The sequence below is a fragment of the Bacteroides nordii genome, from assembly GCF_019930665.1.
GTDB lineage: Bacteria > Bacteroidota > Bacteroidia > Bacteroidales > Bacteroidaceae > Bacteroides > Bacteroides nordii.
This window is the reverse complement of record NZ_CP082886.1, coordinates 230685-692057: the sequence shown is the minus strand read 5'-3', so window position 1 is coordinate 692057 and position 461373 is coordinate 230685. Positions and strand designations below refer to the sequence as shown.

Here is a 461373-nt window from a genome sequence, read left to right as displayed (position 1 = left end):
TTCCTATAAAGTTTGTCGAAAGCAGAACTTTGTTTTAAAAATTATTAGTATTTATTCCGATGGTCATCGGTAGTAGATTCTCGCAACCCCGATACCCCTGTACGATTTCATGAAAGAATTGTTATAAAAAAGTATGATAAATACATAATGATTCTATGCTTTAAAAAAAATAGATGACTGCGTGAAAGTCACTCTGCTTACCCGGCCATTCGTCTATCTCATTCGTCAATATATTCCCAGGGATACGGATTGTCCACCACATTCTGAAATTCTGTGATAGCTTCCTGCTGCTCACGAGTGAGCGACGCGGAATCCCAAGACGCGATAATGGCACGGGCTTCATCCGCCAAAGGCTCATCGAACACTTCACCATAGCAGACGGTTAGCAGACGGAGTTTCAATAAGGAAGCGGGAAGGGCATCAAGAAGATCCCAACAACGGTCCAGAACTTCCTGAATGTGTTGCTGCTTTTCACCGTAATCGATGAAAGAGGCATTGTAACCCATCAGGAGAGCCAAGCAGACATGGGCCTGTTCTTCAAGGGTGGAGCCTTTGGCACCGGAGTCATACAAGGCGGTGGTCAAACGGTAAACCTCACTGTTACGACGGGACAAATCATCACTATAGATGGGACTATCGTCCATACCCAAATACATCAGTTCATGCGCAGCGCGCTGAAGAGAGGCGGCTTCTTCGGAAAGAGTCATACTATTTAAGGAATTTGAATTATTTAATTACTTCTATCAGATCCGGATGCATGGACGCCATGGCAACGGCGATGACACCCTGGATTTTTATGACCAGACGACGGTCACGGGCACCCTTCACTTTCAGAAAAATGCCTTCCTGACCCTCGAAGTCACCACCCGTGACACGGACTTTAGTGCCTTTGGACAAATTCAATTCATCAGGACGGAAGTAAAGGAGCTGCTCATGATAAGTACCAGCCACGGCAATGAAACGTTGCATCTCATTGTCGGGAATGATGATCTTCTGACCGCTTCGGGTATCGGTGATATACTGCAAATAAGAGACCATGGACTTGACACGTTTCACTTCGGAAGGACAGGCATGAACAAAAATCAGATTGTAGATGACGGGAACCAGGACACGGACTTTTTTCCCGTTTTTGATGCTTATTTTATATTGCATGGGAACGAAATAGTCGATATGTTCCTTCGCAAACAGTCGCATGGCATCAGGCTCTCTACGGTAGGTGGCACGCATGGCATACCAGACTTCGGTCTCTTTATCCGCTTCCATTTTTCTATGATTAGTTCAAAAAAGGGTGTTCTTTCGGGGCTTTGAATATCTTATATACTATTGATATTCAATCATTTGCGACGCATTCATGTAATATACAGCAATATTTGCATCTCTCTTTCCTGATCGTTTTCTGTAGTTGTTCATTAACTGACAGATAAAATGCTATAAACGAGTCAACTGAAAGCAAAAAGTGTTTCAATAGACGTTCGTTTAATTGAACACCTTTATTACACCTTATTATAGAAGGGAAACAAAGCAAAACTATACAGATAAAAACTGAAATAACAGGATAGAATAGATTTCTAATTATCAAGACATTAAAGATAGTACATCAAATATATTATTATTTTTTTTATTAAACATTTTGTCATTCTAAAAATACACTATATCTTTGCGTTCAATTAAACGAACGTCTATTGAAACACTTTTTATTTAAACATATATCCGGTTAATTACCAATATATTAAACAGAGAAAACAGACTATAAAGCACTTTTTACTTCTTGAACCATTCATACAAGAATGAAAAAAACAGTTACTTTCGCAGTTTTAAACTTTTTTAATGTATTCAAAATTAAAAGTAAAAACAATGAGTAAACAAGAACTACAAGAGAGAAAGAAAAAAGAAGTAAAAAAAACAAAAAGGCGAAAAACAACTCCCTTAGTAAACAAAAAACTAAATCAAAAAAAGGAAGAAAAATGGAGGAATCGGTATCTGGTATTATTTCAGAACATAAAGAAGCAATAAAAATCTTTATTACACTTTATAAAAAAGGCGCAATGGGAGATGACTCAAATCTATGCCAGGCAAGTCTGGCACGATTCATTGAGGAGAGAAAAATATTGCTACACAAGGTTAACGGAGAGTATAAACCACTCAAATACAATGCGATCAGAAGCTACATATCAAGAATGTGGCACGAAGAAGACGGAGAGGAAAACAATGAACGGGAATAGATAAAAACAACGAAACAGCAGGACACCAATTCCTGCGACTCGATTTAAAATAATAGGCATACCTTTGGCACATGTTAAAAGCCGGGTATGATAACGTGCCGCTTTTTCAGGAAGGTGGCACGCTCTTTTTTATACGAAACGGAAAATAAAATATAGTATTTATCATTTTAAATTGAGTATTATGAAGAAACAGAAAAGAACGGTATCACAGAGTGAAGCTATGAAAACAAGATGGAAAAGACGGATCGTGATGGAAAAAAGTTATCCGGAGAGTACTGCACAATGGATGGCAGAACGCCTGGAAGCATTGTTGGACCACATGCTGTACGGACATGCCATGATTGCCTACCACAAACAGGACGGAAATTTCAGATTTGTGAAGGGGACACTGATTTATTACGAATCGGAGTTCCACAAAGTATATGACTCGACAAAGGTGGAGGGAGCAGTAGTATACTGGGACATAGAGCAACAGGGATGGAGAACATTCCAGGTGGAGAATTTTATGGAGTGGAGACCGGTTGTTTAATGGAAAGTTGAAAATTGAAAATTGAAAATTAGCTGCGCTATCATGCTGAACAGTAACTTTCAATTTTCAATTAAATAAGTTTTCAACAAAAAAAGGCTATGGAATATTTTGGAATTAATTACTTCCCGCTGTTAACGGGATTTTTTCACTGCGATACGATAGAACTGATTACGGCAATACATGGAGTGAAAGGGCCGCATGCGGTGATCATGTTGCTGTGCAAGATATATACTGACGGGTATTACATTCATTGGGGAAAGGATCAGTGCATGATCTTTGCAAGGAAGTTAGGACCCGAATATACAAAAGAGGCGGTAGAAGAGATTGTAGACCTGCTCATCGAAAAGGAGTTTTTCGACAAGGAGAGCTACAAAACTAACGGAGTCTTGACTTCTGTGGAAATACAAAAGGTATGGTTGGAGGCTACAAGCCGCAGAAAGAAGGACTTAACCAAACTGCCCTACATGCTGACAGAGGGTGCGAACTCAAAAAATGTATGCAAAACAGGTAGTTTAACTACAGAAAATGTAGACAAGTTACCGACTCAAATGGAGTTGAACCTCGAAAATGCAGACAATTTCAGACAAAGTAAAGTAAAGCAAAGTAAAGCAGAGAAGAGTAAAGAACTTCCCCCCTCTGATCCCCCCACCGGGGAGAAGGAAGAAGAGGAAGATATTTCTTTGCTTCCTCCCCCACCCGAATACGCACTCAATGAGAAAACACACAACTACAGCGGGCTACTGGAGAGCCTGAGACTGCACAATGTGAAGGACAAAGCTGAGATTAAGGCGATACTGAGATTATCGGACTACGGCAGAAAGGGGACAGAAGTATGGAGAATACTGGCGAAAACAAACTGGAGCAGGATTGAAGCACCGGGAAAATATATCCTGAAAATACTCAGGACTTCACAGTAGAAACAAGCTGTAAAAAAAACAGGGATCAGGCAAAAGAGAGTACGTATTTTTTAGGGGGGGGGGGCTAAAGTACGTACTTCACACACTGATTACCTTTTTGACAAGTATAGCAGGTGGGATAACAGGTTGGAAGATGAATAAAACGGCTATAAAAAAGGCATTGACAGAAAAAGAGAGCGATATTGAAAAAGTGGAAATCGCTGATTATAAAGAGGATATAAAGGGAATAACAATGATAGAAAACAATGCTTTTTATACAGTACAAAATTAGTATTTTAATACTGCGTTAAAATACTAATTTTACAGGCAAAAGATATATACTTTTATGTATAAAATAACGTACTTTTATGATGAGGAAAATACTAAAGGAGAAAAGGAGTTAACAATGTTAAAGGAACAGGAGAAATAGAAGTGTAGAGTACCTACCAAAACAATCATTGGTCGACTTGCTTAAGTGTAATTTATTCAAGTTTTACAAGTTAATAAAGAAGTCTTATGCGCTTTGATATACTTAAATACAAGATTACAAAATTATTGCTTCAAGGAAGAAAGTATGAAAACTTTTTTGTAATATCTAAACACGATAAGTTATTCAGGATAGAAGGATGAAACTCAACTTCATTAGCTTTAGTTTTAGCTTATTTTTTACTCCGTCACAAATGAAGTTATAAAATAGCCGATATACCCCCTATTTATAGTAAGCAGAACTTACCAATTACGTCCGGTATCCCACCAAAGACGCGTACCTCCATTGTCTTCTCCGCCCAACGCATCCACTAACTTACGGTATTGTTCTCCGTCCTCCGTCTCTAATGAACCGGGAAAGTTCAGACGACGAACCATTGTTTCCGTATCAATACAATGATTCCGGCTATTATTAAATCTTACAGGGAAAAGACGCGGATAACCTGTCCGACGCTGCTCTGCCCATGCCTCACAACCTTCGGGAAACATAGCCAACCATTTCTGAGTAATGATCTTTTCCAGTTTAACCTCCCGGTCTGCACTTTCTATCCAGCGTGGAGACACCTGACAACGAGCCTTTATATTATTATCGGAATCATACGTATCAACAAAATCAGCAGCCCGATTATCGCTGCTCAGATAATCGTCTGCCGCTGTCAGATTGTACTGGCGAAAAGAGGAAGCCACTCCTTGCTTATAGCATTCTCCCGCATCCTCTGATGTCCAACCCCGCAATGCCGCCTCCGCACGAAGAAACCACACCTCGGCGGCAGTCATCAAAACCGCATCTGTAGACTGATCTACCGTCAGCTTCGACAAAGTGTTGTAACGATTGTGGGCAAAACAAGTCCCCTGACGAATGCCGCGATACTCTCCCTTTAAATCCGTAGCCGTACAATGTTCAAAATAAAATTCCCGCCGGGGGTCACCGTAACCATTCATTATAGATTCTATAGAGGCATTCATATAAGTTTCATTCCATACACGATTGAGTTCACCAAGTGGATTGGAGTATCCACTACCGGTAGAGACAGACGCCAATTCGGTAGCATACTCGAAAACGCCATACGCATTATCTAAAGCTTTCAAGAACTCCGAGCGGGCTTTCAACGGACTCACCACAGCTAAACGCATGGCAAGCCTCATCCGCAAAGAGTTGGCAAACTTAATCCAGGAGCTATATTTCCCATCAAGCAGAATATCAAAACGGGCAAACTCTGTAGCTTCCGGCATTCGTTCTATGTAATCAGAAAGAACGGTAACCGCCGTATCCAGTTCATGGAAGAACTCATCATATACTTCCTCCTGCGTATCGGGCTGATAATTGTTTTCCGGATTCGCAAAATTGGTATATACTACAGGGCCATAATAATCTGTCACACGATGCATCACCTCTACTTTCAGAATCTTTGTAATACCAAAGAATGCCGGCTGCCCTGTACGGGTATGGATTTCCGACTGATAAATCTGAGGAAAGATATAAGCATACGTATGTCCCCACATCGCACTATTCCAACCGTCCTGCATATTATAATCGGAATTATGGCTACCTCCATTCAGTGGTTTGGCATCGTGCATATATCCACAGAACATATCAGCATTAAGATTCTGCGTCAATTGAAAGGGCCAGTTCTTGCCTTTGCCATAATCATAATTAAAATAAATGCCCTGCTGAATAATGCCCAGACGAATACCATGGTCATTATTATCCGCTTTCAAATCTTCATCGGTAATGCCTGCCAAATCGGTATTGTACTCTCTGAATTGGGAAGTACAGGATATCAGTATCGACCCTATAAACAAAGACAGAAGAATCATATTCTTTTTCATCATTTTACCCCTTTCCCGCTTTAAAATTCACATTTAATACTGAATCCCCAACTACGTGTCGTGGGCATTCCATAGACTTCGATTCCCTGGTTATCATTTCCGGTAGAAAGTACCAGATCGGGATCAAAAGGCGCTTTCTTGTAAATAAAAAAAAGATTGCGCCCTACAAAAGAAAGCTGTATATCTTTGAAAACCTTCGTTTTAGCTATCCAGCCGGCAGGTAACTGATAGTTTAGAGAAAGCTCTCGCAGACGCACATTTGTGGCATCATACATATAGTATTCCGTCACACCTGCACGTCCGCCAACTACGTTCTTGTAGAATCCCTTTACATTCTCTACACGATGTCCCTCCAACATGATATATCCATCGTCCCTGGCGTCGGCCGTAGTTTTGGAAACTCCATACATATCCATATCGGCCTGGGTTTGTGAAAGAATATTTCCACCATACCGACAGTCTATCAAAAAATAAAGGCTGACCCCTTTGTAAGAAAGAGTATGACTCCATCCCATCGAAAAGAGAGGATTGGCATTGCCTACCTTCACCGTATTTCCGTCTCCCTCAACCTGAGGCAATCCTTTATTTTCGCCCCCGGCCTCGTAAACGATATTTCCACTGCCATCACGAACAAAAGCTTTTCCGTAAATATCGCCGATAGAACCACCTTTCACTAACTTCATGGCATAACTCGACGAAAAACTGGTAGGACCGTAAACAAACTCTTTTAACTGTTCATGCAGTTCGATAATCCGGTTCTTATTGGAAGAGAAATTGAGTGTTGTTTTCCAGATGAAATCCCGCTTCATCACAGGTGCGACATCCAGTGTCAGCTCCCAACCCTCATTCTGTATATTACCGGCATTGACATACCGATAGGCATATTTATCTCCGGATAAAGCCGGCAGCTTGAAGAATTGATTGCGGGTATTGGTACGGTAATAAGTGGCATTAATGCCCAGACGATTACTAAGGAAACGCCACTCGGTACCTACTTCCACAGAGTATGTCATTTCAGGCTCCATCTCTTTAAAAGGAGCCGCATCACTGGCCTGCACTTCACCGCCGGCAGTAACGTGTGAAACCGGATTGGTGATAAACAGTGGGATATCATTACCCACTTTACTGTATGTACCGCGCACTTTACCAAAAGAAACCCATTCCGGCAAAGCTATCAGTTTATTCAGAATAAGAGAAGCACCAACAGAGGGATAGAAAAACCCCGTCCGCTCATGCTGGGTGTAAGCTAAAGTAGAAGCCCAGTCATTACGGGCGGTCACATCTACAAAAAGGCTCTCTCTGTATCCCACCTGTGCTGTAGCAAATACCGACTGCAACTGCCTGTGAGCATCAATCTTCTGATCGAGGCTGGCCGAACCGTTCATAATAATATTGGCCAGATTAAAGACATTGGGAAATTTCAAGGAAGCCGTCTTAGAGTCGTAACGGACAGAATTTACGATCTTGTCATTAATGCTGGCACCCATAGCGGCATCCAGTGAGATGTCACCCCACTTCTTCTTTGCCGTTGCCATCACATCTCCATAAAGCAGTACCTCCTGATAATCCATTTCAATATAGCGACCATTCACTCCCGCCAATGCCGGAGCTGTAGAAGCATAAAACTTCTGCCGTAATTTGTCATTTGCGTAATCCATAGTACCACGTGCCTGAATATCAAGCCAGTCATTCACCTTCACACGAGCAGACAAAGACGTAATGATTCTGGAACGGGTATCTTTACTCTGGATACGATTGACAATCCAATAAGGGTTTTGCTCAAAATCTTCAAAAGACGTATGCCAATTTTGTACATTGAGCTTACGATCTTCATCATATACTTCAAAATGATCTTTATAATAAGACAGATCTTCGCCACGAGGAAAGCGATACAATCCCACCAGGGGATTCATATAAAAACCTCCGGTAACAGGTTTGTTCTTTACCACCTGGCGCATCACATTCACACTGCCATCCAGTTTCAACCGGCCATTGAACAAAGAGGAGGTTTCGCGGAAATTCAGATTGTGTTTGGAAAGCTGATTTTTATCTATAATGCCCCTTCCGCTGGTATTGGCATAAGAGAAATAATTTTGTAACTTCTCGTTTCCATGGCTCACAGATATAGAGGTAATGGAAGTAAAACCGGTACGAAAGAAATTCTTCAGGTTGTCCTGATCCGGCAGTTCGGCCTTTGCTCCCCAGCTATCTACATCATCACTCACCCCATAGCGGTTTTGCATTTCAGGAAGACTAAAAGCATTATCAACGGTCAGGCTGGTAGAGAAAGATACTTTATGAACTCCGGACTCGCTCCCTTTTTTAGTGGTTATCAATATTACCCCATTAGCAGCCTGGCTACCATACAAAGCTGCAGCCGGAGCACCTTTCAGAATCGTTATACTCTCCACATCCTCAGGATTCAGATTAGAAATGCCGTCGCCTCCGTCACGATTGCCGGCATTGGCTGTACCTCCAATAGCCGAATAGGCTTGTTCGGAAGTAGAGTTGAGCATCGGAACACCATCTATTACATATAAAGGCTGATTATCACTGACTACAGAACGTATACCACGAATACTGACCTTAGCTGATGCACCCGGTCCTGAGGAATTCTTACTAATTTGCACACCTGCTGCTTTTCCTGCCAGTGCAGTAATCATATTAGGGTCCTTCACCCGGTTCAGTTCATCACTTTTGAGCTGCATAGCCGAATATGAGAGAGAAGATTCCTTCTTTTCAATGCCAAGTGCAGTGACAATAATAGGATCAAGCATCACGGCATCTTCTTTGAGTAGTATCTCAAATTCAGTTTGTCCCCGTACAGGCACTTCCTTAGTCTCACATCCCACAAAGGAAATTTGCAGAACAGCATCCTGTTCTACTACTAAAGAAAATTCACCCTCTGCATTAGTAATGGTTCCATCGGGCTCCCCTTTCACTTTTACAGTAGCTCCAATCAAAATTTCTCCTTTGGAATCGACGACGTGTCCTTTTATCTTTTTTCTTGAAGAAAACTGGTCTGTGTGTTTATCATATTCTATATTAATAGCATTACACTCTTCTATTCCCAAAGGAGGTAAGAGCATTAAAAACAGGTATAAAAGAGTCCTTTTAGTAAGTAACATGTTCATTTCAAATAGATTGTGCTTATACAAAAGTACACAATAAATTCTAAAAAAATATTTTTTAGGTAACGTTTAAACAAAAGAGTTCTCAGAAATAGGTATTATCACTATTTTTGTTGCAAATAAACTGTAAATATGGAAATAGAGATAGAAAATCATCCCCTGAAACCGTTTTTACCTCCGCATGCAAAATTGTTAATGCTGGGCAGTTTTCCGCCACAAAAGAAAAGATGGTCTATGGATTTTTATTATCCAAATTTAAACAATGATATGTGGAGAATTGTGGGACTCCTGTTCTTTGACAACAAGGATCATTTTCTGAATGAGTCAAAGAAAGCTTTTTGTCGTGAACAAATCATTGATTTTCTCAATAAAAAGGGGATTGCCTTATTCGATACTGCTTCTGCCATACGACGTTTGCAGGATAATGCTTCCGACAAATTCTTAGAAGTGGTTCAGTCTACTGACATAGCTGCTATGCTCCGACAATTACCGGAATGCAAAGCCATCGTAACCACCGGGCAAAAGGCTACAGATACCCTCCGCATGCAATTCAATGTAGAGGAACCCAAAGTAGGCGACTTTTCTGAGTTTGTGTTTGAAAACCGCCCGATACGGCTCTACCGGATGCCTTCTTCTTCCCGTGCTTACCCATTAGCATTGGATAAGAAAGCAGCTGCTTACCGTATCATGTACCAAGACTTACAAATGCTTTAAAATAATAGAAATATGAAACCAATCTTTTTGCAATACCCAGCGTGTAGCACTTGTCAAAAGGCAAAAAAGTGGCTGACTGAAAATAATATTGAGTATACCAACCGTCTCATCGTAGAAAATAACCCCACCGTAGAAGAACTGAAAGCATGGATTCCACTTAGTGGACTACCGGTAAAAAAGTTTTTCAACACCAGCGGACTGGTTTATAAAGAGCTGAACCTCAAAGAAAAGCTTACCACAATGAGCGAAGAAGAACAGATAGCCCTGCTGGCTACCAATGGTAAACTGGTGAAACGTCCATTGGTAGTGACTGATCATTTTGTATTAGTAGGATTCAAACCCGACGAATGGGAAAAACTAAAATAGTTGAAAACTTCTTTGCAGAAATACTTGCAGATTCGGAAGATTATTCTATCTTTGCACCCGCAAACACGGGAGTAGCTCAGTTGGTAGAGCACCGGTCTCCAAAACCGGGTGTCGGGAGTTCGAGCCTCTCCTCCCGTGCATGATTAAATAGCTGTAAGTTTTTTGACTTACGGCTATTTTTCGTTTATAGGTCGGGCAAAGGTCGGACGGCAAAAGCATAATCCATACTCATTCGTTTCATCCACTTCGCAAGGGTTCAACGGAAGGCCATGTATTTCGAAAAGGAAGGAACGGACGTACGAAAAGAGGGTAACACACCGTATTGGACGGATGCAAAATAGGAAAATGATACGTCAGGAGGTAATTTTTTGTTCTATGTTTGAGTTTGAGTGGTTAGGGTATAGTTATAGTAACAATGCGGAAGTTGACAGGAAAACGGGGATGGAAGAGGACGGGAGACGGAAAAGGAGCGTTGGTAACATTTGCGCCGGATATTGTTCGACAAGAGAAAAAGGATGGTAATAATATAGGAAAAATGAAGAATTAACTCTACTTTTGTGATACAAAAATAAAATAGGACATGGATGAATTACTAATTATTCAAAATAAAATATACGAGATACGAGGTCAGAAGGTGATGTTGGACTTCGATTTGGCAGAGATGTATGATACAGAGACAAAGTATTTGAAACGTTCTGTAAAAAACAACCTCCGTCGCTTCCCCAGCGATTTCATGTTTGAACTGACTAAGGAAGAATGGGAGGATTTGAGGTGCAGAATTAGCACCTCAAAGAGGGGAGGTACCCGGTATATGCCCTACGCATTCACCGAACATGGTGTCGCCCAACTCTCTTCCGTACTCAACAGTAACATTGCAATAGATGTAAACATACAGATTATACGCGCCTTTATTGCTGTCCGCCAATTGATAGCCAATCCTCCGGTAGACCGTATTTCAGAGTTACAGGTGGAAGTTAAAGAACTCAAACAATACCTCGAAGAAGTTTTTGCCGACTACAATGACATCAACGACGATACCCGGATGCAAATAGAGCTAATCAACCAAACACTGGCAGAACTGCAAACCAAAAAGGCGTGGGACGAAAGACCACGTAACCCGATTGGATTCATTAAGACTAAAGAATAGCCTTTTCTTACCCTGCCATTGGCATACAAATACCTTCTATACAATATGATAAATGGCAGATTGGTTGACTTTACTTCCGATGAATTAAATACATTATCCTTGGCTTTATCAGAACTTGGAGCTAAGTTGAAAATACTTCCCAGTCAATCGCGAGACCTGGATGACAACGATAGGGGATATTTCGATATTCTCTACCAAATGGAAAAGAGTTTTCACGAGTTGAAAGCTCTTTTTTTATTGCTCTGATTATAAAATAGCCTCGAATGATGGAATCTTTTCCAGTTCTTCCCAAACACTTTCTTTAGAATTTAACATTCAGTGTTACTTCTTTATTTCCTGCCAACCAGTCCGGCCCGTCTTTTACAAGACGTATTGCTTCTTTATCAGCAGAAACACATAGGCTGTTCTTTATTTTTATATTCACCGGGCGACCCTTTTTATCCACATGAAAAGTCAGTACTACTTCCCCTTTTACCTTTGCGCATTCTTCATCTGTTGGACGGATCCTATTCTTTTTCAGGTACTTCTTATATGCTTTGAACCCTATCACAGGAACGGGCTCCGGCATGGTCAACGGCTCAACGCGTACTACCGAACCTGTAAAATCCTTTTTCCTTTCAGTACCATAGCCCACTACCACAACTTCGTTTAATGCTTCTTTGCTCTCATTCATGGCAATCAACATTTCTTTGCCGGTATCTGCAGGAAGAGTTATCGGTTCATAGCCAATATAGTTGACCGCAATCTCTTTGTTTCCGTCTGCATCTAATGTAAAGTTTCCATTTACATCCGAAACCGTACTCTTACCGGTTCCTTTTACAAGAATATTAGCTCCCATAAGAGGTTCTCCGTTTTCATCAGTCACACGTCCTTTTATCCCACCAACCTTTAGGCCTTCTACCCTATCCTGCAACTTCCGGGCAAGATTATTATCGCCTGCAGCGATTGTAGTATCAGCCAGTTTTAATTCTTCTGAAAGGACCATACTCATCTCTACTTCCGCCGCAGATTGCTCTTTCACTTCGGGAGCAATGGTTTTGGCAGTAACAGCAGGTTTCACTTTTCGTTCCTGACTGATGAGTGGTCTCATCGAATCCTTTTTCAGTGTCTTCGCCAACTTCACTTCTGCCTCAGCAGGTATCTGTGAAGGCGTTTGCAAAATAGTATCCCGTTGCAATTGTTCCAGAGCCATGAGAGTTTCTTCCGGTAATTTATCTTTTTGGAACAGGAAATAACCACCCAACCAAACACCTAACAGGAGACTGGCAGCCACACTCCAGGCAAAAGCATGATTCTGCTTTCTTTTCACCCTCATTGTAATCCGGCGGCGAAGTAACTCTATCTGTTGCTCCTGACTTTCCCCTGCGCCGTCGTAACCATCCATAGCGTCGGCAAGAAAAGGATCTCGCATCGCTTCCTTTTGCAGGCGATGAGCTTCTTTTCCTTTACGGGTTCCTCGTATGTAGTCTAATAGCTTCATTGGGTCTGGTTCTTTATACAAATCTTTAAATTACGTTTTCCATTCTGGATATAGCTTTTCACGTTATTCAGTGTAAAGCCTGTTTGCTCTACAATATCGGCATAAGACATTTCTTCCATAAAAAAATGCATGATGCTGATACGCTGAAATTCGGGAAGCTTTTCAAGACAATGCTTCAGGGCATTTAGTTGTTCTTCCGAAGTATCTTCTTCAGATAAAAGATGCAGAAATTCATCAGATTCCACAAGGTTAATCGTATAATCGAGAGGAATTTCTTTATTTTCTTTTCTCAGTATCTGTAGACAGTGGTTCTTTGCTACCCGATATAGCCAGGGTTTGAAAACCTTTATTTCATAATGGGGTACTTTGGGAAGCAGATCTTCAAAAAGTTGCATTACTGCATCCTGTGCACGTGCTTCGTCGGTCAGATACTTGAGACAAAGACCATATAATAACGGAATATATCGGTTGTAAAGTTCACCAAAATATTCTGTTTTACCAGACGTGGCGTACTGATGTAATAGCTCTTCGTCGGTCAGCTTTAATATGTTCTTTTTAAAAAACAGGACTTCTTTTTGGGCAAAGTTAAAAAAAATAAGTAAACGTAGGGATATATGGAAGGATTAAGTAATCAATCCACCACAGAGCACACTGAGTAATTACATAGTTCATTTTAAACAATTAAGCCCCTGCATTCTCTGCAGTGAAATACAAAAAAAGGCTACCGAAATATCCGATAGCCTTCTTACCCTGTTCGTTATCCTTTTACCAAACAATCACCTTTTCTGTTATTGTTTCATTAGCTAATGTAATCTTTACAAGATAAATCCCCTTCGGCAGATTTACAGTTGTATTATTCAATGATACTGATTCTGAATATACATTACCTCCATCCATGGAATAAACATTGATTATACCGTTCAAATCACTGGCAGCAGTAATACGGATGGCGTCTCCCTCGCTCATAACCTTTACAGAGGCCTTCTCCGGTTCGTTTGTTATTCCGGTTCCTGCACCAAAAATAGCAAATGGGCCACCTACTTTAGCATTATCAACCGCTTGTACTCCCCATGTATACTCGCCAATCAGTCCTGTTACCTTATATAACACTCTCTTGCTGATTAATCCGGAAACTTCGGCTACTTTCAACCGTCCGGTAGTAATATCAGCCGGAATTGTCATTCTGATAACATCTCCCTGTTTGATATACAAATTATATTTCAAAGCACTGGCCGGAGTTACATCATCAGCCGGGGCATCCCATGAGAACATTACAATGCCATTGGAACCCGACACTGCTTTCAAATTGGTAGGTGCGCCGGGAGCCTTATTTGCAGTAATTCCTTCGCCTAAATTATTCTTCATCAGGCGGGTATGTGATCCTCCCGCATCGCCATAACCCACAAGAAATGCATCCAAATTACCATCATTGTCAAAATCTACCAGATTGGCTGTTCCACCCCTTTGTGCTTTTGCACCAGCATACACTAACGGAGAAGCAGTAAACATAGGAGCATCCAGTTTGCCTCCATTGTTCAAATAAACCATATCAGTCTCCTCTGTAGCATTCATATACAAGATATCGCTAAAACCGTCATTGTTAACATCGCCTGCATCGACTGAAAGCGCCTGTCTGCTATTTGGCAACCCCGTTGTAGCAGCACCATATTTGGTAAATCCTCCTACTGAATTGATATACACGTCACCGCGCCAGTTCCAACTCACCGCTTCGTCCCATCTAACTCCGGGAACCATAAAATCCTGTTTTCCATCATTGTTATAATCAATCCAGACAGGATTGCCTTCTTCTATACCTTCAAATTCAATGGGTTCGGCAAAAGTTCCGTCACCATTGTTTTTGTAGACTGCACCATTATAACTGCCATGATAACTATAGTCGGCATCATACTTGTCAACGTCAATTCCTTCACCCGAAACAATCAGATCCAAGAATCCATCACCATCATAGTCAGCCCAGGCAGCCCCACCACCAGATAACTGAACAAAGGGTTTAGCCGTACTGCTACCCATTTTGTTTTTTACCAGCTTGTCAATACGTTCAAAATTCTCCCCATTTACATTTCTGTATAAGTATGAGATTCCGGTATTCTTGTCACCTTCGCTTGTACGCCCCTGAATATAAAGATCCGTCCAGCCGTCACCGTCATAATCAGCAGCTACTACATATCGGTTAGAACGATTTTCCTTTCCATTATTAATCAAAGGGAATAGCCCTGTAAATACCTCTTCAAAATCGGCATCTCCTCCTTTATTTTTCCATAAACCAGCATAGTATTCTCCATTACTTTTCTTTCCGGCCAGAAACAAATCCAGATTTCCATCATTATTATAGTCGAACCAGGTGGCACTGGATGTCCTCAAACCCGGGAAATTATGCGCAACTTGCTCAAATTGCTTTCCATCTTTATTTTTATAAAGTAATGTTTGCTCTCCTTGTGAAGTTACACCGGCTATAATCACATCCAGAAAACCATCGTTGTTATAATCTCCCCAGGCAGCAGCAGCTTCATACGCCATAGGAATACTCTCTGTTCCACCGTCTACTACAACAGGATTAATGATCTCAGAAAATGAAGCATGTTTCACCTGAGCAAAAGCAGAGGTACAGGCAAGTCCGACCAACGCACATGTGCATCTAAAAATTTCTACGTTTTTCATAATACATTTGTTTTTCATTAATAGATAAAAGTTGTCGAGGCCAATGCAGCTTCTGTCTTCACAGAAACTACATATACTCCTCTATTGAAGCCCGAAAGATCTATCTGCTCAGAATAAGAACCATCCTTAAAATTCTTCGCAAATAAAACCTGTCCGGAGATATTGTTTATTTTCACTGCCTCAATTATTTTTTTTGTCTTTACATGAAGCGTATCGGACTCTTTCTCTACATACACAGTGAGAGGATTCTCCTGATTGACCTTTGCAATACCCGAACCGGAGGAATGGAGCAAGCGAATGGTAAAACCGCCTCCTTTGGCCATGTTGATAGAAAGTTTAGTATCTTTAGTGATTTCCATCTTTTCACAAACATACTCTTTGGGCTGTTCACCCGATGCAGGAGTATCCTTAAAGATGTCAGCCTGATAAGAGGCACCAGCTTCCAGAAAACTGAAATCAATTTCTACCGTTCTTGGAGTCCAATCGGTCATACCACCTACATACCAGTCTTTTCCCTTTTGTTTAGCCATCAGAATATAATCTCCCAATTTGGCATCCAATGGTACTGTTTTATCCCAGATTGTAGGAACTGTTGACAAGAAACTAAGTATATCCGGATATTTATTGTATTCTGTTGGAGAGTCACATAAGTATCCCACCCACTGGTCATAGATGACATACATTGACAGTTCGTGAGCTCTGGTGCCCATACTCATTGGTGGAGTGTTGTCCTTGTCAATGGGTTTGAACTCCTCCTGAGTTACATTTCTCATAGACCCCGGAGTATAATCTTCGGGACCAGCCAATGAACGTATAAAAGGAAATTGCGTATGATATTCAGGCGTCAGAGTGCTTTCCCAGAAATTACACTCAGCACCACGGACAGCCTCAAAATTCAGGATGTTGGGATAAGTACGATTGATCCCGGTTGGAACCGGACAACCATGGAACAGGGCAACCATTTGATTGTCTGCCAGACGTTGTGCAAACTCCCGTCCCCAACGCATAGCAATCTGATCACTGCGTTCAAAGAAATCGATCTTTGCTCCGGAAACACCATAGTCTTTCATCTTCTTAATCCAGTCCTGCGGATTCTCTCTAACACAACTTGCCCATGTCCAAACCAAAATTTTCACATTCTTCTGTTTTGCATAAAGGCATAATGTACGTATATAATCTTCAGACCAACCGGCATCAAGTGTCATATATTCAATACCATGCTGAGAAGCCCAATCAACATAATATTTATATAATTGAAAAGACAGATTCTTATTTCCTGATGGAAAATCGACTCCTTCTAAAACGGCTTTGTGCCACCATTCCCAAGCACTTTTACCCGGCTGTATCCAAGAAGTATCCGTCAAACGGCAAGGTTCTGCCAACATATACACCAATTCATTATTAAGCAGAGATTTGTCATCATCAGAAACAATAATAACTCGCCAGGGGAATGTGCGGCTCCCTTCTGTTTTTGCAATATAGTTTTCTCTTGAAATAACCAGATGATTAGAATACCAGTAGCTGGAATTTGAAGGATCAGAATCCATAACCTCTTTAGGGTATTGAGCCCACTTTCCACGCATGGAATTCACGCCGTTTTGCTCCATATACAATCCCGGATAATCATATGTATCAGATTCCGTTACAACAATCTTGTAAGGAGTATCAGGATACGAAAACAGTACGGGAGAAACAGAAAAACGATTGTTAGTGATATCAGTCGGTGCATTATAAGTTTTATAGAGCCGTTCAAAGTTTCTATATCCCTGATGAATCTGGTGTACTTTCCCCTGCTGGTCTTTTTCTCCGGAATAATTAGTATCACACTCCGGGAAATAGATTGTCGGGGTTGAAGTAAAATTGAACACAGCATCTTCACTATTGATAATAATCTCTCCGTCCAGACGGGTGATAAAACGATACGCTATTCCCTCATCGTAAGCCCTCACCAAAAGGTCATAGTTTTCATTAAATGATATTAACAGCTCATTATAAGCCTCTCTCAGAGTTTTATTTTTTCCGGCTACAACATCAATTGTTTGATCCACATGATTGGTCGTTGTACTTTTTACCGTTCCTCCTCCCACAATTGTCCCGTTAGAAAGATTCAATCCTATGGATGAGGGAGCGATCAACTGCTTATCGCCATGCCATACCTCATAGGTCGTACCATTGTCTACCCGTAGCTTTATTTTCAACGTGCCGTTAGGCGAAGTCGTTTCATATTCTTCCGCCTGCACACCGAAGGTGCATAAGAACAAAAGCAATAAAGATAAAATTGATTTTCTATTCATACTATTTTGTGCATTAAATGGTCATTAATTATAGATTTAATATCCCGGATTCTGATCTTCTTCACTGATATCATCATTGTTTTTAATCTCTGTATCCGGTATAGGATAGCGCATGTGGAAATCTTTGATCGTTCCCGACTTCTTAGCCCAGGAATTACGTTCTTTTATCAATTCAACAAATTTACCGGTACGAATCAAATCCATACGTCTCCAACCTTCAAAGCAAAGTTCACGGATGCGTTCATTCATAATTTGTGTACGGAATTCATCCTGACCATAATTCCAGGCCATTTCATTAGGCAGAGTCCCACCCCAGGCACGGGCTCGTACCTGATTTACAATCGTATTTGCCTGTCCGGTTTCTCCAAGTTCATTTAGACATTCGGCATAACACAACAGAACATCAGCATAACGCAACACTATAAAATTCTTGCCGGAATACCATTCGTTAGCCAAATTCCCGTTGAACTGGTCCGTACGTTCGTCTTCATACTTCTTGATATGTGGATCTAATTCGTCAGCTCCCCACGAAACCTCAGTAGGTGTAATGCCCAGATAGGTAAAATCATAGCGTATACTTTCATCTCTGCGCAAATCACCTTCTTCCCAAATACCTCCTTCGGATTTTGATTTATAAGCATATTCTGTAGGTAATGCCACATCATAGCCGGCAAAATAACAACCCTCGCCAAATGTAGCAACTACTGTACGAGACCCCATATCAAACTGCCAATGATTAATGCGGTTCACATTGTCATAATCTAACTCAAAGATCGATTCAGGTGAATTGAACTCTAATTTCTCATCGAAAAGATTTGCAAAATCAGGATCCAGCTGATAACGGTTCATCATTGCTTCAAAACTCTCTTTCGCTAGTTTGAAATCTCTCATTCCTGTCTCTTGGGGAACTGACATGTACGCTTTACCCAACATGGCATAGGCTGCACCGGAAGTCGCACGTGTTTTATCACCGGATTCTGTATACTTTTCTTTCAAGGATGTTGAAGCAAACGTAAAATCATCAAAGATTTGCTTCCAGACCTTTTCCAATGGTTGGCGGGCTGAATTTTCCATCTTTGCAATATCAACTACCGGAATTTCTCCCCAATACATAGTAAGTTCCATCATCACCATAGCCCGTATGAAACAAGACTCACCCTTCAGACGTTTAATTCTGTCTAAAGTATCTTCATCCTGAGTTGTTTCGGACAATACATCAAGCGCATAAATCGCATTAGCGGCAGAAATAACAATCGGCCATCTTCTTGACCACATTTTATCTACCTGTGTAGACATCGAATTGAGCAAACCGTTGTAAAGATCCAGACTTGCCTGTGCAGCATCATCCATCTGCACGATACCCTGCTTGCTCTCATCCAAACCTAAAAGTGAGAAAGTCAGTCCTTCGCGCCCGGATTTCGAGTCACGAAATGCAGTATACAAACCATCTACAGTTGGTGCTATATTTTCCAGATTAGAAAAAGCCTCCTGTTCTGTCAAGGATGTTTTAGGCTCCTGATTCAGGAAATCGGAACAAGAAAACATTGTTAAAGAACCTGCCAATATACAGGCCGTTGCCAATTTATTTATTTTTATTACGTTTTTCATAACTAAACTATATTTTAAATACCTGTGTGAAGACTATTTACAATGAAACACTCAAGCCAAAAACAAACATTCTTGTAGGAGGATACCAATCTCCGGTTTCCGGATCATAGCCTTTATAAGAGGTCCAGCAGAACACATTGGAAATGGTTGAATAAACCCGTAAATTTCCAATCTTCATCTTTTCCACGATTGTCTTAGGGAATGTATATGCTAAACTCAATGTAGACAAACGTAAGTATGAAGCATTCTGTACGGAGAAATCCATCTGACTGGCGGAGAATGTGTTATAGTACATTGTTTCGGTATCCGTAGGATCATTATAGATAGGACGGGGGAATTTTGCATCTGTGTTTTCCGGACTCCAACGATCAACCAAATCAACAGAAGCAACTCCTGTACCCCGGCTTGTGATTAATGATTCATAATAAGGACTTAGTTTCTTGGCTCCGTAAGAGTAGTTGAAGACAGCATTCAGCGTAATTCCTTTATAAGATAAGTCTGTAGAGAAACCGCCATAAAACTTAGGATCAGGAGAACCTACAATCACACGGTCTTTATCATCAATCACTTTATCATCATTCACATCCAGCGGATAGAGATCTCCGGGATTAACCTGGCGTCCTGAGAAATCAATATTCTTCAAACGATCCATGTCTATTACTTGAGCAATACCACCGGTTCTCCAGATGTAGATTGTATTACGGGATTCACCCAGGAACAGATTGCCCTCTTTCTGCATGTTACGATTATCATCAATTTTGTAAATAGCATCATTATTTCCGTAAAGCTGTGTAACCTTGTTCTTATCAGCAGAAATATTTGCTGAAAAATTCCACAAGAAATCTCTGGTTTCAATCAATTTGGCATTCATAGAAAACTCAATACCTTTATTTTCAATAGCTCCGATATTTTCTACTGCTGAGCTAAAGCCGGAAGTTAATGGCAAGGAACGTGTCATCAGCAAATCCTTATTCTTTATAAGGAATGCATCCAATGATGCAGTAATACGTCCGTTCAGGAATCCCATATCCACTCCCACATTAAACTGCCTCTGAGATTCCCAGGTAATATCTTTTGTTCCCCGGCGCCCTTTAGGTACATAAGTTACTTTTCCATCTTCTAATTTGGCATCATAAAGTGTATAAAATGCAAAATCATCAATATTCTGATTACCTACCAAACCGTATCCTAAACGTAGTTTCAACTGGCTAAGCACATCTTGTTCTTTCATAAAGTTCTCCTCTGCTATATTCCATGCTGCAGAGAAAGAAGGGAACAGCCCCCAGCGTTTACCTTCGGCAAACTTAGAAGAACCGTCATAACGGGCTGTTGCAGTCAGATAATACTTACTTGCATAATTATAATTGGCACGCACTACATATGACATCAAGGTAGATGTAACAAAGTCAGATCCGATAGAACGTTCGTCTGTTTTATAGGAAGATCCTATATTATAATAAGAGAACTTATCAGTACCAAAACCTTTACCGGTTGCATACGTATAATCACGATTCGTTTGAGTAGCACTGGTACTAAAGAGAGCATTAATCTTATGTTCGCCAAATGCACGGTCATAAGAGATAGAGTTATCCCATTGCCAAGTCATTCTTTGGTCACGTGTATGTTCGGCCTGACCATCTTGTGAATAACGAATAGATTCCTGAATATCCTTCGGAGTGTATTTGAAACGATCCTCCTGGAAATAGTCAATAGAGAATGAGGTACGAATATTCAGCCCTTTAATAGGATTGATATTCAAAAAATTAGTAGAAGATAACCGATTACGTCTACGGTTATTTTCTATTTTTAAGGTACGAATCGGATTGAAGTAATTGTCATCCTGTACTCCACCATAGTTCAATGTATAAATCTCAGAATTAATAGGTAACATCGGATTCGCACCACGAGCTTTGTCATAAACACCATCATCTGAGAAAATATCAGAATCAGTATGTGTAAATGCTGTATTGGTACCAACTTTTAACCAGGATTTTATCGCATAATCCGAATTTATACGTCCGCTATATCTTTTATCTCCAAGATTTTCAACCATTCCGGTTTTATTAGAATAGCCTAAACTAAAATAATAAGCACCTTTTTCGGAAGCTCCGCTAAAACTCAATGCATGATTTTGTTCTACACCAGTACGGGTCACTGCATCCAGCCAATTATAATTATCATTATTATTATAAGCATCAAACTCATATTGAGCAAAAACATATCCTCCTGATCCGTCTTTTGAATAAGGTTTCATAACCCGGTTATTCAGAAATGCATTGATTTCATCTTCAGTTGCTCCCGGATGACGTGCGGTAAAGGAGTTCATCGCTGCATCTTTTCTCAACTCAAAAAGGTCTTTTGTTCCCATTGTCTTGGGAAGTTTAGCATCCGTCTGGAAACCGACCCAACCATCATAAGTAACTTTTCCGATACCGTTTTTACCTTTTTTAGTTGTAACTAAAATCACACCATTGGAAGCACGGGAACCATACAGGGCTGTAGCAGATGCATCTTTCAATACTTCGATAGAAGCAACATCATTCAAGTTGACTGAATTAAACCCACCTCCGAAGTTATCCATAACCTGACCATCTATTACATAGATAGGGTCAGTACTTCCGTTAATAGTATTAATACCACGGATTTTAATCGTTGCGTCATCACCAGGTTTAGCAGCATTGGAAATAAACACACCAGCAACACGACCTTGCAATGCCTGATTAATGTTAGTAACCGGCTTCTCCTCCAGTACTTTGGCACTTACACTTGAGACAGCACCTGTCAAATCACTCTTCTTCAGAATAGTACCAACAACTACTACTTCTTCCAAATCCTGAGCATCTGCTTTCAAAGACACATTTATCAATGATCTGTTTTTTACAGCAACCTCTTTCGTTTCATATCCAAGATAACTGAACACCAATGTAGCATCAGATGCTACGGAAAGAGAATACTTTCCATCCAAATCTGTAATAGTACCTTGGGTAGTACCTTTTACAGAGACACTTGCTCCCATCAGTACTTCAGAATCAGGAAATCCTGTAACAGTCCCTTCAACTGTCACTTTTTGAGCAGCTAATAGAGTACAACAAAATAACAGGGAGAAAAACCAAATTAATCTGTTTCTTTTCATAATACATTAAGATTAATAATTAAATGAATTTTATATTAATATCCTGTCATCGGCTACAAAACAAATACATAGCCAATATATAGAATTAGATCAGGCTGTTATCAAATCGTAGTCTTATACTTCGCTGTTTTTCAATAAACTATTGATAACATAAAATCTATTTCACATATGCAAAATTAGGCGAACGCATAGGAGTACACAATGGAGAAATATACTATAAACATGGACAATCTTACGATAAATAAAAAAAGAAAGTATAAGTATTCTCAACTCTATAAATAGATGTAATATATGGGCTCATCAATCATTCGCGTCCATCCAAGAAATCTTTTTTAGAAATAAATTAAAAAAAAGAAGAAGACATTTATGGAATCTTTCCACTAATCGCATCTATAGAGTAAAACATCGGATTTATGTATCACATTAAAACAATAAAATGTATGAAAACAAATCAATTAAAAGCAATGATGCTGGGATTGCTGATAGCAGTCATTTCTTTGGGAACAGTAAATGCACAGGTACTTATAGTAAAAGGTAAAGTGACCGATGCTGCAGACGGTTTTGGCATTACAGGATGCACAGTACTGGTAAAAGGAACTACGCGTAGTACAATAACCAATGTAGACGGTGAATATACAATCCGTGCCAACAAAGGTGAAAAGCTGATATTCTCCTACATTGGTTATGAAACACAAACAGTGAAAGTGACTTCTGAACGGCTGAATATCACCATGCAGGCAAATAGCCAAATACTTGAAGAGTGTGTAGTGGTAGGTTATGGCATGCAGAAACAGGTAAGCATGTGTGGTGCTGTATCAAACATTATGCCTGGAATAATGACAAGAAGGGCCTATGCTGCCTACGATATGAATACGGAAGAATATAAAAACATTGAAGAAAACGGTTTCAAGAAGGTAAACGAAAATCCATTATCAACTTTTTCTATCGATGTAGATGCCGCCTCTTACAGTAATATGCGCCGTTATCTAAACAGAGGTGAACTACCGCCTGCTGATGCTATCCGCACAGAAGAGTTAATAAACTATTTCTCGTATAATTATCCCCAACCTACGGGCAAAGATCCGGTAAAAATCACTACTGAGATAGGTTCTTGTCCATGGAATAAAAATCACCGCTTAGTACGCATCGGGTTAAAAGCTAAAGAAATTCCTACCGAAAAGCTTCCGGTATCCAATCTCGTTTTCTTAATTGATGTATCGGGATCCATGTACGGGCCACAGCATCTGGGATTAGTTCAGTCTTCCCTCAAACTATTAGTAAACAATTTGCGCGATGCAGATAGAGTGGCTATCGTTGTTTATTCCGGTTCAGCAGGAGAGCGTTTGCCGTCAACCAGCGGAAGTGATAAGCAAAAAATCCGTGAAGCGATTGACGAATTGACTGCCGGAGGTTCTACAGCCGGAGGCGAAGGCATAAAACTTGCGTATAAAATTGCGAAAAAGAATTTTGTGAAGGGAGGAAACAATCGTATTATACTTTGTACGGACGGCGATTTTAATGTAGGGGTATCGTCTAATGAAGGTCTGGAAAATCTGATTGAACAGGAAAGAAAAAGTGGTGTATACCTTACTGTTTTAGGTTACGGCATGGGTAATTATAAAGATAGCAAAATGCAGATACTTGCTGAAAAAGGAAATGGGAATCATGCCTATATTGATAATCTGCAAGAAGCCAACAGAGTATTGGTAAATGAGTTTGGAGCTACTATGCACACAGTAGCCAAAGATGTAAAATTACAAATAGAATTTAATCCATCTCAAGTGCAGGCATACCGCCTCATCGGTTACGAAAGCCGCCTGTTGAAAGATGAGGATTTTAATAATGACGCAAAAGATGCCGGTGAAATGGGAGCGGGACATACAGTAACTGCTTTTTATGAAGTAGTACCCGCAGGTGTGGAAAGTAATTTCGTGAACAAAGTGGATGATTTAAAATATCAGAAGAAGGTAAAACCTGCTCTCCAACCAACCACAGGTTCAAAAGAACTACTTACAGTAAAATTGCGCTATAAAGCACCGGACGAAGATATCAGCAAGAAATTAGAACTCCCACTTGTTGATAATAAAGGAAACAATGTATCCTCTGATTTCCGTTTTGCTGCGGCAGTAGCCATGTTCGGGCAGTTACTTCGCGATTCCGACTTTAAAGGAGATGCAACATATACACAAGTTATTGCAATGGTAAAAACAGCATTGGATAATGATGAAAGAGGGTATCGAAGGGAATTCCTCAGGCTGGTAGAAACAGCAGATGGATTGAAGCAATAAAATATCAATAAGAGCGAACGCAGATTAACGCTAATTTTCGCAAACTTAATCTTTGCGTAAATTAGCGTTAATCTGCGTTTCTAAAGTTACATATTAATAACTTTATGAGACTTTTAAGTCATCTACTTCCTTGTCAAATAAGCTCGTAACTACTACTCTGGATAGGCATATCAAGATTATGTAATACCTTTTCCAGAAGAATGCCTTCCCGATTATCGTACTCGTAACCAAATGTAGCACGGATACCCTGAAGGATAAATTGCGTAGCACGATCAAGAGCAATAGGCAGGCTGTCACCTTGTAATAAAGCTCCGGTAATAACACTGGTGAAAGTATCTCCCGTTCCCGGATAATGGGCTGGTAGATAAGGACAGGTTATTTTCCAAAAACGATTCCCGGAACGATTATAGGCATATACAGACGTCTTATGGATATCATTCAGCACAGGGACGCTCGTAATAATAACTACCTCCGGTCCCTGATCTGAAAGTTGACGGAGATAAAATTTCAGCTCTTCATCTGTATTCTGTTCTTTATATGGTAAGTCGAGTAAATAAAATAATTCAGTAAGATTAGGAGTGATGACATCAGCTTTAGTTATCAGCTGGCGCATCTCCTTTATCATAGAATCATGAAAGTTAGCATACAGTTTACCATTGTCACCCAAAACAGGATCTACTACCACAAGACTTTCCGGTTGACGAAAATCGTCAATGAAGTCCGACACAATTTGTATCTGAAGCGGAGAGCCGAGATAGCCCGTATAAAAAGCATCAAACTGCATACCCAGTTTTTTCCATTCAGAAATAATCTTAGGCATCTCTTCCGTCAAATCAAGGAATGAGAAATTGGGATATTGCGTATGACTTGATAATACAGCCGTAGGCAACGGACATACCTGAAAACCCATAGACGAAAGAATGGGAATAACAATTGTAAGAGATACCCTTCCAACTCCCGAAAGGTCATGAACAGCAACTACTTTCTTTACTTTATTTGCATACATATATACTAATTTTTCAATGTGCTAATATGCCAATTGGCCAATTGGCCGCGCTATCAACAGACGATAAATCATCCCGCATGGCGTACTGGTACATTATTTAAGAATAACCAGTACATCTCTTGCCCCATGTGCTCCCATCACCAAAGCCTGCTCTATATCAGCTGTCTTGGAAGGACCGGAGATAAATGTACCGAATTCATATTTTTCATTTTTTACTATTTCATAAGCTTCATGCATATTGCTGACAATCCGGTTACGATCAAGAATTATCACCAATTTCTCTGCTATGAAGTAAAGAGCTTTATACTTTACTGTCTGGGGTATCCATACAGCAGCATTTTCAGCAACACCCAATTCTCCTGCTACTACGGCTACGTCCGTACCATCCAGATCTTGTGCACGATCTAATTCATCAGGATTGAATGTAGCACAAGTCACTTCATCTAAATCCGAAGCAATACGTGTAGCCTCAGGATAGGTCCGGCGGATGACAGCATTGACCTCTTCTTCCTTTCCCAGAAGCATCGCCTCACCACCTACTGCGCGAGTCATTTCACAAAATTCAGTTATCACATCAGGATAGACCGTTGTCTTTATTTGCCACTCCGGATAGTCAAAACGCTTTTGCGTATTCTTGCGAATATTGGCTAATATTTCTTCTCTACTACTCATTTCGTATCCTCCTTTCCTTGTACTTTATTCTTCTTCCACATCTCATTGAATGACTCACCGGCAAATTTCGGAAGTTCTCGCCCTTTCCCCCATGCATCGAGATCATTATACTTGATGAAACGTGGTAAATGATTGACCATCGGAGCTGCCCACAAAGCTGCATTAAACAACACAGGCCGATCCATCAATGCCTTCATTCCGCCAGACATGATCTTCTTTCCGGTATCTGCCTTTCCAATTTTATCGAGTATCTGACGCCATTTGTAAATTTGCTCGGCAAGGTCTACCTTTACCGGACAAACATCAGAACAAGACATACAGAGTGAACAGGCCGAAAGATTATCATAATACTTCTCCGGATTGTGTGCCATCCCCAAATTGATACCGATAGGACCGGGAATAAAATACGTATACGAATAACCACCGCTACGACGGTATACCGGACAGGTATTCATACAAGCACCACAACGAATACAGTTCAGTGTCTTGATATGATCGGGATGAGCAAGAATCTCACTACGTCCATTATCCACAATGATAATATGATATTCACCCCCTTCACGTGGTTTACGATAATGCGAAGTATAAGTAGTCACAGGCTGTCCGGTAGCCGAACGAGCCAATAACCGGGTAAATACTCCCAATGACTCCATATCAGGAACTATCTTTTCAAGACCGAATGCAGCAATATTCAGTGTAGGACAAGAGGTTCCCATATCGGCATTCCCCTCGTTAGTACACACCACAATGTCTCCGGTAGAAGCTACGGCAAAGTTGGCTCCTGTCATGGCAGCCTCTGCATTCAGAAATATATTCCGCAGATTCTTACGAGCAGCATGTGTCAGATAAGTAGGGTCAAAATTGCCTTTCTCCGTCCCCATCTCCTTCTCAAAGAGTTCACCTACCTGTTCACGTTTAATATGAATGGCAGGCAACACGATATGACTCGGTGGCAAATGCATCAATTGCAGAATACGTTCACCAAGATCGGATTCCACAACATCAATACCTCTCTCTATAAGGAAAGGGTTGAGTTCGCACTCTTCGGCAAGCATGGATTTGCTTTTCACAAAACGGTGTACCCCATGACTATTAAGAATCTCATAAACAATAGCACAGTATTCATCGGCATCTTTCGCCCAATGAACGATAGCACCATTGGCAGTCGCATTCTTCTCAAACTCTACCAGAAGCTCGTCAAGGTGGCTGTTAGAATAAAGTTTCAGCTCACATGCCTTTTCCCGCAAATCTTCCCACTCGGGGACCTCTTTGCTCATTTTATCTCGTTTGGCACGAACCATCCAAAGGGTTTCATTGTGCCATGCTGCCATTACAAGATTCTCTAAGAATTTCTCGGCAGCCTTTGCATGTTTGGTACTCATAATTGCGACGCTAAGATTTCTACTATGTGAATGATTTTGACAGGCAGTTTATCACGTTCGATAACGCCTTGCATATGCATCAGACAAGAACTATCGGCTCCGGTGATGTATTCCGCTCCGGTTTCCATATGGTGTCTTATCTTATCACGACCCATACAGACAGATACGGCCTGTTCTTCGACAGCAAACATACCACCGAAACCACAGCATTCATCTACATGACTGGGCTCAAAGATTTCTATTCCTTCAACCAGCTGAAGGAGGTCGCGCAGTTTATTAAAGTAAGGAATATTCAGCTCGCTCGGAGCAGATAACATGAGTTCGCGCACACCGTGACAACTATTATGGATACTCACTTTATGCGGAAAACGGGCTTTCAGTTTTTCGGGCTTAATCACATCATGAATAAAAGCACAAAGATCATAAATCTTGCCAGCACTTTCGCATTGATGCCCTTCCTTAGCCAAGATACCCGGATGATTCAATTTGACAAAAGCCACACAACTCCCGGAAGGGCCCACAATGTAATCGTACTGTTTAAACAAGTCATCGAAACGAAGCGCCAGTTTAGAGGCTTCGTCCTCAAACCCCGCATTTGCCATCGGTTGCCCACAGCATGTCTGATCTAACGGATAATCAACATCTACCCCTAAACTCTTCAGAAGTTTATACGATGCTACCCCCACATCAGGATAAATAGCATTGATGTAGCAAGGAATAAATAAACCTACTTTCATAATTAGTTAGTTATTAGTTATGAGCTATGAGTTACGAGTTACGAGTCAGTAACTTGTAACTCATGGCTACTGAATATCTATCAGTTTGTGCGTTTGCAGGCTTAGTCTCCATTTGGGAATGTCGCATCACGCAGTCCACCGTCAATGCGGTGTTACTACAAGAACAAGGTTGGAGGAAAAAATGTTCGGCGGGAAGCAACTCATAAACGTCAATATTTTGTCCTTCATAGACAACTTTCACTTCATCTATCTTGTTTAAGCTTAATTTTACACCCTGCTTGGGCGAACAGGTTATCCAGTCGATAGAAGCCGGCAACGGACGAGTACCATTCGTTTCAATACAAACGTACTTCCCTGCCTGATGTAAAAGATCAATAAAATTATCATCAATCCACAGAGAGGGTTCACCTCCAGTAAGTATCACCATAACAGCTGGATATTTTTTCACTTCAGCTATAATTTCTTCATCCGTCATCATCGTACCTTCTTCATGACGGGTGTCACAAAAGCTACACTTCAAATTGCATCCCGAGAAACGGACAAAAACAGCAGGGGTACCTGTATGATACCCCTCACCTTGCAGACTATAAAAAATTTCGTTAATCTTTCTCATAGATAGCCGTGTTTGATTCAGACTCCTGTACTTCTACTTTGAAACAATGCGGGACTTGTTCACAAACCCAACGGGCTATATTCTCAGCAGTAGTATTAAAAGGAAGCACTTCATTCAGATTCTGGTGATCCAGCTTTTCTTTTACAGCCTTCTTGATATGGCTAAAATCCACTACCATCCCATCGGCATTGAGTTCCGCAGAACGGCAGTAGACTGTGATAACCCAATTGTGACCATGAAGATTTTCACATTTACTACTATATGAAAGGTTCAGGCTATGTGCAGCCGACACTTCCAGGCGTTTAATTACTGTATACATCGTCATATATATTTAAAAAGTCCTGCATCTAATGTCACCTCGATGCAAGGGCAAAGGTAATACAAAATCATATTTCCATTCTGCAAACATCGTTATTTTTTCTACATTTGCAGAATGAAAACTATCTGTATCATTTTAGGAACTGTATCATTGGCACTGGGCGTTCTGGGTATCTTTCTACCACTACTCCCTACAACCCCTTTCCTGTTACTTACTGCCGCACTCTATTTCAAAGGGTCGCCACGCTTGTATCAATGGTTACTGAATCAGAAACACCTCGGCCCTTATATTCGTAATTTTCGCGAAAACAAAGCAATACCGTTACGGGCAAAAATCATCTCATTACTACTAATGTGGGGCACTATGCTTTATTGCATCTTTTTCCTCATCCCATTGGTATGGGTTAAGATACTACTATTTCTGATTGCTTCAGGAGTTACCTATCATATACTTTCTTTCAAAACATTGAAGAAATGAGATAATCCGGTACGGGCATCAGCCAGTTTGTCTTCCCAATGTTTTACAGAGTTCTGCCCAATCACGTCCGATACAAATTTCACTGAAATAAAAGGAATCTCTTTGGAAGTACAAACAAACGCCTGCGCATAGGCTTCCATATCAACCACATCTCCTTCAATATCGGTCAATTCGGTAAGGAAGCTATCACCGGTATTACAGGTAGCCGATTCAGTCCAATGCCGACAGAAACCTTTCTGTTCAAGCAATGCAGAGGTATCCAACTCATAACTTAATCCCAATCCTGCAAGTTTATGCATATCCCTGTCGATGAAATGACGGCAAACAAATACATCTCCTACCCGATGATTGATTGTCCCTGCTGTACCCATATTTATCACAATATCCGGCTCTACCTGACGAATTGCTTCGGCCAGATGAAAAGCTGCTTTTACTTTACCAATACCGGTACGCACATAATACACTTCCACATCGGGCCATTTAATCTCTGCAAATTCGCCTTGTACGGCGTAGGTTACTAATATTTTCAACATATACTATATTTATTTTCTCTATTTTGTCACATAAAAGATACCGGAACCATGTGCTAAAGCAAATACATACTGATAAATAGCTTTCCACGCCTCATCACAAAAACCTTCGGGCTTAGCATAATCCGCATAAAACACTTGCCCTTCTCTCATCATCGGGCATTTTGTGAAATCCGGACCGGCATATTCTTTAGCCAGTTCTTCATTAAGAGTTGTTTTTAAAATTGTTATCTTACAACGTTTCATATTTGTTCTCGTTTACTATCGTATTCAATGAAAGAAAACAGCTCGTTATTTTCACAAAGATAGTGAAAATAAATTTCTTATTTTGATAATAATAATTTTATCAACCCAAAACAAACACTATAAGCAAAAATAATTTAGAGTACATCGGATAGCTGATATGATCATTCTTTTTATTGAAATCCCGGAATAAATACTCCATCTTATTGCAATATATTTTCTTTTCGCTATATTTGCAGTGATACTTAAATAGAGTATCATTTTTATTCAGTTTAGTGTTCACCTAAAAGCTGCAATTTTTAAATGAATACACCTGAACTGAACAGGGATACGTATGTTGTTTTACAACGATATGCGCACCCGTTCAGTATAAGTGTATTCGGGTTGTTTGCAGCACCCTAGGTGGACTATATTGGATTGGGTGCGTTTTTTATGCCCCAATTAAAATTTAAAAAGAAATATATATGGGGCACACTTTTTATTTATCCGAAGAAAGATTCTACGTTGTTGGTACAATTGCTACACTATTGTTCACCCTACTACTCACCATTATTGCCTTCATGTGGATACGCATAGAGCAACAAAAGGAAATTATTTCAAACCTACACATAAAAATATCAAAAATGGAACGTTCCAGATTAACAGACAAAGACGCAGTTCGTACCATGTGTTGGAAAGAATTATTCGAAAGAATAGACAACTCTCAGAAACAAACAAAGCCATGAAAAAAAGAATTTTTGATGATGAATACCCATGCCCCTGCTCTGTAAAAAAAGACATGGAAACTTCTGAGGACGTCTATATCTTTTTAGAAAATTTCTATGAAGGATTAGATACTTTTGACTGGGACAGATTCGGCCTTGCAGATTTAGAATGTGCATATTGTCTGTTACAATTCGCTACTAAGCTTGCAGAATCTGACAGACCCAAATATAATAGGAATAAAATATCTATTCTAACAAATGCAAAAAATAATATTACAGAAAAATTTCTGGAACTAATACTTGAACGTATTCGTCTATTTATGAAGAACAGATAAAAAAGAAATCAATTCACCACAGAGTAACACTGAGGTTCATGAACTTTTATTACCTGATTGAGACACAAATTAGCACAGATTTTCGCAAAGAAAAACAAGTATAAATAAAGAATGACAGGATTTTAATCTGCGCCATTCGCGTTAATCTGCGTTTTATCCGGATAATAAAGCTCTATGAAACTCTGTGTGGTGAAACAAATTCAAAGGTGATCAAATCTGCATTTCAATCAACTATATCTGAACTTATTTTATAATATAGCTCTTCAACGCCTCTACATACTCTTCAAAAGCATCGACCCCTTGCGGCGTAATTTTACAGATAGTACACGGCATCTTTCCCTTAAAAGTCTTTGTCACTTCCACATAACCCGCTTTGTTCAGTTTATCAATCTGCACACTCAGATTCCCTGCCGTAGCTCCTGTCTGCTGACGGATATAGACAAAGTCCGCTTCCTCTACAGAAATAAGCAACGACATCACCGCCAGGCGAAGTTCGGAATGGAGTAACGGATTCAGTTCTTTAAACATTGTTTCTCTTTGCTTTATGATTGACAATATGTCCCGGAATGATCATCACCACTACAATAGCAAGGGCAAAAGCAAAAACCTGAGGTAAAGGACCTTCTACGATGGTGTTGATATTAAAAAGCATACCTAAAGAAATAGCGATACCAAAAGCGGCACAGTTATAGAATGACTTTTCCTGAATGGCAGAGCCTGTTATACCTGCACCAACGGATAACACAAGTAACAGCAGAGGTAATATAGCAATGTTGTTTCCATAATTCAAAGCCAACAGAGCAATAATGGCACAAGTTCCCCCCACTATTTGCCATACATTAGAAATCACTTTATCAACATAACTCATAGTTCTTTTCCCATCTCTCCGGGACATCCACCAGATATACAAACATCCTATTACCGGAATGACACTTCCAAGCCAGAACCAACTCTGACTTCCTGTGAAATAAAGTAATACAAAAATTGCAATAGAAACGGCAAGCGTTAAATACCCCCAGAACAAAAAGGAGTTACCACTTCCTACCACCAAACCTTTTTTACTATTTTGAATCATCTGTGCTATCAGCGCCAGGCTCTCTTGTTCATTCAATTTCTTATCTTCCATTTTTCTTAACTATTTATTTCAACCGTTTGCTACTCAACAATGCATATAAAGAAACAAGCAACAAAGGTAAATGATACATTCCTAAATAAAAACCCGCAGGGGAAGCAAATTGTCCCATATTATAAACTCCGATAATAAGCCCTACCATTGCTGTCACCCTGTAAGTAGTCATATTAATTCGAGGACGACATAACGTAAGCAATGTCAGAAACACAGGAGTCATTGGACAAAAAGCCAGCGATGCATAGCCCGAAAAGAGATAGGCCGGATTAAAATCCGGTTTCACATTCAACAAATCCATAGGAAACCATAAACAGAAAAAAGCTACAGGAATCAGCCATGCTGTTCTCCAATTGAGATTGGAGAAGTCATACTCATTCTCTCCCTTCCAGCAATCCCGAAACCAGACAAAAGCAACAAATGACATCATTACCAGATTGACCGTTACCACGCTGACTCCATATTTATTAGTAATGGCTATGCTCTGAATAACTGCATACAACAAATAACAGGCTCCCACATAAGCCGAGAAAAAACGCCCGATTCTATTTCTAAAAAACAGTAAGGCTACAATCAATGCAAGTGCCATCCACTGAAATATAAAGGAATAAGGATAAAAGCGGTTTATCAAAGCATGTCCCAGTGTAGTGAAGATAATCTGCCCCATCTCTTCAAAGCGAAAACCTTTAGTAGCCACCGGCATTAATACAAACTGTAAAACTATCAGCACCAGGAAGAATTTCCAAGAAGTACAAAAACGCTCGAAACGTGTCGAAGTATCTTTCATAATCATTTCCCCTTCTTATTTCTTTATATTTGCACTGTAATTTATCATATGTCCGGGAATAATCATCATAAAGATGAAAGCAGGAGCAAAAGCAAGTATCTGATTTACACCGGTTACCCAAATACATCCCAAAGAAGATAGCACTCCCAGCAAACCACCTATCAGTGCTATTTTAGAGTGTATCACCATTCCAGTCAATATCACTCCCATTCCCATAAGCAAAAGAATAATAAACAAAATAGGAAGAGGATAGGCAATAGAAACACATGATACCAAAAAACCAGCACTCCCAAATACAATCCAGATATAGTTTACAACCCGATCTATATAAGTCTTTACAGGCGATTCATTCTTTCTAGTCACCCAAAGAGTGCCAGGAAATCCGATAGCCGGCAAAAGAAACCATAAATATTGCCACTCATACTTTCCGGTCGACGCAACCATATACCATACCAGTAATGAAATAATCACTGTTCCATACCCCCATATCAAAAAAGGAGTACCACCGTCCTTTTCAACTCTTGTCCGCGTGTTTTGAATCATTTGAGAAATAAGTTCTAAACTTTCTTTCTCATTCAGTTTCTTGTTTTCCATATATCTTATGTCCTTTAAATTATTCGACTACCTGTTGTACTCAAAACTATAATATAAGGCTACGATAACCATAGCACACCAAACTCCCAATATTTTCAAAATAATGTCTTCCATTGTATTTTCTGATTTAATAAACGAATTAAATACATTGCATCAAAGATTTAAATCCGATGCAAATATAAGTAGTTTATTTTATAAACCAAATTATTTAATAAATTAATTTATAGAAATATTTAATTCAAATTCAGTAACAATAAAGAGGTCAATTAAGTACAGGTTTAAACTACACCCAACAACATACTCTATCAGCAACTATATACCAATTTGTTAGAGGCATAACTCTTGTAGTAAGAAAGCAAAACATCCGGATGTTTTATACAATAACATGGGGATGTTTTCAGCAAGAACATCCGGGTGTTTTGATAGTAAACTTCAGAAGTTAATGATAGCAGGATATAAAGAAAGAACCACTAAAAAGTATGCACCCTGTCTCTACTTAACTCCGATAGTAAACATCCATCTAATAGTTATTTTCAGCCCAAACGACTAATTTCTGCGGAAAAGTTTTTGTAATCTCAGACTTAATTGTATTTTTGTGTACAATTTTGGTGTAGTAATGACAGAAGAAGCAAAAAAGCTATTAAGTACCTTTGAAGCGAGACTACGGCATTTAATCTATCTTCACGATGAATTAAAGCGTGAAAATGCTGAACTTAAGCAACTTCTCGAAGAGGAGAAGAAAGAAAACGAAAGGATACTGGCTGAATATAAAGAATTGGAAAGAAGCTACACGAACCTAAAAACAGCTACGGCAATCAGCCTTAACGGCAGCGATGTAAAAGAGACAAAGCTGCGATTGTCCAAATTAGTGCGTGAAGTCGACAAATGCATCGCTCTGTTGAATGAATAAAAGAAGAGGTGTATGAACGATAAAATAAAGATAAACCTGCAAATTGCAGACTCATATTATCCTATCACAATCAACCGTGACGAGGAAGAATTGATGAGAGAAGCAGCCAAACAGGTAAATATCAAGCTCAATGCTTATCGGGAGCATTACAAAAGCCTGGAACCTGAGAAATTAATAGCTATGGTAGCCTATCAGTTTTCACAGGAGAATCTAAAACTAAGGCAACGTAACGATACCGGTCCGTATACAGAGAAGATAGAAGAATTGACGGAAATGCTCGAAGAGTATTTCAAGGGCGAGTGAAAACACGTCCTATCAACAAATTTATAGAAAACCCACGCACTGCAAGATACTCGGGAGAAAGAATTTCCTCGTATTTGCGGTGCGTTTTTATTTATACTTAAATTAAATTACAATGTTAGTAACAATAGTAGCATCCATTGCTTGCTTCATCGTAGGTGGCATATTGTCATACGTATTATTCCGATACGGACTAAAGGCCAAATACGATAACGTCTTGAAAGAGGCGGAAACCGAAGCGGAAGTGATAAAGAAAAACAAATTGCTGGAAGTTAAGGAGAAATTCCTCAACAAAAAAGCAGATCTGGAAAAAGAAGTAGCGCAACGTAATCAAAAGATTCAGCAGGCTGAAAATAAATTGAAACAGCGCGAAATGGTATTGAGCCAGCGTCAGGAAGAGATTCAGCGCAAGAAAGCAGAAGCTGACGCCGTAAGAGAAAATCTGGAAGCCCAACTGGGAATTGTTGATAAGAAGAAAGAAGAACTGGACAAACTGCAACATCAGGAGATAGAAAAGCTGGAAGCACTTTCCGGTTTGTCTGCCGAAGAAGCAAAAGAACGCTTGGTAGAATCTTTGAAAGAAGAGGCCAAAACACAGGCGCAGTCCTACATCAATGATATCATGGACGATGCCAAGCTGACAGCCAGTAAAGAAGCAAAACGCATTGTGATACAGTCTATTCAAAGGGTAGCTACGGAAACAGCCATTGAGAACTCTGTAACCGTATTCCACATTGAATCTGACGAAATCAAAGGACGTATTATCGGTCGTGAAGGACGTAATATCCGTGCACTGGAAGCTGCTACAGGTGTAGAAATCGTAGTAGATGACACTCCGGAAGCAATCGTTCTTTCTGCATTTGACCCCGTACGTCGTGAGATAGCCCGTCTGGCTTTGCACCAGTTGGTAACCGACGGACGTATCCACCCTGCACGTATTGAAGAGGTAGTATCCAAAGTACGCAAACAGGTTGAAGAAGAAATCATCGAAACCGGTAAACGTACCACTATTGACCTCGGTATCCACGGATTACATCCGGAATTGATCCGTATCATCGGTAAGATGAAATACCGCTCTTCTTATGGTCAGAACTTGCTGCAACACGCTCGCGAAACTGCGAATCTCTGTGCTGTAATGGCATCGGAACTGGGCTTGAACCCTAAAAAAGCAAAACGTGCCGGATTGTTGCACGATATTGGTAAAGTGCCTGATGAAGAACCAGAATTGCCGCACGCATTACTTGGTATGAAGTTAGCCGAGAAATTCAAAGAGAAACCGGATATCTGCAATGCTATCGGTGCTCACCATGACGAAACGGAAATGACAAGCTTGCTCGCTCCGATCGTACAGGTATGTGATGCTATCTCCGGTGCACGTCCGGGAGCACGCCGCGAAATAGTAGAAGCGTATATCAAACGTCTCAACGACCTGGAGCAATTGGCTATGGCTTATCCGGGAGTAACAAAGACTTATGCCATCCAGGCGGGACGCGAACTCCGCGTTATCGTAGGTGCAGATAAGATTGACGATAAGCAAACAGAAAGCCTGTCGGGTGAAATTGCGAAGAAGATACAGGATGAGATGACTTATCCAGGACAGGTGAAGATTACCGTAATCCGTGAAACACGTGCGGTTAGCTTTGCTAAATAAAAAAACGAATAAAGAAGAATATCAAGATAAGGGCGAAGCAATTCGCCCTTTTTTAATAACGTTTTCCTGCTATGAGAAAGTATAAATTCGAGATATGTACCAACTCGGTAGAGAGTTGCCTGGCTGCACAGCAAGGTGGGGCAGATCGTGTAGAACTGTGTGCCGGCATACCGGAAGGAGGAACAACGCCTTCGCATGGTGAAATTGTTGTTGCACGGGAATTGTTACATATCAAACTCCATGTAATAATCCGCCCCCGGGGAGGTGATTTTCTCTATTCACCCTTAGAGATAAAAACGATGTTAAGGGATATAGAAATAGCAAAGAAAGCAGGTGCAGACGGTGTTGTATTGGGCTGTCTGACACCAGACGGAGAAGTTGACATGCCTCTAATGAAGGAGTTGGTAGCAGCTGCTGACGGGTTATCGGTTACCTTTCACCGGGCTTTCGATGTATGCCGTAATCCACAGAAGGCATTGGAAGAGATTATAGAATCAGGCTGTAACCGCATACTGACTTCCGGACAACAAGCAACCGCAGAAGCCGGGATTCCTTTATTAAAAGAACTCCAGAGACAAGCTGCCGGACGGATCATCCTACTTGCCGGCTGTGGTGTAAACGAAAAAAACATAGCACGTATTGCCTCAGAAACAGGAATTGAAGAATTCCACTTCTCTGCACGGGAAACAGTGATAAGTGACATGCAATACCGAAATCCTGCCGTTTCAATGGGAGGAACAGTACAAATTGACGAATACACCAAACAGATAACTACGGCAGAAAGGGTGGAAAAGACGATAAAAGCAGTGATTAGTGATTAGTGATAAGCGATTAGTACCATGCGGCAATACGATGGCGCAGTTTACTTATCACTACTCGCTTATCACTAATCACTAACTACTAATCACTTATCACTAATCACTTATCACTAACCCCCCCCATCTTACAAGTATGGTATAATCGTTATATAGATACCAGTTATGATAGCAGAGGTGATGACGCCGGAGATATTGGCTCCTAAAGCATCACCAAGAATAAAAGAGTTAGGATTGTCTTTACTAACTATCTTCTGTGCTACTTTTGCAGTTGTCGGCACACAGCTAACAGCAGCAATACCAATCACCGGATTATAATTGCCCTTTTTGATAAAGTACATAACATACCCTCCCAAGATGCCTCCAATACCAGAGAAAAGCAGGGCGATAACACCTAAAACCAGTAATTTCAGGATTTTTGGATCAAGTAGCAAATGGGCATCACAAAGTACTCCCAGTAACAATCCAAGCATAAAAGTAGAACCATACAGTAACGGGCCACTCACAAAGTCATAAATATGCTTCATCCCGGACTCACGCACAGCCACACCTATAAATAAAGAGAAAAACAAAGGTGATGCTACCGGAAATAAGAAGCACAACACTGCGCACAGAATAGCAGAGAAAGCCAGTTTTACTTTTGCATCGTAATTTTTAGGGGCCTTCTTTGTAGTCATCTTAATAGCACGCAGACGTTTGGGAACCATTAGTTTTACTAAATAAGGATATCCACCATACGTCAACCCCAAATAGAGATATGCTACTACTGTGATAGGAACAAACAGATGCTTTGCCAGTGCCAGTGAAGTAAAGAGCACCATTGGTCCGTCTGCTCCGCCAACCATAGCCACCGAAGCACTCTCCTTAAGTGTCAATCCCAAAGCAGAAGCAATAGGAACGGTTAAAAAAGTACCCAGTTCGGCACACAATGCCAAAAATATACTTGCAAATGGTTTCTGGAGCAGAAAACCTACATCAAGCAACGTACCGATACCCATAAACACAAAACAGGCTATCAATCCATTACTGAAAGTCAATGTATAAACCGGTTGTAAGAAATCAATCTGCATGGTATTCATCAACTCATCTGTATCAGAAAGCATCGGATCGAGAAATAAGTTTCCCAATGTACCGTCCGGCATTATCAGCGTACCACAGTTGATGGCTATCATTCCCAATCCCATCGGTATCATTACCATCGGTTCCAGCACACCTTTCCAGCCCAGATAAATAAGCAGAAACCCTAAAGCGACAAGAAACACACGGGCACTTGCGAGCAGCCAGCCACTCTCCATCATTGTTCCCACTCCCTGGAACAAGCTCATAAAGTCTATATTTTCCATGATATGATAAGTTTATTATTTGGTATTGGTAGATGATTTCTTACTGTTATCTTTATGCTGTTGGAGCATTTCTTCTCGTTTTTCAAGATAAACGATGTGGGTATCTTCAGGGTAATAATACTCCAACAGATTATCATCGGATGTACCCGGACTTACCCCATGATAATATCCGTGGTAACGAATGATATCCCGATTAATACCACGACTGTAATCTTCCCGTTTATCGCCCGAACCATCCTGTTCAGCTATGGCATTATGCCATAACAAACGTTCCACATTCTGACGTACTTTCTTTAAACGCCGTAATCGTTGAAGTTCTACCTGATGAGAACTATAGAAATCGAGTGAATCGGCTGCACTTGCAATAAGTTTTATCACTGCAGCTACGAAAAAGCCTATGACGAACGTAAGTCCCATCATGGCAAAAGTGGCTAATAATAATTTTAACATAGCAATATATTTTAAGTTATTAGTTCGTTTCAAAGTAAAGAAGAGGCGCCCAATGGTAAACTATTATTTAGACACACATGAAATTCTTTTAATTCCATTGGGCTTTCCTCATTCATCCATATAAGGCCAATCGGCTGATGCATCTGCCTGAATCACTTCGGTTACATCTTGTCCTTATATGATGCTTATCCCGTTATCACAACGAAACTACAATATCTTTTCCCCGGATATCAATTAATACTCGGGAGGTATATCCATTTTTTATCTATGGACATACTCCTATTTTCTTTAGATTGACAGTTATATTCTCGTAAGAATGAAAAAGAAGGCAGTACACACCCGACAGAAAGCTGAGAAAGTATAAAAATTACTTACTCTGCAAATAGATGGAATAGTGAATTGGCTAAATAAGAATATGAGCTAACGTATAGATATAGTATCCACACGAATACTTCATGCAACTGGTACTGCAAGGTAAATTTCTGTACTTGCTCTCGGGTAACTGAACACTGAGTGCACTAAGAATCTGTATAACAGTAGTTGGCTTATTAAATTTCAGTAGCTTAAACGGTGCCACATTCCTTGAACCGGAGAGGCTGGAAAGAATCCCGTCACAAACCTTATAATCAGATGATTCATCATGAAATACAGAATGCGTATCTCTGACACAATCATTATCTGTCCTGGAAGATAGAATACAAGCAGACTTTACAGATTGAGGGGTATCACCTACCCGGACTTCAATTTCATTCTGAAGCCCGGATAATTCTTGTCCGGGAGCCATATTCAGTCCCAATACAAAAAATACACCTATCAATATGTAAAATGCATACTTTATCATAATCGCTGCAAACGTAATAATTATTTTTAATGAAAACACACTCTACACAAATAATTAACTATTATTGCAACTTGTCTTCCCTATAAACCATGCACTACCTTCATCAATTGTTCTCCCAATCCAATAGTATATCCCTGAGAGACAAAGACTACCCTATTAAATGTATCAGCGATGATAAATATCGGCAATGTTTCGGAATTCGACAATTTCATAGATTCCGCAATTTGCTTTTGAATGCTTCCGTTCACATCCACCCCATAAAGAATAGTAGAAGGTAATCCTGGGAATTCTGCCGGATGGAACTTTTTATGCTGTTCTTCATCGGGGAAAAGAAATACCATTTTACGTCCCCACTTCTCAAAATCGCTACCCAATGCAGCAATATCTTTCAGAGCATGATTGGTAGGCTCCTGCCCTGCGCCCAGTATACCCACAACAAAGTAACCACGTCCACAAGCTTGCAAGATACTTTGCACATCACTACCCTCTACCGGACGATACATAGACTCAGAATTAAAATTACCGATAACCTGCACCTGAGTTTCACTTTGCCGCATTGTCAAAGCAGTCGTTGTCACCTGGTCTTTCTCTACATTGAAGAAAGAGAGATTAGCAAGTACAGAACCATTGGCAAGGCGGGTCCCTGTGGTAAGCATATAATAACCGGCATCCAGTCGTGTACCATTCTTCAACAGATTTTCCCAGGAAGTAGTACCTTCATCATAGTTCAACAGATGAAAAGTACCCTCTTTAAAACGTGACAGTGTAAAATGAGAGTAATACTTGGGATTATCGAGTGACCGGATAGGCTGATAAATGGCTTTTACAACACCTGAAGGTGCCAGGGTCTGTTCGGCCACCTCAAAATCCACATCGAAGGTTTCTCCATTCTTCAATCTGTTATTAGCAAAATCTTTATATTGTATTTTTCCTGTCACCTCGTCTATCCAGGCAGGAATACCTAAAGCACGTGCCAGCGCTACAAAGAAAATATCCCGTGATTTTTCATCAGCTACCGATGCTTTCCATACACCTGCAGGCGACATAGGAATACGTTGTGAATTCAACTCATTATTAATAGCAATATTCTTTTTGCACCAAGCTACCAATGCCTGCGGATTTTTTCGATAGTGTTCCACCTCATTAGCTGAAACTGCTTTCTGGAAAAACTCTTTATAAGGAGTCAGCATTTCATTTGCTATCCGCGGATTGAGAATAGAGGAATAATAATATTCTCCGCAATACCCGGCAACGGAATGGCGGAAATGATCTTCCAACACTTCCGGTGTTACATCGCGCAAATCCTTATCTGAAACCAACCTGAGCAAACTAAGTGCAAGCTCTGCATTCTTCTCTTTGGCAGCAACCGAAAGAAAATCGGTCAATGTCTGATGATTTCCTCTCGAAGCAACCAACAGACGAGATACAGACTCAGCATCCATAGCATACTTACGAGCAAATGCCACTCCTTGTTCTTCTGTGACAAAGGTAGCCACATATGCATTACGAATAGAATCTTCCTGTGCCATACGACGATTGTTTTCTGCCCGCTGTTCCGGAGTTACTTCAGGCAAATCCGTACCTTCGGCAGGAGGAACAATATCCAGTGTCAGTGAATACGTCTCACCCGGTTTCTTATCAAGGACAAGTATCAGTTCATTCTCTTTTCCAAAAGATAGTTTACCGAATCCGAAATTATCTCCTTTTGAAGCCCACACCAACATATCTCCTTTACCGGCTGTCAATGAAACCCGACCGGCGTCATCTGTACGTTTAGTAGCTACTGAGTAGAACTCGGCATAATTGTATACCTTAAACTCCACTTTAGCCTCCGATACAGGATTACCACCGGCGTCTATCACCGTAACAACTGCTTTTGCCGTAGGAGCATAGTTCTCAATAACATTAATTTCAGTATAGTTGGGTGTTTCATACATGATTTCTTCTGCTCCTTTATAACGTCCAAATACTTTTGTATGCATCAGCATCCCCCGGCTGGCTGGTGCGTTAAACCATCCCAAATTCAAGACAGGCTCCGGTTCGCAAGCTCCGAAAAAATACCATTTACCATCTGCCCAAGCCTCTACCCAGGCATGATTATCATCTGTGTGTGCCCAACGCGGAGTATATACCTGCCGGGCAGGAATCCCCACCGCCCGAAGTGCAGCTACGGTAAAGGTAGACTCCTCACCACAACGTCCGTAAGCCGTCTTGACAGAAGCTAACGGTGAACTGGTACGGGCATCACTCGGACGATAAACCACTTTCTCATGGCACCAGTGATTTACTTCAAGAATAGCATCCTGCATCGAAAGTTTTTTAATGCGTTCTTTCAGCTCACCATAAAACACACTACGGGAATTATCCAGATTTTCATTATTCACCCGGACAGGAAGTACGAAATGACGAAAAACATCTTCTGGGATCTTCTTTCCCCAGGGCATCTCTTGCCGGGCCTGCTCAGACAAACGGATATTTTCCAGATAATAGTCTCCCGAATAGTCAGTGATATCTCCTATAGGCATATAAGCATACAAAAACATCAACGCTTCCCGTTCTGCAATAGTCAACGTAGAATCATTAAAGATAGCAAACAAATCACCCAAAGGAAGTTGTAATTGTTTTATTCCGAAATCAGCTTTCACCTGGTTACGATATGCTTCCTCCTTCAGGAAATGAGTCTCACCACAGGATAATAAGAAAACAGCCAACAAAAGGCACGAGAAAAAGTGAATCGATGTTTTCATTTTATTTCTATATTATATAATAAGGCACAATCAAAATCCGCTCAACTGGAATAGTATCATAGAATACAAAGTTATGTAATATATTTGTAATATCCACTTGTCATTTCGGTCTCTTTTAAGAAAAAAGAGGGTGAAAAGCATATTTTTTATGTTGCACAACATGTTTTCCGTGAACTTTTCGTATCTTTGCAGTGTTAATAGAGAAAACAAGATGTAAAACCGCTCTTCAAAACGTGGAGGGCAAAAAAAGATGAAGATTATGAAAAAGAATGCAAATGAAAAAATTATGATGTTGCAGTATCGTATTAAACGTTATCATGCAATGGGAAACGGAACAATGTGCCAGACTTTGAATGGCCAACTTCAAAAACTGCTTTCAAAGCAGATTGCCATGTAAACACACCACTATATTATATGTAACAAAAGCGAAGAGTCAAATTGGTTCTCCGCTTTCTTTTTATCTATACAATTCATTTACCTGAAATTCATCGGTTAATTCCAGGCTATAATCAAAATTATCTCCTAAATCTATGTCTATATTGAAATAAAAGAGAGGGTGTGTCAATAAAGTAAATTAACCATCATTAAAGCGCAGATTAACGCTAATTTACACAAAGATTAAATTAAATCCGCGGTCATTTGTGTTAATCTGCGTTTCTAAAGTTACATATTGATAGCTTTCTCAGACTTTTGACACACCTTCTCTTTAAATAAAAATTAGAAATTAACCTTACGCTTCTTTACTTCTTCCACTAGTTTCGCAAAAGATTTATCCTTTCTACGTTTTTCATGTTCCGAAGCGGAGAAATGCCAAGCTTCCCGTCGAAGTTTCAAATAACTCTCATAAATTTTATGGTCTAATACACCACGGTTTACTGCTTCTAAAACGGCACATCCTGGTTCATTTATATGTCTGCAATCTCTGAAGCGACACATATTCGCATAATCAGAGATTTCCAAAGCTTCTATAAGTGAATCGGAATTATCAATAGCTAAACCAAATTCCCGGATTCCCGGAGTATCGATTAAAACTCCAGATTCGTCCATTAGCACCATTTCCCGCCGGGTTGAAGTATGCCTTCCTTTTCCCGTGGCCAAACTTACACCAGACGTAAGCAATACCGTTTTTCCGTATAATGCATTAACCAATGAACTTTTTCCGACACCTGAGGAACCGACAAATACAACCGTTTCACCTTTTGATATCGATTCCCGTAATTGTAGAATAGTCTGAGATTGGTAGATACTGGTAAAAAATACCGGTATCTGACGAACAATATGTTTCATTTGCTCATCAACTTTCCGCTTATCAAAATCACAATCTGCTTTATTAAGTACCAATACAGAATTAATATTTTCTTCCAATAGTTGAACCATAAAGCGTTCGATTCTGCGAACATTGAAATTATTATCAAGACTTTGCACGATAAACGCTTTATCAATATATGAAGCAATAGCTTGCTTATCCGCAACTGTTCCACTTTTCCTGCGATACAATGTCCGTTCACGAGGTAACATATCAACTATAATCCCTTTATTATCATCGAACGGTTGAAATATTATCCAATCGCCAGTACAAGGTAATTCAAAATCCGATTTTCCATACATCATATTTCCTGTGAGTTCACACTGAAATAGTCCATTCTCAGAAATAACTTCATAACAGGTACGGTGTACAATGGATATTCGTCCATGAGTAAAAGTGCTATATGTTGATTTTTGTTTCAATTGGTTTAATCTACTATTCCAACCATAATTATTTAAATTAATCATTGTCTTATCTTTTTAGCGATGAAAAATACATAACCATAGAATTCTTTATACTTACGGTACAGTTCTTCTTCAACAGATTGAAGTGCACTAAATTCTTCGGCTGTTTCATTTCCTGCATATTTATTAAGAAAAATCTCCTGGGCTGCAATTTTCAGAGCAAAGTAATGTTCTGTCCAGCAATTTTCCGGCAGAATAAATGTAGCAACAGGAAGATATCCCGCTTTACATATTTTGGCTATTTGGTGAGGAATTGTATCTATCTCAGGATATGCATCCATCCAGAATTTATTGATTTCCGCTGGGCGCTCATCTGTAAACCACGAACTTTCAGAAATAGCAATATACCCTCCTGTTTTCAAATACTTGCGCCACTCATTCAGTCCACGCTCAAAGCCAATATTATATATGGCTCCTTCCGACCAAATCATATCTAATTCTTCATTTTGAAAAGGAAGATTATCCATTGAACCCACAATACCTTTTACCCTGTCTTGCAAACCCAACTGCCTTGCATTACGATTGAAAATCTCAATAAAATTAGGAAGAAAATCAAGCCCGATAATCTTCCCCGGAACATTTTGAGCCAATACCATTGTCTGACCACCTGTTCCACAACCAATATCGGCAATAAGAGATTTATCATTGAGGTTATCCGTAAAACCCAATGCTTTCAGTGTTACTTCAGGACTTCCAGGTCCTTGTCGTTCCATATTGGAAAAAAAATCACAGATTAAATTAAGTTCGAAATCGTGAATTGTTTTATTTTCGTTACTCATTATCTTAATATATTTTACGTACACGGAAAGCATAACAATGCCTTCATCATTGTACGTAGATTAAACATGAATTATAATAATAGAAAACCACTCTCGAAAAGGGTTATCCGAGAGCAAACGAAAGGACAATCTGTATCAGAAATACAGATTGTTTATAAAACCAAATCCGATTTAAAAGTCATTGTCATGCTGCAAAGATATATAATATTCTGTTTTACAGCAAATTTATTACCTATAAAATGTATTATCATCACATTATATATCTACTTTGTAATCCTTATCCCCAGTCACTAAATTCAAAACTAAGTTGTTCCCACACTCCGTGTTGCTCTTCCATTTCATCTTTCGGATTGGAAACAGAAAGTCCTATCAACCGAATAGGGTGATGTTCATAATCCACCTCTTTTAATAACTGTTTTGCTAAGGGAAGAATCTTATCCAAATTCATCAGTTCATTAACCTGGGTGATACTACGCGTTATCTGACTAAAATCATGAAACTTAATCTTTAACGTCAGTGTATTTCCTCTAAATTCCTTTCGATGTAATCTCTCTACCAGCTCCACTGCCACATGATACAGTTCAATAATAACTGAAGAGTGTAAAGAGATATCTTTCTCTAATGTTCGTTCGCAACCAATAGATTTACGGATGCGAATAGCTTCTACCGGGCGAAGATCTACTCCACGGGCAAAATCATAATACAATGTACCAACCTTACCAAACTGCCGGATAAGCATTTCCACCGAACATGTGCGTAACTGTAATCCATTATGAATACCCAAAGAATGCATTTTTTTAGCGGTCACTGGCCCTACTCCCCAAAATGATTCAATAGGCAGAGTAGCTATAAAATCCATTGCCTGATCCGGATGAATGGTACACAAGCCGTCGGGTTTACGATAGTCCGAAGCAATCTTTGCCAAAAATTTATTGTAAGACACGCCGGCGGAAGCTACCAGGTTCAATTCTTCCCGAATACGTTTTTTAATTTCACAAGCTATATCTACAGCAAGCCGGATTCCTTGTTTGTTCTCCGTCACATCCAGGAAAGCCTCATCCAGTGAAAGTGGTTCAATGATATCCGTATAATCATGAAATATTTCATGTATCTGACGTGATACGGATTTATACACTTCCATTCGTCCGGGAACAAAGATCAATTGTGGACACAAACGCTTGGCTTTTTGCGATGCCATGGCCGAACGTACCCCATAACGACGAGCCTCATAGCTGGCAGCCGCCACTACACCCCGTTCTTCCGAATGCCCTACAGCAAGCGGTTTGCCACGCAGTTCCGGATTATCCCGCTGCTCTACGGAAGCATAAAATGCGTCCATGTCAATATGAATTATTTTTCGCTCCACAATCTTTTGTTTCGAGGATCAAATATAAGAAAATCCGCATATATCCTAATAGGATTTACACGGATTTTCATTTCACTAACCTCCGGTTATAAACTATTCACAAACTTTTTGGGCGATTCCCCGTAATACTTCTTAAAAACCTCCCGGAAGTATTTCGGATCACTAAAACCTGTAAGATCTGCTACCTCGGCTACCGTATATTTTTTACTCATCAATAGAATCAACGCTTTATTCAGCTTCACCGTACGAATGTAGTCGGCCGGTGCCTGATGAGTGATCGATTTGATCCTGGTATAAAAACCGGACCGGCTCATATTCATTTCAGCACTAAGCATATCCACATTAAAATCGGGATTGGAAAGATTCTCCTCCACGAGCCTCCGTACTTTATCAAGAAAATTTTGTTCATCTCCGGAGAAAGCATCTTCAAGATCGGATTTAGACTCATCTTTACCACCAAGTACCAATGTTATATATCTTTTTCTTATAATCCGGCGATTAAATATTAAGTTGTTTATCTCTACCCGCAGGCGAGATATATCGAGAGGCAACGCCAAACAACAATCTGCCACTCTTTGAGAATCATCTCCCACATTCACAGGATCTTTGAATAGAATAACAGGAATATGAGCAGTTTTCACATCAGATTTTATTTGAAGACAAAGTTTTTCTCCCGAAATCATATCAAAAGCCTCAGCCAAAAGTACAACCTCCGGTCGTTCTTTACGTATTACATCACAGATAGACTCTGCTTTAGATACCGTATAAACATTGTATTCTTCTGATAACACCTGTATTAAGAATGAACTGAATTCTCGATTTTCTTCCACCAACAGGATAGAATGCTTCTCTCGATTTTCTCTTTCTGAAAACTTCCCGTAAACGGTGTCTCTCAACAAAAAAGCCTCCTCATCCGGATGTTTTTTATAAGTAGAAAATGAAGTTCTGAATAATGAAGTAACTGACAATGAATCCTGCACACTTGAGAATTTTCTGAAAACGATAGGGAAAGTAAGAATGACAGATGCTTTTTTATTTTTGTTTGAACAGAAAAGAATTTTTCCTTTATGTAATTGTATTAATCTACGGATTAGCAACCAACTTATTACGCCAAATGAGTAAGTTTCCTTCCCTTTTTTGTGATATAGCATTTTTTTTTAACACAGTCATTATCTGTAAATTCTAATTTAATTTTCCAGTTTCGCAAAGTATATACAGTAACTATTTCGATACTTTCTCCCTCATTCATACAATCAACTATCATTTCTAATAGCCCCTGTAATATGGCCGTCATCTTTTCTTTATCAATCCAAACATGTGCAAAACCGGGGGTTCCTTCCCAATGCAATTTTATTTTTTTCTGCTTTACAGAAGAAGATATGGATTCTATTGTTTCACCCAAGTAAGTATTCAACTCTGTTTCGAGTAAAGAGAGCCGTCGGGGATGAGAAGTTATACGCCCAACAGTAACTAAATTAGTAAACATACTATCAATACCTTTGATCTGTTGCAAAATATTTTTAAGAGTATCCGAAGAATACTGCCGACATAGATTTTCCAATGGATTTTTAATCAATGTCAATGGCATACACACATCACGGGCGGCACTAACAAAGACTTTCACTGTTTCCCTGGATAAGTTTCTCTGTCTCCATACCAACCAAAGATAAACAAACAGAAATCCCAATAACACGATCAATATGCCATAGCATAAAAAAGCCCCTCTCGTTTGCCACAAGGGGGGATGTATGATGACCCGCATATTTCTTTGTGAAATCGGATTACCATTCTGCGCGGATACTGCCCGCACAGACACCAGATGTTCTCCCGGAGTAAGATTGGAAAAAGAAATAAGATTTTTTCGGGTAGGTGGAGTCCACTTCCGGTTATTTAATTTCCATGAATACAGAATCAATTCAGACGCATCATAATTTATAGTAGCAGCTGTAAATGAGAATGTATTTTGATCATAACCCAAATTCAACACTTTCGTATAATTCAGAGCATGGTTTAGGGGAGTATTCTTCGTGGTAGTAGTAATCAGCTGATGTAAAATACTAAAATTATCCAAATACAGATATGGATGAATACCATTCAACGAAAATGATGCCTGTTTATCAAACCGGAATGCTCCCATAGAGGTGCCCAACATTAAAATTCCGTCCCTCAAAGAACTTCCGGAAGTAAGATTGTCAATTCCTCCCAATAATAAATGAAATTCCTTATTCGCCGGATTAAAATTATAAAGTTCTTTTCCGGTTCCTATCAACATACAATCTCCATCCGGTACAATCAAAGAAATGTCACGAATGTATTCACTGGCATAAATTTCAGTCTGATCCTCTTCCTGATTTATAATTAATAACCCCTTCCCCCCTGTACCAACATAAAGCTTTCCATATTCATCCTGATAGAGTGAACGGATAAAAGGTTGTGAAGACACAGGCAAGTTAATCCTTTTCCATTCCTGAGTTTTCCCATTTAGTAAATATAACCCACAGTCAGTACCTATCCATACATAAGTATCGTCTTTTGGAAAAACTACATTGGCAGATATTGCATCAGCAAATTTATCCCCTATTTCCATTTCATCTTTACGAATCAGAAATAATCCATGCATATAGTTGGCCACACAAATATCTCCCGAAGGCAATTCACAAAGAGAGGTGTATAACTTACAAGGTAAGTTTGATGTCAGCTCCTGCCACTGATGAGTCTCAGGAGAATAACAACAAACTCCCTTATCGGTAGCAAACCAAATATGCCCTTCCGAATCCCTCAGCACAGCATTTACCCTGTCATTAAGTAGCGATTGATTATTTCCTTCAATGTGCCTGAACCATTTATATCTTTCCTGACCAGGTGGCGTATACATCGTTATTCCATCCGGAAAATCAGCAACCCATAGGCGTTGGTATTCATCCACATACAAATCGGCAATTCGATTACTGCGGATACCCATTTCTTTTCCAATATCAGTATCGAGAAAAGGAGTGATCTGATAATTCTCCATATTCATTTGAAAAACTCCTACTCCATCGGTAGCAATCAGAAGATTATCCTCTCCCAATAACTTCAGGTTATTTACCCGAAGATCCTTCCAGCTTTTATGAGAACAGAGTAGTTCATTATTATCGCAATCAAAAATATTTATCCCTTGCGACCGGTCAACAATGACAAGATTATGCCACTTGGGAGAGTAAAACAGATTATATATCTGCTTACAGTGTCCTCCCGACAGTTCCTGAGAAATATCTGTAATACTCTCATCCAACAAAGAAAAAGAAAAAACACCCCGATCAGAGCTGAGATAATACTGACTATTCCCCACAGGCAATATTCCTGTTATATACCCAAAAGGGTGCTGTATCCGACGTACGGCCTTGGTAGGTAAATAGCAGACATACAATTCATCTTTGCTACAAAACCAAAAATTATCCAAACTATCAAGAGTTAGAAACATAAACGTTCCTTCCATATGCTTTCGAAAGTCAGAATAACCTTCAAAACGGTCACAGCTCCTGTTATAGGATAACAAATAACCATCTCGCGTAAGCACCCACAATTCTTTTTTACTATCAGTAAAAAGTTCGCTATTAACTGAATAAAAGTCAATCGAGTCGTTATCAGCCTGTAAATCATAGTGTTTCAAAGAAGTGCCATCATAGCGATTTATCCCGTTATAAGTCAAAAACCACATGTATCCGCACACGTCTTGCTGAATTCGGAAAATAGACCGGTTATCTGTTTCTCCATTTCCTGATACGTGTTTACAGATGCCGGCATTACACACTAAGCCATACATCATTATAACAATAAATAATGCATATTTCATTTTTTATAAAATTTAAATTGAAAGAAAGTAGTTTGTAAAAATCAGAAACTATTCAGCAGACTTTAAAAAGAAGTAATGCTGCCCTATTCACAGCGTGAGTAGGTGATCTTATTTTACGTGCTCCTTCACGATTCAAATCCTGCCCCTTCATGGTATAGGAATTAAACAAACGAAATACTATTTATATTCTTATATCAATCTTATTGATCAGACATTGAGTATAATGGAGATGAGGGAAACGCACAAAATCAATCCGACTGATATAACAACGAATTATACATTCAAATTGTTTAGCAGACTCCGAAAATATTGAAAAATAGAAAGTAAAAGAGTAATTATACAAACTAAAAGAACAATATAAAGATCAAGAAAAGAGAAAATGATGCATAGAAGAGTGAAGCATTCACGACAAGAAAACAGATATAAAAATAAAAAAAGTTCTCCCATACCTTTGAATCTCAAAAAAATGAGTAATTTTGCATGCCATAAAAATAAAAATTCTTATGGCAATCTACGTAGAAGAAGTTTCCAGAACTTTTGGTGAATACTTACTTATTCCCGGTCTTACTACCAAGCAGTGTGTCCCCTCTAATGTTTCATTGAGAACACCGTTGGTAAAACACAATGTGGGTGCACAGTCGGCAATCGAATTGAATATCCCTTTTGTTTCAGCAATCATGCAATCTGTATCCGGCCCTGAACTGGCTATTGAATTGGCACGTAACGGAGGCCTTTCTTTTATCTTTGGTTCACAACCCATTGCCAGCCAGGCAGAGATGGTGCGAAAAGTGAAAAAGTTTAAGGCTGGTTTTGTCACAAGCGATTCAAACCTGACACCGGAACATACGTTGGACGATGTACCCCGCCTGCTTGCACAAACAGGGCATTCTACTATTGGTATTACAGACGATGGTACCCCGAATGGCAAACTATTAGGACTCGTTACCAGCCGTGACTATCGCATATCAAGAGATGCACGCGACAAAAAGATCAAAGATTTCATGACTCCTTTTGAAAAACTGATTGTAGGTGAAGTAGGGCTTACACTAAGTGAAGCCAATCAGATAATCTGGGATCATAAACTCAACACCCTTCCTATCATTGATAAAGAACAACATCTGGCTTATTTCGTCTTCCGTAAAGACTATGACAGCCATAAAGAGAATCCCAATGAAGTATCCAGCCCGGATAAGAAACTATTGGTAGGCGCCGGAATCAATACCCGTGACTATATGGAACGTGTTCCTGCTCTGATAGAAGCCGGTGTAGATGTACTTTGTATTGACTCTTCAGATGGTTACTCGGAATGGCAGTATGAAACACTGAAATGGATCAAAACAAAATATGGTAACAAGGTACTGGTTGGTGCCGGTAATGTTGTTGATAAAGAAGGGTTCCGTTACCTGGTAGAAGCCGGAGCCGATTTCATAAAAGTAGGCATTGGCGGAGGTTCTATCTGTATCACCCGCGAACAGAAAGGTATTGGACGTGGACAGGCAACCGCTTTGCAGGATGTAGCCAAAGCACGTGACGAATACAAAGCTCAAACGGGTATCTATGTACCTATTTGCAGTGATGGTGGCCTGGTACAGGACTATCATATGGTGCTTGCTTTGGCTATGGGAGCTGACTTCCTGATGATGGGACGTTATTTTGCCCGTTTTGACGAATCTCCTACTAAAAAGTTATGTATCAAAAACAGTTATGTAAAAGAATACTGGGGTGAAGGTTCCAATCGTGCACAAAACTGGCAACGGTATGATATGGGTGGAACAGAGTCATTGAAGTTCGAAGAGGGTGTAGACAGTTACGTACCTTATGCAGGCAAGATGAAAGACAACCTTGCTGTAACTCTGGGTAAAATCAGAGCTACCATGTGTAGTTGTGGTGCTGTCAATATCCCGGAATTGCAACAAAATGCCAAGATCACCATGGTTTCATCAACAAGCATTACCGAAGGTGGCGCACATGATGTGATTCTGAAAGAGAAAGGATAATAATTATCATCTATCATATACACAAAAAAGGTTCATTCAACAAACACTCATTTTGCTAATAGTGTTAATGTGTTTTTTAACACTTTGGATTTACCTTACAAGAGTGTACATTTTAGTTTATCAAGAGTGTACAATATAGTATGGCAAGAGTGTACAATTAACACTCACATAGGTGTACACTCTTGTATATCTTAAAACAGGGTATATATATTAGCTATAAATCAAGCGATTACACAAGAATAAATATTCATATACTATCTTACATCTCTTTTTTAATAAATCTTGTACTTACTTTTTTGATAACCACATATTTGTTGGATGAACATAAAAAAAGAAACCACCCTTAAAAGAGTGGTTTCTTTTTTTGTGTGGAGCTGGAGGGAGTCGAACCCTCGTCCAAACGAGGAAATCATAAGCTTTCTACATGCTTATCTTTGCCTAATTTTTCGTGTAACGGCAGAACCAAAGCCATCAACCATTACCTTATCCTCTTAAGTTTCACCCAAAACGCGAGGCCACTTCAGGCTATCCCCGATGTAACTGCACCACTGAACCGGAATGCTTCGGAGCAACAGCTTCCGAGTGATGTCTCGTCCTGGCACCTGGTGCCTGGATTAAGCTAATCTACTATGATTCGATTAAGCAGCAAGAGCGTAATTAGTTTCGCCAGATAAAATTTTGAGGACTGAGATTTAAGTGCCAATCAACGACGCACTGCATGCTTACTCACTATTTCTGCCCGCTGTCAAATCCAGTCAACCCCAGATATAGTTTTGCAAAGATAGAAAATCTTTTGGTATTGCTCATTATTTTATAGTAAATATTATAACTTTCATTTATTAAAACAGAAAAGAAATCCGTACAAATTAAACAAAATAGTTTTTGTTTTTTAATCAATCAAAGAATAACCAGTGTATTACCTTATAAAAGAAAATTGATCAGGAAGCAATCTGCATTATAAACTCTCTCAACCCAAATCTCTATATAGCAAAAAGCACGAACCTCACGGCCCGTGCTTTTCTTATTGTTAACTTTAATATTAAATGCAGGAAAATTCCCTCATTTAATTTCTTTCAGCCCTTTAAGACTTTCTTTGGTAGCCTCTTTCAGACTTATAGCCACTCCACCGCTGGAAGCCAGCTTTTGTTTCAATAGACTCTTATTAGTCACTACTACTTTACGAATCCGATAACTTTGTGGATTCACATCCCAGTCGGCATCCTTACCATCTTCATAGATAGTAGCTACATACTTCCTGCCTGCTGACAAATAGCGAAAAGGAATAACCGCTGTACGGGGATTTTCATCTGTAATAGCACCGATAAACCATTCTTCACGGTCTTTAGCTTTACGGGCAACCGTAATATAATCTCCCGGTTCAGCCTCAAGATAATGACTGTCTGCCCAATCTACAGGAACCTCTTTTATAAACTGGAAAGCATCCATGAAGCGACGATAATTGGAGGGTAGGTCAGCCGCCATTTGCACAGGGCTCGGCATGGTAACATAAAGAGCAAGCTGCTTAACCAATGTAGTATGTACCCGTTCGTTCTTCTTACCATCACCATAATAACTCAAACGGGTTTCAAAGATACCCGGAGTATAATCCATCGGTCCGCCCTTAAGACGGGTAAATGGAAGGATGGTTGTATGATCTGGATCATTCCCCCCCATTGACTCAAACTCTCCTCCACGGGCAGACTCCTGAGCCAACCAATTGGGATACGTCCGGCATAATCCTGTAGGACGGACAGCTTCATGGCTATTCACCATTATTTTAAAATCGGCAGCACGCTTTGCAACATGAATATAATGATTGTTCATCCATTGTGAAGAATGGTATTCACTACGAGGAATAATATAACCCACATAACCGGTTTTCACCGCATTATATCCGTTGTCTACCATATATTGAAAAGCCTGATCCATCTGCCGTTCATAATCGGCAGCATTAGCCGATGTTTCATGATGCATCATTATACGTACCCCTCTTGCAGCTGCATACTGCTGAAGCTCTTTCACATCAAAATCCGGATATGGTTTATTAAAAAGGAACTGTCTCTCCTTCCGGTAAGAAGCCCAATCTTCCCAACCTTCATTCCAACCCTCTACAAGTACAGCATCAATGCCTTGCTCGGCCGCAAAGTCGATATATTCTTTCACATGAGCTGTATTAGCTGGATGATGACCATTCGGAGATAATGTTTTATAATCTGTAACTCCCGGTTTGGCTTTATAATAATCACTGTATGCCCAAGTTTTACCATCCCCTGTGAACATTTCCCACCACACTCCAACAAACTTCAATGGTTTAATCCAGGAAGTATCTTCAAAACGGCAAGGTTCATTTAAATTCAAAATCAATTGAGAAGCAAGGATATCACGCGCATCATCACTTACAATAATTGTACGCCAAGGAGACTGGCAAGGCAGTTGTAAATATCCTTTCTTGCCCAATTTGTCAGGAGTAAGATGGGCACTAAGACGGAAAGCCTCATCATCTACATTGAGCAACATAGCAGAATAATCTACTAAAGCTGCTTCATGAATATTAATATAAACTCCTCCGGCTGTTTTCATCATCAACGGTGTCTGCACTGTAAAAGAAGTAGCAGGAGATTCATATCCCTTCTTCCTGAGGTTCTTTTTCATACCTTCCTTTATCTCCGAAAGCGGAGCGGTAGTATAAGCAAACTCATTTGTATCATAATCTCCCGGAATACAAAAAAAGGTATGATTACCTGTCAGATTAAATTCTGTCAGTTCATCTTTTACAGTCAGATAATTCAATTCATTCTGTACAGGAAGTTCATAACGAAAACCTAATCCATCATCGAACAGACGAAAGCGTAACAAGAGTGTACGGCTTTGGGGATGCTTCTGCACCAGAGTAACTGCCATTTCATTGTAATGATTCCGAATATGAGCATACTCTCCCCATACCGGTGACCAGGTCTCATCCAACGAACTGTTTTTCACATCTGTTTGTGTAAATTCACCCGACAAAGAAGCCTCTTCCATTTCAAGTCCAAGACGGCTGGACTCAATAATAGTCTTCCCTTTATAGCTAAGTTGATAAGTTGGTACACCTTTTTTGAGTTGTAGCTCCAATACCAGATTTCCATCCGGAGAAACCAACTTTTGAGCAGATACCTGTAAGGCCAACAATGCCAACAGCCCGATTATTCCAATTCGTATCAATTTCATAATGAATTATATATATGTATTTAATATTTAAATATTTTATATTGATAGGGTTCCAAAGATAATATTTCTTTAAAATACTCCCGAATACCTGTCTGCATATCAGTACAGATATGATTTTTCCATTCCTCCGGCAAAGCAACGTCCTGTTCCTGATTACGCACATTTACCGCTATAAGAAAGCGATCCGTACCGGAAACTTTCTCAAAAACAAATACATTGCAATCCGGATACTCTTTAATCGAACCTTTACGAATTGCAGGATATTCATTATATAGCTTCATCAGAGTTTCAAACTCTTTTCGTAACGCATTTTTAGAATTCCAGTCTACAGGACAATAGTGGAAGAAGTCAATCCGGTCCGGATATCCCATCTCTTGGGAACTATAGATCAAAGCTCCCCCACGCAAATAAGTAGAAAGGACAAAAGCCGCCATTGCTCCACGTTCTCCCTCAAACTCCCGGATAGGAGACATTTTCATCGTCTCATCATGATTCGTTGTAAACCGTAACTTTACTCTCCCTTCCGGAAGAGAGTCGTATTCCGCACGATCAATATCAAATAACACTGAAGCACAGCTATCCTTCAAAAATACATCCCGGACTCCTTCCAAAAAATCCCAGGCATAATTCATATCAAACCCTGCTTCAAAATGATCTTTTCGTTTGCCTTCTGCCAACATCAGCAAACGATGTGCCGGAATAGCACGAAGTGAATCAATCGCCTGTTTCCAGAAATCAAATGGAACAAAATCTGCCGCATCACACCGAAATCCATCCACTCCGACACTATCTATCCAAAACTTCATGGCATCAATCATTGACAATCTCATCTCTTGATTATCAAAATTCAAGGCTGCAACATCATGCCATCCGGTATTAGGGGGAGAAATAACATTCCCATCAGCGTCCTGCATATACCAGTCTTTGGTTTGCAGCCACTCATTATCCCACGAAGTATGATTTGCCACCCAATCGATAATAACACTCATTCCTCTATCATGACATTGATTGACTACTCGTCTGAATTCATCCATTGTTCCGAACTCTGGATTCAGTTTTCTATAATCTTTCACACAATAAGGAGAGTTGACCGACTTCTCTTCACCTACTTCATTTACAGGCATAAACCATACGACATTCACGCCTAACTGCCGGACAGAGTCCAGATAAGTACCTACCGTATTAAAAGAATTGCTGGGAGCAAATACACGAGGATTCACCTGATACATCATCACATCTTCAGGGGCAGGCAACACATACGTTGGCTGAGTAGGCTGCCGTTGCCCGTTACAAGCACAAAGCAACGACAGCAATCCTATTGAAAACAACACCTTTTTGATTCGCATAACCCTTATTCTTTTTTCCAAATATAATATTGATAAGGTTCCATAGTGAGTGCAACCGGAAGTGTCACCACTTCATTATCCATTAGGTTTCTCATACGATCGCCGACACGTTCAATGGGGACCTTAATAGTTTCAGTAGTACTACTTGTATTTGCAATAACCAAGATGGCCTCATCACCAGACACCCGATAAAAAGAAGCAGCTTTTCCGGTATCGTATATCTTTACACCTGCACTTCTCAACATAGAAGACGAAGTATAAATCTCCATCAATTTCTTATATTCATTTAAGTAGTCCGAATTTAAGTTCCAGTCCATCAGCTGATAATCGAAGAAAGAGAGCGCTTTAGAATAAGCAATCTCCTGAGAACTATAAATAAGTGGAGTACCACCCAACGTAGAGGCAATTACAAAAGCAGCCATTGCACCGCGGTCATTGCCATAAGTCTGCAACGGTGAGTGTTCGGATGCCAAATCATGATTAGTAGAATAACGTAACCGTTGTTTACCTTCCGGTACCTCCTGATACTCCTTTTTGTGTACATCATAAAGAGCAGACAATGTTGCTTTACCGGAAAAAACATCTCCCAACTTCGAAGCAAACTCCCATCCATATACAATATCAAAGCCAGCTGTATACAAAGATGATTTAGAACCTTCGGCCAACATTAACAATCCAGCTCCTTTCAAAGCCTTCAGTTCATTGATAGCCTGTGCCCAGAAATCATCGGGTACTCCTTCGGCATGATCGCAACGGAAACCATCTACATCGGCTTCTGTTATCCAATACTTCATAGCATCCAACATTGCTTCACGCATTTCAGTATTGCTATAATCCAAGTCGGCTACATCCGTCCATCCCATCCCTTCAGGAGAAACAATGTTCCCTCCGGCATCTTGTGTATACCATGATTTGTTCTGTATCCAAGCGTTATCCCAGGAAGTATGATTCGCCACCCAATCCAGAATAACTCTCATATCTTTTTCATGTGCTTTCTTCACCAAAGCTTTCAATTCTTCCAGAGTGCCATATGCTTCATTCACCTTTTTATAATCTTTCACACAATAAGGTGAGCCGATTGCATCCTTCACTCCCTCCTCATAGACAGGCATCAACCACAGAACATTAATACCCAATGCCTTGATTTCGTCCAAACGGGAAGATATTGCATTAAACGCTCCTGTACGGGCAAATACCTTCAGATTGGCTTCGTACATTATAACTTCATTAATCACTCCAGTAGGAATTACTTCCGGCTCTCCCATTTTATCGTCAGAGCTATCACTGCACCCCGTAAAGAAGCACAGTAATAACATAGGTATAACTGTTTTAATATATCCAAGTTTCATCTTTTCATTCAGTTTTAATTAGTAGCAGGAGGGTCTAGTTCTGTACACCCTGTCGCTGTAATAGTAAAATAATAATCACGGTTCAATGTTATCGGCAGATCGGGAAGCTGTACCGTTCCTCCATTTCCGTTAAAAATCAAGTTTATCTCTTTACCGTCATTTTCGGGAGCTATACTGAAGTACTTGTAAACGATACCATCTATTTCTTTTGTCCCGGTCACTGAAAGTCCCGGCCAAGCACCTCCCAACACAGCACCACCATATCCGTAAAGAGAAAGCCCTTCCCAATCGGTATTATCGATAACATAAATGAAATGAGCTTCACCCGGTTCTTCCGGCTCTTCCGGTTCCGGTGCATACGGGTCCACTTCTGTAGAACCGCTATCCGTCACCCGGAAATAATAATCACGATCCAACGTTACCGGAATATCAGCTGCCTGTGAAGTACCCCCATTGAGAATAAGATTCATGAACTTACCATTCAGGTCTTCGCCCATTTCTATATATTTATAAGTTACCCCATTGATATCCTTCGTTCCGGTCACAGCAATACCAGGCCAACTAGGGGTTATATCACCGCCATCAGCCCATCCATATGCATTCTGAACTCCCCAGGTAGTGGCATCTTCTATATATATAGTATATCCTTCATAGTCACTCAAAATTATCTCTTCATAACTTGTATCTGTAATACGGAAATAATAGTCGCGATCCAATGTTATATTAAGTCCTTCTCCTTCCAGTTGTTTTCCCCCTCCATTATCGTTGAAAATCAAATTTATGCTCAGTCCTTTGAAAGATTCGCCCGTGTCAAAGTATTTATAGGTTACCTTTCCTATTGTTTTGGTTCCTGTTACCTGAATACCCGGCCAGCCTCCACCAAGTTCAGCATCCCCCCATGCATAAAGAGACAATGTTTCCCAAGTGGAATTATCTTCTACATAAATCACATAGCCATCGTGTGTCTCTTCATCCGGATCTTCCGGTTCAAAATAAGACTCCCAACGATTCACCCATACATTAGTACGTGTTCCGATACCTATATCCAGTCGATGTATAGAGTCTTCATTTTTCACAGTACGTTCCGCACCATTCTTCTTAGAAAAGAAATAAAATCCGTCGGCAAGCGTCTTTCCATCTTTAAAAGTAGAAGGGATCAGATAAATTCCCCATTTTACTTCACTATTGGAGGCTTTCTCCAAACGCCACTCCAACTGTTCCACAGCAACGTCTTCTCCGCCATTAAACTCACCAACAATATAAATTTCATCATCTTTACTTGTACCTTGCGGCATAATAACTTCCAGTAAGATGGCATTTTCTTTCAATTCAAACTGAGGTAATTCATGGTCAAACACAATTTCCTCTTTATCGTCACAACTACCCAGTAAAACTAGTAAAGGCAATACCAGTAGCAAATAAATAAGATTCCTCTTCATGGATATTATGGTTTAAAGTTAATTATAATTAGAATTTTGGATCAATCCCGGATTAACCAATAAAGCTGATGACGGAAGTGGATACCATTCATATTTACGATCACGTTTGGCAGGAAGCGTTTTACCATCTTCTGTAGCACGGCCAAAGAACCACCACTGTCCTTGTGTGAATTTATCAAAACGGCGTAGATCAGTACGGCGACGGCGACCTTCGGATAAAAACTCCATCCCCCATTGTCCCAGCATCCAATCCATATCAAAATCGGTGTAACCACGCCCTGGTTCATCCTTCACCTGAGCCCAATCAGTAGCAGAAAAATAACGTTGACGTACACTATTCACCAACTCTTTAGCTCCTCCGGCATCTCCGGCACGCATTTTACATTCGGCAAGCATATAGACTACTTCTGAAAGACGAAATTCAACTTCATCAATATCCTGAAAATCAATACCTGTAGTAGCCGGATAAATCGGATATTTTACCAATCGTACCCCAGAGGTTGTTTCTCCCCACCGAGGAGACATCACATCTTCCAGATTACGGCCTTTATTCATAAATGTACCTACCTGATCCACATATACAATTGGTTGTCCATCACGGTCAGCATCAGCTGTCAACGCTTCTCCCGTTCCATAGTTTGCCTTGATAGCACCTTTTAGGAACATACCTTTATAACTATTGCTGGTTTCGTCATATATATAATTTTGTTTACGAATATCCCGGTCATCATACCGTTCGTATATAGCGCCCAGCTTATCATTATAAGGAGCATCAAGAAAGCACTTCGGATTGTCCGTTCCCCCGTAGGTATTTACATTACCAGAGTTATCAAATGAAGGAGTCAGACACACACAATTCCAAGGACTCTGCTGATATGTACCACCAAAATAATCCCATATATTATAAGGAAGGAAAGGCATATCGCGCATCCATCCACCATTGAGTTGTCCAATTTCAAAAGCAAAAGCCATTATTACTTCCGGACAATTAATATTGTCTATAGAGTAAATATCGCGATAATCCTCTGCGATGGAATATGTACCATATTTATTATCCAACAGTTCCTGGCAAAGCGTAGCACATTCTGCATAATGATTTTCTTTGATAAATACTTCAGAGTTCAATAGCAAACGTGCTTTAATTATTCGGTTCACGGCCTGGTTCATACGATTCACGTCATTTTTATTCAGATCATTTACGCAATCGTCCAGTTCGCTTATGATAAAACTATAGATCTTCTTGCAACTCGTATCGAAATCAGGGTCTGCAGTCGGAGGGATATCGGTACCTACAGAGATATTAAGTGGTAATGCACCTCCCCATATTTCGAAGATATTGTAATATGCCCATGCCCGTAAAGTACGCACTTCACCGATATAAGTATTTAGTTTTTCGGCAGTCATCTTCAAAGAAGCAGCATCCAATGACTCTAAGTCAACAAGCAGCGTATTACATAACCCGATCGTGGTCCATGCAGTTTCCCATGTTGTACGGATAATCTTTGAATCAGGTGTCCATGTATGTGTAGAAAGAACAAACTTCTCTCCTTCATCATATCCCCACAATCCACCGTTCCACGAACGCCAGGAAACCTGATCGGCAGAAAACTCCTGAAGATACCAGAAGTATTCGATATAACTCAACGCCCCATTGCTATAGATAGAAGCAACAGCGGCTTTCACACTATTCTCGTTTTGATAATAAATTGAAGAATCCACTCTGTCAAATACTTCTTCGTCCAGATTGAAGCAAGATGACATAGAAAAGCTCAGGATGGCTATTAAAAGCCAGTTATATTTTATATATTTCATAATCTTTCGTTCTATTGAATGATTCTATTCGGTTATTTAAATTTCAAAGTAACTCCCACACTTAGTTGTGTAGCAGTGGGATAGGCACTATTGATATCCACTCCCGGAGTTAATCCATTGACAGATACAATGGAAGGATCATTACCTGAATATCCGGTCAGGGTAAAAAGATTTTTAGCAGAAAGGAAAACACGCATACCATCCAATATCTTATTAGCTTTTGGAGTGAAGTTATACCCCAAAGTTATGTTTTCCAGTTTCACATAATCCCCTTTTTCGAGGAAGAAAGAAGAGATAACACCGCCCCCTGTCACCATATCTTTATCTTTCAGATAAGCATCACGAAGCACATTATCTGTACCACAGCCTTGCAAACCCATACCATACTTTCGCATATTAAATATATCAAACCCGAAAGCTCCCCGGAAGAAGATACTTAAATCAAAATTTTTATAACGTAAAGTATTACTCCAAGAGAGAAAAGAGGTAGGTGTTCCGTTACCGATATAACGCTTATACTGATCTCCTTTTTTCTCAGCATCAGAAACAGAAACAATTTCTCCTTCATCTGTATAAACCATCATATTACCATTTTCTACACCGGCGTATTCAAAACCAAAGAACTGGCCTACCTTGCCCCCTTCCTGTATACGGAAAAAGTGTTCACTACTACCAACTCCCGGTTTCTGGTATAATTCGATATAAGATGCATGATATATATCATTAGAAAGTACTTTCAACTTGGTAGTTCCGTAAGAATAGTTGATACCGGAAGTCCATTCCACCCTTGTTCCCTTGAATATATCTCCTTCCAGAGTCAATTCAAAACCACGGTTTTGTGTAGTACCTACGTTTACAAGAAGATCCTTATAAACAAATGGAGGCTGTGGAGCAGTATAGTTATAAAGTAGATCTTTAGACTGACGATCGAACCAATCAATAGATCCCCTTAGTCTGTTTTTAAAGAAAACAAAATCAACACCCACATTGGTACTAATTCCTTTTTCCCAACCTAAATCTGGATTGGCATTAACGGAAGGAGCATATCCATTCACCCAACTCTCTCCCATCAGGTAACTCCCATTAGTACTATATGTAGCCAAAGAAAGATAAGAGCTAAAGTCCGAACGTCCCGTTACACCATAAGAAATTCGAGGTTTCAAACTATTAACCACTGCAGAAACTCCCTTCATAAATTTCATATTGGCCATTTCCCAAGCCAAAGAAACAGATGGAAAAGCTCCCCATTTATGATCCTTACCGAATTTTGTAGAACCTTCGTAACGAATAGATGCCGATGCCATCAGTAAATCTTTCCAATTATAATTTACACGACCAAAAACACCGATCAATTTTGAAGCAGACTGTCCTGTACCCATTCCTGCCTGCCCTGCTTTAAGAAAACTACCGCTACTTAAGTCATGCCATTTCAGATTATCATAAGCAAAATCACTATTGGAGGCATTGAGACGTTCCCAGCGGGATTCTTCGTAAGTATAACCTGCTACAGCCTTAATACTATGATCTTGCAGATCAAGAGAATAATTGCCTAACCATTCCAAACGTTGAGTATACCATTTTTGATAAGTAACTTCAGCACGTCCCTTATAGCCATACTGGTAAGATTCTCCTGAAGTGGAAGGGGTAAAATAATGCTGTTTCAGATCATTATAGTGCAAAGAATAGCTTAAAGAAGTATTCAGCAATTGTTTGTCCGTACGAAGCAGATTCAGTTTAGCTTCTGCCGTTCCAAGTACATACATACGTTGACCGTTGTTGTCTATATCCACCAGTTCTGCCACCGGATTACGTGCACCGGTAGGCGATGTAGGCTGATAATAATTTCCATTATCGGCATATAGCGGCATGGTAGGGTTCATGGAAAGAGCTGTATCAAACATGCCATCGTTCCCCCATGTTTCGTTCACCCGGCGAGCATTCAATGAACCATTCAGTTGCAGACGGTTATCCATGACCCGTTGCTCTATTACAAACCGGCCACCATATTCTTCACGTGCACTAACCAAGTCCAGTCCGGTTGCTTTTTTATAGTTAAAGGAAGCACCGTAATAACCATTCTTGGTACTACCATCTATCGATATATATTGATTATTGTCATAAGAGAAATCTCTCATCAGCAATCCGTACCAATCAGTAGAAGCACCATAATCCGTACCACGTCGTGAACGGCGGAATTCATCCGGTGAAAGAATGTCCGGCCCTGAATTGGCCAGATTTATACCAAACCAACTATCATAAGTAACCTTGGCAGTTCCCGGTTCTCCAGCTCCTTTTTTAGTCGTAATCAAAATAACGCCATTCGCACCACGTGTACCATAAATAGCAGCCGAACCAGCATCTTTTAAAACCGTCATAGACTCAATATCCTGTGACGAAAGGTTACGGATATCACCTCCTGCCACTCCATCGATAACAATCAACGGATCATTAGAGGCTGTAAGAGAAGTAGCTCCACGTATCTGCAAGGAAGATCCTGAGTTCGGATTAGCAGATGCTGTGTTATTCACATTCAATCCTGCAACCTTACCCGTCAACAGCTCCATCGGATTATTCATTGCTCCTTGCTGAAACTTATTCTTATCAACCTGAACAATAGAACTGGAAAGCTCTTTCTTACTCAACGAACCGTAACCAACTACCACCACTTCTTCCAGCGTTTGGAAATCTTCTTCAAGTGTGACGTTGATCTCACGCTTCCCTTCACAATTTATTTCCTGATTTTTATACCCTATAAAGGAGAAAACAAGTACGGAAGATGGATTGACTCCCGAAAGCGAATAGTTACCATCGATATCAGTAATTGTTCCGTTAGTAGTTCCCTTCACTGTCACATTGGCCCCGATAATCGGTTCACCGGCTACATCCTTCACAATACCTTTCACCGTAACTTCTTGTGCCGAAGCCGTCATCATAACAAGTAATCCGGCAAGGATCAGAAAATGCCGGTAAAAACAATGTTTTGCTCTTTTTACATTCATAAATACTTCGATTTTACATTAACAATAAGAGTATACCTCCGTTGCGGAAGCAGTAATGCAAATATCAGTAAAAAGAGTACTCTCAATTTTAGAACTAAAATAAATCTAAATCACAAAAAATATATAAGATTGATTATCAAAACAATAACAAAAATAAAGAATAGTCAAAAACTAAATACCGAAGAAGAACACAAAGCACATTTTATACTCTAAAAGAACCTATTTTCATCACTTGCTCTTCAAAATTGTCCCGATACAAAGATTTATTCTTCAATTTTGAACGATATGTATAAATAGTAGTTATAGAGTAACGCAAGAAGCTTGCGATCTTTGCACTGTCTATAATCCCAAGACGAATCAATGCAAAAATACGAAGTTCCGTTGTCAGGCGCTCTCCCTGCTTCGGAAGGATATGCTCACTTTCGGGCAACAGATAATTGAAACATTCCACGAAGTCAGGGAAAATATTAAGGAAAGAATTATCAAAATTCTGATAAAACTCTTTTAGTTCATCATCAATGAACTGAGACGATTTCAAGGTCTTATACAGTTCTTCGACTTTACCCGAGGCCGCCTTTTTATTCAACATACGCCGATAGGTTTCCAATTTATCGATATAGGCAGAGCACAAGCCTAGAAAACGGCCGATATATTCTTCCTTAATACAATTTGCTTCTGTCAATGAATTATTGGTCAGTTTTTGCCTATGATTGGCTTCTACCAAATCTGTATTCAATTTTTGCAATTCGTTATTGGCACAAATTACTTCCCTACGTGTCTTTGCTAATTTTTTCAACTGTCGAATTACATAGCCGATGGTCAATATCAAGAATAAAGATAAGATACTAATCACCCCTAAAAAAACTTGTAATTTCCGACGTTGCATCTCCTTTTCCAACTGATAAGAAGAGTCTATCACCGGTAGCATTTTGGAGGACTGCACATTGCGTAAACGGGCATTGTAAAAGCTTGCATCTGCCATACTCTTCTTCATATATTTATTTGCCCGCTCTATAGCGCCTTCTTCATAAAGTAATTCGGCAAGTGCACGAAGAGAATTATTTTCCTTCACCACGGCTTTAATATCTGCAATTGCACTTTCAGCCAAACACATTTTTTGTAATTCCAACTGACTGTCATTTTGATAAGTAAAAGCTAATATAGAGGTAAGTATAGCATATTCCCTCGTATCAGAAGACACCCCTGATATGTAGGTTTTTAAAAGATTCTCTGCTTCCTTGGGTTGTTGATGATATATAAGCATAGGCCCTTGAACAATAACATATTGATAAGATCCTTCGGGAACAATCATAAGTACAGAATCCCGGTAACTATTCATCTTATCCAGATATCCTGGCATATATTCATCATCCTGAGCATACTCTGCATAATAAAGATAAATATTCTCAAAAGCCATATAATAATCAACCAACAGCCTATCCGAAAGATGTTGCTTGTTAATTGTTTCCAATAACCTAAGTCCCTCGGCATATAATCCTGAAGTAGCCAGAATATGCACTTTTTTTAACTTTGACTCATTCAGCCATTCACGGTTATTCAACCGCACAGCAAGTTCGATATTTCGATTGATATAATGCCGGGCAGAGTCACAAATATAAGCCTCATACTCTGTATACAAACGAAGATTAATCCGATATTCTTCTTCTAACGAAAGGCCTGAAACCTTTAACCCATCTTTAATCAAAGTAATCCGCTGCATTTTATCTTTCTCGTATTGCTCACTGTCTTCAATAGCAGCATCCACTGCACGTAGTAGTGACTCTAACGTTGGCTGGGCTTCGACAGGAAGAGCAAATAATAATAGAATTAAGAGGTGGAGATGTTGTTTCATAAGTATAAATTCTACGTTTCACGACGTACAAAGATAGTTGTTCTATCCCTAAAAACAACAGTCATCACAAAAAAAGAAACTGAACAATGCAAAGTCATTTCCTTATTTCCAACTCATTCATTATATAAGCACAACCTATTATTCCAAATGCTACACTATGTTTTCAACCAGTTATTTTCCAAGTAAAAAGAATCATTCCAACAAAATAAAATTCAAGAATGAGTGGTAAAAAAACGTTCATTGAGTAACCATAACAATTTGAAAGCTTTTAGTTTTTTCTTTTCCTTTTTGCATCTAATCAACTAATAAACAACAAATTATTTTTTAGCACATTTAGATTTTATTTTGTGAACCAACCAAAACAATAAATAATGGAGATATTTGCAATAGATATTTTGAGAATATCCAAATCATTGTACAAAAAAACTTTTAAAATTAGAAACCTATATTTTAATACTAATTTAATATTAACATCATGAACAAAAAATTACTTTTTTTCACTCTGTTTGCATTATTGTTCGTTCTCAGAATGCAAGCTGGTTCGGGAATTTATCTACGAGGAGGTATCACCAACTGGTCCGCCCTCGCCGAATGGGAATTTGTCGATGAAGGTAATGGAGTTTATACTCTTACCGATAAAGAAATTTATGGCCAGTTTAAGATTGGTGACAGTTCCTGGGGAACATATAACTACGGTGCCGGTTCGGGCAGCATCCAATTGGGGCAACCTTATGCACTTGCTTCAGACGGTGGTAATATTACATGCAGTGACAAATTTAAGTGCTCAAAAATAACTTTTACCCGTGGAGAAGATGGCAGTGCCACCCTTCTACTCGAAGGTAGTATCGATAGCGATAGTGAAATTACAGAAGTCTATGTTATTGGAGATAATAACAACTGGGATTTCAATGATGCTTCCGGTAAACTTAGCGTTACAGCCAATGACGGTGAATATCAAGGCACAGTTACTATGGTAGCCGCTTCGGGAGAGAATGTGTGTTATTGGCGAATATATGAACACCTGGGCATGGCCGGCACCTGGGGTAATCCAGGCGGAGCAAATACTTCAGGCCACAAAACATCGGGTACACTTGAACGCAATAGTGAAGGATGTATCACCACAGGACCCGGTACTTATATAGTTACATTCAATATAAACACTGGTACATTCAACTGTGAAGATATTCCATCAGTAGCATCGGGTATACAAGTGATGCCGCAGGATGCCGTACTCCTCACTGAAGTGCCCGAAGAGGTAAAAATATTATCACTGAATAACAGTCTTATCGACTACAACGACCAATATAAAGTATTCAACGAGATTGCCGCTCATATGGGAAAGAGTGCTTCATGGACAACTCATACACTTCTTGGTAAATCGCTCCTCACTCATTACAATGAAGGCGATATGCTTACCAGTGAAGGAACTCCATCTGCAAAAATGATGGTACGTTCAGAAGCCTGGACTCATATTATTCTTCAGGAACAAAGTGCTACCCCCCGTACTAATCTCAAAGAGTTCCGCGAATCGGTACGCATGTGGAAAGAATACATCCGTGCCAATTGTCCCAACCCTAATGCCGAAATTATCATACCTATGAACTGGGCATATAATGAATGGGATACATTCAAAGCCAATAATAAGATTCTGTATGATAACTATATGGCTGTAGCTCAGGAACAAGGTGTAACCATTTGTCCCGTAGGGCTTGCCTATGAAGCAGTATTCGATAACGAGGGAAGTGAAATATGTAATCTTTTGTATAGTGATAACCGGCATCCTACTCTCACAGCTACTTATCTGGCTGCCTGCCTGGAATATGCCCTTATTTATAATGAGCCTGCCAATAGTATAAATTATTATCCTGAAGCTATATCTGTAGAAGAAGCCCAGTCAATGCGTCAATATGCTACTTCTACAATGTCAGCTTTTGTCAATCCGGTAGATCATCACGCAGGCAAAATTAAATTTTCTGCAAAAGTAGTTGACCAATTCGGTTTACCAATGGAAGAGGCCCCTGTTACAGCATGGACTGTTAGCGGTGGAGGAACATTGGATGAAAATCACATTTTTACCTCTAATGGTACTACTGGTAAGTATACTATCACTGCTGCTACTGCAGAATACTCAGAATCGGCCACATTGACTATTGGTAAAGCTGAGAATATTAAGAAAGACGAACCAATGGTAGAGTTTGGTGAAAATGTTAAGTCTATTAGCGAAAACTTTGACAGAATAGGTACCGAAGCTACAGCTACACTTCCTACAGGCTGGCGTATTGACAAGCAACTTAGTGCACCTCGTACAGTCGGCACCTTTACGGTAGCTGTTGAACAAACAGAACAAACCGGAGCTAACAATATAGCTTCCAATGCAAAGAACGGTATCTGGAATTTTGGTGCCGGTACTTCCAATGAGTCTACCGACCGTGCCATAGGAGGTATTTCTACAGGTGTCGACAATGCCACTCGTTGTATCAACGTATATCTTCATATGCGCAACACTAGTAGCGAAGACATCAAAGGACTCTCTGTCGCATATGATATCGAGAAGTATCGTAAAGGTAATAATGCAGCCGGTTTTGCCGCACAACTCCATTATTCGTCCGATGGCATCCTTTGGACAACTGCTGGTGAAAATTTCTATACTTTCTTTGAGAAAGACAATGCCACCGAAGGTTATGCCGAAACTCCCGGTGTAAGTATAAGTATCAAGAAAGATCTTGATGTAACGATCGCATCCGGAAAAGATCTCTATCTTGCATGGAATCTGTCGGTAGCATCAGGAACAGCAGCTAATGGAGCTCAGGCCCTTGCGCTAGACAATGTAGAGATCACAGCCCTCAACCGCATAACAGCAAACGAGAATGTATTCAACTCTACAGAAACGCTCAATGTAACCGTAACCGATGGCCATTTACATATCTTGGGCGATAAAGCTAATTATATCAAAATCTATAGCCTCAATGGTACTCAAGTTGCAACCGCCAATGACACCAATGAAATGAATCTATCAAGCTTGATTCATGGTATCTATGTAGTAAAAGTAGTAACAGCTACCCAGGTTCAACAATTCAAAGTTAGTCTATAAGAAAAAACATCTGCAACAAAGAGCAAGAATGGTACTCCAGGCTCTTTGTTGCAGATATTCTGTTATCCGATACCCCTTCATTTTCCAAACACGCTCACTCTCACACACTAACATCTCCGGCAGAGCATTCACACAAACAACCAATAGTTCTCTCTCAATTATACGATCTAAATCCATACCTTCTGCTCCAAAAAGACTTTATGACATTCTAAAAAGCAACTGAATCTCAGAGTCATCAACTTCCCCCTGAATTCGAGATAAAAGTTAATCTACTTCATTTCTGCTTTGAATTTATTTTAGAATAAGAACATGTTTCTTCACAAGCTTTACACAGGAAGTTTATCGGTTCCTATATCTAAAAAAACAACAATTAGTGTATGTTTTCGGACTATTTTATCCCTTCCTTATCATAAAGATACACTATCTTTGACCCTCAGAGTATTATTAATAAAACTACATACCATGAAAAAACTTATCATTGCGACTCTGCTCTTAGGAAGTACTCCGATACTTTCGGCACAAAAAACAATGAAGTTACCTGCCGTATATAAACCGGTAAAAACCGAAATGTATAAAAAAGGCTGGATAGATTTCAATAAAAACGGCATCAAAGATGTATACGAAGATCCCACTGCTCCCATCGATGCACGTATTGAAGACTTACTCAGTCAGATGAACCTGAACGAGAAAACCTGCCAAATGGTGACCCTCTATGGATACAAACGGGTACTGAAAGATGCATTACCCACTCCCGAATGGAAACAAATGTTGTGGAAAGATGGTATGGGAGCTATCGACGAGCATCTCAATGGATTCCAGCAATGGGGCTTACCCCCCTCGGATAATGAGAACGTATGGCCTGCTTCGCGTCATGCCTGGGCTTTAAATGAAGTACAACGTTTCTTTATCGAAGAAACCCGATTGGGTATTCCCGTAGATTTCACCAATGAGGGAATTCGTGGAGTAGAAAGTTACAAGGCAACCAATTTTCCTACCCAATTGGGATTAGGACATACCTGGAACCGTAAACTCATCCATCAGGTAGGACTCATCACCGGCCGGGAAGCACGCATGCTGGGATACACCAATGTATACGCTCCCATACTCGATGTAGGACGTGACCAGCGTTGGGGACGCTATGAAGAGGTATATGGAGAATCGCCCTATCTCGTAGCCGAACTGGGCATCGAAATGGTAAAAGGCATGCAACACAACTATCAGGTAGCTGCTACGGGAAAGCACTTTATCGCTTACAGCAACAACAAGGGTGCCCGTGAAGGCATGGCACGAGTAGATCCACAAATGTCTCCGCGCGAAGTAGAAATGATACACGTTTATCCCTTCAAACGGGTTATTCAGGAATCTGGATTGCTGGGTGTGATGAGTTCGTATAACGACTATGACGGGCTCCCTGTCCAAAGTAGCTACTACTGGCTGATGACGCGCTTGCGTGGACAAATGGGTTTCCGCGGATATGTAGTTTCCGACAGTGATGCAGTAGAATACCTCTATACAAAACACGGTACTGCCAAAGATATGAAAGAGGCCGTTCGCCAGAGCGTTGAAGCGGGACTGAACGTGCGTTGTACCTTCCGTTCACCAGATTCATACGTACTTCCTTTACGGGAACTGGTACAAGAAGGCGGACTAAGTGAAGAGATTATCAATGACCGTGTACGTGATATTCTACGGGTAAAATTTCTCGTCGGACTTTTTGATACTCCCTATCAGACAGATTTGAAAGGAGCAGATGAAGAAGTAGAGAAAGAAGAAAATGAAATCGTAGCTTTGCAGGCATCCCGCGAATCGATTGTACTACTAAAAAATGACAAGAACGCACTTCCATTGGATGTAGCTTCTATCAGGAAGATAGCTGTCTGTGGTCCCAATGCAGACGAAACAGCCTATGCACTGACTCATTACGGACCATTAGCAGTGGATGTGACTACCGTGCTCAGTGGTATCCGTCAGAAAGTAGACGGAAAAGCCGAGGTGCTCTACACCAAAGGTTGTGAATTGGTAGATGCCAACTGGCCGGAGTCGGAAATCATTGACTATCCGTTGACAAACGATGAACAGAACGAAATAGACAAAGCAGTGGCACAAGCCAAAGAGGCAGATGTAGCAGTAGTGGTACTGGGTGGCGGACAACGGACCTGCGGAGAAAATAAATCCCGCAGCAGTCTTGATCTTCCGGGACGTCAGCTTGACCTGCTGAAAGCAGTACAGGCTACAGGCAAACCAGTTGTACTGGTACTTATCAACGGACGTCCGCTCTCTGTAAACTGGGCAGATAAATTTGTACCTGCTATTATAGAAGCCTGGTATCCGGGATCGAAAGGAGGAACGGCAGTAGCCGACGTACTGTTTGGTGACTATAATCCGGGGGGGAAGCTTACAGTCACTTTTCCGAAAAGTGTAGGCCAGATCCCCTTTAACTTTCCCTGCAAACCTTCTTCCCAAATTGACGGTGGTAAGAATCCCGGTCCGAAAGGTAATATGTCGCGTGTGAATGGTGCCCTTTATCCATTTGGGCATGGGCTGAGTTATACTACATTTGAATATTCGGATATCAGTATTTCTCCCAAAGTTATTACTCCCAACCAAAAAGTGCAAGTGCGTTGTAAAATAACCAATACCGGAAAACGTGCCGGAGATGAAGTGGTGCAACTTTATGTACGCGATATCCTGAGTAGCGTCACTACCTACGAAAAAAATCTTGAAGGATTTGAACGTATTCATCTGCAACCGGGCGAAACGAAAGAAGTATCATTCACTCTCGACCGTAAAGCACTGGAACTTCTCAACGCCAAAAACGATTGGGTAGTAGAACCGGGAGACTTCAGCATCATGCTGGGTGCTTCTTCGGAAGATATCCGGTTAAGTGATATCTTGACTGTAAAAGAGTATGGTGCCATAGAGACAGGACAAACAAAAACAGCCAACCCTGTCAGTGCCAGCACTAACGGAGAAATGAAAAATAATGTACTTGATAATAATTTATCCACTGTCTGGGAAGGAAATAAAGGAGATTATATTACCTTTGCTCTTGAGAACGGAGCCAAAGTAGACGGAGTTTCCATAGCCTTCAGCCGCGCCAACGGACTACCAGCCGAATTTGAAATTCAACTCTCGGGTGGCGGAGGACAATTCCTTACCGTATACTCAGGCACTGTAAAAGAGTATAACAAACTGCTTCCTTTCCGTTTCAAAGGAACCACTGCAAGCGATCTGCGTATCGTACTGGGCAGCGACCGTGTGGGTATCTCAGAAGTGAAACTGGAACAGTTGAAAAAGAAATAAACTATGTTCAGATTGGTTATCGGCCTGTGTGCCGCCAGCATGCTGTCATCCGCCTGTACTACCCGCAATGCATCTCAACAACGGGCAGAACATGAATTGACTATGCTGGTGGGTACTTATACATCAGGTAGCAGTAAAGGCATTTATACATTTCGTTTCAATGAAGAAAGCGGCGTGGCAACTCCACTTAGTGAAATAGAAGTATCAAACCCCTCCTATCTTACTCTCTCACCCGACAATCGATTTGTATACGCTGTCAGCGAAGAAAACGATTCGACAGCTGCTATCAACGCTTTTGCCTTTGACAAGAAGAAGGGTACATTGACTCTTTTGAACAAACAAAGAACAAAAGGAGAAGATCCATGCTACGTAGCTACCGATGGGAAAAAAGTGCTTACCGCCAACTACAGCGGCGGCACAATGTCTGTTTTCCCTATCCGGTATGATGGTTCTCTAGAATCAGTTGATACGCTGTTTCAAGGTACGGCTTCAGGACCGGACCCGGACAGGCAGGCTACTCCACATATTCATTGTACGCTCTTCTCTCCGGATGGTAATTATATTTTTGCAACTGACTTCAGTGCCGATCGTATATTACGTTACGCGGTACATTCAAAAGAGGAGTTGCCACGACCTTTGGCCGAGACTGTAAACATTCAGCCCGGATCTGGTCCAAGACACCTGATATTCAGTAAAGACGGAAAGTATGCTTATTTAATAAACGAGTTGTCCGGAAAAGTAATTGCTTTCACTTATTCGGACGGGAGGCTGAATGAAATACAAACAATTGTAGCGGATACCATACAGGCAAGAGGTAGTGCAGATATCCACCTGAGCCCGGACGGTAAGTATTTATATGCGAGCAACAGACTGAAAGAGGATGGAATTGCCATCTTTGAAGTGAATCCGGAAAAAGGCACACTGGCTAAAGTTGGTTATCAGCTAACAGGCCTTCATCCACGCCATTTTAATATAACTCCTAACGGAAAGTTCTTGTTGGTAGCCTGCCGGGATAGTAATATGATCCAGGTTTTCGAAAGAGACACAGTAAGCGGATTACTTAAAAATACCGGTAAGAATATAAAGATGAGCAAACCTGTATGTATTCAGTTTGCTGAGAATAAATAAACTAACAACGGTATATTGCCCTGTCATTAAAACGCAGATTAACACAGATTATCGCACTTAAAATCTAAGTTTTGCGATAATCTGTGTTAATCTGCGTTTTAGAAATTCCTTATTAATGATAAAACTGTCAGGCTTTCTTGACATACACTTCTATAAAAGAACAGCTCAAGATAGATATTCATTACTTTATTGCTATTGCTTTCACCGTTACTCCATTTCCTTTTTTTACACATTGAACGCACTCCTTACGTAAAGTACCTTCTTTCAAATTAAAAATGAGATCCGGATTAAAATGTTGTCCGTTAATTCGGGTTTCAAAATGCAAATGCTCTGTTGTAGCCCGTCCTGTGCGTCCGGTCAAAGCCACTGGTTGCCCGGCTAATACCCAGTCTCCACTCTGCACCAAATTCTTTACATTATGACTATAAATGGTCTCAAGTCCGTTCGAATGGCGAATCACCACTACATTTCCATAAGCAGCATAAGGTTTTGACATTCGCACAACTCCGCTAAAAGCAGCACGTATCGTATCGCCGGCACACGTTTTTAAGTCCGCTCCGCTATGTCCTCTCCGAGTTCCATACGGAGAAATAACCTTTGCACCAGGCAATGGAAAAGCGTATTCATTCTCTGTCAGAGTGTCTAAATGCAACAAGAGATTCTTATCCTTAGTAAACAATCCCGGTGTCGCTACCCGGATATGATTGATCTCCATACTTGAAAAGTGTGGTTTCTCGGGTAAATCTACATTATTTACTATAGAAAAAAGAGTACATAATAGCCAAATCAATGTGCTTTCCATACTTTCGATAATTATTCAAAGAAAAATAGTTGCGCACTATCACAACCAGCATATTTTTTTAATAACTCCTGTATCATATCAGCCGCTTCAGCCAATCCGTCTGCACCACTATATCCATTGACTATTGCAAGAATATGAGTCGTATCCAATCCCATCTTTGTTCGTTCATTATCACTGGTAGGCGTACCTATACCTCCTATTTCATCCCTGTATACGGGCAATCCTTCAATATTCAGCACACCTCTGCCAATACCTTCAAAAGGCTCATCTGCTTTTCCGATTCCCAGTTCCAATATTGATCCTTTTATCTTATCGGCATCAAAACCACCAATGGAATAGCCGGTACGAAGCGACACTAAATTAATCAAATCAACCAGCGTATCTATCTGATACAATGGAATACCACGCATTAAACGTCTGCGCAAAGCCTCAGCCGAAGGACGGTAACGTCCCGGATCTTTACCACAACGCTTATATGCCTCACGAGTAGCAGCAATAGCCGGCTGCAACTTAATATCTTCCATCCGTGTAGTCGAAGTCAACTCTTCAGTAAAAGCATTTATCTCCTCCCAAAGTCCTTCACAGTAAACTGTGTTTTTGACCTCTGCATAGACTGCTACTCCCGCAAAACCGGGACATGCTTCTTTTATTTCTTTAGATACTGTTATCATAAAAAAGTTATAAGGTTATGAGGGTTATAAAGTTATAGGGTTATAGGGTTATGGAGGAAATGGGGATTATAAAGTTAGGGTCATAAATTCATAGATAGGAGGACTATAAAAGCTAAAAACATAACTCTATAACCTTATCACTCTATAACCTACCACTTTATAACTTTCTCACTCTAACCTATCATGGCTCCGTCACTCTCTTCATTATTCCTGACAAAATACGTCCTGAGGCAATCCCCAGCCTTCGTGCCGAAAAAAATTCATCATGATGAATATAAGTACAAATACCCGATACTTCGATCTGGCAACCGGGAACACCAAAGTCAAGCAATTGCTGGCGGTTGGCCTCCCACAGATCGATATGATATTTTCCCGTCTCCGTCTTACGATAAGAGATACGTGACATATCAAAACCATTCAAACGGAAGGTATCATATACCTCATCACCGACTTCAAAGGATTCCAACGAAATGCCAGGACCGATACAGGCCACAACCTCCGAACCTTCCGTTCCATAAACCGTCCGCATCTGTTCCAGTGTATGACCAACGATAAAATTCACCGTCCCCCGCCATCCGGCATGAACGGCAGCTACCACCTGGTGCTGCCTGTCGTATAGCAATACAGGAACACAATCTGCCGTAGAGACGCAAATACAACAGCCTTCCTCACGAGTTATCAGGGCATCAATACCTTCCAGACGCGTACACCTATCTTCTTCAGAAAGGGTAAGAAAGGTTTCATCCACTACCAGACTCTTCGTTCCATGTGTTTGGTGGGGGATAATCAATTCACGAGGCTTCTCCGGCATTGCTTCAAACAAGATCTCCTGATTCCGGCGGACGCATACCCTCTCGTCACCGGCAAAAGGCGAGCAATTGAATGTAGCATATGTCCCCTCACTGCACCCGCCTATACGGGTGGTTACAAAATGAAAAATGTCGGAATACACATCCAATGATGCATATCCCAACATTCTTTTATCTTTTGTAAGTGAAATCATTTCTCTTCCCAATCCTCTTCTTCGTATTCATAATCCAGATCATCGTCATCATCGCCGTCCTCATACTCATATTCGAGATCTTCATCCTCTCCCATAGCTTTGAGTTCTTCCTGCAAGCGACTTACATCCTTAGGACGATGTACAATAGCTTCTATCTTATTGCTTTCTTTATTCAACTCTTCCCACAGGATATCTTTCAATGCTGAAATTCCCAAACCGGAAACAGAAGAAATAAACAAATGCGGAATACCCTGAGGCAACGTAGGTTCTATCTCATCCATCAACTCCTGATCGAGCATATCACTTTTTGTGATAGCGAGTACACGCTGCTTATCAAGCATTTCCGGATTAAAAGTACTCAGTTCATTCAGCAGTATTTCATATTCCTTACGGATATCATCACTATCTGCCGGAACCATGAACAACAAAAGAGAGTTGCGCTCAATATGACGCAGGAATCTCAATCCAAGTCCCTTACCTTCACTGGCACCTTCAATAATTCCGGGGATATCGGCCATCACGAACGATTTCCCGTCGCGATAAGAAACAATGCCTAAATTGGGTTCCAGTGTAGTAAACGGATAGTCGGCTATTTTGGGTTTAGCAGCAGAAACGGCAGACAATAGTGTAGACTTACCGGCATTTGGGAAACCCACTAACCCTACATCAGCCAAAAGTTTCAACTCCATAATTACCGTCATTTCCTGCATCGGCTCACCGGGTTGTGCAAAGCGTGGTGCCTGTCGGGTAGCTGTTCTGAAATGCCAGTTTCCTTGTCCACCACGTCCACCTTTCAACAAGATAACTTCCTGTCCATGTTCGGTCACATCACAGATATACTCTCCTGTTTCAGCATTGTATACTACTGTTCCACAAGGCACTTCAATTATTTTGTCTACACCGTCCTTACCAAAACTCTTGTTTTTACTGCCGGATTCTCCATGAGTAGCCATCGCATGACGGTCATACTTCAGATGGAGCAGCGTCCAGTAGTTACGGTTACCTCGCAAAATAACATGGCCTCCTCTTCCGCCATCGCCCCCATCAGGACCACCGTTAGGAACATATTTCTCGCGCCTCATGTGCGTAGAGCCTCTTCCGCCCTTACCTGAGCGACAGTATATCTTTACGTAATCAACAAAATTCGATTCAGCCATAATATTTAGTAGTTAGAATTTAGTAGTTTAGTAGTAAGTAGAAGATGGATTTAGTAATATTTCAGCAGACCTTGGCAATAAGCATTCAGCATTCTACTCACTTCAGAAGCCAACCCCAGGAGCACTGTTTTATCTTCTTCTGAAATATATCCCAGGTCTTTGGAAAGAATAACGAAGTTTCTTGTTTCCTCCAATGAGCCTTGTGATATGTTGTAAAAGTGTAATTTATCTTTCTGCCCTACTCTTACAAATCCTTCTGCAATGTTAGCAGTAATAGAAGCAGAGGCACGTCGCATTTGATTAACCAATCCGAACATCTCTTCTTTAGGAAAGCCTTTAGTCACCCGATAAATATTTAAAACATATTTATGAGCTTTTTGCCATACTAAAAGATCTTCAAATGATTGCGCCAGCATTCCTACTTAACTACTTACTACTCACTACTTAACTACTCTAATTATTTATAATGTATCTACCGCCTTACATATTTCCTCAAAGATACCATCCATTGAGCCAAGCCCATTGATGTGTTGGTATTTTCCCTCACCTTTATAGAATTCTTTCAGGGGTGAAGTCTGAGTATTATATACTACAAGACGTTTTTTGATTGTTTCTTCGTTGTCATCGGCACGTCCCGAATCCTTTCCGCGTTTGATAAGGCGAGTCATCAACTCATCTTCGGGAACATCCAGGTCAAGCATTACAGAAATATCCTGTCCACGTTCTTTCAACATTACTTTCAACGCTTCTGCTTGCGGAATAGTTCTTGGGAAACCATCAAAAATAACTCCCTTACTATCCTGAAAACTATCAAAAACGCTGGCCAGAATGTCTACCATCAGTGCATCGGGAATCAGTTGTCCCTGATCAATATAACTTTTAGCAGTCTTGCCCAACTCTGTACCATTCTTTATTTCTGCACGCAAAACATCTCCGGTAGAGATGTGATTAATACCATACTTTTCTACAATACGTTCACTCTGTGTTCCCTTTCCTGAACCGGGAGCACCGAAAATTACAATGTTCAACATCTTTTTTACCTATAAATTAGTTTGTATTTGAATTTAGTCTACCACAGTATAAATATCCGGATAGTTTCGTCCGAAACCATCATAATCGAGTCCGTAACCAACGATAAAGTCGTTCGGTATTTCCATTGCTACATATTCGATATTCAAATCCACTTTCAGTTTGTCGGGCTTCACCAGCAGAGAAGCAATATGTATAGCCTCCGGATTTCGGGTACCCAATGTCTCGAGCAGACGCTGCATCGTAAAACCTGTATCTACAATATCTTCTACGATAACCACCGTGCGGCCGGCAATGTCTTCGTTCAGACCAATCACTTCTTTGATAACTCCCGTTGAAGTGATTCCCTGATAAGAAGCCAGTTTCACGAAAGAAATTTCACAAGGGATAGTGATATGTTTCAACAGATCGGCGGTAAACATGAACGAACCGTTCAGCACACTGAGGAACAAAGGGTTCTTACCTGCCAAGTCCCGGTTAATTTCGTTCGCAACACGAATCACTTCTTTTTGAATATCCTGTTCTTTAATGGAAACAGTAAATAGTTTATCTTTTATCTGAATGGTGTCCATAACCGATTATTTAAAAAAGTTGGATGCAAAAATACAATTTTTATTCCACTCCATGCATCATCTTTTGCAATTTCTTCGAGAGAAGGAACAGAATAAGGGACGCAATACCCGACATAATGACGAACACCATAAAGAAGTCGTACATATTTGCAATCTGATATCCAAAGAGTGTTTTTACTTTACCTGCCTCGGGGTAAAGCCCGGCAAGTATCCCGGCAAATTTATTGGCAGTGGCAGTAGAAAGATACCAGATACCCATCATCAGGGAAGCAAACCGAATCGGAGTCAGTTTATTTACCATCGACAAACCAATGGGCGACAAAGCTATCTCACCCATTGTATGAATAAAATAAAGTCCTGTCAGCCAGATGATACTCACTTTCACACCCGGTTGGGCATCTTTCACTCCAAAGCAAATAAAGAGGTATCCCAAAGATAAAAGTAACAACCCAATAGCTTGCTTGGTAGGTGAAGAAGGCTCCATATTCCGTTTGTTGAGAAAAGCCCAGACACCCGGCATGATATAGGCAAGTATTACCACAAAAAACGGATTGAAAGACTGAAACCAGGAAGCCGGCATCTCCCAACCTAAGATATCACGATTTGTCTGATCGGCAGCAAAAAGAGTTAAGGAAGCACCAGCCTGTTCATAGGCAGCCCAAAAGAAGATGACGAAGAATGCTACAATGTAAATTACAAAAATACGGCTACGTTCGATCTTTGTTAATGAACCATCCAGTAAAATGGTGATAGGAAACACGATGCAAGCGGTAAATATACCGATACTGACCCATTCGTCGCCAAACCAGAGATAAAAGAGACTGCCCAACACCAGTGTAAGAACCATTAATAGAAGAATATTCCGCCTTTTCTGGCTCCGGCTCAGTTGCGGATGAACTATTTTATCTGTCTTTTTCTCCTTCTTCGCATCCGGGATTATGCCTAACGGCTCACCGTCAGGAGATATCAGATACTTATTCTTCTGCGTTTCAAATAAAAGGATAGTAAATACAATCATACACGCAGCAATCAGAAATCCCCATTTAAAATCTTCCGGATTACCGGTGTCTCCAAAATAGCCACAAACCAAAGGAGCAATAAAGGAGCCCACATTCACTCCCATATAGAAAATGGTATAGCCTGCATCAAGGCGCTTATCTCCCGGTTTATAAAGTTGTCCTACCAATGACGATACAGTAGGTTTAAATGAACCATTTCCTAATATAAGAAAGGTCAGGCCACCATACATTAACCAATGTGACAGTTCCGCTTTATCGAGCATAGAGGCACTCAAGAACATCATTAACTGTCCTACCCCCATCATCACAGCACCCCAAAAAACAGAACGGCGTATCCCCCAGTATTTATCGGCTATATATCCGCCAATCAACGGAGTCAAATATACTAATCCGGTATAGCTACCATAAATGGATGCTGCTGCTTCGGTATCAAAAAGTAGAGCCTGAGTTAAAAAAAGAATAAAGATAGCACGCATACCGTAGTAGCTGAAACGTTCTGCTGTGCTTGTTGCAAAGATTAAGTAAAGGCCCTTTGGATGCCCTTGTAATGCTCCCATAAGTAGATTGTTTAGTAGTTTATGGGATGCAAAGGTACGAAAAAGTACTTTTATTCCGTAAAGAATATGTAACTAAAGGTAAAAGAAACAATGTGTTTCATCCTGTTTCATTGCTATGAGAATTTTGTTTCAACCTATTGAGAATAAATTCTCAACCTATTGAGAAAAGTTTCTCAACGTATTGAGAATTTTTTCTCAAAGCATTGAAACAACTATAAAAAAGTATTGTATGAAATCTTTGCGGTTACTTAAGTAGCCGAAAGGAGCAAAGGATTCATATTAAAACAAGTTTTAATCGGACAAATAATTACTATCTTTGCGAGTCAGAAAACTAAAGAAACAAATCATGAAAATATTTCCAAGTAACACTATCAAGAAGCTGGATGCTTATACCATTGAGCATGAACCCATTCAGTCAATCCAACTGATGGAGCGTGCAGCCAATGCACTAACAGAAGCTATCACTAATCGTTGGGATAGCGAAACCCCGGTTACTGTATTTGCCGGACCTGGTAACAATGGAGGAGACGCTCTTGCCGTAGCCCGTATGATGGCAGAAAAAGGATACAAAGTAGAAGTTTTCCTTTTCAACACCAAAGGAGAACTTTCACCCGACTGCCAAGCCAATAAAGAATTGGTAGAGATGATGGACGAAATAACCTTCCACGAAGTAAGTACACAATTCGCTCCACCGACCCTGACGGATGAACATCTGGTTATCGACGGTTTATTTGGTTCCGGATTGAACAAGCCTCTTAGCGGAGGGTTTGCAGCAGTAGTCAAATACATTAACTCTTCGCCTGCTACTGTAGCATCCATTGATATTCCTTCGGGACTAATGGGAGAAGAGAATACATTTAATGTCCGGGCCAACATCATCCGGGCCGATGTTACCTTCAGCCTGCAACTGCCAAAACTTGCTTTTCTTTTTGCTGAAAATGCAGAGTTCATCGGAGAGTGGGAGTTGCTCGACATCAACCTGAGCCAGGAAGGCATCGAGGAGTTAGATACCAACTATGAAATGTTGGAAGTGGAAGACATACGTACTATTATCAAACCCCGGAAGAGATTTTCACACAAAGGAAACTTTGGGCATGCACTCTTGATAGCTGGTTCACGCGGAATGGCAGGAGCATCGATACTATCGGCTCGTGCATGTTTACGCTCAGGAGTAGGTTTGCTCACTGTGCATGCTCCTATCTGCAACAATAGCATTTTGCAGACAGCAGTTCCCGAAGCAATAGTAGAACAAGACGCCAGTGAAACTTGTTTTGCCATACCAACAGATACGGATGACTATCAGGCAGTAGGCGTAGGACCGGGATTGGGACGAAACGAAGAAACAGAAGCTGCACTGCTGGAACAATTGAACGGCTGCCAGACTCCTCTGGTAGTAGATGCGGATGCATTGAACATATTGGCTAATCACCGCCATGCACTGACCAACCTGCCCAAAGGTTCAATCCTTACTCCCCATCCCAAAGAATTGGAACGCCTGGTAGGTAAATGCCAGGATTCTTATGAACGCCTGACCAAAGCAATAGAGCTTGCCCGTACCGCCAAAGTACATATTGTATTAAAAGGTGCCTATTCTGCTATCATCACTCCAACCGGAAAATGCTTCTTTAATCCCACCGGTAATCCGGGGATGGCTACTGCCGGAAGCGGAGATGTGCTGACAGGTATTATTCTGGCATTACTCGCTCAAGGGTATACGGCAGAAGAAGCTGCCAAGACCGGAACATTCGTTCATGGGCTCGCCGGCGACTTTGCTCGTAAAAAGTTAGGTACAATTGGGCTTACAGCAGGAGATATCGTCAACAATCTGCCTATGGCATGGAGACTTGTAAGCGAATAAAGGTTAAGAACTTATGAATTTCCGAATAAGTTCATTAACTTTGTTTTCTAAACCAGTTAAAAATAGACAGAAATGAAAAAACTAATCATATTGACAGGACTGCTGGCTGCCACTACTATGATATCTGCTCAGACAGATGTTGTGACTGGTGTAATGCGAGGCAAAGATTATGGAGTAACCTATGCACTCCCCAAAACACAGATAGAGATCGAAGTCAAAGTCAATAAAATAACATATACACCGGGAGAATTTGGCAAATATGCAGATCGCTATCTGCGACTAAACAACATATCTGTCGACCCGAAAGAATATTGGGAATTAACAAGCGTAAAAGTAAAACCGGTAGGTGTACCCGATAAAGAGAATGTATATTTCGTAAAGATGAAAGATAAAACCGTAGCTCCGTTAATTGAACTGACGGAGGACGGAATTATCAAATCAATCAATGTACCTATCGAAGGGAAAAAGACTCTGCCTGCCAAGACAATTGTGCCTGCACAGAAAAAGGTCAATCCAAGAGATTTTCTTACAGAAGAAATCTTAATGGCCAGTTCAACAGCTAAAATGGCTGAACTCGTGGCAAAAGAAATCTACAACATCCGTGAAAGTAAAAATGCGCTGGTACGCGGACAAGCAGACAACATGCCCAAAGACGGAGCGCAACTCAAACTGATGCTTGACAATCTGGAAGAGCAGGAACGTGCGATGACAGAAATGTTCTCTGGTACATACAATAGAGAAGAGAAAATATACACGATTCGCCTGAACCCCGCAAAGGAGATGAATAATGAAGTAGCTTTCCGATTCTCAAAGAAACTGGGTGTGGTAGCCAACAATGATCTTGCAGGCGAACCGGTTTATATTACTTTGAAAAATCTGAAGACAGTTAATATTCCACAGGACGACGGTAAGAAAAAGGTAGACGGTGTGGCCTACAACGTACCAGGCAAAGCTTCTATTTTACTGACTCAAGGAAAAGATGTGTTATTTGAAGATGAAGTGCCTGTCACTCAATTCGGAACAGTAGAATATCTGGCCCCTGCATTATTCAACAAAAACTCAACGATTAAAGTAACATTCAATCCGGTTACCGGTGGTCTGGTTAAAGTTGACAGGGAAGAAGGAAAATAAACGACTATTATTCATTCTCTAAATAACTTATAATATGGGTGGTGAAGGACATATGCTCGACATGATCCGTCGATTGAAAGAAGGCAGAGACTCTGCCAACTTACGCAGAGCGCGAACCAACGAGAGGATGAAACGCTTACAAACGAAAGCACCCTACCCCCTACCCGACACGACTCCTGAAGAAATGGGACGTATCATCCGGCAATCCAAAGAAAAGAAAGAAGCCGATGACCGTTACTTTGTGTTCGGGACTCTCATTATCATCGGGGTTCTATTGGCATGTGCCGTTATATTATGGGCTATTTTTATTCGTTGATTGTCAGTTTGACAAATCCATCTTTTTGTAACTGGGAAAAATAAGCAAGTATACGAGACTCGTAGTTCTCTTCATGGTTGAAGTGGTCTGCGAGTTTTTCTATTATCTCACGTATCGTACTTTTGCCATCTATTTGCTCCCACACGGCAGTACCATGTTCTTCAAGATGTACATGAATATCAGAGGACATTCCTTTGGGTAGTAAAAAACGTTGCATCCATTCATACTTAAACCGGGGAAAAGCGATGACAATAGTGCCATCGCTTTCCTTTTTGGTTGTAATGTGTGCACTGCGGAAGGGAATAACCTCCAACAAGTTGATCTTTTCTTTCGCAGCCATACATTTATTTCTTTATATTGGGTAATTCCAAACCATATCCCTTCTTTTTATCAACTACCTTTAACAAGAAAGCGACAAACAAAGATAGAATGGCTAAACCTGTAAAAATACACATCGGGATTGTATAGTCATACTCGTTAGCATTTCCACTCGTCCCCACCACACAATAGGTATCAAGTACCCAACCAATAAGAGTAGGAATACCCCACAGACCTATATTCTGTATAAAGAAAATAAGAGCATACGCTGTTCCTAACTGATTTACAGGAAATATCTTCGCCACCGAAGGCCACATAGCCGAAGGTACCAGAGAAAAAGCAATACCCAGAATTATCATCAAACCAATTGCTATAAGCCAATTATCAATGCTGGGAATTGCATAGATAAAATGCACACAAATCAACATGGCCGCACCCAACATCATAATAGAAGCAGCTTTTCCACGTTTATCAACCAAACCACCAAATACCGGAGTCAGTATCAATGCTCCCAAAGCAGGTAGTCCCACAATAGAACCAGCCACGTTTTCATCAATTCCATATTTACCAACCATCAGTTCGGATGCAAACTTCTGGAATGGAAAAACGCAGGAATAGAACAGCACGCACAACAATGCAATCAGCCAAAATCCCGGATTGGTAAGAATGTGTTTTACATCTTTAAAAGAGAATTTATCTTCACCTCCATCTTCAGTAGAAGCCTCTACCTGCTTATCCAGCTTTTTATCCATCACAGAGAAGGCAAAAAAGGCTATTAACCCTCCTACAAGTAATACAAAACCAATCAACAGAGGAGTATCAATACTAAAATTACGCGCCAAAGGTATAGCTACAGAATAAGCAGCCTGGGAACCGATACGTGCCAAAGCAACCTGTACCCCCATAGCAGTGGCCATCTCTTTCCCACGAAACCATTTAGCTATAATTTTAGAAACAGTAATACCGGCTACTTCAGCTCCCACTCCAAAAATAGAGTAACCGGCAGAAGCAACAAATACCCCGGTTTTATATCCAAATATAAGTGATTCATCTCCAGCCAAAACTGTAATTGCATAGTATTCCAATCCCGTACCTACTACCATCAGGATAGCTGCCAACTTTCCGGTGAAACGAATACCAAAACGATCCAGAATCAAGCCTCCCCAAATCAGCATCAGCAAAAACACATTCAGGAAGCTGTATGCTCCCGTGAAAAAGCCAAACTCCGTACTGGTCCATGCCAAATCTGATTCCAACATGTTTTTCAATGGCGCCATTACATCATTCACATAATAGGCTGCCATCATAGTAAAGGCAACAATGGCTAATGCTCCCCAACGGGTAACCACAGAGTCATTCAATTTCTTTTTTAATTGTTCCGTCATAGTTCTATCTTATTAATAAAAAAAGGCTACAAATCCCCTGGATTTATAGCCTCTTCTCTTTTCTTTAACTTTCCATCTGTAATTATTCTGCCACAGGAGTTTCTGTTGCAGGTGCAGTCGGTGTTTCTGCAGCAGGTGCTTCAGTAGCAGGTGCAGCTGTACCCGAAGGCAGGTTATACGGATTTGTTTTTTCTTCTTGCTGAGCTTGTTCCAAAATTACATCCTGTCCTCTGGATGCATTGGTAGGGACAACATAAGCTGTAGCAATACTCATTATAACCATGAATGCTGCCAATCCCCAAGTAGCTTTTTCCAAAAAATCTGTAGTTTTGCGAACGCCCATTATTGCATTGGATGATGAGAAGCCGGATGCAAGACCACCACCTTTAGAATTTTGAATCAGTACAATAAAGCACATCAATATGGCTGCAATGACCATTAAGATTACGAATAATAAGTACATTTTTTGTTATTTTGATTTAGCGTTAATAATCAGTTTTTCTAAAAATCTTATTTGATCTGCAAAGTAAGCATTTTTTTTTGGATATTTCAAACTTAATTTTTTAATAATTTCAAGAGCTTTGGAATATCTTTGCTGTTTAACATAGATTTTAGCCAATGTTTCTGTGAAACAGCTATCATCATCCTCTCCTTCTTCGGTACTCAATTCTTCAGAAGAAGATTGTTCCGGAGATTCTTCTCCTGATAAATTTCCATCTGGCAAAGGTTGTAACTTAAGAGCCGGTTCACTCTCACTTTTTTCAATAAACCCATCAATCAGTTCAAAACCACGAAGTTTGGGTGCTTCGGTTTCATCATCAGTAGAAACACCATCATCCTGTAGTAAATAAGCTGTATAGTCCGTCGTATAATCCAGGCTGGTCTGAGAAGTAACTTCTTCCGGTATAGTAGACAAAAAAGCATCAATCAACGCTAAAGTACGATCAAGATTCGGCTCTATTTCCGGTAATTCATCTACAGAGGTTGTTTTCTTTTTACGGGATTGCAATATATACTTATCTCCTTCTATGAGGTAGAAAAGTGAGCGTCGGTCGGCCACATAAAGAGTTGCTTTACGTAATTCGGCCCCAAATGTAATGTCGTGTAATAAATACAAATTCTTTAAATATAGTAACCGCAGCGTTTGAAAATAAGGATAGCGTGTAAGCATCGTCCGAAGCTCATACAACGTATCCTTATTCAGCATCTCGGGGTGCTGAATCCATTGTTGAAGGTTAGCAGAAGTCATTCAAATTACCAATTTGCCACTGTCGCATTAAATATCTGATCAGTTATCTCTTTCGTTATTTCAGCAATCGTTGCATCCGGTATATTAGGCAATAATGAATTCGGATCGAGGTCGGAACGGAAAGCCGAAAATTGCTGTTCGAAATCTTCTGCATGATTGGTATTATTTACAAAACGCACATTAACTGTAACAGTTACTTTTGCTTTTGAAGAGAACCCATCAGCCGAAACAGCTTCATTATACACATTTATACCTGTTATTTCTCCTTCAATCTGCAAATCAGCATTGGCATTTCTCACCAATTGCAAACGAGTCTGACGAGTAAAAATATCTTTTAAATCGTCATTAAACTTATTTGCCAAAGGCTGATAAACATAAGCAGATTTTATAGGAAAATCAGCAATTGAGATTGTCTTTACTTTATCATAATTAATAGACGCCCCATTAAACTTATAAGAGACTGTACACGCCAGAAGTATTACCGGCAAAGCCAGTAATAACATCCATTGTGGTATTTTTTTATTCCAATCCATATTCTTTTATTTTTCTGTAGAGGGTGCGTTCCGAAATATTCAAATCCTGAGCTGCACTTTTCCTCTTCCCATGATGTTTTTCGAGGGCTTTACGTATCATTTCTTTCTCCACTTCATCCAAAGAAAGAGACTCTTCCACATACTCTTCCGTGTCTTGTATATCATCATCTACCGGACAGGGAGCCTTCACCGTATGAATGATTGTAGGCATTGTGGAAGGTGGTGTAGGTGTCACAATGGGCACACTTCCTTTCTCTGCCATCAAATTATGAACCATCTTCTTCAATTCAGATACTTCCTGTCTCATATCAAACAAAACTGAATAAAGAATCTCACGTTCACTCTCAAACCCCTTATTATCCTTTATACCGAACAAAGCCGGCAGACGTTGCGTGTTTTGAGCCGGGAGATATGTTTGCAAAATAGCTGCATTAATCTCACGATTGGTTTCTATAATCGAAATCTGTTCTGTTATATTCTTCAGCTGGCGCACATTTCCCGGCCATGGATAGGCAAGTAACACCTGTTTGGCATCTTCTGTCAGCTGAATAGCAGGCATACGATACTTCTCGGCAAAGTCACTGGCAAACTTACGGAATAATAACAACACATCTTCACCACGTTCACGCAAAGGAGGTATCTGAATAGGAACCGTATTGAGACGATAGTACAGATCTTCGCGAAAACGTCCGTCTGCAATAGCTTGTGTCAGATTGACATTAGTAGCAGCAACAATACGTACATCCGTCTTCTGTACTTTTGATGAACCCACCTTGATAAACTCCCCACTCTCAAGCACCCGAAGCAAACGAGCTTGAGTGGGTAAAGGCAACTCCCCTACTTCATCCAGAAATATTGTTCCACCATCAGCTTCGCCAAAGTATCCCTTTCGTTCGCCAATAGCTCCCGTAAAAGCTCCTTTTTCATGCCCGAACAATTCAGAATCAATTGTGCCCTCAGGGATAGCACCACAGTTTACTGCAATGTATTGCCCATGTTTGCGACGGCTATACTGATGAATAATCTGCGGAAAGCTCTCCTTTCCCACACCACTTTCTCCGGTTATCAATACGGATAAGTCAGTGGGTGCAACTTGGATGGCAACATCAATGGCGCGCGACAAAGCCTCTGTATTACCAATAATACCGAACCTAAGTTTTACTTGTTGAATTTCCGCTTTCGTCATAATTGCACTATAAATTCCTTCTTGTGTTTTTGTTTATACATCATCATCCACAGTGTCAAGCTTCAACTTATCACTGTCGTCACGTTTCTCGTAATATTGTTTTCTCAACGGATTGGCATGAGCTTCTTTATCACGCAGGCGGTTGCGGAACACATCTATTGCCACATAGATAGCCTGACGGAAAGAGTCTTCACAAGCCAGCCCTTTTCCGGCAATATCATATGCTGTTCCATGAGCCGGCGAAGTACGTACTACCTGAAGTCCGGCCGTATAATTTACCCCTTCATCCATAGCCAAGGCCTTGAATGGTGCCAATCCCTGGTCATGATACATAGCCAGCACACCATCAAAATGAGTAAAGTTACCCGATCCCATAAATCCGTCAGCCGGATAAGGACCGTAGCAAAGTATTCCTTTAGCAGCCATTTCCTGAATTGCCGGGATAATGATCTCTTGCTCTTCGGTACCAAGTAATCCCTCGTCTCCTGCATGAGGATTCAAAGCCAGCACAGCAATACGCGGTGCACCAATACCAAAATCCTGTTTCAGGGAGCGATTAAAAATAGCAATTTTCTCCTGAATAAGTTCTTTAGTAATGGTTGAAGCAATATCACGTACGGGGATATGCCCTGTTACCAGTGCCACCCGAAAATCGTCCTTCATCAGAATCATCAGTGATTTACTTCCATCACCCAGTCTCTCCTCAATATATTCGGTATGTCCGGGAAATGAAAATCCTTCCGACTGAATGGTATGTTTATTGATCGGAGCCGTCACGATGACGTCAATCAATCCTTCTCTAAATTCTTCAATAGCCTTCTCTAAAGCACCAAGTGCAGCTTTTCCTGCTTCCGGATCCGGTTTAGAGAATTCCACTTTCACTTCGTCATCCGTACAGTTTACTACACTCAAACGATTGAAAACTGCCTCAGAAGCAGAATTAACAATACTAAAGTTAGTAGGTAAATCCAATGATTTACGATGATAAGCTGCCACCTTAGGGGAACCGTAAATAATCGGAGTACACAACTCCAGCATAACAGGATCGGCAAAAGTTTTCAATATCACTTCATAGCCTACGCCATTGATATCTCCTTGCGTAATACCAACCCTTATTTTACTATCTTCCATGTGTCGTTATTTATTAGTTTGTTCTTCTCTGGCCACACCCAGCGGAATCTCTCCCTGGGTCTTTTCTGTAGGAAGTTTCAATGTATACAATGATGCTTCGAGCATACGTACCAGATTACGTTTTAATTTATTAGGTGAATATACAAATACTTCTGCTGTTACAATGCGCTGATTAGTTTTGTCCAAACGGGTATGAGACACAAACGGACCACCCATAAAGTCGCCCTTCATACGCCAAAGTCCACGGGCTTCCATGGTGTAATCTCCATGCACATCGATAGGACGGACATCCACTGTTATAGAATCTGTAGACATATACATGCCTTCTTTAGCTCCCGGAATATTAGCTTTCATCACAGAGTCACGCTTATGGATAAAATATTCTTTAGTAAACGTATCCTTATCAGTATAAGGGTAAGAATAGATCACAAAGTTCTGATCTCCGGTAGCCGTATTAGTAGATGCCCAGAAAAAATCTTCACCTTCTTTAGAAGAAGATAATTCAGAAGGAAGCCATATATCACAATCAAATTTACTGCCTACCTTGGTAGAGATGTAATCATTGTGTTTATTATGAAGCTGGGAGATCTGACGATTCATCTCAGCACGTGTGAAGAAGTCTATAATCTGTTGTTTGTTTTCCTCTACAAACTTTTCAAACTCCTGCTCATTGGGAGCCTGAATAGTCAGAATAAGCTGAGGAGCAGCATATACATCTTTTGCATACTTAAATGCCGGTTTGGTATATATATCACGCACATCCACTATAATAATGTTGCGTATTAATTTTAATGTAGAATCATAGTCTCTCGGAGAAGTATACATAATCCTGAATGAACGTTCAGACTGTGGCAATCCAGGTACATCCGTATCAAGCACATCAAACAAGGCTCTTCCCGCAGGACGCTCCCACAAGGCATGATCTACTACTACAAGAATCTCATACGCACGACCACTGGAGGTCGGAGTAAACACACCCTTCTTGCCGTTACAAGAAGAAAAAGTCAATGCCACAAGAGCCATACTGATAAAAAACAGATACTTCTTCATATTGATCATTTTTAATGTTTTTACAAAACTACGATAAGTTCGTATATTTTCATCGGATAAGTTAATAATTTATATTAATTCTTGTTATTACCCTCCCGCTTTGCTGTAGACAACATACCACAAGCTGCAAAAATGTCTTCACCGCGCGAAGCACGAATCGTAGAGAAAACACCATGTGAAGTCAGATAATCACGGAATGTTACCATCGCCTCCATATCCGTTCCTTCCAGATCTACTCCCGGAATAGCATGAAAACGAATCAGGTTTATTCTGCAATCTACTCCACGGAGCAATTTCACAAGCTCTTTGGCATATATCAGCGAATCGTTGACGCCTTTAAAAACAATATATTCAAATGAAAGTCTGCGTTGTTTGCTAAAATCATAGTTCTTTAACAAATCTACAATTTCAGTAATAGAAAAAGCACGCTCTGCCGGCATTAAATCCAAACGCTGCGAGGGCACCGGAGAATGTAGACTAATAGCTAAATGACAATCACACTCTTCGATGAAACGCTGCAAGCCCTTACGCAAACCGATAGAAGAAAGTGTTATTCGTTTAGGACTCCAACCGTAACCATAGGGTGCAGTTAATACCTCCAACACCTTTAACACTTCATCCAGATTATCCAAGGGCTCTCCCATTCCCATCAACACAACATTAGTCAGTTTATCCCGTTCGGGCAATGAACTGATCTGATTTAGTATCTGATTAGCAGTCAGATTGGCAGTAAACCCTTGCTTACCAGTCATACAAAACTTACAATTCATCTTACAACCCACCTGAGAAGAAACACAAAGTGTTGCACGATCGTCATCAGGAATGTAGACTGCCTCTACAAAGTTCTTCTCACCTACCTGAAAAAGATACTTAATAGTTCCATCTACCGAATGCATTGCCTCAACTGGCGGTATTCCTCCTACTTCATATTCTGCCCCAAGTGCTTCGCGGTGTTTTAATGACAGATTTGTCATCTCATCAATAGAGTTTACCTTTTTATCATAAAGCCACGATGCAATCTGCTTAGCAGCAAACTTCGGCATTCCCAGGCCTCTCACCACCGACTGCAACTCATCAAGAGTCATTCCTAAAAGAGGATATTTGGACATATTCTGTACAATTCAATGTTTATTTATGCAAATGTAAGGAATTAAAGTTGATTTCAGAGCAGACTACCACCAAAAGTTAACGTAAAAAGGCCGCTCCCTATGCGGGAACAGCCTTTTCATATATGAGTTAGTCCTTCTTAGAAGAACAGATAACGTGTATCTTTCACTTCAGCCTTCAGATAAAGATCGTTCATCAAACGTCCTGCCAGGCGTGCATGCATATTTTCCAATGTAGCTTCTTCAGCTTTTACATCAAATGTTTCATTCAACTTGTCCTTAGCATACATCTGCAATACAAATACGCCTGCATTACCTTTAATCGGAGCACTCAACTTATTCAACTCAGCAACCGAAGCATAGGCACCTACCAAAGGTTCGCTACTACGCAAAGCCGGTATATAAGCAGGAGCTGCAAAAGTTACATGTTTTACAGAGTCGCTCACAGCGTTAGCCATTGACTTATACTGATCAAAAGAAGTAGCATTAACAGCCTTCATATCATTCATGATCTTTTCGGCTTTCTTGTCCTTTATTATTTCAGCTCTCAACTGATCCTGTACCTGCTTCAAAGAACGGTAACCTTCAGGAGTGATACCAGCCAGTGCAACCACCAACATTCTGTCGCTCTCACCACATTCATACAAACCGGAAACTTCACCCGGCTTAGCAGCAAAAGCCCATTTCAAAGCTTCTTTTGTACCTTTAACTCCACCAATTCCATGTTCAGAGCTGTACAAATCATTTCTTTCGAGCAATCTATAACCAGCTTCTTCAGCATTAGCCACTACTTTATCCAAAGAAGGATTAGCAGCAATAAACTGGCTGAAATCATTATAAGCTCTACTATAAGTTTCTTTACTAAAGTCCACTGTACGTTTGATAACAGCCACTTTATATTTATCCTTAACGGCTTTCTTGTTAGTAACCTGAAGGATAACATTAGCCTGTCCCAAAGAGAGATTAGACAATTCGTTTACACCCAAATTATTAACAGTTGAAATAAATTTCAAATTATCACCATCAATCTGTGCATTTTCATAATTAGCAGATGAAATCCAGTTTGCTTCTCCAGTCTGGCCATATTTCTTTGCTAAATCAACAAAGCTTGCACCACCTTTTATTGCATTATAGATACTATCAGCCAATGTTTTTGTTTTTGCAGCATCTTCAGCAACAACCTGAATCTGCCGGAACTCTATAGAGTCAGCAGCAGCTGTTTTAGCGATAACTTTGAAAGAGTTAATTGTGTTATCACTACCATTATAATAAGGACCATATACTTTATTCAAAGCAGCAGAATCCATACGTGCTACTACATCTCTTGGAAAAGCTGTTTTATTATAATACAAATCAACATAAGGTTTTTCCGAACCTGTCGAACGAATAAAAGTAGTATATTCACTTTCTGTATTTGCTAATTGCTGAGTATATTCGCTTACTTCTTTTTCGATAGCAGCTCTGTCTTCAGGACTTGCAGTTACCTGTACATCGATGTACTTAATATCACGGGTTTCTACGTACTGTTTGAACTGTTCTTTCTTCTTATTATACAGATCTTTCAACTCAGACTCTTTCACTGTTATTGTAGAATCAACTATAGAAGAATAAGGAACAGCAGCAAGCAACAAATCCATCTGATTTACTCTTGCGTCAAAAGCATCCTGCGCTTCTATCGGATTAGAGAAGAGTGATTTTGAAATCAATGCCTGATATTTCTCAGCAAGACGATTCTGTATCAAACTTTTTTCTACAAATGACCAAAACTTATACATTGAGTTATAATATTCAGCGTACTGTGCCGGCATTTGAGACAGATTCATCTTAGAATAATCTACCAGGAACTTTTTCAACATATCTTTATCAAAAGCACCAGTTTGCGGATTACGGAACGGGGTCTGCTGTAACAGCGGATGAACACCTGCATCAATAATTGCCTGGATTTCAGCTTTTGAAACCGTAAGACCTAATTTTTTGGCTTCTTTTTCAAGAAGTTTATTGTTTACGTATGTACGCCATACTTCATCTTTCACCTGATTGGTTTGCTCATCATTCAACGAATTCGTTCCGCTGGAGAACTTAATTACGTCAGTATATTCTTCTACCAATGCCTGATAGTCCTGAGCGGAAAGTGCGTCCCCGTTCACCTCTCCTACGTCATGTGATTGGTGCGGCTGAAGGACTTTCCATGCGTCTCCCGCAATGAAAGCAAACAACGCCAAGCCAATAACGATCACCAATAAAGGTCCTTTCGATCTAATGTTTTGTAATGTTGCCATTTTAATTAATACAGTTTATTTGTTTATTATTATTTTCGTCTCAGTTGTTTTAGCGCACGAAGATACAAAAAATGCTAATATACATCTATTTATTAGCAAAAAAAATGGAGGTCTATACCATTATTCCATCACTTTCAGCCGCACAAGCTCAATTTTAGTCGGTGTTACCTTAATAATTTTAAACTGATAACACCCTACGGAAATTATTTCATGCAGTTTCGGGAAGCTTTGATACTGGCTCAGAATCAATCCACCAATAGTCAGATAGTCATCCGCTTCCGGCAAATCAAGATCAAAAGTTTCATTTACTTTTTCAATTTCCAGACGACCGGAAAGTACATATTCCCCCTCTCCTATCTGCTTACAGATATACGATGTATTATCATGTTCATCTTCTATGTCACCAAAAATTTCCTCTACCAGATCTTCCAAAGAAACAATTCCGGCAGTACCTCCAAACTCATCCACTACCACAGCAATCGTTTTCTTTTGCTGCATAAAAAGTTTCATTAATTTGTGAGCAGCCATCGTCTCAGGCACAATAGGCACCTCTTTTACATTGTCCCTCCAATCTCTAGGATTACGAAACATCTCTGAAGAGTGAATATACCCTACTACGTTATCAATATTTCCGTCGTAAACAATAATTTTTGAAATTCCGGATTCTACAAAACGACTTTTTAAATCTTCAAGTGAAGTAGATAAATCAACAGCCACTACCTCTGTACGTGGCACAATACAATCCCGGATTTTTATAGTTGAGAAATCAAGCGCATTCTGAAATATCTTCACTTCGGTATCCAGTTCGTCACTATTATCTGCGTTATCAATGCCGGATTGTACAAAATAATCCAGATCAACTTTACCAAATGCCTTTGCTGATGCCTCCTTGTTTATCTTCATTCCGAAAAGACGCAAAAACATATAGGAAAGTCCGGAAGAAAACTTCGATATGGGATAAAGAATAATATAACAGATAAACAAAGGAACGGCACATACATTCAATACCAGATTAGGGTTGATTTTAAATAATGTCTTCGGCAGGAATTCGCCTGTCACCAAAATAATTAATGTTGAGATGATGGTTTGTACCAATACCATCAGAAAGTGATTAGTGATAAACCCGGACAACAAATTATCACCAATAATCTGTGCCATCAGAATACCATAGATAACCAATGCAATGTTGTTACCAACCAACATCGTAGAAATAAAATTATTCGGATTTTTGAAGAATACAGACAATATTCTTGACGATAGTCCCTCTTTTCGCTCAAGTTCAAAACGCAGCTTGTCAACAGAGACGAACGCAATCTCCATACCCGAAAAGAAGGCTGAGAAAGCCATAGTTATTAAAAGGTAAACAATAATACTCATACTTATCTTACAGAATCCGTTGATGCTTTTTGTTCTTCTTCATCTACGTAAAAAATACCTCCCATATTTCTTATCTGATAGATGGTCATTTGCTGATTAGAATCAAAACCATATCCGGTAATAATCCGATCGGGCTGTTCTATACGTATAAACCGGTCCGAATAAACCTTCTCGGTAGCCTGATTCCAATACAACAGTTCAGTATTAAACCGTTCTCCCTTTCGGTTTTTAATATCGACATTTCCCATCAGCTTCCAAAGTTTTTGCTTATCATAAAAATAGGCAGTATCAGCTTTTATACTGGCGTCCACATTAAATAAAGAATCAAACTGTTCAAGATAGACACCTTTTTCAAATGCCCAGTAAGAAGGCCTTTTACGATCATACATCAACCATTCCTCGGCCTCCATACGATAACGCGTTACACCCGAATCCGAAATATAGGTCACAACCCCTAAAGTTGCCATCGAAGGCAAAGAATCCCGTTCCGTTATAGCCTCACCAAGCTCTTTCTTCTTCCCTCCGCAGGAAGAAAATAAAAGAAGCATAACAATTGCCCCCAGGACAATTGTTATGCTCATGTTTTTACTAAATAAAAAGTTACTTTTTTCTTGTAACATATTATATTATCTGATCGTTGTAGTCTCTCCGATCCATCCGCCAATTGTGATACGGTCGCCAGCTTTATAACCTAACATGAACAGGTCTTTAGCTTCCGGAGTATAAGCAGAGTATGAAGAAATCAACTTATTAGCTTCTTCAGCCACACTTGGATCTACTGCTTTCGCTCTTTGCAATTTATCAATGGCAGCAAAGAAAGTACATTTATTCAATGCCGGTTCGTCATTCCATTTATAATTACCAGCATATAGCTGAGCAATCAGGATATAAGGAGCACCATAGTTCTCATTGAAGCTGATAGCTTTCTGAGCATAACTTCTTGCCTGCGAAATCTTCTTAGCTGATGCCAATACACTGGCAGCTTTATATGCAGATTCTGCTTTCTTTACGTTATCAGTTTCATAAGATATTGCTTCATCAAAGAATTTAACGGAACCGTCAATATCTCCTTTTTTGAATGCCATAGCAGCACAACCGATAGCAGCATCAGCACTTGGTTCCAATTTGTAAGCATACAAAGATGCCTGAAGATATGCATCGCTATCTTTACAGCCCATCATAGCCATCACTTTAATTACCTCTTTCAAAGCTTCCAGATTTCCCTGATTAGCTTCCACTTTAGGAGCATATATCTCTTGCAATGATTCACAAGTAGCAGCTCCACTATTTATGAACTGTGCATCCAGACCTTCTCTTACAGATTTTAAAGCAGCCTTAATGTTCTCTTTCTCTGTTTTAGCTATCGCTTCATCTGTATACTGAGTATCAAGCAAATAATCCTTAATAAACTGTTCTTTATGAGATGGATCAGCTTTCAACTTTTGCAAAGACATATCCAGGAAGAAATGCATTACATTAGGAGAAGCGTCAGCTTTAGCTCCTTCAAGAGACTGCTTAAACCATTCATAAGCCTGATTTACATCCGGAGATGGCGCAAACTGAATGTAGGCCAATGCCTTATCACCCAATGCATCTTCTACTGAAGGAACTCCCTTCATTCTTGTCTGGAAATCAGGAATATACTTCATACGCACATCATGCGTATGCATCAAATCATCAAAATACTTCTTGTATTCAGGACTATTCCTATCAGTCATCTTAGACATCAAGCCCTCCAAAATTGTAAAACCGTCCTTAAAAGTATAATAGCGAAGTGTGGGACAAGTTTCCAACACTATTTTCCACGGCGCATAGGCATCTTTAAAATTACCTGCTTTCACAGCTTCATGTGATACACTACTGTTAGGGATACAGATGCTATCGTTCTGTGCCGCAACAGAGGTTGCACCCGCCGAAAGGAACAACACAGCCACAAGCGTTTTAATCTTCATTGTATCTAAATTTTAGTTGTTATATAATTAGTCTATTCTCAATATTAATCAACCTTACGTTTGAAGAACCAACGTTCATTAAACGTGATTCCAATGCTGAATCTCAAGATATTTTCATTCAACATACCAGTCTGCAAACCCTCTACACGCACATACTGCGCCGTTAGACTAACGATAGAACGTGAGCGTGGAATAGGTAGCCCCAAACCAGCTGTAACACCATACTCACGTGAAGCCCTTTCACCAGCTTCTGTTTTGTAATAAGGAGTAGTATAATAACCTCCTAAACGATATTTCACATGTCCAAAATAAGTTTTTCCAAGTTTCGAAGGCAAATATTCAGCACCTACCGAAATTTTTGTACGATCACAAAATGCATTAGGTTGATTCATATAAGTCACATCTCCCCACTTTTGCAAGCTGTAATCCACTCCCACCGTCAGGCGGTCATCATATTTATAAGTAATACCGGCTCCAAAACTATTCGGTAATCCGAATGTTGCAATCGTATCTTTAGTAGTTATTACACTCGTATTGGTTTGCACATAAGTATCATTATTCAAATTGTGTTTCGGAGAAAATACAGCTCCCAATGTTACTAAATGTTTCTTTCCAATAGGTTGGGTATATTGTATACCAAAATCCAATTTATAATCACGAACTGACATTCCTGTTGTTTCTACATATGAGTTCGAAACTGTCTGTCCGTCTACATTTGTATATGAAGGATACACCATAGCCAACGTACGTGTTATGTCTCCCCAGAAATAAGAAACATTCGCACCAATAGATAAATTATTAAGCACCTTCACACCCAAACCGGCATATAACTGATGCAAACCTCCATCACCTAGCAACTGCTTTGTATAACTCGGACTGGCAGATGTTTCCGAATATCCCTGTGACACATTATAACCTACATTTGAGAAAGGCAACAATCCGATACTCATAGCCAATCTCCTATGCAACCGAAACTGCATAGCAATATAATCAAAGCTTGAATTTTTCACATTCAACTTCAAAGCGCCATCACTGATATTAGCATTTTGCATACTCACTCCTCCTTCAAATAAGAATGTCAGTGAGTCAATAGCCGTGTATGAAGCAGGATTCAACGGATTAATTTGTGAACCATCACGCAATCCAAAGGCAATCCCTCCCATTGCTTTACTATTTCCGAAATTCTGATTGACTAAATCGCCATAGCCATATCGTGTATAAGGAGAGTTTGTATTATTTTGAGCGACTGCCACTCCTGCAAAAGTCGTGACCAAAAGCGCACAAAGTGTCTGTTTAAATCCTACCATTATTATAGTTTAAAATTCTATTTAATCCTTTCAACACTAAAAATCTATCTGCAAAGATGACACTTTTTACGTTCGTATCAAAAGAAAAATCATCTCCACCCGTTAAAAAAACCAAAACTTCAGGATATTTATGTTTCATAGCCGTAATATAACCTGATATTTCATATTCGATGCCTTTCCACACTCCGGCACGCATAGCAGTCTCTGTATCCTTCCCCAAAGTCGGCGTACATCCTTGTGGAGCAACTAACGGCAAACGTCCCGTAAACTGATGAAGTGCTTTAAAACGCATCTGTAGCCCCGGAGAGATATTCCCACCATGGTATTGCCCCAGAGAATCAATAAATTCGTAAGTGATACAAGTCCCCGCATCAATTACCAAAATATCCCTTCCCGGAAATTGTTCATTGGCAGCCACTACAGCAGCCATCCGGTCATAACCCAGTGTCTCAGGTGTTTCGTATAAATTGATTACCGGAAGCGGAGTATCTTTATCCAGCCAAAGCAGAGGTATAGAAAGCTTACTTATTTGTCCGGAAACACGCTCATTCAGATTAATGACAGTTGCAACAATACCTCTGTCAATCGGATATTCAGTACAAATACGCTCCAGACAATCCAGCGACTCATTAGAATCATAGACAACATTTACCATTGTAGCCCCCTCAAAGAGTGCCACTTTAGCTACCGTATTTCCTATATCGATAATTAAATTCACCGTATTTATCGTTTTGAGCGTGCAAAGATACAGATAAAAATTCAAGCACACTGCACACACATATAAAAAAACTCCCGGCAAGCTCTCTTTCACAGAACCACCGGGAGCTTTCTCCACTCAATTATCGTCTTTTATTTCAGAACGTCATTGCCTGACCGCCAATTACTCCCGCAATAGCACTGGCCACTGCAATAATTACTTTCAGAATCGTGCTCCAAACCGTCTTTTTCATAAATTTCTTTTTAATTATCAGTTATTACATAAAAGCTTCAAACACCGCGCAGTCAACTTTCAACTTTCAATTTTCAACTAAACCGACGGATCCTCACCTTCTCCCTCATTTCCTCCGCCATTATTATCAATGCCTTTCTTCATCAGGTCAGCATGTGCAAATGACAATCCCTGAGTCAGTGCACGAGTAGTACCCACAGCTATCGGACGGAAATATTCAGGAGTAAACTGGCACTGTACCGATGTGATCTGATTAGGATTCACCTTATCTTCTGTTTCTACCCCTTTGCCTTGCGAACGGACCTTCATTGTAAAAGTTCCCAGCCCTTCAAGACGTACCGTATAGCAGTCCAACAGATATCTACGCATCACCGAAAGCAAGTTCCGTACCACATTTTGCACATCACCCGGCGTCAGTGAAGCCTTTTCGGCAATCTCCTCTGCCAAGGTTTGTGTATTAATCCTTTTCTTCATCTTTACCAAAGACGGATGCCATGTTTTCACTCCGGCTTTGTTGGCTTTACTGGATTGTATTCCCTTATAAAATAAAGGCATAATTACCTCCTCTTTTTAATGTTACTAATCATTTTTTCATTCACGTTTTGTTGATCAACATTGCAAAGATGGAGGTTTATTCTAAGCCCTCAAAGTAAAAAGGGGGCTGCTGAATGATTCACAACATGCCTATTTTATAATCTTTTAGTTATCAATATACTACAAGTATATAGAACTGTAAATATAAAAGTAGCCAGGCTTTTCCATAAACAGGAAAGCCTGGCCAGCTAACAACTACATTTGAGATGAAAAGAATGTAGTATTATAATTCGAAAAAAGGATCTACAAAACTTTAATAAAAAAGCCCTCCTTACAAATAAACCACGCCTGATTTAAAAGGAGGGCTACACAAACAAACAATAATATTAAGCAAGATTATCATGATTCACATCAGAATAATCCAGCACTCCTTACTCTATCTTAATCTTTAGAGTAAGGAAGAAAGCATTGGACGAATCCAATGTTTGGGGTTATAGAGTCGTCTTCTGTTTCCAGATAACACAGGGAATACAAAAGAACAAGAAAAGTCCCTTTAACAAGTTCAAAAAAGTCTTCATCAAAAGCTTATTTTTTTATAAGGGCATCTAACAAATATTTATTTGGTCCATACTCTTTAATTCGAAAAATAACGATTAAGAATTTCATGTTTTATCAGTCTTCTGTGGTCAGAATAAGTATGTGTAGAAAGTCCATATTTCTTTTATGAGTGTCTTCATCAATAAGCTCGCAACACAATTTCGAAAGCCTCACTATACTCCTGTCCCCACTGACCACCTCTCATCGCAGCAAGACCAGTGATGTATTCTGCTGAACGTGGATGTGGATATGGACGCATCACGCCACGATACATTGAGAGAGCCTTCACCTTAGCATCAACTCCTTCCTTGCCTACCTCTATATAGCAGTTAGGATTGAATGTTGTCATTGCATTGTTGATCTTCCACTCTGTACAACTAGGAACCTCCATATACCAAAACTCCTGCACACGCTTTACTTCTGGTCTGCGTTGGAATAGACGGATAGCCTCCTGACACGCTATAGAAGTCTGTAGGTGGTCATTGTTAGTATCCGCAGGATGATGAGTGATGATAACATCTGGCTCACTCTCTTTGATAGCACTCTCAATGAACTGCACCAGTTTGAGATGAGGCACAGTGTTCATCTCGATATTCGGGAACGTACCCTCATATATACGGTTCACACCCAGGAACTTGTTCGAGGCATTCGTATCATCGCCCAATTCTTCGTCTGAAGGTCGGAAAGCCCTTGCCTTCGCCTCCGTACACATGATGCACACGTCCACCTGATGCCCCTCACGTGCCCATTTCCACATAGACGCACCTGCGCCCAGCGTCTCATCATCAGGATGAGCCACTACAAGTAAGTATTTCATATTCTCTAATTTTTAACAATTATACAACTTGGGGGTTCGTATCTACAAGAACCAATATCAGACACAAGCTATTTACAGTAATACTTCGAAAGATTGTTTTAGGATTGATCACCTTCACTTCCCGTAAATCAATTCAGATAAACCTCCGCATTCTCTCTATCCAATTTCTCATACACAGAATTATTCGACTTAAACTCAGGCACCACCTGTTTCATCAATCTTACCGTATCTTCAATCTTCACCGCAAGTGCCAACTCAGCCAGTTTATCATAAGAGGCAAGTACCTCATCCCATTTGTATTCCCTCACTTTGGCTATACGTATTTTGTAATGATCCGTCGGAACCGTATTCTCCTCATTACTCAAAACCTCTTCATAAAGCTTCTCACCGGGACGCAAACCGGTAAACTTTATTTTAATATCTTCACCCGGAATGTATCCTGCAAGACGGATCATTTTCTCTGCCAAGTCTACAATCTTCACCGGCTCGCCCATATCGAAAACAAATATCTGATTGCCGGTACTCATTGTGGCTGCCTCCATTACCAAACGGCAAGCCTCGGGAATAGTCATAAAGAAACGGGTAATCCCGGGATCGGTGACGGTCACAGGTCCGCCTTCCTGTATCTGTTTTCTAAAATATGGAATCACACTGCCATTACTGCCAAGTACATTCCCAAAACGGGTAGTTACAAACTTCGTTTTTCCTTTCACCTGGCCATGTTCCATAGCAAGCCCTAAACTTTGTACATAAATCTCAGCCAGACGTTTGGAAGCTCCCATCACATTGGTTGGATTGACGGCCTTATCGGTGGAAATCATCACCATCTTCTCAACGCAATATTGTACACAGAAGTCGGCAACCAGGCGGGAACCAACCACATTGACCCGGACCGCTTCACAAGGATTCTCTTCCATCAAAGGGACATGTTTGTAGGCAGCCGCATGAAATACGACTTGTGGACGGAACCTCTCAAAAGCCATCTGAAGACGTTCTTTCTGACGGACATCACCAATGAAAGGAACAAATGTCAATTCGGGGAAAAAGCGTTCTAATTCCAGACGGAGTTCGTGCATGGGAGTCTCTGCATTATCAAAAAGAACCAATTGCTTAATTCCGAAGGTAGCCAACTGGCGGCATAATTCACTACCGATACTACCGGCAGCTCCTGTCACCAGAATGGTTTTACCCGTAAAATTCTTAATAATTTCCAGCATGTTGATCTCGATCTCATCACGCCCCAATAAATCCTCTATCCGAATTTCTCTGATGACAGTTTTCTTCAAACCATCCCCCAAAACATCGATAGGCGGAGAAACGTAGTTTTTCACATTATTATCCTGACAGAATTTCACCAAATGCCCCTGTTCCTTCTGAGCCTCTTCATACGAGGGAAAAATAATGCCATTAATATTGTACTTTTCTACAAAGCATACAAAGTTGGATTCATCTGCAAAATAATAGACCGGTGACTCTGACAAAGAGTAGGATTTGAGATTTTTATCCGGATTCACAAAACCGACTACATGAAAATGCTTACTCGTGTACATCCGTTTCTTGAGCGCAACGCTTTTATCACCGGTACCATATACCAACACTCTTGCTTTTCTGGAAGTAAACTGCAACACAGCAATATCATAGATCAAGATAAGCACTACGCGGGCACCCACTAAGATCCCTGTAGTTGTCAACAAATCGATAAAACAGCATACATACAGATACTTCTCCGGTAACCATGAACCGGTCAGAATGGCAACAATCAACAACGATAATTCTTTCAGCAGGATGGCTGTCTCAATTTTACCAACACTCTTTATCGATGCATGACGTATAATGTTTCTGCTGACTCTCAGAAAATGAAAAATAAGAAAACTGATGATACCCGAACAAACCGAGATGGTTATGATAACGTCTTTTTCAATATTAGTGATAAAACTATTAACAAAAAGCAGAGTGATACATGTACCTGCAACAGATAACACGGTATCGGTAAACAAAACAGCCCGATAATTTACAAATCTCTTCTTTACAGACAGATTATCAAAAATCTTAGAAATAATACTTTTCACAATATTTTTTTTATGTTAGCGTCCAATTTTGACGTATCCCATAAGGAAAGCTGCCAGAAGTCAGCTGTCCATTAAATAAATTCAAAAAAGGAGTTGGTTTGTAAAGTTTATTATTACTCAATCCGATAGTCATTGGAAGAAAATTCTGATGGCAAGCCTTAATCTGTTCGGAGCTTAACTTGCCTTTTTCATATTCGGCTCCCAACCGGTAAGGTTCTCCAAAAGCATCCAGAAAGAAATCAGCACCTTTATCACCACCCTGCTCTGAAGCATACTTGAATTTTGCCCAAGCATGAGTCAGACAGTAAAATGTTCGGTATCTATCAGTTTGTCATCCAAATACATATAGACATTGTACCCATCGAACTACAGTGCCGAATCTTTCTTAAGAGAGTTATCTAACAGTTGGAATTGTCCTGAAGGATTTGACTGATATGCTTTTCACAGATAACTAACAGATATCCTAAATTTTTCGGATCTATACAGTTCTAGAATATTCAACCAGCTTCTCATGCATCCACTGCGGATACTTGCCACAGGCGGTATAGAGGATGGCAAGCACCGTCCACCAAATGAGCTTGATGTCCCCGAAAAAGCTGGCGTGTTGCACGTAATAGATATCCAGCTTCAGGCGGATGGGGAGTACCTTCTCATTGTACTCCTCCTCGTCGGGAAACTGGTCGCCGTAAATGTAGTCCCAGAGGCTCGACTGCGAGGTCAGTCCACAAGGAACAGTAGCAACAATGGCATTCTCTCCACCACGGGTGATGTCCACCTGATCCACAGCAGCAGGACGAGGTCCTACTATCGACATAGTGCCGTTTAAGATGTTCATCAACTGAGGCAACTCATCAATCTTCAGACGACGCATCACCTTACCCCACCAAAAGATACGATCCTGATCCGGACGGAGCGAAGCCTCACTTGCACCACGCGCCACCCTCATCGAGCGGAACTTCCACATCTTGAACTTTTTATTGTCCTTACCCACACGGTTGGCAAAGTAGAACAACGGCCCCGAGTCGCTCACCTCCGTCAGAATAATCGACAAAATCCAAATCGGCGACGTACCGACGATCCCCAAAAGGGTACAAATCACGTCAAACAGACGCTTAAAAAAACAGTATATCATTATTCAAAAGCGAAATACTAATTTTTTACCACAAACCTTCTCTAAGCTCTAAACAGAGCTTACTTCATTTTATTCTTCGACTCAATTCCCTTGAACGACTCCTCCAGACTCACCACACGATATTCAAACGGATATTCGCTCATCTCCATATCATAGGTACTGTTCGAGAACATCTTGCCCAGCGAGCGCACATGGTCACCCAAAAGCCAAATGAAAGGATTGAAGAGCTTGGTTATCCAAATCTTCTTGCCGCTTGCCTTGGCATAATAGCGAATGATCTCCACCGTGTCGGCATACTCACCGTTCTGCGGATAGACCGTACCCTCCACCCCGTGAAGGATGAGTTGTTTCACAAACTCGCAGAGGTTGTCGATGTAGAGCATCGAACGCTTATTGTGCCAAGCAGGGAAAATAGGAGTCTTCTGTGCCAGCCATACTAGACGAGGGAAGTTTCCCTTGCAGCCAGGACCATAAATCATTGGCGGACGCATGATACACACCTTGAAGGTGTCACAAGCCTGTTCACGCACACCTGTTTCTCCTTGAAGTTTAGAGTCACCATAAAATCCGTTTGGCACTGGCTCTGTGTCCTTGTGTATCTGCTTGCCTTCGAGAGTCTTCACCTCCTTATAGACAATCATTGAACTCATGTGAATAAACTGCTTCACGCCAGCCTCCTTAGCAGCCTTGGCAATATTGATTATCATATCTCGGTTGATGGCATAATACAAAGGACCTTCCCCTTTTGCTGCTTTCACATGGGCAATACCAGCCACATTATATACTACGTCATACTGGCTGAAGTCTGCCTTCTTCCAGTTGTCATTGATGGTATCCACAGCATCCACCTTAAACTCTTTAGGCCACTGTTCCAACCATTGCTGAACCTTTGTGCCGATATAGCTTCCGGCTCCTGTTATCAATACTTTTTTCATTACTTTCAATTCTTTATTCCGTAAACGCAGTCTCTGAATCTACAGGATGGTCCACCTTCCTCTGGGTAATCTCCTTTACTACCTTAGCTGGACGGCCTACAGCCACTGTCCAAGCGGGAACATCTCTAGTCACCATGCTACCGGCACCCACTATGGCACCTTCGCCTACAGTCACTCCGGGCATTACGAAGCTCTCCATACCAATCAGACACCCCTTCTTTAGTACGATAGGCTTGATAGTATACCCCAATTGCATGTAATCATCGCCCACACAATAGTCAGAAAAGTCACGCTGGTGACAAAGTAGACGACTACCGCTAGCAATGCTCACATTGTCCTCCAACGTGATCATGTTCGCATGACCGAGATCTACACGCACATACTCGCCAATGAAACAACCCTTACCTACTTTACATCCAAAACGACGCAAGATCCAAGGACGAAGAGCACGAGGATTAATAGGCTGTAGTATAGGCCAATCCATCATCTTCTCTAGTCGTTTCTTACACATATTACCGAACACCTTATTAAGCAGTTTACCCACGGTCACATCACCGTAAGCCTCTTCCGAATAGTTAAATCCAAGAGTTCTGAGTATCTTGAAAGTTGTACTCAACTTTTTCTGTTCCATATCTTACTTTTCGTATTTACCGTTTTCTATGATCTCCACTAGATTATCCATACACATGTCCAGAGTATAATTCTCCTCATAGTACTTTCTACCCTTGGCACCCATGACCTCAAAAGCCTCCTTGTTGGTTAACACCTTCTCACGTATCACCTGAGCCAATGCCTTCGAGTCACCTGCTGGTACTACATAACCGCAACCCGCTTCCTTAATGATCTCTGCACCACCTTCACCCAGCATAGCCAATACAGGTCTTCCGGCTGACATGTACGACTGCAAGCGCGCAGGTACCACCATCTCCAAGTGTCGGAAACCGCCCTTTAACGTCACCAGCATCGCATTGGCCTGTTTGAAGAAGATAGGCATAGTTTCAGCTGGAAAATACCCCACAGTCACAGCATTCTCTTTCAGCCCGTTCTGCTCAATAAACTCATCCAGCCAAACCTTCTTGCTTCCGTCACCTACGAACACCCACTTCACTTCAGGTACGTCCTTCAGCTCCATCATCACCTCTGCCACCTTGTCAAGGCACTGAGCGCTTCCCAGATTACCGGCAATCATGATCTTGAAGCCCTCAGGTAACTCCGGAATCTGCACATCTTTCTTACTTTGGCTCATATCTACACTCCAGTTCGGATAGTAAATAATCTTCTTGTCGTAATCGCCCTTCTCACAGATAGCTCTACGGAACGGCTTACTTGTAATCAGAATCTTATCGCTACGGTTGTAAATACCCTTCACGAGACCATCTACCCAATTCAGGATATTCTTGTTTTTGATACCACCACCCGACATCATCGCATCAGGCCACAGATCCATAATCCAGTAGTAAAACGGAATCTTCTGCATCCACCTCAGCAGCAAAGCCGGATAGGCCTGAAAGATAGGAGAAGGTTCATGACCAATGATGCAATCATACTTCTTCCATCCCAAGTGGAACAACACCTTCAATGAACCGAAAACCACAAACGAAAAATAGTTCACAGGTAACCGCCATCCTCCCCTTCCGCGTGAAGTTTGGAAACATCGGTAGATGTCCACGCCATTCACCACCTCATGGCGTTTCTTGAATATGCCATACCCCTTAAAATACTTACCTTCGGGATAGTTAGGTATACCAACCAATGCATCTACCTCATACCCACGCTTCGCCAGTTCAAAAGCCAAGTCGTTGCTCTTGAAATTTTCTGGATAGAAGTATTGTGTCACAAGAAGTACTCGTTTCTTCTTTTCAGTTTTACTCATATATAATCTAAATCTTTGCGTATGTTGTCTTTCCATCCATCTCCCTCACAGCCCTTCCACTGAAATAGAGATAATCTTCGATAACATAATGTAGCGGAAATTCCATCGTAGCATATTGTAATATCGCAGGATAACAGTCCTTCTCAGCCTCGAAGACCTCCTTCCACTCTCGTCCACCAAGGCTCACCCATACATGCGAATACTTGTCTCGATTCACCTCCGATGGCTCTACAGTAGTAGACAAGAAGGCTACCTTTCCCGTCTGCCCTCCCTTGATGGCAGATCCCTGTATTTCAACAAGAGTCGTTATCTCTAGCGTTTCACGGTCGATGGCTCGAATCTTATTCTCAATATACTGAGAATCAGTGGCATATACAATGAAGTCCTTGTAGAAGAACAACTGGCAGCTTCGATATTCCTGACCACCTCTCAGTTCCTCATGCAAGGTCCTAAAACCATCGTCTGTCCATCCTATGATACACTCGTTTTCTCGATCACCAGTCACTATCCAGATACGATCGGTATAGGAATCGAGGAAGAGTCCATGTACATGGTTAACATTACCAGCAGCGAAGGTATAAACCACCCTCCAAGTCCGGCCACCATCCTCGCTACCATACACATGTACCTCTGCTTTCTCCAAGTTTTGGAAGTATTCACCGAAATAAGCCTTACCATCTTTCGCCAAGCAGATGTTCAGAGGCTTTGAACCACGAGGCGTACAGAATACCTTACGGAACGTCTGCTCGCCCTTCTCCTTTCGGAAAAAGCCTTTCTTAGCAATCGCTAACATAGCGCCATCCTTCAATTTATACAGAGCCGTTATCTCCGCACGCATCAGTCTTCGGGTCAACTTGTGCCCCGCCCATTTGCCGTATTTATTATCCTCCAATGTACCCACATGCTCCAGCCACTCACCCTCCAACGAGTACTTGTCTATCCTGTATCCACGGGCAGCCAACAGATGATCGGCATATACTGCCAATACCTTAAAGTCGTATATTTTGTTTTTTGTCATTGTCTCGTTATTCGTAAGTAATCAATTTAGAACCATTAGACCTTATTTTAATAAGACTTTATGTTAATACTCATATTAGGACATCCCACTTTGTATAGACACCTTTGCAGGTGTCTACATTTTGAGTTTTAAAAATTTGTTTTGTTTATTAACTATTGGCATATTTCCAATCCTGTTCGATCCAGTCACAGACCCAAGAATCCCTACAACCGTTAAATATTTTAGTAAAAGACTTATCAAGATACTCATAGACACCCCGTCCTCGTATCTTTACAGTATAATAGGTAACTACAATTGCCGCCCCCTTCGTCACTGCCAGAACGGGATATTGAGTTACGCAAAGTGGTCAATGGATGAACTGCACATTCCGCAGTATTGATGTCTATCGAATAATTGCCATCTTGTAAATAAGCAAAGATATTATCCCAGAATGTATCAAAGTAATTCAAGGCTGATAGCAGATAAGGTGTAACCAACGATATGGCCCTATCCTTTTCTCTTCTCAGATGCTACCTAAGATTTATTAAGATTTCCTTGATTTCCAAACCTTACCGGAACTCACCTTCTCTTTTCCGGCAATATGCCATCCTTGTTATATTGTCGTTTCAAATCATAATTGCTTCAACTCTTGATAGCTTAGATTCTTCTGCGAGATATGTAGACCGTTGATCATATACAACTCCATAAATATACACACTGAGGAAGAACGCATACTTGTAGATACTATCTCTTCTGGTTGATGAACTTTCTCCCGCTCTTCTTGAATTAGAGACGACCGATCATCCACCTTTACTTCTACTATTTTATTGCGTGTATCCTTGTACCATTTATAGAACATGTTATAGATACTTTGTTACGTGAACGGAACTATTAATGGAGCTGCCCTTAAGCATCGCTTCTGTCTAGTACTGGGAACAGAATCTTTTCAAATCTTCACTACTGTACATAATCTGATGTTCCAAAATTCAATAGCAAAGTTAATATCTTCATTATTAAGCCCTAATTTGAGTGCTTACAGTCTTAAATGAGTACTTACCTTTTTTCATTACTACGCTTTTTGAAATTCGTAGCAAAAATATGTCAGACGATCTCGAGAACTGTATAAAGAAATGGATGGCTACTCTTAAAAAACGTTTAATTTATCATATTTCAATTACAATATTAGAGATTGCCACACATATTATCACTTTACTACCAATCAATAGGTTATATTTCTTATTTGCTTGACCTTTTCAAGAAATACGAATGGATCTTTTATGTATTTTCCTACTTCTTGGAGTTGATTTTCTGAAAGTTCCCACCATTTTGACTCAAGCAGTTCACGTATAACATGTTCATTAAATCTAAATCGAATAATCTTTGCTGGAACTCCTGCAACAATAGCATAAGGGGGAACATCTTTTGTCACAACTGCCCCTGTTCCAACAACAGCTCCCGAACCAATACAAACTCCTGCCTTTATTGATGCACCATGAGCAATCCATACATCATTTCCTATGATTGTACGTTTGATTATAGGCACTTCAAATGACGCAAACTTAGTTTTAGACCCACTATGTTTAACATTCTCAAAAACAGGAGAAGTACTAACCCATTCTAATGGATGTTCGTCACCACCTATAAACACATGATCACTAAAGCTACAGAAACTTCCTATTTCAGCTGTATTAATTTCATTATCGTAACCGATATTCGTATAGCGTCCAATAGTTGAATGGCTTATAGTTGTACCAGAATTCACTTTTGCAGTAGAGGAAATATCACTTTTGATAACAGATTTTCCTCTTATTATTTTTTTGAAAAATTTAGAATAAATGTATCCTATTGTCATTATGTGTAACTATTTTTGTAATATAGAATCAATTGCATCCTTTATTCCATTAGCCATATCTTCAGGTTTTCGGCACGACCAATAATGATTATAAGCATTTCTACCCATGTCTATATATTTTTTCGGATTTAATGTGATATCTTCTATTATTTCGTCAAGTCTTGAAATATCAGTAATCCGGAGACCATTATCACCATTTTCTATATTGAAAGATTCACCACCTGTTATTGCATTATCAGAAGTAATAAAAGGCACTCCATATCCCATACTTTCCAATACAGAAAGTCCTGCCTGGAGAGGGGATATACAAGCCAATGAATTTCTAAAGTATTTGGCCTTTTTATTTATATCATATACGGGACCAACCATGTTAATTTTTTCAAACAATCCATTTTGCCTAATCCAATCTGAAATTGCATCGAATTGTATACCACCTCCAACGACCACCAAATTTATTACATTATGATTCCTTTCATATACTTTTTTATATGAGTCTAACAAAAGTTGCAGTCCCTTTTCTAAATATAAAGTACCGATAAACAAAATAGTGTTACGATTGGCTGCTTTGTATTCCTCTTTTAAAACTTGTACAGTATTGTTAGCTACAAATAATTTTTTACAAGAAAACCCACGATCGATGTGCAAGTTTACAGCTTTTTGAGAATAGAAAATCATTGCATCTGCTTTCTTATGAATTATATCGTTACTCCAATAATAAAATCTGTTACCATCTCCATAATGGCGATTATAACCAGCAGGTGCTCCTATACACCAATACAATAGCTTAAAGTTTCTTTTGCGAAAGCCTAATAACGAATACTTTACAAAAGATATTTGTCCATCAGCTACAACTACATCATAGTTGTTACACATATCGAAAATATCCTCTTTATGCCAAACGAATTTTGAGTACTGATTGTAATGCAGTTGTATTGTCTCAAAATTACACCTATCTATGTCTTTCTGTTTTGCTGGATAAGTATAAGCAACGGTCAAATCGAATGCCTCTGCCAATATATTCCAAATAGGTATCCTATAATGAAATAAATAGTTATATAAAAAAAGGACTTTGTACTTCATAGTTATTTCAATTTAACCATTTATCATATAAATATTTTAACAATCTCTTCAATTACTCCATCTTGCTTATTCCACAGTGCATTACCTATATAAAAGTCCTTATAGTCATTGGGATTATCCAAGATGCTTTTTATTCCTTCTACTATTTTCTCCACATCTGATCCATCTGTATCCACACTAACACCATAGTGATTAGCTTCCACAAATTCTTTCATCGGAGGATTGTTACCTACCACTACAGGATTACCATTAATAACATTTTGAAAAAGACGGTTGGGTTCACAATACCAGTTATTTGGAGAAGTGTTCTTGTAAAAAACTAGCGCAATGCAGCATTTTCGTATATACTGAGGTGTTTTGAGCTGTTTTATTCTTCCTGTAAAATAAATTCTTTCTGCCAATACTACTTCATCAAAACGCTGCTTGAGTTCCTCCATACGTTTGGGCTGAATACTACCAACAACCACTGCTTTCAAGTTTGGAATAGCTAACACTGCTTGAATAGACTCCATATCTGCACGAGCAGTACTTACGATACCTTGCAGATAGACACACTTATCTTCTCCCAACCATTTCACGAAATCATTATACACCTCATCATACTCAGTATCAATTTCATTAAACTGCGGATAGTTTCTCAACACAAACTGTTTTTCAGGATGTCTTACCATTCCTATTGTTTCAAGATACTTCAAACGAGGTTCGTTAGCATGCACCATAACGTTACATTTGCATTCAAGATACTTGAACAACATCTTCATGACAGGATTTCTCATAAATACCAATGGCAATTCATGAAGGTCCCAAGCGATAGGCTTACCGTGAAGCATCAATACGAAGATAAAAGTCTCAGGGTCAGCACACCATACTGCATCAAATACCTTCAAGTCATTTTTTATCGTCTTGTAAAAATCCCATGCTTTCAGCAATGTATGGGTACCCGAAGCATACTGGTCACGTGATTTCAAATAAGGGACACGATAGGCTACACCATAAGAAGTTGTTCCCTCTTCCTCTCGATTATTAGGTTCTACCGCAAATATCTTGAAATCGACATTAGAGTAAAGGCTCTTGATTGACAATATCTCCTTACGAATACGGTCATCGTAGTCAAGGCCATGTGTGTAAAGTACAAGAGCTATATTATAGTGTTTGTTCTTATCCATTTTTTATCATTTTTCGAGTTCGTTCTTTATCCAAGGCGAAAAATACTTACCTACTTCTCCGTAGCCAGTAAATGTCTCAACCTTATCGTCATGAGTTATATTATTGTCAACAAAATCTTTAATAAGGTATTTGATGTCATCTTCGTAAGTGTGTTCCTCTTTGGAATAAAAGAGGTGAACACGAAAAGGTAATCCTTTATACTTAACAATAAGCTGCGGCATCTCCGCATCAAGGATGGCCTGTTCTTTCTCAGCAGCTTGAGCTCCCATCATTGCCTTGAACACAAGTACTCTGTCCGCTGCATTAAGATAAGTACCAATACGATACTGACGAGCTCCGGAGTAAATGTCCGTAGCTCCAAACATTAGACCGTAATAGATAGCACACGTACCTCCTTTGCTACTTCCTAAGGTGATCAGCCACTTATATTTTTCTTATTCAACATATTATACATCAAACATTTAACCAGCATCACAAGTTTATTATTGCCATTCTCATACCAGTAATAACCACCTTTATGACCGAAGTCATCGAGAATGAATATCTTGTCAGCTTTAATATTCCGGAGTGTACGTACATAGTACATAGGTTTATCTACAAATCTAGAAAAAACAACCATCAATGTATTAAAATAATTCTTCTGAAACAAATACTTCCATCGGTTTTCGTATGTATACTCCAAAAGTTTGATATAGCCTCTTAGTCAAGAGGCCTTCCAATTTTCGTATCATATTATTGCCTTTCTATTACCGTTACACAATCCGCATGCTCGTCAAATTCAAATTCCACAACGAGTGTCTTTGACTCTACCAGTACACCAAAGGATGGAGACAAAGTGTCGTCCTCAATACACAAATGAACAGCTGAAGCGGAATTAATATCCAGCTTGTACTTCTTTTCGCCACACGAAAGCATAACTATCTGACCTTCTTCTATTGTGGTTTCCACACTTTCAGCAAAGTGGAATGACATATATGCTTTGTGTCTTGCGCCAGCTTTAGTCAAGTGATCTGTAATCTTGAGACAATCCGAAGCAAGGTCAAACTCGCGGCGATGAGTCATTTGGCCTTCAATAGTAGTGTACTCTCCTTCGCAATGCTCCACATCTCCCAATAAAAGAACCATAGGTTTCGCATTGGAGTTGTACTTCATCAGGAAAGCTGAATTACCTAACTTATTTGGCTCCTCACCATCAACAATGATGGTATTATGTTTCTTGGCAGTCCGAAAACTCTTCCAGGTATCAATATCAGAAGTGTAACAGTACGCCCCGGCATCGACAATAACAGGAATATCACCATCTGCAAACACAAACGAAAGTAGGTCATTGTGTAGATGCGTACCAATGTAAGAGTTTTTAAATGTATCATAACGCCAGCGATGGAAACAGCTTGTGAAAATATACATGCTATCTTTCTTAAGTATAGCAAGATTAGCATCGACATGAACATCACTCTGAATACTCTCGTATGCAGGAACAAGCCACTCACAACCTACCGAAATCAATCGGCTGTCAAGACTATCAACATTCACAAGATAAGCATGCTGCATAAAAGGTATTGGCACCAATGGGAGTAAGCGACCGTCATCGTTGTCAGACACCATAGGCGAACAACCATTTCCCATTGTGTATTGGTTGATGTATCCAAGCATATGAGAGAGACGGTCTGCAATTATCTTTGGTAATGTATGACCTGTACGAATGAGCATATAGTATGGATAGATTACTAATTCTGTCATTAGGCGATGATACGATATACTCCTCTCATAATTAACCCCCGAAGGGAATACCTGTATCTCCACCTCCTTACAATACTCTTTGATGGCTCGCCTAAGTGTACGTTTTCCGTACCTTGTTGTCGCAAACAACTGGCCAAGAAATAGCTGCCCAACAATGTCCGAAAAGTAATGGTTGTTACTATATGGTACACACTTCTCTAAATTGCGGTTGATAAAAAATAGATGCTGATAGAGTGAATGAAAAACTTCCTTTGCAAACTCATCTGTAAACGTCTTAGACGTACCTATCATAATGAGCGTATACATCCAGTTGACCGCACGTATGGAAACATCCATGGCACAAGTCCAGTTAACAGAATACATCAGTGGATTATGTTCTATCCAATGACGTATCTGTTCTACTACTTCCTCTGCATACGATTCGTCACCTGTCAAGCAATAAGCCTCTGCCATCCATAACAAATGATGACAACGAGAAATCTCCCAAGGAATTTTAATATCGACCCCCTTAGGAGTAAGTACTCGTATCTTGAGGTAATACACACCTACAGGCCACTCGAAACCCGTTTTTATCTCTCGACTCCAATTGATGGGCTCCATCTTAACCGGTCCAGAACCAAGCACATTGAAGATATGCTGTTTAGTTTCTTCTGCACTACGAAGTATAGAACTGTAATCTTCCTCGCCAACACTACGGACTATATCAGGAAGATCGGCGCCTAACATCGCTTCCAATCGTTCCAAAAAGTCAACTTTTCCCGTAATAGAATCGATACCCATGAGAGATATTTTATCTACTGGAAGATGCTCATTAAGTTTGGCCACATAAATTGGAATGCGATTCTTAATCTTAGGTATAAAATATTTAATCTTATCGTTCATTATAGCTTTACGCTTGTATAGAACTTACACATTGCCTCTTTGAATCTCTCACGTACTACATGGATATCATGCTCAGCTGCTAAAGCAAGAGAGTTCTCTACCAAATGGTTATATACGTTCTTGTCTTGCAGTTTAGACACAGCCTCTCGCAGAACATCCTCCCTTTCCATAGTACACATGATTGTACAATCTTTGTCGCTCAGATACTTGGCGAGTGCAATCTCTTTTGGGCAATATAGAATAGTAGGCTTACCAGAGGCGAGATACTCAGTCAACTTGGTAGGCATGGAAAGGCGAACGTAGGTACGCGACTGCTTAGAGAATCCGAGTGGGAGGAAGAGCGATGAGTAGCTCTTCATCACGTTTGGGATATCTTCGTGGGCAATGGGAGGAAATGCATGAATATCCTTCTTACCCTCAAAAAGATATGCTTTACTATTATAATCCGGAGAATAGATATCAAAGATGAATGAACCTCCTTTAGCATTTAATTCCTCCACCACCTTACTCATATCCAACAGGCATGGAATGGTATCATTATTGATCTTTCCTACATAGAGAATAGACATTTGGTCTTCTGCATACTTTGGTTGTACGCTTAAAGCCTGCCATTCGGCAAAATCCACAGGATTATGGAAAGGGTAGTAAGTCTTTCCGTACATGCGCTTATATTCATCAGTCATATACTGGCAAATGGAAAGCAGTCCGCTTGCACGGTCCATAATATGACGGAAATCTTTGTCATACTTACGTCTCCAAAGGGATGCGAAGTAACGGGTATTAATCTTGGTATTCACCCAATCATCAACTATATAAAGCACCAACTTAGCATTGGGCAACTTATTCATCAGATTCTCGCAACGCTTCATAGCTGCATCATTGCCCAAAGCACAGAATACTATTTCAGGATTGAAATCCTTTGCCAGAGCAAATTCATCCTCTGATATAGAAACATTGGCTCGCAACTCCGGAAATCCTGTTTTATGATACTGCTCACGAAGGATCTCGCGGCACTTGTCTTTAAACGTCAGTTTCTTTTTTACCGCAACTTTGGTAAAGGGTGTTTTCACACGGCCAATATATTTTGCACAAGGGCGAATAGAATCACAAAGCTCAGGCTCTACACCATCAACCCACGCTGCTACCTTCTCCTTTGGCCAGTCTGCAAACAAATTGGTAAGGGTAATACCCATACCTGTATAATTATTGAAAGAGTGTCCAAATAGTAGGACACTTGGATATTTGTCCATTTTTAATTCAATCTGAATATTGAGACAATTTTAGTGTATAACCCAGACAAAACATATTTACAAACACAAATGCAGGATTCATTATCATACAATTCATCATAGATAATAGCAAGAAATTACACATTGCGAACAATAGGAAGACGTTCTTTCTATTATCTTTAAATGATCGTATACCACGAACTAACAATTTGCATAAGAATAAAAGATATATAACCAAAGACATTACTCCATAATCATACAAAATCTCAAGCAAATCATTATGAGTCGGCCTTCCGTATAAATCCTTTTCAATTGCTTTATACCCATGACCAAAAAGCTGTTCAAACAATGATGATGACAAAAAAACATCATACGTTCCTTGATACATATCTGTCCTTTCTCTATTACTTGCATTATCTTCAGGATCTTCAAAACGCTCTATAATTAAATCTACTTGAGATGCGAATTCAGAAAACTTCGTATATGAATAGTAGCCAACACTAAGGAGAATAACAACTATTCCTACAACTTTTAAGAAACTTTTCTTAGTAATACTAAATATGTCCGACAAAACCAAAAACAAGAATGCAATACCAATACAAAGAAAAGCAGTTCGCTTTGCAGATATAACACTCCAATAAGATACAAGTATAAGCAATAGAATCTTTAGATATTTACCTTTTGTTGTCATTATTAATGGAAGAAAGATAGAAACCGCCAAAATTGCATCTCGTCCAAAATCAGCAGCAATTAATAGCATAGGCATTGATTGCATCATCGCTGCAACAGAAAACATAGGTAGTAGGAGCAATAAATCACACCAAAGCATATTACCATTATTTACTACCTTTGCACTAATTATCAAGCCATTCACAAATGCAAGTGGAACAAAAAGAACAGAACATAAGGCATAAACTATATATTCAAAATCAGATTCTAAATTGAATAGCAACGCAGGAAATGCAAATAAAACAAACGCAATTAATAATTTATTTTCAACATTTCTACATATATTTATATTACTGAAAGAAACACACAAAGATGCTATTAGAAGAATTATCAAAGTAACCAATTTTCCTCCAACCGGATGGAGACCGAGTTTACTTGCTACGATGTTATATATTTGAATTGATAGAGGTAATACCAGTAATAATACCTCAAATAATATACGTTTCTTTGATTCTACATATTCCATATGCCGAATGCCCTATTATTTAATATCTTTTTTATCTGAATTCGACAAAATAATGCTTGAGTAGAATAAACAAATGTTAAAACAGACAAAATTCCATATACTCCATATTGTAATGACAAATAGTTCATCACAGGAATAGACAACAATGAGAATATAACATATAATACCAATTGAAGAGTGATTTTCCCCAATCCATTAATTATATATGTATGCATACCAGACAATATTTGAGAAAAAATATACAAAGATACCATTAAGTTAAGCTGAAATGGTATATTCACTTTATCTCCCACCCAAATTTTGAAAAATATTGGAGCAACTAATAACATAAACATGAGTATAGGAACTGCTACCACCATAAATCGTGTTAGAGTTTTAAAAGACTTATTCATCCACTCGTAATCGTTTCTTGTATAGGCATCACTGAATGCAGACCAATATGGTGTAAGTATAATTATACTAACCATATACAAAATCTGAAAGTACTTATAAGACAAGTTGTACTGGGTGACAGCTATCTGACCACAATTTCTTGAAATAATAATATTTACACATTGAAATATTATCAATAATGACAATTGAATAATGAAAAATTTACCACCTAACGAAAGTAATGATTTTGAAAGGATTAATCTAACATTATGAATTCGTGGTCGAATATCGTGAAAAACAGATTTACTTGGAACAAATAAAAAAAATGAGAACAAAATAGTTACAACACAAGGAGCTCCTGAATACACAAAAACGAGATACTGTAAATCTGGTTTAACAGTCTTTGTTAGAATAAAGATTACAACTAAGGAACACAATTGATCAAGGACAACAAGCAGTGAAGTCATCGAAGTACGTTGATCACCTAATAGTAACGATTTTAACACTCCAAGAACCATATTTAGACAGAAGAACCCAAGCAATATAGACATAATTTCTTGAAGAACTCCATTATCTATTTGATAGACCCCAAGGAAAGAATTCCAATTAATGAAGTAATTTACTATTGAAAAGACAACAAAAACACAAGTAAAAATGAGAGCAATAAGAACGTAAGCGGTACTGACGAGTTCTGAGATTAATTGCCTATTGCCTCTTGCCTTTGCTTCTGTATATTTGTTTCGAAGCCCATGACCAAGTCCTAAGTCAAAATAACCTACCCATCCAACAATAGAACTGATTGTTAACCAAATTCCATACTGTTCTGCATTAACAAAACCAATTGTTAATGGTACAATCAACAAAGAAAGAACTATTGAAAGCCCTTTATAAATAAAGGACTGAAAGACATTTATCTTTATGGTCTTTGTCCTATCATCCCCCCTAGTAAAATACGACTTAATCTTATCCAACATTATATTATAAAAATAATTCGAAGTGCGTGATGGTATTGAACCATGAGCAACAACCCCACCTGCGCACGCACTTATCCATTTAGATATGATATACACCCTCAAGAGGACAGATGTTAAAACAGTCGAGAATAACCTTTCCCTCAAGTTTGTCCCAGTTTTGCTTGATATGGTCGTGCTTAACCATGACAACTACCATATCCACGTCAGCAAGGAATTCATCGAAGGAGTCATATTGATTCTCGGCAATCTTGTTACCCTCGAGGAATGGATCATAGCACTTGAGAGGGCGTGCAAGGTGACGTTCCTGAAGTTCAAGCATCTGGAGGGTTGGTGACTCACGAAAATCATCAACGTTCTCCTTGTAAGTGAGACCATAAAGACCTACTTTACGATTATTTTCGATGCCATTCTCCTTCATGATTTCGTGGATACGGTTAAGAACGAACTCAGGCTGTGAGTCGTTAGTCTTCATTGACTCGTCAATTACTTTAGCAAGACGTGGGTAATCGCCAACGAGGAACCATGGGTCAACAGAGATACAGTGACCACCTACCCCAGGACCAGGTTGGAGGATGTTTACACGTGGATGCATATTGCAGATACGGATAATCTCATACACATCCATATTGTCATGCCGACAGATACGTGCAAGCTCGTTGGCAAAGGCGATATTGACAGCACGGAAGGTATTCTCAACTACTTTGGTCATCTCAGCTGAACGAATGTCGGTAACAACGATTTCGCCCTGGCAAAATGATGCATAGTACTCCTTAACCTTTTCACCTATCTCCTTAGAGTCAGCCCCTACGGTACGGTTGTTGTGAAGAAGTTCGTAAACCATATTACCTGGAATAATACGTTCAGGTGCGTGTACAAGGTGGATGTCCTCACCAATCTTAAAACCATTCTCCTCTACCACAGGACGTACAAAGTTATCCATAGTACCGGGGCTGACGGTTGACTCAATAACAACGACAGCACCTCTAGGGCATACCCTCATCACCTTCTTAATGGCTGCTACTACATAACAAGCATCTACTTTTTTAGAGAATTTGTCGTAAGGGGTAGGTACAGAAACTATATACATATCCGTCTTCTGATACTCAGTAGTGAACTTGATACCTGCCTTTACAGCATCGTTAAAAAGGTCTTCAAGGCCTTCTTCCTTAAAGGTAGTACGACCTGCATTAAGGGTGTCAACAAGCTTCTTGTTGTAGTCAGTCCCAACTACCTCAACTCCATGAGAGGCCATCATAAGGGCTGTAGGAAGTCCAATATAGCCCAATCCAATTACGTTTACCATAATGTTAACTGTTATTTCATTCGTATATGATATTTTACTTAATTACTGAACGTCGTAGCGATCAGTATCCTTGTCTGCGAGTACGTCTGCAATACGACGACATGCTTGACCGTCACCATAAGGATTAACTGCCTTTGACATCTTCTCGTATGCTACTACATCTTCAAGAAGAGTGCTGACTTCATTCATGATTTTGTCATAATCTGCACCTACAAGATGAACAGTACCAGAGGCGAGGGCTTCAGGACGTTCGGTGGTATCTCGCATCACGAGTACTGGTTTACCAAGGCCTGGAGCTTCCTCCTGAATACCGCCTGAGTCAGTGAGAACGATAGTAGCTTTACTCATAAGGTGTATGAACTCGAGGTACTGAAGAGGTTCGATGAAGAAGAAGTTTGGACGGGTGAAATCCTCGCCAAACACCTCATGAATTGGCTTACGTACGTTAGGATTGAGGTGCATTGGATAAATAAAGTCCACCTCAGGATACTTCTCCGAGAGATTCTTCATGGCTGTCACCATACGGATGAAACCATCGCCAAAGTTCTCACGACGGTGACCAGTGATGAGGACAAGTTTCTTTCCTCCATTGAGACGTGTTATGTCGTAACCAGCCTGTGCGAGTACGTTGTCTTGCTCCTGCGCGAGAGTGGCATCGGTCTTGAACTTATCAACCACCATATGAAGAGCATCAATGACAGTATTGCCAGTGACATAAATATTACCATGTGCTTTCTCTTCGAGAAGGTTCTTCTCTGAAAGTGGAGTTGGAGAAAAGTTGTAAGTAGCAATACGCCCGGTGATCTGACGGTTCATCTCCTCTGGCCATGGACTGTAAATGTTATGAGTACGGAGACCTGCCTCTATGTGACCTACAGGAATCTGTGCATAGAATGCAGCAAGGGCTCCTGCGGTAGAGGTGGTAGTGTCTCCATGTACAAGCACTACATCAGGACGGCACTCCTTGAAGACCTCACGTAGGCCAGTGAGCACACGTATGGTCACATCAGTAAGATCTTGACCTTGTTTCATGATATTGAGGTCGTAATCAGGCTTCACATCAAAGATCTGGAGTACTTGGTCGAGCATTTCACGATGCTGACCAGTGACGCATATAATGGTTTCAAACTCGTCTGAACGCTTCTTGAACTCCTTCGCCAGCGGACACATCTTAATGGCCTCTGGACGCGTACCGAAGACAAGCATTACTTTTTTTGTCATATCAATATTTTCAAGTTATATTATAATTGTTTTTAATTATTTTATTTGAGTAGTATATCTTCGACTATATTCATGAAAAATACTTAGTTACTTTGGGAATTTTGATTATTTGTGTAACCGTAGCCCTTAACTAAAGTTACATTTCCTTTCTCCATACCATTTTATTTACAACACCGACATAAGACTGGATGATCTTAACAACTTTGTTGGAAACATCGTCTATGTAGTTTGGTACAGGAATACCATGATTACCGTCCTTAGTCATTTGTACTGCAAGATCAACTGACTGAAGAAGTCCTTTGGTATCGATACCACTCAAGATAAAGCAAGCTTTATCAAGTGCTTCTGGACGTTCCGTACTGGTACGGATACAAACAGCAGAGATTGGTTTGCCGATAGATGCATAGAAGCTTGACTCCTCTGGAAGTGTTCCAGAATCAGAGACTACACAAAAAGCATTCATCTGGAGACAGTTGTAATCATGAAAACCAAGAGGCTGCTGTACCTGGACACGAGAATCAAGCTGAAAACCTGATGCTACAAGACGGTTACGTGAGCGTGGGTGACAACTGTATAGAATAGGCATATCGTACTTCTCAGCCATCTTATTAATAGCAGTAAAGAGGGATGTGAAGTTCTTTTCAGTATCAATATTCTCTTCACGATGGGCTGAGAGAAGGATGTACCTGCCCTTCTCAAGGCCAAGACGCTGATGAATGTCTGAAGCCTTAATTTCAGCGAGGTTCTGATGGAGTACCTCTGCCATTGGAGAACCTGTAACGTATGTACGCTCACGAGGAAGGCCACACTCTGCAAGATATCGACGAGCGTGCTCCGAGTAGGCCATATTAACATCGGAGATAATATCTACGATACGACGATTGGTTTCCTCAGGAAGACATTCGTCCTTACAACGGTTACCGGCTTCCATGTGGAAGATAGGTATATGAAGACGCTTGGCTCCAATAACGCTGAGACAGCTGTTGGTGTCGCCAAGAACGAGTACTCCATCTGGCTTTGTCTGGACAAAGAGCTTATATGAGCAGTTGATGATATTACCACAAGTTGCACCAAGATCATCACCTACAGCATCCATATAGACTTCAGGCTCCTTTAATTTGAGATTCTTGAAGAATACACCATTCAGATTGTAGTCGTAGTTCTGACCGGTATGAACAAGGATGACATCAAAATACTGTCGACACTTGTTGATGACAGCTGCAAGACGAATAATCTCTGGACGAGTACCGACGATGATACAGAGTTTGAGTTTACCATTTTCCTGCCACTTCACGTTGCTATAATCGAATTTGGGAGTTTTATTTTCCATTTTTTATTTCTTTTCAACTGGGTCAAAGTATGTGTCTGTACGATTAGGATTGAACACCTCATTACAATACATTACAGTTACCAAGTCTTCGGTTTCACTTAAGTTAATAATGTTGTGAGTATAACCAGGGAGCATATGAACGGCTTTGATCTTTTCACCACATACTTCATAATTCCATACTTCATCCGTCCCCTCTTTGCGAAGCTGGATGAGACCATGACCGGCTACTACGATGAAGGTTTCCCATTTGCTGTGATGCCAGTGTTCGCCCTTGGTAATTCCTGGCTTGGAGATGTTGATACTTACCTGGCCATTGTTAAGGGTATGGATAAGCTCCGTAAATGATCCACGCTGATCAACATTCATCTTGAGATCTACGACTGCCTTTTCCTTGGGGAGATAAGAAAGGTAGGTTGTCATGAGTTTGTATTCAAGACTACCTTGTGGTACAGCCATGGCGGTCTGTACCTTACCTGTCTCAGGATTCACAGACTTGGCACACTCGTTAATAATGTCAACAATCTCACCAAGGGTGGTTTTGTGGGTAACTGGACAGTAGCAATAGTGGCCATCTTTCTGTGGAAGAACATCAAGACCTTCGAACTCACAACGATGCTCCTTACCTACAAGGGCAGCGATCATCTCATCAACGAGGTCATCAATGTAGAGAAGTTCCATCTCTACACTTCGGTCATTAACCTGAATGGGAAAGTCATTGGCAATGTTGTTACAGAAGGTAGCAACAGCACTATTGTAATTGGGGCGACACCATTTGCCGAAGAGATTTGGGAATCGGTAAATAAATATCTTGGCTCCTACTTCTTCACCATACTGAAAGAAGAGGGTTTCGCCTGCTTTCTTACTGCGACCATACTCAGAGTTACCAAAACGACCGGTAAGAGAAGCCTGAGCTGATGATGAGAGCATTACCGGGCAGGTGTTCTTATGTGCCTTCAGTGTATCAAGAAGGAAACTGGCGAACCCCCAATTACCTTGCATGAACTCATCCTGATTTTGTGGACGGTTGACACCTGCAAGGTTGAAGACGAAATCGGCTTCGGTACAGAAGTGTACTAGTTCTTCCCGAGTGTTACCAAGGTCGTACTCGAATACTTCATCTATCTGTACCCCTTTGTACCAACGAGCTTTACCATCCTTTATATTATTGAGTTGGGAGCAAAGGTTTTTTCCCACGAAACCTTTTGCTCCTGTAACCAAAATCTTCATACTTTATTACTTAGTAAGATTAACAATACTATTCAACTCGTTCTGAATATACTCAAGGCTCACAATCTTAGCCTTGGTTTCTTCAAGGTTCAAGCGATGTGTGTTGTCTGAGTTGAACTCAGACAACACACATCGCTTAGCATCACCTTTTGTGAAAAACTGATCATAGTTGAGTGAACGGTTATCAGCAGGTACTCGATAGAAGTCGCCCATATCCTCGGCCTTGGCGCATTCTTCGTTTGTGAGGAGAGTCTCATACATCTTCTCACCGTGACGGATACCGATGACCTTGATATTTTCCTTCTTGCTACCAAAGAGCTCACATACAGCCTCTGCCTGAGTCTGAATGGTACAGGCAGGAGCTTTTTGTACGAGGATATCACCATTTTGACCATGCTCAAAAGCGAAGAGTACAAGGTCAACAGCCTCTTCAAGAGACATGATAAAACGAGTCATCTTAGGCTCGGTAAGAGTGATAGGATTACCATTACGAATCTGGTCAATCCAAAGAGGAATTACAGAACCACGAGAGCACATTACATTACCATAACGCGTACAACAAATCTTGGTATCGCCAGAGTAGCGAGATTTAGCAACTGCAATTTTCTCCTCAATGGCTTTGGTGATACCCATCGCATTGATTGGGTATGCAGCCTTATCAGTGGAAAGACAGATTACAGACTTTACACCAGCCTCAATAGCTGCGGTGAGGACATTGTCTGTGCCAATAACATTGGTCTTAACAGCTTCCATAGGAAAGAACTCACATGAAGGAACCTGCTTTAGAGCAGCAGCATGGAAGATATAGTCAACACCAGGCATTGCATTACGACAACTCTGGAGGTTGCGAACGTCACCAATAAAGAACTTGATTTTACTCGCAACTTCAGGCATCTTAGCCTGATATTCGTGACGCATATCGTCTTGTTTCTTCTCATCACGACTGAATATACGAATCTCAGCGATATCTGTCTTCAGAAAACGATTAAGTACTGCATTACCGAATGAACCTGTGCCACCGGTAATCATGAGGGTTTTAGCTGCAAAAATGCTCATAATTATTACTAATAAAATAGTTACTTTAGACCCGTAACAGCCCTAAAGCATTTGTTTTTATAATTGTTTTATAAATTATTTAGGAGTATTATTATCCATTTCAAATGGATAATCTCATTATCTTTGACTGCAAGTTAACAGGTAAAGGTTATAACGAGTTCCTACTTTTATATTTCAAACTCGAACAGAGAACTCCGACAAGAACTTCTTTCACAGAATCAAGAAGTAAGATGCCACCATTATCCGTCGTCGTCACAAGAAACTACTATCAGACCGTTCTTTTCATTCAGACTCGATTCAAGGACATCCGGTAAAAAGGACATACGCCCCGTATTCTGGGACTTTTTTCAACTGTATGACGAACCTGCCTCCCTACATTCAAATTCGAAACGAGTATTTCCTAAACATATTCCTCTGAATTTAACATGTCATAAATGTGATTATTTATAAATTATTCTGACATCAATCCAATAACTCAAACCTCAAATACAAACCGTTACTTATACGGAAATCAACTCAAATGCGAGCAGAATTAATGGTAACAATTGATGCCTTATTAGATTTTATACTTCCTTATCTTCATTAGTAGAAACACCATCTACTCTAACTTATACAACTTTTTACAAACCTCATATTATTTTTAAAAGATGTTATAAAGTATTTTGTGTTTCACACAGAACAACTGGAAAAATTCCCCATGAGCCAAAACCCAGTTTAATACCGAAATATCTTTTATTATGGAACTCTCATTTGAGTACTTACAGTTGTTTTATCAAATATGTCATAAATGTCCAGTTCTTACGAACGTTTCAAAAAACAAGAGAAAAGATTCTTCAAACTTTTGCACTTTCCATGTTTGTGATCATGATTTTCGTCCCCATAACCGTAACCATAACCGTAGCCATAACCATAGCCATAACCGTAGCCATAACCGTAGCCCTTATGATCTGAAGGAACTCCATTCAATATCACCGACATATTACGAAGCTGCTCCTGGCGGTACATGTTCTCCAATTCCGGTAACTGACGACGATCCATCACACCTGAACGAACTACGAAAATGGTAAGATCGGCTACACGATTGACAATAGAAGCATCGGCCACCATACCCGCAGGAACATTATCCACAATGATATAATCATAACGTTTACGAAGTTCCGTTATCAGACGATCAAAGCGTTCACTCAACAACAATTCGGCAGGATTGGGAGGTACGGGACCGGAGAAAATAACATCCAGTTTTTCATACTCTTCACTCGTGCCCACAATATCGTCTACCTTATCCGTACTACCGGAAAGATAATGCGTCAACCCCATACGGTTGGAAGAGTTGGAGAAAATACCACTTAATGTTCCCTTACGGATATCAACGTCAATCAGGACCACTCGTTTATTGGTCTGGGCGATACTCATGGCCAGATTACTCGAGACAAACGTTTTACCCGCACCCGGATTGGCAGAAGTAAACATAACAACCTGCAACTTATCAGACTTTACACGCATAAAATCCATATTCGTACGGATGATACGGAAAGCCTCAGATACAGAATCACGACTGTTTTCACGGACAACAATGCCATCAGAATCTCCTCCCTTTTTATTGCCATGCCGAGGAATATTACCCAAGAAAGGAATGGTAAGTACTCCATCCAACTCCTTACGGGTACGGACTTTAGTATCCATCACATTCAACAACCAGAATACACCCATGGGAATACCTAAACCTAAAACAATGGAAGCCAAGAAAATTGTCATTGTTTTAGGTGCCACCGGAGCACTGCTACCCGAAGCAGCATCTATGATACGGGCATTACTCTCCGTAATAGCCTGTGTCAAGGCATTCTCCTCACGCTTATTCAACAAGTAAAGGTAAAGTTCCTCCTTGATCTTCTGCTGGCGTTCTACTGTAAGCACATATTTCTGCTGGGCAGGAACGGCCTCAATTCGCTTCGTGGTCTGCTCTTCCTGTTCACGGATATTCTTTAACTGGATATTCAGGCCGACAATCAGATTATCCACCGAACGAATAATCGTCTGCTTCATTGCACTCAGAGAGTTGTTCAGATCCATCACAATCGGGTTCTTACTGCTACTACCCACCACCAATTTATCACGTTTCAAGAGGATATCATTGTATTCCTTGATCTGGAATTCGACACTGTTATCCGATATACCCGTATTGGCAGGAATCAGGTCCGAACTTTTCTGAGGATCCGTCAAATACTCTTTAATATATTTAGCAATACTCAACTGGTTCTCCAGACTAAGACCCTCCTGCTGATAACGGCTCGTATTGGCAAGGTACATACCCGTTTCGGAAGTGATATCAGTCAACTGGTTCTCACGTTTAAAGCTCTCAATGTTTGCATCCACGCTACCCAATTCACGTTCGATAATAATCAAACGTTCATTGATAAACTTAGAGGTATTCACAGCTATCTGGTTCTTGTCATTGATCACATCCTCATTATAGACGGCAATAAGCATGTTCAGAATATCTTCTGCGCGGGCAGTAGAGACATCATCCAAAACCAGGTTGATAATAGTTGTTGTTTTACCGGCAAGAGAAACTTTCAACCTGCCGCGATACCCTTCGATGACACTTTCCAAGTTGGATTTGACCACATTTACAGGCTTACCATAAAAAACATCCGTATAATATAATGTAGGAGTGATAACCATCGGACCGATCGGAGTAGAAACCGTATCATTCAGATGCACATCCAAAACCTCTTCTGAACTAATTTCCCCACCGCCTACAGCCAAAGAAAAGTCGGAAAGACGTACCGTAACGGAATCGACAGGGGTAACCACTACTTTTATAATCTGCCGTTCCTCCGCCTCAGGAAAAGAAACGGTGACCGGAGCATGCGTATAAAGTTCATCATTGCGCAAACCATTTTTTACCTTATAACTCATATCCAAATGCAAACGCCGCGCAACCTCTTCCATCAAATGACGGGATTGAAAGACAAGTACTTCATTGTCCACATTACGTTTACCACCGAAAAGAGACAGATCAGAAAAAGCCGCAGATTCACTCATTCCGCCACCTTTAGAATCGTCACGAATCAGAACGGATGCTTTACGACTGTATACTTTGGAAGAAGATTTCAAATAAAAGAAAGCTACCCCACCACAGACCAGAACAGAAAGTATGAACCAGTACCAGTTAGCCAATACAAGATAGAAGATATCACTGATATTAATTTCTGACTCCTGCTTGCGGACATCATTGTTTTTGTATTCAGTATTCATTATTCTTTATTATATCCGGATTATTTAAACATGGTTACCATTAAAGAAGCGATGGAAGCCAATACCGAAACGGCAGACAGCCAAACGCTCACAGAATTATTGGAGTTAATACGGCTCTGCCCGGTCTTGGCTTTATTGGGTTCTACATACACAATATCATTCTGCTGCAGATAGTAACAGGGAGACTGAAAAATATCGGAAGAACGAAGATCATGATACAAAATACGACGTTTACCGTCTTTTTCACGGATAACGGCTACACGGTCGCGACGGCCATAAATGGTTAAATCACCCGCCATACTCAAAGCTTCCAATAAAGTAATACGGTCACCAGAGATATCAAATGTGCCCGGACGGGCAACCTCTCCCATCACAGAAACTTTAAAATTCAAAAACTGTACAGTGACAATAGGATCCTTTATCAGATCCTCCTCCATCAATTTCTGTTTTATCAATTCTGTCACCTGCATACGGGTTAAGCCCTCTACATGAAGTCTACCTAAAATGGGAAAATCGATATCTCCATTCTGATCAACCAGATACCCTAATAGCTTTTGCTGAACGGTATTCTGAGCTCCTATCTGATAAGTAACTACAGGCATATTAAACGGCAACGCCAATTCCATATCTTTGCTATTCACCAGAATAGCCAACAAATCATCCTTATGAATGATAACTTCATAATTCTTATCAATATTTTCTTCCTTTAAAGAAGTTATATCCTGCAAGTAAAGCACCTCTTTGGGAGCAGAACAGGACATGAAAAGTGTGACCAAGCACAACAAAAAATAATTCAGTATTCTAATACACATAAGATTTCTATTAAATAAAGTTCCGTATTGTTATTTGTATACAATTCTTATTATTCTACATCCCAGTTGCTCCAGGAATGTGCTTCCAGACTATTCAGATACTCAATAACTTCACATTCAGTTAAAGTTAACTCTCGACCTTCCCAACCGTTAATGATGGTATGAGCCTCTTTAGACAGTTCTTCATCAAATACCTCTCCATAACAAGCCACCAACAGTTGACATTTCAGCAAAGAAGCAGGAAGCTGATCAAGTATCTTCCAACTACGATCAAGAAGCTGTTGTATCTTTTGATTTTTATCACCATGATCATAGATGGTAGCATGATACCCTGTAAGCAGAACATAACAGAGCTGCGCTTCTTCCTCCGTATTAGAACCATGTAAATGGAAGAGACATTCAGATTGACGATAAACCTCCGTATTCAGTTTGCAGAATTCGTTGGAAAAAAGAGGAGTACCCTCAAAACCTAAATTAAGAAGTTCATGAGTGATACGCCGCAGAGTATCAATTTGTGATTGCAAAAACATGAGGAGTATTAATTGTTAAAATTAAAGTAAGCCAAATAAAAATCAGCAAAGGAGAATAATTTAATCTTCGATTTTTTCCATCAGGGAAGGATGAACATAGGTAGTAGCTACAGCCATAACCCCTTTTATACAGACAGATACGCGCCGATCTCCTTTGACACGAAGAATAACACCTTCCACACCTTCAAATATACCACCGGTAATACGTACCCGATCTCCCTTCTGCAATGCAGTTACAGCGGGATCAAGATAAACAATCTGTTCTTCATAATTACCGGAAACGGCAATGAAGCTACGCATCTGAGAATCCGGAACGGTAAGAGGGCGCTGTGTTTCACGATCCATAATATAACGAACGGATAAAGAAGAACCCACAGAACGTTTGATACGGTCAATACATACAAAGGAAGCATGAACAAATACAAGATTGTGTACTACAGGTACCAACTTACGTATCTTACGGTCCGCATGCTTGATATACTCATAGTGCATCGGAATAAAATTCTCAATATTTTCGGTATCAAGTACTTCCTTTAGTAGTAGTTCTCGGCTATAAGTAACACGAAGCGGATACCAGCAAATGTCTGTAGATTTGTTCACAATTGGATATTCTTTGGGGACACCGAAGTACTGAATTCACTTCCGGTCAAGCGTGTATAAAACTAACTTTTTAATCTTAGTACACTAACCCTCAGATGTATCCCTATCACAGGAGATAAACAATTTGAGGGGTGAGATGTAGTATGTACGTATTTATTTTCCCTTATACATATGTCATTATAAACGAGCCAATTGATTATGAAAAGTGTTTCAACAGACGTTCGTTTAATGACACACTTATTTTGAACTATTTTTTCATCTTCCAAATGAGATTAATCATTTAATAAACGGATTTTACTATATAACATAAATAGCTATATATCAATAATATATATAATTTAAAACAGAAATACAGATTATTTTATTGAGAAATATTTTGTACATTAAAGAATAGTATATACTTTTGTGTCATTAAACGAACGTCTATTGAAACACTTTTCTATTTAAAATAAGATTTTAATAATCAAAATATATATACGTATCATGTAATCTCTTCTTTTTATCGTTGATTCATTGTTCAAATCGTAACTTTTAACAATCTTTGCAAAGTAAAAAAATCATTTAAAATTCAAGTTTATGACAAACAACGATCAAAAAAAACAGATTTTAACGGTTCTATAAAAATAGAACTCAGCAACGGAGAAACAATAGAAGGTATTATTAATGTGCAGCGCATTGACAAACAAGAAATTGACCACAGAATAGTAATCAGACATCACAAAGGATCTTTAATAAAAGCATTAGCTATTTCGCTTTCCTCAGAAGAAAAACCAACAGTCAGTGTAGCAGAAATTGCCAAAGAGATCAATACTTTATTTCGATTTGAATACAAAAAACAAGGAATATATAAAGAGGTTGAATTCAAAACATTAACAACTGAAATTAGCAGAACGATCGCATCCCGTAAAAAGCAGATATAAGCTTCAAAAAGTAGATGCAATAAAAAATCCGCCATTTGAGCGGATTTTTACATTTATTCTACGATTAGTTCCATCCGAATATTATCCCGACCTTGCCGCCGTTATCGGAAAAATATAAACTCATAAAACAAAATGAAATGAAAAAAAGAAAATTGGAACCTATTATGGAGAATGTAAAAAGGAGATGGACAAGACAAATCGTACAAGAGAAAGGGTATACACAAACCACTGCTGTATGGATGGCAGAACGTATTGAGGCACTGATAGACTGGATGCAGCACGGATATGCGGTGATTGCCTACCGCAGGGCTATTGATGGAGAGTTTCAGTTTGTAAAGGCGACACTGATTTATTACAGATACGACTTCAAACGGGAGTACGAAGCAAGCAAAGTACAGGAAGCTGTGATGTACTGGGATGTAGAGGAAGCAATGTGGAAACGCTTCCGCCTGGAGAACTTTCTGGAATGGAAAAAGTGTATTTAATTGAAAATTGAAAGTTGAAAATTGAAAATTGCTGTTCAGCATGATAGCGCAGCCAATTTTCAACTTTCAACTTTCAATTTTCAACTTTCAATTAAACAAATATGGCAACAGAATTTAATGGAATCGTTTACTTCCCTACAAAAGCAACCTTCTTTGAAGGAGCAGTGTCCGAATCGTTAGAGGCGAAATATGGTATCAAAGGACCTTATCTGGTAATAAAAATACTTTGCAAGATATATAAAGAGGGGTATTACATACAATGGGATGAGGAACAATGTGAGATATTTGCCTATAAGCTGGGAAGGGAATATACGAAAGAAGAAGTAGACAGTATAATCGGTATACTAATTGAAAAAGGATTTTTTGATAAGAACAGCTATGAGGAGCATCGTATACTGACCTCGGTGGATATTCAGCGGGTATGGTTAGAGGCTACCAGCCGGAGAAAGAGGGATTTAACTAAATTACCCTATCTGCTAGAAGAGGTGAAATGTAAGGAGGAAGAGATAAAATGTAAGCAGAAAGAGAGTACGAACTCAGAAAATGCGAACATTTTTCCCGTTCAGATGGAGTTGAGTCTGGAAAATGCAGACATTTTCAGACAAAGTAAAGTAAAAGAAAGTAAAGTAGAAGAAAAGAAGAAGAAGGAGGAGGAGGATTCTATTTTGCCTCCACCTCCGGAATATGCGCTCAACAAAAAGACGCACAATTATGACGGCTTGCTACTGGCATTGGATCGGATTAAGGTGACGGACACCGGAGACATAAAGGCCATTCTACGAATGTCGAACTATGGGGAGATCGGTACTCCGGTGTGGAAGGTGCTGGCACAGACCTCGTGGGCTAAGATAGGGATGCCGGGAAAATATCTCATAAAGATACTCAGAAGTAGCTGATAATCAAGGCTTATAACATTGTACATTTTTGCTTGACAAGATTGTACACCTTTGTGGTACAAGGTTGTACAATCTTGTCAAGCAAAAATGTACAATCTAATCTATTTCAATTTTTATTTCCTATCTTTGCTAAAAAAGCGAAGATAAGCTGCACCTTGGCATAAAAAATGAACGAGTTCATTTTATTCTACTCTCGGTTTGCATTATCTTTGCAAAAAAAAAATAGAGGTATCAGTCTTACAATCCTCATGATGAAAAAAATAAAAATAATATTGATATTGTTCTTTCTGTGCCTGGCTACAAATGGCAAAGGAACACCGGATAATAACGCGGATTCCATTCGTCTTAGTTTGCTGACATGTGCTCCCGGAGAAGAGATCTATTCTTACTTCGGACATACTGCCATCCGCTATGAAGAGCCATCCAAAGGCATTGATTGGGTATTCAATTACGGAATATTCAACTTCGGCGCACCCAATTTTATTTTTCGTTTTGCACTGGGACAGACAGATTACATTCTCGGAGGAATGAATTATGACCGGTTCGCAGCCGAATATATCTTCGATGAACGTAGTGTATGGCAACAAACACTCAACCTGACTCCGGAAGAAAAACAAAAACTCCTTGCGCTACTGATAGAAAACAGCCGACCGGAAAACCGGGTGTACCGGTATAACTTTTTCTACGATAACTGTGCTACCCGCCCACGGGATAAAATAGAAGAAAGTATACAGGGAAAAGTGATTTACAACTATCCGGAGAAAGACGGCACGAAATCATTCCGCGACATTGTACACCAATATACCAACGGGCATCCATGGGCACAATTCGGTATTGACTTTTGCATCGGAAGCGAAGCAGACCGCCCCATAACAAGCCGACAGATGGTATTTGCTCCGTTTTATCTGAAAAATGCACTTGCAACAGCAAAAATCACGAATAATGGGAACGAAAGGCCACTGGTGGCAGATACAGAACTAATTATCAATTGTGAAGACGAAAATTCATCACCTGCCCCAATAAGTATCGCGGATATATTTACCCCAATGAGATCGGCGCTGCTTTTGTTTATTATTGTAGCAGGTACCAGTATCTATGGTATCCGAAAGAAAAGAGGACTTTGGGGAATTGATCTCATATTGTTTGGCATAGCAGGCATTGCCGGTTGTATTATTGCATTCCTCGCTCTGTTTTCAGAACATCCTGCTGTCAGTTCCAATTACCTGCTTTTTGTATTCCATCCGGGAGAGCTTATCTTTCTGCCAATCATTGTAAATGCTGCCAGAAAAGGACGAAAATGTTGGTACCATATGCTAAACTGCATTGTTTTAACACTTTTTATACTGCTTTTTCCGGTAATACCGCAAAGAATTGATTTAGCTGTCGTACCTTTGGCACTCAGTTTGTTGATACGTTCAGCAAGCAATCTTATTTTGACTTATAAAAAAACGAAATGAAAGGATTACTGACTTCCATACTTACTGTACTTACCATTACCGGGCTACAGGCTCAACCGCTACCTGCTACTCCAAAACTGGTGGTAGGCCTGACCATTGATCAGTTGCGTACAGACTATTTGGAAGCTTTCTCCTCCCTATATGGCGAAAAAGGATTCAAAAGACTCTGGAAAGAAGGAAAAGTATTTCGTAATGCGGAATATAACTTCAGCAAAGTAGACCGCGCCTCGGCTATAGCTGCCATTTATACCGGAACAACGCCTTCTATGAACGGAATTACCGCCAATCAATGGTTGGATATTTCGACACTACGCCCTATTAACTGTGTGGACGATCCGGCATTTATGGGAAACTATACAGACGAGAGCAGTTCTCCCGCCCTATTGCTCACTTCCACTATCGCCGATGAACTTAAAATAGCTACACGCAACAAAGGGCTGGTATACGCTATTGCCCCTTTCCGTGATGCTGCCATATTTGCAGCAGGACATACCGGAAACGGTGCTTTCTGGCTGAATACCAATACCGGAAAATGGTGTAGTACCACTTATTATACAGAATTTCCCTGGTGGGTTAGCCAATATAATGATCGTCAGGCTGTTGATTTCCGTATCGGAGATATGACATGGACACCGGTTCATCCCATGGAGAAATATATTTACCTGCCGGAATGGAGAGATACTCCTTTCAAATATAAATTTGATGATGACCGGAGAAATAAGTTCCGCAGACTGATAGCCAGTCCGTTCGTTAATGACGAGGTAAATTTACTGACCGAAGAGTTACTGGATAAGAGTAACATAGGAAAAGATGAAGTACCGGACATGCTTTCGCTGATGTATTACGCCGGCAATTATGCCCATAAAACCTCACAGGAGTGTGCTATGGAATTGCAGGATACATACGTAAGACTGGACCGCAGTATTGCTCACCTGCTAGATGTGATCGACAAAAAAATAGGACTTCAAAATGTACTTTTCTGCATTACTTCTACCGGATACGTAGACACAGAATCGGCCGATCACGGACTTTACCGCATTCCCGGAGGAGAATTCCACCTGAATCGTTGCGCAGCTCTGCTGAATATGTTTTTGATGGCTACTTACGGTGAAGGACAATATGTAGAAGCTTATTATGACCAGCAAATATATCTCAACCACAAGCTGATAGAGAAAAAGCAACTCGATCTTTCTGAAATACAGAATAAAGCAGCCGACTTCCTGATGCAATTTAGTGGCGTAAACGAAGCATATTCGGCACAACGCCTGCTGTTAGGCTCATGGACACCGGAAATAGACCTGATACGCAACGGATTTCACCGCAAACGTTCGGGAGACTTGCTCATTGAAGTGCTGCCGGGATGGACAATTGTCAATGAATCCAATCCGACGGAAAACAGAATAATTCGTAGCGCGCATATCCCGGTACCACTTGTGTTTTTTGGAAACTCGGTAAAACCGGAGATAATAAACACACCTGTAAGTGTGGGCCATATCGCCCCAACACTGGCTCATACCATGAGGATACGGGCTCCCAATGCCTGCTCTTCAACACCACTTACCATACGGTAAAAACACACTTTTTTCAACTTAAGTAAATAATAATAAATATAATACACAAATGGGATTTAATGAATTTTTGAGCTCGATTTTCGGAAACAAATCCACACGAGACATGAAAGAAATTCAACCTTGGGTAGACAAAATCAAAGCCGCTTACCCTGAGGTTGAAAAATTGGATAATGATGGACTTCGTGCCAAAACACAAGAACTGAAACAATACATCTACAACTCTGCTACCCAGGAACGTGCCAAAGTGGAAGAACTGAAAGCAAGTATTGAATCAATAGAACTGGAAGATCGCGAAGAGGTATTTGCTCAGATTGATAAACTCGAAAAAGAAATACTCGAAATATACGAAAAAGCACTGGAAGAAGTACTCCCGGTAGCTTTCTCTATCGTAAAAGACACAGCCAGACGTTTCACCGAAAACGAAGAAATTGTGGTAACTGCCACAGATTTTGACCGTACACTGGCTGCAACCAAAGATTTCGTACGCATCGAAGGTGACAAAGCGATCTATCAGAATCACTGGAATGCCGGTGGGAATGATACGATATGGAATATGATCCATTATGATGTACAGCTTTTTGGTGGTGTAGTACTTCATAAAGGAAAAATTGCCGAAATGGCAACAGGTGAAGGTAAAACCCTGGTGGCTACCCTGCCTGTATTCCTCAATGCACTGACAGGCAACGGTGTACATGTAGTAACAGTGAATGACTATCTGGCAAAACGTGACTCCGAATGGATGGGACCGCTTTATATGTTCCATGGATTAAGCGTTGATTGTATCGACCGTCATCAACCAAACTCAGATGCACGCCGTCAGGCTTATCTGGCTGATATCACTTTCGGTACAAATAATGAATTTGGTTTCGACTACCTGCGCGACAATATGGCTATCAGTCCCAAAGACCTTGTACAACGCCAACACAACTATGCTATTGTCGATGAGGTAGACTCGGTATTGATTGATGATGCGCGTACTCCGTTGATTATCTCTGGTCCTGTTCCTAAAGGCGAAGACCAACTTTTCGAATCTCTTTGCCCACTGGTAGAACGTCTTGTAGAAGCCCAGAAAGTACTGGCAACCAAATACCTGACAGATGCAAAGAAATTAATCGCATCAGACGATAAGAAAGAGGTAGAAGAAGGGTTCCTCGCTCTCTTCCGTAGTCATAAGGCATTGCCTAAAAACAAAGCATTGATCAAGTTCCTGAGTGAACAGGGTATCAAAGCCGGTATGCTGAAAACAGAAGAGATCTATATGGAACAGAACAATAAACGTATGCATGAGGCTACTGACCCACTGTATTTCGTTATTGATGAAAAGATGAACAGCGTAGACCTGACGGACAAAGGTGTTGACCTGATCACGGGTAATTCTGACGATCCGACTCTGTTTGTATTGCCGGATATCGCAGCACAGCTCTCTGAACTGGAAAATGAGAAGGATCTGAGCGACGAGCAAAAATTGGAAAAGAAAGATGCCCTGATGACTAACTACGCCATCAAATCGGAACGTGTACACACCATCAATCAGCTGCTGAAAGCATATACCATGTTTGAGAAAGACGACGAATACGTTGTAATTGACGGACAGGTGAAGATTGTTGACGAACAGACGGGCCGTATCATGGAAGGCCGCCGTTATTCAGACGGACTCCACCAGGCAATCGAAGCTAAAGAGCGTGTTAAGGTAGAAGCTGCCACACAAACTTTTGCTACTATCACATTGCAGAACTACTTCCGTATGTATCACAAGCTATCGGGTATGACCGGTACTGCCGAAACAGAAGCAGGTGAACTTTGGGACATCTACAAACTCGATGTAGTAGTAATCCCCACCAACCGTCCTATTGCCCGTAAAGATATGAACGACCGCGTTTATAAAACAAAACGTGAAAAGTATAAAGCCGTTATTGAGGAAATAGAACAACTGGTCAATGCCGGCCGCCCGGTACTGGTAGGTACTACTTCGGTAGAAATCTCCGAAATGCTGAGCAAGATGTTGACTATGCGTAAAATCGAACATAACGTATTGAATGCGAAGTTACACCAGCGGGAAGCTGACATTGTGGCAAAAGCCGGTTTGCAAGGTACAGTGACTATTGCTACCAATATGGCAGGTCGTGGTACCGACATCAAACTGAGTCCGGAAGTTAAGGCTGCCGGCGGTTTGGCTATCATTGGTACGGAACGCCACGAATCCCGTCGTGTAGACCGCCAGTTGCGTGGTCGTGCCGGACGTCAGGGTGACCCGGGTTCTTCTGTATTCTTCGTTTCACTGGAAGACGATTTGATGCGTCTCTTCTCTTCCGACCGTATCGCCGGTGTTATGGATAGATTAGGATTCCAGGAAGGAGAAATGATCGAACATAAGATGATTTCAAATTCCATTGAACGTGCACAGAAGAAAGTGGAAGAAAACAATTTCGGTATCCGTAAACGTTTGCTGGAATATGATGACGTAATGAACAAGCAACGTACGGTTGTCTATACGAAACGTCGCCATGCACTGATGGGCGAACGCATCGGTATGGACATTGTAAACATGATCTGGGACCGTTGTGCAGCCGCCATTGAAAACAATGCGGAATATGAAAACTGTAAGTTCGACCTTCTTCAGACATTAGCTATGGATGCTCCTTTCACAGAAGAGGAATTCCGCAGTGAGAAGAAAGAAAAGCTGGCTGAAAGAACTTTTGATGAAGCAATGGCTAACTTCAAGCGTAAAAGTGAACGTCTGGCACAAATAGCAAATCCTGTAATCAAACAGGTATATGAGAATCAGGGACATATGTACGAAAACATTCTGATCCCTATCACGGACGGAAAACGTATGTACAACATCTCCTGTAATCTGAAAGCCGCTTACGAAAGTGAATCTAAAGAGGTAGTGAAATCATTCGAGAAATCTATCCTGCTTCATGTAATTGACGAAGCATGGAAAGAAAATCTTCGTGAACTGGATGAATTGAAACATTCAGTACAAAATGCAAGCTACGAACAGAAAGACCCGTTGTTGATCTATAAACTGGAATCAGTGAACTTGTTTGATACCATGGTAAACAAGATCAATAACCAGACCGTATCTATCCTGATGCGCGGACAAATCCCGGTACAGGAAGCTCCCGAACAGGCACAACGTGTAGAGGTGCGTGAAGCAGCTCCCGAACGGCGCCAGGATTTGAGTAAATATCGCGAACAGAAACAAGACCTGAACGATCCGAATCAACAAGCTGCTGCACAGCAGGATACCCGCGAAGCTGTAAAACGCGAACCCGTACGTGCAGAAAAGACAGTAGGACGTAACGATCCGTGTCCTTGTGGTAGCGGTAAGAAATACAAAAACTGTCACGGAAGGGCGTAAGAATCAGTAGTTAGAATTCAGTAGTTAGTAGTTAGAATCTATGCAGTATGGAAGCGTTGCCATGCCGAAAGGATTCTGACTACTAACTACTGACTACTAACTACTGACTACTAACTACTGACTACTAACTACTGACTACTAACTACTGACTACTAACTACTGACTACTAACTACTGAATATTATGGCAAAATACTCATTCACGCTATTGTTACTCTTCTGTCTGGCATTCAGTTCATGCCAGACCATAGAGCAAATCCCTATCGAATATATGATGCCTGCGGAAATAAACTTTCCTCCCGAACTGCGCCGGGTCGCGATTGTCAATAATACCAGTAGCGTGCCTGACAATAAATGGATAGAATCGGACAGATCACGGAAAGACGATGAGATAGCCCGTGCCGTTGCTTACAACAATGGAGATGCCAAAATAGCAGCCGAATCATTGGCTGAAGCCATAGCAAACGAAAACTATTTTGATGAAGTTATCATTTGTGACTCTGCTCTGCGTGCCAATGACAAATTTGCGCGCGAAGAAACACTCACTCAGGAGGAAGTAAAGGAACTGACAGAAAATCTGGATGTTGACTTTCTGATCTCACTGGAAAATCTTCAGTTAAAAGCAACCAAAACCATTCGTTATATTCCGGACTGGAGCTGTTATTATGGCAGTGTAGATGTAAAAGTGTACCCAACGCTTAGGATTTATATTCCCAAGCGTAAAAATCCCATGCTTACCATCGCTCCTAATGACAGTATTTTCTGGGAAGAATTTGGTAACACAAGTTCATATGTACAGACACACCTCATCAAAGATTCTCAGATACAGCAAGAAGCCTCGGAGTTTGCCGGAACAATTCCTGTAAAACACCTCCTACCCTATTGGACATCGGCTACACGCAATCTCTACAACAATGGTTCCGTAAATATGCGTGATGCTGCCGTATACGTCCGTGAAAACTCATGGGACAAAGCCTTCAAACTTTGGGAACAATCTTTCAATACTGCCAAAAGTGATAAAAAGAAAATGCAGTCTGCATACAATATTGCTGTTTACTACGAAATAAAAGACGAACTGGAACAGGCCGAAACATGGGCACTAAAAGCCCAGGAACTGGCTCATAAAATAGATAAAATTGATCAGAGAAATAAGGACAACGTAGACATATCCGAAATACCGAATTACGTAATGACCAGTCTTTATGTGGTAGAGTTACAGAAACGGACAGCCGGATTGTCATCATTAAATATGCAAATGAACCGATTTAATGATGATTTTTAATCAAAACATAGGCAGAATTGCATTTTTTTTATACCTTTGATCTAAATAAAAGGAGGAAAACCAATGAAACTGAGTCAACAATCACAATCTGTAATCGAATCGGCTATACGAAAAGCAGTCGCAAAGTTTACTTGCGGTTGCGAACAAACAATCGTTACAGATATTCACATACAACCCAATCAGAATTCCGGCGAACTATTCATCTTCGATGACGAAGACGATGAACTGGTCAATGTGACCATCGACGAATGGTCAGCATATGAAAGTGATGATTTTTATGAGAATGCCGAACGTGTTCTTCGACCGATCCTTTGCAGGATGAAGGACGGAGGAGATTTTGATAAGCTAACGATCCTAAAACCTTACTCTTTTGTGTTAGTAGACGAAGAGAAAGAGACAGTAGCCGAATTACTTCTGGTAGATGATGACACACTGCTTGTAAATGACGAACTTTTAAAAGGTCTGGATGAAGAACTGGATAGTTTTCTGAAAGAATTACTTGAAAAATGATAAAGACTTCCTTTACCGACAGGAGAAAATTATTCTTGTCGATAAGGAAGAGTAAACCAAAATACAGAACCTTTATCCGGTATTGAGTTGACTCCTATTTCTCCACCCATTTTTTCAATTATCATTTTACAGATAGATAATCCTAATCCTGTACCCTGAATAAACGAATTGTATTTCACAAATCGCTCAAACACATGTTGACACTGTTCATCAGACATACCACACCCGGTATCAGAAACATAGAAATAAATTGTATGTTTATCTTTCAAACGATATCCCATTGTGATGATCCCGCTTTCTGTGAATTTAATAGCATTGGTCAGAAAATTGGTTATCACTTGTATCAACCTGTTCCGGTCAATATATAATACGCATTGTGGTAAGCGTTCTTCAAAAATAAGATCCACCTTTTCATTCTTAATTCTCAACCGGATACTTTGCTCTATTTCATCGAGTATCGAATTGACATCCACATACGTTTCATGAAAATCATATGTCCCGGCCTCTATTTTCGCCATATCCAGAATATCACTGATCAACTGAAGAAGTAAATTTGTATTATTCTCAATAATACCTACATACTCTTCCATCTCTTCTTTTCCCTCAACATGAGGCAACATATTAGAGAAACCCACAATGGCATTCAGAGGAGTACGAATCTCGTGACTCATATTGGCAAGGAAAGCTGATTTTAACTGATTGGCTACTTCCGCCTGCTCTTTGGCCTCTTTCAATCGGCCATATGCCTTTTTAAGAATAGAAATATAATAAATAACAGCAACCACTATTACCAAAAGAAAAATACCTGCACAAAGTAATTGTTTCTCATATTGTTCCAGAAATGGAGCTGGTTTGTTCACATAAGTCACGTCTTTCGGATAAAGAAATTCGGGGATACCATGCTCTTGCAACACCGGATAACAGAGAGTAGCAGAAGGTACGCCACCATCCATTCCGGGGATATCCCGGGGAGATTCTCCATCCAACACACGATAGATCATGGAAAGCAATGAATTTCCAAAAGATTCGGAAGATACATAATAACCGCCCGCAAACGTTTCTTTGGATAAATCTTCGGCAGCAAGCAAAAACAGAGGAGTATGAACAAAATTATGAATAATATCCTGTAAATGGTCAAAGAGATAGTTATTGTCATTCCGGTTGTGAGATTCAAACCAGGAATAATAGATAAGGCCGGTAGTACGATCATAACTACGTAGTGTATCCAACAGCATCTCGGTAGAAAGAAAAGTCGTAGAAAGCTGATGAAGCTCCTGATCCGGGAAAAAATTCGCCACAGCATTCTCTACATCCGAACAAGCCATCTTACTAATATAACGATCGTCTGAAATAAAAGCAATACGCTTCATTTCAGGCATTATCTTTTGCATTAACTCTATGGTTTCCTTAACATAATATACCTGACGCAAAAAAGTGACATTGTATCCCTTCCGCCAGACATCCGCCGAAACAGAATTGCTTGCAGTCAATGGCTCGTGAGACAAAAGTACTTCGAGCGTAGCCGGCAAATATTCACGGGAATTGGTTATAATCACAGGAACATCTTTCCATATTCCATCAAAAAGTTCCCGGCATACAATCCAACCGGGATCACCTATCATGACTATTAACTTTGGAGGAAGCGGATATTTTTCTTTCAAATGCAACAACACCGCATCCACTTCACCTTGATCTCTCAGGGCAGGCACTGACAACGACTCTGCTTTTACATCAAATCCCTTCCGCTCCAGGTCTTCACTGGCATGCCAGTACATAGCCTTTGCCCAGGGAAGATTAAAATTTATTGAATTCAAAAATAAAATCTCATCTCCATTGTTGCCATGAGCAAATATAGAAGAGCTTGTACCGCATAGCAGTAAAGCAATAAAAGACAATAATAGAGTTGTCTGTTTCATTTGTTTGTTGTTTTTATTACAAAGGCAAAGGTAAAATTTATTTTGATAAAAAAAAGAAAGGCACCCCAATATTTTGGAATGCCTTTCTACTTCTATAGAATCAGTTTATGCTTTCTTTAAAGAAGCGATACTTTCTTTCAATGAATTAATAATACTTTCGGCATCTGCCTGTTTCTTTCGTTCAATCTCAATGACTGCCGGTGGAGCATTATTTACAAACTTCTCGTTACTAAGTTTCTTCAACACACCTTGCAGGAATCCTTCTTTATGTTTCAGTTCAGCTTCCATACGAGCGATCTCTGCTTCTACGTCAATCATATTGCCAAGCGGAACAGCAAACTCAATAGTACCTACCATGAAAGAGGATGCTCCTTCTGCTTTGGCTTCCACCACTGCAATACCGGACAGATTACAAATCTTAATAATCACAGCATTAAATGCAGTAACCGGATTTTCACCTATCACCTGCAACTCAAGTGCTTCTTTCTGAGCAATATTCTTCTGCAAACGAATCGTACGGATATTACTGATCACTTCCTTCACCACTTCAAACTGCTGAATAAATGCTTCATCAACGGTTCCATTCAACAATAAAGAATTCACCATCAGACTCTCTCCCTCCTTACGTTCGGCCATCTGTTGCCACAACTCTTCGGTAATGAAAGGCATAAACGGATGAAGCAAATGGAGCAAATTATTCAAAAATCCAATAGTAGCATCAAAAGTAACACGGTCAATAGCTTGTCCGTAAGCCGGCTTAATCATTTCCAGATACCAAGAAGAGAACTCATCCCAGAACAGCTTATAAACAGCCATAAGTGCTTCACTCAAACGATATTTACTGAACAGATCGGCAACCTCAGCAGCTACTTCATTCTGTTTGGACTCAAACCAGCGGACAGCCAACTTAGACGCTTCGGGAACTTCAGCATTATCAGCAACCTTCCATCCTTTGATCAACCGGAAAGCATTCCATATCTTGTTACAGAAATTACGTCCTTGCTCGCACAATGCATCATCAAAGAGAATGTCGTTCCCGGCAGGAGCCGCAAGCATCATACCCATACGTACCCCATCGGCACCGTATTTTTCAATTAGTTCCAATGGATCGGGTGAATTACCCAATGATTTAGACATTTTGCGTCCCAGCTTATCACGAACGATACCAGTGAAATATACATTCTTAAACGGCATCTTTCCTTCATACTCATAACCGGCCATAATCATGCGGGCTACCCAGAAGAAAATAATATCCGGACCTGTAACAAGGTCACTTGTAGGATAGTAATACTCAATCTCTTTGTTACCCGGATTATTAATACCATCAAACAATGAAATAGGCCACAACCAGGAAGAGAACCAAGTATCCAGACAATCTTCATCCTGACGGATATCGGCCAGAGTCAATGCGTTATTTCCTGTTTTTTCTTTGGCAAGTTTCAATGCTTCCTCGTCTGTAGCAGCTACCACATAGCCACCCTCAGGTAAAAAGTAAGCCGGAATACGATGTCCCCACCATAACTGACGACTGATACACCAGTCTTTTATGTTTTCCATCCAGTGCCGGTAAGTATTCTTATACTTAGGAGGATAAAATTTCAGTTCGTCATTCATTACAGGTGGCAACGCCATCTCTGCAAAGTGCTGCATCTTAAGGAACCACTGCATAGACAATTTCGGTTCAATCACTACATTGGTACGCTCTGAATAACCTACCTTATTCGTATAAGCCTCTGTCTTTTCAAGCAATCCGGCAGCTTCAAGATCTTTCTCTATCTGCTTACGAACATCAAAACGATCCATACCGATATACATACCGGCAGCTTCACTTAATGTTCCGTTATCATTGAAAATATCAATACTCGGCAAATTGTATTTTTCGCCCAACATATAGTCGTTCACATCATGTGCCGGAGTCACTTTCAGACAACCCGTACCGAATTCGATATCCACGTAATCATCTTCGATCACCGGAATAACGCGCCCTACCAACGGTACGATTACTTTTTTACCTTTCAACCAGGTGTTTTTAGGATCGGCAGGATTGATACACATAGCGGTATCACCCATAATTGTTTCCGGACGAGTAGTAGCAACCACCGCATAACGTCCTTCCGGATCTCCTTCTACTTTATAGCGCAAATAATAAAGTTTTCCATGTTCTTCTTTATAAATCACCTCTTCGTCAGAGAGGGCAGTCAATGCTTTCGGGTCCCAGTTCACCATACGAACTCCCCGGTAAATAAGTCCCTTATTATAAAGATCTACGAAAACCTTCAGTACACTTTCGCTACGTTTTTCGTCCATAGTAAATGCGGTACGATCCCAGTCACAAGATGCTCCCAGTCTACGAAGCTGTTTCAGGATAATACCACCGTGCTCTTCGGTCCATGCCCAGGCATGTTTGAGAAATTCGTCACGGGTCAGATCCGTCTTTTTGATTCCTTCCGCTGCAAGTCTGTTTACCACCTTGGCTTCAGTTGCAATAGAGGCATGATCTGTTCCCGGTACCCAACAGGCATTTTTACCTTCCATACGGGCACGGCGAACAAGAATATCCTGAATGGTATTATTAAGCATGTGTCCCATGTGTAACACACCAGTGACGTTAGGAGGAGGAATGACGATGGTGTAAGGTTCACGACCATCGGGTTTTGAACTAAATAATTTGTGATCCAACCAATACTGGTACCACTTTCCCTCCACGTCAGCGGGATTGTACTTACTTGCTAATTCCATGTTATATTTCTATATGTTTAATTTATTGCGAATAATGGATGCAAAATTAATAATTTAAATTCAAATCTTACCACTCTCCGGCTGTTTCTGTACACGGAAAGAGAGTTTATAGCCTTCGTAAAGTGCTATTCCGTAAAATAGAGCAGTAGCAGAAACTATATTTTCGGCCATTACCGAGAATACTGCTTTAAAATCTGTTTCCGCCAGTGCCTCCATATAAGATAAACTATATTCTTTAGCTACATAGCCTATAATAGAAAAGAAATCTCCTAAAATGCAACTCAACAAAGCCAGAGCTGCTCCAATGATTCCGAAAACAGGACGCACTCCCTTTCCCCTGCGCATAGCCAATCCAACAATGAAACCGATACCAATAGCCATATAGCCAATCTGATAGCCAGTGGAAACAGAAACCAATCCCCAGGCAACAGCTCCTAAAAGACAAGCCCCCGTTCCCCACAATACCGCCTTCGGAAGATTTTCTTCTGCCAGTAGCTGCTCTCTGCTCAGCACTGCAGAAAATATTTCCGGATCCGGAGTGGGTGCTATCTTTTCCAATTCTTCATCTTTTTGAAAATTTTCACAAGCATCTTCAAAGTCCGGTAATGTTCCCGTACGTTTACAGACGAGTCCGCGTCCCATCACGAAATCACGTGATACGCAATTGCGACAATAGCTTTCTATTCCCTCTGTATTAGCCATAATCAATGTGTGTGTTATTGATATATAAATTTGTTTATTAACAGAAATTTCGCAAATATAGAGGTAATTTTCTGCACGGCATTCAATTAATACATATTTTTGTCCTATAAAAGAAATTTGACTATGAAGCGAAAACAAAAGATACGCTATATCATTCTGGGAACTCTCCTGTTACTTATCTGGACCACTCAGCTTATTCCGGCGATGGGCGAAGGTTATGCCCGGTCCGTATACCCGGTTATTTCGTTTTGTCTGTCTTCGTTCTCACGTTTGTTTCCTTTTGCCATAGGCGATTTATTCATATTTCTCAGTATTACCGGTGTCATCCTCTATCCTATTTACGGACGGATAAAAAAATATCCCTGGAAAAAGATTTTATTACGTGACGGTGAATATCTTTTGTGGGTATATGTATGGTTTTACTTCGCATGGGGGCTGAATTATTCGCAAAAGAACTTTTACGAACGTACAGACATTCCTTATGTTGCCTATACCCCCGATAAATTCAAAGCATTTGTGGACGAATACATTCAACATCTGAATGATTCTTATGTCCCTGTTACAGAAATAAACAAGGATATTATCTGCCGGGAAGCAGTCAAAGGATACCGGCAAATCAGTGATACATTAGGCGTACATCGACCTCCATCTGATTCGCCCAAAGTGAAAACAATGCTATTCACTCCATTCATATCGATGGTTGGTGTGAGTGGCAGTATGGGACCTTTCTTTTGTGAATTCACGTTGAACGGCGATTTACTCCCTTCCCAGTATCCGGCAACGTATACGCATGAACTTGCCCATTTGCTGGGCATCACCAGCGAAGCCGAAGCCAACTTTTATGCATATCAGGTATGTACACGTTCGCAAGTGGAAAGTATCCGTTTCAGTGGTTATTTCTCTGTCCTGAGTCATATTCTGGGCAATGCGCGCCGACTCATGACAGAAGAAGAATACAATGAACTATTCAAACGTATCCGACCGGAAATCATTGAACTTGCCCGCTCTAATCAGGAATACTGGATGGCGAAATACAGTCCTCTGGTTGGCAGTATCCAAGACTGGATATACGACCTTTACCTCAAAGGAAACAAAATAGAAAGCGGACGCAAAAACTATTCGGAAGTAGTAGGACTCTTAATCTCATACCGGGATTACCAAACGGGAAAATAGTAAATCAACAAACAGGTAGATATATACATTATAGGTTATATGCTTAAAAGCTGTATCTTTGCCGCATGAAAAAATTAGTAATTGTAGGATGTGGACGACTTGCTGAAATCGTTGCGGATGCAGTTGTCAATGGATTATTACCCGATTATGATCTGGTAGGTGTTTATTCACGTACGGCATCAAAAGCCGAACGTATTGTAACTAAAATGCAGCAGCATGGAAAACCCTGTGCAGCCTGTGCTACTCTGGAAGAACTGCTCGGTTTGAAACCCGACTATCTGGTGGAGTCAGCTTCTCCCAGTGCCATGAAAGCGCTTGCTTTGCCTGCGTTAAAAAATGGTACTTCCATCATCACTTTGTCTATCGGTGCTTTGGCAGATACCACCTTTTATGAGGAAGTGAAGAAAACAGCCAGGGAGAATGGTACACGTGTATACCCCGTATCCGGAGCTACCGGAGGGTTTGATGTTTTAAGAACTGCTTTCCTAATGGGAAATGCTTCTGCCCGTTTCTTCAACGAGAAAGGTCCGAATGCATTGAAAGGTACGGCTGTATACGATGAAACTTTACAGACAGAACAACGTATCGTCTTTTCCGGAAATGCAACAGAAGCAATAGGTATGTTTCCAACCAAAGTCAATGTAGCAGTTGCTGCCTCACTGGCCTCTGTTGGTCCGGAGAATATGCAGGTATCCATACAATCCACCCCCGGATTCGTAGGAGATACTCAAAAGGTTGAAATAAAAAATGATCAGGTACATGCTGTAGTAGAGGTGTACAGCGCTACGTCCGATATTGCAGGGTGGTCTGTAGTGAACACCCTGATCAATATAACCTCACCCATTGTATTCTGACAGATTGGCAAGCACTTTCTTGCTCAGGCGGTCAAACGCCTGGCGAGTGCGGCCTGTTGATACCTGCATACAACGCACATGCGGATGATTGAGATACTGTGTGCCTCCCAATGCACCCACCGTATCACAAAAACAAAGATTATCTCCTTCGAGCCATTGTGCAAATGCAGGTTCATCCCATGCCGGCGACAAGCCGGTATTGAACAATATCTTTTTGTTTCCAAGCGCTTTGAATTCAGCATCATGTAATAGAACTGTATTTTTGTTGAGACAACAAAAAACTACTTCGCTCTGAGCAAGAAGCTCATTTAACGGCATAAAACGATATCCTTTGGCTGCAGCTTCCTTTTTCTCACTGCGGGCATAATAAGCAATATCAGCACCCAGAAAATTCAATGCATCTGCTATCATGCCACCGGACTTACCAAGCCCCACAACACCAACCTTCAATCCTGTAATCTCACGTGCCATACCATCCCATGGTTCCTGCCCGAATCCGTGTAAACAACGTACCAGTTCACTAATCACATATTCTACCACTCCTTCATCACCATAATCGCGGATACCCGTTACCGTAATCCCCTGTTGGTTGGCATAACGAATATCTACATTAGCACTTTCCGGAGAATAAAGTGAACAACACATGCCGATATACTTAACATTAGGGCATTTCTCCAATGCATACCGGTTTATCCGGGAAGTATAACTTAAAAGTACAGCATCGGCATCACCAATACGGGCTGCAACTTCATCATCTCCCTCCGGTATATCGGAATACATAATAACTTCATTTGCAAAAGAATGCAACGCTTCTTCTGCGGAAGGAACCAGACTCACCGGTTCTATCGCTACAAGTTTATGAAACATAGTCTTAAAATTTTAGCGGTAAAGTTAATAAAAAATAGCCTTATAAAGGCTCGTCACACCATATTCTTTGGCAGTTCCTGCATAATCCAGCCTTAAAACACAAATGAAACAAAACAAACTAAAAGAGGAATACTTTGCCTCGAATTTCTCTATCTTTGCAAGAAATTATATAGACTCTAATATTTCTTAGTATAAAAGAAAAGATGCATTCAAGAAAAGAACAAATGGAAGCCTTCGGCCACTTCCTGGACATACTGGACGAGCTACGCGTAAAATGCCCGTGGGATCGTAAACAGACTAATGAAAGCTTACGTCCTAATACGATTGAGGAGACTTATGAACTCTGTGACGCTCTGATGCGCGATGATAAGAAGGACATCTGTAAAGAGTTGGGAGATGTGCTGCTACACGTGGCTTTTTATGCCAAGATAGGTTCGGAAACAGGAGACTTTGACATAAAGGATGTATGTGACAAGCTCTGTGAGAAATTAATATTCCGTCATCCTCATGTATTCGGAGAAGTAAAAGCCGAAACCGCCGGACAGGTTTCTGAAAATTGGGAACAATTGAAACTAAAGGAAAAAGACGGCAATAAAACAGTGCTTAGTGGCGTACCATCCGCCCTGCCCTCTTTAATAAAAGCTTATCGTATACAAGACAAAGCCCGGAATGTAGGTTTCGATTGGGAAGAAAAAGAACAGGTATGGGATAAAGTAAAAGAAGAAATTGCAGAATTTCAGGAAGAGGTAGCCAATATGGACAAGGTCAAAGCGGAAGCAGAATTCGGCGATGTAATGTTCAGCCTTATCAATGCCGCCCGCTTATACAAAATCAACCCGGATAATGCACTGGAACTTACGAATCAGAAGTTTATCCGTCGATTCAATTATCTGGAAGAACACACGATCAAAGAGGGAAAAAGCCTTAAAGACATGTCACTCGAAGAAATGGACCGTATCTGGAACGAAGCAAAAAAGCTTGAGAAGTAAAAATTGAAAGTTGAAAATTGAAAGTTGAAAGTTAGCTGTGCTGTTATGCTGCATAGTAACTCTCAACTTTCAACTAAATAAGGGTTATTTATCTTTCCGGTTTGCGCTTTTCAGCAGTTCCCTGTGAAAACGCATTTCAGCTTTCTGCACCATATAAATTTTCTTATTTGATAAGATTTTCTTGAATTTCTCGTAATAATCTCTTTCCAGCTTGTCCGAAGCTGAACGGGCATCATATACTCCTTTCAGAATTTCAGCATACTGTGCCTCTGTCGTTTTATCATCTTTTCCTTTACGAAGTAACCCCCAGGCCTTATCATTCAACGCTTTCTTTTTATCTTGAAGCTCAAAGTATACAGGAAAGAACTTTGCAGCTTCTTCTTTGTTCAAACCAGCTTTCTCGATAATGAATGCCTTCTGTTTGGCACGGAATTCTTCCGGTGACAGACGTTGTTGGTTGCACCCATCCATAGCCCACAATAAAGGAGTAAAGCCGCAAATGATAAACAGCAGAATAATCAGTCTTTTCATTTTAATAAAATCAGTTTAATTTATTTTATTCCACACTGGCATCAGTGAGATATACATACAATGAATAATCGTCCATCATCGAACCTTCGAGCACAGCATTAATATACTCATCAGAATCACTCTCAACCTCTACCGTCTCCATCACAGCCATTTCTGTAGCCTCAGGTTTATAGTTTACCGATGCAATACGAATTATAAATGCAGCTCCGACAAACATTGCCGCCATATAGGCCAATGGCTTAATTTTGTCCCACTTCGTCGTTTTTTTCACTTCAAAGGCAGATTTTTCCTTTTCGGGAAGCTTGTTCATCACTTCTGAAGTAAGATTCTCAAAGTATCCATCAGGCACCTTAAAAACATTGCCTGTACCTACTTTCTTCAATATTTCATCTTCTTCTTTCATATAATCTTCTCCTCTCTTTTTCTTAGACATTTAATGATTTAAAAGGTTTAATCAACACCTTCCAAAAACTTTTCGATTTTCTTCACCGCATGATGATAGGATGCTTTCAATGCTCCTACTGAGGTACCAAAGATCTCCGACATCTCTTCATACTTCATCTCCTGGTAGTATTTCAGATTGAAAACCATGCGTTGTTTCTCCGGCAGTGACAATAAGGCTTTTTGTAACATAAGCTGTGCCTGATCACCGGAGAAGTAAGGATCACTTTCCAGCCTCTCAACGACAGCGGCTTCCGGATCGTCGATAGCTACGGTATTCATGGCACGCTGCTTATTCAGAAAAGTAATACATTCGTTCAGGGCAATGCGATAAAGCCAGGTAGATAGCTTCGCTTCTGCCCGGAAATAATCGATGTTCATCCATGCCTTGACAAACGTATTTTGAAGAAGGTCATTTGCGTCATCATGAGAAAGTACCATCCGGCGAATCTGCCAATATAATTGTTCGCTATATTGCGACACAATCATTTCAAATCCTTTTCGTTGTGTACCTTCGTCCTGAAGGAGCCTTAAAACCTCTCGTTCTTTATAAGAATTCATAAGGTTATTAGTATTCTGTATGTTATGCTTATTTATGGTTCAACTTATTCAATGCTTCAAGCAAAGGGTCATCATATTTGTAAATATCCTCACAGTAACTGAGCTTGCCATCGGCAGCCAGATACATGGTTTGATAATCCAGGAACAGAGGGATAGCTTCCTTCAGACTATAATGCTTAAGTTCCCGGTATGCTTCGCTTCGGTTCAGTTTTTTGCCTTCATCGCTCTTCGGAGCTATGTCCATGGCAATACGAATGCGATCTTCCAACAGTTCGTCCGGCTTTTCCAATAAGAAAAAGGCAAAGTCCAACGCTCTCTCCAACCTTACACAACCATGACTTACCGCACGATTGGAACGGTTAAAGGCCCAACGGGAAGGAGTATCGTGCAGATAGACAGCATACGGATTGGGGAAACGGAAAATAATTCGTCCCAAAGAATTGCCTTCTTTGTTGTCCTGCTTTACAGTAAACGGTACGCCTGCTGTATACTTAGCCCATTTTACATCATGAGGATTCACCCGGTTTCCATTCTTATCATATACTTTCATCCGGTTTCGGGTGAAGTAAGTAGTATCGCGACGATAAGACGGAATAATCTCCTTACGTATTATATTCTGGGGAACATTCCAATAAGGATTCAACTCCATGTAGTAAATCTTACTGTAAAGCAAAGGAGTTTTATTTCTTACTGAACCACAGCAAATACGCATCTCAAGAATAGAATCGACCTCTTCATTAAAAGCCTGTAACATAAAAGCAGCTATATTACCGATCACATATTTAGAACCTTTTTCGGATTTATATTGCCAGCGGGCTCGCTCCAGATTGATCAGCAAATGATCCTTATAGTAAGCAAGAGGGCGATTGAGATAACGGATGGTATAGGTCCCTATAGAATTGTCTGTAGACAGGCGGTTCGTTAAACGGAATTCATTTACCGCCTCCAGTAAAACAGAAGTCAATGTATCACCTGAGACTTGTTGTTTCAGTTCTCCGGTTTGCATCAATCTACCGGCAATCAATGGTATAATACGATGCCTTTCTCCCACTTTCAGTAAAGTATCACCTATAAGCGGAATTTCTTCAAATTCTGCCTCTCCTATAGAATCCAAGCGTACCAATTCTTTCTGCATACTGAGATAGAAGGGAGAAGTGGGCTGAGCCTGGCGAAAAGCAGCAAAAGGATTCTGCCCCAAAGAAGCCAAAGCCTCCAGAGCAAACTCTTTACTACACTTCTTCAAAGGAATGGGGTAAGGTTCTTTCTGTTTTTCTGTATCATTCTTTTTCTTAACATCCTCTTCCTGATTATTCAGAAGTTGTACAGGAGAAATAAAACCATATTTAAGTCCACAGGTATAAAACAGGTAAGAGCTTGTTAGCCCATACTCCAAACGTGCCAATAGATGATTGATCGTTTCGTCTTCATGCAACTGCAGAGAACGGAAACGTTCCAGATCGGTTCGTATACCAGAGACGTTAAAAAGTGCCGGGTTTAATCCATGCCGATGAGAATTCTCCAACCAATAAAGGAGTGAATCGGCATATTGCCCTACGCCATCTTTCATCCAAAACAATGCTGCACTGTCTGCCGCATAATAACTCACCATAGCCGAGTCCCAGGCCATCGTATCATTAGCATTTGACAAATTTACACGGACGTATTGGCGTATACTATCAGGATTTATTAAATATGCAGGATGAACTAATTCATGGAAAGAGGACAGAGAAAGAACAACCGGAGATTTTGGTTTCTCTTCCTTACAGGCAGATACCACCACGAGTAGAATAAGAAAGCTTAATACGATCCGCTTCATCATCCATCTCTTTATTTTATTACCACTTTCCTCACTATATCACCTATTTTAAAGATATAATATCCCTTCGGAAGATTTAAAGTCACCGATTTATCAACCGTATCAATACGCACTGAGGTGACCTTCACTCCAAGAATATTGTATACCTCTATCAAAGAACCAGGGGTAGCATTCTGAACGCGCACTGTAGTTCCGGACACAGTCAATGTAAGGGAAGACTGCTCACTCTGAACAGTTTCCGCTTTACGCCCTTCCTGCGCCGTCATTGTGGAAAAAGGCAGAAGAGCCAAAGCAAAGAAAAAGTAGAAAAATAACCTTTTCATCTGGTATGTATCCGATTCTGTTTATTCAGTACAAATATACGTTGTTCCTCCCTATAAAACAAACTTTACGCCTGAAAGTTGTCACAGATTGATGCAAAGGTTCTCCTTAGCCAGGATAGTATTTGGAAAAACAGTAGCGGCTTCTTCCAGCAAAACCTGTTCATTCTCATAACGTGCCGAAAAGTGCCCGATGACAAGTTGCTTTACTCCTGCATCCAGAGCGAGCCGGGCTGCCTGGGAAGCAGTAGTATGAAAGGTTTCTTTGGCTCTGGCCAAATCTATTTGAGCAAATGTAGCTTCATGAAACAGGAGATCAACACCCGCAATCTGCCGGGCTATCTCTTTCCGATAAATAGTATCGGAACAATAGGCATATTTTCGAACGGGTTCAGAAGGGCGTGTGAGACGATCATTGGCTATTACTTCTCCTTCCCGAGTCACAAAATCAGCCCCATTCTTAATGCGGTTCAGTTCGTAGACCGGTACCTGGTAGAAATCAATCATCTCCCTGATGATATGATTGGGACGAGGTTTCTCAGCAAACAGGAAACCGCAACAAGGAATGCGGTGTTGTAAAGGAATTGTTGTAACAGTCATGGAGCGATCTTCATAGATCAACACAGGCTCTTTCGTATCAAATTCATGAAAAACAACCTGATAACTCATGTTCTTACAGAAAAAGGCCAGTAGTGGAGAAAACAATTCTTCCAGCCCTTTAGGAGAATGAATATGGAGTTCTGCCGTACGTCCTAACAGTCCGAAAGTAGAAATAAGCCCCATCAGGCCAAAACAATGATCGCCATGCAAATGAGAAATAAAGATATGATTCAACCGGGAAAACTTCAACCGGGATTTACGAAGTTGCATTTGTGCCCCCTCGCCGCAATCTATCATAAAAAGTTTATCACGCAGGTTCACCACCTGTGAAGTCGCAAAATGGCGCGTAGTAGGCAACGCAGAGCCACAGCCCAATATATGTAATTCAAATTTCTCCATAACAGAGACAAAGATAATGCAAACCGAGAGCAGAATAAAATGAACCTGTTCATTTTTTATGCCAGAGTGCAGCTTATTTTCGTTTTAAAGCAAAGATAAAAAGAAAAAAGGGCATCAGCGAACTGATACCCTTTCTAAAAATATTATAGAATTAATCGAATTAATTCTTACCTTCCAACTGTTCTTTCAAAGCAGCCAAAGCATCGATGTCACCCAGAGTTGTAGAAGCAGCCTGGTTCTGAATCATCGGAGCATCTTCTTTCTTAGCAGAAGTCTTCTTTGCATTAGAAGCAGCTTTCTTCTCAGCTCTTTCTTCTGCCTTAGCAACATCTTCAAAGATACGGCTGTGAGACAGAATGATTCTCTTAGCATCCTTGTTGAATTCGATTACCTTGAACTCAAGTTTCTCGTCCAACTGAGCCTGTGAACCATCTTCCTTAACAAGATGTTTCGGAGTAGCGAAACCTTCAACACCATAAGGCAGAGCAACTACAGCGCCCTTATCCAACATTTCGATGATTGTTCCTTCGTGTACTGAACCTACAGTAAATACGGTTTCGAATACATCCCAAGGATTTTCTTCGAGTTGTTTGTGACCAAGACTCAAACGACGGTTTTCTTTGTCGATTTCCAATACCTGAACTTCGATATCAGCACCAATCTGAGTAAATTCTGACGGGTGTTTTACCTTCTTTGTCCAAGACAGGTCAGAGATGTGGATCAATCCGTCAACACCTTCTTCGATTTCTACAAATACACCGAAGTTAGTGAAGTTACGAACTTTTGCAGTATGCTTAGAACCTACAGGATACTTATCTTCAATAGTTTCCCATGGATCTTGTTTCAATTGTTTGATACCCAAAGACATTTTACGTTCTTCACGGTCCAGAGTCAATACAACAGCTTCTACTTCGTCGCCCACTTTCATGAAGTCCTGAGCAGAACGCAGGTGCTGTGACCATGACATTTCAGATACGTGGATCAGACCTTCAACACCGGCAGCGATTTCAATGAATGCACCGTAGTCAGCCATAACAACCACTTTACCCTTCACGTGATCACCGACCTTCAAGTTAGGATCAAGTGCATCCCATGGGTGCGGAGTAAGTTGTTTCAGACCCAAAGCAATACGTTTCTTTTCGTCATCGAAGTCGAGGATAACAACGTTGAGCTTCTGATCGAGTTCAACCACCTCTTTCGGATCGCTTACGCGGCCCCATGAAAGGTCAGTGATGTGGATCAATCCGTCTACGCCACCCAGGTCGATGAATACACCATAAGAAGTGATGTTTTTAACGGTTCCTTCAAGAACTTGTCCTTTTTCAAGCTTACCGATAATTTCTTTCTTCTGTTGTTCCAGTTCAGCTTCGATAAGAGCTTTGTGAGATACAACAACGTTTTTGAATTCCTGGTTGATTTTAACAACTTTGAATTCCATTGTTTTTCCAACGAATACATCATAGTCGCGGATCGGTTTAACGTCGATCTGAGACCCCGGCAAGAATGCTTCGATACCGAATACGTCTACGATCATACCACCCTTAGTGCGGCACTTGATGTAACCCTTGATAATTTCTTCGTTTTCCAGAGCAGCATTAACGCGATCCCAAGAACGGGTAGCACGAGCTTTTCTGTGAGACAGAACCAACTGTCCTTTTTTGTCTTCCTGATTTTCGATGTATACTTCTACAGTATCACCAATTTTCAAGTCAGGATTGTAACGGAATTCATTCAAAGGAATGATACCGTCTGATTTGTAACCGATGTTCACAACGACTTCACGCTTGTTCATTGCGATTACAGTTCCGTCAACAACCTCACGGTCGTTCACTTTGTTAAGCGTACTGTCATAAGCTTTTTCGAGTTCCTCTTGGCTGGCGCCGGCGAATGATTCGCCATTTTCATACGCATCCCAGTTGAAGTCTTCAACAGGAGCAACGTTCTTTAAGTTTTCCATTAATAATTAATTGTTTTGAGATACTTTAATTAAATAAGACATTATATTTTCTATAAATCGGGCGCAAAGATAAAACATTTTTTGTGACTAACCAAAGTTTGGTATAAAAAAAGCCGTCTCACGACGGCTAATATTCAGATATTTAAGTTATTCAGACATTCGTCTTACAATTTGTGCGGATTGCGTTTACCATTCGAATGGATATTAACCGGACTACCTTTATAGCCAATATCACCACTTCCGGATATATTGCATTTCAGCGTACCGGAAACATAACAGGAAATAGAACCGGAGCCGTTTACACTCGCATCTACATCAACAGCTTTCAGGTCTTTCGCATTCAGATCGCCAGAATTGCGTAATGATAATACAGCCCGTTCTGCCGTACCCGCTACCTTCAAATCACCGGAACCTTGCAATTCAGCCTTTACGGTCTCTCCCTGTATTCCCACAAAATCCAGATCACCGGAACCGGACAGGTTGACTGTTACATCCCCAGCTACATTGGTACCTTTCACCTTCAGGTCTCCTGATCCACGGAGAATTGCCGTAGTAGACTTAGCCGTCAGGTTATATATATCCAGATCACCAGAGCCGGATAAATTCAAATCTACATTCCCTGCATTGATACTGTTTTTGACAGAAATGTCACCGGAACCTTGCAGAGTTGCCGAAAAAGCATTCGTACAAACGATTTCCCCGGCATTGATATCTCCGGAACCTTTCAGAGTAAGGGATAGACGATCTGATTTCACTTTATTATTTAAGACTACATCTCCTGATCCTTGCAATAACACATCTTTCAACATGGGGCTGGAAGCCATTACTTTTAATCTTCCCTCTTTACCAAACTCAATATTTGTACCTTTCTTAAAGGAGACAAACAGTGTGCCATCAGATACTGTACACTCTACCAGGTTGAGAATATTATCCGAGCCGTAAATCTCTAAAGTTGATTTATTATCAGCAGACTGCGTATAAATAACTGTCGGACTTCCCTGAAGGTTTATCTTGTCGAAACTTCCGATTTTGATATTTTTTGTTTTATACGTTCCGTTTGCTTTCACACGGTTAATCTGGGAACAAGCTGTTGTTGTAGTCAGCAAGAATGAAAACAAAGTAATCATTCCAATAAATCCTCTCATATTCATATTTTTTTCATTTAAGTAGTTTGTAATATCTATAAGACGCAAACAGTATGCGAAAGGTTGCATGGCAGACCATGTTTTTATAATAAAAACTTTTCAGTATGTCTCAAAGTGTATCTATAGGTTGATAAAGTTTTCTCAATATAAAGAAACAAAGTGTTTTCATATGAAAATAAAACATCTTCCACCATTCAAACAGCTGATAAGTAGCAACATTCAAACAATGGAAGATGAGAGAGAAACTTATATAAGAGAGAGTTATTCTATCAACAACTTTAATATCGACGGACGACTACCACCTTCTGTCAGCACGTAAGCAATATACATTCCGGTAGCTAAATGTCGCACATCAGCATCATAAGATTTCCTTCCGGGAGCAATATTCAATACCGGTTTTCCATCAAGAGAATACATGGCTAAATTCTTGATTGCATTCTCACTTTCCAGATGAAGCACGCCTTGCCGGTACGACATAGTTACCTCTGACAATGAAGCAGAAGGAGTACAGATACCTGTCCCTGTATACGAAACCGTTACCGATTCAGAATCCGGCGTATCGCCAAAAGAGCCTTCAGCGCGAACGGTATATACGTTTTCTCCGGAAAGCGGAGCGGTATCTGTAAAAGCAGAAGTTGTGGCAGTGCCAATCTTCTCTCCGTTTCTATAAATCGCATAACCGGTTATGATGGAATGCTCTACCTGCGGATAAACAGCAACGTCGTCTACATGCCACCAGTAAGACAGCCCCATCTGATTGGTATCATATGCATGAAAAGCGATTTTCATATCATCAGACATATAAGGAGATAAGTCGATATCAACCCGGGTATATTTATTCACAACGGAACAATCTGTTTTCAAATCCCATATTTTCTCCCAGGTTGTACCCCCATCCGAACTTACTTCTACATAATAAAAATTAGCGGGATTATTCTTCTGAGGAGCTGTAGACTTAGAATAAAACGTCAGCGACTTACCTTTAGAGAAAGAAGGAGATATCAGAAATTCATCCTGATGGATATCCTCCCAGGCGTCCAACAGGCGCATTGAATAGTTTCCGGTATAGGGTTCTGCATATTTCTCAGACTTTTTCCATACCCATCCCCGGTCACCTTCATTCTTTATTGTCCACTTAGCCAGACTCTGCGAATCTTCAAAATCTTCCACCAAAGCCGGAGTACCTTCGTGTGGAGCTACCCATGACAAAACAACGGCATTTCCTTCCACTTTGGCTGTCAAAGCAGAGGGGGACTGTATGAGATTGGAACGCTGTGAAACATTTATTGAAGCGGTAATAGAAGCATCCTCCACTCCTTGTAAATAAAAGACAGCAGTGCGCAGCTGTGCATTTTCATTCGCAGATTTAGCCTGCAAAATGAGAGTCGACTTACCCGCTTCACCCTGAAGAGGGGTAACCGTCAGCCAATCGGGTATATCTACAGCCTTCCAGGCAACATCTGCCTCAACGTTCACTTCAACAGTACTCTCAGCAGTACCACCCAAAGTTACATCCGGTTTCGGGATATAAATCTGAGGCATCAGCTCCAGCAAATCAAAAGAGATCGTCTCGCCACAAGAAGATATATTCGCCAACGCGAATTTAGCCTCTTTCCCATCACTATAGAAAGGCTTAAAATCAGCAGTTCCACCCAAAGAAGTACGTCCGCTTTCAGCACTGAAAGCTGCTTTGCTTATGTCACCATCAAGTTTGGTTGTTCCTCCCGGGCGGAAAAGGTATTGTTCGTCCAGACGAGTAGTTCCATTATAGTTCAGATTTCCACCTGTCACATTAGGGTTAATACGATAAACCAGCAAACCGGAGGAAGGCAGACCAATATCAAAAGTCCCGGCTTTTTTCCGATACTCTACAATAAAATATTCATCGGAACCGGTAGGCTTTATTTTATAGGCAATATTCTCTTTACTACTGCCTCCCACAGGATTCAACGTATACGTACCCGGAGTGGATATTTCGGGAATTTCGTCAATCCATTTGCAGTAACGGTATTTGGTATATGCACTCATCTGCTGGGGAGTCTTCAGGTTGTCGGACATCAGATCCCACACCCCTACCGGATTCAGATCGTCATTCACATGATAAAGGTCATAAGTACCTAATGTGTGAGACATTTCATGACAAAGCACACCTGTATTCAAAGGTACAGGACTCAAAGAACTCCACCCGTTGGCATCATTAAATACCATCAGATAACCTACTATCTTTTTGCCTTTTACATAAATAGCTTTCTCATCGGGCAATGCCAAATCCGAACGGTGCGGCCAAAGTAAATGCCTGCCACCCAATTCTGAATTCCCACTTACAATAATACAGATATTATCAAGCAATCCATCATTGTTGGCATCGATCACTATATCATCAGGTAGATTCTCAGAGAGATAAGCAGCCAGCTCTTTTATCAGAGCCTGTTCGCGTGCAGCTTTCTCGGTTTCATTGCTATATCCTTGTTCATTGATACTACCTTTCTCTCGATAATATCCACGTTCATTTTTTGCTCTATAAGAAAGAATCTGCGCACCATTCGCTTTCGGGAAGAAAGCACTTTTCCAGAAAAGCTGGTCATAGGAGGCTTCACGAAAATAGTTATATACCGAATTTACTCCTGCAGCATCAGCATTAAACATCGCTTCATAGTAACTGATGGGCTTGTCAAATTGCTCATCGTTCTCTTCATCAGCAAAACTCAGAAAACAAACCAGATTGCTCAACTCACCCTTATTCTTTTCGGCAGCCGACAACAGGATCGGAAAGAATAAAACAACGAACCAAAGAATAATATATCTCTTCATCGTTTTACATTATTATAGTAAATAAAAAGAGGGAAGCAGTCGCTATCTCATCAAAAGGATGAAAATAAGCAAACGCTTCCCTATAAAATTATCAACGGATAACGATCTTCTTAGTTCGTTCGGTAGTGCCCATTTTTGCTTTCACTACATAGATACCTTTTTCCAAAGGAGACAGGTTCATCTCATTTGTGGTAGCGGATGCAGCCAATGTGCCGGCAGTAGTGTAAATCTGTATATCGGCAACCTCACCTAAAGACAACACAGTACCATCAAATGCTATTTCAGCATTAGCAGATTGATTGTAGATACCGGTCGGTTTGGTAGAAGTTAGTACTTTCATACCATGGATGTAAAGAGGGGCTTTCGTTAATGATTCGAATCGTGCATACATAGGAGCATCCGATTTTAACTTAAAATGAGGTTCATCCCCATTATCTAAAGTCTCAATCTGAGTCCACTCTTTCTGACCACCACCACTCATTAATGGCTTAAATATGGTTGTAAAAGCAGCCGAAACAATCGAATAGTCTTTAAAGCTTTTGCTTTGATCTGTAGTTCCTAGCATACGAACATAAGTTGTCACTCCACTTGATACAAATAAGTTAAAAGAGACACATGACGGCATACGTACAACAAATCCACCACCATTTGCAGTCATACCCGCACTGGAGCTCGCCGTAACAATAGCACCCGTCTTTGCTTTTTCTCCTCCAATTTCTTTATCTGTACCAGCTCCTTTTACTTCTGAATCAACAGTAGTATCCTCATAATCTCCAAAATCCGCACAGATTAATTGGATAATCTTCCCATCCGGATCTATCTTTCCATCCTCATTATTTGCCTGACCGATGTACTTATCTATCTTCTCTTGTGTGTCAAACCAAATCCAACCATTTGCATCAACATCAGCTGGATCAAACAAATTATACTCTTGCGCATTTGCAAATAATATTGCTCCAAAAGCCATTAATAATGTCGTAATTTTCCTTCTCATACAATTTTCTTTTTAGTTAATAATGTTATTGATTTGTATTAAACTTCATACCACTCAGGATTTTGCTCAATGCCATGATAACGTACTTCGTCCCATGGTATCGGCAAGTAATACTGCATCTGACGGAACTCACGTACACGCTTAGGATATTTGTTCATATTTGAAATCTGATAAACAGGGTCTTTTCCTTCTTCTTTTACTATCTTCATAGCCTTTAACGGATTGGTAGCACCACTCATCTTTTCGATAGCAACTCCCCAACGAAGCAAATCCCAATAAGTCGTTTCTTCAAAAGCCATTTCTACACGACGTTCATTCACCAGTTGCTCCCAAGTAAGACTCGGCAATTCATCCATATGAACGCGACGGCGAATCTGATTTACTTTATCTAATGCATCATCCACCCGATTCTGTAAAAAGTCTATTTCGGCATAATCCAACAATACCTCTGCATAACGCCAGATGATGTAGTTCTGCTTACTCGCATAAGACTCATCATTATCGATCTTCTGAGTTTCATCTACAAACTTTCCTAAATAATAACCGGTTTTTGTTACAGCAGCCGTTTCAGAAGTTCCATACGGTGTCAAATCTTCACCCGCCACTTCTTTGCCGTTTACTTTATTATAATGAATCTCCATCACGCGCCCCCGGAAAGTACAACCATCATACAACACATTTGCATAAAAACGATAATCCCGGTTATCATACGGATGTTTGGCATCATACGCTTTGCCATCACGCATACCATATTCATCTACATGGTTCTGGGTAGGCGAATAAGCAGCCACCGTTCCTCCATAATAAGGTGAAACCGATTCCCGGTCGAGCTTATGTCCGAATCCATTCGAGAAATCACCATCGTTAGAGTGCTGTACTTCCCAAATTGATTCCTGACTATTCTTTGTTAAAAAGATCTGTCGATACTGCTCCTTTATCTGATCTTGTGTTGATCCGGTAATCTGTATCAACGAATAAGGCAACTTCATCAGTTCATCATACGCCTTGGCTGCCGCTGTCAACATAGCATCCGAACGATCATCCGGAAATCCGAGGTATGACTTCTCCTGATTCTGATATATTTTGCTGGCTGCCCAAAAATAAGTTTTAGCCTTTAACATCAAAGCAGCTCCTCTGGTAGCACGTCCGATATCGGAAGTCTCCAATTTCTCAGATAAAAGAGAAGCAGCCAAGTCAGCCTCTTCGGCAATAAAGTTTACCATCTCTTCATAAGAAGCACGAGGAAACTTTGTACCATCATACAAAGGATCATAATTGTTTTTTAACAACAAAACACCTCCAAACTGCCGAAGCAACATGTAATAGTAATAAGCACGAAAGAAATGTGCTTCACCCAACACCCGCTTTTTATGATCGCCGTTGCGAATCTTATCCTGATTTTCAAACAAAAGATTAATAGACTGAATACGTGTATAGTAATTGGTCCAATTCACAAGTCCTCTACGTGTTACTTCGGCCGGAGTACTTTTCAAGATATCCCCATACGCTGTATTATACCAGTCTGATTTACTAATAGTAATCTGATCTCCATACCAAGGAAGATAATCACGGCATGCTCCTTTCAGGAGAGCAGTGGAAGGCATATAAACAGAAAAGCCATTACTCATGTTACGATACCATGGTAGTACATATTCATCAAGTAGTAACTGGCTTCCCCAGATAGATTCCTGAGATAATTTATCATTAGGAACATCGCGGAATATACCGTCACATCCGGAAAAACCGAACGTCCCTCCTAAGAATAAAAAAGATATTATATATTTTCTCAACTGCATACTCTTTCTGTTTTTATTGTGAAATATTCTATTTAAAAACCTAAACTCAATGTTACACCATAAGAGCGCTGTATCGGATATCCACGTAGAGATTCCGGATCCATGTCCTTCAATGTAGACCACGTAAACAGGTTACTTCCCTGAAGAGAAAGACTGGCTGAGGAGAGTTTCATTTTCTTTAATGTTTCTCCAGAAAAAGAATATCCTAACGACAGAGATTTCAAACGAATAAAATCACAATCTTTCACCCAAAAAGTTGATTCTTTTCGATTGTTATCATTCTTATTGGCAAACTTGATACGCGGATAGACAGCATTCGGATTGTCTTCAGACCACGAGTCGGCGACATGATATTTTTGGAAACGTTGCAAACTGCCATTTTGTAATGTATACAACTCCGTTATCTGTTGCTGATATCCGGATACCCCCTGAAACATAGCATTCAGAAAGAAACCTTTATATTTAATGCCCAAGCGTAAACTCATCGTCATTTCCGGATTAGAAGAATTCTTTACCGCAATCTTATCCAAGTCGGTAAGTTCGCCATCACCATTCTGATCTTTGTATTTAATATCACCAGGTCCAAGTGTCACATTCCCCTGTCCATCCTGATTCAGTTCATAATTATCAATTTCCTCTTGTGTCTGAAAGAGTCCGTCAGCTTCATACATCCACCAAACCATACTACTTTTACCTACACGACGACGATTAGGGGCAATAGATGATTCATCTCCATAATCCAATACCCTGTCTCTCGTTTGTGCCAACGTAAGAGTTAAATCATATTTCACCTTTTGAATGGTATTACGGTGAGACAATGTCAAATCCCATCCCCATGCCTTTATTTCACCAAAATTCATATTGGGCGGATTACTATCAACTCCGGTTGAAGGCGGATATAAATAAGAAGGAGCAATAGTGATCATATTGGTATTATAGCGCCAGTAGTATTCAAAAGAAAGCCCAAAACGGTTTCCCCAGAATCCAAGATCGGTAGCTAAATTATAAGTACGTGATCGCCCCCATTTCAAGTCGGGATTCGGGAAGCTACTGGTATCCATTACAATACCCGGTTTTAGTCCTCCACCGATATTATATCCCTGGCGTACCACATACATGTATTTCATTAAATAAGAATAATTATCTACTGAACCATCATCGCCCAAGACACCAACAGAACCTCGGAATTTCACATTTGAAAGTACGGGTTGGTCCCAGTTTCTAAAAAAACTTTCATTGGATAATACCCAGGAGGCAGAAGCTGTAGGGAAAAATCCCCAACGATTATCAGGGTGAAATTTAGTGGAACCATCGACACGGAAACTGCCTTCGATAAAATAACGGTTACCATAACCATAAGTAGCACGACCTATTAATGAAGCACGTTGCGTGTAAACCTCACTTCCTGTTAGTTTAGCTGAAGTAGCAGTTCCCATTATTTCCGGATAAATGCCCGGCATATCTTCATTTTTCCCGGTAAGATAACGATTTTTATAATCCTGATAATTAACAACTATCAATCCGGAAACATCATGTTTCCCAGCAAAAGTATGATTATAATTTGCTCCAAATTCCAATAACTTATTGTCCACAAAACGATTGGTTTCTTCTAATGTTATCTTGGCTTTGGGATAGGTAGTTAACGGATCTTCTGTTATATCTCCCGTTTGCTCATCATACAAATAAAGTGTCACAGGGCTATCAAATGTTTTCTGAGTGGAATTGTTATTGTCAAATGTGGCACGTAAATAGGCAGAAAGTCCTTTTACCCATGGTACATCATAATTCAAAGAAGCGGTTATAGTACCCATATTCATCTTATTCCGAATATATCCTCCCAAACCATCAACAGCAACCAAGGGATTACTACCACTGATACTGGCAAGTTCGCCATTGGTATACCGTAAAGTTTGTACCGGAGAAAAATTATAAGCTGCATCAATGGTAGAATAACTCGTATTTTTATTCTCTGAACGGGTTCCAGTCATATCCAATGATAAAACAAGTCCCTTCAGCAAAGTTGCATCCAGTTTCATGGAATAATTAAATCGATCACGTCCTACCCCACTATATAATCCTTTGGTATTGGTATACCCACCGGACATGTAATACTTCACAAAACTATTTCCCCCAGTAACTGACACACTATGTATGGTAGAATAACCGAATTTATCAAGATAGTCTATCAGATTTTCATCACCATATTTATTAGGGTTAGCATGTGTACGAATCATTTCCAGCTGCTCTTCAGTATAAGGAGTATTAGTAGTAGAAGGCGTATTCTCTACTGCGCGATTATACAATTTGGCATATTCATACGCATTTAAAAATTCCGGCAAACGAGTTGCCTGCTGCAAATTAAACTGTCCCCTGTAGTTCACAGATATTTTCTGATTACCGGCAGCACGTTTTGTCTGAACCAGAATAACCCCATTGGCAGCACGGGCGCCATAAACAGCAGCGGCAGCACCATCCTTCAGTACAGAAATACTCTCAATATCATCCGGATTCAAATCAGAAAGACGCATTTCGCCTTCAGAAGAATTTGTTCCGAAACGAGGGACACCGTCAATAACCAGCAGAGGTGCACCATTTATTCCACGAATGTGTATATTCGATTCTTTTGCAGTACTTGGATCGCCACTGGTAGCCATTACCTGCAAACCGGCTACCTGTCCGCTCAAAGCCTCATCAATATTAATAGTAGGCATCTGCAATAAATCATCACTACGCACAACTTCTACCGAACTGGTCAAAGAAGATTTCTTCTGTGTTCCATATCCTATGACTACAATTTCATCCAGTTGCTGTGCATCATCCTTCAGCACTATTTTTAAATTATTCTCTCCCGGTTTCAATCGAATCTCCTGAGATTGATAACCTATAAACGAAACAATCAGAATCGTTTCTTTACTGGGAACCAGCAAAGTGAAATTGCCATCCAGGTCAGTAATCGTTCCGCTATCGGCTCCTTTTATTTTAATATTTGCACCAACAATCGTTTCACCGGATGTATCAAAAACTTTTCCGTTCAATGAATAGTTTTTTGCATTTTGCCCCCAAACACCATAAGAAAGGCAACACAAAAAAATAAATAGATAGAAGATTCTATTCATATAATTTATTTATTAGTTATTTTTCAAAGTACGTTCAATCAGTAATAACTGATAATCATAAAAATCACGAGTGTCTCCGGTAGAGGCAGCTCTACGACTTTTGTATAACTGGGCAATCTTATTTAGTCGTCCGGTCATCACTGCCGCCAGTTGCTCTTTGGATAGTGTGGGCAGACCAAAGTTGATTCGTGTGAACGAACTCTCATGACCATGTATGTGACTACATGGTAAAGCAGGTTCGCATGTTTGCCGTAACACTTCTTCATAGTCAGCTAAGGCAGTAGATGCCTTTTTTTCAGCAACCTTACCTAAACCGGTATAGTTAATCATCAAAGCAACAGCAGCCGACTGAATATTCATATCCGCCTGTGATAGCTTTACCCCCTGATAAGTAGGCTTGAACATTTCAGAGAAAGCATCATCCAGATAAGCATTTAAAGTATAATTAATTTTAGGATTCATTTGCCCTCCCTCGTTGATACGATATAATGCAGCTGAGTTTAGTAAAGCTCCTACAACGGAAGACTGCAGTTTGTCATTCACGTTCATGTTTACATCCAGCTTTACAATCAATTCTTTGGGAGTCAGCCAATCATTATAGGTACGTGCCTGATTTAACAGCCACAACATCGCTTTCTTCTGCATAGCCTTATCGATATAATTTTTGGCCGATGCATCTTCACCCTGCCGAACTTCCTGAAAACGGATACCACCAATATAAGGCATCACATGACGTAAATGCCGTGTATACTGCCGTACAACTTCAATATACATATTTTCAACATCGTCATAACGCGCTCCCTCATCAAAAGTCCATGTTTCCAGATTCTTCATTATAATCTTCAGGTTATGGATAGCCATATCTCCGGCTTTCAAATGATCATTTCCCAAATCCTCAGACTGATCGGTCGGGTCAACCACTCCGAATACCTGCTGTGCTCCGAACTCATACATGGGATCGGCTTTCTTTTCTTCAATCCAGGCATCCAATGTCTTTTTCTCTTTCTCCGGTGTATCGGCCCCCTGAATCAACCGATATCCCCAATTGATAGCATGAATATCATATACTCCCAAAATAGGTGGAGTCAATTTTACTCCTTTTTCCAAATCTCCAGGCTGGGCTATGTAATTGTTTCTGGCATAGTCCATAATACTTGGAGTTGTTCCATACCTCTGTGTAAACTCCGGGCTACGCAACGAATCTACAGGAAAGGAATAACTGGCTCCCATATTGTGCATCAATCCAAGCGTATGCCCTATCTCATGTGCAGCAGCATATCGTATGGCTTCCTGCATCACTTCATCATCAAACACAGCTTTACGCACACGGCTATCAACCGCAGCCGTTTGTACAAAACGCCAGTTGTGTAATAAAGAAATCACATTATGATACCAGATTACATCTGCCGTAAGTATCTCTCCCGTACGCGGATCAATATAACTGGGCCCCATCGCATTAGCAATAGAAGTCGCTGCATATTTCACACAACTGTAACGCATATCATCCGGATCAAAATTCGGATCATTACTGGGATAATCCAATGCCTTCACTACATTCTTAAAACCAGCCGTTTGAAATGCCATATTCCAGTCTTCAATACCTTGTTTCACCACCGTACGCCATTTTTCCGGAAAAGCAGTATCTACATAAAATACAATAGGTTTCATAGGTTCTACCAATTCTCCTTTAAAGTATTTCTCCAAATCTTCTTTTTGGGGTTCCAATCTCCAACGATGAATAAAAGTTTGTGGTACAATTTTATCTTTAGACGAGGTGTATAAACTCTTATCCGAGCTAAAATACCCTACTCTATTATCTTGCAGACGCATAGGCATCAATGTGTCAGGCAAAACAAATAACGAACGATGTACTGTTACTGAATAAGGCTGATTCAAAGGAGTAGTAGTAAATGACAGCAAACTCTTTATTTCAATATTATTCGGGAAAGTTTTTACACTCAAAATATTGGAAGCATCTGATGCAAAAGTTCCCTTCAGGGAGTTTCCACCACCAAATAGTTTTGCCAAAGGACTCTCCTGTTTAATCGGACTGATACATTTCTCATTTCCCCCAAAGAAGGAAGTAACATCTATGACAACATTATCCATATTACGAGCAACAATCTTAAATCCTTTCAATACCGGATCAGCAAAATTCTTATCAAAAGCAGGTAAAATCGGATCATTCCGGTCTACGATATTGCTGCTTTGTACTAAATGCATATAAACCTTCTGATCATCTTTACTGAAACGAATCATCAACGGAGTAGTTGCCATTTGCCCGGCTACATAATCTTGTGTATTACTGGTCTCAGCAATACGGTTTGCCAATAGATAAGTATGTGAAAAGGCTGAATCAGGTATCTCAAAATATAAATTATTCTCTTTTTTACTCAAAAAAGTAGTAAATAACCCCTTCTTGGATACAGCATCCTTAGTTACTTTTTTATAATCCGCATTAACAGAATCCTTCTTTAATTCGATTGGATTAATGACTTTTTTCTTATTCTTTTTTGCTACTGTAGCATTAGAAACCCCACTAACAAAAAGAAGCAAAACCAACAGTCCTATTATCTTTTTCATACAACACATATATATTATTTCTCTTTTTTTTCAAAAATCATAGTAATTTCGCACACTATTTTCTAACAAAAACAATACTTTTTTCGGTAATTTGGTTTCTTTTTCATAGTTTTGCAAAACTAATCAAATAATAATTATTATGAGAAGAAAATTACTATTTTTATTATTCTTTTGCATCGCAACAATAGCGAAAGCAGAAAATGAACCGGTAATCACGCTCAATGTAGAGGTAAACGAAGCAAAGATCACACTTGGCTTTGAAGTCAGTACTCCAAATACTAAACTTTCTATTGATTGGGGAGATGGAGTATTGGTAGAAACAGAGACAATACAAACTCCTGATCCATACCTCAATGCAACAGATGTAGTCGTAACTCCTAAAGGAGAAGGATTAATCAAAATCTATGGCGAGAACATTGTATATTTTAGTTGTGCACCAAATGCAAAGGAAGCAAAAGTGACCGCTTTGGATGTTACAAAAGCAGTACATCTAACAGAGTTGTATGCAAACACTAATAAATTAACAAGTCTTGATGTAAGTAAGAACACAAAGCTACAAATATTATATTGTGGTGGTAATCCGATAACAGCACTTGATTTGACTAATAACATATCATTGATTTATTTAAATGCCAATGATATGGGAATCAACAAATTGGATGTTTCTAAATGTCCAGAGTTAGACTATCTTTCTTTTAATAATAACAAATTAGAAGCATTGGATATATCTAAAAATACAAAACTAAAAAAATTATACTGTCTAAACAATCAAATAAAAAGCATTGATTTCTCTAAAAACACGATTTTAGATTTTGTAAATGTGAACAACAATCAACTTACCAGTATAGATGTCACTGCATGCCCAGCATTAACCACTTTATTTTGTATGGGTAACCAAATCAAAGAAATCAAAGTTGGAAACATCGAAAAAACATTAAACTGCAGCAAAAACAAACTAACTCTCAATTCGTTACCCAAAAGAAGTGATTCTGGCTACACCTATGCTCCTCAAGAAGCATTAACTATTGCAGAAAGTATCTCCACAAATCAAGAATTGGACTTGTCTGCACAGGATAATATCAAAGGAGTTACCGAAACAGCTCAAAAAACTACTTACACTTGGAAAACAGCCGATGGAGCAACAACTTTGGTAGCAGGTACGGATTATACTGAAAAGAATGGAAAATTCACATTCCTCACTTCACAAAACCAACCTGTATATTGTGAGATGACAAGTGATGCATTCCCGAAATTTACAGGAACCAATGTATTCAAGACTACGCCTATAAGTATCCAAAAACTCACAGGTGTTCAGGATAACATTTCGGACAATATTATCATTATGCCAAACAAGGGTGAAGTAACTATTGAAGGTCTGAAAATAGCTGATAGTATCCTTATTTATACGATCAATGGTAAAAAGGTAATTGATACAAAAGCAAGCAACGATACAATGACATTCAATCTTGCTGAAGACAATTACATTGTACGCATCAACAATAAAGTTTATAAAACAATCGTTTTATAAGCATTGTCATTTTATGGCATGTAAATCTCCTCTTAGAAAAGTAGCTAAGAGGAGATTTTTTATATTATCTGTTGAATAACTCAAACGTAAACTTACATCCAACTTCGGTATATTTCCAGTTTTCACTACTAACAAATACCCCTACATCAAAAATGTGTGTACCAATACCGTAACCTATTTCTAAATAAGGATTAAGATGCGGAACAAATAATGTATTCACATACAAGCGTTCATTCTGAACATAACGGGTATATTTCATCAAATGACGCAAAAACAGAAAAGGAGCTTCATAAGTAAAATGAGCACGGACATACTTCCGGGAAGAGTTATACCAACGGCCATCCAATAATTGAAAAACTCCACCAATATCATCATTCCATCCTATAGGCAGGTTACTTCGCGCTAAATTGGCAAAATCTACGAAATAAAGTTGTTCCTGATTGGTGAATGCTCCAAACCCAAAACGATAATAAATATTGCGCATCAACCCCAACTGAACATGATGCTGAAGATCAAACTCAATTCGTTCATACTGACCTGTACTTTTAAATACACCTTTTATACCACGTTCATAATCTACAGAAAATGTAGGATAAGCTGACCGTAGATTTATCTTCCGTTTTCCATTCATATAATAATAAAGACAAGGAGTCCACTCTACCCGGACGCGGGGTGCAAAACTGATATAGGTATCTTTAAACTTATCTAAAAAATCGGATGCAAGAGGCAACGATGAATTTAGCACAACAAACCTTGATTTTTCAACGGCTGTTCTTCTATGAGCAGAAAAGCCAACACTCAGCTCCAAGCCATTAACCACTTCAATACTATGACGAAAATTGAAATATAAGTCTTTAAAATAATCCAGATGTATCTGATCGAAATCAAAAGTACTGTCGGGCATCGCCTTCAACTCATCAAGTACGTCACTACTATAAATTCGGTTGCCATTACCAAAGTTCACATGAATAGCTCCACGCTTCTGCGGCCAATAATCAAAATCGGCATTGGCCGACCAATAAAACTCTTTACGAGTAAAGTTATACCCAATCCGAGGAACAATACGCAACAATTTATCACCGGAAAACAATCTGTTATATTTAAAATCCTGCCTCCATGAAAAGCCATTACTTCCACTGTAACTCAATAGCAACGGATTAATGATCGGAGAACACTTGACACTGCCGATACGGGATAAATCGACATTAAGATCAGACAATAAGAAGTCACCTATTTCTCCCCAAAACACACGACGTTTGGAAGGAGGTTTCAGCGCAGTAGTATCTTTTCTGAATGCATAATCTTCGTATAATTTCTTCTCGTCGCCCATAAGCTCTATCGGACGTAAGGATGCAAAATAAGCACTATCCAAATGCAAGGAATTCGTATCGCATCTCAATGTATACGATTCTGTCAGATTTAACTTCTTCTTTTCTTTACGGTATTTACTCTTCTCCTTTAGTTCTATAGAGCTATAGTCTAACGAAGCCAAATAACTACCGTCTACCACATTGCCAACAAAATTGAATCTCACCTCAAATTCATAACGAACCGGCAAAAATTCATTATCATCGCCTACCTCCCCCATCTTAATAAGATTCTCAAAAGTCAACAGCTCGGACCGACCGGAAAAACGGATTTCACGTACACTCCATACATCTGAACTAACAATCATATATCCGCCAACGAGCTGATCGCTTTTAGTCTTGGGAATAAAACGTATTTTATAGTGCAGATTATCCTGCCCTCCCATAATAGTATCTATCTGATAGCGATAATATTTCTTTCCATTTTTGGCAAGTGGTGAAAGCAAACGATCATAAAGCAACGTAGCAGAGTAAACATTCACATGAAAATATTCGAGCATCGTTGCCTGAAAGCCACCACTAAAAACCGTGCCATATCCCGCTATAACTTTCTGATCATAAATATCAGGAGCTGTGAAATGCAAGTCGCTATATGACTCCATTAAATATTCACGCACACCCTTTTGCATACGAAACATCTTTGGAAGATAACGAAACATAAAGTTCTTCTTCCGGATATTCAGTTTACCTTTAATATATAAGTCCGCCCGATAATCGTTGACAATCTTCTCGTAAAAAGGAGCAAAAGTCATCACATTATACAAAATAGAATCCACTGAGATAGCTTCACGCGTATATGGATTTAAAACAGAATTAGCCCTTCCTTTGGGGGCTAAAAGGAATAAAATAAAAAATAAAAGCCATATTAACTTATAATGTCTCAAACAGAATCCTTTCCATTAGTATGGAGCAAATATAAAAAAAAACAATGAAAAGGAGAGATTTGAGAACAGATTAACATAGATTTAAAAAAGAGTGTTATTAATATATTAGCTAATCTGTTCATTATCGTCTTTAAACAAAACATCTTTCAACTTTTGATAAAGAAAGGACAGCACCAACAAGATAACACCCAGCATGATGAATACCACAATCTTTCCCACTGTAGGCATTGCCCATAAATCGACAAGTACTAACTTCACCAATACAATACCTAATGTAAAAAGACTAATGATACGCAACACTTTTTGATGCAGACGCATACCCAATGACATCTGAACGAACCCTGCAATGCCCAAGGCAATAGATAAACCTGCATTAAATTCGTCCGGTAAACCCAAGTGAGAGAGGAAAAGCCGAACAATAGCCAGCCAGAATAAAGTTGATAACACACTAAAATAAACTGTAAAGCGAACTGTAATAGTGTGATTAATATTATACAACCAACACACATAAAAAAGATTGACAATTATTACAACCGTAGTTACCCAGGAAAGTAAAACAGGCAACACACCTATTGAATTACCATGATCTTCCCACGTATGAATCATATACAGGATTACACTTATCCCTATTCCTATCACATAAAGCAAACCATACTCTTTAACCGGAAAGCGCTTTCTAAAACCATAGCACAAAGCCAATATACAGAAAGAAGTAAATAAATACATCACCCTATAAGATAGTACCGAAGCCAAGTGCTGATAAAACTCTATCATAAAAGTATAGTACAGTATGACAACAGAAACAACCAGCATTATTGCATTCCAGGGAGTATAATTCAAATAACGGGCTTTCTCAAAAGAATCGCGATAACGCCCTATCAATAAAGCATACACCCCTACTGCCAATCCGGTAAACAGACTGGTAGCAAACATACTATTCATAAAAATGGTACTTGTCACAAAAGAATGATCTGTAACCTGATGCTCAACATCCATCATATAAGAAATCAAAGTCAATCCGATTAACACCAGAGAAGCAGTTTCGTATACCCGGATTCCGGATTTAATATAAAGCCATAATAAAAGAACCATTTCGGAAGCCCAAAACAAAGTTATGTAATTTCCATCAAATTGAACAGGTATTGTAATAGATACAAAAGTCAATACCAACCCCAGCATTGTATGAATAAGAAGTTTATAATCCCGCTTACTTTTTCTTAACCAGATAACTAAAACCAAGTTTACGAAAGCAATAAATAAGGTGAAAAGCCCTGTAGCTTTAAAAGGCAAATTCATGGAATTCAGGAATAACACTCCAAAGAAAAGATAAATAAAATTATTTGTTACAATAATTGGAAGTAAACATTTATTAGGTTTCTTTCCTTCAGCCTTAAGTATGGTCAACACCGGTAACAAAAAAATAAAATAAAACAAAGTGGCAAAAACAAACAGATGTTGTGCAATTACAACCGAATCAATCTTCGGCATATTATAGAAAACACAACTATTGAGTACATAAATCAGGAAAATAAGATAAGTAGCTACAAATGAAATAACAGGAAGCTCTGCCCACTTTTTATACAATGATAAGCCGAACATCCCCAAATTGAGAACAGACAGATAAGTAAACAGAACAATATAACTTCCCTCTCCGCTACTCACCAGAAAAGGAGCAATAAAACCACCGACAAGCGAAATAACAGCCAATTCGCGACGATCATATAAAATGGCCAATATAGACATCATCAGTGTGACAAACACAAGAATAATAAACGCTACCGTTTGTGAAAACAAATTATAGTAATGAAAAGCAATGGCAACCGTAAGATAGAACACAGCAAAAGCGCCACCCGCCAGCAAAGAACTGAATGTACGATACTTTTCACACAAGCGTTCTGCAACAAACAACAAAACAGCACCCGCTACAAATCCCAGTATGGTGCGCATCGTCTCATTTATCCAATCTTTATCAATAGCGTATTTTACAAACAGACCAACCCCTACCACTAAAACAAGAATACCAATCTTTCCAAAAAGATTCTCGCCGATGAACTTTTCATAATTAATCTTCGCCTTCTCCTTTTTAATCAATATAGGAGCCGGTTTCTCTGTTTCTTTTACCGTTTTCTCAGTTTCAACAATCTGTGGATCAATAGCAGCAACCTCTTCAGAAATCCAGGAAACTGGTTCAGGTTCAAGATGGCTTTCAGTTCCGTTTTCAGGTAACTGCACTTCTGAAACCGATTGCATCTTATCTTTCACCGGAGTCGGTAATGACGGTTCTTCCTCTGTATTTTCCATGAGCACAGGAGGAACTTTAGTTTCACTAATAGAAGAGATCTCTTTTTTCTTCTCTAACAAAAGGTCCAACCTCCTTTTCACAGCATTAATCTCGGAGTTTAATTTTGCAAACCTATCGCTTTGCATGTACAATATCACAACGAGTAAAACAATTATAGCAAATAAACTTAACTCCATAATCGGTTTTATTTTGATTGACATCAGGTTACAGAAGCAAAGATAAAGATAAATATGAGAAAAACAACCATTTACGAATGAATAACGTTTACTAAAAGAACAGGAGAAGATTTTTATCATTCATTACTTTTGTAACATCTTATAAACTTCCAATTCATTTCTCGTAGAGGATCGGTCCGAGACTCTACGAGAAACGTCTCGTTTCTCTACGATGATCGCTCCGTTTCTCGTAGAGAAAAAAGGCATCATCATAACAAACTGATATACAATGTATTACAAAATATACACATTGTATTACTTTTTCATTTTCTAAAACTCTATTTTTCATTCATCTTCTACCCGTTTTATATTTATAATTTATTACAAACACCATATTCTATTAATATGAAAGTTATAGAATAATGAATCAATTTAAAAAGATACAATGCGCGATAACAATAGATATACCTAAAAACAGTCTCTTCAGACAGGGGGCTTTCTGAGAAAAATAGAACTATTTTCGAAATTACCCCCTAAAAAATAGGGGTACATTCAGAAAAAACATATAATTTTGCGCCCAACAACTGATAAAAGAGACACTATTATGTCAAAAATGAGATTTTTAGCTTTACAGGAACTTTCCAGCAGATGTCCTTTGGAAATCACTCCTCCTTCCAACAAATTGTCCGATTATTATGGTTCCCACGTATTCGACCGTAAGAAGATGCAGGAATATCTTCCTAAAGAAGCCTACAAAGCTGTAATGGATGCTATTGAGAAAGGTACTCCCATCAATCGTGAAATGGCTGACCTTATCGCTAATGGTATGAAAAGTTGGGCAAAATCACTGAATGTGACTCACTACACCCATTGGTTTCAGCCACTGACTGATGGCACAGCCGAAAAACATGACGGCTTCATCGAATTCAGCGAAGATGGCGGAGTCATAGAACGTTTTTCAGGCAAGCTACTCATTCAACAAGAACCTGACGCCTCTTCTTTTCCTAACGGAGGAATACGTAATACGTTTGAGGCGCGCGGATATACAGCCTGGGACGTTTCTTCTCCGGCTTTTGTAGTAGATACTACTCTCTGTATTCCCACTATTTTCATTTCATATACAGGTGAAGCATTAGATTATAAAACTCCACTACTCAAAGCACTCGCAGCAGTAGATAAAGCTGCAACAGAAGTATGCCAGTTATTCGACAAAAATATAACCCGTGTATTTACTAATTTAGGTTGGGAACAGGAATACTTCCTTGTTGACTCCTCTTTATATAATGCCCGTCCCGACTTATGCCTGACAGGACGAACCTTAATGGGCCATTCATCAGCTAAAGACCAGCAATTGGAAGATCATTATTTTGGCTCTATCCCCCCCCGTGTTACTGCTTTCATGAAAGAGTTGGAGATAGAATGCCACAAGCTGGGTATACCTGCCAAAACCCGACACAATGAAGTTGCCCCAAACCAGTTTGAGCTTGCTCCCATCTTTGAGAATGCCAATCTGGCCAATGACCACAATCAATTGGTCATGGATCTGATGAAGCGCATTGCCCGTAAACATCACTTTGCAGTATTACTGCATGAGAAACCGTATAGTGGTGTCAATGGCTCAGGCAAACATAACAACTGGTCACTCTGTACAGATACCGGTATCAATCTTTTTGCCCCGGGCAAGAATCCGAAAGGTAATATGCTTTTCCTTACCTTCCTGGTCAACGTATTAATGATGGTTTACAAAAATCAGGACTTGCTGCGTGCCTCTATTATGAGTGCCGGTAACAGTCACCGATTGGGAGCCAATGAAGCCCCACCCGCCATATTATCCATCTTCTTAGGTAGACAACTCTCCTCTACATTAGACGAAATCGTGCGCCAGGTAGGGAGTAGCAAAATGACACCGGAAGAAAAAACAACGCTTAAACTCGGTATCGGACGTATCCCCGAAATTTTACTGGATACTACTGACAGAAACCGTACATCTCCATTTGCTTTCACCGGAAACCGCTTTGAGTTCCGTGCTGCCGGATCATCTTCCAACTGTGCTGCTGCCATGATTGCTATCAATGCAGCTATGGCTAACCAGCTTAACGAATTTCGTGCTTCCGTTGAAAAGTTAATGGAAGAAGGTATCGGTAAAGACGAAGCTATTTTCCGCCTGCTAAAAGAAACAATCATTGCTTCAGAACCCATCCGTTTTGAAGGTGACGGTTATTCGGAAGAATGGAAACAAGAAGCCGCCCGCCGCGGATTAACCAATATCTGTCACGTTCCGGAAGCATTGATGCACTACGTAGACAACCAATCTAAATCCGTATTGATAGGCGAACGCATTTTTAACGAAACAGAACTTGCCTGCCGTCTTGAAGTGGAATTAGAAAAATACACGATGAAAGTACAAATAGAAAGTCGTGTATTAGGAGATCTCGCTATAAATCATATTGTACCCATCGCAGTAAGTTACCAGAATCGTTTGTTGGAAAACTTATTAGGAATGAAAGAAATATTCTCTCCCGAAGAGTACGAAGTAATGAGTGCCGACCGGAAAGAACTGATCAAAGAAATCTCCCGCCGGGTTACTGCGATCAAAGTTTTAGTCAGAGATATGACTGAAGCCCGTAAAGTAGCCAATCACAAAGAAAACTTTCAAGAAAAGGCCTTCGCTTATGAAGAAACCGTACGCCCCTATCTGGAAAGTATCCGTGATCACATCGACCATCTGGAAATGGAAATCGATGACGAAATATGGCCATTGCCTAAATACAGGGAATTGCTGTTCACGAAATAAATAATAATGTGTTAATTCGCCAATATGCTAATAAACTGCACTATCATACTAAAGAGCAATTGGCATATTGGCAAATTGACATATTATTATATTAGCACATTATTTTTATCTTTTATTCTTTTTCTCATTTTTTCTTTCTACATTTGTGCTTTATAACACAGTTTTGCAGCACTCATGGTAAAGATAAACTTGTCAGACATAGATATCTCGGATAAATTATCCGATATGTGGGCTCCCTTGAACAATGAACAAAGAGAGTTCCTGGCGAACAATTTTACTCTACAAAATTACAAAAAGAACGAAGTCATCTACTGTGAAGGTGAAACACCTACACATTTAATGTGCCTCCTCAGTGGAAAAGTAAAAATATTTAAAGAAGGAGTTGGAGGCCGTAGCCAGATCATCCGTATGATCAAACCCACCGAATATTTTGCATACCGTGCTTTCTTTGCCAAAGAAGATTTTGTTACAGCTGCAGCAGCTTTCGAACCGTCCCTTATCGGACTGATACCTATGAGCGCTATTATGACTTTGGTAACCCAAAATAATGACCTTGCCATGTTCTTCATTCGCCAATTGTCCATTGATCTTGGCATTGCAGATGAACGAACTGTCAACCTGACTCAAAAACATATCCGCGGACGATTGGCGGAGTCTCTCATATTCCTTAAAGAAAGCTATGGACTTGAAGAAGATGGTTCTACCCTAAGTATCTATCTGTCTCGCGAAGACTTGGCTAATCTTTCTAATATGACCACTTCTAATGCCATCCGTACGTTATCAAACTTTGCAACCGAGCGCCTTATCACCATTGACGGAAGAAAAATAAAAATAATAGATGAAGAAAAGCTGAAGAAGATCAGCAAAATCGGATAATTTTTTTTATCACAATTATATAACTTAACACACATTTCGTATCATGAAAAAAGGAATTTCCTTCTTTCTTTTGTCTCTATTGTTCATCGCCCCCGGATGTAAAGATTCAAAAGAAACAGTGAATGAGTACAATCTCGTTCCGTTGCCTAACCAAATGACGCCCCAACAAGGACGTTTTGAGTTAAACAAAAAAGTCAAAGTTATTACAGCCGGTTGTACACCGGAGGTACAAAACATTGCAGACAGTCTCATCGGGCGTTTGGCAACAACCTCCGGATTGTCGTTAGAACGAATAGACAAGGAGCATGCCGGCAATCCTTCCATCACTTTTATAACCCAAGAAGGCATGCCTCAGGAAGGATACAAATTATCCGTTACCCCAACTAACATTACAATTACCGCATCACAACCCAACGGTTTCTTCTACGGTGTACAAACACTCTACCAACTTCTGCCTCCGGCTGTATATGGAAAAGAACGCAACAAACGCGCTGACTGGTCAATACCTGCTGTAGAAATAGAAGACGCTCCCCGTTTCGCATATCGTGGAATGATGCTTGACGTTTGTCGTAACTTCTCTCCTATAGAATATGTATATAAGTTCATTGATATGCTTGCCATGCACAAAATGAACACCTTTCATTGGCACCTGACAGACGACCAGGGATGGAGAATTGAAATCAAAAAATTCCCCAAGCTGATGGAAATCGGTTCCAAACGGAAAGAGACACTTATAGATTATTACTTCACCAACTATCCGCAAATATTTGATGGAAAAGAAGTTGAAGGTTACTATACTCAGGAACAAATTAAAGACGTAGTGGCTTATGCCGCCAGCAAATACATTACGGTTATTCCTGAAATTGAGATGCCGGGACATGCCATTGCCGCCATTGCCTCTTATCCTGAGCTTTCGTGCACACCCGACACCACTTACGATGTAACCGGGACATGGGGAATATTTGACCAGGTATACTGTCCGAAAGAAGAAACCTTCAAATTTCTGGAAGGAGTCCTTGACGAAGTCATTGAACTATTTCCGAGTGCATACATACATGTAGGAGGTGATGAATGCCCCAAGACTGCATGGAAAAACTGTGCGCACTGCCAGGGACTTATCAAAAAGCTGGGATTGAAAGATGATACAACTCCTAATCCAGCAGATGGCAAACTACATACAAAAGAAGAAAAGCTGCAAAGCTATTTCGTCACTCGTATGGAAAAATACATAAACAGCAAAGGACGTAATATCATTGGTTGGGATGAGATTCTCGAAGGAGGATTGGCACCTAATGCCACTGTCATGTCATGGAGAGGGGTAGACGGAGGTATGAATGCCGCCAAACTGGGACACAATGCCATCATGACCCCGAGTCCTTATATGTATGTGGATTATTATCAGGAAGACCCGGAAACAGCACCAGTTACTATCGGCGGATATGTCACACTGAAAATGACTTATACTTACAACCCAGTAGCAGATGATGCCGATGAACTGGTAAAGAAGCATATTATTGGCGTACAGGGAAATGCCTGGACAGAATATATGCAAAATAATGATCGTCGCGATTATCAGATATTCCCCAAAGCAGTAGCTATTTCAGAAACAGGATGGACGCTGGACCAGAATAAAGACTGGAAAAATTTCTGTAAGCGTATGGCAGAAGAGTTTGAACGCCTGGACATGCTGAACGTCAAAGCGTGCCGTAACTTTTTTGATGTAAATGTCAATACACACGTAGATAACGATACATTAAACGTGATATTGGAATGTTATTACCCGGATGCTGAAATCCGATACACCACAGACGGAAGTGAACCGAATATTAAATCAACGCTTTACACAGCCCCTTTCGCACTTCAAGGAAATATAAACCTGAAAGCTGCTGCATTCAAAAATGGTAAAATGCTGGGTAAAATCCGCCACAAGCCTCTTTATGGTAATCTGATTAGCGGAAAAAGCTTCGTAGTGAACCCTGCTTTAGGATGGATGAAGGGAGATATTTTCGGAGAAAACGATTTATTCGGTGCAGACAAAACCACCTTCGGACTAACAAATGGCAAGCGTGGAAATAACGCATCTTATACTCCATGGACAAATTTCTCCATGAATGAAAAACGTAAAGAAGTAGAATTCATTGTACAACTCGATAAACCGACTCAAATCAGTCAGGTAGTATTTGGTTCATTATTTAACCCGGCCTATCGCATTTTACCGGCAGGTGCTGCTACGGTAGAAATCTCAGCCGATGGTAAAGAATACCGGCAAGTTGCAGAAGAGACATTTACCCGTCAATTTCCGGATAAAGGAAGAAAAGCGTATACTGATTCTATCTCTTTCGATCCTGTTGAAGCCACTTATGTAAAAGTAAAAATCCAAAATGGAGGTACCTTACGTAACGGTATTGATTGCAGAAAAGATACTCCGGAAGACATCATACAGGCAAATCTGTATCTTGACGAAATAGAGATTTATTAAGAAGAAAAGCAACATAACCAACTGATAATCAGAAGTTATAAGAATGTACACTTTTGTATGACAGGAATGTACATTCTTATATAACAAGAATGTACACCTTTACCATACAAGAATGTACATTTTTACATTGTGGGAAAACTTACATTCATTTTTTGACTCTGGTTATCAATAAAAAACGGATTGCACTGTAACAGTACAATCCGCTTTTTTTATATATGATGGATTTATTATTAAAGTCCTTTTTCAGACAAATAACGCTCTGCCTCAATAGCGGCTTTACAACCACTTCCTGCAGCAGTAATTGCCTGACGGTAATGCGGATCGGCAACATCACCGGCAGCAAAAACCCCCGGTACCTTTGTACGGGGAGTATCCCCCTCCGTAATGATATAGCCTACTTCATCCGTTTCAAGATAGGGTTTGAAGATATCAGAATTCGGCTTATGACCGATAGCCAGGAAAAATCCATCTATAGACAATGTATAACGTTCTTCATCCGGTTCACCCCAACGCTTTACAAGGCTTACACCTTCTACCCCATTCTCACCGAACAGGCCAACAGCATTATGTTCAAATAACACCTCTATCTTATCATGGTTCAACACACGCTCCTGCATGATTTTTGATGCACGCAGATAAGGTTTACGAACAATAAGGTATACTTTTGAAGCCAATCCGGCAAGGTAAACAGCTTCTTCACAAGCCGTATCACCCCCACCAACAACAGCCACCACTTTCTTACGATAAAAGAACCCGTCGCAAGTAGCACAAGCGCTTACACCCATTCCGGCATATTTCTTTTCATCTTCCAGACCCAGATATTTTGCCGTAGCACCGGTTGCTATAATCAATGTTTCCGCCTCAATCTCCTTCTCTCCGTCAATGGTAATTTTATAGGGTGCTTTGCTCAAATCCGAAGCAGTAGCAATACCGAAACGGATATCTGCACCGAAGCGTTCGGCTTGCGTGCGCAAATCTTCCATCAGTTGCGGACCACTGATACCTTGCGGATATCCGGGAAAGTTCTCCACATCTGTGGTGGTTGTCAACTGTCCACCAGGTTGTATTCCTTCATAAAGCACGGGGGATAAGTTTGCACGCCCCGCATATATCGCTGCCGTATACCCGGCAGGACCTGAACCAATAATCAGGCATCTTACTTTTTCTGTTTCCACCATTCTATTTTATTATTTATTCCCTATGGTCATGACTATTATTTTATCTTCATCACATAGGTACGTTTACGATTTACTTATTTACTATTTACGATTAAAAAAATCTACTGTTTATCTTAAATCTATGATTTCGGCAGTAGGGTATTGTTGTTTATTAAAGACAAAAACAGAGTCGGACAGTTTCAAGCCTGTTTGATATCTGGTAATGGTTATCTCACTCCGGCTACCATCACGTTGTTCCACTTTTATATAAACAGGCTGATAGGTACTTTTTACTACATAAAGTACGATACGGGACAAGTCCTGTTTTTTATCTGTTGCAGTGAGGATCACCTCATACACCTGTTTCCCATGAAAATCTGCCACTTTCCCTAATTCATAATCAAACCCTTTCTTATAAAGATAGAGCAATGCATACGGATTCAAGCCCTGTAATTCTGCTTCAGTAGGAGTACTAATATTTACCTCATCATTTTGAGTAAGATAACTCCACTGCGTTTTTCCGTCAAACCATGAAACCGTCTCAGCCGTTTTCAGAAAAAACTTCTCTCCTTTCAGCTCAATGGTTCCGGTAGCCGTTCCTACAGAATGCCCTTTATTAAAAGCCTGTACACTAAAATCAGCTTTTACTCCACCTGCTTTTTCAAAAGCGGCAGCCGTTTTATCAAGCACAAGTTTTGCCTGTGCTTGTTTTTGGGCAAGTACAGGCAAAGTAGTAAGTAAAGCTATCAAAATGTTAAAAATGTACTTCTTCATTTGTCTTATTAACGCTTGTTTATTGTAAATTGTTCAATCTCATTTCGAGGTCATTTTCATCCATACACAAAACGTCGCGTGCCTTACTTCCCTGGGTTGGGCCAACGATTCCGGCTTTTTCCAATTGGTCCATAATACGCCCTGCACGATTATATCCAATAGAGAATTTACGCTGAATCAGAGAAGTAGAACCCTGCTGGTGAATAACGATCAACCGGGCTGCTTCTTCAAACAGCGGATCAAGACGCCCCATATCCACATCTCCCAGGTCACTACCTCCATCTTCACTCACATATTCGGGCAAGAAAAAGGCAGTCGGATATCCTTGCTGTTTTGCAATAAACTTAGTGATCTCCTCCACCTCCGGCGTATCAATAAATGCACACTGTACGCGCACCGGATCTGCTCCCTGTAAGAAAAGCATATCTCCGCGTCCTATCAGCTGATTGGCTCCCGGACGGTCAAGAATTGTACGCGAATCCATCATTGCCGAAACGCGGAAAGCAACACGCGCCGGGAAGTTCGCCTTGATCGTACCTGTAATAATGTTTGTTGTAGGACGCTGTGTGGCAATAATCATATGGATACCTACCGCACGCGCCAGCTGGGCAATACGGGCAATAGGTAATTCTATCTCTTTTCCGGCAGTCATTATCAAATCACCAAACTCATCAATAACTACCACAATATAAGGCATAAACTTATGTCCCTTTTCAGGGTTCAGACGGCGATTGACAAATTTCTCGTTATACTCCTTTATATTGCGTACATGCGCCATCTTCAACAAATCATAACGGGTATCCATCTCCACACAGACAGAATTAAGTGTCTGCACAACCTTCGTCACATCCGTAATAATGGCATCACCTCCATCGGGCAACTTGGCAAGGAAATGATGCTCAATAACCGAATAAATACTAAACTCTACTTTCTTCGGATCGACAAGTACAAACTTCAGTTCTGCCGGATGTTTCTTATACAATAAAGAAGTAATGATTGCATTCAGTCCCACGGATTTACCTTGTCCGGTAGCACCTGCTACCAATACGTGCGGCATTTTACAAAGGTCTACCATAAACACCTCATTCGTGATTGTCTTACCAAATGCAATCGGCAAATCATAGGTAGACTCCTGAAATTTCTTACTACCGATAATACTTTGTCCCGAAACAATTTTAGGGTTAGAGTTCGGTACTTCAATACCGATTGTTCCTTTTCCGGGAATCGGGGCAATAATACGAATTCCCAATGCCGAAAGGCTCAATGCAATATCATCTTCCAATCCACGGATCTTTGAAATACGTACTCCCTGTTCAGGAGTTATTTCATAAAGAGTTACGGTAGGTCCTACAGTTGCCTTGATCGTACTGATCTCGATGCCAAAGCTCCTCAATGTATTGATAATCTTATCCTTATTCGCATTCTGTTCCTCCATATTAATGGTAGGCTCATTGTTCTCAAAATGCCTCATCAGCTCAATGCCAGGAAAACGATAATTTTCAAGATCAAGTTTCGGATTATAAGGTTCAGTTTCTTTTCCCAGATAATCGTCATCGGCGTCAGCAGCGGCCTCAACTTCAAAAGCAGGTTCTTTATCAGTCAATTCATTCACAACAGGAACCGGGTCGGGGGTAGTCTGTTCAAAAGTCATTGTCACTTCCTCCTCCTCTTTCGATGAATTCTCATTGATTTCTGACGGCATAACAAACTCCGGCTCTTTCATTTCAGGCTCCGTTTTAACCTCTTTAGGAGCTGGTTTCTGTTGGAAAGTCCGATCCATAGAAAACTCTACTTCGTGAGGTTTCGGATTGGCAAATTCAGGCTTTACCTGTTCTGCTGCAGGACTTTCTTCCTGCTCTTCTCTTCCCTCTTTACGACTACGTTTCAAGAAGCTAAGGCTAAAAAGTTTACGTAACCATATGACTGTACGGGCACTGATATAAATAAGGAAACAAATCGCCGTCACAAGCAAAATCATCCAAACACCAGGTTGTCCCACCTGTGAAGTCAGCCAATTGGCTACATTATATCCGTGACGTCCTCCCAAATAAATGAATGAGTCCTGATAGCTATCCATAAAGGCAAAGCCAAAGAATACAGAAAACCATACAAGCAGCAATGCACATCCAATAAACCATTTCCACAAACGCACAATCCGCACGCGCATCAGTTTTAATCCTGCCACAGCCAGGAAGATAAGAATAAAGAATGACGAAATCCCGAAGCAATCATTTATAAGATAACTGGCCAATTGTGCTCCCCGCGAACCGGCATAGTTCTTCACATGATTGTTCACGGTTGACAGATCATGTGGATTTCCGCTATCAATAATACTCTGATCTGCTGCTCCCGTAAAAAAGAAGGAAGAGAAAGCCAACAATAAATAAACGGAAAATATCACCAACACCAAACCAAGAACAAAGTGGATGGTTTCATTTTTGAGAAATGCTATGAACTTATTAGTAGAAGGCACCTTTGGTTCTGCCTCTTTATCTGATTTCTTTTTTGCCATATTGCGTCTTTTATACCTTATATAATACTAAAGCGCAAAAGTAGTAAAAAAACAATTTTCTTCCTAACTGTTGCCTTTAAAGTTATTACCCATCAAAAAGAATCTCTTACTAATCCTCTCACTCTTTCAATCCTTTTTCTTACCTTTGCGTTTCAATTCAAGCAGATATGAAAAAAGAAAGTCTGGTAATATTTGATAAAAATGTAATAGAATTCGTTACGGTAGCCGCAGAATTCTGTGCTTTTCTCGAACGTTCCGAGAACATGAAGCGTAAGACATTTGTTGATACAACACTAAAAATACTCCCTCTGCTTTATCTCAAAGCATCCATGCTTCCTAAGTGTGAAGTGATAGGTGATGAAGCACCCGAAACTTATGTTACGGAGGAAATGTACGAAGTGTTGCGTATTAACCTGGCTGACATCATGGCCGAAAAGGATGATTATCTTGAAGTTTTCCTACCGGACATGGCCTACAGTGATCAGCCCATTAAGAAAAATATATCGGAAGACCTTGCTGATATTTATCAGGACATCCGGGACTTTATATTTGTATTCCAGCTCGGACTGAACGAAACGATGAACGACTCCCTTGCCATCTGCCAGGAAAACTTTGGACTTCTATGGGGACAAAAACTGGTAAATACTTTGCGGGCACTCCATGATGTGAAGTATAACCAGGAGCCAGAGGAGGAAGAAGAAGTTGAAGAAGGTGAGTATGAACCTGGGAATGATGATTGCCACTGCGATGATGAAGATTGCCATTGTGGAGAGGATGACGATTGTCATTGTCACGACCATGGCTGTCATTGCCATGACAACGAATAAGAGAAGAAGAAAATGATCATAAAAAGAACAATAAGTAAGGAAGAAATAAAAGAATTGCCTAAAGCCGTTTTTGAAGGACCGATACACGTGATTCAAAGCGAGAAAGAAGCAGACAAGGCAGTGGCATATCTACAAGCCCAGTCCGTATTGGGCATTGATAGTGAGACCCGTCCGTCTTTCACTAAAGGACAATCTCATAAAGTTGCACTATTACAAATATCCTCCAACGAATGCTGTTTCCTATTCCGCCTGAACATGACGGGGCTTACTCCGTCACTGATTGGATTGCTGGAAAATCCGGAAGTAATAAAAGTTGGTTTGTCACTGCGTGATGACTTTATGATGCTGCATAAACGTGCACCATTCACCCAACAGGGTTGTGTGGAATTACAGGATTATGTACGTCCTTTCGGCATATTGGACAAAAGTCTGCAAAAAATATACGGCATCTTATTTAAAGAAAAAATATCAAAATCACAACGTCTTTCCAATTGGGAAGCGGATGTATTAACAGATGCCCAAAAACAATATGCGGCAACAGATGCCTGGGCATGCCTTCACATCTATAATTTATTGGAAGAGCTGAAGCATACCGGCAACTTTGAAATAGAAGAAACTCCCGTAGCTATAGAAGACGAACAGGGAACCCGCCCTCTCTAAAATTGTAAATCGTAAAATTGTAAATTGTAAATCCCTATATTTTCATGTACAAAGTATATCTCAAACCCGGTAAAGAAGAATCACTAAAACGTTTTCATCCCTGGATATTTTCAGGCGCTATCGCCCGTTTCGACGGTGAACCGGAAGAGGGTGAAGTTGTGGAAGTATATACCTCCAAGAAAGAATTCATTGCCGAAGGACACTTCCAGATAGGTAGTATTGCCATACGTGTACTCTCCTTCAAACAAGAACCTATCAATCACGATTTCTGGAAACGCAAACTGGAGATAGCTTATGACATGCGCCGTAGTATCGGTATCGCCACCAATCCCACCAACGACACCTATCGTCTGGTACATGGTGAGGGTGACAATCTGCCTGGCCTGGTCATTGATATATATGCTAAAACAGCTGTCATGCAGGCACATTCTGCCGGTATGCACGTTGACCGCATGGCTATCGCCGAAGCTTTGTCTGAGGTTATGGAAGGTAAAATAGAAAACATCTATTATAAATCGGAAACTACCCTCCCTTTCAAAGCCGATCTTTTCCCGGAAAATGGATTCCTGAAAGGAGGAAGCAGTGATAACATAGCCCGTGAATATGGACTAAAATTCCATGTAGACTGGCTAAAAGGACAAAAAACAGGTTTTTTTGTGGACCAACGCGAGAACCGTGCTCTGCTGGAACGTTATTCAAAAGATCGTTCTGTGCTGAATATGTTCTGTTACACAGGGGGATTCTCTTTCTATGCGATGCGCGGTGGTGCCAAACAAGTTCATTCGGTAGACAGTTCTGCTAAAGCAATAGATCTCACCAACAAGAATGTAGAATTAAATTTCCCCGGAGATCCACGTCATGAAGCTTACGCAGAAGATGCTTTCAAATACCTCGACCGCATGGGCGATCAGTATGATCTGATAATCCTCGATCCTCCTGCTTTTGCCAAACATAAAGATGCATTGCGCAATGCTCTGCAAGGATACCGTAAACTGAACGCCAAAGCTTTTGAGAAAATCAAACCGGGTGGTATCTTATTTACATTCTCTTGTTCGCAGGTAGTGACAAAAGATAATTTCCGTACGGCTGTATTTACTGCCGCTGCTACATCAGGGCGTAGCGTTCGCATTTTACATCAATTAACCCAACCTGCAGATCATCCGGTAAACATCTACCATCCGGAAGGGGAATATCTCAAAGGATTAGTTTTGTATGTAGAATAATCTGGCGTGTAGCATAATTAAGGAATCATCAAAGCTAAACAATGTTAATAAATCGCAGTTTTATAGCAAATCATTATGTTTTATAACATAAATCCCTTTATCTTTGCACTGTGTTTTTCATGGTATTAGATTTAAGGTTAATAAAGATTGGCTGTCTGGGATAGATAGCCTTCTTTTTTATATACCATACACAAACAACTAACGATCAAATATCAAGTAATTTTGGTCCAAACAAGTTTCTGATATTAATCCAAAAGAATAACTTTTCTTACATAAGTGGATATGTAGTGCAAAATAAACCTACTTCGCGGCATACTACAACAAACTTCTTTCAAACAAACACATTTATCAGTCTTAATTGGTCAAGAAAACACTAAAACAAGTTCTTTGTACAAATAAAAATTGAATACGATAAAAAATATAATACAACAATGATTGTTTCTTAAATATTTTTTATATTTTTGTTATTAACATGCATTTCATTAGGAAATATACCCTTTTTGAAATAATACGGCAAGGTTTATTTTATTTGTGATAAGTAGACTTAGAAATTGACTATAATTACATAAACATTAGAGTAATGAAAAGATTAATTTATATATTGCCTTTTATTATATTTTTGCAATTAAATGCACAAACATTCAGTTCTGGCCAGAAATGGGCAGATTTTCATACCAACAAAAATGCTTTATCTCATCCCGTACCTGCCAATATCCAGAAACATTTCGACATTGCCATAAATGAAATAAACCAGATGTTGAAAGGAGAAAAACCTTTAAGTTTTAAAAAAGCGGTTTTTCTTGTTGAGAATGCTTATTATGAAGGGAAAATGAGTTGGGAGGATTATAACAATGAAATATTGAGAATAAAACCCATACTTAATAAAATGATAGACAACCGCAATTTAAGACAGTATAAAACTGCCGGAAATTGGGCGGTATTTACTTATATGTCTGACAGTATCCCAGAAAATAACTTCAAACCGTATCAATATGATTTTGAGAATTTCATGAGTGACTCAGATCTGGAAAGCTCTTTAGTTTCACGCCTTTTAAAAACAAAAAGAGGCAATTGCAGGTCATTACCTTTTCTTTATAAGATTTTAGCCAATGAAGTCAATGTAGAGGCATTTATAGCAATTGCCCCCATGCACTGCTATGTAAAACACAGGGATGAAAAAGGAAATTGGTGGAATTTGGAAATGACAACCGGAACTTTTTCACGATCAAGCTTTATTATGGAAACCTTCAATGTTTCCGAAATTGCTATAGAAAATGGTTTGTTTATGAAATCGTTGTCAGATATTGAGTCTGTTGCATATTGCATATGTGACCTATTAAACTATTATGAATATAAAACAGGAAGATATTCAGACGATTTTATCAGGAAGTGTTACAGCATTGGTTTACAATACTATCCCAATAGCCAATTGCAAACTAACAAAGGAAACGATTTAAAATTCCGATTAGACAATAAAATAACCGATATGGGATTAAAAGAATATAGAGACATTATTAGTTATCCGGAACTTATGAAAGAATTTGAAGCAATGGACTCCACTTTCAAATATCTTACGAAAATCGGCTATTCTACAATAAAACCTGAGGATTATGAAAAGATGGTCAATGATATAAAAGCTAAGCAGACGAAATTAAATACAGAGAAGTAACATAAATCAGTATACATTATGAAAAGGCTTATCTTATTTTTGAGTATAGCAACGTTTTTTGCGTTGAGTGCTTTGGCACAGACTCCTTATGACAATTTTGCACCAGAACAGAGTGTAAAATCAATGATTGAGATGCCCGAAACACAATTCAAAGTATCAAATGCAGATTCAAGCAGCGAGATTAGTAGTGTCGAGTTTGACAAAAATACTATGTCTTTAAATTTAGTGAATAGCAATGATAGTGTACTTAAGAAAGTAATACTTAATCCAAATGATAAGAAATTTACTTCAATAGATCCATTTGCTGAAAAAAATTATAATATCAGCCCATATGCATATTGTAATAATAATCCGGTCAATTATATTGATCCTGATGGTAGAGATTGGTATCGCCATAATGAAACTGGAAATTATTATTGGCAAGAAGGACATGATCAATTGGAAGGTTACACAAACGTTGGACATTCAGTTTCTATTCAATTAAGTGAAAACTCGTACTTGAATGCGTATCAAAATGCAGGCGTAATGTCTAATCAAGCAGAAAATGCTTTTGATAGAATATACTCCAGTACTAAACTACAAAACCAGTTTTTAGGTAAAAATAGTCCATTATCCGAAAACTCTAAGTCTGAATTGATGAATGCTATAAACAATCGTTTCTTAAATAACGAAATAGGTCGCCCGGTAGGAGAAGCCCTTGTTATGGTAGCAGCTAGTGAGCTAGGTGGTGCGTTGGCAGGCAAAGCTCTTTCTTGGGGCATAGGAAAGCTCGCAGTAAAAGTCGGAGCTAAAGTTGGAGAAAAAGTAATTAGTGGATTTACAAAACATGGCGTTAACCAAGCTATTTCAAGAGGATTCAAAACTTCTGATATTTTAAAAATAGTGAGAGAAGGGCAAAAAGTGCAAGCTGTAGGACGCTATGGACCTCAAACCCGATATACATTAGGAGGAAATACTGTGATTGTAAATGAAAGCGGAAAAGTTATTTCTGTCTTCAGTAATGCTTCTGGTTCCTCACAAGGCCTAGGTAAAGGAGCTTTTATTCCATTTTAATTAATTACATTACAATATTTAGTCCATTATAATCTAAATTGAATGATGAAAAACGAACATCTGTATTTTGACAATTTACATTATTTAAGATATAATAAAGTACATATATTATGAATGAACTTACAAACAAAATAAATGATATTTTAACAAAGTGGGACCCTATTGGAGTTGGAGAAGAAATGGCTATGGATGAATATAAGGAATATATCCCTATGATTATCCATTATGCTCAAGACCGTCAGAAGCTAATAAATCATCTGGAAAAAATGCTTGTTGATTATATGGGTTTAAGTTACGACCAATACAATCAAAGACATTTTGAAGAGTTACAAAACATTTGTGATAAATTAATAGAAATATGCAAAAATCAAAAGTAGTATTCATTCTAATACAAGTAGAAAAAGGGATACAACATAACTATTATAAGCACAATACATGAAGCTAAATAATATCAGAAAATTAAATATAGAAGAAGAAATTCTTTTAGAAGAACTGATACATCGATCAATTAAAGTTATTTCTCCCGATTGGAAGAATGATTTATTAGTGGCCTCTTTAGAAGATGGAGGAATGGGAAGTTTGGCTTTATTTCCTTGTGATACATTCAATAAAGTACGTCATTTTGGTTCGCAAGTTAGTGAATGCCAATTTAGGGATACTGATGGAGTATTGGTCGTAGCTTCATTATATTTAGATGAAGATGACAAACTTTACGAATTGGATATGTGGAAGGTTGATTTTAGCAAATTAATAAATATTCCTACTCATTTTGAGGATGTAGAATATTCAAATAAATAATCAGAGTAAGAGTCTATTTGCATTGAGGCAAGCATAACGGGGTTTAAATAAAATCACCATATGAAGTTACTTTTAAACACTTTATTGATATATTTAGTAGTTTCAATCTGGTCGTTTGGGTTAGCTAATGCCCAGACTATTAATATTTATGATGAATATAAGGCTAGTAGGAGAATTATTAAAGAAATTATCACCGATAATAATTTGGAAAAGACTTTAACCGGTTACGCTTATGGCGGTTATTTTATCGGCCAGTCCCTTTTTCTCATTATCAAAGAAGGAGATTCTTTTTTTGAAGTATATCAAGGAGAAAAAGGCAAAGGAATTCAAAACACCTATAAATTTGATTTGGCAGACAAGCGGTTAAGTTCTTTATTTGCATGGACAAAACATGATAAAGTAACATATAATATTCAATCCGACGAATACTTCGCTATTTATTACTACTTTGTATTATATGATAAAAGCCATAATAAGAAATTAGAATTTAATATATCAACAATGACTGCATATAAAAATGCTCAAAGATCAAGAAAGTTCCGCAAGTTGCTACCATTTACAAAAGAACAACAGAAGCTTATCGGGGAATTAATTAGTAGTTTCTAAATATTTTAGAAGAGCATATCTTTAGAGTATGAAACTATAACAATTAAATACAGAGAATCAAACAACTAAAAAAATCAAATTGCATACCTAATTATAATCAGACTTCTTTTTCTTCTCAAATTTCCTTATACAAGGGGCTCTTTTCTCCACTCTTTTGGTACACAATCGGCGAAAAACATTATATTTGCAGCTATTATAAAATAGCAACAAGTTACAATTCGTAATAACTTGTAGCTTGTAACTCGTAACTAAATAAAAATAATATGAGTATCAAGTATCGACTAATTATTATGAACTTCCTACAGTTCTTCGTGTGGGGATCGTGGTTAATTTCATTGGGCGGCTACATGGGTGGTGTCTTACATTTTGAAGGAGGGCAAATAGGTGCAATCTTTGCCACAATGGGCATAGCCTCTCTCATCATGCCAGGACTGACAGGTATTATAGCCGACAAATGGGTAAATGCTGAACGATTATATGGGATACTACATATTCTGGGAGCTGCCAGCCTTTTCTATGCCTCCACAGCCACTGATTATAACCATATGTATTGGGCTATGTTGCTCAATCTGTTGGTATATATGCCTACGCTCTCATTAGCAAATACGGTATCTTACAACTCTCTCGAACAATATAAATGTGACATTGTCAAAGACTTTCCGCCTATCCGTGTATGGGGAACCATCGGTTTTATCTGTGCCATGTGGGCAGTAGATCTCACCGGATTCAAATCCTCTTGTGCACAACTCTATGTGGGTGGTGCAGCAGCACTTATTTTAGGTTTATATTCATTTACTCTACCCGCTTGTCCGCCTGCCAAAAGTGAAAACAAAAGCCTGCTTTCTGCTTTCGGACTCGATGCTCTGGTATTATTCAAACGCAAGAAGATGGTTATCTTTTTCCTCTTCTCTATGTTATTAGGAGCTGCATTACAAATTACCAACAGTTATGGAGACCTCTTCTTAGGTAGTTTTGCTTCGATACCGGAATTCGCTGATTCGTTCGGTGTAAAACACTCTGTCATCCTACTTTCTATCTCACAAATGAGTGAAACCCTGTTTATTCTTGCCATACCATTTTTCCTCAGACATTTCGGCATCAAGCGCGTAATGCTTATCAGTATGTTTGCCTGGGTATTCCGTTTCGGACTTTTCGGTCTGGGCGATCCGGGTTCAGGGCTATGGATGCTGATACTTTCGATGATTGTCTACGGAATGGCATTCGATTTCTTCAACATTTCGGGCTCTTTGTTTGTTGAATTAGAAGCTAAGCCTGCTATCAGAGCCAGCGCACAGGGATTATTCTTTATGATGACCAACGGATTGGGAGCAATCATCGGAGGATATGCCAGTGGTGCTGTGGTGGATGCCTTCTCGGTATATGCCGACGGTATGTTGGTAAGCCGTGAATGGCCCGACATCTGGTTCATCTTCGCAGGTTATGCATTAGTTATCGGAATATTGTTTGCTCTGGTATTCAAATACAAACACCAGCCAGAGGAATTAAGTAAAAAGTAACAATGGATAAAAAGATAGAATTACAAGTATTAAATATCTCCAATAGTCAGGCGCAGGTAGGTGCCTACGCTTTGGTATTGGGGGAAGTGGGAGGCGAACGGCAACTACCTATCATTATAGGTCCGGCCGAAGCGCAAGCCACTGCCATCTGCCTGAAAGGAGTAAAAGCGCCGCGTCCCCTGACGCACGATTTATTCTATACATGCCTGAACGTTTTGGGCACCAAAATGCTCAGGGTGCTTATCTATAAGGCAAAAGAAGGTGTTTTTTACTCATATATCTACCTGCAGAAAGATGAAGAAATTATTCGTATCGATTCACGAACTTCAGACGCTATCGCTCTAGCCGTACGTGCAGATTGCCCTATTTTTATTTATGAGTCTATTCTTGAAAGAGAATATATCCGCCTGGATGATTCTGATCAGCCGGATACAGAGCAACAGGAAGAGGAGACAAATGATTCCGACAATGTGAATTCACTTGAACAAGCATTGGAGCAAGCTATCAAAGAAGAGAACTATGAACTGGCAGCCCGGTTACGCGATGAAATAAACAGAAGAAAATAAATTTAAATATGCACGTATTCTATACTCCCGATATACAGAAGAACCTTGAACTTCCGGAAGAAGAAGCACAACATTGTGTCCGTGTTTTACGACTCAACATTGGAGATGAAATCACCCTGACGGATGGTAATGGAAATTTTTACCGTGCGGAAATAACTGCCGCAACCAACAAACGTTGTTTGGTAAAGATACTCGAAACAATTCCACAAGAACCTTTATGGTCAGGACATCTACACATAGCCATGGCTCCAACAAAAAATATGGATCGTAATGAATGGTTTGCCGAAAAAGCTACCGAAATAGGTTTTGATGAGTTGACCTTTCTTAATTGCCGTTTTTCGGAACGAAAAGTCATTAAGATGGAACGTATTGAAAAGATAGTAGTATCTGCCATCAAGCAATCACTCAAAGCACGTTTGCCGAGGCTCAATGAAATGACAGATTTTGATAAATTCATCACCCAGGAGTTTACCGGTCAAAAATTCATCGCACACTGTTATAAAGGTGAAAAACCACTGCTTAAAAATATTCTGAAACCAGGAGAAGATGCATTGGTGCTTATCGGACCGGAAGGAGATTTCAGTGAAGAGGAAGTAACCAAAGCAATAGAAAAAGGCTTTCAGCCCATAAGCTTAGGTAAATCCCGGCTGCGAACGGAAACGGCAGCACTGGTAGCAACAATGGTAGTGAATAGTGAGTAGTGAGCAGTGATTAGTGATTAGCGGGCTGCGCTATCATACCGAATGGTACTAATCACTTATCACTACTCACTTATCACTAAAAAATACATCAATTAAAAAACAAATAGTTATGGCAAAAAGAATGATTTCCCGACTTTCAGTGCTGGTAGTGCTGATGGTATTCATGGCAGCTTGTTCAAAGAAATCGGAATACACAAATGTTATACCTGCTGACGCTTCGGCCGTAGCATCTATCCATTTGAAATCACTGGCTGATAAATCCGGACTGAAAGACAAAGAGAATGAAGCAGCCAAACAAAAGATGATAGAGGCGCTGAAAAGTGGAACTACTGCGGCAACTTTCCAACAATTAGAAAAAGTCTTGAATAACCCTAAAGAATCAGGAATAGATGTGGATGCACCTGTATATGCATTCACTGCAACCAGTTTTCCATATACAGCTCTGGTAGCTAAAGTGTCGGACCAGGATAAACTGCATACTTCACTGGATATAATGGTGAAAGAACAAATCTGCCAACCCATAGAAGCAGCAGACGATTATAGTTATACACGAATGGGACAACGTGACATCTTTGCTTTTAACGAAACAACAGTTATGCTGGTACAGACGGGCAGTACATCACAAATGGAAAATGCTCAGAAGATGATCAGCGAGCTAATGAAACAAACCGCTGAAAAAAGTATCGCTAATAACGCTGGTTTCCAGAAGATGCAAAAACAGAAAGGTGATATTAATTTCTTTGCATCTTTAGCTGCACTTCCTAAAGAATACACACGCCAGCTGAATTTGGGTTTAACCGGCATAAAAATAGATCCCAAAGATATAATGGCTCTTGGTAGTCTTAGCTTTGAGAAAGGAAAGATTGCTCTACTTTTTGAATACTATACAGAGAACGAAGAAGCCAAAGCCATGTTGAAAAAACAGGAGAAGGCAACGATCAAACTGAATAATACTTTCCTTAAATATTTCCCTGCATCAACCATCGCATTTATGAGTGTAGGAGCCAATGGAGAAGAGTTGTACAACCTGTTACAGGAAAATGAAGAATTCCGTAACACAGTATCTATTTCCAAAGCAGAAGAAGTGAAAGCCCTGTTCGCTTCATTCAACGGTGATATATCTGCCGGACTGATCAATGTAACTATGGGTAAAGATCCTGCTTTCGTAGCTTATGCAGATGTAAAAAACGGAAATGCACTAAAAGCTCTTTATGACAATAAAAAAGCACTGAATCTGAAAAAAGGTGAAGATATCGTTCAATTGGGTGAAAATGAATATGTGTACAAGTCAAGAGCTATGAATATCTTCTTTGGGCTTAAAGACAAGCAAATGTATGCTACAAATGATGAATTACTTTATAAAAACATTGACAAAGCAGCTGATAAATCTATAAAAGACGTTGCCTATGCTTCGGATATGAAAGGAAAGAACTTCTTCTTTGTTGTTAACATGGATGCTATCCTCGAACTCCCGATTGTAAAAATGATGGTAGGCTTCGGAGGTGAAGAGTACCAAATGTACTATAACCTGGCATCACAAATTAGTTATCTGGAAATAAGCAACGTAAGCGACGGTGTTAGTGAAATAGACCTCGTTCTGAAAGACAAAGACACCAACTCGCTGAAACAAATTGTAAACTTCGCCAAGAAGTTTGCCGGCATGTAATTTTCTGAACATGGAAACAATTCATCTGCAGCAAACACTTCCCCAAGTGTTTGCTGACCGTAATTCTATCACATCGGATATCTGGCATAAGAACATTATATTCCGCAAAGGAGAAATGTATCTGATTGAAGCAGCCTCCGGTACCGGAAAATCATCATTATGTAGTTATATATATGGCTATCGAAGCGATTATCAAGGTATTATAAATTTCGATGAGACTAATATCAAGGCATACACAGTAGAGCAGTGGGTCAACCTACGCAAGCATTCACTGAGTATGCTTTTTCAAGATTTGCGCATCTTCTCCGAACTCACAGCACTCGAGAATATTCAATTAAAAAGTAATCTGACCGGATATAAAAAGAAAAAAGAGATTCTTGCTCTTTTTGATGCAATGGGCATTGCCGACAAAGCCAATATAAAGGCCGGAAAATTATCTTTTGGCCAACAGCAACGTGTTGCCTTTATCCGTGCACTATGTCAGCCTTTCGACTTTATCTTTCTGGACGAACCTATCAGCCATCTGGACGATTATAATGGACAAATTATGAGTAGTCTGCTAACGGAAGAAGCCGGAAAACAAGGTGCGGGAGTTATTGTTACTTCTATCGGAAAACAGATCGAATTGCCTTATAACCAAGTATTACGCCTGTAACAGATCATACAAATATGAAACTTATCTGGAAACTTCTTCGTCAACATATCAGTATCGGCCAGCTTGCCGGTTTCTTTCTTGCCAATCTGTTTGGTATGGTTATTGTATTGCTCAGCGTACAGTTTTATAAAGATATTATCCCTATGTTTACAGAGGGAGATAGTTTCATGAAGAAAGATTATATCATTACCACCAAAAAAATAAGTACCCTTGGGGCTTTTGCCGGAAAAAGCAATACTTTCTCTCCACAAGAGATAGAGAATCTCAAGAAACAACCTTTTACTAAAAGTGTAGGTGCATTTACTCCTTCACAATTTAAGGTGTCAGCTGGTTTGGGTATGCAAGAAGCCGGTATCCGTCTTTCTACAGACATGTTCTTTGAAGCGGTGCCCGATGAATACGTAGATGTAAAACTCGACAAATGGCATTTTGACGAAGAGACACATACTATCCCCATTATTATTCCACGCAATTACCTGAATCTGTACAACTTCGGATTTGCTCAAAGCCGCAGTCTGCCCAAGCTCTCCGAGGGCGTAATGAGCCTTGTACAAATGGACATCATGATGCGTGGAAACGGACGTGTAGAACAGTACAAAGGAAACATTGTCGGTTTCTCCAACCGACTGAATACGATATTGGTACCGGAATCTTTTATGGTATGGGCAAATAAAAATTTCGCTCCGGAAGCAGAAGCACAACCGTCACGCCTCATCATCGAAGTAGGAAACCCTGCAGATGCCTCCATTGCCAAATATTTCCAGCAAAAAGGATACGAAACCGAAGATGGTAAACTGGATGCAGGGAAAACAACCTATTTTCTCCGCCTCATTGTTGGCATTGTATTGGGGGTGGGGCTCTTTATCAGTGTACTTTCTTTCTATATATTGATGTTAAGCATCTTCCTTCTGTTGCAAAAAAACACTACCAAGCTCGAAAACCTATTGCTTATCGGTTACAGCCCGGCAAGAGTAGCGCGCCCTTATCAGACATTAACTTTAGGGCTAAATATAGTGGTTCTTATTGTATCGATCAGCCTTGTAGCCTGGTTACGTCATTCTTATACCGCTACACTTAGCTTACTCTTTCCACAACTGGAAATCGGTTCACTCTGGCCGGCTATTACCGTCGGGATACTTTTATTTGTTATCGTCTCTGCTTTCAATCTGTTTACTATCCGCAAAAAAGTATATTCCATCTGGCGAGGACACCATTAAAGATCACACAAAACAAAAAAACTACCATGAAAAACCTAACACTTCCTATAGTACACAAATATACTGTCGCAATCTTTTTATGGGAGGTATTGTTTACTCCTCTCCAGATGCTTTCAGCACAAAATAAGTTGGATAGTGTTGTTTCTTACTTTCATCAGTTACAAGGCACCCATCAGGAAAAACTATATCTACATTTAGATAAGCCATACTATGGAGCCGGAGATAACATTTGGTACAAAGGTTATTTAGTAAATGCAACCAGCCACCTGGAGAATCCTAAAAGTAACTTTATCATCACAGAATTAATTAATCGTACTGACTCCGTCATACTACGAAAGAAAATCAAACGGGATTCTTTGGGATTTCAAAATGCTTTCACCTTACCAAGTACGCTTCCTGCAGGAGATTACTACATCAGAGGATACACTAACTGGATGCAGAATGAAGATCCGGTATTTTTTTATTCCCGTAATCTCCAAATAGGTAACTCTATTGATGTCACTATCCTCTCTACAATTGAATATCAACCGGACACTAAAAACAATTATCTGGCCAAAATCCGATTTGCAGATATCATCCCACTTATGATACCCCACAGAAGAAAGAGAACACTACAACCGATCTACGTACCACAATCTACTGGAATCCGGAACTACAATGGAATGCTGATGGAACAGCGACCATTGAATATTATATGCCAGACAGTACAGCCCCTCAGGATATTGTTATCGAAGGAGTTAGTAAGAACGGCAAAATCTGTCGTTTTACGAAAACGATTAATCAGCCTTCCAATTGATTAGTTACTACTTTTTCTTATCTTTGTATGTCTATTTTATAAAAAATACAACTATGCCAGACTATGAATTAATTACCATTCTTGGTCCTACCGCTTCGGGAAAGACTCCATTTGCTACCGCACTGGCTGCAGAACTAAACACCGAAATCATTAGTGCAGACTCACGGCAAATATACCGGGGCATGGACCTGGGTACAGGTAAAGATCTTGCCGACTATACTATTAATGATAGAGAAATACCTTATCACTTGATTGATATAGTGGAGCCAGGTTATAAATACAATGTTTTTGAGTATCAGCGTGATTTTCTAAAAGCTTATGAGACTATTAAACAAAAAGGATGCCTGCCCGTTTTATGTGGAGGGACGGGCATGTACCTGGAGTCCGTATTGAAAGGATACCGGTTAATGCCGGTACCCGAGAACCCGGAATTGAGAACACGATTGGCAGATAAATCGTTGGAAACACTGACCGGGATTCTTCAACAATACAAGACATTGCACAATTCGACTGATGTAGATACAGTGAAACGTGCGATACGGGCCATAGAAATAGAAGAGTATTATGCCAAGCATCCAATAGCAGAACGAGAATTTCCACAACTCAATAGTCTGATCATCGGAGTAGATATTGACCGGGATTTACGTCGGGAAAAAATCAGCCGGCGATTGAGACAACGTTTGGACGAAGGTATGGTAGATGAAGTAAAACAGTTACTTGCACAAGGGATCAAAGCAGAAGATTTGATTTATTATGGACTGGAATACAAATTTCTGACACTATACGCCATTGGGAAACTTACTTACGAAGAAATGTTCGCCCAACTGGAAACCGCCATCCATCAATTTGCCAAACGGCAAATGACTTGGTTTAGGGGAATGGAAAGAAGAGGATTCACCATTCACTGGGTGGATGCAACGTTGCCTACAGAAGAAAAGATAGCTTTTGTAAAGCAAAAGCTCAAAGGTATTTAGTATCTTTGGCAACAGAAAAAAACAGATACTTTAACCACATACTATCTTTGCAAGAAAGTATATAAATCAAGTCAAAGAAAAGGATAAAGTACGAGAACTATTCCATTAAAAGACCTCTAAGCAGGAAGTTTTTTAATCAGAAGAGATGATTTTTAAATAATAGATCAGAGAGATGAGCGTAGAACCAGGAAAATGGGGCGTAATATACAATCCCAAAGCCGGAACACGGAAGGTGCAAAAACGATGGAAAGAAATCAAAGAGTACATGGACCAGAAAGGTGTGTCATACGACTATGTACAGTCCGAAGGTTTCGGTTCAGTAGAACGACTTGCCGGAATTCTGGCAAATAATGGCTATACTACCATTGTAGTAGTAGGCGGTGATGGTGCTCTGAACGACGCAATCAATGGTATAATGCTTTCCAACGCTACTCATAAAGAAAGTATCGCTATCGGCATCATACCCAATGGTATAGGAAATGACTTTGCCCGATACTGGGATATCGGCATGGACTACAAACAGGCAGTAGACTGGATTATCAATAACCGCCGGAGAAAAATTGATGTAGGATATTGTAATTTCTACGATGGCGAACAACACCAACGCCGTTACTTTCTCAATGCCATAAACATCGGCTTTGGTGCACGTATCGTGAAAGTGACCGACGGAACCAAACGTTTTTGGGGAGGAGTCAAATTTCTCTCATACCTGGCGGCCTTCTTCCTGTTATTTTTTGAACGAAACCTGTACAGAATGCATCTCCGCATCAATGACGAACACATCCGGGGGCGTATTATGACCGTATGTGTGGGTAGTGCCTATGGTTACGGGCAAACTCCAAGCGCTGTGCCTTACAATGGATGGCTGGATGTTTCGGTTATCTACCGTCCGGAGCTCTTGCAGACCATGTCCGGGCTATGGATGCTGATTCAGGGACGAATACTAAATCATAAAGTAGTAAAAAGTTACCGAACAAAGAAGGTAAAAGTACTCCGTGCAAAGAATGCCGCCGTTGATCTGGACGGACGAATCTTACCCAAGCACTTTCCACTGGAAATAGGTATCCTGCCGGAAAAGATAACTCTGATTATACCCAATTAGTAATGCTTCAATGTGCCGATATGCCAATGTGCCAATTGGCTGCGCTATCGGAGAAACAGGACGCATAACAATTGGCATATGACCGTATTGGTAAATTAACTAATTATTTATTATGATAGAACAATTAAAGAACAATCCCTCCGGCAACTTTTTCCTGCTTGCCGGTCCTTGTGTAATAGAGGGTGAAGATATGGCAATGCGTATTGCAGAAAAAGTAGTCAATATCACTGAAACTCTAAAAATCCCATATGTATTTAAAGGCTCGTATCGTAAAGCCAACCGTTCACGTCTGGATTCATTTATGGGAATAGGCGACGAAAAAGCATTGAAGATATTAAAGAAAGTACATGATACATTCGGAGTACCCACCGTTACAGATATTCACTCGGCTGAGGAAGCAGCAATGGCTGCTGAATATGCGGATGTACTCCAAATCCCTGCATTTCTTTGTAGACAAACAGATATTCTGGTTGCGGCTGCTAAAACAGGAAAAGTGGTAAACATAAAGAAAGGGCAGTTTCTTTCTCCGATGGCAATGCAATTTGCAGCAGCTAAAGTTATAGAAGCCGGTAACAAAGAGGTAATGCTGACTGAACGTGGAACAACTTTCGGTTATCAGGATCTCGTAGTTGACTATCGTGGCATTCCGGAAATGCAAACGTTCGGTTTCCCCGTAATCCTGGATGTGACCCATTCTTTACAACAACCCAACCAAACCAGTGGAGTCACAGGTGGAATGCCCCAATTGATAGAAACCGTCGCTAAAGCCGGAATTGCAGTTGGTGCAGATGGACTCTTCATAGAAACCCATGAGAATCCGGCAATAGCCAAAAGTGACGGTGCCAATATGCTGAAACTGGACTTACTTGAAGGTTTACTAACGAAACTGGTAAGAATCAGAGAAGCGATAAAATAGTGATAAGTGGATTAGTGATAAGTGATAAGTGACAAGTAAGTTAGTGAATTAGTGATTAATGATTAGTGATAAGTACTTTGCAGAGTGATAGCGCAAGCCAGCTAATCACTTATCACTTATCATTAATCACTAATTCACTACTTTTTGTGATTTATCTTTCCCTCCTCCGACAGATAGTACAAAACATTTATTAAAACTCATTAGATATGAAACATTTATTTCGTGGTTTATTTGTTGCAGCAGTAATTATATGCTGCAGCTTTCAGCAGGCATTTGCTCAATTGCCTCCTATCCCTGTCGACCCGAACGTACGCATCGGCCAACTCGATAACGGACTTACGTATTACATCCGTAAAAATGTACTTCCGGAAAATCGTGCCGATTTCTATATCGCTCAGAAAGTCGGTTCTATCCAGGAAGAAGAAAATCAACGCGGTTTGGCGCACTTCCTTGAACACATGTGCTTCAATGGAACCACTCACTTTCCCGGTGATGCATTGAAACAATATCTGGAACGTATCGGTGTGAAGTTTGGTGAAAATCTAAATGCTTACACTTCTGTAGACGAAACGGTTTATAATATTTCAAATGTCCCGGTTACTGTTCCGGGCGCCATTGATTCCTGTCTATTGATTCTACATGACTGGTCTAATGATTTAACCCTGGATCCAAAAGAAATTGACAAGGAACGTGGCGTAATCAATGAAGAGTGGCGTACGCGTATGAGTGCCATGCAGCGTATGCAGGAAAAAATGCTTCCACAAATGTTTGCCGGAACTAAATATGCAACTTGTTTCCCAATTGGTACAATGGACGTAGTTATGAACTTCAAGTATCAGACTTTAAGAGATTACTACGAAAAATGGTATCGCCCCGACTTGCAAGGTATCGTTGTAGTTGGTGATATCGATGTAGATGCAATTGAAGCTAAAATCAAAACAATGTTTGCCGATGTTCCTGCACAACCTGAAGCAGCCGAACGTGTTTACTATCCGGTAAATGATAACAAAGAACCTATTATAATCATCGAGCAGGATAAAGAACAGCCCCATATCCAGGCACTTATCTTCAACAAACACGATGCAACCCCGGATGATCAGAAGAACAACATGGGATACATGGTACAAAACTATGCCACCAATCTCATCAGCAGCATGTTGAACGCCCGTTTGAACGAACTTACGCAAACTGCTAACCCTCCTTTTATTTATGCCGGAACTTTTGAAGGTGAATTCTTTGTTGCCAAAACCAAAAGCGCTTTCACTGGTGTAGTTGTCTGTAAAGAAGGATCGGTAGAAGACGGAATTGCTAATTTGTTACGCGAAATGGAACGTGCACGCCAATTTGGTTTCACAGAGACAGAGTATGGCCGTGCCCGCGCAGAATACCTGCGCCAATTGGAATCTGCATACAACGAACGTGATAAACGTAAAAACGAAACATATGTGAACGAATATGTTCGTAACTTCCTCGACAAAGAACCGATTCCAGGTATTGAAAATGAATATGCTATCATCAACCAGATAGCTCCGAACATTCCTGTAGCAGCATTGAACCAAATGATGCAAGCTTTGGTTACAGACAGTAACCAGGTAGTAGCTATTTTCGGTCCCGAAAAAGAAGGACTCAAATTACCGACAAAAGATGCCGTTCTCAAAATGCTTAACGACGCTAAAACAGAGAAATTAACGGCTTATGTTGACAAAGTATCCGATGAACCATTAATGGCTGAAAAACCTCAGGGTGGTAAGATTGTTTCTGAAAAGGAAAATCCTCTTTTCGGTACTACTGAACTTACTTTATCCAATGGTGTAAAAGTTATCTTAAAAAAGACAGACTTTAAAGCTGACGAAATACGTATGAAAGGTGTCAGTCTGGGTGGTAGTTCATTATTCCCCGACTCTGAGATTATTAATATCAAATCATTGGACGCTATCAGTGCCGGTGGTTTAGGTAATTTCAGTGCTGTAGACCTTGAAAAAGTATTGGCAGGTAAGAAGGCATCGGTAAGTTACAGCATTGGTGACAAAACAGAAGGTGTAAATGGTAGCTGTTCTCCGAAAGACCTTGAAACGATGTTGCAGCTTACTTATCTGACATTCACTGCTCCACGCAGAGACGACGATGCATTTGCGTCTTACAAGAATCGCAGCAAAGCGTCCTTGCAGAACCAGGAATTAAATCCGTCTGTTGCATTCGGTGATTCTATCCAGGCTACTGTATATAACCACCATCCGAGAGCTATCCGTATGAAAGCTGACATGATAGATCAAATTGATTACGACAAACTCATGGAGATGTACAAAGACCGCTATAAAGATGCAAGTGATTTCACTTTTATCCTTGTTGGTAATATAGACATCGAAAAAGATAAAGAACTGATCGCCGAGTATTTAGGAGCTCTTCCTGCTATTAACCGCAAAGAGACGTTCAAAGATACCAAAATGGAAATGCGTAAGGGAACTTACAAAAATGAATTCATCAGACAACAGGAAACTCCCAAAGCTTCTGTCCTTGTACTGTATAATGGCAAATGTAAATATGATCAGAAGAATAACCTGCTTATGAGTATGACCAGTCAGATTCTTGATCTGATATATACAGAGAAAGTTCGTGAAGACGAAGGTGGTACTTACGGTGTATATGTAGGTGGTAACCTTGCCAAATATCCCAAAGAAAATGCTTTCTTGCAAATTATTTTCGAGACAGCGCCCGAAAAGAAAGACAAATTGATGGAGATCATTTTCGCCGAAGCTGCAAATCTAGCTAAAAACGGACCGTCGGAAGCTAACCTCAATAAAGTAAAAGAGTATATGCTGAAAAAGCATAAAGAAGATTTGAAAGAGAACAGCTATTGGTTGGGAAATATCGACGAATATCTCTTCACTGGAGTAGATATGATGAAAGACTATGAGAACATGGTTAACAGTATCACAACAAAAGATATTCAGAAGTTTGCCGACGAACTGTTGAAGCAGAAAAATGAAGTAGAAGTCACCATGGTTAGCCCAGAGAAGAAATGATGCTTTTTAACGAATTGCGCAAACACGGTAAGCTGGCTGCCAAACGCCATCCGATGTATGATAAAAACCGGTTTGGGAAATACGCCATGTATGCCATGGCGGTTTTCTGGGCAGGATATCTTATGTTTTTCGGAACAACGTTTGCTTTCGCTTTCGACACGAATAGCATGGAACCTTACCATATACTAAACAGTGGTCTGGTATTTATCCTTGCACTTGACTTCATATTGCGCTTTCCGCTGCAAAAAACACCGACACAGGAGGTAAAACCTTACCTCCTGATGCCGGTACAGCGAAATAGAGTAATAGACTTCCTGCTCATCCGTTCAGGGCTGAGCAGTTATAACCTCATCTGGCTCTTTATGTTTGTGCCGTTTGCCATCATTACAATTCCGAAATTCTTCGGAATTTGGGGAGTCTTTACTTATTGCACAGGTATTTGGTTACTAATGATTTTCAACAATTATTGGTTTCTGCTATGTCGTACACTAATTAGTGAACGTATCTGGTGGATTATGCTTCCCCTGTTAGTATATGGTGGTATTGCGGCTGCAATCCTTATTCCTGAAGACAAAAGTATAGTTGCCAAATTCTTTATCAATTGGGGTGAAGGCTATATTGAGGGTAACTGGTTAGTTTTCATCGCCACTCTGGCAGCCATTGCCGCGATGTGGTTTATCAACCGAAAACTAATGGCAGGATTGATATACGCTGAACTCAATAAAGTGGAAGACACAAAAATAAATGCTTCGGAATATAAGTTTTTCGAAAAATACGGAGAGGTAGGTGAATATATGCGCTTAGAATTGAAAATGTTATTACGCAATAAGGCTTGTAAAAACTCACTCCGCATGGTAATTCTGGTCGTAATTGCTTTCAGTTTATTACTCAGCTTTACGGAGGTATATGACGGAACTGGTATGAAGAACTTCATTACCGTTTACAACTTTGCAATCTTCGGTATCCTCTTTCTTCTGCAAATAATGAGTTATGAAGGCAATTATATTGACGGACTTATGAGTCGCAAAGAGTCTATCTATACCCTGCTTCGTGCAAAATATATGTTGTATAGTATCGGAATCCTTATCCCACTTATTCTGACTATACCAGCAATGGTAATGGGTAAAATCAGTGTACTGACTTCTATCTCATGGGCAGTATTCACAATAGGTTTCATCTATTTCTGCCTGTTCCAGATGGCTGTTTACAATGTCAAAACAATGCCATTGAATGCCAAAATCACCGGCCGCCAGAATGCGGGTACAGGACTGCAAAGTTTAATTAGCGCTGCCACTTTCGGTATACCCCTGTTACTCTATGCATTGTTGAAAATAGGTCTGGGAGAAACAGCTACTTCATGGGTATTGCTTGTCATCGGATTAGGATTTGTACTCACTTCACGCATTTGGCTAAAAAATGTGTACAACCGATTCATGAAACGCCGCTACAAAAACATGGAAGGATTCAGAGACAGTAGAGAATAAAAATAGTGATTAGCGTTTTAGCGATAAATGATTAGCAGACTGCACTATCATACCGCATGGTACTAATCACTTATCACTAATCACTAAACACCAGAAACTTATTACTTATCACTAAAAACTAATCACTAAAAGGCATGATTACCATAAATAAACTGCAAAAGAATTTCGGTGAAAAGAAAGCCGTAGATATTGAGAATTATATCATCAACCAAGGTGAAATGCTTGGTCTGGTGGGAAATAACGGAGCTGGAAAAACAACTCTATTCCGGTTAATACTGGATTTGCTCAAAACAGATGCAGGTAATGTTACTATTAACGATATAGACGTAAGTAAAAGTGAAGAATGGAAAAAATTCACGGGGGCTTTTATTGATGATGGCTTTTTGATAGATTATCTTACCCCAGAAGAGTATTTCTACTTCATTGGTAAAATGTACGGTCTAAAGAAAGAAGAAGTAGACGAACGCCTGACACAGTTTGAACGTTTTATGAACGGCGAAGTAGTAGGACAAAAGAAGTTTATTCGTAACTTCTCTGCCGGAAATAAACAAAAGATCGGTATTATTTCAGCAATGTTACACTACCCGCAGCTGCTGATACTGGACGAACCATTCAACTTCCTTGATCCGAGTTCACAATCTGTTATTAAACATTTGCTGAAGAAATACAACGAAGAGCATAATGCCACAGTCATCATTTCCAGTCACAATCTGAATCATACGGTGGATGTGTGTCCACGTATTGCACTACTTGAGCATGGAGTTATCATTCGTGATATTCAAAACGAAAACAATTCAGCAGAAAAAGAACTGGAAGATTACTTCAATGTTAATGTAGACGATTTTATTCAAGAGAAAGAAGTAGCCAATCCTGAAACGGAAGAAACAACTACCCGAACAGAAGAATAAAAGCAGATGAAGAAACACTTTATATATACATGTGCAGTGTTAGGATTGATATTAAGTCTTAGTTCCTGCCGTTCGGTTGCTCCACGACTGGACTATAAGGCACTCGCCAGAGCTTCCGTTCGTCTGGGAATGGACATCAATCTGGAAGATAATCACAAACTTTACCTTGAAGCCTCCGAATGGATAGGTACTCCCTATCGTGCCGGTGGAGACAATAAACGAGGAACTGATTGCTCCGGATTGACATGCCAGCTATATAAAAAAGTGTATCACACAAAATTACCTCGTAGTACAGATACTCAAAAGAAAGAAAGTAACAAGATAACCAAACGTAATCTACGTGAAGGTGATTTAGTATTCTTCACCAGTAGCCGTTCTGGAAAACGGGTAGCGCACGTAGGTATTTATCTAAAGAATGGCAAGTTCATTCATGCCAGTACCAGCCAAGGGGTTATCATCAGTCATCTGAATGAACCGTATTATACAAAACACTGGATATCCGGTGGCAGAGTTCGCTAATCAAAAATAATAAATATGAAGAAGATTTTAGGAAGCCTTTTCATTTTATGTTTCGCATTCAGTGCGAACGCACAATTATTGTGGAAAATATCTGGTAACGGACTAACGCAACCCTCCTATGTTATGGGAACACATCACCTTGCTGCACTCAGCATAAAAGATAGTATCCAGGGATTGCAGGCAGCACTTGATAATACAAAACAAGTATATGGTGAATTGAAAATGAGTGAAATGCAAAGTCCCACCAAGGTAGCCGAAATGATGAAGAAGTATATGACCACCGAAACAGATACTACTTTCAAATCACTATTTACAGAGGAAGAATACGAACAAATCAATAAATTTGCAAAAGAGAATCTGATGTTTGACATAGCCATGATGCCTAAAGTTAAACCAGCCTTTCTCAGTAATAATCTGGTAGTGATTCTCTATATGAAGCACGTAGGTGGCTATAATCCACAGGAACAACTGGACACTTACTTTCAGACACAAGCCACCGAAAAAGGGAAAAAAACAAACGGACTTGAAACTATTGAATTCCAAATGAATTTGCTATATAACCAAACATCCCTGAAACGTCAAACCGAACAATTACTCTGCATGTTGAATAATGTGGAACCAACCATTGATCAAACCCAAAGACTAACTGCCACCTATATGACACAGGATTTAGACGCAATGAGTAAAATTGCAGATGAATCGTTAGGAGGTCCACAATGTGAAATGACTCCACAAGAAAAAGCAACGCTGATTGATGACCGTAATAAAAAATGGGCGAAACAATTACCTGCCATTATGAAAGAAGCTCCGACATTTATTGCCGTCGGTGCTTTACACTTACCGGGAGAAAATGGAATATTGAACCTGTTAAAGCAACAGGGATATACTGTAGATCCAGTTAAATAGAAACCTGATAATCAATAGAAAGTGTACACTTTCACCTTACCGAGTGTACACTTTTAAACTAATCTTTCTACCTTTACCCCAAAATGGGACAAATGAGCTACACTACCTACTTATTCGACTTTGATTATACATTGGCAGATTCATCCTGCGGCATTATTCTTTGCTTCAGAAATGTACTTCAGCGACATAACTATACAAACGTTACGGATGATGCTATCAAACGTACGATTGGTAAAACTCTTGAAGAGTCATTTAGCATACTCACCGGAATTATGGATACCGAACAATTGGCTGCGCTTAGAAAAGAGTATTCCAAAGAGTCAGACCAATATATGAATATCAATACTCATCTCTTTGACGACACCCTTCCTACCCTACTCAAACTAAAAGAAGAAGGGAATCGCCTCGGAATTATTTCCACCAAATATCGTTTCCGCATTCAAGACTTTATGAGAAAGCAGCTCCCTGAAGAATGGTTCAATATCATTGTCGGAGGCGAAGACGTAAGTCATCCCAAACCTAACCCCGAAGGATTATTGTTTGCCATGAAAAAGCTGAATGTCACACCGGAAAAAACAATGTACATAGGAGACAGTACCGTTGACGCTGAAACAGCCCAGGCAGCAGGCGTCAGTTTCACAGGGATAACAAGTGGAGTAACCCGGTCTGAAGAGCTGGCTCAATATCCACATGTGAAAATAATCAGTAATCTCCGTGAACTAACAGATTTGCCGAAAACACTTTTTCTCCTCCGGAATACATGACAGATAGCTTCATGACCTGAAACATGCGTTGTGTGTTTACCATCATCTTATTAGCTATACTTGTACTGTAATTAACATAAAGTTTTCTCATTGACAGTAATAGACGGTGAGCTAATAGAGATTGCATAGAAATTAAAGAAAGAAAAATTTGCCCGATAAGAATTATTTCTGTACTTTTGTGCCCGATTATTCCGCACCGGGTTCGACAAAGTGTTCCTTAAGTGATTAAAGACCACCCGACGGAGCTAACTTATACATTTAATATAAGATGTACGCAATTGTAGAAATTAACGGTCAGCAGTTCAAAGCAGAAGCTGGCAAAAAACTGTTTGTACACCACATCCAAAATGCAGAAAACGGTGCAACAGTAGAATTCGACAAGGTTCTTTTGGTAGACAAAGACGGAAACATTACTGTAGGTGTTCCTACTGTAGAAGGTGCAAAAGTTGTTTGCCAGGTTGTTTCAAATTTGGTAAAAGGTGATAAAGTACTTGTTTTCCACAAGAAAAGAAGAAAAGGTCACAGAAAACTGAATGGTCATCGCCAACAGTTCACAGAGTTAACAATCACAGAAGTAGTAGCTTAATCAATTTAAAAGTAAGAAGAAATGGCACATAAAAAAGGTGTCGGTAGTTCTAAGAACGGCCGCGAATCACACAGCAAAAGATTAGGCGTTAAGATATTTGGTGGCGAAGCTTGCAAAGCAGGTAATATCATCATTCGTCAAAGAGGTACTGAATTCCACCCGGGTGAAAACATCGGTATGGGTAAGGACCACACTCTTTTCGCTTTAGTAGACGGAACTGTTAGCTTCAAAGTAACCAGAGAAGATAGAAGATATGTATCTATCATCCCTGCCGAAAAGACAGAAGCATAAAGTTTACAATTAAGAAATAAAGGAGGAGATGCAATTCAGGTAATTGTATCTCCTTTCTTTTTTATGCACTCAAAGGGATAGCATCTCTGTATTTTTATTAATCTTTGCAGAAAAGCAAAAATAAGCTGCACCTTGGCATAAAAAATGAACGAGTTCATTTTATTTTGCTCTCGGTTTGCATTATCTTTGTGCACTCAAAGATAAATGTTCATAAAAAAGTATCGATATGCTTACTATTAAACAAATTACAGAAAATACCGACGCGGTAATTCGCGGTTTGGAAAAGAAGCACTTTAAAGATGCCGCTGCAACTATTGCCAAGGTGATTGAAGTGAACGACAAGAGACGTAATACACAGAATGAATTAGATAAGAATCTGGCAGAAGTTAACTCATTGTCGAGAACTATCGGTCAGTTAATGAAAGAAGGAAAAAAAGAAGAAGCAGAGACTGCCCGTATCCGTGTTGCCGAACTGAAAGAAGGCAATAAAGCATTAGATACCGCTATGACAGATGCTGCAACAGAACTTCAGAATCTGTTGTATACGATTCCTAATGTGCCCTATGATGAAGTTCCCGAAGGTGTAGGAGCCGAAGATAATGTAGTGGAAAAAATAGGCGGTATGGAGACTGAGCTTCCCAAAGATGCTCTTCCTCATTGGGAACTGGCAAAAAAATATGACCTCATCGATTTCGATCTCGGTGTAAAAATCACCGGAGCTGGCTTCCCTGTTTATAAAGGTAAAGGTGCACAACTGCAACGTGCTCTCATCAATTTCTTCCTGGACGAAGCACGTAAGTCTGGCTATATGGAAATCATGCCTCCGACAGTAGTAAATGCAGCTTCCGGATATGGAACAGGACAGCTTCCGGATAAAGAAGGTCAGATGTATCATTGCGAAGTAGACGATCTTTATCTTATACCAACAGCAGAAGTGCCGGTAACCAACATTTATCGTGATGTCATTTTGGATGAGAAACAGCTCCCTATTATGAACTGTGCTTATACACAATGCTTCCGTCGTGAAGCCGGTTCTTACGGTAAAGATGTTCGCGGGCTGAATCGTTTACATGAATTTTCTAAAGTAGAACTGGTACGCATCGACAAGCCGGAACATTCCAGACAATCGCATCAGGAAATGCTGAATCACGTAGAAGGTCTGTTACAGAAATTAGAACTTCCTTATCGTATTCTCCGCCTTTGTGGTGGTGACATGAGTTTCACAGCCGCTCTTTGCTTTGACTTCGAAGTATATTCAGAAGCACAAAAGCGCTGGTTGGAGGTTAGCTCCGTTTCCAACTTCGATACTTACCAGGCAAATCGTTTGAAATGTCGTTATCGCAGTGGAGAAAAGAAAACAGAGCTTTGCCACACCTTGAATGGTTCGGCTCTGGCATTACCTCGTATCGTCGCTGCATTGCTCGAAAACAACCAGACACCGGAAGGAATCAAAATACCAAAAGCATTGGTTCCATACTGCGGATTTGAAATGATCGATTAAAAAGAATTAGTATAGATAAAAAGGAAGCTGCCCCAAAAAGGCGGCTTTTCTTTTATTATTTCCCAAATAAGCTGTATCTTTGCCAAAATATCATTCTGATAGCAGTTACGTAGTAATTCCAACAAATTAATTAGATAATGAACAAAATCATTAGCAAAGAACATTTTTCTGAGAAAGTGTTTAAACTGGAGATAGAAGCTCCTCTGATAGCAAAATCACGTAAAGCAGGACATTTTGTCATTGTTCGTGTAGGCGAAAAAGGAGAACGTATGCCGTTAACCATCGCAGGCGCTGACGTAAAGAAAGGTACCATCACGCTGGTTGTACAGGAAGTAGGTCTCTCTTCTACCCGCCTTTGCGAACTGAAAGAAGGTGATTACATTACCGATGTTGTAGGTCCGCTGGGACAAGCTACACACATCGAGAACTTCGGAACTGTAGTTTGTGCCGGTGGTGGTGTAGGTGTCGCTCCTATGCTTCCTATCGTACAGGCTTTAAAAGCAGCTGGGAACCGTGTGATTACTGTCCTTGCAGGACGTAGCAAAGAACTCATTATCCTTGAAAAGGAGATGCGCGAAAGCTCAGATGAAGTTATCATTATGACAGATGACGGTTCTTACGGACGCAAAGGACTCGTGACAGAGGGTGTAGAGGAAGTAATCAAGCGCGAAAAAGTAAACAAATGTTTCGCTATCGGTCCTGCCATTATGATGAAATTCGTTTGTCTGCTGACCAAAAAATATGAAATCCCGACAGATGTATCATTAAATACCATTATGGTAGATGGTACCGGTATGTGTGGTGCCTGCCGTATCACCATCGGCGGAAAGACTAAATTCGTATGCGTAGATGGTCCGGAATTTGATGGACACCAGGTAGACTTCGACGAAATGCTAAAACGCATGGGCGCTTTCAAAAGCGTAGAACGAGAAGAGATGCACAAACTTGAAACACATTGTGAAGCTACCAAAACAGTAGATGAAAACAGCCGTAACGCTGTTTGGCGTGAAGAACTACGCAAAAGTATAAAAGCCAAAGAACGCTCTAACATTGAACGTTGCAAAATGAACGAGCTTGATGCCGAATATCGTTCGCACAGTCGTAAAGAGGAAGTAAATCAGGGACTGACCAAAGAACAAGCTGTCATGGAAGCCAAACGCTGTTTGGATTGTGCTAATCCAGGCTGCATGGGTGGCTGTCCGGTTGGAATCGATATTCCCCGTTTCATTAAAAACATTGAACGTGGTGAATTCCTGGAAGCAGCCAAAACGCTGAAAGAAACCAGTGCATTGCCTGCTGTATGTGGTCGTGTGTGTCCTCAGGAGAAACAGTGTGAATCAAAATGTATTCATCTGAAAATGGGTAAAGAAGCAGTTGCCATCGGCCACCTCGAACGTTTTGCTGCTGACTACGAACGGGAAAGCGGACAAATCTCTGTCCCTGAAATAGCAGAAAAGAATGGCGTCAAAGTAGCTGTAATCGGTTCCGGCCCTGCGGGCCTTTCTTTTGCAGGTGATATGGCAAAGTACGGATACGACGTTACTGTATTTGAAGCATTGCACGAGATAGGAGGCGTATTGAAATATGGTATCCCCGAATTTCGTCTGCCTAATAAAATTGTGGATGTTGAAATTGATAATCTATCCCAAATGGGGGTGACATTTATCAAAGACTGTATTGTTGGTAAAACGATCAGTGTAGAACAATTGGAAGAAGAAGGCTTCAAAGGTATCTTCGTGGCTTCCGGTGCAGGATTACCAAACTTCATGAATATCCCCGGAGAGAACTCGATCAACATTATGTCATCCAATGAATACCTGACTCGTGTTAATCTAATGGACGCTGCCAGTCCTGATTCTGACACCCCGGTTGCTTTTGGTAAAAATGTGGCTGTCATTGGTGGTGGCAACACTGCTATGGATTCTGTTCGTACAGCAAAGCGCCTCGGTGCTGAACGCGCCATGATTATCTATCGCCGTTCAGAAGAAGAAATGCCTGCCCGTCTGGAAGAAGTTAAGCATGCCAAAGAAGAAGGAGTAGAATTCCTTACCCTGCACAATCCGATTGAATATATAGCCGACGAACAGGGACGCGTAAAACAGGTAATCCTACAAAAAATGGAACTCGGAGAACCGGATGCCTCTGGTCGCCGTAGTCCGATAGCCATTCCCGGTGCAACAGAAACAATTGATATCGACTTAGCTATTGTCAGTGTTGGGGTATCACCTAATCCGATTGTACCCAGTTCTATCAAAGGGCTGGAAGTAGGTCGCAGAGGTACAATTACTGTAAATGATAATATGCAATCGTCTATCCCTACGATCTATGCCGGTGGTGATATCGTACGTGGTGGTGCTACAGTGATCCTCGCCATGGGTGATGGGCGCAAAGCAGCAGCAGCTATGAATGAACAACTGAAAAAATAAAATCAGATCGAATAAGAACAAAGAAACGCCGCTTACACAATAGCAAGCGGCGTTTCTTTATATATATCAAGAGTTATACTCTCTTTTATTTCACTACACTATTCGTTACCGGATCCGGAAAAATCACTGTCGGTTTAAACGATTTAGCTTCTTCAAAATCCATTAATGCATACGACATGATAATCACAATATCATCCGGTTGCACTTTCCGCGCTGCAGCACCGTTCAGGCAAATTTTACCCGAACCACGTTCACCTTTGATAATGTAGGTTTCAAAACGCTCACCGTTATTATTGTCAGCGATATACACCTTCTCACCAGCAATCATGTTAGCCGCATCCAACAAGTCTTCATCAATCGTAATGCTACCCATGTAATTCAGATTTGCTTCTGTGACACGTGCACAATGAATCTTCGACTTTAGCACTTCAATCATCATAGGGATTTGGTCTTTTTTAGGTTTAAACTTCTTTGTATTTAATATTATCGATCAGCCTCACTTCTCCGCAAAAAACAGTTATACAACCTACTACATACGAAGTATCATTCCAATCTCCAACTTTCTGCAAAGTGTTTCCATCTACTATTTCAAAATACTCCAGGCGAAGTCCCGGTGCAGCAGCAATAGCATCTTCCACCATCTTTTGCGTCTCACTCACCGAATGAGTGGTTGCAAAGGTACGACTTTTAAATAAAGTCCGAGAAATATTTAAAGCATTTTCACGTTCCTCTGCCGATAAACGGGCATTACGGCTACTTAATGCCAGCCCATCTTCTTCACGAACGATGGGGCAACCTACTATTTCAAGATCGAACTTCATTTGACGTACCATTTCACGAATGATAGCCAATTGCTGAAAATCCTTTTCACCAAAATAAGCACAATGCGGCTTCACAATATCAAACAGCTTACTCACAATCTGACACACACCATTGAAGTGTCCCGGACGAAAAGCCCCTTCCATCACTGTATCCAATGGCGCATAACTAAACCGGCGTGTATCCGGTTCCGGATATATTTCTTCTACCGAAGGAGCAAATACGAAAGTTACTCCACAAGACTCTAATAATTTACAATCAGCATCCAGTGTACGTGGATATTTCACTAAATCATTCTTATCATTAAACTGAGTTGGGTTTACAAAAACACTCACTACCGTTACATCATTCTCATTTACACTACGCTTCACAAGTGATGCGTGCCCCGCATGCAAAGCACCCATAGTAGGTACCAGACCCACTTTTTTCCCTTGGGCTTTCAGTTCCGACAATTCAGTCTGTAAGTCCTTGATCGTATGTATTATTTTCATTTTAATTGGTTTATTATTCTATCTTGTTTAAAAAACTGTGCAAAATAAACCATTATTTACCATATAAAGAAGAAATATCGCAAATTAATGCAAAAGGAAGAGAAGCAACCGGAACGGGCAAGCGACAAACAACGACTGATAATCAACAACTTAACAATTCATAAGGAATTATACCGCGCAATAGCTTGCTTTAATGCCCTTTTTTTTTTATATCTTTGCAGAATATTTACGAGAAGGATTGTTATTATGACAAAGGCGAATAAGGTTTTATTTATTACACAAGAGATTACTCCTTACGTTTCAGAATCTGAAATGGCTAATATAGGTAGAAACCTGCCTCAGGCTATTCAGGAAAAAGGCAGAGAGATCAGAACATTTATGCCCAAATGGGGAAATATCAACGAACGTAGAAATCAACTGCATGAAGTGATACGTCTTTCCGGTATGAATCTGATCATTGATGATACCGACCATCCATTGATTATTAAAGTTGCTTCCATACAATCGGCACGTATGCAGGTGTACTTCATTGATAATGATGATTATTTCCAGAATAGAATGCAAACGGCTGATGAGAATGGAGTAGAATACGATGATAACGACAGTCGAGCCATCTTTTATGCCAGAGGCGTATTAGAAACTGTAAAAAAACTACGCTGGACTCCGGATGTTATTCATTGTCATGGTTGGATGACTGCATTGGCTCCATTGTATATCAAGAAAGCATATAAAGACGAACCGTCCTTCCGGGATGCCAAAGTAATATTCTCTGTATACGAGGATGATTTCAAAAACACTCTTAGCAATGACTTTGCAACCAAACTCATGTTGAAGGGCATTAATAAGAAAGATGTAGCTACACTAAAAGAACCTGCAGACTACGCTGCATTGTGTAAACTCGCAGTTGATTATTCCGACGGAGTGATACAAAACAGTGAACATATCAACGAAGACATCATGGATTATGCCCGTCAATCCGGAAAATTGGTACTCGATTATCAGACTCCGGACGTTTACGCAAGTGCTTGCAACGAGTTTTACGACAAGGTGTGGGAAGCTGAACAAAAATAAAATTAGAATCAAGATACGACGATCATGAAAGTAAAATATCTATGGGTAGCCCTATTATCTCTCACCTTTTGGGGATGTGACGATAATACCGGTACATTGGGATTAGGAATGTTTCCGGGTGGTGACCAGACTATTAACGGAAAACTGGCAACATTTGAAGTAGCAACCGAGTCTAAGCTTGCCGAACAGGTTTTCGCTAAAACAAGTACTGGTTATTTAGGGAAATTTACAGATCAGGAATTTGGTTATTACGAAGCCGGATTTCTAACACAGCTACATTGTACTGACAACTTCAGTTTCCCGGCAGTATACAACCCGGAAAACCCGGATGATCCGGATGCAATCATGGTCGAAGACAAAACTTATCGTACGGAATTAACGTTAGCTTACAGGACTTATTTTGGTGATTCACTGACAGCTTCCCGTCTGAGCGTTTATAGATTAGACAAGAACTTAGCTGCAGACAAAGAGGCTGCATACTATACCGACATTAACCCGGAAGATTTTTATCCTAAAAATGATGCTAATTTTTTATTGGGACGAAAGGCGTATACAGCTGTAGATAGATCTGTAAAAGATTCTATTAGAAATCTAAGTGGATATATTCCTTCTGTAACCGTTACTTTACCTTATGAATTAGGACAAGAAATTTATAAAGCAAGTAGAGAAGCAGAAAAAGGGGGCAAAAATTTCGCAAATATATTCAGAGACCTGTTCAAAGGTATCTATGTTAAAAACGATTACGGAGACGGTACTATTCTTTATATTGACCAGATAGAAATGCATGTCATATTCCAATGTTATATGAAAGAAGAAGATAGTGGTAAAAACATGAAGAAGTACAATAGTGAAGAAGACTCCACCTATTATAGTTACCGAACATTTGCTGCAACTAAAGAAATCATTCAAGCCAATTCTTTCAGAAGTGATGAAGATAAGATCAAGGATAAAGTAAAAGAGACAGGTTGTACATATCTTAAAACTCCAGCGGGTATTTACACCCAGGCTACATTACCGTTACTAAACAACAATAACGATAGCCAAAAGGGTATTCTGGATTCATTGCGTAATGATACACTAAATGTAGTTAGATTAACTTTTACTAATTACAATCAAACCAATGATAAGAATAAGTTCAGCATGGGTGCTCCCAGTTATGTTTTATTGGTGCGTGAAAAAGAAAAGGATGATTTCTTTAAAAAGAATAAAGTCAATGATGACATTACAACCTATATTGCTCAACATAATGCCATTAATACGAATCAATATGTTTTCCCCAATATAGCAAGATTGATTAATACATGTCGTGCAGAAAGAGATGCAGCAGTCATAGCACTTGCAAACGATGGAAAGATAGAGGGTATTTTGGACGTTGATACAGGAACACCTGTTACCACTATCGAAGCATGGGAGAAAGCTACACAATGGAATAAAGTAGCTCTCGTTCCGGTAACTATCACAAGAGATCAAAATACCAGTACCGCGTTGGGTAGCATTATCAGTGTACTCAATGATTTACAACCTGGATACACCAAACTGAAAGGTGGATCAGAAGGAGATCGCTTATCAATGGAAGTTATTTATACTTCCTTCGACGATAAAGATAAAAAATAACAGAGATAACATACCATTAATGTAAGAGGTGTCCGGATAAATTCCGAGACACCTTTTTTATTTTGTATTTTGGTTCATCTGCCAAATACATAACTCGTTAATATTGTTAATGCGTTTTTTAATATTTCAGATTTACTTTGCAAGAAGGTACACTCTTGACCAAGTTTAAACAGAAAGTTTATACTTACTATAAATCAGTCTATTACATAAAAACAAGCCATTCATATTCTACCTTACCTACCTTCTTGAATAAATGGTATAATTACTTTTTCGACAACTACACATTTGTCGGATAAACCTTTATTTTTATGCAGTTCAAGAGTTCACAACTACTAAAAAGCATATTCTTCCCTCCACAAAGCTCTATAAAAAAATTGCCTCTCAGAGCTGTTTACAACTTTGAGAGGCAAATAAGAAAATATTCCAATTCTAAATGATTATTCTTTCTTCTTTGCAGCTACTTTCTTTACTGCTGTCTTTTTAGGAGTAGCCTTCACCACTTTTTCTTCGGCCACTTTGGACTTAGCTGCCACTTTAGGTGCTTTGGCTTTTTCAGCTTTTGCGTGCAACTTATCCAATTCTTTATGCAGTTCTGCAATTTCCTCACCTTGATTATGAATGGTAGTGAGCAGCGAATTCAACTCCTCGTCGTCAATATCTTCCGGGTACAATGAATTTACTCTCTTAATAAAGTCGCCCAAAATATTCATATAGTTAGTGAATGCATCATACGGAGAATCATATATACCACGATTCAAATAAATACCCGTATTCTTTGTAGTCATGAAACGGAAGTTATTACTTGCTTGCAAATAATCCCAGTCCTGTTTTATACGACGATCATCGCACATGTGTACACGCTCGGCTACACTATATAACTTATTAAAAGCTTCACGCTGCATGACGTTACCCAGCCAGCTACTCGTATCTCTTTCCTCATCCACCCATGAGATAGGATACGGAACATCCAATTGAGAAACAGATTTCAGTTTAGTAACAATTTCCGTTGGAGTAGAAAATGTGATCCCTTTCTCTTTTGCACAAGCCGGAAGCGCTTTAAGGAATTCCAATACATTAGAAGAAAGCGGCTGAGCCATACCTAAAGCGCTCAACTCCATGAAAATATTAATTACCTGTTCTTCCTGCGGTAAAGCATCAATCCAACTAATATACTTATCGGCAAACAACGGATATTCGCTCCAGTCAGAGTTGGAAAAGCGCAAACTAATATCATCTGACAACTTATAATCTCTCAACAATAACTTCAGGCTGGGAGCTTGATTACAATGATATACGTAATGGGGACTCTTCCAACCCAAAATATATTTAGCTCCTTCCGTCAGCATGCCTTTAAATCCCATTGCAGCCACCTGTGCGCCAATTTCATCAGAGTATATCAAACTGGAATTACGAAATACTTTCGGTGCCTTACCAAACATTTGTTTGATTTTTCCGTTCATACGCATCACCTCTTCTTTAAAGCAATCCTCATTGGCCAACGATGACAAACCGTGTGAATAAGGCTCTGCCAAAAACTCGCAACAACCAGTATCATTGAGCTGATGCAATAAATCAACTACAGCTGGCGCATGAATTTCAAGCTGCTCAAGCGCAACCCCCGAGATAGACAATGCCACCTTAAATGCTCCATTGGAATTCTTCGCCATCTCAATCAATGTACTCAGAGCCGGAATATAAGAGCGTTCGGCAACTTCATTCATACCATTCTCATTGGCATAATCATCATAATAGTAATGATCGGCACCTATATCGAAGAAACGATAACGTTTCAGATGAATAATTTGATGTATCTCAAAATAAAGACAGATTGTTCTCATATCTATATTATTTTATTATTTATAATTCTTAATTACCTCTTCGTAAATGCCACGAACCTTATATCCGACATTTTCCCATTTGATTTGATCTACTTCTTTTTTGCCCTCATCACGCAGATATTCATACAATGCAGGATAAGTACAAATGGAATAAACCGCATCTGCCATGGCATGAATATCCCAGTAATCTGTCTTGATACAATTTTCCAGTATCTCGGCACAACCGGACTGTTTGGAAATGATAGTTGGCACACTACACTGCATAGCTTCCAATGGTGAAATTCCAAAAGGTTCAGAGACAGAAGGCATGATATATACATCACTGGCTTTCAATACTTCATAAACCTGCTTTCCCTTCATAAATCCAGGGAAGTGGAAACGGTCGGCAATACCACGCTCGGCAGCCAAACGAATCATCTGATTCATCATATCACCACTACCAGCCATCACAAAACGCACATTTTTAGTACGCTGTAACACCATGGCAGCAGCTTCTACAAAATACTCCGGACCTTTCTGCATAGTGATACGTCCCAGGAAAGTAACGACCTTCTCTTTGGGATTCTTTTTCGGAACAATATCCTGTATCTCCTGCGATAAAGGCGAAACTGCATTGTGTACGGTAGATACCTTCTTCGGATCCTGGAAATACTTATGAATGACTGTCTGACGAGTCAACTCACTCACACACATAATATGATCGGCATGATCCATACCATTTTTCTCAATGGCATATACTGTCGGATTCACATTTCCACGGCTACGGTCAAAATCAGTGGCATGTACATGGATCACCAATGGTTTGCCCGACACCTGCTTAGCATGTAAACCTGCCGGATACGTCAACCAGTCGTGCGAATGGATTATATCAAACTCCTGTTGACGGGCTACTACACCAGCCACTATGGAGTAGTTATTAATCTCCTCATGCAGATTATCCGGATAACGGCCAGAAAACTCAATACATCCTAAATCATTGGTATTCAAATAATTGAAATCAGCATAGATATGATCACGCAAATCAAAGTAGAGTTGTGGATCCATATAAGAACCAACACGGCCTTTGACATAATCCCAATCAACATTTCTCCATACTATCGGCGTACTGTTCATACCGATAATTTTCAAAAAGCTCTGATCTTCATCTCCCCACGGCTTAGGGATACAGAAGGTTATTTCCATGTCTTCTTGTAAAGACATCCCCTTCGTCAGACCATAACTGGCAGTTCCTAAACCGCCCAAAATATGCGGGGGGAACTCCCATCCAAACATTAAAACTTTCATCTTCGTCCCTCCTCTTATAAATTATACTTTGACAATAACTTCAAAATACGCAGAATTTCGGCTACGTTCATCGCAAACGATACTGCTCCACGACCTTTAAAAGGTGGGTTACCATCGAATAACTCAGGCAATGACCCAATACAATGGCTGGTCATTTCGGCTTCAAAACCAATCAACTGGCGTTCTACAAACGAAATACCGCTCATCTTATAAATCCGCAGATAGGCCTCCATATAAAATCCCATCAGCCATGGCCAGGCTGTTCCCTGGTGATAAGCATAATCACGCTGAAGTTGGGAACCAACATAGTTCGGATTATAACCACCACTCTTGGGGCTCAATGTACGAAGCCCTTTCGGGGTAAGTAATTCTTTCGTCACAATGTCCAACACTTGCTTTTTCTGCATACGATCAAGAGGAGAATAGTCAAAGGCTACAGTAAATATCATATTGGGACGTACACTCCAGTCCATCATATTTCCGTCTACATAATCAAGCAGATAACCATATTCATTACGGAATACTTCCACAAATGATGCACCGGTTATTGCAGCCTGTCCATCCAGTGAATCGGCCAGCACCACATTCCCTCCTTCGCGCACCAGATCGGCAACGAAGCGAAGTGCATTATACCACAGTGCATTTATTTCTACAATATATCCCGTACGAGGTACCACCGGGTGTCCATTTACCGTAGAGTTCATCCAGGTAATGGCTTTATCCGAACCATTTGCATAAAGCAATCCGTTTTCGTGAAGGAAAAGATTATCATGTTTCCGCTGACGGATAAACTCCATGATAGCTTCCAACAGAGAACCGTATTTCATACGGCATTGCTCACGCGAAGTTTCCTTAGCATACTGTTGCAATGCCCATACAGCCCACAGCAAGATGTCTGGATCATCCATTTCATAAATCTTGCATTCTATCGGTTCATCATCTATATAATTACGGATTGCTTTTTCAGCAGTCTGCATTACATCTTCAAATTCATCTACTTCATCCACAGCCAGTGTCAAGCCGGGCAATGAGACAAACATATCCCTTGCACGACACTTAAACCATGGATATCCGGCCAGAATATAATGGTTATCTTCTTGTTTATTATGAAACTGATGCGCTGAGTTTTTCAGGCAGTGATAGAAACTGTCACGAGGTGTACGATCTTCGGCTTCTGCCTCGAAAATCTGTTTCAAACGACGGGGAGACACTTCTGATATTCCAGCAGAGAAAACGATACTTTCGCCCTTCTTTATATCTACTTCAAAATAACCCGGCACGTAGAGATCTTCATTAAAATCATAGCCCCGTTCCTGTTCCTTTGGATATTCAATGCCTCGATACCAATTCGGATCAAAATGAAACTCATTCTTCTTATTCAATTGCATAAACAACTCCGGATACCCCGGATACATACAGGTTTTTATGCCATTCTCTACCAACTGATACTCACGGCTCGCTTGTGTATTTTCATGTGTATACTCTCTCACACTTCTGAAAGCCAGAAACGGGCGAAAACGCAGAGTGGTTGCCGAATGGGCATCCAGTAGAGTATAACGAATCAGGATCCTGTTTTCATGATGTACAAAAATTTTCTCCTTTCGAAGGATGACTCCCCCAACACGGTAAGTTGTAGCCGGAATATGCTCACAATCAAATTCGCGGATATATTTATGTCCGTTAGGACTATAATTATTACCCTGATATTTGTGCAATCCCAAGTTAAACTCTGCGCCGTGTTGAATTACCGTTTCATCAAGAGAAGATAGCAGCACATGGTTCTCATCGTCCAGGTTGGGGACAGGGATCACCAACAAACCGTGATATTTGCGTGTGTTACAATCCACAATCGTTGTACAATGATAAGCTCCCGAACGGTTTGTCCGAAGAATCTCTCTCGGTAAAGATTCCTCAAGATTGACCATAAGAGTCTTGTCAAAATGTAAATAACTCATAGTTGTGCATTATTTAAAGGTTAATTATATTTCTGTTATCATAACATATAAAATAGTATGATTTCCAAAAATACGAATTATAGGTAAAAACAAAAATAAAAACGGTTTTTATTTTCCATTTTCCTTAAAATATTCGTAGCATTGCGAAGAATTAACGAAAAAGAAGAGAAATGAAACAGGATTTACGAAAAATCATTCTGTCCATGATGCTCCCCTTGTTCCTAATTTTTATCCTCTACATTATAAAAATATTAGAGGTTGGCATGGACTGGGACTTCACACGGTTAGGAGTATATCCTATGGAGAAGAGAGGATTGTTTGGCATTTTCGCACATCCATTGATACACAGTAACTTTCCTCATCTCTTAGCCAACACGCTTCCACTTTTTTTTCTGTCCTGGTGTTTATTTTACTTTTACCGTGGCATCGCTCCCTATATATTCTTTATAATCTGGGTGGGTTGCGGGGCCATCACATACCTCATCGGAAAACCCGGATGGCACATCGGAGCAAGTGGTATTATTTATGGGCTGGCATTTTTTCTCTTCTTTAGTGGATTACTGAGAAAGTATATACCTTTAATTGCAATTTCACTATTGGTGACTTTTCTATATGGTGGGCTGGTATGGCAAATGATTCCCTACTTCACACCTGCCAACACTTCATGGGAAGGGCATCTGAGTGGAGCGATAATGGGAACACTTTGCGCATTTGCTTTCGTAGGTTATGGGCCACAACGCCCGGAACCATTTGAAGAAGAAGAAGAAAATGAAAACGACGATGAAGAAGAGATGAAAATTGAAAGTTGAAAATTAGCTGCGCTATCACGCTGCATAGTAATTTTCAATTTTCCACTTTCAATTTTCAACTAAATTAAGGCTTTCCGCCTCTTATATTCATTCGGGGTACACTGCATCTGTTCTTTGAACACACGACTAAAATACTGAGGTGAAGAGAATCCACTTTGATAAGCAACCTCTGATAAACTGTATGAACTGGTATCTAATAACTCCAAAGCACGCTTTAAACGCATTTCTTTAACCAAATCAATGGGAGAAGCTCCTGTAAAGGTTTTGATCTTCCTATAGAATACAGCACGGCTCATATTCATCGTTTCTGCCAGATCATCAATTTTAAAATCGGGATTTTGCAAATTCTCATCAACAAACCGAATAACTTCCCGGATGAATGTACTATTAAAAGCAGGTACTGTTTCCAATATTTGTTCGAGTGGCACATCAGGCTGCTTATTTGCTGTTTTTCCTAAATTTTTCAACGGTTGCCGGAGATAATAAGCCGATAAAGAACTGCGCTGTTTTATCAATGATTCAATCCGTGCCTTCAAATAAGCCGAATTGAAAGGCTTGGCAATGTAATCGTCCGCACCATACTCCAATCCTTTAACACGATCGTCAACAGATGCTTTTGCAGAAAGTAAAATCACGGGAATATGACTTGTATCGCGGTTTGTTTTTACTGCTTCTAAAAACTCAATCCCATCCATTTCGGGCATCATCACATCACTGACAACCAAATCCGGTAGTTCTTTCCATATAATTTCCAAGCCTTGTTTGCCATTGCCAGCCTCCAACACACTGTATCGATCTCTCAAAATAGTAGTCAGAAAACGACGAAGTTCATCATTATCCTCTATAATTAATATACTTCTCTCCTTCTCTTCCCCATTAGACGAAGGTACTTCCGGCTGATAGTCAAACTGTATTTCATCATTCAGAATAAACTCGGTCTCCGGGTCACTGGCATAGGCCTCATATGTACAAGGCAAAGTTATAGTAAAAGCTGTTCCCTGTTCAGGTATACTTTCAACTTGTACGGTACCGTGCAGTAAATCTGTAAATTCTTTCACCAATGAAAGCCCTATACCGGAGGAACGATTCGGATCGGCCTTACCAAAAGTAGCAAAACGTTCAAACAAGTTATCAATCTTCCGAAGATCCATCCCCTTACCTTCATCGCGAACACAAATAGAGAAACTACCGGACTGCATACAGATTGTCATAGTAATAGACTTGCCATTGGCTGTATACTTAAAAGCATTGGATAATAAATTAAAAAGTATCTTTTCCAACTTATCCATATCCGTATAACAACGCATTTCCTGCATTTCATGAATCAGGTTGAAATGAATAGAACGTTCGTGAGACAACTGCATAAAATTCTCACAGACCTGCCTGCATAAAGCAATCACATCTCCTTGCCCGATACTTAGTTTCATCTTTCGTCCTTGTATCTTTCTGAAATCCAGAATCTGATTAACGAGCCTCAGCATACGGTTCACATTCCTCCTGACCACCTGCATGTTCTCCGTTCCACTTTCCTGTATTTGTCCCCGTTCTACAATTTCCTCAACTGAGCCGGAAATCAATGTTAACGGAGTACGAAGTTCATGCGAGATATCTGTAAAAAAGCGTAGTTTCAAGTCAGTCAGTTGTTCTTCAAAATCTACTTTTCGCTTCAGATTAGTAATATAGATTATAATACCGGACACTGTCAAAATAAGTATTATAACAATAAACACATAAACTATCCACGCCCAGATTGTCTCTGTAAAACGAGGCTGGATATGTATATGAAGAGGAGTGATATTATCATGCCATACTCCATCGCCATTGGTAGACTTTACTTCCAGTACAAAGTCACCGGCAGGCAAATTTGCAAAACCGATGGAATGATTTTCTCCGATGTCTCCCCACTGGTCATTGATACCCTTCAAACGATAGGCATATTGAAGTGACTCTGAATTTGTATAATCCAGTGCCGAAAAAGTGATCGTCACATTACGCTCCTTCTTACTCAACACCAAAGAATCTGCCACAAGAATAGAAGTATAGGCAGTACCGTCGCTATTTTGAATATTTACTCCGGTATAGACTATTCGAGGGACAAAATGACTCTTCTTCAAATCGTACAATCGAAGACGTAAAACGCCTTGGTTCGTACCGATATACATCGCTCCCCGCCGGTCAATAGCCGGATGTGCCTCACTTATCTGCAGATCCGTATGCAGATTAGCACTATCATACGTTTCAAACTCTCTCCGCTCCGGACAGTATTTACCAATATAGTTCTCAAAACATATCCAGATATTCCCATCTTTGTCTTCCAGCATGGCTTGTGGCAAGTCGGATGGAAGCCCGTTCTTTTTATTGAGATAGCTGAAATGAATTCTCGTACTCAACAACGAATCCGTATTTGCCAAACAAATTCCTCCACTATAGGCCGCGATATATAACTTACCATCCCGACTTTCCAACACGTCCATAATATCATTATTACTTAGGCCGCCAGTACAGTCATTGTGGTAAAATACAATATCCTCCGGTTTCTGAAAATCATCCGAAAAGCTCAGCAAACCTTCTGTTGTACCGGCAAGCATAACGCCTTCCCGTGTACAATGCAAACTACGTACTTTATGACATAGCCCATCGGGATATCCTTTCAACAGATTCCCCGGATGAATAAAACGGGAATTATCCGAAAATCCGGTGAACAGATTAATTCCTCCTCCTAATGTCCCGATCCATATACGGTTTCGAGTATCCTGGCAAATCGTATAAATTGCATCATTACTGAGGCTATAAGGATTTCGTGCATCATGCCGGAAATTCTGGAGAGTAAAAGCTCCCTCTTTTTCTGTCGCTACTACAATTCCATGATTACGGGTTCCTAACCAGATACGATGTTCGGTATCCTCAAAGAATGTATAAACCTTTTTACCGAACGATACATTCTTATCTTTCTGCAATCTACCTCCGGAATCCATATTTCCTATATAAGTACCCTGTTCATCATATACCTCTACCCGATTCTCTTTGGAAGCAATCCACAGACGTTTTTTTGAATCGATAAATACACCTCGCACTTCCTGTCCTCCGGTAGCAGCAAGATAATCATAATTACGATTTGTAAAATAAATCTTATCAAAGCCATACCTACGGCTTACCCACAGATTCTTATGAGAGTCTCTTAAAAAAGCTCTGCCTTCCGTCCGATAGGGTTCCTTTTGCCCGGTTGTGTAACGGTAAGCTGGTTCCAATCGGTTACTCCCGGAATTATAAGTATAAAAACTCCCGTCACGGGTCATCAACCAGATTCCTCCGAATTCATCTTCATGTATATGCCGAAATGTATCCTCATTTGACAAGTTCTCCCGAAAAATGATCATTTTCCTATCAGTAAATGAATAACATAACACTCTTTGTCCATCCAACATCCAAACCCAATCCTGTTTAGAATGATAGGCTCCTGTTATATGCAAAAACTCGGAAGTTGCCTGCTTGTATAATTGTTCAAAGTTCTTTTTCCGGGTATCATAAACAATAATTTTTTCCTGATCCGGAATCAACAGCCTGCCTGTTTTTATAGTCACGAGTCCACTGACTTCCTTCATGGAAAAAGGATTAGAAATACTCTGAATACCAGCCTGTGGTGTAAATTCGTATAGCTCCCCTTCCTGAGTGATAAAAAAAGTATTCTTATCCACTTCCTTTATATACCTCAATTCTACCTTCGTACGTATTTCCGGATGACCATAAACAAAAGTTCCCCGGTCGGTTAATATCCACTCATATCCATTCTTATCCTTATGCACAGAATATATTCTCTTTCCGTGCTCCGTACAGGAATGACAAGGCAGGTGTACAATTCCATCTTTTTCTCCCAATCTGTCTTCATCAAGCCTGAACAAATCTCCGGCTTGATTACTGAACCAAAGTAAACCATCCGCTTGCTTATATAATCGCGCTACCCGGCCATAATCAGCAAGATGTGAATATCCGGAAAAGACATTCAGGAAAGTTTCAGTCTGAGTATTAAACAAATAAAGCAAATTATTATAAGTAACACACCATATATTCCCTTTTTTGGCCTCTACAATCTGTTGAATACGATTGTATTCCAGGCGGGAATCATCTGTAGGATAAGATTTATAATTCTGAAATGTATAACCGTCAAACTTTTCTAATCCGTTCCAGGTAGACATCCAGATGTATCCTTTATCATCCTGTAAAAAATCCGTCACAGTATTCTGGGATAATCCATCTTTAGCCGAATAATAACGTACATGCATCAAGCTCTGGGCAGAAAGCATAAACGGATAAATAAAAGATATAAGTATAAGAAGCAATCTAAACATAACGAATCTTTGAGATAGACAAAGATAACGTATTTCCTGTAATAATGATAAAATTATTGTTGGATAAGTACTTATAATTCGTGATAGAGTTATACTATATGAAGAAAAACAAAGAGGGTAAAACTGTTTGTTTTGCCACCCTATTGGCAATACTTTGCCATCCCATTGGCAACACTTTGCCATTCTGTTGGCAACACCTTGCCAATAGGATGGCAGTACAAAGAAATACAGAGCTTAATCTAAAAAGTATGGCTACAGTATAAAGAGAGAGGAAACATCTTTTTCAATGCTTCCTCTCTCTCCCTCAAGAAGACCTATACCATTCATCAGTAAACCAACACCTTGGATACCGAATTATTTGCCTTCAAAATATATTGCCCTGCCGGAACAGAGAGTGATACATTGCGATGAACTTCCAGACTTTGTACCAAAGTACCGTTTATACCGTATATCTTGATATCTGTTGCTGTTTCAATACCACGTACAGAAATGGTGCCCTTCCCCCCTATTACACTAATATTGTTTTCCAAAGTAGTATTTTCAACACCAGTACCAATACTTCCTACTATAAATTCATCTGAAGCCTCACTCAATGCACCGTATTCATTAACAGACTGAACAGTAACTACATCATTCAAATTTGCCTCATAGTGGGTTTCAGTAGTAAATCCGGCTACTTTACCATTAATATTTATTACATAGCAGATAGCATATTCATCAGCAGTCCAACCGAATGTAGCAGTTCCTTCTATCCCACTAATAACAGGTTTGGCAGTTTGTTCTACCATTGGTAGTGGATTCCATACGCCGGTAGTAGCATCACTTCCGTCACCACTCAGCACATTTTCTAATGTATACGAAGCAGCTTCTTCATCTGTAAGGAAGTTTTTTGCTTTACCACGAATCGTCTCACCATTGCTTTCGTACCAATAGTCTTCGATAGATGTTTCGCTCATTTTATATCCGTTCTTGTCCCATATATTGTACACAGCCCAAAGAGCAGGCACAGCACCCATTGTAGGATACCAATAACCATCATACGGTTTCACACGGCATTCCGTATCGATAAATACAGTTTTTGGCTCATTGTGCCAGGGACGTCCGAAATATACCTGTGTTTTATCTTCCTTACCAACGGGAGCAGTAATCTTTGTATTTTTGAATACATATCCCCAACGCGTACTTACTTGTGTAATATTACCCTGATTGTCCTTAAGATCAGTATAATGCGACGGAGCAACAATGTAACCTCCCGATTCACGTACAATATTCAGCGTACAATTATCAAAGTAGACATCGCCTCCTCCATAAATAAAATCGACTGCACCTTCAATCATAGTATTACGGAAATAGTTACGGTCATAATAGTGAGGTTGATTATTACCCGTATTCGTATTTCCTGTTTTCGGACTCAGGTATGTATCCTGATAAGAACGGATACGGCAGTTGTTGAAAGCTACACGATCTGCTTCCACATACAGAGACAATGCTTGCGGACCACGTGTTTCATTCCCTTCATATTTAGTCCACCACTCATTATCAATCGTCAGATTCTCCGCATAAAAGTCATTTGACTTAATTACCAGTGTGGCACCTTCTGCCACATTATACCAAGGTTGACTCTTGTCAGCAGCATTACTTCCTGCAATACGGTCTTGTGCGATCGTTACTTTATTTACATCTTCACCAATGAGATGCACAAACGGACGATCTACCACTATAATACGGCTGTCCTCCGAAGCAGATAGTTTGCCACTCTGATCTTCCCAAGTATATTTCCCGGTAGAAAATGTCCGGTTATTCAAATCATTATAATATCCGGCTTTTATAAAAATAAGCCAGGGTTTGTTATTAGTCACGGGCACAGCATCAATAGCTTCCTGAATCGTTTTATATTGACCTATTGCAGTAGAGGTTGGCATAACACTAACTTCCAGACTTTGATCTACTATCGCATTAAAAAGACGGGCTTCCGGTTTAATACGCTCCATCACAGTGAAACTACTGCTGACAGCTGGTGCTTTATTGCCGGAACGATCAGTCACATACCCTTCCGGAAGTTCCAAAGTATATGTGCTCGCATAAGCCAAATTTACATAGCGGAAAGAGACAGAAGAACTTCCATATTCCGGTTCGAGTGTAATCGTTTTACCGTTTCCAGCCAACGTAGCCTCTCCTGTACCAGCCTGGATACGTTCACTATAAGAAATCGTAATCTTACCACTGGCTGACACACCAGTAGCTTTATCTGCCGGAGCAATAGCTTTGATAGCAGGTGCCTCATGATCTTCCTCAACAACCGGAGTGCCAAATACATAAATATTACCCAAACCGGTTTCACTATGGTCGGTATAATTCAAACCACTTTCCGAATCGACTTTATCAAAGTTATATTCACCATTGTTATCATTAAGAACCTCATCACCTGTACCGGTAAAGCGAATGTATACCATTTCTTTATCAGCAACTTCCTCACCCGGCAATTCAAAATCAACACTTGTAGCCAGTCCGTTGACCAATTTATAAATCAACTTTTCGTTATTATTCGTAACAGGTTTATAAATAGTACCATCTGTAGAATAAAGCACCTTCCAGTTTACAGTTGCGGCATTCTTTGCAACCAAAGCTGCAGTGAAACGAACGGTTGTAAAGTTCCTGGTCGAAAACTGAATCTGCATTGCCACATCCGTACTGCGATATCCGTTCATATACAAACCATTGACCGAACTTATGACAGCTCCCTTGCGCATACGTACTACCGGAGTACCACTCGAATTACCGTTCAATGAACTTCCATCATTCACTTTCACAACAGAAGCAGTAGCATTACGTTCTAAGTCCCAGGTATAATCGGCAGCAAACGGATAATTCCCTTTGTTTGCCCAAATCTCTGCTTTATCGGAATTATAAGCGGCAATGAAATCCTGAATCTCATAATTTGCAATAAGTTCCGTATTTTGTTTTACCGTCACACTGCGCTCGGCAGTTGTAACACTGGAATTTTCAAAATCATCTTCCCAATTCAAAAATCGTGCAATTGGAAGTTCGTTTGCTGTAGCAGTTACTATCACGCCTTCTTCATACTTCCCTTCAGTTGGTTCCGGGTTCAATGTAACAGAACCAATCTGCATTTCCAGATCGTTGATGCAACGGGTAGAAAATGTATAAGTGTTCACTTCCCGGAAAACAGCCTTCAATGAAGTATTACTTTTTACTACAAATGAATATGGATTTTCCGCCGACACTTCTTTACCACTATTATCCACCCAATTAACAAAATGAAAACCAAACTTTGGAAAAGCTGTCACAGTTACTTTCGTATCTTCATCCATCAAACTGCCTGCCGGCATCTGATTAACAGTGCCTGCACTCTCCGGTTCCATACTTGTTGCTACATTATATTGCGGAACTTCTACGGCTGTACCATTTACTGTACCTGTAACCATCACATTACTGAAACCTATCTCTTTATTATTTGCCAGGCTATATACACTGATAATCAATGATAGTTCTTCATCAGTTGCCGACATACTACCTAAATCATATGTACATTCAGTGGCATTTACAGAGGTTCCGGAACGATTCGGCTTGATAGTACCTGCCACCGTTTTTTTAGTCCCATCGGCGTACTTCAAATAAACATCCACCATACCACCTCCTGTGCCAAATACACCCATTTTGAAAGAAATCTGTCCCGGTTGAAAAGTCAATCCTTTAGCTGGTTTTATAGAGTAAATCAGATCATACCCATCTGTTGCCCCACTCATTTGAGCGCTTGGCTTATAAGTATTCATACTCAGATTTTCGTCAAGCCCTTTATACTCCTGTTGTTTGGAGAAGTTCATCTCTCCACCCAAAACAAAAGCAGTTGTACTAAAAGCATGTTCATTACTGACAACAGCCTGTGATGGTTCATTGACTCCACCGGACATTCCCCATGTCGCTGTAACTTTTTCGTTGTCAAAAGTCTGAGCTATAACCAATTGTGTAGAAAGCCCCAATATTCCAGCCAGACAGCCTTTTAATAAAAAATTCCTATTCATGATATATTATTTTATTATTCATAAAACTCATTTCATTTTTTGACGATACGTATTGTTTGCATCTGAGTTCCCGTAACTAACTTACAAAGATAAACTCCATCAGAAAATCCTCTCAGATCAATTTCGTGTGTGTGAATTCCGGTTTCCTGATTCTTACTATAGTTCAGCATAGCACGTCCTCCTATACTGTATAAAGTAATATCCACCAAGCCTGACTCGGAAAGTTCGTAATGCAAAGTTGTTCGGTCAGCAGTTATCGCCGGAGTACAATAAGCTTTCTTCATACTGTCTACAGTTCTTATAGAGGTAATCTCTCCTTCTGTTACAACTCCTTTCACTGTGACGCCATAAAGACAAATTGATTTCCGATTGGATTTACTGCTATACCAGGGATATACACGTAAATAAAGTGTTTCTTCTCCTTGAAGTTCTATAATCTCTTTCAGAGAAATGGGATACATAGTATTGGATACATTAGAGGGACGGTTACTTATCAGTGTATACTCGCCAAATCCCGGATCCTTAGAACACATTACCCGGAAACACATACCATTGCCACCGGAACCACCGGCATACAGTCCGATAGAGTCGATATTGAAAGTCGTACCTGCATTGGCAGTTACAGAAAATTCAATATAACGGCTATAGTTCACATCGATTTCATTCTCCGGCCAGTCATCACCTTCAATAATGTTTCGCTGTGTTTTTGTCTCCGGATCTACCAATCCATCTATCCAGGTAGTCGGATTACCCGGTTTGGCATAACGATCAGCATACATCTGGCTAAAAACCTCTTCTGCTGCCAATATCGGACCGGTAACAACCGCCTTGGTATCCTGATTTAACTGCCAATAGGCCTGAGCTTCTACTCCTCCCTCAAAAGAGACTCCCTCACCAGTCAGAGTTGCAGTTTTAATACTTGTACCGTTACTCACAGTTAGCGTCCCGCTTTTTACACCTTTCTCTGTTGGCAGGAATTTTACATAAACAGAAGTCATGGGCAAGTTTCCATTTTCATACCCAATCTCCGCTACAGAAGCAAAACCTCCGATAGCATTCAGAGAAACCACAAATCCCTCTGAAGCAGAGATAGTTACTTTACCACTACCCGGCGTTAAATCAATACCACTGATTGAAAAAGCATACACAGAACCAGCATTCAGATAACTCTTTCCAAAATTATGAGTCGTCGGATTAATCAATACATCCGGATCAGCATTAAAATACTCTGTCAATAATCCCTTTGCCACCAGGCCTTGTACAGCCAGACGAGCGTAAAGAGTAGCTCCATATTCTCCTATATGAGTACCGTCTCCTACATTATATATAAGTTCTACTGCCTTCTCCTCTCCGTATTCATCGCAGATTTCACGTGTCAGGGCAGTATGATCCACCAATGGACAATTCAGTTCCCGGGCAACCTCTTTCATGGCAGCTACATAATCCAGATTTTTGCCGGAAGACATTATTACATCTGCTCCTAAGTTATGGGCTCCTTTATCCGTTATTTTATTTCCACTGAAATAACCACGTACAATAGGAGTAAACAAAATTGGATTAGCTCCCAATTCTCTAACTTCATTTACATACTTTCTCAAATACTCCTGATAGGTAGTCCATGGATAAGTTCCGATCTCTCCATCGGCTCCTGCATGCTTCTCATCGTTGTGTCCAAACTGGATGACAACATAATCTCCCTCTTTGATTTGTGGTTTTACCGTTGTCCAGAAGCGGCTCTCTTCATAAAATGTTTTAGAACTTGTCCCACTCTTGGCACGGTTATTCAGTGTAGCACCGTTAACCATAAACTGTGGGAGCATTTGAGGCCATCCTCGCTGGCCGTTAGTATTAACAGAAGGGTCAGTTGATTTCTCTTCCATCGTAGAATCGCCGATGGTATGAACTGTCGGGGCTTGCGCAAAAGCAGAAGCAAGCCCAAGACTGCAAACAGCAGCCAAAAGAAAAGACTTGAATTCGTTTTTCATGATTGATATGAATTGTTTTTCGAAAGACAAAGCTAATGCAAGCCTTTTCTTTTTTATTGCACATTCTATTCAATCTCCCAATTGAACAAATTGTGCAATAAAATCGAATAACAATCGATATCCAACCAATCAATTTTTCCACATGATGGCAAAAAAATTCCACACAAAGACTTTATATAGAAGATTTTGCATTGTTTTAATACAAGCCTAAACTGATTTTTACTCTATCACCGAATCATGTTCTTTCAGATAAATACGCAGCAGTTCGAAAAACGCAGGAACATCCAACAACACAATGTTTTCATCCTGTGATTTCACCTCATCCATCACTTCACAATACCAGGTAGGTTGCTTCAGAATATTACGAAACCAATGAAAAGGTAATGCCGAACGTTCCTTCACACGTTTCACGATTCTTGCGGCAGCAACTTTAGGATCATCGTCATTTATATCCAGATCGGCACGAATTACAGGCATATTACCATGCAATGAGGCAGTTACGACCTTCTGAGGTACAATGCCATTCGGACTAAAAGAAGCATAACAGTCCAAACCCTCTTTATTCAATCCCGGAGCCTGTCCGTCGATAACAAAACCGGTTACGGATAAACCCCACTTCTCATAATACTTCTTACAATGCCTGCCCCATACCTCCAGACCAGACGGAAGTCCTGACAATCCACGAGGTTCTTGCAACATACCCGGCATTATATATCCCGCACCGTTATCGGCCGAAGCAAAATAATCATTTGGGGTAGCCGTTGTGCGGAAGTTATGCATAATATGCGGTACACGTTCGGCCAATACAGGACTGATACACCACATCAATGGTAATTTCCCCCGGTTAGGATCATCCCAAATAGAAGGTGTACGTTGTGATATCCATGCGGAAGCATCATAATCGCCGACATAAAAGATAATAAAATTCCTGCCGTCCACGTTTACTTTACCATCTGCTGTCAGTAATCCTCTTTTTTGTAGTTCTTTACGAGAAATCCAATCTTGAGCATATTTCTTTTTTGTAGGAAAGTGTTGCCAAAAAGAAGCATTCGCCAACGCACCATAGCTGATGGCGTCCGCATCCTTAAAAGCATTGTATGCACTGATGATACGGCTGAACTCCCACTCCGTAGGCACATCGTCATGAATACCAGAAGCATGCATTGTATACTTATAGGCCCAGGAAGGAAACCCTCCGATATAACACATCTTTTCATTCTTATTCTGTTGATAAGCCAATAACAACATTTCTTTCAAAGTATTCAAATCTGTACCGACAGGTTGAGAAGGATCATCAGTAGCCGGCTCGTCTCCCCAGGGAGATAAATCGAAAAAGAAAGCTCTTTTACTCACAAAAAAGTCATGATTACTCAAGGTATGATGATTTTTTACAGCAGCAAAGGGTCTTTGCTTCCAATATTGGTCAATATAATAAGCGGCAAACTCCGTATTGCACTTACCTGTTTTCAGGTATTTCTCTATAAACCAAACATAAGGATCGTTCTTCAAAGAACCGGTAGAGTAACGTTCTGTTCCCGGAATCTTTGTTCCTGTCTTACCGGTAAACATAGAAGTGCCATCGGGATTCAACAACCATCTTTTCACCGGTAGTTTCGGTCCGTGCAGCACAAGGCGATCATATAAACTTCCGGGAGTATCGTCGTAACGAATGGCCACCAAATTTTCAATACCTGCTACAGAAGACGCCACATTGCTGGTAGAGGGAACTTTACCATCATAAACGACCACCCCTTCTATATAAGGAACATATGCTGTGAATAAATCCTCCATTGTCCGATACGTCCGAGTTTCACGTCCGCACAACCATTCTCCCTTCTGACTGTATTTATTCCACCAATAACCATCGATATCATTATCGCCCTCCATCACAAAGTAAACATACAACCGGGGAATATCCCTGTTTACCACTCCTTGTAAGGTAGACACAGCATGAACATCATCCCAAGCCAAATCGAGTCCTTGCGTTGTATTCAAATCAGCATGGAGTGTATAACGCAAATCATAAATACCAATTTTATTCCCGGCAAAAGCAGTATATGTCATCAACAATAATACGGCTAAGAGTTTTAAATATCTATTTGTCATTTTTCAATATCCATTATAAGCCTACTCCATAAATAGTAGTCAAGTTATTAATAATATTATCAATTCATTTACTGAATTCTGACCTTTATCTTCTTCAAATCTTTTCCCTCGGAAGATGTTCCGTACAAAACCTCATACTCTCCTGCCATTACCCGCATTACATTAAATTCAGGATCAAAAAATTCAAAGCTGTCATTTGGCAAATGAATAGAAATTTGTTTCTTCTCACCAGATTTTACATGAACACGCTTAAAAGCTCTCAATGTTTTTAACGGCCCTTCTTTATCCTTCAACTTACGTATATAAACCTGTATTACTTCTTCACCATCACGTTCTCCTGTATTTTTAATCCATAAATCCAGATTTACCGACTCATTTGCATGGATCCTTTTCTTACTCAATTGAGCTTTTCCAATTTCAAATGAAGTATAACTCAGTCCATACCCAAATGGAAATAAAGCTTCTCCCTTAAAATAGCGATAAGTACGTCCCTGCATATTATAATCTTCAAAATCCGGAAGTTGCTCCGTTGTTTTATAAAATGTGACAGGTAAGCGCCCGGCAGGGTTATAATCTCCAAACAAAACATCGGCTACTGCCGTACCTCCTGCTTGTCCCGGATACCAAGCCTGAATAATGGCATCCGCCAGATCTACTTCGGCAGACAACCCGATTGCACTTCCTGAACATAAAATCAAAATTACCGGCTTCCCTGTCTTATATAATTCCTGCAATAGATCACGCTGTATTTGTGGCAATTCGATTACTGTCCGGTCTCCTCCTCTAAATCCCGGAAAAGAAATAGGTAATTCCTCTCCTTCCACTTTCGGAGATTTCCCTCCGACAAACACAATAGCCTCGGCATCACTTACCGTTGCTGCTATTTCATTCGGATTAAAGTGCTTTGTATATCCTAAGTCAAATTGCAATATACCTTCTCCTCCGGCCTGCATATACTCAATCCTGATATCATATTTCATTCCAGCGTGTGCATCTAAGATATAAGACCGGGCTTCGGCACCATGTTGTCCCCAATTATCAATCACTTTTTTACCATTTACAAATACCCGATAACCGTCATCCCCATTTATATTGAAAGTTACTTTCCTGTCTTCTTCCGGACAAAATATACTTTGATAGCATGCTGTAAAGTTGTTTAAATTTACGTCCGGAGCAAAGACCGTAGCCCCACCCGTATGGAAATTAAAAGGAGAACCGACCAGTGTTTCGGTCACTTCCTTTCCTGCAAACTCCAGTTGATTCCAATAAGAAGCTTTAAAACCGATCTTTCCTTTCCAAGAGCATCGGTTGAATAAACTGACAAAAGTATCCCCTGTAGTCAACTCGCACCCTTTATCATAAATCACCTGTCCTCCAACTAACTTATGGGTAATTCCTTCAAGGATAGTGACTGTATGAGAGGGAAAACCGTTGTAATTACCCCACATCATAATCGAATCATTTGCATTAGGACCTATAACCGCTATCTTACCACAATACTTAGATAAAGGCAACGTTCCATTCTTATTTTTTAGTAAAGTCATCGATTTACGTGCTATCTCAAGAGCTTTCATCCGGTGCTTTTCACTATCAACAACCGTATATGGTATATCAGACCAAGAAACTAAATGCTCTTCATCCATCAACCCCAATTCGAAACGGGCTTTCAATAAACGGGAAAGTGAAACATCGATCTGCTTCTCTGTTATTATTCCTTTTTCAACAGCCTTTTCCAAAGACTGATAATCCACACCACAGTCAAGATCCGTTCCGGCTTTCACGGCAGCAGCAACGGCAGATTCTTTAGTAGAGTGTGTTTCATGATGTCCTTTAAGATAAAAATCACTGATTGCACCACAGTCAGATACAACAAGCCCGTCAAATCCCCATTCCTCACGGAGAATATTATATAGTAAACGATTACTGCCGCAACATGGCTCGCCTTCAAAGCGATTGTAAGCACACATTACTTCTTTAACTCCTCCCTGTTGTACCAAAGCCTTAAAAGCCGGCAAATAAGTTTCCCACAAGTCTCTGGGAGAAATGTTCTCCACATCAAAACGATGACGATTCCACTCCGGACCGCTATGTAATGCATAATGTTTGGCACATGCATGAAGCTTGTCATATTTGCTTTCCGAAGGCCCTTGTAGCCCACGAACGACGGCCAATCCCATCCGGGAAGTCAAATAGGGATCTTCTCCATAGGTTTCCTGCCCTCTTCCCCAACGGGGATCCCGGAAAATATTCACATTAGGAGTCCAGAAAGTCAATCCCCGATAACGTTCGCTTCCATCTTTATTTTCGGAATGATGATATTTAGCACGAGCCTCATCAGAAACACATTCAAAAACTTGCTTTACAGCACAATCATCAAAGGTAGCAGCCATGCCGATCGCCTGTGGGAAAACAGTGGCTAAGCCTGCCCGCCCCACACCGTGCAATGCTTCATTCCACCAATTGTATTGTTTGATGCCCAAACGCGGAACCGGCGATGAATAGTCGCACATCAACAATACCTTTTCATGAAGAGTGAGACGTCGTACTAAATCTTCTACCCGCTCTTCAACCGGTAGATCAGGGTTATTAAACGGTAATATCCCTTGTGCTCCTACCGAAAGAGAAGATAAGAACAAACAAAAAAAGAGATAGATCCTCATTGCTCTATTTTTACATTTTTTTGAACTACATCTAAAAAATATCGTCCGATAAGAATCGGATGTTCCTTACCGGACGATAATCAAATATCTAAGAGAATTTATTTTACGATTACTTTCGTGGTGATTGATTCACCTTTTTCTGTCACAAACTTCAACATGTATATTCCTTGTGATTGACTAAACGTTGAAATTCCATTCGTTACAAATGCCTTTTCCACCATCTGCCCATACATATTATAGATAGACATTTCCAATGCTTGAGTCGCATCGATTCTTATCATCCCTTTATCCGCCGAAACGTTCACAATATCTCCAAGTATGTTCTTCCCAAGAGAAGATGCTCCGGCGGGAACATCAAGAGATACCTCAAATACATTACAACCACTTTCGATTTGGAAAACCATGTATAAATCATGAATACCCGTTACCGTTGTGCTCATATCAGCTCCCGTACGTTTCGGATCACTCCAATTATTAGTGCCTTGTGCAACAACACTTGCCAAAACCGATTGTCCTTCCAATATCGATAAATCGGCAAATTCTTCATTACTAAAAGGCAAATCAAGATAAAAATCAAATGAGCTGTTATTGATTTTAGCCTGGTCAGAAGAGTGTTTAACAAGAATACGTTTAAATATTCCGTCTTTAAAGTCAACTCCACTCAACTTCACCACTACTCCTCTTGAAGTATAACCGATATTTGAACCTTCAAACCGTGCTCCATCAGTACCAACCGCTATAATTTCAGCAGGATTTTCAACACCACCCATAGCATCGAAAGTCATAGTATATGCACTTTCTGTCAGTTTTTCATCAATGAGTTCTATCTTTTCCGGTTCGTCATCTTCCATTTGCCAGGGTGTTCCTTCAATCAATTGAACTTCTTTCAAATTAGTCGCAGCTGTCCATTTCACATATAAATCATGTTTCCCGCTAATCTTTTTAGTAATATTCTTAGCCAAAGTGCCATACATTGTCCAAAAGAAATCTCTTGCCGTCCAGATCTTAGCTACCAGATTATCCTCATTGTTCACGTCGTCAATATAAAGCATAAGAAAACCTGACGGATTAGTACCACCACCATGTGTAGATACTACTGCTATCTGCTGATAAGTATTACCATCTTTAAAGTCAACATCAGCAAATTTTACTACAACACCTTCTCCGGTCCATCCAATTGCCCCCTCATCATTGAGGTGAGGATCAGAATCTGCTTTTTCTACAATCTCTGCATTTTTTGCCAATAACGATTGATATTGATATACCGGATCTTTCATTTCACCCATATCGGAATCACTTAATTCCTCCGTATAGAAAACAACTTTTTTAAGATTACCTTCACATTCACGATATCTTACATACACATCACCCTTACCTGTCGGACGAGCAACATCTCCTCCTTCCGCATAAAAGTTATAACGGAAGGTACGATAATACTGAAATGCACCTGTTCCGTTCACTTGTACGTCATTAATCAGAACACCACCATTGTCCGGATTACCAAGATAGAAGTCCAGATAACCTTCCATTGCCTTATTCTCATGAGCAATTTCAACAGAACAACCTGCATATTTTTGTCCATCAGCAAAATCCACTTCTCCTAAACGCAGGGTAGTACCTTCTTTGGTATTACCGACACACTTATTAATCACATCAAAGCGCGCATCGTTAATAATTTCAACTCCACTGTCCTCAGTCATCTTGAAGACCAGATCCTGTGCAAATAAATTCGCACCGAACAATAACATAATCATCAAAGTAAAAATCTCTTTTTTCATAACATTCTTTTTAAGTTAATAAATTAAAGTATCTCATTGTTTCACTATTTTCCCGCCGGCACAGAAAGTATCTCCCTTAAGAGAATAGATAAAAAGACCCTTAGGAATACTAAAACCGGGATTCCAGGTAAAAGTCACTACATTTTCAGCTACGACCTGTGAATCACTATAGACCAGATTACCGGAAGAGGTATAAATGTACAGTGTGAACTTCCCACCTTCCTTAGCAGGTACTGATATATTAATATAATCGGTGAAAGGATTCGGATAAGTAATCGCTTTTACCACTTCAATACCTCCTATTCCAGTAGCATCACCAATCTCTTGTATTGAGAATAATTGATTATCCGCGCCTGTAAAAGGTGCCAGACCAAGAACTGCATTTTCTTTATCAGAAGAATCAACCACTTCAAGAACAGTACCCGTACCTTTTGCAGTGATACAGAAATAGTTTTCATCTACACATTGTATCCCCCACTTAGCCACATCGACAGTCGTATCAAACGGGAACTGCTGAATATACTTATTCCCTCTAACAGTCATAAAAAGTTTCGAACTACCCGATTGAAAGCCGTAAAAAGCATCACCAACCAAATGCAAATTCCATGACAAGGAGCCCTCGTCTACATAAGTTTTTTGCACAATGCTCGTACCATTCACCTGGTTATCAACAGATAATCCAATCGCTTTCCCGCTATGTTTTGCCACTATTTTATATGTTTTATCAGACTGAATTTCGGGTAAATTGTACTCCGTACGAGTAAAATCTATGTAATCAAGATTCATACTACCATCCAGAAACAAGACTTTCAGCATCTGTTTTCCTTCGGACAGATTAACATATACACTGTAATCGGAATATTCCGATTTTTTTTGTGATTCAACCGTAGTCAGAACTTTATCGCCAAGCATCACGGTAACTCCTGCTTTAGAAGAAGTAGATGAATAATTAATATCCATTCTGTAAACGCCGGCTTCCTGTACATCAACAGAATAATTCAACCATTCTCCAGTAGCAGTCCAACCGACATAATACCCCGTTCCACCTTCTCCTATCCCCACAAAATCACCGGGTTCTGTTCGGTATTTCCCTCCCTGATTACTTTTAGAAGTATCATAAAAACCCACTCCCTGACCACCTTTATCAAAATCTTCTGCTTCTATGCGTCCCGGAATACTCAATTCTTTATAAGGGGCATGTACACTTTCAAAATATTGACGTGAAGTTGCCATTAAATCACTGGCTTTTAGGAAGACATACTTACCGGGAAACTCCGCATTCAATTGTTCTACTACGCTATTAATGCCCGGATAACCATCTCCTCCCATTCCTGCCTGTACCATATAAACTCCTGTGAAAACCGGATAATTCTCTGATACGGAAACACCGGAAAGATAATTATACAATTCCTTCTTATTAGAAACAACTCCTCCGGTACATATTACAGGCATCCCTAACCAATCATAAGCATCCCGATAGGCACCGTTAGTCCATGCAATAGTTCCCAGTACTCCGGTTTTCACAAAACCATTATTAAAGAATGGTTGTGCCGGCCAACGAAGAGAAGAGGCCGTGACAGACATACCTGCCTGATAAAGCCATTCACCATTCATTTCACACCAACGTACATAATCCATGGGCTTATAAAGAGCTTCCTGAATATACTGAACGCCGGACGGACCACCGATAAATTCATCATTTTCCGTTGCATTCTCATAGTAATACCGCAGGATAAACGGAGCAATCTCCATCAATGCAGGCGATAATGTCATCGAAACCGGAACCTTTCCCCTACCTTTCTGATTAAAAATATCATATGTGGCATTGTGGTTAAATTGAATATTATCGCCATCACTCCAATGCAATGCTACGTACACTTTTCCTTTTTCGGCAGTTACAGCCTTTGGTTCAGGTTGTTTAAATGTTTCTGTTGGAAAAGAAGAATAAAAACTTGCATTCGGGAAAATATCCCCTACCAGAAAGCCCCATCCTTCAGGATTAATAGCATCATTCAAATCATCGCCATGCATTCCGTATCCCAGTACAAATGAGTTTTTAGGATAACCCTCCGTATTAAGTATACGCTTAATGATATTTTTCCCCTCTGTAGAATGGTTGTCAAGCCAGAAAGTAAAAGAACGGGTTGCAACGGCATAGTCGTATAACCGCCATGGAAAACCTTCCCAATCATCGCGCAGTCCAAGGCTGAAGGTTATTTTTTTATTCAACTTAGGCATAAGTTCCGCCAAAGCCCAATCATAAGCTTCCGACAACGTAAACCAACGATTGCGTATATCGACAATTTCTTTGTCCCAACCGAATTCTTCCACCAATGTGTTTTTCAATTCTTCACTAACAGGCAAAGCATTCTCGGCACAAGCTATCATCACAGCCATATTCCAATTAAATCCGTTTACCTTAAAATCGCACACGATAAGTTTGTCCAAACGGTCTTTATAATTCCGAAATAAAGTACGCAGTGCTCTATTCTCACCGGTACTAACATTATAAGCCGGACGTCTATACGGTTTCTTAGTATATTTGAACCAGGTTATTTCATGTGAATCATCCCCTAAAAAGAGCTCTGCTGAATCTCGGTTAATTATTCCCTGAAATACCCTGCATATTAACTTTGCTTCGGTTTGATCGGTCGAAATACTCAAGTATACAGCTTCCTGTACAGCTTTCATTTTCGGGAAAAAAGCCGGAAACTCTTTTCCCTGAGTGAAAGTGCAGACACAAAGCAATAATAACGATATCATTATTGTTTTCTTCATACCTTAGTTTATTTTAAAGTAACTATTTGTTGAAGTTGTATAGCATCAGAGGCTGTACCAACCATAAACAGATAATCGCCGGCAGGAGTGTAAAATTCCCCTTCCTCTTCATTCCAGAACCGTAATTCAGACTTTGGAACAGTCAAATTTATCTGCTTACTTTCTCCTTTTTTCAGATGTATTCGTTCAAAACCTTTCAGTTGTTTTAAAGGCAGTTTTACCTGAGAGTCACTTCCCTGATATTTCACATATAACTGAGCGACCTCATCGCCCTCATACTTTCCGGTATTTTTCAGAGTAAAACTTACTCTCACTACATCACCGGCAGGATCGATACTTAGCTTTTTATAAGAGAAAGTAGTATAACTCAGCCCGTGTCCAAACGCATACAGGGGATTACCCTCAAAGAACTGGTAAGTACGTCCTTTACGGATGTCGTAATCATCGAATGCGGGTAATTCATCCAAACTGCGATAATAGGTTAAAGGCAGTTTTCCTCCGGGATTGTAATCACCAAACAGAACTTCAGCCACAGCAGTACCTCCCGCTTCTCCGGGATACCAGGCATTGACAATAGCAGGAATATGTTCGTCCATCCAGTTTATGGCCAATGAACTACCGGCAACCAGAACCACTACGGTATTTGGATTTATTTTATAAGCTTCCTCAATAAAAATCTGTTGGTCTTTCGGTAACTCAATCGAGTAACGGTCTTGTCCTTCACGCTCAATGGATTTATTTATTCCTAATACAGCAATTGTCAAATCACATTTTCTCATGATGTCACCAGCCTCTCCATATAAATCTATCAACTCTTTTTTATTGGTGTCTGGTGCATGCCAATACAGTTTGGCAGATGCTTCACCTCCATTGTCAAAGTATTCAGCAACCAATTCATATTTTTTTCCTTTTTCCAGAAATAGAGATATACTATCTGCCTGCACACCTCTGTTATGCCATGAATCTATCATCTTCTTTCCGTCGATATATAACCGGCAACCGTCATCGGTAGCAAAAGCCAATATATATTTTCCCGAAATAGTAGGTACAAGATCACCGCTCCAACGGATAGACAATGGAGATTTTGGCAAGAAAGGGTCAGGTGCCTGATTGGCCGGTTCGAAATTGATGTTATCATCTATACGTACTTTAGGAGTACCTGCCAAATCCTTATTATCGTAATATTCAGCTTTCAGACCATTCGGAAAATAAGATTTCGTTATCATCTCATATCCCGAAGCAGAAGAAGTCCAGGGAGAATACATTACTTCGACCTGATCTCCCACTCTCTTTTTAATTCCTTCGAGTATGGACACAGGTTGATTAACCGGTGTACCACTATAATCACCAAACTCACTATTTCCTGCATTTATCCCAACTACAGCTATCGATTTTATCTTTTTAGAGTCAAGTGGCAAGAATTTCTTTTCATTCTTCAACAAGACGATGCTCTGACGAGCAGCCTCAAGAGCCAACTTACTATGCTTCTCGCATCCTACTACAGAAGGAGATATTTTATTGTAAGGATTCAAAGCCGGATCGTCAAACAGACCAAGACGCATGCGAGCTCTCAAGACATGATAAGCAGCAGAATCAATTTCCGCTTCACTTACCATATACTGTTTATAGGCATTAAGCAAAGGTTCCATATAAACATTATCTCCACATTCCAAATCAAGACCAGCCTGTATAGACAAGGCCGCGGCAGCCTCCAATGTTTTCACATATTTATGATGTGTTACCAAAAAACCGGGTCCTCCGCAATCGGAAACCACATACCCGTCAAATCCCCAGTCATGGCGGAGAACTTTCTTCAACAACCAGTTATTCAACGTACAAGGAACATCATTAATAGCATTATAGGCAGTCATTATAGAAGCAGCCTTTCCTTCGATAATACATTTTTCGAATGCCGGCAAATAATATTCTCTCAAATCTTTCTCACTAATGATAGGATTACATTCAAAACGATTATGTTCCTCATTGTTTGCTGCAAAATGCTTTGGTGTTGATACTATCTTCAGATAGCGGGGATCATCTCCCTGCAGCCCCTTTACAAATGAAACACCGAGTTTTCCGGACAGAAAGGGATCTTCACCATAAGTCTCCGGGGTACGCCCCCAACGCGGATCTCTTGCCATATTTACTGTAGGAGACCAGAATGTAAGTAAATCACTGAATTGCCCCAACTGTTTTTTCCCTTGTTCCAACTCATTCCATCTTGCACGTGCTTCATCTGAAATAACCGTCGAAATCTCGTTCAGCAATTGAGGATTCCACATAGCAGCCAATCCGATAGCTTGCGGAAATACGGTAAAGTTTCCTGGACGTACAACTCCGTGTAACGCCTCATTTCCATGATAATACTTATCTATATGAAGTCGTGGAATACCCGGTGAAGTCGCACGCAGTAATGAGATCTTCTCTTCAATGGTCAATTTAGATAATAAATCAAGAATGCGCTCGTGCCGAGGGGCATTCATATCCAAATAAACATCTTTACCATTCTGTGCCTGGGCAGTAAACACGTAAACCAGACTTACTACAAAAAATAATATTCTTCTTTTATTCATTTTCATGTTGTTTAAGGAGCCACAAATTCAAATATTTCAGAGTAGTTATATCGTTTCAGAGTAGAGTTATAACTGCAACTGGAAAGAGCCGCCAAGCGCAGGTAATATTTTACTCCACTCTCCAATTTATCGAGTGTAATTTCCTGATCTTTACTTTCAATTGTTTCGTCACTGGTCCGGCTTAAAGTCTTCTTCACACTCAACCCGTCATTGTATCCTCCATTGTAATAAGACACAACCGGCATCGTATTACATAAAAGCCATACCTCGGAAATCGTTTTCTTACCAATCTCCATTCCTTCGGGAACAGCAGAACGTTTCAACGAAAATTTCACAGTCACTTTTCCAGCCTCTCCGGGTATCACTTCCATTAATTTTATTTTCAGATAAGGAGTTACTTTAAAATTATGATCGGTTACTCCTTTCAAAGTCAGTTCTTCTTCTGCCACCGGAAAGAAAGGACCTTCGATCGGTGATACCTTATAGTCACCTCCAAATAAGGCAACATTACGAAATGTACCATTCGCTTTCGCCCAGAAATAGAGAGGGGTCGGATCTTTATATCCCAGGTCGAGTAGTTTGATACGACAACCATCGGGCTGTTCTGTATATACAACTTCGCCAGTTTCACTATCTATCAAACTACCGTTAATTCCGGCATTGGGAGCATCATAGTTATCTAATTCAAAACAAGAAGATAACAATACAGTAAGCAATACAAACAATATATCCTTTTTCATATCTTTCTTTTTTATTAATCAATTAATATCCGGGATTCTGAACTATATTCGGGTTCAGATTAATCTGTTCATCATTGATTCGGATGTAATACATATAAGGTTTAAAATCATGAGCATTACCAATCTCTGTTTTCTTGAATATCCACTTTTTCGTATTAGCTACATAGTATGGATACAAGCCTTTCATCTTTACATTATTCATCACCTTATCGGCTTCTCTCCATCTCTTCAAATCCCAAAAACGATGATTTTCATACATAAATTCTACCTGCATCTCTTCACGAACCGCTTTAACGGTTAATGCCGGTGCATCCTCCACTCCCGCACGGTCACGGACGTCATTCAGATAAGTAAGGCCATTAGAAACATATTTTGTTTCACCTGACGAAGCAAGTTCGGCTGCTGCTTCTGCATAGTTTAACAGAACTTCTGCGTAACGGAATTCCAACCAATCCTGGTCCTGACTACTATGTTTCGGATCATTCGGAGCATTTCCTTCAAAAAGAAACTTCTTAATGTATAACCCTGTAATAGTAGATTCGGAGGTTCCGCCTACTCCCTGTTTGCCAATCACACTCAAAACTGTATCACCATACTGAATCTCATCCGTAAAAGCTCCACCTTCTTTCAAGACTTTTACACTTTGACCATTAAGTTCAACCACTCCTTTCTGAATGTCAATGATTCCACTTACATCACCTTTCGCATTGGTCCATTCGGAACCGGGAATCATAATGGTAGCATATAAACGGGAATCACGGCCTTTGAACAAATCTGTCCGTTTATCAAATTCCTGAATCTTGCCCGATGTATCCACTACCCATCCGGATGAATTCGTATTCAATGCTCCCGATGTTCCATCGGCCATTTTAAAAGCTTCCGCAAGATTTAACGTAGGACTTAAACGTGATCCGTACCCTTCGGGCAGACGATACCCCCAAGGAGAATTCCATAAATCCCAATTATGGGTTTTACCCGGATACTGGTACTTCTTTACAAAAATAACTTCCGGACAATCGTCTTTTACCCAAAACAATTGTTGATAATTCTTTGCCTTATCAGCATTAGCTCTGTACAGACTATAATTGCCTTCTCCAATAATTATTTCTGCGGCAGCAATCACTTCTTCATAATACTTTTTAGCTTTATCAGGATTATCAAAACCTACCACCCCATTTTTATCATACGTACCATACTTAGCAATAGAGGCAGCAAAAAGCATTGCCCTCGTTTTAAGTGCTGCAGCCGAAAAGCGATTCATTCTATATTTTTCACTTGCAACCCTCTCTTTCGGTAAATATTCGATGGCATAATTCAAATCCTTCAAGATAAAGTTGTAAGATTCTTCTTCCGTATTCCGGGATACCAGCAAAGCTTCCAGATCATCGGGATCATAAACTTGAGGTGTCTCTATAATAGGTACTCCACCATATCGCTTTACCATACCAAAATAATACCAGGCACGGATAGCGCGTGCTTCCGCCAAAAGTTCAGTTTTTCTTGTTTCAGTAAATAGTACCGATGTACCGAGCTTCTCAATCAACTCATTTACATTACGAACATTATCATATGCCCACCACTGATTCCACATTCCATTACCTGTAGGTCCCATTATTTCATGCGGCCACTCACAATGTATAGCCTCGTCACAGCTAAGTGCTGGTACGAAACAACCGGAAACCCAATTATTAAACCCAGATTCCGAACCATAATTAAAATCTTCGATAGGCAACCGATTATACAGAGTCGACATATAAGCTTCAATGCCTGCTTCCGTTCCAAAAATCGGATCTTCCGTTATTTTATTTAAGGGAGGTAAGTTCAAAAAATCATTGCATGACGAAAATAAGCCCATCATCAATGCAAGTATCAAATATATTTTCCTTTTCATGGCGACAAATTTTAAAAGTTTACATTAATCCCAAAATTAAAATTCCTCATAATAGGGTATCTGTCAATACCTCCACCCGGATTCTCCGGATCGATATAGTCAGAGTCAGAAGACTGGATAGTAAACAGATTATATCCATTAGCATATAATCTCAGCGAATTCACACCGACGAACTTGGTCCATTTTCTTGGGAATGTATAGCCTATTTCAAGATTCTTTAATCTAAGATAAGTACAGTTGTTATACCAGAAGCTCGATTCAATTCCATAATTCTGCGGATCTTGAATACGTGTACTCGGATACTTTCCGGGAATCCATTCTCCGTTAGGATCGAAAGAGTTCACATTACCCGAGGCATCTACTTTATGCCAACGATCCATAAAAATGTCCCATGCACTTCCTCCCCACTGTAACGGACTTGCATTCATTCTTGTATTAAACATGGAAGCTCCCTGGAATGACATACTCAAATCCAGTCCTTTCCACTGGCCGTTAAGTGTCAGACCGAAATTCATAATAGGAGTATTATTACGCATCAAGGGTTGCATATCCCATTCGTCAATCATACCGTCTTCATTGTAATCCACATATTTTATATCACCCGGCAAATAAGAATATTTGTTATATACTCCACCCAAAACAGGATTATTATAGATCTCATCCATACTTACAAACTGTCCGTTAGCCTGATACATCCACAGAATATTACTATTCCGGTTATTCTTATTATTGCGCCAGTTATCATATGAGTTTCCAGACGGCACACTCTCTACATACTTATTTCTATTCAAAGTATAAGTGAAGTTTCCACGAATCTGATAAGAAAGGTCTCTTACCTTACCACTATGTCCCAAGACAAGTTCAAATCCTTCCTGCATGTCCGAATTTATATTTTCTTTCGCAAAAGTTGCACCGAATGTTCCGGGCACTGAAACGATACGATTTGCCAACAATCCATCACGGTCACGGCGGAAAAGATCGAACTCAACCGTCAAAGCAGCATTCCACAAACTTAAATCTATACCTAAGTTCTTAGTCGTAGAAGTATACCAGGTTGCATTTGCATTAGGTATTTGCGGAACACCCACTCCTGGTATTAAAGAACCGTCACCCAACATATAGCTATCGTTTCCCGGATAGTTGAAAGCCATCATCCATAAATAAGGTTCCACATTATCATCTCCCATACGACCAATGGAAGCTCTCAACTTCAAATTATCAATAAAAGAGAAATTGTCTCTGATAAAACTCTCTTCGGAAATTCTCCAACCTACAGACAAAGACGGGAAGAAACCCCATTTTTTATTGTAAAATTTGGAAGAACCATCATATCTGAAACTGGCTTGTACTAAATATTTAGATAAATAATCATAATCAAAACGGCCCACCAATCCCACATTTGCATTTCTATCGGCACTCCCGTTTATTTCACGGGCATCATCAATCAATCCGGCATAAATCTGATCGACAGCATCCATTAAAGTATTCCGCTTTCCACTCAACTCAGAAGTCTGCCATTTACGGGTTTCAAACAAAAGTAAAGCTTTCACATTGTGTTTATTCTGAAACTTATTTTCATAATTTAAAGAAAGCTGCGTAGTAGGAGTAGCCGTATCACTTCTCCATTCCGTTACACTCGACATGGCTGACGTATTTGCAACCGAATAAGTACCGGTAGCTTTGTCATACTGATAAGTGCGATACTGCTTACTAAAAAGTTTAGACTTGTAAAATTTAGGATCATAAGCAACAAGAGCTTTGGCCCATAAACCTTTCACAAAAGGGATATCCCAACGAAGCGAAGCGGTAACTTGTATCTGTGTATTGCTCGTTTTACGGTATCCGGCATATTCATTTGAACTTTTTATCAATGCATTATTATCATCGTTATATTGTTTTCCCAGATAATCAGGATTACCGTTCGCATAGATTTCATAAATAGGAACCTGAGCACCAATCGATTTGAGAATATCTCCCGGATCATAAGGAGGTGCATTCTTTGTATCTATAAAACCTCCTATCTGAAACTCAGCTGTAAGCTGATCGGTAATCTGAGCCGTAATGTTTGATCTCAGATTAAAACGCTCATAATCAAGAGATTTCGATTTCCACAATCCCTCTTCCGAATAATAACCGATACTATTGAAGAACTGAATCCTATCCGTACCTCCGGAAGCGGTAAGATTAACTTGATATTGAGGAACATTCTTTCTTATAATTTCATCATACCAATTGACATTAGCATAAGGACTGCCAGAAGTTATCAAGTCTGGAGAATAAGTCGGAGTCGTTTCACCTCTATTAGCCATTGCTTCATTGTATAATTCCATATATCCATAAGCATCTACAGATTTAGGATATTTTGTGATACCCTGCATACCGTATGAAGCATTTAAATTTATTTCTGTCCGTCCCTTTGTTCCTTTACGGGTAGTTACCAAAATTACGCCATTGGCAGCACGAACACCATATACAGCTGCCGTAGCATCTTTAAGTACCGAAACCGATTCTATTTCATTGGGATCGATACGGTCGAAATTATCCCGGGGAATTCCATCGACAATAACCATCGGAGCACCCAAACCACGAATATTAAAACTATTGTCATAAGTACCGGGTTCACCCGTATTCTGCTTAATATTCAATCCCGGAATTTTACCTTGAAGTGCACTGGTTATATTCGCAGTACTGACAGTCATTATCTCTTTTCTATTGACAGAAGCTACAGAACCGGTTATCTCTTGTCTTTTTTGAGTTCCATACCCCACCACAACAACTTCTTCCAATTGCGTATTATCTTCTGTAAGAATAACAGTCAGGAAATTGCGTCCTTTAACCGGCACTTCCTTTGTTTCAAAACCTACAAAAGAAAAAACCAAGACACCTTTATCGCCATTCACATTCAAATCAAAAGCACCGTCCAAATCCGTAATTGCCCCAACAGTACTGCCCTTCAATAAGACATTTACTCCTATCAACGGCTCTCCGGATGTGTCCTTCACAATACCTTTCACCTTTTGGCTCTGAGCATTCACTATGCCAAACTGCAATAAAAGCAGAAGCATCAGTTTTAAATTAAGATGTTTCATAATTATAATAGATTTAATTCATCATTTGATTTTTATTTTCGATATAAACCTGTGAAAAGTAGTATCAGATTATTAAATACCTACTTTCCAAACTGTTTATTCGGCCGATTTCCCATTGTAAAAACTAATGTACCACCAGCCATAATATCCGCATGAGAGATATAAAGTTTATTATAAGATTGTCCGTTCAGTTCTATAGACTGTATATACTTATTCTTCGCAGAATTATTGTTTGTACGTATCTCAAAAAACTTATCTCCCGGTAGTTTTAACACTACCTTATCAAATATAGGTCTTCCGAAAACGTACATACCGTCAGACGGATTAACCGGATAAAAACCTAATGCAGAAAATACATACCAGGAAGACATCTGTCCGCAATCTTCATTACCCTGCAGCCCATCCGGCAAATCACTGTACATGTGCGATAGGATATAATCTACCTTTTCCGCTGTCTTCCATTGCTGATCAACAAAGGAATAAAGATATACTGTGTGATGCCCCGGTTCATTACCGTGCGCATACTGCCCGATCAAACCGGAAATATCCGGAGAAGCCTCATCACCCAAATCCTCATTTACCAGAAACAGACTGTCTAACTTTGAAACAAATGCTTCTTTACCTCCAAACAAGGATATCAGTCCTTCGATGTCATGAGGTACCAACCAGGTATATTGCCAGCCATTTCCTTCACAATAAGCATCATTTCGATGAGTGGAGTGTACAGGGTTAAACGGAGTTAGCCATGAACCGTCCTGATTTTTTCCTCTGAAGAAATGCGTATCTTTATCCCAATAATTCCGATAAGCTAAAGCACGTTTAGAGAAATACTCATAATCTTCCGCTTTACCCAACTTCCGGGCTACTTGTGCCACTCCCCAATCGGCAATAGCATATTCCAGACCTTTAGCAACCGACTCATTCTCTTTGTCCGCCGGAATATATTCAAGATTCGTGACATACGACAACCCTTTATAATCGGACATCATAGATGCTTTCATTGCCTGATAAGCACGCTCATAATTAAACCCTTTGACATTTTTCAATATAGCATCAGCGATCACCGGAACGGACTGGATACCGATCATCTCATTCGTATCCGAGCCATACAAATGCCATACCGGCAAACGCCCTTGTTGCTCGTAAATAGCAAGCATCGAATTGACAAAGTCGGGAACACGTTCCGGTTGTACTAATGTATACAAAGGATGAGCAGCACGATAAGTGTCCCATAAAGAGAATACTGTATAATTGGTAAAACCCGGATCACCATATATATTCTTATCAGTTCCACGATACTCCTTGTTACAGTCATTAAACATGATTGGCTGCATAAAGGCATGGTACAAGGCCGTATAGAAGATACGTTTTGCCACTGTATCAGTAGTCTCTATCTGTAACTTTGATAATTCTGTATTCCATTTATTGGTTGTTTCATCAACAATCTTCTCAAAATTCCAATCTTTTATCTCCTGCTCAATATTATCCATTGCATTTTCCATACTCACCGGAGAAATACCTACTTTCACACCTAATTCCTCTACCACAGGGGCAACAGTAACATTCCCTTTCACATCCAACCCCTGAAGACTATTTCCCACTACTTGCACAGAATCATGATACAAAGTCAAATGTACAGGTTGAGAAAAAACTGCTGTAAAATAAATCTGTTGTTTCTTCGACCATCCTGTAGAATGCCGGTGTCCTCTGATGACTGTATCATTTATCTGTTCCAGATAAGTATCGGTAGGACGATCGTCTCCGTTTGCATCTTTCAGGTTGATCATTACATATTTTTCTACGTCTTTTGGGAAAGTATATCGATGGAAAGCTACCCGATCCGATGCGGTAAGTTCTACCTTCGTACGATGAGTTTTCAAAAAAACTTCGTAATAAGCGGGTAGAGCCCGTTCGTTGTCTTTCGAATAACAGGAAGCATAACCAGACAAAGGATTTTGCTGCGTTCCCGGTTGTGTACGTACTTTACCGATGTATGGCATAAACAGAATATCCCCGGTGTCACTACAACCTGTCCCATTGAGATGAAGATGTGAAAAACCTATTACGATGGAATCGGAATAATGATATCCCGAACACCAGTCCCATCCTTTATTGATATTATTAGGACCGACCTGTACTGCTCCGAAAGGGGCGGTAACCCCCAGGAATGTATGCCCATGTCCCCCGGTTCCGATATAAGGGTCTACATAAGCCACCGGATTTATAATTTCCAGCTTGTCTGCACCAGTACACCCGAAAGCGCACATGAGAGAGCTTAATAATAAAAATTTCTGTAAATTCATTTATGCTCCTATTTATTTTCGTTAGTTAAAGAATAAGGGAAATCTTCATCATTCACTCCCCGTTGTGTATTTGGTGCATGACTCATCTCGAAATCAAGAACAGCACCGTTCATTAATTCCTCATGTTTCAACCAATTATGGTTGTATTCCTTGCCATTCATTTTTAAGGAATGTATATATCTATTTCTATTTGTGTTGTCGGGAGCATTCAAAATAACCTGTTTTCCATTTTCCAGTGTAAGAATCGCTTTTTTAAAGAGAGGGGCTCCCATTACATACTCTCCAGAGCCCGGGCATACCGGATAAAAACCTAAAGCAGAAAATATATACCAGGCAGAAGTCTGGCCGTTGTCTTCATCTCCACAATATCCGTCCGGATAAGGGGTATACAGTTTATCCATTACTTCCCTTAACCAATATTGCCCTTTCCAGGGTTGTCCGGCGTAATTATAGAGATAAATCATATGCTGAATCGGTTGGTTGCCATGTGCATAATTGCCCATATTCATAATCTGCATTTCCTTTATTTCATGAATACACTGTCCATAGTAGCTGTCGTCATAGACAGGAGGAACCACAAAAACAGAATCCAGCATAGACACAAAACTTTCCTTTCCTCCCATCAGATCGATAAGTCCCTGTACATCATGGAATACACTCCAGGTATAATGCCAACTGTTGCCTTCGGTAAAAGCGTCTCCCCATTTATACGGGCTGAAAGGAGACTGGAACGTGCCGTCTTCGTTCTTTCCACGCATCAGTTTACTATCTTTATCAAAAACGAACCGGTAGTTTTTACTTCTGTCCCGATAAAGGTCTATTTCTTCCTGTGGACGATTTAGTTTCTGCGCCAGTTTCATGATACACCAGTCATCATAAGCATATTCCAAAGTACGGGCAACATTTTCATTAATACCTACATTATAAGGCACATAACCCAATCGGTTATAATATTCATGTCCTAATCTTCCAGTTGAGGGAACCTGGGGATGTACATTGTTTGCTCCGTGCAGAACGGCTTCATACAACAGGCTGATCTCTTCTGCCTGACATCCTTTCAAATAAGCATCTACCACAACAGAGGCTGAATTATTACCCACCATACAGTGACGGTGTCCCGGGCTGGCCCATTCGGGTAAAAATCCACTTTCTTTATAAGTATTCGCCAACCCTTCCTGAATTTCTTTATTGACGGAAGGATACATCAGGTTCAAGAATGGAAACAAAGCACGGAACGTATCCCAAAAGCCGGTATCAGTATACATATATCCACTCTTCACTTCACCGTTGTAAGGACTATAATGGACAATATTTCCGGATTTATCTATTTCATAAAACTTACGTGGAAACAACAAGGAACGATATAAGCAAGAGTAGAAAGTACGAAGTTGTTCATCCGTACCACCTTCCACTCTCACTTTGTTCATTACATCATTCCAAGCATCCCGGGCTGCACCTTTTACCTCATTAAAATCCTTACTACCAATTTCCTCTAAATTCAACCAGGCCTGCTCTTCATTAATAAAAGAAGAACTCACCTTCACACCAATCTTTTCACCTTTGCTTGTCCTGAATCCTAATACAGCTCCGACATGGTTATCCTTTACCTCTTTTTTACCTTCTATAATTTTATCTCCACTCCATACTTCTGCCGTGACAAAAGGTTTATCAAATTTCATCACGAAATAATTTCTGAAATTATCCGGTACTCCTCCGCTATTTTTCGTTGTATAGCCGGTTATTGTATAGTGTTCCTCATCTATCTGAATGAAAGAGCCGTTATCAAATGCATCTACTACAATATACGAATCTTCGCTTTCCGGAAAAGTGAACATAAAGTAAGCCGAACGTTCTGTCGGGGTTATCTCTGTTTTCACATCGTGATCGGCCAGATAGACACTATAATAATAAGGTCTTGCCGTTTCAGCCTTATGAGAGAACCAACTTCCCCGCTCGTTTTGAAGAAACTTTTTAGCCCCGGTCACCGGCATCAAAGAAAACTGACCGTAATCATTAATCCACGGACTGGGCTGATGCGTTTGCTTAAATCCTTTTATCTTATCATCAGTATAGCAATAGGTCCATCCGTATCCCATATCTCCCGTTTGTGGTGTCCAGAAGTTCATTCCCCAAGGCAGTGCAATAGCCGGATAGGTATTACCTGTAGATAATGTAAATTTGGATAATGTGCCAACCAACGGATTCACATAATCAACCGGAGAAAAAGAAGCAGAATCAGTAACCACCTCTTTACTTCTGCACGATATAAGTAAAACAGATAAGAACACAATTAAAGGAACTTTTTTCATGGTATCGTTTTTATTTTTTGTTTGATGCAAAAATAGGTCGATGCAATTAACGAAACCATTAACAGAACATTAATAATCGAGGCTACAAATGCCTTTAGAGCACATTTTCGAATTGAAAACATTAACAAGACATTAACCGCTTTCCATAAGGAGGAGATACAGCGAGAGATAGGGATAAAAGTTCAAGTACGAACGATTTCACCACAGAGTAACACTGAGTCCCACAGAGTTTTTAAATCTTTATTGAAACGCAGATTTTCGCAAAGAGAAACAAATGTATAATAAAGAACTACAGTCTTTTAATCTGTGTTAATCCGCGTTTCATCAGAGAAAATAATATCTCTGTGGAACTCAGTGTTACTCTGTGGTGAGTTTAGCTCATGTCTTATCTTCAACGATTTAGTAATGGAGAATCAAAGTCATCCTCAGCTCAGACATATATGTAAGTAATTCAGCAATAAAAATCCCAGAAAAGAAACAGAATCGCAGGCTTTAATAATTGAAAATAGAGGACAAGCAACAACCTACATAAAGATTTGATTAACAAACAATTAAGAACCGCATATTTTCCTCTACGAGGAACGGGTCGTTTCTCTACGACAAACGCCCCGATCTCCGTAGAGAAACGAGGCGTTCATCGTAGAGAAACCAATCAAAGAGTCATAAGATATGACAGCAGGTATAAATATCCCAAATAGAGAGTGTTTATTTTGTAAGGAAAATACACTCCTATCAAAATAAACACTCCCTAATAACAATGATATTCTATCGCTTCGCGCTTAATCCGGCAATCTATTCACACCAATACCTTTAAAAGTCATTTCCACCGGTTTTATAAACCCATTCTCATCAAAATACATACGGTCTATACAAACCTCTCTATGATTCGGAGCTGCATCCCCCAACGGATGGCGATGATAAACAATATACCATTCATCTTTTCCGGGAATTTGAATTACCGAATGATGCCCTGCTCCTGTACCCACTTTTTCATCTTGCTGCAATATTTTTCCGATACGCTTAAAAGGACCAAATGGAGAATCTGCAATAGCATAGGCTACACTGTAATCTGAGCCGCCCCAACTACCCTCCGACCACATAAAATAATATTTATTATTCCGTTTCAGCATAAAGGGTCCTTCCACATAATTCTCAGGAGTGACAGATTTATAATACGAACCATCATCAAAAGGAACAAGACTCAATAAATCCGGACTCAACTTTACCATATTGCAATGGTGCCAACCACCATAATACATATAATAACTACCATCATCATCTTTAAAAACAAACTGATCGATAGGCTGGGCACCATTCACAATTTTATCAATCAAAGGTTTACCTAAAGCATCTTTAAAAGGACCGGCCGGATGATCGGCTATGGCTACACCAATCCCCCCATACTGTTCGTCATTCTGTATATCATTGCCTCCGAAAAACAGATAATATTTACCATTCGCCTGAACAACAGAAGGCGCCCATAAAGCAAATTCCAACCATTTTATATTTTCAATAGACAATACTTTGGGATGTTTAGTCCAATGTACCATATCTTTGGATGAAAAAGCATCCATATAGGTCTGGATATTATAAACCTGATGGATGGCCCGCGTTTCCTTTTGCAAGCCGACAAAATCTACACTATCAGCTCCGGGAGGAAGATCGGACAAAGTAGGATATATCCAATACTCATTATCAAACACGACTCCTTCCGGATCAGCATACCATCCCTCAACAATAGGATTGCCGCTAAACTCTTCTTTATTACTACATGCCACTAATAATAGCATCAACCCCAATACTGTAACAGCATTTTTCATATTTCCTTTTTTAATTAACAAGTAGCAAAAATAGCCCCTAACCGTTAACAATAATATTAATAATTCATTAACAGATCCCCCTCAGACCCAAACAAGGAGTACCTAAGCATTAACATTTTATTAATTCTCATAATCCCATGAAAGGTCATACAAAAATATAAATCTTTTTTTTGCAAATCTCATAAACCATATTACCTTTGCATAGAAACAACCGTGAGTATTATGCAAAAAACGATCCTTTTTCTACTCTTTATATTAAACCCGATACTATTTAAATCACAAAATATTTCATCCGGATTATATTTTGCTGCCCATAGTGCCATTAAAGAAGAGAGAACATCACTTATCCTGTCTCCAGAATTTAATGCATCAAAAGGCTTCACATTAGACTTCGACATTAAGTTCAGATCAGAAGAACATAATTACGGGTATGTATTCAGAATCATAGTTGATAATGAAAAAAGTTTTGACTTAATAGCTAATATCACACCGGGAAAAAAAACACTGAATCTAATAGAAGGTGACAACATCTATCTGGCTTTCGACGAAGAACTACTAAAGCAATACACATGGAATAAATGGGTACATATCCGATGTTCAATCTATCCGGACAGTCTACGGCTTGTTTTCGATAATCAAATGTTGCAAGACCGGTATAAACCTATAAATATCAAAAACGTTAAATTCTATTTCGGGTATTCCGACCATAATAAATTTCACTCTTCGGATGTCCCTCCGATGTCTATACGTAATATAAAAATTACAGACGGTAAAAATAAAACAATTGCATACTGGCCGCTGAAAGAACATCAGCCATATTCCTGTTCGGACAGTCTGCATCATATTCCGGCAACAGTAACCAACCCCACATGGGAGATAAACAAACATACCAAATGGGTAAAAGAAAAAACGTTGGAATTACCGATATATACACAAATCTGTCACGCTCCTTCAAAAGGCAATATCTATTTTGCCAATAGTTCATCTGTTCTCGTTTATTCGACCACCGATGATACATTAGATACGATTTTTTCTGCCCACGGAGCTCCATATACGGAAATAAACAACCAACTCATTTATCATCCATATTATAATGAGTTATGGTCATATGATTTTGACACCCTAAAATGGATTTCTATTTTCAATTTCAAGGACAACACATGGACGAGGAATGACCGTGAAATAAAAAATCCGGAATATTCTCAACACAATGCTTTTGTATCTCCAAATGATTCGTGTTTATATATTTTTGGCGGATACGGTAATTATCAATATAAGAACCAGATACTTAAAAAAAAACGGACGCAGGACAATTGGAAATCGGTATCGTACAGCGAAGAAATACCTCCACGTTATCTGAGCGGATCAGGTTACAAAAACAGAGACACGATACTGGTGTTCGGAGGATGTGGTAACCCACAGGGAAAACAAGAGTTAGGAATCATCAATTATTACGATCTCTATGCGATAGACATCAACACATTCAAAACAAAGAAATTGTGGACTATCCCCAACGATACAAAGAATTTCGTTATCGGTAATAATATCGTTGCAGATGAAAAAAATAATAAGCTGTACGCTTTATGTTTTCCGAATGACTGTTCAAACAGTTATATCCTGCTAAAGTCTTTCGATCTGGATAGTGGAAACAACAGTACGAACTATGCAGATACTATCCCTTTCACCTTTAACGATGTAAATTCATTCTGTACTCTCTACTACGACTCTTTGCAGTCACAACTTTATGCGGTAACCAATTATAACCACAACAATAAATCAAATATTAACGTATACTCGTTGGCTTATCCGCCATTAAAAGTAGAAGATACCCTGCAAACGGCCACAGGGCGTAAAGCCATTCTGCAACGATCATTTTTTTTTATTAGTGTCGGAGTCTGCATTATTGCAGGTATAGGCTGTATATACTTCTGTTATCGAAGAAGAAGAAAAAGAAACTTTAATCCTAACTCTCCGGTCACTACAAATACGGACCGCCTCCACGAAACAACTTCGGAAGAAGAGAATTATAAACCTAAACTAACTGTTCACAGAAAGTCATCCATTCTTTTTCTGGATGGATTCCAGGTATGGGATAAGAATGGGATAGATATTACTAAATCATTCACTCCCATTTTGAAACAACTGTTGATTCTTATCATATTATACAGCGTAAATAACAAGAAAGGAATTTCGAATGTCACTCTGCGGGAACTGCTTTGGTTTGATAAAATGGATGAAAGCGCTCAAAATAACCGACGGGTAAATATCCGGAAATTGAAACTCTTACTGGAAAAGCTGGATGGTGCCGAACTTGTGAAAGAAAGTACCTATTGGTCTGTTAAGTTTACTCAAACTTATTGCGACTATATAGAAGTATGCAATTGCATAGACAAAGTGAAAAATAACGAACCGATCACAGCAACAAATATCAATGATTTGCCTCTAAACCTACTATCCGGGCAATTATTACCCTATGTTCAAACCGACTGGTTGGATTCTTTCAAGTCTAATTATGCCAATTCCGTATTAGATACGGCAATAAGCCTATCTAAACAGGAATATATAAAGGGAAACAACGAATTATTAATTCAGATAGCCAACAGCATGTTTGCACACGACAAAACAGATGAGTATGCATTAATTCTCAAATGCCAGGCACTGTATAAAAATGGCAGAACCAGCTTGGCTAAAACAACATTCGACACATTCTGCAATGAATATAAAGCAATGTTGAATACGGATTATACGAAGACATTCAATGAAGTAATCAATTGTCAATTGTAACCTCTAAACAAGATAGAAGTTTATAATAAAAATGTATGCTCCTGTTTCGCGAAACAAAAGCATACATTCTACTAATAGGATATTCAGATTCTCTGATAAAATTTCTGTTCCTTTAAAATGAGACTCTATCTCTAAGATTCTTTTTTATGGCAAGTGTTTTTGTAATGCCTCTACCATCAATGTAATATTACTCATAAACAATTTCACAGAGATAGCCAACAGAATAATTCCAAAGAATTTGCGGATGATATAGATACCACCTTTACCCAAAAAACGTTCTACACGTCCCGTCATACTCACCACAAAATAAACCCAAATCATATTCAGTACCAACGCAATGATTATATTAATACTGGCATATTCGGCACGCAACGACAAAAGGGTAGTGAAAGCTCCGGCACCTGCTAAAAGAGGAAAGACAAGCGGAACAAGAGTAGCCTCCTTAATAGGGCCCTGATTCTTGAAAATTTCTACATCGAGAATCATCTCGAGAGACATCAGAAAAATAACAAAAGCACCGGCTACGGCAAACGACTCAATATCTACATGAAAGAGCTTTAACATCATATCACCGGCATAGAAAAAGCCTATCAACAAAGCAAACGAAATAACAGTAGCTTTCATCGCATTTACGTCTTTTCCTTTTTCTTTCAGATTGATAATGATAGGAATAGAACCAATAATATCAATTACAGCAAACAGTACGATAAACGCACTAATCATCTGTTGAAAATTAAATTCTGTAAACATCGCTCCTCCTTTTTTTCTGCAAAGATAATCTATTTTTATGCATTTTACAATATTTTTTTTCTTGAATCAGTACGTTCAATTAAGAAATAATAAAAAAAACAAAAAGAGAAGCGAAATGATCACAGTAAGCTCTGATTATAACTACATTTGTTTCAAATTAGAAGATTATACTTGTATGGAAACGATGTTTAACACTTTGTTGCAATTGCCTTTATTTCAAGGACTTTGCCACGAAGATTTCACAAATATACTGGAGAAGGTAAAATTGCATTTCACCAAGCATAAAGCCGGAGAAGTGATTGTAAAAAGCGGTACTCCTTGCAATCAGTTGATTTTCCTACTGAAAGGAGAACTTTCTTTGCAAACCACCTCCAAAGATGATTTATTTACTTTTATCGAACACATGGAAGCACCTTATGTGATTGAACCTTATGCCTTGTTTGGTATGAACGTAAACTACGCTTCATCTTACATAGCTCATACGGAGTCACACACCATAAGCATCAGCAAAGCATTTGTTCTTTCCGGTCTGCTCAAATATGAGATATTCCGTCTCAACTACATGAATTTCATCAGCAACCGGGCTCAAAATCTCTACGGTCGTTTGTGGGATGAAGCATATACGGATATAGAAGATAAGATTATTCATTTCATACTAGTCCATGCGGAAAGGATTCAGGGAGAGAAAATCATGAAAATAAAAATGGATGATTTTGCCCGCTGTGTAGATGATACACGATTAAATGTATCCAGAGTTCTGAATTCCTTGCAGGAACAGAAGTTATTGGAACTGCATAGAAAAGAAATTATCATTCCGGATGCTGCATTATTGGCGGAATGGAATGAAAAAAGAAAATAACGGCTAAAAAAGTGGCCTCAACCTTTAAAAGTTGAGGCCACTTTTTTAGCACGGAGAAATTATTTTCATCACTCCCATTCTATAGTTGCCGGTGGCTTGGAACTGATATCATAAGTTACACGATTCACACCCTTCACCTTATTAATTATATCATTAGAAACTTTTCCTAAGAACTCATAAGGCAAATGTGCCCAATCAGCCGTCATTGCATCGGTAGATGTCACAGCACGCAGCGCAACCGCTCTTTCATATGTACGTTCATCTCCCATTACACCTACAGACTGAACCGGAAGCAAGATAACACCTGCCTGCCATACCTGATCATACAATCCCCAATCTCTTAATCCTTGAATAAAGATATCGTCGGCATCCTGCAAGATAGATACTTTTTCCGGAGTTATATCACCTAAAATACGCACAGCTAATCCAGGTCCGGGAAATGGATGACGCGTAATCAAATGCTCAGGCATACCCAATTCGCGACCTACACGGCGAACTTCATCCTTAAACAAAAGACGAAGCGGTTCACAGAGCTTTAAGTGCATTTTTTCAGGCAATCCACCTACATTGTGATGACTCTTGATCACTGTACCCGTGATAGACAATGATTCGATACAGTCCGGATAGATTGTACCCTGTGCCAGCCATTTCACATCTTTAATCTTATGTGCTTCTTCATCAAATACATCGATAAAACCTTTACCTATGATCTTCCGTTTGCCTTCCGGTTCAGTTACGCCCTCCAATTCTGCAAAGAACTTAGCACTGGCGTCCACACCAATCACATTGAGACCAAGGCATTCATAATCATGCATTACGTTTTTAAATTCATTCTTACGAAGCATACCGTGGTCAACAAAGATACAAGTAAGGTTCTTACCGATAGCTCTATTCAATAATACGGCAGCTACTGACGAATCAACGCCACCACTTAAGCCAAGCACTACCTTATCATCACCCAACTGGGCTTTCAGTTCGGCTACTGTACTTTCAATAAACGAAGCCGGAGACCAATCTTGCTTACAACCACAAACATCTACCACAAAGTTCTTCAGCATCTGTGTCCCATCTTCACTATGAAACACTTCCGGATGAAATTGTACGCCCCATACCTGTTCTCCTTCAATCTGATAAGCAGCTATTTCTACTTTGTCAGTAGAAGCTATTTTCTTGAAATTGGAAGGAATAGCAGTAATGGTATCTCCATGGCTCATCCATACCTGAGTACCCTCTTTCACTCCTTTGAACAACACGTTGTCCTTGCAGAAAGAAGCCAGGTGGGCACGACCGTACTCACGCGTACCTGCCGGTTCTACTTTTCCGCCATTCGTATAAGCCATAAACTGTGCACCATAGCAAATGCCCAAAATAGGATATTTACCCCTTATCTCGTTCAGGTCTACCTTGAATGCATTTTCGTCATATACTGAGAAAGGGCTTCCGGAAAGGATAACACCTTTTACACTTTCATCTCCTTTGGGGAACTTGTTATAAGGAACAATTTCACAATACGTATCCAGCTCGCGTACACGACGGCCAATAAGCTGTGTAGTTTGCGATCCGAAATCAAGGATTATTATTTTTTCCTGCATATAAATGGTTGGATTTTGAATAAATGATCTGCAAAAGTATAAAAAACTATGTAACCTACTTGAACAATAGTCTATTTATTTTCCTTTTTGCTCCTTCAGCAAGTCACGTATTTCAGTCAGTAACACCTCTTCTTTAGTAGGAGCCGGCGGTGCAGGAGGCGTTGCAGGAGCAGCAGCTTCTTTCTTTGCAGTCAGTTTAGTCAACAGACGTATAAATAAGAATATAGAAAAGGCAATAATCAAGAAATCAAAAGTTGCCTGCAAAAAATTCCCATAATTCAACGTCACAGCAGCAATTTCTTTTCCATCTACCACCTCAGCAGGCTTCATTACCCACTTCAAATCCGTAAAATTCACTCCACCGACCAACAATCCGAGAGGAGGCATTATGACATCAGCCACCACTGATGACACAATCTTACCAAACGCTCCACCGATGATAACACCGACGGCCATATCAATCACGTTTCCCTTCATGGCAAAAGCCTTAAAGTCCTGTAAAAAAGTACTCTTTCCCATCTTTTTTTATATTTAATATTAATTTCGTGTGCGAATATAAAAACATTTTCTTACTTTTGCACCGCATTTAGAAAACAAATGCAAGTTCAGAAATATATTTGAACAAATATTATAAAACCCTTAAAAGTTTAAACAAAATGATTAAAGTAGGTATTAACGGTTTCGGCCGTATCGGTCGTATGGTGTTCCGTGCTGCAGTTAAGAACTTTGGTAACGATATTCAAATCGTAGGTATCAATGACTTGTTGGATGCTGATTATTTGGCATACATGTTGAAGTATGATTCAGTACACGGTCGTTTTGATGGTACTGTAGCTGTAGAAAACGGTGCTTTGATTGTAAACGGTAACAAAATCCGTTTGACTGCAGAGATGGATCCTGCTAACTTGAAATGGAACGAAGTTGACGCTGACGTTGTTGTTGAATCAACAGGTTTCTTCCTGACTGACGAAACAGCTCGCAAACATATCCAGGCTGGTGCTAAGAAAGTAATCATGTCTGCTCCTTCTAAGGATGCTACTCCTATGTTCGTATATGGTGTTAACCACGATACTTACGCAGGTCAGGACATTATCTCTAACGCTTCTTGTACTACTAACTGCTTGGCTCCTATCGCTAAAGTATTGAACGACAAGTTCGGTATCGTTAAAGGTTTGATGACTACAGTTCACGCTGCTACTGCTACTCAGAAAACAGTAGACGGTCCTTCTAAGAAAGACTGGAGAGGTGGTCGTGGTATCCTTGAAAACATCATCCCTTCTTCAACAGGTGCTGCTAAAGCTGTAGGTAAAGTATTGCCGGTATTGAACGGTAAACTGACTGGTATGGCATTCCGTGTTCCGACTTCTGACGTTTCTGTAGTTGACCTGACAGTAGTTCTGGAAAAACCTGCTACAGTAGAAGATATCAACGCTGCTATGAAAGAAGCTTCTGAAGGCGAATTGAAGGGTATCCTTGGCTATACTGACGATGCAGTTGTTTCAACTGACTTCCGTGGTTGCGCTATGACTTCAATCTTCGATTCTAAAGCTGGTATTTCTTTGGATTCTAACTTCGCTAAAGTTGTATCTTGGTATGACAACGAGTGGGGTTATTCAAACAAAGTTTGTGAAATGGCTCGCGTTATCGCTAAGAAATAATCATTCACAATATGATTCAAGTAAAGCTGCTTCGGTTTCCGAAGCAGCTTTTTTTATATATTCATTTTTGATCCGAAATGAGCAAAACTTACCACAGAGTAACACAGAGTTCCACAGAGTAGTATTTATCTGATGAAACGCAGATTAAAAGGCTGTAGTTCTTTATCATACATTTGTTTCCCTTTACGAAAATCTACGTTTATCTGTGTTTTAATAAAGATTTAAACTCTGTGTTACTCTGTGGTGAAATCATTCAGAAAAAACTAAAACGCTCTCTATTAATTAACAAAATTATATTAATCTGCGAAATAACCCTTATTCACTAATACTTTGTTAAAAAGCAGATCATTCCTACTGTAAATATCCACTATTTTAGTAATTTTGTAACTCATAAGTATAAACCAAATCATTCATAATCCGGCTTATATGAAGAGACTAAACGTAATATTGATTTTACTTTGCATTATTATTAATATGATGAACGCCCAAAACCCTTTTTTTGAAAAGTATACTACACCGTATGGAACTGTCCCATTCGATAAAATAAAAACAGAACATTATGAGCCTGCCATCCGTGAAGGAATCCGTCAGCAGGCAGCTGAGATAGATGCTATCGTTAATAACCCGGAAGCACCGACTTTTGCCAATACAATACTGGCATACGAAAAGTCAGGCGAACTATTGGATCGTGTAACGACTGTATTCGGTAATCTACGTAGTGCAGAGACGAATGATGATCTGCAAACACTGGCGCAGGAGATGATGCCACTTCTTAGTGAACACAGCAACAATATCAGTCTGAATGAAGAGTTATTTAAACGTGTAAAAGCTGTCTATAACCAAAAAGAGCAATTAAACCTAACTCCGGAACAAACCAAGTTACTCGAAAACATATATGATGGTTTTATCCGCCGGGGAGCCAATCTGCAAGGAGAAGCCAAAAAGCAATACCGTCAATTAACGAAAGAATTGAGCAGCCTTACATTGCAGTTCAGCGAAAACAACCTGAAAGAGATAAATAATTATCAGCTTGTGCTTACAGACAAAGCACAACTTGCCGGACTCCCGGAAAGCGCCATAGAAGCAGCAGCTGAAACAGCTAAAGAAAAAGGTGTAGAAGGCTGGGTATTCACTCTACAGGCACCAAGTTACATCCCTTTCATGACTTACGCCGACAATCGTGATCTGCGTCATGAGCTTTACATGGCTTATAATACCAAATGTACCCACAACAATGAGTACAACAATATCGATATTGTAAAGAAGCTCGTTAATACCCGAATGGCTATCGCACAATTGCTGGGATATGAAAACTTTGCCCAATACACTTTGAAAAAGCGGATGGCAGAAGACAGTGATGCGGTTTACAATCTGCTCAACCAACTTTTAGAGGCGTATACTCCTACTGCAAAGAAAGAATATCAGGAAGTACAGGAGTTGGCACGCCAGGAACAAGGTGCAGGGTTCACCGTTATGCCTTGGGATTGGAGTTACTATTCTAATAAACTAAAGGATAAGAAGTTCAATATCAATGAAGAAATGTTGCGTCCTTATTTTGAACTGGAAAAAGTAAAAGAAGGAGTATTTGGCCTGGCAACCCGCCTGTATGGAATTACCTTCAAAAAAAACATCGATATTCCGGTTTATCACAAGGATGTGGATGCCTATGAGGTACTTGACAAAGACAATAAAACGCTCGCCATACTTTATACAGACTTCCATCCACGTACAGGAAAACGTGCAGGTGCGTGGATGACCGAATATAAAGGCCAATGGATAGACGAAAAGACAGGAGAAAACAGCCGGCCACATGTGTCTATCGTGATGAACTTTACAAAACCAACAGGAAACAAACCCGCCTTACTGACTTTTGACGAAGTGGAAACATTTCTCCATGAATTCGGGCACAGCCTGCATGGCATGTTTGCAAATTCTACTTACGAGAGCCTCAGCGGCACCAGTGTTTATTGGGATTTTGTAGAGTTACCTTCACAAATTATGGAAAACTTTGCTATCGAAAAAGAGTTCCTTAATACGTTTGCCCAACACTATCAGACGGACGAAAAGCTACCCGAAGAACTGATAAAACGGCTGGTAGATGCCTCCAATTTCAATGCTGCCTATGCTTGTCTGCGTCAGGTTAGTTTCGGTTTGTTGGATATGGCATGGTATACCCGTAATGCTCCTTTTGAAGGAGATGTGAAAGAGTACGAACAACAATCATGGGCCAAAGCACAAATATTACCGGTTGTGAAAGATGCCTGTATGAGTACACAGTTCTCACACATCTTTGCCGGAGGATACTCTGCCGGATATTACAGTTATAAATGGGCGGAGGTATTGGATGCGGATGCTTTCTCGTTGTTTAAACAGAAAGGTATATTTAACAGAGAAGTTGCCGAATCATTCCGCAACAATATTCTGTCAAAAGGTGGAACAGAACATCCAATGATACTTTATAAGCGCTTCCGTGGACAAGAGCCTACAATTGACGCATTGCTCATCAGAAATGGCATTAAAGAAAACACTGGAAATAAAAAAACTGAAGATTAGAAACCAAGATGAAGAAACAAATATTGAAATATATCGGAATATTGTTTGCAATCATGCTGATTCCAGCTTTAAGCGGATGTAATGATACGGATGATGTGCAAAAGATATTCACAGGGAAAACATGGAAGATGACCTATATCACCAAAAAGGGTGAACATAGATGGTATACTTTTCCGGGAGTAGACGAAAAGAACTATTTGTCTTATGATCCAACCACCGGAACAAGGGCATTCCGGATAACTTTCACAGGCAGTACAAGTGAAAACAGGATCAATGGTGACTTCAACGGTTCCGGTTCTGTGGTTATGAACGGTACATGGGAAGCAAATGGCGAAAAACAAACTTTCCGAACAACTGTAAAAGATAAAAGGGTGACCGATTCAAATGACAAATTGGGGCAGTTCATCATCGAAGCAATAACCAAAGCAACCTCCTATGAAGGAGATGAATACAATTTGTACCTCTATTTTGAATATAATACAGAAACTCTGTGCATTACATTTGCACCCGAAAGATAAAACACATATGATAATGGATAAACAATCAGAATTAGATAAACGTTATATACGTATGGCCAGCATCTGGGCTGAAAATTCGTATTGCCAACGGCGCAAAGTAGGAGCATTGATTGTCAAGGACAAAATGATCATTTCCGACGGATATAACGGAACGCCTTCCGGCTTCGAGAATGTCTGTGAAGATGAAAACAATGTCACAAAGCCCTATGTGCTTCATGCCGAAGCAAACGCCATAACCAAAATAGCACGTTCTAACAACAGCAGTGATGGTGCTACCATGTACGTCACGGCCTCTCCTTGTATTGAATGTGCTAAACTCATCATCCAGGCAGGTATCAAACGAGTGGTTTACTCCGAGCATTATCGTCTGGAAGATGGAATTGAATTACTCAAACGGGCCGGAATAGAAGTCATATTTGTGACAACCGACCACGAGTAACAATAACAAAAAAAGAAAAAACAGCAAACCGCAGTTATAGCATAGCTCCCCGCAGCTTGCAACTACTAACTAATAACTAATAAAAAAGCATGAGTACAAAAAACTCTTCCCGTTTTACCCCTGTCATCATTGCTATCAGCGTAGTAATCGGAATCCTCATCGGAACGTTCTACGCCAAACATTTTGCAGGCAATCGCTTAGGCATTATCAACGGATCATCCAATAAGTTGAATGCTTTACTCCGTATTGTTGATGACCAATATGTAGATACGGTGAACATGACAGACCTTGTAGAAAAAGCAATGCCTCAGATTCTGGCTGAACTTGATCCGCATTCAACCTACATTCCAGCACAAAATCTGGAAGAAGTAAACTCTGAATTGGAAGGAAGTTTTAGTGGAATAGGTATCCAGTTTACAATACAATACGATACCATACATGTAAATGCCGTTATTCCCGGCGGACCTTCCGAAAAAGTAGGACTAATGGCAGGTGACCGTATTGTAACCGTAGATGATAGCCTCTTTGTTGGAAAAGAAGTCACCAACGAACGGGCCATGCGTAAACTGAAAGGACCGAAAGGCAGTCAGGTAAAATTAGGTATTAAGCGTGCAACCGAAAAAGACCTGATCAATTTCACGATTACCCGTGGCGATATCCCGCAGAACACAATAGATGCCGCATACATGCTGAACGATGATTTCGGATATATCCAAATCAGTAAATTCGGACGCACGTCGCACGTAGAATTATTAAATGCTCTCGCACAACTGAATCATAAGAATTGCAAAGGACTTATCATAGATCTTCGTGGAAACACCGGAGGATATATGGATGCTGCCACACGAATGGTAAATGAGTTTCTGCCGCAAGGAAAATTAATTGTTTATGCACAGGGACGTAAATACAAACGTCTGGATGAAGTTGCTAACGGAACAGGAAGCTGCCAGAATCTCCCATTGGTTGTTCTTGTGGACGAAGGATCGGCTTCTGCCAGCGAAATTTTCTCGGGTGCTATTCAGGATAACGACCGTGGAACTATCGTAGGACGTCGTTCATTCGGTAAAGGACTGGTACAGCAACCCATCGATTTCAGCGACGGTTCTGCCATTCGTCTAACAATTGCCCGTTACTACACTCCGTCAGGACGTTGTATACAGCGCCCATACGAAAATGGAAAAGACCGCAATTATGAAATGGATTTGTACAACCGTTATACCCACGGAGAATTTTTCTCACGTGACAGTATAAAACTGGACGAATCACAGCGCTACTCAACCGGGTTAGGACGCCCTGTATACGGTGGTGGCGGTATTATGCCCGACGTATTTGTGCCACAAGATACTACCGGTGTCACCTCCTACTTGTCTACCGTACTAAACAAGGGGTTGACTATCCTCTTTACATTCCAGTATACGGACAACAACCGCGAGAAACTAAGTAAATACGATACGGAAGAATCACTCGTAAACTACCTGCGTCAGCAGGGGCTCGTTGAGCAATTCGTTCGTTATGCCGAAACAAAAGGCGTTAAGAGAAGAAATATACTCATTCAGAAGTCATATAAACTACTGGAAAAGAATATCTTCGGAAACATCATTTACAATATGTTGGGAAAAGAAGCTTATATCAAATATTCCAACCTGACAGATCCGACTGTGAAGAAAGGATTGGATTTGCTGGAAAAAGGTGAGGCTTTCCCCAAAGCACCGGAAATAGTTGAAGAACCGGAAATCAAGAAAAACGATGAAGGAAAGAAAAAAAGAACTGCGCAAGCTGATAGCGCAAGAGAAAACCCGGTATTGCGACTCTACGCTGAAGGCACTCTCTGCTGATATTTTAGCTAACCTGGAAAGTCATCCGGCTTTCCAGGCAGCAAACACCATACTACTCTACCACTCCTTGAAGGATGAAGTCCAGACCCACTCCTTCATTGAGAAGTGGAGTGAAAGAAAAAGGATAATATTACCTGTCGTTGTTGGAGATTATCTGGAACTACGACTTTATACAAGCCCCCAGGATCTGATTATCGGTTCTTATGGTATCGCCGAACCTACCGGAAAATTGTTCACCGACTATGATTCCATTGAACTGGCAGTAGTTCCGGGCGTCGCTTTTGACCAAACCGGACATCGGTTAGGAAGAGGTAAGGGTTATTACGACAAACTCCTCCCCCACATTACAGCCACAAAACTTGGAATATGTTTTCCCTTTCAATTGCTTGAAGAGGTACCTGCAGAGCCGTTTGACATCTGCATGGATGAAATTATAACAAAATGAAAACTAATTACCACACCCATACTACCCGCTGCCACCATGCGACAGGGAGTGACGAAGAATTTGTTTTAAGTGCCATCAAAGGAGGTTATCAGATAGTAGGGTTCTCAGACCATAGTCCGTGGAAGTATCATACGGACTATGTATCAGATATCCGGATGACTCCTGAAGAATTCCCTGAATATGTAGAGAGTATCCGGAGCCTGCAAGAAAAATATAAAGACCGGATAAAGATACATTTAGGATTGGAATGCGAATATTTTCCTGAATACATACATTGGCTGAAAGAACTGATAAAAGAATATAAGCTCGATTTTATCATCTTTGGCAATCATCATTTCCACACAGACGAAAAATTTCCCTACTTCGGACGTAACACTACCACACCAGACATGCTCGAACTCTACGAAGAGAGTGCAATCGAAGGAATGGAAAGCGGTCTGTTTGCTTACTTGGCCCACCCTGATCTTTTCATGCGTTCTTATCCGGAATTTGATTCCCACTGTAAATTAATTAGCCGGCACATTTGCCGCACAGCTGCCCGGCTTAATATCCCTTTGGAATATAATATAGGAATGATGGACCACAACCAGGCTTTTGGCACTCTGACCTATCCACACCCGGAGTTTTGGCATATTGCTGTTAACGAGGGTTGCACAGCCATCATTGGAGTAGATGCACACGACACTAAATCACTGGAATATTCAGGATATTACGATCAGGCTTGTGAAAACCTGAAACTATTGAAAATAAAAACAATTGATACACTTCCCCGCTTGAACGAATGAGTTATTCAGTGAAAAGAATACGTTCATAACTCTCTAATAATCAAGACTTATAAGAATGTACATTTTTACATAACAAGAGGGTACATTCTTGTTATACCAAAGTGTACAATATTGTCATGCATAAGTGTACAATCTTATAAAACATGAGCTACAAGTGAATGCATACCATTCTACCTGTAGCTCATATTTATAATGCAAGTTATAAAATTCAGCTGCCTATAAGGCAAGCCATTTCAGTTACCACTTTAAATCCGGGAAATAACTCGTCAGGCAATTCCTCAAAATACTCAATGTAATGGGTTTCACCAATACCTCTGTAGCTCCACATTTCATTGCATTTTCTTTATCGGAACTGAATGCATATGCAGTCTGCATTATGATAGGTATTTTCTGATCCTCTTTACGAATAATCACTGTTGCGTCCAAACCAGTCATTATCGGCATTTTAATATCCATAAGTATCGCTGCAGCTTTGCCACGATTCTCATTGAACAATTTCACTATTTCCTCTCCGTTCTTAGCCCACAGGATATCACATTTTTTTCCTATGATAGCCTTTATCAATTTGAAATTACTGTCATCGTCTTCCGCCACCAGTATTAGCGGACGGAAGTCTGTTGTTGATTCATTTTCCATTATAATGATTGTTATATTCGCGTGTACATATTAGTATATCGTAATTATATCATACGCATTCAGCGCGCAAGTTATAAAAAAAAATAATATAAATGATTATCTTTGCCAAAAAAGCGAAGATAAGCTGCACCTTGGCATAAAAAATGAACTCGTTCATTTTATTCTGCTCCCGGTTTGCATTATCTTTGCACCTCATTTTAACGAACATATATGATTTCAGTAGACGGAGTTGCCGTAGAATTCGGCGGAACCACCTTATTTAGTGATATTTCTTTTGTAATTAACGAAAAAGACCGTATTGCCCTGATGGGTAAAAACGGAGCAGGTAAAAGCACACTGCTTAAAATATTGGCAGGAGTCCGCCAACCGACCCGAGGGAATATTTCAGCTCCCAAAGAGTGTGTTATTGCTTATCTTCCACAGCATTTAATGACCGAAGACGGACGTACCGTATTTGAGGAAACAGCACAGGCGTTCGCTCATCTGCATGAAATGGAGGCCGAAATAGAACAATTAAATAAAGAGCTGGAGACCCGCACTGATTACGAAAGCGACAGTTATATGGAACTGATTGAAAAGGTTTCATCACTGAGTGAAAAGTTCTATTCGATTGATGCAACCAACTATGAAGAGGATGTAGAAAAAGCATTATTAGGACTCGGTTTCGTGCGTGAGGACTTCCATCGGCAGACAAGTGACTTCAGCGGTGGCTGGCGTATGCGCATCGAACTGGCAAAACTGTTACTGAAAAAGCCGGACGTATTGCTACTGGACGAGCCGACCAATCACCTGGATATTGAGTCTATACAATGGCTGGAAGACTTCCTCACCAACAATGGTAAAGCGGTAATCGTAATCAGCCATGACCGTAAATTCGTCGATAACATCACCACCCGTACCATCGAAGTGACAATGGGACGCATCTATGACTATAAAGTTAACTATTCCCAATACCTGCAATTACGCGCAGAACGTCGTGTGCAGCAGCAAAAACAGTATGACGAACAACAGAAATTCATTGCCGAAACCACCGAATTCATAGAACGGTTTAAAGGAACATACTCCAAAACCCTGCAAGTACAAAGCCGTGTGAAGATGCTCGAGAAATTGGTATTGCTGGAAGTGGACGAAGAAGATACATCGGCTTTACGCCTGAAATTTCCACCTTCTCCCCGCTCGGGTAGTTATCCGGTAATTATGGACAATGTAGGTAAAACCTATGGCGAACATACAGTATTCAAAAATGCTTCACTTACTATAGAACGCGGAGATAAGGTAGCATTTGTCGGAAAAAACGGTGAAGGTAAATCCACATTAGTGAAATGTATCATGAAAGAAATCGAACATGAGGGTACATTGACTCTGGGACACAACGTACAGATAGGATACTTCGCACAGAACCAGGCCTCACTGTTAGACGAGAACCTAACCGTATTCCAGACCATCGACGATGTGGCTAAAGGAGAAATCCGTAATAAGATACGCGACCTGTTAGGAGCTTTCATGTTTGGCGGACCGGAAGAGTCAATGAAGAAGGTGAAAGTACTATCGGGAGGCGAACGTACACGTTTAGCTATGATTAAGCTATTGCTCGAACCGGTAAACCTGCTGATTCTGGATGAGCCTACCAATCATCTTGACCTCAAAACAAAGGATATCCTAAAACAGGCTCTGATTGATTTTGACGGTACGTTGATTGTCGTTTCACATGACCGTGACTTCTTGGATGGACTGGTGACAAAAGTATACGAATTCGGCAACAAGAAAGTAAAAGAACACTTATGCGGCATCTACGAATTCCTGGAAAAGAAAAAGATGGACTCTCTGCAAGAATTAGAAAAAAAATAAGTGCTTCCCGCACGGGGAAGTAGGCCAAGCGATGGGTATATTTTGAAACGCGGATTAACGCGAATTTGCGCAAATTAAAAGACTGTTATTCTATCTCGTCTTTCTTTGTGCAAATCCGCGTTAATCTGCGTTTTATTGAATAATAATACTCTGTGGAACTCTGTGAGCCTCTGTGGTGAAATCCCTCCAAATTATCTTTTTAATATTTTAAGTACTATAATTTGCTATTCGATAAGGTAAATCCTATCTTTGCCAACCGATTAAAGATTTAAACTTGAAGAACAAAAGGTACATATTCTATATTCTATTTGTCATCAGCATCATTATGCTGGCAGTACCCCTTGTTCCCCATCATCACCATGCCAATGGGATGATCTGCATGAAACATGATGTAACACCTGAAGAACAATGCCCTGTACACAATCACCACCGGGAAAATGACTCCTGCTGCAGTGACGAATGTCTGGCGCGTTTTTCATCTCCTGCACCCAGTGCGCAGGTAGAATTGGGACCACAACACATGTTTGTTGCTATCTTATTCACCGACTTTATAATTGAAAATCTACTCCGACCTCAGGAAAAACAATTCACAAACGAATATGTCTACCGAGAGTCTTTACACGGCACGAATATCACTCGTGCCTTCGGACTTCGTGCCCCTCCCTCTACATTCATCTAACTAAACAATGTAGTTATTACATTGTTTGCAAGACAGTTGCGCCCGCGAATTTCTACTTTTGCAGGGTGAATTGTGACGAATTTACAAAACGAAATCATTAAGAATGTATATTATATAATCATGAAGAAACTTATCTTTATGGGAGTTCTGGGATTGTTTATTCTGGGCTCCTGCAACAGCAAACCGGGGAATAATCCCGAAGAACACAATCATGGTACCGAGGCTCATGACCATGACCACGAAGGACACGACCACGAAAATGAAGGACACAGTGCCACCAAAGAATGCGAAGGGCATAATCACGGTAGCGAAGCTTCCGAAAGCGAACATAGCGATGAAATTATTCTTCCCAAAGCTAAGGCAGAAGCTGCCGGCGTGAAGGTGAGTACCATCGAACCGGGAACTTTTGAACAAGTGATAAAGACCAGCGGACAAGTACTTGCCGCACAGGGAGACGAAAGCGTAGCCGTAGCTACGGTAGCCGGTGTTGTCAGCTTTCATGGTAAAGTTACCGAGGGCATGAGTGTAGGGAAAGGCAGTACCCTGCTAACCATCTCATCCAGTAATATAGCAGATGGTGACCCGGTGCAACGTGCCCGTATTGCCTATGAAATCTCAAAGAAAGAATACGAACGTATGAAAGCGTTGGTTAAAAACAAAATCGTATCCGACAAAGATTTCGCACAAGCCGAACAAAATTACGAGAATGCCCGTATCAGCTACGAAGCACTCGCCAAAGGAAATACCAAAGGCGGACAAGCCATATCTTCTCCTATCGGCGGATATGTGAAAAATATCTTAGTCAAAGAGGGAGATTATGTTACCATCGGACAACCGTTGGTCAGCGTAACACAAAACCGTCGTCTTTTCCTGCGCGCAGAAGTTTCAGAGAAATACTACCCATATCTGCGCACTATTGGTTCGGCTAACTTCAAAACGCCGTATGATAATAAGGTGTATGCACTGAAAGAATTAAGCGGACGCCTCCTTTCGTTTGGCAAGTCTGCCGGAGATAATTCATTCTATGTTCCGGTAACATTTGAGTTTGACAACAAAGGAGATATTATTCCCGGTTCGTTTGTAGAGGTATATCTACTGTCAACCCCGATGGAAAATGTTATCTCGCTCCCTCGCACTGCACTGACAGAGGAGCAAGGATTATTCTTTGTCTATTTGCAACTGGATGAAGAAGGCTATAAAAAGCAGGAAGTGACGCTGGGTGCAGATAATGGGCAAAGCGTACAGATACTGACAGGTGTCAAAGCGGGCGATCCTGTTGTTGTCAACGGTGCCTACCAGGTGAAACTGGCTTCGGCAAGTAATGCGATACCGGCACATAGCCATGAACACTAAAAAAGATTTACGATTGGACGATTTACAATTTACGATTGATGAAAGAGATTGTAAATCAAAGTAATTTCAATCGTAAATCGTAAATTGTCCAATCGTAAATAATTGTAATTTCAATCGTAAATTGTAAATTGTCTAATTGTAAATCATTTCATGTTAAATAAAATTATACATTTCTCTCTTCAGAACCGCATCCTGGTACTCGTGGCCTCGGTGTTGTTGCTGATTGGCGGTACGTATACCGCAATGCATACAGAAGTGGACGTATTCCCCGACCTCAATGCGCCAACAGTGGTCATCATGACTGAGGCCAATGGAATGGCAGCTGAAGAAGTGGAACAGCTCGTCACCTTTCCCGTAGAAACTTCTGTAAATGGTGCAACAGGCGTGCGCCGCGTACGCTCTTCTTCCACAAATGGATTTTCTGTAGTTTGGGTAGAATTTGACTGGGGAACGGATATTTATCTGGCCCGGCAGATTGTAAGCGAAAAGCTCGCAGTAGTCAATGAATCATTGCCCGCCAATGTGGGCAAACCAACACTGGGACCACAGTCTTCCATATTGGGTGAGATGCTGATTATCGGCCTTACGGCAGATTCAACATCTATGCTCGACCTGCGTACTATCGCCGACTGGACAATTCGTCCGCGTCTGCTTTCAACAGGAGGTGTGGCACAAGTAGCCGTTTTGGGTGGCGACTTGAAAGAGTATCAAATACAACTCGACCCGGAACGGATGCGTCACTATGGGGTATCTATGGGTGAAGTAATGAACACCACCCGGGATATGAATCTCAACGCCAACGGTGGAGTACTTTATGAATATGGAAACGAATATATAGTACGCGGAGTACTCTCTACAGATAAGGCAGATCAGCTGGGAAAAGCCGTAGTAAAGAGTATCAATACCGTACCTGTACTATTGGAAGATATAGCAGACGTAGCCATCGGAGCAAAAGCTCCGAAGTTGGGTACGGCCTCGGAACGGGGAAAACCTGCTGTATTGCTGACAGTTACCAAACAACCTTCTACCAGTACACTGGAACTGACGGATAAACTGGAAGCTTCTTTAAAGGATTTACAGAAGAACCTCCCTGCGGATGTAAAGGTTTCTACCGATATCTTCCGCCAAAGCCGTTTTATCGAAAGCTCCATCGGAAACGTGAAAAAGTCATTGTTGGAAGGGGGTATCTTCGTTGTGATCGTGCTCTTCCTGTTTCTGGCAAACGTACGAACCACAATTATTTCACTGGTAACACTGCCCATTTCACTGATTGTTTCCATTCTCACCCTTCACTATATGGGGATGACTATCAACACAATGAGTCTTGGCGGTATGGCAATTGCAATCGGTTCATTGGTGGACGATGCTATTGTAGATGTAGAAAACGTATATAAACGACTCCGTGAAAACCGGATGAAATCGGAGACTGAACGTCTCCCGGTACTCGACGTGGTATTCAATGCTTCCAAAGAGGTACGTATGCCTATTCTGAACTCTACACTGATCATTGTAGTGAGTTTCGTACCCCTCTTTTTCCTTACAGGTATGGAAGGACGTATGTTAGTACCGCTGGGCGTTGCTTTTATTGTGGCACTGTTCGCTTCTACAATAGTGGCTTTAACGGTTACTCCGGTACTATGCTCTTACCTGTTAGGCAGAAACAAGAGTGACAAAATCCCCAAAGAAGCATTCGTAGCACGCTGGTTGAAAGGTGTTTATGAAAAAGCATTGAGATGGGTACTTAATCACAAACGAATCACGTTGGGAAGTACCATTGCTCTGTTTATTGTTGCTTTGGGATGTTTCTTCACGTTAGGACGCTCCTTCTTACCGCCTTTCAACGAAGGTTCATTTACCATCAATATATCTTCGCTGCCGGGTATCTCTCTGGAAGAGAGTAACAAAATGGGACACCGTGCGGAAATGTTGCTATTAACTATTCCTGAGATACAGACCGTGGCCCGTAAAACAGGTCGTGCCGAACTGGATGAACATGCCCTAGGAGTGAATACCTCGGAGATAGAAGCACCATTTGAACTGAAAGACCGTTCGCGCAGTGAGCTCATTGCAGATGTACGTGAGAAACTGGGTACAATCACCGGAGCAAATATCGAGATCGGCCAGCCTATCAGCCACCGTATCGACGCTATGCTATCCGGAACAAAAGCCAATATCGCTATTAAGCTTTTCGGAGATGACTTAAACAAAATGTTCTCTTTAGGTAATGAAATAAAAGGGGCTATTGAAGGTATTCCCGGTATTGCCGACCTGAATGTGGAACAACAGATTGAACGCCCACAGCTAAAAATCACTCCGAAACGTGAAATGCTTGCCAAATATGGTATCACCCTGCCGGAATTCTCGGAATATATCAATGTAGCATTGGCAGGTGAAGTCATTTCACAGGTTTACGAAAAAGGCAAGGCATTCGATCTCATTGTTAAAGTGAAAGATAACTTCCGTGATGAAGCCGAGAAGATACGTAACCTGATGGTAGATACATCGGACGGAAAGAAGGTACCCCTAAGTTACGTAGCTGATGTTGTTTCGGCTATGGGTCCCAATACCATTAACCGTGAAAACGTGAAACGTAAGATTGTGATTTCTGCAAACGTAGCCGACCGCGACCTTCGCAGCGTAGTAAATGATATACAGAAAAAGATAGATACCTCCGTAAAGCTCCCGGAAGGGTACCATATTGAATATGGAGGGCAATTTGAAAGCGAACAGGCAGCAAGCCGCACGCTGGCCTTGACTTCCTTCATGAGTATCGTTATAATCTTCTTACTGCTGTACCATGAGTTCCGGAGTGTAAAAGAGTCCGGAGTGATTCTGCTGAACTTGCCGTTGGCGCTGATTGGTGGCGTATTTGCGCTACTCATCACCACAGGTGAAGTCAGTATCCCGGCCATCATCGGATTTATCTCTCTGTTTGGTATCGCTACACGTAATGGTATGTTACTTATCAGCCATTACAATCACCTGCAACAGGAAGAGGGTATGGGAGTATACGATAGTGTAATTCATGGCTCACTGGACCGGTTGAATCCTATCTTGATGACAGCACTTTCCAGTGCTCTGGCGCTGATACCACTGGCGCTGAGTGGCGATCTGCCGGGTAACGAGATACAAAGTCCAATGGCAAAAGTAATCTTAGGAGGTCTTTTAACATCGACTTTCCTGAACGGATTTATCATTCCCATTGTTTACCTGATGATGCATCGCCGCTCCCCACAGAAGGAGGAGATACGCCAAACGACAGATGGTGGGAATATCTCTAATGAAAAGAATAAATAATAGAATGAAATGAAAAAAATAACGATATTTACTGCCACACTCCTTGCCATTGCAGGAGTGCAGGCACAAAGTAACATAGAACAGGTGCTTCGGAATATCGAAGCGAACAATAAGGAGTTGCAGGCAAACGCCCAGCTTATCTCTTCACAGAAACTGGAAGCAAAGACTGATAATAACCTTGCAGATCCCAGTCTCTCTTATGCACACCTTTGGGGCGCAAAAGACAAAAATGAGACAATCGGAGAGCTTGTTGTTTCTCAAAGCTTCGACTTTCCCAGCCTCTACGCCAGCCGTGCAAAACTGAATCGTCTGAAAACAAGCTCTTTCGACGGACAGGCAAGTATCTTCCGGCAAGGTATCCTGCTACAGGCCAAGGAAGTATGTCTGGACATTATCATGCTTCGCCAGCAAAAGCAGATCTTACAAGAACGTTTACGTAATGCGGAAGAGCTTTCGGCAATGTACAAGAAACGCTTGCAAACAGGCGATGCCAACATTATTGAAACGAACAAGATCAACCTGGAACTGCTAAACGTCAAAACAGAGGCTTCGCTAAACGAAACAGCCTTGCGTAACAAGCTTCAGGAACTGAATACCCTGAATGGAAATATTCCTGTAGTATTTGAAGGGAATACATATCCGGCGGTTATCTTCCCTTCGGACTATCAGATGCTTAAAGCGGAAGTACTCGCTGCAGATCCAACCCTGCAGACACTTGCCAGTGAGAGTGCAGCTGCCCGTAAGCAGATTGGTGTCAACAAACAAGGCTGGTTGCCGAAACTGGAGTTAGGATACCGCCGGAATACCGAATCGGGTACTCCTTTCAATGGTGTAGTGGTAGGTTTCTCTTTTCCGATCTTTGAAAACAAAAGTAAAGTAAAGATAGCGAAAGCACAAGCCATGAACACAGATTTCCTAAAGGAAAGCGCCATGCTACAGGCAGAATCACAAGTAGCACAACTTTATCAGGAGGCACAAACTTTGCGCAGTTCAATGGACGAGTACGAAAAAACCTTCCAGGCACAGCAAGACCTCGAAATGCTGAAACAAGCACTGACCGGTGGGCAGATCAGTATGATTGAGTACTTTGTAGAAGTTTCGGTAGTATACCAAAGCAAACAAAACTATCTGCAACTGGAAAACCAATATCAGAAAGCGATGGCGAAGATATATAAGAATCAATTGTAGAATCTATTCTACTTTGCCAGACATTGTTTGAAGATTTTTGTTGACGAAGATAGAAGAATACATTATATTTGCAGCAAACATAAAATACTGATTATGATACCTAAACATTTCTATCAGACAGCTTTGTGCTGTATCCTTACTCTGCTGAGCGCATGTAAGGACGACAACAACAGTCCGCTCCGCTTTTATAACGACACATACGAAGTCCCTATGGGAGGTATACGCTACCTGGGGTTGGAAAGCGGAAACGGTGATTACTCATTAGAAGTAAAAGATCAACGCCTTGTCAGTGCACAAGTGGAACAGGGATGGTCGACTCCGGGTGGCAGTGCTATCTACGTCCGGGGAATCCTTACGGGAAAAACGACCTTGAAAGTCACAGACTATGCAACGCTGGAAAGTTGTCTTTTGACAATTAAAGTTGTGGATAATTACGAAACAATGCGGCTATCCCGTGGATATGGATCTTCACTGTCTGAGAATGGTACGGCAGAGATGCTGCCCGGTATTTCGGATATGTTTCTTATCAACAATCGTGCACGGGATGCATATTTCTTCAAACAGGGGCCTCAAACAGCCTTTTCATCCGGGTTGGTACTGGTAGCAAAAGGAAATTATGTACTCGAACCGGGAATGGACGACCAGGCCAATATGACACTCACCTTTACAGAGAGTGTGGAGCACGCAGAAGCCTTGACCGGTTCACATAAGTTCATCCTTCACGGCAATCCGTATATACTCCACCGGTTGGACAAGAACCTGAATCTGAACTGGGATACTCCCCCGACAGGAGATACACGGACATCGCCAGAGCCTCCTCCTTCTTACATTCTGGAAGAAGAAGGAACAGGAAGGCAGTTGGGCTTTTCATTCACCGGACTGGAAATGCCGGAAGGAATATTGCCTTAACCGGAAAGAACACAGTCGGATCCGATGTCCGGTTCGTCATCACAGGATGCGTATCTCTTCGGGCAAATATCCGCTGCGAATACGCCACTCCTGCGGATAAAGGTTATTGGCACGATTGCCTATATTCTTCACAAAACCGAGGGGAACCGATCTATAAGTAAGCAATACATAACCACGAGGGGCTGTCTCTGATAAAGAGATGGCCTCTTTGCGTAAATAAGCAATGGCTTGTTCGTAACTGATTTCTTCTGTAGAGAAAATACCCGGTTGCAATGCCCGGCTCATGGCAAGTGCATGATCGGGAATAAGATCTTTCCCTTTCACTTCCCCCACTGTGATACCCGCTTGTACTATGCGGAGAAACTGCTGCAAAGTGGCAAACTCACCGATGTATTCTTTAGGAAATGCAGTAATCGTGTTTCCATTTACTGACAGTTCATACGCTTCAGGAGCTGCAAGCCAGCTTTTTGCTGTCGCTAATTGTTCTTTCCCAATCGGTGCAGGAGCTGCTTTACCTCGCATAGCAGACACTTTTTTGCGGGTAGCCTTTCCATTTCCGGCTTCATAAGCAAATGACTCCGAACCTGCAGCACCGTACATTTCTTTCTCTCCTTCCGGTTTCCGAAGTGCGGCAAGAAAGAACCCCTCTCCTCTCGTTTTATGAGGCAAAAAACGATAGACCGGAAAGTTTGTCCCTGTTAGCAGGTTTCCTGTGATGTTCCATTCCGAAGAGATATCCAGCGGAAGTACTTCTGCCCCAAACTCATCACAAATCCACCGTACATTTTCTTCGTCCTCCTTCGTGTTATAAGTACAAGTACTGTATATAAGTATACCACCCGGTTTAAGACATTGCCAGATATCAGCAATAATACGGCGTTGACGTTGCCAACATATTTCAACGTTATCCGAACTCCACTCTTCAATTGCGCGGGGATCTTTTCGGAACATACCCTCACCGGAACAAGGTACATCGGTAAGTATTACATCAAAAAAACCTCCAAGACGTGAAAAATCTGCCGGATCATTGTTCGTCACTACAACCCCGGGATACCCCCACTTTGTCAGATTCTCTGCAAGTATCTGCGAACGATTGCGGATCACTTCATTTGCAACCAACAGACTTCCTGCCGGCAAAAGGCTACATGCATGGGTAGACTTTCCACCGGGAGCAGCGCAAAGATCAAGCATCACAACAGGCTCTTCGGATAGATACTGTTGCAGCACCTGACCAACAAACATAGACGAGGCTTCCTGCACATAATAACAACCGGCATGAAAAAGAGGATCAAAAGTAAACGTCAGACGCTGATCGAGATAATACCCCTCTTCGCACCAGGGAACTTGTTTTAGTTGAGAGTTGAAAATTAAAAGTTGAGAGTTGGCTACGCTATCAGCCTGCATAGTCACTGTCAATTGTCCACTGTCAATTGTCAACTTATTAAGGCGGATACTGACAGGAGGCTCTTGCTCCAGGGCGACAAATAACTTTTCATATTCTTCGTTGCCCAACAAGGCACGGGTATAGTCGGTAAAAGAGGCTGGCAAGTTCATAGGATTTACTTTTTGTATGTATTAAAGCCGATTGGATTACGGGGTTTACTGGCATCTTTCTCTTTGGTCTGTAACTCCGCAAGAGTCCGATTTATCAATTCTATCTGCATACGCGTATCATCATTTATATCGTTATAACCGGCAAAGACTTCTTCGATATATCCTTTCAATTCCTGAATTTCAGATTGTAGCTTCGCCAGGTCATTAACCGGAGGATTAGATATCAATTGGCGTACAGCAACAAAAGCACGCATAATTGAGATATTGACCTCAATAGCTACATCGCTATTCAGGACTGAAGAAAGCATAGCTACTCCTTGTTCTGTAAAAGCAAAAGGCATGTACCTCAATCCACCCCGCCCGTTTGAGGACGCAATTTGCGACCTCAAAAATTCAAACTCTTTCCGGTTCAACTCAAACATAAAGTCGACAGGAAAGCGCCTGAGATTTCTCCTCACCGCTTCTTTTAAACGTTTCGTTTCTATACCATAAAGCTCTGCCAAATCCCGATCCAGCATCACCTTCTGTCCACGTATCTCATATATTTTACTCTGAATAAACTGCAACTCCATTGATTTTCTTCTGTTAAATCCTGCAAATATCAAAAATATTTTGTCTCTTTGCAACTTTCCGGCAGGCTAACTACGTCTAACAACCAAAGAAACAAAAAAATTACAAGATATGAAAAGAATTCTAATTGCTCTGATGGTGGCAACCCTCTACTGCTCCATGTCATTTGCACAAAAGCAGAAAACCGTCTACAAAGATAGTACCGGACAGGTAACAATTACAGTCAGCAAAACCAATGACGATTCAGTATATACTCCCAAATACAAGGATACAGCAGAAGATGGAGTGACCGTAGAAAGCGAATCGACTGATTCTTATGACAGTACATATAGTTACACAGGTTTTAATGACGAAGATTTCTCTTTAGTCAAAGACTTTAGCGGAATGGCATCCAAAGGTATTGCTCTTGCATTCTTCATCCTGATATTAGTTTTCGGTTTCCCTATTTTTGTTATCTTCATTGCGTTTTACTTCCGCTACAAGAATAGGCGTGAACGTTACAAACTGGTAGAAAAAGCCATTGCTGCCGGACAGCCCATTCCGGAAGGTATCCTTAAAGAGAGCCTGAATACGGACACACGCTCCAAGGGGATTAAAAACATGTGCCTCGGCACCGGATTGTTCATCTTCCTTTGGGCTATAACAGACAGCTTTGCTCTGGGGTGTATAGGCCTGCTGATAATGTTCACCGGCCTCGGACAATGGTTGGTTGCCCGTAATCAACATCCTACTGACGAACAAAAATGAGTCAGATCAACGACATATCGTTAGTCGCACAGGTCGTGGTGTTTAAAAACACCAGGGCCTTCAACCAATTGGTTCAGAAGTATCAATCGCCTATCCGGCGCTTCTTCCTCAACCTGACGTGCGGCGACAGCGATTTGAGCGACGATCTGGCACAAGATACATTCATCAAAGCATATACAAGTATAGCAACCTTTAAAAATCTTTCAAATTTCTCAACATGGCTTTATCGTATTGCTTATAATGTATTTTATGATTATATTCGCAGTCGGAAGGAAACAACCGAGCTGGACTCCAGAGAAGTAGATGCTACCAATAGTGTTGAACAGGAAAACGTGGGGCAACGCATGGACATTTACCAATCACTTGAAAAGCTAAAAGAAGTGGAACGAACCTGCATCACTTTGTTCTATATAGAAGATGTAAGTATAGACAAAATTGCGGGAATTGTGGGTATACCGGCAGGAACAGTAAAAAGTCACCTGTCGCGTGGTAAAGAGAAATTGGCAATGTATTTAAAACAAAACGGTTATGATGGAAACAGATGATAAACTAATACGGGAATTCTTTGCAAAACAAAAACAAGAAATACCCGATAATGGCTTTAGTCGCCGTGTAATGCACCATCTGCCCTACCGTACAGGACTGCTGGTGAAAATATGGAGCGTATTTATTACACTTGTAGCTGTGGTGCTGTTTTTTGCTTACGACGGACTTCAGGCAGTAGCAGGTACTGCACGTGATATATTCGTATCGATGGTGCAAAGCGGAGCCGCAACAGGCATTGATCTCAAATCACTGATTATCGCCGCAGCGGTACTTATGTTTCTGGGAGTACGCAAAGCGTGGTCTATGGCATAAGAAAAAACAAAGCAAAAAGTTGCTTTTGGATTTGTAATGTAGTATATTTGTAAACGTATTACAATCATATATTCAATTTAATAAATAAAAGAGGGAAGCCCATGCTTTCCTCTTTTTTATTTATACAAACAAGGATATTTTAATCAATAGGTTCCAATATACCCTGTAAACAGGGTACATCGGTCTTGTTTGCAACCAGCATATCAACAATATCCCGATTATAAACAATCCGTTTGATACCGGCAAACTTTTTTTTCATCAGTAGATAATAATTTATCTCTTAATCTGGTGAGACGTAACATCAAATGATAGGAAAACAGCTTTTAAATTGTTAAACTATGATAAATCTACTCTTGACAGAAAAGAGCTCCGAACAGAGAAGTTGTATCTTTGTTTCCTTAGTAAACTAAATAAAGACTACAAGTTTTGAGACTACATATATTTTTTATTTTGTTGCTTTTGACGACAAGCAACATTAAAGCAGATGAAATAGACAGTTTATGGGTACAGCGACAAGACACTACCGAATTACCCAGCGACCAGATGGTACTCAATTTCCTCCAAGAATCGGGTATCCCTATTACGCATGGTAATAAAGTAAAGTTGCTCAAAAGCGGACGCGAGAAATTTGAGGATCTCTTTGAAGCTATCCGCGGTGCTAAACACCATATACATTTGGAATACTTTAACTTCCGGAATGATTCTATTGCCAACGCACTTTTCGATCTATTGGCCGAAAAAGTAAAGGAAGGAGTGGAAGTACGCGCCTTATTCGATGCTTTCGGCAACTGGTCTAATAATAAGCCACTGAAGAAGCGTCATCTCAAAGCAATCCGCGAACGGGGCATCGAAATAGTCAAATTCGATCCGTTTAAGTTTCCCTATATCAACCACGCAGCACACCGGGATCATCGGAAAATAGTTGTTATCGACGGAAAAATAGGCTATACCGGAGGAATGAATATAGCAGATTATTACATCAACGGACTCCCCAAAATTGGTACATGGCGTGATATGCATATCCGCATTGAAGGCCCGGCAGTAGACATTCTGCAAGAAATATTTCTCACAATATGGAATAAAACAACCAAGCAGGATATCACCGGAGAGGCCTACTTTCCCGAATTTCCGGCTCCGGCAGATAGTATTGACGGAATTACCGTTGCCATCGTCGATCGTACACCGAAAAAGAATACCCGCATGCTCAGCCATACTTATGCCATGTCTATCTATGCGGCAAAAGAAAATGTACGAATAGTGAATCCTTACTTCGTGCCCACCTCTTCGATTCGGAAAGCACTAAACTACGCACTTGAGAAAGGTACAAAGGTAGAGATTATGATCTCCTCCAAGGCAGATATACCTTTCACGCCGGATGCATCGCTCTATAAAGTACACAAACTAATGAAACGGGGCGCAGATATATATCTGTATAATGGCGGATTTCACCACTCGAAGATCATGATGGTGGACGAGACCTTTTGTACGGTAGGCACCGCCAACCTTAACAGTCGAAGCCTGCGCTACGACTATGAGACAAATGCTTTTATCTTTGACAAGGAGTTCACAGCACAACTTGACAGTGTATTCGAGGCTGATACCCAACACTGTACTAAGCTCACCCCCGAAATATGGAAAAAGCGTTCACCGTGGAAGAAGTTTGTCGGGTGGTTTGCCAACCTATTCACTCCCTTTTTATAATCTGCATAGATTCTAACTACTTACTACTGGATTCTAACTACTTTTTTTCTACCTTTGCAGTATGAAACAGTATTTAGATTTACTCAGCCGTGTACTTGCCGAAGGTGCTGAAAAGAGTGACCGCACCGGTACTGGTACAATCAGTGTTTTCGGACATCAGATGCGCTTCAATCTCGACGAGGGATTCCCTTGCCTGACGACTAAGAAATTGCACCTGAAATCTATTATATATGAGCTATTATGGTTCTTGCAGGGAGATACAAATGTAAAATACCTACAAGATAACGGTGTTCGTATCTGGAATGAATGGGCAGACGAAAAAGGAGAACTGGGACATATCTATGGTTATCAGTGGCGTTCATGGCCTGACTATAAAGGTGGTTTTATCGATCAGATCAGTGAAGTGGTAGATACAATCAAACACAACCCTGACTCCCGACGAATCATCGTAAGTGCCTGGAATGTAGGAGACCTTGATAATATGAACCTACCCCCATGTCATGCTTTCTTTCAGTTCTATGTAGCAAATGGCCGTCTGAGCCTGCAACTCTATCAACGGAGTGCAGATATTTTCCTGGGAGTTCCGTTCAATATCGCCTCTTATGCCTTGTTATTACAGATGATGGCACAAGTGACCGGATTGAAAGCCGGAGATTTCGTACATACATTGGGAGATGCGCATATCTACCTGAACCATATGGAACAGGTAAAGCTACAATTAACCCGTGAACTACGTCCGCTACCCCAAATGAAGATAAATCCGGATGTAAAAAATATCTTCGACTTCAAATTTGAAGATTTTGAATTAATAAACTATGATCCGCATCCACATATTGCGGGAAAAGTTTCGGTATAAATCAGTAGCTAAAATTTAGTAGTTGGTAATTAGAAGCTATGCAGCATGATCGTATTTTTATGTTCTAACGACATATTGCATAGATTCCAACTGCTAATAACTACCAAATTCCAATAAACATTATGAGTAAAATCAGCATTATAGCCGCTGTAGATCGCCATATGGCTATCGGCTTCAAAAATAAGCTTTTGTTCTGGCTGCCCAATGACCTCAAACGTTTTAAAGCACTCACCACAGGAAATACAATTATAATGGGCCGAAAAACATTCGAGTCACTTCCTAAAGGTGCACTTCCCAACCGTCGCAATATTGTTCTTTCTTCCAATCCGGCAAATAGTTTTCCCGGTGCCGAGGTTTTCACTTCTTTGGAAGCTGCTTTGCAAAATTGCTGCGAAGATGAGCATGTTTACGTCATCGGCGGAGAAACTGTATACCGCCAGGCTATTACCATAGCCAACGAACTCTGCCTTACTGAAATAGATGATGAAGCCGTGGAAGCTGATGCTTTCTTCCCTTCAGTAGACCTTACAGTATGGCATGAAAAAAGCAGAGAAGTCCATCCTGCGGATGAAAAACATCTCTGCTCCTATGCGTTCGTTGATTATACCAGATAGTTACAGACAGAAAACGAATCACTCCTGATCGTCTGTGTCTACTATAATCGGCATCTGCCGTTTAATAGCTTCATGGAAAGAGATAAGCGTCTCAGTACGTGCCAACCCCAACGGCTGCAGTTTATCATGAATGACACTCAACAGATGGTGATTATTCTTTGCGTAAATCTTGATGAACATATCATATTTACCTGTAGTGAAATGACATTCCACCACCTCTGGTATAGCTTCCAAAGCTTTTGTCACAGAATCAAATGATTCCGGGTCCTTCAGGTAAATTCCAATGTAAGCACACGTCTCGTACCCGATTTTTTCAGGGTCGATGACAAACTCCGAACCCTTCAATATCCCCAGATTAGTCAGCTTCTGTATACGCTGGTGGATAGCTGCACCCGAAACATTACATGCCCGTGCCACTTCCAGAAAAGGAATACGCGCATTATCTGCTATCAGCTTCAGAATCTGCTCATCTAAAGTATCCAATTGATGATGTCCCATTTTAGATCAATTTGTTTTAATACATGAATGTTATTGCAAAGTTAGATAATTTTTTGGCAATAAATACTATGATTTATTACTTTTATTTCTAAATATGGGATAAGTCAGCAATTGTTCGTACCTTTGTAAAAACATAAATATACGCTAAATATGAAACGAAATACCACCCTCATACTATGCCTGTTGATGGTAATAAACATACACGCACAGGAGTTTACAGACTTTTTCAAAGACAAAACATTACGAGTAGATTATATTTTCACCGGTGATGCCAAACACCAATCAATCTATCTGGATGAACTTTCGCACCTACCTTCATGGGCAGGGCGCAGACATCATCTCTCCGAACTTCCTTTAGAGGGTAACGGTCAGATCACAATGACTGATCTCACCACTCGAAAATGTATCTATAAAACCTCCTTTTCCTCTCTTTTTCAAGAGTGGCTTTCTACAGACGAGGCTCAGAAAACAGCAAAAGGATTTGAAAATACTTTTCTGCTTCCTTATCCGCAACACCCGGTAGAGATAGAGATCACACTACTCAACTCATCACGAAAAGTAATGGCTCATTTAAAACATATTATACATCCCGATGATATACTGATTCATGAACGGGGTATCTCACATATAACGCCACATAAATACCTTCTGAAAAGTGGTAGTGAAGCAGATTGTATCGATGTAGCCATCCTGGCTGAAGGGTATACTGAAGCTGAGATGGATCTATTCTACAAAGATGCTGAAAAAACATGCGAAAGTCTTTTCTTTTATGAACCATTCAAATCAATGAAAAGCCGGTTCAATATTGTTGCTGTTGCCAGCCCGTCAAAAGATAGTGGTGTCAGTGTACCACGAAAAAACGATTGGAGACAAACGGCATTTAACTCTCATTTTGATACTTTCTATTCCGACCGCTATCTGACTACCAGTCGTGTAAAGTCAATACACAACGCGTTATCAGGTATTCCTTACGAGCATATTATCATCATCGTCAATACCGAAGAATACGGTGGTGGAGGTATTTACAACTCCTATACACTGACTGCTGCCCACCATCCTACCTTCAAGCCTGTGGTAGTACACGAATTCGGGCATAGTTTTGGAGGTTTAGGCGACGAATACTTCTATGAAGAAGATGTAATGGCAGACACTTATCCGCTCGATGTGGAACCTTGGGAGCCGAATATCTCTACCCGTGTAGATTTCTCCTCCAAATGGAAAGATATGCTTCCGGCAGGAGTTCCTGTTCCTACTCCTCCGCAAATGAATAAACAGTACCCGGTAGGTGTTTATGAAGGCGGTGGATATTCAGCAAAAGGTATCTACCGTCCCTCCTTTGATTGCCGCATGCGAACAAATGAATATCCGACCTTCTGTCCGGTATGCCAACGTTCTATTCGTAGAATTATCGAATTTTATACCAACAAGAAATAAAGTAATAATCAAAACCCAGACCTTTATGATTAGACTCCAACCTATCAGTACGTCTGACGTACAACATTACCAATTTATGGAGGATCTGCTTATTGCAGCCTTTCCACCGGAAGAATACCGTGAACTGAAAGATTTGCGCGAATATACCAACCGTATTGGTAACTTCCATAATAATATCATTTTTGATGATAATACCCCTGTGGGATTCATTACCTACTGGGATTTCGACCATTTTTATTATGTAGAACACTTTGCTATTAACCCGACATTACGAAATAGTGGCTATGGCAAAAAGGTATTAGACTTCTTATGTAAAGAGTTAAACCTCCCCATCGTTCTGGAAGTTGAAATGCCTCTGGAAGAAATGGCACAACGTCGCATAAACTTCTACAAACGACAAGGATTTGTTCTTTGGGAGAAAGAGTACCAACAACCCCCATACAAGAACGGAGACCCTTTCTTACCGATGTATCTGATGGTATATGGCAGTTTACAATGCAAACAGGATTTCGACACAGTAAAGAAAAAAATTCACAAGGAAGTCTATAATGTGAAAATGAATTCCTAAACATTCTCGTCATTTCATTCCAAAGGAAAAGGGTGCTTAACTATTTATTTTTAGTTAAGCACCCTTTTCAAATATATTCAATCAACCTTTTATTCGCGATGTTGCGAAGAGTAGTTAATTTTCAGAGCATAAGCTTGACGAAGCGCATTCTTGATATCAGTTACGATACCCATCTTCGTATCCTTATCGATCTTCAGAGATACAGTCATCATTGCCTGATCAGACTCTTTCATGCTTGATCTTTCTGCAATAATATAATCCTGAATTTCCGAAACTTCGGCGAAAGCATCATTCAATTGGATACGGCTCTCAGAACCCATCTTCTGACGAAACTCTCTCATTGGTTTTCCTACATACACAAACGTAACCAATGATTTCTTTTCAAGCTTTTCTAATTCTGTTGCTTGCGGAATCTTAAATTCAACCTTCAACGTTACCTCACGCATCGTTGTTACAATCATAAAGAAGAATAACAGCGTAAAGATAAGGTCAGGCAGAGAAGAAGTATTCAACGCAGGCATTTCACGTTTACCTGTTTTATTAAATTTTCCCATTACTTCTTTTCTCCATATTTTTTAGGTTCAGCTTCAGAAATCTTCTGAGGATAAATTTCACGAACAGCTTTCTGCTGATCTTCATTTAACTCTGAATAATTCTTTCCCCACTTTTCCTGAGATAGTTCATCTCTCAGTTCATTGTAAGCAGCAACCAATTCATTTTGTACGTCAATATATGCCTGATATGAAGAAGAACGGTCGTTCTGTAAAGAGACTACATGCTTTTCAGTGACCATTGTCGGACCAAAGAAATCAACCTCCTTTGATGTTTTTTCCGGCAACGATTCATCATTATATTTATTAGCAACAAACTCTTTAGTCTTCGCTCTCAACTGCTGAACATTCATGATTTCACCATTAACCATCAACTGGTCATACATGTTCAGGTAAATCTGTAGAACGTTACGTTGCTTAACCTTGTCTTCATTCTTCTGCTCCTTATCATTTTCAGGCGGTGGCGGCAAACGTCTTGCCAAACCACGGTCCGTATCCATAGAAGTTGTAATCAAGAAGAAGATCAGCAACAAGAAAGCGATATCAGCCGTAGAACTTGAATTTATATCAGGAACTTTTCTTTTTCCTTTTGCCATAGTATTACTATATTTAATTGAGCAAGCTCAATTGGATTATGATAATTTCTTCTTAATGCTACTCAAGATGATAGCAACAACTGTTGCCCCCAAAAGGAAGTAGATTGAATAAAGGAACATATCAGTTAGCTTCAACCAAAAAGGAACATTGTCCGTTCCATCATATCCTGGTATTCTCAAAGTTTCTTCGCTACCCATAGCCCAAGAAACAACCAGTACAAGAACTAAAAGAATAAGACCGATCAATGATTTAATAGCGCTTACCGGATTATCTTTCAACGCTGAACCGAACTGGAATATAGCAGCAATAATAGTTGCAGCTACTGCAAGTCCGAAAAGTGCATACATCAAATACAATAATGCATCTGTATTTGCAGGTTGCCACATTTCCGGATCAACGCCTGCCAATGCAGCTGTTCCCTGAGCATCTCCCCCAAAATAAAAGAGACCTAATACCACCAGGATAAGAGCAAACATTGCGTACAGTACGTAGTACGATAATTTATATGATAACTTACTCATCTCAGATTATTTTTTGTATTTCAAGTTATATTTGATTACCATGTCAAGCAAAGAGATAGAAGAATCTTCCATTTCACTTGTAAGAGCTTCGATCTTAGAAAGTACATAGTTGTAGAATACCTGAAGAATCAAAGCAACGATCAAACCGAAGATAGTTGTAATCAAGGCTACTTTCATACCACCTGCAACAACCGTCGGAGAGATATCACCTACCTGCTGGATCTTATCAAATGCCTGCACCATACCGATTACAGTACCCAAGAATCCTAATGACGGAGCCATTGCGATAAACAGTGTAATCCAAGAACATCCTTTTTCAAGGTAACCTGCTTGCACACCACCATAAGATACAACTGATTTTTCTACTACATCAATACCTTGATCAATTCTCATCAAACCTTGATAGTAAATAGATGCAATAGGACCTCTGGTGTTACGAGCGATGTCTTTTGCAGCTTCAACATCACCTTTTTCCAAAGCAGCTTCGATAGAAGCCATAAATTTCTTAGTATTGATTTCAGCCAAGCTCAAATAAATGATACGTTCAATACAGAATGCCAAACCGATAACCAATGCAATAGCTACCAAACTCATGAAAGATGCAGTACCTTCAATGAATTTTACTTTAATTTCTTTGTGAATACCACCTTCTTCAACGCCGGCAACAGAAGCATCAGCAGCAGCTGGTTCTACTGCAGCTGGTGCAGCCTGTTCAGTTTGTTCAGCAGCAGGAGCATCTTGAGCCTGAGCAAGTTGAGTTGAGCCAAATGTTAAGACTCCCATCACAGCAACAATTGCGAATAACTTTTTCATTGTGTGTCTAATTTTTAAGATTAATTAATTAAATTATTATTATTGTATTTATTTTAGTTGTTTCCAAATTCCATTTGCTCATCTGCGGAGAGAGCGGGATTCGAACCCGCGATACACTTTTGGCGTATACACGCTTTCCAGGCGTGCCTCTTCAACCACTCGAGCATCTCTCCCTAAACAGGTTTGAGCCTTTTCAGCTACAAATGTATCCTTTTTTTTCTTCTTCTAAAGCATTCTAGCTCTTTTATCTCAAAGAAATACTCCAAATTAATATATTTTAAAACCTTTAGAGGCTTATTTGAGCATTCCAAACACTTTTAAAGCGTTTTCAGATGTGGCTTCAGCAACCCGTTCCGGCATCTTTTCATAAACCTCTGCAACTTTTATTAAGGTATCTTTTATATAGGCACTTTCATTCCTCTTTCCGCGATTTGGAACGGGAGTCAGGTAAGGTGAATCAGTCTCTAAAACAATACGTGTCAAGGGAATACCTTTCAATACATCTGCTAACTGAGACTTCTTAAATGTTACGACCCCATTAATTCCCAACATAAAATCCGGAAACTCCAATAACTTCTCAGCCTCTTCGGAGGTACCGGTAAAACTGTGAAAAATCCCTTTTAATCCACTTTTTTTATAAGGTTCCAATACCTTATATATATACTCGAAAGCTTCTCTACAATGAACCACAATAGGCAGATGGTACTCTAAAGCCCATTCTATCTGTTTTTCAAAGACAATAAGTTGCTCTTTCAAAAAAGTTTTATCCCAATAAAGATCCAAACCTATTTCACCAATAGCCACATACTCATTGAAAGGAGCTAACTGATGTGCAACAATATCCAGTTCTTTTTCATAAGACTCATTAACAGAAGTAGGATGTAATCCTATCATCGGAAAACAAAACCCTTTATAGGTATTACATACCGAAAGTAATGGTCCAATTGTTGTACTGTCTATATTCGGCATAAAAATATGAGTTACACCTGCATCGTGAGCACGCTGCATTACTTGTGGAAGATCACCAGAAAATTCTTCCAAAAAAAGATGTGAATGAGAATCAACAAGCATAATTAAATAAATCTATTCAGGACGTTTTTCACCTGTTCGGTAGTAATAAATCACCCCATAGTCACGACATTTGTCTAAACGGAGTTCATTAGGAGATATATTCCGGAACTTTTCTTCTACCTGATTCCAAATGTCCAATATTAATTCATCAGCACGTGTACGCATTGTAGCCAACCCTTCCAAGCTGCGATTAGTCAATACCTGTAATGCTTTCTGTCTTTCATAACTGTCAACAAATATATCATAATGAACCTTCACCTTAGCAATAGTAGGGTTATAAATAGGTACTCCCCCCTGTGACGTTCTTTTCCTCTCACCTTCAATAATCCGTTTTCCCCATTCAACCATAGCGGCCTCAGATGTTAAATCCGGAACATTATAATTATCAATCGGCAAACAGTATAGTTTTTTATGAATAGGTTTCACTTCTGAACGAAGTACAGACAAGTTCAATACCTGGATAAAATGGGAAATATACAAACGAGCTGTTTTTACGTTTGACTGATGCTTTGGACTTTCCTTCACCTGGTTATCATAACATTGAGCATAATAGTTGTGAGCTATCTCAAATTTTGAAAGAAAATTCCTTGCTTCGGATAAAGTATTCAAGGATATCGCCAGTTCATTTACATTATACACATCACCCTTTCCGACCGCCGATTTCAGCGCTCGTATTCTGGCCTGGTCTGTATTTGGTAAACGTCTGTAAGGCATCGGACAACACTATTAATTACATTTCTCTGTACATCAGATGTTCCATCAAACTTTTTAATTCTTTTTTTCTTTCTTCAGCCACTGTTACTGCTGCTAAACTTTCCATAGCACGGGTATAATATTCACGCATCTTATTTTTGCAGATACCCTTTATGCCAATCTTATCATAAATCCCGGTTACAGCAACGATCTTTTGCTCCGGAACAAAAGATTCAGCAGCAATCCAGGTATTCAGTTCGGCAAAACAATCCTTATCAGCATGCTCCAAAGCTTTAATCAACATATAAGTTTTCTTATTGCAGAGAATATCTCCCCCTATTTTCTTGCCAAAGACAACCGGATCACCATACACATCCAGCAAATCATCCTGCAACTGAAAAGCAACACCTATCTGAACACCAAAATCATAAAGACGTTCAGCATCTTCTCTGGATGCTCCTCCCAATATTGCACCTATCTTCAGGCTGGCAGCCAACAATACTGCTGTCTTCAAGCGGATCATTTCAATATATTCCTCTTCCTTAACGTCGCTACGTTGTTCAAACTCCATATCCATCTGCTGACCTTCACAAATTTCAAGAGCTGTAAGGCTAAAAAGCTTCATCACCTCTTTTAAATATTCCGTTGGACAGGCAGCCATATATTGATAAGCAAGCACCAACATTGCATCTCCTGACAATATGGCAGTATTATCATCCCAGACTTTGTGCACGGTAGATTTACCTCTACGCACATCTGCTCTGTCCATGAGATCATCATGAAGAAGAGTATAGTTATGATAAATTTCAATACCGGTAGCCGGATCATAAATTTGCTCCACATTTTCTTTATATAAGTTATAAGCCATCAACATCAATACAGGACGAATGCGCTTTCCACCTAACGACAAGACATATTTTACCGGATCATATAATCCTTTTGGAGAACGGGTAAACTGTAATTCGGAAACATGGGTATTTATTTTATCAAGCAATTGAGATGCAGTAAACATAGTCATTTGAATTAAAAAGACGAGAAATAATTACTAATGAAAAAGGCTGCTTTTATGGCAGCCTTTTCCCGTATATTACATAAATATTATTGCAATCTAAACATTACAGGTACCGTATACTTCACACGTACAGGTTTGTTTCTCTGCATACCAGGATTCCATTTAGGCATGGAATTGATCACACGAAGAGCTTCTTTATCCAGATATGGGTCAACACTACGTGCAACCTTTGCATCTACGATACTACCATCTTTATTTACAACAAACTGTACAATAACACGACCTTGTGTACCATTTTCCTGCGCAATTGTAGGATATTTGATATTCTTAGCCAAATAAGACATCAAGGCAGCATTTCCACCTGGGAACTCCGGCATTTTTTCTACAACATCGAAGATTTCCTGTTCTTCCGGTTCTTCTTCAACAACCTGTACAGGCACATATTTCACTTCAACTTTCTGACCGGTTTCCTCACTTGATGCTATAATTGTTTCTTCTACATCAGCGTCATCATCTACAATATCCAAGATTTCTGCTGCTGCAGGTACTTCAGGTGGAGGTGGAACCTCAATTTTCTGTTCTTGTTCCGTAATAGGAACCATTTCCTCTTCAAACACTAAATCGGATAAAGCCTGGCTTGTATCAATCTTTATGTCTCGCTCAGTCCATTCGAACGCCACGAACATAAAAGCTAATACAACCACGTATCCGATAAGCAACCATGTAGACTTTTTGCCTTCCAGGTCTGCTTTAGGTGATTTTTTAACTTCCATAAATTATAATATAAATATTAATAATACGTTCTTTTAATCAGATGTGTTTCTCAGTGCTTTTGAGTCTCACGTGCTTTTCTGCCACAAATATAACGCAGATATTTGAGAAATAAAGTATATTTGAACAGTTTTTTCTGCCAAAATGTTAAAAAAGAATATATTCATAGTAGTATTACTCCTTTTTTGGGTCCGGATACAGGCTCAGGAAGATAATAGCGTGTTCCAATTCCTCAAAATCCCTTTTTCTTCTCATGCAGCAGCATTAGGCGGGGAAAATATATCCATTATAGAGGATGATCTCACAATGGCGGTCCATAATCCTGCGTTGTTGTCATGCGTAGCGGATAAAACACTTAACCTGAACTATATGTTATATATAGCCGGAGTTAACGCCGCCAGTGCAGCTTTCTCACGTGTTGCCGGAGAACGCTCAACATGGGCAGTAACAGCTCAGTTTGTGAACTATGGAACAATGAAAGAAACAACCAGTGAAAATGTAATAATAGGAACCTTTTCAGCCAAAGATATGGCATTTTCAGGAATCTACTCTTATGACTTAAGTGACTACTGGAGTGGTGGAGTAAAAGCAAATCTCATTTATTCCAATTACGAGAAATTTTCTTCATTTGCTATCGGAGTAGATTTGGGATTGAATTATTATCATCAAAACAGTGACTTTTCCTTTTCTCTTGTTGCTCGTAATTTAGGAGGACAAATTGTAGCCTTTGAGGATAAACATGAAAAGCTTCCGGTAGATGTACAAGTAGGCATCACAAAGCGATTGTCACATGCTCCTTTCCGGGTATCAGCAACTTTATACAATCTGACCGATTGGAAAAATTCCAACTTCTTTGATCACACCGTGTTAGGTATCGACTTTCTGCCAACAGATAATTTCTATATTTCGTTAGGATACAATTTCCGCAGGAAAAACGAGATGAAAATAGCTGACTCCAGCCATTGGGCAGGTCTCACAGCCGGAGCCGGTATACAAATTAAGCGTTTTAAATTAGGAGCTGCCTATGCAAAATATCATCTCAGCTCTTCTTCTTTATTATTCAATCTCTCAATGACATTATAGTACAATTACAAATAAAATGAAAAAAATCACCATAGCAATCGATGGCTTTTCCTCTTGTGGTAAAAGCACAATGGCCAAAGATCTGGCTCGCGAAATAGGATATATTTATATTGACAGTGGAGCTATGTACCGCGCAGTCACTCTTTATAGTATAGAAAACGGCATCTTTAAAGGAGACACGATTAACACTGAAGAACTTAAAAAACGGATGAACAACATCCATATTTCTTTCCGGATTGATCCGGAAACCGGTCGTCCCAATACTTATTTAAATGGTGTGAATGTAGAGAACAAAATTCGCACGATGGAGGTTTCTTCTAAGGTGAGTCCTATTAGCACACTTGACTTCGTACGTTCTGCTATGGTCCGACAGCAACAGGCCATGGGCAATGAAAAAGGAATTGTTATGGATGGACGTGACATTGGTACTACAGTATTCCCTAATGCCGAGTTGAAAATATTTGTTACAGCAACTCCTGAAATACGTGCTCAAAGGCGTTACGATGAACTAAAAGCGAAAGGGCAAAAAGCCAGCTTTGATGAGATATTAGAAAATGTAAAACAACGCGATTATATTGATCAGCATCGCGAAGTGAGTCCATTACGAAAGGCAGATGATGCGCTATTGTTGGACAATACAGAATTGACAATTCAGCAGCAGAAAGAATGGTTATTTAATCAATATAACCAGAGAACAAAAGCGTAAGCAGTCTCACATCATTCTAATCTCATTAAAAATAGAGAATATTAAACAAGTACGTAGAATCATCTGAAAAAATCTACAAACGTAAAACCTAAAATGATCAAAGTAGAAATAGACGAAGGTTCAGGTTTCTGTTTTGGAGTGGTAACCGCTATTCATAAGGCAGAAGAAGAACTGGCAAAAGGAGTTACCCTTTATTGCTTGGGGGATATTGTTCACAATAGCAGGGAGGTAGAACGGTTAAAAACAATGGGGCTCATTACTATCAATCATGAAGAGTTCAAGCAACTACATAATGCCAAAGTATTACTTCGTGCTCATGGTGAACCTCCCGAAACATATACAATCGCCCGGGAAAATAATATTGAAATTATTGATGCTACCTGTCCGGTAGTGCTCCGATTGCAAAAACGTATCAAGCAAGAATATCAGGAGAAAGATGCAGAAGAAAAACAAATTGTTATTTATGGGCAGAATGGACATGCCGAAGTTTTAGGATTAGTAGGTCAAACTACCGGAAAAGCAATCGTTATAGAAAAATTAGAAGAAGCTAAAGAGCTCGATTTTAGCAAAAGTATCCGTCTTTATTCGCAAACCACCAAATCGTTGGATGAATTCTGGGAAATAGTTGACTACATCAAAGACCACATTTCTCCTTCTGCTACATTTGAATACTATGATACCATTTGTCGTCAGGTAGCCAATCGCATGCCTAACCTACGTACGTTTGCAGCTTCACATGATCTTATCTTTTTTGTCAGTGGTAAAAAAAGTTCTAATGGGAAAATGTTATTCAGCGAATGTCTGAAGGTCAACCCTAATTCTCATTTAATAGATAATGCAGAAGAAATAGATGACTCTCTATTTCATGGAATTAGTTCTATTGGAGTATGCGGAGCTACTTCAACCCCTAAATGGTTGATGGAACAGATTTATACAGAAATCAAAGCACGCCTCGACAAAAAAATCATTTAACGTTATTTATTAATGCCACCGTCAGTTTGACACGAATGCAACTTATTTCCTAACACTTTTTGTTATCTTTGCAGCGTCAAATATAAAATAAGATTGTAATGGGAACAGTTAAGTGTGTAGGTATTTTAACCTCCGGAGGAGATGCTCCGGGAATGAATGCTGCAATTCGTGCAGTGACACGTGCAGCTATCTATAACGGACTGCAAGTTAAGGGTATATACAGAGGATATAGAGGTCTGGTAACAGGAGAAATCAGCGAATTCAAGAGCCAGAATGTCAGTAATATCATTCAATTAGGTGGTACTATATTAAAAACAGCACGTTGCAAGGAATTTACTACTCCTGAGGGACGCCAGCTCGCATACGATAATATGAAAAAAGAGGGAATTGACGCCCTTGTTGTTATCGGTGGTGATGGTTCATTGACCGGTGCACGTATTTTTGCACAAGAGTTTGATGTACCTTGTATCGGACTACCCGGTACAATTGATAACGACTTGTATGGTACAGATACAACTATTGGATATGACACAGCATTGAATACAATTCTGGATGCAGTCGATAAAATACGCGATACAGCGACTTCACATGAGCGCCTTTTTTTCGTAGAAGTAATGGGGCGTGATGCCGGTTTTCTTGCACTGAATGGTGCTATTGCTTCAGGAGCCGAAGCCGCTATTATCCCAGAATTTAGTACAGAGGTAGACCAATTGGAAGAGTTTATCAAAAGCGGTTTCCGAAAATCCAAAAATAGCAGTATCGTATTAGTAGCCGAAAGTGAACTGACTGGTGGTGCCATGCATTACGCAGAGCGTGTAAAAAATGAATATCCGGAATACGATGTACGCGTCACTATATTAGGTCATTTACAACGTGGTGGTAGCCCTACCGCTCATGACCGTATCATTGCGAGCAGAATGGGTGCCGCTGCAATCGATGCATTAATGGAAGATCAACGAAATGTAATGATTGGTATCGAACATGACGAGATTGTATATGTACCATTCAGTAAAGCCATTAAGAATGACAAACCAATTCAAAGAGAACTGGTGAACGTACTGAGAGAACTCTCTATTTAAACGTTGTAGAGTTATAAAGTGGTAGAGTTATAGGATTATAGAACCAAGAAGCACAGTGCCATTATTTTTCCATTCAGATTTTCAATGAGATCTGCAGTGTAAAATATTGAAACCCTGTACCCTATAACCCTATCACTTTATAATTCTATAACTTCATCACCCTATCGTTCTTTTTTATCGTTTATTCAGCGGAATATATTTACCAACATCCAGTACATTTTTATATGCAGGACGGATGATGCGTTTACCTTCAAAGTTAAGTTCTTCATTACGATGTGCACACCAGCCTACAATACGAGCCATTGCAAAAAGCGGCGTATAAATTTCTTGTGGCAGACCAATCATCTCATATACAAAACCGGAATAGAAATCAACATTACTTGATACAGTCTTACCGTTATTTTTTATTTTACCAAACATCGCAATTGCACGTTCTTCAAGTAATTCAAGAAAAGCAAACTCTTCTTCCTTTTTCTTCTCCTTTGCCAAATCCCGGGCGAGTTCTTTCAATAATAAAGCACGTGGATCAGAAATAGTGTATACAGCATGCCCAATACCATAAATCAATCCGGTTTTGTTATAAACCTCCTTATTCAACATACGGGTAAAATAAGTATCTATTTCATCTACATCCTTCCAATCCTGGATATTTTCCTGAAGATGATGGAACATATCAACTACCTGAATATTAGCACCTCCGTGAAGCGGACCTTTTAAAGAACCGATACCAGCTGCAATAGACGAATAAGTATCTGTCCCGGTAGAAGAAGTGACACGTACTGTAAAAGTAGAGTTATTACCACCACCATGCTCTGCTTGCAGCATGAGTAAAAGATCAAGGGTACGGGCCTCCAGCTGGGTATAATCCTTCTTAAGCATGTAGAGGAAATTTTCGGCTATAGAGAGTTTTTCCTGCGGATGACGAATATGAAGCGAACGGCCAAAGGTAGCATGACGCAACATATTATAAGCATATGCAATAATAGTAGGAAACTTCGAAATCAGATCAATACTCTGTCTCATAAGATTATCCCGGGAGGTATCATCCGGATTGGGGTCAAAACGATACATTTCAAGAACACTACGAGCCAAAATATTCATAATGTTATTACCCTCCAGCTCTATAATATTCATTTTCGTTTTCTGTTCCAATGGCATATTGTCATTCACCAATTCACGAAAAGAAGCTAATTCTTCCTTATCGGGCAAATGACCGGATAGCAACAGATAAGCTACCTCTTCAAAGCCATAACGTTTTTCTTTCATTGCAGCATGTGCCAAATCTTCCAAATCGTATTGACGATAGAATAACTTACCGGGAATTGGCTTCAAACCACCACCCGGAATACGCTCATAACCAACTACATTACCGACCTTAGTCAACCCTACCAGTACACCAGTACCATCTTCATTACGCAAACCGCGTTTTACATCATATTTCGGAAATAAATCATTATCAATCCGGGTAGCGTCCTTCATCTCCTCGGAGAGCTTATAAACTAAATATTCTTTCTTCATGGAATTATTTATCTTTTAATCATTAATTTATATTTTCTATTCTTTCAATAATCTCCCGCGTAAAAGCAGAAGTAGACAGAGCTTTCCCCCCCGGCATAAACCGGGCCAGATCAGCTGTAGCACGACCATCCTCAAAGCTATGTTCCAGTGCTCTCACAATCAGATCGGCAGCTTCCTGCCAACCCAAATACTCAAGCATCATTACAGCAGAAAGAACAAGCGAACAAGGATTCACAATATCCTTTCCAGCAATGTTAGGTGCAGTTCCGTGTGTTGCTTCAAAAATAGCATGCCCACTGTCATAATTGATATTAGCACCAGGAGCTATACCAATACCTCCTACCATAGCTGCCAACTGATCAGAGATATAATCACCATTCAGATTAAGGGTGGCAACCACCGAGTACTCTTCAGGCATTAACAAGGTATTTTGCAAAAAAGCATCTGCAATACAGTCCTTAACAATAAATCGTCCCTCTGCCAATGCATCACCAAATTCACGCTGTGCCAGCTCATATCCCCATTTTTTGAAACCACCTTCAGTAAATTTCATAATATTTCCTTTATGTACCAATGTCACAGAAGGTAAATGATGATCTAACGCATACTGACAAGCTGCCCTTACCAAACGCTCAGTACCTTCACGCGAAACCGGCTTTACACCAAAAGAAGACGTCTCCGGAAACCGTACTTTAGTTACTCCCATTTCATCACGTAAAAAATGATAAAACTTCTTCGCTTCAGGAGTACCCGCTTCCCATTCTATTCCTGCATAAATATCTTCTGTATTTTCACGGAAGATATGCATGTTTACCTTCTCCGGTGCAATAACAGGCGAATGAACACCTATGAACCAGCGAACAGGACGAAGACATACATACAAATCAAGAGTTTGGCGCAAAGCCACATTCAATGAGCGTATGCCACCGCCCACCGGTGTAGTCAAGGGTCCTTTAATGCCTATCAGATACTCTTTAAACTTCTCCATAGTCTCTTCAGGAAGCCACGAACCGGTAACATTATATGCACGTTCCCCAGCCAGAACTTCTACCCAGTCTATTTTACGCTTTTCACCGTAAGCTTCTTTTACGGCAACGTCCACAATGCTTTGCATGACAGGAGTAATCTCCTCACCCACCCCGTCTCCTGTTATGAAAGGAACTGTAGGGATATCAGGTACTAATAATGTACCATCTGTTTGCTTAGTAATTTTGCTCATAATAAATAATGTGCCAATATGCCAATATTTAAAGGTATCAATTGGCTGGCGCGTGTTAATTGGTTAATTTTTTAATCCATTATTATTCAAGGCAGAACCGGCACGAAACCAGGATATCTGTTGTTCATTGTAAGTATGTTGTACTGCAAAACGTTCTTTTGTACCATCTTCATGATGGACAACCACTTCAAGATCACGTCCCGGAGCAAAATTCTGTAAACCTATGACGGAAATTAAGTCATGTTCCTGTATCCGATTATAATCAGCCTTATCCTTGAAAGTGATAGCAAGCATACCTTGCTTTTTAAGATTTGTTTCATGGATACGGGCAAAACTCTTGGCAAGAATTACTTTCACATTGAGGAAACGAGGTTCCATAGCGGCATGCTCCCTGCTGGAACCTTCGCCATAGTTTTCTTCAGCAACCACAATCGAAGAAATTCCTTCAGATTTATACATCTTTGCCGTACCAGAAACCGGCCCATACATGTTTGTCAAACGATTCCAGACACAGTTCGTTTCACCATTAAAAGCATTCACAGCTCCCATCAGCATATTGTCTGAAATATTTTCCAGATGCCCTCGAAAACGCAACCAGGGACCTGCCATAGAGATATGGTCGGTAGTACATTTCCCCTGAGTCTTAATCAAAAGAGGCATATTCAGTAAATCATTTCCATCCCATGCAGGAAAAGGAGTCAATAATTGTAAACGCGTTGAATGTGGATCCACCTTTATTTCAACCTGCGATCCTGCCGGAGCAAGATAACCGTCAGAAGTCGAAGTGAAACCATGTACAGGCAATTCATCGCCTACCGGCTCGTTTAACTTTACTTTCTCACCATCATGAGTGAGCAAACGGTCTTTCAGCGGATTGAAACAAAGGTCGCCGGCAATAGTCAACGCCATAACAATCTCAGGTGAGGCAACAAAAGCAAAGGTATTCGGATTTCCATCAGCACGCTTAGCAAAGTTACGATTGAAAGAAGTTACTATAGAATTCTTACGCATAGGATCATCCGTATGTCTTTTCCACTGCCCGATACAGGGACCACAAGCATTAGCCATAATCGTAGCACCAATTTGCTGAAAAAGAGTTATCATTCCATCGCGTTCAGCAGTAGCATAAATCTGCTCACTACCCGGATTTACAATTAGTGGTGAAGAGATAGCAACATCTTTCTCCAGTGCCTGCCGGGCAACAGAAGCAGCGCGACTGATATCCTGATAAGAAGAATTTGTACATGACCCAATAAGCCCTACCTCCATCTTACGAGGATATCCATTCAGCAATACTTTTTCTGCAAATTCCGAAATAGGAGTAGCAGCATCAGGAGTAAAAGGCCCGTTAATATAAGGTTCTAATTCAGATAGGTCTATTTCAATTATACGATCATAAAAATTCTCAGGAAGTGCCATTACTTCATCATCCGGACGAAGATCGGCAGCTACAGCTTCAGCCAACATTACAACCTCTTCGCGGCCAGTAGCACGTAGGTAAGCAGCCATACGCTCATCATAAGGAAATAATGAAGTAGTAGCACCTACTTCCGCCCCCATATTACAAATAGTAGCTTTTCCTGTAGCAGAAATAGATTCCGTACCGGGACCAAAATATTCAATAATGGCATTTGTTCCCCCTTTCACGGTCAATATACCTGCCAGTTTCAGAATAACGTCTTTCGGAGCAGTCCAACCATTAAGTTCACCTGTCAAACGAACTCCAATCAATTTAGGCATCTTAAGCTCCCATTCCATGCCCGTCATCACATCTACTGCATCAGCACCTCCCACACCTATTGCAACCATACCTAAGCCACCAGCATTAGGAGTATGAGAGTCCGTCCCCACCATCATACCACCAGGAAAAGCATAATTCTCCAATACTACCTGATGGATAATGCCAGCTCCCGGTTTCCAAAAACCAATACCATAGCGGGAAGAAACGTCACGCAGAAAATCATACACTTCTTCGTTTGTCTTGGTGGCAGTGGCAATATCTTCGCGTGCCCCTTTATAAGCTTGTATCAAATGATCACAATGTACAGTAGAAGGAACTGCAGCCTGCTCCTTTCCTGCATTCATAAACTGCAATAAAGCCATCTGTGCTGTAGCATCCTGCATTGCTACGCGGTCCGGACGGAAATTCACATAATCTTCCCCACGTTTATAATCTTTTAAAACTGTCTCATCAAAAAGATGAGTATACAAGACTTTTTCCGCCAATGTAAGCGGACGCTTCAATACTGCCCGCACATGCTCCATCTTCTCTTTATAAGCCGAATAGAAGCTCTTTATCATGTCTATATCATACACCATATGCATTAATATTTTTAAACTGTATATATAATATTAACGAATGAGAGTCAGATAAGGTTTAACAAAATGAAATAAATATTCGAGACTGCAAAGAGAAGTGTTACCTTTGCGAAAAGATAAATTATAATCAGAATTATTTTCTCTGCTTAAAAAAAGGATCACGCTTTACAACATCGATTTGTTTTTTGAGCAATAGTGAATATTCTTTAGCAGACAGCATGGTTGAAAATAAAATAAATCCAGGTTCTCCACTCCTTTCTCTCCAAAAGCAACAACTCCTGTTGCGTATGGAATATGAATGTGAGAAAGAAGAATTTAAGCGTCAGACAGAAACAATGGGAATCACCCGAAAGATAAAACGCGGGCTCTGCTGGTATCCTCTACTTGTTGGACGTAGTTATTATAATTCTTTAAATCAACTGGTAGTAGAAGTGATACGAACCGAAGATAAGGATATCGAGCATGCTTTTGAGTTCGGACGTCCTGTTTGTTTCTTCCAGCAGAAATATGATGGAAAAATCCATTATATGAATTTTACTGCAACAGTAAGTTATGCTGATGAGGAACGAATGGTTATCGTTCTACCCAATGCAGGTGCACTACTCGAAATACAAGGAACCGATCGGTTGGGGATACAACTTTATTTTGATGAGACCTCCTACCATACTATGTTTGAAGCATTAGAAGATGTAATCCGCGCCAAAAATAACCGACTGGCAGAACTGCGTGATACCCTCTTAGGAACTCTTCCTATACATCAACGCGAGCTCTATCCTGTCCGTTTCCCATGGTTAAACTCTACTCAGGAGGAAGCTGTAAATAAGGTACTTTGTACTAAAGACGTAGCCATAGTCCATGGGCCTCCCGGAACAGGAAAAACCACCACACTCGTTGAAGCTATTTACGAAACACTACACCGTGAAAATCAAGTACTCGTTTGCGCACAAAGTAACACTGCTGTAGACTGGATTTCAGAAAAGCTTGTAGACCGCAGTGTACCTGTACTTCGCATCGGCAATCCAACGCGTGTTAATGATAAGATGCTCTCGTTCACGTATGAACGCCGCTTTGAGAGTCATCCGGCCTATACCGAGTTATGGGGGATACGTAAATCTATCCGGGAAATGAACGGACGTATACGTAAAGGCAGTCATATCGAAAGAGAAAATATGCGCAACCGTATCAGCCACCTGCGTGATCGTGCCACAGAGTTGGAAATACTTATCAATGAAGCTCTGTTCTCTTCAACCCGGGTGGTTGCATCTACTCTTGTCAGTAGTAACCACCGGATTCTTAATGGACGTCGTTTCAGTACACTGTTCATTGATGAAGCTGCACAAGCATTAGAAGCAGCATGCTGGATTGCTATCCGCAAAGCAGATCGTGTGATCTTTGCCGGTGATCATTGCCAGTTACCTCCTACAATCAAATGCATTGAAGCTGCCCGTGGTGGTTTGGATCACACATTGATGGAAAAAGTAGTAGCTAATAAGCCAATCTCCGTTTCTTTATTAAAGGTACAATACCGTATGAACGAGTCCATCATGCGTTTTCCTTCAGAATGGTTTTATAACAATCAGTTAGAATCTGCTCCTGAAATACGTCAACGCGGCATTCTTGATTTCGATACCCCTATGATCTGGATCGATACTTCAGAAATGGAATGCCACGAAGAGTTTGTTGGTGAAAGCTTCGGACGTATTAATAAACCGGAAGCAAACTTGTTACTACAAGAACTGGAAAGTTATATTCAAAAAATAGGAGAAAACCGGGTATTAGACGAACAAATTGATTTTGGGCTCATTTCTCCGTACAAAGCACAAGTACAATATTTACGAAACAAAATAAAGAGTAGTAGTTTTTTCAGGCGCTTCTGGCCATTAATTACCGTTAATACAGTAGATGGCTTCCAAGGTCAGGAAAGAGATGTTATTTTTATCAGTCTCGTACGTGCCAACGAAAGCGGGCAGATTGGTTTCCTTAATGATTTACGAAGAATGAATGTTGCTATTACCCGGGCACGAATGAAATTAGTAATATTAGGAAATGCTACGACCCTGACTAAACATACTTTTTATCACAAACTAATGGAATATATCCAAAAACAGTTTTAATCACTTACTCTATTACACATTTATTAATAAATAAGTTATGCTGTATCCCATTAGCAACCTCATTATTTATCATGTAAAAGAGGGAAACCCAAGCTTCCCTCTTTTACATTAATTATATGCTCTATTAGAATCAGTTGTTTTCCGGACGAAGTTTACGAACAACTGCACCAGCTTGCCACATTTCACTTTCACGTAATGCTTTCAGCTCAGCATCCAAACCTTCACGATAATCAGGTTTAGAGTTTGTATCAATAGAGCGTTGTGCTTCGTTACCACATTTTACTTCACTATACAGCTTTTCAAATACTGGTTTTGTAGCATCGTGAAACGGTCCCATCCAATCGAGAGCACCACGCTGAGCAGTAGTAGAACAGTTTGCATACATCCAATCCATACCATTCTTTGCAAATAATGGCATCAACGACTGAGTCAATTCTTCAACAGTTTCGTTGAAAGCTTCAGAAGGAGTATGACCATTTTCACGCAACACTTCATATTGAGCCAGCAACAATCCCTGAATAGCTCCCATCAACGTACCACGTTCACCTGTCAAGTCAGAATAAACTTCACGTTTGAAAGTAGTTTCAAACAGATAACCAGAACCTACACCGATACCCAGTGCAATCACTCTATCCCATGCTTTACCTGTCGCATCCTGAAAGATAGCAAAAGAAGAGTTCAACCCACGACCTTCGAGAAACATAGTACGAAGAGACGTCCCCGACCCCTTTGGAGCTACAAGAATTACATCTACATCAGCAGGAGGAACAATACCTGTACGTTCTTTGTAAGTAATACCGAAACCGTGAGAGAAGTAAAGTGCCTTACCCGGAGTCAGATTTTTCTTCACAGTAGGCCATACTTCGATTTGAGCTGCATCAGAGAGCAGGTATTGAATAATGGTTCCACGCTGGCATGCTTCGTCAATATCAAACAATGTCTCGCCAGGTACCCAACCGTCAGCAACCGCTTTTTCCCAAGTTTTGCCACCTTTACGCTGTCCTACGATTACATTAAACCCATTGTCACGCAAATTTAATGACTGGCCGGGACCCTGTACACCGTAACCGATTACAGCGATTGTTTCGTTTTTCAATACTTCACGAGCTTTCTCCAACGGAAATTCTTCACGGGTTACTACATTTTCAGTAACACCGCCAAAATTCATTTGTGCCATTTTTGTTTTCAGTTTTAAATGGTGGCATAGCCACCTGTTCATTATTTATAATCTAATTTTTTCTATTCAAACAGTACTTTAGAACGACAAACGACCTCGTTTCCATTCTTTTTTACCTCTACATGATATTCATTTTCATTCACCTCTTCCTGAAAGAAAGAGAGTTCATCACCGTAATAACTTTCGGCAACATAAGCCATTTCAAAACGGCGAATATGCTTCGTCTTATACAATTCTATCGGAAACAAATCCAGAATATGCTCAATATAACGAATACTGTTTACATGCCCGTTAATATCGATATCACTATATTTAGCTGTAAGCGTAGCCACAGGTTCTGTAACGGCCACCTTAATCCGTGAAGGCTTTTCTATCGGACAAGGTTCATCACAAACATAATCCACAATACTTCCCCCATGTAGCGTAAGCAAGTCGGCCGGTTTACGGGTATTCAGATTTATCATAGCCCATACAGAACGGGCGTATCCGATTTTCTTTCCGTCTTTATTGATCACTGCAAAATTACGATCCGTAAAAAGACGATATACATTTTCCACCCATGTCTGAACACCGAATTCCTCATACTGGTAAGGCATCTCATCCAATTCAATAGCCAAGCGGGAAAGCACCCAAGTGTAGTTGTCCTCATTCAAAGTTGCAATTCCAAACCCACGGTCGCTGGCATGAAAACCTGCACAGTTAAGCAGATGATTTCCCAGCACGCCCATTGTCAGACGCCCGTTAAAATCCACATGAAACGGCTCTGCTACAAATTTATAACTTCCTATCTTATTATTTTCACTCATTTTCCGGTTGATTCTTATTTAGATTGTATCTTGCCTCCCGATCTGCCAGAAATTCATTCACTCGTTCAAAACAGCTGGTAGTAATAGCTACACGTCCCGAACGTACAAATTGCAATACACAACCCAATGTGCGTAGTTCATCATAAAGAGCTGTGATATCTTCTCCCCGTCCATTCTTCTCAACAATAGCAAATACAGGATTTACCTCCACAATACGTGCATTGTATTTTCTGATTACCCGGGAAGCATCCGGATTGGATTGAAATTCCGGAATAGATACTTTATACAAAGCAATCTCATGAAAATAGATCTCATCATCAGTAAAATAATGTGCCTGCAGCACATCTATCTTCTTTTCAATCTGCTTGACTACCTTCTCTATTGTATCCTTATCCGTCCAAGCGGTAATCGTATACTTATGTACCCCTTTAATGGAAGAAGCAGAGACATTTAAACTCTCGATATTAATCTGACGGCGTGTAAATACAGCCGTTATCTGATTCAACAAACCGGCAATATTCTCCGAATGAACGATCAGTGTATATAATGTCTTATCACTCATAATCTTATTTAGTTAATTGAAAGTTGAAAATTGAAAGTTGAAAGTTTTTAGTTAAAAGTGGGATTACGCTATCAGCCTGCATAGCCATTTTCAACTTTCAATTTTCAACTAATTCAGCATTCCAATAGCATCTGATTCACCGAACCACCCGGAGGGGTCATTGGCAATACATTTCCCTCTTCAATCACACAAGCTTCCAACAGATACGGACCATCGGTTGCTATCATTTCTTCGATAGCCTCTGCCAGTTCTTCACGCGTCATTACCCGTCGGGATGGAATATCATAAGCTGAAGCAATTTTCATATAATCCGGATTTAACATCGGCGTAAAAGAGTATTTACGATTGAAAAACATTGCCTGCCACTGGCGCACATTTCCCAAAAAGTTATTATTCAATACGATAATCTTTACCGGTGCTTTCTGTTCCATGATAGTGCCCAATTCCTGAATATTCATTTGAAGGCCACCATCTCCCATAAAAACACAAACCGTACGGTCCGGACGTCCAAAGGTAGCGCCAATAGCTGCCGGAAGACCAAATCCCATCGTTCCTAATCCTCCGGAAGTAATAATACTACGCTCTTTCGTATATTTAAAATACCGGGCAGACATCATTTGATTCTGGCCAACATCGGTCACGAGGATTGCTTCATTATTGGTAGCTTCGCTCACCGCACGTACCACTTCACCCATAGAGAGTGTGTCATTCATAGGATGAAGTTCCGGACGAATTACTTTTTCCTCTTCCACGCGTTCATAATCAGTGAAACTTTCCAGCCATTCCGTGTGTGTATTGGGCTGAAGCAGTTCTGTTACTGCAACCAGCGTTTCTTTACAATCGCCTAATACAGCTACATCCGCATATACGTTTTTATTAACTTCAGCCGGATCAATATCGAAATGAATCACTTTTGCCTGCTTGGCATAAGTAGCAAGATTACCTGTTACACGGTCATCAAAACGCATTCCCACAGCAATAAGTACATCGCATTTATTGGTATTAATATTAGGCCCCAGATTTCCATGCATACCTAACATCCCTTTATTCAGAGGGTGTTCAGTGGGCAAAGCAGACAATCCGAGCAACGTACATCCGGCAGGTATCCCGGCCTTTTCGATAAAAGTGCGCAATTCCTGTTGAGCATTTCCTAACTCCACGCCTTGTCCAACAAGCACCAACGGACGCTCTGCCTTATTAATCAAATCAGCAGCCATCTTCACAGATTCCGGATCGGTATCAGGAACAGGAACATAACTACGAATATAATCCAATTTAGCAGAAGTATATTCCGCCTTTTCTACCTGTGCATTTTTGGCAAAGTCAAGAACTACAGGACCGGGACGACCACTTTTTGCAATATAAAAAGCACGTGCCACAGCCCATGGAACATCCTCTGCACGACGAATCTGATAGCTCCATTTGGTTATAGGCTGGGTAATACCAACAAGGTCTACCTCCTGAAAAGCATCTGTTCCCAAAAATGCAGTTCCTACCTGACCGGCTATCACAACAACAGGAGTACTATCAATCATGGCATCGGCAATACCGGTTATAGTATTGGTAGCACCAGGACCACTGGTTACCAGGCAGACCCCTACTTCACCCGACGAGCGTGCAAAACCTTGTGCTGCATGGGCAGCCCCCTGTTCGTGTCGAACCAAAATATGGTTCAATGTTTCTCTATGATCATACAGAGCGTCAAACACCGGCATAATAGAACCTCCCGGATAACCAAAAATGGTTTTCACTCCCTGATACTCAAGAGAACGCATCAATGCCTCTGAGCCTGATATTAGTTCTTTCATCTATATATTTACGATTAGACAATTTACTATTTACGATTGAAATTACTTCAACTCTCAATCCTAAATCCTAAATCTAAATTCATACTTCTAAATCATTCTTACAGCTCCCTTATCAGCGGAGCTTACCATACTGGCATAAGCCTTCAAACTTTTCGGAACATTACGTTCGCGGGTCACAGGAGTCATCGGACGAGCTGCCAGTTCCTCATCGGTCAGTTTCACATTGATAGTACGTTCCGGGATATTTATTTCAATAATATCTCCATCCTGAATTTTTCCAATATTTCCTCCGGCGGCAGCTTCGGGAGAGATATGACCGATACTCAGTCCGGATGTACCACCACTGAAACGACCGTCCGTAATCAAAGCACATTCTTTTCCAAGATGACGGGATTTAATATAAGAGGTAGGATACAGCATTTCCTGCATACCTGGGCCACCTTTGGGACCTTCATTCGTAATGACCACTACATCACCACTCACCACCTTGCCTCCGAGGATACCCTCACAAGCTGCCTCTTGCGAATCAAACACTTTAGCCGGTCCCGAAAACTTCCAGATACTTGCATCCACGCCTGCTGTTTTCACGACACAGCCATCCTGAGCTATATTTCCTTTCAGTACTGCCAGACCACCATCTTTACTATAAGCATGTTCCAAGTCACGGATACACCCTTCGGCACGATCCGTATCAAGCTCTTTATAAGATGCATGCTGAGACCCAAGTACAAGATTAAATTTACCGGCTGCAGCACTTGAATATTTTTTTATCGCTTCATCACAAACGTCGGGACTGGTTATACTGTATTTATCAATAGCCTCAGCCAACGTCATTCCATCTACACGCAGAACGGTTGTGTCTACCAATCCGCCCTTAGCCAATTCATCCATTATAGCAATGATACCTCCGGCGCGATTCACATCCTGTATATGATATTTCTGTGTATTAGGAGCTACCTTACAAAGACATGGGCTCTTACGGGATAACATATCAATATCATCCATTTTAAAGTCTACCTCTGCCTCATGGGCAACAGCAAGCAGATGGAGTATTGTATTAGTAGATCCCCCCATAGCAATATCCAGCGTCATTGCATTCAAAAAAGCTTCACGCGTTGCTATACTTCGCGGCAATACACTTTCATCACCTTTTTCATAATATTTAAAGGCATTCTCTACTATCAATTTTGCTGCATCTTTAAAGAGTTGCTTACGGTTCTCATGTGTAGCCACAATGGTACCATTACCTGGTAGTGCCAGACCAATCGCCTCATTCAGACAGTTCATCGAATTGGCCGTAAACATACCCGAACAACAACCACAGGTAGGACAAGCATGCTGTTCTATTTTAGCTACTTCATTATCGCTTACACTCTCATCGGCCGATTTAATCATAGCATCAATCAAGTCAAGATGCTGACCATTCCATTCACCAGCTTCCATCGGCCCCCCCGATACAAAAACAGTGGGAATATTCAATCGCATAGCAGCCATAAGCATACCCGGAGTGATTTTGTCACAATTGCTAATACAAATCATTGCATCTGCCTTGTGAGCATTCACCATATACTCAACACTATCAGCTATAATATCACGGGAAGGAAGTGAATAAAGCATACCATCATGTCCCATTGCAATACCATCATCAATAGCAATTGTGTTGAATTCCGCAGCAAAGCATCCCAACTTCTCAATTTCAGTTTTCACCTGTTGTCCTATTTCATGCAAATGCACATGCCCCGGGACAAATTGTGTAAACGAATTGACAATAGCTATAATGGGCTTTCCCATTTGTTCTTTCTTCATGCCATTGGCTACCCATAAAGCGCGGGCACCCGCCATACGGCGACCTTGTGTACTGGATGAACTGCGTAACTGCTTTTTCATTTCCTGTTTTCCTTTTAATTAAAGAGCCTTCCTCACTGTTGTGAGAAAGGCTCTAATATTATCTTTTATGGTACGAATACATACACAACCTTCCTCACGCTCTTGATGGGACCACCACGACGCGAATAATATGCAGGACTGTCAGGTTTATAGATGTATGGATATTCATATCTTAATTTTCTCTATTGATTGTGCTGCAAAGGTAAGGGGTTTTTTATTATCTCCAAACAAATTGAAGAAAAAAATCACCCAAAAACGAACAATCGTAAGAAAAAAAAGGAATAATATCCTTTTTTATCACTTAAATCACGCTTTTCACCACAGAGTAACACTGAGTTTCACAGAGAATTAACTATTAAATTCATCTATAAACAATAAACTCTGTGAAACTCTGTGCTACTCTGTGGTGAAATTCGTATCTTTGCAGCTACGCGGATTATGCGTAAGTACTAACTATATACTAAAAACAAATGGAAACAGTAGAAAACAAGTACATCACTGTAGCGTACAAACTGTACACAATAGAAGATGGAGAAAAAGATTTAGTAGAAGAAGCAAAAGCAGAAAATCCATTCCAATTCATTTCCGGTTTGGGTACTACGCTCGAAGCTTTCGAAAGCCAGATAGCATCACTCAACAAAGGAGATAAATTTGAATTCATCATTCCGTCACAAGAAGCTTACGGTGAGTATAACGAAGAACATGTACTGGATTTACCGAGACACATCTTTGAGATTGATGGTAAATTCGACAGTGAACGTATCTACGAAGGTAGTGTAGTACCTTTGATGGACGCCGAAGGTCATCGTATGAACGGAACAGTAGTAGAGGTAAAGCCTGATACAGTAGTAGTTGACATGAACCACCCATTGGCAGGAGCTGATTTAAACTTCGTGGGTGAAGTTACAGAAAGTCGTCCGGCTACAAACGAAGAAATACAGGAAGTTGTAAATATGATGGGCGGCGGTGGCTGTAGCTGCGGTTGTGGAGACTGTGGTAGCGACTGCGGTGACCATGGATGTGGAGATGGTTGCGGATGCCATTAATTTAGTTGAAAATTGAAAGTTGAAAATTGAAAGTTACTATGCAGTGTGATAGCGCAGCCAGTTTTCAATTTTCAACTTTCAATTTTCAATTCCCTAACAGTTCTTATGTGTCATTATGTCCAATACTACTCTATCCGTTTCATTCATTCCCTGCGAACCAATACGGGTTAGGTTGCGAATACTTTGATCCACATCTTCGTCAATAATACCCTCCACGGACGTCACACAACGATTCTCCATTGCCATCACAGCAGATAAAACAGCAGTAGAAACTCCCGTTGTCACTTTTAAGGCACAACTGGGTTTTGCACCATCACAAATCATTCCGGTTAAATTGGCAATCATATTTTGTACAGCGAAAGCTACTTGTTCATAACTTCCCCCCATCAGCCATGTGATCCCACAACTGGAACCTGTAGCAGCTACTACACAACCGCAAAGAGCTGATAAACGCCCCAGACTTTGTTTTATATAAATCACTGTAAGATGACTCATCATTAAAGCTCTTATTAATTCCTCTTCTGATTTTCCATTCTCTTCTGCAAAGACAAGGACAGGTAAAGTAGCCGAAATGCCCTGATTACCACTTCCCGAATTACTCATTACAGGAATCATAGCCCCTGCCATACGGGCATCACAAGCTGCCGAAGTATAAGAAAGAATGTGAGAAAATACACTATCACCCATAATCTGATGTTCATACCTCCCCCGGAGCATTCTTCCCAATGCATGCCCATACTCTCCATGAAAAGATTGCTCGGCAGCAGCCTTATTTAGGCGGGCAGTCTCAAGGATAAAACGAATTTCATCCAACGGAGCTTCCAAAGCAAAATCATACACCTTTCTCAGATTTAGTTCCAAAGGTTCTTGTTCGTCTTCTTCTGTTCCGGATTGTTGTTTATCAAGCAATACTTCTTCACCACGCGCTATATATATAAAGGTAGTATGTCCACCGGCAATAATTGCCGTAGCTTTTTTATCTCCCGCTTCACAAATAACTTCAATATAAAGTTTTTCCGCTATATCCTCTTTTAAGGAAATACAAATACGTTTCTCATCAATAAACCGCTTACCTCGTTCTACTGCTTCCGGCGTACTATCTCTCAACACTTCAAGCTGATATTCTGATTTTCCGACAATAGCCCCCAAAGCCACTGCGATAGGAAGCCCGATCATGCCTGTCCCCGGGATGCCTACTCCCATTGCATTCTTTAAAATATTAGCACTCAAAAGAACTCTTATATTTTCAGGGATTGTGCCAAGTGTCTCCGCTGCCTTCGATACACATAATGCTACCGCAATAGGCTCTGTGCAGCCAATAGCCGGAATAACTTCGCGTTGTACTAAATCTATTATTTGTTTCCTTTCTGACTCAATCATGAATTTTCTCTTTTTTAAATTTCTACAAAAGTAAAGAATATACTTATAAACATGAATTATATTTTCAAGTTTTACACAAAATATCGAGATATTATATACCTATCCCCCCTTAATTTCTTTCTTATTCAACTGCTTTCTTGCTAACAATGAAAAGCTATAAGATACAAAATAAACTTAGATGTAATATAATGCGAATCAGTAGTTAAAAACCGGACTTAACTTAATCGTATATATTTGTTCAAAACAAGGCGATATAAACTACCTTTTATCAGGAAGAAAACTACTATTCTCTCTTTTATAATCTATAACCAAAACTTCTGATTCTATAACCGGAACTTTTGGTTATAAAACTTAAAGTTTTAATCTTATAACTGAAACTTTTGATTATAGTTTACCTTTAATTGTCCGTAACTTTACTTCCTAAGAAAAGATATTAATGTAAGGAAGAAGCAGATTTTATATATAAATGTCTTGAGTGTTGCGGATAAACTATCAGCAATCCCTTTAGTTCATTCTGTACAGGTTTAGACCAAATATCGAACTGCTGATTCGCATATATAATATTTTATATCTTTTGTGCCTATATATCTTTTTAGTATGCATATATATTATCCCCGATCATTTACTATAATAAATTCGAAGTTACTTTAGGATTAGACTACAAAATCAAAAGAATAGACCTACATTTAATCCGACTCACAGGCATTATTTTAAGGAATAGTACAAAAAGAACATAAAAAAGGAAAGCAAGATTTGATAAATGAAATTTTAAACTTAACTTTGCGCCAAAGTTTTCTCAAAATATTCTATATTATAAATTTATAATCAACAATTTAACGGAATGAGATTTAGAACTATAATAATAAGTCTGTGCATTTGTCTAAGTTTTAGTTCTTGCATACGTGAAGAAGCGGCTAACACTGAAGCTGATATCGAATCTTGTACAGTTTCCGATCCCTCAGTGTTGAAAATGCAGCCAATTATTACTAATAATACGGTAATAATCATGGCGCAATCAACCATTGACATCACGCACTTTGCTCCTGAATTCACATTAACCAAAGGGGCCACTATTGAACCACCCAGCGGAACAGTAAGAGATTTCTCAAATCCACAAACTTATATAGTAACATCGGAAGACAGACAATGGAAAAAGGAATATACTGTCTATGTTGATATTTCTGATATTAAATTAGATTTTAATTTTGAGCATTGGGAAATAATAGAAGGAGCCAGAGGTAAACAATGGTACGGTTTTTATGAAATCTCAGAACAGGAGCAGAAACAGTTTATTTGGGCAACAGCTAACAGTGGATATGCCCTGACCGGATATGTTACTCCCGAAGGAGAAAAACTCACTAATCCTCTTATTTATCCAACTATCTCCTATGAAGCCGGTCATTCCGGAAAAGGAGTGAAACTTGAAACCAAACCGACCGGTGCATTCGGTGATTTGGTAAAAATGCCTTTAGCTGCCGGAAATTTATTCATAGGTTCCTTTGATGCCCAAGTAGCAGGTCAAGGCCCCGAAGAGGCATTAAAGTCAACATTATTCGGACTTCCGATCGCTTACAGTCCCAATAAAAAACCTAAGGCTTTTAATGTATGGTATAAGTATACTCCCGGAGAAGTATTCAGAAATGAACAAAAAGAAGAAGTGCCAGGTAAGGAAGACATATTCGATATGTATTCAATTCTTTATGAACCAACCGATGGGAAAGTTCTGGATGGTTCTATACAGTTCGATGATCCTTGCATTATAGCTATCGCTCGTATTAAAAACGCCAAACCTGCTTCTGAATACACATACCGATCAATACCTTTTGAATACCGTAAAGAAATTGATCCATCCAAACTGGTAACAGGTAAGTATTATACAGCAATTGTATTTTCGTCCAGTCTGGAAGGAGCATATTTCAGAGGTGCTATCGGAAGTACCCTTATCATTGATGAGGCTACAATTGAACTCGAAGACATAGAAAACATAGAAGACCATCTTAATTAAAACTATCAATGAACAAGAAAATAACCTTTATACTTCTGTGCCTGATTGTAGCTACTGTTGCTCAAGCTCAGGAAGATCGCAACAAGAATATTCTTAAATCACTGACAATAGGACTTGAATATCGTTTAAAAGCCGGATTTAACATAGGTGGGACATCTCCTATCCCCCTACCTGTTGAAATAAGAAAAATCAATAGTTATAAGCCTACAACAGCCTTCTCTATAGAAGGAGATGTAGTAAAAACGTTCGATAATAAGTGGGGAGTTAGCGCAGGGATCCGTTTAGAGACAAAAGGTATGGAAACGGATGCTACTGTGAAAAACTATCACATGAAAATGATTGCCAGTGACGGCGGCGAAATGGAAGGACAATGGACAGGAGGTGTAACAACAACCGTTAAACAATCGCTGTTAACTGTCCCTGTTTTAGCTCTTTACAAAGTGAGTAAGCGTTGGGAATTAGAGTTAGGCCCCTGGTTTTCTTACGTTCTATCAGGTGAGTTCTTTGGAGAAGCCTACGACGGTTATCTCAGAGACGGTGATCCGACAGGAGAAAAAGCAAATGTAAGTTCTGCTACCTACAACTTTAATGATGATTTAAGACGTTTCCAATGTGGTATGCAATTAGGTGCGCAATGGAGGGCCTTTTCTCACCTAAATGTAACTGCCAGCCTTACCTGGGGAGTAGTACCTATTTTCAAAAAAGATTTTGACACCGTTACATTTAATATGTTTCCTATTTACGGAAACATTGGTTTCGGTTATGTGTTCTAAAGAATAAACGATAAAAGAAAAAGATTATGAAGAAAAAATTACTTACAGCAATTATTGCGTTCATAGCAATCACAATGTCCTCATCAGCTTACGCACAAGTAAGTCAGGAAGCAGCAGGAACTTACAACGGTACGCTGACAGTTTCGCAAGATGGAAATACAATGGGAAAACCCAGTACAGAAAATGTATACCTCACGGCAACAGACGATTCTCACGTTACGTTAGAAATAAGGAATTTCTCATTTAACATGGGAACAGTTCTTGAGTTAGGAGATATAGTAATCCCGGAAGTGGAAATACAGAAAGAAGGAAATGTAATTACTATTCTTCCTAAAGAATTAAAAATGACGCTGAACATAGTAGGTGAAGTTACTGTACACCTTAATACATCAACAATTGTTGATAAAAAGATAGTATTATCTTTAAATGTAGAAACCATTTTCCCTGTTGAATTATTCATTGATGTGGATTTTGAAGGAACAATGACTGCAACTGGTATCTCAGACGTAACTATAAATAAACCTACAGTTTATTATAATCCTTCAATAGATGCTTTAATGGTGCAAGGTGCAGAAAATCAAAAGTATGATATATATAATGTCACTGGTATGCAAATCCTATCAGGAGTTTTAAATACAGAAGAAGTTAGTGTATCTACTCTATCCAGAGGTTTGTATCTTATAAAGATTGGTAATACTACGGTAAAGTTTATAAAAAAATAAACTCAAAATATCTCTAAAATAAAAGCTCCCTACAGATTTAGAAAAATAATCTGTAGGGAGCTTTTATTTTGGTTCATTACTTCTCATTGCGTTAACACCGTTAACGAAGTTTTTAACATTCAAATTCTTACCTTACAAGATTGTACATTTTAGCACCACAAGAATGTACAACCTTATATGGCAAAAGTGTACATTTAACACTAACATAAGTGTACACTCTTATAGGACTAAAAATATAGGATCATAACTATCTGACAAACAAAATATTAAATCAACAAACATATTCTATTCCGGATTTTCTTCCTCCAATGTCTATAATTGCTTTTTGAACAACTATCCATATATCGAAGGGATTAGAATGAACACCTTCTTTCACTATCTGCTTTAGATAAAACTACGGTATTACACAAAAAACACAAGTTATATAGAATAGCGTAGTCCTTTTATCTATTTGAACCACCGCACTACTCTATATAACTTGTGCCAAAGTTAGATAGCAGCCAGCTCTTTTATCGCGCCAGCTGCTATTTCAATTATCTAACAACTATTTTAGCTACATAAGATCCAACACGTACCACATACATAACATCTTTATCGATATTAGTAGAAATCACGTTATCTGTTCCTTCGTAAACCTTCACACCTTGTGTTGTATACACTTCAATTGTTTCAGTAGCTTCATTATTAGCTACACAAATCGCTCCGTTTTCACTATATACGCGAACATCAGAAAGCGAATTGTTATCAATTCCGGTAGGAGCCGTTATCTTCAGTACACCATTTACATAAGTAACTTCATAATTGGCAGCTGTACCTTTGGTTATAGCAATTGCAAACTCGTCACCAACTTTCGCATCAGATGGAATTTCCTTTTCAAGAGCAGCAACAGGAACTTTTGTACCAAATGCTTTTGCTACATCTTCATCGTAAACAAATCCATCGTATGTCAACTCAAAGGTTTCAGGTGCCGGACTTCCAATAAGTAAAGCCACATCTTTAGCTGTAACTGTAAGCGGAGCTTTAGCAATAGGAATGTCTACACGTTTTGACAGAGCCATATATTCATCATTAGCAGCAACCTTAATGGTTACATAAGTAGATGCATATGCAGATTTAATAGTCAAAGTTTTACCAGACACAGTAAGTCGGCTGGTACTTGAAGGAGTAATGGTATAATCAACAGATTCACCCTTATCATTCTTCACGATAAAAGGAGCTTCAAAAGGAGCATCACCATATACTTTCTCTATCTTTTCCGCGTTTTCTACTGTATATGCCTTTAAAGCTTTTACAGTCAATCCTGTATAAGTCTTGAATTCATAATTATCCAATACCTTTTGAGGGAATTTCACTGTCAGAGGAACAACTTCTCCAACTGCTGCAGTTTTAGGTGCTTTGTCAAATACTACATTAACCGTATCATTACCTAATGCTTCCATCACAGCAGCATCCTCTTTATATACAAATCCACTATAAGTAATTCTATAGTCAATATCAGACCCATATACGAAAAGCCCCTGAGCATCATTCTTGTTCAAATTAACTTTCGTACCATCCAAGTCATAATAAGGATAGACTGTCAGGAATGTTTTCCGGATTTCGGCACCATTATTGACAAAAGTTACATTATAGTTATTAGTTGAAACGGTTGTCAATGGATCACTTGAACCGGTAAATGAGAAGACAATGGGACGATAGTTTCCTATAACCTCATCCGTTGCCTCTTTTCCGGCAGCACCACTTGATATATAAATATTCTTTGTATCAAATATCTTATGTACCACATCGACTATCGTACCCTCACCATCATCATTTTTCAGTCCTTCATATTCAAATTCAACCCCATAGTCCGTACCATTGGCAGCTACTGACGAAGAAGTATTGAAGCTTATCGTCTTACCACGCTGACACCATGCCTTCAAAGTCATAGTCAATGATGCTTTTTCAATGGTCACCGTCACTGGGTCAGAAACAGCAGGTAATGCACCTTCTTTCTCCTGATGTGCCACTACAGTAGTAGTACCTGCACCAATAGCATAGAATTTCTTCGTTTCGGAATCATACTTCAGCACTTTGTCACTTCCAATTGTATAAGTGAACGGCACCTCTGTATTGGTTGATGTAAATGGTATTTCAAACCCATCACCATATACTTGAGACATATCAGCAGGAGCGGTTATATCGCCCACATAACTTCCTTTAAAGGTCAACGTATAGACATACGTCTTATTCACATCAGAAGTAGCATTGTCAGCACAAGTCACAGTCAGAGTCTTTATTACTTCATTAGCATCTTCCTTTGTTGTAGCTTCAGTTACCACTGCATCTTTACCAAAGGCTTTAGCTACAATCGCTTTATTGTGCTCGTTATAAGCCAGGTTATATTCAAACTTATCCGGATCGAATCCCGTAAGTTCTTCGCCACCCAACGTTACCGAACTCAATTTAGCATTATAAACAAGTGCAGCATCGTCTACCCACAATGTATTTTCTTTACCGATATCAGCACGTACCCAATAGTTACCTCCTGAGAATACTATATTCATCTTTTCAGGAACCAATTTTCCGTTTTCACCCTCTACATAGTTGACCGGAATAGAAAGACGTACCCAACCGTCTCCTTCAGTTTCTTTAGTAATGGTGTATTCAGTACTGGCAATCAAGACACCATCACCTTTTGTTTCGGCAGGGATAATTTCCTTTCCTAATATAGCCCGATCCTGATCGTCCACCTCTACATAGGTAACATCATTACCACTATGAGAATTAATTATTTTAGATTTAAAAGTTCCCTTCCACAGGTATACCAATACCTTAGCTGTCTCATTGGGCTTTTCTGTTCCTAATTTACGTTTATAATACACAGTCAGAGAATCCGGACGATAAGTGAAATCAATACCACCGTTTACTCCACCATTACTCATATCATTCCCCCCCAGCATACCGGACATATCAGCAAAAACCCACATTTTGCCTAAAGTGACAAAAGCAGGAGCATTAGCACCTATTCCCAACATACCAACATAATCATTCATAATTTTAGCACCGGTTCCTGTACGGCCTGCATCAGGAAATACAAACTCCTTACCTACTATAATCTGGTATACATTTGAAGCGGTCCACCCTACAGGTTGTTTACCTACCAGCTTTCCCTCAGCAGGATAGCAATCTTCCCACTCTTCAAAATCTCCTTTAATTTGCTGTGCCAACGCACTTCCTGCGTACAACACAACACACATCATTAAAGTAATAAATTTCTTCATACACTTCTCTTTTTAATATAAATACAATCTTTCGTGAACCATAAACCGGAAATCCCCTATTGATTCACATCATTCATAAAAACGTTGCAAAGTAACAACCGTTTTTGTTTTCAGTCAAGGTCTATTTCTGTAATCTTATATCCCATTACTAAGGTATTTTATCATTTTACCCTATAAATCACCCAAATAAGGGTATCTATTACCACTTTTTCATGTCCTATAACTAAAATAAAAATACCTATTCATAAAATACTTGTATATTTGGGCGTTGAAAAAAGAGAATACACATGAAAAAGGAATTACCCAAAATAGACATCAGTGAAGATTTTGTAATAGGCAGTAATGCTGATATAGATCCTAATATACTAAATCTCTATACCAGCTATCCATGCCGACTTAAAGCCGAAGTCTTTGTACTCTGTATGGGAGGGAGTATTGAAGCCAGCATAAACCTTTCGGACTATACCATAAAGAAATATGATTTCGTAACGCTCTCTCCGGCGAGTATTATTCAGATTAATAAGATAGAAGGTGATTTAAAACTCTATTTCATGGTATTTTCTTCCGATTTTATTAACGGGATAAGTAAAACCAAAGCTATTATTGACCTTATTTATATAACTAAAAATCACCCGGTATTATCGCTGCCTCAGGAGTTTGCCAATATTTATGAAGAGTTCTTTCTACTCATGATGAAAGTATATTATAAGAAGCGGTCTCCTTATAATCCAGAGATACTAAAATGTATGCTGTTATCTATTCTGTACAGACTGAGTGATATGTATCATGAACGCCCTGTTCGAAACAAAAGCAGTTTAAACAGAGGTGAAGATATATGTAAAGCATTTGGAAATTTGGTAATTCAGCACTACACACAGGAAAGAAATATTTCATATTATGCACAACAACTAAACATAACGCCTTCCCACCTGAGCAATACCGTAAAACATATCACAGGGAAGACCGTCATGGATATCATTTCAGAAGTGGTCATTGTTGATGCACAAGCACAGCTAAAGTCAACCAATACACCTATACACGAAATTGCAGATTCATTAAACTTTCCGAATGTATCTTTCTTTGGGAAGTATTTCAAACGACTCACAGGAATGAGTCCTCAGCAGTACCGAAACAGTGATAAATAAAAGTAAAAAAGTATAGTAAACTAAAAACCAATAAAGGTCCCTCTTCCTACTAATAAGAAAAGCCAGCTAATCCGATCAGCTGGCTTTTCGTTCATATTTATTTCAGGTTTACTTTGTCATTACGCGTGTTACATAAGAACCTATTTTTACAAGATAAATTGTATTTGAAGATAATCCATGGATAGTCATCGTACCATTAACAGTAGATTGTGCAACCAACATTCCTTGTACGGAATATACTTCAATAAGCTCTTCCAACTGTGCTCCTTCAACAACCACACCACTTTCTATACCTTTTATGCTCAATGAGTTATATGTATTTTGTTCAACACCTACACCGCCTTTGAATGTTAAAGTATAAGTATGATAGTTTGCAGCGTTATCAGCAATATCATTACCTTTCACTGTTATAGTTAGCACTTTGCCAGCAGCAGTAACTTCTACTGTAGCACCTTTACCATCTGCTTCTGCAACAACATCTGCCACAACAGGCATAACACCATCTACTGCATATTCATAAGTATCTTTGTCGAAACCAGTTAATGCAGTACCACTAATAGTTATTGATTTGAGTTTAGAGTTATAAACGAAAGCTACATTGTCAGCACTCAGCGTATTGCCATTACCAATTCTGGTACGATTGAAATAATCCGCACTAGATATGATCACATTAGCCTTCTCCGGTTTCTCATCACTTACATAGTTCAATGGAACGGATATACGTGTCCAGTCAGCCAATTCCTTAACGGTTTCTTCGGCAGATGCAATTAAAGTAATGCCTCCTGCAGCCTCTCCGCCATTCTTTGTTCCGAGAATGTCGATATCGCGATCAATTAGCAACTGCCAGGACGAGCCTGTTGATGTAAATAGATCTCCTGTAGCCGGAGCCATGGAAGTAGATGTACCTTTCCATAAATAAGCAATAATTTTTGCTTCTTCATTAAGATTCGTACCTGCAAGTTTACTCCCTGCATCTGCATAAGTACGCTTGTAATAACCTATAATAGAGTCTGGCTGATAAGAGAAGTTAACCCCTCCGATAGTTCCACCGTCACTATCATCTGTATCCGGTATTCCACCTGGATAAATTGATGACATTAAACCTATCATATCTGCATACACCCAAGGCCTACCTAATGCAATATATCCCGGTGCATTAGATTCAATCCCCATTGCTCCCGGACGTCCATTAATCATCTTCACAGCCAATTTATCATCACCTACAACATGAGATTCTTTTTCAACCATGACAAAATTCATACTTCCCATCTGAGTTACATTGGATGAATACCAGCCATCTGCTACTGTGCCCCATCTTTCCTCATTCAGAGCATCGGGTCCCCACTGTACCTGCTTTTCAAAATCCCCTTTGATCTGAGAACCATTCATTATTTTATCCGAAGGAGTGAATTTCAGTGTATATGTATGATCTGCCCCATTCACTTTATCTGTCACCACAATTGTAACAGTGTGTTCTGAAGTGCTCAGTTGCATGTCTACTGATGTCAAATTAGGATCAGAATTAACCGATACCACCGGATAAACTCCATTAGTCATTTCAAGACCGTCATAAGAAGTGACAGCAGGATCAAAATCTTCAAGTTTAACATCATTCAATGCAATAGCAGTAGCACCAAAAGTAGTACCTTTTCTAACCAATGAATAGACATGCTGATTAGAAGCACCATCGTTGCCGGTAACTACAATCTTCATAATATTATCACCTTCCTGAATGTCGACTTTAGCACCTTTACCATCAGAAATCGCTACGATATCATCCTTAGCAGGAAACTCGCCTTGAAGTACATACATATAGGTATCTTTATTAAACCCCTCTAAAGGTGTACCATTAATAGTAATTGATTTTAGTTTTGAGTTATAAATAAATTTAAAATCATCAGCCCATAAAGTATTACCTTTACCAATAGTTTTGTCATTAAAATATTCTGCACTGGAAATAATTACATTTGCTTTTTCCGGCACTCCATCTGTTAAATAATTCACAGGAAGACTAACATAAGTCCAATCTTCATAATCTCCTTCAATAAATTTATCAACAGTAGCGACTAATGAAAAATCTTCACTTTTAGTAACACCTTCTGTGATCATACCTAAAACATCCTTATCACGGTCAACCATTTCCTGAGGTTCTACATCCTCTTTCTCTTTTAAGCTCAATCCACTTTTTACTTGCGATTTAGTAGTTCCTGTCCAGAAATAAGCTAAAATTTGAGCTTTTTCATTCAAATTTTGTTCACCCTCCTTCTTTCCTGTATCCACACCGTGTTGTCTTTTAATATAACCCACAATAGAGTCTGGCTGAGAAGTGAATTCTACACCTCCATGAGTTCCTCCATCGCTAGCCAAAATCTTACTACCACTACCAAATAGGACTAATTTACACCATGCATAACTCCAAAACTCTCCTAAGCTAACAAAAGCAGGAGCATTTGCTCCCAACCCCATTGCACCGCAAAAATCGTTCACCATCTTTATACTTTTACCACCTGTAGTAGTACGATCTGCATCTCCAAAAACAATAGGAAATTTTAGCACACGATCTACATTAGATGCATACCACCCTTCTGGATAGATACCATCTGTTTTCTCCCAAGTATTTTGAATATCAAAATCTCCTTTGATCTGTGACGATACATTTCCTTGTGCCGAAGCCCATGAACAACTTACTGCTGCACAAAGCACCATAAGTAACTGTTTCTTCATACTTTTTTTTGTTTTTTAAATTAACTATTCCAATTCCATCTTTATTTCAAAAAAGACATTGCAAAATACGGTATTTTTGAATCTCCTCACAAGGTCTATTCCTTCTAATTTATGTTCTATTACTTAATTCTTTTATTTATCTCTCTATATATTACACAAATACAATAAATATATTCTTTTTTCATGTTCTATAACTTAAACGCCCATGTCTATTCATTAATTATTTCTATATTTGAACACACATTAAACATTTAAACAATTATGGAAAAGATATTGCCCAAAATTGATATAACCGAAGATTTCGTGATTGGAAGTAATGCGGACATAGACAATAGTATACTAAGCCTTTATACCCAATATCCTTGCCGGCTTAAAGCTGAAATTTTTGTGCTTTGTATGGGAGGAAGTCTGGAAGCTACCATCAACTTAACAGATTATACTATCCGGGAAAATGATTTTATCACACTTTCTCCGGGAAGCATCATCCAGATAAACAAGATCGAAGGTAAATTAAAACTCTACTTCATGGTATTCTCTTCCAAATTTATTGAAGGAATAAGCAAAACAAAATCAATTATTGACCTTATCTATATAACCAAAAACCATCCGATACTATCGTTACCAAAGGAATTCGCCTGCATTTATGAGGAATTTTTCACACTCATGATGAAAATATATTATAAAGAACATTCTCCTTACAACCCCGAAATATTGAAGTGTATGCTTCTTTCAATTCTATACAGACTGAGCGATATGTATCACGAACGTCCCATACGGAGTGAAACAGCATTAAGTAGAAGCGAAGAGATATGTAAAACATTCAGTCATCTGGTAATTCAACACTATACCACAGAAAGAAATATCTTATATTATGCAAAACAGATGAATATAACACCTACTCATCTGAGTAACACTGTAAAACATGTTACCGGAAAGACTGTCATGGATATTATATCAGAGGTTGTAATAGTAGATGCCAAAGCACAACTAAAATCAACCAATATACCCATACATGAAATTTCAGACTCCCTGAATTTTCCTAATGTGTCTTTCTTTGGAAAATATTTTAAGCGCCTTACCGGTATGAGCCCTCAACAATATCGAAACAGCGATAAATAAAAGTAAAGTTATCAACTATAGTGTTAGATAAATTGTTATATTTGCAATATACAATCTCTTAAATTACACAACATCATGTTCAATTCATTCGGAAACATATTCAGACTCACCAGCTTTGGAGAATCTCACGGGAAAGGCATCGGAGGCGTTATTGACGGCTTTCCGGCAGGTATCAGGATTGACGAAGAGTTCGTCCAAAAAGAGCTCAGTCGTCGTCGTCCGGGACAATCGGCTATTACCACCTCACGCAAAGAAGAAGATAAAGTAGAGTTTCTTTCAGGGATCTTCGAAGGGAAATCTACCGGTTGCCCTATCGGATTTATTGTATGGAATCAGAATCAGCATTCCAACGATTACAATAATTTGGAGTATGTATATCGTCCATCGCATGCCGATTATACTTATAAAGTAAAATATGGCATTCGCGATCATCGTGGTGGCGGACGATCTTCTGCACGAGAAACTATTTCACGTGTTGTTGCAGGTGCATTAGCTAAATTAGCATTAAAGCAATTGGGCATTCATATCACAGCTTATACATCACAAGTGGGCCCCATCAAGCTGGAAGGAAATTATACTGATTATGATCTGGATCTGATTGAAAGTAATCCCGTACGTTGTCCTGACCCGGAAAAAGCAAAAGAGATGCAAGACCTTATTTACAAGATAAAGGGAGAAGGGGATACCATTGGCGGAGTATTGACTTGTGTAATCAAGGGCTGTCCCATCGGATTGGGACAACCGGTATTCGGAAAGCTACATGCTGCACTTGGAAACGCCATGCTGAGTATCAATGCTGCCAAAGCTTTTGAATACGGTGATGGATTTAAAGGCCTAAAGCAAAAAGGTTCGGAACAAAATGATGTGTTTTACAATAACAACGGACGTATTGAGACACGTACGAACCATTCGGGAGGTATCCAGGGTGGTATCAGTAACGGACAGGATATCTTCTTCCGCGTTGCGTTCAAACCGGTAGCTACAGTATTGATGCAGCAGGAAACCGTGAATATAGACGGTATCGATACTACTTTAAAGGCACGCGGACGCCATGATCCTTGTGTATTGCCCCGTGCAGTACCTATCGTAGAAGCAATGGCTGCTATGACAATACTCGACTATTATTTACTGGATAGAATGACACAGTTATAGTTTAGCAGTCAGCAGTTAGTAGTCAGTAGCTGGAATCCTTTCGGGCATATCAACACATACATGCTGCATAGATTCTATCTACTAACTACTAAATTCCAACTTCTTATTCTATCTACTAACTACTAAATTCTAACTTCTTATTCATTATGAGTTATATTAAAGACTATATTGCGGCTAATGAATCGAAAATGATGGAAGATTTGTTCAGCCTCATCCGTATCCCAAGTATCAGCGCTTTGCCGGAACATCATGATGATATGTTGGCCTGTGCACAACGCTGGAGTCAACTATTGCTGGAAGCCGGAGCAGACGAAGCTATCGTTATGCCTTCAAAAGGAAATCCAATGGTGTTCGGACAGAAAATTGTAGATCCGAATGCCAAAACAGTACTTGTGTATGCGCACTACGACGTAATGCCTGCTGAGCCACTGGAGCTTTGGAAGAGTGCTCCCTTTGAACCGGAAATACGTGACGGTCACATTTGGGCACGAGGTGCAGACGATGACAAAGGACAAGCATTCATTCAGGTGAAAGCCTTCGAGTATCTGGTCAAAAATGAGTTATTGAAAACGAATGTAAAATTCATTTTTGAAGGAGAAGAAGAGATTGGTTCACCAAGCCTTGAAGCATTCTGTGAAGAGCATAAGGAGCTATTGAAAGCAGATGTCATATTGGTATCCGATACCAGTATGTTAGGAGCTGATCTGCCTTCACTTACTACCGGATTAAGAGGTCTTGCTTACTGGGAAATAGAGGTAACAGGCCCCAATCGTGACCTCCATTCCGGACACTTTGGGGGTGCGGTAGCCAACCCTGTCAATGTGCTTTGTGGCATGATCAGTAAAGTGATAGATGCCGACGGACGTATCACAATTCCAGGTTTCTATGATGATGTGGAAGAGGTACCTCAAGCCGAACGGGAAATGATTGCACATATTCCATTTGATGAAGAAAAATATAAAGCAGCTATCGGCGTAAAAGAATTATCCGGCGAAAAAGGATACAGCACGTTGGAACGCAACAGTTGTCGTCCTTCATTCGATGTTTGTGGTATATGGGGAGGTTATACAGGAGAAGGTTCGAAAACCGTTCTTCCTTCAAAAGCATTTGCCAAAGTATCCTGCCGACTGGTTCCACACCAGGATCATCATAAAATATCAGAACTATTTGCCAATTACATCCGTGCTACCGCTCCGGATACTGTTCAGGTGAAAGTAACTCCCATGCATGGCGGACAGGGATACGTATGTCCCATCTCTCTCCCTGCTTATAAGGCTGCCGAAAAAGGATTTGAAATCGCATTTGGAAAAAAGCCACTCGCAGTACGCCGCGGAGGAAGCATCCCCATTATCTCTACATTTGAACAAGTGCTTGGCATCAAAACAGTACTGATGGGATTCGGACTGGAATCGGACGCTATTCATTCTCCCAATGAAAACTTCTCACTGGATATCTTTAGAAAAGGTATTGAAGCAGTGGTGGAGTTTTATAAGGAATATGGGAAATAGTGATTAGCGAATAGTGATAAGTGATTAGTACCATGCGGAATATAGCGCAGCCATTAATCACTTATCACTATTCGCTAATCACTATTTCTCACGGCAATCTGAACAGGAACGTAAATGACTTACCATTCTGGAAATCTTTATAAGCATCTCCTGCATAAATCTCTCCATTGGTCAATGACAATTTCTTCACACTTGCTTTCGGACTAAAATCTACTTTCTTCAAGTCTACCCAGAAAAGATTGGGAGTCAAGGTTGATTCAAAGTAATATACTTTATCTTTCTGATCGGATACAGAACGCCAGCGGGTGGAAGAAATATGAGGTTTATCCGGAGTAGAAATACCAAAAGGAACAGATACATTTCTCATTATGCTTAATACACTGGGAACGGCAATTTTAGGATCAGCTGTTTGAGGAATAGCATGTACGTAGAATGAGGCACGTACAAAACGATCACTCGAACGGTTTGTACCGGGTAACATCTGTAACCCTCCCACTTCTTTCCAGTAATCATTGACGGCTAACTGAAGATCATAACGTGGAGAATTCGTCATCACCTGATATTCTTTACCTTCGTGAATGATAAGATTCCCATCAATATATTCCAACACAGCACTATTTCCGGTTTCATCCGTAATAGCCATATGCAAAGTAGAAGCTGAACCATTGGGCAGATTAGGTGCGTCAATACGGAAGTTTTCTTTCTTTAACTCTTCCACAGCTTCACGTACAGTAGCAAAGTTATCAAGTACATATTGTGTCCAGATGGCAATTCCCATTGCCGGACGGGTATCATTCGGGCGAATGTAGTTAGATTCCGGCAAAAATAACAAGCTGGCTACAAGCCCCTTCTCATTCATTCCATCACAGGCGCCCATATCATAGGCGGAGGCGACAATACTTCCATATTTGGAAGTCCAATTCAAGGCCTCTCCCCTATCATAGCTCACCCGCTTAATGCCACGAGGAAACAGATAAAGATTGGACATTATATCCTCCTTCCAATCCATTGTTCGTCCGGTCACAACCATATTTTCCGGACCAATGTATACAGCACGGGTACAAGCTTCGGACTTCTGCATTCCTATTGAGAACGCAGCAACAAGTGCCGTCAAGGCAACCATTTTCTTTGTTACTTTCATCATTATTATCTTATTAAAAAGTTTATTTCTAACATAAGTCGGATATGTTTCACCACAGAGTAACACAGAGTTTCACAGAGTTTTAAGTCTTTATTGAAACGCGGATGAACGCAGATTTTCGCAAAGGGAAACAAATGTATGATAAAGAACTACAGCCTTTTAATCTGCGTTTCATCAGATAAATAAAACTCTGTGTCCTCTGTGGTGAACTCAATCTTATATCTACTTCTTCAATAAGAACAATCAATAAGAAGAACTGGTTTATCAAAAGACAGGTTTATTTATACAATCCGTAGGTAGTACGCAATACCTGGAATTCGGTACGGCGATTGATAGCATTACAAATTTCCTGCTGCTCCGGAGTAAGAGTCTTTATGAATTCCTCTGTCAGCACATTACCTTCTTTAAGGAAAGGAGCCGATTTCAATACTGATTTATTCACTACTTTCGGCTTGCTCTCTCCATATCCTTTCGCAGTAAGTCGGTCTGTAGAAATTCCTCCCTTAATTAAATAACGGACAACAGACTCCGCCCGACGCTGAGAAAGGCGTTCGTTATAAGCATCATTTCCTTTATAATCACAGTGAGCTGCCAATTCAATAGTCACATTCGGATTATCATTCAGCAGACGAATCAGTTCATCAAGTGCAGTTGCCGATGCAGGAGTAAGGTCGGCACGGTCAAATTCATAAAAGATATTTTCGATAAGTACCGGACGGGTAATAGAAGCCAATGGAAATTCAACTTCATAGTTGCGGTCTACCTGAGCAGTATCTGTGATAAGTTCCTGTTTGCCATTCAAGTATCCACGGCAAGAAGCTAACATTACATAGCGTTGTCCCGGATTAAGACGTTGGACAAACGAACCGTTTTTCTTCACATCTATTTTCAGATACGTACCATCGTCACCCACCAGTGTAACTACTGCTTCGGGCAATGCATCTCCCTCCTTGTCATACACCCAGCCGGTGAGAGTATGATTAACTTCAGGGAGCTCAAAACTATAGATATGATCCCAACCACGGGCATCTCCACGATTGGAAGAGAAAAAGCCCCGCTGACGTCCCGGTTCAAAGGTCATACCAAAATCATCTCCCATGGAATTAACCGGGAAACGCATATTTTCTACTTTCCACCTACCGGATACAGAATCCAGATCGGCACGGAAAATATCAAGTCCTCCCATACCAGGATGACCATTAGAAGAAAAGTACAACTCTCCTTTAGGACCAAACGTAGGAAACATTTCGTCACCCGCTGTATTAATATCAGGTCCCAAATTGTCTACATACCCGAAACCGTCCTTAACTACATTGATCCGCCACAAATCGAGTCCGCCGTATCCTCCCGGCATATCAGAAACAAAATAAAGAAAATCTCCCTGCGGAGACATAGCAGGATGAGCCACAGAAGAGAGCGAATCATTCAGAATAGCACACTTAGTGGGTGTTCCCCAATTGGCTCCGGTTCGTGAAGAGGCATATATCTCAGCATATACCGGTGCCTCTGGCGATGTGCGGCAACGAGTAAGATACATGGTTTTACCATCTGCAGAAAAGGAGCAGGCACCGTCTTCAAATTCACTGTTTACTTCTGATTCCAACGGTTCCGGCTTTTGCCAGTTCTTTTTTTCATCCCGTTTAGAATAGAATATATCTGCGCTTTTCATGCCGGTGATTCCGTTCAAATCATTTCCCTTTGCTTCGTTTCGGGTAGAAGTAAAATAGACAATATCGGCATCTTCACCCGCATACATGGGAGAATAGTCACTACGCCGGGAGAAAAAGATGGGTTCCCTCTTTACGATATGCCTCGTAGGATGCTCTTTCCACTCTTGTGCCTGTTGGCAAGAAAAAAGTCCATTCAACGCCAATGTGTCATTGGGCTGATATTGAAGATAAGTTTCATAAGAAGAGACAGCAGGTTTATATTCTCCATTTTTACGCTGACTCTCAGCCAGATAAAAGAAAGTAACTGAATCCGGATAATGATAACGGATTGCATTCATATAAGCCCCTTTTGCCCGGACATTATAGTTTATCAGGCGATAACAGCCTGCCATTTTATAAGCAATCTCGCCTCGGAGTTTTCGTTGTTTGGGAGGAGTACCGGCATAAGCTTTCCGATAATATTTAGCTGCATCAAAATATTCGCCACGGGCATAACTCTGCTCGGCTTTCTTCAAGCTACGCCCTGCTCCACAGGAAGCAAGCAAGAAAAGGGCAAGTATATAGATGAGTTTACGGTACATAGACATTATATATAAACAGAATAAAGGGAGAAATATTGTATTAGTGATGAGTGATTAGTACCATGCGGTATATAGCACCGCCGCTAATCACTTATCACTAATCACTCATCACTATTCCTTAATCACTACCCTATATCCACATCCATTCTTCCATTCAGAACATCCGTAAGCTGTCTTACCTTTTATTATTGTTCCTTTGCCACAAAGAGGACAAGGCTGACCGATCAAAGAATCATTGTTTGCAACATTACCGGGAGTGACTGCCGGAGTTGAAGGAACATCTATAGACACTACGGGTGGTTGCTGTACGGATGATACCCCGGTATTTGAAGCCACTTTCGGTTTCTTTTCTTTAGCAGCAGGCTTACGTTCTCTTTTCTTTGGCTCTTTCTTTTTGCCCGCCTCCTCTATCTGAACTGCTTCCTGAATGGTAATACGCCGATTGGTATTGTCAGACAGCACACTCGTCACAATCTCCGAAACCATCTGTTTCAGTTCCTCCAGAAACTGACGGGCATCATAAGTTTTTTTTTCTATCTCACGAAGTTTCTTCTCCCAGATTCCGGTTAGTTCAGCCGATTTGAGAAGTTCCTCATGAATAATCTGTATCAATTCCACACCTGTAGGCGTAGCTATCAGATTCTTCTTCTCTTTACGGATATAGTTACGTTTGAACAATGTCTCAATGATGGCAGCACGGGTAGACGGACGCCCGATACCATTTTCTTTCAATGCATCCCGAAGTTCGTCGTTATCGACTAATTTACCAGCCGTCTCCATGGCACGAAGCAGAGTAGCCTCGGTGTAAGGACGAGGGGGTTGAGTCCATTTCTCATTCAAATCAGGAATATGAGGACCATTCTCACCTTTTACAAAAGCTGGAAGTACATTCTCCTCTTCTCCTTCTTTCTCTTCGGTAGGGTCTTTCACATCTTTGGCAAAAACAACCCGCCATCCAGGTTCCAGAATCTGTTTACCGGTTACCTTAAATTCAATTCCGTCTACTTCACCCATTACGGTGGTAGTAGATATTTTACAATCGGGATAAAACACGGCAATAAACCGACGAGCAATCAGATCGAACACCCGGCGTTCCATATCCGTCAGGTTCTGTGGAGGTACTCCGGTCGGGATAATAGCATGGTGATCGGTCACTTTCGAGCTATCAAACACCTTCTTAGATTTGGGTAAAGTAACACCAGCCAAAGGAGCGGTCAGTAACTCATAGTCACGAAGCCCTTTTAGAATATTAGGACACTTCGGATAAATATCATCACTCAAAAAAGTAGTGTCTACACGCGGATAGGTGGTCACTTTCTTCTCATAAAGTGATTGAATCAGTTTCAATGTTTCGTCAGCCGAATAAGCGAATTTCTTGTTACATTCTACCTGCAACGAGGTCAGGTCGAAAAGACGGGGAGCATACTCTTTCCCATCTTTTTTGACTACGGAGGTCACTGTGAAAGGCAGATTCTTAATACGTTCTACCAAGGCTTCCCCCTCTTCACGACTGGCAATGGGATCAATGCCCGGATTCTCTGTCCGCTTTACTTTCCCTCCTGATTTTTCTTCTTCTGCAACCAGTTCTTCATCACTTTTCCGGATAAGAGCCGAAAAAACAGTATCCCGATAGGTTGTTTTCAGTTCCCAATACTGTTTAGGCTGGAAGTTCTCGATCTCCAATTGACGATTCACAATCAGTGCCAATGTAGGTGTCTGTACGCGTCCTATAGATAATACTTGCTTGTTCTGACCATACTTGATCGTGTACAGGCGGGTAGCATTCATGCCCAGAAGCCAATCGCCTATAGCACGGGACATTCCGGCTTCATAGAGCGATTGAAACTCTGCCTGATCCTTTAATTTAGCAAATCCCTCCTTTATGGCCTCCTCCGTCAACGAGGAAATCCAAAGACGCTTCACCGGACAACGGGCTCCGGCTTTTTGCATCACCCAACGCTGAATAAGTTCTCCTTCTTGCCCGGCATCACCACAATTTATGATTTCATCTGCGCTTTGCATCAGCCATTCAACTGTACGAAACTGCTTTTCATAGGTAGGATTACTTATCAGTTTTATTCCAAAACGGGGGGGGATCATCGGAAGACTACCCAGACTCCATGATTTCCAGTTAGGCGTATATTCATGTGGTTCTTTCAGTGTACAAAGATGGCCAAAGGTCCATGTCACCTGATATCCGTTTCCTTCTATGTATCCGTCTTTCCGTTCTTTAGCACCTAAAATATCAGCTATATCACGTGCCACTGAGGGCTTTTCGGCAATGCAAACTATCATCCTTTTATCATTTTTAGTGATGCAAAGGTAGATAAATTTAAGGTATAGCCCAAAAGAGTGTACACTTTTGTCTGATGAGAGTGTACACCGAAGATATTATATTTTTCACTAGGGACATTCTTATCTTATCTGCTTTACTAAAAGGCGAGGGATAGTTTGACTTATTCTCCAACCGTCTATTATTAAAGATTACCTTTTCTTAAAAATAACCCGTACCATGAAGAACATCCTTTTATTTACTCTATTATTATGCTGTGTTACACTCAGGTCACAAACGTATAGTATCTATCCCATTCCTCAAAAAACAACCATGAATGGCAATAGTATAGAAATGACCCGGGAAGTAAATCTTATTAAGGAACCCGGAATAAATGAAATGATCAGTAATCGCATTCAGGAGGTTCTGACCAATGCCGGGATCAATTTTACCATCAGTGATGTATTTACTGATGACAAAACAAATATTCTTATAGGAATCAATGGCTCTAAAGGAATCGCAGACAATTATACATCCGACCATTCACTCTCTAAAGATGTTTTCACCGTTACATCCAATAAATTCGACCCCTATCTGTTACAGATAAATAAAAACCATAACAAGGGCGATATACTCATTTTAGGTGATAACAGCGGATCGGCCTATTATGGACTGGCCACATTGGAACAAATACTGGAACAAGCTGATAATAACCACTTATCAACCGCCACTTTTGAGGATTATGCCCATACCCAATACCGGGGTATCGTTGAAGGCTTCTACGGACATCCCTATAGTGTGGAAAGTAGACTTAGCCTGTTGGATTACTGTAAACGATATAAAATGAATATGTTTGTCTATGGTCCTAAAGCAGATCCTTATCATGCAGGAAAATGGCGGGAAGATTATCCGTCGACTCTAACAGATCAGCAACGCTATATGGGATTGATCACACAAGACGATTTACGCAGCCTGGCTGCTAAAGCCAAAGCCTGTAATGTAGATTTCGTATGGTCTATTCATCCGGCTCTGGAAGGTGGAGGTATAAATTTCAGTAATTTAGATCCTGGAATCGAAGACATTATACACAAATTTGATGCTTTGTATAAGTTAGGAATACGGCACTTTGGCGTATCTATCGATGACATGAACGGCCATCCGTACAATCAATCGGAATTGGCAGACAAGACTCAGACAAAACTATATGAGAAGTTCAACAAAACCGGAGTCACTGAAGATGACAAAGTGGGGCCTTTATTATTTGTTCCTACCCAATATGCATTGAATTACGGTACCGGAACACTTTCGGCCTTCAAAAACATACATAAAGATGTGGTGGTAGCCTTCACCGGTTATGACTGCTTTTCTAATATCCGGGGCAGTGCTTGCGATCGGATGGCAGATCTGATAGGACGCAACCCTGTCATGTGGTGGAACAATCCGGTAAACGATGATTATGACGAATTTCTTTATATGCACGGACTCACTGCACGCTGGAGTATAGAGGATAAAAGCCCGGTCTCTTCTCTGCAAGGACTGATATTAAACCCCATGAATCAGGGACAAGCCTCTAAAATAGCCTTATTCGGTGCAGCAGATTACTCATGGAATCCTTCAAAGTTCAACGAATCCGATAATTGGGAAGCTTCACTTGCTTCTATAGTGAAAGAACCGGAACTGCAAGATGCACTTAAAACCTTTATTAATATAGTAAGCGCATATACCACTCATGATACGCGAACACCGGAAGGTGAAAAGTTCGCACCTCTTTATACTGCCTTTCAATCATCTTATTCCAAAGGCAATGTACCTGACGCGACGGAACTAATAAACGAGATGAAAAAAGCGAATGCTGCCTGCAAATTATTAGAATCATTAAAAGAGAGTGAAAACCAGGAGTACAACCTGTTTTATGAAGATATAAAAAGCTGGCTTGCCAAGGTGGAATCAATGACAGATATTGTTGTTAAGTCAATCAGTTTTATGAAAAACAATGCAGGGCTTTCTGCATGGACAGACTTTGCTGAAGTTCAGGCAAAAGCACAAAAGATACACAATGATTCTGCCTTTCTGTTGAGTGTGTTTGAAGGTAAAGGTACCAGCACATACGAGGTGTTTAAAGAGGTTCAGCCAACTCCCAAATATCTGGACCCGTTTGTAGATTTCCTGGCTGACAAAATAAAGGATTATGCTCCGCAACTTCCGGACAGATCACGCGAGATGGAAATTATCACCAATATCTACAATTTATCGGGGGTATCCATTGAAACGAATGACATGACAAGATTATCCGGTCTGAACACTGTTACATTAAAACCGGAAGAATACGTAGGCATCTATTTTAATGCAATCAAAGAAGTGGCAGTCGAGTTTCTACCTACAAATCTTACGAGTACGCTATCTACAGAGTATTCTATGAATGGAAAAGAGTGGAGTACTTTTATACCGGACCATAGCATTGCTCAGGAAATGGCCTATTTCCGTATCAAAAACAAAAGTAAATCCACACATGCTATTCCAATAAATGAAATCTCATTCAGAATGCCAGCGTCAGAAAGTTCAATTCCTATAAACGTAACAACGAATATGGGAACTTACCAAACATACAATATAAAGAATGTAATAGACGGAAATTACGCCACAAAATTCTGGAGTGACAAAGCACAAAAGGCAGGTGAATATATCCAACTGGACTTTGGTTCGTCCGCAGCCCGTTATCAGATCACCCTGCATTTTGCCGAAGGAGATACACCTACAGGAGAAGCACAGATTCAGTTCTCTGATGATACACAAAGCTGGACAACTATAAGTACATTCACTTCTTCGGATATTTCAGATAAGCTATATACCTGCAATGCCAATGGCCGGTTTGCCAGATACGTTCGCTTGTATTTGCAATCTGTGGGAGGAGGAGACTGGTTCCAATTAGCAGAATTTGAAGTGACAGGTGCCCGTATCACTCCTGTCGCGGAAGACAATGAAGGAAACCCGGTGGCTTTATTGGACGACCGTAGCCTTTCGTCGGGTTATAAAGGTAAAGGAGAAGGGCATATTATCTATCGTTTTATTGAGAACATTGCAATAAATGAAATTCAAATCTTTCATAACAGCATGTTCACGTCCGCAAGCGCTAAGCCTACCATAATGATATATGCCAATGGGAAATGGATTGCCAAAGGAGAGCTGGATGCTCCCTGTACTTCCGTTCCAGTCTCCGATTTGAAGAATATCTCGCAACTAAAGATTAGTTGGAATAAAGACAATATACCGGTTCTTTATGAAATAATGCCTATCGGAGAGCCGTATGTGGAAGAAGTATCCCCTCCTACCGGTATCCTTTCTGAAACAAGTTCTTCAAATGCTTCAATTTTTATTGAAGGAAATTATGTACGGATAGAATCCCGGATATTAATAGAGAGGATAATCATTACAGATCTATCAGGACAAAAAATAAAAGATATAAACGTAAATCAGAACTCCATAGAAATTCCGATACATGAAAAACAGGTTTTGATAGTAAACGTATATCTTAATAATAATGAGACGGTAACAGCCAAAGTAGCACGATAAAGCACTTTTATTGATCAACTTTTATCAAAGATAGTCTTTATGCGAATCAGTAGTTGAAATTCTATTTTAACCCAATCAGCATTGAGCTTAATAACCTCTGCTGTTACCATCAGGCTCTTACACCGTATCAATAAAGTCCTGTCTTATAGAGTATCGTAGGAGGCCTCGGTGTGTAACATTGTTTTAGATGTACATGTAAAGCAGTACGACATGCACATGTGGGACAGTACGACATGCACATGTGGGACAGCACGACATGTACATGTAAAACAAGGCTGCTCACCAGGGAAAGGAACGTTCCTTCCTGAGAAAGCCAAGGTACAACACCGAGCGGTGATGTGCTTCCCGCACGGGGAGGTACGCCAGGCAATGGTTTATAGAAACGCAGATAAGCGCAAATTCACGCAAAGCATATCATCGCTCAAATATAGTACAGCCATTTAATCTGCGAAAATCTGCGATCATTTGCGTTTCAATAAAACGCTGTCACATAGTATGAACTAAATTTGAAGTAGTGCTTAGAAAAGATACACACTGTTAATTTATCGTTTTCAGTCAGGTATTTTCATCTGAATATAATATTTGTAATCACCGTAGCTCCCACCTTTTGATTCAAATTACGGACTAATAATTCACGTCCCATCATCAATTCCTGACGGAGTGCAGCAGAGGTAAGATGTACATAAAGTATTTGATTACGAATGTATAACTCTTTTGTATAAGAAGCGATTGCCGGCCCCAATATCTGTGGCCAGGCATCCAATAACCGTTGTTCATTCAGAGGAGACTCCAGACTTTCCTGGCGGAGAAACTGCTGAATCAGTTTTCCGATTGGCTCGGCATTATTTCTTTTCATATTTCCCTGTCTTTCATTTCACTGATTTCACCTTGCTCTACCCGGAACATTTTATAATCACTGCCTACTTTATATAATATGCGGTCCAGATGTTCCCGGTTCGTATCCGTTATAAATATTTGTCCAAAACTGTCGCCTGCCACCAATTTTACAATCTGCTCTACGCGCGATGCATCCAACTTATCAAAGATATCATCCAGCAGCAGCAGAGGAACAGTGCTACCGGTACGTTTCAAAAAATCAAACTGTGCCAGCTTCAATGCCACAAGATACGTTTTATTCTGTCCCTGAGAACCTTCTCTTTTTATAGGAAAATCTCCCAATAACATATTAAGTTCATCTTTATGAATGCCACGCAAAGAATATCCCATAATCCGATCACGTACCCGGCTCTCTTTCAATACTTCCAGCAAAGAGGCATCACGCGCATGAGAATCGTATGACAATCCTACCCTCTCCTTATCCTGCGAAATATAAGAATAAAAAGACTGGAAAATCGGAATAAACTCCCGGATAAACTCTTCCCGCTTACGATACACTACCTCACCAGCCTGTGCCATCATTTCTTCCCACACCAGAAACAATTCCTCTTCTACCGGAAGCTCACTTTTCAATAGTGTGTTACGTTGTGCCAATGCTTTATTATAACGGATCAATGCTTCCAGATATTCCTTATCATATTGAGAGATAACCACATCCATAAAGCGGCGACGTTCATCACTCCCTCCCGCAATAAGTTCCGAATCAGCAGGCGAAACCATCACCAAAGGCAAAAAACCAATATGATCGGACAAACGGCTATATTCCTTTTTATTACGTTTAAACTGCTTTTTAGCACGACGCTTCATACCACAGTAAATTTCCTCAGGTGTACCGTCCGGTGCCTCATAAAATCCCTGTATTACGAAAAAGTCCTGTTCATGCCGTATGTTTTGCGAATCAATCGGATTACCGGCACTCTTACAGAAAGAAAGAAAATAAACAGCATCCAGCAGGTTTGTTTTCCCCATTCCGTTTAGTCCAAAAAAGCAATTCAGCTTAGCAGAGAAATTCAGTTCTACCTGCTCCAGATTCTTATAATTCAGTATGGATATACGTTTCAGTATCATGTTTACGCATTAAGTTGGTTACAAAAGTAGAAAGATTTTCGTGGTTTTAGGGTGTAAAACAAAAAAAGATGCCTCTAAATTTCGTTTGTAGATATAAAAAAACTACTTTTGCGAGTCGAAATATCAAAGTCAGAATAATAACAAAAAAGAATCATATAAAAATGGCAGAACAAAAGCACCACAATGAACAAATGAATGTGGAAGATGCACTGACACAGTCGGAAGCATTTCTTATCAAAAACAAAAAAGCAATCATCGGCGGAGTTGTTGCCGTGATTATTATCGTAGCAGGTTTCATCATGTACAAACACCTTTATGCCGAACCTCGTGAAGAAAAAGCACAAGCTGCTCTTTTCAAAGGTCAAGAACTGTTTGAACAGGATAATTTCGAGCAAGCATTAAATGGTGACAGTATCGGCTACACCGGTTTTCTGAAAGTAGCCAGTGATTTCAGCGGAACTAAAGCTGCCAACTTGGCTAAAGCCTATGCAGGCATCTGCTATGCACATCTGGGCAAATATGATGAGGCGATTAAATATCTGAATGATTTTGACGGAACAGATCAAATGGTGGGTCCTGCCGTTCTTGCTGCCGCAGGTAATTGCTACGCACAATTGGATCAGCTTGACAAAGCAGCTTCTTCTTTATTGAAAGCTGCCGACAAAGCAGATAGCAATACATTGAGTCCTATTTACCTGTTGCAAGCTGGAGAAATCCTGGTAAAACAAGGAAAAATAGAAGAAGCAATCAAAGCATATACAACCATTAAGGATAAATATTTCCAGTCTTATCAGGCAATGGATATCGATAAATACATCGAGCAAGCTAAACTTCTGAAAAAGTAAATAAAGTATCAACCAATAGTGAAGAGTGAAAAGTACTCTGTAGCCTTGTAGCGCAGTAGCTTTTCACTCTTTATTTTTAACTCATAATGATTATGGCTACAGCTTATCACAATTTATCAGACTATGATTTCAATTCTGTTCCTAATGCAGAAGAGATGAAATTTGGTATTGTTGTTTCTGAATGGAACGATAAAATTACAGGTGCATTGTTGAATGGTGCAGTAAATACATTAAAGAAACATGGTGCAAAAACAGAAAATATTCTGGTAAAAACAGTACCCGGAAGTTTTGAACTTACTTTCGGAGCTAACCAAATGATGGAAAATTGCGACGTGGATGCAATTATAATAATTGGTTGCGTAATAAAAGGAGATACTCCACATTTTGATTATGTTTGTATGGGAGTAACCCAAGGAGTTGCCCAATTAAATGCAACAGGCGATATACCAGTTATTTACGGACTTATTACCACCAATACAATGGAGCAGGCAGAAGATAGAGCCGGTGGTAAGCTGGGTAATAAAGGAGACGAATGTGCAATTACTGCAATAAAAATGATCGATTTTGTTTGGAGTTTAAATAAATAGTTGTATCTTTGCACCGCAATTGAGAAACAAACCAGCTTAAGTGAAAGCAAAAGGTACTCAAAAGCAAAAAAAGGGCAAATACCAGAGTGGCCAAATGGGGCAGACTGTAAATCTGCTGTCTTTCGACTTCGGTGGTTCGAATCCATCTTTGCCCACAAAAATTGCGGAAGTAGCTCAGTTGATAGAGCATTAGCCTTCCAAGCTGAGGGTCGCGGGTTTGAGCCCCGTCTTCCGCTCTCAAGAGAAGAGAATCTGAGGTATCAGGTTCTCTTTTTTTATTTAACTTCTTACAAGTATGGCACACACTCCAGAATCTTATAAAAAAGACCAATCTAGACTGCCTCCATAACAGTTTACCATTAGATATGGATATAGTATGATACTGCAAGAATAGTCATGTATTATTGAATCAAGTGAAAAGCTCATACTAAATGGCAGTTCACCAGTAGATATTCCCAACTTCACACGAGCTAACCGACAGACATTAGGGAAACTCACATTTGCAAAATAAGTATTACCCTTCTTCCTATAGTCCCAAATACAACACAGTCTCTCCCGAGATAAAAATTACAGAACATAAAAGGTATATTGACATAGCGCGTAGCCAATCAATCACATTAGTACATTTCCCACATTGGTAGATTGGCAATTACCGTGATTTTTCTCTTATCCCGTTATTTTGTCTTAAAAGAGCAGAGAAAAGACCGTGTATAGATTTGTAACTTCCTATATTTGTATCAGCATATTTATTATTTATTTTAAATACATGGAAAACATGAAAAAGAGACTGCACTCCCCCCTTGCTGGCATTCTTTTTGGTATCTGTAGCATGCTATCTTCCGACTTGCAAGCAACGGAAATTAACCCTGACAAGCCGTACTGGCAAGATGTACAAGTAGTATCCGTGAACAAGGAATATCCCCGTTCATCATTTATGACCTATGACAATCGTACGGATGCACTTACCGGAAAATTTGAAAATAGCCGCTATTACCAATTGCTCAATGGTACATGGAAGTTCTTTTTTGTAGATTCCTATAAAGATTTACCAGCCAACATCACCTCACCGGAAACAAGTACCACATCGTGGGATGACATACAAGTGCCTGGTAACTGGGAAGTACAGGGGCATGGTGTAGCTATCTACACCAATCACGGATATGAATTCAAAGCACGTAACCCTCAACCTCCATTGTTACCGGAGGCCAACCCGGTGGGTGTTTATCGCCGGGATATCGAGATTCCTGCCGATTGGGACGGACGGGATATCTATCTGCACATCGCCGGAGCAAAATCCGGAGTCTATGTTTACATCAACGGAAAGGAAGTAGGATATAGTGAAGATTCCAAAAATCCGGCAGAATTTCTAATCAACAACTACGTACATCCGGGTAAAAATGTACTTACTCTGAAAATATTCCGCTGGAGTACCGGTTCTTATTTGGAATGTCAGGACTTCTGGCGTATCAGTGGTATCGAACGTGATGTATTCCTGTATTCGCAACCCAAAGCGGCACTCAAAGATTTCCGTATAAAATCAACTCTGGACGATACATATAAAAACGGTATCTTTGCATTAAGCACTGATCTGCGTAACCATCGTCCGGAAGGTAGCAACCTATCGGTAATATACGAACTACTGGATGCTAACGGAAAAGTGATCGCAACGGAAGAAAAAACAGCCTATGTGCCTGAAGGCGAATTCCGCACTGTAAACTTTACCCGGACACTGCCGGATATACGTACCTGGACATCAGAACAACCTAATCTGTACAAATTATTAATGACCATAAAAGAGAACGGAAAAGTAAATGAAATTATTCCCTTTAATGTAGGCTTCCGCCGGATAGAAATAAAGCAGAGCGAACAACTTGCCGGAAATGGCAAGCCTTATACTTTGCTATATATCAACGGGCAACCTCTGAAACTGAAAGGAGTTAATATTCATGAGCACAACCCCCAAACAGGACATTATGTAACGGAAGAATTGATGCGTCGTGACTTCGAACTGATGAAGCAGAACAATTTGAATACAGTCCGCCTTTGCCACTATCCTCAAAGCCGCCGTTTTTATGAACTCTGTGATGAATATGGAATTTATGTATATGACGAAGCAAATATCGAAAGCCACGGTATGTATTATGACCTGCGCAAAGGAGGATCATTAGGCAACAACCCCGAATGGCTAAAACCCCATATGGACCGGACTATCAACATGTTCGAACGTAACAAAAACTATCCTTCACTTACTTTCTGGTCATTGGGTAACGAGGCGGGAAACGGTTACAACTTCTATCAGACGTATCTATGGGTGAAAAATGCAGATAAGGAGCTGATGAATCGCCCGGTTAATTATGAACGTGCACAGTGGGAATGGAATTCTGACATGTATGTTCCGCAATATCCGGGAGCAGAATGGCTGGCTAAGATAGGCAAACAAGGAAGTGACCGTCCGGTAGTTCCCTCCGAATATTCCCACGCTATGGGTAACTCTAACGGAAATTTATGGGATCAATGGAAAGAAATATATAAATATCCCAACTTACAAGGGGGATACATCTGGGATTGGGTAGATCAGGGTATTTTAGAGACTGATAAGAACGGACGGGAATACTGGACATATGGTGGCGATTATGGTGTGAATGCCCCGAGTGACGGTAACTTCTTGTGTAACGGGCTTGTTAACCCTGACCGTGCTCCCCATCCTACTATGGCAGAGGTAAAATATGTTCATCAAAATGTAGGTTTTGAACCAATCGATTTAAACAGTGGTAAAATTCTGGTAAAGAATCGTTTCTACTTCACTAACCTGAAAAAGTACATGATATCCTATACTATATCTGCGAACGGAAAGATTGTAAAAGGCAGTAAAGTATCATTAGACATTGAGCCGCAAGCCTCCAAAGAACTGAGCATTCCGGTTAGCGGTCTGAAAGCCAAACCGGGAACGGAATATTTCGTAAACTTCGTAGTAACCACTACCCAACCGGAACCTCTTATTCCCGCAGGGCATGACATCGCCTACGAACAATTCCGCCTCCCTATCGAGCCTCTGCCCCGGGAAGCATTTGTCACAAATGGTCCGGCACTGAAAACAGAAACTGAAGGTGAAAATCTAATAATAAAATCTTCAAAAGTTAACTTCGTTTTTGATAAAGCAACCGGGCTTGTCACTTCATATAAGGTAAATGGCACAGAATACTTTAAAGACGGGTTTGGAATTCAGCCTAACTTCTGGCGGGCTCCAAATGATAATGATTATGGCAATGGTGCTCCTAAACGCCTCCAGATATGGAAACAATCAAGTAAGAACTTCAAGGTAGCGGATGCAAGCATAGTTATGGATAACAAAGTTGCTGTACTAACAGCCAACTATCTATTGGCCGCCGGTAATCTTTATATAGTAACCTATAAAATCTATCCTTCGGGGGTTGTCAAAGTTGATGCACGTTTCACTTCTGCCGATATGCAAGTTGCAGAGTCAGAAGTATCCGAAGCCACCCGTACAGCTACTTTCACTCCCGGTAACGATGCTGCACGTAAGGCAGCAGCCAAGTTGAATGTTCCCCGTATCGGTGTTCGTTTCCGTCTTCCGGCCGAAATGAATGTAGTTGAGTATTTCGGACGTGGACCGGAAGAAAACTATATAGACCGGAACGCAGGTACTCTCATTGGACTCTACAAAACTACAGCCGACAAGATGTACTATAATTATGTTCGCCCGCAAGAGAACGGTCATCATACAGATACCCGTTGGTTGTCTCTCAGCAAAAAAGGAGGTAAAAGACTAACGATTGTAGCCGATAGCATTATCGGATTCAACGCTTTACGCAATTCTATTGAAGACTTTGATTCAGAAGAAGCCCTTCCTCATCCACGTCAATGGAATAATTTCTCTCCGGAAGAAATTGCCAATCACGATGAAGAAGCAGCCCGGAATGTATTAAGAAGAATGCATCATGTGAATGACATTACTCCACGTGATTTCGTAGAAGTATGCGTAGATATGAAACAACAAGGAGTAGCAGGATACAATAGTTGGGGAGCCCGTCCGGAACCCGGTTATACAATTCCTGCTAATCAGGAATACAACTGGGGATTTACACTGATTCCTGATAAATAATGAAAGGATGTACGATTGGATGTACGATTGAAGTAACTCTTTTAAAAGCCTGTTTCAGCAATGTTAGAGACAGAGTAATCCCAATCGTACATCGTAAATCGTCTAATCGTAAATAAATTCATTCTATTAAGAAATTAATTCATCAACTTTAAAAATAAAAATCATGAAAAATCTATTCGACATCGTTTCGCACTTCGAAACAAAAGGTACTATCAGCGAAATAAAACCGCTGGGTGCCGGACTTATTAACGACACATACAAAGTGAGTACTGCTGAAGCTGACGCACCGGACTATGTACTCCAACGTATCAACCATGCCATCTTCCAGAATGTGGAGATGCTGCAAAACAATATAGCAGCTGTAACCAGTCATATCCGCCGAAAACTGCAAGAACAGGGAGAAACAGATATCGATCGTAAAGTCCTGACTTTTGTAAAAGCTGACGGAGGTAAAACATATTGGTATGATGGTGAAAACTACTGGCGTATCATGGTTTTCATCCCCCGAGCAAAAACCTATGAAACAGTTAATCCGGAATATTCTTATTACGCCGGAGTGGCTTTCGGTGATTTCCAGGCAAAATTGGCCGATATTCCGGAAACATTGGGAGAAACAATTCCCGATTTCCACAATATGGAGTTCCGGTTGAAACAGCTTCGTGATGCCGTAGCTGCCAATGCAGCCGGCAGATTGACTGAGGTTCAATATTATATCGACGAAATAGAAAAGCGTGCCGATGAAATGTGTAAGGCAGAGCGTATGTACCGCGAAGGAACCCTTCCTAAACGTGTATGCCACTGCGATACCAAAGTGAACAACATGATGTTTGACGAAGATGGAAAAGTACTCTGTGTCATCGACCTGGATACAGTAATGCCGAGTTTTATCTTCTCCGACTATGGAGATTTTCTACGCACAGGAGCCAATACCGGTGACGAAGATGATAAAGACCTGAATCGTGTGAACTTCAACATGGAAATTTTCAAAGCATTTACCAAAGGGTATCTGGAAGGAGCACATTCATTCCTGACTCCGGTAGAGATAGAAAATTTACCTTACGCAGCCGCTTTGTTCCCCTATATGCAATGTGTACGTTTCCTTGCCGATTACATCAACGGAGATACTTACTACAAAATCAAATATCCCGAACATAATCTGGTACGCACCAAAGCCCAATTCAAGCTATTGCAAAGCGTAGAGGAACACACTCCGGAAATGGTAGCATTTATTCACGAATGCTTAAAGAGTTGAAAGTTGAAAATGGAAAGTTGAAAGTTACTATGCAGTGCAACTTATTGTTCACTGTCAATTGTCAATTATCAACTGTCAATTGAAAAACCTCCTTCTTTCCAAATATAAACAATAGGACGGCGGATAAACGGTTTCAGTTTTTCCGCTGTTTCTTTTTCCATGTATTCAGGAGTGGCCAGTGTGAAAGTAAGCGTATGATCCGTTGCCGACAAATCGGCTTTCATAAGCAACATATCAGCCTGCAAACGAGCCTCACTATATTCATAAGATGAAGCCGAATCAGGAGTATTCAGAAAATTATTCATTACAGGCAGTGCCGTAATAAAATCAGATAAAGGAAGTTCTTTCCAGTCAGTGGTATAGAACTGAATACTACTATCACATGCCGGAGCACAAGCAGTAGACACCGTACAAATAACCTGTGTAGAATCATTAACAGCCAACAGTTTCATTTGCCAAGTACTTTGCGGAGTCATCTGAATACGAATATAATCTTTGTTCAGATCCGTCATTTCTGATTCTCCCCCAAAACGATTTTCCACCTTTGCTTTCATTTTACTCTCCAGAAAATCAATAAAATCAGCACGATTCACTGCCGTAAGCAGTGGAGAAAGAGAATCAGGCATACTGACAAATACTGCCTTAGCCTCCTGCTGCGCCCGAAGCGGAGCAAACAAAAACAAACCCAAGCCTAAAAAAAACACACCCAAGCTTACTCTTTTTTTGACTAAGTCCCATTTATCTATCTTTTCCATCCTTCATCATCTATTTATATTAATCTTAATCTGACCCATCGCCTGCCGTACCTCCCCGTGCGGGAAGCACCGGGAAGCACCTATTTTGTTCCCAAATATAGGAAGAACATTCCAATCAGCACCAGAATAAGGTCAATTGCTTTACTTTTTAAATTCTTTTCACGGAAGAACAACGCTCCGAAAAGGAAAGACACAACCACACTACCACGGCGCACCATAGAAACAATAGAAATCATGGAATCTTCGTAACTCAATGCATAGAAATATACAAAATCGGCAGCACATAGAAAGACTGAAATCAAGATGATCGTCCAGTCCCAACGGAAAGGAGTGGTCGTTTTACGCTTCGGCCACCAAAGTAATGCCAGGATAGGACACATGATAAACACCTGATACACATTGTACCACGACTGTACTAACATTGGATTGAGATGTTTCATCAGGTATTTGTCATACAGACCACTAACAGCCCCCATCACAGCAGCCAATACAATAAAAAAGATCCACTTATCGTGTTTAAAGTCGATACCTTCTTTTTTCCCCGACCGACTCAGCATAAAAAAAGAGATAATAGCCATCAGTACTCCAATCCATTGATAGAGATTCAGACGTTCTCCGAATATCAGCATCGCTCCTACCAATACCATCACCGGACGGGTGGCATTAATAGGCCCTACAATGGTCAACGGTAAATGTTTCATTCCGAAATAACCGAATATCCACGAAGAAAGAACAATAAACGACTTTATTACAATATACTTGTGTACATCCCAGCCGGCAACAGGAACTTCGAACATTGTCCCGCCCAATACATCAGGAGTATATACAGACAAGAGTATAAAAGGCAAAAAGATCAGACTCGAGAAAATCGTATTCAAAAATAACACCGGAAGCACAGCATTGTCTTTGAGAGACTGCTTTTTGAACACATCATAAAATCCTAATAAAGCAGCTGAGAGGAAGGCAAGTAATAACCACATGAGTTTATTTACAATTAGACGATTTACTATTTACGATTGAAGATACTTTTTTCATATGAGAAAGAGATGTCGAGGATATTCTACGCTGACCAGAAAGAGGGCGTTACCAGGGGCAGAAGTACCCGCTTTACAACGGTCTTGCTGTTCGATGATCTGGCGGAAGCCTTCTACAGTAAGTTTACCACGGCCCACTTCAAGCAGAGTACCCACTATCGCACGCACCATGTTGCGCAAAAAACGATCAGCCTGGATAGTAAATACCCAGGTAGTATCATCTACCTGTGTCCACTCTGCATGCATAATTCTGCAAAGATTAGTTTTCACATCCGTATGAAGTTTACTAAAACTTGTGAAATCCGAATAATCAAACAAGGTTGCAGCCGCTCTATTCATCAGTTCAAAATCCAATGTGCCATAAACCCGACAGCGATACTGACGATTGAAAGGATATTTGGTGGTAGTGACATAATATTTATAAGTACGTGCCGTTGCATCAAAACGTGCATGTGCATCCTTCTTCACCCGGCAAACTTTAAAAACCGAAATATCCGGAGGTAATAAACGATTCAGTTTATCGGTAACAATCAACGTATCGAGTTCTTCTTCATTGTCAAAGTGTGCTACCATCAACGAGGCATGTACACCTGCATCCGTTCTTCCGGCTCCTATCACTTCTACTTCCCTTCTGAGAAAAGTGGACAATGCTTTCATCAGACACTCCTGCACACTGCTTCCATTGGGTTGAATCTGCCAACCGTGGTAGTTGGTTCCGTCGTAAGCCAAATAAATGAAATATCTTTGCACGCTTTTATCCGATTATTGGTTTTCGCGTGCAAAGGTAATTATTTTAATCGAGAATCAGGAATTATCCGTTGAATTCGCATAAGTAGAGGGTGTCGAACCAAATGTATCCACAAAGTGCTTACGGAAAGTAGGTATATCATTATATCCCACCATCTCAGCCACTTCCTGAACAGCATACACCTTCTGTTTCAGCAGTCCAGCCGCTTTTTTCATACGTACCCCTCTTATCAGCTCTATAATCGTGAAGTCCGTACTCTGCTTTACTTTTCGATACAACGTAGGTTGACTCATATTCATATCTGATGCCAATCGCTTCACATTGAAATCCGCTTCACGGATATTCTCTTCTATAATTTTCACCAACGAAGCAATGAACGGATCTTCCATTTTTACCTCTTCTGTACCCTCATCTGTTTCACTATTACCATGTTCAGGCAACACCAGCAATTTGGTATACATCTGTTTCAGGTTCACACGCCCATTTATCAAATTCCGTACTTTTGCTTTCAGTATACTCGGAGTAAAAGGTTTCAGAATATAATCATCTGCACCCAGTTCAAGTCCTCTGACGATGTCTTCGTCTTCCACCTTCGCTGTCAGCATGATAAACGGAATATGACAAGTATCCAATCCTTCCTTCACCTCCTTGCAGCATTCAAATCCGTCCTTAACGGGCATCATCACATCACAAAGAATCAGGTCCGGCTGCTCCTTGATGGCCATATCCACACCTTCCTGTCCATTGGTAGCCATTATTATGTTATAATCCTTCCCAAACAGAACTTTCAGATAGAGACGGATATCTTTATGATCTTCTACAATCAATAAGTTCTTCTTTGCTCTCGCAACAGCAGGGGTTTCAACAGGTATATGCACCACAGTCTCTTCCGGTCTGGGCACTTCCCGAGGCACTTCTGCCTCAACTACCGGCACTACCGCCTCCTCTACTTCCTTCGGTTCATCCTCTTCCACGAACAAAATATTCGGATCATTTTCCAGCACTTCTTTTCCAATAGGAATATTTACAGTAACCTCCGTTCCTGTTCCTTCTTCACTGTTCAGGCTTATTGAACCATGATGAAACAGAATAACTTGTTCCATCACATCATATCCCAATTCAATCCCTGTCAGATCTGTCTGAAGTTCTTCATCCACTGTCTGCCTGACCTCCTTCACCTGGCTTTTTCCACTATCCGACACAGTAATTGTACAATAAGCTACTCCGTTGTTCACCGTCTCCTGCATTGACAAATGTACTGAACCTGACAGACGTACATGATTGAACGCATTAGAGAGCAGATTATGCAACACAAATCGGATTCTATTACTATCTACCCAGATCTCAAGTTCTTTTTTAGTCTTTTTATCATAATGAAAGTCAATCTGATTCATGCGTACCAGTTCGCTCACCGCAAAAACTACTTTGTCCAAAATCTTATCAGCAGTATTACGAGATACTTCCAGCTTTTCCGCCAAAGGGCGTTGAGTATAAATAGCTAATAACTGATTACATGCATCCAGCATCCCAAGAGAGTTTCTGTATGCCACACGTACCTTCGACAGAATTCTGGTCGACAAATCATTCTCCTGCGACATTTCCTTCAATGGCGCAATAATCAGTGAAAGTGGCGTACGCAATTCCTGTACAAACAACGTGAGCAGCTGATTGCGCATCGCTTCTATTTCTTGTTTTTGTTCTTGTTTCATCTTTGCAAGATTTAGTGTTTCTTTCAGCTCCATCTCACGAGCTTTATGCATCTCACGTTTTTTCCCCTTACGCTCCATGTAATAATATACAATGAAGAGTATCCCTAAAAACAGGGCCATATATCCCAGATAGGCCCAACCTGTTTTCCACCAATGTGTATTCACACGAATAGACATTTCAATCATTTCTCCTTCACTGGCATCCGGATAGATCAGTTTCACTTGCAGTGTATAGTCTCCTACAGGCAGATGTCTGTACGAAATACCATTTTCCAGCGTTCCTATTTTCCATGCCTCATCCGGCAATAACCGATAAGCTATTTTCCGTTGCATCATGCCAAACTGCAAATCTGAAAAATAAAAAGTGAAATCATTATTATCAGCATCAAATACAAACTTCTGCTGCAAATTGGGCGAGGTAGTCAGCAATATCTGCCCATTCCTCTTTTCTCCCACAGGTACAGATTCACCATTTACCCACAATTCCGACACCACCAACCGACTTTTATTTCGGGTACTCTTAGCCATCAATGGGTCAAAATAAATCAATTCTCCCGAATTCCCCCACAGCAACCGACCGTCCCGAAGACGGCATACTTTATCACAATCTCCAAACAAAGCATAATCATAAAATGTAGTCCGGTCATTTCTTATTGTCATAATCCCCGAATTACTTCCCAACCAGGTATTTCCATTCTGATCATCAACCATACAGAAAATATGTCCGCTACTCAAACCATTCATCAAAGTAAACACACTTTCCACTTTATCCTTTTCACGTCCGTCTATGCGAAATATTTTATCAGAGTAAGAAGCAAATATTTGATTGTAACTATTAACATAAATAAAATTTACCGGCGATACATTCAACCCGGCATCCCGTTCATAGTTTCCAAACAAAGTAATATCGGTTCCCTGTACATCAATACGCTTCAATCCAAGATTCGTACCCACCCATATATTTCCTTCTTTATCTTCTGCTACGGCACGCACATCTTTCACCTTCACGCCTTTATCTTCCAATTGTACCAGCCGACTGGTATTTCCTTTGCTATCAAAAAGAATCAGTCCCTCTGCTGTAGCAATCCACAAGCGATTTCTGGAATCCAGGCAGAACTGACGGATAGAAGCTGAAAAATTAGTCCTACCAGCAGGAGCCAACTTATAAGATTCCACCTTTTCTGTTACCGGATCAATATATAAAACTCCGGCATGCTCATCACCCAGCCATAAGCATCCATTTCTATCTTTATAAATCCTGTAGTTCTCGTTTACCTTTATCCCTTTCGTCCATGGTACAAAAGAAGTATTTTCTGAAAGAACCGTTGAAGTACTTCTCCATACTTGTCCTTTATTCGTAGCGATCCACACACAGCCTTTCATATCTTCCTCAATGGCGGTAACATCTGCATTAAACCGTTGTTGCAGACGATTGCATGCATCTTTAGTAAAATCAACTTTAAGTGCCCCACCTCCAAACGTACCTACCCACAACATTCTTTGCGAATCATCCCACAGCAAACTCGTCACTTTTTTCGCCACCTTAAAATTATATGGTTGCTCTACATAATCCATTCTATAAGCGGATTTAGTCAGATCTTTAGAATCGAATTCCAGACGAAACAACCCTGTCCAGGCAGCTACATAATAAGTATTTTCATCCAGACAGATAACATCCGTCACATACGTATCCTGCAATGGCGAATACCCACCCGCCTCATGCAAGGTATGAAATGTTTGCTGTTTGAGATTATAACATTCAATGTTGGCCCTCGACGAACAGATCCACAAATAATCTCCATGTTGATAGAGAGTTGTTATTTTGCTATACTCCGCTTTAAGCATCTCAACTTTTCCGGAGATAACATCATAAATCGCCACTTTCGAATTGTCTACGCTGACAAAAAGAGTCTCACTGCCTATTCCGCATAGTTTTGAAATGTTTCCCTTTACTATAGGCTCAACCGATAAAGTAAATGTGATACACTCCTCTCCCTCCTTTTCAGAACGGACAGCTTTCCCTATATAGAGCCCACTGCTGGTTCCGACACAAACAAAGTCTTTGCTTACTATATATAAAGAGGTGATACTTTTCGTATCAAATGACGAATCAAAGTTTACAGGTAGATAAACCTCTTTATTCGTATCAAAGCAGACAATCCCCCGTAAAAGACGGAGGTAAAGCAAACCATCAGTATCTTCTGAAATAGAATAAACGGCATCCAACACCGGTTGTGAAGAAGAATCATAACGAGAAGTCAAAGGGTAATTCAACAATCGAAAACCGTCATAACGACTGAGGCCCATATCTGTAGCAAACCAAACAAATCCTCTCTTTCCGTTATGGATATCATAAATAGTATTGTTATTCAACCCACTATTCATCGTAACAGGAAGCATGTTACCATAAAATGAGAAGGAATAAGAAAAGTACGGAGCCCCCAAAAGGCAGAGTATTAGCAATGAAAATTTAATCAAATGCTGTTTCATCTGTGTGGAAATAGTGATAACTACATTATTATTTGTTCGTATTAAGACACAAATATATACAAAAACTACCAGATACAAAACAAATAATAAATAAACTTATATTTATTATCCATATCGAAATGCTCAGTCAAAAAAGCAATGTCTGCATTATCATAATAAAATCCCCTGCAGGCAAAAACCTACAGGGGAATAGTTTGTTCTTGTTTTCGGTGTCCCTCAACTATTTATACAAAAAGAATCAATTGTTTGTTTCAGTGTTCCCCACCTTATTATTTTTTTATCGTACAATAAATAATTACTTGCTATATTTTAATAGTTGAAAACTATATGTTCCTTCTTCTGTCAGAAAATTGTAATTGCCTTTGAATACCACCGGTACTTTCACCAATACATTACCTTCATCTTTTACTTTGAAATACAGGTAACTTTCTGATTCGAATCCATAGGTATTACCGTCACCCCCCTTCACCGGAGAGAGTGACAAACCTTGTGCACGCCAGTCGAATAAATTGGAAGAGAAAGAATAATCAGTACCCCAATAATATACCTTATTATTATCAAAGCTGAATTTTAGCTCAACGCTCAGTGCAAAACCTTCATTCACACTGCTACGGGTAGAAGCCTGATAGTTGCCGGACATGACCACTTTCTCATAACCATTCTCCGAGGTACGTATACAATTGTGTTGAGTATTGCTGTTCTGACGCAAAGCCTCGAGAACATTACGCATATCTTCTGTTGAAACTGATGGAATATTGTCAGCACCTGTAATACTATATGTAACGTTCTCTACGCCATAAGCACTCCTTACTGATTCGAAAAGGGAAGTTTGTTCTACTATGTCATTGTCTGCACTTGTGCAAGAAGTAAAACCAAATACTAATGCAATTACGATAAAAGAATAAATAGTCTTCATAATGGGTCCTCCAATTTTTTTATTACTAATACTTGTTTGTTATCACCAAAGTTTGTTTTGTTTGTATTCCTCGTGGGGACCTTCATTTGTTTGTTTCTGATGCAAACGTAAAGACTTTATTTGATTAAAAAAACTTTTTTGAAGAAAAAATGAATGATTCACCCATCTTTTTTGAATGATACACACCCCATACAAGCACTTGGACAGAATATACAACTTATTAAACACCCATCATATCTGAATTAAACACAAACGAATACAAAAACACCACCTATAAAAATATGAATTATACACCCATCAATAAGATTAAAATACATACTATACGAAATCATCCCTCCGAAATGATATATCAATTGCAAGAATCACCTCCGAACAAAGATGAATATGCCAATTAATGGATAAAAAGAATCCGGTTACCTTTGCACTAAAACAAAACAAAACCTACCACGCATAATGGAAAATAAAAGAAAACTGTTTTTATTCGTTTGTTTGTTCGCTTCCACCTTATTATATGGGCAGGTAGTGGGTATAAAAACAAATGTGTTAATGGACATTACCAAAACCATCAATCTCGGAGCTGAAATCGGCTTGAGTAAAAAATCTACTCTGGACCTGTATGCCAACTACAACCCCTGGAAAGACAGTAACAACAAAATGTTCAAGATGCTCGCATTCCAACCGGAATACCGCTATTGGTTCTGCGATCGTTTTAACGGGCATTTCATCGGCATACATGCACACGGAGGCATTTATCAGGTAGCCGGTATCGATATGCCCTGGGGAATCTGGAAGGGCCTGAAAGACCACCGTTACAAAGGACATTTCTATGGCGCCGGTATTTCCTATGGTTACCAATGGATCATGAGTAAACACTGGAATATCGAAGCCAACATCGGCGTGGGCTATGCCCGTGTCAAGTATGAGCAGTTCTCCTGTGTAGAGTGTGGCGGTAAACTTGGCGAAGGCTACAAGAATTATTTCGGCCCAACCAAAGCTTCGCTCAGCTTAATCTATTTATTTTAAACAAACGCTGCAAACGATATGAAAAAAGTAATATACCTCTTATTATTAGTAATATTGCCGGGGCTGAGTGCCCAGGCACAAACTGTGTACAAAGATCAGGTACGTGTTGAGAATCAATCCATCACCCGGAGTGACGACAATCGCCTTACGATTGCTATGGATATCATCATGCAGGCAAACATGAAGATTTCATCCAACCGTTCTGCCACCCTCACCCCGATACTGGAAGCCAACGGTCACACAAAGGCACTTTCTCCGGTTGTAATTTACGGACGCCGCCGTGCGCTTGTCAACGAACGTGGCAATACAGTTCCCAAAGACGCTTTCGTTATTCTACGTCGCAAACGCAAAACAGAGCAACGGGTCAGTTACCTCGTACAGCTTCCTTACGAAGCCTGGATGCAAAAGGCCAATCTTGTAATGGATGCCGACCTTTGCGGTTGCCGCAATATCGTTGAAGCCAATACACTCGATCCGATTGCCACATTAAATATCGAACGCATTAAACTGCAACCGGCCATCGCGTACATCACGCCCAAAGCCGAAGAAGTCAAACATCGTGCTGTGGAAGGTAGTGCTTTCCTCGATTTCCCGGTCAACAAAACAATAATCTATCCGGAATACCGTCGCAATCAGGCAGAATTAGCTAAGATACGCGCCACTATTGATACCATTCGTAACGATAAGAACATCTCCATCACAGGGATTCGCCTCGAAGGATATGCCTCTCCCGAAGGTAGTTACGCCAACAATGATCGTCTGGCCAAAGGTCGTACCGCTGCTCTGCTGAATTATGTACGCAATTACTATGATTTCCCGGAAGGGCTACTCACCATGGCTTCTACTCCCGAAGACTGGGCAGGATTCCGCAAATTTATAACGAACTCTGCATTGCCACAAAAGGAAGAGATCCTACAAATGATTGATTTGGACGAAAAAGACATGGATGCCAAAGAGAAACGCATCGCCCGTCTTGTAGGTCCCGAAACATACCGCTTTTTGCTAAACGAATGCTATCCGGCTCTGCGCCACTCAGACTATACAGTGGCATACACCGTACGCGGATTCAACCTTGATGAAGCAAAAGAGATTATCAATACCCATCCGCAACAGCTGAGTCTACAAGAGATATTCAATGTAGCACAAACCTACGAACAGGGTAGCGAAGAGTTCAACCATGCCTTCCAGGTAGCAGCACTTATGTTCCCGAATGACCCGACAGCTAATCTGAACGCAGCAGCTATGGAGATTCAGCGTGGTGGTGATCTTACTATCGCCAAAAAATATCTCACTAAAGCCGATGCTAACGAAGGAGCTACTCAAAACAATTTAGGGGTAATAGCACTGATAGAGGGTGATCTTGATACAGCACAACAATATTTCACTCGTGCCAAAGAAGCAGGAGTATCAGAGGCAGAAGTCAACTTACAGGAAGTAGCCAAACAACGCAACTTCCCAGTAGAATAAAGCAAAGATACTTTTTTTCTCATTCCAAATATCTCAATAAATTGTTTTTAAAGAAACCGCCGGATGAATATTCCCCCATTCATCCGGCGGTTTCTTTTAGTTGTCAAATAAGTAAGTATCCTACTCTCCGAAAAGACAGACCAAAGAGCACAAGAGTAACCATCAACCCATACAACCAGCTTATTTTCAGCGATATAAAACCCATTTATATTATATACGCAAGATTGTACACTTTTGCATGTGTTAACTGTACGTTTTTGTACTATAAAAGTGTACTAACATACTTTACAAAAGTGTACAAACTTGCCGAACAGGAATCTGGCGTTAACACTTAGTGTTAATAATATTAATTCAATCCATCATATTTTGATACTTATTAAAATCACAACTATCTTTTCAGCACTCCTTCCACCTCCAAAGAACAAAGTCCGGACAAATTCTATTACTTAGTGCTAATACTCTTGTATTCAGCCAACAACAAAGTCTATTTCCTGATTTAAAAAAACCTATTTTAAGGACTCGTTAAATACGTACTTATTGCATAGAAAGGATGGATAGTTTAACTTCAAAAATACTATACCTTATATTCCTAAATACAAAAGCCTCAAATGGAGTGTTAAAAAGCTATTGACAAGGAGACAAGTTAACAGGTTTTGAATATATTTCACCACAGAGTAGCACAGAATTTTATTATCCGGATAAAACGCAGATTAACGTGAATGATCGTAGATTTAAAATTCCCCCCACATACCATGTTAAATTCATCATCAGATTCTCATTGAATCCAAACCCAAAAAACAGATATAATTCAGCAAAAAAGAATCTGTTTTAGATGAAAAACATGAGTGAGAAATGCGTGAAAACACCCCTGTATCATGAGAATTAAGCCGTATTTCATTCATTTTTGACTGAAACACACACCACAAAAGCCCTACTTTACATTTTGCAGAAAACATCGCACATTTTTGAAAAAAACACCAATGAGCGGACTCATGACTTCCCTCTATCTTTGCAATGTCGAAAGACAAGAAGGATATGCCTCTCCTTAAAATATAAAAGCATGAAACTTCTCTTCCTTATATAATAGAAGTTTCTGCAAAACAAAAAAGAGCATAGTTAAAGAACAAAACAATAGTAAACAATAAAACAAACAAAAAACATTTCAAAGAAAAAAGAAACTTTTATTCGGAAGCTCTCTCCTTATTAGATAAGACACTTCCAAATCTACCGAACTCCACACATGAACAGAACCCACACTATTATACTAAATAATAATGTCGCTCTCTCAAAAAAAGTAAGGACCGCACTCCTTGAAAGTGCAAAATCAAAAACAAGAATCAAAAAGTATTAATATTTAATTTTATAGATTATGAAACTAAGAAGTTTATTTTTAGCAGGATTAGCAGTAATGGCTATGGCATCTTGTAGCAATGAAGATGATGCAATCGTTAATGGTGGTGAAAATGCAGCAAAAGATGCAGCATTACAATTCTCAATTGGTTTTCCTCAAACCACAAGAGCTACAACAGCATCAGGAGACAAGTCAGATGAGGGTTTAAGTTGCGAGCAAAAAGTAAACACAATCTCCTTTGTGTTAAAATACAACGATAACACCCCTACAGCTGTTTATGACTTTGACAATAACACTGAAGCAGCTCCTGGCTTTACTCAAGAAGGCCTAATTATTAAGACCGAAAAAGTTGAAGTAAATTCAGGTATTGCAAAAATATTTGTATTCATTAATCCTGTAACAAAGATTACTACTGAAAATTACGCAAATCTTCAAGAAACTGCTACATATAGCAATATGGATGATTTAGGTGATATTGCTAATCCAAAAGATTCAAAATTCTTAATGTTTGGAGAAGGTTCATGTACAATCAAAGGTGGTCAAGACAATGAAGCCGATGTTACTGTATCCCGTATTGCTGCAAAACTTGCAGAACAAACAGCAAAAGATAAAGAGTTTACTATTGAAAATAGTACAGATAAATTCGGTTCTGCAATCAAAGTAAAATTATCAGAATATTCATATGTAAATTTGAACAAAACTACTAACGTCACAAATAGTACTACCATTTTTACTCCGGCAAATACAGGATATTTCCAATATTTTAAAGAAGAACAAGCTTATCAAACATTTGATGGACTTACTACGATCAAAGAAATGAATGTTGAGGAAGCTAATAAAGTAACTTATTGCTTAGAGAACAATAATGCAGCAGCTCCTACTATGATACTTTACAAAGCTCAAATTACAGAATTCCCCAACTATACAGAGGGTAACAACTTCTACATAGATGCTGACGGTATATTGTATCCAAGTTTTGATGTTATGAATGCTAAAGACGGCAAATTCTTTGGTCAATTAACAAATAAAGAAATATATACCGGAATAGATAATCAAACAGCATTAAGCGATAACAGTTCTTACGAAGATTTCAATAAATATGGTATTCAAAAATACACAAAAGGAATTTGTTACTACAGAGCAGAAATAAAAACAGGTGCTGAAACTAAGATTGTTCATAATAACTATTACAAATTATCAGTATCAAAAATTACAGAGTTAGGTGATCCAGGTACTAATATCCCGACTCCAGGTAATCCACTTACTTATCTGAAACTTAACATAACAGTTGCACCTTGGACTGTTTGGAATAACGATATTATTCTCTAATTGCATCACACATAAACAAACTCCAAGCGGGGGAACAAGAAGTTCCCTCCTCCTTCTTTCCCCCGCCTCTCTTTTTTCTCTCAAGGTTTGATACCTAAAGATCCCAAACAAGACAATAAGCTCATAGCAAAAAATAAAGAAAGCATGAAACGAATACTCACTACCATACAAAAAGAAGCAAACAAAATACTGCTACTAACAGTATTGGCTGGTGCAATGGCATCCTGTGATTCTATCCTGGACTTCGAAGAAGGCGATTGCAGCATCGAATACCGCGTAAAGTTTGTGTATGACAGAAACATGGCTTTTGAAGATGCTTTCGCAAAAGAAGTAAAAACTGTAACACTATATGCCTTCGACGACGAAGGAAAATTCGTCTATCAGAAGACAGAAGAAGGTGAAGACAGATTAGGAACCGGAGAATACACAATGTCTGTAGACATCGAGCCGGGCGACTATCACCTCGTAACCTGGGCCGGACTGGATGACCAGTCTTTCGCCGTCCCTTTGATGACTGCCAACTCCAGAATTGAAGACCTCACCGCATTGACTTTACGTAATAAAGAATCTCAAACTCGTGCTAACGGCGAAGAAGGAAAATACATCGTAAAAGATCCGCTCTCACCCCTCTGGCACGGAGAAGTTACCAAGCAATCATTCACTCGCAGCGGCAGACAGAATATCGTTACCGTTCCTTTGACAAAAAATACCAATACCATACGTGTTGTAATTGCACAAGTCAATCAAAATCCCGATAAACCTATCACCCGTGCCAACGCTATCAGTAAAGAGCGGTTTTCATATACCCTCTATGATGACAACGGCTGGATGAACTACGATAATACACTGCTGAAAGACAACCTGCTTACCTATCTTCCCTATGTCACAGAAGATACAAGCATTAGCACACGTGCTTTCAGTGCAGATGGTACTACAGAAAGTGAATATCCTGCAGCTGTAGCCGAAATTAGTGTAGGACGTCTGCTCAAAACCCAAAAGCCGGAACTGAGAATTGTAGACCAGCAAACAAACAAGAATTTACTTGCCAATGGTTCACTGATCGGATATCTGAGCCTACTGCAACCAAGCCAACTCAATATGCCCCTCGAAGAATATCTGGATCGCGAAGATAATTTCGGAATGATTTTCTTCGTCGACGAGAACATGACACTGATCAGTACCAAAATTCAGATCAATGACTGGATCGTGAACATAAACGACTTCGAACTCTAAAAAGAACAAAGCAATGAGATATTCAAAACTAACATATTGTCTGTTGGCATTCCTCTGCCTGGCTACTACATCCTGTATACAGAATGAGCTGATAGAAGAGTACCCTATAGAACAAGAGAATCCGGTTCAGGTTCATCTCACGTTGAATATGCCACAGGCTACTTCAACAGACATTCAAGCCGGTACAGCAGGCGAACAGTATATAAATGATGTACATGTATATGTTTTCAGTCAAAATGGTTCTTTTATAGAAAAAGCCAGCAAAGTATATATCAGCGGAACAGATGGAGATGCTACCCGTACCATCATTGGAGTACTGGAAAGTGATTACCAACATCAGAGTAACGGTATAGAAATAGTAGTACTTACTAATTTGACGGCAAGAAGTATAACGGCTCCGATTTCGGTAGTAAACAAAAAAGCCCTATACAACCAATTGGAATATGCATATACCTCTGGTCAAGGTGATTGGGTATTTCCAACACAGGGCACTAATAAGAAGTATATCCCGATGTGGGGCACTTGTTCTCTTGATGCCATTCAAGAAAAGGATATCAATCAAGCAAGCTTATCACTCATAAGAGCCATCGCAAAAGTAGACGTAACACTGAATAGTGGAACCGGGTTTGATCACTTTAAATTAGAAACAGTCAAAGTATGCAATTACAATACAAAAGGATATTGTATACCTGTCAGTAATGAAACAATGACTACTCCTTCCATACCTCAGAGTGCTTTAATGCAAGGAAATATAACATTCACAGCAACCACCAGTGAGCAAAAAGCTGGTATACAAAATAAAATCTACATCCCCGAGTATAAGAATAAAGATGTAAGTGACAACCAGATTTCCTATCTTGAGATAACAGGTGAACTGACTACATCACTCTCGGAAAAAATACAGAAAGTATACAGGATAGATTTCAAGGTAAACGGCAAAGGAGATACCTTTGACATACTTCGAAACAATTGGTATAAATTCAACATCACAAGTATAAGCCAGGATGTCAATGTAACTACTCAATGTAGCTACGAAGTAGAAAGATGGGACTATATTAATGTAGATGTACCACCATTTAATTAATTAAAGGAGAATTTACGCATGAAAAAGCAAAACAATATATTTGCATACGCAAAACAGACATTCAGCCTTATACTGGCAATTCTTTTCTGTACAGCCTGTACAGACGAAACCTATCAGGACGAAAACCAGGTAGAAGAAGGGATACCTGTAGAAGTTGACTTCCAATTCAACACATCGGAGATGCAGAAAGTCAATACACGGCTCAGCGATGCCGGAGAATTTCAGGTAAATGATTTATATCTGTTTATTTTCAATTCTCAAGGTGAAAAAAAGCAAGGCAGCCACTATTATAACAGTGATGCGCTAACCGGTTTTGGGCATACCAATGGAGATCAATCCTCTCCAACCAAGGGTACAATAACAGGTATACAAACCACCAGTGGAAAAAGTTATATTTATGGCATAGCCAATGTTGAAGGTAATGAGTTGGATAAAAAAGGAGAATTAAAAGCTAAACTGGATCGAGTTAATTCAGTCAATGAATTAAAAGCTATTTTTACAACATTAAATAACGATGGAAATATAAACCGCGAGACTCCCCGCTTACTAATGAGCGGAACATTTGAAAGTGCGGATAACACTATAACAAACGAAGCAAAGGCAGAAGGTACCTGCTATATACCTGTTCGTGGTGGTGCTATAAATGGAACTTTACGCCTATGCCGTTTGGACTCTCATATCCAATTTAAAATTAATTTAGGAGACAAAATAGAGAAATTTGAATTGACAAGTTGGCAAGTTTACAACATTCCTACCAGCTCTTACCTTATAGCTCATACTGACAATTATCCTGAAACAACTTATTCAAACAGTGGAGAACAGAACAGTGGCATTACTATAGACAACAATGTATATTCTTTTGGTTTCTACATGCAGGAAAATCTAAAAGATGCCATAACACAGGATAGAGAGGGAAATGTTCTCTCTAAATATACAGATAGAGAAAAAGAATATAAAAACGAAAGTGGAGGAAATACAGGAGAATACAGACATGTAGAAGAAAATGCTACCTATGTAGAGATAAAGGCCAAAATGAATATAACAAATGCATCAAATCCGGATGGAATTAGAACTGCAGACGTCAAATATATCATACATTTAGGAGGAGGAGCAGATGACATTGAGAACTTCAAAAGCAAGCGTAACAAAAAATACACTTACAATGTTACAATCAACGACGTAGAGAGTATTATTGTTGAAGTACAAGGTGGTGAAGATGAAGAAGGTGCCAATCCGGGAGTTGAAGGCGATGTAGTAGATGCTAAGACCATTGTATACTCTTTGGATGCCCACTACAATTGTATCAATTTAGGATTTACTTACGAAGAAATCAAAGAGTTGTCATTCATCATACAATCTCCATTTGCTGATGATGCAATATATAGTGAAACAGGTAAACTGCCAGGAACAGAAAAAGATGCAGGAGATTACAAATGGATTAAACTCCAAAGAACAACAGATGCCCAAACATTGGCAAAATACAGAGAAAAGGGAACAACTCCTATCTATTTGTATGATTTAAAAAAAGACATGGAATCCCGTGGAGCAGATTTAGGATATAATCAAAAAAAGACTTATTATTACACAATCTTCATAGATGAATATTATTATGATACTCCCCCCACAGACAAAGCTGCCAGAGAATGGACGGACAAAAGTCATTACTGGAAGTATTTTGTGAATAAAGAGAACCGTAAACTACTATTATTCCTCTCACCTCAATACAGTGCAGACAAAGAAAGTAGTTATTCGGAAGCGAAATATATGTTCACCCAAAGATCAATCCAGACTTACTACAGTACTACCGACCTAAACGACGATGGAAATGCTTTAGGTATGGAGCATGTGAATGAAACAGGTATACCATCCTGGAAGTTAACAAGCAGTAACAGACCAAATGGCGACCGGGCCAGTAGTGCCCGGGGAAGTGAATATTATGGTTCATGGTCTGTAGATAATGGATTTTACAATACATATAGTTATGTAAAAAACAATAAGTGGAATTCCTATATAACATACACTGCTGATGCTAAAGGATATACATATTCCATGAAGGATGTTGCAGCTATAGCCGAATGCCTCTCCAGAAATAGAGACGAAGATGGAGATGGAACTATTGATATGGATGAAGTGAAATGGTATCTGCCAGCCAGTGCACAATTAATGAGTATGTTTTTAGGTGCAAAAAGTTTACCATCTCCATTATTTGACGATAGTTCTATCACAAGTGGAGTAACCGGTGACGACACCCGCTATCATTACATTACAAGTGACGGATTAAAAATCTGGTCAGAAGAAGGATGCTCTTTTAGTGGTTTTTTAGGAGGTACCGAAGGAAATACCAAATTCTATTCTCCGCAGCAACTAAGATGTGTCCGTAATTTGGGTTTAACCAATGCAAATGCAGATCAAAAGGCTAAGACAGTATCACCTGCCTATACAAAGAGTAACAATAATTTCAGAATGAGTTATATGACCCCTCAAAACATACGACCGGGAAAAGTGGAAGCAGAATTAGAGCGTCATGATAATTTTAGTGATACTAACAGACCCTACAAAGCATTTCAAATGGCAAACAGTTTTGTAGATCAAAGAGAGGGAAGTGGCGTTGTATGGAAAAGTATTTTTGATATCGACACCTATCATAATAGTAAATGCAAAAACTACACAGAAGGTGGTTATAAATGGAGAGCTCCTAATCAGCGCGAGTTGATGATTATGTTTCTCAATGATAAAACGAACGTTATTCATTCATATGATTATGATTATTATAGTGGAGGATATAAATATACTGACAGATCCTTTTCCCGTACTCATTGGAGATTCGGAGATACTGATATAAATAAAAAGAGACACTTTGGTATAGATGGAGAAGTTTTATTTTTAGATAGCTATAATAGTTCTTATAAGATGACTATACGTTGTGTACGCGATATAGATTAACAATCAATAAAATACAATATTATGGAAATACTCGATATCTTAACTCGCGAATCAGAAAATACACAGCAAGTGTATCTGTACGAAGAAGAAGGTCACTGGTATGCCTATGAACGTTCTGCACAACTTATAAAACAGTTATTTAAAGGACTTGTAAAAATCAAACAATTCGTGAACACGACGTATGATATTATACTTGACCGCGTAGAAATTGACTTAGGTACACTTATTGAGAAATGTCCTATCACCTTGTGTTCCGATTCGGAAATGATGATAGAATATCCTAAATCATGATAAAGATCATCCCTTTTTAACAAGAATATATTGTTTGTTTTGTTTGTGTTCCTCATCCCACTTACCAATACCGTCTGAGAAGATAGTGGTAAGTGGGTGGGGATTTTCAACATTTATCACACAGGCAATAAGATAAGAAGTATTATCTTTGCTTAGTAATTTATACAATCCATAAATAATCAGAAGCTATGAAAGAAAAAAGCGGAAGAAGAAAAGGTTGAAACGAAGGAGCTTAAAACAAAAAAGAAAGTCAGTAAAACACTTGAAGCTGCAAGAAAACTGAAGGGAAGTCTTATTGTAAATGACACAAAGTTTTTATTATAGAACAATGAGATATTTGATAGACACAAATATTTTTGTGTATTTGGCAACCGATGTAGATTCTTTAAGTAGAGATGTATTATCTTTACTCGAAGAACCGAATACTTTATTGTATATCAGCGTAGAATCAGTGCGTGAATTGATTGTAGGATATAGAAATAAAGGACTGTGTTCCAAACGTTGAAACTCTATAGAAGAAATGGTCACTGCCATCGAGAAAGAATATTATATCAAAAATACTCCCCTTAAAAGGGAGCATATGGGTATTTATGCCCATATGGAAATCAATGAGAGCCAAGGACATAAGGATCCTTCAGATCATGTTATTATAGCACATGCATTAACTGAACATTTACCACTTATATCAAGCGACACGCGTTTTGAGCTTTACCGTAAACAAGGACTCGATCTGATCGTCAACAAGAAATGAAGATCCCCCCTGACAATATCGTCGACGGATATAATGGTAAGTGGGTGGAGATTTATTATAAAATATATAGGTTCGTATCCGCTAAAGTTGTATATTTGAAAAGTAAAATAACAACAAATCACTAATACAAACGCCATGAGCAGTAATATTTTTCTAATCATCGCACTTGTCACAACAGGTATTTTCGTTGTTCAGTTCATTCTATCCATCTTTTTTGGTGATTTTGATGCTGACGCAGATATTGACACAGACATAGGCAGTGTAGTTTCTTTCAAAGGGTTAACTCATTTTGGTATCGGATTTGGATGGTATATGTATCTGCAACAAAGTACAGATGCAACAGCATATATTATTGGCATACTCGTCGGATTGCTATTCGTATTTGCTGTGTGGTATCTCTACAAAAAGGCTTATCAGCTACAGCAAGACAACCACTCAGAAAAAACAGAACAGCTTGTAGGGCGGGAATGTACTATCTACTTCAGCCGGGGTGAAGGAAAATATACCGTACAGGTGAAACGCGATGGCGCAATGAGAGAAGTGGATGTTATATCTGAATCAGCCAAGAATTACCAAACAGGAGATAAAACTGTTATTGCCTCTTATAAAGAAGGAGCGCTTTATATTAGTTGACAGTGGACAATGGACAGTTGACAATGGACAGTGGACAGTGAAAATCTTAAGAACTCAGAAACTCAAATAACTTAAAAACTCAAATAACATGACTCAGGAAATGATGATTATGGCTGCTATTCTGGTGGCAGTTATTTTACTTACATTTATCGGAATTCTTTCCCGCTACCGTAAATGTAAAAGTGACGAAGTACTCGTAGTTTACGGTAAAACAGGTAAAGACAAAAAATCGGCAAAACTCTATCATGGTGGCGCGGCTTTCGTATGGCCTATCCTACAAGGATATGAATTCCTATCGATGAAACCCATGCAGATAGACTGCAAACTGACAGGAGCACTTTCAGCACAAAACATCCGTGTAGATGTGCCAACCACTATTACTGTAGCTATCAGTACTGATCACGAAGTAATGCAGAATGCAGCAGAACGTATGCTGGGCCTTACAATGGATGATAAACAGAACTTGATTACAGATGTGGTATACGGACAGATGCGTCTGGTTATTGCCGACATGACAATTGAAGAACTGAACTCCGATCGCGATAAATTCTTGTCAAAAGTAAAAGATAACATTGATACTGAACTGCGTAAATTCGGTTTATATCTGATGAATATCAACATCAGTGATATCCGCGATGCAGCCAACTACATTGTCAATTTAGGTAAAGAAGCCGAAAGTAAAGCACTGAACGAGGCACAAGCGAACATTGAAGAACAAGAAAAATTAGGTGCTATCAAAATCGCAACTCAGATAAAAGAACGTGAAACCAAAGTTGCCGAAACTCGTAAAGACCAGGACATCGCCATTGCCGAGACAAAGAAGTTACAGGAAATTTCGGTCGCTAATGCAGACAAAGACCGTATCTCACAAGTAGCAATTGCCAATGCGGAAAAAGAGGCACAGGTAGCAAAAGCAGAAGCAGATAAGAACATACGCATTGAGCAGGCGAATACGGAAAAGGAAAGCCGCGTGGCAGAACTAAATTCTGACATGGAAATCAAACAGGCAGAAGCTGCCAAAAAAGCAGCCATCGGGCGAAATGAGGCACAAAAAGAAGTTGCCAAATCGGACGCTGAACTGGCTGTGACACAAGCCAATGCCGATAAAGAGGCCGGAGAAGCTGCTGCAAGATCAGAAGCTGCCGTGCAAACAGCCCGTGAGACTGCACAGAAAGAGGTGGAAGAGGCCAAAGCGAAAAAGGTGGAATCCTCTTTGAAAGCAGAAAAAATAGTTCCGGCAGAAATAGCCCGACAAGAAGCTATCCTGCAAGCAGAAGCCGTAGCAGAAAAAATAACCCGCGAAGCGGAGGCGCGTGCAAAGGCTACTTTAGCGCAAGCAGAAGCAGAAGCAAAAGCTATTCAGATGAAGCTGGAAGCAGAAGCGGAAGGTAAAAAGCGTTCGTTGCTGGCAGAAGCAGAAGGCTTTGAAGCTATGGTGCGCGCAGCAGAATCCAATCCGGCTATCGCTATCCAGTATAAGATGGTAGACCAGTGGAAAGAAATTGCCGGTGAACAGGTGAAAGCATTTGAACATATGAATCTGGGAAATATCACAGTATTTGACGGAGGAAACGGTAGCACAAGCAATTTCCTTAGTTCGCTGGTAAAAACGGTAGCACCAAGTTTAGGAGTTCTTGATAAACTGCCCATTGGAGAAACTGTGAAGGGAATTATAAACCCGGAAAGTAAAGAAGAAAAAGAAGAAGAAAAGAAAAAATAATGTGCCAATATAATCAATGTGCCAATTGGCTGCGCAATGTATGTACAGCTTAATTGGCATATTGGCACATTATTAAATTAGAAATAGAATTTATCATGCGTTTTTATCATTATCCAGTCTATTTATTCTTATTTATAACTTTCATTAGCTTTGCCGGATGCAAGGAAAAAGACAAATCGCTCAAACTAAACGAGCCACGAAATATAAAAGGGGTTATCAGTTATAAACGTTCATTTGGCGATCTGAACGATATTCACCTTAAAGCAGCACAAAGTTTAGGAATCCGCCCGTTAACTTCACGCGAAGAAGCTGAACGAATGAAAGGAAAACTGGTACACATCAAAAACAATGATTGTTATACCGTTGATTCACTTACACATTCCATCCCCTTCCTGGTACCACGCGCCAGTGACTTACTTAACACAATAGGAAGCAATTTTCTTGACTCACTCACAGCAAAAGGATTAAATCCAAATCAAATAGTCATCACTTCTGTTCTCCGTACAGAAGATGACGTAAAACGTTTGAGGCGCAGAAATATAAACGCATCCAAAAACTCGGCCCACTTCTATGGAACAACATTCGACGTTAGCTGGAAACGCTTCAAAAAAATTGAAGATGAGGACGGACGACCTTTACAGGATGTCAGTGCAGACACATTAAAACTCGTACTGTCGGAAGTGTTGCGCGACCTGAGAAAAGAAGACAAATGTTATATTAAATATGAGCTAAAGCAGGGTTGCTTCCATATCACAACAAGATAATGAGGCATTACACCACAAAGATCTATTTATCTGATGAAACACGAATTAACGCAAATTGACGCGAATTAAAAAAGATGTTATTTTATCTTTTAAGTCTCTGCTTTAGCGAGAATTTGCGTTCAGCTGCGTTTTAATCAAATATCACCTGCCGAACCTCTCCGTGCGGGAAGCACTCGTAACCATACGTTGTAAATTTATTCTGCCGGAACACCTAAAGTATCCAAACCTTTTCACTAAATTTGCAGATATTTTTCTTTAATACAACTCAATGATAGAAAAACTGATTGTTCTTGAGGATATTGATCCGGTTATTTTTTATGGTGTAAACAACGCCAACATACAGTTAATTAAAGCTTTATATCCAAAGCTACGCATTGTTGCCCGTGGCAATGTTATCAAAGTTCTGGGCGATGAGGAAGAAATGTGTGCCTTTGAAGAAAACATCATTAAACTTGAGAAATATTGTGCCGAATATAATTCGCTGAAAGAAGAAGTCATTATCGACATCATTAAAGGAAATGCTCCACAGGCTGAACAGACCGGGAACGTGATTGTATTCAGTGTAACCGGAAAACCTATTATCCCCCGCAGTGAAAACCAACTGAAATTAGTACAGGGATTTGCCAAAAACGACATGGTGTTTGCCATCGGTCCTGCCGGATCGGGAAAAACTTATACAGCGATAGCGCTTGCTGTTCGTGCACTTAAAAATAAAGAAATCAAAAAAATAATCCTTAGCCGCCCTGCCGTAGAAGCCGGTGAAAAATTAGGTTTTCTTCCCGGCGACATGAAGGAGAAGATAGATCCGTATTTGCAACCTCTTTATGATGCCTTGCAAGACATGATTCCTGCTGCAAAACTAAAAGAATATATGGAGCTTAATATCATCCAGATCGCTCCGCTCGCTTTCATGCGCGGACGTACACTGAATGATGCCGTCGTAATCCTGGACGAAGCACAAAATACAACTACTCAACAAATAAAGATGTTTCTTACCCGCATGGGTATGAATACCAAAATGATCGTGACCGGAGATATGACACAGATTGATCTCCCCATTTCACAAACATCGGGTTTAGTACAGGCACTCCGCATATTGAAGGGGGTAAAAGGTATCAGTTTTGTAGAACTAAACAAAAAAGATATCGTACGCCATAAATTAGTAGAGCGTATTGTAGATGCCTATGAAAAGTTTGACAAAGAGAGAAAAACAGCTAAAGAGGGAGCAAGAGTTACCAATGAGAAAACAGAAGTTATCAATAATAAGCCTAAAGCTAACTGATAATAGAATTCTCTTGTAAATCAGTTCAACTCCTGTCGTAAATCGTCAACAGACCTATAGTCATGACCGTAGAAAACAAATTGTAAATTATATAAGATGAAAGCATTAACTAAAACTGAATTCAACTTTCCGGGACAGAAAAGCGTATATCACGGAAAAGTACGTGATGTTTATAACATCAACGGTGAAAAACTTGTTATGGTAGCTACCGACCGTATTTCGGCCTTTGATGTGGTGCTACCTGAAGGTATTCCTTACAAAGGACAAATGCTGAACCAGATTGCTGCCAAATTCCTTGATGCAACAACTGACATCTGCCCGAATTGGAAACTTGCTACCCCCGACCCAATGGTTACGGTAGGTGTACTTTGCGAAGGTTTCCCGGTTGAAATGATTGTACGTGGCTATCTTTGCGGTAGTGCATGGCGTACTTACAAAAGTGGTGTACGCGAAATCTGCGGAGTAAAACTTCCGGATGGAATGCGTGAAAATGAAAAATTCCCGGAACCAATCGTAACTCCTACTACCAAAGCAGAAATGGGATTGCATGACGAGGATATCTCCAAAGAAGAAATTCTGAAACAAGGGTTAGCTACCCCTGAAGAATACGAAATTCTTGAAAAATATACATTGGCCCTCTTCAAACGCGGAACAGAAATCGCAGCAGAACGTGGGTTGATACTCGTTGATACGAAATATGAATTTGGTAAACACAACGGCACCATCTACCTGATGGATGAAATCCACACTCCGGATTCAAGCCGCTATTTCTACTCTGAAGGTTACCAGGAGCGTTTTGAAAAAGGTGAAGCACAAAAGCAACTCTCTAAAGAATTCGTACGCGAATGGTTGATGGAAAACGGATTCCAGGGAAAAGACGGCCAGAAAGTACCTGAAATGACCCCGGAAATCGTACAAAGCATTAGTGACCGCTATATCGAACTTTTCGAAAACATCACCGGAGAAAAATTTGTTAAGGAAGATACGAGCAATATAACGGAACGTATATTTAAGAACGTTTCTACGTTCTTAAAATAGTTGAAAACTGAAAGTTGAAAGTTGAAAATTAGCTGCACTATTATACTGTATAATAACTTCCAATTCTCAACTTTCAACTTTCAATTTTTAACTTTCAATTTTCAATTAAATATGAATTACCCCCAGGAAAAAATCAAGCCTTACGCCACAGACGGCAAGAAAAGTGAACAGGTAGAACAAATGTTCGATAACATCGCTCCTGCGTATGACATGCTTAATCATACCCTCTCATTGGGTATCGACAAAAGCTGGCGACGTAAAGCGATCAACTGGTTACGTCCTTTCCGCCCACAGCGTATTATGGATGTAGCTACCGGTACTGGTGACTTTGCTATCCTCTCCTGCCGTATGCTCCAACCCAAGCAACTTATCGGGACGGATATCTCTGAAGGCATGATGAACGTGGGGCGTGAAAAAGTAAAAAAGGAAGGTCTCGCAGAAAAAATCTCTTTTGCCCGTGAAGACTGTACCTCTCTCTCGTTCGCTGATAACAGTTTTGACGCTATCACCGTTGCCTTTGGCATTCGCAATTTTGAGGATCTGGACAAAGGACTTTCCGAAATGTGCCGTGTACTCACTCCTGGCGGGCACTTGGTGATACTGGAGTTAACAACCCCTGACCGTTTCCCAATGAAACAACTATTTGCTATTTACTCCAAAATTGTCATCCCTGTTTTAGGCAAATTATTTTCTAAAGATAACAGTGCTTACCACTACCTGCCACAAACCATCAAAGTTTTTCCGCAAGGCGAAATCATGACAGGTATTATATCAAGGGCAGGATTTAGTCAGGTGCAGTTTCGACGACTGACATTCGGCATCTGTACGCTTTATACAGCAACCAAATAATATACCAATGTGCGCTGTTACAGACAATAAAAAAAGATGTAACACACAGTAATTGGCATATTAAATAATTATTAATTCTATGCAAAAGTACGGCTTAATTGGTTATCCGTTGAAGCATTCGTTCTCTATCGGATATTTCAACGAAAAATTCCGCTCAGAAGGGGTTGATGCTGAGTATGTGAATTTTGAAATCCCCAGTATTAATGACTTCATGGAGGTCATTGAAGAAAACCCCAACCTATCAGGATTAAACGTAACAATTCCTTATAAAGAACAAGTGATTCCGTTTCTGGATTCTTTGGACCCGGACACAGCCAAAATCGGTGCAGTAAATGTGATCAAAATAATCCGTCAACCCAAAGGTAAGGTTAAGTTGGTTGGCTATAACTCCGATATTATTGGCTTTACACAATCAATACAACCGCTATTACTCCCTTCGCACAAGAAAGCTTTGCTTCTGGGCACAGGTGGTGCATCTAAAGCTGTATTTCACGGACTAAAAAATCTGGGTATTGAAAGCGTATTCGTTTCGCGTACACATAAACCGGGTATGTTGACTTATGAAGAGCTAACCCCCGAAGTTATGGCCGAATATACAGTTATTGTTAACTGTACTCCTGTAGGCATGTATCCCAAAGTTGATTTTTGTCCTAATATTCCTTACGAGTATCTCACACCAAACCATTTGCTCTACGATTTGTTATATAATCCAAACGTCACGCTTTTCATGAAAAAAGGAGAAGAGCGGGGCGCTATCACAAAAAACGGATTAGAAATGCTCCTTCTGCAAGCATTTGCAGCTTGGGAGATATGGCATAAGTAAGATATATGAGGAAAAGAAATAAAAAAAACTGGATAATAGGTGCAATTGTTTTTTTGCTGGTGCTCACCGGCTGTACTGTTGGTGGAAGTTATTATATGCTTAACTTCTCACTAACCCCCAATGCAAAAATACGTGCCAAAGACGCCGACTCATACGAGTATATGTATGCTAACTATCCCTTCCTGCGTCCTTGGGTGGACAGCCTCAATAAGGTAAATGCCTTGAGAGATACATTTATCCTAAATCCCGAAGGGATACGGCTACATGCATATTACATTGCCGCTCCCAAACCAACAAAGAAAACAGCTGTCATTGTACATGGTTATACCGATAATGCCATACGTATGTTCATGATTGGTTATCTGTATAATCATGACTTGCAATTTAACACTCTTCTACCGGACTTACAACACCAGGGCGAGAGTGGTGGTCCTGCCATACAGATGGGTTGGAAAGACCGGCTCGATGTAATGCAATGGATGCACGTAGCTAATCATATTTACGGTGACAGTACACAAATGGTAGTTCATGGTATTTCAATGGGTGGTGCCACCACTATGATGGTAGCCGGAGAAGAACAACCGAAGTTTGTACGATGCTTTGTTGAGGATTGTGGCTATACCAGCGTATGGGATGAATTTTCACATGAATTGAAATCATCATTCCACCTGCCCAAATTCCCTTTGATGTACACTACAAGCTGGCTTTGCGAACAAAAATACGGATGGAACTTTAAAGAAGCATCTTCACTGAAACAAGTAGAAAAAGCAAAACTTCCCATGTTCTTTATACACGGTGATAAAGATACCTATGTACCCACATGGATGGTTTATCCTCTTTATGAAGCAAAATCTGATCCTAAAGAGCTTTGGATCGTTCCGGGAGCTACCCATGCCGTCTCTTATAAAGAGAACAAAACAGAATACACGAACCGTGTAAAAAACTTCGTTGACAAATATATCGAATAAAAGAGAATAGTAGCTATATTTGTGGCAATAATAAAGACCATTATGAAGCAAATACTCACTTTTATACTTCTTACACTACTCTATCTGCCCTTACAAGCACAAGAAAAGGTATACACAGTAGATAATATCCCCAAAGTACATTTACAGAATAAGTTTCAATATGTATGCAATCCCGCCGGTATCTTGTCACAAGCCGCATGTGACAGTATTGACCGCATGCTTTACAATCTGGAAGAAACAACAGGTATAGAGACAGTAGTTGCCGTAGTACCTTCGATCGGTTCGGAAGATTGTTTTGAGTTCGCTCACCAACTACTTAATAAGTGGGGAGTCGGAAAGAAAGGAAAAAACAACGGACTGGTTATTCTTTTGGTAACCGACCAACGTTGTATTCAATTCTACACTGGCTATGGACTGGAAGGCGATTTGCCAGACGCAATCTGCAAACGAATACAAACGAAATCAATGATTCCCTATCTGAAAGTAGAAAACTGGAACGAAGGAATGGTAAATGGTTTACGCGCTGTGTGTCAACGTCTTGATGGTTCAATGGTAAATGAGGATACCTCCGACGAAAATGAGGTTTCCGGACTGGCAATCCTATTGGCAATCATAGGTTTTATTGGAGTAGCATCCGTCATCAGTATCCTGGCCATCAGGGCAAGTACCCGTTGTCCTCAGTGTGGGAAACATAAGCTACAACGCACAGGCAGTACAATGATATCCAGACGCAATGGAGTAAAAGTAGAAGATGTAACATATACTTGCCGCAACTGTGGGCACACAGTGGTACGCCGTCAGCAGTCATATGATAATGACTATCACGGAGGAGGCAGAGGTGGCGGAGGTCCGTTCATCGGCGGCTTCGGAGGCGGTAGCTTCAGTGGCGGTGGAGGTGGTTTCAGTGGAGGCAGCTTCGGTGGTGGAATGGGTGGCGGCGGCGGAGCCGGCTCACGTTTTTAAAACTTCGTTCTCCCCTTTAGAGACCAAGAGGTAGAAATAAAGAATGGAAATACAATAATAATAACAAAGAAGAAAATGAAAAAATCAATTATCATTATCATTGCAGTAGTGGCAGTTATCGTTATATGGGCTGTCAGTATGTACAACGGATTGGTTACAATGGACGAGAATGTAAATAGCCAGTGGGCAAATGTAGAAACACAGTATCAACGCCGTGCCGACCTTATCCCCAATCTGGTAAACACAGTAAAAGGATATGCTTCTCATGAGAAAGAAACACTTGAAGGCGTAGTAGAAGCACGTAGTAAAGCTACTCAGATGCAGGTCAATGCAAGTGATCTTACTCCCGAAAAATTAGCTGCATACCAGAAAGCACAGGGAGCAGTAACTTCAGCATTAGGTAAATTACTTGCCATCACAGAGAACTATCCTGATTTGAAAGCCAATCAAAATTTCCTTGAACTTCAGGCCCAACTGGAAGGTACTGAAAATCGCATCAATGTAGCACGTACTAATTTCAATAATGCAGCACAGGAGTATAATACAGCTATCCGCCGTTTCCCAAAAAGTCTGTTTGCAGGTATGTTTGGTTTCGATAAACATGTCTATTTTGAAGCAGCCGAAGGCACTGAAGCAGCTCCGGAAGTGAAATTTTGAACTAAAAAGAGTGAATTGCTGAAGGAACGGGAAGCTATAGAGTAGCTTTATTAAGTCAGACAGCAATTCGATTGAAACGCAGATTAACGCCAATTATCGCAGATTGAAAGTTTATCTTTTTTGCGAGAATCAGCATTAATCTGCGTTTTATTGTAATCTCTTATTTCTACCTGTTAACACACCCCAAACGACCTGTAAAATATGACTTATGTTCCGGTTAACTGATTAACCGGTTAACTTGTTAACTTATTAACTTGTCCGTACAAAAAAAAAGCCGTACTTTTGCCGCCGTATACAAAATCCTATAACTCATGAGTAATCAACGATACATGATGCGGGGCGTTAGCGCATCAAAAGAAGATGTGCACAATGCCATCAAAAACATTGACAAAGGTATCTTTCCTCAGGCATTCTGTAAAATTATTCCTGATATCCTGGGAGGAGACCCGGAGTATTGCAACATTATGCATGCCGACGGTGCCGGAACAAAATCTTCTCTAGCCTATATGTACTGGAAAGAGACGGGTGATCTCTCCGTATGGAAAGGCATTGCACAGGATGCACTGATTATGAATATCGACGACCTGCTTTGCGTGGGGGCTGTTGATAATATTCTCGTATCATCCACTATCGGACGCAATAAACTTCTCATTCCCGGAGAAGTGATTTCTGCCATCATCAACGGTACAGATGAGTTACTTGCCGAGCTCCGTGAAATGGGGGTAGGGGTATATGCAACAGGCGGTGAAACTGCCGATGTGGGTGATCTTGTACGTACTATCATCGTAGACAGTACTGTTACCTGCCGCATGAAACGTTCCGATGTTATTGATAATGCCAATATCCGCCCGGGTGACGTTATTGTAGGCCTCGCCTCTTACGGGCAGGCTACTTATGAAAAAGAATATAACGGAGGTATGGGTAGCAATGGATTAACCAGTGCCCGCCACGATGTATTCTCCAAATATTTAGCAGAAAAATATCCTGAGAGTTACGATGCCGGTGTTCCCGAAGAGCTTGTTTATTCAGGTGGCCTGAAGTTGACAGACAAGGTGGCAGGTTCTCCTGTTAACGCCGGAAAGTTAGTTCTTTCTCCTACCCGTACGTATGCTCCGGTTGTGAAAAAATTGCTGGATGCTTTGCGTCCTGATATCCATGGTATGGTACATTGTTCAGGTGGTGCACAAACCAAAGTGTTGCATTTTGTTGATCAGGTACGCGTAATAAAAGACAACCTATTCCCTGTTCCTCCCCTGTTTAAGACTATTCAGGAACAAAGTGGAACAGACTGGGCAGAGATGTACAAAGTATTCAACATGGGGCATCGCCTTGAAGTATACATCTCTTCCGAACATGCCGCAGAGGTGATTGCCATCAGTGAATCATTCGGTATCCCGGCACAGATTGTAGGACGTATTGAAGAGAGTGATAAAAAAGAACTGATAATAAAGAGTGAATTCGGAGAATTCAGATATTAAATAATATGCCAATTAAGTAATGTGCCCATATGCCAGTTAATAATGGTATCAATGTATCTACGGCATATCGTTATAGCGTAGTCAATTGATACATTGACATATTGCACATTATTGAATTAGCACATTATTCCCCATTCTTATGACAGATAACAATAACATATTAGAGAAATTAGATGGCCTCGTAGCCCGTTTTGAGGAAGTATCGACCCTCATCACCGACCCGGCAGTGATTGCCGACCAGAAGCGTTATGTAAAACTAACCAAAGAATATAAAGAACTTGACGACCTGATGAAGGCCCGCAAGGAATATATACAGACCCTGGCCAATATCGACGAAGCCAAAGATATACTTTCCAACGAATCGGATACGGAGATGCGTGAAATGGCTAAAGAAGAGTTAGATAAGAGTCAGGAGCGTCTGCCCGAATTGGAGGAGGAAATCAAACTATTGCTCGTACCTGCCGATCCGCAAGACAGTAAAAATGCCATCCTTGAAATTCGTGGCGGTACAGGTGGTGACGAAGCTGCAATCTTTGCTGGTGATCTTTTCCGTATGTATGCCAAGTTCTGTGAAACTAAGGGTTGGAAATTAGAGGTATCCAGTGCCAATGAAGGAGCTGCAGGTGGATATAAAGAAATTATTTGCAGTGTCACGGGAGATAATGTATACGGAACTATGAAATACGAATCCGGTGTACACCGGGTGCAACGTGTACCTGCCACCGAAACACAAGGTCGTGTGCATACCTCTGCTGCTTCTGTAGCTGTACTTCCCGAAGCCGAAGAGTTTGATGTTGTTATCAACGAAGGAGAAATTAAATGGGACACTTTCCGTTCCGGTGGTGCCGGTGGTCAGAACGTAAATAAAGTTGAATCCGGCGTTCGCTTGCGTTATATCTGGAAAAATCCAAATACAGGCGTGGCCGAAGAAATACTTATTGAATGTACTGAAACCCGTGACCAACCCAAAAATAAAGAACGTGCCCTTGCCCGTCTGCGCACATTTATCTATGATAAAGAACACCAAAAGTATGTTGACGACATTGCCTCCAAACGTAAGACAATGGTCTCTACCGGTGACCGTTCTGCCAAAATCCGTACTTACAACTATCCGCAAGGTCGTATTACCGATCACCGTATCAACTATACCATCTATAATTTAGCTGCTTTCATGGACGGAGACATCCAGGAATGCATCGATAAATTGACGGTAGCAGAGAATACAGAACGACTTAAAGAGAGCGAACTTTAGCAAATAGTGAGTAGCGATTAGTGAGTAGTGATAAGTGGTTGCGCTATTACACTGCATAGCACTAAACACTAAACACTAATCACTACTCACTTATCATTAACCCCTAATCCCTATTTCAAAATGAATAAGTTAGAATTATTTGAGAACATTAAACGTAAGAAATCATTCCTCTGCGTTGGTCTCGACACAGATATCAAGAAAATACCTGAACATCTTCTCAAAAAAGAAGATCCTGTCTTTGCTTTTAATAAAGCAATAATTGACGCAACTGCCGACCTGTGTATTGCTTACAAGCCCAATTTGGCTTTCTATGAGAGCATGGGTGTAAAAGGTTGGATTGCCTTTGAGAAAACAGTAAAATACATCAAAGAAAATTATCCGGACCAATTCATCATTGCAGATGCAAAACGTGGTGATATCGGTAATACATCTGCTATGTATGCCCGTACATTTTTTGAAGAACTGAACATAGACTCTGTCACAGTAGCCCCATATATGGGTGAAGATAGCGTGACACCATTTCTCACTTACGAAGGCAAATGGGTAATCCTTCTCGCTCTTACCAGTAACAAGGGTTCACATGACTTTCAGCTGACAGAGGATACTGATGGTGAACGTCTCTTCGAAAAAGTGCTGCGTAAATCACAAGAATGGGCCAATGACGAACAAATGATGTATGTAGTAGGTGCTACTCAAGGACGTGCTTTTGAAGACATTCGCAAAATCGTTCCCAACCACTTCCTGCTTGTACCAGGCGTAGGAGCACAAGGCGGTTCACTCGAAGAAGTATGTAAATATGGTATGAACAGTAGCTGCGGGCTAATCGTAAATTCTTCCCGTGGTATTATCTATGTAGATAAAACAGAAAAATTTGCAGAAGCCGCAAGAAAAGCAGCACAGGAAGTACAAATGCAAATGGAAAAAGAGCTGAAAAGAGTGATCACTCCCTTATGACTTACGAAAGAAAGATAATAAACGATCCTGTATTTGGATTTATCAACATACCAAAGGGGCTTCTGTACGATATCGTACGGCATCCCCTTTTGCAACGTTTAACCCGTATCAAACAGGTAGGTTTGTCGTCCGTGGTATATCCCGGAGCACAGCATACCCGCTTTCAACATTCATTGGGTGCTTTCCATCTGATGAGCGAAGCTATCATGCAGCTTGCTTCCAAAGGGAACTTCATCTTTGACAGTGAGGCAGAAGCTGTACAAGCAGCTATTCTGTTACACGACATCGGTCATGGCCCTTTCTCACATGTACTCGAAGATACTATCGTGAAGGATGTATCTCACGAAGAGATTTCCCTCATGCTTATGGAACGCATGAACAAAGAAATGAACGGGCAACTCAGCCTTGCCATCCAGATATTCAAAGACGAATATCCCAAACGTTTCCTTCACCAACTCGTCAGTGGGCAACTCGACATGGACCGTCTGGACTATCTGCGACGTGACAGTTTCTATACCGGTGTCACAGAGGGGAACATCGGTTCGGCCCGTATCATCAAGATGCTTGATGTGGCCGATGACCACCTCGTTGTTGAATCCAAAGGCATCTATTCGATCGAAAACTTTCTCACAGCCCGTCGTTTGATGTACTGGCAGGTATATCTGCATAAAACCTCAGTTGCCTATGAACGGATGCTTATCAGTACCTTATTGCGTGCTAAGGAACTTGCCAGTCAAGGAGTAGAATTATTCGCCTCACCAGCGTTTCATTTCTTTCTGTATAATAATATCAGCCCCGATACATTCCGTAATGATCCTGAATGTCTGGAGAATTTTATCCAATTGGACGACAACGACATCTGGACCTCTCTTAAAGTATGGAGTAATCATCCGGACAAAGTGCTCTCCACACTCAGCCTCGGAATGATCAATCGCAATGTTTTCAAAGTTGAAATTTCTCCTGTCCCCATTAGTGAAGAACGGAAAAAAGAATTAACTTTGCAAATAAGCCAGCAACTAAACATCCCACTTTCCGAAGCGAACTATTTTGTTTCTACCCCCAGCATCGAAAAGAATATGTACGAACCGGCAGATGACAGTATTGATATCATTTATAAGGACGGCACTATTAAAAATATAGCCGAAGCATCGGATATGTTGAATATCTCATTGCTCTCTAAAAAGGTAAAGAAATACTATATCTGTTACCATCGTTTGCATAAGTAGGTATAAAATATTCATTAAAGAGTAAGGAAATATAAAAAAAAAATCCGTTATTTGTGCTCTGATAGAGATATACGTGCAAATGTAGCCTCTATTTGCTATATTAAAAACGGAAAAAAATCATATAATAATAGAGTAAAGACATGGAGTTCTCGGCTAAGCAAATTGCAGCATTTATCCAAGGTGAAATTATAGGAGATGAAAACGCAACCGTACATACATTCGCTAAAATAGAAGAAGGAATACCCGGAGCGATTTCATTTCTTTCCAATCCGAAATACACATCTTATATATATGAGACACAATCCAGTATTGTACTGGTGAACAAAGATTTTGAACCGGAACATGATATAAAGACCACACTGATCAAAGTAGACAACGCCTACGAGAGTCTTGCTAAATTGCTCAATCTCTATGAAATGAGCAAACCAAAGAAGCAAGGTATAGATTCGCTGGCATTCGTATCTCCAAGTGCCAATATTGGTAAAAATGTATATATCGGAGCATTTGCTTATATCGGTGAGAATGCCATTATCGGAGACAATACTTTAATCTATCCACATACTTATATAGGTGATGGTGTGAAAATAGGCACCAATTGTACCCTCTACTCCAACGTAAACGTATACCATGATTGTCACATCGGTAATGAATGTGTTCTACACTCCGGTGCGGTTATCGGTGCAGACGGTTTCGGTTTCGCCCCTACCCCCCAAGGGTATGAAAAAATCCCTCAAATAGGAATTGTAATCCTTGAAGACAAGGTAGATATAGGTGCCAATACTTGTATAGATCGCGCCACAATGGGAGCTACCGTAGTACATAGCGGTGTTAAGCTGGACAACCTGATACAAGTGGCTCATAATGACGAAATAGGTTCTCACACTGTAATGGCAGCTCAAGTGGGTATCGCCGGATCCACTAAAATAGGAGAATGGTGTATGTTTGGCGGACAAGTCGGTATCGCAGGACACATCAAGATAGGTGACAAAGTGAATCTTGGTGCACAATCGGGCGTACCGGGAAATATCAAAGCCGGTAGTCTGCTGATAGGTACTCCTCCTGTAGAACCCAAACAATATTTCAAGTCATTCATCATACAAAAAAAACTGCCTGAACTGCAGAAAGAAGTAAATAGTCTGCGTAAAGAGCTTGACGAACTAAAACAACAACTATTAAATAAGTAACCAATGCTGAAACAAAAAACTCTGAAAGATAGCTTTTCACTGAGAGGAAAAGGTCTTCACACTGGTCTTGACCTGACTGTAACGTTTAATCCTGCCCCCGACAATCACGGGTATAAAATACAACGCATTGATTTAGAAGGACACCCCACTATCGATGCTGTAGCAGACAACGTAACAGAAACAACCCGCGGTACTGTATTGTCTAAGAATGGAGTAAAAGTAAGCACCGTTGAACATGGAATGGCAGCACTCTACGCCTTAGGCATCGACAACTGCCTCATTCAGGTAAATGGTCCGGAGTTCCCTATTCTGGACGGTAGTGCACAATATTACGTACAAGAAATTGAAAGAGTCGGAACAGAAGAACAAAGTGCTGTAAAAGACTTCTATATCATTAAATCAAAAATTGAATTCCGTGATGAAGAAACCGGATCGTCTATTATCGTATTGCCAGACGAAAACTTCAGTCTGAATGTACTGGTTTCTTACGATTCGACTATCATCCCTAATCAGTTTGCTACACTGGAAGACATGGCCAAGTTCAAAGACGAAGTGGCTGCCAGCCGTACTTTCGTATTTGTTCGCGAAATCGAACCGCTTCTCTCGGCCGGACTAATTAAAGGTGGTGATTTGGACAATGCTATCGTCATTTACGAACGCAAGATGTCACAGGAGAATTACGATAAACTGGCAGATATAATGGGAGTTCCCCATATGGATGCCGAACAATTAGGATATATCAATCACAAACCGTTGGTGTGGGCTAATGAATGTGCCCGTCACAAACTTCTGGATGTTATTGGTGATCTTGCCCTTATCGGCAAACCTATTAAAGGCCGTATCATAGCTACTCGTCCGGGGCATACCATCAACAATAAGTTCGCCCGCCAGATGCGTAAAGAAATTCGTTTGCACGAAATACAGGCTCCCATATACAATTGTAACGAAGAACCGATCATGGACGTAAACCGCATCCGCGAACTGCTTCCTCATCGTTATCCGTTCCAGTTAGTAGACAAGGTTATCGAGATCGGTGCTAACTATATCGTAGGTATCAAGAACGTTACTTCCAACGAACCATTTTTCCAAGGACACTTCCCCGAAGAACCGGTAATGCCGGGTGTTCTTCAAATAGAAGCAATGGCGCAAATTGGAGGTTTGCTTGTGCTCAACTCTGTAGACGAACCGAACCGTTACTCTACCTATTTCATGAAAATAGATGGTGTGAAATTCCGTCAGAAAGTAGTGCCCGGTGATACTCTTATCTTCCGTGTAGAATTACTCGCTCCTATTCGCCGTGGTATCTCTACAATGAAAGGGTACGCATTTGTAGGTGAAAAGGTAGTATGTGAAGCGGAATTTATGGCTCAAATAGTAAAAAACAAATAATTACTGAATTGAAAGTTAAGAGTTGAAATACTGTTTGTTTCAACTCTTAACTTTCAACTCTCAACTCTCAACTAATTATGATAAGTCCCTTAGCGTATATTCATCCCGAGGCTAAGATCGGGGAAAACGTAGAGATTGGTCCTTTTGTTTACATTGACAAAAACGTGGTTATTGGTGATAACAATACCGTTATGCCCAATGCCAACATTCTATACGGTTCTCGCATCGGCAACGGAAATACCATTTTTCCGGGTGCTGTGATTGGTGCTATCCCACAGGATCTCAAGTTTCGTGGTGAAGAAACCACAGCCGAAATTGGTGATAACAATATCATTCGTGAGAATGTAACTGTCAATCGCGGTACAGCAGCCAAAGGTAAAACAATTGTAGGTAATAATAACCTGCTGATGGAAGGAGTACATGTGGCACATGATGCTATTATTGGCAATGGCTGTATCATTGGAAACTCTACGAAAATGGCAGGAGAAATCATTATTGATGACAACGCAATTATCAGTGGTGCCGTACTAATGCATCAATTTTGCCGTGTAGGCGGATATGTAATGATACAAGGAGGAAGCCGTTTCAGTAAAGATATCCCTCCTTACATTATTGCCGGACGTGAACCAATTACTTATAGTGGCATTAATATCATCGGCTTGCGCCGTCGTGGTTTCAGCAACGAAGTAATAGAAAACATTCACAATGCCTACCGCATCATTTACCAAAGCGGACTGAATATTACAGACGCATTGGCTAAAATAGAGACGGATGTTCCAATGAGCCCGGAAATTGAATATATTGTAGGATTTATTCGCAATTCAGAACGTGGAATTATAAAATAAGTTATAAGGTTATGATGTTATAAAGTTATAGAGTTATAAAACCATTATACACTTTATACTCACTATAATAACTATAACTTTAGAACCCTATAACTTTATAACAATTATAACACTATAGCATTAAAACTCTATAACTTTATAACATTATGATATACAGATTTACAATCATATCTGATGAAGTAGATAATTTTATCAGAGAAATACAGATTGATCCGGAAGCAACGTTTTATGACCTCCATGAAGCGATACTAAAATCAACAGGTTACACTAATGACCAGATGACCTCATTCTTCCTTTGTGACGACGACTGGGAGAAAGAAAAAGAAGTCACTTTGGAGGAGATGGACGATAATCCTGAGATGGATAGTTGGGTAATGAAAGATACCACTCTGAGCGAGCTGATTGAAGATGAGAAACAAAAATTACTCTATGTATTTGACTACATGACAGAACGTTGTTTCTTTATCGAATTATCTGAAATCATCACCGGTAAAGATATGCAAGGTGCCAAATGCACCAAGAAGTCCGGAGAAGCTCCTAAACAGATTATGGACTTTGAGGAAATGGCTGCCAGCACCGGTTCACTCGATCTGGACGAGAACTTTTATGGCGATCAGGACTTTGATCTGGAAGACTTTGATGCCGATGGTTTTGACATGGGCGGCAGTGCTGCAGATGTAGGAACGTTCGAAGAAGAAAAACTTTAATTAATTGACAATTGATAGTTGACAATTGACAGTTAGCAGCTGTACGCTGCATAGTAATTGTCAATTGTCAACTATCAACTTTCAACTAAAATAATGGTAACTCTCATAGTCCTCATAGGTCCTACCGGCGTTGGAAAAACAGAACTTAGTCTCCGGTTGGCGGAACACTTCCACACGAGCATTGTTTCTGCCGACTCAAGGCAACTCTATGCCGACTTGAAAATAGGTACAGCAGCTCCTACCTCAGAGCAACTCAATCGTGTACCTCATTATCTGGTAGGTACTCTAAAACTGACAGATTATTACAGTGCTGCCTGTTATGAAGAAGAAGCATTAGCCACACTTGACAATTTATTCCGCCAACATGACACTGTTATCCTTACAGGAGGCTCTATGATGTACATAGACGCTATCTGTAAAGGTATCGATGATATCCCCACTGTAGATACGGAAACCCGCGAACTGATGTTACAGAGATATGAAACGGAAGGGCTCGAAAAACTCTGTGCAGAACTAAAACTATTAGACCCCGAATATTACAGGATAGTAGACCTAAAGAATCCCAAACGCGTGATTCATGCGCTTGAGATTTGTTACATGACAGGGAAGACTTATACCTCTTTTCGTACGCAACAAAAAAAGCAACGCCCTTTTCGCATTATCAAGGTAGGACTGACCCGTGACCGTGCCGAACTTTACGACCGTATCAACCGCAGGGTAGATATCATGATAGAAGAAGGATTGCTTGAAGAAGCACGAAGCGTATATCCCTACCGTACTCTCAACTCGCTCAACACCGTAGGATACAAAGAAATGTTCAATTATCTGGATGGTACCTGGGAACTGCCTTTTGCCATCGAAAAGATAAAACAAAATTCGCGTATTTACTCGCGTAAACAAATGACATGGTTCAAGCGGGACGAAGAGATACAATGGTTTCACCCTGAGCAGGAAACAGAAATACTGGATTATATCAACACAAAAATACAATAAGAAACAAGTATTAAAAAAGACTCTTAGATTCCTTTTTAACACAGACTTAAATACATTTATTATGAAGAGATTAATACTCCTTTGTCTCAATATCCTTTTGTTTTTCACCGTTCATGCACAAAATAAAGAACAACAACAGTATGATTCTATCATGACTATCATGAAAGACAAATCTATTCCTGTGTTAGAACGATATTACATGACCGGAGATATAGAATACCTTTCGCGTGAGCACCAGATTGAAGTAATGAAGCAGCTAATTCCGGAAGCAAAAAATCTGGAAGATAAAGCTGTTGTAACGCGTTTATATTCCATTATCTCTCTCTTCAGAACCCAGTTGAGCCATATGGAAATCGCTAAAAATTATCTGGACAGTGCATTTATTTATGACGGAAAATTCGCCAACAATAATATCTCCGGCATGATGCATTTTGTTGCAGGTAATTATTATATGGCACAAACAGATTTTGTAGAAGCTCAAAAGAATTATTATAAGGCTGCTGAATATTTTAATAAGAATGAGCAAAAGCCAAGTATCCTGACAGATGTATATTATGATTTGTCTACAATCTACATCCTGTGGAGAGATGAAAAAGGATTAGCCGAATTGATGAAAGATATGGAGCACTCTCCTGTTGATTTCCCCTTTCAGCATATTTTAAAACTAACTGTACGATCACAGTATTATTATGCGCATTACATAAACACGGAAAACACAGCTTATTTAGACTCTGCTGCTATCTACAACAATCTGGCATTTGATGTTTACAACACAACAGATAATCCGTACGATGTAGGATACCAGATTGCCGATAATTATCTCTCACAAGCACTTATTTATTGTCTGCAAGGGAAAATAGCAGAAGCACAAAAATGTTTAGCCACAGGACAAAAGCTCATAAATCCAAAGTTATTAGATTCTGACGCACGAATCCTTTTCATTTCGGGGACTATCTCATTCTATCTGAAAGATTACCCAAAGGCAGAAAAGAACTTATTGGCAGGATTACAAAAGTTAGAGACGCTGAGCGAAGAGAAGAAAATTAATTATGATGAATCTATCAGTTCTTCCTATCAGATATTAGCTCAAATATATGAAGAACAGAAACTTTATGATAAGGCATTGGCAGCAGAACGCAAATCAATTGATTATGCCACCCGCCTAAACGATAAAAATAATCGGAAAGAAATAAACACACTACGTGTGAAGTATAACTTAGATCAGGCTGAACGTAGCGTAAAACAGCTTTCAGTGCTCAACGAACAAAGAAAACGCGTCAACCTGCTTGCAATAGGAATGATAATACTGGCATTAATCACTATTATTCTGTTAGTGATTCGTCATCGCTCACGTCAAAAACTGAATGCTCATTTATTGCAAATTGCAGAACTAAAGCAACAGGAAGCAGATTTAATGATTGAACTCCAAAAATCTAAACTGGAAGAAAAAGAAAACGAGTTTCAAACCATTCTCAATGAGTCCAAACAACGTCATGTACAATCTTATCTTGAAGGTCTGGAAGCAGAACGGGAACGGTTGGCAACCGAACTTCACGATGATGTATGTAACAATCTTATGGCACTTGAAATACAAATACGGGCACAGTATAAAGAGCAAGAGGGTGTAGCACCAACGATAGTAGAGACGCTGACAGAAATACGCAATCGGGTCCGTACAGTTTCACATGAACTGATGCCTCCTACATTCCAATATGCAACACTGGACGAAATGCTGGAAGATTTCATAACTCACCTCAATCTGCCTGAAAAAACAAAAGCTGAGTACCGGTCAACTCCGGGTACGGATTGGAACAGTATCCCTTCAGAGATTGGTTTTGAATTCTACAGAATAACTCAGGAAGCTATTAACAATGCAATAAAATACGCTTCAGCCCACAAAATATCAGTAGAGCTGAAACTTGAAGATCATCAACTCTCTATTACAATAGAAGATGACGGCAAAGGGTTCGATACAGAAAAGAAAACGAAAGGAATCGGGCTGCATACCATAGCACAACGTATTCAATCCATCAAGGGTACGTTTGAACTGATATCGCACATAGATGCCGGTACAAAAATAGTAGCAAAAATCTCGCTTGCATAGATATAAATACCATTTATCTCCTTCTCAATTTTATTAATCTGTGACTTAAATTCGTAAGTCACAGACTGATAAATAAAAAAAAATCAGTAGCTTTGCTATCTCAATATGTTTAATCAAAAACCTGCAAACATGAAAAAAGGTCTGAAAATTACAGCAATCACATTAGGAGCACTCCTGCTGCTGATGCTTATTCTTCCTTTTGCTTTCCGCGGTAAAATAGAAAGCATTGTAAAAACAGAAGGAAACAAGATGCTTAATGCACAGTTTGACTTCGGTAGTCTGGATATTAGTCTGTTTCGTAACTTCCCCAAGGCATCAGTCACTCTCAATGATTTCTGGCTGCGTGGTGTAGGCGAATTTGAAAAAGACACCCTTGTACAAGCGGGTGAAGTAACAGTAGCTATCAACCTTTTCTCTCTTTTTGGAGATAATGGTTATGACATTTCTAAAGTACAAATAACAGACACCCGGCTACATGCCATTGTACTTGCAGATGGCCGGCCCAATTGGGACGTAATGAAACCCGACAGTACAGTTACCGATACTGCAGAAGAATCAAGCAGTTCTCCGTTTAAGATACAACTTCAACAGTTTGTTATCAAAAATATGAATCTCATATACGATGACCGTCAGGCAAATATGTATGCAGATATCCGTAATCTGAATGCACTTTGCTCAGGAGACCTGGGAAGCGACCGTACGACCTTACAACTGGAAGCAGAAACGGAAGCGTTAACCTATAAGATGAACGGCATCCCCTTCCTTTCTAATGCCAATATTTATGCAAAAATGGATGTAGATGCCGATCTCGCCAACAATAAATATACATTGAAAGAGAATGAATTCCGTTTGAATGCTATCAAAGCAGGTATCGATGGTTGGGTAGCACTGAAAGATCCTGCCATAGACATGGACCTCAAACTGAACACCAATGAAGTAGGGTTCAAAGAAATTCTATCTCTGATCCCTGCTATTTATGCCAAAGATTTTGAAGGATTGAAGACAGAGGGTATTGCCACACTTTCTGCTGACATAAAAGGTACGATGGTAGGTGACAGCATTGTACCTCAGTTCAATGTAGCAATGACAGTGAAAGATGCCATGTTCCGTTATCCTTCTCTTCCGGCAGGTGTAGATCAGATTAACATCAATGCAGAAATAAAAAATCCGGGAGGGGCTATTGACCTCACCACAGTGAGTATTCGCCCGTTTAGTTTCCGACTCGCCGGAAATCCGTTCAGCGTGACTGCCGAAATAAAAACACCGATCAGTGATCCGGACTTTCATGCCGAAGCAAAAGGAGTACTCAACCTGGGCATGATCAAACAGGTATATCCATTGGAGGATATGGAGTTAAACGGTACTATCAATGCAGACATGCAACTCGCCGGAAAAATGTCGTACATCGAAAAAGAACAATATGAGCGTGTACAGGCTTCCGGAACAATCGGACTCACCTCAATGAAACTGAAGATGAAGGATATGCCGGATGTAGATATCCACAAGTCACTCTTTACATTCACTCCCAAGTACCTGCAACTGAGCGAAACAACCGTCAATATCGGTAAGAACGATCTGACTGCCGATAGCCGTTTTGAAAACTATCTGGGTTATGCACTGAAAGGAACGACACTAAAAGGAACACTCAATATTCGCTCCAATCATCTCAACCTGAATGATTTCATGACAGCCACAGCAGACACTGCTACACAGGTGGCAACTACTCCGGCAGATAGTATAAGTGGTATCATTGAAGTGCCCCGTAATATTGATTTCCAAATGGATGCTAATCTGAAAGAGGTACTATTTGATAAAATGGCTTTCACTAATATGAATGGAAAGTTGGTCGTTAAAGACGGGAAGGTGGATATGAAGAATCTTTCTATGAACACGATGGGTGGCAATGTGGTTATGAACGGCTATTACTCTACGGCTGATGTTAAAAAGCCGGAGATGAATGCAGGATTCAAACTCAACGGACTGAGCTTTGCCCAGACATACAAGGAGCTTGATATGGTACAACAACTCGCCCCTATCTTCGAAAATCTAAAAGGCAACTTCTCCGGTAGTATGAAGATACAAACCATTCTGGATGCCGCAATGAGTCCTGTGCTCGAAACAATGCAGGGTAACGGAAGTCTTTCTACCAAAGACCTCAGTCTGAGCGGAGTAAAAGTGATTGACCAAATAGCTGAAGCTGTGAATAAACCGGATTTGAAGGAGATGAAAGTAAAAGATATGACGCTGGATTTCACCATCAAAGACGGGCGAGTGGCGACACAACCATTTGACATCAAACTGGGTGACTATGTAATGAACCTCTCCGGAAGCACCGGATTGGATCAGACAATAGACTATTCCGGTAAAATCAAACTACCCGCTTCTGCAGGCGACCTTGCCAAGCTGACAACACTCGACCTGAAGATTGGTGGATCGTTTACTTCACCCAAAGTGTCTATTGACACAAAGAGTATGGCAAACCAGGCGGTAGAAGCCGTAGCTGATAAAGCAATCAGTGAGTTAGGAAAGAAATTGGGACTGGACTCTGCCGCTACAAATAATAAAGAGGACCTGAAAGAGGCAGTAAAAGAAAAAGCTGCCGAAAAGGCGCTGGACTTCTTAAAGAAAAAACTAAAATAGTGGTTAGTGATTAGTGATAAGTGATTAGTGCCATGCGGTGTAGTGATATAACTCACTATTCATTTATCACTAACCACTTATCACTAACCACTTATCACTAATCGCTTATCACTAACCACTACTTATCATGCTTCTGAAACTTTACGAAAAGAATAATAATCCACAAGACCTGCAACAGGTGGTGGATATTTTGAATGATGGCGGCCTCATCATCTATCCTACCGATACGATGTATGCAATTGGTTGTCATGGATTGAAAGAGCGTGCCATTGAACGTATTTGCCGTATCAAAGAGATTGATCCGCGTAAGAATAATCTTTCTATTATCTGTTATGACCTGAGCAGTATCAGTGAATACGCGAAAGTTGATAACAATACGTTCAAACTGATGAAACGTAATTTGCCCGGACCATTCACCTTTATTCTGAACGGGACAAACCGGCTTCCCAAGATCTTTCGAAACAGGAAAGAAGTAGGTATTCGCATGCCGGATAACAATATCATTCGTGAGATAGCCCGCCTGCTTGATGCACCGATTATGACAACTACCCTACCGCACGAAGCACATGAAGACCTGGAATATGCAACAGATCCGGAACTGATAGACGAAAAGTTCGGAGAGATAGTAGACCTCGTGATTGATGGAGGGATAGGAGGAATAGAACCGTCAACAGTGGTTAGTTGTACAGAAGGAAGCCCGGAAATAGTCCGGCAGGCCAAAGGAATACTGGAAGAGAATTAAAACCGGAAGATTAAAAAAAATGAAAGCTGCGCAGTGGATAAATAATTCCTACTACGCAGCTTTTAATTTTTAACTTCTAATTCTTACTTAATCAAAAATTTTGGATCCAGATGATCGGCTTCGATATCTTTGAAGTAGCGATATGTTCCTACTTTCAGTTCTTCTGTAGCAGCATCGTCACAAACGATGATACCTTTCTCATGCATCTGTAATGCACTGATTGTCCACATCTGAGTGATAGCTCCCTCTACTGCATGGTACAATGCGCGAGCTTTGTTATGACCATTCACGATAATCATCACTTCTTTTGCAGACAGGACAGTCCCCACACCTACTGTCAAAGCAGTCTTAGGCACTTTGTTGATATCGTTGTCAAAGAAACGTGAATTAGCAATGATTGTATCCGTAGTCAGCGTTTTCTGACGGGTACGTGAAGTCAGTGATGATCCCGGCTCATTGAACGCAATATGTCCGTCCGGTCCGATACCACCCATAAAAAGATCTATACCACCGTATGACTTTATTTTTTCTTCATAACGGGCACATTCAGCATCCAGGTCAGCAGCGTTTCCATTAAGGATATTCGTGTTTTCCGGTTTGATGTCAATATGGCTAAAGAAGTTATTCCACATGAAAGAGTAGTAACTTTCGGGATGTTCTTTCGGCAATCCTACATATTCGTCCATGTTGAAAGTGACTACGTTCTCAAAAGAAACAATACCTTTCTTATTCAAATCGATAAGTCCTTTGTACATGCCCAGAGGAGAAGAACCTGTAGGACATCCCAATACGAATGGTTTCTCTGCTGTAGGATTGGCTGCCTTAATTTTAGCAGCAACATAGTGGGCTGCCCACGAAGATACGGACTGATAGTCCGGCTGAATAATTAATCTCATAAGTTTATATTTTTAATCGGTTAGTAATAATGTTATAGGGAGAGTTATAACCTTCCCTATAACCTTATAACTCTATAACTTTATAACTCTCCTTAATTCTTCTTTAAGCGCTCCGCCATTGCCCGTGCCAGATTTTCACACTGCGCGTAAGTTATGTCCCTCATCGCCTGTTTCATCTCTACCGGATCTCCCACTACTTCAAACTTGCTCTTTTCAGCAAATTCAGCCATACGCTTCACGGCAGCACCTGCCCAGGTGAAAGAACCAAACAATCCCAGGTAACGTCCTTTCAGCTCACGTATCAATATCTTCGAAAGTAAAGACTCTATTTCCGGAAATATCTGATTACTATACGTCGGCGAACCAATGATCAACCCTTTATATTTAAAGATATCTGCCAGGATATAAGACGCATTGGTCTTGCTTACGTTATGCATTACGATATTTTTAATACCTTGTGCCGACAGTTCCGCAGCAATAGCTTCGGCCATTTGCTCGGTATTGCCGTACATACTTCCATAGGCAATGACCACACCCTCATCGGCGTCATAACGACTCAGTTTATCATAGATACCTATTACCTTCGGAATATTATCGGTCCACACCGGACCATGAGTAGAGCAAATCACAGAGACAGGCAGTCCGCCCAGTTTTTGCAAAGCCTTTTGTACGGGACTACCATATTTTCCTACTATATTAGAATAGTAACGTACCATTTCATCCCAATAGTGATCTGTATTGATACGGGTATCGAGGAAACCACCATCCAACGTGCCAAAGCAGCCAAATCCATCTCCGGAGAAAAGAATGCCATCTGTTTCGTCAAAAGTCATCATTGTCTCCGGCCAATGCACCATTGGAGTGAGATAAAAACGAAGTTTGTGTTTTCCCAATGCAAGGAAGTCACCGTCTTTCACCAGATATTGTTCACCTGTTACCCCATAGAAGCCCTCAATCATTCCAAAGGTTTGCTTGTTACCTACAATTACGATATCAGGATAATGTTGTTTGATCAGCCGGATCGAGCCCGAATGATCCGGTTCCATATGATTTATAATTAAGTAGTTGATAGGACGCTCACCAATTACTTGCTTTATCTTGTGAAGAAAAACCTCAAAATAGCAGATATCTACTGTATCGACCAAAGCTACCATTTCATCATCAATCAGATAAGAGTTATATGAAACTCCGTATGGCAGCGGCCACATCCCCTCGAAGAGATGTTTGTTACGGTCGTTTACTCCTACATAATGGACGTTTCCTTTAATTCTTGTTTTCTGTTCCATCTTAAAATTAATGTTTAATGATTAATGAATAATGTTTAAAATCAAAGTTTAATGATTAATGTTTAATGATCAATACCATGTACAATAGCACAGTCCATTGATCATTAAACATTAATCATTGATCATTATTCATTCCGTCCTGCAAAGATACTTTTTTTTTTCGTAACTCCGTATCTCTTGCCTTGATATGCCCCCCTTTCTTTCATTCTTTTTTGAACTCGGGCTGTAAATTCATAATTTTTTAATCCCCAGTCGGGGGCTATTAATAATTCACGGGGAGACTGTGAGACGAAACGCTCTATGACGAGATCGGGCCGTAGATGTTCCACATAATCTATTACAAGATCTATGTATTCGTTCACATCATTAAAAAGGTAGAAATCAGAAGGGTTTTGTTCATATTCGTGAGCCATACGTGTGCCGCGGATCAACTGTAGCTGATGCATTTTCAAAGTGGTAAGCGGCAATTCTGAAAGCACGTCGGCTTGCGCCACAATAGCCTCATGAGACTCTCCCGGGAGTCCTAAAATCACATGCCCGCCAGTAAGAATACCACAACCGGCTGTACGTCGCACCGCCTCCACAGTAGCGGCATAAGTATGCCCCCGGTTGATACGCCTCAGCGTTTCATCACAAGTAGTTTCAATGCCGTATTCCACAAGAAGAAAAGTCTGGCGGTTGAGTGTTTCAAGATAACGAAGAAGATCCTCCGGCATACAATCCGGACGAGTGCCGATGACAAGACCTACTACCCCGTCAACACTCAGCGCCTCTTCATATTTCCGTTTTAAACTTTCGAGTTCCGCATAGGTGTTGGTGTATGCCTGGAAATAGGCAAGGTATTTCATCGAAGGATATTTATGGGCAAAGAACTGTTTTCCTTCTTCCAACTGTACAGAGACCGTTTTTTCGGTCCGGCAGTATTCCGGATTAAACGTTTGATTGTTGCAATACGTGCAACCTCCCTGCCCCTTGGTTCCATCCCGATTGGGGCAGGTAAAACCGGCATTCAGGGATATTTTCTGTACTTTATAAGGGAAATAACGCCTCAGAAACTGCGGAAATTCGTTGTATAAAGGTTGCTCAGTCATATGCTTCGTTGCTTAGAAAGAACAAACATAAGAAAATCCGGGGAATACTACAAGTCTAATCGTGTTTTCAGCAGCTTATAGCCGGAAAGGCTCACCCGGAGCTTGTCTCCGTTCTTTAGCAGCAATCTGTAAGTCTCTTTCCCGAAAAGTTCTACACGTAATATTTGCGTCACGTTTACGATGGTAGATCGATGTACCCGTACGAATTGGGTTACAGGCAGATGTTTTTCAAGATACTTCATTGTCAGCTCCTTTACGAATTGCCCTTCTGGAGTAAATAATGTGACATAATCTCCACACGCCTGGACATAAATTAAATCATTCGTTGCCACCAAATGAATACGCGCTCCATCCTTTACCGTGATGCGATCCAGATATTCTTCCACCGATTGAGAAGAAGCATCCACAGCTTCTTCTTCATTTTGCTGATCTTCAACTTCCGCTATTTCTTCGGCAGGAAGACGAAGTGCCTGCAAAGAGTAATATTTGTACCACATCATTACATTCGTCCAGCACAATGCACCAACCAGTGCCCGGAACGGCAGGGTTTCGGCAAAAGGTAAATAAGAACTTCCAGCCATCGTCTCAATCCATCCTTGCAAGGCAAATCCGCCCGCCAGCCAAAAGAGTATCGCCAATACAGATACTATTATTTCTGTTTGCACCGATGATACAAAACCGATAACAAACCATGATAAATAAGCCAAACCACAAAACAGTCCTATCGAAACCGCTCCGTCCACAAGTGCAGACAATAAGTCAACACCGGCATAAGCTGTCAACAGCCATGCCTGTACCCCTATGGCAACTAATACCATCAACAAAACAGGTATCCAGCGTCGGGAAGATTCCATTATAGGATGTGCTTGCATCTTCGTTTATCAACCTTTAATTTCTACTCCTCCGAAAGAGACATTTCCCATTACTACAAGGCTGCGGCTTTGGTCTATATTTACTCCCGGAATACGTTTATCTTCGCAACCTCCCAGAAAAGCATTGGCTTGCAAATCAACCCGCCAGTCGAGAGGCACATAAATTTCTATCCCACCAAAATTACATTCTACTTCAATGTAGGTTTCCCCTTCGGATATATTTGTACGCCGCAAGTCAAGCACAGTTCCACCAAAAGTGTTACGGATTGTTGCCCCCTTGAATACCTCATCAAGTACCACCTGCTTTACGCCCCCGAATACATTGTCCGAACGAACAAAGCCATCGGCCGAGCTGGTCTGCTTATTACCGAAAGTCTGTTCGCCCCGCGTTTTCCACTCCTTATGACGATTGGGACGATAAAAGAAGAAGATGCCCAGGCATACCAATACAACAGGCCAAAGCACTGCACCCGCATTGACGGGCATCCAAGGCAACCACCCCAGACGAGGCATAATGAAACAAAGACCAACCACAAACAAGATCAATCCGGTGAACATCTGACGGCGAAGAATCGAATAGGCACCCAACACAATCAAAAGCATCGGCCAGGATACAACGATACGAAATAAATCATTGGGAATAAATCCCAGATTACGACCCAACAACATAATTCCGCAGGCTATAAAAATGCTGGCCACCAGTTGCCTGCCCGTCAACCCCGAAGGAGATGTAGATTTCTTTTCCATAATTCTATTTTCTATTTTAATTCGATGATACGTTTCGAGTTTTACTATTTGATGTTGCAAAGATAAACTGTTCAGGGACTTTCGGGAACACTTTACCGTTTATTTCCGTGCAAAAATCGATGAATGCAGGAGTATATCCGGCGAAACAGGGAAATAAAGAAAGAAATCTGCTCCTCGTTCAGCCAATCTGTTAGGGGAGAGCGACAAGATTCACTCGTTCCGGCATACCCTCACCGACGTTCGTTGGTTAGGTCACCGGGGAAGGTTCCTTCTCTCACCGCAGGGCCGACGCATTAAAATGCGCTGTCCTGTAAAAGTGTTGACAGGTATTTTTCATCCCATCCTGCTTTCAGCCTTTTGAGATTCATGCTTCCTTTTGTGACTTTATCATTCTTCAAAATGGTGAGCGCCATTTTTGTAACTGCCGAGAAATTTCTTGCTGCATTCTGCACTTTCTTGCTGTAGTCTTCCCTGAAGGTAACATCCAGTTGCCAATGCAGATTGTTTTCAATGGACCAATGCTGTCTAATGGCATTGGCTATTTCCTCCGGGTTAGTATTTTCAAGTGAAGTTATATAATACCTCGTTTTTTCAGAACGTTCCCCCGTTGCCAAAATTATCCTTTCGGATTTCATGCCCACTATTGACCTCAATCCCGCAAATTTGTCCTTAAACATCGGCTCCATGACCGGACCATAACTGACTACAGTACAGACTCTTGTTTCAAGCCTGCCATGTCCTGTACTTTCGCTGGTATGCCGGGTAACCCTATTGAGAATCACATTTCTGTTTTCATACCCATCAATTATTTTCTTGGCTAATTCATAACTACTCTTTTGATTTTTCTTTAAAGCTATTATATAGTTTGAATTCCGTTCAATAATGGCTTTTGTTATTTCCAACTGACAGCCCATGGCATCAATAGTGACGATACAATCATCCAGATCCAAGGCATGGATTAGCAGAGGAACAGCTGTGATTTCATTACTTTTATCATCCACTTTTACCTGACCCAGAGAAATACCGTTAGCTGCGGACCATGCTGAAACCATCCAGAGCTTAAAGCCTTCTTTGCCGGTAGTATGTTCATCATTACATTTGCTAGGACCACGCATTAGTTTTCCATCGATGGCTACAACACCTTTAATCTCCTGACACACTTGTTTCACCCAATTGCGGAAAATCAACTCAAAATAGGATGGTTTTATAATGCTGAAGAAACGATTAAAAGTATCATGGCTGGGGATAACTTCTAAATCGGGTATTCTACTTTTAAAAAAATCGAATTTAGCATGGCCAAATTCTTCAATCTCATTCCAAGACTGAGCACCACAGATGACAGCAGCAATGGATACATATATGATCGTTTCCATTTTATGTAACTTTTTACGATCCATCCGAGGGTCCTCTATTTGCTTACAAATGTCAATTATACCTATTTTCATGTCAATTACTGTTTAATATTACCATGTAAATATACGAAATATAAACGAAATAAAACAATGCTAAACAATTAATATTCAATTAAATAACAATAAGAAAAGTACATATACAATAGTAAATTATTTAATGCGTCGGCCCTGTCTCTCACCGGGGAACATTGTTTTAGATGTACATGTAAAGCTGCTCCACATGCACATGTCGTACTGCTCCACATGTACATGTCGTACTGCTTTACATGTACATCTAAAACAAAGAAGCACTACGACCTTGATACATTCGATTACGACTAACCGGACGAAGCCCCTAACAGAACACCAATATGCCTTACTATAATAAAATCTGTAAAAGGGAATTAATAAAGATAACGAGTATTGGCGAACGACAGATAAAAAAGTATCCTTTCTTTGACGAATTTCAGTTTATTACTAACTTTGCAGGAATAAGAAGCAAAAACTGAGAAATAATGAAAAAGATAACCCTTACCCTTCTACTTTTCCTTGCTTGCGTGGCAGGCATGGCACAAGGTAGTAAAAGACTCGACCTGAAGGATATAACTTCCGGTCAATACCGCCCTACAAGCATTCGGAACGTAGTCCCAATGCCCGACGGTGAGCACTACACTCAGATGAATGACGAAGGTACCCAAATCACCAAATACTCTTTCAAAACAGGAGAACCTGTGGAAGTAATCTTCGATGTGGCTAAAGCCCGCGAATGTGATTTCAAACACTTTGACAGTTATCAGTTTTCTCCGGACGGGTCCAAACTGCTGATTGCAACTAAAACAACGCCCATTTACCGGCGTTCATATACAGCCGTACATTACTTATACCCCTTAAAACGCAATGATAAAGGGGTAACGACAAACAACATTATTGAACGGCTTTCTGACGGGGGCCCTCAACAAGCCCCCGTTTTTTCTCCGGACGGAACAATGATTGCTTTTGTACGGGATAACAACATCTTCCTGGTAAAAACACTCTATGGCAACAGTGAGAGCCAGGTGACGGAAGACGGTAAACAAAATGCAGTACTCAATGGTATTCCCGATTGGGTATATGAAGAAGAGTTCGGCTTTAACCGGGCACTGGAATTCAGTGCCGACAACTCAATGCTGGCTTTTATCCGTTTTGATGAAACGGAAGTTCCTTCGTACCAGTTCCCACTCTTTGCCGGAGAATCACCGCACATCAACGGACTGGAAGATTATCCGGGAGAATACACTTACAAATATCCGAAAGCCGGATATCCGAACTCCAAAGTAGAAGTACATACTTTTGACATCAAATCAAAAGTTACCCGCACGATGAAGTTGCCATTGGATGCCGACGGATACATCCCTCGCATCCGTTTCACGCAAGATCCTAACAAGCTTGCCATCATGACACTAAACCGTCATCAGAATCGCTTCGACATGTACTTTGCTGATCCGCGTTCTACAGTTTGCAAGTTGGCATTACGCGATGAATCACCTTATTATATCAGCGAAAACGTATTCGACAATATTCAGTTCTACCCCGAAAACTTCAGTTTCCTTAGCGACAAAGACGGATACCCGCACCTCTACTGGTACAGCATGGGAGGAAATCTGATAAAGCAAGTGACTAAAGGTGCCCATGAAGTAGAATCGTTTTTAGGATATGACGAGGCCGATGGCAGCTTCTACTTCATCAGCAACGAAGAAAGCCCTATGCGACAAGCTGTTTACAAAATAGACCGTAAAGGTAAAAAGACCAAGCTGTCTCAGAAAGCAGGTATGAACAGTGCTTTGTTCAGCCCCACAATGAAGTATTACATCAACACATACACCAACCTTGACACTCCGGCTGTTATCACCCTGAATGACAACGAAGGCAAGACGCTGAAAACATTGGAAGCCAACAATGCACTAAAACAAAAGTTGGCACAAGTAGCACTTCCCCAAAAAGAATTCTTCAAGTTTAAGACTTCCCAGGGAGTAGAGTTAAACGGCTGGATGATGAAACCGGCAGACTTCTCTGCATCCAAAAAGTATCCGGTACTGATGTATCAGTACAGCGGTCCGGGATCACAACAAGTGTTGGACAACTTCGCCATCAGCTGGGAAACCTATATGGCAAGTTTAGGTTACATCGTTGCCTGTGTAGATGGACGGGGTACCGGCGGACGGGGTACAGAATTTCAAAAAAGCACTTACCTGAACCTGGGTGTAAAAGAAGCCAAAGATCAGGTGGAAGCAGCCAAATATCTGGGTACATTACCTTATGTGGATAAAAATCGTATTGGCATCTGGGGATGGAGCTACGGCGGATATATGGCAATAATGAGTATGAGCGAAGGCACTCCGGTATTCAAAGCAGGTGTAGCTGTGGCTGCACCAACCGACTGGAAATTCTATGATACCATCTATACGGAGCGCTTTATGCGCACGCCAAAAGAAAATGCAGAAGGATACAAAGCTGCATCTGCTTTCACACGTGCCGATAAGCTACACGGTAACCTCCTGTTGGTACACGGTATGGCAGATGATAATGTTCATTTCCAGAATTGTGCCGAATATGCCGAGCATCTGGTACAACTGGATAAACAATTCGACATGCAGGTTTACACCAATCGTAATCATGGTATTTATGGTGGCAATACCCGCCAGCATTTATACACGAAACTGACCAATTTCTTTTTGAATAACCTATAGAGTTATGATTTATGAGGGTGTCAAAAGCCGGATCAAATTATCAATATGTAACTTTAGAAACACAGATTAACGCAAATCAGCGCAGATTTAAATTAGCGTTAATCTGTGTTCTAATAATGAGTGATTTTACTTTTGACACACCTTCCTAATTCATAAATCATAACTCTCAAACCATAAATCATACATCCAATGAGAAAGCCCGAATGGCTGAAGATAAGTATCGGCGCCAATGAACGTTACACAGAAACAAAGCGTATTGTAGAAAGTCACTGTTTGCATACCATTTGCAGCAGCGGTCGTTGTCCGAACATGGGAGAATGCTGGGGAAAAGGTACAGCAACCTTTATGATAGCCGGCGATATCTGCACCCGCAGTTGTAAGTTCTGCAATACACAAACCGGGCGCCCGCTCCCACTGGATGCCAACGAACCAACGTATGTGGCAGAGTCCATCGCACTAATGAAGTTATCGCATGCCGTAATAACCTCCGTGGATCGTGACGACCTCGCCGACCTTGGAGCTGCACACTGGGTACGTACCATCACCGAAATAAAAAGAATAAACCCGGAAACAACTCTTGAAGTACTGATACCCGATTTTCAGGGACGGATGGAATTAATAGATACTATTATTTCGGCGCATCCGGAAATCATTTCACACAATATGGAAACCGTACGACGTATCAGTCCGTTGGTGCGCAGTGCAGCCAACTATGATACCAGCCTTAAAGTTATCCACCGGATAGCCAGTAATAACATTACCGCTAAAAGTGGCATCATGGCAGGATTGGGAGAAACCCCGGCAGAAGTAGAAGAACTCATGGATGACCTTCTGGCGGCCGGATGTAAAATTCTCACCATCGGACAATACCTGCAACCCAGCCACCGGCATTATCCGGTAACAGAATACGTCACTCCCGAACAATTTGCCGCATACAAGAAGATCGGACTGGAGAAAGGCTTTGAGCAAGTAGAAAGCGCTCCGCTCGTACGTTCTTCCTATCATGCGGAGAAACATGTGAGCAAATTTTAACTTTCAACTCTCAACTTTAAGCCGTATTAGTTTGTTTTATAGGAAACAGACAAAATGTATACTAAAATGAGCCATAAAGGAATATTATCTTCCGCATTTAACATGTCATTGGGATACATCCCCGTTATCATTTCCATAGTCTTATGCGAATTTATAACGCAAGACACCGCAATCTATATCGGAACAGGTATCGGATTGCTTTATTCATATTACTCAATGCATCGTAAGGGAGTGCGGATTCCAAATTTTATCCTTTACATCTCCACAGCCATCCTGGTATTACTAACCATAGCAGCATTAATCCCGGGTGACTACGTTCCTCCCGGTGCTCTGCCACTTACAGTGGAGGTAAGTATTCTTATTCCAATGCTGATTCTCTATCTTCATAAAAAGAGGTTTATCAATTACTTCCTGAAGAAGAAGGAGGTTTGCTCCAAGCGTCTGTTTGCCCAAGGTGCAGAATCAGCCATTGTATCTGCACACATCGTACTAATATTAGGGATATTGCATTTTATTGCGATCAGTCTGGCAATGTTTTTTGTACACCCTCTGGAAGATCCGGCAAAGTGGATCATATTCAACTTTCTTCCTCCCGCCATTTTTGTTTTAGCCATCATCTTCAATCAAATCAGTATTCACTACTTCAATAAGTTGATGGCACATACCGAGTATGTCCCCATTGTCAATACCCAGGGAGATGTAATTGGAAAAAGCCTGGCGCTGGAAGCTCTCAATAACAAAAACAGTTACATTAATCCGGTTATACGCATCGCAGTGGCTTCACACGGAAAACTATTTCTTTGCGAACGCCCCCAAACAGCCACCTTGGATAGAGGTAAAATGGATATTCCAATGGAATGTTACCTCGGCTTCGGAGAGTCGCTTGCCGAAGGATGCCGGAGAATCATGCACAACACTTTTCCCGGTATTAACGGGTTAAAGCCTACATTCAGCATCATGTATCATTTTGAAAATGCTGTGACCAACAGGCTCGTCTATCTTTTTGTTCTTGATGTAGAAGATGACTCCATCCTTTGCAATCCACAATTTAAAGGCGGAAAGCTCTGGCAATTTCAGCAGATAGAACATAATTTAGGGCACAACTTCTTTAGCGAATGCTTTGAGGACGAGTACGAACACCTAAAGGATATTATTGGTATAAGAGAAAAATACAGGGAATTTTAGATAGTTCAGGAACCTTTCCTTTCCATTCTTTCACCGTTTTTGTGCGAATGTATTCTCCTTCACAAGTTATATTGGCAGCAATGCAAAGCCGAGTCTGTGGACGGCAGTTCTGCAAAATATCTTCAACCATTTTGTTATTACGGTAAGGTGTCTCAATAAAAAGCTGTGTCTGGTGTTCAGCATAGACACGCTGTTCAAGCATCTTTATCTTCTTGATGCGCTCGGCTGGTTCGATAGGCAAATAACCGTGAAATGCAAAACTTTGTCCATTGAAACCGGAAGCCATCACAGAAAGTATAATAGAAGAAGGTCCTACCAACGGAACCACTTTCAGATTTTTGCGCTGGGCAATGGCAACAACATCTGCTCCCGGATCTGCGACAGCCGGACAACCTGCTTCCGAAATCACCCCCATAGAAGCTCCCCCGATCAACGGTTTCAGATAGCCGGAAATGTCTTCAGGAGAAGTATGCTTGTTCAGCGTATAAAACGTTAGAGCATCAATATCAATCTCCCGTTCTACTTTCTTTAGAAAACGACGTGCCGAACGAATATCTTCAACGATAAAATGGCGGATACCAAGAATGATTTCTTTATTATAAGAAGGTAATACGGACTCGATAGTTGTATCACCCAAAGTTACGGGAATGAGATAAAGAGCAGTTTCCATGAGAAATAATGAGTTAAATAATGTGCCAATATGCTATTATTTATAACCTGATTCTTGCAGCATACGATGATAGTCAGTAGTCTCCAGCAATTGCTGTAAGCTGACATCTTTATGCTTTTTCATATACGAAGAAACAATACATGTACCCATCCAGGTACCAATCAATGCCGGAGCATTCTCACCAAAGAAGGCAGTAAACGGTGCAGGTTTCATATACTTACGCACTATCATCGGATCACGGGCATAGAGATGCTGATTTGCCAGCATATACTCCCATACGTTCCTCTCATTCTCCTGGCACCACTTTTCTTCTGCATCGTCATAGCCCATTGCCTCACCCGTAGAACGGTATCCTAATAATTTTTGCACTACATAATTTATCTTACCGTAATGCAGCATCATATCGAGCAGGCAACTCCCTTCCTGAAAGGGGAAAGCATACTTGCTCAGCAGATAGAACACAAAACAATCGGGCACAATACGGTCAGGGCGCATAGAACGACACTGATAATCGTAATAAAAACGCTTATATAAAGGATAATCCTCCCCCATATACTTATCCAGACTAATACCGAGCAAAGTATCCGAAAGAACTACCGATTCATTGAATGCCGAGATTTGTGAATAAACATTCGGTATTTTGATATCGGGAACCTCTTTCTTCAGTCTTTTAAAACCTTTGGTCAGCCCTTTCTCCACCTCTCCCAGATCAGGGAAACGAGTTTCTACATCTGCCATCAGCCGAAGCAAAGTAGTATCCGAATAAAAAGTCCGGAGCCGCAAAGAAATGGTATCATCATTAACCTGCCCTAATCCGAGAACTTCTTCAATCAAAATTTTGGTAGGCTGGCGGTACTCCATATTCATCTTTTGCAGAGCGGAGAAACTATTGGAACGTACATACTCGTTCTGCAACTTATCATAGCGAACTATAGAAATCCCATTCTCCTCATTATGTAATAACGCATTCTCTCCCGTACCCATCCGACAGGCTACGGCAAATACACATAATATAATAAGGAGAAGAGGATTTCTTAGTTTCATCATTTTTATAACTTAGTACGCTTCTTATCCGTAAATGATATTTCCTTCTTCATCTTTATACTCATCGAGCCCCTTCTCATAAGTAGCCATTGCACGAAGACTCATACCTACACTGGAGAAACCACCATCGTGATAGAGATTCTGCATAGTCACTTTACGAGTGAGGTCGGAGAACATTACGATACAGTAGTCGGCACATTCGTCGGCAGTAGCATTCCCCAATGGAGACATACGATTAGAAAAATCGAACAGTTTATCCATTCCCTTCACACCCGAACCTGCTGTAGTGAATGTAGGTGACTGCGAAATAGTATTCACGCGCACGCTATGTTCACGTCCGTAAATATAGCCAAAGCTACGGGCAATAGACTCAAGCAGTGCTTTTGCATCAGCCATGTCATTATAACCATAGAATGTACGCTGAGCAGCCACATAACTCAAAGCAAGAATTGAACCATAATCAGCAATAGCGTTCAACTTTTTAGCAGCCTGAATCATTTTATGGAAAGAAACAGCTGATATATCCAACGTTTTCTCCAGCATTCCATAATCAAGATCATCATAAGTACGTTTTTTACGTACATTAGGAGACATACCTATAGAATGAAGAACAAAATCAATCTGACCGTGCAACACATCCATAGAAGTCTTAAATACATTCTGCAAATCTTCTACACTGGTAGCATCAGCTGGGATAACTTCACAGTTCAGTTTTTCGGCCAGAGCATTTACTTCGCCCATACGTATGGCCATAGGAGTATTTGATAATGTAATAGTTGCACCTTCTTCTACGGCTTTCTCTGCTACCTTCCAGGCAATAGACTGATCGTTCAGAGCACCGAAGATAATACCTCTTTTTCCTTTCAACAAATTGTAACTCATACCTTTTAAATAGTTAAATTAGGTTGCAAATATAGGAACTTTCTGCATAAAAACACGAGAAGTGTGCAAAGAAAAGACGAAAATGACAAAAAATCCACCTAAACCAACAGATTGTACACATCTAACGGGATTATCGACTCTATATTTGCACCAGATAATTAAGAGGTTTTTTCATAATATTTATTTTAAGGTTAGAATTAGGTTAACATGAATCTTATTATCCATTCCGGTAGATCGCTCGGGAGAGTAGTCTGCCAAAGGATAATAAACCTCTTCGGTTATCAAGTGAAGACAACCCTTAGTATTAATCCATAGAAACATAATTTAAATGAACACATTAACGAAAAAGCTCTTGCTGCTAACAGCTATATGCCTTCCCTTCTCGTACGGGAATCGGACATGCGCTCAAGAAGGAAATGTAATTGACAACAGCATTTATAGTGATCTCCCTTTTGAGATGCCTATTGTAGAACAACCTGCATTTCCGGACTATACAATAAGTATTGTTGCATTTGGAGCTCAAAATGACGGAAAATTTCTAAACACAAAGGCCATCAATGAAGCGATTAAAGCCGTCCATGCCAAAGGCGGAGGTAAAGTTGTTATTCCGGAAGGATTGTGGCTAACAGGTCCTATTGAACTTCTGAGTAATGTAAACTTATACACAGAACGCAATGCAATGATTCTTTTCACAGATGATTTTGAAGCATATCCTATTATAGAAACATCCTTCGAAGGATTGGAAACACGACGTTGCCAATCCCCCATCTCAGCACGTAATGCAGAAAACATAGCTATCACGGGCTACGGAACTTTTGACGGCTCAGGAGATAGTTGGAGACCGGTTAAAAGAGACAAACTAACTGTTTCTCAATGGAGTAAGCTTGTTAAATCGGGCGGTGTAACCGATGCAGCGGGAAAGATATGGTATCCAACAGCCGGTGCATTGAAGGGCGCTTTAGCCTGCAAAGACTTCAATGTACCCGAAGGAATAAATACAGACGAGGAGTGGGATGAAATCCGGCCTTGGCTGCGTCCGGTATTACTCAATATTGTAAAGAGTAAGAAAGTGTTATTGGAAGGCGTTACGTTTAAGAATTCTCCCAGCTGGTGTCTGCATCCATTGTCATGCGAACATATTACAATCAACAATGTAAAGGTATTCAACCCCTGGTATTCTCAGAACGGGGATGCACTCGATCTGGAATCCTGTAAAAATGCATTGATCATCAACAGCCTGTTTGATGCCGGAGACGATGCTATCTGTATCAAATCCGGGAAAGATGAGGACGGTCGCCGTCGTGGAGAACCTTGTCAGAATGTATTGGTAAAAAACAATACTGTACTACACGGCCATGGTGGTTTCGTAGTAGGAAGCGAAATGTCCGGAGGTGTGAAAAATATATACGTTACAGACTGTACGTTTCTAGGTACGGATGTAGGTCTTCGTTTCAAAAGTACCCGCGGACGTGGAGGAGTAGTAGAGGGAATTTACATCAATAATATCAACATGATTAATATCCCGAATGAACCATTGCTCTTCGATTTATTCTATGGCGGCAAGGGGCCGGGAGAAGAAACAGAAGAAGAACGTGCAGCAAATACGAAAACAGATTTGCCACCCGTAACAGAAGAGACTCCTGCATTCAAAGATATCCATATTACCAATGTTAACTGTAAAGGATCCGGACGTGCCATGTTTTTCAATGGGTTACCCGAAATGCCTATCCGGAATATAACAGTGAAAAATGTTGTAATCACAGATGCTGCCGAAGGTGCTGTTATCAGTCAGGCAGATGGCGTAACTTTGGACAACATCTACATCGAAACGCAAAGTAACGGACCTACACTCCAAATGAAAAATGCAAAGAACATTCGGATAGATGGTAAACTACATAAGCAAGTAGATGCTCAGGGAACCAATCTAACCCTAAAGTAAAATCACATTTACATAGATTAGATCAAAGCAGACAGTCCTTTTGTCATCACTAACAGGACTGTCTGCTTTTTTTAGCTTACATTTGCAGAGGAGTTCGCTACAGTAGCACAGAGTCTATTATTGACAATCAGATAATTCTCGGTACAACTCTGGGGTGAGCAAACGACATTGACATTCACTCAACAATAAAACAATAAAGAAAGACATGAAAAGAAACCTTTTTACCGCTTTATTATTTCTTTGTTCCTGCCCATTAGCAGTTCTGGCACAGAGCAATGAAAAGACGATCACAGTAGAAGTGAGTAACCCTTGGAAACAGGCAAAATCTGATGAACCGGTAGTAATCAACCTAAACGATATCAAACCCGGATTTCGCATTAAATCGGCAACAGTAACAGAGGGTACTACAGAAATTCCATCGCAATTGGATGACCTGAACGGAGACCGTCGTGCAGATGAGCTTGCATTTGTTATCGATTTGCCTGCCAAAGGTAAGAAAACACTGAAAATCACCCTGTCATCAGAAAAAAGTAATAAACAATACGAACCACGTGTATATGCAGAAATGATGGTAAGTGATAAAAAAGGAAAGCATGTACCTGTTCATTCCGTAACCATCCCGGGTACTGCCAACATCTATAACCAGATGCACCACCATGGTCCTGCATTTGAATCGGAACTGGTGGCCTACCGTTTATATTTTGATCACAAGCAAACTGTAGATATCTACGGAAAATTCAATAAAGGCTTTGAGATTAAAGAATCACAGTTTTATCCTACCGATGAACAATTGGCACGTGGTTTTGGTGATGATGTACTACGTGTAAGCGGTAGTTGCGGCGTAGGTGCGCTAAAGGGTTGGAATGGGAAAAAAGCACTGCACATAGAACCTGTAAGTACACTCACAGAGAGTATTATTGCTTACGGTCCTGTCCGTACTATTGCCGAAATAAAAGTAACCGATTGGCAATATCAAGGCTCTGAATTAAACATGACTACGCGTTATACCCTCTATGCCGGGCACCGCGACATGAAAGTAGAAGCCCTTTTTGAGGAACCTCTGAAAGACGAAGTGTTCTGTACAGGTGTACAAGACATTGCGGGTTCCGTATCTTATTCCGACCACAAGGGACTTATCGGTTGCTGGGGTACAGACTGGCCCGTAAATGATACTGTAAAATATGCAAAAGAGACTGTAGGATTAGCTACTTGCATTCCACAAAAATATGTAGTAAAAGAAGTGAAAGACAAACCCAACTATCTCTATACCTTAACAGCCAAAGGAGATAACTATTTTTCCTATCACACCACATTTACTTCAATGAAAGAAACATTCGGTTACAAGACTCCGGAAGCATGGTTTGCCTATATTCGTGAGTGGAAAGAAGGGTTGGAACACCCTTGTGTGATCAAAATAAAGCAATAAAAACAAATATTACCCCCTATTCGAACAAATATTACCCATTGCGAGAGGCAATACTTCATACTTTTGTACAGTAATAAACAAAGAACATTATTGTATAACTTAAAAATTATTATTATGAAGAAACAATTACTTCTCGCAATGGCTTTTGTGGCTACAACTCTCACCGTTAATGCACAAACTTATGCAATTCAAGCCAATGATGCAATTACAAAAGACACAGAAATTACTTCTGTTGATGGTGTTAAGTTAACATTTGGAAATGATACATACACCATAAAGGCAAGTACTGATATTGACGGAGCTGCAATATATGGAGCTTATGCTTCCGGAAAAGCAAATCCAGTAGACGGAAATAATTTGGCTTTTGATAAAGCCGATGCAGGAGTTCCAACAGTTGGTACATTTTATAATCTGGAAGTAAGTAAAGATGGTACAATAGAAATAGCTATTGTATTAAATCCCGGTAAGAAATTCTATATCTTGGAAGATGGAGTAGCTTTGGACGGATATGACGCATTAACTGTTGTTGATAAATACTATGGTACCTATAGTTTCCCAGTAAAAGCAGGTAAAACTTATACCACATTCTGCACAGGTTCCAAATTAGGTTTTTATGGTTTTACTTTTACCGCAGGTGGTAGTTCTACCGGTATATCAGACATAGCTAATAGTAAGGAAATCGTAACTACTGAATACTATAATGTGGTAGGAATGAGATTAAACGAACCTGCAAAAGGATTGAACATTATTAAAAATATTATGAATGACGGTTCTGTAGAAACTAAAAAAGTGTATTTTGAATAATATTCATTCAAACAAAAAAACATACGAATACCCAGCTCAATATATGAGTTGGGTTTTTCTTTTTTACACAATTATTCCACATTTATGCACAATAAATCCTCCAAAGCAATCGATTATTCACCTCTAAATTTATACAGAACACCTATATTTGCAATCAAGAATTTTATAACATAACTAAATAATAAGAACAGTCCATGAAAAGATTAGCACAGACCTTAGGCCTCTGCCTATTAATGACAACCCCGGCCATAGCACAGGAAAATTATGTTTCCGAAGTATGGGTTGCAGACCAGGGAAACGGGACATATAAAAACCCAATCCTCTATGCCGATTATTCCGATCCGGATGCCTGTCGGGTAGGAGATGATTTCTATATGACCTCTTCAAGTTTTAACTGCCTCCCCGGTCTACAAATACTCCATTCAAAAGACCTTGTAAACTGGAACATCATAGGTGCTGCCGTTCCATACGCCCTCCCTCCCATCGAAACTCCCGAACGTCCGGAACATGGGAATCGAGTATGGGCACCAGCCATCCGCCATCATGACGGAGAATTCTATATCTTTTGGGGAGATCCGGACCAAGGTGCATTCATGGTGAAAGCACGTGATCCGAAAGGACCTTGGAGTGAGCCAGTACTCGTAAAAGCAGGAAAAGGTATCATCGATACTTGCCCGTTATGGGATGAAGACGGTAAAGTATACCTTGTGCATGCTTATGCTGGAAGTCGTGCCGGGCTAAAAAGTGTCATTGCTATCTGTGAACTGAATGCGGATGCTACCAAAGCCATCTCACAGTCAAGAATTGTATTTGACGGACACGAAGCCCACGAAACCTGTGAAGGACCTAAATTCTACAAACGAGGTGATTATTATTATATCTTTCATCCGGCAGGTGGTGTACCAACAGGTTGGCAGGTTGTTCTTCGTTCTAAAAATGTCTACGGTCCATATGAGTGGAAAACAGTATTAGCACAAGGTAATACTCCGGTCAATGGTCCTCACCAAGGAGCATGGGTAGATACTCCAACAGGAGAAGACTGGTTCCTGCATTTTCAGGATGTAGGTGCATACGGTCGTATCGTACATCTGCAACCGATGAAATGGATAAACGACTGGCCTGTAATCGGTAATGATACAGACGGAGATGGTTGTGGCGAACCCGTACTAACTTATAAAAAACCAAATGTCGGTAAAACCTATCCTATCTGTACACCACAAGAAAGTGACGAATTTAATGGATACACGCTTTCTCCGCAATGGCAATGGCATGCCAATATCAATGAAAAATGGGCATATTATGCAGGTGATCATGGATATGTACGTCTCTATTCTTATCCGGTAGTGAATGAGTATAAGAACCTTTGGGACGTAGCCAACCTACTACTACAGAAAACTCCTTCAAATAACTTCACGGCAACAATGAAGTTGACTTTCAAGCCTACAACCAAATACAAAGGTGAACGTACCGGACTTGTAGTTATGGGCATGGATTATGCCGGGTTAATTCTTGAAAACACGGATAAAGGGCTTGTGCTCTCACAATTAAACTGCAAGAAAGCAGATAAAGGAACACCGGAAGAAGTAAATGAAGCTGTTGATTTACAAAACAACACAGTATATCTGAGAGTTAAATTCAGCAGTGACGGTAAGAAAATCGGCAAGAGTGAAGGCGGATATGACCTTATAGTAATGTGCGACTTCAGTTATAGCACCGATGGTAAGAAATTCCAGAAAATAGGAAAACCATTCCAAGCCAGAGAAGGCAAATGGATCGGAGCTAAAATAGGAACATTCTGTACCCGTCCTGCCTTGGTAACGAATGACGGTGGCTGGGCGGATGTTGATTGGTTCCGTATCACAAAGAAATGAAACGAGAAGCCTTAAAAATATAAATAACAGCTTCAAGTAAATGAATTTATGCCTCTGCAAAAAGAAACTATTGCAGGGGCATATTTGTTTTCCTACATTTGCAGAACGATTATTAAAATAAAAAAAAATGAAGAAACTTGTTATATTCGATTTAGATGGAACACTACTAAATACAATCGCCGATCTGGCAAACAGTACGAACCATGCACTTAAAAAATTGGGATATCCTATACATAAAATAGAAGAATACAACTTCATGGTTGGTAACGGAATTAACAAGCTCTTTGAGCGTGCCCTGCCGGAAGGAGAAAAAACAGAAGAAAATGTACTCCGTGTACGTCAGGAATTCGTACCCCATTACGACAAACACAATGCAGACGAGAGCAAACCATATCCCGGAATTCCCACCTTATTAGAAGCACTACAAACCAAAGGAATACAGTTGGCGGTTGCGTCTAATAAATATCAGGCAGCTACAGAGAAGCTCGTTGCTCATTATTTTCCAAACATCCGGTTCATAGCTGTACTGGGACAACGGGATGGAGTGAAAGTAAAACCGGATCCAGCAATTGTAGAAGATATCCTGCGAATAGCAAACGTTGAAAAAAAAGAAGTTCTCTATGTCGGAGATTCGGGTGTAGATATGCAGACTGCCATCAATGCAGGAGTCACCTCTTGTGGAGTTACCTGGGGATTTCGTCCACGTACAGAATTGGAAGGCTTCCACCCGGATTACATTATAGACACAGCGGAAGTAGTGAAATCAATGATTAATGATTAATGATTAGCGGTTAGTGATTAGTGATTAGTGCTATGCAGCGTGATTATAATGCCGCCCGCTAATCACTAATCACTAACCGCTAATCACTAATCACTCCCTCCAGCCATTCCTCTGCCAGTATGGGCCATTGATTAGTTGTCCCCGGATTATTACGTAAAGCGATACTATGCCCTCCTTCCGGAAAAACATGCAGAGTTGTTTTCTTTATATCCACTCGTTTCAATGCAGTATAGTAGAGAATGCTGTTGAGAGAAGAAACAGACCGATCATCAGTAGCATGTACAATAAAAGCCGGTGGAGTCTGATTTGTCACACGTTTATCACAAGAAAACTGATGCAACAATTCCGGTGACGGGTCCCTTCCCAAAAGATTATCCCGACTTCCTTTATGAGCCATTTCCCTCATTGAAATCACAGGAGAAATAAGTATCGTAAAGTCAGGACGGAAAGACTCTTTATCCAATGCATCTCCTCCTGTCCCCCAATCTTCTGAAAATGTAGAAAGACAAGCCGAAAGATGTCCTCCTGCCGAACACCCCATCACTCCCACCTTATCAATGCCATAATCTGCCGCATGAAAACGAATGTACCTCATTGCCCGTTGTGCATCTTCCAAAGGAGCCTGATAACTCACTATCACATCCGGTGATTGTGGCATACGATGATTAAGAACAAAAGCAGTAACGCCAAACGTATTAAACCATTTAGCCAACTGCCATCCACTAATTTGATAAGCCAGACGTGCATATCCCCCACCCGGAATAATTAACACGGCAGTCTTCTTATTTTCTGCTTTCGAAGGTTCAAAAACATATACTCCAGGTGTACCTACCTGATATACCCGTTCATTAGCAATACTATCTTTCACAGCAAGACCTTTAGTGTTTGGCATGTTATTATTCCATATAGGATAAAAAGTCTGTGCAACACCTATTTGAAATATTCCTGCCAATAACCAAAAACATAAACTTCTTTTCATTTCACTTATACGATTAATAAACTCAGAGTGACAAAGATAGTATAGCTTTTTTATTTCAAGGTAGAATAATTGGTACATATACTCGCAAAAAGAAACATTATTTCTACAAAAAACTACGCAAACTCCATTAACTTTGTTTCAACATTTAATCATTATATCATGAACCAGAAAAGCATACTACTCATTCTTACTTTATTGTATTGTCACGTAGCATCTTTCGCTCAAAAGACAAATATCAAAGACTACGTCCATATCGAGATTACTCCCGATCACGACGATTGGACATACCGCACAGGCGAACAGGCATCATTTACTATTCGAGTTATACGTGGGAATATAATGCTCAAAAACATTCCACTCATCTATGAAATAGGTCCAGAAAAACTCCCCCCTAACCAAACAGGAAGTAGCGATCTGAAAAATGGTAGCTTCAAAGTGAAAGCTGGTACAATGAAAACACCTGGTTTCATCACTTGTCTTTGCCGTACAGAGGTAGATGGTATTACCTATTCCAACTATGTAAATATAGGTTTTAGCCCTGAAAAGCTGAAACCAACAACAACACTTCCCGAAGATTTTACCAAGTTCTGGGAACGTGCCAAAGCAGAAACAGCCAGTATACCAATGGAACCTCTAATTACTCTGTTACCCGAACAATGTACTCCGGAAACCAATGTATACCATGTCCGTTTACAACACTATCAGAAAGGAAGTTACTTCTATGGCATTCTCTGTATACCTAAAAAGCCAGGCAGATACCCGGCTGTTCTCCGTGTACCGGGAGCTGGAGTAAAGAAGCAGCCGGCAGAAATGACACTTGCAGAAAAAGGAATGATCACCCTCGCCATCGGTATTCACGGTATTCCGCAAACACTACCGGATAACCTGTATGCCAATCTGAGTAAAGGTGTATTAAACAACTATGCCTTCTATAATCTCGATAGTAAAGATCACTATTACTATCGTCGTGTATATACCGGCTGTATACGTGCGCTCGATTTTTTGTGTAGCCTGCCCGAATATGATGGAGAGAACTTAGGTGTCATCGGTGGAAGCCAGGGCGGTGCATTGGCAATGGTTACTGCCGGATTAGACTCCCGAGTTAAGGCACTCGTAGCTTTCTATCCTGCTCTTTGTGATGTGACCGGTTATCTTCATGGGCGCGCGGGAGGATGGCCAGCCATGTTTGCCCCTCAAAATCAGTTATTGAACAATAAACCCGAAAAGATTGAAACGTCCCGTTACTATGATGTGGTCAATTTCGCACGCTTTATTCAAGCACCCGGATATTATTCGTGGGGATACAATGACCCTACCTGTCCTCCCACTTCCACTTTCTCTGCCTACAATGTCATCACTGCTCCCAAACAATTGTTTATCGCTCACGATACAGGTCACTGGCGTACAAAAGAGCAGGACATAGTGACCAATAATTGGTTCTGTAAACAGCTGATTAAGTAGTACTTTTCGTCTTAAAACAAAAAATACCACCCTAAAAACAAATATTGCACATCTCATAGTTCACATCCGTATACTTTTGTAGCGATCAATTAACACTCTACATGGGTGTAACTAAGAAAAACAATCATTTTAATAAACTAAAAGTAAACATGCAAAGAATGTCTAACCAAGTGAAAAACATGCGAATCGTGCTGCTTATGTTATTTGCAGCTCTATCGCTCAGCGTTTCCGCGCAAACGATTACTCTCAAAGGTAATGTGAAAGATGCGACCGGTGAACCTATAATCGGTGCTTCTGTCGTAGAAAAAGGAAATACTTCCAATGGTACTATTACCGACTTGGATGGTAATTTCAGCCTAAAAGTTCCTTCCAAAGCTAATGTTATCATATCTTACATAGGTATGAAAACTCAAGATGTTGCAGTCAAAGGACAAAATTCAATTAATGTGATATTGTATGATGACGCCCAATCCCTTGATGAAGTGGTAGTTATCGGCTACGGAAGTGTTAAGAAAAAAGATTTAACTGGTTCTGTCAGTACCGTACAAGGTAGTGAACTTGCCAAGATTCCTGTAAGTTCTGCAGCACAAGCATTAACCGGTCGTCTGGCTGGTGTACAAATTACAACATCAGACGGTTCTCCCGATGCAGAAATGATTATCCGCGTACGCGGTGGGGGGTCAATCACCGGAGATAACTCTCCTTTGTACATCGTAGACGGATTCCCTGTATCGAGTATTAGTGACGTAGCTCCGGGAGATATTCAAGACATCACAGTACTAAAAGATGCTTCTTCAACTGCCATCTATGGTTCACAAGGTGCAAACGGTGTAGTATTAATTACAACCAAAAGTGCAAAAGGAGGAAAGACTCAAGTTTCTTATAATGGATACATTCAAGGCAAAAAGCTATTAAGAAAAATCGATGTAATGAATCCTTACGAATTCGTAATGTTCAACTACGAAAAAGCTGCTATGAGAAACAGTATTTCAAGTTTTGAGAAACGTTTTGGAGCGTTTGGAGACCTTGACCTTTATAAATACCAAGAAGCAGCCGATTATCAAGATGAAATGTTCGGTCATCCCGACTTATCACAATCGCACAATATCAGTATAACTGGTGGCAATGACAAAACTAAATTCTCATTAAGCGGTACTTACATTAATGATGGTAGTTTGATGAAAGACAACGGTTATAACCGTTTTAATCTGAATTTCAAGTTAAATCACGAAATTACCAAAGGTTTAAAACTTGATTTCGGTACGCGTATATCTGACACTACTGTTAAAGGCGTAGGTACAGGTGGTGGTACTTATAAGATCCGTTCTTACGATGCTTTGATGAAAGCACCAGTTAACGGTTTCTATGATTTCACAGATGTAGATACAAGTGACATGAGTGACGAAGAGCTCGAACAATACCAAAATGATACAATGACTTTACAAGAAAAAGTAGATCAATATTGGAGAAGAAAACAAGAACGACGTTTCAACTTTACAGGAGGCGTAACTTGGAATATTCTGAAAGGTCTTACTTACCGTCTTGAAGGAGGATATGATTATACATTTTTCCAACAAAAAGACTGGTATGGTGCAAAAAGTAGTAAAGCTATTCAGGATGGTAATAAGTTGCCAATGGGCGAATGGAATAAAAAAGACACTTATAAATACCGTATTACCAATACAATAAACTGGAAACATTCGTTCAATCAAATACATGACGTTGATTTAATGGTCGGACAAGAAATTGTAGTAAGTAATAACGAATCTAACACCATGGTCGGAAAATATTTCCAAAGCGAAATTACTCCAGAGAAAATGTTTGCAAGTATGGCATCCAATTCTGGTGAGACAGGTTCAAGAACTATCAGTAGTACATTGGGACAACCTGATAAAACAGCTTCTTTCTTCGGTCGTTTAAATTATGGCTATAAAGACAGATATTTAGCAACTGTTACTGTACGTGCGGATGGTTCCAGCAAATTCATAAGAGGCAATCGTTGGGGTATATTTCCCGCTGCCGCCCTCGCATGGCGAATTAGTCAAGAGGAATTTATGGAACCAACCCAAAATTGGTTATCGAACTTAAAGCTTCGCTTCAGCTATGGGCAAGCTGGAAACAACCGTATTGGTAGTGGTATGTACGAAACACTTTATAAGGCATATTCATCATCCAAATATTATGGAGCCGGAGGTTACCTAAATCCTCACTACACGCTTGCCAATTCGCAAATGGCCAATCCTAACCTGAAATGGGAAACGACAATCACACGAAATGGCGGTTTAGATTTTGGATTTTTACACGAACGGATATCAGGTACACTGGATTTCTATTGGAATACAACAAAAGATTTGTTAGTTGAGAGACAAATTGTAGCTCCGGGATACTCCAGCGTACAAGAAAACATAGGCCAAACTTCAAATCGTGGTGTCGAACTAAGTTTAAATGCAACCATTATTCAAACAAAAGACTTCATGTTATCTGCCAATTTCAATATTGGTATCAACAGAAACAAGGTTGACAAATTAGCCGGTACAAACGAAATGTCCTACAACTCAGGTGGTTTTTCATCAGATACCAAAGAACAAGACGATTATCGCGTAATAGTAGGTGAGCCATTAGGATTGGTTTATGGTTTCGTTTATGATGGAATTTATGGAGTAGATGATTTCGTGACCTACACTGATGCAAATGGTAGAACTCAATTCCAGTTCGATAATAAAGGTAATTTTATACTAAAAGAAGGAATACCTAACAATAGTTATCTATCTGGATCAAATGCTGGAGTACGTCCCGGCGCTATGAAACTAAAAGATCTTGATAAAAGCGGTGACATAGACAAAAATGATCGTCAGATCATTGGTCGTACTGCTCCTAAACATACAGGTGGTTTTGGTCTTAATGCAACTTGGAAAGGTTTAGATTTATCAGTTATGTTTAACTGGGTATACGGTAATCAGATCTATAATATGGACAAAATTGCAAGTACACAATCCTACCGAACAACTTACGCCAATCTACGTGAATATATGGGCGCTGGTTCTGCCTGGACATACTTAGATCGTACATCGGGTGAAATAGTAACTGATTATGAAACATTAAAATCGATGAATGAAAACAAAAGTTACTGGTCTCCTTTGACAATTCCGGACGGAAATCCATTAGTTACTTCATGGGCTATAGAGGACGGTTCCTATCTACGTTTGCAAAACCTAACATTAGGATATACCTTACCTAAAGAATGGACAAAAAAATTTGCTTGTAGTCAATTACGTCTTTATTGTACATTAAATAATGTATGGACTTGGACCAACTATAGCGGATATGACCCAGAAGTCAATTCTTCTATCCGTAATAGTAAAACAAGTGGTATTACTCCAGGTGCTGATTATTCAGCCTATCCTAAGGCTTTCTCGTGGACAGCGGGTGTTAACATTACATTCTAATCATTTTCAATTAACATTATTATAAAATGAAAAAGCGACTATTATATATTGCAGCTATAATAAGTACAATGTTCCTGAGTACTTCATGCAACGACTTCCTTGATACGGAAACTCTATCAAATGATTCCCAAGAGTATCTGTGTTCAAACCCTACGGACGCCCGTAAAATGGTTAACCATATTTATTCATTCTTCTGTGAAGATACATATACCTCCCGTATGTCTAACGCCTGGATGCAGAATACCGACGTCGAGATGTTCTTTGTTAGCAAAGCACAAGCGATTGCTCATAATGACCGTCGTGGTATTTGGGCATTAAACGCCGGAGATTTTAATGACATCAAAAATTGTTGGGAGCACAACTACAATGCTATTGACTTCGCCAATCAAGTAATAGAAGGAATAGAGGCCAGTGACATGTATAAAAATGGAAATGCAGAAATGAGTCAATTATTGGGTGAAGCTTATTGTTTGCGTGCCTATCGTTATTTTCTGCTTTGTAATTTTTGGGCAGATGTCCCCTTCTCCATCACTCCTTCTAAATATGGAGAAAACAACAATACCCCTCGTGTAGACAAGAATATTATTTATTCTCATATCATTCAGGATCTTATTAATGTAGAAGGTTCAATGAAATGGGCAGATAAACTCGAGAATGGTGTAGAACTAATGAACCGTGAGTTTGCTATGGGCTTTATAGCTAAATTAGCAATGTTCCGTGCCGGATATTCTATGCAAGCAGATGGCACTATGAGCCGTTGTACTATAGACGGCCAAATCACTCCTGTTACCTATACAGACGAAAATGGCGTTAAACAGACTGCAAGTGCCAGTGATGATTTCTATAAGTTGGCACAAGCCTATTGCCGCAAATTAATCAAAGAAAAGGACCGTGCTCTGACTAATGATTTCAAAAGTATCTTTTATAATCAAATAAACTCATCCAGCAGTGCTAATGGTGATGTTCTTTACGAAAATGGTTTTGTTCAGAATGGTGGTGGCGATGTTGCTTGGTGTATAGGTGTTACCGTAACAGGAGGTAGTAAAGGTACAACAACTATTCAAGTAGGCCTTTCTCCTAAATATGCTTGTTCATTCGATAAAGAAGACCAACGTCTTGCAGTAACTTGCGCTAATTATAAATTCTTAGGAGATAATACGCAAAATGCATGTGATCCTACTGGTATTACTATTGGTAAATGGTGTCGTATGGATATGACTACCTCTAGTGCAACTAAAAATACAGGGGTTAACTGGCCAGTACTTCGTTATGCAGATGTACTGTTATTACTTGCCGAAGCTGACAACGAAATTAACAATGGGCCGACAGACGAAGCTAAGCAAATGTTGAAACGGGTACGCGAACGTGCATTTGCAAATGCAGAAAGTAAATCTCAGAAAGTTGATGAGTACATTAATCAACTAACATCCTACAACGATTTCAAGCAGGCGATCATAAACGAACGTGCATGGGAACTTGGAGGTGAATGTATCCGTAAATTCGACCTTATACGTTGGAATGAATACGCTAAAGCAGCTGTACAGACTATTGAATGGATGATTGAAGAAGGGAAGAACGCCCAACAATTGGAAGAAGCTAACGGAGAATTTATATACAACAAAGATTTGGAAATAGCAGATACTGGTGTGGCCAACTCCCTTTACTTTCAATTCGAGAATGGAATGTTAAAGTTTGACAATGATATCTTCACGGCACGTGATGCAAAAGTTGAACCTTATAAGAGCGCAGAAACAATCAAGGATGACGAGATTAAATCAGGATTTACCAGTGCAAAAGATAAAATGTATCGTATAGATTTTGCTAAAAAGTTTATCTCTTCATCATCTACTGACCCAACAACTAATAAACCTTACGGACAAGACGAAAATGGTAATGACATAAAAAAAGGTACGGTATTAGAAAGTGCATTGTATAGTTTCTATGGGATTACCGATGGAGTATTAATCAATGGAACAGAAGATCTTTCTTCTTTGGTGAACAAACCGGCTCCTTACGTTATGCCTATCCCTTCATCTAAGGTTTCTAACAGTGCAGGAGTTTTGTCTAACGATGGATATGGAATCCGTAATAAATAAAAAAGAACGATATGAAAGCGATTAAATATTTCAAATATATTGTATTAAGTCTGCTCATTGGAGCAGGCTTAGCAAGCTGTAACGATGATGATCTGGGAACGACTCCCCGCCTATTCAGACCTGTGGCCACTATTGAATCACAAAATAATAATATAGTTGTTACCTGGGATAATATAAAAGGTGCCTCCTCCTATGAAATCATACTCTTTAAAATGACAGGAGAAAACGAAGACGGTACATTGATCGGCACGAAATATGACGAAGCCACTACTTCTACTTCTCCTTATACTTTCGAAGGAGTAGAATGGGATGAGAAGTATGGTGTTAAGATCAAAGCTATCGGTTCAGAACTCCAATCTGAATATTATGAGACAAAAGCAATCAGTGTAGTATACCCTACAAAATTAGTTAGTATCCGTACAATTGATATTGCTGCCCTACCTACCTGGTCAAGTGGGGGAAATCAAATTACAGCGCTAGAAATCACTCCAACAGAGATTGAAGGTGAACCAATCATCGTTTCTATTACCGACGAAGAATATGCTTCCGGACAAAAGGTTATTTACGGTTTGAAACCCAATACTGCCTATACCTTAACAGCATATTCGGGAGAAGAACTGATTAGAGCCAACTATGAAGGAAAATTGAACTTTACCACTCGAGAATCCGAAAATTTCGATGAGAAATATGGAGAAGGAATGTATATAGACTTACGCGGTTATGATGATCCTAACATTCTAATTTCAGAAGAAGTGAAAGCAAAATTAGATGAAACAGAAGGATTGACCGTTGTTCTTCAAGGAGGATACCAATACAAAACAAGTAGTGATACTCCGCTAAAATTCAAAAAATCAGTTAACTTCATTACTGGTTTATCTCTCGAAGGTAATGCGATTATTGTACAAAGTGGAGCAATGCAATCAGAAAGTGGAGCGAATATAGCAAAACTTTCATTCACCGATATTGACTTCATTAGTGATAAAGCAAACGAATTACCTATAGCTGAATGGACAGATAAAGGGTTTGGAGGCCGACAAGTATATAATGTAAACGGTAGTAAATCGATGGTAGGAGAACTCACCTTCAAAAACTGTCGCATTGAAGGATATCGTGCTATTGCACGTCTCCAAGGTGAAGATGGTATAAACAGAGTATTATTTAACAGTTGCACCATCAATGGTATTGGTGACCAAGCCGTTGTCACGACCAACAATAAAGCTGCTGCCACAATGGATGAAATTGATTTTATTAACTGTACTATTACCAATATCGTACAATTATGCGACTTACGTTCTAGCAAGAATTCACCTACACTGACTGTTAGCGATTGTACATTTTGTTATGCTCCGGTAGACAGAACTGATAAAGCAGACTGGGCCCTGTTCCGTATGGGAAGCAATACCGTTTCTTTAATCGTCGAAAATACAGTATTCGGACCTTCGATGCAGGCAACAGCAGCAGATGGTTCTGTAATTACTCCGTACGTTGCAGGTAAAGGCTCTATCTTCCTTAATGGAACAGATGGAACAGCCGGAGTAAAAAACTCTTATCGTACAAATTTTGAATGGACTAAAGTAGGAGATAAAGCTCTAACTTATCCTTTAGATGGGCTTATTACCATAGCTACAGACGAAAAAGGTTTATTCACTGCCCCAACCGCGGAAGAAGAAAACTATATGTTTAATTTCACCTTTGATGGTATATCCTCATCAGGAGCCCTCAAATGGAGAAAATAGAATTTAAGTACCCGTAACAAGAAAGGGAGTAGATTGGTGATCTGCTCCCTTTCTTCTTTATCACCTAAATTTATAGAAAAAACAAATCATGAAATATACATTTACTCATATTTTACGAACAGCAACATTAACTATCATTATTGGTTTAACCGCCACTACCTATTCCCAATTACCTTATCAAGATCCCAATTTGACTCCTGAACAAAGAGCTACCGACCTATTACAACGTCTCACTATAGAAGAAAAGGTATCATTAATGCAAAACAACTCACCTGGCATTCTCCGGTTAGGAATTAAACCATACGAATGGTGGAATGAAGCCTTACATGGTGTAGCACGTGCCGGGCTGGCTACCGTCTTCCCGCAAACCATCGGTATGGCAGCATCTTTTGACGATACACTTATTTATGAGGTTTTTAATGCTATATCTGATGAGGCAAGAGCCAAAAACAGACACTTCAACACATTAGGACAGTACAAACGCTATCAAGGACTAACTATGTGGACGCCTAATATTAATATTTTTCGTGACCCACGTTGGGGACGCGGGCAAGAAACTTATGGTGAAGATCCTTATCTGACAAGCCGCATGGGAGTAGCTGTAGTAAAAGGTCTACAAGGTCCAGATAGCGCCCGTTATAATAAGTTACATGCTTGTGCGAAACATTTCGCCGTTCATTCTGGTCCAGAATGGAACCGGCATAGTTTCAATGCCGAAAATATCATTCCAAGAGATCTATGGGAAACCTATCTTCCGGCATTCAAAACATTAGTACAGGAAGCTGACGTTAAAGAAGTGATGTGTGCTTACAATCGTTTTGAAGGAGATCCTTGTTGTGGCAGTAATCGCCTGCTGACACAAATTTTACGTAACGAATGGGGATTCAAAGGGATTGTCGTATCTGATTGTGGGGCCATATCAGACTTTTGGGGAACAAAAAAACACAACACTCACCCAGATGCTGCGCATGCATCCGCTGAAGCCGTGTTAAATGGAACTGATCTGGAATGCGGAAGCAATTACCGAAAGCTTACAGAGGCCATAAAAGCCGGAATTATTTCTGAAAAACAAATAAACGTTTCTGTAAAACGATTGTTGAAAGCCCGTTTTGAACTTGGAGAAATGGAAAATATTCATCCATGGACACTTCCTTATAGTATTGTCGACAGCCCTAAGCACCGGTGTTTGGCATTAAAAATGGCTCATGAAACGATGACACTCCTACAAAACAAAGGAAAAATTCTACCACTTGACAAACAGGCCCGAATAGCAATAATCGGGCCTAATGCAAACGACTCAGTAATGCAATGGGGTAATTATAATGGAACACCATCGCATACAAGTACTCTGTTATCTGCATTTCGAAAGAGACTACCAATTTCCCATCTTATTTATGAACCGGTATGTGGACTAACTGACAGTATTACTTACAACAGTTTATTTGATCAATGTAGTTACAATGGAAAACACGGATTCTTAGCCTCTTATTGGAACAATCCAGATTTTGAAGGAGAAGCAAATGCTATCACTCAACTCTCTACACCATTCCGTTTCACTACTTTAGGAGCTACAGCATTTGCACCCGGAATAAAGTTAACAGAATTCAGTAGTTGTTATCAAACAGTGTTCCGTCCTCAAAAATCGGGAAATGCGATTTTCCGTTTTCAAACGAACGGAAATATCCGAGTAAGTATTAACGGAGAAGAAGTCATTAAAACCGGTAATATTAAGAATCCGAAAAATCTGTATACTCTACAAACCGAAGCCGGGAAAAGCTATAAAATCAAAATTGATTTTAAGCAAGTAAAAGATGAAACTTATTTCAACTTCGACTTAGTTGAAGGACTTCCTCTCAATATAAGCAACACACTCGAAAAACTCAAGGATATTGATATTATAATCTTTGCAGGAGGTATCTCCCCATCATTGGAGGGTGAGGAGATGAATGTATCTGCCACCGGATTCAAAGGAGGTGATCGAACAGATATCGAATTTCCAGCTGTCCAACGTAAAGTATTAGCAGCCTTAAAAGAAGCTGGTAAAAAAGTTATACTTGTCAATTTTTCCGGCTCAGCTATGGCACTAACTCCAGAAACAAAAAGTTGTGATGCTATCTTACAAGCATGGTATCCGGGTGAGGAAGGTGGAACGGCTATTGTAAATGTACTTTTCGGTGATTATAATCCCGCCGGACGACTTCCTATCACATTCTATAAAAGTATCGATCAACTTCCAGACTTTGAAAACTATTCAATGAAAGGACGTACCTACCGTTATATGCAGGAAGAACCTCTTTTTCCTTTCGGTTACGGACTCAGTTATACTACCTTTGCCTTCGGTAAAATCCATATAAACAAAAATAGCCTTTCTGCCGGAGAAAAGGTTACACTCCATATACCTATTAAAAACATTGGCGATAGAGATGGAGTAGAAGTGGTACAAATCTATATTCAAAGACAAGCCGACAAAGAAGGTCCAGTGAAAACACTACGTGCATTCAAAAGAGTAGAAATACCCAAAGGAAAAACGCAGGAGGTAAAGATAGAGCTACCATATGTAGCTTTTGAATGGTTCGATCCAACTACCAATACAATGCGTCCTATTCAAGGAGAGTACAATATATTATATGGAAATAGTTCCAGAATGAAAGATTTACAATCTGCTAAAATACAAATACAGTAAGAAAGAAATATGAGAAATTTAATGATTACTTGCTTTATTGTTCTAACAGCTAACAATATACAAGCACAAGACAAACATCTGAAACTATGGTATGATCGCCCTGCTACCCAATGGGTGGAGGCTCTGCCATTAGGAAACGGACGGATCGGAGCCATGGTTTATGGTGACGTGTTACACGAAGAGTTTCAATTGAATGAAGAGAGTATATGGGGAGGCTCTCCTTACAACAATGTCAATCCAAAAGCGAAGGAAGCTCTGCCTCGAATTCGTCAATTGATATTCGAAGGTCGAAATAAAGAAGCACAAGAAATGTGTGGACATGCTATCTGTTCACAAACAGCCAATGGAATGCCTTACCAAACTGTAGGTTCATTACATCTTGATTTTGAAGGAGTTAATAATTATTCCGATTATTACCGTGAACTCGACATAGAGAAAGCAATAGTCACTACGAAGTTTACCTCTGAAGGAGTAACTTATACCCGAGAGGCTTTCACTTCTTTTCCCGATCAACTACTTATTATTCGCCTGACAGCTTCCCAAAAAAGAAAAATCTCTTTTACAGCACGATACAATACTCCGTATGGCAAGGATATAATACGAAATGTATCTTCCCGAAAAGAACTTCAGTTGCATGGAAAAGCCAATGACCACGAGGGTATTGAAGGTAAAGTACGTTTTAGTACTTTAACACGAGTCGAACATAACGGTGGATACACAGAGGCTATTGCCGACACTCTGTTACGAATAAGTAATGCCAACAGCGTAACATTGTATGTATCTATAGGAACAAATTTTATAAATTACAACGATGTATCCGGCAATGCTTTAAAAACAGCACAGAATTATTTGAAAAATGCTGGAAAGAATTATCAAAAAGCCAAAGAAACTCATTGCTCTACTTACAGAAAATGGTTCAACCGTGTTTCACTTGACTTAGGTAGCAATGCACAATCTTTTAAACCGACCGATGTACGAGTGCGGGAGTTTACTTCCACATTTGATCCTCAGCTGGCAGCTCTTTATTTTCAATTCGGGCGCTATCTTCTGATATGTAGCTCCCAGCCCGGCGGACAAGCTGCTAACCTTCAAGGTATCTGGAACTATCAATTACGTGCTCCGTGGGATGGAAAATATACTACCGATATCAATGTGGAAATGAACTATTGGCCGGCAGAATCCACTAACTTACCAGAAATGCACGAACCCTTCCTGCAACTCATAAAAGAAGTAGCCGAAAAAGGTAAACAGAGTGCCGCCATGTATGGTTGCCGTGGATGGACACTTCACCATAACACAGATATCTGGCGATCAACTGGTTCGGTAGACGGCCCGGGATATGGCATCTGGCCTACTTGTAATAGTTGGTTCTGCCAACATTTATGGGACCACTATCTGTTCTCCGGCAATCGCGATTATCTCACAGAAATATATCCTCTCATGCGTAGTGCTTGTGAATTCTATCTTGATTTCTTAATACGTGACCCCAAAAACAACTGGTTAGTAGTATCTCCTTCCTACTCTCCGGAGAATCGTCCAGTAGTGAACGGTAAACGTGATTTTACAATAGTGGCCGGAGCCACTATGGATAATCAGATGGTAAACGACCTCTTCCGTAATACTCTGGAAGCAGCTTCTCTGATAGGTGAATCTTCAGCTTTTATAGATAGCCTGCAAACCGTAATCCAAAATCTGGCTCCCATGCAAGTAGGACGCTGGGGGCAATTACAAGAATGGATGGAAGATTGGGATAATCCTCAAGATCGCCATCGTCATACTTCACATCTATGGGGATTATACCCGGGACGTCAGATTACTCCCCGCACACCTATCCTCTTCGAAGCTGCTAAACGTACGCTTGAAGGACGTGGAGATCATTCCACTGGCTGGTCTATGGGATGGAAAGTCTGTTTTTGGGCAAGACTCCTCGACGGAAATCATGCCTACAAACTAATTACCGAACAACTTCATCCTACTACTGACGAGAAAGGACAAAACGGAGGAACTTACCCTAATCTTTTTGATGCCCATCCTCCTTTCCAAATTGATGGGAACTTCGGTTGTACAGCCGGTATATCCGAAATGTTTGTACAAAGCCATGCAGGTAGTGTGCACCTGCTACCTGCATTACCCGATGTATGGAAAAAAGGAAGTATAACAGGGCTTCGCTGCCGTGGCGGATTCACAATAGATGAATTGAACTGGGAGGATAACCAATTGCAATCCGTTCGAATCACTTCATCTATAGGAGGAACACTGCGTATCTGCACGACTACTCCATTAATATTCAACGGAGAAAAGCTTGAGGTGACTCAAACTCCGGAATGTGATAATCCACTGTTGAAAAGTCAGCCAATACGCCGTCCGCTAATTGCAGTCAATGCTCCAATCAATACAACCACATTGAATAAAAACTATATATATGATATAAAAACAGTAGCCGGGAAAAGCTACCTATTAAGAAAAGCAAAATAATAAAGTAGATTATAAGGATAACTGCGGACAAGCCAACCATATAAAAAATCAACTCATCTTTGTGTGACAATAAAACAAGCATTACAGTTATAACTTGAATTCACTCTTTTCTGTGAGTTGTTTTTACAAACACTTCTCATCCTCCGTTTTTTTGATATGAATATCAAAAACGGAGGAGAAGATAACCTCTGATTTAGTCCTATTTACAACCAATCCGCAACTACCCAATAGATCCGTCTGCTACCCCATTCTCAACATACAAGTCAGCCAAACAAAATATTATATCCTCTTCTTTGCCCTAATCCCATAATATTTGTACATTGCGACGACTAAAACCTCAAAGACCCAATTATTATGGAAATGAATAAAGAAAACTTCGAAAAACTACTCAACCAAATCAAAGCGTCTGGAAAACCTGCTACCGAATGGTTTGGCAAATATACACACGATATATTAATGCATCCCGATAATTGGTGGGAAGCTCTTGCTGTATGTGAATATGCATTAGATAGTAAAGAAGATGAGAAACAAATAGCCGAATTCTTTCACCACATATTTCAGGCCTATGATTGTAATGTAGAGGTAGACCTGAACGACGAAGAATATACATTCTGGTGGGAGAAAGTACAGGAAACTTGTGATCGTGTAGGTGAGTTTGCAGGTGTAGGACTTGTGCAGAAAGGCTCGCAATATGCCGAAGCACGTTATGGTCTGCGTGATACCAGCAAGTTAGTACCTTATTACGAAAAAGCTGCTGATATGGGAGATGAAAATGCACAAGCCACTTTTGCCTTTTGGAAATATATGGGTTATTACTGCGAAGCAGACAAAGCAGAAGGGGAACGTCGTTTTGCCACTCTTACCACTCCCGAAGGACTGCACTGGAAGAAATTCTATGAAGCTTGTATAGAGAATTGTGCAGGACATGAAGAAAAAGCATGGGAACTCCGCCAAGAGTTGCTGAATGAACTGCCTGAAGGAGACAAAATGCGTGCCAATATATATGCTATTATTGGCGATGAGCTTGATAATGACGAAACAAAAGTTGCCGAACAAGCTGAGTATTATGAAAAGGCATTGGCTGTAGTACCCAATTTCTATGTTCAGAAAAATCTGGGTACGCTCTATTTTCGAAATCCGGAATTAGGAAAAACACAGGAACAAGCTTTCGAGTTATGGGAAGGTGCATGGAAAGCCGGTGTATGGTCAGCAGCCAACTTTTTAGGATATTACTATCAGGAAGAGCCTTGGACAGATATCCCCAAAGCTATTGAATGGTTGGAAAAAGGGATGCTTTATTGTGAGTCGTATTGTACGTATGAGCTTGCATTAATCTACCTATATAATGAAGAATATCAGAATGTAGAACGTGGATTATACTGTCTCGAACGATGTGTGGAAGATAATTACATACAGGGAATGAAAGTCTCGCCATGGTTTATTTTAATGGAGAACTGGTGGAAGAGAATATCGAACGTGCTCACGAACTATTACTGAAAGCTACCGAACTGAATTCCGGAAGCGCTGCATACCGCATCGGATGGATGTATGAACGTGGTATCCTCTCAGAAAATCCTGATTATGAAAAAGCTCTGGAATATTATGAAAAGTCTGCCGCATTGGAGAACAATGACGGATATTGCAGGGCCGCCCTCTATTTGGCAAACGGTTATGCCGGAATAACAGATGAAGCTAAATCTAAAGAGTATTACGAAAAAGCAGCTGCACAAGGTTCTCCTTATGCACTTGTGGAGTTAGGTTTTCTCCAAGAGAATGAACAGAACTATGAACAGGCATTCGAATTGTTCAGTAAAGCTGCCGAACAGGAATACCCCTATGGCATGTACCGCGTGGGTTACTACCTGAGTGAAGGAATAAAAGGTGATGCCCAACCCGAAGAGGGGGCAGCCTGGTACCTCAAAGCTGCCGAAGCCGGTGATACAGATGCCATGTTTGCCATGGGGCGTTGTTACAAAAACGGATATGGTGTAGAAGAAGATCCGGACAAAGCACTCGCCTGGTACCAGAAAGGAGAAGAAAAAGAAGACCCCCGCTGTATCACCGAATTAGGATTAGCATATGAAAACGGTTACGGTGTAGAGGAAAACCCACATAAAGCAGTGGAATACATGACCAAAGCCGCCGAACTAAACTATGGATATGCCCAGTTCAAAATGGGTGATTATTATTTCTACGGTTACGGTCCCTGCCTGGAAGATAACAAACAAGCAGTGGAATGGTACGAAAAAGCAATAGCCAACGGCAATGCACTCGCTATGCTCCGCTTGGGAGAATATTATCTCTACGATTACGATAAACTAAATGAAAGTGAAAAAGCATTCACTTATTTCAAACAGGCGGCAGAACAGGAATTCTATAATGAAGGAATAGGTATCTGCTATGAAATGGGCATCGGAGTAGAAGAAAATGAGACGGAGGCCTTCAAGTACTACACCCTTGCCGCAAACAATGGCAATACAATGAGTATGTACCGCACCGGTCTCTGCCATTATAATGGTGTAGGCGTTAAACAAAACCTTCAGGAAGCCTTCCGTTGGTTCAATGACGCCGCCGGAAATGAAAACATTCATGCCTGCTATTATGTAGGTAAAATGCTAATGTACGGCGAAGGATGTACCCCAAATCCAGAAAACGGCTTGCAATGGTTGCAAAAGGCAGCAGAAGCTGGTAGCGACAAAGCCCAGTTTGAGCTGGGAAATGCTTACCTGAGTGGCAATGGTGTAGAAGAGAATGATGAGATCGCCATGGAATGGTTTGAAAAAGCTGCTGAGAACGGAAACGAAAAAGCATTAAAAATAACAGGAAGAAGAAAAAGATGATGAGATTTATGATGTATGACTTATAAATCCCATAAATTCTAAAAATCATGGAGAACGAAAATAATAATCTATTCCAGGTCAATCTAAAGGGGATGATTGCCCTGCTATCGGAACATATCTATAGTAACCCCAACACATTTGTCCGCGAACTGCTTCAAAACTGCGTGGATGCTATTACCGCCCTGCGCAATATTGACGAAAACTATTCCGGACGTATTGATGTATACCTCAACGACGACGGTTCACTGACTTTCCAGGACAACGGTATCGGACTGAAGGAGGAAGAAGTATATCGTTTTCTGACCGTTATCGGTGAAAGCTCCAAACGAGAGACTCCCGATGCCGACGATTACATTGGTCGTTTTGGTATCGGTTTGTTGTCATGTTTTGTAGTAACCAATGAGATTACAGTAGAAAGTCGTTCGGCAATGGGCAAACAAGCCGTTCGCTGGTGCGGAAAAGTAGACGGAACCTATCAGACCACCCTTCCCGCTGAAGAATGGCCTATCGGTTCACGTGTCATTCTGATCCCGAAAAAAGAATGGAGCCATCTCTTTGAATACGAGACCTTCAAAAAGATTCTTCAAAACTACGGAGAAGTACTGCCCCACCCTATTTATCTGCATAATCAAGGTAAAGAAGAGTTGGTAAACACCCCTGCTCCCATCTGGCTGGATCCCAAAGCCACCCGTAAAGAACTTCTTGATCACGGGACCAAAGTATTTCAATCATCTGCTCTCGATGTCTTCCGCATTCATACAGAAAATGGTAAAGTGAACGGAGTACTCTATATACTTCCGTTTCGTACCCAATTCTCTGTACGCAACTCCCATAAAGTCTATTTAAAACGCATGCTGTTGAGCGAAGACGATTGTAACCTGTTACCTCCCTGGGCTTTCTTTATCCGTTGTCTCATCAATGCTGACGGCCTGTTGTCTACCGCTTCAAGAGAGTCTTTTGTCAGTAACGACCTGCTAAAAGATGCACGAAAAGAGATAGGCAACGCCATTAAAGAATATCTGAAGGGGCTGATAGAAAACAACCGGGAAATGTTCAACAAGATTCTCGACGTACACTACTTTCATATTAAAGCAATTGCAGCAGAAGACAATGAACTTCTCCGGCTCTTTATAGACTACCTACCATTTGAAACAAGTAAAGGAATGCGCAACTTCGGAAATATTCGTTCTACAGACAACGTTATCCGTTACACCCGTAATATTGAAGATTTTCGTCAGGTTCGCCGTATTGCAGGTTCACAAGGTTGGTTGGTCATCAATGCAGCCTATACCTTTGACGAGACATTGCTGAAAAAATCGGCCCGTCTCTTACCGGAACTGACTCTGGAAGAAGTCTCTCCCGCCCGCCTGCTCGAACAGTTCGCAGAAGTAGAAGCCAGTGCAGAACATATTGATTTTGAGAAGAAAGCCAGCGAGTTATTGAAGCCCTTCGGATGCATCTGCCGTTTAAAGCACTTCACTCCGGCCGATACTCCTGTTATCTTCGTTGCCGAAGAAAAAGAAACCGGTACTAAAGCGGCCAATAATCCACTGGCAGCCGTATTAGGTGCTATTAACGCGCAAAAACAAACTCCTCCGACACTGACATTCAATGCCGACAATGAAATGGTACAAACATTACTGAAAATCAAAGGAGACAACAAACTGTTTCAGCACATCATACATATACTTTACGTACAGGCATTGTTACAAGGCCGTTACCCTGTAAATAGCGAAGAGATGACCCTCTTCAACCATTCACTCAGTGAGCTTATGACTACTAAAATGAATGACTTTATAAACTTCCTAAATTAAGAAAGCCTTATGAAATATACCCTTGAAATACAAAAAAGATTGTTACAAGTAGAAAATGGTAACCTGTCTCCTCACGAAAAAGCCCTTTTATTGAAAGAAGCTATCCGCATAGCCGATGAGAATGATGATCCGCAATGGGCAGTAGAGATGCGTCTGGACTTGATTTACGAACTGAATCTACTCTCTCAGGCCGAAGAAGAGATAGCCGTATTCTCCCGTATACTGGACGATTACGAAAACAATAAAGATCTTATCTCTGAAAACGATATTCTCTGGAAATATAAGTGGATATGCGGAGCAGCTTTCGACGTACCTGAGGTATCCCAATCACAGATAGATGCCATACTGGAAGATTTTAAAATCCGCACGTTGCGCAACGGATATTCGGCCCGTGCATACTATCATCTCTTATTCCTGCATTACAACAGAATGCGACAGTATGATCTGGCTAAAGAATATGCAGACAAAATGCTAAGCGAAAAGTTAGATGACATGATATGTGAAGCTTGCGAGCTGAATCTTCTGTTAGATTATTACCTGGAAACAGGACGGTTTGACGAAGCCTATCAGCGTGCACAACCGCTTATTAATAAACAAGTCACTTGTTATGAAGCTAATTTAAGAGCATTTCTTAAACTCGCTTATTATGCACAGAAAGCCGGAAAACCTGAAATAGCTTCCGATATGTGTGCCCGTGCAGAAGAGGCATTGGCAGGGCGGGAAAAAGACGAATACCTGTTACTTTATATCGGACAATTTATTATCTATAACTTTATGGTCAACCCACAACGTGGCTGGGAATATGCCGAACGTTGTATCCCCTGGAGTCTGAGAACAAGTAAATACAAGAAGTACCGTTTTGGTTGTGACATGACCGAAGCCCTGAAATATGAATCACGCCCGGAAGTGAAACTGGAGTTATCGGAAGAATTCCCGCTCTATAATGATAGTGGGATATATAATGTGGAAGAATTACGTACTTATTTCTATAACCAGGCAAAAGAGCTGGCACAACAATATGACGCACGCAATGGAAATAAAGGACATATGGAAAGGTTAGAATATTAATTTAATAATGTGCCGATATGCACATCGGCACATCCTCTTGTTTTCCACCCCCCTCTATTTCAAATTATCAAAACAGGTATTATCTTCTCTATGGGAAATACCCGAAGAGATATCTAAACGCATTCCACAAGTTATAATTCTGTCTTTATAGCACTGATTAACAAGCTATTGAAAACATGCATTCTTTGTATTACAAGAGTACGTACTTAAGTATGTGTTAAATGTACACTTTTATACCCCAAAAGTACGTACTTTATGTATACAAAAGTATATACTTTTGCATCTACAAAGACAGAGGTTAAAATATTCCGTTAACAATGTTAACGGAAAGTACTTCTTTTTCCTCGTTTCTTTATCCATATATAAAACCATTTTAATGGATTATACTTAAAAAACCTCTTTGATGCAATGGATTTCGCAACAGCTAATTTAGTAATCGTTTCTTTCCCGTATTTTTCTTCATCTGCCCTGGCAAGTTCCAAAGCCGAACATAGCAAACAATAGCCACATTTCAGATTTGAAAAAGAAAGGTCTTTCCAATCTCCCTCAGAGTCTATTTCTTCATAATAGACTCTCAAGAAATCATAAACATTCCCGGACTTTTCCATATCTGTTTTCATCAGACAGGGACAATCATGAGTATCAAAAATCCATTTCATGGTATCTGATATATAGTGGAATGTTCCTTGTCTGAGTAGTCTATCCGTTCAAACAACTCATGCAGACACATGATACGAACCGCTTCTTTATCTGCTATTTTACAACACTCTGTTTCAGATATTTTTATTCGGAGATTCCGGATTGTTTCATCCTGTCGCTCAATACGTATCCACATCATGGCGATGACAGACAATAACATAAAGTATAATAGAATAGCTACTATGCCAACGATGTGAAGTTCTCCCGATAAAGAAAAGCTGTGCCTCATATTGTTTGTTTTTAAAGTTAGAAATGGGCACAAAAAAACGCACCCAATTCAATTTAGTCCCCAGAGGTGCAGCAAACAACCCAGATAGCATAAACCGAACGGATGCGCATATCGTAGTTGTAGAACATACGAATGGCTGTTCGGTTTAACTTGCTATCTCTTTTAAGTTTGCTGCTTTCCGGGAGACGGTTAAACCAAATAATGATGTATGATACTCGATTCAAGAGTATCACTGCAAATATAGCGAAAAGAAATTACTTTCATCCACATTATCTAAAAAAAAGTCGTAGCTTTGCAATAACTTAAAAAACAGAATGATATGGTACAGCCGGACAAATATATACGGTTTGATTGGGCGATAAAGAGACTCCTCCGCCAAAAAGCCAATTTCGGTGTGTTAGAAGGTTTTTTAACCGTTTTATTGGGCGAAGAGGTGAAAATCATCGAGCTACTGGAAAGCGAAAGCAATCAGCAGACCAGTGATGATAAGTTCAACCGTGTAGACATCAAAGCACGTAACAGCAAGAATGAGATTATCATTGTAGAGATTCAAAACACCCGTGAGCTCTATTATCTGGAACGCATTCTCTATGGAGTAGCAAAAGCGATCACAGAACATATCTCCCTTGGTGAACGCTATTATGAGGTGAAAAAGATTTATTCTATCAGCATCTTGTACTTCGACATCGGTAAAGGGAACGATTATCTGTACCACGGTCAGAACATCTTCACAGGAGTGCATACAGGAGACCGCCTTGAGGTGACCACTAAAGAGAAAGATGCCTTAGTACATAAACTGCCTGCCGAAGTTTTTCCGGAATACTTCCTGATTCGTGTAAATGAATTCAATAAAGCAGCCGTCACTCCTTTGGAAGAGTGGATTGAATATCTGAAAACAGGATGTATCCGTGCCGATACCAAAGTTCCCGGCCTGGAAGAGGCTCGTGAAAAACTGATCTACTACAATATGCCTAAGGAAGAACGACATGCTTATGATGAACATCTGAGTGCCATGATGATACAAAATGACGTATTGGATGGGGCAAAACTGGAAGGACTCATAGAAGGGCGTATGGAAGGACGTGTAGAAGGGCGTATGGAAGGGTGTATGGATATGGCACGTAATTTAAAGAAATTAGGAATCTCTACAGCTATTATCATGGAAAGTTCCGGGTTGTCAGAGAAAGAAATAGAAAAATTATAACCAATATAAAGCTGCCTTTTTACTATAAAGAAGGCGTATACCAATAATAGGTTCTTTTATTCTTTTGATTTAAGATTTGCAAGTGCTCAACTCAATAGTTACAGACTTGAGCACTTGCGAAAGTTAAGTTATTTATTAAAGCCTTTCTCAGTATGAACTACATTCTCTATATCAATTAAACCAATAAAAAACAATTTATCCTACTTCTCCCCGTCTCAGAGGAAGTCATACAATCCACTCAACGACTAATTATACTTTTTCCCAAGATTGTCTCTATACTCAGTTGGCGTCATACCCAGTTTAGACTTAAAGCATTTACTGAAATAGCGCGGATCATTAATACCTACCATATAGGAAATCTGCGTCATATTGAACTCACCTGTTTCTATCAATTGGGCGGCACGGTTGATACGCATCTCTTTTATAAACTCAATCGGAGCCAAGCCCGTCAGTGTCTTCAGTTTTTTGAAGAAAACAGAACGGCTGACTGCAACTTCCCGCACCAGATCATCCACCACCAGATCACCGTTATCCATATTTGCCTCCATCAGTTCAACCAGTTTATCCATAAACTTACGGTCGTTGGGAGACATATCCGGAAGCTTTTCTTCCTCTGTAGCAGCTTCTTCTGAGGTTGATAAAGAAGAAACATGCGTATTATTCATCAGATTGTCTCTATAAAGACTTTGCAGTTTCCGACGCTGGGAAAGCAGATTCTCAACACGTGCCTTCAGGTAAGTAGCGCTGAAAGGTTTCGTTATATAATCGTCTGCACCATACTCCAACCCTTCCAACTTACTTTCGATGGAAGTCTTAGCCGTCAGCAAAACAATAGGGATATGGCTGGTAGTCATATCGGCACGCAATTCTTTAGTCATCTCGATACCGTCTTTCTCGGGCATCATGACGTCGCTGATAATAATATCCGGCACAAACTTAAGTGCTTTACTCCAACCCTCCATGCCGTCTGCGGCTTCTACCACACGATACGTTGAGGAGAAAATAGTACGTAGAAATACACGTAACTCCTGGTTATCTTCTACCAATAGCATTACCTCCTTATTGGAAGTCTCCTCCGACTCTTCATCCTGTATATCCTCATCCGGGTTAACAATCGGAATTACGGAAGCCGTAGCATCCATCACAGGAGCAGGAATAGTCATGGATGAAGAAGTAGCAGAATCTTCCAGAATAAATTCTACCGTATCGTCATAATGCTCTTTTCCTTTGAGGAAATCCACTTTGAAACAGCTACCTTCACCCAGCTTACTATCAACAGAAATAACAGCTTTATGCATCTCTACCAACTCTTTCACTAATGAAAGGCCGATGCCGGTACTTGCCTGATTGAACAGATTCTTATCTACCAGGTTTTCAAAGCGGACAAAAAGAGATTTCTTCTTATTCTCAGCAATACCAATACCTTGATCCTGTACTCCTACAGAAACTGTTCCTTCATCTTCATGAATAAACACACGGATCAATTTTCCGCCCGGTGTGTATTTAAAAGCATTAGAAAGCAGATTAAAGACAATCTTCTCTAACTTATCTTCATCTACCCAAAGGTAAAGTTCATCCTTTTCTGTTTCAAACAGAAAATCAATGTTGTGCTCCTCGGCCAATGATTCAAAATTATCCATCACTTTACGCACAAAAGCTACTACATTGACACGCTGTACCTGCATCTTCATCTTCTTATTCTGAATCTTTCGGAAGTCAAGAATCTGATTGACCAGATGAAGCATGCGATTTGTGTTACGCTCCACAACCACCAACTGTTCACGGGCATCTTCCGGTAATTTAGAATTCTTCAATACATACTCTACAGGTCCGGCAATAAGTGTCAGTGGAGTACGAAGTTCGTGAGATATATTGGTAAAGAAACGCAGCTTGATATCCGAAACCTGCTGTTCTACAGACACTTCATGCTTCAACCGATAAATGGTAAAGAGGATATAGACAGCCACAAAGATCACAAGCAGAATAAACAACACATAAAGGAAATAGGCCAGTGGGGTTTCCCAGAATGACGGTAGTACTACGATGTCGAGAAACCGGGTATTGTCCACCCACACACCGTCACTATTGGTAGAACGTACTTTAAATGTATAGTGTCCCTTCGGCAAGTTAGTATAAGTGGCATTACGCAGCCGGTCGGCATACGTCCACTGATGTTCAAAACCTTCAAGAATATAAGCATACTGAATATTCTGTGGATTCGTATAATCGAGTGCTGCATACTGAATGGCAAAAATATTTTCTTTATGAGAAAGTACCAGTTCTTTTGTATCATCCAAACCTACCTTCAATACTGATCCTTCGCCCGGAACAATGTCCTGATTGGCTATCACTAACTTAGATAATACAATGGGAGGTACAAAGCGACTCTTGTTGATAGAATCAGGATCGAACATGAAAATACCATTACTGGCACCGAAAAGCATTTTTCCTTTGGAGGTAACAGCCGAAGCTGCTTCACTGAAGCGTACACGGAAAGTGATGCTACGGTCATCATAATTTTCAAAACGCTCTTCGCCGGGAATGAATTTACTAATACCATTCTCCGTACTCATCCATAAATTCTGCTTCTGATCCTCACGAATGGAAAGCAGCACATCAGAAGGCAATCCATCAAGTACAGAATAAGACTTGAATACTCCGTTTCCATTTTTGTCAATGGAAAGAAGTTTGTTGAGACCTCCTCCAAAAGTAGCAAGGTAGAGCTCCTTCTTTTTCGTAGCAATAATCCAGTGCACGTCATTATTACTCAGGCTCTTTGCATCATTCGGATTACGGGAGAAGTGATGGAACTGAATCTCTTCGGGAGTTTTAAAATTCTCATCAAAGGCAACTGCTCCGGCTGTGGTTCCCACCCAGAGATGTCCATTGTTATCCGAAGTAATAAAACGGGTTTTATAGCAAAGATCAATCGGATATCCTTTTAGGTTATTACGGTGATTAACGAAAATAGTATTACCTGCTTTGTCTTTTGATATATAATTAATTCCGTTGGCAAAGGTTGCTACCCAAATTCTTCCGTTATGGTCCTCATAAACGCAATACACATTATCATTACTCAGACTATACATATCATCTTCATCATACCGGTAACGGGATAGTTTGTAAGATAGTCCATTGGGTGCAACCGACTCGGCACGTACCAGTCCATCTCCCTTTGTAGCAATCCAAAGTACTCCTTTGGAATCCTGTGTTATATCATAAACCGTACCTTTCATTGGTACACCGGAAAGTGAAACATTACCTGTTTCGGTCAGAAAGCCCAAATATTTATGGTTTGCATCATACACACGAAGACGCCCGTCTTTCAATCCAACCCATATATTTTTATGTTTATCCTCACAAAGTGCACGTACTTCATTGCTTAATGATTCATAACTATGTTCTTCGGGAGTCAGCATACTAAACTGAACCGATCGAAAAGTAACCTTTTCTAATCCCTTTGAATGAGTACATATCCACAGATTACCCTGTTTGTCCGAAAAAGTAGAATGAATTTTATTGGAGAAACGCCAATCGCTACTTCCTAACTCATCATAGAAAGGTACAAGACACTGCTCTTTACGGTCGTAAAAAGAGAAACCTCCACCATAAGGGTGCACCCAAAGGTATCCATTAGTATCTTCGTGAATATGAAAGGAAGGGCGCGAACGATCGGCAGCAGTAGGTTCTACACGTATCTGCTCCCGTTTTAATATTCCGGTAATCGGATTAAAATGCACCACTACTCCGGGTTCTTCCTGTTCAAACCATACTTCTGAAGATTTGTCTACATAAGCTGAAATAATAGGTGCGGAAGGCAAATTACGACAAGTAATATGAGAATAATGTACGTGTTCTTTAGTTTTCAGATTGTAGGTAAAAAAACCATCGGTAGAAGTGGCTATAACGACCTTATCCCCCCCCACCGCGCTGATAGCAGCAATACGCGAACGGGTAGGAAGTTCAAGTAACTCAAACTGGCCGTTCTTTTTTTGGTAACGCCACACGCGCCCTCTATCCGAACCAAAACAAATCTCCGTATCATCCTCCTGTACAGCGTAAAATGCCTGTTTAGGATCAGAAAACCGTTCTTTAGTCTCTACAAAATAAGAAACCGGATTTTTCTCTCCCGGACGAATCAGCCCTAAACCATTATCCGTCAGTATCCATTCATTATTGTTAGCATCCTGATATACTTTAAAAACTTTCGTAGCAGGGAAAAGACCGGATTTTGCCGAATAAATATCAGTCGAGAGATGATTTGTCCCTGCAAGAGTAGTCACACGAATGGCACCATCATTTTCGGTGAGCAGCCAAACGGTTCCGCAAGGAAGTACAGTGATCGTATTTACATTGGAAGTACTCCCCGGTTGGCCGGCAGCAGGCACTTGTTCGAAAGTCTCCGTACGCGGATCAAAACGATGAGCACGGTTATCATAAGTCAGCAACCACAAAAAACCGCTGGGGTCTTCGTACATTCGGTCTACACGATTGTTAGTCAGGCTGATAAAACTTCCCTGGCGTGCCTTATAGGTTTTAAAAGAGTATCCGTTGAAGCGGTTTATCCCATCCCAGGTAGAGAACCAGAGATTGCCTTTATGGTCTTGCAAAATGCTCATTACAGTGTTCTGAGACAGACCTTCCTCCGAAGAATAATGGGTGAAGAAACAGCTACGCTGGGCATCAGTCGCCAGCGCGATACTCAAAAATGTTATCAGAAATAAGATTCTTCTCATCATTTTATAAACTTCCATGCTGTAAAGATACAAATTAAACCGAATTTCACTCCATTTTTGTGTACTTTTTAACAAGGTATTAGCATGAGAAGGAGCAGGTAATGTGGTAAGCTACAAGCTAAAAACAGCTTTGTGCTTTCTCAAAAAGGTACGTTTCTTTTCTCAGTGCACAGAATCTAAGCAGGAATTTAATTTGCAAGTTGCTTATTAAAGAATGCCAGTATCTCCTCCTGCATCTCTTTACTACAGAAGTGAGGTAAATCCCATAGTCTAGTAATCAGTTTATCATCGGCAGACTGGCTCTTCCAGACCCGGTGCAACTGTGCATAAGCATCTTCTACAGCCAGAACCGGGAAAAGTTTATCCTTCCGTCCGTTAAAAAAAAGCATCGCTTTGGGGCAGGCTATAGAAGCAATGTGCGGATAATCCAGATAGCGCCTTAATCCGGGAAGCACATTGGCATAATTAGAATCTCCTTTACCACGCCCATAGTCGGGAGAAAGTTGATACTCCGTCGTAGTAAGCCAACAAACAGCCGCTCCGGCTTTTATTTTATCAGACAGAGCCGAAAGCATCCAGGATCGATAGGCACCCATCGAGAATCCCATACAACCGATTCGACCGGCATCTACTTCTTCCAAAGAAGCTAAAAAATCGGTGGTATACATATCTTCATAAGAGATAAATCCACTCCAACTACGTCCCAACATCTCAAAGCTACAAGCCAATGCCTGCTGACTTTCATAACGTACGCCTTCCTTACGCCCGCGTTCTCCCCAGAAAAGGGCATCAATAGAAATCACTACGTAGCCTTTGGAAGCCAGATAATCACCTACATACTGATCATCATAACATTGATGTACCCATTTGTCAGCGTCCGACAACACAAGAGAATCGACACCAAAAGGACGAATCATTTTTTCTTTTCCAATGGAGAAATGCGCTCCGTGGTCGTGGAGTAATACGACGGCAGGAAAAGGTCCTTCCCCCTCAGGTACCAATAAATAGGCAGGTACACGGGAATAGGCAGAAAGATTGAAACGAATCTTACGGGCTTCATATCCGGAACGATGCTCTATAGACACTACCTCCATATCATATTTGCTGGCAACAGGAGGCGGAGTTAACATGGCTTCCAATACAGTAGCACGAGCGGTTTTCCGCCAAATGGGAAAATCCTTCAACGGACTATTTCCCCAAGCCATAGGATAGGTAAGCTCCTGTTTTATCTGATCGAGGAAAACAGGATAATCTTTCTCTATTTCATAAGAAGACACCTCTTGTGCCGTACTTGCTAATGAAACAAAGATCAATAAGCAAAAGCAGATTCGTTTCAACATTCGCATTTACTTTTATTATCGCACTACTTTTACCAATGCATTTCCATTCTTTACCGGATTCCATCCATCTTCTCCAACTAAGGTTTCTTCTATCTGGTATCCTTTCAGATTTTTGAGCTGATGAGAGAAAGTGGCACGGCCCTTTGGATTGGCGCCCTCTCCGAAACTCTCATATTCGGCATAGAATACCGTTTTCTCTGCATCCTTTTTCCCCCAGTTATGCCATCCGGCAGGTTGTATGTGTTTGCCTAGATTGCAACGAATAAATACTGCCTGCGCATAGGGACGCCATGGACGGGAAAGATAAACACCTTTCACGCCATCATCGGCAGTGAGCGTACAGTCATAGAACACATAGCCATACTTCTTTCCTGCATCCGTAGAAGGGGCTGTAACATACCCATCTCTCTTGCTATGAATATGGCAACGATTGAAGACAGCAGTAGACCAACCAAATATAAAATCGACAGAACCTTCTATATAACAGTCTTCATAATACTGACGACTGTTTTTTCCGTATGTATAAAGGGTATCCTGGAAACCAAGAAACCGGCAGTTTTTAAAAAAGATCCGATCAGCAGAAACAAAACAAGCTACGGCTTGCCCAACAGGTCCGGCAGTATTTTCAAAGGTGATGTTCTCCGCATAAAAATCAGGAGCATAAATATAGCAGGTAGATGATCCGGAAGTTCCTTTGGTCTCTCCAAAAACATTCTTCTTATTGGCATAATCATCATAAGAAATCACAGCACCTTCCTGTCCTATCAGTGATATATTAATCTTACTCTCGGGTATTACCACCTTTTCTTTGTATATACCTTTGCGAACAAGAATAGTAGTACGCACATCCTTACGGAAATCAGGCACCGCATCTATAGCCTCCTGGATAGTGAAGAAATCACCACTGCCATCCTGCGCCACCACATAATTGTAATGACGGACATACTTTGCCAGCTCAGGAACTGCTTTTGCAATGGCATCTACCGCCAAACCGGCTACTACACGTCCCCCATATACATTGAGATGTGTATTATCTTCACGTCCTTTCGGGAAAGCCGGTACTTTATTGGGGGCTACCCACATGAATAGTTTTTTAGATTCTACCGGTCCCAACCCCTGCACCAGATCATGAGTAATCTTATTCATGTCAATAAAGGCCACTCCCAACTCTTTTGCCACATTGCGGGGAGACTCAAGATAGGCACCATGTGTATCAAATAAAGTATCACCCTCCTGAACCGGTTCTGTTTCTCCGGCATCGTGGCGTGTATCCTTGGTTATACTTGCATCCAGCGGACGGACAAAATTACGACGTACAATTGCATTGCAAAGGATGGGTATTCCTCCTTTCGCCCGGGTTTCATTTACAAAACGGCGCAGATTAGCGTCAAAAGTTGTTCCAGGTACAGTGTGCCGGTCCTCTTTGGGCTTTTCATCGTTATGTCCGAACTGAATAATAACATAATCGCCTTTATTCACCTGGGAAATCACTTTGTCCCAACGTCCTTCATCAATAAAGCTTTTAGAACTACGTCCGTTTACCGCATGATTGTCAATACGTACCTCTTCACTGAAGAATCCGGGTAGCATCATCCCCCACCCACGTTCCGGATTGCCACCTGTGATATTTTTGTTAGCCATTGTGGAGTCGCCTATCATAAATATGGTAAGCACTGGTTTATCTGCTTTAAAAGCAGATAAGAGAAAGAAGATGCTCAATAGAGCTACCAGTTTGTTTTTCATTTTTGTCGAACTTATTTATATTGTTGTGCAAACTTACAGAGTTTTTAGCTGAATGCCGTATAAAAACCGTTGTTTTAGGTGGAATAATTGTATATTTGGACAGGTTTTTAAAATTTGAAGTATGAAAACAAGAAGTAAAACATTCATTTTAGAGAAGGAAAAAGTATGGGAACCGGCAGGTGAAGGGGTTGTTCGCCAGATTATGGGATACGACGGACAAGTGATGCTGGTAAAGGTAAAGTTTGAAGCGGGAGCTATAGGAACACCGCATACTCACTACCATACTCAGACTACATACGTGGCAAGCGGTAAATTCGAATTCACCGTAAACGGTGAAAAACAGATAGTAGAAACCGGAGACGGTATATATATTGAACCTGATGCAGAGCACGGATGCATTTGTCTGGAAGCCGGAATACTGATTGACTGCTTCAGTCCGATGCGGGCAGACTTCCTAAAATAAAAAGAAATAGAGGGTGCACAGGGAAACTGGTACACCCTCTTCTGCAAAGAACATCATCCCCGTAAGTCATCACGACTTTACTGCGGAGGGGAGACTTCTCTTTTATTCTATAATTACCATTTTTTGATTTTCCACCAATACGGAATTGTAGAGGTATATAGGTATATAAGAGTAGAATTCTATTTTCTATGCTTCTTATAGTTATCAAAAGGTAACAACGGACCCTCATACCATCATCGGATACAAATCTATGGGAGATATCGTTCTATGTTGGGTAGAAACTGATTAATTATGTGGAAATATTGTGCTCTTTCAACTATTTATACGGATACCAATTGCTACTATCGGTGAAAATATTCTCAATAGTGTAACGCAAAGCTTCTTTAGGGGTCAATTGTTTTGCCCACTTCACTCTCCCGGCGGTTACAGCGCCCTCACCGGTATTTCCAAACTCAGCATAACGGGCTGTCTTTTCATTTGCTTCATTGCGCCAATTGTCCCACCCTTCAGGACGGATATGACTTCCAAACTCACAATTGAGGAAAGTAGTAGATGCATAAGGACGCCAGGGACGCCCTAAATACACTTTAGTTACCCCGGGAGCAGCCGTTAGTTTACAGTTTTTGAATACATAACCGAACGCTACATTTTCAGGAGTAGAAGCTGCTGTTATATAAGAATTTCGCTTACTATGGATAGTGCAACGCTCAAAGAGAGCAGTAGCAGGACCAAAGATAAAATCGGTAGTTCCTTCTATGTAGCAACTGGTAAACAGCAAACGCGCCCCTTCTCTACCTGTATATATCGTATCCTGATTTCCCAGAAAACGGCAATGGATAAACATCAACCTGTCACCTTCTGTATGTAGCGCTACCGCTTGCCCAAGCGGAGCTGCATTATTTTCGATGGTCAGGTTCTTGAAAGTAATGTCATTTCCTTCTACCTTAATAGTATAAGTGCGAAAAGTACCCATCTTATTAATATTGGCATGATCATCATACGTAATAATAGTACCCTCGGCACTCTCACCTACCAGTTGTACATTCTTAACCCACGAAGGAATAACCAGTTTTTCTTTATAAATCCCATCCTTTATATATATAGTAACGGTGTAATCCATAAAAGCACGAACAGCCTCCACCGCCTCCTGAATAGTACGATATTCTCCGGTACCATCACGCGCCACTACAATCGTATCTTGTTTCTGCTGTGCTTGTACCGTTCCGATACAAGCCAACAGCAGCAACAGACCTACTCTCACTAACCTTCTCATTATTTCTTCTGTAAACGTTCATACTCAAGACTCGCCATAATGAATGGCCCTACAGCTTTCGGGTCATTATCACGAATCGTCTCATTAATATAATAATCATAATCTCCCGAACGATAGTTCTTTCCACCCAGTCCGGCAACGGCACAGGCTTTCGTTATGGTCACCAAACCGTCATTGTCTACTTCGATAAAGTTATCCAGAATCCCTTTATACCCCTTCAATGCCACATCCAGGTAAGACTGATCGATGTATCCCATACGTACCGCTTTGAATAGAGCATACACAAACATAGTCGAACAGGAAGATTCAAGATAATTTCCTTTTTCACCACTCTTGTCGAGCACCTGATACCACAATCCGGTTTTCGGATCCTGAATTCGTTTCACCTGAGTTGCTATATTATTAAGGATAACAAGCATTGAATCACGCCCTGCTTCATGTTTCGGAATGAAATCGAGTGCATCTACAAAAGCCATTGCATACCACCCCATAGCACGTCCCCAACTATGTTTCGATTGTCCTGTTACGGGATCGGCCCAACGTTCTTTACGACTCACATCACAAGCATGGCGATACAACCCATTCTGCGGATCATAAGTGTGACGGGCTACAGTAATAAACTGATTCACTACATCTGCATAATCCTTCACCTGATTGTTGCGAAAAGCATATTCTGCGTAAAAAGGAGAAGCCATGTAGATACCATCGAGCCACATCTGATTGGGATAAATCTTTTTATGCCAGAAACCACCATCCTCATTGCGTGGATGCGTGTCAAGCTGACTACGCAACAAATCAATTGCTTTCTTATACTTCTCATCTTTAGACTCTTCATAAATACGGAAAAGGAATTTCCCGGAATTTAGACGGTCAATATTGTATTCATGCAATTTATAAGTAACAATGCTACCATCATTATGAATCATCGTATCAGCATATGCCAGTGCATAATCAACTATTTTTTTATCACCATATGCATCATATACATCGAGCATTGCCTGAAGCTCCAGTCCATGACAGTAGTCCCATTTCAGTTTAGGCTGAAAATCGAGTTGCCAGGATTCGGGACAACGAATCATCTCCGACTCCGTCATTCGAACGGACCAAGGCAGTTTATCACTTACTTTCTGAGCAGACAGAGAAACAGAACAGAGCAAAGTTCCCAGGACAAAAATTTTACAAATCGAATTCTTCTTCATTCTCATTTTGGTTATCGGTAATTAGATTTATTCCTTTAATGGGACAAAGATAGCGAGTCTTTTTTTATACGGTGTGTAGATTTCGATTCAAATAGTGTATTTATAAGTTTTCGTGCGCGCAAACATTAAATTCGTGTGCGATAACGTAGTTTTTTAGCGTTTTTGGACAATTTTGGTAGTATTCAGACAAAATTTACAGCAAAAGAGACAATAAATATGTTGATTTACATCAAATAATGTGTATTTTTGACCCCAGAATCAGAACTAATAATTTTAAATCATTTATCATGAGTACAATTCAAAATGCGATGGGTAAAATGACAAACTACAGATGGACCATCTGCGCTATGTTATTTTTCGCGACAACAGTAAACTACCTCGACCGTCAGGTGCTATCGCTGACGTGGGATGAATTTATCAAACCTGAATTCCACTGGGACGAATCACATTACGGTACTATTACCTCTGTATTTTCCATTGTATATGCAATCTGCATGTTGTTTGCAGGACGTTTCGTTGATTGGATGGGAACAAAGAAAGGTTTCCTTTGGGCTATCGGTGTATGGTCACTAGGTGCATGTCTTCATGCAGTCTGCGGTATAGTAACTGAGCATGTAGTGGGTCTTCACAGTGCTGCTGAGCTAGCTGCTGCAACAGGTACTGTTGTAGTCACTATTGCTACCGTTAGTATGTATTGCTTCCTGGCTGCCCGCTGCGTATTGGCACTCGGTGAAGCCGGTAACTTCCCTGCAGCTATTAAAGTAACGGCCGAATATTTCCCTAAGAAGGACCGCGCTTATGCAACTTCTATCTTCAATGCCGGTGCTTCTATCGGTGCGTTGATTGCTCCGTTAACCATTCCAGTTCTTGCTAAATTCTGGGGTTGGGAAATGGCATTCATTGTTATTGGTGCCCTTGGTTTCATCTGGATGGGCTTCTGGGTATTCATGTATACTCCTCCCGCAAAGAGTAAACACGTGAATAAGGCTGAGTTGGAATACATCGAACAGGACAAACACGAAATAGGTGGTACTTATGTAGAGGAAAAGAACGAAAAGAAGATGAAATTCTGGCAGTGTTTCAGTTACAAACAGACTTGGGCATTCGCTTTCGGCAAGTTTATGACAGACGGCGTATGGTGGTTCTTCCTCTTCTGGACTCCTTCTTATCTGTTCACACAGTTCGGTATCAAGACTTCAAGTGGTTTGGGTATGGGATTGATTTTTACGTTGTATGCAATCACCATGTTGTCTATCTATGGAGGTAAACTTCCTACTATCTTTATTAATAAAACAGGTATGAACCCGTATGCAGCCCGTATGAAAGCGATGTTGATTTTCGCATTCTTCCCGCTGGTAGTATTGCTGGCTCAACCGCTGGGTACTATCTCTCCATGGCTTCCTGTTATTATGATTGGTATAGGTGGTGCCGCTCACCAGTCCTGGTCAGCAAATATCTTCTCTACTGTAAGTGATATGTTCCCCAAAACAGCTATTGCAAGTATTACCGGTATCGGTGGTATGGCTGGTGGTTTCGGCTCTATGATCCTTCAGAAAGTAGCAGGTAACTTATTTGTATATGCTTCCGGTTCAACAATTGTAGACGGAAACGAAGTGGAAATGACACCAGACTTGCTGGCTCAGGGTGCACAGTTTGTACGTCCGGCTATGGAATTCATGGGATTCTCCGGTAAACCAGCCGGTTATTTCATTATCTTCTGCGTTTGCGCAGTAGCCTATCTTGTTGGTTGGATTGTAATGAAAGCTTTGGTACCGAAATACAAACCTATCGTACTGGAATAATCTTTCACACACAAGATTTATAAATAGCAAAGAGCTGTGTCAACGAATGGTTGATGCAGCTCTTTTTTTCCTTATCTTTGTCCCCCATGGAAAAAGAGGAAATCAAAGAGTCTTTCGACATCCTGCTCACTGCTTGTTGTACTCAGGATGACAAACTCGGCATAGCTTATAAACAAATGCGCGACCTGCTCGAGCGTCTTTGTCGTAGCCAAATGCCAAATGAAAGTCTGCAAATGACCGATCTGTCCGCACGAATCAGCTTCGTAGCAGCACGCATAGAATTATCCATTGCAGAACAAAACCGTTTACATACCTTCCGTCTCACTTCAAACGCTGTTTTAAACCGAAGAGAAGTTCCCCAACGAGAGAAACTACTGCGTGATGCGAAAACTATTGCCTTTTTCCTGAAGAAACTTTCCGGAACCGATATCCCCGAAACATTGTATCGGCTACTCCCTAAGGCAGATGCTACTTATATCGTTGCTCCACTGGCTCACAAACAAGTAGAAAGAATGCGGGTCTGTTTTCAATATTCAGATGAATTCTTTTTATATGTCAATCCGCTGGATAGTATTACCGACGAACCATTGCGAGTGCGATACAACATTCCACAAATAAATGAAGAGTTCACGGAAACCTGTAAACTTCTCTGGCGACATGCACAAATCAACCTCCTCGATGTGGCTATTGATAAGGAAGGAATACTCACTCCCTCTTTCATCGTTCTTGAACCGGATTACCTGATAGATATCAGTTCGCTGGCAGAATGTTTTCGCGACTACGGGCACCATCCCGCCAACTATCTGCTGGCACGTTTGCAACCCATAGAGAATGCACGTCCCTTACTCTTGGGAAATATTGCCAACCTCTTTTTAGACGAATGGATCCATGCGGACGGAGAAGTGGACTACCGTTCGTGTATGCAGAAAGCTTTCCGCCGTTACCCTATCGAACTGGCAGCTTGTGCCGATTTACAGGATAAGGAAAAAGAACGGCAGTTCTTTGACGACTGCAAAAAACATTTTGAACATATCCGGGAGGTAGTGACCGATACTTTCCACGCCCCCGGTTATGAAATGGATAAAACAGATGCCGTACTGGAACCTTCTTATATTTGCGAAGCATTGGGGTTGCAGGGACGTCTGGACTACATGCAGCGGGATATGTCATCATTCATCGAAATGAAATCCGGAAAAGGTGACGAATACAGTATCCGTAACAAAATAGAACCCAAAGAAAATAATAAGGTACAGATGCTTCTCTACCAGGCAGTGCTCCAGTATTCGATGAAAATGGATCACCACCGGGTAAAAGCTTACCTACTATATACGCGTTATCCGTTACTCTATCCCGCCCGCCCGTCATGGGCAATGGTACGTCGGGTTATCGATTTGCGTAATCGCATTGTAGCCGACGAATATGGTATTCAGTTACGTAACAGTCCGGAATATACAGCCCAAAAGTTACAGTCAATCAATGCCGAAACACTAAATGAACGAGGGCTTCATGGACGTTTCTGGGAACAATTCCTTCGTCCTTCCATTGATGTATTTGCCCAACGCCTCTCGGCACTCTCTTCTTTGGAGCAGGCTTATTTTTACACAATCTACAACTTCATCACCAAAGAGCTATACACCTCTAAATCAGGTGATGTAGATTATGAAGGCCGCACAGGAGCAGCCGCTTTATGGCTTTCAACACTGGCTGAAAAATGTGAGGCCGGAGAAATTCTATATGACCTTCGTATCAAAGAAAACCATGCTGCCGATGAACACAAAGCAAGTATTATCCTATCCAGAGGGGACATCCGGGAAGAAGCTCTACCTAATTTCCGCCAAGGGGATGCCATAGTCTTATACGAACGCAACACGGATACAGACAACGTCACCAATAAAATGGTATTCAAAGCCAACATAGAATCTCTCACCGAAAATGAAATACACATCCGGTTGAGAGCTACCCAACAAAATACGTCCGTCCTTCCTCCTGAAAGTCTGTACGCTATCGAACATGATACAATGGACACTACTTTCCGAAGCATGTATCAGGGATTGTCGGCTTTTGCATCGGCCACTCAAAAGCGCAGAGATTTGCTGCTTGCCCAGCGTCTTCCCGCTTTCGATGAAACTTTTTCCACCCGTATTTCTACTGCACCGGATGACTTCAGCCGTGTTGCTCTCAAAGCACAGGCAGCACAGGATTACTTTCTGCTGATAGGACCTCCTGGCACGGGAAAAACCTCTTGTGCCCTGAAAAAAATGGTGGAGACTTTCTATCAGGAAGAGAATACGCAAATACTTCTCCTATCATATACCAATCGGGCTGTAGACGAAATCTGTAAATCCCTCTCTTCCATACAGCCTGAAGTAGATTTTATCCGTGTCGGTAGTGAACTTTCCTGTGACGAAGCCTATCGCAACCACCTGATAGAAAATGAACTATCCCTCTGTAGCCGCCGTTCGGAAGTGGTGGAAAGGATCACCCGTTGCCGGATATTCGTAGGTACAGTAGCCTCTATCTCCGGTAAACCGGAATTGTTCAGACTAAAAACGTTTGATGTAGCCATCATTGACGAAGCCACCCAAATTCTTGAACCACAGTTGTTAGGTATTCTCTGTGCACGTAACACAACAGGCAACGATGCCATTGGCAAATTCATCCTTATCGGAGACCATAAGCAGCTGCCGGCCGTAGTTCTTCAACGAGAAGAGCAATCAGAAGTACATGACGAACAGTTGCGTGCCATCGGGTTGACAAATCTCAAAGACTCTCTCTTTGAACGTCTCTATCGAGCCGTTAGAGAATTGACAATGGACAATGAACAGTTGACAATTGACAGTGGACAATTGACAGTGGTCAATTGCGATGCAACATGCACACAGCGCAGCAACTGTCCACAGTCAATTGTCAACTGTCAACTGCCTAACTGTCAACTGTCCACTGTCAATTGTCAATTCTCCTTCGATATGCTTTGCCGGCAAGGACGTATGCACCCGGAAGTAGCCCTCTTTGCCAACCACACTTTCTACGAAGGGCGCCTACTCCCTGTAGGACTCCCTCATCAACAGGAAGATTCATCAGCCATTACCCGCCTTGCTTTTTATCCCTCCGAACCGGAACCTGCAGGTGCTTCCGCCAAAATGAATCACTCCGAGGCCCGTATCGCAGCCCGTTTGGCTCTGACAATCTATCAAAAAGAAGGAGCAGAGAACTTCAATACGACACGTACTTTGGGGATCATCACCCCCTATCGCAGTCAGATAGCACTTATCAAACAAGAAATAGCCCGGCTGAACATCCCTGCACTCAATGAAATATTGATTGATACTGTAGAGCGTTTTCAGGGAAGTGAACGGGATATTATTATTTATTCATTTTGCGTCAATTACCCCTATCAGCTCAAATTTCTCTCAAACCTGACAGAAGATAATGGAATATTGATAGATCGTAAATTAAACGTAGCCATGACCCGTGCCCGGAAACAAATGTTTATCACCGGAGTGCCTGATCTACTGGAACTAAACCCTATCTATCTGAGTCTGATAAAACTGGCAAATAAGCAAGTTTGTTTTAAATAACATTTGCAATCATTAGCCTTTATTCTTTCTTTATGCGGTTTATTAACACCTGAATAGCGAACAAACCGCTATATTTGCGCTACGTTTTTTTCATAGAGATTTAGATTTAAGGTTAGAAGAATTGCGGAAGTCGTGAGACTTCCCTTTTTTTCGCTTTAACGTTTACTGCCATAAAGAATTCATGATACATTGAATTCGCTTCAATCTAAAGGCAAGTAAACAAGAAAAGCCCCTTCGAGAGAAGAGGCTTTTTATGTTTCTCGCAAAGAGAAGTATGCCAGATGGTATTCATTATCCATTCGGATAGGCTATTCTACCGGTATACATATTTCCGTCAATAATTCTTCCGGAGGAGTCGATTCCGGACTATTCAGATAGGATTCATACCCACGTGAATTGCTGACTGTATAGCCACCCTGTGGTATCCAATGCCCGTAAATAGTGTCATATACGGCACCCAAATTAGCATAAGGTCCTTTGTAGCGAAATATCAGGTACTTTCCTCCCGGAATCTCTTTCACGCCAATCTCTCCTCTGGGTTGTGCAGGCGAGGGCACAGTAAAACAGACATCTGTCCGCAGATTCTTCGGTTCGGTCACCTTTGGATCATCATGGTAGATACAAATATATTCCATATAGCGGGTATCTATTTTCTCTTCGCTCACGTAAGCATATAATTTCTTCCATGCTTCGCAATATGCCAGAGCCATATACGCTCCTGTCAATCGGACATAAATTACCTGTTTCGGTTGCTGTTCGCGTACTTCCATTGTCACGTCCAGTGCCGGATTTATTTCTAATGGTTTCATAATAACGTGGTCTTTATTGTTTCTATACTCATTGGGTGAAATACCATAGAACTGCTTAAAGATTTTCGACAACGAAGAAGGAGAACCATAACCTATCTGATAAGCAATATCACTCACAGACATTGAACTGTAACGTAGTAACCGGGCTGCAGTCTCGATCCTTGTGCGTACAATAAATGCTCCCAACGGTTCATGCAAAAACGCTTTCATAATGCGGTGGAAATGATAGGGTGAGAAATGGGAAATTTCGGCCAGTTTTTCCAGGTCAATCTCTTCACCCAAATGATTGTTAATGTACTCAATCACAATATTGACACATCTGTGATACTCTTCAGTTGTTGATGTTCTTTGCTCCATATTCTTTGATTATTTCACACTGCAAAGATAGACGTACTTATCAAAGGAATCTTTTCCAATCTTGCTAATTTAGAAGATTATTATGTACTTTTGCCATAAACATACAAAAAAGATGAAAGATATAGAGATTATAGCATTCGACGCTGACGACACACTATGGAGCAACGAACCTTTCTTCCAGGAGATTGAACGGAAATTTGCCGATTTATTAAGCATATACAAAGACACTAAAGAAATTTCTGCCGAACTATTCAAAACAGAAATGAATAACTTAGAGTGTTATGGTTATGGAGCAAAAGGATTTACGCTGTCGATGATAGAAACTGCCCTGCGTATCAGTAACCACAAAGTATCAGCCGAAATAATAAACGAGATCCTGTCTTTGGGCAAGTCGCTGCTCAATATGCCGATAGAATTATTGCCAGGAGTAGAAGAAACCCTCCGAACATTAAAACAAAGCAATCGTCATCGGCTAATAGTAGCTACCAAAGGAGACCTGCTCGACCAACAGCGGAAATTGCAACGTTCGGGGTTGGCTTCTTATTTCGATTATGTAGAAATCATGTCGGACAAAACCGAAAAAGAATATGCTAAGCTAATAAATACACTGCAAGTACCCCCCGAAAAATTCATGATGATAGGTAACTCCCTAAAATCAGATATCCAGCCGGTATTAGCCATTGGCGGATACGCGGTACATGTACCGTTTGAGGTGATGTGGCAACACGAAGTTGTAGAAAACCTCGAGCATCCCAGACTCCGAAAGGTAAAAAGGATGGGAGAGATAGTGAGTAGTGATTAGTGAGCAGTGATTAGTAATTAGTGATTAGTGAGCTGCGCTATGATCCGCATGGCACTAATCACTAATCACTGCTCACTAATCACTCTTTTTATCCTTAATCATCAAGATACTCATTTCATAGAGCAAATAGAGAGGAATTGCCACAACGCTCAATGTAAACGGATCACCTGTAGGAGTAATGATAGCGGCGGCTATTACAATCACGACAATTGCATGCCGGCGATATTTCCGAAGAAATGTTTTATTGACAAGCCCCAGTAGTGATAGCAACCATGTGACCAAAGGCAATTCAAACGCCAGTCCCATACAGAGTACCAGCATCATAAAGTTATCTATATAAGAATTTAATGAGATTACATTCTCGATCTCCGTACTAAGCTGATAAGTGGAGAGGAAACGAAGTGTAAGCGGATAAACCATAAAATATCCCAGCAATACACCCAGAAAAAACATAACTGTACCTATACTAAGCGCTTTCCTCACACCACGCCTCTCTTTAGGATAAAGTGCCGGATTGATAAAACGCCATATTTCAAAGAAAATATAGGGCATAGCAGTCACTACCGACATCCAGAAAGCGGTAGACATATGTATAAAGAAAGGAGCTGCCAAATTGATATTTACCAGCTTTACTTGGAATTCCTGCGTAAAAAAGTCATCCGTCAGGTCAAACTTCTCACCAATATACCTCAACAGATCATAAAACACGAAGTCATTGTGGCAAGGAGCCAGCACTACGCTGTCAAATAAATAAGGCATAGCGATGAAATATCCCACCGCCAACACAAACCAGACTCCAATGACACGAAACAACACCCGGCGCAGTTCATCCAGATGGTCCCAGAAAGTCATTTCAGCCATGGTTATTTCTTATCCTTGTCCGTTGTTTTAGCCGGTTCGTCAATCTCGTCCTTCGCTTTATTGATTTCATCTTTCGCTTCATTCACACCGTCTTTGAAGCTTTTCACACCTTTACCAAGGCCACGCATCAGCTCGGGAATTTTCTTTCCACCAAAAAGTAACAGAATTACAAGTGCAATAATAATCCATTCGGAACCACTGGGCAGGAAGCCTAATAATAACAAGTTTATCATAAGATATATAGTATATATAAGTTTTTCGGGACAAATATAGTGATTTCACCACAGAGGACAAAACCTTTAACTCCTTTATGGAGTTAAAGGAAATGGAGAAGGGAGAATGGAGAGGGGAGAAGGAAAGAGACTGCGCTATTAGGCCGCATGGCACTTCTCCATTCTCCCTTCTCCCTTCTCCATTTCTTATTCCTGATAATACACCCTCTTCACCCGCGTAGAGATGCTTGTGAGGATTTCATAAGGAATAGTATCCAATGTATCCGAAAGCACAGTTATAGGCAGTTCATCACCAAAGATAATGGCTGCATCGCCCTCCTGGCAATCGATATCGGTTACATCAATCATACAGACATCCATGCAAATATTACCCACATAAGGCGCTTTCTTCCCATTCACCATACAATAAGCATGTCCACACCCTAAATGACGGTTCAACCCGTCTGCATAACCAATCGGAATAGCAGCAATACGCGAAGCCCGGGTCAGATGTCCTTTCCGGCTATATCCCACCGTATCTTCTGCGGGCACATCCCGTATCTGCAGAATAGTAGTTTTAAGCGTACTGACATTATTTATAATAGAGTTATCAATCGGGCTGACTCCATAAAGTCCTATACCCAACCGAACCATATCAAATTGTGCATCAGGAAAACGTTCTATTCCTGCCGTATTACAGATATGCCTCAGGATTTTATGCGGAAAAGCAGCCTGCAGCTCTTTGGAAGCCCGTTCGAATATCTCAATCTGACCACGTGTAAAAACATCGAACTGAGGAGAATCACTCCCTACAAAATGGGAGAATACCGAACGCGGAATCAGTGCATTCTGATTCTTCAACCGACGTATCAGCACAGGCACTTCTTCTTCGGAGAAACCCAAACGATGCATGCCCGTATCAAGTTTGATATGTACCGGGAAGTTTGTAATGCCTTCTTTCTCCGCCGCTTTTACCAGCGCATCGAGCAAGTGGAAGTTATAAACTTCAGGCTCGAGCTTGTAATCAAACATTGTCTTGAATGCAGTCAATTCCGGATCCATAATCATAATAGAAGAAGTAATACCCGCTTTACGCAGTTCCGCTCCTTCATCGGCCACGGCCACGGCCAAGTAATCCACCTGGTGTTCCTGCAATGTTTTGGCTATCTCATAAGAACCGGCTCCATAGGCCGAAGCCTTAACCATACATACCATTTTTGTTGCAGGCTGAAGCATAGAGCGATAATGATTCAGATTGGCCACCATAGCCCCCAGATTTACCTCCAGTATCGTTTCGTGTACTTTCAACTCCAACCTGTCAGAAACAAGATCAAAATTGAATGCACGGGAACCTTTAATCAATATCACCTCATCATGCAGATTTTGAAACACATCCGACTCCATCAACTCTTCCGTAGTATGGAAGAAGTACTTCTCTATCTCAAAACGGGCAGCACTGGAAAATATCTCCGGTCCCACACCTATTATTTTGTCAATGCCACGACTTTGTACCAATTGGGCTACCTTACGATAAAGAGTCGTGGTACTCTGTCCGGTCTCTAATATATCCGACAGGATGAGTGTACGTTTCATCCCTTTTCCTTTTACTTCAGAGCGCCTTACGAGAAAGTCAAGAGCAATATCAAGCGATGCCAGATCGGAATTATAACTATCATTGATAAGTACACATCCATGTTTTCCTTCCTTCACTTCAAGACGCATGGCCACAGGTTCGAGCCGCACCATTCGTTCTGTGATCTGATCGGCAGGCATCATCAGATAAAGACAGGCAGCAAGGCAATTCAGTGAGTTTTCAATAGAAGCATCATCAATAAAAGGAATACAGAAGGTATTGTCCATCTCCAGATAACGATAAGAAATTACCGTATGATCTTCCTTTTTTACCACCCTGCTTATATACAAAGGACGTTCTGCATCCCGGCAGCTCCATGCTATCTCACGGGCAGTGAGCATTGACTTACTCACACAATTGCTTATCAACTCATTGTCGGCATTGTAAATTACGACATCGCAATTTTTAAAAAGACTCAGTTTTTCCATACACTTCTCCTGCAAAGAAAAGAAGTTCTCCTGATGTGCCCCGCCAATATTAGTCAGGATGCCAATAGTTGGCTTTATCATATTCTGTAAAGCACGCATCTCTCCCATCTCAGAGATACCAGCCT

Annotated in this window: 347 protein-coding genes, 4 tRNA genes, 1 other RNA gene and 6 pseudogenes (1 of these 358 cut by a window edge); 169 read left to right on the top strand and 189 right to left on the bottom strand. The window is 40.3% G+C overall.

The window, feature by feature from the left end:
* Window positions 1-218: 218 nt before the first annotated feature.
* Both K8P02_RS02625 and K8P02_RS02620 read right to left on the bottom strand, forming a co-directional pair.
* A complete protein-coding gene (locus K8P02_RS02625; RefSeq protein ID WP_025867870.1) occupies window positions 219-707 on the bottom strand; it encodes a UpxZ family transcription anti-terminator antagonist in 489 nt (162 codons plus the stop codon).
* 19 nt (window positions 708-726) lie between these two features.
* Window positions 727-1263, bottom strand: coding sequence for a UpxY family transcription antiterminator (locus tag K8P02_RS02620; protein ID WP_223381944.1), 537 nt, complete (start codon window positions 1261-1263; stop codon window positions 727-729).
* Window positions 1264-1964: 701 nt separating this feature from the next.
* Here K8P02_RS02620 and K8P02_RS02615 point away from each other — a divergent pair.
* The 4 genes from K8P02_RS02615 to K8P02_RS02600 all read left to right on the top strand — a co-directional run bounded on the left by K8P02_RS02615 (window position 1965) and on the right by K8P02_RS02600 (window position 3939).
* The gene (locus K8P02_RS02615; RefSeq protein WP_081768133.1) at window positions 1965-2222 is read left to right on the top strand and encodes a hypothetical protein; all 258 of its coding nucleotides are present in this window, start codon (window positions 1965-1967) and stop codon (window positions 2220-2222) included.
* A 181-nt stretch (window positions 2223-2403) separates the two neighbouring features.
* Window positions 2404-2751: an SH3 beta-barrel fold-containing protein gene (locus tag K8P02_RS02610; protein ID WP_223381942.1), complete on the top strand. Its 348-nt coding sequence runs from the start codon at window positions 2404-2406 to the stop codon at window positions 2749-2751.
* 98 nt (window positions 2752-2849) lie between these two features.
* Window positions 2850-3668 carry a DUF4373 domain-containing protein gene (locus K8P02_RS02605; RefSeq protein WP_223381939.1) on the top strand — a complete coding sequence of 273 codons (819 nt, stop codon included), beginning with the start codon at window positions 2850-2852 and terminating at the stop codon, window positions 3666-3668.
* Window positions 3669-3801: 133 nt separating this feature from the next.
* Window positions 3802-3939, top strand: a complete 138-nt coding sequence (locus K8P02_RS02600) for a hypothetical protein (RefSeq protein WP_155921456.1) — start codon at window positions 3802-3804, stop codon at window positions 3937-3939.
* A 437-nt stretch (window positions 3940-4376) separates the two neighbouring features.
* On the opposite strand, the gene K8P02_RS02595 is transcribed toward K8P02_RS02600, so the two are convergent.
* The gene (locus K8P02_RS02595; protein ID WP_025867426.1) at window positions 4377-5963 is read right to left on the bottom strand and encodes a SusD/RagB family nutrient-binding outer membrane lipoprotein; all 1587 of its coding nucleotides are present in this window, start codon (window positions 5961-5963) and stop codon (window positions 4377-4379) included.
* A gap of 20 nt (window positions 5964-5983) precedes the next feature.
* Entirely contained in the window at window positions 5984-9091 is a 3108-nt protein-coding gene (locus K8P02_RS02590) for a SusC/RagA family TonB-linked outer membrane protein (RefSeq protein WP_007484520.1), read from the bottom strand.
* Window positions 9092-9226: 135 nt separating this feature from the next.
* On the opposite strand from K8P02_RS02590, the gene K8P02_RS02585 reads away from it, so the two are divergent.
* The 6 genes from K8P02_RS02585 (at window position 9227) to K8P02_RS02565 (ending at window position 11567) form a co-directional block, all read left to right on the top strand.
* The gene (locus tag K8P02_RS02585; RefSeq protein WP_007484518.1) at window positions 9227-9808 is read left to right on the top strand and encodes a uracil-DNA glycosylase family protein; all 582 of its coding nucleotides are present in this window, start codon (window positions 9227-9229) and stop codon (window positions 9806-9808) included.
* A gap of 12 nt (window positions 9809-9820) precedes the next feature.
* Complete coding sequence (locus K8P02_RS02580; RefSeq protein ID WP_007484517.1) at window positions 9821-10174, top strand: arsenate reductase family protein; 354 nt, start codon at window positions 9821-9823, stop codon at window positions 10172-10174.
* A gap of 65 nt (window positions 10175-10239) precedes the next feature.
* Window positions 10240-10312 (top strand) — tRNA-Trp (locus K8P02_RS02575).
* A 277-nt stretch (window positions 10313-10589) separates the two neighbouring features.
* On the top strand, window positions 10590-10721 hold the full coding sequence (locus K8P02_RS21785) for a hypothetical protein (RefSeq protein WP_259323718.1): 132 nt from the start codon (window positions 10590-10592) through the stop codon (window positions 10719-10721).
* Between the two features lie 33 nt (window positions 10722-10754).
* On the top strand, window positions 10755-11321 hold the full coding sequence (locus K8P02_RS02570) for an ORF6N domain-containing protein (RefSeq protein ID WP_007484515.1): 567 nt from the start codon (window positions 10755-10757) through the stop codon (window positions 11319-11321).
* Between the two features lie 45 nt (window positions 11322-11366).
* Entirely contained in the window at window positions 11367-11567 is a 201-nt protein-coding gene (locus K8P02_RS02565; protein WP_007484514.1) for a hypothetical protein, read from the top strand.
* A 55-nt stretch (window positions 11568-11622) separates the two neighbouring features.
* Here K8P02_RS02565 and K8P02_RS02560 read toward each other — a convergent pair whose 3' ends face one another.
* The 6 genes from K8P02_RS02560 to K8P02_RS02535 form a co-directional block, all read right to left on the bottom strand.
* Entirely contained in the window at window positions 11623-12801 is a 1179-nt protein-coding gene (locus tag K8P02_RS02560) for an energy transducer TonB (RefSeq protein ID WP_122201312.1), read from the bottom strand.
* Window positions 12798-13367 (bottom strand): RNA polymerase sigma factor, encoded by a 570-nt coding sequence (locus K8P02_RS02555; protein ID WP_025867424.1) that lies wholly within the window; start codon window positions 13365-13367, stop codon window positions 12798-12800. Before K8P02_RS02555 ends, K8P02_RS02560 begins: the two co-directional genes overlap by 4 nt.
* A 199-nt stretch (window positions 13368-13566) precedes the next feature.
* On the bottom strand, window positions 13567-15480 hold the full coding sequence (locus K8P02_RS02550; protein WP_223381937.1) for an FG-GAP-like repeat-containing protein: 1914 nt from the start codon (window positions 15478-15480) through the stop codon (window positions 13567-13569).
* 17 nt (window positions 15481-15497) lie between these two features.
* Window positions 15498-17774, bottom strand: coding sequence for a glycoside hydrolase family 97 protein (locus K8P02_RS02545; protein WP_025867423.1), 2277 nt, complete (start codon window positions 17772-17774; stop codon window positions 15498-15500).
* A gap of 36 nt (window positions 17775-17810) precedes the next feature.
* Entirely contained in the window at window positions 17811-19382 is a 1572-nt protein-coding gene (locus K8P02_RS02540) for a RagB/SusD family nutrient uptake outer membrane protein (protein ID WP_025867422.1), read from the bottom strand.
* Window positions 19383-19419: 37 nt separating this feature from the next.
* The gene (locus tag K8P02_RS02535) at window positions 19420-22515 is read right to left on the bottom strand and encodes a SusC/RagA family TonB-linked outer membrane protein (RefSeq protein ID WP_025867421.1); all 3096 of its coding nucleotides are present in this window, start codon (window positions 22513-22515) and stop codon (window positions 19420-19422) included.
* Between the two features lie 440 nt (window positions 22516-22955).
* Between K8P02_RS02535 and K8P02_RS02530 the strand changes: the two genes are divergently transcribed.
* Window positions 22956-24803: a vWA domain-containing protein gene (locus K8P02_RS02530; protein ID WP_025867420.1), complete on the top strand. Its 1848-nt coding sequence runs from the start codon at window positions 22956-22958 to the stop codon at window positions 24801-24803.
* Between the two features lie 133 nt (window positions 24804-24936).
* Here K8P02_RS02530 and K8P02_RS02525 read toward each other — a convergent pair whose 3' ends face one another.
* The 6 genes and pseudogenes from K8P02_RS02525 to K8P02_RS02500 form a co-directional block, all read right to left on the bottom strand.
* Entirely contained in the window at window positions 24937-25809 is an 873-nt protein-coding gene (locus K8P02_RS02525; RefSeq protein ID WP_002559727.1) for a pyridoxamine kinase, read from the bottom strand.
* A gap of 93 nt (window positions 25810-25902) precedes the next feature.
* A complete protein-coding gene (locus K8P02_RS02520; RefSeq protein WP_002559726.1) occupies window positions 25903-26481 on the bottom strand; it encodes a LutC/YkgG family protein in 579 nt (192 codons plus the stop codon).
* Entirely contained in the window at window positions 26478-27863 is a 1386-nt protein-coding gene (locus K8P02_RS02515; protein ID WP_025867419.1) for a lactate utilization protein B, read from the bottom strand. Before K8P02_RS02515 ends, K8P02_RS02520 begins: the two co-directional genes overlap by 4 nt.
* Entirely contained in the window at window positions 27860-28600 is a 741-nt protein-coding gene (locus K8P02_RS02510) for a (Fe-S)-binding protein (RefSeq protein WP_007484502.1), read from the bottom strand. Before K8P02_RS02510 ends, K8P02_RS02515 begins: the two co-directional genes overlap by 4 nt.
* Window positions 28601-28666: 66 nt before the next feature.
* Window positions 28667-29213: pseudogene (locus tag K8P02_RS02505) on the bottom strand (7-carboxy-7-deazaguanine synthase QueE).
* Window positions 29200-29532 (bottom strand): 6-pyruvoyl trahydropterin synthase family protein, encoded by a 333-nt coding sequence (locus tag K8P02_RS02500; protein WP_002559722.1) that lies wholly within the window; start codon window positions 29530-29532, stop codon window positions 29200-29202. The pseudogene K8P02_RS02505 and the gene K8P02_RS02500 overlap by 14 nt, the downstream one beginning before the upstream one ends.
* A gap of 114 nt (window positions 29533-29646) precedes the next feature.
* Between K8P02_RS02500 and K8P02_RS02495 the strand changes: the two genes are divergently transcribed.
* Window positions 29647-30009: a YbaN family protein gene (locus K8P02_RS02495; protein WP_081504723.1), complete on the top strand. Its 363-nt coding sequence runs from the start codon at window positions 29647-29649 to the stop codon at window positions 30007-30009.
* On the opposite strand, the gene K8P02_RS02490 is transcribed toward K8P02_RS02495, so the two are convergent.
* On the bottom strand, window positions 29976-30542 hold the full coding sequence (locus K8P02_RS02490; RefSeq protein ID WP_007484500.1) for a 5'-methylthioadenosine/S-adenosylhomocysteine nucleosidase family protein: 567 nt from the start codon (window positions 30540-30542) through the stop codon (window positions 29976-29978). The genes K8P02_RS02495 and K8P02_RS02490 overlap by 34 nt on opposite strands.
* A gap of 30 nt (window positions 30543-30572) precedes the next feature.
* Window positions 30573-30785, bottom strand: a pseudogene (locus tag K8P02_RS02485) (TIGR04076 family protein); the annotation flags it as partial.
* 461 nt (window positions 30786-31246) lie between these two features.
* Between K8P02_RS02485 and K8P02_RS02480 the strand changes: the two are divergent.
* A complete protein-coding gene (locus K8P02_RS02480) occupies window positions 31247-31507 on the top strand; it encodes a hypothetical protein (RefSeq protein WP_025867418.1) in 261 nt (86 codons plus the stop codon).
* Window positions 31504-31821 carry a hypothetical protein gene (locus K8P02_RS02475; RefSeq protein WP_002559718.1) on the top strand — a complete coding sequence of 106 codons (318 nt, stop codon included), beginning with the start codon at window positions 31504-31506 and terminating at the stop codon, window positions 31819-31821. Before K8P02_RS02480 ends, K8P02_RS02475 begins: the two co-directional genes overlap by 4 nt.
* A 243-nt stretch (window positions 31822-32064) precedes the next feature.
* Here K8P02_RS02475 and K8P02_RS02470 read toward each other — a convergent pair whose 3' ends face one another.
* From K8P02_RS02470 to K8P02_RS02455, 4 genes are read right to left on the bottom strand one after another with little or no spacing between them, the layout of a single operon-like run.
* Window positions 32065-32349, bottom strand: a complete 285-nt coding sequence (locus tag K8P02_RS02470; protein WP_002559717.1) for a winged helix-turn-helix domain-containing protein — start codon at window positions 32347-32349, stop codon at window positions 32065-32067.
* Window positions 32342-32947, bottom strand: coding sequence for a hypothetical protein (locus tag K8P02_RS02465; RefSeq protein ID WP_025867417.1), 606 nt, complete (start codon window positions 32945-32947; stop codon window positions 32342-32344). The genes K8P02_RS02470 and K8P02_RS02465 overlap by 8 nt, the downstream gene beginning before the upstream one ends.
* A gap of 13 nt (window positions 32948-32960) precedes the next feature.
* Entirely contained in the window at window positions 32961-33740 is a 780-nt protein-coding gene (locus K8P02_RS02460) for a hypothetical protein (protein ID WP_007484495.1), read from the bottom strand.
* A 9-nt stretch (window positions 33741-33749) separates the two neighbouring features.
* Complete coding sequence (locus K8P02_RS02455) at window positions 33750-34328, bottom strand: hypothetical protein (RefSeq protein WP_007484493.1); 579 nt, start codon at window positions 34326-34328, stop codon at window positions 33750-33752.
* 616 nt (window positions 34329-34944) lie between these two features.
* On the opposite strand from K8P02_RS02455, the gene K8P02_RS02450 reads away from it, so the two are divergent.
* The 4 genes from K8P02_RS02450 (at window position 34945) to K8P02_RS02435 (ending at window position 38010) form a co-directional block, all read left to right on the top strand.
* The gene (locus K8P02_RS02450) at window positions 34945-35238 is read left to right on the top strand and encodes a hypothetical protein (protein WP_002559713.1); all 294 of its coding nucleotides are present in this window, start codon (window positions 34945-34947) and stop codon (window positions 35236-35238) included.
* Window positions 35239-35250: 12 nt separating this feature from the next.
* Window positions 35251-35541 (top strand): cell division protein ZapA, encoded by a 291-nt coding sequence (locus tag K8P02_RS02445; protein WP_002559712.1) that lies wholly within the window; start codon window positions 35251-35253, stop codon window positions 35539-35541.
* A gap of 112 nt (window positions 35542-35653) precedes the next feature.
* A complete protein-coding gene (rny, locus tag K8P02_RS02440) occupies window positions 35654-37189 on the top strand; it encodes a ribonuclease Y (protein WP_002559711.1) in 1536 nt (511 codons plus the stop codon).
* A gap of 71 nt (window positions 37190-37260) precedes the next feature.
* Window positions 37261-38010 carry a copper homeostasis protein CutC gene (locus K8P02_RS02435; RefSeq protein WP_025867414.1) on the top strand — a complete coding sequence of 250 codons (750 nt, stop codon included), beginning with the start codon at window positions 37261-37263 and terminating at the stop codon, window positions 38008-38010.
* A 122-nt stretch (window positions 38011-38132) separates the two neighbouring features.
* Here K8P02_RS02435 and K8P02_RS02430 read toward each other — a convergent pair whose 3' ends face one another.
* The 4 genes from K8P02_RS02430 to K8P02_RS02415 form a co-directional block, all read right to left on the bottom strand.
* A complete protein-coding gene (locus K8P02_RS02430; protein ID WP_002559709.1) occupies window positions 38133-39347 on the bottom strand; it encodes a sodium ion-translocating decarboxylase subunit beta in 1215 nt (404 codons plus the stop codon).
* A 15-nt stretch (window positions 39348-39362) separates the two neighbouring features.
* Entirely contained in the window at window positions 39363-39797 is a 435-nt protein-coding gene (locus K8P02_RS02425; RefSeq protein ID WP_025867413.1) for a hypothetical protein, read from the bottom strand.
* A 403-nt stretch (window positions 39798-40200) separates the two neighbouring features.
* On the bottom strand, window positions 40201-40638 hold the full coding sequence (locus tag K8P02_RS02420) for a hypothetical protein (protein WP_025867412.1): 438 nt from the start codon (window positions 40636-40638) through the stop codon (window positions 40201-40203).
* Between the two features lie 80 nt (window positions 40639-40718).
* Window positions 40719-43385 (bottom strand): transglutaminase-like domain-containing protein, encoded by a 2667-nt coding sequence (locus K8P02_RS02415; protein ID WP_223381936.1) that lies wholly within the window; start codon window positions 43383-43385, stop codon window positions 40719-40721.
* A gap of 259 nt (window positions 43386-43644) precedes the next feature.
* On the opposite strand from K8P02_RS02415, the gene K8P02_RS02410 reads away from it, so the two are divergent.
* Window positions 43645-43782 carry a hypothetical protein gene (locus K8P02_RS02410; RefSeq protein WP_002559705.1) on the top strand — a complete coding sequence of 46 codons (138 nt, stop codon included), beginning with the start codon at window positions 43645-43647 and terminating at the stop codon, window positions 43780-43782.
* A gap of 320 nt (window positions 43783-44102) precedes the next feature.
* Here the strand turns inward: K8P02_RS02410 and rsgA are convergent, their stop codons facing one another.
* From rsgA to K8P02_RS02385, 5 genes are all read right to left on the bottom strand, one after another.
* Window positions 44103-45158, bottom strand: coding sequence for a ribosome small subunit-dependent GTPase A (gene rsgA, locus K8P02_RS02405; protein WP_007484487.1), 1056 nt, complete (start codon window positions 45156-45158; stop codon window positions 44103-44105).
* Complete coding sequence (locus K8P02_RS02400; RefSeq protein WP_025867411.1) at window positions 45155-45967, bottom strand: class I SAM-dependent methyltransferase; 813 nt, start codon at window positions 45965-45967, stop codon at window positions 45155-45157. The genes rsgA and K8P02_RS02400 overlap by 4 nt, the downstream gene beginning before the upstream one ends.
* A gap of 244 nt (window positions 45968-46211) precedes the next feature.
* The gene (gene dinB, locus K8P02_RS02395; protein ID WP_122201304.1) at window positions 46212-47303 is read right to left on the bottom strand and encodes a DNA polymerase IV; all 1092 of its coding nucleotides are present in this window, start codon (window positions 47301-47303) and stop codon (window positions 46212-46214) included.
* Window positions 47304-47386: 83 nt separating this feature from the next.
* A complete protein-coding gene (locus K8P02_RS02390; RefSeq protein ID WP_223381934.1) occupies window positions 47387-48280 on the bottom strand; it encodes a response regulator transcription factor in 894 nt (297 codons plus the stop codon).
* A gap of 125 nt (window positions 48281-48405) precedes the next feature.
* Entirely contained in the window at window positions 48406-51135 is a 2730-nt protein-coding gene (locus K8P02_RS02385; protein WP_223381932.1) for a ligand-binding sensor domain-containing protein, read from the bottom strand.
* Window positions 51136-51638: 503 nt separating this feature from the next.
* Between K8P02_RS02385 and K8P02_RS02380 the strand changes: the two genes are divergently transcribed.
* A complete protein-coding gene (locus tag K8P02_RS02380; RefSeq protein WP_025867410.1) occupies window positions 51639-53132 on the top strand; it encodes an IMP dehydrogenase in 1494 nt (497 codons plus the stop codon).
* Window positions 53133-53498: 366 nt separating this feature from the next.
* Here K8P02_RS02380 and ssrA read toward each other — a convergent pair.
* The 8 genes from ssrA to K8P02_RS02340 all read right to left on the bottom strand — a co-directional run bounded on the left by ssrA (window position 53499) and on the right by K8P02_RS02340 (window position 67136).
* Window positions 53499-53895, bottom strand: a transfer-messenger RNA (tmRNA) gene (gene ssrA / locus K8P02_RS02375).
* Between the two features lie 296 nt (window positions 53896-54191).
* Window positions 54192-56339: a glycoside hydrolase family 97 protein gene (locus tag K8P02_RS02370; protein ID WP_002559672.1), complete on the bottom strand. Its 2148-nt coding sequence runs from the start codon at window positions 56337-56339 to the stop codon at window positions 54192-54194.
* A 20-nt stretch (window positions 56340-56359) separates the two neighbouring features.
* On the bottom strand, window positions 56360-57685 hold the full coding sequence (locus tag K8P02_RS02365) for an alpha-amylase family glycosyl hydrolase (protein ID WP_002559671.1): 1326 nt from the start codon (window positions 57683-57685) through the stop codon (window positions 56360-56362).
* Between the two features lie 5 nt (window positions 57686-57690).
* The gene (locus tag K8P02_RS02360) at window positions 57691-59001 is read right to left on the bottom strand and encodes an alpha-amylase family glycosyl hydrolase (protein ID WP_223381931.1); all 1311 of its coding nucleotides are present in this window, start codon (window positions 58999-59001) and stop codon (window positions 57691-57693) included.
* 47 nt (window positions 59002-59048) lie between these two features.
* Window positions 59049-60473, bottom strand: coding sequence for a starch-binding protein (locus tag K8P02_RS02355; protein ID WP_002559669.1), 1425 nt, complete (start codon window positions 60471-60473; stop codon window positions 59049-59051).
* Between the two features lie 18 nt (window positions 60474-60491).
* On the bottom strand, window positions 60492-62285 hold the full coding sequence (locus K8P02_RS02350; protein ID WP_002559668.1) for a RagB/SusD family nutrient uptake outer membrane protein: 1794 nt from the start codon (window positions 62283-62285) through the stop codon (window positions 60492-60494).
* 32 nt (window positions 62286-62317) lie between these two features.
* A complete protein-coding gene (locus tag K8P02_RS02345; protein ID WP_002559667.1) occupies window positions 62318-65284 on the bottom strand; it encodes a SusC/RagA family TonB-linked outer membrane protein in 2967 nt (988 codons plus the stop codon).
* Window positions 65285-65486: 202 nt separating this feature from the next.
* Entirely contained in the window at window positions 65487-67136 is a 1650-nt protein-coding gene (locus K8P02_RS02340) for a DUF6377 domain-containing protein (RefSeq protein ID WP_025867408.1), read from the bottom strand.
* A gap of 475 nt (window positions 67137-67611) precedes the next feature.
* Here K8P02_RS02340 and K8P02_RS02335 point away from each other — a divergent pair, with 475 nt between their 5' ends.
* From K8P02_RS02335 to K8P02_RS02325, 3 genes are all read left to right on the top strand, one after another.
* A complete protein-coding gene (locus K8P02_RS02335) occupies window positions 67612-70227 on the top strand; it encodes a DUF4886 domain-containing protein (protein ID WP_025867407.1) in 2616 nt (871 codons plus the stop codon).
* Window positions 70228-70689: 462 nt separating this feature from the next.
* Window positions 70690-73530: a beta-glucosidase gene (locus K8P02_RS02330; protein ID WP_025867405.1), complete on the top strand. Its 2841-nt coding sequence runs from the start codon at window positions 70690-70692 to the stop codon at window positions 73528-73530.
* Between the two features lie 3 nt (window positions 73531-73533).
* Window positions 73534-74658, top strand: a complete 1125-nt coding sequence (locus K8P02_RS02325; RefSeq protein WP_025867404.1) for a lactonase family protein — start codon at window positions 73534-73536, stop codon at window positions 74656-74658.
* Window positions 74659-74839: 181 nt separating this feature from the next.
* Here K8P02_RS02325 and K8P02_RS02320 read toward each other — a convergent pair whose 3' ends face one another.
* The 8 genes from K8P02_RS02320 to K8P02_RS02285 form a co-directional block, all read right to left on the bottom strand.
* Entirely contained in the window at window positions 74840-75460 is a 621-nt protein-coding gene (locus tag K8P02_RS02320; protein WP_025867403.1) for a M23 family metallopeptidase, read from the bottom strand.
* An 11-nt stretch (window positions 75461-75471) separates the two neighbouring features.
* A complete protein-coding gene (locus K8P02_RS02315; protein WP_025867402.1) occupies window positions 75472-76131 on the bottom strand; it encodes a B3/B4 domain-containing protein in 660 nt (219 codons plus the stop codon).
* 181 nt (window positions 76132-76312) lie between these two features.
* On the bottom strand, window positions 76313-77134 hold the full coding sequence (gene pgeF, locus K8P02_RS02310; protein WP_007484473.1) for a peptidoglycan editing factor PgeF: 822 nt from the start codon (window positions 77132-77134) through the stop codon (window positions 76313-76315).
* Window positions 77131-78291, bottom strand: coding sequence for a GTPase ObgE (gene obgE / locus K8P02_RS02305; RefSeq protein WP_002559659.1), 1161 nt, complete (start codon window positions 78289-78291; stop codon window positions 77131-77133). Before obgE ends, pgeF begins: the two co-directional genes overlap by 4 nt.
* 50 nt (window positions 78292-78341) lie before the next feature.
* Entirely contained in the window at window positions 78342-78707 is a 366-nt protein-coding gene (locus K8P02_RS02300) for a four helix bundle protein (RefSeq protein ID WP_007484472.1), read from the bottom strand.
* Between the two features lie 45 nt (window positions 78708-78752).
* Entirely contained in the window at window positions 78753-79322 is a 570-nt protein-coding gene (locus K8P02_RS02295) for an adenylate kinase (RefSeq protein ID WP_007484470.1), read from the bottom strand.
* Window positions 79323-79355: 33 nt separating this feature from the next.
* On the bottom strand, window positions 79356-79892 hold the full coding sequence (gene hpt / locus K8P02_RS02290) for a hypoxanthine phosphoribosyltransferase (protein ID WP_002559656.1): 537 nt from the start codon (window positions 79890-79892) through the stop codon (window positions 79356-79358).
* 40 nt (window positions 79893-79932) lie between these two features.
* The gene (locus tag K8P02_RS02285; protein ID WP_025867400.1) at window positions 79933-81468 is read right to left on the bottom strand and encodes a peptide MFS transporter; all 1536 of its coding nucleotides are present in this window, start codon (window positions 81466-81468) and stop codon (window positions 79933-79935) included.
* A 346-nt stretch (window positions 81469-81814) separates the two neighbouring features.
* On the opposite strand from K8P02_RS02285, the gene K8P02_RS02280 reads away from it, so the two are divergent.
* The 3 genes from K8P02_RS02280 to K8P02_RS02270 all read left to right on the top strand — a co-directional run bounded on the left by K8P02_RS02280 (window position 81815) and on the right by K8P02_RS02270 (window position 84773).
* Window positions 81815-83326 (top strand): bifunctional ADP-dependent NAD(P)H-hydrate dehydratase/NAD(P)H-hydrate epimerase, encoded by a 1512-nt coding sequence (locus K8P02_RS02280; RefSeq protein WP_025867399.1) that lies wholly within the window; start codon window positions 81815-81817, stop codon window positions 83324-83326.
* A 72-nt stretch (window positions 83327-83398) separates the two neighbouring features.
* Complete coding sequence (locus K8P02_RS02275; protein WP_025867398.1) at window positions 83399-84457, top strand: DUF4831 family protein; 1059 nt, start codon at window positions 83399-83401, stop codon at window positions 84455-84457.
* Window positions 84458-84491: 34 nt separating this feature from the next.
* Complete coding sequence (locus K8P02_RS02270) at window positions 84492-84773, top strand: hypothetical protein (protein WP_002559652.1); 282 nt, start codon at window positions 84492-84494, stop codon at window positions 84771-84773.
* Here the strand turns inward: K8P02_RS02270 and K8P02_RS02265 are convergent.
* The 43 genes from K8P02_RS02265 to K8P02_RS02055 form a co-directional block, all read right to left on the bottom strand.
* Complete coding sequence (locus K8P02_RS02265; RefSeq protein WP_002559651.1) at window positions 84763-85113, bottom strand: PqqD family protein; 351 nt, start codon at window positions 85111-85113, stop codon at window positions 84763-84765. The two genes, K8P02_RS02270 and K8P02_RS02265, sit on opposite strands and share 11 nt — an antisense overlap.
* Window positions 85114-85117: 4 nt before the next feature.
* Window positions 85118-86476, bottom strand: a complete 1359-nt coding sequence (locus K8P02_RS02260) for an MFS transporter (RefSeq protein WP_223381929.1) — start codon at window positions 86474-86476, stop codon at window positions 85118-85120.
* 82 nt (window positions 86477-86558) lie between these two features.
* The gene (secG, locus tag K8P02_RS02255; protein WP_007484465.1) at window positions 86559-86939 is read right to left on the bottom strand and encodes a preprotein translocase subunit SecG; all 381 of its coding nucleotides are present in this window, start codon (window positions 86937-86939) and stop codon (window positions 86559-86561) included.
* Between the two features lie 6 nt (window positions 86940-86945).
* Window positions 86946-87725, bottom strand: a complete 780-nt coding sequence (locus tag K8P02_RS02250; protein WP_195348436.1) for a tetratricopeptide repeat protein — start codon at window positions 87723-87725, stop codon at window positions 86946-86948.
* A gap of 5 nt (window positions 87726-87730) precedes the next feature.
* The gene (locus K8P02_RS02245; protein ID WP_025867397.1) at window positions 87731-88258 is read right to left on the bottom strand and encodes an LptE family protein; all 528 of its coding nucleotides are present in this window, start codon (window positions 88256-88258) and stop codon (window positions 87731-87733) included.
* Window positions 88245-89444: a sigma-54 interaction domain-containing protein gene (locus K8P02_RS02240; protein ID WP_002559646.1), complete on the bottom strand. Its 1200-nt coding sequence runs from the start codon at window positions 89442-89444 to the stop codon at window positions 88245-88247. The genes K8P02_RS02245 and K8P02_RS02240 overlap by 14 nt, the downstream gene beginning before the upstream one ends.
* 33 nt (window positions 89445-89477) lie before the next feature.
* Window positions 89478-90575, bottom strand: coding sequence for a 4-hydroxythreonine-4-phosphate dehydrogenase PdxA (pdxA, locus tag K8P02_RS02235; RefSeq protein ID WP_007484460.1), 1098 nt, complete (start codon window positions 90573-90575; stop codon window positions 89478-89480).
* A 6-nt stretch (window positions 90576-90581) separates the two neighbouring features.
* A complete protein-coding gene (locus K8P02_RS02230) occupies window positions 90582-91625 on the bottom strand; it encodes a DUF4837 family protein (RefSeq protein ID WP_007484459.1) in 1044 nt (347 codons plus the stop codon).
* A 74-nt stretch (window positions 91626-91699) separates the two neighbouring features.
* Window positions 91700-92734 carry a 23S rRNA (adenine(2503)-C(2))-methyltransferase RlmN gene (gene rlmN, locus K8P02_RS02225; RefSeq protein WP_025867396.1) on the bottom strand — a complete coding sequence of 345 codons (1035 nt, stop codon included), beginning with the start codon at window positions 92732-92734 and terminating at the stop codon, window positions 91700-91702.
* Window positions 92735-92871: 137 nt separating this feature from the next.
* Window positions 92872-95010: a peptidylprolyl isomerase gene (locus tag K8P02_RS02220; RefSeq protein ID WP_025867395.1), complete on the bottom strand. Its 2139-nt coding sequence runs from the start codon at window positions 95008-95010 to the stop codon at window positions 92872-92874.
* 120 nt (window positions 95011-95130) lie between these two features.
* Window positions 95131-96387, bottom strand: a complete 1257-nt coding sequence (locus K8P02_RS02215) for a hemolysin family protein (protein ID WP_122201271.1) — start codon at window positions 96385-96387, stop codon at window positions 95131-95133.
* Between the two features lie 2 nt (window positions 96388-96389).
* Window positions 96390-96968: an LPS export ABC transporter periplasmic protein LptC gene (gene lptC / locus K8P02_RS02210; RefSeq protein ID WP_007484455.1), complete on the bottom strand. Its 579-nt coding sequence runs from the start codon at window positions 96966-96968 to the stop codon at window positions 96390-96392.
* Window positions 96969-97013: 45 nt separating this feature from the next.
* Window positions 97014-98339, bottom strand: coding sequence for a tetratricopeptide repeat protein (locus K8P02_RS02205; RefSeq protein ID WP_007484454.1), 1326 nt, complete (start codon window positions 98337-98339; stop codon window positions 97014-97016).
* 44 nt (window positions 98340-98383) lie between these two features.
* On the bottom strand, window positions 98384-99646 hold the full coding sequence (locus K8P02_RS02200) for a membrane protein (RefSeq protein ID WP_025867394.1): 1263 nt from the start codon (window positions 99644-99646) through the stop codon (window positions 98384-98386).
* Window positions 99633-100364, bottom strand: coding sequence for a type III pantothenate kinase (locus K8P02_RS02195; protein WP_025867393.1), 732 nt, complete (start codon window positions 100362-100364; stop codon window positions 99633-99635). Before K8P02_RS02195 ends, K8P02_RS02200 begins: the two co-directional genes overlap by 14 nt.
* Window positions 100365-100500: 136 nt before the next feature.
* Window positions 100501-100596 (bottom strand): smalltalk protein, encoded by a 96-nt coding sequence (locus tag K8P02_RS02190; protein ID WP_002559636.1) that lies wholly within the window; start codon window positions 100594-100596, stop codon window positions 100501-100503.
* 77 nt (window positions 100597-100673) lie between these two features.
* Entirely contained in the window at window positions 100674-101150 is a 477-nt protein-coding gene (locus tag K8P02_RS02185; RefSeq protein ID WP_002559635.1) for an HU family DNA-binding protein, read from the bottom strand.
* A 715-nt stretch (window positions 101151-101865) separates the two neighbouring features.
* The gene (locus K8P02_RS02180; RefSeq protein ID WP_007484448.1) at window positions 101866-102543 is read right to left on the bottom strand and encodes a PIG-L deacetylase family protein; all 678 of its coding nucleotides are present in this window, start codon (window positions 102541-102543) and stop codon (window positions 101866-101868) included.
* Window positions 102544-102671: 128 nt separating this feature from the next.
* A complete protein-coding gene (locus K8P02_RS02175) occupies window positions 102672-104612 on the bottom strand; it encodes a polysaccharide biosynthesis protein (RefSeq protein WP_007484446.1) in 1941 nt (646 codons plus the stop codon).
* A 478-nt stretch (window positions 104613-105090) separates the two neighbouring features.
* Window positions 105091-105744, bottom strand: a complete 654-nt coding sequence (locus tag K8P02_RS02170; protein WP_007484445.1) for a sugar transferase — start codon at window positions 105742-105744, stop codon at window positions 105091-105093.
* Window positions 105745-105803: 59 nt separating this feature from the next.
* On the bottom strand, window positions 105804-106679 hold the full coding sequence (locus K8P02_RS02165; protein ID WP_007484442.1) for an NAD-dependent epimerase/dehydratase family protein: 876 nt from the start codon (window positions 106677-106679) through the stop codon (window positions 105804-105806).
* A gap of 13 nt (window positions 106680-106692) precedes the next feature.
* Entirely contained in the window at window positions 106693-107310 is a 618-nt protein-coding gene (locus K8P02_RS02160) for an acyltransferase (protein WP_007484441.1), read from the bottom strand.
* A gap of 3 nt (window positions 107311-107313) precedes the next feature.
* Window positions 107314-108552, bottom strand: coding sequence for a glycosyltransferase family 4 protein (locus tag K8P02_RS02155; protein ID WP_007484438.1), 1239 nt, complete (start codon window positions 108550-108552; stop codon window positions 107314-107316).
* Between the two features lie 7 nt (window positions 108553-108559).
* Window positions 108560-109570, bottom strand: a complete 1011-nt coding sequence (locus K8P02_RS02150; protein ID WP_007484437.1) for a hypothetical protein — start codon at window positions 109568-109570, stop codon at window positions 108560-108562.
* 245 nt (window positions 109571-109815) lie between these two features.
* Window positions 109816-110019 (bottom strand): IS66 family transposase, encoded by a 204-nt coding sequence (locus K8P02_RS21870; protein ID WP_223381927.1) that lies wholly within the window; start codon window positions 110017-110019, stop codon window positions 109816-109818.
* Window positions 110020-110768: 749 nt separating this feature from the next.
* Window positions 110769-111401 (bottom strand): CatB-related O-acetyltransferase, encoded by a 633-nt coding sequence (locus K8P02_RS21825; RefSeq protein ID WP_007484433.1) that lies wholly within the window; start codon window positions 111399-111401, stop codon window positions 110769-110771.
* Between the two features lie 9 nt (window positions 111402-111410).
* The gene (locus K8P02_RS02135) at window positions 111411-112481 is read right to left on the bottom strand and encodes a glycosyltransferase (protein ID WP_007484431.1); all 1071 of its coding nucleotides are present in this window, start codon (window positions 112479-112481) and stop codon (window positions 111411-111413) included.
* 23 nt (window positions 112482-112504) lie between these two features.
* The gene (locus tag K8P02_RS02130) at window positions 112505-113647 is read right to left on the bottom strand and encodes a glycosyltransferase (protein ID WP_007484429.1); all 1143 of its coding nucleotides are present in this window, start codon (window positions 113645-113647) and stop codon (window positions 112505-112507) included.
* A 6-nt stretch (window positions 113648-113653) separates the two neighbouring features.
* Complete coding sequence (locus K8P02_RS02125; RefSeq protein ID WP_007484427.1) at window positions 113654-114013, bottom strand: hypothetical protein; 360 nt, start codon at window positions 114011-114013, stop codon at window positions 113654-113656.
* 50 nt (window positions 114014-114063) lie between these two features.
* Window positions 114064-114234 (bottom strand): hypothetical protein, encoded by a 171-nt coding sequence (locus tag K8P02_RS02120; RefSeq protein ID WP_155921486.1) that lies wholly within the window; start codon window positions 114232-114234, stop codon window positions 114064-114066.
* A 146-nt stretch (window positions 114235-114380) separates the two neighbouring features.
* Window positions 114381-116270: a heparinase II/III family protein gene (locus tag K8P02_RS02115; protein WP_007484424.1), complete on the bottom strand. Its 1890-nt coding sequence runs from the start codon at window positions 116268-116270 to the stop codon at window positions 114381-114383.
* The gene (locus K8P02_RS02110) at window positions 116270-117520 is read right to left on the bottom strand and encodes a glycosyltransferase family protein (protein WP_025868159.1); all 1251 of its coding nucleotides are present in this window, start codon (window positions 117518-117520) and stop codon (window positions 116270-116272) included. Before K8P02_RS02110 ends, K8P02_RS02115 begins: the two co-directional genes overlap by 1 nt.
* 7 nt (window positions 117521-117527) lie before the next feature.
* Window positions 117528-118694: an O-antigen ligase family protein gene (locus K8P02_RS02105; RefSeq protein WP_007484422.1), complete on the bottom strand. Its 1167-nt coding sequence runs from the start codon at window positions 118692-118694 to the stop codon at window positions 117528-117530.
* Complete coding sequence (locus K8P02_RS02100; protein WP_007484421.1) at window positions 118682-120040, bottom strand: lipopolysaccharide biosynthesis protein; 1359 nt, start codon at window positions 120038-120040, stop codon at window positions 118682-118684. Before K8P02_RS02100 ends, K8P02_RS02105 begins: the two co-directional genes overlap by 13 nt.
* Before the next feature lie 79 nt (window positions 120041-120119).
* Window positions 120120-121343 (bottom strand): nucleotide sugar dehydrogenase, encoded by a 1224-nt coding sequence (locus tag K8P02_RS02095; protein WP_007484420.1) that lies wholly within the window; start codon window positions 121341-121343, stop codon window positions 120120-120122.
* A gap of 42 nt (window positions 121344-121385) precedes the next feature.
* Window positions 121386-122564: a non-hydrolyzing UDP-N-acetylglucosamine 2-epimerase gene (gene wecB / locus K8P02_RS02090; protein WP_044166175.1), complete on the bottom strand. Its 1179-nt coding sequence runs from the start codon at window positions 122562-122564 to the stop codon at window positions 121386-121388.
* A gap of 136 nt (window positions 122565-122700) precedes the next feature.
* Window positions 122701-123894: a non-hydrolyzing UDP-N-acetylglucosamine 2-epimerase gene (wecB, locus tag K8P02_RS02085; protein ID WP_007484418.1), complete on the bottom strand. Its 1194-nt coding sequence runs from the start codon at window positions 123892-123894 to the stop codon at window positions 122701-122703.
* Between the two features lie 3 nt (window positions 123895-123897).
* On the bottom strand, window positions 123898-125121 hold the full coding sequence (locus K8P02_RS02080) for a polysaccharide biosynthesis C-terminal domain-containing protein (RefSeq protein WP_007484417.1): 1224 nt from the start codon (window positions 125119-125121) through the stop codon (window positions 123898-123900).
* Between the two features lie 6 nt (window positions 125122-125127).
* Window positions 125128-126177, bottom strand: a complete 1050-nt coding sequence (locus K8P02_RS02075) for a polysaccharide biosynthesis protein (RefSeq protein WP_025868160.1) — start codon at window positions 126175-126177, stop codon at window positions 125128-125130.
* A gap of 798 nt (window positions 126178-126975) precedes the next feature.
* A complete protein-coding gene (locus tag K8P02_RS02070; protein WP_007484415.1) occupies window positions 126976-129435 on the bottom strand; it encodes a GumC family protein in 2460 nt (819 codons plus the stop codon).
* Window positions 129436-129455: 20 nt separating this feature from the next.
* The gene (locus K8P02_RS02065; protein ID WP_007484414.1) at window positions 129456-130247 is read right to left on the bottom strand and encodes a polysaccharide biosynthesis/export family protein; all 792 of its coding nucleotides are present in this window, start codon (window positions 130245-130247) and stop codon (window positions 129456-129458) included.
* 50 nt (window positions 130248-130297) lie between these two features.
* Complete coding sequence (locus K8P02_RS02060; protein WP_007484413.1) at window positions 130298-130777, bottom strand: UpxZ family transcription anti-terminator antagonist; 480 nt, start codon at window positions 130775-130777, stop codon at window positions 130298-130300.
* Window positions 130778-130837: 60 nt separating this feature from the next.
* On the bottom strand, window positions 130838-131377 hold the full coding sequence (locus K8P02_RS02055; protein ID WP_007484411.1) for a UpxY family transcription antiterminator: 540 nt from the start codon (window positions 131375-131377) through the stop codon (window positions 130838-130840).
* A gap of 665 nt (window positions 131378-132042) precedes the next feature.
* Here K8P02_RS02055 and K8P02_RS02050 point away from each other — a divergent pair.
* From K8P02_RS02050 to K8P02_RS02015, 8 genes are all read left to right on the top strand, one after another.
* Window positions 132043-132297: a hypothetical protein gene (locus K8P02_RS02050; protein ID WP_155921388.1), complete on the top strand. Its 255-nt coding sequence runs from the start codon at window positions 132043-132045 to the stop codon at window positions 132295-132297.
* A gap of 137 nt (window positions 132298-132434) precedes the next feature.
* A complete protein-coding gene (locus K8P02_RS02045; protein WP_007484405.1) occupies window positions 132435-132782 on the top strand; it encodes an SH3 beta-barrel fold-containing protein in 348 nt (115 codons plus the stop codon).
* A 101-nt stretch (window positions 132783-132883) separates the two neighbouring features.
* Window positions 132884-133678: a DUF4373 domain-containing protein gene (locus K8P02_RS02040; RefSeq protein WP_007484403.1), complete on the top strand. Its 795-nt coding sequence runs from the start codon at window positions 132884-132886 to the stop codon at window positions 133676-133678.
* Between the two features lie 248 nt (window positions 133679-133926).
* Window positions 133927-135135: a lipoprotein N-acyltransferase Lnb gene (gene lnb, locus K8P02_RS02035; RefSeq protein WP_025866461.1), complete on the top strand. Its 1209-nt coding sequence runs from the start codon at window positions 133927-133929 to the stop codon at window positions 135133-135135.
* Complete coding sequence (locus tag K8P02_RS02030) at window positions 135132-136706, top strand: alkaline phosphatase family protein (RefSeq protein WP_122200946.1); 1575 nt, start codon at window positions 135132-135134, stop codon at window positions 136704-136706. The genes lnb and K8P02_RS02030 overlap by 4 nt, the downstream gene beginning before the upstream one ends.
* A 49-nt stretch (window positions 136707-136755) precedes the next feature.
* Window positions 136756-140070: a preprotein translocase subunit SecA gene (gene secA, locus K8P02_RS02025; RefSeq protein WP_025866462.1), complete on the top strand. Its 3315-nt coding sequence runs from the start codon at window positions 136756-136758 to the stop codon at window positions 140068-140070.
* A gap of 182 nt (window positions 140071-140252) precedes the next feature.
* Entirely contained in the window at window positions 140253-141350 is a 1098-nt protein-coding gene (locus K8P02_RS02020) for a DUF6340 family protein (RefSeq protein WP_007484395.1), read from the top strand.
* Window positions 141351-141413: 63 nt separating this feature from the next.
* Complete coding sequence (locus K8P02_RS02015; RefSeq protein ID WP_002559581.1) at window positions 141414-141860, top strand: hypothetical protein; 447 nt, start codon at window positions 141414-141416, stop codon at window positions 141858-141860.
* Window positions 141861-141889: 29 nt separating this feature from the next.
* Here the strand turns inward: K8P02_RS02015 and K8P02_RS02010 are convergent, their stop codons facing one another.
* The 3 genes from K8P02_RS02010 to K8P02_RS02000 all read right to left on the bottom strand — a co-directional run bounded on the left by K8P02_RS02010 (window position 141890) and on the right by K8P02_RS02000 (window position 147217).
* Entirely contained in the window at window positions 141890-143776 is a 1887-nt protein-coding gene (locus K8P02_RS02010) for a sensor histidine kinase (RefSeq protein ID WP_025866463.1), read from the bottom strand.
* A 105-nt stretch (window positions 143777-143881) separates the two neighbouring features.
* Window positions 143882-146515, bottom strand: a complete 2634-nt coding sequence (locus K8P02_RS02005; RefSeq protein WP_025866464.1) for a valine--tRNA ligase — start codon at window positions 146513-146515, stop codon at window positions 143882-143884.
* A gap of 60 nt (window positions 146516-146575) precedes the next feature.
* Window positions 146576-147217 (bottom strand): hypothetical protein, encoded by a 642-nt coding sequence (locus K8P02_RS02000; RefSeq protein WP_195350247.1) that lies wholly within the window; start codon window positions 147215-147217, stop codon window positions 146576-146578.
* 123 nt (window positions 147218-147340) lie between these two features.
* Between K8P02_RS02000 and K8P02_RS01995 the strand changes: the two genes are divergently transcribed.
* Both K8P02_RS01995 and K8P02_RS01990 read left to right on the top strand, forming a co-directional pair.
* Entirely contained in the window at window positions 147341-148390 is a 1050-nt protein-coding gene (locus K8P02_RS01995; protein WP_025866465.1) for a DUF3810 domain-containing protein, read from the top strand.
* A gap of 65 nt (window positions 148391-148455) precedes the next feature.
* Window positions 148456-149244, top strand: a complete 789-nt coding sequence (locus K8P02_RS01990; protein ID WP_002559576.1) for an aspartate dehydrogenase domain-containing protein — start codon at window positions 148456-148458, stop codon at window positions 149242-149244.
* Here the strand turns inward: K8P02_RS01990 and K8P02_RS01985 are convergent.
* Window positions 149227-150111, bottom strand: a complete 885-nt coding sequence (locus K8P02_RS01985; RefSeq protein WP_007484386.1) for an NAD(P)-dependent oxidoreductase — start codon at window positions 150109-150111, stop codon at window positions 149227-149229. The genes K8P02_RS01990 and K8P02_RS01985 overlap by 18 nt on opposite strands.
* A gap of 203 nt (window positions 150112-150314) precedes the next feature.
* On the opposite strand from K8P02_RS01985, the gene mazG reads away from it, so the two are divergent.
* Window positions 150315-151100 (top strand): nucleoside triphosphate pyrophosphohydrolase, encoded by a 786-nt coding sequence (gene mazG / locus K8P02_RS01980; protein WP_223381924.1) that lies wholly within the window; start codon window positions 150315-150317, stop codon window positions 151098-151100.
* An 84-nt stretch (window positions 151101-151184) separates the two neighbouring features.
* On the opposite strand, the gene K8P02_RS01975 is transcribed toward mazG, so the two are convergent.
* The 13 genes from K8P02_RS01975 to K8P02_RS01915 all read right to left on the bottom strand — a co-directional run bounded on the left by K8P02_RS01975 (window position 151185) and on the right by K8P02_RS01915 (window position 170170).
* Window positions 151185-151631: a hypothetical protein gene (locus K8P02_RS01975; protein ID WP_002559573.1), complete on the bottom strand. Its 447-nt coding sequence runs from the start codon at window positions 151629-151631 to the stop codon at window positions 151185-151187.
* Between the two features lie 25 nt (window positions 151632-151656).
* Window positions 151657-152064 carry a hypothetical protein gene (locus tag K8P02_RS01970; protein ID WP_002559572.1) on the bottom strand — a complete coding sequence of 136 codons (408 nt, stop codon included), beginning with the start codon at window positions 152062-152064 and terminating at the stop codon, window positions 151657-151659.
* A 17-nt stretch (window positions 152065-152081) separates the two neighbouring features.
* Window positions 152082-152633, bottom strand: coding sequence for an RNA polymerase sigma factor (locus tag K8P02_RS01965; protein WP_007484381.1), 552 nt, complete (start codon window positions 152631-152633; stop codon window positions 152082-152084).
* A 28-nt stretch (window positions 152634-152661) separates the two neighbouring features.
* Window positions 152662-154452, bottom strand: coding sequence for a L,D-transpeptidase family protein (locus tag K8P02_RS01960; RefSeq protein WP_025866466.1), 1791 nt, complete (start codon window positions 154450-154452; stop codon window positions 152662-152664).
* An 8-nt stretch (window positions 154453-154460) separates the two neighbouring features.
* Entirely contained in the window at window positions 154461-154772 is a 312-nt protein-coding gene (locus K8P02_RS01955) for a T9SS type A sorting domain-containing protein (RefSeq protein WP_025866467.1), read from the bottom strand.
* An 81-nt stretch (window positions 154773-154853) separates the two neighbouring features.
* Window positions 154854-155768 carry a ribonuclease Z gene (locus K8P02_RS01950; RefSeq protein ID WP_025866468.1) on the bottom strand — a complete coding sequence of 305 codons (915 nt, stop codon included), beginning with the start codon at window positions 155766-155768 and terminating at the stop codon, window positions 154854-154856.
* Window positions 155769-155928: 160 nt separating this feature from the next.
* A complete protein-coding gene (gene rpsA / locus K8P02_RS01945) occupies window positions 155929-157725 on the bottom strand; it encodes a 30S ribosomal protein S1 (protein WP_002559567.1) in 1797 nt (598 codons plus the stop codon).
* A 164-nt stretch (window positions 157726-157889) separates the two neighbouring features.
* Complete coding sequence (locus K8P02_RS01940; RefSeq protein ID WP_223381922.1) at window positions 157890-158870, bottom strand: head GIN domain-containing protein; 981 nt, start codon at window positions 158868-158870, stop codon at window positions 157890-157892.
* Window positions 158871-159131: 261 nt separating this feature from the next.
* Complete coding sequence (locus K8P02_RS01935; RefSeq protein ID WP_007484367.1) at window positions 159132-161681, bottom strand: M6 family metalloprotease domain-containing protein; 2550 nt, start codon at window positions 161679-161681, stop codon at window positions 159132-159134.
* A 91-nt stretch (window positions 161682-161772) separates the two neighbouring features.
* Window positions 161773-162675: a T9SS type A sorting domain-containing protein gene (locus K8P02_RS01930; protein ID WP_002559564.1), complete on the bottom strand. Its 903-nt coding sequence runs from the start codon at window positions 162673-162675 to the stop codon at window positions 161773-161775.
* A 38-nt stretch (window positions 162676-162713) separates the two neighbouring features.
* Entirely contained in the window at window positions 162714-164471 is a 1758-nt protein-coding gene (locus K8P02_RS01925; RefSeq protein WP_025866470.1) for a RagB/SusD family nutrient uptake outer membrane protein, read from the bottom strand.
* Between the two features lie 32 nt (window positions 164472-164503).
* Window positions 164504-167587 carry a SusC/RagA family TonB-linked outer membrane protein gene (locus tag K8P02_RS01920; protein ID WP_223381915.1) on the bottom strand — a complete coding sequence of 1028 codons (3084 nt, stop codon included), beginning with the start codon at window positions 167585-167587 and terminating at the stop codon, window positions 164504-164506.
* A 12-nt stretch (window positions 167588-167599) separates the two neighbouring features.
* Window positions 167600-170170 carry a zinc-dependent metalloprotease gene (locus tag K8P02_RS01915; protein WP_025866472.1) on the bottom strand — a complete coding sequence of 857 codons (2571 nt, stop codon included), beginning with the start codon at window positions 170168-170170 and terminating at the stop codon, window positions 167600-167602.
* 139 nt (window positions 170171-170309) lie between these two features.
* Between K8P02_RS01915 and K8P02_RS01910 the strand changes: the two genes are divergently transcribed.
* Entirely contained in the window at window positions 170310-171698 is a 1389-nt protein-coding gene (locus K8P02_RS01910; RefSeq protein ID WP_025866473.1) for a leucine-rich repeat domain-containing protein, read from the top strand.
* A gap of 64 nt (window positions 171699-171762) precedes the next feature.
* On the opposite strand, the gene K8P02_RS01905 is transcribed toward K8P02_RS01910, so the two are convergent.
* Window positions 171763-173949: a DUF5686 family protein gene (locus K8P02_RS01905; RefSeq protein WP_394373201.1), complete on the bottom strand. Its 2187-nt coding sequence runs from the start codon at window positions 173947-173949 to the stop codon at window positions 171763-171765.
* Between the two features lie 105 nt (window positions 173950-174054).
* Complete coding sequence (locus tag K8P02_RS01900; protein ID WP_223381913.1) at window positions 174055-176427, bottom strand: DUF2339 domain-containing protein; 2373 nt, start codon at window positions 176425-176427, stop codon at window positions 174055-174057.
* A 583-nt stretch (window positions 176428-177010) separates the two neighbouring features.
* Here K8P02_RS01900 and K8P02_RS01895 point away from each other — a divergent pair.
* From K8P02_RS01895 to K8P02_RS01885, 3 genes are all read left to right on the top strand, one after another.
* Entirely contained in the window at window positions 177011-179200 is a 2190-nt protein-coding gene (locus tag K8P02_RS01895; RefSeq protein WP_002559557.1) for a glutamine synthetase III family protein, read from the top strand.
* A gap of 174 nt (window positions 179201-179374) precedes the next feature.
* Window positions 179375-180076, top strand: coding sequence for a Crp/Fnr family transcriptional regulator (locus K8P02_RS01890; protein ID WP_002559556.1), 702 nt, complete (start codon window positions 179375-179377; stop codon window positions 180074-180076).
* Window positions 180077-180119: 43 nt separating this feature from the next.
* The gene (locus tag K8P02_RS01885; RefSeq protein ID WP_122200936.1) at window positions 180120-182555 is read left to right on the top strand and encodes a beta-N-acetylhexosaminidase; all 2436 of its coding nucleotides are present in this window, start codon (window positions 180120-180122) and stop codon (window positions 182553-182555) included.
* A 230-nt stretch (window positions 182556-182785) separates the two neighbouring features.
* Here K8P02_RS01885 and trxB read toward each other — a convergent pair whose 3' ends face one another.
* The 3 genes from trxB to K8P02_RS01870 form a co-directional block, all read right to left on the bottom strand.
* Window positions 182786-183733 carry a thioredoxin-disulfide reductase gene (gene trxB / locus K8P02_RS01880; RefSeq protein ID WP_002559554.1) on the bottom strand — a complete coding sequence of 316 codons (948 nt, stop codon included), beginning with the start codon at window positions 183731-183733 and terminating at the stop codon, window positions 182786-182788.
* A gap of 108 nt (window positions 183734-183841) precedes the next feature.
* On the bottom strand, window positions 183842-184486 hold the full coding sequence (locus K8P02_RS01875) for a LolA-like putative outer membrane lipoprotein chaperone (RefSeq protein ID WP_002559553.1): 645 nt from the start codon (window positions 184484-184486) through the stop codon (window positions 183842-183844).
* A 19-nt stretch (window positions 184487-184505) separates the two neighbouring features.
* A complete protein-coding gene (locus K8P02_RS01870) occupies window positions 184506-186998 on the bottom strand; it encodes an FtsK/SpoIIIE family DNA translocase (RefSeq protein WP_007484350.1) in 2493 nt (830 codons plus the stop codon).
* A gap of 167 nt (window positions 186999-187165) precedes the next feature.
* Here K8P02_RS01870 and K8P02_RS01865 point away from each other — a divergent pair, with 167 nt between their 5' ends.
* The 28 genes and pseudogenes from K8P02_RS01865 (at window position 187166) to K8P02_RS01730 (ending at window position 216352) form a co-directional block, all read left to right on the top strand.
* Complete coding sequence (locus tag K8P02_RS01865; protein ID WP_002559551.1) at window positions 187166-187825, top strand: DUF5063 domain-containing protein; 660 nt, start codon at window positions 187166-187168, stop codon at window positions 187823-187825.
* A gap of 12 nt (window positions 187826-187837) precedes the next feature.
* Window positions 187838-188485 carry a 3'-5' exonuclease gene (locus K8P02_RS01860; protein ID WP_007484347.1) on the top strand — a complete coding sequence of 216 codons (648 nt, stop codon included), beginning with the start codon at window positions 187838-187840 and terminating at the stop codon, window positions 188483-188485.
* 44 nt (window positions 188486-188529) lie between these two features.
* A complete protein-coding gene (locus K8P02_RS01855) occupies window positions 188530-189708 on the top strand; it encodes a class I SAM-dependent rRNA methyltransferase (RefSeq protein WP_002559549.1) in 1179 nt (392 codons plus the stop codon).
* Window positions 189709-190462: 754 nt separating this feature from the next.
* Entirely contained in the window at window positions 190463-191377 is a 915-nt protein-coding gene (locus tag K8P02_RS01850) for a hypothetical protein (RefSeq protein WP_223381911.1), read from the top strand.
* An 18-nt stretch (window positions 191378-191395) separates the two neighbouring features.
* Window positions 191396-192430 (top strand): RHS repeat-associated core domain-containing protein, encoded by a 1035-nt coding sequence (locus K8P02_RS01845; protein WP_025866475.1) that lies wholly within the window; start codon window positions 191396-191398, stop codon window positions 192428-192430.
* A 110-nt stretch (window positions 192431-192540) separates the two neighbouring features.
* On the top strand, window positions 192541-192807 hold the full coding sequence (locus tag K8P02_RS01840; RefSeq protein WP_025866476.1) for a hypothetical protein: 267 nt from the start codon (window positions 192541-192543) through the stop codon (window positions 192805-192807).
* 58 nt (window positions 192808-192865) lie between these two features.
* Window positions 192866-193228: a DUF6984 family protein gene (locus K8P02_RS01835; RefSeq protein WP_025866477.1), complete on the top strand. Its 363-nt coding sequence runs from the start codon at window positions 192866-192868 to the stop codon at window positions 193226-193228.
* 60 nt (window positions 193229-193288) lie between these two features.
* Window positions 193289-193834, top strand: coding sequence for a hypothetical protein (locus tag K8P02_RS01830; protein ID WP_002559542.1), 546 nt, complete (start codon window positions 193289-193291; stop codon window positions 193832-193834).
* Window positions 193835-194097: 263 nt separating this feature from the next.
* Window positions 194098-195351 (top strand): nucleoside permease, encoded by a 1254-nt coding sequence (locus K8P02_RS01825; protein WP_002559541.1) that lies wholly within the window; start codon window positions 194098-194100, stop codon window positions 195349-195351.
* 2 nt (window positions 195352-195353) lie between these two features.
* On the top strand, window positions 195354-195917 hold the full coding sequence (locus K8P02_RS01820) for a bifunctional nuclease family protein (protein WP_002559540.1): 564 nt from the start codon (window positions 195354-195356) through the stop codon (window positions 195915-195917).
* 8 nt (window positions 195918-195925) lie between these two features.
* Window positions 195926-196618: a 16S rRNA (uracil(1498)-N(3))-methyltransferase gene (locus tag K8P02_RS01815; protein WP_025866478.1), complete on the top strand. Its 693-nt coding sequence runs from the start codon at window positions 195926-195928 to the stop codon at window positions 196616-196618.
* A 109-nt stretch (window positions 196619-196727) separates the two neighbouring features.
* A complete protein-coding gene (locus tag K8P02_RS01810) occupies window positions 196728-198284 on the top strand; it encodes a DUF4836 family protein (RefSeq protein ID WP_002559538.1) in 1557 nt (518 codons plus the stop codon).
* A gap of 10 nt (window positions 198285-198294) precedes the next feature.
* Window positions 198295-198939, top strand: a complete 645-nt coding sequence (locus K8P02_RS01805; protein ID WP_025866479.1) for an ATP-binding cassette domain-containing protein — start codon at window positions 198295-198297, stop codon at window positions 198937-198939.
* A gap of 14 nt (window positions 198940-198953) precedes the next feature.
* The gene (locus K8P02_RS01800) at window positions 198954-200156 is read left to right on the top strand and encodes a hypothetical protein (RefSeq protein WP_002559536.1); all 1203 of its coding nucleotides are present in this window, start codon (window positions 198954-198956) and stop codon (window positions 200154-200156) included.
* Between the two features lie 26 nt (window positions 200157-200182).
* Window positions 200183-200722 (top strand): annotated as a pseudogene (locus K8P02_RS01795) (TonB-dependent receptor plug domain-containing protein); the annotation flags it as partial.
* Between the two features lie 283 nt (window positions 200723-201005).
* Window positions 201006-201926, top strand: coding sequence for a tRNA (adenosine(37)-N6)-dimethylallyltransferase MiaA (gene miaA, locus K8P02_RS01790; RefSeq protein ID WP_002559534.1), 921 nt, complete (start codon window positions 201006-201008; stop codon window positions 201924-201926).
* Window positions 201927-202098: 172 nt separating this feature from the next.
* A complete protein-coding gene (locus tag K8P02_RS01785) occupies window positions 202099-203028 on the top strand; it encodes a diacylglycerol/lipid kinase family protein (protein ID WP_007484323.1) in 930 nt (309 codons plus the stop codon).
* A 112-nt stretch (window positions 203029-203140) separates the two neighbouring features.
* Window positions 203141-203944: a 3-deoxy-8-phosphooctulonate synthase gene (gene kdsA, locus K8P02_RS01780; RefSeq protein WP_002559532.1), complete on the top strand. Its 804-nt coding sequence runs from the start codon at window positions 203141-203143 to the stop codon at window positions 203942-203944.
* Window positions 203945-204150: 206 nt separating this feature from the next.
* Window positions 204151-206967, top strand: coding sequence for a M16 family metallopeptidase (locus K8P02_RS01775; RefSeq protein WP_002559531.1), 2817 nt, complete (start codon window positions 204151-204153; stop codon window positions 206965-206967).
* The gene (locus K8P02_RS01770) at window positions 206964-208451 is read left to right on the top strand and encodes a DUF5687 family protein (RefSeq protein WP_002559530.1); all 1488 of its coding nucleotides are present in this window, start codon (window positions 206964-206966) and stop codon (window positions 208449-208451) included. Before K8P02_RS01775 ends, K8P02_RS01770 begins: the two co-directional genes overlap by 4 nt.
* Before the next feature lie 134 nt (window positions 208452-208585).
* Window positions 208586-209359 carry an ABC transporter ATP-binding protein gene (locus tag K8P02_RS01765; protein WP_002559529.1) on the top strand — a complete coding sequence of 258 codons (774 nt, stop codon included), beginning with the start codon at window positions 208586-208588 and terminating at the stop codon, window positions 209357-209359.
* A 6-nt stretch (window positions 209360-209365) separates the two neighbouring features.
* Entirely contained in the window at window positions 209366-209878 is a 513-nt protein-coding gene (locus K8P02_RS01760; protein ID WP_007484321.1) for a C40 family peptidase, read from the top strand.
* A 15-nt stretch (window positions 209879-209893) separates the two neighbouring features.
* The gene (locus K8P02_RS01755) at window positions 209894-210784 is read left to right on the top strand and encodes a TraB/GumN family protein (RefSeq protein ID WP_025866481.1); all 891 of its coding nucleotides are present in this window, start codon (window positions 209894-209896) and stop codon (window positions 210782-210784) included.
* Window positions 210785-210876: 92 nt separating this feature from the next.
* Entirely contained in the window at window positions 210877-211548 is a 672-nt protein-coding gene (locus K8P02_RS01750; protein WP_025866482.1) for an HAD-IA family hydrolase, read from the top strand.
* A gap of 268 nt (window positions 211549-211816) precedes the next feature.
* Window positions 211817-212134, top strand: coding sequence for a 50S ribosomal protein L21 (rplU, locus tag K8P02_RS01745; RefSeq protein WP_002559524.1), 318 nt, complete (start codon window positions 211817-211819; stop codon window positions 212132-212134).
* 21 nt (window positions 212135-212155) lie between these two features.
* A complete protein-coding gene (gene rpmA / locus K8P02_RS01740) occupies window positions 212156-212425 on the top strand; it encodes a 50S ribosomal protein L27 (protein ID WP_002559523.1) in 270 nt (89 codons plus the stop codon).
* Between the two features lie 226 nt (window positions 212426-212651).
* Entirely contained in the window at window positions 212652-213926 is a 1275-nt protein-coding gene (gene serS, locus K8P02_RS01735) for a serine--tRNA ligase (protein ID WP_007484316.1), read from the top strand.
* A 137-nt stretch (window positions 213927-214063) separates the two neighbouring features.
* Window positions 214064-216352, top strand: coding sequence for a bifunctional dihydroorotate dehydrogenase B NAD binding subunit/NADPH-dependent glutamate synthase (locus K8P02_RS01730; protein ID WP_002559521.1), 2289 nt, complete (start codon window positions 214064-214066; stop codon window positions 216350-216352).
* A gap of 85 nt (window positions 216353-216437) precedes the next feature.
* Here the strand turns inward: K8P02_RS01730 and panD are convergent, their stop codons facing one another.
* Together panD and panC are read right to left on the bottom strand one after the other, a co-directional pair.
* Window positions 216438-216791, bottom strand: coding sequence for an aspartate 1-decarboxylase (panD, locus tag K8P02_RS01725; protein ID WP_002559520.1), 354 nt, complete (start codon window positions 216789-216791; stop codon window positions 216438-216440).
* A gap of 22 nt (window positions 216792-216813) precedes the next feature.
* Window positions 216814-217662: a pantoate--beta-alanine ligase gene (gene panC, locus K8P02_RS01720; RefSeq protein ID WP_002559519.1), complete on the bottom strand. Its 849-nt coding sequence runs from the start codon at window positions 217660-217662 to the stop codon at window positions 216814-216816.
* Window positions 217663-217908: 246 nt separating this feature from the next.
* On the opposite strand from panC, the gene K8P02_RS01715 reads away from it, so the two are divergent.
* Both K8P02_RS01715 and K8P02_RS01710 read left to right on the top strand, forming a co-directional pair.
* Window positions 217909-218733: a glycogen/starch synthase gene (locus tag K8P02_RS01715; protein WP_025866483.1), complete on the top strand. Its 825-nt coding sequence runs from the start codon at window positions 217909-217911 to the stop codon at window positions 218731-218733.
* Between the two features lie 24 nt (window positions 218734-218757).
* Entirely contained in the window at window positions 218758-220347 is a 1590-nt protein-coding gene (locus K8P02_RS01710) for a DUF4270 domain-containing protein (RefSeq protein WP_007484311.1), read from the top strand.
* A 437-nt stretch (window positions 220348-220784) separates the two neighbouring features.
* Here K8P02_RS01710 and K8P02_RS01705 read toward each other — a convergent pair whose 3' ends face one another.
* Genes K8P02_RS01705 through K8P02_RS01695 form a run of 3 tightly spaced genes read right to left on the bottom strand, consistent with a single transcriptional unit; the run spans window position 220785 to window position 225424 of the window.
* Window positions 220785-222185 (bottom strand): glycoside hydrolase family 57 protein, encoded by a 1401-nt coding sequence (locus K8P02_RS01705; RefSeq protein ID WP_025866484.1) that lies wholly within the window; start codon window positions 222183-222185, stop codon window positions 220785-220787.
* A 15-nt stretch (window positions 222186-222200) separates the two neighbouring features.
* A complete protein-coding gene (locus tag K8P02_RS01700; protein ID WP_002559515.1) occupies window positions 222201-223469 on the bottom strand; it encodes a glycosyltransferase in 1269 nt (422 codons plus the stop codon).
* A 14-nt stretch (window positions 223470-223483) separates the two neighbouring features.
* Window positions 223484-225424, bottom strand: coding sequence for a glycogen debranching enzyme N-terminal domain-containing protein (locus K8P02_RS01695; protein WP_002559514.1), 1941 nt, complete (start codon window positions 225422-225424; stop codon window positions 223484-223486).
* A gap of 170 nt (window positions 225425-225594) precedes the next feature.
* Here K8P02_RS01695 and K8P02_RS01690 point away from each other — a divergent pair, with 170 nt between their 5' ends.
* The gene (locus K8P02_RS01690) at window positions 225595-226233 is read left to right on the top strand and encodes a rhomboid family intramembrane serine protease (protein ID WP_007484307.1); all 639 of its coding nucleotides are present in this window, start codon (window positions 225595-225597) and stop codon (window positions 226231-226233) included.
* 59 nt (window positions 226234-226292) lie between these two features.
* Here K8P02_RS01690 and K8P02_RS01685 read toward each other — a convergent pair whose 3' ends face one another.
* Window positions 226293-230579, bottom strand: coding sequence for a hybrid sensor histidine kinase/response regulator transcription factor (locus K8P02_RS01685; RefSeq protein WP_223381909.1), 4287 nt, complete (start codon window positions 230577-230579; stop codon window positions 226293-226295).
* A 98-nt stretch (window positions 230580-230677) separates the two neighbouring features.
* On the opposite strand from K8P02_RS01685, the gene K8P02_RS01680 reads away from it, so the two are divergent.
* Window positions 230678-230842 carry a hypothetical protein gene (locus tag K8P02_RS01680; RefSeq protein WP_155896537.1) on the top strand — a complete coding sequence of 55 codons (165 nt, stop codon included), beginning with the start codon at window positions 230678-230680 and terminating at the stop codon, window positions 230840-230842.
* A gap of 63 nt (window positions 230843-230905) precedes the next feature.
* On the opposite strand, the gene K8P02_RS01675 is transcribed toward K8P02_RS01680, so the two are convergent.
* The 13 genes from K8P02_RS01675 to K8P02_RS01615 form a co-directional block, all read right to left on the bottom strand.
* Window positions 230906-234622: a pectinesterase family protein gene (locus K8P02_RS01675; protein WP_025866485.1), complete on the bottom strand. Its 3717-nt coding sequence runs from the start codon at window positions 234620-234622 to the stop codon at window positions 230906-230908.
* Between the two features lie 32 nt (window positions 234623-234654).
* Window positions 234655-236607 carry a GDSL-type esterase/lipase family protein gene (locus K8P02_RS01670; RefSeq protein WP_002559510.1) on the bottom strand — a complete coding sequence of 651 codons (1953 nt, stop codon included), beginning with the start codon at window positions 236605-236607 and terminating at the stop codon, window positions 234655-234657.
* 219 nt (window positions 236608-236826) lie between these two features.
* Entirely contained in the window at window positions 236827-238713 is a 1887-nt protein-coding gene (locus K8P02_RS01665) for a GxGYxYP domain-containing protein (protein WP_025866486.1), read from the bottom strand.
* A gap of 68 nt (window positions 238714-238781) precedes the next feature.
* A complete protein-coding gene (xyl3A, locus tag K8P02_RS01660) occupies window positions 238782-241373 on the bottom strand; it encodes a xylan 1,4-beta-xylosidase (RefSeq protein ID WP_025866487.1) in 2592 nt (863 codons plus the stop codon).
* Between the two features lie 98 nt (window positions 241374-241471).
* A complete protein-coding gene (locus K8P02_RS01655; protein ID WP_025866488.1) occupies window positions 241472-243151 on the bottom strand; it encodes a T9SS type A sorting domain-containing protein in 1680 nt (559 codons plus the stop codon).
* A gap of 33 nt (window positions 243152-243184) precedes the next feature.
* Entirely contained in the window at window positions 243185-245929 is a 2745-nt protein-coding gene (locus K8P02_RS01650) for a carbohydrate-binding protein (protein WP_025866489.1), read from the bottom strand.
* A gap of 8 nt (window positions 245930-245937) precedes the next feature.
* A complete protein-coding gene (locus K8P02_RS01645; RefSeq protein ID WP_025866490.1) occupies window positions 245938-248502 on the bottom strand; it encodes a glycoside hydrolase family 3 protein in 2565 nt (854 codons plus the stop codon).
* A gap of 11 nt (window positions 248503-248513) precedes the next feature.
* Entirely contained in the window at window positions 248514-249242 is a 729-nt protein-coding gene (locus tag K8P02_RS01640) for a DUF3823 domain-containing protein (RefSeq protein ID WP_025866491.1), read from the bottom strand.
* A gap of 22 nt (window positions 249243-249264) precedes the next feature.
* Window positions 249265-251133 carry a RagB/SusD family nutrient uptake outer membrane protein gene (locus K8P02_RS01635; RefSeq protein ID WP_025866492.1) on the bottom strand — a complete coding sequence of 623 codons (1869 nt, stop codon included), beginning with the start codon at window positions 251131-251133 and terminating at the stop codon, window positions 249265-249267.
* 11 nt (window positions 251134-251144) lie between these two features.
* The gene (locus tag K8P02_RS01630) at window positions 251145-254222 is read right to left on the bottom strand and encodes a SusC/RagA family TonB-linked outer membrane protein (RefSeq protein ID WP_025866493.1); all 3078 of its coding nucleotides are present in this window, start codon (window positions 254220-254222) and stop codon (window positions 251145-251147) included.
* Window positions 254223-254302: 80 nt separating this feature from the next.
* A complete protein-coding gene (locus K8P02_RS01625) occupies window positions 254303-256525 on the bottom strand; it encodes a GH92 family glycosyl hydrolase (RefSeq protein WP_025866494.1) in 2223 nt (740 codons plus the stop codon).
* 8 nt (window positions 256526-256533) lie between these two features.
* A complete protein-coding gene (locus K8P02_RS01620; protein WP_223381907.1) occupies window positions 256534-258834 on the bottom strand; it encodes a GH92 family glycosyl hydrolase in 2301 nt (766 codons plus the stop codon).
* A gap of 779 nt (window positions 258835-259613) precedes the next feature.
* Window positions 259614-260654, bottom strand: a complete 1041-nt coding sequence (locus K8P02_RS01615) for a glycoside hydrolase family 43 protein (protein ID WP_025866495.1) — start codon at window positions 260652-260654, stop codon at window positions 259614-259616.
* 222 nt (window positions 260655-260876) lie between these two features.
* On the opposite strand from K8P02_RS01615, the gene K8P02_RS01610 reads away from it, so the two are divergent.
* Window positions 260877-263438: a hypothetical protein gene (locus tag K8P02_RS01610; protein ID WP_025866496.1), complete on the top strand. Its 2562-nt coding sequence runs from the start codon at window positions 260877-260879 to the stop codon at window positions 263436-263438.
* Between the two features lie 144 nt (window positions 263439-263582).
* On the opposite strand, the gene K8P02_RS01605 is transcribed toward K8P02_RS01610, so the two are convergent.
* Window positions 263583-264188 carry a MarC family protein gene (locus K8P02_RS01605; RefSeq protein WP_007484289.1) on the bottom strand — a complete coding sequence of 202 codons (606 nt, stop codon included), beginning with the start codon at window positions 264186-264188 and terminating at the stop codon, window positions 263583-263585.
* A 175-nt stretch (window positions 264189-264363) separates the two neighbouring features.
* On the opposite strand from K8P02_RS01605, the gene K8P02_RS01600 reads away from it, so the two are divergent.
* Window positions 264364-265047, top strand: a complete 684-nt coding sequence (locus tag K8P02_RS01600) for a Crp/Fnr family transcriptional regulator (protein WP_025866497.1) — start codon at window positions 264364-264366, stop codon at window positions 265045-265047.
* A 68-nt stretch (window positions 265048-265115) separates the two neighbouring features.
* On the opposite strand, the gene guaA is transcribed toward K8P02_RS01600, so the two are convergent.
* Window positions 265116-266639 (bottom strand): glutamine-hydrolyzing GMP synthase, encoded by a 1524-nt coding sequence (guaA, locus tag K8P02_RS01595; protein ID WP_002559489.1) that lies wholly within the window; start codon window positions 266637-266639, stop codon window positions 265116-265118.
* 75 nt (window positions 266640-266714) lie between these two features.
* Window positions 266715-267158 carry a large-conductance mechanosensitive channel protein MscL gene (gene mscL, locus K8P02_RS01590; protein WP_002559488.1) on the bottom strand — a complete coding sequence of 148 codons (444 nt, stop codon included), beginning with the start codon at window positions 267156-267158 and terminating at the stop codon, window positions 266715-266717.
* A gap of 137 nt (window positions 267159-267295) precedes the next feature.
* Here mscL and gap point away from each other — a divergent pair, with 137 nt between their 5' ends.
* The 7 genes from gap to K8P02_RS01555 all read left to right on the top strand — a co-directional run bounded on the left by gap (window position 267296) and on the right by K8P02_RS01555 (window position 274872).
* Window positions 267296-268297, top strand: a complete 1002-nt coding sequence (gene gap, locus K8P02_RS01585; RefSeq protein WP_002559487.1) for a type I glyceraldehyde-3-phosphate dehydrogenase — start codon at window positions 267296-267298, stop codon at window positions 268295-268297.
* 426 nt (window positions 268298-268723) lie between these two features.
* Entirely contained in the window at window positions 268724-270850 is a 2127-nt protein-coding gene (locus tag K8P02_RS01580; protein WP_226812560.1) for a M3 family metallopeptidase, read from the top strand.
* Between the two features lie 8 nt (window positions 270851-270858).
* The gene (locus tag K8P02_RS01575; RefSeq protein ID WP_025866498.1) at window positions 270859-271368 is read left to right on the top strand and encodes a DUF4847 family protein; all 510 of its coding nucleotides are present in this window, start codon (window positions 270859-270861) and stop codon (window positions 271366-271368) included.
* 13 nt (window positions 271369-271381) lie between these two features.
* Window positions 271382-271807: a dCMP deaminase family protein gene (locus K8P02_RS01570; RefSeq protein ID WP_007484284.1), complete on the top strand. Its 426-nt coding sequence runs from the start codon at window positions 271382-271384 to the stop codon at window positions 271805-271807.
* Between the two features lie 89 nt (window positions 271808-271896).
* Window positions 271897-273642 carry a S41 family peptidase gene (locus K8P02_RS01565; protein WP_007484283.1) on the top strand — a complete coding sequence of 582 codons (1746 nt, stop codon included), beginning with the start codon at window positions 271897-271899 and terminating at the stop codon, window positions 273640-273642.
* Window positions 273554-274087: a 5-formyltetrahydrofolate cyclo-ligase gene (locus tag K8P02_RS01560; RefSeq protein WP_025866499.1), complete on the top strand. Its 534-nt coding sequence runs from the start codon at window positions 273554-273556 to the stop codon at window positions 274085-274087. The genes K8P02_RS01565 and K8P02_RS01560 overlap by 89 nt, the downstream gene beginning before the upstream one ends.
* A complete protein-coding gene (locus tag K8P02_RS01555) occupies window positions 274084-274872 on the top strand; it encodes a histidinol-phosphatase (RefSeq protein ID WP_025866500.1) in 789 nt (262 codons plus the stop codon). The genes K8P02_RS01560 and K8P02_RS01555 overlap by 4 nt, the downstream gene beginning before the upstream one ends.
* Before the next feature lie 237 nt (window positions 274873-275109).
* On the opposite strand, the gene K8P02_RS01550 is transcribed toward K8P02_RS01555, so the two are convergent.
* A complete protein-coding gene (locus K8P02_RS01550; protein ID WP_007484281.1) occupies window positions 275110-275508 on the bottom strand; it encodes a response regulator in 399 nt (132 codons plus the stop codon).
* A gap of 210 nt (window positions 275509-275718) precedes the next feature.
* Between K8P02_RS01550 and K8P02_RS01545 the strand changes: the two genes are divergently transcribed.
* From K8P02_RS01545 to K8P02_RS01520, 6 genes are all read left to right on the top strand, one after another.
* Complete coding sequence (locus K8P02_RS01545; protein ID WP_223381905.1) at window positions 275719-277356, top strand: ABC-F family ATP-binding cassette domain-containing protein; 1638 nt, start codon at window positions 275719-275721, stop codon at window positions 277354-277356.
* Between the two features lie 274 nt (window positions 277357-277630).
* A complete protein-coding gene (locus K8P02_RS01540; RefSeq protein WP_182416590.1) occupies window positions 277631-278035 on the top strand; it encodes a DUF6769 family protein in 405 nt (134 codons plus the stop codon).
* Window positions 278036-278155: 120 nt separating this feature from the next.
* Window positions 278156-279388: an efflux RND transporter periplasmic adaptor subunit gene (locus K8P02_RS01535; RefSeq protein ID WP_025866501.1), complete on the top strand. Its 1233-nt coding sequence runs from the start codon at window positions 278156-278158 to the stop codon at window positions 279386-279388.
* A 150-nt stretch (window positions 279389-279538) separates the two neighbouring features.
* Window positions 279539-282685 carry an efflux RND transporter permease subunit gene (locus K8P02_RS01530; protein ID WP_025866502.1) on the top strand — a complete coding sequence of 1049 codons (3147 nt, stop codon included), beginning with the start codon at window positions 279539-279541 and terminating at the stop codon, window positions 282683-282685.
* 9 nt (window positions 282686-282694) lie between these two features.
* Complete coding sequence (locus K8P02_RS01525) at window positions 282695-283873, top strand: TolC family protein (protein ID WP_195660982.1); 1179 nt, start codon at window positions 282695-282697, stop codon at window positions 283871-283873.
* A 93-nt stretch (window positions 283874-283966) separates the two neighbouring features.
* Window positions 283967-284782, top strand: coding sequence for a hypothetical protein (locus tag K8P02_RS01520; RefSeq protein ID WP_223381903.1), 816 nt, complete (start codon window positions 283967-283969; stop codon window positions 284780-284782).
* Window positions 284783-284821: 39 nt separating this feature from the next.
* Here K8P02_RS01520 and K8P02_RS01515 read toward each other — a convergent pair whose 3' ends face one another.
* Both K8P02_RS01515 and K8P02_RS01510 read right to left on the bottom strand, forming a co-directional pair.
* On the bottom strand, window positions 284822-286336 hold the full coding sequence (locus K8P02_RS01515; RefSeq protein WP_002559473.1) for a methyltransferase RsmF C-terminal domain-like protein: 1515 nt from the start codon (window positions 286334-286336) through the stop codon (window positions 284822-284824).
* Window positions 286337-286341: 5 nt separating this feature from the next.
* Window positions 286342-286908 (bottom strand): ORF6N domain-containing protein, encoded by a 567-nt coding sequence (locus K8P02_RS01510; protein WP_002559472.1) that lies wholly within the window; start codon window positions 286906-286908, stop codon window positions 286342-286344.
* A 109-nt stretch (window positions 286909-287017) separates the two neighbouring features.
* Here K8P02_RS01510 and K8P02_RS01505 point away from each other — a divergent pair, with 109 nt between their 5' ends.
* The 6 genes from K8P02_RS01505 to K8P02_RS01480 all read left to right on the top strand — a co-directional run bounded on the left by K8P02_RS01505 (window position 287018) and on the right by K8P02_RS01480 (window position 291682).
* The gene (locus tag K8P02_RS01505) at window positions 287018-287653 is read left to right on the top strand and encodes a DUF6249 domain-containing protein (RefSeq protein WP_025866503.1); all 636 of its coding nucleotides are present in this window, start codon (window positions 287018-287020) and stop codon (window positions 287651-287653) included.
* Window positions 287650-288198: an RNA polymerase sigma factor gene (locus K8P02_RS01500; protein WP_025866504.1), complete on the top strand. Its 549-nt coding sequence runs from the start codon at window positions 287650-287652 to the stop codon at window positions 288196-288198. The genes K8P02_RS01505 and K8P02_RS01500 overlap by 4 nt, the downstream gene beginning before the upstream one ends.
* A complete protein-coding gene (locus tag K8P02_RS01495; protein WP_002559469.1) occupies window positions 288182-288511 on the top strand; it encodes a DUF5056 domain-containing protein in 330 nt (109 codons plus the stop codon). Before K8P02_RS01500 ends, K8P02_RS01495 begins: the two co-directional genes overlap by 17 nt.
* A gap of 426 nt (window positions 288512-288937) precedes the next feature.
* The gene (gene cls, locus K8P02_RS01490; RefSeq protein WP_002559467.1) at window positions 288938-290212 is read left to right on the top strand and encodes a cardiolipin synthase; all 1275 of its coding nucleotides are present in this window, start codon (window positions 288938-288940) and stop codon (window positions 290210-290212) included.
* Between the two features lie 61 nt (window positions 290213-290273).
* Window positions 290274-291068 carry a thymidylate synthase gene (locus tag K8P02_RS01485; RefSeq protein WP_025866505.1) on the top strand — a complete coding sequence of 265 codons (795 nt, stop codon included), beginning with the start codon at window positions 290274-290276 and terminating at the stop codon, window positions 291066-291068.
* A 122-nt stretch (window positions 291069-291190) separates the two neighbouring features.
* Complete coding sequence (locus K8P02_RS01480; RefSeq protein ID WP_025866506.1) at window positions 291191-291682, top strand: dihydrofolate reductase; 492 nt, start codon at window positions 291191-291193, stop codon at window positions 291680-291682.
* A gap of 18 nt (window positions 291683-291700) precedes the next feature.
* Here K8P02_RS01480 and K8P02_RS01475 read toward each other — a convergent pair whose 3' ends face one another.
* Entirely contained in the window at window positions 291701-292180 is a 480-nt protein-coding gene (locus K8P02_RS01475) for an Lrp/AsnC family transcriptional regulator (protein ID WP_007484264.1), read from the bottom strand.
* 150 nt (window positions 292181-292330) lie between these two features.
* Between K8P02_RS01475 and K8P02_RS01470 the strand changes: the two genes are divergently transcribed.
* Window positions 292331-293614, top strand: a complete 1284-nt coding sequence (locus K8P02_RS01470) for an IgA Peptidase M64 (protein WP_025866507.1) — start codon at window positions 292331-292333, stop codon at window positions 293612-293614.
* A gap of 25 nt (window positions 293615-293639) precedes the next feature.
* The gene (locus tag K8P02_RS01465) at window positions 293640-294182 is read left to right on the top strand and encodes a GNAT family N-acetyltransferase (protein ID WP_025866508.1); all 543 of its coding nucleotides are present in this window, start codon (window positions 293640-293642) and stop codon (window positions 294180-294182) included.
* Between the two features lie 89 nt (window positions 294183-294271).
* On the opposite strand, the gene K8P02_RS01460 is transcribed toward K8P02_RS01465, so the two are convergent.
* The 9 genes from K8P02_RS01460 to K8P02_RS01420 all read right to left on the bottom strand — a co-directional run bounded on the left by K8P02_RS01460 (window position 294272) and on the right by K8P02_RS01420 (window position 300213).
* Window positions 294272-294736, bottom strand: coding sequence for an ExbD/TolR family protein (locus K8P02_RS01460; protein ID WP_002559461.1), 465 nt, complete (start codon window positions 294734-294736; stop codon window positions 294272-294274).
* The gene (locus K8P02_RS01455; RefSeq protein ID WP_002559460.1) at window positions 294736-295329 is read right to left on the bottom strand and encodes an ExbD/TolR family protein; all 594 of its coding nucleotides are present in this window, start codon (window positions 295327-295329) and stop codon (window positions 294736-294738) included. Before K8P02_RS01455 ends, K8P02_RS01460 begins: the two co-directional genes overlap by 1 nt.
* Before the next feature lie 36 nt (window positions 295330-295365).
* Window positions 295366-295851, bottom strand: coding sequence for a hypothetical protein (locus K8P02_RS01450; protein WP_002559459.1), 486 nt, complete (start codon window positions 295849-295851; stop codon window positions 295366-295368).
* 6 nt (window positions 295852-295857) lie between these two features.
* Complete coding sequence (locus K8P02_RS01445; RefSeq protein WP_002559458.1) at window positions 295858-296664, bottom strand: MotA/TolQ/ExbB proton channel family protein; 807 nt, start codon at window positions 296662-296664, stop codon at window positions 295858-295860.
* An 85-nt stretch (window positions 296665-296749) separates the two neighbouring features.
* Window positions 296750-296837: transfer RNA gene (locus tag K8P02_RS01440), tRNA-Ser, on the bottom strand.
* Between the two features lie 121 nt (window positions 296838-296958).
* Window positions 296959-297735 (bottom strand): TatD family hydrolase, encoded by a 777-nt coding sequence (locus tag K8P02_RS01435; protein ID WP_002559457.1) that lies wholly within the window; start codon window positions 297733-297735, stop codon window positions 296959-296961.
* Window positions 297736-297747: 12 nt separating this feature from the next.
* Entirely contained in the window at window positions 297748-298449 is a 702-nt protein-coding gene (locus tag K8P02_RS01430) for a hypothetical protein (protein ID WP_025866509.1), read from the bottom strand.
* 16 nt (window positions 298450-298465) lie between these two features.
* Window positions 298466-299440, bottom strand: coding sequence for a polyprenyl synthetase family protein (locus K8P02_RS01425; RefSeq protein ID WP_025866510.1), 975 nt, complete (start codon window positions 299438-299440; stop codon window positions 298466-298468).
* Window positions 299441-299526: 86 nt separating this feature from the next.
* Window positions 299527-300213, bottom strand: a complete 687-nt coding sequence (locus K8P02_RS01420; protein ID WP_002559454.1) for an energy transducer TonB — start codon at window positions 300211-300213, stop codon at window positions 299527-299529.
* Window positions 300214-300355: 142 nt separating this feature from the next.
* On the opposite strand from K8P02_RS01420, the gene porQ reads away from it, so the two are divergent.
* From porQ to pfkA, 4 genes are all read left to right on the top strand, one after another.
* Window positions 300356-301294 (top strand): type IX secretion system protein PorQ, encoded by a 939-nt coding sequence (gene porQ / locus K8P02_RS01415; RefSeq protein ID WP_002559453.1) that lies wholly within the window; start codon window positions 300356-300358, stop codon window positions 301292-301294.
* Between the two features lie 16 nt (window positions 301295-301310).
* Entirely contained in the window at window positions 301311-302000 is a 690-nt protein-coding gene (cmk, locus tag K8P02_RS01410; RefSeq protein ID WP_025866511.1) for a (d)CMP kinase, read from the top strand.
* A 93-nt stretch (window positions 302001-302093) separates the two neighbouring features.
* A complete protein-coding gene (locus K8P02_RS01405) occupies window positions 302094-302972 on the top strand; it encodes a 4-hydroxy-3-methylbut-2-enyl diphosphate reductase (RefSeq protein ID WP_002559451.1) in 879 nt (292 codons plus the stop codon).
* 98 nt (window positions 302973-303070) lie between these two features.
* Window positions 303071-304051, top strand: a complete 981-nt coding sequence (gene pfkA, locus K8P02_RS01400) for a 6-phosphofructokinase (protein WP_002559450.1) — start codon at window positions 303071-303073, stop codon at window positions 304049-304051.
* Between the two features lie 174 nt (window positions 304052-304225).
* On the opposite strand, the gene K8P02_RS01395 is transcribed toward pfkA, so the two are convergent.
* The 3 genes from K8P02_RS01395 to K8P02_RS01385 form a co-directional block, all read right to left on the bottom strand.
* Complete coding sequence (locus K8P02_RS01395) at window positions 304226-305569, bottom strand: citrate/2-methylcitrate synthase (protein ID WP_025866512.1); 1344 nt, start codon at window positions 305567-305569, stop codon at window positions 304226-304228.
* A 22-nt stretch (window positions 305570-305591) separates the two neighbouring features.
* Window positions 305592-306788 carry an NADP-dependent isocitrate dehydrogenase gene (icd, locus tag K8P02_RS01390; RefSeq protein WP_025866513.1) on the bottom strand — a complete coding sequence of 399 codons (1197 nt, stop codon included), beginning with the start codon at window positions 306786-306788 and terminating at the stop codon, window positions 305592-305594.
* Window positions 306789-306851: 63 nt separating this feature from the next.
* A complete protein-coding gene (locus K8P02_RS01385) occupies window positions 306852-309107 on the bottom strand; it encodes an aconitate hydratase (protein ID WP_025866514.1) in 2256 nt (751 codons plus the stop codon).
* 218 nt (window positions 309108-309325) lie between these two features.
* Between K8P02_RS01385 and K8P02_RS01380 the strand changes: the two genes are divergently transcribed.
* Complete coding sequence (locus K8P02_RS01380; RefSeq protein ID WP_025866515.1) at window positions 309326-311221, top strand: AAA domain-containing protein; 1896 nt, start codon at window positions 309326-309328, stop codon at window positions 311219-311221.
* Between the two features lie 130 nt (window positions 311222-311351).
* On the opposite strand, the gene ilvC is transcribed toward K8P02_RS01380, so the two are convergent.
* The 5 genes from ilvC to ilvD form a co-directional block, all read right to left on the bottom strand.
* A complete protein-coding gene (gene ilvC, locus K8P02_RS01375) occupies window positions 311352-312398 on the bottom strand; it encodes a ketol-acid reductoisomerase (protein WP_002559445.1) in 1047 nt (348 codons plus the stop codon).
* A 62-nt stretch (window positions 312399-312460) separates the two neighbouring features.
* Window positions 312461-313204, bottom strand: coding sequence for an acyl-[acyl-carrier-protein] thioesterase (locus K8P02_RS01370; protein WP_002559444.1), 744 nt, complete (start codon window positions 313202-313204; stop codon window positions 312461-312463).
* Window positions 313197-313766 (bottom strand): acetolactate synthase small subunit, encoded by a 570-nt coding sequence (gene ilvN / locus K8P02_RS01365; protein ID WP_002559443.1) that lies wholly within the window; start codon window positions 313764-313766, stop codon window positions 313197-313199. The genes K8P02_RS01370 and ilvN overlap by 8 nt, the downstream gene beginning before the upstream one ends.
* A 113-nt stretch (window positions 313767-313879) precedes the next feature.
* Window positions 313880-315574: a biosynthetic-type acetolactate synthase large subunit gene (gene ilvB / locus K8P02_RS01360; protein WP_002559442.1), complete on the bottom strand. Its 1695-nt coding sequence runs from the start codon at window positions 315572-315574 to the stop codon at window positions 313880-313882.
* An 87-nt stretch (window positions 315575-315661) separates the two neighbouring features.
* A complete protein-coding gene (ilvD, locus tag K8P02_RS01355) occupies window positions 315662-317461 on the bottom strand; it encodes a dihydroxy-acid dehydratase (RefSeq protein WP_025866516.1) in 1800 nt (599 codons plus the stop codon).
* A gap of 470 nt (window positions 317462-317931) precedes the next feature.
* Between ilvD and K8P02_RS01350 the strand changes: the two genes are divergently transcribed.
* Window positions 317932-318507, top strand: a complete 576-nt coding sequence (locus tag K8P02_RS01350) for an FKBP-type peptidyl-prolyl cis-trans isomerase (RefSeq protein ID WP_002559440.1) — start codon at window positions 317932-317934, stop codon at window positions 318505-318507.
* A 93-nt stretch (window positions 318508-318600) separates the two neighbouring features.
* On the opposite strand, the gene K8P02_RS01345 is transcribed toward K8P02_RS01350, so the two are convergent.
* On the bottom strand, window positions 318601-319887 hold the full coding sequence (locus tag K8P02_RS01345) for an L-cysteine desulfidase family protein (protein ID WP_002559439.1): 1287 nt from the start codon (window positions 319885-319887) through the stop codon (window positions 318601-318603).
* Between the two features lie 1006 nt (window positions 319888-320893).
* Between K8P02_RS01345 and K8P02_RS01340 the strand changes: the two genes are divergently transcribed.
* From K8P02_RS01340 to K8P02_RS01330, 3 genes are read left to right on the top strand one after another with little or no spacing between them, the layout of a single operon-like run.
* Window positions 320894-321892, top strand: coding sequence for a PCMD domain-containing protein (locus K8P02_RS01340; RefSeq protein ID WP_223381900.1), 999 nt, complete (start codon window positions 320894-320896; stop codon window positions 321890-321892).
* Between the two features lie 8 nt (window positions 321893-321900).
* Window positions 321901-322665 (top strand): porin family protein, encoded by a 765-nt coding sequence (locus K8P02_RS01335; protein ID WP_025866518.1) that lies wholly within the window; start codon window positions 321901-321903, stop codon window positions 322663-322665.
* Window positions 322666-322691: 26 nt separating this feature from the next.
* Complete coding sequence (locus K8P02_RS01330; protein ID WP_025866519.1) at window positions 322692-323387, top strand: calycin-like domain-containing protein; 696 nt, start codon at window positions 322692-322694, stop codon at window positions 323385-323387.
* 533 nt (window positions 323388-323920) lie between these two features.
* Here the strand turns inward: K8P02_RS01330 and K8P02_RS01325 are convergent.
* Window positions 323921-326650 (bottom strand): MBG domain-containing protein, encoded by a 2730-nt coding sequence (locus K8P02_RS01325; RefSeq protein WP_025866520.1) that lies wholly within the window; start codon window positions 326648-326650, stop codon window positions 323921-323923.
* Window positions 326651-326937: 287 nt separating this feature from the next.
* On the opposite strand from K8P02_RS01325, the gene K8P02_RS01320 reads away from it, so the two are divergent.
* A complete protein-coding gene (locus K8P02_RS01320; protein ID WP_025866521.1) occupies window positions 326938-327795 on the top strand; it encodes a helix-turn-helix domain-containing protein in 858 nt (285 codons plus the stop codon).
* 108 nt (window positions 327796-327903) lie between these two features.
* Here K8P02_RS01320 and K8P02_RS01315 read toward each other — a convergent pair whose 3' ends face one another.
* Window positions 327904-330519: a hypothetical protein gene (locus K8P02_RS01315; RefSeq protein WP_025866522.1), complete on the bottom strand. Its 2616-nt coding sequence runs from the start codon at window positions 330517-330519 to the stop codon at window positions 327904-327906.
* 261 nt (window positions 330520-330780) lie between these two features.
* On the opposite strand from K8P02_RS01315, the gene K8P02_RS01310 reads away from it, so the two are divergent.
* The 3 genes from K8P02_RS01310 (at window position 330781) to K8P02_RS01300 (ending at window position 334298) form a co-directional block, all read left to right on the top strand.
* Complete coding sequence (locus K8P02_RS01310) at window positions 330781-331638, top strand: helix-turn-helix domain-containing protein (protein WP_025866523.1); 858 nt, start codon at window positions 330781-330783, stop codon at window positions 331636-331638.
* Window positions 331639-331713: 75 nt separating this feature from the next.
* Window positions 331714-332790, top strand: a complete 1077-nt coding sequence (aroC, locus tag K8P02_RS01305; protein WP_002559432.1) for a chorismate synthase — start codon at window positions 331714-331716, stop codon at window positions 332788-332790.
* A 146-nt stretch (window positions 332791-332936) separates the two neighbouring features.
* The gene (locus K8P02_RS01300; RefSeq protein WP_007484232.1) at window positions 332937-334298 is read left to right on the top strand and encodes a dipeptidase; all 1362 of its coding nucleotides are present in this window, start codon (window positions 332937-332939) and stop codon (window positions 334296-334298) included.
* A gap of 88 nt (window positions 334299-334386) precedes the next feature.
* Here K8P02_RS01300 and K8P02_RS01295 read toward each other — a convergent pair whose 3' ends face one another.
* The 3 genes from K8P02_RS01295 to K8P02_RS01285 form a co-directional block, all read right to left on the bottom strand.
* Window positions 334387-335421 carry a linear amide C-N hydrolase gene (locus tag K8P02_RS01295; RefSeq protein WP_195348499.1) on the bottom strand — a complete coding sequence of 345 codons (1035 nt, stop codon included), beginning with the start codon at window positions 335419-335421 and terminating at the stop codon, window positions 334387-334389.
* A gap of 295 nt (window positions 335422-335716) precedes the next feature.
* On the bottom strand, window positions 335717-337690 hold the full coding sequence (gene porE, locus K8P02_RS01290) for a PorE family type IX secretion system protein (RefSeq protein WP_007484231.1): 1974 nt from the start codon (window positions 337688-337690) through the stop codon (window positions 335717-335719).
* A 111-nt stretch (window positions 337691-337801) separates the two neighbouring features.
* Window positions 337802-339985: a DNA topoisomerase 3 gene (locus tag K8P02_RS01285; RefSeq protein WP_025866525.1), complete on the bottom strand. Its 2184-nt coding sequence runs from the start codon at window positions 339983-339985 to the stop codon at window positions 337802-337804.
* A 217-nt stretch (window positions 339986-340202) separates the two neighbouring features.
* Here K8P02_RS01285 and K8P02_RS01280 point away from each other — a divergent pair, with 217 nt between their 5' ends.
* Window positions 340203-343532 carry a beta-N-acetylglucosaminidase domain-containing protein gene (locus K8P02_RS01280; RefSeq protein WP_025866526.1) on the top strand — a complete coding sequence of 1110 codons (3330 nt, stop codon included), beginning with the start codon at window positions 340203-340205 and terminating at the stop codon, window positions 343530-343532.
* A gap of 565 nt (window positions 343533-344097) precedes the next feature.
* On the opposite strand, the gene K8P02_RS01275 is transcribed toward K8P02_RS01280, so the two are convergent.
* Together K8P02_RS01275 and recF are read right to left on the bottom strand one after the other, a co-directional pair.
* On the bottom strand, window positions 344098-344388 hold the full coding sequence (locus K8P02_RS01275) for a DUF721 domain-containing protein (RefSeq protein ID WP_002559425.1): 291 nt from the start codon (window positions 344386-344388) through the stop codon (window positions 344098-344100).
* Complete coding sequence (gene recF / locus K8P02_RS01270) at window positions 344385-345497, bottom strand: DNA replication/repair protein RecF (protein ID WP_025866527.1); 1113 nt, start codon at window positions 345495-345497, stop codon at window positions 344385-344387. Before recF ends, K8P02_RS01275 begins: the two co-directional genes overlap by 4 nt.
* A gap of 161 nt (window positions 345498-345658) precedes the next feature.
* Between recF and K8P02_RS01265 the strand changes: the two genes are divergently transcribed.
* From K8P02_RS01265 to K8P02_RS01235, 6 genes are all read left to right on the top strand, one after another.
* Window positions 345659-346342: a tetratricopeptide repeat protein gene (locus tag K8P02_RS01265; RefSeq protein WP_025866528.1), complete on the top strand. Its 684-nt coding sequence runs from the start codon at window positions 345659-345661 to the stop codon at window positions 346340-346342.
* Between the two features lie 92 nt (window positions 346343-346434).
* Window positions 346435-346929 carry a 6,7-dimethyl-8-ribityllumazine synthase gene (gene ribH, locus K8P02_RS01260; RefSeq protein WP_007484223.1) on the top strand — a complete coding sequence of 165 codons (495 nt, stop codon included), beginning with the start codon at window positions 346435-346437 and terminating at the stop codon, window positions 346927-346929.
* A gap of 72 nt (window positions 346930-347001) precedes the next feature.
* A tRNA-Tyr gene (locus K8P02_RS01255) sits at window positions 347002-347084 on the top strand.
* 8 nt (window positions 347085-347092) lie between these two features.
* Window positions 347093-347165 (top strand) — tRNA-Gly (locus K8P02_RS01250).
* A gap of 539 nt (window positions 347166-347704) precedes the next feature.
* Complete coding sequence (locus tag K8P02_RS01240; RefSeq protein WP_223381898.1) at window positions 347705-351052, top strand: glycoside hydrolase family 2 TIM barrel-domain containing protein; 3348 nt, start codon at window positions 347705-347707, stop codon at window positions 351050-351052.
* A 163-nt stretch (window positions 351053-351215) separates the two neighbouring features.
* On the top strand, window positions 351216-352304 hold the full coding sequence (locus K8P02_RS01235) for a phosphotransferase enzyme family protein (protein ID WP_007484219.1): 1089 nt from the start codon (window positions 351216-351218) through the stop codon (window positions 352302-352304).
* A gap of 68 nt (window positions 352305-352372) precedes the next feature.
* On the opposite strand, the gene K8P02_RS01230 is transcribed toward K8P02_RS01235, so the two are convergent.
* The 5 genes from K8P02_RS01230 to K8P02_RS01210 all read right to left on the bottom strand — a co-directional run bounded on the left by K8P02_RS01230 (window position 352373) and on the right by K8P02_RS01210 (window position 359956).
* The gene (locus tag K8P02_RS01230; protein ID WP_007484216.1) at window positions 352373-353059 is read right to left on the bottom strand and encodes a DUF3256 family protein; all 687 of its coding nucleotides are present in this window, start codon (window positions 353057-353059) and stop codon (window positions 352373-352375) included.
* Window positions 353060-353139: 80 nt separating this feature from the next.
* Window positions 353140-354039: a DMT family transporter gene (locus K8P02_RS01225; protein ID WP_002559418.1), complete on the bottom strand. Its 900-nt coding sequence runs from the start codon at window positions 354037-354039 to the stop codon at window positions 353140-353142.
* A gap of 51 nt (window positions 354040-354090) precedes the next feature.
* The gene (truA, locus tag K8P02_RS01220) at window positions 354091-354843 is read right to left on the bottom strand and encodes a tRNA pseudouridine(38-40) synthase TruA (RefSeq protein ID WP_002559417.1); all 753 of its coding nucleotides are present in this window, start codon (window positions 354841-354843) and stop codon (window positions 354091-354093) included.
* Between the two features lie 54 nt (window positions 354844-354897).
* Window positions 354898-359040: a hybrid sensor histidine kinase/response regulator transcription factor gene (locus K8P02_RS01215; protein WP_223381896.1), complete on the bottom strand. Its 4143-nt coding sequence runs from the start codon at window positions 359038-359040 to the stop codon at window positions 354898-354900.
* Between the two features lie 295 nt (window positions 359041-359335).
* Window positions 359336-359956 (bottom strand): DUF5033 domain-containing protein, encoded by a 621-nt coding sequence (locus tag K8P02_RS01210; RefSeq protein WP_025866529.1) that lies wholly within the window; start codon window positions 359954-359956, stop codon window positions 359336-359338.
* A gap of 453 nt (window positions 359957-360409) precedes the next feature.
* Between K8P02_RS01210 and K8P02_RS01205 the strand changes: the two genes are divergently transcribed.
* From K8P02_RS01205 to K8P02_RS01060, 30 genes are all read left to right on the top strand, one after another.
* On the top strand, window positions 360410-360979 hold the full coding sequence (locus K8P02_RS01205) for a DUF3575 domain-containing protein (RefSeq protein WP_025866530.1): 570 nt from the start codon (window positions 360410-360412) through the stop codon (window positions 360977-360979).
* Window positions 360980-360997: 18 nt separating this feature from the next.
* Window positions 360998-362446: a DUF3868 domain-containing protein gene (locus K8P02_RS01200; protein WP_025866531.1), complete on the top strand. Its 1449-nt coding sequence runs from the start codon at window positions 360998-361000 to the stop codon at window positions 362444-362446.
* A 1369-nt stretch (window positions 362447-363815) separates the two neighbouring features.
* A complete protein-coding gene (locus tag K8P02_RS01195) occupies window positions 363816-365126 on the top strand; it encodes an Mfa1 family fimbria major subunit (protein ID WP_002559412.1) in 1311 nt (436 codons plus the stop codon).
* Between the two features lie 144 nt (window positions 365127-365270).
* Window positions 365271-366359, top strand: a complete 1089-nt coding sequence (locus K8P02_RS01190) for a FimB/Mfa2 family fimbrial subunit (RefSeq protein ID WP_002559411.1) — start codon at window positions 365271-365273, stop codon at window positions 366357-366359.
* Between the two features lie 13 nt (window positions 366360-366372).
* Window positions 366373-367443, top strand: coding sequence for a FimB/Mfa2 family fimbrial subunit (locus K8P02_RS01185; RefSeq protein WP_002559410.1), 1071 nt, complete (start codon window positions 366373-366375; stop codon window positions 367441-367443).
* An 18-nt stretch (window positions 367444-367461) separates the two neighbouring features.
* On the top strand, window positions 367462-370386 hold the full coding sequence (locus K8P02_RS01180; protein ID WP_025866532.1) for a DUF4906 domain-containing protein: 2925 nt from the start codon (window positions 367462-367464) through the stop codon (window positions 370384-370386).
* Between the two features lie 21 nt (window positions 370387-370407).
* Complete coding sequence (locus tag K8P02_RS01175; protein WP_007484197.1) at window positions 370408-370677, top strand: hypothetical protein; 270 nt, start codon at window positions 370408-370410, stop codon at window positions 370675-370677.
* Between the two features lie 520 nt (window positions 370678-371197).
* Complete coding sequence (locus K8P02_RS01170; protein WP_044166158.1) at window positions 371198-371428, top strand: PIN domain-containing protein; 231 nt, start codon at window positions 371198-371200, stop codon at window positions 371426-371428.
* Window positions 371429-371563: 135 nt separating this feature from the next.
* Complete coding sequence (locus K8P02_RS01165) at window positions 371564-372061, top strand: hypothetical protein (protein ID WP_007484191.1); 498 nt, start codon at window positions 371564-371566, stop codon at window positions 372059-372061.
* An 88-nt stretch (window positions 372062-372149) separates the two neighbouring features.
* Window positions 372150-373781, top strand: coding sequence for a flotillin family protein (locus K8P02_RS01160; protein ID WP_007484190.1), 1632 nt, complete (start codon window positions 372150-372152; stop codon window positions 373779-373781).
* A gap of 95 nt (window positions 373782-373876) precedes the next feature.
* On the top strand, window positions 373877-374545 hold the full coding sequence (locus K8P02_RS01155) for a DUF5715 family protein (protein WP_002559403.1): 669 nt from the start codon (window positions 373877-373879) through the stop codon (window positions 374543-374545).
* 268 nt (window positions 374546-374813) lie between these two features.
* Window positions 374814-375827, top strand: a complete 1014-nt coding sequence (locus K8P02_RS01150; protein ID WP_002559402.1) for a PhoH family protein — start codon at window positions 374814-374816, stop codon at window positions 375825-375827.
* Between the two features lie 96 nt (window positions 375828-375923).
* Window positions 375924-376865 (top strand): phosphoribosylaminoimidazolesuccinocarboxamide synthase, encoded by a 942-nt coding sequence (locus tag K8P02_RS01145; RefSeq protein ID WP_025866533.1) that lies wholly within the window; start codon window positions 375924-375926, stop codon window positions 376863-376865.
* A gap of 111 nt (window positions 376866-376976) precedes the next feature.
* Window positions 376977-377714, top strand: coding sequence for a bifunctional demethylmenaquinone methyltransferase/2-methoxy-6-polyprenyl-1,4-benzoquinol methylase UbiE (gene ubiE, locus K8P02_RS01140; protein WP_007484184.1), 738 nt, complete (start codon window positions 376977-376979; stop codon window positions 377712-377714).
* 79 nt (window positions 377715-377793) lie between these two features.
* Window positions 377794-378537 carry a shikimate dehydrogenase family protein gene (locus tag K8P02_RS01135; protein ID WP_002559399.1) on the top strand — a complete coding sequence of 248 codons (744 nt, stop codon included), beginning with the start codon at window positions 377794-377796 and terminating at the stop codon, window positions 378535-378537.
* Between the two features lie 5 nt (window positions 378538-378542).
* Window positions 378543-379505 (top strand): alpha/beta hydrolase, encoded by a 963-nt coding sequence (locus tag K8P02_RS01130; protein WP_002559398.1) that lies wholly within the window; start codon window positions 378543-378545, stop codon window positions 379503-379505.
* A gap of 42 nt (window positions 379506-379547) precedes the next feature.
* Window positions 379548-380468 (top strand): TPM domain-containing protein, encoded by a 921-nt coding sequence (locus K8P02_RS01125; RefSeq protein ID WP_025866535.1) that lies wholly within the window; start codon window positions 379548-379550, stop codon window positions 380466-380468.
* Window positions 380469-380543: 75 nt separating this feature from the next.
* Window positions 380544-381125, top strand: a complete 582-nt coding sequence (locus tag K8P02_RS01120) for a LemA family protein (RefSeq protein WP_002559396.1) — start codon at window positions 380544-380546, stop codon at window positions 381123-381125.
* A 311-nt stretch (window positions 381126-381436) separates the two neighbouring features.
* Complete coding sequence (locus K8P02_RS01115; protein WP_025866536.1) at window positions 381437-382603, top strand: AIR synthase related protein; 1167 nt, start codon at window positions 381437-381439, stop codon at window positions 382601-382603.
* A gap of 139 nt (window positions 382604-382742) precedes the next feature.
* Window positions 382743-383855, top strand: a complete 1113-nt coding sequence (gene prfA / locus K8P02_RS01110) for a peptide chain release factor 1 (protein ID WP_002559394.1) — start codon at window positions 382743-382745, stop codon at window positions 383853-383855.
* A gap of 120 nt (window positions 383856-383975) precedes the next feature.
* Window positions 383976-384809: an orotidine-5'-phosphate decarboxylase gene (pyrF, locus tag K8P02_RS01105; protein ID WP_007484180.1), complete on the top strand. Its 834-nt coding sequence runs from the start codon at window positions 383976-383978 to the stop codon at window positions 384807-384809.
* Window positions 384806-386035: an HD domain-containing protein gene (locus K8P02_RS01100; protein ID WP_007484179.1), complete on the top strand. Its 1230-nt coding sequence runs from the start codon at window positions 384806-384808 to the stop codon at window positions 386033-386035. Before pyrF ends, K8P02_RS01100 begins: the two co-directional genes overlap by 4 nt.
* Window positions 386036-386175: 140 nt before the next feature.
* Window positions 386176-387219 carry a UDP-3-O-(3-hydroxymyristoyl)glucosamine N-acyltransferase gene (gene lpxD, locus K8P02_RS01095; RefSeq protein ID WP_007484178.1) on the top strand — a complete coding sequence of 348 codons (1044 nt, stop codon included), beginning with the start codon at window positions 386176-386178 and terminating at the stop codon, window positions 387217-387219.
* Window positions 387220-387222: 3 nt separating this feature from the next.
* Complete coding sequence (locus K8P02_RS01090) at window positions 387223-388608, top strand: bifunctional UDP-3-O-[3-hydroxymyristoyl] N-acetylglucosamine deacetylase/3-hydroxyacyl-ACP dehydratase (protein ID WP_002559390.1); 1386 nt, start codon at window positions 387223-387225, stop codon at window positions 388606-388608.
* Between the two features lie 77 nt (window positions 388609-388685).
* On the top strand, window positions 388686-389453 hold the full coding sequence (gene lpxA / locus K8P02_RS01085; RefSeq protein WP_002559389.1) for an acyl-ACP--UDP-N-acetylglucosamine O-acyltransferase: 768 nt from the start codon (window positions 388686-388688) through the stop codon (window positions 389451-389453).
* Between the two features lie 146 nt (window positions 389454-389599).
* A complete protein-coding gene (locus tag K8P02_RS01080) occupies window positions 389600-390160 on the top strand; it encodes an IS1096 element passenger TnpR family protein (RefSeq protein WP_002559388.1) in 561 nt (186 codons plus the stop codon).
* A 93-nt stretch (window positions 390161-390253) separates the two neighbouring features.
* Window positions 390254-391153, top strand: a complete 900-nt coding sequence (gene miaA, locus K8P02_RS01075) for a tRNA (adenosine(37)-N6)-dimethylallyltransferase MiaA (protein ID WP_002559387.1) — start codon at window positions 390254-390256, stop codon at window positions 391151-391153.
* Window positions 391154-391214: 61 nt separating this feature from the next.
* Window positions 391215-393257, top strand: coding sequence for an ATP-binding protein (locus tag K8P02_RS01070; RefSeq protein WP_025866537.1), 2043 nt, complete (start codon window positions 391215-391217; stop codon window positions 393255-393257).
* Between the two features lie 129 nt (window positions 393258-393386).
* Window positions 393387-395897 carry an AsmA family protein gene (locus K8P02_RS01065; RefSeq protein WP_025866538.1) on the top strand — a complete coding sequence of 837 codons (2511 nt, stop codon included), beginning with the start codon at window positions 393387-393389 and terminating at the stop codon, window positions 395895-395897.
* Between the two features lie 127 nt (window positions 395898-396024).
* A complete protein-coding gene (locus K8P02_RS01060) occupies window positions 396025-396639 on the top strand; it encodes an L-threonylcarbamoyladenylate synthase (RefSeq protein WP_002559384.1) in 615 nt (204 codons plus the stop codon).
* 83 nt (window positions 396640-396722) lie between these two features.
* On the opposite strand, the gene nagB is transcribed toward K8P02_RS01060, so the two are convergent.
* The 6 genes from nagB to K8P02_RS01030 all read right to left on the bottom strand — a co-directional run bounded on the left by nagB (window position 396723) and on the right by K8P02_RS01030 (window position 402976).
* A complete protein-coding gene (gene nagB / locus K8P02_RS01055) occupies window positions 396723-397535 on the bottom strand; it encodes a glucosamine-6-phosphate deaminase (protein ID WP_007484168.1) in 813 nt (270 codons plus the stop codon).
* Between the two features lie 92 nt (window positions 397536-397627).
* On the bottom strand, window positions 397628-398821 hold the full coding sequence (locus K8P02_RS01050; RefSeq protein WP_025866539.1) for an FprA family A-type flavoprotein: 1194 nt from the start codon (window positions 398819-398821) through the stop codon (window positions 397628-397630).
* A gap of 125 nt (window positions 398822-398946) precedes the next feature.
* Window positions 398947-399912 carry a TIGR01212 family radical SAM protein gene (locus K8P02_RS01045; protein ID WP_025866540.1) on the bottom strand — a complete coding sequence of 322 codons (966 nt, stop codon included), beginning with the start codon at window positions 399910-399912 and terminating at the stop codon, window positions 398947-398949.
* 47 nt (window positions 399913-399959) lie between these two features.
* On the bottom strand, window positions 399960-400784 hold the full coding sequence (locus K8P02_RS01040) for a LytTR family DNA-binding domain-containing protein (RefSeq protein WP_007484165.1): 825 nt from the start codon (window positions 400782-400784) through the stop codon (window positions 399960-399962).
* Between the two features lie 9 nt (window positions 400785-400793).
* A complete protein-coding gene (locus tag K8P02_RS01035; RefSeq protein WP_002559379.1) occupies window positions 400794-401531 on the bottom strand; it encodes a LiaF transmembrane domain-containing protein in 738 nt (245 codons plus the stop codon).
* 293 nt (window positions 401532-401824) lie between these two features.
* Window positions 401825-402976 carry an ISAs1 family transposase gene (locus K8P02_RS01030; protein ID WP_025868361.1) on the bottom strand — a complete coding sequence of 384 codons (1152 nt, stop codon included), beginning with the start codon at window positions 402974-402976 and terminating at the stop codon, window positions 401825-401827.
* A 461-nt stretch (window positions 402977-403437) separates the two neighbouring features.
* Here K8P02_RS01030 and K8P02_RS01025 point away from each other — a divergent pair, with 461 nt between their 5' ends.
* The 3 genes from K8P02_RS01025 to K8P02_RS01015 all read left to right on the top strand — a co-directional run bounded on the left by K8P02_RS01025 (window position 403438) and on the right by K8P02_RS01015 (window position 407865).
* The gene (locus tag K8P02_RS01025; RefSeq protein ID WP_025867808.1) at window positions 403438-405648 is read left to right on the top strand and encodes a S9 family peptidase; all 2211 of its coding nucleotides are present in this window, start codon (window positions 403438-403440) and stop codon (window positions 405646-405648) included.
* Window positions 405649-405837: 189 nt separating this feature from the next.
* Complete coding sequence (gene lipA / locus K8P02_RS01020) at window positions 405838-406680, top strand: lipoyl synthase (protein ID WP_394373198.1); 843 nt, start codon at window positions 405838-405840, stop codon at window positions 406678-406680.
* Between the two features lie 66 nt (window positions 406681-406746).
* On the top strand, window positions 406747-407865 hold the full coding sequence (locus K8P02_RS01015; protein WP_007484161.1) for a hypothetical protein: 1119 nt from the start codon (window positions 406747-406749) through the stop codon (window positions 407863-407865).
* Here the strand turns inward: K8P02_RS01015 and K8P02_RS01010 are convergent.
* Genes K8P02_RS01010 through K8P02_RS01000 form a run of 3 tightly spaced genes read right to left on the bottom strand, consistent with a single transcriptional unit; the run spans window position 407831 to window position 410461 of the window.
* Entirely contained in the window at window positions 407831-408535 is a 705-nt protein-coding gene (locus tag K8P02_RS01010; RefSeq protein WP_002559375.1) for an SAM-dependent methyltransferase, read from the bottom strand. The genes K8P02_RS01015 and K8P02_RS01010 overlap by 35 nt on opposite strands.
* A 36-nt stretch (window positions 408536-408571) precedes the next feature.
* Window positions 408572-409579, bottom strand: a complete 1008-nt coding sequence (gene gldB / locus K8P02_RS01005; RefSeq protein WP_002559374.1) for a gliding motility lipoprotein GldB — start codon at window positions 409577-409579, stop codon at window positions 408572-408574.
* A 24-nt stretch (window positions 409580-409603) separates the two neighbouring features.
* On the bottom strand, window positions 409604-410461 hold the full coding sequence (locus K8P02_RS01000) for an enoyl-ACP reductase FabI (RefSeq protein ID WP_002559373.1): 858 nt from the start codon (window positions 410459-410461) through the stop codon (window positions 409604-409606).
* A 328-nt stretch (window positions 410462-410789) separates the two neighbouring features.
* On the opposite strand from K8P02_RS01000, the gene K8P02_RS00995 reads away from it, so the two are divergent.
* The 5 genes from K8P02_RS00995 to K8P02_RS00975 all read left to right on the top strand — a co-directional run bounded on the left by K8P02_RS00995 (window position 410790) and on the right by K8P02_RS00975 (window position 417282).
* Window positions 410790-412400, top strand: a complete 1611-nt coding sequence (locus K8P02_RS00995) for a glycoside hydrolase family 28 protein (protein ID WP_007484159.1) — start codon at window positions 410790-410792, stop codon at window positions 412398-412400.
* Between the two features lie 205 nt (window positions 412401-412605).
* Complete coding sequence (locus K8P02_RS00990) at window positions 412606-413826, top strand: DUF4861 domain-containing protein (RefSeq protein WP_007484158.1); 1221 nt, start codon at window positions 412606-412608, stop codon at window positions 413824-413826.
* 114 nt (window positions 413827-413940) lie between these two features.
* Window positions 413941-414630: a hypothetical protein gene (locus tag K8P02_RS00985; protein WP_007484156.1), complete on the top strand. Its 690-nt coding sequence runs from the start codon at window positions 413941-413943 to the stop codon at window positions 414628-414630.
* A gap of 194 nt (window positions 414631-414824) precedes the next feature.
* Window positions 414825-416501 (top strand): glycoside hydrolase family 43 protein, encoded by a 1677-nt coding sequence (locus tag K8P02_RS00980; protein WP_002559368.1) that lies wholly within the window; start codon window positions 414825-414827, stop codon window positions 416499-416501.
* Window positions 416502-416628: 127 nt separating this feature from the next.
* Window positions 416629-417282 (top strand): HAD family hydrolase, encoded by a 654-nt coding sequence (locus K8P02_RS00975; RefSeq protein WP_007484153.1) that lies wholly within the window; start codon window positions 416629-416631, stop codon window positions 417280-417282.
* 79 nt (window positions 417283-417361) lie between these two features.
* On the opposite strand, the gene K8P02_RS00970 is transcribed toward K8P02_RS00975, so the two are convergent.
* Window positions 417362-418261: an alpha/beta hydrolase gene (locus K8P02_RS00970; protein WP_025867809.1), complete on the bottom strand. Its 900-nt coding sequence runs from the start codon at window positions 418259-418261 to the stop codon at window positions 417362-417364.
* 159 nt (window positions 418262-418420) lie between these two features.
* On the opposite strand from K8P02_RS00970, the gene K8P02_RS00965 reads away from it, so the two are divergent.
* The 9 genes and pseudogenes from K8P02_RS00965 to K8P02_RS00925 all read left to right on the top strand — a co-directional run bounded on the left by K8P02_RS00965 (window position 418421) and on the right by K8P02_RS00925 (window position 437880).
* Window positions 418421-419722 (top strand): acetylxylan esterase, encoded by a 1302-nt coding sequence (locus K8P02_RS00965; protein ID WP_007484150.1) that lies wholly within the window; start codon window positions 418421-418423, stop codon window positions 419720-419722.
* A 158-nt stretch (window positions 419723-419880) separates the two neighbouring features.
* A complete protein-coding gene (locus K8P02_RS00960) occupies window positions 419881-423168 on the top strand; it encodes a SusC/RagA family TonB-linked outer membrane protein (protein WP_229091434.1) in 3288 nt (1095 codons plus the stop codon).
* Between the two features lie 26 nt (window positions 423169-423194).
* The gene (locus K8P02_RS00955) at window positions 423195-425264 is read left to right on the top strand and encodes a RagB/SusD family nutrient uptake outer membrane protein (RefSeq protein ID WP_007484146.1); all 2070 of its coding nucleotides are present in this window, start codon (window positions 423195-423197) and stop codon (window positions 425262-425264) included.
* Between the two features lie 11 nt (window positions 425265-425275).
* A complete protein-coding gene (locus K8P02_RS00950) occupies window positions 425276-427000 on the top strand; it encodes a hypothetical protein (RefSeq protein WP_007484144.1) in 1725 nt (574 codons plus the stop codon).
* Between the two features lie 88 nt (window positions 427001-427088).
* On the top strand, window positions 427089-429683 hold the full coding sequence (xyl3A, locus tag K8P02_RS00945; protein WP_025867810.1) for a xylan 1,4-beta-xylosidase: 2595 nt from the start codon (window positions 427089-427091) through the stop codon (window positions 429681-429683).
* Between the two features lie 9 nt (window positions 429684-429692).
* Window positions 429693-432158, top strand: a complete 2466-nt coding sequence (locus K8P02_RS00940) for a glycoside hydrolase family 95 protein (RefSeq protein ID WP_007484141.1) — start codon at window positions 429693-429695, stop codon at window positions 432156-432158.
* 354 nt (window positions 432159-432512) lie between these two features.
* Window positions 432513-434998: pseudogene (locus tag K8P02_RS00935) on the top strand (tetratricopeptide repeat protein).
* Window positions 434999-435045: 47 nt separating this feature from the next.
* Window positions 435046-436812 (top strand): HSP90 family protein, encoded by a 1767-nt coding sequence (locus K8P02_RS00930; protein WP_223381891.1) that lies wholly within the window; start codon window positions 435046-435048, stop codon window positions 436810-436812.
* A gap of 9 nt (window positions 436813-436821) precedes the next feature.
* Window positions 436822-437880 carry a hypothetical protein gene (locus K8P02_RS00925; protein ID WP_025867811.1) on the top strand — a complete coding sequence of 353 codons (1059 nt, stop codon included), beginning with the start codon at window positions 436822-436824 and terminating at the stop codon, window positions 437878-437880.
* A gap of 320 nt (window positions 437881-438200) precedes the next feature.
* On the opposite strand, the gene K8P02_RS00920 is transcribed toward K8P02_RS00925, so the two are convergent.
* Both K8P02_RS00920 and K8P02_RS00915 read right to left on the bottom strand, forming a co-directional pair.
* Complete coding sequence (locus tag K8P02_RS00920; protein ID WP_025867812.1) at window positions 438201-438539, bottom strand: hypothetical protein; 339 nt, start codon at window positions 438537-438539, stop codon at window positions 438201-438203.
* Entirely contained in the window at window positions 438536-438808 is a 273-nt protein-coding gene (locus tag K8P02_RS00915; RefSeq protein ID WP_025867813.1) for a hypothetical protein, read from the bottom strand. Before K8P02_RS00915 ends, K8P02_RS00920 begins: the two co-directional genes overlap by 4 nt.
* 319 nt (window positions 438809-439127) lie before the next feature.
* Here K8P02_RS00915 and K8P02_RS00910 point away from each other — a divergent pair, with 319 nt between their 5' ends.
* The gene (locus K8P02_RS00910; protein ID WP_025867814.1) at window positions 439128-440012 is read left to right on the top strand and encodes an Rpn family recombination-promoting nuclease/putative transposase; all 885 of its coding nucleotides are present in this window, start codon (window positions 439128-439130) and stop codon (window positions 440010-440012) included.
* 245 nt (window positions 440013-440257) lie between these two features.
* On the opposite strand, the gene K8P02_RS00905 is transcribed toward K8P02_RS00910, so the two are convergent.
* The 3 genes from K8P02_RS00905 to K8P02_RS00895 form a co-directional block, all read right to left on the bottom strand.
* The gene (locus K8P02_RS00905) at window positions 440258-444748 is read right to left on the bottom strand and encodes a hybrid sensor histidine kinase/response regulator transcription factor (protein ID WP_007484132.1); all 4491 of its coding nucleotides are present in this window, start codon (window positions 444746-444748) and stop codon (window positions 440258-440260) included.
* 188 nt (window positions 444749-444936) lie between these two features.
* Entirely contained in the window at window positions 444937-446088 is a 1152-nt protein-coding gene (locus K8P02_RS00900; protein WP_025867815.1) for a dienelactone hydrolase family protein, read from the bottom strand.
* A gap of 15 nt (window positions 446089-446103) precedes the next feature.
* Window positions 446104-447831, bottom strand: coding sequence for a pectinesterase family protein (locus K8P02_RS00895; RefSeq protein ID WP_007484130.1), 1728 nt, complete (start codon window positions 447829-447831; stop codon window positions 446104-446106).
* A gap of 121 nt (window positions 447832-447952) precedes the next feature.
* On the opposite strand from K8P02_RS00895, the gene K8P02_RS00890 reads away from it, so the two are divergent.
* The gene (locus tag K8P02_RS00890) at window positions 447953-448294 is read left to right on the top strand and encodes a cupin domain-containing protein (protein WP_002559350.1); all 342 of its coding nucleotides are present in this window, start codon (window positions 447953-447955) and stop codon (window positions 448292-448294) included.
* A 316-nt stretch (window positions 448295-448610) separates the two neighbouring features.
* Here K8P02_RS00890 and K8P02_RS00885 read toward each other — a convergent pair whose 3' ends face one another.
* On the bottom strand, window positions 448611-449567 hold the full coding sequence (locus K8P02_RS00885) for a pectinesterase family protein (protein ID WP_025867816.1): 957 nt from the start codon (window positions 449565-449567) through the stop codon (window positions 448611-448613).
* Window positions 449567-450766, bottom strand: coding sequence for a glycoside hydrolase family 88/105 protein (locus K8P02_RS00880; protein ID WP_002559348.1), 1200 nt, complete (start codon window positions 450764-450766; stop codon window positions 449567-449569). Before K8P02_RS00880 ends, K8P02_RS00885 begins: the two co-directional genes overlap by 1 nt.
* Before the next feature lie 287 nt (window positions 450767-451053).
* Here K8P02_RS00880 and K8P02_RS00875 point away from each other — a divergent pair, with 287 nt between their 5' ends.
* The 3 genes and pseudogenes from K8P02_RS00875 to K8P02_RS21865 form a co-directional block, all read left to right on the top strand.
* Window positions 451054-452568: an MFS transporter gene (locus K8P02_RS00875; protein WP_002559347.1), complete on the top strand. Its 1515-nt coding sequence runs from the start codon at window positions 451054-451056 to the stop codon at window positions 452566-452568.
* An 86-nt stretch (window positions 452569-452654) separates the two neighbouring features.
* Window positions 452655-455363 (top strand): annotated as a pseudogene (locus K8P02_RS00870) (AAA domain-containing protein); the annotation flags it as partial.
* A 159-nt stretch (window positions 455364-455522) separates the two neighbouring features.
* Window positions 455523-456146 (top strand): annotated as a pseudogene (locus K8P02_RS21865) (DEAD/DEAH box helicase); the annotation flags it as partial.
* 308 nt (window positions 456147-456454) lie between these two features.
* Here K8P02_RS21865 and K8P02_RS00865 read toward each other — a convergent pair.
* A complete protein-coding gene (locus tag K8P02_RS00865; protein ID WP_002559345.1) occupies window positions 456455-457312 on the bottom strand; it encodes an AraC family transcriptional regulator in 858 nt (285 codons plus the stop codon).
* Between the two features lie 112 nt (window positions 457313-457424).
* On the opposite strand from K8P02_RS00865, the gene K8P02_RS00860 reads away from it, so the two are divergent.
* On the top strand, window positions 457425-458114 hold the full coding sequence (locus K8P02_RS00860; RefSeq protein WP_025867818.1) for an HAD family hydrolase: 690 nt from the start codon (window positions 457425-457427) through the stop codon (window positions 458112-458114).
* A gap of 75 nt (window positions 458115-458189) precedes the next feature.
* Here K8P02_RS00860 and tatC read toward each other — a convergent pair whose 3' ends face one another.
* From tatC to K8P02_RS00845, 3 genes are all read right to left on the bottom strand, one after another.
* Window positions 458190-458975, bottom strand: a complete 786-nt coding sequence (gene tatC, locus K8P02_RS00855; protein ID WP_025867819.1) for a twin-arginine translocase subunit TatC — start codon at window positions 458973-458975, stop codon at window positions 458190-458192.
* Window positions 458976-458977: 2 nt separating this feature from the next.
* Entirely contained in the window at window positions 458978-459208 is a 231-nt protein-coding gene (locus K8P02_RS00850) for a Sec-independent protein translocase subunit TatA/TatB (RefSeq protein WP_002559342.1), read from the bottom strand.
* Between the two features lie 186 nt (window positions 459209-459394).
* Window positions 459395-461373: the 3' portion of a bifunctional UDP-N-acetylmuramoyl-tripeptide:D-alanyl-D-alanine ligase/alanine racemase gene (locus tag K8P02_RS00845; protein WP_223381889.1), read on the bottom strand. The gene runs 559 nt beyond the window's last position; only the last 1979 of its 2538 coding nucleotides appear in the window; the start codon falls outside the window, past its right edge; its stop codon occupies window positions 459395-459397.

Bases quoted from the DNA above. Each gene is read 5' to 3' on its own strand.
- K8P02_RS02625 (WP_025867870.1), bottom strand. From the start codon at position 707: ATGACTCTTTCCGAAGAAGCCGCCTCTCTTCAGCGCGCTGCGCATGAA.
- K8P02_RS02620 (WP_223381944.1), bottom strand. From the start codon at position 1,263: ATGGAAGCGGATAAAGAGACCGAAGTCTGGTATGCCATGCGTGCCACC.
- K8P02_RS02615 (WP_081768133.1), top strand. From the start codon at position 1,965: ATGGAGGAATCGGTATCTGGTATTATTTCAGAACATAAAGAAGCAATA.
- K8P02_RS02610 (WP_223381942.1), top strand. From the start codon at position 2,404: ATGAAGAAACAGAAAAGAACGGTATCACAGAGTGAAGCTATGAAAACA.
- K8P02_RS02605 (WP_223381939.1), top strand. From the start codon at position 2,850: ATGGAATATTTTGGAATTAATTACTTCCCGCTGTTAACGGGATTTTTT.
- K8P02_RS02600 (WP_155921456.1), top strand. From the start codon at position 3,802: ATGAATAAAACGGCTATAAAAAAGGCATTGACAGAAAAAGAGAGCGAT.
- K8P02_RS02595 (WP_025867426.1), bottom strand. From the start codon at position 5,963: ATGAAAAAGAATATGATTCTTCTGTCTTTGTTTATAGGGTCGATACTG.
- K8P02_RS02590 (WP_007484520.1), bottom strand. From the start codon at position 9,091: ATGTTACTTACTAAAAGGACTCTTTTATACCTGTTTTTAATGCTCTTA.
- K8P02_RS02585 (WP_007484518.1), top strand. From the start codon at position 9,227: ATGGAAATAGAGATAGAAAATCATCCCCTGAAACCGTTTTTACCTCCG.
- K8P02_RS02580 (WP_007484517.1), top strand. From the start codon at position 9,821: ATGAAACCAATCTTTTTGCAATACCCAGCGTGTAGCACTTGTCAAAAG.
- K8P02_RS21785 (WP_259323718.1), top strand. From the start codon at position 10,590: ATGCGGAAGTTGACAGGAAAACGGGGATGGAAGAGGACGGGAGACGGA.
- K8P02_RS02570 (WP_007484515.1), top strand. From the start codon at position 10,755: ATGGATGAATTACTAATTATTCAAAATAAAATATACGAGATACGAGGT.
- K8P02_RS02565 (WP_007484514.1), top strand. From the start codon at position 11,367: ATGATAAATGGCAGATTGGTTGACTTTACTTCCGATGAATTAAATACA.
- K8P02_RS02560 (WP_122201312.1), bottom strand. From the start codon at position 12,801: ATGAAGCTATTAGACTACATACGAGGAACCCGTAAAGGAAAAGAAGCT.
- K8P02_RS02550 (WP_223381937.1), bottom strand. From the start codon at position 15,480: ATGAAAAACGTAGAAATTTTTAGATGCACATGTGCGTTGGTCGGACTT.
- K8P02_RS02545 (WP_025867423.1), bottom strand. From the start codon at position 17,774: ATGAATAGAAAATCAATTTTATCTTTATTGCTTTTGTTCTTATGCACC.
- K8P02_RS02540 (WP_025867422.1), bottom strand. From the start codon at position 19,382: ATGAAAAACGTAATAAAAATAAATAAATTGGCAACGGCCTGTATATTG.
- K8P02_RS02535 (WP_025867421.1), bottom strand. From the start codon at position 22,515: ATGAAAAGAAACAGATTAATTTGGTTTTTCTCCCTGTTATTTTGTTGT.
- K8P02_RS02530 (WP_025867420.1), top strand. From the start codon at position 22,956: ATGAAAACAAATCAATTAAAAGCAATGATGCTGGGATTGCTGATAGCA.
- K8P02_RS02525 (WP_002559727.1), bottom strand. From the start codon at position 25,809: ATGTATGCAAATAAAGTAAAGAAAGTAGTTGCTGTTCATGACCTTTCG.
- K8P02_RS02520 (WP_002559726.1), bottom strand. From the start codon at position 26,481: ATGAGTAGTAGAGAAGAAATATTAGCCAATATTCGCAAGAATACGCAA.
- K8P02_RS02515 (WP_025867419.1), bottom strand. From the start codon at position 27,863: ATGAGTACCAAACATGCAAAGGCTGCCGAGAAATTCTTAGAGAATCTT.
- K8P02_RS02510 (WP_007484502.1), bottom strand. From the start codon at position 28,600: ATGAAAGTAGGTTTATTTATTCCTTGCTACATCAATGCTATTTATCCT.
- K8P02_RS02500 (WP_002559722.1), bottom strand. From the start codon at position 29,532: ATGTATACAGTAATTAAACGCCTGGAAGTGTCGGCTGCACATAGCCTG.
- K8P02_RS02495 (WP_081504723.1), top strand. From the start codon at position 29,647: ATGAAAACTATCTGTATCATTTTAGGAACTGTATCATTGGCACTGGGC.
- K8P02_RS02490 (WP_007484500.1), bottom strand. From the start codon at position 30,542: ATGTTGAAAATATTAGTAACCTACGCCGTACAAGGCGAATTTGCAGAG.
- K8P02_RS02480 (WP_025867418.1), top strand. From the start codon at position 31,247: ATGGGGCACACTTTTTATTTATCCGAAGAAAGATTCTACGTTGTTGGT.
- K8P02_RS02475 (WP_002559718.1), top strand. From the start codon at position 31,504: ATGAAAAAAAGAATTTTTGATGATGAATACCCATGCCCCTGCTCTGTA.
- K8P02_RS02470 (WP_002559717.1), bottom strand. From the start codon at position 32,349: ATGTTTAAAGAACTGAATCCGTTACTCCATTCCGAACTTCGCCTGGCG.
- K8P02_RS02465 (WP_025867417.1), bottom strand. From the start codon at position 32,947: ATGGAAGATAAGAAATTGAATGAACAAGAGAGCCTGGCGCTGATAGCA.
- K8P02_RS02460 (WP_007484495.1), bottom strand. From the start codon at position 33,740: ATGATTATGAAAGATACTTCGACACGTTTCGAGCGTTTTTGTACTTCT.
- K8P02_RS02455 (WP_007484493.1), bottom strand. From the start codon at position 34,328: ATGGAAAACAAGAAACTGAATGAGAAAGAAAGTTTAGAACTTATTTCT.
- K8P02_RS02450 (WP_002559713.1), top strand. From the start codon at position 34,945: ATGACAGAAGAAGCAAAAAAGCTATTAAGTACCTTTGAAGCGAGACTA.
- K8P02_RS02445 (WP_002559712.1), top strand. From the start codon at position 35,251: ATGAACGATAAAATAAAGATAAACCTGCAAATTGCAGACTCATATTAT.
- rny (WP_002559711.1), top strand. From the start codon at position 35,654: ATGTTAGTAACAATAGTAGCATCCATTGCTTGCTTCATCGTAGGTGGC.
- K8P02_RS02435 (WP_025867414.1), top strand. From the start codon at position 37,261: ATGAGAAAGTATAAATTCGAGATATGTACCAACTCGGTAGAGAGTTGC.
- K8P02_RS02430 (WP_002559709.1), bottom strand. From the start codon at position 39,347: ATGGAAAATATAGACTTTATGAGCTTGTTCCAGGGAGTGGGAACAATG.
- K8P02_RS02425 (WP_025867413.1), bottom strand. From the start codon at position 39,797: ATGTTAAAATTATTATTAGCCACTTTTGCCATGATGGGACTTACGTTC.
- K8P02_RS02420 (WP_025867412.1), bottom strand. From the start codon at position 40,638: ATGATAAAGTATGCATTTTACATATTGATAGGTGTATTTTTTGTATTG.
- K8P02_RS02415 (WP_223381936.1), bottom strand. From the start codon at position 43,385: ATGAAAACATCGATTCACTTTTTCTCGTGCCTTTTGTTGGCTGTTTTC.
- K8P02_RS02410 (WP_002559705.1), top strand. From the start codon at position 43,645: ATGAAAAAGAATGCAAATGAAAAAATTATGATGTTGCAGTATCGTATT.
- rsgA (WP_007484487.1), bottom strand. From the start codon at position 45,158: ATGATTAATTTAAATAATTATGGTTGGAATAGTAGATTAAACCAATTG.
- K8P02_RS02400 (WP_025867411.1), bottom strand. From the start codon at position 45,967: ATGCTTTCCGTGTACGTAAAATATATTAAGATAATGAGTAACGAAAAT.
- K8P02_RS02385 (WP_223381932.1), bottom strand. From the start codon at position 51,135: ATGAAATATGCATTATTTATTGTTATAATGATGTATGGCTTAGTGTGT.
- K8P02_RS02380 (WP_025867410.1), top strand. From the start codon at position 51,639: ATGGCAATCTACGTAGAAGAAGTTTCCAGAACTTTTGGTGAATACTTA.
- K8P02_RS02370 (WP_002559672.1), bottom strand. From the start codon at position 56,339: ATGAAATTGATACGAATTGGAATAATCGGGCTGTTGGCATTGTTGGCC.
- K8P02_RS02365 (WP_002559671.1), bottom strand. From the start codon at position 57,685: ATGCGAATCAAAAAGGTGTTGTTTTCAATAGGATTGCTGTCGTTGCTT.
- K8P02_RS02360 (WP_223381931.1), bottom strand. From the start codon at position 59,001: ATGTTATTACTGTGCTTCTTTACGGGGTGCAGTGATAGCTCTGACGAT.
- K8P02_RS02355 (WP_002559669.1), bottom strand. From the start codon at position 60,473: ATGAAGAGGAATCTTATTTATTTGCTACTGGTATTGCCTTTACTAGTT.
- K8P02_RS02350 (WP_002559668.1), bottom strand. From the start codon at position 62,285: ATGAAATATATAAAATATAACTGGCTTTTAATAGCCATCCTGAGCTTT.
- K8P02_RS02345 (WP_002559667.1), bottom strand. From the start codon at position 65,284: ATGAATGTAAAAAGAGCAAAACATTGTTTTTACCGGCATTTTCTGATC.
- K8P02_RS02340 (WP_025867408.1), bottom strand. From the start codon at position 67,136: ATGAAACAACATCTCCACCTCTTAATTCTATTATTATTTGCTCTTCCT.
- K8P02_RS02335 (WP_025867407.1), top strand. From the start codon at position 67,612: ATGAACAAAAAATTACTTTTTTTCACTCTGTTTGCATTATTGTTCGTT.
- K8P02_RS02330 (WP_025867405.1), top strand. From the start codon at position 70,690: ATGAAAAAACTTATCATTGCGACTCTGCTCTTAGGAAGTACTCCGATA.
- K8P02_RS02325 (WP_025867404.1), top strand. From the start codon at position 73,534: ATGTTCAGATTGGTTATCGGCCTGTGTGCCGCCAGCATGCTGTCATCC.
- K8P02_RS02320 (WP_025867403.1), bottom strand. From the start codon at position 75,460: ATGGAAAGCACATTGATTTGGCTATTATGTACTCTTTTTTCTATAGTA.
- K8P02_RS02315 (WP_025867402.1), bottom strand. From the start codon at position 76,131: ATGATAACAGTATCTAAAGAAATAAAAGAAGCATGTCCCGGTTTTGCG.
- pgeF (WP_007484473.1), bottom strand. From the start codon at position 77,134: ATGATTTCACTTACAAAAGATAAAAGAATGTTGGGATATGCATCATTG.
- obgE (WP_002559659.1), bottom strand. From the start codon at position 78,291: ATGGCTGAATCGAATTTTGTTGATTACGTAAAGATATACTGTCGCTCA.
- K8P02_RS02300 (WP_007484472.1), bottom strand. From the start codon at position 78,707: ATGCTGGCGCAATCATTTGAAGATCTTTTAGTATGGCAAAAAGCTCAT.
- K8P02_RS02295 (WP_007484470.1), bottom strand. From the start codon at position 79,322: ATGTTGAACATTGTAATTTTCGGTGCTCCCGGTTCAGGAAAGGGAACA.
- hpt (WP_002559656.1), bottom strand. From the start codon at position 79,892: ATGGACACCATTCAGATAAAAGATAAACTATTTACTGTTTCCATTAAA.
- K8P02_RS02285 (WP_025867400.1), bottom strand. From the start codon at position 81,468: ATGGGAGCATTACAAGGGCATCCAAAGGGCCTTTACTTAATCTTTGCA.
- K8P02_RS02280 (WP_025867399.1), top strand. From the start codon at position 81,815: ATGAAAATATTTCCAAGTAACACTATCAAGAAGCTGGATGCTTATACC.
- K8P02_RS02275 (WP_025867398.1), top strand. From the start codon at position 83,399: ATGAAAAAACTAATCATATTGACAGGACTGCTGGCTGCCACTACTATG.
- K8P02_RS02270 (WP_002559652.1), top strand. From the start codon at position 84,492: ATGGGTGGTGAAGGACATATGCTCGACATGATCCGTCGATTGAAAGAA.
- K8P02_RS02265 (WP_002559651.1), bottom strand. From the start codon at position 85,113: ATGGCTGCGAAAGAAAAGATCAACTTGTTGGAGGTTATTCCCTTCCGC.
- K8P02_RS02260 (WP_223381929.1), bottom strand. From the start codon at position 86,476: ATGACGGAACAATTAAAAAAGAAATTGAATGACTCTGTGGTTACCCGT.
- secG (WP_007484465.1), bottom strand. From the start codon at position 86,939: ATGTACTTATTATTCGTAATCTTAATGGTCATTGCAGCCATATTGATG.
- K8P02_RS02250 (WP_195348436.1), bottom strand. From the start codon at position 87,725: ATGACTTCTGCTAACCTTCAACAATGGATTCAGCACCCCGAGATGCTG.
- K8P02_RS02245 (WP_025867397.1), bottom strand. From the start codon at position 88,258: ATGGATTGGAATAAAAAAATACCACAATGGATGTTATTACTGGCTTTG.
- K8P02_RS02240 (WP_002559646.1), bottom strand. From the start codon at position 89,444: ATGACGAAAGCGGAAATTCAACAAGTAAAACTTAGGTTCGGTATTATT.
- pdxA (WP_007484460.1), bottom strand. From the start codon at position 90,575: ATGGAAGATAGTAAAATAAGGGTTGGTATTACGCAAGGAGATATCAAT.
- K8P02_RS02230 (WP_007484459.1), bottom strand. From the start codon at position 91,625: ATGAAGAAGTATCTGTTTTTTATCAGTATGGCTCTTGTGGCATTGACT.
- rlmN (WP_025867396.1), bottom strand. From the start codon at position 92,734: ATGTCCAAATATCCTCTTTTAGGAATGACTCTTGATGAGTTGCAGTCG.
- K8P02_RS02220 (WP_025867395.1), bottom strand. From the start codon at position 95,010: ATGGCAACATTACAAAACATTAGATCGAAAGGACCTTTATTGGTGATC.
- K8P02_RS02215 (WP_122201271.1), bottom strand. From the start codon at position 96,387: ATGAGTATTATTGTTTACCTTTTAATAACTATGGCTTTCTCAGCCTTC.
- lptC (WP_007484455.1), bottom strand. From the start codon at position 96,968: ATGAGCATAACAATTGTCCTGGGGGCAATTGTTATGCTTCTTTTATTT.
- K8P02_RS02205 (WP_007484454.1), bottom strand. From the start codon at position 98,339: ATGAAGATTAAAACGCTTGTGGCTGTGTTGTTCCTTTCGGCGGGTGCA.
- K8P02_RS02200 (WP_025867394.1), bottom strand. From the start codon at position 99,646: ATGGTAGGATTTAAACAGACACTTTGTGCGCTTTTGGTCACGACTTTT.
- K8P02_RS02190 (WP_002559636.1), bottom strand. From the start codon at position 100,596: ATGAAAAAGACGGTTTGGAGCACGATTCTGAAAGTAATTATTGCAGTG.
- K8P02_RS02185 (WP_002559635.1), bottom strand. From the start codon at position 101,150: ATGCCTTTATTTTATAAGGGAATACAATCCAGTAAAGCCAACAAAGCC.
- K8P02_RS02180 (WP_007484448.1), bottom strand. From the start codon at position 102,543: ATGAAATACTTACTTGTAGTGGCTCATCCTGATGATGAGACGCTGGGC.
- K8P02_RS02170 (WP_007484445.1), bottom strand. From the start codon at position 105,744: ATGATATACTGTTTTTTTAAGCGTCTGTTTGACGTGATTTGTACCCTT.
- K8P02_RS02165 (WP_007484442.1), bottom strand. From the start codon at position 106,679: ATGAAAAAAGTATTGATAACAGGAGCCGGAAGCTATATCGGCACAAAG.
- K8P02_RS02160 (WP_007484441.1), bottom strand. From the start codon at position 107,310: ATGGAACAGAAAAAGTTGAGTACAACTTTCAAGATACTCAGAACTCTT.
- K8P02_RS02155 (WP_007484438.1), bottom strand. From the start codon at position 108,552: ATGAGTAAAACTGAAAAGAAGAAACGAGTACTTCTTGTGACACAATAC.
- K8P02_RS02150 (WP_007484437.1), bottom strand. From the start codon at position 109,570: ATGACAAAAAACAAAATATACGACTTTAAGGTATTGGCAGTATATGCC.
- K8P02_RS21825 (WP_007484433.1), bottom strand. From the start codon at position 111,401: ATGACAATAGGATACATTTATTCTAAATTTTTCAAAAAAATAATAAGA.
- K8P02_RS02135 (WP_007484431.1), bottom strand. From the start codon at position 112,481: ATGAAGTACAAAGTCCTTTTTTTATATAACTATTTATTTCATTATAGG.
- K8P02_RS02130 (WP_007484429.1), bottom strand. From the start codon at position 113,647: ATGGATAAGAACAAACACTATAATATAGCTCTTGTACTTTACACACAT.
- K8P02_RS02125 (WP_007484427.1), bottom strand. From the start codon at position 114,013: ATGTTTGGAGCTACGGACATTTACTCCGGAGCTCGTCAGTATCGTATT.
- K8P02_RS02120 (WP_155921486.1), bottom strand. From the start codon at position 114,234: ATGTACTATGTACGTACACTCCGGAATATTAAAGCTGACAAGATATTC.
- K8P02_RS02115 (WP_007484424.1), bottom strand. From the start codon at position 116,270: ATGAACGATAAGATTAAATATTTTATACCTAAGATTAAGAATCGCATT.
- K8P02_RS02110 (WP_025868159.1), bottom strand. From the start codon at position 117,520: ATGGACAAATATCCAAGTGTCCTACTATTTGGACACTCTTTCAATAAT.
- K8P02_RS02105 (WP_007484422.1), bottom strand. From the start codon at position 118,694: ATGGAATATGTAGAATCAAAGAAACGTATATTATTTGAGGTATTATTA.
- K8P02_RS02100 (WP_007484421.1), bottom strand. From the start codon at position 120,040: ATGTTGGATAAGATTAAGTCGTATTTTACTAGGGGGGATGATAGGACA.
- K8P02_RS02095 (WP_007484420.1), bottom strand. From the start codon at position 121,343: ATGGTAAACGTAATTGGATTGGGCTATATTGGACTTCCTACAGCCCTT.
- wecB (WP_044166175.1), bottom strand. From the start codon at position 122,564: ATGACAAAAAAAGTAATGCTTGTCTTCGGTACGCGTCCAGAGGCCATT.
- wecB (WP_007484418.1), bottom strand. From the start codon at position 123,894: ATGGAAAATAAAACTCCCAAATTCGATTATAGCAACGTGAAGTGGCAG.
- K8P02_RS02080 (WP_007484417.1), bottom strand. From the start codon at position 125,121: ATGAAGATTTTGGTTACAGGAGCAAAAGGTTTCGTGGGAAAAAACCTT.
- K8P02_RS02075 (WP_025868160.1), bottom strand. From the start codon at position 126,177: ATGAGCATTTTTGCAGCTAAAACCCTCATGATTACCGGTGGCACAGGT.
- K8P02_RS02070 (WP_007484415.1), bottom strand. From the start codon at position 129,435: ATGAATACTGAATACAAAAACAATGATGTCCGCAAGCAGGAGTCAGAA.
- K8P02_RS02065 (WP_007484414.1), bottom strand. From the start codon at position 130,247: ATGTGTATTAGAATACTGAATTATTTTTTGTTGTGCTTGGTCACACTT.
- K8P02_RS02060 (WP_007484413.1), bottom strand. From the start codon at position 130,777: ATGTTTTTGCAATCACAAATTGATACTCTGCGGCGTATCACTCATGAA.
- K8P02_RS02045 (WP_007484405.1), top strand. From the start codon at position 132,435: ATGAAAAAAAGAAAATTGGAACCTATTATGGAGAATGTAAAAAGGAGA.
- K8P02_RS02040 (WP_007484403.1), top strand. From the start codon at position 132,884: ATGGCAACAGAATTTAATGGAATCGTTTACTTCCCTACAAAAGCAACC.
- lnb (WP_025866461.1), top strand. From the start codon at position 133,927: ATGATGAAAAAAATAAAAATAATATTGATATTGTTCTTTCTGTGCCTG.
- K8P02_RS02030 (WP_122200946.1), top strand. From the start codon at position 135,132: ATGAAAGGATTACTGACTTCCATACTTACTGTACTTACCATTACCGGG.
- secA (WP_025866462.1), top strand. From the start codon at position 136,756: ATGGGATTTAATGAATTTTTGAGCTCGATTTTCGGAAACAAATCCACA.
- K8P02_RS02020 (WP_007484395.1), top strand. From the start codon at position 140,253: ATGGCAAAATACTCATTCACGCTATTGTTACTCTTCTGTCTGGCATTC.
- K8P02_RS02015 (WP_002559581.1), top strand. From the start codon at position 141,414: ATGAAACTGAGTCAACAATCACAATCTGTAATCGAATCGGCTATACGA.
- K8P02_RS02010 (WP_025866463.1), bottom strand. From the start codon at position 143,776: ATGAAACAGACAACTCTATTATTGTCTTTTATTGCTTTACTGCTATGC.
- K8P02_RS02005 (WP_025866464.1), bottom strand. From the start codon at position 146,515: ATGGAATTAGCAAGTAAGTACAATCCCGCTGACGTGGAGGGAAAGTGG.
- K8P02_RS02000 (WP_195350247.1), bottom strand. From the start codon at position 147,217: ATGGCTAATACAGAGGGAATAGAAAGCTATTGTCGCAATTGCGTATCA.
- K8P02_RS01995 (WP_025866465.1), top strand. From the start codon at position 147,341: ATGAAGCGAAAACAAAAGATACGCTATATCATTCTGGGAACTCTCCTG.
- K8P02_RS01990 (WP_002559576.1), top strand. From the start codon at position 148,456: ATGAAAAAATTAGTAATTGTAGGATGTGGACGACTTGCTGAAATCGTT.
- K8P02_RS01985 (WP_007484386.1), bottom strand. From the start codon at position 150,111: ATGTTTCATAAACTTGTAGCGATAGAACCGGTGAGTCTGGTTCCTTCC.
- mazG (WP_223381924.1), top strand. From the start codon at position 150,315: ATGCATTCAAGAAAAGAACAAATGGAAGCCTTCGGCCACTTCCTGGAC.
- K8P02_RS01975 (WP_002559573.1), bottom strand. From the start codon at position 151,631: ATGAAAAGACTGATTATTCTGCTGTTTATCATTTGCGGCTTTACTCCT.
- K8P02_RS01970 (WP_002559572.1), bottom strand. From the start codon at position 152,064: ATGTCTAAGAAAAAGAGAGGAGAAGATTATATGAAAGAAGAAGATGAA.
- K8P02_RS01965 (WP_007484381.1), bottom strand. From the start codon at position 152,633: ATGAATTCTTATAAAGAACGAGAGGTTTTAAGGCTCCTTCAGGACGAA.
- K8P02_RS01960 (WP_025866466.1), bottom strand. From the start codon at position 154,452: ATGATGAAGCGGATCGTATTAAGCTTTCTTATTCTACTCGTGGTGGTA.
- K8P02_RS01955 (WP_025866467.1), bottom strand. From the start codon at position 154,772: ATGAAAAGGTTATTTTTCTACTTTTTCTTTGCTTTGGCTCTTCTGCCT.
- K8P02_RS01950 (WP_025866468.1), bottom strand. From the start codon at position 155,768: ATGGAGAAATTTGAATTACATATATTGGGCTGTGGCTCTGCGTTGCCT.
- rpsA (WP_002559567.1), bottom strand. From the start codon at position 157,725: ATGGAAAACTTAAAGAACGTTGCTCCTGTTGAAGACTTCAACTGGGAT.
- K8P02_RS01940 (WP_223381922.1), bottom strand. From the start codon at position 158,870: ATGAGAGGATTTATTGGAATGATTACTTTGTTTTCATTCTTGCTGACT.
- K8P02_RS01935 (WP_007484367.1), bottom strand. From the start codon at position 161,681: ATGAAGAGATATATTATTCTTTGGTTCGTTGTTTTATTCTTTCCGATC.
- K8P02_RS01930 (WP_002559564.1), bottom strand. From the start codon at position 162,675: ATGAGAAGGAAAATTACGACATTATTAATGGCTTTTGGAGCAATATTA.
- K8P02_RS01925 (WP_025866470.1), bottom strand. From the start codon at position 164,471: ATGCAGTTGAGAAAATATATAATATCTTTTTTATTCTTAGGAGGGACG.
- K8P02_RS01920 (WP_223381915.1), bottom strand. From the start codon at position 167,587: ATGAATAGAATCTTCTATCTATTTATTTTTTTGTGTTGCCTTTCTTAT.
- K8P02_RS01915 (WP_025866472.1), bottom strand. From the start codon at position 170,170: ATGAAAAAGATAATAGGACTGTTGGTTTTGCTTCTTTTTGTTAGTGGG.
- K8P02_RS01910 (WP_025866473.1), top strand. From the start codon at position 170,310: ATGAGAAGAAAATTACTATTTTTATTATTCTTTTGCATCGCAACAATA.
- K8P02_RS01900 (WP_223381913.1), bottom strand. From the start codon at position 176,427: ATGGAGTTAAGTTTATTTGCTATAATTGTTTTACTCGTTGTGATATTG.
- K8P02_RS01895 (WP_002559557.1), top strand. From the start codon at position 177,011: ATGTCAAAAATGAGATTTTTAGCTTTACAGGAACTTTCCAGCAGATGT.
- K8P02_RS01890 (WP_002559556.1), top strand. From the start codon at position 179,375: ATGGTAAAGATAAACTTGTCAGACATAGATATCTCGGATAAATTATCC.
- K8P02_RS01885 (WP_122200936.1), top strand. From the start codon at position 180,120: ATGAAAAAAGGAATTTCCTTCTTTCTTTTGTCTCTATTGTTCATCGCC.
- trxB (WP_002559554.1), bottom strand. From the start codon at position 183,733: ATGGTGGAAACAGAAAAAGTAAGATGCCTGATTATTGGTTCAGGTCCT.
- K8P02_RS01875 (WP_002559553.1), bottom strand. From the start codon at position 184,486: ATGAAGAAGTACATTTTTAACATTTTGATAGCTTTACTTACTACTTTG.
- K8P02_RS01870 (WP_007484350.1), bottom strand. From the start codon at position 186,998: ATGGCAAAAAAGAAATCAGATAAAGAGGCAGAACCAAAGGTGCCTTCT.
- K8P02_RS01865 (WP_002559551.1), top strand. From the start codon at position 187,166: ATGAAAAAAGAAAGTCTGGTAATATTTGATAAAAATGTAATAGAATTC.
- K8P02_RS01860 (WP_007484347.1), top strand. From the start codon at position 187,838: ATGATCATAAAAAGAACAATAAGTAAGGAAGAAATAAAAGAATTGCCT.
- K8P02_RS01855 (WP_002559549.1), top strand. From the start codon at position 188,530: ATGTACAAAGTATATCTCAAACCCGGTAAAGAAGAATCACTAAAACGT.
- K8P02_RS01850 (WP_223381911.1), top strand. From the start codon at position 190,463: ATGTTGAAAGGAGAAAAACCTTTAAGTTTTAAAAAAGCGGTTTTTCTT.
- K8P02_RS01845 (WP_025866475.1), top strand. From the start codon at position 191,396: ATGAAAAGGCTTATCTTATTTTTGAGTATAGCAACGTTTTTTGCGTTG.
- K8P02_RS01840 (WP_025866476.1), top strand. From the start codon at position 192,541: ATGAATGAACTTACAAACAAAATAAATGATATTTTAACAAAGTGGGAC.
- K8P02_RS01835 (WP_025866477.1), top strand. From the start codon at position 192,866: ATGAAGCTAAATAATATCAGAAAATTAAATATAGAAGAAGAAATTCTT.
- K8P02_RS01830 (WP_002559542.1), top strand. From the start codon at position 193,289: ATGAAGTTACTTTTAAACACTTTATTGATATATTTAGTAGTTTCAATC.
- K8P02_RS01825 (WP_002559541.1), top strand. From the start codon at position 194,098: ATGAGTATCAAGTATCGACTAATTATTATGAACTTCCTACAGTTCTTC.
- K8P02_RS01820 (WP_002559540.1), top strand. From the start codon at position 195,354: ATGGATAAAAAGATAGAATTACAAGTATTAAATATCTCCAATAGTCAG.
- K8P02_RS01815 (WP_025866478.1), top strand. From the start codon at position 195,926: ATGCACGTATTCTATACTCCCGATATACAGAAGAACCTTGAACTTCCG.
- K8P02_RS01810 (WP_002559538.1), top strand. From the start codon at position 196,728: ATGGCAAAAAGAATGATTTCCCGACTTTCAGTGCTGGTAGTGCTGATG.
- K8P02_RS01805 (WP_025866479.1), top strand. From the start codon at position 198,295: ATGGAAACAATTCATCTGCAGCAAACACTTCCCCAAGTGTTTGCTGAC.
- K8P02_RS01800 (WP_002559536.1), top strand. From the start codon at position 198,954: ATGAAACTTATCTGGAAACTTCTTCGTCAACATATCAGTATCGGCCAG.
- miaA (WP_002559534.1), top strand. From the start codon at position 201,006: ATGCCAGACTATGAATTAATTACCATTCTTGGTCCTACCGCTTCGGGA.
- K8P02_RS01785 (WP_007484323.1), top strand. From the start codon at position 202,099: ATGAGCGTAGAACCAGGAAAATGGGGCGTAATATACAATCCCAAAGCC.
- kdsA (WP_002559532.1), top strand. From the start codon at position 203,141: ATGATAGAACAATTAAAGAACAATCCCTCCGGCAACTTTTTCCTGCTT.
- K8P02_RS01775 (WP_002559531.1), top strand. From the start codon at position 204,151: ATGAAACATTTATTTCGTGGTTTATTTGTTGCAGCAGTAATTATATGC.
- K8P02_RS01770 (WP_002559530.1), top strand. From the start codon at position 206,964: ATGATGCTTTTTAACGAATTGCGCAAACACGGTAAGCTGGCTGCCAAA.
- K8P02_RS01765 (WP_002559529.1), top strand. From the start codon at position 208,586: ATGATTACCATAAATAAACTGCAAAAGAATTTCGGTGAAAAGAAAGCC.
- K8P02_RS01760 (WP_007484321.1), top strand. From the start codon at position 209,366: ATGAAGAAACACTTTATATATACATGTGCAGTGTTAGGATTGATATTA.
- K8P02_RS01755 (WP_025866481.1), top strand. From the start codon at position 209,894: ATGAAGAAGATTTTAGGAAGCCTTTTCATTTTATGTTTCGCATTCAGT.
- K8P02_RS01750 (WP_025866482.1), top strand. From the start codon at position 210,877: ATGAGCTACACTACCTACTTATTCGACTTTGATTATACATTGGCAGAT.
- rplU (WP_002559524.1), top strand. From the start codon at position 211,817: ATGTACGCAATTGTAGAAATTAACGGTCAGCAGTTCAAAGCAGAAGCT.
- rpmA (WP_002559523.1), top strand. From the start codon at position 212,156: ATGGCACATAAAAAAGGTGTCGGTAGTTCTAAGAACGGCCGCGAATCA.
- serS (WP_007484316.1), top strand. From the start codon at position 212,652: ATGCTTACTATTAAACAAATTACAGAAAATACCGACGCGGTAATTCGC.
- K8P02_RS01730 (WP_002559521.1), top strand. From the start codon at position 214,064: ATGAACAAAATCATTAGCAAAGAACATTTTTCTGAGAAAGTGTTTAAA.
- panD (WP_002559520.1), bottom strand. From the start codon at position 216,791: ATGATGATTGAAGTGCTAAAGTCGAAGATTCATTGTGCACGTGTCACA.
- panC (WP_002559519.1), bottom strand. From the start codon at position 217,662: ATGAAAATAATACATACGATCAAGGACTTACAGACTGAATTGTCGGAA.
- K8P02_RS01715 (WP_025866483.1), top strand. From the start codon at position 217,909: ATGACAAAGGCGAATAAGGTTTTATTTATTACACAAGAGATTACTCCT.
- K8P02_RS01710 (WP_007484311.1), top strand. From the start codon at position 218,758: ATGAAAGTAAAATATCTATGGGTAGCCCTATTATCTCTCACCTTTTGG.
- K8P02_RS01705 (WP_025866484.1), bottom strand. From the start codon at position 222,185: ATGAGAACAATCTGTCTTTATTTTGAGATACATCAAATTATTCATCTG.
- K8P02_RS01700 (WP_002559515.1), bottom strand. From the start codon at position 223,469: ATGAAAGTTTTAATGTTTGGATGGGAGTTCCCCCCGCATATTTTGGGC.
- K8P02_RS01695 (WP_002559514.1), bottom strand. From the start codon at position 225,424: ATGAGTTATTTACATTTTGACAAGACTCTTATGGTCAATCTTGAGGAA.
- K8P02_RS01690 (WP_007484307.1), top strand. From the start codon at position 225,595: ATGAAACAGGATTTACGAAAAATCATTCTGTCCATGATGCTCCCCTTG.
- K8P02_RS01685 (WP_223381909.1), bottom strand. From the start codon at position 230,579: ATGTTTAGATTGCTTCTTATACTTATATCTTTTATTTATCCGTTTATG.
- K8P02_RS01680 (WP_155896537.1), top strand. From the start codon at position 230,678: ATGAAGAAAAACAAAGAGGGTAAAACTGTTTGTTTTGCCACCCTATTG.
- K8P02_RS01675 (WP_025866485.1), bottom strand. From the start codon at position 234,622: ATGAATAGGAATTTTTTATTAAAAGGCTGTCTGGCTGGAATATTGGGG.
- K8P02_RS01670 (WP_002559510.1), bottom strand. From the start codon at position 236,607: ATGAAAAACGAATTCAAGTCTTTTCTTTTGGCTGCTGTTTGCAGTCTT.
- K8P02_RS01665 (WP_025866486.1), bottom strand. From the start codon at position 238,713: ATGACAAATAGATATTTAAAACTCTTAGCCGTATTATTGTTGATGACA.
- xyl3A (WP_025866487.1), bottom strand. From the start codon at position 241,373: ATGAGGATCTATCTCTTTTTTTGTTTGTTCTTATCTTCTCTTTCGGTA.
- K8P02_RS01655 (WP_025866488.1), bottom strand. From the start codon at position 243,151: ATGAAAAAAGAGATTTTTACTTTGATGATTATGTTATTGTTCGGTGCG.
- K8P02_RS01650 (WP_025866489.1), bottom strand. From the start codon at position 245,929: ATGAAGAAAACAATAATGATATCGTTATTATTGCTTTGTGTCTGCACT.
- K8P02_RS01645 (WP_025866490.1), bottom strand. From the start codon at position 248,502: ATGAATAAAAGAAGAATATTATTTTTTGTAGTAAGTCTGGTTTACGTG.
- K8P02_RS01640 (WP_025866491.1), bottom strand. From the start codon at position 249,242: ATGAAAAAGGATATATTGTTTGTATTGCTTACTGTATTGTTATCTTCT.
- K8P02_RS01635 (WP_025866492.1), bottom strand. From the start codon at position 251,133: ATGAAAAGGAAAATATATTTGATACTTGCATTGATGATGGGCTTATTT.
- K8P02_RS01630 (WP_025866493.1), bottom strand. From the start codon at position 254,222: ATGAAACATCTTAATTTAAAACTGATGCTTCTGCTTTTATTGCAGTTT.
- K8P02_RS01625 (WP_025866494.1), bottom strand. From the start codon at position 256,525: ATGAATTTACAGAAATTTTTATTATTAAGCTCTCTCATGTGCGCTTTC.
- K8P02_RS01620 (WP_223381907.1), bottom strand. From the start codon at position 258,834: ATGAAAAAAGTTCCTTTAATTGTGTTCTTATCTGTTTTACTTATATCG.
- K8P02_RS01615 (WP_025866495.1), bottom strand. From the start codon at position 260,654: ATGAAAAATGCTGTTACAGTATTGGGGTTGATGCTATTATTAGTGGCA.
- K8P02_RS01610 (WP_025866496.1), top strand. From the start codon at position 260,877: ATGCAAAAAACGATCCTTTTTCTACTCTTTATATTAAACCCGATACTA.
- K8P02_RS01605 (WP_007484289.1), bottom strand. From the start codon at position 264,188: ATGTTTACAGAATTTAATTTTCAACAGATGATTAGTGCGTTTATCGTA.
- K8P02_RS01600 (WP_025866497.1), top strand. From the start codon at position 264,364: ATGGAAACGATGTTTAACACTTTGTTGCAATTGCCTTTATTTCAAGGA.
- guaA (WP_002559489.1), bottom strand. From the start codon at position 266,639: ATGCAGGAAAAAATAATAATCCTTGATTTCGGATCGCAAACTACACAG.
- mscL (WP_002559488.1), bottom strand. From the start codon at position 267,158: ATGGGAAAGAGTACTTTTTTACAGGACTTTAAGGCTTTTGCCATGAAG.
- gap (WP_002559487.1), top strand. From the start codon at position 267,296: ATGATTAAAGTAGGTATTAACGGTTTCGGCCGTATCGGTCGTATGGTG.
- K8P02_RS01580 (WP_226812560.1), top strand. From the start codon at position 268,724: ATGAAGAGACTAAACGTAATATTGATTTTACTTTGCATTATTATTAAT.
- K8P02_RS01575 (WP_025866498.1), top strand. From the start codon at position 270,859: ATGAAGAAACAAATATTGAAATATATCGGAATATTGTTTGCAATCATG.
- K8P02_RS01570 (WP_007484284.1), top strand. From the start codon at position 271,382: ATGGATAAACAATCAGAATTAGATAAACGTTATATACGTATGGCCAGC.
- K8P02_RS01565 (WP_007484283.1), top strand. From the start codon at position 271,897: ATGAGTACAAAAAACTCTTCCCGTTTTACCCCTGTCATCATTGCTATC.
- K8P02_RS01560 (WP_025866499.1), top strand. From the start codon at position 273,554: ATGAAGGAAAGAAAAAAAGAACTGCGCAAGCTGATAGCGCAAGAGAAA.
- K8P02_RS01555 (WP_025866500.1), top strand. From the start codon at position 274,084: ATGAAAACTAATTACCACACCCATACTACCCGCTGCCACCATGCGACA.
- K8P02_RS01550 (WP_007484281.1), bottom strand. From the start codon at position 275,508: ATGGAAAATGAATCAACAACAGACTTCCGTCCGCTAATACTGGTGGCG.
- K8P02_RS01545 (WP_223381905.1), top strand. From the start codon at position 275,719: ATGATTTCAGTAGACGGAGTTGCCGTAGAATTCGGCGGAACCACCTTA.
- K8P02_RS01535 (WP_025866501.1), top strand. From the start codon at position 278,156: ATGAAGAAACTTATCTTTATGGGAGTTCTGGGATTGTTTATTCTGGGC.
- K8P02_RS01530 (WP_025866502.1), top strand. From the start codon at position 279,539: ATGTTAAATAAAATTATACATTTCTCTCTTCAGAACCGCATCCTGGTA.
- K8P02_RS01525 (WP_195660982.1), top strand. From the start codon at position 282,695: ATGAAAAAAATAACGATATTTACTGCCACACTCCTTGCCATTGCAGGA.
- K8P02_RS01520 (WP_223381903.1), top strand. From the start codon at position 283,967: ATGATACCTAAACATTTCTATCAGACAGCTTTGTGCTGTATCCTTACT.
- K8P02_RS01515 (WP_002559473.1), bottom strand. From the start codon at position 286,336: ATGAACTTGCCAGCCTCTTTTACCGACTATACCCGTGCCTTGTTGGGC.
- K8P02_RS01510 (WP_002559472.1), bottom strand. From the start codon at position 286,908: ATGGAGTTGCAGTTTATTCAGAGTAAAATATATGAGATACGTGGACAG.
- K8P02_RS01505 (WP_025866503.1), top strand. From the start codon at position 287,018: ATGAAAAGAATTCTAATTGCTCTGATGGTGGCAACCCTCTACTGCTCC.
- K8P02_RS01500 (WP_025866504.1), top strand. From the start codon at position 287,650: ATGAGTCAGATCAACGACATATCGTTAGTCGCACAGGTCGTGGTGTTT.
- K8P02_RS01495 (WP_002559469.1), top strand. From the start codon at position 288,182: ATGATGGAAACAGATGATAAACTAATACGGGAATTCTTTGCAAAACAA.
- K8P02_RS01485 (WP_025866505.1), top strand. From the start codon at position 290,274: ATGAAACAGTATTTAGATTTACTCAGCCGTGTACTTGCCGAAGGTGCT.
- K8P02_RS01480 (WP_025866506.1), top strand. From the start codon at position 291,191: ATGAGTAAAATCAGCATTATAGCCGCTGTAGATCGCCATATGGCTATC.
- K8P02_RS01475 (WP_007484264.1), bottom strand. From the start codon at position 292,180: ATGGGACATCATCAATTGGATACTTTAGATGAGCAGATTCTGAAGCTG.
- K8P02_RS01470 (WP_025866507.1), top strand. From the start codon at position 292,331: ATGAAACGAAATACCACCCTCATACTATGCCTGTTGATGGTAATAAAC.
- K8P02_RS01465 (WP_025866508.1), top strand. From the start codon at position 293,640: ATGATTAGACTCCAACCTATCAGTACGTCTGACGTACAACATTACCAA.
- K8P02_RS01460 (WP_002559461.1), bottom strand. From the start codon at position 294,736: ATGGGAAAATTTAATAAAACAGGTAAACGTGAAATGCCTGCGTTGAAT.
- K8P02_RS01455 (WP_002559460.1), bottom strand. From the start codon at position 295,329: ATGGCAAAAGGAAAAAGAAAAGTTCCTGATATAAATTCAAGTTCTACG.
- K8P02_RS01450 (WP_002559459.1), bottom strand. From the start codon at position 295,851: ATGAGTAAGTTATCATATAAATTATCGTACTACGTACTGTACGCAATG.
- K8P02_RS01445 (WP_002559458.1), bottom strand. From the start codon at position 296,664: ATGAAAAAGTTATTCGCAATTGTTGCTGTGATGGGAGTCTTAACATTT.
- K8P02_RS01435 (WP_002559457.1), bottom strand. From the start codon at position 297,735: ATGCTTGTTGATTCTCATTCACATCTTTTTTTGGAAGAATTTTCTGGT.
- K8P02_RS01430 (WP_025866509.1), bottom strand. From the start codon at position 298,449: ATGCCTTACAGACGTTTACCAAATACAGACCAGGCCAGAATACGAGCG.
- K8P02_RS01425 (WP_025866510.1), bottom strand. From the start codon at position 299,440: ATGTTTACTGCATCTCAATTGCTTGATAAAATAAATACCCATGTTTCC.
- K8P02_RS01420 (WP_002559454.1), bottom strand. From the start codon at position 300,213: ATGGAAGTTAAAAAATCACCTAAAGCAGACCTGGAAGGCAAAAAGTCT.
- porQ (WP_002559453.1), top strand. From the start codon at position 300,356: ATGTTAAAAAAGAATATATTCATAGTAGTATTACTCCTTTTTTGGGTC.
- cmk (WP_025866511.1), top strand. From the start codon at position 301,311: ATGAAAAAAATCACCATAGCAATCGATGGCTTTTCCTCTTGTGGTAAA.
- K8P02_RS01405 (WP_002559451.1), top strand. From the start codon at position 302,094: ATGATCAAAGTAGAAATAGACGAAGGTTCAGGTTTCTGTTTTGGAGTG.
- pfkA (WP_002559450.1), top strand. From the start codon at position 303,071: ATGGGAACAGTTAAGTGTGTAGGTATTTTAACCTCCGGAGGAGATGCT.
- K8P02_RS01395 (WP_025866512.1), bottom strand. From the start codon at position 305,569: ATGAAGAAAGAATATTTAGTTTATAAGCTCTCCGAGGAGATGAAGGAC.
- icd (WP_025866513.1), bottom strand. From the start codon at position 306,788: ATGAGCAAAATTACTAAGCAAACAGATGGTACATTATTAGTACCTGAT.
- K8P02_RS01385 (WP_025866514.1), bottom strand. From the start codon at position 309,107: ATGGTGTATGATATAGACATGATAAAGAGCTTCTATTCGGCTTATAAA.
- K8P02_RS01380 (WP_025866515.1), top strand. From the start codon at position 309,326: ATGGTTGAAAATAAAATAAATCCAGGTTCTCCACTCCTTTCTCTCCAA.
- ilvC (WP_002559445.1), bottom strand. From the start codon at position 312,398: ATGGCACAAATGAATTTTGGCGGTGTTACTGAAAATGTAGTAACCCGT.
- K8P02_RS01370 (WP_002559444.1), bottom strand. From the start codon at position 313,204: ATGAGTGAAAATAATAAGATAGGAAGTTATAAATTTGTAGCAGAGCCG.
- ilvN (WP_002559443.1), bottom strand. From the start codon at position 313,766: ATGAGTGATAAGACATTATATACACTGATCGTTCATTCGGAGAATATT.
- ilvB (WP_002559442.1), bottom strand. From the start codon at position 315,574: ATGAAAGAACTAATATCAGGCTCAGAGGCATTGATGCGTTCTCTTGAG.
- ilvD (WP_025866516.1), bottom strand. From the start codon at position 317,461: ATGAAAAAGCAGTTACGCAGTTCATCCAGTACACAAGGTCGCCGTATG.
- K8P02_RS01350 (WP_002559440.1), top strand. From the start codon at position 317,932: ATGGAAACAGTAGAAAACAAGTACATCACTGTAGCGTACAAACTGTAC.
- K8P02_RS01345 (WP_002559439.1), bottom strand. From the start codon at position 319,887: ATGATTGAGTCAGAAAGGAAACAAATAATAGATTTAGTACAACGCGAA.
- K8P02_RS01340 (WP_223381900.1), top strand. From the start codon at position 320,894: ATGGCGCAATCAACCATTGACATCACGCACTTTGCTCCTGAATTCACA.
- K8P02_RS01335 (WP_025866518.1), top strand. From the start codon at position 321,901: ATGAACAAGAAAATAACCTTTATACTTCTGTGCCTGATTGTAGCTACT.
- K8P02_RS01330 (WP_025866519.1), top strand. From the start codon at position 322,692: ATGAAGAAAAAATTACTTACAGCAATTATTGCGTTCATAGCAATCACA.
- K8P02_RS01325 (WP_025866520.1), bottom strand. From the start codon at position 326,650: ATGAAGAAATTTATTACTTTAATGATGTGTGTTGTGTTGTACGCAGGA.
- K8P02_RS01320 (WP_025866521.1), top strand. From the start codon at position 326,938: ATGAAAAAGGAATTACCCAAAATAGACATCAGTGAAGATTTTGTAATA.
- K8P02_RS01315 (WP_025866522.1), bottom strand. From the start codon at position 330,519: ATGAAGAAACAGTTACTTATGGTGCTTTGTGCAGCAGTAAGTTGTTCA.
- K8P02_RS01310 (WP_025866523.1), top strand. From the start codon at position 330,781: ATGGAAAAGATATTGCCCAAAATTGATATAACCGAAGATTTCGTGATT.
- aroC (WP_002559432.1), top strand. From the start codon at position 331,714: ATGTTCAATTCATTCGGAAACATATTCAGACTCACCAGCTTTGGAGAA.
- K8P02_RS01300 (WP_007484232.1), top strand. From the start codon at position 332,937: ATGAGTTATATTAAAGACTATATTGCGGCTAATGAATCGAAAATGATG.
- K8P02_RS01295 (WP_195348499.1), bottom strand. From the start codon at position 335,421: ATGGTTGCCTTGACGGCACTTGTTGCTGCGTTCTCAATAGGAATGCAG.
- porE (WP_007484231.1), bottom strand. From the start codon at position 337,690: ATGTACCGTAAACTCATCTATATACTTGCCCTTTTCTTGCTTGCTTCC.
- K8P02_RS01285 (WP_025866525.1), bottom strand. From the start codon at position 339,985: ATGATAGTTTGCATTGCCGAAAAGCCCTCAGTGGCACGTGATATAGCT.
- K8P02_RS01280 (WP_025866526.1), top strand. From the start codon at position 340,203: ATGAAGAACATCCTTTTATTTACTCTATTATTATGCTGTGTTACACTC.
- K8P02_RS01275 (WP_002559425.1), bottom strand. From the start codon at position 344,388: ATGAAAAGAAATAATGCCGAGCCAATCGGAAAACTGATTCAGCAGTTT.
- recF (WP_025866527.1), bottom strand. From the start codon at position 345,497: ATGATACTGAAACGTATATCCATACTGAATTATAAGAATCTGGAGCAG.
- K8P02_RS01265 (WP_025866528.1), top strand. From the start codon at position 345,659: ATGGCAGAACAAAAGCACCACAATGAACAAATGAATGTGGAAGATGCA.
- ribH (WP_007484223.1), top strand. From the start codon at position 346,435: ATGGCTACAGCTTATCACAATTTATCAGACTATGATTTCAATTCTGTT.
- K8P02_RS01240 (WP_223381898.1), top strand. From the start codon at position 347,705: ATGAAAAAGAGACTGCACTCCCCCCTTGCTGGCATTCTTTTTGGTATC.
- K8P02_RS01235 (WP_007484219.1), top strand. From the start codon at position 351,216: ATGAAAAATCTATTCGACATCGTTTCGCACTTCGAAACAAAAGGTACT.
- K8P02_RS01230 (WP_007484216.1), bottom strand. From the start codon at position 353,059: ATGGAAAAGATAGATAAATGGGACTTAGTCAAAAAAAGAGTAAGCTTG.
- K8P02_RS01225 (WP_002559418.1), bottom strand. From the start codon at position 354,039: ATGTGGTTATTACTTGCCTTCCTCTCAGCTGCTTTATTAGGATTTTAT.
- K8P02_RS01215 (WP_223381896.1), bottom strand. From the start codon at position 359,040: ATGAAACAGCATTTGATTAAATTTTCATTGCTAATACTCTGCCTTTTG.
- K8P02_RS01210 (WP_025866529.1), bottom strand. From the start codon at position 359,956: ATGAAGACTATTTATTCTTTTATCGTAATTGCATTAGTATTTGGTTTT.
- K8P02_RS01205 (WP_025866530.1), top strand. From the start codon at position 360,410: ATGGAAAATAAAAGAAAACTGTTTTTATTCGTTTGTTTGTTCGCTTCC.
- K8P02_RS01200 (WP_025866531.1), top strand. From the start codon at position 360,998: ATGAAAAAAGTAATATACCTCTTATTATTAGTAATATTGCCGGGGCTG.
- K8P02_RS01195 (WP_002559412.1), top strand. From the start codon at position 363,816: ATGAAACTAAGAAGTTTATTTTTAGCAGGATTAGCAGTAATGGCTATG.
- K8P02_RS01190 (WP_002559411.1), top strand. From the start codon at position 365,271: ATGAAACGAATACTCACTACCATACAAAAAGAAGCAAACAAAATACTG.
- K8P02_RS01185 (WP_002559410.1), top strand. From the start codon at position 366,373: ATGAGATATTCAAAACTAACATATTGTCTGTTGGCATTCCTCTGCCTG.
- K8P02_RS01180 (WP_025866532.1), top strand. From the start codon at position 367,462: ATGAAAAAGCAAAACAATATATTTGCATACGCAAAACAGACATTCAGC.
- K8P02_RS01175 (WP_007484197.1), top strand. From the start codon at position 370,408: ATGGAAATACTCGATATCTTAACTCGCGAATCAGAAAATACACAGCAA.
- K8P02_RS01170 (WP_044166158.1), top strand. From the start codon at position 371,198: ATGGTCACTGCCATCGAGAAAGAATATTATATCAAAAATACTCCCCTT.
- K8P02_RS01165 (WP_007484191.1), top strand. From the start codon at position 371,564: ATGAGCAGTAATATTTTTCTAATCATCGCACTTGTCACAACAGGTATT.
- K8P02_RS01160 (WP_007484190.1), top strand. From the start codon at position 372,150: ATGACTCAGGAAATGATGATTATGGCTGCTATTCTGGTGGCAGTTATT.
- K8P02_RS01155 (WP_002559403.1), top strand. From the start codon at position 373,877: ATGCGTTTTTATCATTATCCAGTCTATTTATTCTTATTTATAACTTTC.
- K8P02_RS01150 (WP_002559402.1), top strand. From the start codon at position 374,814: ATGATAGAAAAACTGATTGTTCTTGAGGATATTGATCCGGTTATTTTT.
- K8P02_RS01145 (WP_025866533.1), top strand. From the start codon at position 375,924: ATGAAAGCATTAACTAAAACTGAATTCAACTTTCCGGGACAGAAAAGC.
- ubiE (WP_007484184.1), top strand. From the start codon at position 376,977: ATGAATTACCCCCAGGAAAAAATCAAGCCTTACGCCACAGACGGCAAG.
- K8P02_RS01135 (WP_002559399.1), top strand. From the start codon at position 377,794: ATGCAAAAGTACGGCTTAATTGGTTATCCGTTGAAGCATTCGTTCTCT.
- K8P02_RS01130 (WP_002559398.1), top strand. From the start codon at position 378,543: ATGAGGAAAAGAAATAAAAAAAACTGGATAATAGGTGCAATTGTTTTT.
- K8P02_RS01125 (WP_025866535.1), top strand. From the start codon at position 379,548: ATGAAGCAAATACTCACTTTTATACTTCTTACACTACTCTATCTGCCC.
- K8P02_RS01120 (WP_002559396.1), top strand. From the start codon at position 380,544: ATGAAAAAATCAATTATCATTATCATTGCAGTAGTGGCAGTTATCGTT.
- K8P02_RS01115 (WP_025866536.1), top strand. From the start codon at position 381,437: ATGAGTAATCAACGATACATGATGCGGGGCGTTAGCGCATCAAAAGAA.
- prfA (WP_002559394.1), top strand. From the start codon at position 382,743: ATGACAGATAACAATAACATATTAGAGAAATTAGATGGCCTCGTAGCC.
- pyrF (WP_007484180.1), top strand. From the start codon at position 383,976: ATGAATAAGTTAGAATTATTTGAGAACATTAAACGTAAGAAATCATTC.
- K8P02_RS01100 (WP_007484179.1), top strand. From the start codon at position 384,806: ATGACTTACGAAAGAAAGATAATAAACGATCCTGTATTTGGATTTATC.
- lpxD (WP_007484178.1), top strand. From the start codon at position 386,176: ATGGAGTTCTCGGCTAAGCAAATTGCAGCATTTATCCAAGGTGAAATT.
- K8P02_RS01090 (WP_002559390.1), top strand. From the start codon at position 387,223: ATGCTGAAACAAAAAACTCTGAAAGATAGCTTTTCACTGAGAGGAAAA.
- lpxA (WP_002559389.1), top strand. From the start codon at position 388,686: ATGATAAGTCCCTTAGCGTATATTCATCCCGAGGCTAAGATCGGGGAA.
- K8P02_RS01080 (WP_002559388.1), top strand. From the start codon at position 389,600: ATGATATACAGATTTACAATCATATCTGATGAAGTAGATAATTTTATC.
- miaA (WP_002559387.1), top strand. From the start codon at position 390,254: ATGGTAACTCTCATAGTCCTCATAGGTCCTACCGGCGTTGGAAAAACA.
- K8P02_RS01070 (WP_025866537.1), top strand. From the start codon at position 391,215: ATGAAGAGATTAATACTCCTTTGTCTCAATATCCTTTTGTTTTTCACC.
- K8P02_RS01065 (WP_025866538.1), top strand. From the start codon at position 393,387: ATGAAAAAAGGTCTGAAAATTACAGCAATCACATTAGGAGCACTCCTG.
- K8P02_RS01060 (WP_002559384.1), top strand. From the start codon at position 396,025: ATGCTTCTGAAACTTTACGAAAAGAATAATAATCCACAAGACCTGCAA.
- nagB (WP_007484168.1), bottom strand. From the start codon at position 397,535: ATGAGATTAATTATTCAGCCGGACTATCAGTCCGTATCTTCGTGGGCA.
- K8P02_RS01050 (WP_025866539.1), bottom strand. From the start codon at position 398,821: ATGGAACAGAAAACAAGAATTAAAGGAAACGTCCATTATGTAGGAGTA.
- K8P02_RS01045 (WP_025866540.1), bottom strand. From the start codon at position 399,912: ATGACTGAGCAACCTTTATACAACGAATTTCCGCAGTTTCTGAGGCGT.
- K8P02_RS01040 (WP_007484165.1), bottom strand. From the start codon at position 400,784: ATGCAAGCACATCCTATAATGGAATCTTCCCGACGCTGGATACCTGTT.
- K8P02_RS01035 (WP_002559379.1), bottom strand. From the start codon at position 401,531: ATGGAAAAGAAATCTACATCTCCTTCGGGGTTGACGGGCAGGCAACTG.
- K8P02_RS01030 (WP_025868361.1), bottom strand. From the start codon at position 402,976: ATGAAAATAGGTATAATTGACATTTGTAAGCAAATAGAGGACCCTCGG.
- K8P02_RS01025 (WP_025867808.1), top strand. From the start codon at position 403,438: ATGAAAAAGATAACCCTTACCCTTCTACTTTTCCTTGCTTGCGTGGCA.
- lipA (WP_394373198.1), top strand. From the start codon at position 405,838: ATGAGAAAGCCCGAATGGCTGAAGATAAGTATCGGCGCCAATGAACGT.
- K8P02_RS01015 (WP_007484161.1), top strand. From the start codon at position 406,747: ATGAGCCATAAAGGAATATTATCTTCCGCATTTAACATGTCATTGGGA.
- K8P02_RS01010 (WP_002559375.1), bottom strand. From the start codon at position 408,535: ATGGAAACTGCTCTTTATCTCATTCCCGTAACTTTGGGTGATACAACT.
- gldB (WP_002559374.1), bottom strand. From the start codon at position 409,579: ATGAAACTAAGAAATCCTCTTCTCCTTATTATATTATGTGTATTTGCC.
- K8P02_RS01000 (WP_002559373.1), bottom strand. From the start codon at position 410,461: ATGAGTTACAATTTGTTGAAAGGAAAAAGAGGTATTATCTTCGGTGCT.
- K8P02_RS00995 (WP_007484159.1), top strand. From the start codon at position 410,790: ATGAACACATTAACGAAAAAGCTCTTGCTGCTAACAGCTATATGCCTT.
- K8P02_RS00990 (WP_007484158.1), top strand. From the start codon at position 412,606: ATGAAAAGAAACCTTTTTACCGCTTTATTATTTCTTTGTTCCTGCCCA.
- K8P02_RS00985 (WP_007484156.1), top strand. From the start codon at position 413,941: ATGAAGAAACAATTACTTCTCGCAATGGCTTTTGTGGCTACAACTCTC.
- K8P02_RS00980 (WP_002559368.1), top strand. From the start codon at position 414,825: ATGAAAAGATTAGCACAGACCTTAGGCCTCTGCCTATTAATGACAACC.
- K8P02_RS00975 (WP_007484153.1), top strand. From the start codon at position 416,629: ATGAAGAAACTTGTTATATTCGATTTAGATGGAACACTACTAAATACA.
- K8P02_RS00970 (WP_025867809.1), bottom strand. From the start codon at position 418,261: ATGAAAAGAAGTTTATGTTTTTGGTTATTGGCAGGAATATTTCAAATA.
- K8P02_RS00965 (WP_007484150.1), top strand. From the start codon at position 418,421: ATGAACCAGAAAAGCATACTACTCATTCTTACTTTATTGTATTGTCAC.
- K8P02_RS00960 (WP_229091434.1), top strand. From the start codon at position 419,881: ATGTCTAACCAAGTGAAAAACATGCGAATCGTGCTGCTTATGTTATTT.
- K8P02_RS00955 (WP_007484146.1), top strand. From the start codon at position 423,195: ATGAAAAAGCGACTATTATATATTGCAGCTATAATAAGTACAATGTTC.
- K8P02_RS00950 (WP_007484144.1), top strand. From the start codon at position 425,276: ATGAAAGCGATTAAATATTTCAAATATATTGTATTAAGTCTGCTCATT.
- xyl3A (WP_025867810.1), top strand. From the start codon at position 427,089: ATGAAATATACATTTACTCATATTTTACGAACAGCAACATTAACTATC.
- K8P02_RS00940 (WP_007484141.1), top strand. From the start codon at position 429,693: ATGAGAAATTTAATGATTACTTGCTTTATTGTTCTAACAGCTAACAAT.
- K8P02_RS00930 (WP_223381891.1), top strand. From the start codon at position 435,046: ATGGAGAACGAAAATAATAATCTATTCCAGGTCAATCTAAAGGGGATG.
- K8P02_RS00925 (WP_025867811.1), top strand. From the start codon at position 436,822: ATGAAATATACCCTTGAAATACAAAAAAGATTGTTACAAGTAGAAAAT.
- K8P02_RS00920 (WP_025867812.1), bottom strand. From the start codon at position 438,539: ATGAAATGGATTTTTGATACTCATGATTGTCCCTGTCTGATGAAAACA.
- K8P02_RS00915 (WP_025867813.1), bottom strand. From the start codon at position 438,808: ATGAGGCACAGCTTTTCTTTATCGGGAGAACTTCACATCGTTGGCATA.
- K8P02_RS00910 (WP_025867814.1), top strand. From the start codon at position 439,128: ATGGTACAGCCGGACAAATATATACGGTTTGATTGGGCGATAAAGAGA.
- K8P02_RS00905 (WP_007484132.1), bottom strand. From the start codon at position 444,748: ATGAGAAGAATCTTATTTCTGATAACATTTTTGAGTATCGCGCTGGCG.
- K8P02_RS00900 (WP_025867815.1), bottom strand. From the start codon at position 446,088: ATGTTGAAACGAATCTGCTTTTGCTTATTGATCTTTGTTTCATTAGCA.
- K8P02_RS00895 (WP_007484130.1), bottom strand. From the start codon at position 447,831: ATGAAAAACAAACTGGTAGCTCTATTGAGCATCTTCTTTCTCTTATCT.
- K8P02_RS00890 (WP_002559350.1), top strand. From the start codon at position 447,953: ATGAAAACAAGAAGTAAAACATTCATTTTAGAGAAGGAAAAAGTATGG.
- K8P02_RS00885 (WP_025867816.1), bottom strand. From the start codon at position 449,567: ATGAGAAGGTTAGTGAGAGTAGGTCTGTTGCTGCTGTTGGCTTGTATC.
- K8P02_RS00880 (WP_002559348.1), bottom strand. From the start codon at position 450,766: ATGAAGAAGAATTCGATTTGTAAAATTTTTGTCCTGGGAACTTTGCTC.
- K8P02_RS00875 (WP_002559347.1), top strand. From the start codon at position 451,054: ATGAGTACAATTCAAAATGCGATGGGTAAAATGACAAACTACAGATGG.
- K8P02_RS00865 (WP_002559345.1), bottom strand. From the start codon at position 457,312: ATGGAGCAAAGAACATCAACAACTGAAGAGTATCACAGATGTGTCAAT.
- K8P02_RS00860 (WP_025867818.1), top strand. From the start codon at position 457,425: ATGAAAGATATAGAGATTATAGCATTCGACGCTGACGACACACTATGG.
- tatC (WP_025867819.1), bottom strand. From the start codon at position 458,975: ATGGCTGAAATGACTTTCTGGGACCATCTGGATGAACTGCGCCGGGTG.
- K8P02_RS00850 (WP_002559342.1), bottom strand. From the start codon at position 459,208: ATGATAAACTTGTTATTATTAGGCTTCCTGCCCAGTGGTTCCGAATGG.